This window comes from Type-A symbiont of Plautia stali, from assembly GCF_059731155.1.
The window spans coordinates 1,772,245-2,233,617 of the sequence record NZ_AP035891.1 but is presented as its reverse complement, the minus strand read 5'-3'; the positions used below and the strand labels follow the sequence as shown (position 1 = coordinate 2,233,617).

Here is a 461,373-nt window from a genome sequence, read left to right as displayed (position 1 = left end):
AGCCTGCCGCATGGCGGGCTGTTGCCGTTGCTGGCTGTGAGGCGAATTCCGACAATCAATAACAGCAATTGAAACCCCGCGCTAAAATCCCTATAACAGTCAAGTGAAGTTGTAGCCGTAAATCAGCCAGGCGGGACAGTGCGAAAAAAAACTTATGCAATGCGGTATGTAGCAGGTCAGCCTGCTGAGCGGATTTTTCCGCCAGGGGCGATGCTGCATCTTGGGCAGGCGTTACCGCCCGGTGCACCGCTGACAGCCGACCCAACCCTGCGCGTGCTAGTGTGGAATATCTTCAAACAGCAGCGGGCAGACTGGATGTCAGTACTGCAGGGCTTCGGCAAAGATGCCCATCTGGTGCTGCTGCAGGAGGCTCAGACCACACCGGAACTGGTGCAGTTCGCCACCAGCAATTATCTGGCGGCCGATCAGGTACCGGCCTTTGTGCTGCCGCAACACCCCTCTGGCGTAATGACGCTGGCTTCTGCCCATCCGGTCTACTGTTGTCCGCTGCGTGAGCGTGAGCCGCTATTGAGGCTGTCTAAATCCGCTCTGGTTACTGCCTATCCGCTTCCCACCGGCGAAATGCTGATGGTGGTAAACATTCATGCGGTTAATTTCAGCCTCGGCGTTGATGTGTACAGCAAACAGCTGGGGCCGATTGGCGAGCAAATCCAGCATCATCGCGGGCCCGTGATCATGGCCGGCGACTTCAATGCCTGGAGCCGCCAGCGTATGAACGCGCTCTACCGCTTTGCCCGTGAGATGGCGCTACGCGAAGTAAACTTTACTGATGATCATCGACGCAAAGCCTTTGGCCGCCCGCTGGATTTTGTCTTTTACCGCGACATGAAGGTCAGCGAGGCATCGGTGCTGGTGACGCGTGCCTCTGACCATAATCCTCTCCTGGTTGAATTCAGTCCCGGCGCGGCTAAACGCTAAGCTAAGTGCGGCGCGCCAAAGGCTAATGATTCATAGTGCTGAAGCAGCATCCTGCTCAATAAGCCACTTCAGACCGCTAAAGGCATGGCGCAGCGGCGAAAAAATAACGAGGTTTGAGCGTGAGTGTGTCGGACTGCGGGAACGGGAAAAGATAAATAATGAAAAAGGTTGACAAAAGCCAGCCTTTTCGGTGCATCATGTATCGGGTGTTGCGCTATTCTTCACAAACAGCGTTAGCTTGTCGCCGGGCTGAATGTCTTTAGCGTCACTGTTCCAGCGCATCACGTCTTTGGTGTTAACACAGTGACGTTTGGCGATACTGGCAAAAGAATCACCCTTACGTACACGGTAGGTGATGCTGTTGCCGTTATCCGCCAGCTGCGACGCGGCCAGCTTTGCCGCCAACGGTCAGTGTCTGACCGATGCGTACTGACGCACTGCGCAGGTTATTCTGCTGCTTCAGTGCACTAACGCTCACGCCAAGCTTACTGGCAATGCCCGATAAGGTGTCGCCTTTGCGGACCTTATAGCTATTGCCTGCAGCGCTGACTTTCGCCAGCTCGCCGGGCTGTACCGCAGCAATATCACCGGAAGCCAGTGAATTGCGCAGCTGAGCCATGTTGGACTTTGGCACCATAATATAGTGCGGTCCGTTTGGCGCGGTGGTGCCGTTTTTATACCCGGCATTGAATGCCTTCAGCTTGCTGAGCGACATACCGGCCATATCTGCGGCCTGCGTCAGTTCAATCTGCTGTCCCACTTCAACGCGAGCCAGTGCACGGCTCTCATTCGCGGTTGGCAGCTTAATACCGTAACGCTTGCTGTTCTTGAGAATATCACTCAGGGCCAGCATTTTAGGTACGTAAACCGTGGTCTCGCGTGGTAGCGATAAATGCCAGAAGTCGGTCGGCTTACCGCGCGCCTTGTTCTGTTTCATCGCCTTCAGCACACGTCCTTCACCGCTGTTATAGGCGGCGATGGTCAGTAACCAGTCACCGTCAAACATGCCGTTCAGACGCTGCATCATATCCAGCGCAACTTTGGTTGAGGCCACCACATCGCGGCGTCCGTCATACCATTGGTTCTGTTTCAAACCATAGTTTTTGCCCGTTTGCGCAACGATCTGCCAGATGCCAGCGGCATTCGCAGAAGAGGTTGCGTGTGGGTCAAAAGCGCTCTCCACTATGGGTAGCAGTACCAGTTCCATCGGCATTTTACGTTTCTGTATCTGCTCGACAATCCAGTACATGTACGGCTCTGCCCGTAATGTTACATCGTGGAGATAGCTCTTATTTTTTAAGTACTTTGTTTTTTGTTCGCGGATTCGCGGGTTTTCCGGAATCCCCATCTTCAACTCGTCACTAATGTGATTCCAGAGATCAGTGTCTTCTGCGAGGCTGGTTCCATCATCTTGCCAGCGCGGCGACAACAAGCGATCTCCGTACTTTCCATTTTCACCTTGATCAGCTGAAGACAGACTCTGTGCATGCTGTACCGGGATACTGGCGTCATTCCTTGATGCCTGACATCCAACCAGCAAGACCGAGGCGAGTAATATCGCTTTAGCCTTCATGTGTGTGTCAATAGTTCGCTTAAAAGACGAGCAACTATACGTTAGCGACCGGCACAACACAACCAGAAATATCAAAAACGGTCTTTCTTCTCGCGTAGATCGGCAAAAGTCTGCCATAACGGAGTCGACGACACATTAATGCCTAAATCCTTTTGCAAATCAGGATCTTGCGTACGCAAGAATAAATTTATTTCACGCTCCAGCGCCAGTTTTGTTGGCAAAGTAATGCGATTTTCTGCGCGTAAGTCCTTAATTTGCTGATACCTTGCCAAAATTTTCGGGTCCTGAGGCAGAATAGCCGCAGCAAACTTCATATTGGATAAAGTGTATTCATGCGCACAGCAGATAAGCGTATCGGCAGGGAGTTGATTAAGCGACTGAAACGACTCAAACATTTTCTGCGCAGTGCCTTCGAACAGTCGTCCGCAGCCACCCGAAAACATCGTATCGCCACAGAAAAGATAAGGTGAGCTGAAGTATGAGATATGTCCTAAAGTGTGTCCAGGCGTCGCGATGACGCGGAAATTTAGCCCGAGCAGCGTAAATTCATCACCGTCACTGAGAATAGTGCGCGCGCCTTTATCGGCGGTTTCCTGCGGACCATAAACCTTAAGTTGCGGATAGTGCTCCAGCAGTTCGCCAACGCCGCTCACGTGATCGTGATGATGATGGGTCAGCAGAATGGCCTGCGGCTGCCAGTGGTTGGCGCGAATTTTTTCCAGCACCGGCCGGGCTTCACCCGGATCGACAATCAGACAGCGTCCCTGTTCATCGTTCAGTGTCCAGATGTAGTTATCCTGCAACGCGGGAATACTGGTAAGATTCATAAACACCTCTCAGGTCGTAGAAAAAGGAAAATGGTAGAGCATGAAGCCAGCGAAAACACGTCAAATCCTGACTGCGCCGCGCTCCTGGCAGGATATGCCCTGGGGCGACTATTTTCGCGACGCGTTAACCCAGCAACTGCAACCGTATCTCGGCAAGCTGTACGGCTTTCATATGCTTAAAATTGGCAGCCTCAGCGCAGAAATCAATACCCGCCAGTGTGCCATATCGCATCAGGTTAATGTGGGCGATGAGGGCGATGGGCTGCACGTAATCGCCAGCGCAACGCAGTTGCCGTTTGAAGCCAAATCGATTGATGCCTGTCTGCTGGCGCACACGCTGGCCTGGAGCCAGGATCCGCACCGCGTACTGCGCGAAGTTGATCGCGTACTGATTGATGACGGCTGGATGATTATCAGCGGCTTCAATCCGTTTAGCCTGCTGGGCATCAGTAAAGGCCTGCCCGGATTACAGCGTCGCGCACCGTGGAGCGGACGGATGTTCAGCCAGGTGCGCCTGCTCGACTGGCTGAGCTTACTGAACTATGAACTGGTTTATCGTACGCACTTTCAGGTGGTGCCGTGGCACCGCCAGGGCGGCAAGATGATCAGCACGCACCTGCCGGCGCTGGGCTGTCTTAACATCGTGGTAGCGCGTAAGCGCACCTTCCCGCTGACGCCGGGCAAAGTGAAGATGATGCCCGGCAAAACCCAGTTACGGCCAGCGGTCAATGCCACGCGGCAGTTTCGTGAAGTCAGCGATCAGGACTCAACCTGATAGCCAATATCGTCCAGGGAAGGATTGCCGGCAGCGCTGCGTGCCAGTTCATCGCAGCGTTCGTTCTCCGGATGACCGGCATGGCCTTTTACCCACTCCCACTGAATCTGATGGGTACTGAGCGCCGCGTCGAGTCGCTGCCACAGATCAACGTTCTTCACCGGCTTCTTTTCTGCGGTTTTCCAGCCGCGCTTTTTCCAGTTGTGAATCCAGCTGGTGATGCCCTGACGCACGTACTGGCTGTCGGTGCTGAGCACCACGTCACACGGCTGGGTCAGCGCTTCCAGTGCCACAATGGCCGCCATCAGCTCCATGCGATTGTTGGTAGTAAGGCGGTAGCCGGCGCTGAATAATTTCTCGTGCTGGCGGTAGCGAAGAATGGCGCCGTAGCCGCCGGGACCGGGATTGCCCAGGCAGGATCCATCGGTGAATATTTCTACCTGTTTGCGCATCTCTGGTAGACTTCCTTCTGACAAAACGCCAAGTCTGACATAAAACGAGTCCTATGAGCACTGCAAATAACCGCCAGATCGTCCTCGATACTGAAACCACCGGCATGAACATGATCGGGGTCCATTACGAAGGACATCGCATCATTGAAATCGGTGCGGTTGAGGTGATCAACCGTCGCCTGACCGGCAACAACTTCCATATGTATCTCAAGCCCGATCGGCTGGTGGATCCGGAAGCGTTCGGCGTACACGGTATTGCCGATGAATTCCTCGCCGATAAGCCGACCTTTGCGCAAATTGCCGACGAATTCCTCGATTACATTCGCGGCGCGGAGCTGGTAATCCATAACGCTTCGTTCGACATCGGCTTTATGGATTACGAATTTGCCATGCTGCAGCGCGACATCGGCAAGACAGAAACCTTCTGTCAAATCACCGATAGCCTAGCGATGGCGAGTAAAATGTTCCCGGGCAAGCGCAACAGCCTGGATGCGCTGTGTAACCGTTTCGAGATCGACAACAGCAAACGTACGCTGCACGGCGCTTTGCTTGATGCCGGGATTCTGGCCGAAGTGTTCCTCACCATGACCGGCTGCCAGACCTCGCTGGCGTTTTCGATGGAAGGCGAGCAGAGCAATCAGGTGGAAGGCGAGCACATTCAGCGCATCGTTCGTCCGGGTGCCGGCCTGCGCGTGGTTAGCGCCAGTGATGAAGAGATCGTGGCGCATGAGAGCCGGCTCGATCTGGTGCAAAAAAAGGGCGGTAGCTGCCTGTGGCGCGCCTGAAGCCGCTGATTTTGCGTGGAAAAGCGTCGTTAAGCTGAAAAAATCGGCAAACGAGAGATTCCCCCTGCAAAAAGCGTTGACGAGGGATGAGGCTGCCATTAATATACGCCTCGTTCCCGACGGGGAACAAAGCGCGGAGCGGTAGTTCAGTTGGTTAGAATACCTGCCTGTCACGCAGGGGGGGGCGCGGGTTCGAGCCCCGTCCGTTCCGCCAATCTCTTTAAAGAAGCCGATGCAGCAATGCATCGGCTTTTTGCTTTTCTAAATCATACACATCTGGCGTAGGGTCGCCATTCATGGCGACCACCACCGCATTAATCCTTCTGTACCGCCACTTCCGCACGATAGGTGGCTTGCGGCACCTCACGTTCGGCGTGCGCCAGCCAGCGGTAGCAGCCAGCGCCCAGCGCCACGCCGATGAACCAGCTGAAGTTTGCCACCGCGTGCAGGGACGGAATAAAGCTAATCACCAGACAAATGCCGACGGAAGGCAGCAGTGCAGCAATCGCTTTCGGATTGAAACCGCCGCGGTACCAGTAGCGGCCCTTTGGCGTATCGTTGAACAGGTCATCAACGTACACTTTGCTGCGTTTGATCAGGTAGAAATCGGCGATCAGAATGCCAAACAGCGGCCCGATAAACGATCCCAGCACATCCAGCGTGTAGTGAATCAGCTCCGGCGACTGGAACAGATTCCACGGTGTCAGCAGCACTGAACCCACGGCGGCGATCATGCCACCCGCGCGGAAGCTGATCTTCTGCGGTGAGCAGTTAGAGAAATCAAACGCTGGCGAAACGAAGTTCGCCACGATATTGATGCCGATGGTGGCGGTAATCATGGTCAGCAGCCCGATAGCGACGGCCACATCGTTGCCTACCATACTCACGGTTTCAATCGGATCGGTGATCATTTTGCCAAACAGCGACTGAGTACCAGAGACAATTACCACGGTCACAATCGAAAACAGCAGGAAGTTGAACGGCAGGCCCCAACGGTTGCCCCGGCGAATCTCACCCATGCTTTTGCCGTAGCGCGAGAAGTCACCAAAGTTGAGCAGCGGACCGGAGAAATAAGAGACCACCAGCGCGGTCGCGGTAATCATCTGCCAGGTTTGCTCGCTCGCGCTCAGTGATTTACTGGCGAGGGTGAAGGAGATACCGTCAAAACCGGTTTTGTATACAATCCAGCCCGCCAGCGCCACCATCACCACGTATACCGCCGGACCGGCGATATCAATAAAGCGTTTAATCGCGCTCATGCCATGCCAGAACACCATCGCCTGCAGCAGCCACATCACGCCGAAACAGCACCAGCCAAGCTGGGACAGGCCCAGCCAGCTGCTCTGCGTCATGCTGCTTAACGACGGATAGAACTTCAGCAGCACCAGCATCAGTGCATTCGCCGCCAGATAGGTCTGAATGCCGTACCAGGCGAAGGCGATCAGCCCGCGAATCACCGCCGGGATGTTGGCACCAAACACGCCAAATGCCTGACGGGAAATCACCGCATAAGGCACGCCGGACATCTGGCTCGGCTTCGCCACTAGGTTGGCGCACAGCTGCACGATACAAATTCCCACCAGCAGACACAGCAGCACCTGCCAGCTGGCCAGACCGAGGGTGAAGAAACTGGCCGCCACTACATACCCCCCCATGCTGTGCACGTCCGACATCCAGAACGAAAAAATGTTGTACCACGACCAGCTCTGGTTGCGGGTCGGCGCCAGGTCGTCGTTACACAGACGCGGGCTGTAATGGGCGTTGGCTTCAGAGGCCACCGCAGAGGTCACTTCAGAATGATTTGGCATGAAACCTGCTCCTCTTAACTTCATGGAAAAATAATGACAGCGTGAAACGGTATTGCAGGATCCAGGCCAGAATTGATTTCTTGTATACAAAAAATGAATTTCACGTATACGATGTGCTGTGCACAGTCACTTGCCGGAGCAGGTAATGAAGAGTGAAACAGGCCAGAAAACGGCTGCCGATCTGAATGACAGAGACGAACCTATCTATCAGGCGTTGCTGAACGCCATCGTGGAGCATCAGCTGCCGCCGGGCAGCAAATTGCCGGAAGAGGCGCTGTCGGAGGTGTTTGGCGTCAGCCGCACCGGCATTCGTAAGGTGCTGCAGCGCCTCGCGGCGGTGCAAATGATCACCCTGTCGCCCAGACGTGGTGCACAGGTGGCGACGCCGGGCGTGGAGGAAGCGCGCGACATCTTTGCCACGCGCAGCCTGCTGGAGTGCGCCAATCTGCCGGCGTTAACCACGGCGCTGCAGCATCACTTCGAACATATCGTCGCCAGCCTGCACTTTGAACGCAGCGGCGAAACCCTGCCTGATTTCACCCGGTTATTTGCCGGTCATAAAGGAGCGGCATCATGAGCCTGATCCAGGTGATCAACCCGAATACCAGCGCAGCCATGACGGCGACCATCGGTGCAGCGGCACGCGCCGTGGCCGCACCTGGCACGGAGATTGTGGCGGTGTGCCCGAGCGAGGGCGTGCCCTCCATTGAAGGACACTTTGATGAAGTGATTGCCGCGGTGGGTGTGCTGGAACAGGTGAAACGCGGCAAAGAGCAGGGCGTCAGCGGCCACATCATCGCCTGTTTTGGCGATCCGGGGCTGCTGGCGGCGCGCGAACTGGCGAGCGGGCCGGTGATTGGCATTGCCGAAGCGGCGATGCACACCGCGACGCTGGTGGCGACGCGCTTTTCGATTGTGACCACGCTGTCGCGCACGCTGGTGATCGCCCGCCATCTGCTGCAGCAGTACGGATTCAGCCATCACTGTGCCGCACTGCACGCCATTGACCTGCCGGTACTGGCGCTTGAGGACGGCAGCGGCGTCGCGCAGGAGAAAGTGCGCGAGCGCTGTCTGCAGGCGAAACGTGAAGATGGCAGCGGGGCGATTGTGCTGGGCTGCGGCGGCATGGCGTCGCTGGCGCAGGACCTGACTAAAGAGCTGGGCCTGCCGGTGATTGATGGCGTCAGCGCGGCGGTGAAAATGGTCGAGTCATTACTGGCGCTGGGCTTTGGTACCAGCAAACACGGCGATCTGGCTTACCCGATTAAAAAACCGCTCAGCGCGGCATTTCAGCACCTAAACTAAGGGCTGGTTGAGGACTGATGACAGGAACCTGCAGAATGAGTGATGTATCTGAAAAGAAAGAGTACAGCTTCAACAAAAATTATCCGCGCGATCTGATTGGCTATGCGGGCCAGCCGCCGCACGCGCAGTGGCCGGGTGAGGCGCGGGTGGCGGTGCAGTTCGTGCTCAACTATGAAGAGGGCGCTGAAAACAATGTGCTGCACGGTGACGCGGGCTCTGAGCAGTTTCTCTCCGACATCATCGGTGCCGCCAGCTATGCCGATCGCCACATGTCGATGGATTCCCTGTATGAGTACGGCTCGCGTGCCGGTTTCTGGCGCATCCATCAGGAGTTTCAGCAGCGCGGCCTGCCGCTGACCATCTTTGGCGTCGCGATGGCGCTGGCGCGGCATCCGCAGATTGTTGAGGCCATTAAAGCCGCCGATTACGATGTGGTCAGCCACGGCTGGCGCTGGATTCACTATCAGGGGATGGATGCCAAAACCGAGCGTCAGCACATGCAGCAGGCAGTGGACGTGCTCACCGAGTTATTCGGTAAAGCGCCCACCGGCTGGTATACCGGGCGCGACAGCACCAATACGCGGCGGCTGGTGGTCGAGCAGGGCGGCTTCAGCTACGACAGCGATTACTACGGTGACGATCTGCCCTTCTGGACGCAGTTCACCTGTCAGGACGGCACGGTGAAGCCGCATCTGATCATTCCCTACACGCTGGAGTGCAACGACATGCGCTTCGCCACGCCGCAGGGATTCAACACCGCCGAGCAGTTCTATACCTATCTGCGCGATACCTTTGATGTGCTGTATGAAGAGGGCGCGACTGCGCCGAAGATGATGTCGATCGGCATGCACTGCCGTCTGTTGGGACGTCCGGGGAAATTCCGCGCGCTGCAGCGTTTCCTCGACCATATTCAGCAGCACGACAAGGTGTGGGTGTGCACGCGTCAGCAGATTGCCGATCACTGGATGAAGACGCATCCGGCTGCGTAAGCGGCCTTATCTTTCACGGATGTCAGGTATTTTTTGCCCTCTCTTGCCAGGAGAGGGCAACACTCGCACCCACCTCAGCTCATCAAACTCACCTGCGCCGCCACGATGCGCCAGCCGCACGGCAGCCGCACCCAAGTCTGCTGCTGACGGCCAGTCTTTTCCACACCCTTGCGGGTGAACTCGGTGCTGCACACCGCATAGTCATCGCCAAAGGTGGTGATGACCGTATTGCGCAGCGTGCGATCGAGCCCCTTTGACGGACGCGCCGCGCGAAAGGCGCGAATCTCCTCAATCCCGTACAGATTCTCTCCGGCACCGAGTCGCACCGTACGCGCATCGTGCCAGAACAGCTCGTCCAGCACGGCGACATCATTGCTCACCAGCGCCTGCTCGTAGCGATAAAACGCGGCGGTGACTTCAGCCAGTATCGCCGGACGATTGATATGTTCAGGTGTCATCTTCAGGCATCCATAAAAGAGGTTTGTGGCAGCGTCACACCCTGCTGCTGCAGTGCCCAGGCGGCGCGCAGCGCCAGCTGTTCGTTAAACGGCGCGGCAATCAGCTGCAGGCCAATCGGCAAACCGCTGGCGGTGAGCAGCGGCACGCTACACACCGGCAGGCCGAGGAATGAAATCGGCTGTGTCAGCATGCCCATGCTGGCGCGTGTTGGCAAATCCTGACCGTTGATGTGAATGGTTTCCTGGCCGAGGGTGGTTGCGGTACAGGGCGTCGCCGGGGCGATCAGCACGTCATAATGGTCGAACAGCGGCAGCACCTGCTGCTGGAAGTGACGGCGAAAACGCTGGGCCTGCACATACCACGCGGCGGGCAACATCGCGCCAGCCAGCAGGCGTTCGCGTGAATTCGGCTCAAACCGTTCTGGCTGGGTGCGCAGAGCTGGCAGATAGTGATTGCCGCCTTCCGCCGCGGTCATGATAAACGCGGCCGAGCGCGCCAGCTCGTCCTGGGGTAGCGTCACTTCTTCTGCCGCGCCGAGCGCGCTGGCCGCCACCGCCACCGCCGCGCGCGCGTCATCGCTGCACCAGTCAGCGAAAAAGCCGCCCAGTACCGCGCTGCGCAGCTTTTCGCTGCCTGCAGATAGCCTGTCACTGACCAATTCCGCAGGGCGCGCCGCCTGAAACGCATCGCTGGCGTCACCGCCCTGCAGCGCATCGTAAACCAGACTCAAATCTTCCACCGAGCGGGCAAACGGACCGATGTGGTCGAGGCTGGCGACAAACGGATGGCTGCCGCTGCGCGACAGGCGACCAAAGGTAGGTTTCAGGCCGAAAATGCCGCACAGCGAAGCAGGCACGCGAATCGAGCCGTTGGTGTCGGTGCCGAGTGAAAAGTGCACCAGTCCGGCGGCGACGGCTGCCGCGGAACCGCCAGATGAGCCGCCGGCCACGCGCGACAGATCGCGCGGGTTGCGGGTGGCACCATAATGGGTGTTCTCCGTGGTAAAGCCGTAGGCGTAGGCGTCCATATTCAGCATGCCGGAGAGCAGTGCGCCGCTCTGCTGCAGCTTAGAGACCGCCCATGCATCCTGCTGCGCCACCGGCCGCTCGCTGAACAGGCTGGCACCGGCAAGCGTGCTGTGACCGGCGACGTCAAACAGGTTTTTTACCGCATAGGGAATGCCAGCCAGCGCCGGCAGCGGCTCGCCGCGCTGACGCTGCTGATCCAGCCGATCGGCTTCCCGCAGCATGCGCTGCGTGGTTACGGCGGTCCAGGCGTTGATGGCTGGGTTATGCTGTTCAATGGCGGCCAGCGTCTGTTGTGCGATGTCGCGCGCGCTGAGATCGCCCTGCGCCAGTGCCTGCTGCAGCTGGCTAATCGATAAGGCTGCCAGCGTCATGGATGAAACACTCCCGCCACTTCCAGGCGATCATCCAGCGGCAGCGCCATCAGCGGCTGCGCCATTGCGGCGATACGGTTAAACTGCGTCAGCAGTTCAGCGCGGCGCGTGTCGTCCAGCTCCAGCGCCAGAATCTGTTCCATTTGGGCAATATAGGTTGCCCAGTCCGGTTGTGCACTCATGATTATCTCCGTTAAAAACCGGCAGCGCTGCCGTTGCTGCGTGGATCAAACGCGCCTTCCAGCATGCCATTGTTGTGTCTGACGATGGCGCCCGCGTGACCCACCACTTCACTGTATTCAGCCAGCAGTTCGACCTCATGACCGAGCGCGCGCAGCTGCTGCACGGTTTCAGGCGCGATGCGCGCCTCCAGCTTGAGGGAGTCTGAGGATTGGCCCCAGGTGCGGCCAAGCAGCCAGCGTGGTGCGCTGACTGCCTGCTGCAGCGGCTGGCCATGAATGACATGGCGGGTAAAGATCGCCGCCTGGGTTTGCGGCTGGCCGTCACCGCCCATCGAGCCGTACACCAGCGTGCGGCCATCTTTCAGTCGTGCAGCCGCTGGATTGAGCGTATGGAACGGCTGTTTGCCCGGTGCCAGCGTCAGCAGATGATCCGGCTGCAGGCTGAACGCCGCGCCACGGTTTTGCCAGGTAATACCGGTGCCGGGCAGCACGACGCCGCTGCCAAATTCGTGGTAAATGCTCTGGATAAAGGAGACGGCCAGGCCGCTGCTGTCCATCACCCCCATCCACACGGTATCGCCCGGTCCGCGTCCGGTGCCCCAGGGCGCGGCACGATCGTCCTGCACCTGCGCGGCCAGCGTGCCGAGATGATCCGCATCCAGCAGCGACTGCACATCAATCGCCATGTGACGCGGATCGGTGATGTGTTGATCGCGCAGTGCAAAGGCCTGTTTGGTGGCTTCAACGATGCGGTGTACCGTCTGCGCTTCATTCGCGTCGGCCATCGCTAGACGATCGGTGATACCGAGGATCGCCAGCGATACCAGCCCCTGCGTCGGCGGCGTCATGTTCCAGATATCGCCTTCGCTGTGCGCGAGGTGCAGCGGCGTGCAGCGCCGGGCGTGCTGCCGGTGTAAATCGTCCAGCGTAATCGGCATGCCGAGGGCGTCCATTTCGCGAGCCAGATGGTGCGCCAGCTCACCGCGATAAAAGCTCTCCAGCCCTTGTTCGCTCAGCACGCTCAGCGTCTGCGCCAGCGCCGGCTGGGTAAAACGACTGCCGGCGGCGGGTGGTGCGCCATCAGGCAGAAAGGTGGCAGCAAAACCGGGCTGATGTTGCAGCTCATGCTGTTTTGCCGCCGCCGCCGCAGCCTGGGAGGCGGTGACCGGAATGCCATCGGCCGCATAGCGAATCGCGTCGCGCAGCAAACGGCTCAGCGGCAGCGGCGTCGCGCCCAGTTCGTGTGCCAGCGTCAGCGCTTCCTGCCAGCCGCTGACGGTGCCGGCAACCGTCAGTGCCGCTTTAGGGCCGCGATGCGGAATATGGCTCTCACCGTGATAGAAGTCGGGGTGCGCCAGCGAGCCGGCGGCTCCGCTGGCATCGATAGCAATCGGATCGCCACTGGGCGGCACCACCAGCCAGAAGCCGTCGCCGCCGAGGCCATTCATGTGTGGGTAGACCACCGCAATGGTCGCCGCGGCGGCCACCATGGCTTCCAGCGCGTTGCCCCCTTCACGCAGAACCGCCAGCGCGCTTTCGCTGGCAAGGTGATGCGGCGTAACCGCCATGCCCATCGGGGCCATATTGCTCTGAATCATAGTTAACTGTTCCCGGATTATTCTTTTGTAGCGGCGCGATTTATCGCGCTGGATATGGAAAACAAGCGCAATAAATTGCGCCGCTACCAGTCTGTACCAATGGTAAAGCAAGAGCCGTTCCAGTTTTGGTGTTACGCCAGCCTGGATCGATTTATGCTAGCTTTTGATGAAACGAAAGTTACAGGACCGATGATGAAACAGCTCGATGAACGCCTTCGCAGTCACTATCCGCAACTGTCACCGCAGGAGCAGCGCATTGCTGACTTTGTGTTTGACCATTTTGATGATCTGATTAGCTATAACAGCGCTGAGCTGGCGCGGCTCAGCGGCGTATCAAAGGCCACGGTGAGCCGGCTGTTCAAACGCCTCGGCTATGAAAAATACAAAGACATGCGTGACAAACTGCGCACCCTGCGCCAGAGCGGAATGCCGCTAACCGATAACCGCGACGCGGTGCAGGGCAACACGCTGCTGTCGCGTCATTACAAGCAGGAGATGGCGAACCTGACGCAGTGGGTCAACAGCATTGACGCCCGGCAGTTTAGCGAGGTGATTGCCGCGCTGGGTGCCGCACGGCGGGTGTTCATCATTGGTATGCGCAACGCTTATCCGGTGGCGCTGCACCTGCGTCAGCAGCTGCTGCAGGCGCGCGCCCAGGTGCAGGTGTTGCCGCAGCCAGGCCAGACGCTGGGCGAAGAGCTGGTGGACATGACGCCGGAAGATGTGGTGGTAGTGATGGCGTTTCGCCGCCGGCCACGCATCATCCGTCCACTCATGCAGCAGTTGCAGCAGAGCGGCATCCCGGTGCTGGTGCTGTGCGAACCGCAGGCGCAGGGCATTCTCACCTTGGCGCGCTGGCAGCTGTGCGCGCCGCTCGACAGCGTTTCCGCCTTTGACAGCTACGCCTCGGCAATGAGCCTGATCAACCTGCTGGCCAATGCGCTGCTGCACGAAATGCTGTCGCAGGGGCGTCAGCGCATCCATCAGATTGCCGATCTTTACCAGCAGCTCGACGAGCTGGAACACCGCTAAAGGGCACCGTTTTGGTGCTTTGCACCTTTTTTGATCGCGTCCGCTAACGGGGTAATGCCCGTTATGATGCGCCTTTAACCGCCTAAAATCCTCCGTTTAGCCGCTGCGTTTGCTGCCCGTTGTGGTTGGCACATTAGTTGCAAATCAATTTATCAAGAATCTTTTGTTTCACCATTAACTCACCGGGGTGCATAATGAACAAAGTTTTACTGGCAGTAGCAGGTGCAGCATTGCTGCTGGCGCAGGCAGGCAGCGCCATGGCCGATCAGCTGCAGGATATCCAAAAGCGTGGCGTGATTCGCGTGGCGGTGCCGCAGGACTTCCCGCCGTTTGGCTCGGTTGGTACCAATCTGCAGCCGCAGGGCTATGACATCGACATGGCGAAATACCTCGCGAAGCAGATGAAACTGAAGTTGCAACTGGTGCCGGTGACCAGCGCCAACCGCGTGCCGTATCTGCAGACCGACAAGGTCGACCTAGTGATCTCCAGCATGGGCAAAAACGCCGAGCGCGAAAAAGTGATCGACTTCAGTCGCGCCTACGCACCGTTCTTCTTCGGCGTGTTCGGCCCGAAAGGCGAGACGCTGAAAGATGCGGCGGCGCTGAGCGGTAAATCGATTGGCGTGACGCGCGGTGCGGTAGAAGACATGGTGCTGAGCGATGTCGCCCCGAAAGATGCTCAGGTGAAGCGCTACGAAGATAACACCACCACGCTGTCCGCCTATCTTTCCGGTCAGGTGCAGTATGTCGCCACCGGAAACCTGGTGGTCGCAGCGATTGCGCGCCAGAACGCGGAAAAAGCCCCGGTGCCGCAGTTTATGCTGAAAGATTCACCGTGCGTTATCGGCCTGAAAAAGAATGAGCCAGCGCTGAAAGAGAAAGTAAACGCACTGATTGAGCAGGGTATTAAAGACTGCACGCTGAACAAGCTGTCGGAAGAGTGGCTGAAAGCGCCGCTGCCTGCCAACCTCGGCGTATAACAGGAACGGCCAATGATTGGGCAACTTAACTTTGCAGATCTCTGGCCGCACTGTGGGTCATGGTGCAGCTTACGGTACTGGCGACGGTGGGCGGTGTCGGACTGGGTATTCTCGGCGCGGCGCTGCGCAGCGGCAAACCGGGCTGGGCCAGCCGCCTGTGGGGCATCTACGTCGAGCTGATTCGCAACACGCCGTTCGTGGTTCAGCTGTTTTTTATCGTGTTTGGTCTGCCTAATCTCAGGCTGAAACTGACGGCCGGTGAAGCGGCGCTGCTGGCGATGCTGATTAACCTTGGCGCCTATAGCACTGAAATCATCCGTGCCGGTATCCAGGTAATGCCGCGCGGGCAGTGGGAAGCGGGGCGCGTGCTCGGGCTGAGCCGCACGCAAACCTTCATCCGCGTGGTGCTGCCGCCCTCGCTGCAGCGCATTTACCCGGCGCTGATCAGCCAGTGCATCATTGTGATGCTCGGCTCGTCGGTGGTGTCGCAGGTCTCTTATGAAGAGCTGACGTTTGCCGCCAACCTGATTCAGTCGCGCACCTTTTTGAGTTTTGAAGTCTATCTGGTGACCACGCTGATCTATCTGGCGTTGTCGATTGCCATGCGTCAGCTGCTGCTGACGCTGGGTCGCAAATGGTTTGGAGCGCAGCCGGCATGACGACGTTTACTGACTGGGACATCCTGCGCAACCTGCTGCTGGCGGCGCGCTGGACGATTTTGCTGTCGCTGGTGGCCTTTTTCGGCGGCACGCTGGTGACGCTGCCGCTGCTGTTTCTGCGTCTGCTGCAGCGTCGCTGGTTCACCCGCCTGATCCGCTGTTATACCGAGCTGTTTCAGGGCACGCCGCTGCTGATGCAGCTGTTTCTCGCTTTCTTCGGTCTCGGCCTGTTCGGCATCGATGTCGCGCCCTGGACGGCGGCGTCGCTGGCGCTGACGCTGTATACCAGCGCGTTTTTACTGGATATCTGGTACGGCAGCATTCGCGCGCTGCCAAAAGGACAGTGGGAAGCGTCGCGCTGCCTCGGCCTCAACTTTGGCCAGACGCTGTATCGCGTGGTGGCACCGCAGGCGATCCGCATCGCCATCGCGCCGACCGTCGGCTTTGCCGTGCAGGTGATCAAGGGCACCGCGCTGGCGTCGATTATCGGCTTTGTCGAGCTGACCAAAGCCGGCACCATTCTCAACAATGTGACGTATCAGCCCTTCAAGGTGTTTGGCATGGTGGCGCTCGGTTACTTCCTGATGTGTTATCCGCTGTCGCGTTACAGCCAGTACCTGGAGAAAAAATTCAATGCCGCTCATCACCATTAATCAGGTCCAGAAGTACTACGGTGATAACCACGTACTGAAAGGGGTCGATCTGGATATCGACAACGGCGAAGTGATTTCCATCATTGGCCGCAGCGGCTCTGGCAAAAGTACCCTGCTGCGCTGCATGAACGGGCTGGAAGGCTATCAGGAAGGCAGCATCAAACTGGGCGGCATGACGATTACCGATCGTGAATCGCAGGCGCGTGAAATCAGCCGCTCGGTGGGCATGGTGTTTCATAACTTTAACCTGTTTCCGCACATGACCGCGCTGGAAAACGTTATGCTGGCACCGCGCCGCGTGCTGAAAAATAGCGAGGCAGAGTGCCGCACGCTGGCCACGCAGATGCTGGAAAAAGTCGGGCTCGGCGAACGCCTCAATTACTACCCGGCCAACCTGTCGGGCGGTCAGCAGCAGCGCGTGGCGATTGCCCGCGCACTGGCGATGCAGCCAAAAGTTTTACTCTGTGACGAAATCACCTCGGCGCTCGATCCGGAGCTGGTGGGTGAAGTACTGAAAGTTCTGGAGCAGCTGGCTGCCGAAGGCATGACGCTGATTCTCGTCACCCATGAAATGAACTTCGCCCGCGATGTGGGCGACCGCGTGGTGTTTATGCATCAGGGGCGCGTATGGGAGCAGGGCGACAGCAAAACGCTGTTTGCAAATCCACAAACCGCCGAGCTGAAGCAGTTTATTTCGACCGTGCGTCTGTAACCGAACAATAAGGAACCCCTCATGGATATCAGCCAGTTCTCGCAAATCAATCCGCCACAGCGCCTGCTGATGGGACCGGGCCCGATCAACGCCGACCCACGCGTGCTGCGCGCCATGTCGAGCCAGCTGCTTGGACAGTACGATCCGGCGATGACGCACTATATGAACGAGGTGATGGCGCTGTACCGTGGCGTATTCCGCACTGAAAACCGCTGGACCCTGCTGATTGATGGCACCTCACGCGCCGGTATCGAAGCCATCCTGCTGTCGGCGATTCGTCCGGGCGATAAAGTGCTGGTGCCGGTGTTCGGCCGCTTCGGCCATCTGCTGTGCGAAATCGCCCGTCGCTGTCGCGCGGAAGTCCATACCATTGAGGTGCCGTGGGGCGAGGTGTTTACCCCGGATCAGATCGAAGATGCGATCAAAAAAGTCAAACCGCGCCTGCTGCTAACGGTGCAGGGCGATACCTCAACCACCATGCTGCAACCGCTGGAGCAACTCGACGCCATATGCCGCCAGTACGGCGTGCTGTTGTACACCGATGCCACCGCATCGCTGGGCGGCAATCCGCTGGAAACCGATGCCTGGGGGCTGGATGCGGTCTCTGCCGGGATGCAGAAATGCCTCGGCGGTCCGTCCGGCACCTCGCCGATCACCCTAAGCCCGCAAATGGAAGCGGTGATCCGCCAGCGTAAGTGCGTGGAGCGGGGCATCCGTACCGACGCACATCAGGATGGCGACGACGAGATGATCTACTCTAACTACTTCGATCTCGGCATGATCATGGATTACTGGGGACCGGAGCGGCTCAACCATCATACCGAAGCCACCTCGGCGCTGTTTGGCGCACGCGAATGTGCCCGTCTGATCCTGCAGGAAGGGCTAGATAACGGCATCGCGCGCCACAAGCTGCACGGTGATGCGCTACTGAAAGGCATTCAGGGCATGGGGCTGGAAACCTTTGGCCATCTCAAACATAAGATGAATAACGTGCTTGGCGTGGTGATCCCGCAGGGCATCAACGGCGACCAGGTGCGCAAATTGATGCTGGACGATTTTGGCATTGAGATTGGCACCTCGTTCGGTCCGCTGCACGGCAAAGTGTGGCGCATCGGCACCATGGGCTACAACGCGCGCAAAGATTGCGTGATGCTGACGCTGAGCGCGCTGGAGTCCGTGCTGAATCACGTCGGTTTCCGCACCACTCAGGGCGCGGCGCTGCAGGCCGCCTGGGACCACTACGGGAGCCACGCATGAGTCATAGCCTGATGAGCGCCGGTGAGGCGCAGTCAGCGGCGGCGCGGGTGATGGCGCGCTGTGACGCGCTGGCAGCAATCAGTGAGAGCGAAGAGGGACTGACGCGCGTCTATCTGTCGCCGGAGCAGGTGCGCGCCAACGCGCGCGTTGGCGAGTGGATGCAGGCGGCAGGTATGCACACCTGGCAGGATGCGGTCGGCAATATCTGCGGTCGCTATGAAGCGGCGGAGCCGGGTGCACCGGCGCTGCTGCTCGGCTCGCACCTCGATACCGTGCGCAACGCCGGACGTTACGACGGCATGCTGGGCGTGCTCAGCGCCATCGAAACCGTGCAGTGGCTGCACGACCATCAGCAGCGCCTGCCGCTAGCGATTGAAATTGTCGGCTTCGGCGATGAAGAAGGTACGCGCTTTGGCATCACGCTGCTTGGCAGCCGCGGCCTCACCGGCAGCTGGCCGGAGAGCTGGGTGTCACATCCGGACGGTAACGGTATTACGGTGGCGCAGGCGATGCAGGACCTGGGCCTGGACGCGGCGCTGATCCCGCAGGCGGCACGTGAGGTGAGCGACATTGCGGCTTATCTCGAACTGCACATTGAGCAGGGACCGTGCCTGGAACAGGAAGATCTGGCGCTTGGTGTGGTGACGGCGATTAACGGCGCGCGCCGTCTTAACTGCCGCTTTGTCGGGGAGGCCGGTCATGCCGGCACGGTGCCGATGACGCACCGCAAAGACGCGCTGGCAGCAGTGGCAGAGTGGATGGTGTTTGTTGAACAGGCCACGCAGGATCAGGATGCGCAGCTGGTGGCAACGGTGGGCACGCTGAGCTGTCTGCCGGGCGCCGTTAACGTTATTCCCGGCGAGGTGCAGCTGTCGCTGGACGTGCGTGGACCGCAGGATGAACCGCTGGAACGTCTGTTCTCCAGCCTGCTGACCCAGGCGGAAGCCATCGCGCTGCGGCGCGGTCTCAGCTTCAGCGCTAACGAGTACTATCGCATCGCGGCCACCGCCTGTGATACGCGGCTGCAGCAGGCGCTGAGCCATGCGGTAGAAACCGTGCAGGGGCGCAGTCTGGCGCTGCCGAGCGGAGCCGGTCACGACGCGATCGCTATGGCTGAGCGCTGGCCGGTGGGCATGCTGTTTGTGCGCAACCATCGCGGTATCAGCCATCATCCGGCGGAATCGGTGCAGGTGGCCGATGTGGCGCTCGGCGTGCAGGCGTATCTGCAGGCGGTGTGCGATCTGGCGCGCAGCTAAAGGAGTCGGGAAATGGATCTGATCGATTTTAATCAGGCGAGCGCCGCTCAGGCGCAGGCGGCGATTGCCCACTGCGTGGCGATTCCCGGCTGGCAGTAGGCGCTGGTGGCGGCGCGGCCGTTCGCCAGCCTGACGGCGCTGTACACAACGGCGCAACAGCTGGCGCTATCGCTGAATGAGGGCGCCTACATGGCGGAGATATTACGTTCCGGCTTACAGGCGGTAAAAAGCGGTCAGCGCACCGCCGGTATGGCGCTGGGAATGACCCACGCCCAGATCATGCGCAAGATTGTCTTGCCGCAGGCCGCGCGCATCGTGCTGCCACCAATGGGCAATCAGATGATCAGCATGCTGAAGTCCAGCGCGCTGGTGTCAGTGATTGTGGTGCAGGAGTTGTTGCTGGTGGCGAACCAGACCGCCAGCGCCAGCTTCCGCTATTTCGAGGCGCTTTGCGCGGCGGGGCTCTATTACCTGCTGCTGACCTCGCTGTTCATGCTGTTTCAGTCGTGGCTGGAGCGCACGCTCGACCCGAAACTGCGGCGTGGAAAATGGCAAAAGGCCCGGGCGCGCCACCGTCGGTTAACCAAACCGGCGGATACCGCAGGAGATCTGTCATGAACGAGACGAAACCACCGCTGCTGGAGTTGATTGGCATCGACAAGAGCTTTGGCCGTCAGCCGGTATTGAAGAACTGTTCGCTTAGCGTTCAGCGTGGGGAAACGGTGGTGCTGATTGGGCCTTCCGATTCCGGCAAATCTACGCTGCTGCGCTGCGTCAATCTGTTGTCACCCGCCGATAGCGGCAATGTGTTCTTCACCCGCCAGAATATCAGCCGGGGAAAAGTGCCGCCGCACCAGTTGCGCCAGCGTATTGGCATGGTGTTTCAGAACTACGAGCTGTTTTCCCATCTGACGGCAGCGGAAAACATCATGCTGGCGCCGATGACGGTACTCGGCGTCAACCGCATCACGGCACGCAAACAGGCAGAAGCGCTGCTGGCGAAGGTGCGTATTCACGATCGTGCCGATCATTTTCCCGACGAATTGTCTGGCGGTCAGCAGCAGCGCGTGGCCATTGCCCGGGCGCTGGCGATGAAGCCGGAACTGATGCTGTATGACGAGCCCACGTCAGCGCTCGATCCGGAGATGATCCGCGAAGTGCTTGATGTCATGGCGGAACTGAGCGCCGAGGGCATGACCAGCATGGTCGTCACCCATGAAATGGGGTTCGCGCGCCGTGACGCCAGTCAGATTTTGTTCATGGAAGAGGGCGAAATCCTGGGGCGCGCCAGCGCCAGCGACTTCTTCAACCGACAGGTTAGCGAACGCGCCCAGCGTTTTCTGGACCAAATCCTACATTAACAGCGGAGCCATAATGACTATTCACCCGGTCGACAGCGTGCGCATGAAGCGCGACCTCGCTACGCTGGTTGCCATCAATACAGAAAATCCTCCCGGTCAGGAGCGCGAAGCGGCAGAGTGCGTGGCAGGCTGGCTACGCGAGGCCGGTTTTGACCTGTCGTTCAGTGAATATGCGGCAGGGCGCACCAACGTAATAGCGGTTCTGCACAACGGTGCCGGACCCTGCTTCGCCTTCAATACCCATCTAGACACAGTGCCTGCCGGCAGCGGCTGGCGTAGCGATCCCTTTACCCTTACCGAGCGCGAGGGACGCCTGTACGGTCGTGGTGCCTGCGATGCCAAAGGACCGCTGGTGGCGATGGTTGAAGCGCTGCGCCTGCTGGCCGCCAGTCGCCACAGCTGGTCCGGTACGCTGATGGGGGGGTCACCGCCGATGAAGAGGTCGCCAGTGAAGGCGCGAAGTTTTATGTCCGACAGGCACCGCCGGCCATTGATTTTGCGGTGATCGGCGAACCAACCGGCAACGCCACGTTTTCCGCACATAAAGGCAGCCTGCGACCGCGCGTCAGGGTGAAGGGCGTAACGGCGCACTCTGGCACGCCCGAGCTGGGGGTAAACGCCATCTATCAGTCCGCCAGGTTACTGGGCCTGATTGAGCAGTCGCATCAGCAGCAGGTGCGCTGTCGCTGCAACGTGCTGGTGGGCAATGCCAGCCTGACGGTGACGCGCATCCACGGTGGTCACGCTGATAACGTGGTGCCGGACAGCTGCGAGCTGCTCCTCGACCGCCGCATGGTGCCAGGTGAGGATGAGCAGGCGGTGAAGGCCGAACTGCAGCAGCTGTTTGACCACGCGAAAGCCACTGCCGGCGTGGAGGCGGAAATCATTGCCTGGCAGGCCACCACGGGCGGGGCCACCGAGACCGACAGTAACGAAGCCATTGTTGCACACAGCCTCGCCGCCTGTCGTCGCCACGGGCAGGCGGAGCCGGGCCCATTTGGTTTTCAGGGGGGATGCGATTTAGTGCATTTTCGTTCGCTCGGGGCGAAAGGCGTGGTGATCGGACCCGGCAGCTTGGCGGTGGCTCACAAGCCAGATGAGTTCGTGCCTGTTGAAGAATTTATTGCTGCCGCAGCCATCTACCTCGACGTGGCACTAGCGATGCTGCCGCAGGAGTCCGCAACGTGAAAGCAACGCTTTGGCGCGGTCAGCTGCGCTATGACGCAGTAACGCTGCACACCGCGTCCTCGGGCGCAATCAGCGCGCTGGATACGCTGTGGCTGCGGCTGGACGATGGCACGCGCTGCGGCACTGGCAAGGTGCGGCTCAATATTCAGTATCTGCACGGCTACAGCGCCGATCGGGTGCTGGAAAACATCACCAGCGCCCTGGCAGCCTAGAACTGGGCACTGGCGCCGGCCCGCATGCTGTTCGACATGGCGCTGCATGATTTACTGGCGCAGCAGGCCGGCGTGAGCCTTGCGCACTGGCTCGGTGCCGCTGCTGCCAGCCCCGGCTACCCGACCAACCAGACGCTGTTCTGGGGCAGTGAAGCGCAAATGCTGACGCAGGCTGACCAGTACGTTGCTCGTGGCTTTACTCAGCTCAAATTGCGTACTGGCGTGGCGGATGTGGCCACCGATCTGGCGCGGTTGCACGCCCTGCGCGCCCGCTTTGGTGAGGCCATCACGCTGGCGATTGATGTCAATGGTCACTGGCGCAGGCGCACGCCGCTTTTCCAGCGCTGCAGGCGCTGAATCTCAGCTATGTCGAACAGCCGCTGGCACCGGCCAACGATGCCGCACTGGCGCAACTGAGCGGTTATGGCGTGCCGATTATGCTGGACGAGAGCCTGAATAGCCCGGCAGCAATCGATCAACTGATGGCGGCGAACGGCGCGCTGTGGGGCCACCTCAAGCTGGTCAAACTGGGTGGTATTGCGCCGACGCTCGCGGCAGCACGGCGCCTGCAGGCGGCTAGCATCCCTTTCATGATAGGTCAGATGAACGAAGGCCATGCGGCAACAGCGGCGGCGCTGCAGGTGTGTCGCGCCGTGCAGCCGCGTTTCGCAGAGCTGTACGGTGCCGATGGCCTGATAAACGATGCGGTGAGCGGCCTGCATTATCAGCAGGGCACTGTCGTCATCAATGATTTACCCGGCCTGGGCGTGCATTTTGATGCCGCGCGCCACTTTTCTCCAGGAGTCTGGTTATGCAACAGCTGAATAATGTTATCCAGGGCAGTGAATCCGCCTTTAGCGCACAGGAGTACGCACAACGCATCCAGCGCACCCGCGAACGTCTCAATGCGGCCGGCGTTGATGTGATGATTGTGACCGGGCCAGAAAATATTTTCTGGTTAACCGGTCAGCAAACACCGGGCTATTACGCCTTTCAGGCGCTGGTGCTGCCGACAGAAGGGGATCCGGTGTTTGTTATCCGCCAGCTCGAATACTTTAACTTTATCGCCAACACCTTTATCTCTGACGCCGCCATCTATCAGGATGGCGATAACCCGGTTGATTTTCTCGTTGCCCTGCTGCTGCAGCGCGGCTGGTTTTTGCCGGTAGCCGTGTATGAGGCACTACAAAGTCGCATCGGCAGCCTCGCCGATACCGCCGGGGTGATTGAGCCGCTGCGCGCAGTGAAATCGGCGGCGGAAGTGGAAAAGATCGCCCAGGCGGCGCGATATGTTGACGCCGGCATGCAGGCCGGTATGGCCGCAGTCCGCGCCGGGGCAGATGAAAATGCGCTGGTCTCAGCCATGATGGGTGCGGCCATCGCGGCCGGATCCGAGTATGTCGGGATGGAGCCGCTGGTTTCCAGTGGCCCACGCAGCGGTGTGCCTCACGGAACTTGGCGTCGTCGCGTGTTGCAGGATAATGAGCCGGTCTTTCTGGAGATGGCCGCCGCGCACGATCGGTATCACGCCGCGCTGATGCGATCTGCGTGGCTGGGGCGGCCACCTGCTATTGCGATGGAAATGGAGAAAGTGTGTCAGGAGGCGCTCCAGGCGGCGCTGCCAGCGGCGACATTGACTTCGGGGCCCTGCGCGAAAATATCGAACGCGTCATTGGGCTCGGTTACGACGGCCTGTTAATTGGCGGGACTTATGGCGAGTCTCCGGTGATGTCAGTGCCAGAACGCCGTGCGCTGTTTCACGCTGTGATGGACTGCGTGCAGGATCGCGTGGCGGTGATGCTGTGCAGCGCCAGCGCAGATCCGCGTGATGCCCGCGAGCTGACGCAGCTGGCAGGGGATCTGGGCGGTTTGCCGATGGTCACCGCGCCTTTCGTCAGCGAAATTACCGATGCGCAAATCCTTACCTATTTTGCTGAGATGGCGCCGCTGTCGAAAACCGGCATTCTGGTTTACAACGCGCCGGGCATTGGTATCACACTGTCACCGGCGCTGCTGGAGCAACTGGCGGCGATACCGGGCGTGGTAGGGATCAAACAGGGCGATCTGAATCCAACCGCCATCGATCAGATTGCCAACCGGCTGCGCGGCAAACTGCGTCTATTTTGTGCCTCCGATCTGGCCTTTGCCGGCCCGATGATGGCCGGATTCGATGGCATCAGTACCACCAACAGCGGCGCGCTGCCGGAGCGAATCCTTGCCTGCTATCGTGCGCTGGAACAGGGCGATGCCGCCACCGCGCGCGATCTGCACCAGCTGTGGTTTGACTATCGCACGCTGGCATGCCAGCACGGCCAGCCGCAGCTGGTGAAAGCGGCAATGGCGCTGCGCGGCTTCAATGGCGGCACGGTGCACGCACCGCTGCAGCCGATCTCGCCAGAAGCGCTGGTCGCGCTGACCAGCGACGGACGCAGCGGGGTTACGCTGGCGTCACCAGCGCCTGCAGAAAGGCCGTAAACAGCGGGTGCGGTGCATCCGGGCGCGACTGTAGCTCCGGATGCCCCTGTACCCCTTGCCAGAAACGATGATCGGCCAGCGCAATGCCTTCGATGATGTCATCAGTCTGGGCGGTAACCTGTACGCCGCTTGCCAGCAGTGGCGGATTAAAGCGATAGCGATGGTTGTAATGCATAAGGTGAAACGGCTCTGCGGCCGGGTATGGCAGCAGACCACAGCGATGGCGACCATCGGCAAAAGGAATAAAGCTGTGCAACGCGGCCTGCGGTGCCACTTCTGCCAGCATGGCCTGGCTGAGCGCCGGGTGACGTTGTAACGCAGCCGTGCACATGCTCTGCATGCCGAGGCACAGGCCCAGTGCGGGAATGTTGCGTTGCCGGCTGGCGTGCGCCACGGCGATTTGACCGCGCACCGCTGCCATCGATGCACCTCCCGGTAGCAGAATGCCGTGCAAGTCGTCGAGTTCGGACAGCTCATCTGACAGTGCGGCGGGGGCGAAAAAGTGAATATCCACATCGAGCGCCAGCGCCCGGGCTGCGGCGTAAAGCGCATCGAGAGTGGCCGGATAGCTGTCACGCTGATCGTGCTCGCGCGCTATCAGACCAATACGCAGCGCGTGGCGGCCGGGGGTCGGTGAAGTCAGGGTATGTTGCAGCAGGGTGTCGCTGCCATCCTGCAGCCGCATTGTCCTCTCACATGAAAGCGCATTGAGGCGCTGGCCTGGCAAATGAGCAATGCGCGCTACATCTGCCTGCGCCACGACGATTACGGCTTCGTTCGCAGGCAGCAGGGCTACATCGCTGACTTCGTGCTACAGTGTATCGCTCCCATACAGTCCGCTGGTGACGCAGTGACCTGCCGCCGCGACATGCTGATGGCTATTGGGGAAATCGCCAGAAAAATCCGGGCTCAGGCTCCATAACGGTAACGCCAGCTGATTGGCATACAGGCTGGCAAGCAGCCCAAAGCGCGCCGGAACGCGGACATCATCAACAATGAAAATAGGTAACACGGCACTCTTCCTGCTGGGATGGGGTGATTAATTGTATTAGTTGATTCAGGATATACAAAAGAGGATTTATGAATAGTCAGCTACTGGCCCGTCGCATGCAGCGCGTCCGTCCATCTCCTACCGCCGCGATTTCCGATCGGGTGCGTGCGCTGGAAGCCGCCGGCAAGGCAATAATCAATCTCGGCGAAGGAGAACTTGATTTTGCCACGCCGGACAGCATCAGCTATGCCGGTATTGCCGCCATTGTGCAGCAGCAAACCAAATACACCGCCGTTTCCGGTACGCGGGAACTCAAAACAGCGATTGCCGCCAAGTTTGCCCGTGATAACCAATTGCATTTTACCGCCGAGCAGATCATTGCTGGCAGCGGTGCCAAGCAGCTGATTTTTAACGCACTGCTGGCTACGCTGGATGCTGGCCAGCAGGTTATCATTCCTGCCCCTTACTGGGTTTCCTATCCGGATGTGGTGACGCTGGCGGAAGGCTAACCGGTGATCGTGGCCTGTGACGAACAGCACGACTGGAAGCTGCAGCCGCAACAACTGGCTGCCGCGCTGACGCCGGCAACACGTTGGGTGATTCTGAACTCACCGGGTAACCCGACCGGTGCGGTTTACAGTGCGCAGGAGTTACGGGCGCTGGCTGAGGTGCTGACCGATCATCCCCAGGTGCTAATCATAGCGGATGATATTTACGAGCCGTTACGCTACGACGCCACGCCATTCAGCGCTTTTGCCGCGGCGGCCCCGCAGCTGGCTGAACGCACGCTGACAGTCAACGGTGTCTCAAAAAGCCATGCCATGACCGGCTGGCGGCTCGGCTATGCTGCCGGTCCGGCATGGCTGATTAACGCGATGCAGATTCTGCAGTCACAGAGTACTTCTAATCCCAGCAGCATCTCGCAGGCAGCAGCGGTTGTCGCGTTGCAGCAACCGGCCGAATTTCTGGCAGGCTGGCTCGCTACGCTTGATCGGCGACGTCAGCAGGTGCTGACAATGATCGCGGCCAGCAACGGCCTCAGCGCCCGAGCGCCGCAGGGAGCATTCTATATTTTTGCCAACTGCCAAAAGTTACAGGGATGCGTGACGCCGCAGGGGCAACGACTGGAGGACGATAGCGCGCTGGCCAGCTGGTTGTTGCAGGATGCACAGGTTGCGGTGTTGCATGGATCGGCGTTTGGTATGCCGGGTTATTTACGCATTGCCTATGCGGTTGACGATGCGATGCTGGAGCAGGCCTGCGCGCGGCTGAAATCTTCGGTGGCAAAACTGCGCTGATGTCCGTCATGAGGGATTGATACGCGAGCGGATGCTGGTATGCATACTTCCGGTCGCCAGCAATGGCGATCGGGTGACCTTGGTGCGTGGTTTCTGCAGCAGTAAAAGTCCGCATGACCCGACACTGCGGCGTCAGCGCAGATTGCCGTGGCGCTTATCAATACGGCACCGTTTCCTTACTGGCCTGGCCTCATCTCATTCAGCTCGCTTAATCTGGCGTCATGCCGCCATCGCGCGATATTAATGATTAAATTGCCGCTGCTGATTTTCTGTTGCTTATTTGCGTTAGGTAAAGCTGTTTTTATGGCTTATTAAAAACTTCGTGATGTTTATTGTTTTTTACTATTAAGCGGAACTCTCTGATTGTTTAGGTGATATTCTGCGCACTGAAGTTTACAAAACCTTTACAATTAATTTTGCTTAAGTCTTTGATGATGGTAAAATAAGGATATTGCTGGCGCTGTTTATTATTATAGCGTCAGGCCAGATTATCGCTGCCCCTTTGACACCCGGCGACCGCGATTATCTGCAAAACCAACAACAGCAGCGACTGGAGCAGGATCAGCAGCAGCGCGATGCACTGTGGCATGCTGTGTGATACCGCTGAATGCGTCGGACGCCTCCCCGGCGGGCTCCGGCCCCTGTTTTCCGATCCAGCACATCCGTCTGCAGCACGTCACGCTGATATCCGATCGTCAGCAACAGGCGCTGACGGCACCTTATATCAATCGCTGTCTGAATTTAAGTGAAATTAATTCGCTGATACATGCGATTTCTGACTGGTATATGCAACGTGGTTACATTACCAGTCGGGCATTTTTAGCCGAACAGGATCTGTCGCATGGGCAGTTAATTATTCCGGTGCTGGAAGGAAAACTATTCGCTATTCGCCTCGACGGGGAGCAGCCGGCAATGTTAAAGATGGTTTTTCCTGATGCTGAGGGAAAAATACTTAACCTGCGCGATATTGAGCAGGGTATGGAGCAAATTAATCGCCTGCGCCCCAGCACGGTTATTCAGTGGTGAACCTGACGACAGCGGCAGAATTTCCGCTCAGCGCCGCGCTGGGATTTGATAATAGCGGACAAAAAAGCACCGGTGTCGGTCAGTTAACCGCATCGCTGACCGGCAACAACCTGTTGGGGCTGGCGGATCGCTGGTTTATCAGCGGCGGTCGCAGCAGCGCATTCAGCGAGTGGCGTGACGCGCAGAATGTGCAGGCGGGTGTCAGCGTGCCGTATGGCTACGGCCTGCTCGACTACAGCTATAGCTGGAGCAGTTATCACAGTCATTTTGATAACGATGGCTTCACCTGGCTGAGTAACGGCGACAATATTGCGCATCGCCTGAATGGTTCATGGGTGCTGTTTCGCAACGGTGAAATCAAAACCAGTTTGCAGCTCGGCCTGAATCACTACACCAGTCACAACTATCTCAACAATACCCTGTTGCAGAGTAGCAGTCGCAAAATCACCAGTACCCAGATCGGATTCAATCATACGCAAAAGATGTTCGGTGGCGTGGCAACGCTCAACCCAACCTTTAGCCGCGGTATGCCGTGGTTTGATGCGGAAAGTGATGCCGACAAAAGCGGGGACTTACCGCGGGCGCAGTTTCGCAAGTGGAGCCTGAGCGGCAGCTTCCAGCGACCTGTTTCGGACAAGTTATGGTGGCTCAGCAGCGTATACGGCCAGTGGTCACCGGATCGGTTATACGGCAGCGAACGCCTGACGCTCGGCGGCGAAAGCTCAGTCAGGGGCTTCAAAGAACAATACCTGTCGGGCGACGCGGGTGGTTATTTGCGTAATGAACTGGATTACACTCTGTTCACCTTGCCGTTTGTCGGTGATGTCAGCGCCCTGGCGGCGGTGGACGGCGGCTGGCTGAAGAGCGATGCGCAGAACCGCGAGTCTGTGGGCACATTATGGGGCAGCGCAGTGGGGATCAGCACCCGTAGCCGTTTCTTTTATACCCAATACACGGTCGGTTTTCCGCTCAGTTATCCCGGCTATCTGCAACCGGATCACGTTAGCATTTATGCCCGGGTCGGGCTGGTTTTTTAAGAGGTAATGATTATGGATGATCGTCAACCGGTTTCCCCGTTTCGTCGCGCGCTGAGCTACTTCATTTGTTATCTGGTGGCGGTACAGCCACTGCTGCCGGTTGTGGCCGCGGAAATTACCCCGGTTACGCCGGGCACGCGCATGGATGCCGCGGGTAACGGCGTGCCGGTAGTCAATATCGCCACACCGAATCAGGCAGGTATCTCCCATAACCAGTACCAGCAGTACAACGTCGGTCAGCAGGGGCTGATTCTCAATAATGCCAGCGGGCAACTTACTCAGACCCAACTGGGCGGACTGATCCAGAACAACCCTAACCTGCAAGCCGGGCACGAAGCCCGGCGATTATCAATGAAGTGGTGGGAGCTAATCGTTCGCAGTTGCAGGGCTATACCGAAGTTGCGGGTAAAGCCGCGAATGTGATCGTGGCCAACCCTTACGGCATTACCTGTAACGGCTGTGGCTTTATTAATACGCCCAACGTGACGCTCACCACCGGAAAACCGCAGCTGGATGCCAGCGGCAATCTTGCCGCGCTTGAAGTCACCAAAGGCGACGTGACGGTTGAGGGCAAAGTGCTGGACGGCAGCCGTGCTGATGCGGTATCGCTCATTGCGCGCGCCACCAAAATTAATGCGGATATTCATGCCAACGATCTCGCTATCACTGCGGGTGCTAACCGCGTTGCGCAGGACGGCTCGGTTACGCCAATCGCCGGAGAAGGGCCAGTGCCGTCAGTGGCGGTCGATACCAGTGCGCTTGGCGGCATGTACGCTAACCGGATTCATCTGGTGTCGAGCGACAAAGGCGTCGGGGTCAACATTGGTAACCTGCTGGCCAATCAGGGCGATATCACGTTAAATGCGAATGGCACCTTGGCACTGGGGAATGCCAGCGCCAGCGGCAAGCTGCTCGCGAATGCCCGCGATATGCAGCTGCAGGGGACGCAACAGGCGACCGGTGACGTAGCGCTGAACAGCTAGGGAAATGTGCAGCTCCGTAACAATAAACTGTCCAGCGGCGGTAATCTGCGCCTGGCGGCAACCGACGTCACGGCAGATCAAAACAGCACCGTTGCTGCCAACGGTGATATCAGTGTGACGGCGCAGATGCTGATGAATAACGGCCTGATTCAGGCGCAGAAAAACCAGACTATTACGGCAAACACCTTACACAACCAGGGACGCTTACAGTCGGCAGGCGGGCAAACGCTCAACACCGCATCGCTGGACAATCAGGGATTGATTGGGTCTTCGCGTGCGCTGCATATCAGTGCCACGCAGCAGGCGCTGAATGGCGCAACGGGGACTTTACTCGCCGGTGAAGAGCTGGATTTAGCGGGTGGCGATTTCACCCTGAACGGTTCTGTAAGCGGTAAAAACGGCCTGACGCTACGCAGCACCTCGTTGCAAACCGCAGCAGACACCCGGCTCAGCAGCCAGCGCAATATTAATCTCAGCGCCCGTCAGCAAATGCTGCAAGGCGAGATCGCCGGCGGCGGTAGCCTGATGTTAAACGGCGATACCCTCACGCTTGGCAGCACGGGCAGGCTGCACAGTGACGGCGACGTCTCACTGACGGCCAGCCAGCAGGCTGTGATTAGTGGTCAGCTGGACGGAGACAATGTTCAGCTGAGCGGTGGTTCCTTGCACCTGAGCAAAACCGGAATGCTCACAGCTCAGCAAGACCTTCGCCTGACCAGCGCACAGCAGCAGCTGGATGGACAAAGCCGTACGGGTGGCAATGTCATCTTACGTGCAGATCGTCTCAACGCTCTCAGTGAGGGCAAGCTATCCGCCGGTAACGACATTGCGTTACAGGTTAATGATCAAAGCCAGTGGGCTGGCACGCTGATTGCCGGACGCGAGCTGGCTTTCAGTGCAACTGACTTCGTCAATAGCGGTACGCTGGCGGCAAATGGTAATACGCACTTCAGTTTTGATCACCTGACTAACGCGGGTCTGCTGCAATCGCTCGGCCAGCAAACGCTTTCTGGCCGCGTATTAACAAATAACGGTACGGCACAATCTGGCGCCGGGCAGCTGCTGGATGTCGGCCAGCTGGATAACAACGGTCTGCTGGGCGCGCAGGGCGACTTAACGCTGAATGCGGATCAGTTTACCGCTGGCGATGGCAGTAACACCCTGACAGACGGCGCTCTGCGGGTGCACTCCAGCCAGGCTAACCTCGGTGGAACGCTGAGCGCGAAGCACAACCTCGATTTCCAGACTGAAAAACTAACGACCCGCGCAGGTTCGTTACAGACCAGTGCGCAAAACATTTAGCTCAATGCTCAAAATACTGAGCTGAATGGCACGCTTTCCGCCGACTAGGCGCTGACACTGAATTCACAACTGTTGAGCAGTGGTGACAACGCGCGCACTCAGGGCAAAAGCGCCATCGCGCTCAACGTTGCCGATCAGGCCGATCTGGCAGGCCAGTGGTTTACACCCGGCCAGCTGACTTTGCAGGCGGGTACGCTAAACAACCGGGCGCAGACCGGCGCGCAGGATCTGACCATTGCCGCTGGCATTATCAATAACGCGGGTGCGCTGAGCGCGAATAATCGTCTGGACCTGACCACTGGCTCATTACAGCAGCAGGGCACTCTTGCGCAGGGCGCGATGGCGATCCGCAGCGATGCGTGGCGCAACCAGGGGCAAACCTCTGCACGTACGCTGGATATCAGCATGAAAAACACGCTCGATAACACGCTTGCTGGTTCACTGCTGGCCTCAGATGCGTTGACGCTGAATGCTTCCGCGCTGAGCAACGCAGGTAACCTCAGTGGACAAACCCTCGAACTTGATACCGAACAACTGACTAACAGTGGGCTGATGCAGGGCAATCAATCGGTCACGCTGCGGAGCGATGCGCTCAATAACCTGCAATCCGGGCAAATTCTGTCAGGCGGTGCGCTGAAAGCATACAAAATGCCGGACGTTTGCAGGGCAGCTCACTGCAACTGCGCGGCAATACGCTGAATAACAGCGGTATCGCCCTCGGCAGCAAAGGGCTTGATGTTGCGTTGCAGCAGACGCTGGACAACGCAGGTAGCCTGCTGTCGGACAGCGCCGCTACGCGGCAAAGCCGCGAGCTTAATAACAGTGGCAAGCTGTTGAGTGGTGAACAACTTTCGCTGACAGGCTCGCAGTTGCGTAATCAGGGGCAGGTGCAGGTGCAGGGCGATACGCTGGCGATTCAGGCGGACAGTGTAAGCAACAGCGGCAATCTGATCGGTTTGAAATCCCTGGTGTTGCAATTACAGCAGGATCTTACCGATGCCCAGTCGGGCCGGTTACTGACTCAGGGCGCGTTGAACGTGAATGCGCAACGTATTAACCAGCAGGGCAGCTGGCAGGCGAACAGCATTGATGCCCGTGCCAGCCAGATTGATGTCAACGGCAGCATCCAGTCCGCAGCGCGCACCAGCCTTACGGCGACCGGCAACCTGCACACGCTGGCGCAGGGTAATATCGTTTCCAGTGGTCTGGCGGCCATCCAGGCGGCGAGCCTTAACAATGAAGGTAAATGGTCGGCAAAAAATCTGCAGCTGCAGGAAAATTCGTTACTTAATCAGGGAAGTGCTACAGCAACAGACGAGCTGACGGCCAACCTCAGCGGACAGTTGCAGCAGCTAAAAGGCGGTGCTTTGCTGAGCGCGGGAACCAGCACCCTGAAAGCGGCCTCGATTGATAATGCCGGTGATATCGAAGCCAAAAATCTGGTGATAAACAGCGGCAACCTGACTAACCGTGGTCAGCTGTATGCCCAGCAGAACCTGAACGGCAACGTTGAACAGGCTATTGCGAATCAGGGCGGGGTCCTGCGCAGCCAGGGTGCTCTGCAACTCAACGCGCAATCTTTACTGAACCAGGGACAGATTCAGGGCGATGGCATTACGCCAATAACACTAAGCGACAGCCTGAATAACCCGGGAAGATTGCTTACCGGTGGTCCATTGACGCTGTCGGCACCGACGGTATTGAATAGCGGCCGGGTGCAGGCGCAGGGGCTGGCTTACAGTGGTAACAACCTGGTGAACAGCGGGACTTTTACCGGTCTGGGTGATAGCCTGGTGAATGCCAGCCAGATGACCAATCAGGGACAGCTGCAGGGCGATAATTTACAGGTGCGCGGCGGTGTGTTGCACAACAGCGGTAGCGTATTCGCCAGCCGTGCGCTGGCCCTGACCTTACAGAATGCTGATAACCAGGCAACCGGCAAACTCTATAGCGCAGGCGATCTGACCCTCAATACGCCGGTGCTAAATGCGGCCGGCAGCCTGCTGGCGCTGGGCAATATGACCCTGCAACTGGGATCGGGGGTCACGCAGAGCGGCACGCTGGCAGCGGGTAAAGCGCTGAATTTCAGTACGCAAGGCGATCTCACCGTTCTGGGGACGTTGCAGGGCAATAGCCTGCAACTCAGCAGCAATAATTTCATCAATAATGGTCAGCTACGCAGCGGCAGCGGTGCGTTGAACGTAGATGTCAGCAACATGACGCTTAATGATAGCGGAAGCGTACAGGCCGGCGGGGATATGCGTCTCACCAGTCGCGGCCAGTTAGTAAATTATGGATTCGTCGGGACAGCAGGGAATTTGCTGATGATGGCAGGCAGCCGGATAGAAAACAGTGCGCTGCTGTATGCCGGGAATAATATGCAACTGCTGGCCAGCAGCATTCAAAATAATCGTGGCGATATCCTGGCGAATAATAACCTGTGGCTGCAGCGCGACGCGGCGGGTAACGCCAGCGATGGAGTTATTAATACCTCAGGCAACATTGAAACCTCGCTCGGAGATATCACCATCCGTACCGGGCATCTGCTGAATCAGCGTGAGGGGATTAGTCATTCGATTTCCTACCAGGCAGCGACCGATGCGCCTGCGGGTCTTGGACAAGCTACTATCAAGATGAAACTCGGTCAGCTGAATGATGATGAAATTGGCATCTATAAAGGCACGGAACACGAGGTGATAGGTGGCAGCCGCGGTAATGGAAACGGAGGGATAATAACAGTTCCGTTCACCAGTCTGGCACCAAAAATCGATGCTGCATCGCGCCAATTTCTTGTGGGATCTACAGTCATCAGTGCTTACTCTAATAGTGGCGCCGGGCGTATTGCCGCAAACCGAAACCTTATCGTCTCAGCTGACTCTTTGGATAATAATGCCAGTAATTTACTGGCAGGTCAGGACATTAATTTATCGGGAACAAACCTCAACAATCAGTCCTGGCAGAACAGCATTGAAAAACAATATTTGCTCTACAAATATACAGGCGTCACAGGCTCTGATAATACATCGCCTACAGTGATTAGCGATTTTCGGAACGGTCAATATCATAGCGTGACATACCGTGACGGCCTAGGCTCCGAGGTGGTTTATACCCTGCAGGGCGCACCCGTTTATGAAACCAGCCAGACGGGAGAAGGTCTGCGTGCCGTGATTCAGGCTGGCGGCAACGTCAGCGCCCGTGTTACGAATAACCTGAGTAATACGGATACAGTGGCTAACGCTGGCAGTATGGTGCATGCCATTAGCAAACCGGGTATCGTAGGAACTGCGCCACTGCAATCAGTGGGTGGCGTGCAGAACCAGCAGCTTGCCGCCGGGCAAACTATCGCCGTCGGGTCTCCACAGTGGAATGATGCGCTGACAGGCGCACTACAGCAGATAGGTAATCAGGGCGCGGCGTTAACTGATTATCCACTGCCTGCCGGTAACAACGGCCTGTTTGTCGCCAGTAAAGATCCTGCCAGTCCATACTTGATTACCACTAACCCACAGCTGGCAGAGGTCGGTAAAACCGACGGCAGCCTGTTTGATGGCCTCAATGCGTTTCTCAGGAATCCGACTTCCGGGGCAGTTCAACAATCGACTCAAGCGGTAACGCAACCGGCGCTGAGCAGCAGCCCACGAGTCGAAACGGCGGCAATCTATACCGACAAAGATAAATTCCTCGGTTCCGCCTATCTGCTGAATCGTCTGCAGCTTACACCAGATAAGGATTATAAATTCCTCGGTGATGCCGCGTTCGATACCCGCTACGTAAGTAACGCCATATTGAGCCAGACCGGGCATCGCTATGTTGGTGGTACCGGCTCTGATCTGCAACAGATGCAGTACCTGATGGACAGCGCAGCCCGGCAACAGGCGGGCCTGGGCCTGCAACTGGGGGTTAGCCTTTCGCCGGAACAGGTGGCGGCACTAACCACGAGTATTGTGTGGTGGGAAAAAACCACGGTTAATGGTCAAACCGTGCTGGCACCGAAACTCTATCTGGCGCTAGGCGACAGTGAGATCGCGGCAGGTAGCGTGATTGCCGGTCAGGCGGTGAAACTGGATGCGGGGCAGATCAATAACGACGGTAGCACTATCAAAGCCGAAACGCTGCTGTCAGCCAACAGCAATAGCACACTGGATAACCTGCACGCCGGTTTACTGGCTTCGGGCGGCGATCTGCAACTGAACGCGATTGGCGATATTAATAATGTCGGTGCATCGATTTCGACCGAAACCGTTTCGCTCGCATCGGCGACGGGAAACATTAATAACGTTACGCAAGCTCAGCAGTGGAACAGCCTGGCGCTAAACGGCATCAAAAATGCGCCCGCGTTAAGCTTCAGTGATACCCAGTTAGGGGATGTGGCCAGTATCTCAGCCAGCAAAAATGCCAGCCTCAGCGCGGGTGGCAACATCAATAACACGGGCGCGACGCTCGCTGCTGGCGGTGATTTACAGCTGGATGCGCGGGGCGATATCAATATCGCCGCCAATGCACTGCATACCGATCGCCTTAACAAAAATGGCAGCGCTGTGGTGACCACCAGCCAAGACGGTAGCGTAAGCGCGGGTGGCGTCTTACCGCGCGTGCCGGTCACGACCTGAATCTGAGCGGTAGCACGCTGGTGTCAAAAAGCGATACGACGCTGGCCGCCGCAAATGATATCAATCTGAATACGCTTGATAACAGTAGCCATCAGACGCAGGGCAATAGCAAAAGTGACAGCAATAACGCTACGCGTAGCGCCATTCAGAGCAGCGGAAATTTAGCGTTGAGCGCCGGTCGCGATATTAACTCGCAGGCCGCGCAGCTGATGGCCGATTTAAACGCTTCCCTGAGCGCGGGGCGCGATCTGAACCTGAATGCCCAGCAGAGTCGCGTATACAGCGAGAGCCGGGGCGGCAAAAAAGTGACGATCAACGAGCAGGTTCGTCAAACTGGCAGCGAAATCAGCAGTGGCGGTAATATCGCGCTGGCAGCAGGGAAGACATCAACAGCGCAGCCAGTGAGATCACGGCAAAACAGGATATCGCCGCGCGAGCCGGGCATGATATTAACCTCACCACGGCCACCGAAAGCGATTATAACTATCGCGAAGGGACGAAAACCAAAAAAGGTCTGTTCAGCAAGAAGACCACCCATACCATTCAGGAAGACAGCGCTACGCACGAAAAAGGCACGTTGCTCAGTGGCAACAATATTTCCGTGAGCGCGGGTCACGATCTGCTGGTAAAAGGATCGCAGGTCGCGGGAGATGATAACGTGGCGCTCAGCGCCGGTAACAATGTTGATATTTCTGCCGCAACCAACACGGAGTCGAGCAGGCGCTTCTCCGAGACGAAAAAAAGCGGCCTGATGGGAACCGGTGGGCTTGGTATCAGCATCGGCAGCAGTAAGTCGCTGCACGATCTGAAGGAAAAAGGCACGACGCAAAGCCAGAGTGTCAGTGCCGTTGGCAGCACCGGCGGGAACGTTTCAATCACCGCAGGCCAGCAGTTGCAGGTGCAGGGGGCGGATTTGATTGCCGGCGGCAACATGGCCCTGAAAGGTGACAGCGTAGCAATCACGCCCGGCCACGATGTTCGTACTCGCGACGAACGTTTTGAGCAGCGCACCAGTGGACTGACGCTGGCGCTTTCAGGCGCAGTAGCCGAGGCGGTTAATAGTGCTGTCTCTGCCGCACAGTCCGCCAAAAAAGAGAGCGATGGTCGTCTGGCAGCATTACAGGCAACCAAAGCGGTGCTTTCCGGTGTTCAGGCGAACCAGGCCAGTCAGCTTGCGCAGGCCAATGGCGATCCTAACAATGGCGTTGGCATCAGTATTTCGCTGACTACTCAAAAATCAAAATCTCAGCAGCATCAGGAGTCCGACGCCGTCAGCGGTTCTACGCTGAATGCCGAGAAAAACCTCAGTATTGATATTGATGCCACCGGTAAAGGCAATAGTGCCAGCAGCGGTGATTTGCAGATTGCCGGTAGCCAGCTCAAGGCTAGTGGTGATACGTCACTGCACGCAGCGAACGACATCAACCTGACGGGCGCGGCAAGCACGCAACAAACCAGCGGTAAAAACAGCAGCAGCGGTGGCGGTATCGGGCTAAGTTTCGGCGTGGGCAATGGCAGCGCGGGACTGAGTATTTTCGCCAGCGTTAACGGGGCGAAAGGCCATGAAAAGGGAAATGGCACCGTCTGGAGCGAAACCACCCTCGACAGCGGCGGTGCTGTCGACATCAGTAGCGGTCGCGACACCACCCTGACTGGCGCGCTGGTCAACGGTAACAGCGTGACTGCTGACATTGGTCGCAACCTGTCTATTACCAGTCTGCAGGATAGCGATAACTATGACTCGAAGCAGACCAGTTTTGGTGCCGGCGGCAGTTTCACTTTTGGCTCGATGACCGGTTCCGGTTATATCAACGCCAGCCAGGATAAAATGCACAGCAATTACGACAGTGTGCTGGAGCAAAGCGGCATTTATGCCGGCCAGGGCGGGTTTGATATTACCGTTGGCAGTCACATCCAGCTCAATGGTGCGGTGATAGCCAGCCAAGCTGACGGGGATAAAAACCGTCTTGATACCGGCACGCTGGGCTTCACGGACCTGCATAATCAGGCAGATTATAAAACCCAGCACCAGAGGATTGGCTTCAGTTCGGCGGGCGACTTCAGCAGCCAGTTCAAAGGGAACATGGCCACCAATATGCTAGCGGGCGCAGGCGGCAGTGGCCATGCGGAGGGAACCACGCAGTCAGCCATTGCCCAGGGAACGATAGTGGTGCGCGACTAGGCAAATCAGCAGCAGGATATTGCTGCGCTTAGCCGCGACACCGAGCACGCTAATGACAGCATCAGCCCGATTTTCGACAAAGAGAAGGAGCAGAAACGCCTGCAGACGGCTCAGCTGATCGGTGAAATAGGCAGCCAGGTTGCTGATATCGCCCGGACGCAGGGGCAGATAGAGGCGACGGAAGCAGGTAAGAAGGAACTGGCAAAAAACAACATAAACCAGCCGGATGCCGACGCTCCTGCGGATAAAAAGAAAGCGTATCAGGAAGCGCTGGAAAACAGCAGCGATTATAAGAAGGCCATGGCACTCTGGGGCACCGGCAGCGATATCCAGAAAGGGATTCAGGCGGCGACTGCGGCGATTCAGGGTTTGGCAGGTGGTAATCTGGTGCAGGCAGCCAGCGGCGCGGCGGCACCGTATCTGGCTGAGCAGATACACAAATATACCGCCGACAATCAGGCCGCAAAAGCGATGGCTCATGCAGTGGTAGGTGCGGTAACATCGTGGGCGGCAGGCAACAGCGCGGCAGCAGGCGCGACCGGTGCGGTCAGCGGAGAGCTGATGGGGCAGTTGATCATGCATTCGATGTATCCGGGTAAACAGGTCAGCGACCTGCAGGAGTCGGATAAGCAGATCATCAGTGCACTGAGTACCCTGGCTGCAGGTCTGGCAGGCGGCGTGACCGGCGGCAGTAGCGCCAGTGCGCTGGCCGGCGCTCAGACAGGGAAGAATGCGGTTGATAATAACTCGCTGAGAGGAGATAAAGCACGTGAATCCGTCAGACAGAGTGCGGAATACCTGAAAGACCAGGTCAGAAACAAGCTCGGTAACGGGACAACCTCAGCTATCGCCAACGCGATAATCAACGGCCTGGCCGATACAGGCGACTCGGCACTGGGTGGCGTGGACTATGTTGCCGATGCGGCCATGGCGCTGGCAACCTGTGCAGCGGAAGACCGTTACTGTAACCAGGCGCTGAATGATCTGTCCGGGAAAAATCAGGCAGTTGCGGACAACGTTAAAGCGCTGATGAAAAGCGATACCTAGTCTGCAGTGAAAGATACTGTAGTTCAGGCATCGGAAGGAAATCAGCTTGCGCTGGAAGCGAAGGGTGGGATGCTGGCGGGGATAATACTGCCAGGTAAAAAGGTTCCGGTAATTACTGCGGCGCAGACGATCGCCAATTCTGTAGTTGATGCGAAAAAGTTTGATTATCTTTTTGGTAGAGCTACCGGTAATAGTCATACATTGGATCGTACAAATCAGCTTGCTCTGGAAATGAAACGATTAGGTATTACTGATGATATTAATGGCCATGCAGTTCTGGCTGAACATTTTACTCAGGCGACAAAAGTCCCAAATAATGTTGTAAAAAAATATACGGATCAATACGGTAGTTTTGAGATTAGAGAGTCTTTCTTCTATTGGCCCTTCAGGAAAGGCTACTATGTTTGAAAGTACTTTCAAAGTTACGGGCGATGGTGCTCGTCAGTTCATTACGACCATACCGAAAAATGGGGTAACTAAGTAATGTTTATAGAAAATAAGCCTGATGAAATTGAGTTGCTCTCTTTTTTTGAAAGTGAACCAGTCTCGTTTGAGAGAGAGAATGTCAGCTTTTTATATACAGCAAAAGATCAATGCGGCCTTAGTATTGATTTTTCGTTTAGCGTTATTGAAGGTTGGATTCAGTACGCAATGAAACTACATGATAAAGAAATTTCACATAGCGCTATTGATGGTGTGAGTTCATTTAGTATAAGAAGGGATAATTTAGGTGATTATATTTATATTGAAGTTGTTGCAGAGGGGATGATAAATAAAGTTGAGATGCGTATAAGGCCAGATATAAAAATTAGCTCTGTTATTAGATAACGAAAATCCCAGCCCCTGCGGCTGGGATTTTTATTGTGGAGAATAACTTCCTGAAGCTTTTTGCGGAAGGTTGTGCCATCGCTGCCCCATGTCGTAGCAAGGTTGCAGAGCAGTTACTGGAGATAGGTGCCAAGGCAGGTATTGCAGGGTTAGCCGGTGCGGCAGTTAAAGAAGTTGCTGATAAGATGACCTCTGATGAACTGGATCACTTAATAACCCTCCAGTTGATGAGTAACGATGAAATCACGAGTAACTATCTGAATTTACTTCAGGATAAATGCACCGGATGCAGCTTTGACCCCGAATCTCGGCAAAGACTTGACGGATGAGCAGAAGAAAGAGCTGGGTGGTTCGGAGCTTAGAACAGGAACACCACTGCCGCCAGAAAACGATCCGAATAAATCAGAAGAGAAAGGGTCGATAAGCTGAATCTGAAGCAAGAAAGTGCGATCAAGATGTTTGATAACACTATAAAAAATGCTCTGAAAGATCACGATATAACAGGAACCCTCAAGGATATAGAATGTGATTACCTTCCGTAAATTGATAGGAAACATCAACTTAACGAAGGAGAAAAGTCAACAGTCTTCACTTGAGCTATGGTTCGAATGCGTCATTGATATACCTCTCGAAGAGTTGGCCGTAGAAGATCTTTGCCGTGCCATTCGGCAGGAACTATGTGTTGATCAGCTAATGCCAAGAGTGTTGGATGTTCTGACTGAAGATCCGCTGGCTGGAGAATATTATGATGGTGAACTCATAGCAGCTTTATCGACGATAAAAAGAGAGGTTCTAAAAGATCAGAAACATATTTTTATCCAAATAAAGCAACTCATAAATCAGTTAGAACCTTCAGATATTAACGATGATTTGAAAAAAGATATATTAAAAATAAATAAAATAATCATATAACCAACCCCGGCCAACTGGCCGGGGTTTTTGCATTTACGCCCTAAAAAACTTCCACTTCCCGCCATCGTAACCGGGTGCCGGGGATAAAACCCAGGCCGGCTAGGCTGTGTCCCTTAATTACATAACCTTTTGTAAAACAGCCGGATGCATCCCAGTTTCATCATCGCCAGATAATTCCTCGCCGTTTTGTGGTAACGTGTGGCAATGCGGCGGTATTCTTTTGTCCGGAGTAGGCTTTGTCAGCCAGCACTGCATGGCCACGACGCTTCATGCTGCCGTTCCGGCGCTGAACACCAATACCGTCCAGAAGACGTTGTGCAAACTGGCTTTCGTGAGCCTGACCGGGACTCAGTACGATATTTAACGGCAGACCGCTTCCGTCTGTCGCCAGATGGATTTTGGTGCCAAAACCACCGCGAGAGCGACCCAGCCCATTATCTCCGGCGATATCGGAATGTTTTTTTGCGCCCCGGCGGCGCACCTGAGTGCCCGGATATTGCTGCCATCCAGCGCAGTTGCGGACCAGTCAGCGAGACCATGAGCATCAAGAGAAGAAAGTAACCTGTTGAAAATAATGTTAATCACTCCCGATTTAGACCATCGATTAAAACGGTTATAAACGGTCTTCCATGGGCCATATCGCTCAGGCAAATAGCGCCATGGTGCGCCTGAACACAGCACCCAGAACATGCCGTTGATGATCATACGATGTTCAGCCCATGGACGTCCGGCCCGTGGTGTTGCTGGTTCAGCAGGTAATAAGGGCTGGATGATAGTCCATGCTTCATCGGGAAGGTCGTAGCGAGCCATAGTTCAATGTGTTGTGGAAACAGGTAGTTACTATATCTCAGGTGATTAAGGGAAACAGCCTAATATCGGTCAGCTACGTGACGCGCCTACCGAGACGCTGTGGCTCTATCTGGTGCTGGGTGTGCTGTTTGGCGGCTGCGGCGTGGCGTTCAACCTGCTGATATTTCTCGCACAGGACCAGTTTCAGCGCCTGCATCTCGGACGTACCGGGCGCTGGGTGCTGTTTGGTAGCCTGCTGGCCGAACTGTGCGGCGTGCTGGGTTTACTGCTGCCGCAGGCGGTGAGCGGCGGAACGACGCTGATTCCGGATTTCGCTACCGGGCACTATGGCGTGCTGGCGCTGTTTGCGCTGCGCACGCTGGTCACCATTTGCTGCTTCTCTTCAGGCGCGCCGGGCGGCATTTTGGCGCCAATGCTGACGCTGGGCACGCTGCTGGGCACCTGCTTTGGTCAGCTGAGCGCCGACTGGTTCCCGCATTATCAGCTGGAAGCCGCCACCTTTGCCGTCGCCGGGATGGGCGCGCCGCTCACCGGCATCGTCCTGGTGCTGGAGATGACCAATAACTATCAGTTGATTCTGCCAATGATCATTACCTGCCTAGGCGCGACGCTGGCGGCGCAGTTCTTTGGTGGTAAACCGCTCTATTCCTCAATCCTGGCGCGCACCCTAGCCAAAGCTCAGCTCACTAACCGCGCCAGCGCCCGGACGGATTAGGCGTTTTTCCGGCTTATCGAAGTGCGACTCAAGCCGGGTGCAATCAAGACGTCACCTCACACCCGGCTTTTAACCCATCTGATGCGCTGGCTGAGGCTCCAGAGCATCAGTGCGGCGAGGGCAATGCTGCCGAGCACGGCGAAAGCGACCTGATAGGACCAGGCGGCGGCGATGCTGCCGGTCAGCGCCGGGCTGCATGCCGCGCCCACGCCCTGCATCAGCATGACAAAACTCTGGCCGGCATTGGTGTGTCCGCTGCCGTCAAGCACGCTGACGATATAGCCTGGCACTGCCACGCCCAGCAGCCCGGCGGCCAGACCATCAAGAATCTGTACCGGTACCATCGTATAGGTGCCATCGAACAGGGAGGCGATGCCGGCACGCACGGGTAGCACGACCAGCGCGAGGGTTATCAGCAGCGGGAAACCGAGGCGGCTGGCGTTTCGGGCGGCGAATAACGCCACGGGAATCATCACGCATTGCGAAATCACTACGGTTGCAGCGGTGTAAACACCCGGGCTGAGCTGTCCGCTGTGCGTTGCCGCCGCGCGAATGCCCAGCATCGGCAACAGCGCGGCGTTGCCGAGGTGAAATAGAAGCAGCGTCAGGCCGGTAATCAGCAGCACCGGATTGCGCAGCAGGGCAGAGAAGCCAAGAAGCTCTGCGGCCTGATGTCCAGCACCGCCGCGCGGTCATCGATAGCGTTACGCTGAATGGCTGCCACGGCAAAACATGCGTACAGTGCCATCGCGGTCATCAGGATAAAAACCGCATCGGTGCCCCACAGCCAGACGGCAAACCTGGCAAACAGCGCGGCAGTCATATTGCCGCTATTATTGAACGCCTCGTTCTTACCCATCTGCTGGCTGAACCCCTGAGAGCCGGTCAGGCCGAGGGTGACGCCGGTCAGTAACGGGGCAATAAGCGCGGCCGCGAGGCCGGTAACCACCTGCGAGCCAACCACCACACCACCGTAAGGGAACCACCACAGCATCAGGGTGGCCAGCGTAATTAACAGTGAGGCCAGAATCAGCAGCCCTTTTTTATGGTGCGTGGCATCGGTTGCCAGACCCGCCGGCAGCGTAGCCAGCAGGCCGGCTAAGCAGCCGGCAGTCATCGCCCAGCCGATATCATCCGCTCTCCAGCCATGCTCGGTAAGAAAGATCCCCAGGAAAGGGCCCAGTCCATCCCGCACGTCAGCCATGAAAAAATTGACCAGACACAAGGCCTGGAGGGACCGCAAAGCAGCGGGATGCGCTATCGGATTTGCATTCATGTTGTGATGAAGAAAGAGTGGAGGATGCTGACAAGCATAGAGCAGCAATGTGACATCGTAAATTAGCGCAGCGCGATCGGCGCACCGCTCGTACTGCGCTATACATTGCCCGCCGACTCACGGATAATTTGCTGTCTTACGCCCTTACAGAGATAAGCAATGCTGGAAAATCATCCGTCGCGCGACGCCATCAGGCTGGAGAATGTGCTGGCCGCGCTGGGCAATCCGATGCGCATGGCGGTCGTCGCGCTGCTGGCAGAGGGGGAGGAGCGCAGCTGCGGTTCGCTGCTGAAAGGCGTGTCCAAATCAACCTTAACACATCACTGGCGGGTACTGCGTGACAGCGGCGTAATCTGGCAAAAACCCTCTGGCCGCGAGAAGCTGCTGTCACTGCGTCGCGACGATCTGGACGCGCGCTTTCCCGGTCTGCTTGATACGCTGCTAAGCGCCGCCGTCGACGATGCCGCCACCCGAAGCGCGCTGCAGGCTTTTCAGCACGCGGAGTAGCGCCATTTTCGCTGGAGCGGCTGCAATTGCAACAGCCTGACGACAGCGGCTGCTACATCCGCAACAGTCATTCTTCATCCTCTCATTCAGTTAGCCCGCAAATCAGGCGTTTAATCCCTGCCAAGAACTGGCACGCTCACTGCATAGCTTCTTATAGCCAAAAGCATTAATGATGATATTTTTCCGTTAATCCAGCTATAAAAAGTCTCAGGAGAAACCTATGTCGCAGGTAAAACCGCTGCAGTTTGCTTACTGGGTGGCTAATGTTTCAGGTGGTTTAGTCATCAGTCAGATCGAGCAGCGCACACGCTGGGACGCGGAGTACAACCGTGAACTGGCGAAAATCGCTGAACGCGCCGGCTTCGATTATGCCCTGACGCAGATTCGCTTCACCGCCGGCTATGGCGCTGATAATCAGCACGAATCAGTCACCTTCTCCTAGGATCTGCTGAGCCACACTACGAAACTCAAAGTGATTGCCGCGCTGCTGCCGGGGCCGTGGAACCCGACGCTGGCGGCGAAGCAGATCGCCACCATCAGCCATCTGTACGGTCCGCGCATCGCGGTGAACATTGTCAGTGGCTGGTTTCGCGGCGAGTTCAAAGCGATTGGTGAACCCTGGCTCGATCACGAAGAACGCTATCTGCGTTCGGAAGAGTTTATTCGCTGCCTGCGCGGCATCTGGCGTGAAAGCAGCTTCAGCTTCGCCGGGGATTTTTATCGCTTCCGCGACTACGCGCTCAAGCCTAAACCGCTCGATCCGCTGCCGGAAATTTTTCAGGGCGGCAGCTCGCGCGCCGCGCGAGACATGGCGTCACGGGTGTCTGACTGGTACTTCACCAACGGCAACACGCCACAGGGCGTACGGCAGCAGGTGGACGATATCCGCGCCAAAGCCGCCGTCAATCAGCACGCCGTTAAAATCGGCCTGAATGGTTTTGTCATCGCCCGCGAGAGCAAACAGGAAGCCCAGGCGGTGCTGCAGGAGATCATCGCCAAAGCCAATCCGGATGCAGTGAAAGGCTTCCAGCATGAGGTGAAAAATGCCGGCAGCGCGTCGCCGGAAGGCGAGGGCAACTGGGCCAAATCCTCCTTTGAGGATCTGGTGCAATACAACGACGGTTTCAAAACCAATCTGATTGGCACGCCGCAGCAAATTGCCGAGCGCATCATGGAGCAGAAACGCGCTGGCGTGGATTTACTGCTGCTGGCGTTTCTGCATTTCCATGAAGAGGTGGAGTTCTTTGGGCGTGAAGTTATCCCACGCGTGCGCGAACTGGAACGGCAGGAGGCGCTTAACACCGTCACGGTCTGAGGTCAGATAGAGCGGTCGCGTCCGGCCAGCAGCGCCATCGCCATTTGCAGCGCGCTTACCGCCAACAGCATCAGCAGCGGGATCTGCCAGCTGCCGCTGACATCATGCAGCATGCCGAAGCACAGCGGTCCCAGCGCCGCCAGCCCGTACCCCACGCACTGCGCCATGCCGGAGAGTTTCGAGGCCTGGCGATGGTCCCGGGTGCGTAAATTAAACAGTGACAGGCTGATCAGCAGCGAGGCGCCCGCACCAAGGCCTGCCAGAATCAGCAACCACAGCGACCATGCGGGTGCCAGCAGCAGCCCGGTCACCGCGATGAAGATCGACAGCGAGGGCCAGCAGCCCCATCAGACGCTGATCGCGCAGCTGCTTCAGCGCCCGCATACAGGCCAGATTGGAGGCGATCGCCACGATTTGATAGACGAACAACATGCCGCCCGCCTGGAGCTGACTGATGCCATTATCCTGTGCGAACGGGGTAAACCAGCCAATCAGGGTATAAAACAGCAGCGACTGGCTGGCCATGAACAGCGAAACCTGCCAGCCGATCGCGGAACGCCACGGCGAACGCGTTACGGTGACTTCTGTCGCGCGCCGCTCATGCGTCGCGGAATTTTTCAGCTGCGGCAGCAGCGCGATCAGCGCCGGAATCAGCCAGACCGCCAGTGACAGACGCCAGCCGGCGCTGCTGAGTTCGGCCAGCGGCACGGCCACGCCGGAAGCGATGCTGGCGGTGATGCCCATGGTCATGGCATACAGCCCGATATAACGCGCGGTGTGCGCGGTATAGTCTCGCTTAATCAGCGGCGGCAGCAGGACGTTGGTCGCCGCGATCCCGCTGCTGAGAATCAGCGTACCCAGCCACAGTGCCGTTTCGCTGCCGCTGATTCGCAGCAGTGAACCTAGGACGATCAGGAGTAACACCCCCCACAGACTGCGCTCCAGGCCAAAGCGATTGCCAAACCAGGCGGCTGGCGGTGCCAGCGTGGCGAACATCAGCAGCGGTAAAAAGTTAATCACGCCGGCAGCGCTGGCGCTCAGGCCAAATGTCAGGCGAATATTTTCCAGTACCGGTCCGGTAGCGGTAATGGGCGTGCGTAAGTTGGCGGCGGTGAGTAACAGCAGCAGTAGGAAAAAATCGGAACGACGCAGGGCAGAATCAGCAGATAAAGCGGTATGGGACATGTTTGCGCACCATAGAAATGAGGCAGAAAGTCTCTGCATATGGTGCGTTGATTGACGTTAACGCGTACGCAGCGGCCTGGGCCGCTGAACCGCTGGCTATACTAACCAACTGTTAAATCGATGTAAAGCAGACCCACTCAGCCGCCATCTAGGATAACCTTCTTGCCGCTTTGCTTGTCTGACGGTGGTGGCGCGCGTCTGTGACCTGCTGGTATTTGCCATGCCGGTGCGTTTTTTTGCCGGGGACTTGCGCCTTTCGCTATCCACGTCCACCTTTATACTCTCACTCTTCGCAAATGGACCAATGATGCTCTGGTTATGGAATGCGCTTATCCTGCTGGCTACCGTGATACTGATGGAGATCGTCGCGGCGCTGTCGCATAAATACATTATGCATGGCTGGGGATGGGGCTGGCATTTGTCGCATCATGAACCGCATGAGAGCAAATTTGAGCTCAACGACCTGTATGCCGTGGTGTTTGCGCTGCTGTCAATTGGCCTGATTTGGCTGGGTGTCAACGGTGTCTGGCCGCTCCAGTGGATTGGCGCTGGCATGACGACCTATGGCGCGCTCTATTTTATGGTGCACGACGGCTTGGTCCATCAGCGCTGGCCGTTCCGCTACATTCCGCGCAAAGGCTATCTGAAGCGGTTGTATATGGCGCACCGCATGCATCATGCGGTGCGGGGACGGGAAGGCTGCGTTTCCTTTGGCTTTCTTTACGCCCCGCCGCTGCACAAGCTGCAGGCGACACTGCGCCAGCGCCATGGGCGTCGTGTCAACGCGGACGCTGCCACAGACCGGCAGGACGCGCCTGGGGATGAGCAAGGCGCGAAGTAAGCGCGACGCCGGCACCTTTCACCAGCAGCGCCAGCTTTTCGCCTTTACTGGTGCGCTGGCGCGCATCCCACGCCCGGGCACCGGCATGCTGCACCTTTACGCCAATTTCCCGATAGACGCCGCGCGCGGTGGCGATAGCCCACGCCGAGCGGAGCGGTAATCCTAGCAGCCCGCTGCGCGCTGACTGATAGTAAGGTTCAGCCTCGCTCACCAGACGCGCTGCCAGCGGGGCCAGCGCTGCGCGATGTTGCGGATCGGCGAGCTGGGCGGCGCTCAGTCCGGCCTCATCCAGCCAGCTTTGTGGCAGATAGCAGCGGCCGTTCTCCGCATCCTTGACGATATCCCGCGCGATATTGGTCAGCTGAAACGCCAGACCCAAATCACAGGCATGATCGAGTACGCGCTCGTCACGCACGCCCATCACGCGCGCCATCATTAACCCCACCACGCCCGCCACGTGATAGCAGTAACGCAGCGTGTCCTCGAAACGCTCGTAACGTTCTTCACGCGCATCCATCGCAAACCCTTCCAGATGATCAAACGCCAGCTGCTGGGGAAGCTGATGCGTCAGCGCCACCTCCTGAAAGGCACGAAACGCCGGTTCATCCATGTGGGCACCGCTGTAGGCGCGGCGGGTTTCAATTTGCAGGTGGCGCATCCGTGCCTGTGCATCCGCCACCGCGTGCTGCGTGCCGCCTTCGCCCAGTGTCTGACCATCAATCACATCGTCACAGTGACGACACCAAGCGTACAGCATCAGCGTACTGCGGCGCGTTGGAGAGTCAAACAGCCGGGTAGCGCTGGCGAAACTTTTGGAGCCCTGCGCCATGGTTTGGGTGACCTGCTCAATCAGCGGCGGTTGGTTCATCCGGTCAGATCCTCCACCATCAGCTGGGCGGTCGCTTTCGCGGAGCCGATCACGCCTGGCACACCGGCACCGGGATGCGTGCCAGCCCCCACCAGATAAAGGTTAGTGATGTCGGCATCGCGGTTATGCGGCCGGAACCAGGCGCTTTGCGTCAAAATGGGTTCGAGCGAAAACGCTGAGCCCTGATGCGCGTGCAGCGTGTCGCGAAAATCAAACGGCGTAAACATACGGTGTGTCACTAACTGCTGTCGCAGACCCGGCATATAGTGCTCCTCCAGATAAGCAAAAATGCGATCGCGCAAGCGTGGTCCTTCCTGTTGCCAGTCAATTGCGGCGGTGCCGAGATGCGGCACCGGTGCCAGCACGTAAAAACTGCCGCAGCCCGCCGGTGCCAGCGACGGATCGCTGGAGCAGGGCGCATGCAGATACAGCGAGAAATCTTCCGCCAGCTGGCTGCTATTGAAGATCTCATCGATCAATTCGCGATAGCGCGGACCAAAGCACACCGTGTGGTGCGCCAGCTGCGGGTGTGCATGATTAAGACCAAAATAGAGCACAAACAGCGAGTTACTCATCCGCTTGCGCTTCAGCGTCGCCGCGCGTTTACGTGCCGCAGGATGCTGGCTTAGCAGGCGATCGTAGGTATGCACCACGTCAGCATTTGACGCAACGGCGGCGGCGGCAAAACGGCGCCCATCCTTCAGCTGTACACCGCTGATGCGGTTACCCTCGGTCTCCAGCTGGCTGACTTCGGCGTTGAGCAGTAGTCCACCGCCCAAATCGCGAAACAGCCGCGCCATGCCATCAACCAGCGCACCGGTACCGCCGCGCGGAAACCATACGCCCCATTCGCGCTCCAGCGCGTGAATTAAGGTATAGATCGAAGACGTTGCAAAAGGATTACCGCCGACCAGCAACGAGTGAAAGGAAAAAGCTTGGCGCAGATGATCGTCCTGAATAAATTTCGCCACCATGCTGTAGACACTGCGCCAGGCTTGCAGCCGACCCAGCTGTGGCCCGGCACGCAGCATGTCGCGGAAATGCAGAAAAGGCACGGTGCCAAGTTTCAGATAGCCCTCACGAAACACATCCTGTGAATAGGCTAGAAACTGGCGGTAACCGGCGACATCCTGTGGGTTAAAGGTGGCAATCTGCTGCTCCAGCTGCGCCTGATTGTTGTCGTAGTCCAGCTGCCTGCCGTCTTCCCAGCACAGGCGATAAAACGGCGTCACCGGCATCAGGTCGACATAATCACTGAGTTTCTTGCCTGCCAGCGTAAACAGCGCCTCGATAGTGCTGGGATCGGTAATCACCGTCGGACCGGCATCAAAGGTAAAACCCTGCTCCTGATAAACATAGGCGCGCCCGCCAGGCTTATCGCGCTGTTCCAGCAGCGTGACCGGCACGCCGGCCGCTTGCAGACGAATCGCCAGCGCCAGGCCACCGAAGCCTGCGCCAATCACATAGGTGCGTTTCATTATTTCTTCCCTGGTAACGGAGAGGTCATCATCAATGCGCGCAGCGCTTCGCCGAGAGGGACCGGCGGTTTGCCGCACAGAATGCGTGCTTTATCGCTGAGGCGCAGTTGCCCGGCGTAAAAGCGGCTAATCAATCCGGCATCAAGCCGGTAAAAACGCTGCATCACGCGCCAGCGCTGTTCAGGCCGTCCGGCAAGAAACAGCATGCGATTTAACAGACGGAAAAAGCGCTGCTCGCGCCAGTGCTGACGGGCAAAGGATTCGATGCAGTGGCTCAGCGTGTGGGCATCGGCGGGCAGCGTGCTGGCAATCTTCTCCGCCAGCGCCACCGCGGCAGGCAGTGAGTAACCGGTGGTGGCGTGAAACAGTCCGGCGCGCAGCCCGCTGCATGGTTGTCCATGCTGCTGTTGCCAGAACTGATCGATATCGCCGCTGAGCGTGATCGGCAGCGAGCCGTGCTCCTCGCGCAGCAGCTGGCGCAGATTCCAGCCGCGCTGGTGGGCATAATCCGTAATGTGCCGGCGCGCCTGTGCGACATCCAGCGTGGCATGGTTGATGTAATTGGTATCTTCAATCAGTAAACGACTGGCACTGAGCGGCAGGGTGTAAACAAAGCGATACCCCTGCTGCTGATCGATGCTGGCGTCCATTAATATTGGCTGCTGCAGGCCATGTGGCGCGGCCAGCTGCCACTCCTGACCAACAAATGCCTGATAGCAGAGCTGCAGATGCGGTGTCGGCTGCAGCCCGCGTCCATCAATCACCGCCTGCGCCTGTAACATCCCGCCATCCGCCAGTCTGACCTCGGTGGGCGAGACGTCGCTGACCGGCGCTGCAGTGTGTAGCGCGGCACCGAGCACCTGCTGTAAGTGCTGAGCAAAATCCTCCGAGGCAATGGAGCAATATTCACCATCAAGCTGGCGACGCAGTGTGGGAAAACGTATCTGATAACCGGGCCAGCGCGCCGAAAGCAGCGGTTCGAGCCAGCGGAACTGCGCTTCGCTTACGTCTTCGCGATGGAACGACCAGGTATGATTGCCGGCCGGCTGCGCCTGACTCTCCAGCAGCAAAATTTTAAGTGCGGGCTGCAGCTGGCGTAAACGCAGCGCAATCAGCCCGTTGGCCAGGCCGGCACCGACCAGAATGACATCGTAAGGTGCGCGCATCAGGTAGCCTCCGCCAGCACGATTTGCTGCTGACACAGCGCCTGCTCGACAATATCCGCCGCGCGCGTACAGCCACCGGCCTGCTGCAGCTGCGCCTGAATGGCTGACATGCGCAGACGATAGCGATCGTCACTCAGCAACTGTTGCAGGTGTTGCTCCAGCTGCGTGACGCGGCTGAAACGTGAGGCGCGCCGGCCGACGCCGTGCCACTCAATACGTGCCGCCACGCCGGGCTGATCGAAGGTGATCGGCAGCGCCAGCATCGGCGTGCCACACTCCAGCGCTTCCAGCGCACTGTTCAGTCCGGCATGGGTGATAAACAGTTGTGCGTGTTGCAGCGCCGCCCGCTGATCCACAAAATCGGTCACCCACGCAGCACCGGCCAGTCTGAGCTGATGTGCCTGGCTGGCGGTTAACCCGCCGCAGTGTGCCACCACCAGCGACAGCTGCTGATTGCGGCAGGCCTGGGCCAGATGCAGAAACAGGCGAAAGCGATGTCTCTGTAGCGTGCCAAGCGAGGCATACACCACCGGCTGGCGCAGCGCTGGCCAGGGAGCGGCGAGCGCGCCCGTAGCGACAGAGGTCCGCAGCGGGCCCACGCTGTGATAGCAGGCTGGCAGTTGCTGACGCGGAAAATCAAAAGTGGGCACCAGCTGACTGATTTGCGCCAGCGGCGACAGACACTGATGTAAGCCATGGCGCTCGGGCAGGCCGAATGCGCGCGCATGACAAGCGATTACAGCGCCATGACGACGCATGATGCGGTCGTAGATGTCGCTACTGGCCTGATAGCGCTGCAGCGCTTTCTCATCCTGAGCAAAGCGAAAGGGCATTACCGCCAGCGGAATGGCCGCTTCGCGATTGACCGGCAGTGCGCAGGCCACCGACACGAACGGCAGCTGTAACGCCTCTGCTACCAGACCGCCAGCCGCTTCCATTTGGTCGGCAATCACGCCATCGACCTGCAGCCGTTTCAGCACCGCGGGCAGTTCGCGGCACAGCATATCGGTAGTGCTGGCCAGATCGTGAATCATGCGAAACAGCGACAGCCCGCCCGGTGCGGCCAGCCGCCTGAGTTCGCTGGAGAGCGATCCGGCAGGATGCGTGCGCTCGCCGACGGCCACAAAGGCAATACGCTCGTCGCTCAGCAAGGTGCGTGCGTCGCTTTGCTGGATAAAAGTGATGCTGTGTCCGCGCGCCAGCAGCGTTTGCGCCAGCGCCTGCAATGCGTGAAAGTGGCTGTAGAGCGGCGGCGCAATAACGGCAAAATGCCCCATAGGTATGACCGGCTTCAGTTAAACATCGCCAGCTGTTGATTAAACAGGGCGTGCATATATTGGCGGGTGGCGACACCGCGATGGCAGGCGCAGGCAAGGTGTGCATCGGCGCTGCTTAAATGGTCGCGCAGACGACGTTCAGCCCCTTCCGGGCCCAGCATCTGCACCAAGGTGGATTTGCCCTGATCCTGATGACAGTCCTTACCGGTGTGTTTAGAGCCATCCGCCAGGTCGTCCAGTAACTGGAATGCCTGACCTAAATCCTGGGCAAAATAGCTTAAACGCTGACGCACCTGCACTGACGCATCGGCCGCAATCGCCGCCATCTGCAGCGTGGCGCGAAACAGGACGCTGGTTTTCAGTTCGTTGGTCAGGGTGATGGCTTCCGGACTGCGGCTGTGTGCGCCGTCATGCAGATCCTGGAACTGACCCTGGACCAGTCCCTGCAGGCCCACGGCAGAGGAGAGCTCGGCAATGGCTTCGGCTTTGTGCGTTGCCGGCAGACCCGGCGCGAGTGCAATCACCTCAAAGGCGCGGCTGAGCAGCGCGACCGCCGCCAGGATCGCCACGTTTTCCCCATATTCACAGTGGATTGCCGGGCGTCCACGTCGCATCCGGGCGTTATCCATTGACGGAATGTCGTCGAGAATCAGTGAGGCGGCGTGCACCATTTCGACCGCACAGGCAAGATCAAGGATGCCCTGCTGCGCCACGTCACAGCCCATATCGCGTGCTGCCAGCAGCAGCAAGAGCGGACGAATGCGTTTGCCCGGTGCCAGCGTGCCGGCACGCATGGCGGCCCGAACGCGATCGGCCTGCTGCCCGGCAGGCAATAAATGTTCAAGATGGGCCTGCAATGCGTGATGCAACTGAAGGAGATCGCTTTCCTGGCTTGCTGTGGTATCGACATGGGCGGTCATAGCGGCTTTCCATGGTTAGTTAAATTCTTGTGCTTTTTCAATTAACCGTAGACCCGGTAAGGGAAGTGCGCCAGCGAGCGAAGCGACTTTAACGCACCGTCACGCTTTTTTTATTTATTGAATAATCTGAGAAGTAATTCCTATGACCCTCAGGCCAGTTTTCGCTGCGGTGACTGTTATGATGTTGGGCAATCAGAGGAGACAGCTATGACGACGCAAAAAGTGGCGGTAATTGGTGCGGGTGTGATCGGCCTTGCCGTGGCGTGGGCGCTGGCGCGGCACGAGGCGCAGGTGACCCTTTTTGACCGGCAACACATGGGCGCGGGCACCAGCAGCACCACATTTGCTTGGGTGAACTCGAATGGCAAACAGCCTGCCAGCTATTACCGCCTCAATGCGCTGGCGATGGAGGAGCATATCCGGCTGCAGCTGACGCAGACCAATGGGGTGCGCTGGCTGGAACCTTGTGGCACTTGGGAGTGGGCCAGCGCGTTTGCACCGATTCAGCGAAACTTTTCGGCGGCACAGTGAGCGAAGCGATGGCGCAGACCATAGGGGGGGTTGATTAATTTTTAATCTGAATTAAGGCGTAGGCTGATCGGGATCAAAAAATCATCTGCAGGGCTGCTCAACCATGGAAGGCGAAACATAAGCCAGATGGAGGTTAATATGCGTACCACCCTGATGACGCTGCCGCAGATGGCGCACTACCTTGATATCCCCTGTACCACGCTGGCCCGTGCTATGTGCAATCGTGGCACGCTGGAAAAATTGCCGCTGCCGGCGGCGGTTGATGACAGCCTGCCGCTCTCCTTTCGCTGCTGGTCACGCGAAGAGGTCACGCAGTTTCGCCATCGGCTACAGCGCCGCCGCCATCAGCGCTAAGCGAACCCAGCCGGTCATCCTGACCGGCTGAATGTCAGGCGGCGACACCATTCGGCCGTGCAGCAACATGACCGGCCCACAGGCTGGCAACCCATTTCACACCTTTCGCGGTAAACCGTGCCTGCGAAAAAGCATGCTGGTTTTCACCCATTCCGCTGCGCAGCGCAAAATAGCCAGCCTGCAGATGGTGCTGCTGTGGTGTCAGCGCACCTTTGTCACTGTACATAATGTTGCGCTCTAGCAGAAACTGCCGAAACTCCGGCTCTTTCACCTTGAGCATTTTGCACAGCTGGCGAAAACCCAGCGACTCATGCACATCAACAAAACGATCAAAGAATTCTGCCTTTGAGGCCGTCAGCGCCAGTTGCTGTTCCGCCGCACGGCGTTGATCAAACTGTTCTGCCCAGGCCGTGCCGCTTCCGCCGGATTGGTGAAATCGGGCAGATGGGTGAATTTTTCCCGCTCCTGCCAGCGGTCCGGCGGTAAAGCAGGGGGAAAGACGAGCAACCGCCAGCAGCGAGTCACGTTTATTCAGCTGAAACTCCTGACGTGTCTCACCTTCATGCTCGTAATGATTCACCGTGACAGGCTGGTAAAGGCGCTGCGCGGTTTCCAAGCTTTTAATCAGGCGCTTCACTTCGCCATGCGTGATGCCGGTTATTCTGGCAATTTCACGGCTGCTCATCAGCAGAGTTGCGTTGAGAGCAGCAAGACTTTCCGTTGAGATCATCATCAGTATCACCTCTTATAAACGTGGAACAGCCCATCAGACTGCTGGATAAGCATACAATGTACTGTTTGCGTATGCAGTATTATTTTTAGCCGTTACTATAAGAAATGCATCTCTGCGAGATATCGCACAAAGCGCAACTACGCTGAACGCCGTTCTGCACTCGATACCGATACGCTTGCCTATTCGACTATTACCACTAGGCTCAAGCGATTCAGGTTAAATAAAGACAGCCTTTCGTTACGCTTATTTATGAGGAGCTGATTATGAAAGCGTTAACTTATCATGGCCCACATCGGGTGCGTGTTGAAACTGTTCCTGACCCTATTTTAGAGCAGCCGGACGACATTATTTTACGCGTCACCGCGACGGCAATTTGCGGCTCCGACTTACATCTCTATCGAGGGAAAATTCCCGGCACCGAGCACGGTGATATATTTGGTCACGAATTTATGGGTGAAGTGGTCGAAGCGGGGAATGAGGTTACCAACGTAAAAACTGGCGATCGCGTTGTGGTACCCTTTGTTATTGCCTGTGGCGACTGTTTCTTTTGTCATCTGCATCAGTATGCGGCCTGTGAAAATACCAATAGCGGGCGCGGTGCTATTTTAAACAAGAAAAATATTACCCCGCCTGCAGCGTTATTTGGCTACAGCAAACTGTACGGTGGCGTGCCGGGCGGCCAGGCGGAATATGTACGGGTGCCAAAAGCCAATGTCGGGCCGTTTAAAGTGCCGCTGACGTTGCCAGATGAGAAAGTGCTGTTTCTCTCCGATATCCTGCCCACCGCCTGGCAGGCAGTGCAAAATGCCGGGCTGGATAAAGGCTCCAGCGTCGCCATTTTCGGCGCCGGCCCGGTCGGGTTACTGAGCGCCGCCTGTGCGCGTCTGGTAGGGGCGGAAGAGATCTTTATGATCGACCACAACGCTTATCGACTGGAATTTGCCCGCCAGCGTTATGGGGTTACGCCGATCAATTTTGATGAAATCGACGATCCTGCTGGCTGGATCATTGATCATACCCAAGGCCACCGGGGCGTTGATGCGGTAATCGATGCGGTAGGTTTTGAAGCCAAGGGCAGCCTGACGGAAACGGTGATGAGTAATCTGAAGCTGGAGGGCAGCAGCGGTAAGGCGCTGCGGCAGTGTATTGCGGCAGTGCGCCGTGGCGGTGTGGTCAGCGTGCCGGACGTGTATGCCGGCTTTATCCACGGCTTCCTGTTTGGCGATGCATATTCGATAAAGGACTGACGTTTAAAATGGGCCAGACGCATGTGCAGGCCTATTTACCGCGCCTGCTGTCGCTGATTGAGCAAGGGCTGCTGACGCCGGAAGAGATTGTGACGCACCATATGCCGCTGGAAGAGGCCGCGCGCGGCTATGAAATTTTTGAAAAACGCAAAGAGGATTTCCGCAAAGTGATTCTGGTGCCCGGTATAGCCAGTACCACGCCGGCTTGAGTGCTGACAGGCAGCCTGACGGCAGCCTGCTTCTGTGGCTTAACGCACGATATCTTCATCGCGGTCGTTGAGCTCGGGTAGTGCAATTTGCCGTGAGGGCGCGTTATCCAGCCGATCGCCATAATCAGCACTGACATCGGGCAGGCTGGTAAACTGACCAGCGACGAACAAAAAGCTCAGGTGTTTTTCCACCTCTGCCAGTAATTCGTCCACTTCCTGCTCCGTTTCTCCCCCGGCATCTTTACCGTCCAGCTGCCAGCGATAACGATCGCCCACTCTTTCCGCACCGCCAATATCAACGATGTGGCCATCGATATTTTCCACCAGTAAACGCTGACGGGAAAAATAGAGTAAATAGGGCATCCGATCGCGGTTGTTTTCTGACATAACATAACTCCTTCATGACGTTACCACGGTTAGCGCAGAAAATAATAGCGAAACGCAAATACTGCCCAATATACCGCGTTCAGACCTAAATAGGCCCAGCATCCCCAATAAGCCACAGGCTCGCGATGGGTGCGCAGTTTAGGTAAGAAAGCCAGTAAATAACCGGCTGCAGCAATAAGCGAAACGAAATAAAGTAGTTTCATGCGCTTTCCTGAATTTATTATCGTCTGATAAGCATAGTCAGGATAAATAAGGTTGGGGATAGCGCAGGACGTTCTTATCGGTGGCGATGGCAAAGATAGCGAACGTCAGCCAATCAGCGCTTTAGCTTTAGCGTGTATCTCACTCAGTTTGTCGGCGGTCACATGGCTTTTTTTCACCACTTTTCTGGCGCGCCAGTCGATGGAGGTGACCTGATCGGCCAGCGCCACACTATCACGGCTACCGGTAAGGGAAACTTCGAAAGGATAGCCTTTGACCTGGGTGGTACACGGGACGCACAACAACATGCCAACCTTGTTGTTATAGGCAAAGGGACTCAGCACGACCGCAGGACGATGGCCGCCCTGTTCATGGCCGAGGGTGGGATCAAAATCCAGCCAGATGAGATCGCCTGCATCGGGAACAAAACGTGACACCATCAGATTCTTTCCTTGCCCACTGAAGGTCCAAAATCAATTTTATCATGGACGTTATCGTCGGTGATCTCGTCCAGCAGAGCGTCCAGTGAATACACCTTTTCCCTGAGCGGCACAAGGATCAGTTTGCCATCTTCAACGCTGAGTTCCAGTTTATCGTCCACACTGAGCGACGCGGATTGCATCACGCTGGACGGGATGCGAATCGAGGACTGTTGCCCCATTTCTTTAATGGTGACGGTCGTCATAACAGGCCTCCGAAGAATGTGTATACATTGTATAGTCGTGATGATGTTAATACAACGTATAAACACCTTCAGCCTGACATGTTAAGAAACCGGCAGGATTCAGCGCCCCGTTAACTGCTGCAGCGCCGCTGCGCTGGCGGCATCATCCGGCACATACACCAGCAGGCGGTCACCGTTGCGTGACGCCGACTACCAGTTATTCTGGCGCAGGGTCATTTCGCCCACTTCTGCACGGTAAAAGCGTTTCACGCGGTTTTCCACCTTGCCTAGTTCGTAGCGCTGCTAGGTGTGCGCGAACTCATCGGAACTGTTCAGCAATCGCGCCAGAAAGCTCTCTCAGTGCGGATCGCCCAGATGCTCGCCCATCTGACCGCGAAACATCGCCACCATCTGCGGCATCACTTCGTCCCAGTCGGTCATCACGTTGCGCCAGCCGGCATGGTTGAACGCCAGCCAGATACAGTTGCGATCTTCCGGCGCGATCTGGGCTAAATCGACGCCCATCAGCGCACACCACGCCTGGTTATAGCCGAGGATATCGAAGCGCGGCGTTTCGATGATCGCCGGCAGTTGAATGGCATCCAGCATTTGCTGATTATGTCCGGCGAGTTTGCAGCAGGCAGCGGTGACGCGCATCGATGGCAGGGTGTGTCCGGCCAGCGAAAACAGATGCTGCGTCTCTACATCGTTGCATTGCAGGGCGCTGGCGATGGCCGTCAGCATTTTGGTGGAGGCTTTGATATCGCGCCCCTGTTCCAGCCAAGTGTACCAAGTGACGCCGACATCCGCCAGCTGCGCCACCTCTTCACGGCGTAAACCCGGCGTGCGACGCTGACGCATACGCGGTAAACCGAGGCGGTTAGGATCCAGGCTTTCACGGCGCGTACGTAAAAAGGTACCGAGTAATTTACGGTTGTTCAGCTCAGCGGGGGTAAGGGTTTGCGCGGTGCTCATCAGCAGCTCTCCAGACGAGACGGGTAGAATTTATACCATGATAATCAAGAACTGGTACCCGTTTAATGGTTAGGTGATGCTATGCCGTAGTGAAACTAAAAACAAGGTTAACGCTATGCAGACATCGCAACTTCAACGAGCAGGACTGGTGGTCCTGCTGGCCGGGCAGCTATTGCCGATGATCGACTTTTCCATAGTCAACGTCGCGCTGGATGCGATGGCACAATCGCTGCGTGCCTCGCCGATCGCGCTGGCGCTGATCGTGGCGGTGTACGGTATCGCCTTTGCTATTTGTCTGGCGATGGGCGGACGACTGGGCGATAACTTTGGCCGCCGTCGCGTGTTTCTTGCCGGCGTCTGGATCTTCCGCATTGCGTCATTATTGTGCGGCATCGCTAACAGCGTCGGCATGCTGATGTTTGCCCGCGCGCTGCAGGGCGTCGGCGCCGCTTTTATGGTGCCGCAGATTCTCGCCACGCTGCACGTCACGCTTCAGGGCAGGGCGCATGCACGGGCCATTGGGCTGTACGGCGGTATCGGCGGGCTGGCTTTTATTATTGGCCAAGTGCTGGGCGGTTTTTTGATCAAAGCCGATATTGGCGGCTACGGCTGGCGCAGCGTGTTTCTCATCAACCTGCCGATCTGCCTGTTCGTCCTGCTGACCGCGCGCCGCTTCGTGCCGGAAACGCATAACCTCAAGCGCGTGCCTGTGGATGTGAGCGGTACGCTACTGCTGGCCGGCGCGATCGGCTGTCTGATGCTGGCCCTGGCGCAGGGGCCGCTGATGCACTGGTCGTGGCCGTGCCTGTTACTGCTGGTGCTGTTTCCGTTGTTTCTGCATCGGCTGCGTCACAGCGCGCTGCGACTGGAAGCCGCTGGCGGATCGCCGCTGCTGCCGCCCTCGCTGCTGCGTCTTTCCAGCGTGCGTTTTGGTCTGACGCTGGCGGTGCTGTTCTTCTCCTGCTGGAGCGGCTTTATGTTCGCGGTGGCGCTGACGCTGCAATCCGGCATCGGCATGACCGCTTTCCAGTCCGGCAATGCGTTTATTGCCCTAGGCGCGGCCTATTTTATCGGCTCAATGCGTACTACCCGCATGGTTGAGCGCTATAGTAAACGTGCCACGTTACTGTCTGGCTGTGCGATTCAGATGGTCGGCTTGGTGGCGCTGATCGCGACGCTGCAGCTGGCGTGGCCGCAGGTGGGCATTGTTACGTTGATTCCGGCTACCGCGCTGATTGGCTTTGGCCAGTCGTTTATTATCAGCACCTTCTACCGAATTGGCATGAGCGGTGTGCCGCATCATCAGGCCGGAGCAGGCAGTGCGGTGCTGTCCACCGTGCAGCAATCGGCGCTGGGACTGGGACCGATGCTGCTCGACGGCGTGTTCACCCAAATCAATCAGCATGGTAATCATCTGGCAGCCATCAGCGGTACGCTGGCGGTTGAGTTGCTGATGATGGCACTGCTGGTAGTGCTGACCAGCTTCAACCGTCGGACGTTCCAGCCGGCGACGGCTGAAGGCTGACGCCGGAGGGAAAAAGTCAGCCCTTCTGGTCACCGTAAACGGCGACCCTGCAAGGTAATCACAGGTTTTTTTGCCGAGTGCGCATTAATGCGCTCCGGCATTTAAAAACCGCTCCACGCTTAATTTTCTGGCAGGCGTAAGCCACTTTCGGCATCGAACAGATGAATTTTTCGTGGATTGAAACCGATGTTTAGCGTCGCGCCGCTGCCGGCCGCATGCCGTCCGGCCATCTGCATATGCAGCGCATGACCGTGCCAGTCAAGGTGCAGCAGGGTTGATTCCCCGGTAATCTCTACCACGTTCACCATCGCAGCCGCGCCGTCCTGCAATTCGCGCAGATCGTGCGGGCGCACCCCCAGCGTCACGGCAGCGCCTTCACGTTCCCGTGCCACCGCCTGTCACTGTGCGGGCAGCGGCTGCCACCAGTCCTGACACTGCACGCCCGGCAAGCCGTCATGCGTCAGCAATTGTGCCGGTAACAGGTTCATTGGCGGCGAACCAATAAAACGCGCCACAAAGGTATCTGCCGGACGATCGTAGATCGCCAGCGGTGCGCCTTGTTGCACGATGCGTCCCTCTTTCATCACCACAATCTGGTCGGCCAGCGTCATGGCTTCTACCTGATCGTGCGTGACATACACCATGGTGGTTTTGAAACGCTGATGCAGCGATTTGATCTCGGCGCGCAGCTCCATGCGCAGCTGGGCATCAAGGTTAGAGAGCGATTCGTCAAACAGAAACACCTGCGGATTACGCACCATGGCGCGGCCCATCGCCACGCGCTGACGCTGCCCACCCGATAGCGCGCGCGGGTAGCGCTGCAGCAGCTTATCAATGCCAAGAATCGCGGCTATGCGCGCGATTTTCTGCTGCTGCTCATCGCGGCGTACCTTTTTCACCTGCATATGAAACGCCAGGTTTTCGGTCACCGTCAGATGCGGATAAAGCGCATAACTCTGAAACACCATCGCAATGTCGCGATCGGCGGGATCGCGATCGTTAATCTGCACTTTATCCATCAGAATCGCGCCGTCGGACAGGCTCTCCAGTCCGGCGAGCAGGCGCAGCAGCGTCGACTTGCTGCAGCCGGACGGGCCGACCAGCACGGTAAAGCTACCGTCGCGAATGGTCAGGTCGAGCAGATGCAGCACCGATTGTTTACCGTAGCGCTTGGCCACTTTAACGAGTTCAACATCGGCCATAATTTAAAACTCCTGTGCGCATAGTTGCAGTTGTTGCCAGTCGGGATAGCGACGTGGCTGCGTGCTGATTGCCAGTGAGGCCACCGCAATGCCCCATTGCAGCGCGGTGGCAAGATCCTGCTGATGCAGCAGCGCGGTGAGAAAACCGGCGTTAAAGCTGTCGCCGGCACCGATGGTGTCGACCACCGCGACCGCGCGACCGGGCTGATGCAGGCTGTGCTGACGCTGCCAGCAGCCCGCGCCCTGCGCACCGCATTTCACCACGCAGCCGCCGCGCCCGCTGAGCCGTTGCGCCAGCTGGTGCGCGCCGGTGTGCAGATTATCTGCGGCACTCAGCCCGAGCGCTTCGACTTCATTGAGCAGCAGCCAGTCGCACTGCGGCAACCAGCGGGCGATTTGCGCACGGACCTCATCGCTCCAGCCCTGCGGCGGCCAGCCGGTATCGACAGCGGTGATAAACCCGCGCTGCTGCAGTTCGGCCAGCAACTGCGGATAGTCGTCATACAGTTGCAGGCAGAGAAACGTGCCGCACAACAGCACGATATCGCCGCTGCTGGCTTGCGCCGGGAGCTGGCTCAGCACGTCCTGCGCGCTGAGCCGCACAATGTGACCGAGATTGCTGAGGAACGATCGCTCGTGATCGGAGTGCGTGACGCCAACGGTGAGCGAGGTTTCGCAGGCGCACCTGCATCGCTTCTAGCGCCAGCGAGCAGTTGCCCGCCGAACCGCCAGGACGCAGCTCACTGTGCTGCAGCATCACTTTGGTGCCGCGCTGCGGCCAAGTGTCCAGCGTACCCATGATGACATCGACATTGATATTGCCCACCACATAGAGCGTGGCACGGGCATCCTTATTGCTCATCATCCTTTGCTCCCGCCACTGGCAAGGCCGCTGACCAGCGTTTTTTGCAGCCAGATAGCGATAAAGAGAGGATAAACCGACGCCAGAATGCCGACGGCGGCAATCAGCCCATCGTCGGTGGCGCGGCCTGCGGTAAAGCAGGCAATGGTGACCGGCAGGGTTTGCGCGGCGATGTTACTGGTGAACAGCAGGGCGTAGAAAAACTCATCCCACGCCAGCAGCCAGCCAAACAGCGCCGCCGCACCCAGCACTGGTTTCGCCAGCGGCAGCGTAATGCGCAGCAGCACCTGCCAGACGCGCAGCCCATCAAGACGCGCGGCCTGTTCGATATCCTGCGGCAGGGCATCAAACTGGTTTTTCAGCATCCAGGTGAGAAACGGCAAAATCAGCGAGCAGTACACGATGATCAAACCGGGTCGGGTGTTGAGCAGGTCGAACTGCTGCAGCAGAAAGTAGAGCGGCAGCACAAACGCTACCGGCGGCACCATATAGATGGCCAGAGACGCGAACAGCCAGCCGTCACGGCCGCGATAGCGGGAGAAGCTGAACGCCGCCGGAATCGCCAGCAGCAGGCACACCAGCGTCGCGCCGGTCGCCACCAGCAGGCTATTACCCAATGCATGCAGAAACAGCGCGCCGGGCTGGCCGGGTTCCAGCGAGATCAGCCTGCCGTAGCGGCTGAAATCCCACTGGCGCGGCAGCCACTCAAGCGGCACGCGTGTCAGATCGCTGGTGGCGCTGACGCTCATCAGAAACAGCCAGCCCATCGGTGCCACGACGGAGAGCGTCACCAGCAGCGCCGCCGCGTATTTAGCGCAGGTACGCAGTTTAACCTTCATAGGCACTTCCCCGACGGCGCTGCCGCCACAGTAATAGCATGTGTAAAGGGTGATCAGCACCGCACAGCAGCAGCGTCATTAACATGGCATAAGCCGCACCGCTGCCGGCGCGCAGGTAGCTGAATGATTCCTGATAGACGTAAAAGCTCAGCGTTTTCGTGCTGTCGACCGGACCGCCGCGCGTCATCACATAGATGATGTCGAAGATCTTAAAGGCATCGATGGTGCGTAACACCAGCGCCACGCTGAGCGAGCCAACAATCGCCGGAAAGGTGATGGCACGGAAACGCCGCCATGCCGATGCGCCATCCAGCCGTGCCGCTTCGTAGAGATCCTCTGGCACCGATTGCAGCGCCGCCAGTACCAGCAGCGTCACCAGCGGATAGTTTTTCCAGATGTCGGCAAACATTACCGCGTTGAGCGCGGAAGCCGGCGACCCCAGCCAGCTGCGGTAGCCATCGATGAAACCGAGCTGCGTTAGCAGGGCGTTGATACTGCCGTAGTCCGGATTGAAATTGAGGCGCCACATCATGGCGTTCACAATGGTTGGCAGCGCCCATGGCAGAATCACCAGCACGCGCAGCACGTTACGTCCGGCGAATTTCTGGTTGAGCAGCAGCGCAACCAGCACGCCGATGACGCCTTCAATCGCCACCGACACCACGGTGAAGTAGAGCGTGCGGCCCAGCGAGGTTTGAAAATCCGCATCAGTAATGGCGTACAGATAGTTCTCCAGGCCAATCCATTGCGGCGCTTCACCGCCGCTGCCAATCAGCGCGGCATCGGTAAAACTCAGCCAGATAGTGCGCAGCAGCGGCCAGGCGGTGAGCAACAGCATCACCAGTAGCATGGGTGCCAGCAGCACCCATGCCTGCCGTTGTTCGCGTTGACGCAAACTCAGCATACTGACCCCTTAACGCAGACGCGCCGCACTTTTATCTACCGCCTGCATGGCCGCTTCCGGTGTCCCGCTGCCGACCAGAACCTGTTGCAGCTGCTGCTGCAGGGTGTTGGAGAGACGTGAGTAATCAGCGGTTTTCGGACGCGACAGCATGACATTCAGCGATTTGTCGGCAGCAGCGATCAGGCTCTCCTGATTCTTACTGACCGCGGGATCCTGATAGGAGCTTTTCCAGATCGGCAGACTGAGCGTGGCGTATTTATTCTGTACCGGCTGCGAAGTCATGTAAGTGATGTACTGCCACGCCTGCTCCGGATGGCTGCTGCCTTTGGCAATGCCCAGACCCATCGAACCGTTCACCGCGCCGAAACGATTTGGCGCATCGCTAGGTGCGGGCATGATGCCAACCTGGCCGGCGACTTTACTCTGTTTGGCATCGTTGGCCATGTTGTACATATAGGTCCAGTTGAGAGCGAAAGCCGCATCGCCGTTGGAGAAGGCTTTGCGCACGTCCTCTTCCAGATATTCGCGTGAAGCAGGGTTGGTCAGGCCCTCATCGAGCGAGCTTTTCATCAGCTTCACCGCCTGTAGCGAGGCTGGCGTAGAGAAATCGAGCTTGCCGTTGTTATAGAATTTGCCGCCGAAGCCGGAGACCGGCGTGGTGTAGTCACACACCAGCGCTTCCGCCTGTGACCAGCTCCATACCAGCGGATATTTAACGATATTTTTCTGCTTGATGATGCGCGCATCATCCATCACCTGCTGCTAGGTTTGCGGCAGATCTTTAATGCCGGCTTTTTCCAGCATCGCTTTGTTGTAGTAGAGATATTTGGTGTCGAGGATCCACGGCATGCCCAGTGTTTTGCCTTTGAACACTACGGTGTTCATTGCGCCGGGGAAGATTTTCTCTTTTTCATCTGCGCTGATGCGGCTGCTGACATCCTGCAACAGGTCGAACTTACTGAATTCCGCCGGCCAGATGGCATCAAACAGCACCACATCGTAACCGTTGCCGCCCGCGCCGCGTGCCGCGACGATCTTATCGTGCAGCGCTTCGTAAGGAACAAACTCCAGATTGACCTGCACGTCCGGGTGCGCTGACTGAAACGCCTGAGTTATAGCGCGGATATCGTTTTCACTGTAGGCCGCCTGCGTCATAAACAGAGCGTTAAGCGTAGTGGTAGCCGCTGCCGCGCTGCCAGCGCAGGCGAACAGTACGGCGGCAAAACAACCTTTCATCTGGTTTTTCATTGCGTTCTCGCCTTCATGCAGTAGAGGGTGTTTAATTAAATGAATTTGATTGATTTAATGTCGCGCACAGATTGCCAGCGCGCAGTGGCTGACAGCAGTGAGCTAAAGCAAGGGATGTGCCAGGGCATAAAATAACTGTGCCACCCGACACTACTGTGCACAGATTTTTGCCGCTGTCAGGTAAACAGGTTGTAAAATGTGTGGCCGATCATAGATATTGAGGCGGCGGTCCGCAGCGGTGGTTAAAAGAGGGAAGCGAGCAGGATGAAAACGTCGGGAACCAATCTTGAACATGCGCGCGCGCACAATCGCCGGGTGATTATCGAAGCGATACGCCTGCACGGTGAGCTGACCCGTGCCGAGCTGGCGCGACTGACGGCGCTAACGTCGCAAACCGTCTCGAATATCGTCGCTGAACTGGAGCAGGCGGAGCTGCTCACCAGCCGTCAGCCGCGCAAGCAGGGCCGCGGTCAGCCGGCGATTCCGGTCACCCTGAATCCGGCCAGTGCGTTTTCCATCGGCATCCATCTCGACCATCAGACGCTACTGATTGTGCTGGTAGACCTGACCGGTGAAATCCATTTTCGCCGCCTTATTATGGTGCAAAAACTGCAGCCGGATGCCACATTAGTGCGCATTGCCGAGGTGCTGGCGGAGATCAAACAGCAGACCGGGCCGCGCTGGCAAAAAGTGCTGGGTATTGGCGTGGTGATGCCGGGGCCATTTGGTGTGGAGGGTATCTCATCAATGGGGCCGACCACGCTGCACGGCTGGGAGGACGTCGATATCGCGGCGCGTCTCGCTGAGATGAGCGAGACTGCCGGTCACGCTGGAGAATGATGCCACAGTCGCGGCGATTGGCGAACGCTTTCACGGCGTGGCGCGTCATCTTAATTCCTTTATTTATCTGTATATTGGCACGGGCCTGGGCGCGGGCATCATCATGGATGGCCATGTGTACAGCGGCCATGCGCACAACGCCGGTGAAGTGGGGCATGTGGTGGTTGAACCCGGTGGACGTGAGTGTTACTGCGGCAATCACGGCTGCCTGGAGCGTTATGTTTCGCTGCAGGCCGCTTACGAATTCTGCGGGCTCGACCCGATGAGCGCGCTGCCGGAAGATTTACTGCAGGTTGATCCGGCGCTGTTTGATCGCTGGATTGATACCGTACTTACGCCGCTGCGCCAGGGTATTAACATGCTGGAATGTATCTTTGATGCCGAGAGCGTGATTATTGGCGGCATGATGCCTGCGGTGTTGCTGGATAAAATTATTCAGCGCCTGCCGCCGCTCTACCAATCGGTGCGCGGCCGCTATCTGACCGGCACGCGACTCAAAACCGGCATGACCGGCAGCGACACCGCCGCCTTGGGCGCAGCGGCTCTGCCGATTTTTGATGAGTTTAATCCGCAGTTCCAGGTACTAATGAAGTGAAAAACGCGACCAGCGTTTTATCGCATCACCCAGTGTCCGGCGCTCACTTCCTGATAATGCCGTGTTTCCGGCACAAATCCATTGGCACGCACCGGGCTCTTCAGCTCGCTGACGTCCACGTGCCGTTTTAAATGGCGGCGCGCCGGATCGGGGACCGGCACCGACGCGAGCAGTTTCTGTGTGTAAGGGTGCTGCGGATTCTCAAAAATAGCCGCGCGCGGTCCAATCTCAACAATCTCCCCCAGCAGCATCACCGCCACACGATGGCTGATGCGCTCTACTTACCGCCATATCGTGTGAGATAAACAGGTAAGACAGATTCAGGCTGTGTTGCAGATCGAGCAGCAGATTGATGATCTGTGCTTTCACGGTGACATCGAGGGCGGAAACCGACTCGTCGGCAATGATCATTTTCGGATCGAGCATCAGCGCGCGGGCAATGCAGATGCACTGACGCTGACCGCCGGAAAATTCGTGCGGATAGCGTTTCAGCATGGTTGCGGGCAGGCCAACGTGCGTCATCAGTTCGGCCGCTTTGTTCTGTGCGGCGGCCTTACTGCCCAGCCGATGCTGTAAAAAAGGTTCGGTGAGGGCTTCCAGGACCGACATACGCGGGTTAAGGCTGGCAAACGGATCCTGAAAAATCATCTGCATGGCGCAGCGCATCTTGCGCAGTTCGTGCCGAGAGAGGGTCAGCACGTCGCTGCCGTCGAAAGCAATCTGCCCGGATGCCGGCTGCACCAGCCGCGTCAGCGAGCGGCCGATGGTGGATTTACCACAGCCGGATTCGCCGACCAGCGACAATGTTTCACCCGGCAGCAAATCAAACGAGATATTCTCCACGGCGTGCACCGCACCGGTTTTACGGCTGAACAGCCCTTCGTGAATGCTGAAGCGCGTGCTGAGGTTCTTCACCGACAGCAACGGCGTTTGCCCTTGTGGCGTCTGCCGCGCCTGCGCCACCGGCGCTTCGCCGTTGAGCGCAAACTTACGCGGTCCATCAATGCCGCGCATGGCACCCAGCTGTGGCACGGTCGCAATCAGCGTGCGGGTATACTCAGCCGCCGGGGCTGAAAAAATCGCGGCGGTGCTGCCGGTTTCCACCATCTCGCCCTGATACATAACCAGCGTTCGGTCGGCGACTTCCGCCACCACGCTCATATCGTGGGTGATGAACAGCACGGCGGTGCCTTCCTCCTCCTGCAGGGTCTTAATCAGGTCAAGGATTTGACCCTGAATCGTGACGTCGAGCGCCGTAGTCGGCTCGTCGGCAATCAGCAGTTTTGGGCGCAGCGCCAGCGCCATGGCGATCATTACGCGCTGACGCATGCCGCCGGAAAAGTGGTGCGGGTAATCACTGAAGCGTTTGGCTGCGTTGGGAATACGCACTTTCTCCAGCAGCCGGATGGTCTCCTCGCGGGCGGCGCGTGCACTGATTTTGCGGTGCGCGATCAGCGCCTCAGCAATCTGGTGACCGATAGTGAACGACGGATTAAGGCTGGTCATCGGCTCCTGGAATATCATCGCGATGGCATTGCCGCGGATATCGCGCATTGCACGTTCGCTCTGAGTGAGCAAGTCCACGCCGTTCAGCAGCACTTTGCCGCTGATACGTGCGTGACGGCTATTCAGCAGGCGCATGATCGCCATCGAGGTAACGCTTTTGCCTGAGCCGGATTCACCGACGATCGCCAGCGTTTCGCCGGCCCCGAGGGTAAAAGAGACGTTTTTCACCACTTCGCGCCAGCGGTCATCACTGCGAAACGCGACGGTGAGATTTTCGATGCTCAGCACCGGCGGGTCAGCGCGATTCATTGTGCCGCCACAAAGCGCGCCGAGCGGGTGCTGACCGGCACAAAGGTAAAATCGGTATCGAACGGATAAGCCGGCTGCAGCTTGCGCTTGCGCACCAGCCGTTCAACATACTGATCGACCACACCTTCCGATAGGGCCATCAGGTTGGGATTGGCAATCGGCGCCAGCTCGGGCGACAGGTAACCGGATTTTACCACCACAATTTTTGCCTGGAGCGGATCGAGTCCGAGCAGGGCGAAATCCGCCAGGTTGTGGTAAGGACGACGCCGATCGGCAACCACCACGGTGATGCCCGCAATCTTCAGCAGCGCCTGACGGGCAACCGAACGGGCATCATCACTCAGCAGCAGCACGTCAAACTCGCCGCTGACTTTGCCGCTAGCAGGATCCAGCGTGGCACCGATAGTCAGGGAGAGCCGGGCGCCGACGCCCGCGGCGAAGGCCGCCTCAGTGGCCGGTTTATCGGTAATGCCCGCGACGATGACATTCTGCCGCAGCAGTTCGGCCAGTACATCGGCCCGATCGCCCACGCCGCCGCCGGTCGGGTTATCACCGGAGTCGGCGAGAATCACCGGTCCGCTAGGGCTGGAAATCGCCATGCGTACGCACTCTTCAGTACTGCCGGTCACGCAGCCAAACACAAATTGCTCACGCGCCTGCCAGTAAGCCAGTGCCAGTTTGGCCGCCTGTTCAGGCAGCACATCGGCATCGGTACCGGTCATGATGGCTGCCGCCGTAGCGCGTGGCTCATCCGCCCAGACATAGCCAACCATCAGCGAAGCATCCCAGATATGTTCAAGTGCGTTAATCCCGGGCAGGCTGGCGTAAAGGCTTTTGGCCGGTTCATCTTCAGTGCTGGTGCGCTCGCCTGGCAGCACGACGGGGATCGGCGCCCACACCACACCCGGTCGGATGCCGCTTTGCAGGCTATTGACCAGCATTGAGACGGAGCGGCGCATGGTCTCTTCCACATCGATATGTGGTGCCGTGCGGTAGGTCGAAAACATATCGATCGCGTCGATGATGCGCTGCGAGACATTACCGTGCAGATCGTAGCTGACGCTAATCGGACAATCGGGCCCGACCAGCTCGCGCGTCGCGCTAATCCAGTCGCCTTCCGCGTCTTCCATCCCTTCGACATAAACCGCGCCGTGCATCGCCAGGTAAACGCCATCCACTGGCAAATACGCCTCGAGCCGACGGAGAAACTCCTGTTTGAAGGCATCATAGGTCACACGTGCCACCGGCCCACCGGCAATGGCGCGGGCGTGAAAGGTCGGCAGAAATTCGGCCGCGTAATCCTGCAGAAAGGCGAAATAGGGATTCGTCGTCATCGCTTCACCCCGCACGATGCGGAAATCGTCGGCGTAATTGAGCACCGGATTCCAGGTACTGCATTCAGTATGAATTTCACCATAGGCAATGGGCATAACAGACTCCGCTAGTCGGGTAAGTGAACGATAAAACGGTAAGCCGCCACACTGGCTGCGGCGCGGGCCCAGCTGAACTGATCAATCGCCATGCTGGCGATGGGCGTCTTGCCCATGATTGAAGGCAACACGTGACTATCTACCGCCTGCATCACCACGGTTCTGAGCAGGCCGTCGAATGCATCCGGCTGATGGGCGATGACAATCATCTCCGGATCGTTCATCTGAATGATATTGGCGATGGCGAGGCCAAGTGCGTCACCTGCCTGGTGCAGAATGGCGATCGCGGCGCTATTGCCTTTCACCGCCAGCGCTTCCAGTTCGGCAACGCTGGTGCATGGCCGCTGTTTGTCACGCATGCTTTCACGCATCGCAGTGAGCGACGCCAGCGTGTCAAGGCAGCCGCGTTTGCCGCAGCGGCACGGGCGGCCGCCTGGCTCTACGGTACAGTGAGCAATTTCACCGGCCCCACCGTGCGCGCCGCGGTGCAGCTGCCCCTGAAAGAAGTGCGCGGAGCCAATGCCGTCGCCGTGGGAAATCAGGGTGAAATTCCGCGCCTTTTTCGCCACGCCGAAAATCTTTTCGCTGACCGCCAGGGCTTTGGCATCGTTTTCCAGTGACACCTCCAGACCGGTTTGCGCGTTAAGCAGTGCCGCCAGCGGGACGTTTTTCCAGCCCAGCAGGGCCGACTGGACGCACACCGCCTGGTTTTCATCCACAAAGCCGGAAAGCGTGGCGCCCAGCCCAATAAGCTGATCGGCGGAGATGCCTTTTTGTGCAAGCAGGCCGGGAATGGCGGCGACCAGCGCACCAGCCAGCAGCGCAGGGTCGGGATTCAGCGGCATGTGGGTACTGTCCAAAATGCGGCCGTGCATATCTGTCAGCACCAGATACACATCGTCACCGAGCAACGACGCACCGAGGAAATAGGCGCTGTCGGCACGCATTTTTAATAACACCGAAGGCTGACCCTGACCGTTACTTTCCGGAATGCTCTCTGCAAGGAGTCCCGCGCTAAGCATCTCTTTGATTAATGTGCTGATTGCGGCTTTACTCAGCTTCATTTTTTCCGCAATTGCCGTGCGGCTCAGGCCATGCGAAGCAATTAATAAACGCAGAATTTGTTGCTGATGAGCATTAAGCATCAGAGTTCTCACGGCATAGGCTGTATTCGGCCGACAATAATCAGCCGCGAAAACAAATTCAAGCGTATTTAGTTTATTTTCTGAATGCAGATCGAATTATAAGTAAAATATATGAACTTACATCTTGGCTTTTGTTTGCGGTGTGTGCCTTATATAGCGTCGAGCCCGTTCTTCTGCTGCCGTTAACATGACCAAAGCGTATGGCAGGCGATGACGCGCATTGACGGTCAGCTGCCTGCCGGGCAATGACTCTTCACTCTTTGTCACTGATTCACTGAGGCCTTCATGCAAAGCACACTCAAGCATTTCAAGGTACTGACACTTGCCGCGGGTATTCGGCGTCGTTTTCCAGCGCATCGGTTTTGGCCGCTCAGCTGGTCATTATGCAAAACGAACCGCCGCGCAGCATGGACCCGGGCAATCAGACCGCGACCTTTACCGGCACGGTGCTGGACCCGATGTATGAAGGCCTGACGCGGCTCGGTGACGATGGCAAAATCATTCCGGCACTGGCGCTCTCCTGACATGCCGCCGACAGCGGACTGCACTGGGAATTTACGCTGCGCCCCAACGTTAAATTCCACTATGGCACGCCATTTAATGCCGATGCGGTCGTTGAAAACTTTCAGCGTCATCTGGATACGAAGCGCGGTCTGGCCGGAAGTGGGAAAATTCGCACCTTTATTCAGGACGTGCAGAAAAAAGATGACTTAACCGTCATCTTTACACTGAAGAAAATTAATCCGGCTTTTTTAACCGTGCTGGCATCCGGCCCTGGATTAATGGTCAGCCCGCAGGCCGATAAAGCCGGCACCATTAACAATAAAGGCGACGGTACCGGGCCATATAAACTGGCGCAGTATAAATCCGGTGAATTTGTCCTGGAGCAGAAGAATCCGGACTATTGGGGCAAGTCTGCCGGGCCGGACGAAATAAAATGGACCTGGAGCAGTGAGCCGTCAGTCATGAATATGGCGCTGCAATCCGGTCAGGTCGATATTATTAACCCGGTGCCGCCGCAATTTGCCGGCATGTTAAAAAATAATCCCAGCGTGCAGTTAAAACAGTCGCCGGGCGCGGCGGTATTCTGGATCGATCTCAATACGCAGAGTAAAGCCCTCAGTGATGTCAGAGTGCGCCAGGCGCTGAACTTCGCGACCGACCAGCAGGCGCTGGTGAAAGCGGTAATGTTTGGTTATGCGCAGCCGGCAAATTCCTCGCTGGCGCCGGTCGATGCCAACTACGACAAAGATTTGCATGACTATCCGTACGATGTGCAGAAAGCCAAAGACCTGCTCAAAGCAGCGGGCTATGCCGACGGCTTCGCCATGTCGATTGCCGTGCAGGCACTCGACGCACGCACCGCGCAGGTTCTGCAGGGTATGTGGAGCAAAATTGGCGTCAAACTCAGCGTGCGCCAGATGGAGAGCGGCGTGTGGGCCAAAGCGGCGTTTGCCGATGCCAAAGAGAAAGCCGCGCAGGGTACGGACGCGGTGCTGGCGTCCTGGTCCTCGGGGCTGTACGGCTCGGATCTGCAGTTGCGTCCGCTGTATCACTGCATCAGCTTTGCGCCCGGCGGGGCCAACCTCGGCTTCTTCAGCGACAAACGTACCGATGAGCTAATCGATAGTGCCGCCTCCACGCTCGACGATGCCCAGCGCAAAGCGCTCTATTTCTAGGCACAGCAGCAGATCAGCGGACTCGCCCCGCAGGTGCTGCTCTACCATCAGGACGATCTGTATGCGACGCGCAAAAATATCAGTGGCGTAACAATGCAACCGGGCGGCCAGATTGTGGTCCGTGATGCCGTGAAGAAATAGTGCTGATGGCTGATTGATATGAAAGCGTATGTCGCAAAAAAAGTGCTCTCGCTGCCGTTAATTATCTTCGGTGTGTCGATCATCGTGTTTATCGCCATCTGCGCGCTGCCGGGCGATCCGGCACGCCTGATGGCCGGCCCGGAAGCGTCGCAGGAAGCGGTGGACAGTATGCGGGTGCGGCTCGGGCTGGATCAGCCTTTGCCGCTGCAATACGTCAGGTTTGCCGGTGAAGCGCTGCATGGCAATCTCGGGCTGTCGCTGCAGTCGCAGCGGCCGGTGATGAACAAAATCAGCGAACGCCTGCCGTACACGCTGTCGCTGGCGGCGCTGGCGTACCTGCTGGCGATTGCCATCGGCGTGCCAGCGGGCATGACCGGTGCCATTTACCGGCAGCGCATTCCCGATCAGATCGTCATGGTACTGACCATTGCTGGTGCCTCGATTGCGAACTTCTGGCTGGCGTTGCTGGCGATGAACTACTTTGCGGTACAGCTCGGCTGGCTGCCGCTACTCGGCGCTGATTCGTGGCGCAACTATTTGATTGATGCCGACCGTGACGCTGGCGATTCTCCCGATGGCGATGATCGCGCGGATGACGCGCTCCAGCATGCTGGATGTGCTCAGTCAGGATTACATCCGTACCGCCAGAGCCAAAGGGTTATCGTCGGCCAGCGTTAACTGGAAACACGCGCTGCGCAATGCGCTGATACCGATTGTCACCATCGTCGCGCTGAATTTTGCGCAGCCTGATTGGGGGTGCAGTGGTGACAGAGTCGGTGTTTAACTGGCCGGGCATTGGCCGCCTGCTGGTGGATTCGGTGAAATACCGCGACTATCCGGTGATTCAGGGCGTGACGTTAGTGGCGGTAACCGGCGTGGTGTTGATGAATCTGGTGGGTGAGATAGTGATTGGCCTGCTCAACCCGAAAATAAGGTTCGACTGATGAACAGTTTCGACACGTCTCTCCAGCCGCCGCCCGCGCGCCGCCGCCAGATTGTGAGGTTTTTGCTTGGCAACCCTTCAATCACGACCGGAGGCGGGCTGGTGCTGGTGGTGGTGCTGGCTGCACTTTTCGCACCGCTGATTACTCACTGGGATCCTATCGAGCAGGATCTGTTGAACACGTTGCAGGCGCCTTCTGCTGCCCACTGGTTCGGCACCGATGATTACGGCCGCGATATTTTTGCCCGCGTCATCTATGGCGCGCGCATCACGTTGTTTGAGGTGAGTCTCAGCGTGGGCATCTCAATGGCGATCGGCATTCCTCTCGGCATCATCTCGGTGCTGGCCGGACGTAAAATCGATGCGCTGATCATGTGGCTGATGGATATTATTTTCGCCTTCCCCGGCATCGTACTGGCGATTCTGATTGTCAGCGTGCTCGGCGAGGGGCTGACGAACATACTGATCGCCATTTCGTTGTTCTCGATCCCGGTGTATGCACGTCTGAGTCGCAACCTGACGCTGGGACTGAAAAACATGGAGTATATCGAAGCCGCGCATATGCTTGGCGTGCGTTACCCGCACATTATCACGCACTATATTCTGCGCAACGCTATTGGCCCGCTGATTGTACAGTCGACGCTGACGGCTGGCGCGGTGGTGCTTTCTGCCGCCAGTCTGTCGTTTCTCGGGCTGGGCGTGCAGCCACCGATGCCGGAGTGGGGCACCATGATGAGCGACGGCCGCAACTTTCTCGGGCTAAATATTTACGTCTCCCTATTTCCCGGACTGGCGATTTTAATTACCGTGCTCGGTTTTTATGTGCTGGGCGACGGCCTGCGCGATGTAATGGATAAACGTTTATGACTCACCCGCACTCAACCGTGATCTGCCTCGATTTGGGCGGCTCCTTTATCAAGCTTGGCGTGATGAATGCGCAGGATCGGCTTACCCTGCTCGATCAGCAAAAAATCCCGGCGACGGACTGGCAGGCTTTTTGCGCCAGAGTTAGCGACATGATCGCCGGGCAGCATAACCATTTCAGCAGCCAGGCGGCTGTCGCCATTTCCACGGCGGGCATTGTGGCGCCGCAAACCGGCGAAATATTTGCCAGCAACATCCCGGCTTTTCACCGGCGTAATCTGGCGCGGGAACTGGGTGAGGTGCTGCAGCGGCCGGTGGTCGCACACAATGACGCCGACTGCTTTGCACTGGCCGAGGCGCTGGCCGGCAGCGGCAAAGGGCACAAAGTGGTGTTTGGCGCGATTCTCGGTTCCGGCGTGGGCGGTGGTCTGGTGGCGTACGGGCGTATTATCACCGGACAAAACGGCCTGACCGGCGAATGGGGCCACGGGCCGATTACCCTCACGGAAGTGACGCTGGCGGATCGTCGCATGCGTGTGCCGCGCCAGGCGTGTCCGTGCGGCCAGACAGAGTGTCTGGACACCTACGGCGGCGCGCGCGGGCTGGAAACGCTGCATCAGGTGCTGCACGCTGAAAGCGCCAGCAGCGCGGGCGCAGCAGACGATAGAAGCATGGCTGCAACTGGTAAGCGAGCCGCTCGCCTACACCATTAACATTACCGGCGCGTCGCGGGTGGCGGTAGGCGGCGGACTGGCTTCGGTCACCCCGCTGATTGCTGCGCTTAATGATGCGGTGCAGCGCTGCGTGTTGCGCAGCACAGCGCATCCTGAGCTTTTGCCCTTTCGCCCGTTGCTGGCGCTTTTTGATAACCGTGTCGCGCTCAAGGCTTCGTTGAACCCGATTCAACGTTAAATGCGCTAAGCTTGACGCGCTAAAACCCGCAGCAAAGAGGCTGGTGAACAGACACTGTCGCCAGCCTCTTTGCTGTTTTTTTCACCTGCGGTACGGAAAAAAACATGTCATCAGTACAACCTCAACTCTCTCAGCTCCCGGACGAGGCCTCGCTGCCGCGTCACAGCGTGCCAAAAGCGCTGTTCGCGCTGGGCACCGGCGGATTTGCCATCGGCACCGGTGAATTTGTCATCATGGGCCTGCTGCCCGATGCGGCGAAAGGCCTGAACGTCACGATTCCTGAGGCCGGCCATCTCATCAGCATTTATGCCCTCGGCGTAGTGATTGGCGCGCCGCTGCTGGCCATTCTCGGCGCGCAGGCTTCACGGCGTAATTTCCTGATGACGCTGATGGGCCTGTTTGCGCTGGGTAATCTGCTGAGCGCTGTCGTGCCGGGCTACCCAGCGATGCTGGTAGCCCGCTTTCTGGCGGGCTTTCCCCACGGTACCTTCTTTGGCGTTACGGCGCTGGTGGCGGCAGGACTGGTGGAGCGCGCGCGACACGTGCAGGCGGTGTCGATGGTGCAGCTGGGATTAACCATAGCCAATCTGATTGGCGTACCTGCCGTTACCGCCATCGGCCAGTGGTTTGGCTGGCGTGATGCGTTTGCCATCGTCGGCGGACTGGCGCTGCTGACACTGCTACTGGTTTGGCTTTGGGTACCCAATGTGGCCGGTGACAAGCAGGCCAGTCCACTGCGCGAGCTCTCGGCGCTGACGCGCAAGCAGGTCTTGCTGACGCTGGCGATTGGCGCGATTGGCAGCGGCGGCATGTTCTCGGTATTCAGTTACGTTAAACCCACCATGATGGAACTGGCCCACCTGCCGGAGAATTTGGTGCCGGCGATACTGGCGCTGTTTGGTCTCGGCATGATTATCGGCAACCTTGTCGGGGGACGTCTGGCCGATCGCGGGCTGGAAAAAACCATCCGCATTGTGCTGGTGTGGTCGCTGCTGGTATTGAGCGCGTTTGTCTTCGCGGCGCATTATGCGCTGGCGGGCGCGCTTAACGTGATGCTGGTCGGTACCATGGTGGCGCTGGGAAGCGTGCTACAGATCCGCCTGATGGACGTGGCCGGAGATGCACAAACCCTGGCGGCCGCGCTTAATCACTCAGCGTTTAACATTGCCAACGCGCTGGGGGCGTGGCTCGGCGGCATCACCATTTCCGCCGGGCTGGGCTGGCAGTCCACCGGCTGGGTTGGGGCCATTCTGTCCGTGCTGGGGCTGCTGATTCATGCCGTTGCGGTGCGCGATGCGCGCCGGACGCCGGCGCTCGCAATAAAATAATTTTTACCGCGCGGGAATAAACGCTGCGCTGGTTCGTCTTATGCCCACTTTTCCTTACTGAGTTGGCTAAGATGAACTTTAAACCCACGGTCAGACATCTGCCGTTGTTACTGCTGGTCGTCATTATTCCCGGATTACTGCTGGTGCTGTTTCTTGCTGCAGGCGGCTGGCTGACGCCGCAGCGCCTCAGTGCGCAAAGTCTGGTGCAGTCGCTGCAGCAAAACAGCGGTGTGCATCCGGGATACCCGCGCAATCATGCCAAGGGCGTGTGTGTTACTGGCGATTTTACCTCCAGCGGCAACGCGGCGTTTCTGTCACGCGCCAGCGTTTTCCAGCCGGGTACGGTGCCGGTGATTGGCCGCTTTGCCATTGCCGGCGGTAATCCGCATGCGCCGGATTATGGCGTGCCGGTGCGCAGCCTGGCGCTGGAATTTCAGCTGGCGCACGGAGAGCAGTGGCGCACCGGCATGAACGCGCTGCCGTTTTTGCCGGTCAGTACGCCGCAGGCTTTTTACGATCAGCAGCAGGCCAGTCGACCGCTGCCGCAGACCGGCAAGCCTGATGCGCAAAAGCTGATGGCGTTTACCGTTGCCCATCCCGAAGTTAAACCGTTCTTTGCTTGGGTGAAAACCCATGTGCTGGCCGCCAGTTGGGCGCAGGAGCGGTACAACAGCCTGAATGCCTTCCGCTTTACCAATGCGCAGGGTGAAACGCGCTTTGTGCGCTGGAGTCTGGTGCCGCGTACGCCATGGCAGCCGATCAGCGCGGCACAGCAGCAGCAGCCGGATTATCTGCAGAGCGACTTGCACGACCGGCTGGCGACCGCACCGCTGAAGTGGGATCTGGTGATCAGCGTGGCCCAGCCCGGCGATGCGGTGAACGATGCCAGCAAGGTGTGGCCAGCCGATCGGCAACAGATTGTCGCCGGTACGCTGACGCTGCGCGACAGCAGCCCGCAGCAGGGCGGTAGCTGCAATGACATCAATTACGATCCGCTGATTCTGCCGCAGGGTATCAGCGGTTCGGACGATCCGCTGCTCAACGCGCGCTCCGCCGCTTACGCTAAATCTTTCAATCTGCGTACGGCTGAACAGGCGCGCCAGCAGGAGAAAAATCATGAGTCACCAGACAACCCTGTTTCATCCGCTGCTGCGCATCGTACACTGGTTGATGGCGCTGGCCGTGCTGACCATGCTATTTATCGGCGTGGCGATGGTGGCGGATATCTCGACTGCCCATTCACTGTTGCTGGCGATACATAAACCGCTCGGCGTGGTGATCGCGTTGCTGGTGGTCGTGCGTATCGGACTGCGGCGTTACTATGGTGTGCCCGCCATGCCCGCGTCGGTGCCGGGCTGGCAGCAAACGGTGGCACATTTGACCCATCTGGTGCATCTATTTACTGATGCTGGCGCAACCGCTGGTGGGCTGGGCGATGCTGTCGGCAGGCGGTTTTCCGGTGACGATTGGCGAGGGTCTGGTGCTGCCGGTTAGCGTGGAAAGTTATGCCGTGCTGCGTCCGTTACATACGCTGCTGGCGTTTAGTCTGTTTGCGCTGATTCTGGCCCATCTGGCTGCCGCGCTGCTGCATGGTCTGATTTTACGGGATGGCGTGCTGAGTAGCATGACCGGACTGCGCCGGGTGCGAGAGCAAAAATAATGTCTGCATTGAGCGATGACGAAATCCGCGCATTACTGCCGCATTTGCAGCGTTTTGCGCTGGGGCTGACGCGTGAGCGCATGGCCGCTGAGGATCTGGTATAAAACACGCTGGTCAAAGCACTGGACGCGGCGCGCGGCGACACGCGCAGTCTGCGTGCCTGGCTGTTTTCCATTTTCTGGCATCAGTTCATTGATGGCGAACGCCGCCGCAAGCGCTGGCAGGCGATTATGACGCTGTTCAGCCGCGCCGAGCCGTTTGCCGAGTCGGCTTGAGCATCATGCCATCGCCGATGAGATGCTGGCGCTGTTCGCCCGTCTGCCGGCTGACAGTCGCGCATTGCTGCTCTTAGTCAACGTTGAAGGCATGCGTTATCAGGAAGCGGCTGACACGCTGGACATTCCGCTGGGCACTGTGATGTCACGGTTGTCGCGGGCGCGAAAACAGTTGCAGCACATGACCGAAGGCCTGCCGGCCCCGGTGACGTTGAGGAGATTAAAATGAATATCCCGCCCGATGAGAACCAGCTGCACGCTTGGCTGGATGGTGAACTGGATAGCGCCAGCCATCAGGCCGTCAGCGACTGGCTGGTGCAGCATCCTGACGTCGCCGCCCAGGTTGAGGGCTGGCGTCAGGACAAGCTGCGGTTGCAACAAAGCCTGCAGCGCAACATGGCGCGAACCGCCTTTACGCCACTGCAGCCGGCACAGCTGCGCCAGCAGCGCGCGCGGCAGCGTTATCAGCGGCTGGCGCTGGCCTGCTCGCTGGTGCTGGCGTTGGGGATCGGCAGTCTGTCCGGCTGGCAGATGACTGAACGCTTACAGAATCACCCGTTACCGATGGAGGATGCGGTACAGGCTTACCGGTTATTCGGCGATGGCGCGCAGCAGGCGACGATGGACATTAACACCCATCAGACGACACAGCTGGCCAGCTGGCTGAGCCGCTATTTTATCAATGGTACCCTGCCCGCCCAATCTGGAGCGCTTTGGCTATCAGCTCATTGGCGCGCGCCTGATGGCGAATGAGCATGGCGCCTCGGCGCTGGTGCTGTATCAGACCGCCAGCGGTACGCGCGTTGGCTGGTACATTCGCCCGCAAACCGTGCGGCTGGAAAAGGGCTCGCGCCAGGCGGACAATCTGGTGGCGCAATACTGGAGCGATCGCCACTATAACTATGCGCTGGTGAGCCCGATGAGCGGGGAAGCGGCACCGGCACTGCGTGCTGCGATAGGCAGTGAAGTGGGCTGATTCATTTGCCTGCCAGCTTTGCCTGCAGGAACGTCATGAATACCCGATTGATCTCGCTGCGCTGGCGATGCTGCGGATAAAGCGCATTCAGATGCAGCGAGGCCGGATGCCAGTCATCCAGTACCGTAACCAGTTCACCACGCGCCAGCGCCGGAGCCACGATAAACTCCGGCAGCAGGATCAGGCCCAGCCCGGCGACAGCCGCATCACGCAGCATTTCTCCGTTATTGCTGACCATCGGTCCCTGTACCGCCAGTACTTTGCGCGTGTCGCCCTGAAACAGCTCCCAGCCGGTCTGGCTTTCACGTCTATAGCGCAGACAGAGATGCTGCAGCAGATCCTCAGGCTCACGCGGTGCGCCCGCGCCCTGCAGGTAGGCCGGGCTGGCACAGATCACGCGGCGGAATTCCCCCAGCCGTTTAGCGATCAGGCTGGAGTCCGGCAGCGTGCCGATGCGGATCGCCATATCAAAACCTTCGCCCACCATATCCACATGCCGAACGACATCGGCACGCTGAGACGGAAACTGCCGCGCAGCACCTGACGATGACCGGACACCGCCAGTTCGGCTTCCTGCACATCATCCAGAATGCGCTGAGCATGCTGGGCAAACAGCTGGCCGTTGTCGGTAACGGACAGTTTGCGCGTGTTGCGATTCAGGAAACACGCACCGAGCGACTCTTCCAGCGCGGCGATGCGCCGGCTGACGTACTGCTTGGAGAGCATAAGCTGTTCAGCCGCAGCGGTAAAGTTGCCCGCTTTGATTACGGCGACGTAAATCCGGAGATCTTCAATCTGCGTATTGTCCACTTATCTGTGACAGTCATTGTCATACAGGCGTATTGTTGGGCAAATCAGTTTACGTATACTGGTCAGCAACGGGAAGGGCCTTCGCCCTCTAGGTAAAAATTTAAGGAGCAGACCATGATTGAACAACGACTGTCCGAACAACGTGGCTTAGGCGATCACGGCTGGCTGCATTCACGCCATACCTTTTCGTTTGCCAGCTACTGGGACCCACACCAGACCGGTTTCTCCGATCTGCTAGTGATTAACGATGATCAGGTGGCACCGGGTCGCGGTTTCGGTGCGCATCCGCACAACAACATGGAGATTATCTCCTACGTGCTGGAAGACGCGCTGGAGCATAAAGATTCCATGGGTACCGGTTCGGTTATCGTGCCCGGTGACGTGCAGCTGATGAGCGCCGGCAGCGGCGTGACGCACAGCGAGTTTAACCACTCGAAACAGGATAATGTGCACTTCCTGCAGATCTGGATTGTGCCGGCGGAACGCGGTACCGAGCCGGGTTACCAGCAGGTTTCAGTGGCAGAAGCCGACAAACGCGGCCAGCTGCGCCTGATTGTTTCGCCGCAAGGCGACAACGGCTCGCTGCGCGTGCGTCAGGATATGCGTATCTACGCGGGACTGTTTGACGGTGCCGAGCAGCAGACGCTGGAACTGGCTAACGATCGCTATGCTTATATTCATGTGGCGCGCGGCAGCATTGAAGTGAATGGCGTGAGCTTTAAAGCCGGCGACGGCGTGCGCGTGCGCAATGAGACGGCGCTGCAGTTCGCTAACGGTAACAATGCTGAAGTGCTGGTGTTTGATTTACGACTAGTAGAAGTTAATCATCCGCAGCGTTAATTCATTGCGCGGTAAGTCAACGAGGCATGGCGTGAACCTTCACGCCATGCCTTTTTATTTGGCTTAAGGTACGAATAATAACCAGCACCTGACAGGTCCGGCATAAAATAAGAATTTTTACCTTCCACAAAAATGCAAAGCCCCTTAAATTTGCCTCCAGGATAAGCACGCTACGCCAAGTATTTGGCGGCTAAACAACAAACAAAGTTAACACTATTACATTCCATTAGAATTAATGGTAATGAGGATTTTGATGGTTTTAAAACGCAGCTTTAGTATCGCAGTGGTATTAGTTTTAGCCTTTCCTGTAACGGCTTGTGGCATGTCTCATCGTGGCCGCAACATCGCTATCGGCGCCGGTGTGGGTGCGGTGGGTGGCGCCGTTCTGACCGGCGGCAGCACTTTCGGTACCCTCGGCGGCGCAGCTATCGGCGGCCTGATTGGTCACGAAGTAAGCCGCTAATTTCACCGGTACTCAGGATTTCGCCAGTATGAATGCTGGCGAAATCATTTCACTTCATAACCCGCCGTCAATAGCCCCGCGTTGAAATATTCATCGGCCAGAAATTTCTTTATTCAGTCCGGCCATCAATTATTACCGCTACCGCTTAAAAAATATTAATCGATCTGCAGCTGATGAATCGACAGGGCGGTGCGGGCGGCTTCCTTGCCTTTTTTAATAAAATGTTCGGTATAAAACGATTCAATCGCGTCGACCGGCTGAAAATTGTGCGGAGTGAGTGATACCGAAAACACCGGAACATTCGTGGCGAACTGCACATTCATCAGGCCATCGACTACGGCCTGCGCGACAAAGTCATGGCGATAGATGCCACCGTCGACCACCAGCGCGGCGCAGACAATCGCATCAAATTTGCCGGTTTCGGCCAAGCCTTTAGCCAGCAGCGGTATTTCAAACGCGCCGGGTACGTCGTCGCTTTTTAATGTATTTTCGACGCCTTGTTCTGCTAGTTCCTGCTCAAATCCCACCAGCGCGTTGTTCACGATCGCCTGATGCCATCCTGCTTTAATAAAAGCTACACGAAACTTATTCATAATGCTTCCATGATTAGCTGAAAAATTTATAAGTGAATAATAAAACAGTCTTTTTTATTTTTATCATCTACCCGCTATCCGTCTAGTATACCATAGGTTGCAATTTTGATCCACAATGCAGGCAGCGCGGTTAACGTGCTGCTTGACGCCAGCCAGCGCCTGCAATACAAATAGACGCGTCGGGGGAGTCTCGCCTGAGAGACTGAGAGGCTAATAGCGCACTGCGCGGCTTAGCGACCCTTTGAACCTGACCCAGTTGATGCTGGCGTAGGAAGACTGACGGCTCATGTGCAAAGCCGTCTGGCGCAAAGGCGAGTCCGATCGCTGGCGTCGATTCCCTTCACCTGTATCTGCGGGTCTCAGTTATCACTGAGAGGCCGATGTGAATTCCCCAGATTATTTACCGGAACGTTGTTCATGAACCGCTGGAGCGTGCTCGGTAGCGGCGTGTCCGGGCTTTGTGTTGCCACGCTGCTGGCTGAGCGCGGCGAAACCGTAGACGTCATTGACGATGAAGCGCGTCAGCCTGCCTCGTGGTTTGCCGGTGGCATGCTGGCGCCGTGGTGTGAAGCAGAAAGCGCGCCGGCGGACGTGATTACCCTCGGCCAACATGCTGCGGCATGGTGGCAAACGCGCGTTAGCAGCGTGGTGCTTCAGGGCACGTTAGTGCTGGCACCGCCGCGTGATAACCCGGAGTTAAACCGCTTCGCGCGCATGACGACGCAGCATCAATGGGTTGATCCGGCGTCGCTCGAACCGGCGCTGGAAAACCGATTTGCGCGCGGACTGTTTTTTCCGCGCGAAGCGCATCTCGATCCGCGTCGTGCGCTGGCTGAACTGCGTGACAAACTGCTGCAGCGCGGCGTCCGCTTTGATGCGCGCCAGCCATCGGGCCGGATCATCGACTGTCGCGGTATCCATGCCAGAGCGCAACTGTCTGGTCTGCGCGCGGTGCGCGGGGAAATGCTGATCCTGCAGAGTCATGAGGTGTCATTTTCCCGGCCGATTCGTCTGCTCCATCCGCGTTTTCCCTGTTATCTGGTGCCGCGTCGCGACGGCCACTTCATGCTCGGCGCCACCATGATCGAAAGCGACGATGCCAGCGCTATCAGCGCGCGCGCCATGATGGAACTGCTCAGCGCGGCCTACACCCTGCATCCGGCGTTGGCGGAAGCGCGCGTCATCGAAAGCGGCAGCGGTCTGCGTCCGGCATGGCCGGCTAATCTGCCGGAAATCCACTATCACAACGGTATTTTTTATCTTAACGGCATGTATCGTCACGGTTTTCTGCTGGCACCAATGATGGCAGAACAGCTGATGCAGCGCCTGTCTGGGGAGGTTAGCCATGAATATTCAGCTTAACGGCCGCACCATTAGCACTGAGGCCACCAGCCTCAGCGAATTGCTGATCGAACAGCAAATCGACGCGGCCTGTGTTGCCACCGCCTGCAACGGCGATTTTGTGCCGAAAAGTCAGTATGCCAGCCTGCAGTTACAGGAAGGCTGGCAGCTGGAAGTCCTGTCACCGATGCAGGGAGGCTGAGCGATGTTTTACGATTTTACACCGCAGTCACGTTTGCTGCTCGGCACCGCAGGCTACCCTTCACCGGCGATTTTGCAGCAGGCGATCGCCGCATCCGGCAGTGAAATTATCACTGTCAGCCTGCGCCGCGAAGGCACGGCGGGCGCGGCTTTTCGCGAGCTGCTGACGGGCCTGAATGTGCGCGTGCTGCCCAATACCGCTGGCTGCCACACGGTCAAAGAGGCCGTCACCACCGCGCACATGGCGCGCGAGTTGTTTAACACGCCGTGGATCAAGCTGGAAGTGATTGGTCATGCCGACACGCTGCAGCCCGATCCGTTCGCGCTGGTCGAAGCGGCACGCATTCTGTGCGCCGACGGCTTCCAGGTGTTTCCCTACACCACGGAAGATCTGATTGTCGGTGAAAAACTGCTGGCCGCCGGCTGTGAACTGCTGATGCCGTGGGGCGCGCCCATCGGCTCCGGCCAGGGATTGCGAAATATTGACGGGCTGCGAGCGATGCGAGCCTGGTTCAGCGATATTCCACTGATCATTGATGCCGGCATCGGCGCGCCGTCACAGGCGGCGCAGGCGATGGAAATGGGCTTCGATGCCATCCTGCTCAATACCGCCGTGGCGAAAGCGGGCGATCCGGTGGCGATGGCGCGCGCGTTCAGCCAGGCGATCGCCGCCGGGCAGGGCGCGCGCGATGCCGGGCTGATGGAGAAGCGTGATATGGCCGTGGCCTCAACGCCGATCTTCGGCCTGGCCAACCTGAAATAAGGAGCGCGCAATGGAACGCTACCTACGCCAGATAATGCTGCCGGAAATTGGCGTCGTCGGGCAACAGAAACTGGCTCGCGCCCGCGTGCTGGTAGCCGGTGCCGGTGGGCTGGCCGCCACGCTGCTGCCTCAGCTGACGGGCGCGGGCGTCGGTCAGCTGTGTCTATACGATGACGATCAGGTCGCGTTGCATAACCTGCATCGCCAGACGCTGTTCACCCTGCAGGATGTGGGTCGCAGCAAAGCTGTGGCGGCGCAGCAGGCTTTGCAGCAGCGCAATCCTGAGGTGCAAATCGAAGCGGTGCCCCAGGCGCTGAGCGCCAGCAATATCGCGCAGGCGCTGGCGGGGTGCGATCTGGTGATCGATGCCGCGGATAACTTTGCGGTGACCTACCAACTGTCTGATGCCTGCTTCCAGGCAGGCATACCGCTGATCAGCGCCTCGGTGCTGGGGCGTCAGGGGTATGCTGGCGGTTTTTGCGGCGGCGCGCCGAGCTATCGTGCGCTATTTCCGCAGCTGCCCGCTTCCGCGGCTAACTGCAACACCGCCGGCGTGATGGGCCCGGCCGTGTCGGCGCTGGGGGCGATGCAGGCGCAGATGGCGCTCAGCGTACTGCTCGGCCTGCAACCCTCACCGCTCGGCTGCATGGTCAAATGTGACTTCGTCAACTGGCACTTTCGTTCGTTCCGCTTTGATGCGGCACAGGAACCGGCACAGCCCGGCGTGCCGTTTATTGATGCTCACCTGTTACAGCCCGAAGACTGCATTGTGGAGCTGCGCAGCTACGAAGAGGCGCCCGCCAGCGTGGCCGAGCGGGTTGAGCGCGTGTTGCCGCATAAACTGGACGCCTGGCAGCCACCGGCGGATCGCCGCATCGTACTGGTCTGCGCCAGCGGCATGCGGGCGGCGCAGGCGGCCAGCGCGCTGGCGCAGCGCGGCTTTAACCAGCTGGCGATTCTGGCGGCGCGGCGGCCATAACGCAGGACATCCGCTTTGACCAGGTGAGCTTTGCCTAGGGCGAAAAACAGCTGTGCGATCGGCTCAATCTGCAACTGCGCGGCGGCAAAACCACGGTGCTGCTGGGCTGCAGCGGCATTGGTAAAAGTACGCTGCTGCGTCTGGTGGCCGGCTTAGTGCAGCCGCAGCAGGGCAGCCTGAGCGGTATTGCGCAGCACGTGGCATGGATGGGGCAGCAGGATCTGCTCTATCCGTGGCTGACGGTGCTGGAGAATGTGATGCTGACTGCGCGTCTGAGCGGTGCGAAGCCGGACCGCGTGCGGGCGCACCATTTGCTGGCACAGGTGGGACTGGAAGACGAGGCGCAAGCCGCGCCGTCGCAGCTCTCTAGTGGCATGCGGCAGCGGTTCGCGCTGGCGCGCACGCTGTATGCACAGCGCGAGCTGGTGCTGATTGATGAGTCGTTCGCCACGCTGGATGTTATGACCAAACACCAGCTGCAAACGTAGACCGCGACGCTGCTGCGCGGTAAAACGGTGCTGCTGGTGACGCACGATCCGCTCGAAGCCTGCCGCATGGCCGATGACATCCTGCTGTTGCACGGCCAGCCGCTACAGGTGACGCTCTGGCCTGTACCGACCGGTACGGTGCCGCGCGCGCTCAATGATGCCGGATTGCTGCAGGCGCAGGCCGAACTCTTTTCCCGACTGAATTCCTATGAAAAAGCTGAGTAGTGTTATCTACCTGATCGCGGTGGTGCTGGGCGTGTGGCTGCTGGCGCGGCACAACGGCGTACCGGCATATCTGCTGCCGGCACCGCAGGCGGTGCTGGAGGCCCTGTGGCAAAAGCGGCAGCTGCTCGCGCATCACGCGCTATTTACGCTGGCGGAAATTGTGCTGGCGCTGCTGCTGGGCGTCGGCGGCGGCGTGGTGCTGGCGGTGCTGATGGCCTCCAGCCCGCTACTGCGTCGGGTGCTGTTTCCGCTGGTGACAGCCAGCCAGACCATCCCGGTATTTGCGCTGGCCCCGCTGCTGGTGCTGTGGCTGGGTTTTGGCATCGCGTCAAAAGTCGTGGTGGCGGCGCTGATTTTGTTTTTCCCGCTGTGCCTGTCGCTGTTCGACGGTTTGTGTCGTACGCCTGCCGGCTGGCTGGAGCTGGCGCAGACCCTGTATCCCTCGCGCTGGCGTATTTTCTGGCGCGTGCGCTGGCCGGCGCGCTGCCGCAGTTTTTCGCCGGCCTGCAGATGGCGGTGGTGCTGGCACCAATTGGGGTGGTGATCGGCGAGTGGGTCGGTGCCAGCGAAGGGCTGGGCTACCTGATGATGCAATCCAACGCGCGGCTGGAAACGGCCACCAGTTTTGCTGCGCTGCTGCTGCTAATAAGCCTGGCGCTGCTGCTCTCAGCGGCCGTGGCGCTGGTGCGTAAAAAATTTCTCTGGCAATCATACTAAGGAACTTGAGTGAATAGACTTCTTCGTGCCATCGCTTCGTTACTGCTGCTGGCCACCGTCAACGCGCAGGCAGCCGAAAAGGTGCGGCTGCTGCTCGACTGGTTCATTAACCCTAACCACGCGGCGATCTTTGCCGCTCAGTATAGCGGGGCGTTTGAACAGCAGGGGCTGGATGTCGAGATGATCGCACCGGCGGATTCCGCGTCAGTGCCGCTGTTGCTGGCGGCAGGCAAAGCGGATCTGGCGATTAGCTATCAGCCGCAGCTCTATACGCTGGTGGACAAGCAGGTGCCGGTGATCCGGGTTGGCACTCTGATTAACCAGCCGCTGAACACCCTGACAGCCGTATCGGACGATATCCACAGTATTAAAGACTTTGCCGGTAAATCGATTGGCTATGCGATTCCCGGCGCGGAAGATGTGGCTATCCGCAATATGCTGAAATCGCAGGGTGTCGACGTTAACAGCGTGAAGCTGGTTAATCTGAATATGGACGCCGTCTCCGCGCTGCTGACGCATAAAATTGACAGCGCGCTGACCATCTTCCGTGACTACGAGCTGCTGGATTTGCAGGACAAAGGCGCAAAGCCGGTGTCGTTTAAACCGGAAGATTACGGCGTGCCGGCCTATGATGAGTTGATCATTCTGGCCAACAGCAACACGGCGGCAAACGATCCTCGTATTCCGGCATTTCTGCGTGGGCTGGATGCGGGCATCGCTTGGCTGCGCGCTCACCCGCAAGAGGCGTGGCAGGCGTTCATCAAGCGTTACCCTGAACTGGATACGCCGCTCAATCATCAGGCCTGGCAGGATACGCTGCCTTATTTTGCAACGCACAGCGCGGCATTCAATCAGGCACGCTATCAGGCATTGGGTGAATATATGAAAGCCAACGGGCTGATCACCACTGTGGCGCCGCTGGCGCGCTATTCACTGTAATCCGTCCGCTTGCGCCGTTTTCCCGGGCCGGGAGAACGGCGCGCGTTGACATTGCGTGCGGCCGGGGGACAAACGGAGACCCGCATCCCCGGTTTTCGGAAAATACTGGATTTCTGTGACTGTTATCACTGCGCGGGTAACGCTAAAATAAATACTTCTCATTTAGCAGAAGGTTTTTCGTCACGATGTTTTCGCGTTTCACATTGGCCACTTTAACGGCCACACTCCTGCTCACCGGCTGCGCGCGTCATGCTGCCAGCGACAGCAGCGCTGATGCCGCCGCCGCAGAAGCCCCGGCTACCGCTTCCGCTCCGATCGAAAACAACGACATCGCTTCGCCGTTTGCCAGCGGACCGACCGTCATCAATGTCTCCCATCTGGTGACGCGCACCGATGATGGCTCATCCGTGTACGTGACGGTGGATGGTCAGGAAGCAGGACTGCTGCAAAAGGGCGAGAGTAAAGAGCTCCGCGTCCCGGCCGGTAAACACCAGATTGGCGGCTACGTGCAAACACTGTTTGGTTTTGGCAACGTGACCATTCCTACGGTCGATGTCACAACAGATACCAATGGCCCGAAAAACGTGGTCTATTCCGTTACGCGGCAAAAACCGCAGTTCAGCGAAAGCGCTGCCACGCCAAATAACTCCTGATTGACTGCGGTGCAGGCCGATGCTGCCACCGTTGATCTGAGTCTGGGGCAGGGCGTTATGCGCTCTGCCTGAATTGTCAGATAATTAAGTCGACATGCTGGCCACCCGGCATCTTTACACCCAGCGTCAGCTCTCCACCCAGCGCCTCAATGTATCGCTTCAGCGTGGAAATTTTTAACTCTGCTCCACGCGCTTCCATCGCCGCCACAGATGACTGGGCAATATGCATGGCCTGCGCTTGCTGACGCTGAGTTCGCTGCATCTGCTCACGTAATTGATAAAGCTGGTATTCCTGACGCATCTGGCTGACGCGTTCATCTACCTGATGTTGCTGTTCGGGCGTCAGCGCCGCCAGCATCTCATCCAAGGTTTTCATTATGAGTTTCCCCGATTGCGTTCAGATTATGATGGTATTCGGTTTCGGCAATGCGAAGCATCTGCTGATAGAAACGCTTCTGATTTTTACCCTGTTTGTTGCTGGCACACAGCACAATCGCATGGCGGCGTGGATCGAAAACAAAAAAGCTGCGGATGGGACGACCTTTACTTTGCACGCGTAGCTCTTTCATATTGGGCACCCGCGATAACATCAGGATATCAACGAAAGGGCGTCCGAGATGCGGACCGTCCTGCGCCAGAAGCTTCAGGGCGGCAAGCACGTCGAGACGCAACGCTTCATCCTGAGCCTGCAACCATTTCCAAAACCGATCTGTTGCTTCAACCTGCCACACGATGCCATCCTTGATAGTCTATAGTCTATTTTATCGTCTGCAGTCTATCAAGGCTCACGGATTAAAAAATCCGTGACGGGGAATTTATCTCATCTTTCGAGTCTGGCTCGCAAAAAAACAACGGTAAATCGCAGCGCAATAAGCCATCAGTGCATCAACGCATAAACGACATCAATCGCGTTGATGACCAGGAAGAATAGGATAATGTGGGTGAGGGCATTAACGGACATCGCTTTAGGTTGAGACATCATCAGTCCTGAATAATTAACGTGAATACAGTGAAGTAACGTTAAATATTACCTGTTAAGAATAAGGTTACTATGCTGTGCTACGGTTATCAGAGGTGCCGGACGGCTGCGTTCTCATTCGCGGGTTCAGAAGACACTACATTTCATCCGCTTGCGGCAGCGCGTCCTTGATTTTAAAGATAAATCGCAGAGGCATTCGCCTGATGGCTGGCCCGGATTGCGTGGCTGATGGCGTTGAGGCGCAGCGGTGAGATTAAATCGCCGGTAAGATTTGCGCCGTCAGAGTGCGTAAATGTTCACGCAGTAATTGATGTAAAGCGCGAATCGCCGGCGAGAATTGTTTGCGATGCGGGCAGATTAAATGCAGCGGCGTGCTTTCGCCTGGCAACTGCGGCAGCACCCGTTCCAGCCGTCCGTGTCTGATATCGTCGCAGACATCAAGCCAGGATTTATAAGCAATCCCCATCCCCGGCAATCGCCCAGCGGCGAGCCACTTCAGCGTCGTCGCACAGCAGCCGGCTTTTCACCGTGATTTGCCGCCGCATCCCTTCCTGCGGAAAGGTCCATTTATCGTACACGTGGCCGCCCATGACAAACGGCAGACAGTGATGCTGTGCCAGATCCTCGAGTTTTTCCGGACGGCCATGTCGATCGAGATAATCGGGTGCGGCGACCATCACACGGCGGTTTTCTTCCGCCAGCGGTAGCGCGACATAGCTGCTGTCCTCCAGCTTACCTTAGCGAATGGCGATATCCACCGGATCGCGGAACACGTCGCTCACCTGATCGGAAAACGAGAGACGCAGCCCGAGCGCCGGATGCGCCCGGCAAAATTCTGTCAGCAGTGGCAGAATAATATGGTGGCCGATGTCAGACGGCAGAGCGATTTTCAGCTCGCCGCTCAGGGCATCGTCATGGCTTTGCAGGCTTTCCGCACCGGCGTGCATCAGCGCCAGCATCTCCTGCGCGAACGGCAGATACTTTTCGCCTTCCGCCGTTAAACGCAGGCTGCGCGTCGATCGCGCAAACAGGGGGCGATCGAGATCGCGCTCCAGCCGCTGAATGGCGGCGCTGACCTGACCGGGCAGCAGGTTGGCTCCGCGCGCTGCGCGGGAAAAGCGGGAAAAGCTGCCCAGCGCGGCAGAGCGCACAAACAGGGTGACATCTTCTAAACGAATCATCGACGTTCTCGCCATTATCGGGATTTTCACTCTACGAGTGAAAGTGTTGTCCTGCAACAGGCATTTTTCCCGGCGCGATGTCTGGCTATGCTGCTGTCAACACCCTGAAAATATTCACTCACCTGGAGCCTGTTGCATGAAAGCGATTGTTTATAGCCAAAACGGTTTACCGATTTCAGATGAAAATGCGTTGTATGAACTGGACGTGGCGAAACCGCAGCCAGGCGCACGCGATCTGCTGGTGAAAATCAGCGCGATTGCGGTTAACCCGGTTGATACCAAAGTGCGCGCTGGCGCCCCGACGGACACGCCGCGCATTCTCGGCTGGGATGCCGTGGGCGTGGTCGAGGCGGTGGGCAGCGATGTCACGCTGTTTCAACCCGGAGATGAAGTTTACTACGCCGGCGACATCACACGCGCTGGCAGCTATGCCGAGTACGGACTAGTGGATGAAACGCATCGCCGGACTCAAGCCGCGCACGCTGAGCGACGCCGATGCCGCCGCGCTGCCGCTGACGTCGCTCACCGCGTGGGAACTGCTGTTCGATCGCCTGGAAATTGATGCTGCCGACGAAGGCACATTGCTGATCATTGGCGCGGGCGGCGGCGTGGGTTCTATGCTGACGCAGTTGGCGCGCAAACTGACCCGACTGACGGTAATTGGTACCGCCTCTCGCCCGGAAACAGCCGACTGGGTGCGTTCGCTGGGTGCCCATCATGTTATCGATCACCAGCGTCCGCTGGGCGAGCAGCTGGCAGCGATTGGCCATAAAGAGGTGCGCTACGTGGCCTCACTGACCCATACCGACAGCTACTATCCGCAGTTGATCGATGTGCTGGCCCCGCAGGGCAAACTGGCGCTGATTGACGATCCGGAAACATTGGATGCGGTGCCGCTGAAGCGCAAAGCCATCTCGCTGCACTGGGAACTGATGTTTACCCGCTCGCTGTTCCATACCGCCGATATGCAGCGTCAGCATCAGATTCTGCAGCAGGTTAGTCAGCTAATTGACGATCAAACCCTGCAGACCACCGCTGGCGAGCATCACGGCAGCATCAGCGCGGCCAACCTGCGTAAAGCGCCGCTGATTGAGAGCGGTCGCGCACGCGGCAAGATTGTCCTCAGCGGCTTTTAAGTCATTAAAACACGTAAGGTTAACCGTCCGTCAGCCCGGGCGGTTATGGTCGCGACTTTGCTATTTATCTGCGCTATGGCGCAATCTTCAATCAGGAGACTCTCATGACCCTTAATGATGCGGTTGCCCGCCGTCACACCGTAAAAGCTTTCTCTGCGGGCAAAACGCTGCCGCAGCAGGAGATCGACACGCTGCTTAACCTGCTGCGCAACAGCCCGTCATCGGTTAACTCGCAGCCGTGGCACTTTGTTGTCGCGTCGACTGCAGAAGGGCGGGAAAAGATGGCGCAATCCACCAGCGGCGCGTTCATTTACAACAACCCTAAAGTGCTGAACGCCTCACACGTGATTGCGCTGTGCATGCGCACCGATCTGGATGAAGCGCACCTGCAAAATGTGCTGGCGCAGGAAGAGAAAGACGGGCGTTTTGCCAAACCAGAAGCCAAAACCGGGCAGGATAAGAGCCGCCGCAGTTACGTAGATATGCACCGTTATGAGCTGCGCGACGTGCCGCAGTGGATGGAGAAACAGGTCTATCTGGCGCTGGGCGGACTGTTACTGGGCGCAGCGATGCTCGGCATTGATGCCACCCCGATGGAAGGCTTTGATGCGCGCGCACTTGACCAAGCGCTGGGCCTGCGCGAACAGGGCTTTACCAGCGTGGTGCTGGTTTCGCTTGGCTATCGCAGTGAGGAAGATTTCAACGCCACGCTGCCGAAATCGCGTCTGCCGCAGGACGAAATTTTCACCTTTATCTAAAGGACTTAACCAGGTGCGTGTCTGCGCACCTGCGCGCTTAGCATGGGAACCGCAGGCAGAAACGGGTAATGCCGTGTTCGCTGCTCACCGTGCAACTGCCCTGATGCAGTTGCATGATCCCGCGCACGATCGACAGACCCAGTCCGCTGCCGCCCTGCTGGCGTGACGCATCGGCGCGGCAGAAGCGGTCAAACAGGCGGTATCACTGCCTATCGCCAGTGGCACATAGCCAGCGGCCACCGCCACGGCTGAACCGTTGCTTGAACCTCCCGGAGAACGACCTTGCTGCCAGGCATTATGGGTAAAGCCGCTCAGCGACGACGCGCCGGTGATGCCTGCCGCCAGTTCATGCATGGTGGTTTTGCCGATGAGGATTGCGCCAGCCTGACGCAGAGCAGTAACCAGCGGGGCATCCTCGCTGGCAATCACGTCGCGCAGCAGCGCCGAACCGGCACTGGTCGGCCAGCCTTTGACTTCAATGTTGTCTTTAATCAGCAGCGGAATACCGACCAGTGGGCCAATTGGCGCATTCTGCTGCCGTGCGGCATCGCTGGCAGCGGCCGCAGCCAGCGCTTCATCGGCAAACAGCCAGCTGATGGCGTTATAGCGCGGCTGATCCACGTCAGCAATGCGCTGTAGCGCAAACGTGGTGAGCTGGCGGGCGCTCACCCGGCGCTGGGCCAGCGCCTGTTGCATATCCCCCAGCGACGCGGTGAGGTAATCAGCGTATTGCATTGTTCAGGCCTCCACCGGAATCCATTGCCGCTCTGGCGAAACCCGGCCGCACGAACTGCCGGCAAAGTGTGAGCTGCACCAGAGTGCCTGATGGCTGATGCACCAGTCTATCAGTAACTGACGTGACGTTACGGCGCGTGGTAAATCCTCACAAAAAACTGAGTTCCATTGCGGGTGTGCAAACTGAACTGGATGATGCATCACATCACCGCTAAATACCGCGTGGGCACTGGCGCTTTGCAGCACAATTGAGGCGTGATTGACGCTGTGGCCCGGCGTCGGCATATAGCGCAGCACACCGGTAAATAGCGGGGAGTGCTGCACATCAATGGTTTCCAGCTGGCCGCTCGCCAGCAGCGGCGCAAGGCTATCGTGATACAGCGCCTGCATCGACGGCGTGCTGCGGCACTGCGCCAGTTCACGCGCTGAACAGATGTACCGCGCATGGCGAAACATCGGCTGCCAGCGGTCAGCGCGCCAGCAGGTATTCCAGCCGACAGGATCGGTGTGGATATGCGTCATCAGCACCAGCGTAACTTCATCAGGGTCACGCCCGCTTCGGCCAGACGTTCCGGCCACGCGGTTTGCAGCTGGTGAAACAGCGGCTTGTTATCGCGGTTGCGGCCATTGCCGGTTGCGGTATCAATCATGATAGTGTCGCGAGCGGTGCGCACCACCCAGCGATGAATGGATATCTCTGCCGGCTGCGCGCCACGCTGCGTCAGCTGATCGAACGCAAGCTGGCGTGAAACGCTTACCATGGCACTACGCGGCCGAGGTAATCGAGATAGTGCAAGCCGCCGCGTCCGGTCTGACTTTCCACCGTGTTGAGCAGATTCGGGATGCTCTCCTCAATGCTCAGTCGCGCCTGGGCGCCACCCATGTCGGTGCGCACCCAGCCGGGGGCCAGCAGCAGTAGCGTGCGCACATCGTCGTGACGCACGGCAAAGCTGCGCATAAACATATTCAGCGCCGCTTTACTGCCGCGATACACCTCGTAGTTGCCATGGGTGTTGTTGGTGAGGCTGCCCTGACCGGATGACATCACCGCCAGCGTGCCGCGCGCGCTGACGTTGTTTCTGAAGGTTTCCAGCACGCTCAGCGGGCTCAGCGCGTTGGTTACCATTACGCGGATAAACTCTTCCGTCGACACATCGGCAAGGGTTTCGCGATCGTCATTTTTCACGCCCGCGTTGACCAGCAGCAGGTCGAACTGCTGGCCGCTTAGCCGCAGATGCAGGGCGTTGACCTCTGCCGGCACGGTAATGTCCACGCTCTCCACCGTTAGCTGCTGCGGGTAGCGCTGCGCCAGCTGTTGCAGCGAGTGAAGGGAGTGCTGGCGCCCGGTCGCCACCACCTGATAGCCGCGCTGCAGCATATTCTCCGCCAGCGCGAATCCGAGGCCGCGCGAAGCGCCAATCAATAAAGCACGGGAAGCCCTGTTCATGACCCTCTCCTGGTTTTGGGGTGAGTGAAAAGTCTACCCTTGCATGACAACAGGCGGAACGTGCAGCATTTGCATAGATAACCTGCAGCAAACGCCTTGCCAGATGGCGCTCAATCGATAAGGATGATGCGATGAATACCGTCGATTTGAATTTACTCCCTGCGCTGGACGCGCTGCTCAGTGAAGGCAGCGTAGTGGGCGCTGCTGAGTCCACCGGCGCAACGCTTTGCTGCCGCCGAGTTGCAGCGCCATTTCACGTTGCGTACCAACGAAGGATTTGTTGAAGCATTTGGCAGCGCGCTGATCGCCGCAGTCCACGCGCAGGCGCCTGGCGTTCAGCTGCGTTTTATGCCGAAAGCAGAGAAAAATGATCGACCGCTGCGCAGCGGCGACGTCGATCTGGAGATTGACGTACTGGGGAATATGGGACCGGAGATTCGGCTGCAGGCGCTGTTTCGCGATCGCTTCGTCGGCGTGGTGCGCCCGGGCATCCGTTACTGGCGGACGTAACGTTGGCGCAGCTGGCCGCATATGGTCACATCGTGGCGTCAAGGCGTGGTGAGCTGGGCGGGCCGGTGCATGCGGCGCTGCTCGCCGCCGGTTTTACCCGTCAGGTGGCCGCCGTGGTACCCGCTTTTTCCACTGCCGTCGCGCTCACGCTGCACAGCGACTGGCTGTGCGCTGGTGCCGCATACGCTGTGCCTGCACCATCCGTTATTCAAAGATAATCCGGCGTTTGCGATGTTTGAATTACCGTTTGCCACGCCAGAGGTGACGGTGTCACAGTTGTGGCATCCGCGGCTGGAGCAGGATGCCGCGCTTAGATCAGCCGCCGCGCACCGAGCCACGCCATACCACATCGGCCTGATACAGTAGCGTGTCGTGCTGCTGCTCACTCTGCGGCGTAAAGCCAGTCTCTGCCTGTTCCGTCTGCGTCAGCCACGCGATGGCGTCGCGGGCAAAGCGCTCCACCGGCTGGGCGAAGGTGGTGAGATTGTAAGAGGACCAGCCAGCCTGCGCGATGTTGTCGTAGCCGATCAGGCACAAATCCTCCGGGACGCGCAGCTGGAAACGGTGGCGCGCTTCATCCATGAAACTGCAGGCCATCGGGTCGGTGACGCAGAACACCGCGTCCGGGCGCTGATGACGCGTCAGCAGGCGATGCGCTAGAATCTGACCGCTTTCATACGAGGTGGTGCCGAACCGCTCCACGCTGACCGTCAGTCCGGCGCGCTCCGCCACGGCGATAAACGCCGCTTCGCGTTTGATCAGGCTCGGCGTACCGGCCAGCGAATTGGCGAACGCCAGCTGACGACAGCCGGCGCGCTGAAACGCCATCACTGCCGTTTCGGCCGCCGCCTGCGCGTCGAGGTTGATGCTGAGCGAGCCCGGCAGCGCTTCGTCGCGGTTGATCAGGATGATGCGCTGCCCGTGCTGATAGCACTGGCGGGTGATGGTGCGATCCGGCATGCCGGAAAGGATGATGGAGGCATCGGCGCGAAAATTGATCGCCTGCAGCAGCGCGGCGGAGACGCTGTTGTCGGAACGATCGGTATTAATCAGCATCGCCACTTTGCCCGCTTCCTGTAAAAACTGTGTCAGCCAGCGCACCAGAGTGGCGCGGTAAGGCGTCGCGATTTCAGAGACGATCAGGCAGACAATGCCGCTGCGGTTGCGCACCAGCCCGCGCGCCAGGTGGTTAACGTGATAGCCCAGTTCCTGTGCCGCTTTCATTACCCGGGCACGCGTGGCTGCAGAAACGCTGGCACTGGGCGTAAAGGCGCGCGACACGCCCGCGCGATCCGCCACATCCTGTGCGCTCACCCCGGCTTTGTCATTCTGCATCTTCAACTCCTCACAATTACAGCTGAAAAGCAGTCTGCCGTAAATTGCAAAGCTGTGCAATTTGTCTGCGATCACATTTGTTGCATTTTTGTGACACAGCCTTTCAATTGCGGACTACGCCATTTGACAGGCTATTTTCTGTTCATTACTAATTTGCACATACGTGCAAATAAAAACCTCTGTTAAGCACGGAACCCTGCCAACCAAGGAGAACATCATGCGCTACACCTTACTGGCCATCGCGCTGTCCCTCAGTTGCACCGCGCTGCCGTTTGCCGCGACGGCCGCTGGCAATCTCAATATAGTCTGCTCGGCGGACGTGGTGGTATGCGAACACATGACGCGCATTTTCAGCCAAGCACATCCGGATATTAAAGTCAGCATGGTGCGCCTGTCAGCGGGTGAAGCCTATGCCCGCCTGCGCAGCGAAGCGCGTAACCCACGCACCGACATCTGGTGGGCCGGTACCGGCGATCCGCATATGCAGGCGGCGGAAGAGGGGCTGACGCAGCCGTATAAATCGCCGCTGCTCGACCAGCAGCAGGACTGGGCGCAGAAACAGGCGGAAAACTCAGGTTACCGTACGGTGGGGATTTATGCCGGTGCGCTCGGCTGGGGCTATAACACCAAACTGCTGGCGCATGCTGCTGCGCATTGATCGGCAGATTCTTTTCGGCACGCGGCGCGATAGTCTGTTCCAGCAGCTGGCGGAATCCGGCACTGCCGCCGGCTGGCCGGCCACGACGATCCTGCACCTGCTGTGGCGGGGTGTAATCCAGCGTGCGCGCATCGAGATCGAACGGCAGCGGGTCTGATAGCCTACCGCCACCAGCACCGGCGGGTTGCCTGCTGCCAGCTTCTGCAACAGCGCTTCGCTGAGATGGTTCATCACCGCGTTGCCATCCAGCATATACAGCGCCGCGTAACCTGTGGCCGGTGCCGGTTTACGTGGTACCGCCGTCCACACCTTGTAGTGGCGCAGGCCGTCAGCGGAATCAAACGTGTTAACAGTGAAGCGATACCAGGCGGAGCCTTTGTCAGCAATATTGGGTCCGAGCGGCGTCATATCAGGCCGGGCGAAACCGACAGCCGGACTGAGCAGCAGGCTCAGCAGGGTGAACAGCGGAATGATAAGGCGATAAATCATGGCGCTTCCTTACTAGCTGGCGAGTCAATCACTTCCGTGTCACAGCGAAAGTGCCAGACAGATTAGTGATAATGATTATTAATTTCAACAACTATTTTGCACCGTCACGCACCGTGCGGAAGTGTAAAGATTTCGTCAGGATCGCCGATAACGTAGCGGTATAATACCAACGAGGATAGTCAGGATGATTAACGGTATCGGACCGGGCAGTTTCTCACAGCTCCATCTCAGCAGCGCCAGCGCACACGTGACCAGCAGCACGGCAAGCAATGCGACCCGGCAAAATAGTCTGACGGCAGACGCCTCGGCGAAAGTCACCTTTAGCGAAGCCTCCGACGCCATCTCTGCGGTGTACCAAATGACGCCGGCGCGCGTCACCGCCAGCACGCTGCTGAGCGCACTGACGCAGCAGCGTGACGATGTCACTATCAGCGTACCGGCCAGCGGCGGCGCGCAAACTGACACGCAGAGCGCGATGGCGCTGGATATTACCACTCAGTCCGGCGTGAGCCTCACTCTGCAGATGACGCGGCAGCAGGATGGCGTGGCGGTGGCGCTGAAAACCACTCACGGTAAGCTGAGCGATGACGAAGCTGCCGCAATCGCTAAACTTTCCGGCGCGCTGGAGAAAACCCTGAGCGGGCTGGATGACGGCAACGGTAAACTGGATGTCGGCGACCTGCTCAGTTTTGACAGCAACCAGCTAGCCAGCGTTGATCTGAAAACCGACCTGCGTCGCGGCGGCGAAGTTATGCAGTCGCTGAATCTGCATGCCTACCAGAGTTCGCGCTGGCTGGGTTTCCATAATGCCGACGCCAGTTTCAAACTGACGACGGACATGCGCAGCCTGGCGCAGGCCAGCAACGCCGGTCAGCAGCAGAGCGCCCTGGCACAGTGGAGCACGAAATTTGATCAGGCCGCTTCGCGCGGTCACGGCCATCGCGCGGCGCTGGCACTGTTTAAGCAGGGTTTCGAGACCTTAAATAGCACCAGCGCGGCGGCCGGCGTGGCGATGCGCACCCCGCAGGCGATCACCCTAGGCGCGCATGCGGCGCAGGCCGGTGCTATCAGCGGACTGGCAGATTTCTCGGCCAGCTATCACCAGACGGCACGCTCCAGCAATCCGCTGAAGCCGGAAGAGGAAGATACTTTCGCTCTGGATGTGGCGCAGCGCAGCAGCCAGCAGAAGAACGGCGATACTCAGCGCATGATGCAGGAAACCCTGTTTAAGCTGAACGCCAGTTTTCATACCGCGCTGAGCGCCAGTACGCCGCTGGCGCTCAATGAAACCAAAGCGTCACAAAACTATCACTACCACCAGATTCACGATGAAACGCGCAGCACCACTGAGGTGACGCAGGATGCGCAAGGCAATCTCACCGCCCGTTTCGCCCAGCAGCTGACGCAGCAGGAAACGGTGAAGACCTATCAGCTGGCGAAGCTGATCGACAGCAGCAGCACACCGCACAGTGAGAAGAGTTAATGGACGCGCCACTATTCCCCGGCGATGTATCTGGCGCAGGCGTAATAATGCGATGACGTAATGTCCACTTTATTGCGCCAGCCCATGGCGCAATAAAGTACGGTGACCGGGAAATGCGTGGTGCCATTACCCTGGCAAAAAACAATAATGTCATTTATAACTATCGATAGCCGAATTAATACTTAAGATAATTCGCCAGTGTCACTCAGCGTAATAACCTTGCATCTCCGCGCCCGCTAACGCCTTATTATCCCTGATAAATTCTTTATTCTCTTTCTGCATGCCGTTTGCCGGATATAGCATAACCGCGCTCTTTACCGCTGTTATATCCGCTGATTATCATCGCGCTCAATCTGTTATTAAGTTACGGCTCTCTGCCCTGGCAGAATGAGCCTGTGAATCACAGCAAAATAAAAAAGTGAATCCAGCGATGACGCAAATCAGGGCTCAACAACTTCAGCGCGCGGCGGTGATCACGTCTGACGCGGCGGCAATCGACGCCGCCCGCCATCTGGCGGAACAGGCGAAGGCCAGGGCAGCCGGACGCGATCAACAGCGCATCTATCCGCGTGAACTGCTCGAACAGTTCACCCAGCTGGGGCTGAGTAGTATCAGCGTGCCGCGCCAGTTCGGCGGCGGCGGTTTGTCGTTTGGTACCGTGGCGGAGGTGTTCCGCCTGATCTCCGCCAGTGATCCGTCGCTTGGCCAGATTCCGCAAAACCACTTCGGGCTGATCCAGTTCATCCTAGGTGAAGGCAGCGCGCAACAGCAGCAGCGCCTGCTCAGCCCGGTGGTACAGGGCCAGCGGCTCGGCAACGGCGGTCCGGAAAAGAACAGCAAACACACGCGCGATGTGCAGGCACAGCTGGTGTCAGGTCCGGAGGGGTTACGGCTCAGCGGTGAAAAGTTTTATTCCACCGGTGCACTGTTTGCCGACATTCTGGTAACCACAGCGCAGCAGGAGGGCCAGCCGGTGATGGCTTTCATTCCGCTGCCGGCGGTGGGGGTGGAGATTATCGATGACTGGTCGGGTATCGGTCAGCGCACGACTGCCAGCGGCACGGTGAAGCTCCAGCAGGTGGCGGTCGATGCCGGTTTGACCATCGCGCTACCGTCACCCGATAAGCCAAAGCTGCGCGGTGCCGTATCGCAGCTGATCCAGGCCGCGATTGACGCCGGGATCGCCCAGGGCGCGCTGGACGAGGCGCTGGCGTTTATTCACAGCAGCTCGCGTCCGTGGGTGGACGCGGGCGTGAGCCGCAACGCAGACGATCCTTACATTCTCGCCGATGTCGGGCGTATCAGCACCGAACTGAGCGCCGCCAACGCGCTGCTGGTGCGTGCGGCGCGCGTACGCTTTGTCCGGTGGTACTGGATATTCACCATCACTGGGTGAAAGAGAATCAGTTTATTCAGGCCAGCGATGCGCGCGTGGCGCTTATTCTGGAGTCGTGGCGCGGCGTGCGGCCGGTGCTGCACTATTCGATCGCCCAGGAAGGGTTGATCCCGGAGAACGGCTTTCCCGATCAGGAGCAACTCGCCGCCTCAAAGCCGAAGCTGCGCGCCCATTCTGCTACTATTTCAACCAGACGCTGAACGACTGGGCGCTGTCGTTTGATCGCTTCGACATCATGTGCGAAGTAAAAATGAAGAACCTCGCGCGCGATCGCCTGTATGACTATGCGCAGACGCGCTGAATGCCCGCTTACGGCGCCGTGATCACAATGGCGACGCGACGATTTTGCGCCCGGCCCTGCGCAGTGTTATTGCTGGCGACCGGCGCGCTCATGCCCAGCCCGCGCGTCACGATGTTTTGCCGTGGAATCGCCGCGCCGGTGGCCCACTGATCGGCCACCGCGTTGGCGCGTTTCAGCGACAGCTGCTGGTTGTAATCCGCTTTGCCGTAGTTATCGGTGTGGCAGTCAACGCGCAGATGTTCGATGCCGGTAGCGGCCAGGCTTTTCGCCATTTGCGCAATGCTGGCTTTGCTGGCGGGCGTCAGGTCAGATTCATTGATGCCAAACAGGATCTTATCGGACAGGCCCAGTCCCCAGCCTTCGGTGTTTTCGCTGAAGCCGGCGTCGCGCATCGCTTTAATCTGCGCGTCGCTAAAACGCCCGGTTGACTGACAGCCGACACAGGCCAGCACCATAACCAGCAAACATGATTTCAGTTTCATACGCGTACCTTACTCATTCCTTTGTTTTTATACATGTGCATATCAGCGCGCTCCAGAATCGACACCACCGAATCGCCATGCTGCGACCAGGCGTAGCCGATGGTCACCGATGTGGTGATCTGCGTGCCTTCCGAAATCACAATCGATTGCGCGATTGCGGTACGAATATCTTCCGTCAGCTGCTGCAGATCGGCCTCTGAGGTGCGGCTGGTGATCAGCATGGCAAACTCGTCACCGCCCAGCCGCGCCACCAGATCGTCCTGATACGCCAGCGCGCTAAGGCGCGCCGCGATGGCCTTCAGCACTTCATCACCGGCGGCATGGCCCCAGTTGTCGTTAATGCTCTTGAAGCGATCGCCGTCGAGAAACAGCAGCACAAAATTCTCATGTGCCAGCTGCTGATCCAGCAGCTGCGACAGGCGGCCAATAAACGCCGAACGATTGGCCAGTCCGGTTAACGGATCCTCCAGCGCTTTGGCCGCCAGTGAACGGTTATCCCGCAGCAGCGAGGCTTTTAGCGTCTGCATTTCACTCAGCAGCGAGTTCAGATCTTCAGAAAACAGCTGAAACTCTTTGGTCGGATTTTGCGGTACGCGCGTAGAGAAATCGCCAGAGCGAATCACGTAATGGATGGCGCTGGTGATATTGCGCAGCGAGCACAGAATACCGCGATGCTGAAATTCACTCAGCAGGCAGGAAATCACCAGCACGCACAGCATACCGATGGATAAAATCATCACCGAATAGCGAATAAAATCGGCCGCACCGCTGACGGTGCCGGCCAGCATTAAATGGCCGACCTGGGTTTCGGCGTGATTAATTTCCACCGCCAGCGGCTGCTGATAGATCCAGCGACGCAGTAGCGTTTCATACCAGCTGCTCTCTTGCTGGCGATCGTGCCAGTCCACCAGTACGGTATTGCCCGCCGTGACCAGCTTCGCGGAGGCAAACATCCCTTCATTGCTGAGCAGGGCTATTTTGTTGCGGGCATCATAGCTGTCTTCAAATACTGTCGCGGCGGTCAGGCTGGTGCTGAGTGTGGCGGCAATGAGTTCGAGGTTTCTTTTCTCATAGCGTTTAATAAACAGTAAAGACGTCGATGTCAGCTGCAGCCAGCACAGCAGTAATATCACGGCGGCATTGACGGTGCTGATACGACGCAACTTATTGCGAATCGATGATTTATCTTTTTTTATGGTATCAAACTTCATCTTATTTGCTTCATTTGCGGGACAGCAACAACACGTCCGGGCTCACTCTGACACCGCTGCGCGCCAGCGAGTCAAGGTTGACGGAAAATGCGGTGTGATCGCGGTTAAAGATCAGACAAAAGGCCGCGCCAACCGCACAGTTCGGGTTGTTTTCCGCGATGGACAGGACGGTTTTACCCTGTAGCATCGCCAGCAGTTCAGTTTACTGCTGCGGCGTCTGATCGCCGAAGTAAATGGCATCGCAGCGCTGGCGGGTGAGTTCGCTGGTCTGGTTAATCCACACCACGCTGAACGGCGTCGGGCCCTGAGGCTGCGCAAGGTGCTGTGCTGAAGCGAATACGCACAGTTGTGGCGGCTGTGTTAACTGTGGCCAGTGGCTAAAACTGATGATGCCGCTGACGATGCGGTTAACCTGATCGTCACGCTGAACCGCACTGTTTGCCGCCTGAGCAGCAGGAAAACAGAGGAGATAAATGAGAGAAAATATGGGAAGAAATGCGCGTAAGCCATGCAATAAATAGAGCAGCTGGCTGGCGCCCTTCACCTTTAATTGTAGTTGTAACATAGCGCTATCTCTGAACAGCAACCGGGAAATAGTACCATCGCGCTGTACAAAAGAGTATCGCCGTACAGGCGCTGATACCGCGATCAGGCAGGGTAGAATAAATTCGTCAGGACCGGATTTAAATAGAGAGTTAAAAGGGTAATGAATAAAAACTCAGCAGAATAAGCGTAATAAGGCTGACTTCTGCCGGATATTACCGCAGCGGCGCGATTTTTCACAAAATGATTTGCCCGGCGACGCCGGATATTCCCTTTGTGGCGCAATGGCCCTGAATTGATCGATCATTCAGCGCCATTCACCGCATTTTTTTAATTAAAATCCAAATCCCGGCCATTGCTGGCAATGACCCGCTGATTCCACCAGAAGGATTTTTTGCGCAGCCGGTTGAGCGTGCCGTTGCCATGGTCGTCGTGATCGACATAGATAAATCCGTAGCGTTTACTCATTTCACCGGTCGACGCCGCGACCAGATCGATGCAGCCCCAGGTGGTATAGCCCATGACCGGCACGCCGTCAGCAATCGCTTCCCCCATGGCGCGAATGTGCTGTTGCAGGTAGCTGATGCGGTAATCGTCTTCAATTTCCCCGCTGGCATTGATTTCATCGTGCGCGCCGAGACCGTTTTCCACCAGAAACAGCGGCTTCTGATAGCGGTCGTACATCATATTCATGGTGATGCGCAGGCCAAGGGGATCAATACCCCAACCCCAGGCGCTGCGCGCCAGATGCGGATTGGTCAGCGACTTCACCACGTTGGCGGCGCTGCTGTTCTGTTCATTCATCTCTGCCGACACGCAGCATGAGGCGTAATAGCTGAAGGAGATGAAATCGACGGTGTGGCGCAGCAGTTCGCTATCGCCCTCCGCCATGACAATCTCCACGCCTTTCTCGCGGAATACCCGTGCGGCATAAGCGGGATAAGCGCCGCGCGCCTGGACATCGATAAAGAATAAGTTCTCGCGATCTTTCTGTAACGCGGCCCAGACATCTTCCGGCTTGCAGCACCACGGATAAAAGTTGCCGCCGGCCAGCATGCAGCCAATCTGATTCTGCGGATTGATCTCATGGGCGATTTTGGTTACCAGCGCGCTGGCGACCAGTTCATGATGCGCTGCCTGATATTTCACCTGTTCGTGATGCTCATCCGGCGCGAACACCAGACCGGCACCGGAGAACGGGCTGTGCAGCAGGATGTTGATCTCATTGAAGGTCAGCCAGTATTTCACCAGACCATCGAACGCTTCGAAGCAGGTACGGGCGTAGCGGGCGAAGAAATCGATAATTTTGCGGTTGCGCCACGAGCCGTATTCGGTGACCAGATGCATCGGCACATCGAAATGACACAGCGTGACCAGCGGTTCGATACCGTATTTGCGGCACTCTTCAAATACGCTGCGATAGAAGGCAATGCCTGCCGCGTTCGGCATCAGCTCATCGCCGTTGGGATAAATGCGGCTCCAGGCGATGGAGGTGCGAAACACCGTGAAGCCCATCTCCGCCATCAGGGCGATATCTTCTTTATAGCGGTGATAAAAATCGATGGCGTCGTGGCTCGGGTAGAACTCATCGTCGCGCAGCGTATAGCGCGGCTCCAGCCCCAGCTTGACCGCCATGCGGTGCTCGCCGTGTGGAATCATGTCCACCGTGGTTAAGCCGCATGCCGGTCATCACCAGCAGCGGCCACAGACCGCCCATGATCGCCACCGACAGCCAGCCGAGATAACCGTGAATGGTGTACACCAGCGCCGAGATGCCGCTACCGATCCAGATACCAAGCGGACCAATAAAGACGATGGCGATGGGGGCAGCAATCAGCATCGGCTTGAGGAAGTTTTTGGTTACCGCCGGGGTAAAGCGATCGAACCAGTATTCGATGTGCGACAGAATCCACGTCATCACCAGCGCGTGGATCACCGTGTAGGTGTATTTCACGGCGGTGACCGGCACCGAGGCAAATTCCACCACCTGACCCTGCGCCGCTTTGGCCATCAGGTCGATAAAATTGGGATGCACCAGCACGCCGGCAATGGCAATCGCCAGCGACATGTTGGTTTTAAATTTCAGCGCCGCCGAAGCCGCCACCATCACCGGCAGGAATGAAGAAGGCGCCGTCACCAATCACATTCAGGATGATCAGCGTCGACAAGCCTTTGGTCAGCACGCCGCTCATCTCCAGCATCATCGCCAGCAGTTTCACCATTGATCCGCCAATGATCGCCGGGATCAGCGGCGACATGGTGCAGACCAGCGCATCGAGAATGCCCACGCCGATGCTGCGCAGCGTGATTTTCCGTTTCACCGGCGCGCTGCCGCTGTTGCCCGGCGTGCCGAGTTTTACCACTTCCTGATAGGCGAGATTGACGTTATTGCCAATGATCACCTGACACTGGCTGTCGGTGTGCACTACGCCCATCACGCCGGGAATGGCTTTCAGCGTGGCGTTGTCGACGCGCGCGCTGTCTTTCACCACGAAGCGCAGGCGTGTCATGCAGTGGGTAACGGCTTCAATATTCTCTAATCCGCCGAGCGAGGCCACGATGGCTCGCGCGGCGTCAGCGTAGTTGGTCGCCATGAATGTTTGTCTCTGATTGTAGGGTAGATGAAACGTCGGTTTCGTCTGGCAGTTATGTGTTCATGAGAAACCGGTTTCACAAAATCATGAACAGACGCTTTCATTAGGGCAAGAAAAATCAATCTTCTCGTTTAAATTTTGTGATGTTGTTCGGATGGCGTGTGGCGGGATCTTCACTCGTAGGAGCAGGGCGGCAAGAAAATTCTCCGTCTTATTCATCGCTTAGGTACACTGAGGCGATGAGCAGCGAAGCAGAGTGAAGCATGGCAATCATACTTGAGGTGGCAAAAAAAGCCGGCGTGTCAAAAGCGACGGTGTCGCGCGTGTTGTCCGGCAACGGCTACGTCAGCCAGGAGAAGCGCGAACGGGTGTACCAGGCAATTGCCGAGACCAGCTTCCGGCCGAATTTGCTGGCGCGCAATCTGGCGACTAAATCCAGCCAGATCATCGGCCTCGTGATCACCAACACGCTGTATACCGGCAGCTATTTCAGCGAAATGATGCAGCATTCGGCGCGCATTCTTGAGCAGCAGGGCCGTCAGCTACTGCTGGTGGACAGCAAGCACAGTGCCGAAGAGGAGCGCGCGGCAATTCAGTTTCTGCTCGATCTGCGCTGCGATGGCGTGATCATCTATCCGCGTTTTCTCACCATTGATGAGATGGACAGCATTATTGCCCAGCACCGCCATCCGATTCTGGTGATCAACCGGCGGCTGCGTCAGCACGACAGTTACTGCATCTACTCCGATCAGCAGCGCACCAGCGCCGAGGCGGTGGCGCAGCTGATTGCGCTCGGCCATCGCGATATCGCCTTTATCACCGGATCGCTTGACTCGCCGACCGGGCGCGAGCGGCTGGCAGGTTATCACGCGGCACTGGCGCAGCATCAGCTGGCGGCGCATAACATTCGCGTGCTGCAGCAGGTGGCGGTGCTGGGTTTCGACGATATTCCCCTGGCTCCCTATACCATTCCGGCGCTGGCCAGCGTGCGCATGCCGGTGACCGGCATGATCGAGGAAACCATTGAACGCCTGGTGTCGATGCTCGACGGCGGCGAAATGCGCAATCGTAAAACCTTTGCCGGCGAACTGATTCTGCGTGAATCCGTCGGTCCCGGCCCGTTTTACCTTGGCTGAAATCAGGCGTTCAGCAGCGCCTGCTTGAACGAATAGATGTGCACGCGCGCGGCGTCTTCTGCCCGTGTTACGTCACCCTGCGCCAGCGCCTCAATGATCGCGTCATGCTCGGCAATCACCTCCTGCATGTGCTGCGCGCTCGACAGAGTGGTTGCCCAGAAGCGCTGCGCTTGGGCGTGAATGATGCTGAGAATATCTGACAGACGATCGTTGCCCGCGATGTCAGCCAGCACCTGATGAAACTCGCGGTCCAGCAGCATTATCTGCTCACGATCGCGCGCCACGCTGGCGGCGGCGATGCGCTGATTCAGCGCCTGTAGCTGGGCAATCTGCGCCGGATTCACGCGCTGCGTCGCCAGCCGCAGGCACAGCGCTTCATTTACTAGCCGCACTTCAATCAGCTCCAGCGCATCGTCAATCGACAGCGGTGCCACCATCACGCCTTTACGCGGGATAATCTGTAGTAACCCTTCGGTCGCCAGCCGGTGTACCGCTTGGTTAACCGGCGTGCGGCCCATTGCCAGATCCTCCATCACCTGCGCGGTATTGAGATATTCACCCGGCTTATAGCGCAGCGTAATCAGGCGATGCCTGAACGCCAGATAGGCCTGTTCATTCAATGAAACGCTTTTTTGTCCGGCTTGTGACTTCACATTTTCAGCAACTGAATCACTCATCGCGCAGATCCTTATTGGGGTACTGAGACATCTTACACAAAAACCTGGCACGAAAATGGCTATATTGAAATTTCAGTGAAATTTCACACGCAGTTTGATGTGGCGGACGAACCCACCTGCGCCGGCTCACGCGTGCTGGCGGATGCGCCGCCCGCCGCGCGCGACGCGCATATCGTCCAGTAGCTGAAACAGGCCGGTGCTGCTATCGTCGGCAAAACCAACATGACCGAGTTCGCTTTTTCCGGGCTCGGTATCAATCCGCACTACGGCACGCCGGCTAATCCGTGGCAGCGCGGCGAAAAACGCATTCCCGGCGGTTCTTCATCCGGCGCTGTGCGGGCTGACCGGCTTCAAACCCAGCGCCAGCCGCATCAATCAGGCCGGCACGCTACCGCTATCGGCGGCACTCGACAGTATTGGCGTAATTGCCCATGACGTGCGCAGCTGCTGGCTGCTCGACAGCGTCATCGCCGATCAGCCTTTGCAGCTGGCAGAGCTTGATATCGCGCGGGCGCACTTTGCTATTCCACAGACCCGGGTGCTGGACGGGCTGGATCTCGCGGTCAGCCAGGCCTGGCACCACGCGCTGGCACAGCTGCGCGCGCAGGGTGCCACGCTCACCGAGCTGCCGCTGCCTGAACTGGCGGAACTGGAAACCATTAACGCCCGTGGCGGCATCACCGCCTGGGAAGCCTGGCAGTGGCATCAGTCGCTGCTGCAGTCGCACGCGGCGGGTTATGACCCGCAGGTGCGGATGCGCATTGAGCGCGGCGCGTTGCTGAATGAGGCCGACGCACAACTGTTGTATCAGCAGCGCGCCGACTGGCGGCAGCGGGTGGAGCAGGCGGTGGCACCTTTCGATGGCTTGCTGCTGTCCACCGTGCCGCTGATTGCGCCGACCATCGCCGAACTCGACGACCCGGAGCGCTATTGCCAGGTCAACCTGCTGATGCTGCGCAACACCAGCGTGATCAACATGCTGGACGGCTGCGCCATCTCCCTGCCTTGTCATCAGTCCGGCAGTGCGCCGGTGGGTCTGATGCTGGCCGCCACACATGGCCACGATGCCGCGCTGCTCAGCTGGGCGCTGGCGCTTGAATCCATCCTGCAACGGAGTCTCTGAAAATGACACATCCCCACGGCATGCTGTTTGTCGCCACCAACGTCGCCGCTGAAGATGAAGCCGATTTTAATCAATGGTATGACCATGAACATGTCGCCGAGCGCGTAGCCATTGACGGCTTTCTCAGCGGCACGCGCTATCAGGCGCTGGATGCTGAACGCAAATATCTCGGACTGTATGAAACCCGCTCGCTGGAAACCTTTACCAGCGCCGATTACTACGCCGCCTTCACGCGCCAGACGCCGTGGTCGGTAAAGAACCTAGAGCGGATGATCACGCCAGTGCACCGCGTCTGCGCCATCACCCAGCAGCACGGTCAGGGCAGTGGCAGCCACCTTGCGGTGCTGACGCTATAGGCTGGCATTGAAACTGCAATACTCAACGCCTGGCAGCAGCAGGTTGCCATGGTGCCGGGCTATATCGCCTCACGCTTACTCACGCCGGACACCACGCTGAGCACGCCGTTGCCACAGGAAGATCGGGCGCAGCGCGCCATGCAGTCGATGCTGCTGCTCAGCTATTCGTGCGCCGATGCCTGCCAGACACTGGCGGCCGCCGCGGCACAGGTGCTCAATGCCCGCGCTGAATTTTATGCGCTTAGCTGGCAGCTCACTAAACAGGAGATGGCTCATGGCGAATACTTATTCTACTCTGCGGCACGCCGCGCGTGCCGCAGCAGGGAAAACTCACACTGGCCGTCTTGCAGCGGCCAGCTCCATCGGCACCGCGCTGGAGTGGTACGACTTTACCGTTTACAACATCATGGCGGCGCTGGTGTTTAACCATGTGTTTTTCCCCAGCTTCGATCCGCTGGTTGGCACCATTCTGGCGTTTTCAACTTACGCGGTGGGTTATGTGTCGCGTCCGGTGGGCGGTTTTATCTTTGGCCATCTAGGGGATGTCGCCGGGCGCAAGGCGGTATTGGTCACCACGCTGGTGTGATCATGGGATGCTGCCCGGTTATGCGCTGTGGGGCATCTGGAGCCCCATTCTGCTGGTGGCGCTGCGCTTCGTGCAGGGCATCGCGCTGGGCGGCGAATGGGCTGGTGCGGTGTTGCTCTCCATGGAGCACGGCGAAGCCAGTAAGCGCGGGCGTAACGCCTCGTTCGCCCAGGTCGGGCCTTCCTGCGGCACGCTGATTGGCACTGGCTTTATCACTTTAGTGACGTTGTCACTCAGCGGCGAGCAGTTTCAGGAGTGGGGCTGGCGCATCCCGTTCCTGCTCAGTCTGCTGCTGGTGATGTTCGGGCTGTGGCTGCGGCGCGGCGTGGAAGAAACCCCGACTTTCGTGGCGATGCAGCAGGCGGAGAAAACCAGCCACACGCCGCTGAAAGAGGTGTTCCTGCGCTATCCACGTGAACTGCTGATCGCCGGTGGCTCGCGCATCGGCTCCGACGTCCTGTACGCGCTGGTGGTGGTGTTCACCCTGACATACGTCACCACCGTGCTGCCGCGTCCGCTGGCGCTGATGGCGACGATGGTCGGCGCGATTGGCAACGCGTTGACGGTGCCGCTGTTTGGCGCGCTGTCCGACCGCCTCGGCCGCCGTCCGGCGTACATCGCCGGCTCGCTACTTGCTATCGTCTGGTCGTTTGTGTTTTTTGTCCTGCTGGACAGCACCCAGCCGTGGCTGATTGTGCTGGCGGTGGTGATTGGCCTGCTGATTCACGCCATTGATGTACGGTCCGCAGGCGGCGTTTGTTACCGAGCCGTTCCCGAGTCACGTGCGCTATGCCGGTTCGTCACTGGCTTATACGCTGGCCGGCATCATCGGCGGCGGTTTTGCCCCGCTGATCATTACCTCACTGTACAAAGAGCTGGGCAGCACGCTGTGGGTGTCTCTGTATGTGTCGCTGGCGCTGGCGATCACCCTGTTTGCCTTATGGAAAGCCAAAGAAACCGCGCACCGGTCGCTGTAATCACCTCTGGCGAAGGATCGCCACCTTTTATCAAATATTCATGTGCAGTGCTGGTTCACTCTGCGGCGGCTCGGTTGAGATTTGCGGCAGCGGCAGCGGTCGTCCGATGTAGTAACCCTGAATGGCATCGCACGCCAGCTCCTGCAGCTGCGACATCTGCACTGGTGTTTCCACGCCTTCTGCGGTTACCGACAGTGAATAGGCTTTGCCGAGTCCAATCATGTTTTCCACCACCTGGCGCGCCTGGGGCGAATCGGCCAGCGGAAAAATAAAGGACTTATCGATTTTAATCCCGTCGAACGGGAAGGCGCGCAGGTAGCACAGCGACGCATAGCCCGTGCCAAAATCATCAATCAGAAATCTCACCCCCAGCGCTTTCACCGCCTGCATCACCGCCAGGGTTTTGTCCGGATCGCTCAGCAGCGCGTTTTCCGTGACTTCAATTTCCAGCCGCTGGCTCGGCAGACCGCTGAGCTGCAGCACCCGGGTGATGCGTTCGGCTAAGGCGCTATCCTGCAATTCGCTGGCGGAAATATTCACTGAAACCGCCATTTCCGGCCGGTAACGGGCGATATCCTCGCAGGCATTGAGCAGCACCCAGTCGCTCAGCTCGCTGATCAGGCCGGTCTCTTCGGCCAACGGAATAAACTGATCGGGCATCAGTAAGCCCAGCCGCAGCTGGTTCTCTTGCAGCGCTTCGCGCAGCTCATGCTCCATTTCGCGCCGCTGCACAATTTTCTCTTCCATGCCACGGTCGAAAAATATCCACTGGTTGCGGCCGCTGTTTTTCGCTTTATACAGGGCGATGTCGGCGAAGCGCAGCAAATCGCTGGCGTTGTCGGCATCCTGTTGTGCCAGCGCGATCCCCAGACTGCCGCCGATGTGGATGTCGTTGTTGTACACCGGGAACGGCAGATTGAGCTGGGCGATGAGCTGCTGGCACAGCGCGTCGACCTGCTCGCGGCTGCCCGCCTCCGGCAGAATCACCACAAACTCATCGCCGCCGAGCCGCGCCACCAGGCCGTTGCCGTTGAGCGTGCGCCGGATACGATCTGATACCGCATGCAGCACCTGATCGCCCGCCGCATGACCGTAGAAATCATTGACCGGTTTAAATTTATCCAGGTCGATCATAATCATCGCCGGCAGCGGCAGGCTCAGCTGACCAGTGAGGAATTCGCGCATCTGCACGCGGTTGGCCAGTCCGGTCAGTTCATCGAAGTGCGACAGATAGTGTGCGCGCGCCTGCGCTTCAACTTCCAGCGTCACGTCGCTGGCGCTGCCGCGAAAGCCGCTGACGCCGTGCGCCAGGCTGACGCGCTTGAGGGTCAGATTGCAGTAGCGCGGCTGATGCTGGGCGGAGAGATAGCGGCAGCCGTTCAGCGTGAGCTGACCGCCCGAGTCAGCCAGCTGCAAAAGCCGGGCGCGCTGGTGCTCATCGCACAGCAGGAAATCCAGTAGCGTGCGCTGCAGCCACTCCTCGCTGGTAAACCCGGCTTCCCACCGGGAAGCGGCCGGAAACCCAGCTGAAGCGCAGCTGGTCATCCATCTCCCAAATCCAGTCGGTGGTAATTTCGGCGATATCACGGAAGCGGCGTTCGCTGGTGCTGAGTGCCCGCTGGCTTTGCGCCAGCAGCAGAGTATTTTCATCATTGAGCTGCGCTTTACGCAGCGCGTTGCGCATCAGCATGATGGCGCCATACAGCGTGAACAGCATGGCGATCACCAGCAGCGGCAGCAGGGCGGTCAGCAATTTACTGCCGGGGTTGCTGCTGGTCCAGCGCAGCGTGGTGTCATGGCCGTCGGCGGCGAGGCGCAGGCTTTCCGCCACTGGCGCGCGGGGTGCACCGAATTCCACCCGCAGCGCGTTGATGCCGTACTCGTGCCCCAGCTGCTGTAATTTTTGCGGCGTCAGGCGATCGGCAAAGATCATCAAGGATGGCGGACCGGGCATCAGCGGCACGCTGTTATCGCCACCGGTAGTGATCCATGCGGCGCACAGCAGCACCAGCTGCTGATTTACCACCACAAAGCGTGACAGCGCCTTACCGTCATTGTGCTGTAACTGCTGACGCAGCGCGGGCAGTTGCTGGCGACCGAGCCAGCCGGTGAAATCGCGTTGCTGCAGCTGACCCTCCATCACGCTGTAAACCGTATCGCCGCGCGGCGCGATGACAAACACGCCCTCGTAGGCAAAGGTCTGGAACAGCGACTCACCCAGATTCTGCCGCGTCCACGCCCAGTCAGTATTCAGCGTGCGGTGCAGGTTTTGATAGGCTTCGCCCCATTCTGCATTATCGGAGAGGTGAAACTACATCACTTCCTGACGCGTCTGCAACGCCTTCTCCAGCAGCAGGCGGTTTTGCCGCGCCTCCTGCTGGTTGAGATCGCTGGCGATAAAGCACAGCGTCACCAACGCCACCATAAAGGAGAGAAAAATCAGCAGCACCATCAGCAGCATCGGCTGGCGCATCAGTCCGCGCATCCGACCGCCGGTCGGGAAATCCATCAGTGAACGTTTCGCCATCATAGACTTATCACAAACCAGTAAAATGACATTTCATAAGTACGTTATGAGTATCGGCATGACTGCGCCGAACCTGGGCGAAAAAGTAAAAAAAGCGTGAGCGGAGCGGCAAAAATAGATTGCATATTCGGCCAAGTGCCCGACTATGCCGTGGCGCAATCAGATCTGCATAAGGTCTGTTAATAAAAGGCCCTGCCGCTGCGTTTGCGCCAGTGCAATACGGCGAATGCCGGTATACTTTTCCCGTTGCGCTAACAGCTTAGTGTTTATTTCATGATGATGACGATAAATATATTACAGCCATAATTTATCAGGGCGTGATTTAACGTTCAGGATGAAGAGAGTTTCATATTTAATTGACGACGCGCTATCTAGGAATATTCTGGTTGAGTGTAAATCTTTGTCAGTGTTAATTTGATGAAACTCATCTGCTCCTCTTTCCAGAGGCCACTTATGCAACCACGTATCACGCATCTTGATGGCATGCGCGGATTAGCGATCCTGCTGGTGATTGCTTATCACGCCTATGCCCGCTGGCCCGAACTGTTGCCGTATGCCGCCACTACCCAGCATATTCCGCTGCTGGCATTTGGCTGGGTTGGCGTGCAGTTGTTTTTTATGATCTCCGGCTTTGTCATATTTATGACGCTGGATAAATCGTCCGGCTACCTCAGCTTTCTCAAAAAACGCTGGCTGCGCCTGTTTCCGGCAATGCTGATAGCCAGTCTGCTGCTGTACGTTGCCGGCGGCTTTTTTCCGGAGTGGTCGCTGATGACACCGGAAAGCAGCAACCTGCTGCCCGGCCTGATATTTATCAATCCTGAGACGCTGACGCAACTTACCGGAATTGAATTCCGCTTCATGGCCGAATCGTTCTGGTCTCTCTATGTTGAAGCGCTGTTTTTATCTGATTATTGGCGCGGTTTATTTTACCTTCGGACGTAAATATTGTCTGCCGGCGCTGATTGTGCCGATGTTATTACTTTCCGCCTCATCGGTATTGAAATCACTCGGCCATCCGTTATTAATCGATGTGAATTCAAAATTCGGTTTTATTCACTATGCTTGGTTTATGGTCGGCTGTCTGGTTTATGAACGTCTGCACAGGCGCGATAAACTTTATCATTACGCGCTGACCGTGCTGGCCTTGCTGATTAATTTTAGCTACTCGCGCGGGAGCCAGCGCTCCCGCGTAAGCTGTCACACATCCAGCCGGTGAATGACATTTACAAACTCGTGCACGCCGCTGTTGATTTCCCGCAGGCTGCGCGACAGCACGCTGATCTTCTCCTGTTCGGTCACCACAAATTGCCTGACCTCATCCAGTTGCTGATACATCTGCTGGATCAGGTCGGCATTTTGCTCCACGACCCGGGAAATCTGTTTGGTGGCGCTGGCGGTCGAGGCCGTCAGGCGGCGCACTTCACCTGCCACCACGCTAAAGCCACGTCCGGCCTAGCCCGCGCGTGCGGATTCGATGGCGGCATTCAGCGCCAGAATGTTGGTCTGCGAGGCAATCAGGTTGATGGTTTCCACCACGTCGCTGATGCTCCTGGCCGAGGCGGTGAGCTGCGCGCCAATTTCGGCGGCGGCATTCACTTGCTGCGCTACCAGTCCGGAGTTGCGCACCGTTTCATCCAGCACTTCATTGGCGTTATCGGTAATTTGTGAGGTCTGCTCAGAGGTGGTCAGCGCGATATCCGCCACGCGCTTCGCCGCCTCGACGCGCGCGGTGATATCCGAGGCGATCTTAATCACTTTGTAGACCTTACCGTTGCCGTCAAATACCGGGTTGTAGCTCGCCTCCAGCCAGATGCGCTCGCCGCTGGCGGTCTTACGCTCAAAGCGACCGACAAAATGCTGACTGTTGCCGATTTTACGCCAGAAGTCCGGATTCTCGCGGTAGAAATTGTCGAAGCAGAACAGGCGATGATGCTGGCCGGTGATGGCTGGCAGGGTATAGCCCATGTGGGTGAGGAAGTTGGCGTTGGCGGTAATGATGTGACCGTCCGGCGTGAATTCAATCACCGCCATCGAACGGTCCAGCGCCGTTATCACCGCCTCTTTATGTTCCAGCTCCTGATGGCGCGCGGTGATGTCGCTCGCGACCTTGATCACTTTGTACACTTTGCCGCGCTCATCGCTCACCGGAAAATAGGTCGCGCTGAGCCAGAAGCGCTGATGCTGCTTGTTGAAACGCTCAAAAATTCCGTTCACCGATTCGCCGGCGGCCAGCGTTTGCCAGAAGGCGTAATAGTCGGAAGACTGGCTGTAGGCAGGGCTGCAGAAAATCCGGTGATGCTGTCCCTGAATTTCATGCAGCTGATAGCCGGTGACCTGCAAAAATTGCGCATTGGCGCTGAGGATTTCACCGGCCGGTGAAAACTCAATCCACGCAACATGCTGCTTTATCGCTTCAATATCCTTAGCAATGTCGCCACTTTTGGCAAATGGCAGAGAAAGGCTCGATTTTTTCCCCCCGAACATGAGAGACCTCAGGCGCTTGGTATGCTGTTGAACGAAATGCAGGCGCAGATGCGCGCGTGCTAACGCATTCGGCGCGTCCAGTGGACGGCACCGCATGATTTCCCCGGTTGTCCATTACAGCCGTGCCACAGGCGCAGGCTGCTGTCTCGCTACGCACCGATGTGCGCAGGTGAGGTGTGTAATGGTGTTACCTGCCTGATGTTGTTACAGCGCAAGCTGAAAGCTGATTTTGCTATGCAACTTTGATTATCGACCGTGGCATTAAAAATGTGAGAAAAAGTGATCAACGCAGCGCGTGCGGGTGAGAAAAGTGCCCAGCAGACTTGTTAAAAGATGCATGTTAAATGTATGTTAATGCCTCGAGACGTGACGCAATCAACGCCCGGTTACGGGTTGGAGAAAAACCACCATGACGACCGCGCTGTGCCAGCTGTTAAAACTGCAGTATCCGCTGATTCAGGCACCGATGGCCGGTGTCGCCACGCCGCAGCTGGCCGCAGCGGTATCTAATGCTGGGGCGCTGGGATCGATTAGCGTTGGCGCGGCGACGCCGCAGCAGGCGGCAGAAATGATTGCCCACACCCAGGCTCTGACGCGTGGCCCGATCAACGTCAACGTATTTTGTCACGCGCCGGCAAGGCGGGATGCCGCGCGCGAGGCGGCGTGGATCAGCCGGTTCAGTCCGCAGTTTGCGCAGTACCAGACGGCGCTGCCGCCAGCGCTAACGGAGATTTATCAAAGCTTTTTGCACAATGAAGCGATGCTAACGGTGCTGGAGCAGGCGCGGCCGGCGGCGGTCAGTTTCCATTTCGGCATTCCTGATGCCAGGGCCATCGCCCGGCTAAAGCAACGTGACATTGTAACGCTGGCGACGGCTACCAGTCCGCAGGAAGCGCGGGCAATTGCACGCAGCGGTATCGATATCATTGTGGCGCAGGGTTATGAAGCCGGTGGCCATCGCGGCCATTTTGATTCAGGCGCGCCAGACCAGCAGCTTTCGACCGTTGCGCTGGTGCAGGCGATTCGTCAGCACACCGCGCTGCCGGTGGTGGCAGCGGGCGGTGTGATGGACGGTGCCGGCATCGCGACGATGATGAAACTGGGTGCCAGCGGTGTACAGCTCGGTACGGCGTTTGTGCTATGTCCGGAGTCGGCGGCCAGTGCGGCCTATCGTCGCGCACTGCTGGCGGCTGGCGAGCGTGGCACGGTAATGACGGCGGCGATCTCCGGGCGTCAGGCGCGCTGCGTGCGCAACGCATTTTGTGAATTGTGCCATGACGTAAAGCCGGAGGAGATTCCCGACTATCCGCTGACCTATGCGCTGGGAAAAGCCCTGGCGGCGGCAGCGGCGCACGGCGAGGACGGCTTCGGTGCGCAGTGGGCGGGTCAGGGCGTGGCGCGGGTGCGCGGGCTGCCGGCGGCACAGCTGGTGGACACGCTGGTTGCAGAGTGGCAGCAGGCATAAAGCAGGCTGCTGCCACGTATTATGTAACGTTACAGACCGAGCGCGCGCGTTACCGCTTCCGGCATTGACGGCCGCCCATTGGCGAGGCAGGTGGCGACAAACGTGGCCTCGGCATACACCACGCCGCCGACCTTGATTTGCTGCACGAAGTTAACGCGATTGCGCTTCTCGTTCTGCTCCAGTGCGCAAGTGACTTCCACCTTGTCGCCTTTCACCAGGCTCTTGCGGAAGCGCAGCGTGTACTCCAGCACCATGTAAATCTTGCCCTGACTGAACTCTTCTTCAATGTCGATACCCAGCGCCTCACGCATGTAAGCGTGGCGCGTCCACTCCATGTAAAACGGGTAGTACAGCCCGTCGACCATGCCCTGGAAATCGATATGGCTTTCATCTACGTCATAGTGCTTTGCGAACATTTTTGCATCCTGATAAGCGCGTTATGCGGTGAGGCAATGGGTATACCGCAGATGACGCAGCGGGTAAACGGCAAGATGTTGCAAAGTAATTCCACTGTCGCTTGGCGGAATGAATGCTGGTATTTTCCAGAGCTGCAGCAGAAACTGACAGCTGCATCACATATCCATAATCAACTGGCTACCTTTTTGTGACAAATCACGCAGCCCGGACACATTTTTCTGCGCAGGGTCGCGCGGCCAAACATAATAGTTTTACTATGTACACGCATATTGTACAGAATAATACAACAACACTGACCGATTTGCGTTAAGCCATGACTCTGTGAGGAACCCTATGTCTGACAAGATAACCCGCGCGGCCGCTGTGCCCGATATTGAGCAGCAGACCGTAAAACGCGTCATCTGGCGCATTCTGCCGTTCCTGCTCGTCTGCTATCTGATCGCCATTATCGATCGCGGCAACATCGGCATGGCGTCCCTGCAAATGAATGAAGATCTCGGGCTGAGCAAAGCGGTGTTTGGCCTGGCAAGCAGCCTGTTTTTTGTTGGCTATTTTCTGTTTGAGGTGCCAAGCAACCTCGCGATGCAGAAGATTGGCGCCAAAATCTGGATTTCGCGCATCATGGTGACCTGGGGCATTGTCTCGGTATGCACCGCGTTCGTCAGCAGTGCGGAAATGCTGTACGTGCTGCGCTTTCTGCTGGGTGCCGCCGAAGCCGGCTTCTTTCCCGGCGTGATTCTTTATCTGACTTACTGGATTCCGGCGAAATACCGCGCGCGTGTGATTGCGACCTTCATGGTAGCGATCCCGGCAGCCAACTTTATTGGCTCGCCGATCTCGGGCGCAATCCTGACGATGGACGGCTGGTTCGGCCTGCGCGGCTGGCACTGGCTGTTTATCATCGAAGGGTTCCCGGCGATTGTGCTGGGCGTGCTGGCTTTCTTCCTGCTCAGCAACCGTCCGGAAAATGCCGACTGGCTGACCAGCGAACAGCGCAACTGGCTGAGCGGCAAACTGGCTGAAGAGAATGCACAGCGTAAAGCGATTGGTCATATCACGCTGTGGCAGCTGCTGCGCCACAAGCATATCTGGGTGATGGCGCTGATTTACGCCGGCGCGTCGGCAGCGGGTTCGACGCTGAGCGTCTGGTCACCGCAGCTGCTGAAATCATTTGGCCTGGATAACTTCACCACCGGTTTGATGAATGCGATCCCGTACGGTCTGGCATCCATTCTGATGATTGTCTGGGGCCGCAGCTCTGACCGCAGCGGTGAGCGTCGCTGGCACACCGCGCTGACGCTGTTCCTGATTGCCGGTGGACTGCTGGCGACCTTCCTGACCGATACGCTGGCGGGCAGCGTGGTGATTCTGTCACTGGTGCTGATTGGTGCCTACTCGATAAAAGGGCCGTTCTGGGCGCTGGCCTCGGGCTGGATGTCCTCTACCACCGCAGCTGCCGGTCTGGCTGCTATCGGCGCGATGGCCAACCTGATTGGTGGCGGGCTGATGGTTAACGTTTACGGCATCATCAATGAGAAAACCGGCAGTCATGCGATGGCGATGATTCCTCTGGCGCTGCTGTGCGCGGCGGGCGGGATTGCGGTATTGCTGATGGGACGCAGCAAAAAGCTGCACGTTGAAGCGGAACAGCCGGTGGCCAGCACCGGGAAATAATCTCATGAGCCTGTGCCAGGGAGGGTACGCATCAGGCTCATCACTTCTGCCGTTATCCTGTTTTCATCCTTTATAACATCCGTTTCCCGATGCGCCTCAGGCACACCGGGAAACGCGGCGTTATTATCTCTTCTCAGCGCTGCGCTGGCGCCACGGATCTTTCACCATGGCGACCGCCAGTGCGCCAATCATCAGGACTGCTGCCACCGCCAGCAGCGCCCACATAAAGCCGCCGGTAGACTGACGCACATAGCCGATCAGTGACGGGCCGAAGAAGCCGCCGAGATTACCAATCGAGACAATCATGGCTAAGCCGCCTGCCGCGGCATTGCCGGTCAAAAAGCCGGAAGGCAGCGCCCAAACGAGGCCTGAAACGCCAGAATACCGCTGACGGTGCAGCACAGCGCCAGCATTTTGATCACCGGCGCATCGCTCAGCGCGCCCACAACAGCATGCTCACGGCACCGCAGACATAGGACAGCGCGGCAAGAAAGCCGGTTGCCGTATGGCTCACGCCGAGCTGTTTGATGATCTGCGGCATCCACAGTCCCACGCCGATCGATCCGACAATGCCGCAAAAGTTAATAAACGCCAGCAGATACAGCAGCGGATTGCGCAGCGCGTCGCGCATCTGGGAACCGTGCGTTGCCGCGATTTGCTGCTGCTCATTGGCCAGTCGGCGGCTCAGCAACTGCTGTTCACGCGGCGCCAGCCAGCGCGCTTTCTCCGGCCGGTCGCTCAGCAAAAACAGGCACATGACGCCGAGGATCACCGCCGGTAAGCCTTCAATCAACAGCAGCCACTGCCAGTTACGGATATGCTCATGGCCGGTGATCTGCATCAGCGCGCCGGAAATCGGTGAGCCGATGATATTGGCCACCCGAATGCCGACTAGGAACGCGGCGGTGATTCTGGCGCGCCAGCTGCCAAGGAACCAGTAGGTAGAACAGATAGATGCCGGGGGTAAAGTCGGCCTCTGCTACGCCGAGACAGAAGCGCGCAATGGCAAAGCTGACGGGGCCGCTGATGAACGCGGTCGCCATCGAAATCAATCCCCACGAAATCATGATGCGCGCGATCCAGATGCGCGCACCCACTTTTTGCATGATCAGGTTGCTGGGAATTTCAAACAGGAAATAGCCGATAAAAAACATGCCTGCGCCGAAGCCAAACTGTTCGGCGGTGATGCCGAGATCGGCGTTCATGCCCAGCGCGGCAAAGCTGACGTTGGTGCGGTCAAGGTAGCTGACCACGTAACAAATAAAGATAAACGGCAGAATGCGACGAAAGGCTTTGGCAGCCGCCTGCTCACTGTCCTGGAAATCCTGTTCGCTGAGCGTTTCATGGCGGGGTGGCACTGCAGCCGGTTGAGCCGGCGCAGGGCTGGATGTTGAGTGCAGGGTCATAGTAATCTCCGGTGCGTTCGGATGACGCAGAGTTGTAGTCAGAGAAACGAGGTATCGATGGCCGGCAATACGCGGCTTGGCGTGTTCTGGCTGCAGGTCAGGATGCTGCCACTGACCGATTCGGTGATAAACAGCTGGTTAAGGTCGGCCCCGCCGAAGCACAGGTTGGTGGTTGAGCGGCCCAGCGGACTGAGCAGAATCTCTTCCGGATTCAGCCAGATCGTTAAGACGCCAGACGCGCCCCAGGCCAGGATTGGCGATCAGCAGTTCGCCGCGCTGATTGATGGTCAGCCCGTCCGGCCCGCTGGGTCCGTGCGAGGTAAAGAACAGTCCAACTATGCTCACCGAACCATCCGCCAGCAGCGGCACGCGCCACACGCAGTTGCCGCGCGTCATCGCCACGTAGAGGATTTTCTCATCCGGAGACAGAACCAGTCCGTTCGGGCTTGGGCAGTTATCCTGCAGCAGGTCCAGCAGGCCATCCGGACTGAGCCGATAGACGCGTCCGCTGGCATCGTGCAGCCCGGTCTGGCCCTGATCGGTGAAATAGAGATTGCCGCGGCTGTCGGGGGTTAAATCGTTTACGCCGCGAAAGCTTTCGCTGTTACGCCGCGTCAGCCACGGCGTGAGGGTTGCGCTGCTGATTGACAGCTTCATCAGGCCGTTACGGTAATCGGTGATGATCAGCGTGTCCGGATCGGTCAGCTTCATGCCGTTGGGCTCACCGTCATATTGCACTACCAGCTCCCAGTTGCCGCTCATATCAACGCGAAAGATGCGGCCATAGGGAATGTCGGTCACATACAGACAGCCGGAGGGATGCCACACCGGGCCTTCGAGAAAGGAGTCGGTAAGCTGGCCGCCGCGATTGGCGGCAGCCCAGACATTGCCGGCGTCCGGCCGGCGAAACGCTTCCGGCAGGCGCGAAAACAGCGTTAACTCGCGCACCTCCGGTACGGTGAGCACGGTCATGACACTGCCTCCTGCTCCTGCAGAACCTGCAACGCGTTGCGCGCGGCGCCGGTGCCCATGCGCACGTAGGCATTGTCGCTTACGCCGCCAATGTGCGGCGTAATAATCACGTTGTTGAGCGACTGCCACAGATGCGGTGCAGTCAGCGGCTCGCTGGTGAAGCTGTCCAGCCCGGCGGCACGCAGCGTGCCGTTTTGCAGCGCGGTCGCCACGGCCTGATCGTCAATCAGTCCGCCGCGCGCGGTGTTGACCAGAATAGCGCCAAGCTTAAAATGGGCGAGAGCGGCCGCGTTGATCATCTGGTGATTGCTGTCCGTCAGCGGACAGTGCAGCGACACCACATCGGCACGGCTGTACAGCTCATCCAGTGATTCAACCGCTTCACAGCCAGCCGGCAAGGTTTGCGCATAGGGATCGTAGGCCAGCACCTGCATATCGAAGGCCTGACCGATGCGCGCCACGCGGCTGCCGATGGCACCCAGACGACCAGGCCGAGCGTGCGTCCTTCAAGCTCCAGCGATTTATGCTGCGCTTTATCCCAGTGTCCGTCGCGCATCCGGCGGTCCAGCTGCGGCACGGATTTAGCATAGGCGAGGATCAGCGCCCAGGCATGCTCCGACACGGCGGCGGCATTTGCGCCCACTGCTGCGCGGACCGCAATCTGGCGTTCCGCCGCCGCCTGCTGATCGATAACGTCAATACCGCTGCCGTGCTTGGAGATCACGCACAGCGCCGGCGCGGCGTCCATGATGCGCCCGTTGATTTTGCCGTAGCGCACAATGATCGCCTGAGGATTATGGCGCTCGCACAGCGCGATCAAATCGGCTTCCTGCGGCTGGCGTCCGGCATAAATCAGCTGATAGTCCTGCAGCAGCTCGACGGCTTCAGCAGCCAGGTCGCTGCCGGTAATGAGGATAGTTTTTACGTTGCTCATTACAGAGATTCTCCTTCCGCTAACATACCGGCCGCGCGCAGGGCACCTTCCAGCCAACCCGGACGTAAATCGCACTGCTTAATACCCGCGATGCGGCGCGTTTCGGCGTCCAGCTTCTTCGCCGCCAGGGCAATGATGCGTTCCACATCCTGTTTCGCGATCACCACCACGCCATCGGCATCGCCGACGACCAGGTCGCCCGGCTCAATTGACGCACCGGCCACCGACACCGGATGGTTAACCCGTCCGGGAATACTTTTGGTTGGGCCGCTCGGGTTGAGGCCGGCAGCAAACACCGGATAGCTGCCCTGAGCGAGGGCGTCAGCATCACGCACCGCGCCATCAATGATGATGCCGGCGATGCCAGACGCTTCGGCCTGGGTAGCCATGATTTCACCCAGCAGCGCGCAACTGATGTCGCCTTTGCCGTCCACCACCAGCACATCACCCGGCTGGGCGATAGCCAGCGCCGCGTGAATCGCCAGGTTATCGCCCGGACGGACTTCCACCGTGATGGCCGGCCCGGCGACTTTCATCTGCGGCGACATCGGCCAGAATCGCCGCCTGGAATGCGGCGGCCTGGCTGACGGACAGAGCGCTGACGCGCTCGATGTTGCGGTTGATCAGGTTATTTGCAGAGACAGACATAATTCACCTCGTGGTTTGCTGTACTTTGTACAGCAATATTGTACAATATAAAACAACTATATCGACGGTCTGTCGCAGCATGCCAGTGTTACGAAGGTGTTTGTGATGTAAACACAATGTGACTCACAGTTTTCAGGTATACTCAGGGCGGCACAAATCAGGAGGAAAAAATGGGAAATGAAGGCGTTAATGCGGTGGAGAAGGCGTTGTCCCTGCTGGATTGTTTTAAGCCCGGCGAAGAGAGCCTGTCGCTGACCGCGCTGTCGCAGCTTTCCGGCTACCACAAAACCACTGTCTATCGCCTGATGAACTCGCTGGAAAGGATGGGCTATGTGGTGCGCAGTGATAGCGGTGTCTACACGCTCGGCCCGCGTCTGTTATACCTCGGCAAGCTTTACGAGCAATCATTCCATCTGGCCAGCGTGGTGCAGCCGGAATTGCAGGCGCTGGCAACGGCGACCAACGAGAGCGCCAGCTGGTACGTTCTGGATAACGGCCAGCGTCTGTGCCTGTTTCGTGCTGAATCGTCTGATGGCCTGCGTCATACGCGTCTGCCGGGGACGATTTTTCCGCTCGATAACTCAGCCATCAGTAAGGTGCTGCGTTTCTGGGGCATGAATGAAAATCTCTTCGATGCGCTGCCGTCGCTGCCGATATTCAGCTCAGGCGCGCGCGATCCGCACATCGCTGCCTTTGCCGTACCGGTATTTGCCGAAAATGACCGGCTGACCGCTGCGCTGGCGCTGACCGGCCCGGTTTCGCGTCTGACGCTGAATCGCAAAGATGAAGAGTTAGGCGTGTTGATGCGCGAAGCCGCTGCACGCCTGTCAGCCAAACTGGGCGCGCGCAAAGCATTTTGTTATGCGGTTTATGCGGCTAAATAAGGCTGCGCATTAATCACTCATCGGCGGGCCAGCAGGCCTGCCGCACTCCTTCGGATTTTTAAAAGCAACACCTCAGTTAATGCTGTTTTCCCTGCTGCGCTAAGCCCGGTATACCTTGCGGAAACCAATTAAACGCTGGCAGGCACCATGAGCACCCATCCCCGCATCCGCAAATTCAACACTAAAGATACCTATCCTAATCAGTCGCTGGACAACGACCTGTGTCAGGCCGTGCGCGCCGGCAAAACCGTTTACGTGCGTGGCCAGATAGGCACTGACTTCGAAGGCAACCTGGTGGGACTGGGCGATCCGGCAGCGCAGGCCGAACAGGCGATGAAAAACGTGAAGTAACTGCTCGAAGAAGCGGGCAGCGACCTGTCGCACATCGTGAAAACCACCACCTACATCATCGACCCACGCTATCGCGAGCCGGTGTATCAGGTGGTCGGCAAGTGGCTGAAAGGCGTGTTTCCCATCTCCACCGGTCTGGTGATCTCGGGGCTGGGCCAGCCGCAGTGGCTGATGGAGATTGACGTGATTGCGGTGATCCCCGACGACTGGCAGTCGCAATAAGGAGCGCCGCACCATGACGTTATCGATTGTTGGACGCTGCGCGCAAACCGGCCTGCTGGGCATCGCGGTCAGCTCGTCGAGTATTGCGGTCGGCGCACGCTGTCCGTGGCTGCGCGCCGGCGTCGGCGCGGTCTCCACGCAGAACATCACGCTGCCGGCGCTGGGGCCGCGCATCCTTGATCGGCTGAGTCAGGGCGAGACGGCGCAGCAGGCGCTGCAGAGCGGCCTTGCCAGCGATGACTTTTTTGATTATCGCCAGCTCACGGTGCTGGCGGCCGACGGCAGCAGTGCCTGCTTTAGCGGAACGCACACGCAGGGGGTGAATCACGCGCTGTGCGGCAGCGACTGCGTGGCGGCCGGTAATTTGCTGGCGAATCCCGACGTGATTGCGGCGATGGTCAGCGCGTTTACACAGCAGCCGGGCGAACTGGCCGGACGGTTAATCGCGGCCATGCACGCCGGGATGGCCGCCGGAGGCGAAGCCGGGCCGGTTCATTCGGCGGCGCTGGCAGTGGTGGGCGAACCGTCTTGGCCGCTGGTTGATCTGCGCGTTGACTGGACAGAGGGCGATCCCATCGCGGAACTTAATCAGCTGTGGCTGGCCTATCAGCCGCAGATGCAGGATTACCTGACGCGCGCGCTCAATCCCACGCTGGCACCCCGTTACGGCGTGCCGGGCGATGAATAAGCGCGAGGAGACGCGATGTTGACCAGTCGTAACCTGCTCGTTCTGCTGGCGCTACCTCAGCGGGCTGGGCGTGGCGTGTGAACTGATCCACAACGCTGAACGCAGCAAGGCCAATCTCTATGCGCGGCTCGGGCCAGCCGGCAGTGGCGGGGTGATGCTATCGGGCCACAGCGATGTGGTGCCGGTTGATGGCCAGACGTGGACGGTGCCGCCGTTTGCGCTGACCGAACGTGACGGCAAGCTGTACGGACGCGGCACGGCAGACATGAAAGGCTTCCTCGCCTGCATGCTGGCCGCCATGCCGCATTTTCTCGCCCAGCCGCTGCGTCAGCCGCTGCATCTGGCTATCTCCTATGACGAAGAGGTGGGTTGCCTCGGCGTGCGCTCGCTGGTTGAGGCGCTGGCGCAGCGCAGCGATCGACCTGCGATCTGCCTGATTGGCGAGCCGACAGAATTGCGTCCGGTGCTGGGCCATAAAGGCAAACTGGCGATGCGCTGCGAAGTGCAGGGCGCGGCCTGCCACTCGGCGTACGCGCCGCAGGGCGTAAATGCTATTGAATACGCCGCGAAGCTGATCCAGCGCTTAACCGTCATCGGTGAACGTCTGGCGGCGCCGGATCGACAGGATGCGCGCTTAGATCCGCCGTTTACCACCGTGCAAACCGGGGTCATCCACGGCGGACGCGCGCTGAATATCGTGTCTGACGCGTGCAGTTTTGATTTCGAAGTGCGCACACTGCCGCAGGATGATGCACAGCAGGTGACAGAGGAGCTGGTGGCTTATGCGCAGCAGACGCTGGAGCCGCAGATGCGCGCGGTGCAGCCCGTCAGCGCCATCCGCTTCTCGCCGCTCAGCGCCTATCCAGGGCTGGATACCGCTGCGCACAGTGCCGCGGCACAGCTGATTGCCCGGCTGAGCGGCAGCGACAGCTTCAGCACCGTGGCGTTTGGCACTGAAGGCGGACTGTTTGCCGCCGCCGGCATCCCCTGCGTGGTATGCGGTTCCGGCAGTATGGAGCAGGGCCATAAGCCCGACGAATTTATCATCCTCGCACAGCTGGACGCCTGTGACAGCCTGTTACGCCGGCTGGCGACCTGGATGTGCGAATGAACCCGCGACGAGCCACCCCGTCCGAATCCGGAGATTGTATGGTCAGTGCAGAAGTAACCCCGTTTCCGCAGCCGCTGTCATCGGCGCCGCATAAGGCCAACGTGGCGGTGCAGCTGGATGGCGTCCTGAAGCGCTTTGGTGATGCCATCGCGCTGCATAAAATTTCTCTCACCATCCACGAAGGTGAGTTCATTACGCTGCTCGGCCCGTCCGGCTGCGGCAAAACCACGCTGCTGAACCTGATGGCCGGCTTTGCCGAAGCCGACGGCGGTGAGATTTTTATCGATGGCGAACTGGTAACAGAAATCCCGCCCTATCAGCGCGAGATCGGCATCGTGTTCCAGAACTACGCGCTGTTTCCGCACATGACGGTGGAGAAAAACGTTGGCTACGGCTTGCGTATGCGCGGCGTGCCGAAAGCGGAAATCGCCGAGCGGGTCGGGCAGGCGCTGGCGCTGGTGAAGCTGGCGGGTTATGGCCAGCGCAAGCCGCGTGAACTGTCCGGCGGTCAGCAGCAGCGCGTGGCGCTGGCGCGCGCGCTGGTGATTCGTCCCAAAGTGTTGCTGCTGGATGAGCCGTTCTCCGCGCTGGACAAAAATTTGCGTTTATCCATGCAGGTCGAGCTGAAAGCGATTCAGCGCAAACTCGGCGTAACCACGGTCTTTGTCACGCACGATCAGGGCGAAGCGCTGAGCATGAGCGACCGCGTGGTAGTGATGTCGGCCGGGCACGTGCGCCAGATTGGTCCGCCGGATGAGATCTATCGCCGCCCGCAGGATCCGTTTGTCGCCGGCTTCGTCGGTGACGTGAATATTCTGCCGGGCCGCTACGCCGGCCGTGACACCAGTGCGCTGCTGGAGCTGGGCGGCAACACGCTGCGCCTGCCGGCCAAACGGGTGCAGGCCAGCGTCGGCGACCGGCTCGATGTGTATGTGCGTCCGGAAAATGTGCAGCTGGCGCCGCTCGGTCCGCAGGCGCTGCTCAGCGCCACGGTGCTGACGCACGTATTTCAGGGCGATCACGTTGACGTGCACCTCGACATTCCGGCGCTCGGCAGTGCCTCACTGCGCCCGCACCTGTAACGGAGCGCAATGTCTCAGATTTTCTTTCTCAATGGGCCCAACGCCAATCTGTACGGCATGGATCGCCACGGTACTTACGGCAGCGACAGTTTCGCCAGCATCGGCGAGCGCTGTCAGCGGCGCGCCGAAGCGCACGGCCTCACGCTGCAGTTTAGTCAGAGCAACCATGAAGGGGTGCTGGTGGACTGGATTCAGGAAGCGCGCCAGCAGGCAAACGGGCTGATCATCAATGCCGCCGGGTTGTCGTATCGCTCGGTGCCGATTCTGGATGCGCTGCTGATGTTTGATGGTCCGATCATCGAAGCGCACATGAGCAATATCTGGCAGCGCGAGCCGTTTCGTCATCAGTCGCTGGTGTCGAAAGCCGCCACCGGCGTGATCGCCGGACTGGGCGCGCTGGGCTATGAACTGGCTATCGATGCGCTGGCGACGCTGCTACAGGAGCCCAGCGCATGACGACTCTGGTGTTTTACAGCGAGTTCGACAGCTTTGAGGCGTGGTCGGCGCTGCTGGCACCGCAGCTGCCGGGCGTCACCCTTTGTCGTGCTGATCAGGTAGAGGATGCCGATAGCGTACAGTTTGCGCTGACGTGGAAGCCGCCGCGCGGCTTTTTTGCCCCGTATCGCCAGCTGAAATTGCTGGTGAATCTGGGCGCGGGCGTCGACTCGCTGGTAGGGCGCGACGACCTGCCTGACATCCCGATCGTCCGGCTATCGGACCCGGATATGGCGCGCATGATGGCCGGTTACGTGCTGTTTGCCGTACTGCGTTACGCGCGTGACATACCGGCATTTGAGCGCGCACAGCGTGAACATCACTGGCACTATCTGCATCCGCGCGAGCCGGCGTCGATTCGCGTGGGCGTGTTGGGGCTGGGCGAACTGGGTGCCTGTGCGGCGCGCGAGCTGGCGCGTCAGGGCTTTGACGTGCGCGGCTGGTCGCGGTCGCCCAAAGCCGCTGGATGGCATTCACTGCGTCAGCGGCGCGCAGGCGCTGGATGAGTTTCTGGCCAGCAGCGACATTCTGGTGGTGATGCTGCCGCTCACGCCGGAAACCCACGGTTTGCTGGATGCGCAGCGTCTGGCGCGGTTGCCGCCGGGCTGCGCGTTGATCAACGTGTCGCGCGGCGCCATCGTCGATCAGCCCGCGCTGACCACGGCGCTGCAGAGCGGACAGATCGCGCACGCCACATTAGACGTGTTCGATCGTGAGCCGCTGCCGCCCGACGATGCGCTGTGGGGCATGGAGAATGTGCTGATCACGCCGCATCTGGCGTCGGTGGCGATCCCGGCCAGCGCCGCGCGTCAGGTCGCTGATAACATCCAGCGGGTGATGCGCTGCGAGCCGGTGCTGAACCAGGTGTTTCCCGCGCGGGGTTACTGAGCGCGTCAGGCGACGCGCACCACCTGCGGGTCGAAGTAGCTTGGCGCGGCCATGCCGGGAATGTATTGATCGGAGATAAACATGCGGCAGCGTTCGGCGAAGGCGTTTACCACCATCGACTGCTGCACGTGGGCCACCGTGGCGTATCCCAGCAACATCGGCCGGTTCACGCCGGCAAGGCGCACGCGGATCACCCGTTTGCCATCCTGCGACAGATTGGCTTTGAGCCGCACATTGGCGATGCCAAATCCCACGCCGTTTGCCACCATCGCGCGTACCACTTCCATATTGCCGGAGCGCATCACAATGTTGGGCGTGACGCCCGCTTCGCTAAAGAGGCTGAGAAAATATTCGCGGCTCCAAGGCATATCCAGCAGCACCATCGGCACCGTGGCGAGGTCCTGAATGGTCACCGCAGACTGACTGGCAAACGGGTGATGTTCGCCGACCATCACATACGGCGGCAGCTGCGCAGCGACTGAAAAGCGATGTCGCTGGCCGGCACCAGATCGTAGGTTAGCGCGATATCGATATCGGCGGCGCGCAGCTGTTTCAGCAACTGTTCATGATTGCCCTCCACCAGCGTGATGCGCACGCCGGGGAAGGCGCGGCCAAAGCCAAACACCAGCTCCGGCGTCAGCATCGGCGCCAGCGTGTCGAGACAGCCGACGCGCAGCGGGCCGCGCACGTTATTCAGCGACTCTGAGGCGATGTACAGATTCGACATCTGTTCCAGAATCAGCTTCGCCTCTTTTAATACCTGATGACCAATTGCGCGACACGCCCTGCGCGTGGTGGTGCACAAACAGCTGCACCCCCAGCTCGGATTCGATGTGGGTAATGGCGGCAGAGATCGACGGTGACGACACGTGAATACGTTCGGATGCGCCAATAATGCTGCCGGCTTCGCCGGACGCGACGAAGTATTCCAGCTGGCGCTGGGTGATGCGACTGAGCATGCAGATTCTCCTGGTGTCGCCAGCGCGATCTTGTCGCGCCGGCTTTTCTATTTACCCCTGTTTCCATGCATTTATCATGCCGGACAGCGAATAGCAGCATAATCCCCTGCCTGGACCTTCACGCCCATTCGCTTCTGCCTCACTAGGGCTTAAGAAAATCCGTTGCAAAGCAGCGACTTTTTTAGCGTCAGAAATTCCGATGTAACGGCGAGGAAAAGGCTGTTTTACCGCAGCAGCGGCCAGCGGCAGAATCGCTGTGACACCTGCTTTTCACTTTCGCACTGTTTTGGCGTAGCGCGCCGTGGTGAATCAACGGTGGTTCAGAGCAGCGATAACAGCCTTTTCATTCACTGGGGACAAAAATATGTTGCGTAAGATGTGTGCCTTAACGTTGTTAACCACGGGAATTCTGAGCGCAGGGAATGCCATGGCCGCCGACAAGCTGATTGTCAGCACCTGGGGCGGCAGCTTTAAAGATCTGATCGATCAAACCATCGCTAAAGAGTTCACCAAAGAGACCGGCGTCGAAGTACAGTTCGTCACCGGCGGCACCATCGATCGCCTCAACAAAGCCAAACTGGCGGGCGGTTCGCCGGAAACTGACGTGACCTTCACCACCGCGCACGTCGGCTATCTGTATGCCAACAGCGGCCTGTTTGAGAAGCTCGATATGAGCAAAATCCCTAACGCGGTCAATCTGGTGCAGCAGGCCAAAGTCAGCCCGTATCATCTTAGCGTGTGGGGCTACGTCTACACCATCGGCTACCGTCCGGATCTGGTGCCGAAAGGGGAAACCTTCACCAGCTGGAACGACCTGTGGAAGCCGGAGCTGAAAGGCACGCTGGCGCTGCCCGACTGGGATCCGAGCCATATCATCGCCGTGGCCGCCAAACTCTCCGGCAGCGATGCGGCGCACTGGCAGCAGGGCCAGGCGAAGCTGAAAGCGCTGATTCCTAACATCAAATCGTTCTACACCGATGATGCCAACAGCCAGCAGCTGATCTCCACCGGAGAAACGCCGGTGCAGGTCATGCTGTCGATGAACGCCTACAGCATGATTGCGGAAGGGGTCAACATTAAGCTGGCGATACCGAAAGAGGGCGCGATCCTCGGCGTGGATACCGTTGGCATCAATAAAGGCACTAAACATGCCGACCTGGCGTACAAGTTCATTAACATCGCGCTGAAACCGGAAATTCAGCAGCAGGTGGCGAAGATCTATCGTGGTAGCCCGACGGTGACCAACGCGCATATCGATCCGGAGCTGGCGAAGCTGCCAGGCATGCTGACCACGCCGGCGCAGTGGAATGCCACCATCAATACCAATCCACAACTGCGTGCGGAGAAAACCGCCGAGTGGCGTCAGTGGTTCTCTGAAAACATCATGTCTCACTGATTGTCCTGGTGCTGCGGCGGGGCTGGTGCCTCGCCGTAGCCGGTAACACCTATGCAGGCAGTAACGTCCATGACGAAAAAACCGACATTTTTACCCTGGTTCATTCTTCCCGCCACGCTGACCGCGATGGGGCTGGTCGTCGCGATGTTTGCGGTGATGCAGTTCAGCGTGCGTGCGTATATCCCCGGCTCGCTGGATGTCGGCGGCTTTACGCTGGCCAATTTCAGTGGCCTGTTCAAACGTATTTACGGTGACGCGTTTCTCAATACCGTGCTGCTCAGTTGCCAAAACCGCCTTATTTGGTTTGCTGATGAGTTACCCGCTGGCCTATGCGCTGGTGCGCACCCGCACCGCGTGGATTAAATCCACCATTCTGATTATCGCGGTAACACCGCTGTTTCTGGGTGAAGTGGTGCGCACCTATTCGTGAATTATCGTGCTGGGTAACAGCGGCTTTCTTAAATAGCCTGCTGCTGGCGCTGGGGATCATCAGTCAGCCAATCCAGTTTATGTTTACCCAGACCGGCGTGGTGGTCGCGCTGGTGCACGTCACCATGCCGATCATGGTGCTGATGCTGGCGACGGCGCTGTCACACATCAATCCGGACTACGAAAAAGCGGCCACCAGCCTCGGCGCCGGGCCAGTACGCGCGCTGCTGACGGTGACCATTCCGCTGTCCATTCCCGGCATCATCGCCAGCCTGACTACCGCGTTTGCCTGGACTTTCAGCGCTTTCGCGACGCCACAACTGATTGGCGGCGGGCGCGTCAGTACCGTGGCTACGCTGGTGTATCAGCTGGGCTTCTCCTCGATGAACTTCCCGTTTGCCGCAGCGCTGAGCATTGCTGGCCTGCTGATGACCACTCTGCTGCTGCTGGCGCTGAAGCGCATGACGCGCTTCCTGCACGCCATGGGAGGGCACTGATATGACCCGTTCTCACAACAACAAACTGATCGCGCTGCTGGGTAAACTGCTGGTGATCGCCATTCTGACGTTTGTCATGTTGCCCACCGTAGTGGTGTTTATCTCGTCGTTCAGCAGCACCTCCGTGCTGTTCTTCCCGCCGAAAGGCTGGTCGCTGCGCTGGTTTGAGCGGGCGCTGAGCTACGATGATTTTCGTCACGGCTTCTGGTCCGGACTGATTGTCACAGCATGGGCGTCAACGCTGGCGGTGATCATCGGTGCCACGCTGGCGATTGCCATCGAGCGCTATCGCTTTCCCTGCAAACAAGTGCTGGAGAGCATTCTGCTGTCGCCGCTGTTTATTCCGCATTTCACCATTGGCCTCGGCCTGCTGATGCTGGTGTCGCAGCTCAATCTGGGACGCGGCTACGCGCTGGTGATTTTCTGCCACGTGGTATTGGTGCTGCCGTTCGTGCTGCGCAGCGTCTATGTATCGCTGAAAAATCTCGAGCAGCGGATAGAATTGGCGGCGGCCAGCCTCGGCGCATCGCCGCTGCGCGTAGTATGGACCATTACCGTGCCGCTGATTCTGCCGGGCCTGTTTGGTGGCTGGCTGTTCGCGGCGATTATCTCATTCAATGAATTTACCGCCTCGCTGTTTATTACCACCCAGGCGACGCAGACGCTGCCGGTGGCCATGTACAACTACGTGCGGGAATTTGCCGACCCGACGCTGGCGGCGCTGTCGGTTATTTATATTGTGGTGACCGCAGCGATGTTAATTATCGCCAATAAGTTTTTCGGGCTGGGAAAAATATTAAACGTTGAGGCCGGGCATTAATTTCGCTGTGCCATCGAGCCGCCGTTAAACATGACAACCTGGTGTTAATCGCCAGCGGGCAATATTTGCGCCGCGCTGGTGGCATGCCAACTATTCGGGGATGACCTATGTCAGTAGAAAAAATCAATACCGTGATTGTCGGAGCGGGCCAGGCGGGTATCGCCATGAGCGAACATCTGGCGCAGATGCAGATCCCGCACGTGGTGCTGGAGCGCAGCCGCATTGCCGAGCGCTGGCGCTCCGAACGCTGGGACTCGCTGGTTGCAAACGGTCCGGCGTGGCACGACCGTTTTCCTTCGCTGAAGTTTGATAACATTTCGCCGGAGGCGTTTCCGCCGAAAGAGCGCATGGCGCAGTATTTCGAGGATTACGCAAAGATGCTCAACGCGCCGGTGCGCACCGGGGTTGAAGTACAGCAGGTGACGCGGCTGCCCGGACGCAGCGGCTTCCGGGTGGTGACATCGGTAGGAGAATTCGACGCGGACAATGTGGTGGCTGCCACCGGCCCGTTTCAGAAGCCCGCGTTCCCGGCCATCGTGCCTGCAGGCGCGGTGCCGCAGCAGATCCACTCATCGGCGTACAAGAATCCACAGCAGCTGGCGCCTGGTGCGGTGCTGGTGGTCGGTGCAGGTGCGTCCGGCACCCCCAGATCGCCGAGGAGCTGCGTCAGGTCGGTCGCGAGATGTTTCTGTCGGTCGGCGAGCACTACCGCCCGCCACGCGCCTATCGCGACCGTGATTACTGCTGGTGGCTTGGCGCGCTGGGGCTGTGGGACGAAGTGAAAATCAAACCGAAGAAACAGCACGTGGCCTTTGCCGTCAGCGGCTATGAAGGCGGTAAAACCGTGGATTTCCGCCGGCTGGCCCATATGGGCATTACGCTGGTCGGCATCACCGAGCGCTGGGATAACGGCGTGCTGCGCTTTGCGCCGGGGCTGGCAGAGAATATTGCCGAAGGCGACAGAGCCTATTTCGAGGTGCTGCGCGATGCGGATGCGTACATTGAACGCAACGGGCTGGATTTACCGGCCGAGCCGCAGGCGTGGGAGCTGTTGCCGGATCCGCCGTGCCTGCTGAATCCGCTGATGCAGCTGGATGTGCAGGCGGCGGGCATCAGCACCATCATCTGGGCTACCGGGTTTAAATTTGATTTCAGCTGGCTACAGGTGGATGCCTTCGATGAACAGGGCCTGCCATTCCACAAGCGCGGCATTTCTGCCGAGCGTGGTATTTATTTCCTTGGCCTGCTCAATCTGGTCAACCGGGCGTCGTCGTTTATTTATGGCGTGTGGCACGATGCGAAATATATTGCCGACCACATTGCGCTGCAAAATGCCTATTCGGATTACGTGAAGTCGTAATTATTTTTCCAGGTGCGCATGAATGCGCACCCTACGGAAGATCCAGAATGCCTGCTCTTACCGCGGTCTTACAACGATTGAATTAGCACGATAAATCGTGCCGCTATGCAAAGTGCGGTTGGAAGGTGCAGTAATAACAACGCGCACAAACCGTAGCGGCGCAATTTATTGCGCAACCTGACATAGCAATCATTTGATTCCAGAAAAAAATGCCGGTGGGCGATAACTCGCGCACCGGCATCGGTTCGATTGATTCAGCGATGGCTTATTACAGCGCCATATCCTGCTTCGCGGACTCTTCGCGCGGTTTGGCCTGCGCAGGTGCCGACTGCTGATCGTCCATGTTAATCACTGGCGGTTTGGTCAGCTGCAGCACGGCAGCGGTGTTATCCCATGCCTGCTGGGTCAGCGCGGTGTTGCCGTTCAGCTTCTGGCCGAAGCTTGGCACGATAGCGCGGATCTTCTGCTGCCACTCCGGTGACGCGAACTGCTGCGGGAACAGCTTCTGCATCACGTTCAGGGTGATCGGTGCTGCAGTTGATGCACCCGGTGAAGCACCCAGCAGGGCCGCCACGGTTTTCTGCTGATCTGCACACGCTGGCCGGCCTGAATCAGTTTCCAGTCCTCTTTACGCGCGTTCGGGTAGTACTCTTTCAGCGCGGCAAAGCGGTCGTCATCGTTCAGCATTACCTGACCAATCAGGTATTTCACTAGGTCAAAGTTATCGATGCCCACGTGCGTCATCGGCATGAAGTTGCTGGTGGTGGTGGCGCTCAGCAGATCGAACAGCGAACCGTTCTTCAAGTATTTGGTTGAGAACGTGGCGAACGGCCTAAACAGCACCACTTTTTTACCGTCGAGGTTACGGGCATCGATGTGCGGTACCGACATTGGCGGTGCGCCTACTGAAGCCTGACCGTACACTTTCTCTAGGTGACGGCTGGTGATTTCCGGGTTTTCGGTCATCAGGAACGAACCGCCCACCGGGAAACCGCCGTAGTTATCGGCTTCAGGAATACCGGTTTTTTGCAGCAGTTTGATCGCCGCACCGCCCGCGCCGATGAATACGTATTTCGCATCCAGTTCACGGTTTGCGCCGCTCTTCACGTCTTTGATGGTGACGTGCCAGGAGTTGTCGCTGTTGCGTTTGAAATCGGTGACTTCAGAGGAGGTTTCCAGCTTGAAGTTTTGATCTTTCTGCAGGCTGCCGATCAGCTGACGGGTAATTTCACCGTAGTTAACGTCGGTACCCACCGGCGTCCAGGTGGCGGCCACTTTCTGATTCGGATCGCGGCCTTCCATCACCAGCGGTGCCCACTGCTCGATCTGCTTGTGATCGGTAGAGAACTTCATGCCCAGGAACAGAGTAGTTTTCTGCAGTGCCGCATAGCGTTTGGTCAGGTATTCGACGTTTTTGTCGCTCCAGACAAAGCTCATGTGCGGGGTGGAGTTGATGAACGAACGCGGATCGTGCAGCACACCACGCTGTACCTGGCTGGTCAGGAACTGGCGGGTAATCATGAACGATTCATTGATTTCCAGCGCTTTGCTCACATCGATGGAACCGTCTGCACGCTCTGGCGTGTAGTTCAGCTCCATGTTGGCAGAGTGGCCAGTACCGGCGTTATTCCAGCCGTTGGAGGATTCCAGCGCGACGCCGTCGAGACGCTCAACCATCAGTTGTTTCCAGCCCGGTTGCAGCTCCTGCAGCCAGGTACCGAGCGAGGCGCTCATGATACCGCCGCGAATCAGCAGCACGTCGGTTTTTTCTGGTGCGTTCTCAGCGTGAACCGCTGAAGAGACAAGCAGTGCCGTCAGCGAAAGCGCGGACACAAGTTTTTTGGTCTGAGTCATGCCAGTCCTGTTTATTCTTTGTAGATGAACGTTAAAAATTCGGTTGGCAAATTAAAAGATTGTTACGAAAAGATTAACTTGTTTTTAGTTAATTAACTATTGATGGCAATTAATTAACTTTCATAAAAGCGGAATGGCGAAATAAACGGCAGGAAAACAGCAGCAATGCGGGAAAAAGCAACAATATATCCGCTAACGGAGCGCGGTTATTATTTATAACGACGGGCACGACTTAGGTCAAATTAAATCCGCTGCCGCGATGACAAATCATGCACTATCACTGCACGGAGCGTGTTGATGATCTGACGCCGAATGGGTTTACCCTAAGGTCTCTGATGACTTGTTTAACTTTCGCGTGGACATGAGCATGGCGCGCAAAACCCTGTATGAAAAGCTGATCGAACAGCATGTGGTACGTCACCTAGACGATGAGGGGCACGTGCTGCTCTATATCGACCGGTCAATCCTCAATGAATACACCAGCCCGCAGGCGTTTAGCGGTCTGCGCGACCGGTCGCGGCGCGTGCGCCATCCGGCCACCATTCTACTCAACGTCGACCACGTGAACCCAACGCGGCCGGCGCGCGATGCGGCGATGACCGACGCTGGCGGTCATCTGCAGGTCGATTACTTCCGCAAAAATGCTGAACACTTTGGCATCGAGCTGTTTGACGTGCTCGACCCGCGACAGGGCATTGAACATGTGGTGGCGCACGAGCAGGGGCTGGTGATGCCGGGGATGGTGATTGCTGCCGGCGACAGCCATACCACCACTTACGGTGCGTTTGGCGCGCTGGGATTCGGCATCGGCACCTCGGAAATCGAGCACCTGCTGGCGACACAGATGTTGATTTATCGCACGCTGAAAACCATGCGCGTTGAAGTCACCGGCGAGCTGCCGTTTGGCTGTGCCGCCAAAGACATCGTGCTGGCGTTAATTGAACAAATTGGCGCATCCGGCGCTACGGGCTATGCGATTGAGTTTACCGGCAGCGCGATCGATGCGCTGAGCATGGAAGGGCGTATGACGCTGTGTAACATGGCGGTGGAAGCCGGCGCGCGCGGGGCGATTATCGCGCCGGATGACAAGGTCTACGCTTACATTGCCGGCAAACCGCAAATGCCGGTGGGCGAGCTATGGCAGCAGGCGCTGGCCGAGTGGCGCACGTTGCGCAGCGATGATGATGCGGCATTTGACCGGCGACTGACCATTGATTGCAGCGATCTGGAGCCGAAAGTCACCTGGGGCATCAGCCCGGATCAGGCCTGCGCCATCAGCGGCCACGTGCCCAATCCGGCTGACGAACCCGATCTGGTGAAACAGCAGGCGATGAAAAATGCACTGCACTACATGGGGCTGCAAGCCGGCACGCCGCTGGCCGACATTGCCATCACCCACGCGTTTATCGGCTCCTGCACCAATGGGCGCATTGAAGATTTGCGCGCCGCGGCAGCGGTGATTGGCGCACGCAAAATCGCGCCGCACGTGCGCGGCATCATCGTTCCGGCCTCAACCCAGGTACGGCAGCAGGCGGAGGCGGAAGGGCTGGCGGCCATCTTTATTGACGCCGGCTTCGAGTGGCGTCAGTCGGGCTGCTCGATGTGTCTGGCGATGAACGAAGATGTGCTGGCACCGGGTGATCGCTGCGCATTGGGCACCAATCGTAACTTTGCCGGCCGTCAGGGCGCGGGCGCGCGCACTCACTTAATGAGTCCGGCGATGGTCGCCGCCGCTGCGCTGGCGGGCCATCTGGTTGATGTTCGTCACTATCTGCAATCCGGGGTTTAATATGCAAGCTTTCACTACCATCACCGGCAAGCTGGCACCGCTGCTGGCAGCTAACATCGATACCGATTTGATTATGCCCAAGCAGTTTCTCAAAGGCATTGACCGTCAGGGGCTGGACTGCGGCGTGTTCTTTGACCTGCGCTTTCTGGCCGACGATGCGCCGAACCCTGATTTCATCCTCAATTAGCCGGGCTGGCAGAACGCGACGTTTTTGCTGGTCGGCGCCAATTTTGGCTGCGGCTCCAGCCGCGAACATGCGGTGTGGGGACTGAATCAGCTGGGCATCCGCGCGATTATCGGCACCAGTTTCGCCGGCATTTTTGACGACAACTGCCAGCGTAACGGCGTGCTGACGCTGAGCCTGAGCGAGGCGGATTACCAGCGTCTTAGCGCGGTGGCCGCTGATGCGCAGCGCAACACCATCAGCGTGTCGCTGGAGCAGCAAACCATTCAGTTCGCGGACGAAGTGATTCACTTTACGGTGAGTGCACTGAAGCGCGAAATGCTGATCGGTGGCGGCAGCGCGGTGGACTGGACGCTGCAATATGAAGCGGATATCAGCCAGTTTGAAGCGCAGCACTTTGCGCAGCGCCCGTGGCTGCAGCGCACCAAGGAGCAACCATGAGTGAGATTATCGACCGCGGCCCGTCGCCGTTTATCGCCGGTTTTACCCTGCAGGATGTAACGCTGGATAATGGCGTTACGCTGCGCGTGGCCAGCGGCGGCAAGGGCACGCCTTTGCTGATGCTGCAGGGCCATCCGCAAAATCATCTGGCCTGGCGCAAAATCGCACCGCAGCTGGCGCAGCACTATCAGGTGATCCTGCCGGATTTGCGCGACTACGGTGACAGCGACAAGCCCGCCAGTGACGCTGAGCATCTGCCGTATGCCAAACGCAGCATGGCGCAGGATATCAACCAGCTGATCGACGCACTTTGCCTGCAGCGCGTGGCGTTTGTCGGCCACGATCGCGGCGGGCGCGTCGGGCACCGGCTGGCGCTCAATCATCCGGAGAAAGTCAGCTGCTGCGTGTTTGTCGATATCGCACCGACTGCCACCATGTACGCGCTGACCGATCAGGCGTTCGCCAAGCGCTATTTCTGGTGGTTCTTTCTGATTCAGCCGCACCCGCTGCCGGAGACCATGATTGGTCACGATCCGGCGTTCTTTTTGCGTAAACACATTGATGGCCAGCTGAAAACGCCGGGTGCTACCGAACCGGCGGTGTTTGAAGATTATCTGCGCTGCTATCGGGATCCGGCGATGATCCACGCGGTATATGAATATTATCGCGCCGCCGCCAGTATCGATTTGCAACACGATGCCGCTGACAGCGACCGGCGCATTGCCTGTCCACTGTTACTGCTATGGGGCGAAAAGGGCACGGTGGGTCAGCTGTATGATGTGGTGCACACCTGGCAGGACAAGGCGCTGCAGGTGCAGGGCGAGGCGTTACCGTGCGGCCATTCACCGCAGGAAGAGGTGCCAGAGCGGTTTCTGCACTCGCTTCAGCGCTTCTTGGGATCTGTGTTATAACCACGTGGCGTTCACTCACCATGTGCTGTTATGAAAATACTGCTTGCCGGAAAAGTTATCAGAAGCCGTTACAGGGTTGGCCGTCGATTGAAGACCTGTACGTGTTTATCAGCGTGGCGCGGCATGACGGTTTCGGCCGCGCGGCGATTGAGCTGGGTCAGTCACCGTCTTACATCAGTAAACGCATCGCCATTCTGGAAAAACAGCTGGAGACGCGGCTGTTTTTCCGCACCAACCGCGTGATGCGCCTGACGCCGTAAGGTGAAAAAGCGCTGGAGGGCGCGCTGCAGGTGGTGCAGGAAATGGATGGCTTTCTCAATAATTTCCGTCAGTGGCGCCGCGAGCTGACCGGGGAAATTACCGTCGGCTGCTCGTTTGGTTTCGGTCAGGACTATTTATCGGATGCGGTTTCGGCATTTATTCACCAGCATCCGTCGCTGAATATTAAATTGATGCTAAGCGATCGGGCATTCGACCTGCTACAGAGCGGCACGGACGTGGAAATCTGCGTTGGCGATGATCTCAATCCTTCCTATATTGCCCGCCGGCTCATTGCCAACCGGCGAATTTTATGTGCCGCGCCGGTGTATTTATCCCGCGCCGGTATGCCAGCCATCGCTGGATGAGTTAATTCATCACAGCTGTCTGTTCATTAATGAACGCGATAATTCATTTGGTAACTGGGCATTGACCAATGGCGAACAGCAGGTGTTGTGTCGCCTGAACAGCCATTACTCTTCCAATAGCGGCAAGGTTATTCTGCACTGGGCATTGCAGGCGCATGGTATTGCGCTGCGTTCAGCGTGGGATGTGGCGCCGTATCTGGCGACGGGCGAGCTGGTGGCGATATTACCGCAGTGGTATCAGGAAGCCAATATCTGGGCGGTGTATACGCAACGCGCCGCAGAATCGCAGCGTATTAAAGTTTTTCTCGATTTTCTCGCCGCCTATTTTAATGAAAAAAGCCTGCCGGAAATGACGGGCAGGCCATAAACAGAAAAACGTGTTAATCCCAACATCAGCCGTAAGCCACCCTGTCATTGATGTAATACAGCGTGGCGGTGGCGGCCATCACGTGCTGGCCGTCGTGGCCCGGCTCATGCGATTCAACGTCGGTGATGTGATAACCGACGGCTCCGGCCGCTTGGGCTTTTTTCACAATGGCGTCTGTTAACTCTTCCATTGATGTGGCCCAGCTTACGGAGGTCACACCCGCCGGATGGATTGAGGATAATTCGCGGTGCGTCAAATCGGCGCGAATTAAAACCGGTTTAACATTTTGCGGCGTAAAAATGGAAATCACGTCGTTAATTAACTCTTTCATGGTCTTACTCCTCAAAATAACAACAGAGCCGGAAGTGAATTAACCGATACTGAGATCGTTGATTATTGGTTTATACATTCCGGCAAAGCGCACAGTGAATCATCATGCCGGTAGGGTTAATAAACACCTTTTGAGGTTATGCGTTTTAGCTTTAATTGCTAATCAGATGTTAAGAAAAGTTCCGCCACAACTCCGGTAATGTTTCGCTAATATTTTTTCATCTGCTTACATTTGCCATTAAAAAAGTCGGTGCGTCATGTGCAGGCAAATCCGGCCATCCTTGGCCCTGCGGCTTAAAATTCGCGCTGGCCGCCCAGTTCGATCACCCGGTTGGGCGGAATATGAAATTGCTCATGGGCGCGCAGCGCGTTGCGCTGGCAGAAGTGAAAAATCCCGCCGCGCACCCGCGCCAGACCGCGGCGTTTTTTCATCACCAGCGTATCGTGCGCGGTAAAAAATGACGCTTCATTCACCGTGCAGCCAAAACCTTCCAGTCCGCACAGATGCAGAATCTCGGCCATCGACCGCACTTCACGCCAGCCGTAAGCCGCAGTGACCTGCCAGAACGACGGCGACAATTGCGTAATGCTGATGCGCTGCTGGTTATAGACGCGCGGCGTGTCGGTGGTGCGGATATGCAACAGCACCACGCGGCGGTGGAGCACGCGGTTATGCTTGAGGTTGTGCAACAGCGCCTGGGGAATTTCAAACTCCTTGCGCGCGAGGAAGATGGCGGTGCCCTCGACGTGGTTCGGCGGATTGCTCTCCAGCGATTTCACCAGCGCCAGCAAACCGTCCTGATCGTTATTGAGACGGCGAATCAGGCGGTTACGCTCGCTGCTCCAGATCAGCATCAATCCCATCATGGTCAGCGCCAGCAGCACCGGCACCCAGCCGCCGGACAGCAGATCAGGTTGGCGATGAACAGCGGCACGTCGACAACCAGCATACACAGCAGGAACAGCAGTGCCAGCGGCAGCGGCCAGCGCCAGTTACGCAGCGCCACCACGCCCGCCAGACAGGCGGTGATCACCATGGTGCCGGTCACCACGATGCCGTACGCCGAGGACAACGCCGACGACTGACGGAAAGCCAGCACAATCAGCATGACGGCGGTGAACAGCAGCCAGTTAACCACCGGGATGTAAATCTGCCCGGACTCGGTATGCGAGGTAAAAATGATGCGCATCGGCGGTAAAAAGCCCTAGCGAATGGCCTGATGCGTCAGGGTATAGACGCCGGAAATCACCGCCTGCGCCGCGATGACCGTGGCCAGCGTCGACAGCACAATCAGCGGAATCTGCGCCCAGCCGGGTGCCAGATTAAAGAACTGATTGTTCAGCGCCTGCGCATCGGCGAGCACCAGCGCGCCCTGGCCGAAGTAATTTAGTATCAGCGCCGGCATGGCGATCACCAGCCAGGCGAGACGAATGGGCGCTTTGCCTAGGTGGCCCATGTCGGCATACAGCGCTTCCGCGCCGATCACCGCCAGCACCACCATGCCCATCGCCGCGAGCGAGAGCGCTTTGTGACTGAGCAGGAAGGTCAGCGCATAAGACGGACTGAGCGCGTGCAGCACTTCCGGGTTGGGCAGAATACCGCGAATGCCGAGCGCGCCGATGGCCACAAACCAGACAAACATCACCGGTCCAAACACCCGGCTGACCTTTTCCGTGCCGTGTTTCTGGATAATGAACAGCAGCGCGAGGATGGTGAGCGCCAGCGGCACCACATATTTTTCCAGCCCCTGAATCCCTTCGATGGCCGACAGCACCGAGATGGCCGGGGTAATCACGCCATCACCATAGAAAAATGCGCCGCCAATCAGACCGGCCAGCACGATGATATGACCGGCTTTGCGGCCAACGTTGCGGCGTGCCAGTGACATCAGAGTATAAGATGCCGCCTTCGCCGTCGTGGTCGGCGCGCATCACGAAGCAGACATATTTCAGCGTGACGATGAGCGTCAGCGCCCAGAAGATCAGTGATAGAAAGCCCATCACCGCCAGCGCCGACGGCGCGCCGTCCGGCAAAATCGACAGACACTCTTTCAGGGTATACAGCGGGCTGGTACCGATATCACCAAACACGATGCCGGCGGCGGCCAGCATGCCAGCAGGCAGAGACTGTTTCTCTGATTGACTCATACATTTCCTGTTTTTTCAGGGAGAAAGGGCGAGCGCCATCAACCGCACTGGCGTGTCGCAATCACCCACTTTTATGCTGGCGAAGATAGCGTTTCAGCAGCGTAATCGGTATGGGTTGGCGTTTTTTTGTACGCGATTTTTATACCAATCGGCCAAATTTTTACGCCATTTTTACACCGCTGCGGCTTTTTCAACCTGAAGTGTAGACGATTCAGACAGCAGGAGAAGCGGGCTGGCTGGCAGAAAATGGGATTGGGGAGCGGGGGCGTTGCGGTGGTGGGAGATATCCAGGTGCGCATGAATGCGCACCCTACGGTGTTCGCCCCGTCAATTGCCTGATGCGTATTAATGCGCAGCCTGCGAATGGCGATTCGCGCCTTTGTCGCCTTCCTGCGCACCATGCCGGAGCTGGCGTGGGCGGTGATGTTCGTGATGGCGTTCGGCATCGGCGCCATCCCTGGCTTTCTGGCGCTGCACACCATTGGCAGCCTGACCAAACTGTTCTACGAATCGATTGAGAGCGCCTCCGATAAACCGGTGCGCGGCCTCGCCGCCTGTGGTGCCAGCAAGCTGCAGCGTATGCGCTTCGCCTTCTGGCCGCAGGTGAAACCGACCTTTCTCTCCTACAGCTTTATGCGGCTGGAAATTAACTTCCGTTCCTCCACCATCCTCGGGCTGGTGGGCGCGGGCGGCATCGGTCAGGAGCTGATGACCAACATCAAACTGGATCGCTACGATCAGGTCAGCATGACGCTGCTGCTGATCATCGTGGTGGTGTCGCTGCTAGATACGCTATCCGGCTGGCTGCGCCGCCGTGTGGTAGAAGGAGACGTAAAATGATCGCCTTAGCGCCCGATGTGGCGAAACTGAAACAGCAGCACGCTGCACTGTTTGCCGCGCAAAATCGTTACCTGCGGCGCATTGCGCTGATTGCGCTGGCGCTGGTGCTCTACTATCTGTTTTTCTTCAGCGTGTTTGGCATTGAGTGGCAGCGCTTTGTCATTGGCTGCCAGCAGCTCGGACGTTATTTTCTGCGCATGTTCGTGTGGCAGGATTTCATCAACTGGCCGTTTGGCTACTATTTCTCGCAGGTCGGCATCACGCTGGCTATCGTGTTTGCCGGCACGCTCACCGCCACCGTCATCGCGCTGCCGGTCTCCTTTCTGGCGGCGCGCAATGTGATGCACGATCCGCTGACGCGGCCAATATCGCTGCTGGTGCGCCGGCTGCTGGATGTGCTGCGCGGCATCTACATGGCCATCTGGGGATTGATCTTCGTGCGGGCGGTGGGCATGGGGCCGCTGGCCGGGGTGCTGGCGATTGTGATGCAGGATATCGGCCTGCTGGGCAAGCTGTATGCCGAAGGGCATGAAGCGGTTGAACGCTCACCCAGTCGCGGCCTGAGCGCGGTAGGGGCCAACAGTCTGCAAAAACACCGTTACGGCATTTTTACCCAATCGTTTCCCACCTTTCTCGCGCTGAGTCTGTATCAGATCGAGTCCAACACCCGCTCGGCGGCGGTGCTGGGCTTTGTCGGCGCCGGTGGCGTCGGGCTGGTCTACGCCGAAAACATGCGCCTGTGGTACTGGGATGTGGTGATGTTCCTCACCGTGATTCTGGTGGTGGTGGTGATGGACGCCATCTCCAGCCGGCTGCGTAAACGCTACATCATCGGGAAAGGGGTGCCGCTGTGGCAGCCTGCCGCGCGCGACTGAGCCGTTCGCTGCGCTGCCAGGCGCGCTCCAGCGCCTGCACCAGCTGCGCCTGCTGCTAGGGTTTCGCCAGCCGTTCACACAGCAGCAGCGTCACCGGCGTCTGGCGCAGATCCTGACCGCTGATCAGCAGGGTGGCCAGCTGTGGCCACTGCTGCTGCGCCTGGCGAATCACATCCGCACCGTTCAGGGCTCCCGGCAGCATCAGGTCACTGATCAGCAGATCGATATCCGGCGTCTGGCGCAGCAGCGTCAGCGCACTCTCGCTGTCAGCACACTCCAGCGTCAGATAACCCAGCTGATGCAGATGTTCGCACAGCGTCTGGCGCACCGCCGGCTCGTCATCCAGCACCAGTATCAGGCGATCGCGGCTGGCACGCGGCGTCAGCACCGGCGCGCTCACCAGCGGCTGCGCGGCTTCCGGCGCGCGCGGCAGCAGCAGGCGCACCGTGGTGCCTTGGCCCGGCGCGGTCTCCAGTTCGATCTGTCCGCCGGACTGGCGCACAAATCCGTACACCATCGACAGCCCCAGCCCGCTGCCGCTGCCGGTGACTTTGGTGGTAAAGAAGGGTTCAAACACCTGTTCCCGCACCTCGGCGGACATGCCGCAGCCGTGGTCAATCACTTCAATGGTGACGCGGTCGCGCTTGCCATCGGCCTCCTGAATCCGCTGATTCCAGATGCGCAGGCGGATCTCGCCGCTCTGTCGCTCCATGGCATCGCGCGCGTTCACCACCAGATTCATCAGGGCGTTCTCCAGCTGGCCGGCATCGATCCACGCCGGCCAGCCGGGGCGCTGCGCATCCACCACCAGATGCTGGCCGGGCAGCAGGGAGTGCTGCAGCAGCGACTGCAGATTTTCCACCAGCTCCACCACCGAAACGGCACGCGGATAAAGCGCCTGTTTGCGTGAGAAGGCCAGCAGGCGCTGCGTCAGCTGTGCGGCGCGATCGGCGGCCAGCCGCGCGCGCTCTATGCGGCTGGCCAGCGTGCCGGGCGGCAGCTGATCGACGGTCAGCGCCAGGCTGCCGTTCATATCGGCCAGCGTTTGTGCCTGTGCCTGCTCCTGAATGTGACCGGCGTGGCGAAAACCGAAAATAGCCACCAGGCTCACCGCCAGCGTAACGCTCACCACCAGCAGGTTAAACATCAGCAGGCGCCCGCGCGCGCCGGCGTGCCAGTGCAGACTGTGACTCATTGCTGCCGCTCCTCACCGCTCAACTCCGGCGAGTATAGAAGCGCGGCCGGGGCGCAATATGACAAATATGAACGGCGTCTGACATTTTCCATTTATCTGGCGTTGCTTAACTCGCTGCTATCCACTGGCAGCAGGAGCCTGAAGATGGCGGCGACACCGATATTAGAAATGCGGGCAATTACCCGGCGCTTCGGCAGCTTCTATGCGCTGAAAGGCGTCGACCTGACCGTCTGGCCGGGTGAAGTGCACGCGCTGATGGGCGAAAACGGTGCCGGTAAAAGTACCTTAATGAAGATTCTGGCCGGCGCGTATACCGCCAGCAGCGGGGAAATTCTTATCGATGGTCAACCCTACGCTATCAGGGGGCCCGAAAGAGGCGCTGGCGGCAGGGATCACCCTGATTTATCAGGAAATCAACCTGGCGCCGAATCTGACGGTGGCAGAAAACATCTTTCTCGGCAGTGAAATTTCCCGTGGCGGGCTGGTGAAGCGTCGCCAGATGGCGGAAGAAGCGCAGCAGGTGATTAACCGCCTTGGCGCGCAGTTCAGCGCCACCGATCTGGTGAGCCGCCTGAGCATCGCCGAGCAGCAGCAGGTGGAAATTGCCCGCGCGCTGCATCGCAACAGCTGCATCCTGGTGATGGACGAACCCACCGCTGCGCTCTCTAACCGCGAAACCGAACAGCTGTTTGCACTGATCAAACGCCTGCGCAGCGAAGGCATGGCGATCATCTACATCAGCCACCGCATGGCGGAGGTGTATGAACTCTCCGATCGCGTCAGCGTGCTGCGCGACGGCCAGTACGTTGGCAGCCTGACGCGCGAACAGCTGAACGCCAGCGAACTGGTGCGCATGATGGTCGGCCGTCCGCTCAGCGATCTGTTTAACAAAGATCGCGCCATTACCTTCGGCGAAATTCGCCTAGCGGTAAATCATCTGACCGAAAACCGCAAAGAGCAGGGACTGTTCCTGGAACTGGCGGCGCAGGAAAACATAGTGATGGCCACGCTTGAGCGCGATGCCAGCTACGGCCTGCTTAACCGGCGCAAAGGGCAGAAGATCGCCAGCGAGGCAATTCAATCGCTGAATATCCGCGTGCCGCACGCCTAGGTGCGCGCCGGCGGATTATCCGGCGGCAACCAGCAGAAGCTGCTGATTTCGCGCTGGGTATCGATAGCGCCGCGCATCCTGATTCTTGATGAGCCGACGCGCGGCGTGGATGTCGGCGCCAAGAGTGAAATCTACCGCATGATGAACCAGATGGCGCAGCAGGGCGTGGCGATTTTGATGATCTCCAGCGAGCTGCCGGAAGTGGTAGGCATGAGCGACCGCGTGTACGTGATGCGTGAAGGCACCATCGCTGGCGAGCTGAGCGGCGAGCAGATTAGCCAGGAAAATATAATGACACTGGCCACCGGCGCGCAGCCGGTCCAGGCCTGAGGAGACGGGAATGACCAGTGAAACCGCACGCGTAAAAAGTCCAACGCTAAAACGTGCGTTGATGAGTGACCTGCTGCAAACCGTGGGTATCTTGCCGATCCTGATCGTGGCGGTATTTGGCTTTGTCGCCCCGAACTTTTTTACCGAAGCTAACCTGGTGAATATCACGCGTCAGGCCTCCATCAACATTGTACTGGCGGCAGGCATGACGTTTGTCATTCTCACCGGTGGCATTGACCTGTCGGTTGGCTCAATGCTGGGCACCACGGCGATGGTGGTGTCGCTCGATCCGGCGTTTGCCGGGTTGACCATCCCCGCCGCGCTCGGAGCCGGGCTGATCATGGGGCTGTTCAACGGCATTCTGGTCGCTTGGGCGGGCCTGCCGCCGTTTATCGTTACGCTGGGCACCTATACAGCGCTGCGCGGGGCAGCCTATCTACTGGCTAACGGCACCACGGTGATCAATTCGGATATCAACTTTGAGTGGATAGGCAACGGTTATCTCGGACCGATTCCGTGGCTGATTATCATTGCCTTTGCGGTGATTGCGCTGTGCTGGTTTATTTTGCGCCGCACCACGCTTGGCGTGCACATCTATGCGGTGGGCGGCAACATGCAGGCAGCGCGCCTGACCGGTATTAAAGTCGGCGCGGTGCTGGTGTTTGTGTACGCCATGAGCGGCCTGCTGTCCGGGCTGGGTGGCCTGATGAGCGCGTCGCGTTTGTACAGCGCTAACGGCAATCTCGGCGTTGGCTATGAGCTGGACGCGATCGCCGCGGTGATTCTGGGCGGGGTGATCATTATAGCGGTGCTGATCGATAAGTACCGTACGCGGCATCACGTGGGGTGAGGGGCGGGTGCTGGCCCTCACCCCAACCCTCTCCCGCGAGCGGGAGAGGGGGCAGCCCGGTGAGAAGAGGTAAATAACGTGCTTCACCTGAACACCACGCAGAACGGTTCCCTCTCGCGTGAGCGGGAGAGGGCCTCGGTCTCAAAACAGTCATCAACCAGCTCCAGCGTGGTGGTAAAGGTTTTGCCGGTCTGGCGCGCAAACTGGCCGATTTTAAAGCGCGGCCGGTCAAGCAGCCAGCGCTGCTGGTAAGGGTAAAGCTCCAGTGCCGCGCTCACTGGATGATCCCGTAAATCTGTTGACGGACACGCTGCACGGTTTCCAGGCTGACGTGGCCGTCGTTGTTTTTGACTTCCAGCTCCAGCACATCCAGCTGGGCGGCAATTTTATCGCGCACCTCTGCCTGATAGCGTTTGAGACTGACCGACGAGCGGGTCAGGGTGGCAATGCTTTTGCCCACCCTGGCCAGGAGCGACGCACGCTCTGCGGGCGCCATCTCTTCATCACTGGCCTCACGCACGTCGATGAGCGCCGTCAGAATATCGGCCTGAATGGTGGCGATAATCGCCTCCGAGCGCTTGTCCTGGTCGTCTTCCGCCCCTTCGGTAATGACGCGTGCCATCTCGGTGGCTTCACGAATGGCGGCAAAGCGGCGCTGCACCTTCTGACCGTAGCGGGAAATCTGCGCCCGACCGATGCTGTACCCTTTATCCCGCAGCAGGGTCTCCAGCTCCCGGTAGCCACTGAAATTGCGCTCCGTCAGCGCCCGGTCGAGCCATTCACGCACCGATGGAGGCAATACATCGATATGACTGCGCGGTGCCATCGTCACTCTCTCCAGTATCTGGCGGGGCGGGCAATGCCGGGGATATCGTCGGTGACGTATTCCACCTGGTTCACCCCTTCCAGGGTCAGCGTCACCCACTGCTGGGTATCGAGCGGAGCCTGCTTATCGCTCGCGGCAGACGGAAAGGTTTTATCGGTCAGTTGCTGGCTTAACTGTTGCAACTGCTTCTCTTTTTCGGCCACCAGTTGCTGGCTGCGCTTGAGCGCCGCTTCATCTTTACGCAATGTTGCCCGCAATTCCCGTACCGACATGCGGTCAACCTCATCGAGCGTCAGGCCCGCGATGGTGCCGCCTTCGGCCAGTTCGGCGAGGTCTTCGTCGTCTTCGGTCATCAGTTCAAAGAGCTTAGCTTTACCTAAACTCGCTAACGTTAGCGAGTTTTTCTGTAACAATGGTGATGTATATTTCAAAGCTGCTTTCATTATCGAATTTGCAGTTCTATGAGCCATTCCTAGTTTTTCAGTAACTATCTTAGTAAACTCCCCATGCGGCTCATTCTCTTTAAGAATAATCAGTCGCTTCCCCGCCTCCAGCATGGCTTCGGCACTCTGTGCCATATAGAAGCGCGCCTCATGCACAATACGTTCTCTTTCATAGGGTAAGCCATCTCCGAAACGCGCCATCACCTCCTGTTGGGCGCTGTTTTCTGCCTTTTTTTCAGGGTATGCAATTGCCCCCCCGCAATCGTGATATTGTCCGCCGTAGTTACAGACAGGCTGGTTGCCGCTTTTTTCTTTGCCATACAGGTCTCCTTCTAGGCCGATAACAGCCAGTGATTTTTAATGGTGATAAGAGATATACAAAAACAGACAAAAAAAGACTTTACATTATTTCGCATGTATTGGTATGTTTATTTTTAACTTTTTATGACGGAGGCAAAACAATGTCACTACAACACCCCGCCGACTTTAAGCGAAATTTTTATGACCGCGTCTATCAGGACTATCCGACGGTGGCGGCATGGGCACGCCAATCCGGCTTTAAACCTTATCAGGTATACATGCTGCTTGATGGCTCCTGCCAGGGCTGGCGCGGGGAAGCGCGCAAAATTAAACAGGCTATTGAACAGATAATGGGAAAACCCATGCCATCAGGTAAAAAGCGCTATAAAAAATAACATTCGCCCGTTTCACTGACGGTAACATAATTTCCATTAATGAAAAAGAGGCTCTCCGATGAAAAACACCTTATCGCTCCATGCTTCTTCACGCACACGGCGGGCGCTGCGTATTTTGAAAGCCATGAAGGGGCATTACCGCGAGGGTCTGTCCAATAAAGCCCTGGCGACGCTTATCAATGACTCACCCGCCAATATCAGTCGCACCCTGCCGTTTTTAATGGAAGAGGGCATGGTTGAACGGCGCCTCAACGGGAATTACGCCCTGAGTGAAGAACTGATACAGATTGCCCTGGCTTTTTTTGATGAAACCGAACGGGCGCAAATCAGGATGGCAGAACGACGGGGTCGCTGCGTAGCCTCACCGTCAAAACCGTAAGAGGAAAAAATCATGGGTAGAAAAGCGTTACCGATAACGGCTGAAATCACCCCCGAACAGCCCCTGTCGCCGGATTTAATGAACAATCTTAACGCCCTGGCTGAACATCAGCAGGCGATTATGGACAGGTACGGCGAAGGCCTGCCCTATGAAAGAGAACGTATTGTGCATGAGGCGCGCTTCTATATGGCACAGAGTGCCGAAGCCATGCTGGAGGCGGGGAAGCGACTGATTATTCTTAAAGAGAATGAGCCGCATGGGGAGTTTACTAAGATAGTTACTGAAAAACTAGGAATGGCTCATAGAACTGCAAATTCGATAATGAAAGCAGCTTTGAAATATACATCACCATTGTTACAGAAAAACTCGCTAACGTTAGCGAGTTTAGGTAAAGCTAAGCTCTTTGAACTGATGACCGAAGACGACGAAGACCTCGCCGAACTGGCCGAAGGCGGCACCATCGCGGGCCTGACGCTCGATGAGGTTGACCGCATGTCGGTGCGGGAACTTAGGGCAAAACTGCGTGAAACGGAAGAGTCACTTAAAGCCAGCCGCCGCCTGGCCAATGAGAAAGATCAAAAGTTCAATGAACTGAGCGAAAAACGCCTGCTCGATCAGCATCGCCCATTAGGGGAAGAGGGAATACGTCAGCTCCGTGAAGAGATTGGCCTGGTGGGCTTTGATGTTAAAGCCATATTAATGGGCCGCTTTCGGGAAGGGCTGGAAAAACTGAGTAGTCACAGTGGTGATATCACGTCCCACGCCGACTATTTAGCGGGCCTGCTTAATGATATTGAGTTTGAAATCAATGTGTTACGCAGTGATTTTACACTGCCCCATCACGCCCCGTCAGAGACCGTACCTGACTGGGTAAACGCCGATGCAGAGGCAGAAGACGCGGATTTTCAGTTACCTGAACATTTACGCGGTACCGGACAGGATAGCGGCGAGGAGGTGGAGTAATGAACCCCATCCTGACCGAACGCATACTGGCGATTGCCCAGGCTGCCGAAAAAGCCGGGCATGGCGGCAAAGACGCTGTTTATCAGACAGGTTGCCAGGCACTCGGCATTTCCAGAGCCACACTGCTGCGAAAAATTAAACAGGTGAGCTATAAACCGCCGCGCAGGCAGCGGGTGGATTGTGGCACCAGTGCCCTGACCCGTGAGGAAGCCCTGCAGATATCCGGCGTGATGATGGCCTCGCATCGCAAGAACGGCAAACGCCTTTACAGCCTGGAGCAGGCGGTTAATGACCTGCGGGCGAACAACCTGATTCATGCCGGGTATACTGATAACGAGACCGGCGAGTGGTACCCCCTGTCGGTGGATGCCATCAGCCGGGCGCTGTACCGTTACCGCCTGCACCCCAGCCAGTTAGGCGCGCCTGCCCCTTGCGTCCAGCTAAAAACCAACCATCCCAATCATGTCTGGCAACTGGATGCGTCGCTGTGTGTGCTTTATTACCTGAAAAACCCAGGCAAGCGGAGCACGACTCGTGACACCGGCCTGCACATGATGAGTGAGGCGGAATTTAACAAGAACAAGCCAAAAAATCTCGACCGCATTGTTAACGACCGCGTCTGGTCATTTGAGCTGACTGACCATACCAGCGGCTGGATTTACGCCGAGTACCGCTTCGGCGGCGAAACGACACAAAACTTTACCGATGTACTGATTAATGCCATGCAGGAGCGCGGTGGGGCCGACGTCCTGCATGGCGTGCCGCGCATCCTTTATACCGACCCCGGTTGCGCGCTGGTCTCGTCCACCCTGCGCAACCTGTGTCAAACCCTCGGTATTCAGCTTATCGCCCATAAAGCCGGCAATGCCCGCGCCACCGGCTCAGTGGAAAAGGCGCGTGACATTCTCGAGTGCCATTTTGAATCCGGTCTGCGGTTTGTGCAAGTCGATAATATTGATGAACTCAACCGCCTGGTCGGGTTATGGCGTAAAAAATACAACCGTACCGCCATCCACCGACGTACCGGCATGACCCGCACCGACTGCTGGCTGCGTATTACCCCTGGACAGTTAATCAAGGCACCGCCTGTTGACGTCTGCCGCGAACTGGCGGTGAGTCTGCCGGAAAACCGTAAGGTCAGCACTCACCTTCGCGTGTCGTTCAGGGGGAGTGAATACGATGTACGGCAAGTCCCCGGCATTTGCGTGGGCGACACTGTACAGATAGTGCGCAACCCCTGGCGCGACAGTAAAGCGCAGGTGGTCATGATGAATGAGAACGGACTGGAAGTCTTTTGCCGGATGCCGGAAGTGGCGAAAGACGACTACGGCTTTGACCTCAACAGCCCGACACCCGGCGAATCGTTCAGGGCATTACCCCACACCACGGCGCAACACCATCTGGCGGAAGTCGGGCAGACCCTGTATGGCAACCACCACACCGGGGGAAACCGCTGCCGCGCAAAAAGCCAGGGCGCTGCCACTGGGCGGTCGCTTTAACCCTTATCTTGATAATGAACGCGATACCCCACCGATTTACCTCCCCAGACAGGGGCAGGTCTCCACGGTTTGTGCCCCGCGTTTTGAAGAGCGATTAAACCCGGTCGTGGTGGTTCAACAGTTGCGTGCGCGTTTTCAGGCGGCGGGCAAGACCTGGCGCAGTGAATTTTACACCACGCTGACCCAGCGCTTCCCGGACGGCATCCCCGCCGACCAGGTCGACGCGCTGGGTGATGAACTGATGGCCCAGTCCACCGGGGTGGTGGTCCCCCTGGCCAGTCACGGTTAACGGGAGGCCATCATGCTGAAACTGAAAACCCTGTTACAACAACACAATCTGACACAGGCAGCACTGGCCCGGGCGCTTGACCTTTCCGGGGCGACACTGGCGCAGATAGTCAATCACCACCAGTGGCCGAAACAGGACACCGACGCGCTAAAACACCGTATCCGGGCCTGGTTACGTGACCAGGGTATCGCGACGGACGACTGCTTTGACGGGGTTACGTCCGGCGGCAGGGAAAAGCACACACCACCCAGCAACGAGGAGGACACCATGTTACTCAAAAAACAGGTATTACTGCCTGCCACCAAAAAGCATTTTGGGCTGTTTCGCGCCCCGTTTGATGACAACGCGGTACAGGGTCATGAAGATGTGTTTTTAACCCCTGAAAGCCGTTATGTGCGCGAGGCGTTGTACCAGACCGCCCGCTATGGCGGCTTTATCGCGGTTATCGGGGAATCCGGTTCGGGTAAAAGTACCCTGCGTCGTGACCTGACTGACCGCATTTATCGGGAAAACGCCCCGGTGGTGGTGATTGAACCCTACGTGCTGGCGATGGAAGACAACGACCATCAGGGCAAGACCCTCAAAGCCGCCAGTCTCGCCGAGGCTATTGTCCACACCCTGGCCCCACTGGAAAAACTCAAACGCTCACCCGAAGCCCGCTTCCGTCAGTTACACCGACTATTAAAAGAGAGCAGCCGTGCCGGGTACAGCCATGTGCTGGTGACTGAAGAAGCCCATTGCCTGCCCATCCCGACCTTAAAGCACCTCAAACGCTTCTTTGAGCTGGAAGACGGTTTTAAAAAACTGCTGTCCATCGTCCTGCTGGGACAACCCGAGCTGGGCGACAAGTTATCCGAGCGCCTGTTAGCGGTCAGGGAAGTGGTACAGCGCTGCGAGGTCATTGACCTGCCGCCGCTGGATGAACACCTGAGCGACTTTCTTGATTTCAGGTTTAAACGCGTCGGTGGCGACATGAACAACGTTCTCGGCCCGGACGCGATACCGGCACTGCGTCAACGCCTGAGCTGGCTGCGCCCGAAAAAAGACACGCCGGTCAGCCTGCTTTACCCGCTCGCTGTCGGCAATCTGGTGACCGACGCCATGAACCTGGCCGCCGAGAACGCCATCCCGGTTATCGACGCCAATATTATTCACAGTGTGCATTAAAGGAGGCTTTTATGCTGAACCCCGCCGTGACCATTAAAAACCCGTCAGCGATGACCTACCAGGCCATCCAGCAGCAGTTCAGGCAATGCCTGTCGGTGATGGACAAACTCAGCCAGGAGGGCTTTACCGTCAGTCAGTTTACCGTTGATGGCTATAGCCGTCCGACCATTATCCTGCGGCATGACCGACGGTGTGATGCCTTACATCAAAAGGGCCATGCCGTTCGCTATGCCCTGGGTACTGACCGTCAGGGCCGCTGGGAAAAATACCAGTTCCTGCAAGATAACTGCCGAATCACCTGGGAGGTACGTTAATCATGAAAACACGCCCTGTCCGTATTACCGCACGACAATCGGTTTATCTGGCAAAAACCGTGGATATTACCGAACAGGACTATGAAACCTATTTATCGATTTGCGAAAACTGCCGTGATTTTAATGAACAAGACCAGCGTCTTGGTGAAATAGCGGCCCGATACCACATGAATTTATTTGAGCATATTCAACACACTGACGCCCCTGAAGACATTATTTTCGAGCGCGTTTAATTCCCGACGTTGTTAATTAAAAGGTAAAAAAGATGGCAAAGAAAATAACGCGGCTTAAAGCCGCGGCGGGTGCCTGCACCCCGCAAACTCGTGAGCAGGTGATAAGCGATATTAAAAATCTGGGCGATATCCAGCGGGAAATGACCCGACTGGAGACGCAGATTAATGATGAAATTGCACGATTAACGCATCAGCATGCGGCTGATATTGAAGCCATGAAGGCCCGCATCACCCTGTTGCAAAAAGGTATCCAGACCTGGTGCGAGGCCAACCGGGAGGAGCTTACCCAAAACGGCAAAACCAAAACCGCCAACCTGATAACCGGCGAGGTGTCATGGCGTAACCGCCCGCCATCCGTTTCGCTAAAAGGAATGGACGATATCCTGCAGGCGCTGGAAGAAAACGGGCAACACCACTGCATTATTCGCAAGGCACAGGTGGATAAAAATGCCCTGCTAAAAAATCAGGATACCATCAGGCCCCTTAATATTCGCGGCATTACCTTTCATCACCAGCTTGAGGATTTCATTATTACGCCCTTCGGGCAGGAGGTGACCTCATGAGCTATCAGAAAATAAAACCTCTGCGCCGCCAGATTGAAAGGCACATAAACCGCGCCATGCATCACCTGCGGGCAGACCATTCTGCCGCCGCGTATTGTGAATTTCAACATGCCTTCGGGATACTGGCCGGACTCATCGTCGACTCAGATAAGGAAAACCCGTTATGAGCATTACCTGCATCAGCTGCCATCAGGCAACCCGTCACCTGAATCCTGCCCAGGCCCGGATTATCCAGCAACCGGAAAGCGGCGAGTGGGGAATTGACCTGCTGCTGGCCTGCCCACACTGCGGACAGCCTTATAGCGCCTGGATACTTAACTGGGATGTCGTGCCACTAAAAGGTATCACGACAAATTCGCCATCAACGCCACACACTCACAATAAACCCGCCGGTTAACGGGGAGGACATCGCCATGTGGATATTAATTTTGGCCATGTACGCCAGTCCTTATAGCGATAATGTTTTTTCCTCCCTGCATACACAGGATTTTGACACGGCAACCGCCTGTCAGCAGGCCGCCAGACTGTTTGCGAAAAAATTTGAAACCTTCAGGGATATTGATGCCAGGGCGATTTGCGTGAAGAAGTCATAGCGGAAAAGCGGCATGTAAACCATTCAATTGTATAATAACGCCATTCATTTTATAATCCTTCAAACCCCGAAGGATTATTTTTTGCTCACCGCATAAGGAAACCTGACCCCGACCACAACGATAAAGGACGTCACCGATGACCCGACAAAAGTACCTGCAGTTAATCCATATTGCCGCCCACCAGCTCAAACTGGATGACGCGACTTACCGCCAGATGCTGCACAGGCTGACGGGGAAAACATCGGCAAAAGCCCTGAATCCCGGTCAACTGGCGCAGGTGTTAAACGCCCTGAAGACACAAGGCTTCCGTATCCAGCCCCATCAAGCCAATACAAAAAAGCAGACCGACCGTCCGCAACTCCAGAAAATGCAGGCCCTGTGGCAGGCAATGGCCCAGGAGGGCATTGTCCGTGATGCGTCAGCAACAGCCCTGGCCCACTTTGTTAAACGGGAAACCGGCTGTGATTCGCCTTACTGGCTGGACAGCCAACAGGCCAGCCAGGTTATCGAGAAACTCAAGCAGTGGCAAAAGCGCGTGGCGAGGGCAGCATCATGCTAGAGAATACCTTTCGTAGCAAAGGGCCGGAGTTACTGGTTGAGCTGGCCGAACACACCGCCCAGACTGTCAGGCAGATTATCGATGTTGACCCTGCTGTCGCCAGCCAGATAGGTGATGCCGTCGCCAGTCAGATGATGGCGGTCTGGGGCGGGCAAAATGTCTATTTTCCAATGGGGTTGATGTGGAAAATTAATCAGCGTGACCGGGAGATATTTGCTGACTTCAACGGCCATAACCACCACGCGCTGGCGCGTAAATACAAAGTCTCGTTACAGTGGATTTATTCGGTAGTCAAACGGGTTAAAAAAGAAGAACTGGCCCGCATCCAGGGCAATCTGTTTGAAGATGAAGATAAGCCGCCTCGATGACTGTTTCTTGTTTCACACAGTGAAACGTCGGAGAGAAAAACATAACCTGTACACCAGATAGTGAGTATTGGTTTAATGCTAACCAGACAATAGAAGAATATTTCATATGCTCGATTCATCACTTGTTGTGCAATGAGGGTAAAATCCTCAACGTCATTAAAGGTGTTTACTAGTCTGTTTGCCATATGTATACAAGAATGTTCTGCGAGAAAGCACTAATGAGTCCTGGCAACACGAGGCGAAGGAGGATTGAATGATAGAGGCATCGCTGCTGAATCTGCCCTGGGCAACTCTGGTAACACTGGCCTCTGGCTACATCGGTTATTTTATTGCCAATGTTGGCTTGAAACAGCACCATAAGCCTGTTGATATCACGTTTACGACCCTGGTCTTTTGTCTTTTACCCGCCGGGCTTTATCATTCAGCAGTGTGGTTGGGGTTCAACACCTACATAGCATCTGTTCCGGCTGTTATCTCTGCTTTTATTGCAGGTTCGGTTTGGCGCAAATACGGCAAGAAATGGATGTATGGCCTCCTGCGGAAATATGATATATCGTGGTCTGACAGCACCCACTCTGCCTGGCAGAGGATGTTTGACCAGCGTGGCTACTATGTTTCGGAAGTCTATGTTTACCTGAAAAATGGCTCAACGCTTTTGTCGGAAGCACCTGGCCACTTTGAAGGGCAACCATGCGGATGCTTTGTTCTGGGAAACGAAAAAGACATTTTGCTCTATGTAACCCATGAAAAAGCGGCTGGCAGCACAGACTGGAAAGCATGCAGTGATGTACTGCATGAAACCTGGGGAGCACTGGCGACTTATGTCCCTGCGGATCAGATAGCGCGGGTACAGGTAAGGAGAACCAGGTTCAAAGAGGCAAGGGTTCTCCCTGAAGAGTAACGTTATTGTCGGGCTGGTCTGGATGGCGGTGGTGTGACTGGTTTAGAAGATGAGTCTGTTTTCTCATTACGAAGCGTATCTTTGTCGAAAACAATCGTCACCATACCTTTGGAGTCGTCAGAGTAGTCAACGCGGTCATGCCTCTGGTCTTTGTTATTACTCATTGCACTTTCCTCACGTAGTATAAGAATCGATGTACTAGCAAACGAGATTCTAGATTATCGTTGAGGAAAGATGCAATGGCAGGTGATTTTGATTCTGTTTTCTCTTTCACATACTGAAAAGTAATTACAGCAGGAAAGCCATCAGGCTCTTCTCCTGACTGAACCGGATACGACTTCAAGTAGCAACATGATTTCAATAATCGGTCGATTTGAGTACTGATTTCTGTTTCACTATGTGAAACTTAATTACCTCACCCGTCCCAGATAGATCCAGTTTGTCCCAGGTAGATCCACATTTATCGCACGTTTCCCTTTTAAATATCTCACGTCCTATCAACATGACCTTCGGCAATGACCCGCGCACCATCGCGGATGGCAAAGCGGTGATTGAAAAATTCCGCGCCAGCGGTTTTGAACCGGAAGGGTATACGCTTTACGTCTACGCCTCCATTCAGGCTCTGGCCGCCGCCTACAAAGCGGCAGGTAAAGACAATGCCAAAGCCAGCGACTGGCTGAAGGCCAACAGCGTTGACACCGTGATGGGCAAGAAGGCGTGGGACGAAAAAGGCGACCTTAGAGTCTCGGATTACGTGGTCTATCTGTGGGATGACAAAGGCAAATATCACCAGCTGTAATTCGCTCTGCGGCCCCGCGCGCAGCGGGGCCGTTCGCATCTGAGAGTGACCTGTGCACGCCTTCCACCTGCGAGAGACAATATGGACGCCTTCTTTATACAGCAGCTGATTAACGGCCTAACGCTGGGCGCGGTCTACGGGCTGATCGCTATCGGCTACACCATGGTTTACGGCATTATCGGCATGATTAACTTCGCCCACGGCGAGGTGTACATGATCTCTGCTTATCTGTGTGCGATCGGGCTGGCGCTGCTCAGCTACTTCGGCATTCACTCCTTTCCGCTGCTGATCTTTGGCACGCTGTTGTTCACCATTGTGGTCACCGCCGCTTACGGCTGGGCCATCGAGCGCATTGCCTATCGCCCGCTGCGTAATTCCACGCGGCTGGCACCGCTGATCTCTGCCATTGGTATGTCGCTGATTCTGCAAAACTATGTGCAGCTCAGTCAAGGACCGAATCAGCAGGGCATTCCAACCTTGCTCAGTGGCGTGCTGCGTATGGAGATCGACGGCGGCGTGGTGCAAATCACCTAGACCAAAGTGTTTATCCTGGTGGCGGCGCTGTGCGGGATGGCGCTGCTGACCTGGATTATCCAGTACACCAAACTGGGCCGTATCTGCCGTGCGGTCCAGCAGGATCGGCGCATGGCATCGATTCTCGGTATCAATACCGACAGGGTGATTTCGCTGGTGTTTGTCATCGGCGCGGCGATGGCCGGGCTGGCGGGCGTGCTGGTTACCATGAACTACGCACGTTTGATTTCTACGCCGGCTTTATTATCGGCATTAAAGCCTTCACCGCGGCGGTGCTGGGTGGCATCGGTTCGCTGCCCGGCGCGATGCTGGGCGGTTTGCTGCTGGGCGTGGCCGAGGCGCAGTTCGCCGGGCTGGTGAACTCCGATTACAAAGATGTGTTCTCGTTTTCGCTGCTGGTGGTGATTTTAATCTTCCGTCCGCAGGGACTGCTGGGCCGACCGCTGGTCGCCAAAGTGTGAGGAAGCCAGAATGAATGCAATGACGCAAACAAGCGGCATCTGTCAGGTGCTGCTCGACACGCTGCTGGCCGGTGCTGTCGCGCTGGTGGTGTTCGGCACGGTGGTGGGCGTGGTGCTCAGCGGCTACAGTTTTACGCTGTCGCCGCTGCGCGTGGCGCTGCTGGTGGCGGTGGTAATGGCAGGACGTTTGCTGCTGGGGCTGTTTCTGCATACCGCTGTGGTGCGCCGTTTTCTGCGCAAGTTTGAGAGCAACGATGACGGCGTATACGTGCGTGAACCCGGTTACCGCTCGCGCCTGCGCTGGATAATACCGCTGCTGCTGGTTGTGGCCTTGGTGTTTCCGTTTCTCTCCAGCAAGTATCTGCTGACGGTGGCGATTCTCGGACTGATCTACGTGCTGCTGGGACTCGGGCTCAATATCGTGGTCGGCCTCGCCGGGCTGCTCGATCTGGGCTATGTGGCATTCTACGCCATTGGTGCTTACGGGCTGGCGCTGGGCTATCAATATCTCGGGCTGGGTTTCTGGAGCATGATTCCCATCGCTGCGCTGCTGGCGGCATTGGCCGGTGCGTTGCTCGGCTTTCCGGTGCTGCGCATGCACGGTGACTATCTGGCTATCGTCACGCTCGGCTTCGGTGAAATTATCCGACTGGTGCTGAACAACTGGCTGTCGTTCACCGGGGGGCCGAACGGCGTCTCGGTGCCGTCACCGACCTTTCTCGGCCTTGAGTTCGCCCGCCGGGCAAAGGAGGGCGGCATACCGTACCACCAGTGTCTGCATCTCGATTACAACCCCAACATGAAGTTCATCTTTATCTACGTGGTGCTGGTGCTGGTAGTGCTGCTGGTGCTGTTTATCAAGCACCGGCTGACGCGCATGCCGATTGGCCGGGCGTGGGAAGCGTTGCGTGAAGATGAAATCGCCTGCCGCGCCATGGGGCTGAATCACGTGCTGGTGAAGCTGTCGGCCTTTATGCTCGGCGCCTCAACCGCCGGTATTGCCGGGGTATTTTTCGCCAGCTATCAGGGGTTCGTTAATCCCACCTCGTTTACCTTTTTTGAGTCCGTGCTGATTCTGGCCATCGTGGTGCTGGGCGGGATGGGCTCGACGCTCGGCGTGGTGCTGGCCGCGTTTGTGCTGACGGTGGCACCCGAGCTGCTGCGCAGCTTTGCCGAGTACCGCGTGCTGCTGTTTGGCATGTTGATGGTGCTGATGATGATCTGGCGTCCGCGTGGCCTGGTGCGCACCGCACGCGTCGGTGTGCCGCTGAGAAAAGGAGTACGCCATGAGTGATGCCATCCTGCAGGTTGATAACCTGATGATGCGCTTTGGCGGCATCAAAGCGCTGAATGATGTCAGCCTGCGCGTGGAGCGCGGCTCGGTCACCGCGCTGATTGGCCCCAACGGCGCGGGCAAAACCACGGTATTTAACTGTCTGACGGGATTTTATCGCGCCAGCGGCGGGCGCATTGTGCTCAATGCCCATCAGCGTAGCACCGATGTGATTCAGGTGCTGGGCCAGAAAATACAGCCGGGTGACTGGCTGCGGCCGGCGCGGCTGGGCTCGCGCATCTGGTACAAGATGTTCGGCGGAGCACATCTGGTCAATCGCGCCGGTCTGGCGCGCACCTTTCCGAACATCCGCCTGTTTCGCGAGATGTCGGTGGTGGAGAACCTGCTGGTGGCGCAGCATATGCAGGTCAACCGTCAGCTGCTGGCCGGCATTCTCAATACCCGTGGCTATCGTGCGGCGGAAAGTCGCGCCCTCGATCGCGCTTTTTACTGGCTGGAGCGCGTTGATCTGGTCAGCAGTGCCAACCGGCTGGCCGGCACGCTCTCATACGGCCAGCAGCGGCGGCTGGAGATTGCGCGCGCCATGTGCACCCGGCCGGAGCTGATCTGCCTGGATGAGCCCGCAGCGGGGCTCAATCCGGTCGAAACCGAGGCGCTGAGCCAGATTCTGCACCAGCTGCGCGCCGATCACCGCATCAGCGTGCTATTGATTGAACACGATATGCCGATGGTGATGCGCATTTCCGATCACATCGTCGTGCTGGATCACGGTGACGTGATCGCCCAAGGCACGCCGCAGCAGATTCGTCACGATGCGAAGGTGATCGCCTCTTATCTCGGCGCGGAAGAGGAGAGCGAGCATGGCTGAAGCAATGCTGGCGTTTGAACAGGTGGATGTGTTTTACGGCCCGGTGCAGGCGCTGAAGCAGGTGTCGCTAACCGTGGCGGAGGGGGGAAACTGTGGCGCTGATTGGGGCCAACGGTGCGGGAAAATCCACGCTGCTGATATCGATTTTTGGTCAGCCGCGCATTGCCAGCGGTGAAATTCGCCTGCGTGGAGAACCCATCAGCCAGCGGTCGACCCATTTTATCGCCGCCAGCGGTATTGCCCAGGCGCCGGAAGGACGGCGCATCTTTCCGGATATGACGGTGGAAGAGAACCTGCTGATGGGCACCATCGCCATCGGCGAGCGCTACATGAAGCAGGATAAAGAACGCATGTACACGCTGTTTCCACGCCTGCTGGAGCGGCGGAAACAGCGGGCAATGACGCTCTCCGGTGGCGAGCAGCAAATGCTGGCGATCGCCCGCGCGTTGATGAGCCGGCCGCGTCTGCTGCTACTGGATGAACCCAGTCTCGGGCTGGCCCCGCTGGTGGTGAAGCAGATTTTCAGCATCCTGCGCGAGCTGACGCAGCAGGGCATGACGCTGTTTCTGGTGGAGCAGAACGCGCGCCACGCACTGCAACTGGCGGATCGCGGTTATGTTATGGTCAATGGCGAAATTCGTCTGAGTAGCAGCGGCAGCGAACTGTTGCACAACGAAGAGGTGCGCAGCGCCTATCTGGGCGGTAGCGTCGGCGCGGGCGGGCAGTCAGCAAAAAGTTTGTAATAATGATTAAATGGTGACGGGAAACACTTTGCATAATCGTTAGCAGCCTATCATCATTATTACTCTACTTCTTAACCAAAGTGATTTGGTACTCCCTTGCAAAATCTTGGCGTAGCAGTAATGCGGGCGATCAGAAACACGGCGTGGTATCCTAAACTCCGTGCTTACCGCACGCTGTTGTGGCGTGAAATCACCCCACTGGCGGTGCCCATCTTTATTGAGAACCTGTGCGTGATGCTGATGGGGGTGCTCAGTACCTTTCTGGTGAGCTGGCTGGGCAAAGAGGCGATGGCGGGCGTTGGGCTGGCCGACAGCTTTAATATGGTGATCATCTCCTTTTTTGCCACCATCGATCTCGGTACCACGGTGGTGGTGGCATTCAGCCTGGCCAAACGCAACGGCAAGCGTGCGCGTGCGGCGACGCGGCAGTCGCTTGGATTGATGACGGTGCTGGCGTTTGTGCTGGTCATCGCCATCGAGTTCTGGGGACATCTGATCGTTGACGTGATTGCCGGCAACGCCGAGCCGCAGGTAAAAGAACTGGCGCTCAGCTATCTGCAAACCTCAGCGTGGAGCTATCCGGCGGCGGCGATTGCACTGATAGGCAGCGGCGCGTTGCGCGGTGCCGGCAACACTAAAATTCCGATGCTGATTAACGGCGGCATGAATAATCCTGAATATCATCATCAGTAGCGTGCTGATTTACGGTGCGCTCGGCTGGGAAGGGATGGGATTTGTTGGTGCCGGGCTGGGATTAACCATTTCACGCTATATCGGCGCGGCGGCGGCCATTTACGTGCTGTATCGCGGCATCAGTCCGGCGCTGAAAATCACTCCGGCCAGCTATTTCCGCCGCTGGGATCGCAACATCCTGATGGAAGTGCTGGGGATTGGCGTACCGGCCAGTATCGAATCAGTGCTGTTTAACGGCGGCAAACTGCTGACGCAGATTTTTGTCGCCGGCATGGGCACCAATGAGATCGCCGGTAATTTTATTGCCTTCTCCATCGCCACGCTGATCAACCTGCCGGGCAACGCGCTGGGTTCCGCGTCGACCATTATCAACGGCAGGCGCTTGGGGAAAAATCAGGTGATGCAGGCGGAGCGGCAGATCAAGCACGTATTCTGGCTGGCGATGATTGGGTTGTGCACGCTGGCGTTTATCACCGTGCCCCTGGCCGGCACGCTGGCGCAATTTTATATCCGCGATCCGCAGGTGATTGAGGTGACTAAACACCTGATCTGGCTGAATGCCGCCTTTATGCCTATCTGGACCGCCTCCTGGGTGCTGCCGGCCGGGCTGAAGGGCGCGCGCGACGCGCGGTACACCATGTATGTGTCGATGTTCAGTATGTGGGGCGCGCGCGTGGTGGCCGGTTATCTGCTGGGCATGGGGGGGATTGGCGTCTGGCTCGGCATGTTCCTCGACTGGACGGTGCGCGGTATCTGTTTCTGGTGGCGCTTAACCAGCGGCAAATGGCTGAATAATTACCGCAAAATGCTGGCGAAGAGCAATGGCCAGTAGGGTCGCCCTTCAGGGTGACCTTAACCATAATTCCGGACCGCGCAGCCACCTTTGCCACCCTGATATGCAAAATGCAGTAATCCAACGCATAACTTGTCGTTTGGTTCCGCGTCCGGGCTGGGGTTTACTGTCAGCGTTAACCTTTTATGGAGAAGCTGACAATGAAGAAGATCCTGCAGCAGTGGCTGGCGCGTCTGGCAGCCAGCAAAGCCGCCACCCCTGACGGGCGCGAATTCGACCCCGATCAGCCAGCTGTACGGCGTGGAGTTTCATCCTTCAGTGTATCGCTACTATGAGCGATAACCGCCGCCACCAGCGCATGCGCTATTGCTACTGGAATGAACTGTGCACGCCAGACCAAAAACCCGCTCACGCCGAGCGGGTTTTTTTATGCTGTTTTCCCGCCTGATGAAAAAATTGCCGTAACTTCCCGCCGGTTTGTTCAATTGTATTGATTTCGTAATTTTAACGTAAAGAAAAGTATTCCCAAGCGGCAGCGTGCGTGTAAGAATATAAAGGTAAATGATAACTATTGGCGTTATTATTTATGTGTTGTCTGGGAAAACCGTGTTGATTCAGTAGTATGCCTGAATGGCATGTGCGGTTAAGACAATGAGTGCGTTAATAACGATAAGAAACTCGCCTTTTAACATGGATAAAAATCGCCAGCTGCCGTTTGGTAGCTTCAATTTGCTGACCCTGTTCACCGGGCTTTGTATTAATATTTCGCCGGCTGCGGCGCTGGGTGCCGATAACTCCGGCAAAAAATCTGATGATACGTTAGTGGTTGAAGCGCGCACGCCTTCGCTGTACGCGCCGAATGCCTCGGCCGATCCCAAATTTACCCGTCCGCTGGTGGATACCACCCGCACCATGACGGTGATTCCGTATCAGGTCATCAAAGATCAGGGCGTCACTAATCTGACCGACGCGCTGAAAAACGTGCCGGGCGTCGGGGCGTTTTATGCCGGGGAAAACGGTAGCTCAACCACCGGCGATGCGGTGTACATGCGCGGTGTCGATACCTCCAACAGCATTTACGTAGATGGCATTCGCGACATCGCCAGCGTCACGCGCGATACCTTCAACACGCAGCAGGTGGAAGTGATCGAAGGGCCTTCCGGCACCGACTATTGTCGCAGCGCGCCATCCGGCTCGATCAATATGATCAGCAAACAACCGCGGCTGGATACCGGCCTTGACGCGTCAGTCAGCGCCGGCAGCGCGTGGATGCGCCGCGGCACCTCGATTACAACTAGGCAATCAACGACAATACGGCGTTTCGCCTTAACCTGATGGGTGAGAAAACCCATGATGCGGCGCGTTACAACATCCAGAACGAGCGTTATGGCGTCGCGCCTTCGCTGGCGCTGGGGCTGTACGTCAACTATTTGCACGTCCACCAGAACAACACACCGGACGGCGGTATTCCGGCCGTTGGCCTGCCCGGCTATTCGGCACCGTCTGCCGCGTATGCTGCGCTAAACAATTCCGGCAAGGTCGCCACCAGCAACTACTACGGTACCGATTCTGATTTCGACAAATTGACCACCGACAGTGCCACGCTGCGCTTTGAACACGATTTGAGCGATAACACCACGCTGCGCAACACCACGCGCTGGTCGCGGGTGACGCAGGAGTATCTGCTGACGGCGGTAATGGGCGGAGCCAGTAACATTACTGCACCCAACCCGAACGATGTTGGCAGCTGGCGCTGGTCGCGCCTGGCAAACACCAAAGATATCAGCAACCGTATTCTCACCAACCAGACCAATATCACCTCGAAATTTGCCACCGGTTCTGTCGGGCATGATGTGAGTGCGGGCGTAGAATTCACGCGTGAAAACCAGACCACCTATGGCGTCAACGCGCTGACCCCACCTGCGGTGAATATCTACCATCCCATCAGCAGCATTTCGATTGGCGGTCTGGACCGCAACGGTGCGAACGCTAACGGGCAGACTGACACGTTTGGCATCTATGCGTTTGATACGCTGGCGATTACCTCTGACTTTGAGCTGAACGGCGGCATTCGTCTCGACAATTATCATACCGAGTACGACAGCGCGACGGCCTGTGGCGGCACCGGACGCGGCGCGCTGGCTTGTCCGGCGGGCGTGACGCGCAATACGCCGGTGACCACGGTGGACACGGCGAAATCCGGCAATCTAGTGAACGGGAAAGCGGGGGCGCTCTATCGTCTGACCGAACAGGGTAACCTGTATGTGAACTACGCCATCTCCCAGCAGCCGCCAGGTGGCAGCAGCTTCGCGCTGGCGGCGGGTGGCAGCGGCAACAGTGCCAACCGCACCGATTTTAAACCGCAGAAGGCCAAATCCAGCGAAGTGGGGACCAAGTGGCAGGTGCTGGACAAGCGACTGCTGCTGAACGCCGCACTGTTCCGCACCGATATCGAAAATGAGGTCGATGCCAACGATGACGGCACTTACTCGCAAACCGGCAAGAAGCGCGTAGAAGGCTATGAACTCTCAGCAACCGGCAACATAACGCCAGACTGGGAAATCATTGCCGGTTATACCATGCAGCACGCTTCGGTGCGTGAGGGTGCCAGCGTGGCGCAGGATGGTTCATCTGCCCTGGCCTACACGCCGAAGCACGCCTTTACGCTGTGGACCAACTATCAGGCCACTGATGCACTGTCGGTGGGAGCGGGCGCACGTTACGTTGGCAGCCTGCGTCGCGGCAGTTATGGGGCCGTGGGCACGCCGGATCACACCGAAGGCTACTGGGTGGCCGACGCGAAGCTCGGGTATAAGGTCAACAATAACCTCGACCTGCAGCTCAACGTGTATAAGCTGTTTGATACCAACTATGTGGCATCGATCAACAAGAGTGGCTACCGCTATCATCCGGGCGAGCCGCGCACCTTCCTGTTGACGGCTAACGTGCATTTCTGATGGTCAACCGTGGAGCGTTCGCGCTCCACGCTTAATGGCGAGAACTCCGCGATGATGTATCACATTCCTGCCGTGCTAAACGCTGAACAGCTGGCGCACTTTACCGCACAGCTGCAGCAGGCTGACTGGGTTGACGGACGGGCGACGGTCGGCAGCCAGGGCGCGACCGTAAAAAATAACCAGCAGATTGACACCGGCACGCCACTCTACGATCGGCTGCAGGCTGCAGTGCTTCAGGCACTGAATAGCCATCCGCTATTCTTTGCCGCCGCGCTGCCGCGCACGCTTTCTGCGCCGCTGTTCAACCGTTATCAGCAGGGGGAAACCTACGGTTTTCATGTTGATGGTGCGGTACGCCACAATGGTGCGGCCGGCTGGATGCGTACCGATCTTTCCGCCACGCTGTTTCTGTGTGAACCTGACAGCTACGAGGGCGGGGAACTGGTGATCGAGGATACTTACGGTCAGCACCGCGTAAAACTGCCGGCGGGCGACCTAGTGCTTTATCCCTCCAGCAGCCTGCACTGCGTCACGCCGGTCACGCGCGGCGCGCGGGTCGCCTCGTTTTTATTGATTCAGTCGATGGTGCGCGATGATAAGCAGCGCGCGATACTGTTTGAACTGGACCGCAACATTCAGAGCCTGAAAGCGCGCTACGGTGACAGCGAAGAACTGCTGTCGCTGCTGAATATGTACCACAACCTGCTGCGCGGCTGGACGGAAGTTTAGCCGTCACGCAATAACAAAAAGCCCGCTCAGGTTTCCCTGAGCGGGCTTCTTTTAATCTGGCTCCTCTGACTGGACTCGAACCAGTGACATACGGATTAACAGTCCGCCGTTCTACCGACTGAACTACAGAGGAATCGTTGGAACGAGGCGAATATTAATGGCAGCCCCGGTGGGTGTCAACCGCTAAAAACACATTTGTATTCAACTGGCTAGCAAAACGGCAAAGCGATCGTGATTTAAGCAGATTCCGGTGCCTGTTGCGCCAGACGCGCCAGCGGATCCTGATGGTAAAACTGTTGCAGATGGCGATACATGGCCGGAAAACGGCTGGCGAGCAGGTCGGGAGCGCTGAAAAAGTACTCCGACAGCACGGCAAAACATTCCGCCGGATCGCTGGCGGCATAGGGATCGAGGGTCGCGGCCTGTTCACCCACCAGCTCCACTTCCGCTTCAATCTCGGCCATCGCCTGCAGTAAATCTTTTTCCCAGCTGGCCACATCGCGCAGCGCGATGGCCGGGATGCCGCTGGTGTAACCGCTGCCGCGCGCGTCGAGCTTGTGCGCCACTTCGTGGATCAGCAGGTTGTAACCAGAGAGATCGTATGAGTCCTGGATGTCCAGCGCGTTCAGCACCACCGGTCCCTGCGTCCAGCTCTGGCCGGCATGCACGGCCGGTGCGTGGTGCACTAGGCCGCTGTCGTCCTCCCAGCGATCGTCAACGCTGAACGGCTCCGGGTAGATCAGCACTTCGTGGAAGCCGTCGAGCCATTCCAGACCCAGCTTTAAATACCGGCAGGCAAAACAGTAACGACAGGCGAGCCAAGCGCAGTTCGCTGAGTTCCAGCCCCTGAAGCAGGAAGCGTTGTGCCAGCGCCTGCTGTTCGTCGCTGCTCAGCAGAGAAAAGATCGTCTGCCCCAGCGCCTGTTGCCAAGGCAGGGCAGTCACGGCAGCATCTTTTTGTGCACGCCACGGCCATTTGATCATTGCGTCACTCACTCTGCAGGGCGGAAATCATATCCTGACGCGGCAGACGATAAATTGCCAGCGTGGAATCAAAGCCGCTTATTCAACCTGTTAGCGGCGGATTTGTCTGTGACAGGGATTGCAAACTGGCAAGGTGGGAAAGGGTGCGCGCTGTGCCGCAGGCGAGGGGGCACGTGCTGGTGATTCACTGAATCGCGCAAAAGACGACGCCCTCTTCCGTACGGAAGAGGGCAAACGGTTAGCCTTCACGCTCCACACGCTGGAATGCGATGACCCAAACCCAGGGATTCACCTCCCAGCTGGTGGCGCCGTACTGCTTCTGCCACGCCTTGCGGTAAGCTTCTTTCGGCGATTCGGAATTCATGTTCATAGTGAAGAAATTATTGAGGAAGTGCGAATCGGTCTGCACGCCTTCCGCCATGATGTCGTCTTCGCTGATGTCCTGAGTTTTCTCCGCGCGTACCGCAGTTATTTTCAGATCGATGCGGCTGGCCCAGCGCGGCGTATGGATGGCGGTCTGCCAACCAAACTGCTCGGCGACCTGCTGATTTTCTTCCTGTTGTCCAAGTTCATGGCTGTCGGCGCGATACTGGCAAAATGCCGGATTGTGGAACGGCAGCGGATCGCGCTCGTATTCCGCCAGCTGCGCCTCAGGCACAATCGGACCCCGCCAGGTTTCACGCACCCACAGGCGATCGCCGACCTGGCCAAACGGGCACTGGGCGCCAATGTCCGCCATCGACATTAGCTTGTAGCCATGCAGATGATTAGCGCTGACATCAAACGCGTGTACGCCTTCATGATGATCCTGTCCCGGGCCAAACGCCTGAGTTTTCATAATGCGCCGGGTCTGAGTTTGCTGGCCAACCAGCAGGGCGCGAACCCGCTGTTCGGAAAAAAGAATCGGCCGTTCTTTCATTATGTACCTCATGTTGTATCACGTACCCGGAGAACTTCGACGAAACATCCGTATCCTCGGATGAGAGCATTAGCATAATGGGTTTGAATCAATTTGCTTAATAATTTGTCGCCTTATTATCCGGCAATAACTGCCGCTTCCGGTATTAAAAATGGCTCATAAACAAACAGTGTGCTGACGAAGGCTCCGGGTACAGGTGAGAGCAGTAAATTTCCCCTATACAGTACGTTATAACGGTCGCAATGGGAATCTTTTCAGATTAGGCCTGCTCTGGGATGACGTCAATGAAAAGCGTGCAAAATACACATAATAACGCTGGCTTCGATGATTTGCACAACGCGCTGCTGATGATTGTCGGGACCTTTACTCGTCCGCAACGTGATGAATTTTTGATAAAAGAGTCCGGTATCCAGCTGGATCGCGCCGGGCGTGATTACACCACCGTCAGCCGCCAGGTGGCGAAGCTGGAAGAGCTGGGGCTGGCGCAGCGGCAGAAAAATGCCAGAGACAAGCGGGTGAATGAGGCGGTGATCACGGCGGCGGGAAAAGCGATGACGGACAAAATCGACGCGGCGCGCACCCAAATCTATCAGCAGCTATTCGCTGGCTGGTCAACCGAAGAGCGCGCTGAGTTAACGCGCCTGTTACAGCGCTTCGTCGGGGATTTTATGGCGGTGGATCGTCAGCTGCAGGTGGATTAAGCGTGGCTGTAGCGCTCGGTTTCCGGCAGCCAGCGCTCGATCAGTGCCTGAGCCTGTTCGGGATAATGCTGGTGGATATGGCGCGCCACGCGCTGAACTTCCGGAATCATGCTTTGATCGCGCAGTAAATCGGCAACTTTAAACTCGGCGTTGCCGGTCTGGCGCGTGCCGAGCAGTTCACCCGGACCGCGAATCTCCAGATCGTGCTGGGCGATGACAAAACCGTCGTTACTGTCGCGCAGCACCTGCAGGCGTTTCTGCGCGGTTTTACTCAGCGGCGCTTTGTAGAGCAGCACACAGTGTGAGGCTACGGCACTGCGGCCAACGCGTCCGCGCAGCTGATGCAGCTGTGCCAGACCAAGTCGTTCCGGGTTTTCGATGATCATCAGGCTGGCGTTGGGCACATCCACGCCGACCTCAATGACCGTGGTAGCCACCAGCAGCTGGATTTCGTTGGCCTTGAACGCCGCCATTACCGCCTGTTTCTCCGCGGGCTTCATACGCCCGTGAACCAGACCGACTTGCAGGTCCGGCAGCGCCACTTTCAGCTCCTGCCAGGTGGCTTCCGCCGCCTGCACTTCCAGCACGTCGGATTCATCGATCAGCGTACACACCCAATAGGCTTGACGGCCCTCGTGGCAGGCGCTTTGTACCCGGGTGATGATGTCGCTGCGGCGGGTATCGGGAATTGCCACCGTGGTCACCGGCGTACGGCCCGGCGGCAGCTCGTCAATGGTTGAGGTATTGAGATCGGCGTAGGCCGTCATCGCTAGGGTGCGCGGAATCGGGGTAGCGGTCATGATTAGCTGATGCGGATGAAAACCCTGCTCCTCGCCTTTTTCCCACAGCGCCAGCCGCTGATGCACGCCGAAACGGTGCTGCTCATCAATGATCACCAGCGCCATGCCGTTAAACTTCACCTGTTCTTGGAACAGCGCATGCGTGCCCACCACCATCGCCACCTGACCGCTGGCAATCGCCTCCTGCTGCGCTTCGCGCGCTTTCCTTTTCTGCTTTCCGGCCAGCCAGCCAACCTCTACGCCAAGCGGCGCAAACCACTGGCGGAAATTACTGGCGTGCTGTTCAGCCAGCAGTTCGGTGGGGGCCATCAGCGTCACCTGTTTGCCCCAGGCGATCACGTTCAGCGCCGCTAGGGCAGCCACCAGCGTTTTACCGGAGCCGACATCACCCTGCACCAGGCGCATCATCGGGAAGTCGTGCGCCAGATCGCGCTCAATCTCTGCCACCACGCGCCGCTGCGCCGCGGTGGGTGAGAAAGGCAGTGCAGCCAGCAGCTTATCCACCAGTTCGTGGCGTGCCGGCATGGGCAGGGCGTGATGACGCTGCGCGCCGGCGCGTACCGCCAGCATGCTGAGATTGTGCGCCAGCAGCTCTTCGAGAATCAGACGCTTCTGCGCCGGATGACGGCCGGTTTCCAGCTCGCTCAGGCGCAGGTCCGGCGGCGGCCGGTGCAGGGTGCGCAGCGCCTCTGGCAGGCTGATCAGACCGCCGCTCAATTCCGGCGGCAGCAGTTCGGCAATCGGGCAGCTCTCCAGCAGCGTCAGCGCCTGATCGGTGAGATTGCGCAGCGTGGCCTGGCGAATACCTTCGGTGGTGGGATAGACCGGCGTCAGGGTTTTCTGCAGCTCAACGCCACCCAGCTCGCCCTGGACGCGATACTCCGGATGAATGATTTCAGCGCCGCGCTGGCCGCGTTTGATCTCGCCATAAGCGGTGACGCGACGGCCCGGTGCCAGGCTGTTTTTCATGCAAGCGTTGAAATTGAAGAAGCGCATCGTCAGCACGCCGCTGCCGTCGCTGATCTGGCATACCAGCATGCGGCGGCGGCCAAAGGTGATTTCGCTGTGCAGCACTTCACCTTCCACCGTCGCCCAGATGCCGGGCAGCAGATCGTTAATTTTGTACAGCTGGGTGCGATCTTCGTAGCGCAGCGGCAGGTGCAGCAGCAGATCCTGAATGGTAAACAGGCCGAGTTTCGCCAGCTTACTCGCCTGGCTGGCGCCGACGCCGGTCAGGGTACTGAGCGGAATGGCATCCAGCAGACGGCCTTTCATTTTTTACCCGTCGCTTGCATGGTGGCCCACCAGACGGCATCGGCTTCGACTTCGCCCTGCGCGTTGATGTGCGGATAGGGCAGGCCTTTCTGCTTCGCCACGCGCGCCAGCACCGGATAACCGCCCTCAAACAGCAGGCGCTGCTGCTCATCCTCGTCCAGCAGGCTGTGCTGGCGGCGATACATGCCGGAGTTTTGCCGCTGGCGCTGGGCTTCATACAGAATCAGCGCGGAGGCCACGGAGACATTCAGCGACTGCACCATACCGACTATCGGAATGATGATATCGCGGTCGGCCAGCGCCAGCGCTTCAGCGGTGATGCCGGTTTTCTCCTTGCCCATCAAAATACAGGTCGGTTTGGTGTAATCGATCTCGCGGAAATCAACCGCTTTGTCTGACAGATGGGTCGCCAGCACCTGCATACCGCGATCTTTCAGATGGCGCACCGCATCAGCAATGTGGCGATGGGTTTTCACCTTCACCCAACTGTTACTGCCCGCCGACGCGGATACCATGGTGCGCATACGCACGCTGGGCCATACCGCGTGAACTTCGTGGATGCCGACGGCGTCGGCGGTGCGGATCACCGCAGAGACATTGTGCGGCTTATGCACCTGCTCCATGCAGACGGTGAGATCGTGCTGGCGCATGGCCAGCATCTCTTGGATACGAGCAAAACGTTGAGCGTTCATGCACTAATTACGGTTACGGTGAACTTTAATCACGTCCGGCATCACGCGGATTTTACGCATGATATTGGCCAGATGGACGCGATCGTTCGCGGTGAGGCGGATGAAGGCGCTGTAAACGCGGCCGTCACGCTCTTCGGTATTGAGGCTTTGAATATTCGAACCTGCGGTATTGATTGCCGCGGTCAGGTTGGCCAGCGCGCCCTGGTGGTTAAACATATCCACCTTAATCTCGGCGACAAACTCCTGATCGGTCACTTTATCCCATTCAACCGGCATGAATTTTTCCGGTTCTTTCTGGTAGCCGCGAATGTTACGGCAGGATTCGTGATGCACCACCAGACCTTTACCGGGGCTGACGTGCGCGACAATCGGGTCGCTAGGGATCGGACGGCAGCACTTGGCGAAGGTAATCAGCACGCCATCAGCGCCTTTGATCGGCAGCTTTTTACTGCGCTTGCTGCTGCCAGAAGACGGTTCGCTACCGGATTGCAGCAGGTTCTTCGCCACCACCACGCTCATGGCATTGCCGAGGCCAATCTCCGCCAGCAGATCGTCGATGCTGGAGAGCTTCATACGCTCCAGCTCCTGCTGAATATTCTCCGCCGGAATTTCGGCCAGCTTTTTGCTGCTGCCGAGTGCGTGGCTCAGCGGACGACGACCGAGGTTAACGGAATCTTCGCGCTTGAGGTTTTTCAGCAACTGGCGAATTTTGGCACGCGCTTTTGAGCTCACCACAAAGTTGAGCCACGCGGCATTTGGCCGGGCGCCAGGTGCAGTAATGATTTCAATCGTCTGGCCGCTGGTCAGCGCCTGCGACAGCGGATACGGCTGGCAATCGACGCGCGCACCGACGCAGGCGTGACCGATATCGGTGTGCACCGCATAGGCGAAATCCACCGGCGTGGCGCCGGCGGGCAGTTCGACTATACGGCCTTCCGGCGTAAACACGTAGATCTCATCCGGGAACAGATCGGATTTTACGCTTTCGATGAATTCAAACGAGCTGCCAGCGCTCTGCTGCAGCTCCAGCAGACTTTGCAGCCAGCGCTGGGCGCGAATTTGCGCGGTGGTACCGCTTTCGCCAGCTTCTTTATAAGCCCAGTGGGCCGCCACCCCCATCTCCGCCATATGATCCATATCTTCGGTACGGATTTGCACCTCAACCGGCACGCCGTGCGGGCCGATCATGGAGGTGTGCAGTGACTGATAGCCGTTGGCTTTGGGAATGGCGATGTAATCTTTCACGCGTCCGGGACGCGGTTTGTACAGGCTGTGCATCTGACCGAGCACGCGATAGCAGGTATCGAGGTCTTTCACGATGACGCGAAAGGCATAAATATCCATGATCGAGTGAAATCGCTGCTCTTTCAGGTGCATTTTGCGGTAGATCGAATAGAGATGCTTTTCACGTCCGCTGACGCGGCAGGGAATGCCGACCTCCTGCAGACGCCCGTCGATTTCCGACAGGATCTTCTGAACCATCTCTTTACGGTTACCGTGCGCCGCTTTCACCACCTCTTTAATCACGCGGAAACGGTTTGGATAAAGCGCTTCAAAGCCGAGCTCTTCCAGTTCCGTTTTCAGGTGATGAATACCGAGGCGGTGCGCCAGAGGACTGTAAATCTCCAGCGTTTCCAGCGCGATGCGCCGTTTTTTATCCAGACGCAGCGCGCCCAGCGTGCGCATGTTGTGCGTGCGGTCAGCCAGTTTGATCAGGATGACGCGAATGTCCTGCACCATCGCCATGATCATTTTGCGGAAGTTTTCAGCCTGCGCTTCTTTCTTGTCGCGGAATTTCAGCTTATCGAGCTTGGAAACGCCTTCCACCAGCTCGGCCACGCTTTTTCCGAACAGCTGTTCCATGTCCTGATAGGTGGCGGGCGTATCCTCAATCACATCATGCAGCAGCGCCGCCATCAGCGTTTCGTGGTCGAGCTTCATCTCGGCCAGAATGCAGGCAACCGCAACGGGATGGGTGATATAGGGTTCGCCGCTGGAGCGTGTCTGGCCCTCGTGGGCATCACGTGCGACAAGGTAAGCTTGCTTGAGGCGCTTGATTTGCTCCTCAGGCAAGTATTTTTCAATCAGCTGATTGAGGCTTTCAAACAGATACAAGGTTGACCTGCAGAGTGCTGTTAACGACGACCTTCAGCGATAGCGGTAACGGCTTGTAACTCAGCGGCTTCCTGCTCTTGCTGTTCCTGACGATCACGGACATCCAGAATCTGGTTGGTGATCAGGTCTTCTTCTATTTCGCGCAGGGCGATAACGGTGGCTTTATCGTTCTCTTCCGGAACCAGCGGATCTTTGCCGCCTACCTGCATCTGACGTGCACGACGTGCAGCGACCAACACCAAGTCAAAACGGTTACCAACTTTCTCTACTGCGTCCTGAACGGTTACGCGTGCCATAATAGGTGTGCTACTCCACAGATGATGAAGAAATGACTGGGCATAATACTGAAAGTGACTTCAGACTGCCAATAGTTTGCTGATTAAAGCATCATGTCGCGCTTTCTGGCGACCCATACGCAGACGTTCTGCGCGAATAATGGTTTTCAGATCCGACAGCGCCAGATCGAAATCATCATTAACAATCAAATAATCGTATTCGGCATAGTGGCTCATTTCTGCCACTGCCTGCGCCATGCGGCGGGCAATCACCTCTTCGCTGTCCTGACCGCGGCCGCGCAGGCGGCGATCCAGCTCTTCGGTGGACGGCGGTAGAACAAAGATGCTGCGGGCGGCCGGCATTTTCTGGCGAATCTGTTGCGCGCCCTGCCAGTCAATGTCGAGAAACACGTCAACGCCGGTCGCCAGCACCTGCTCAATCGCCGCACGTGAGGTGCCGTAATAATTGCCAAACACTTCCGCATGCTCAAGGAAAGCATCCTCGGCGATCATGCGTTCGAATTCAGGCTTTGAGACGAAAAAGTAGTGTTCACCATGCGCTTCGCCGGGGCGCATGCCGCGGGTGGTATGAGAAACAGACACCTGCGTATCGTACAGCGGTTGTGTCTTTAACAGCGCCTGAATCAGGCTGGATTTACCTGCGCCGCTGGGGGCGGAAACAATATAGAGCGTGCCTTGAGCCATGGTTATCTTGAATTGAGTAAAGAGCGGAGTCGATTTCCTGCACAGTATACACGGCTTAAGCGCAGCACGCAGCGTTTGCAGCCCGCACGCGGCAATTCTTTTTCTGTGCGCGCCCTCCAGCAGCAGCGCAACTTTCTGCAATTCGCACAAAAACCCGTCAGCCTCGCTCCACAATCGGCTTTTTTACGCTGGTGTCACTCACCGCGGCACGTTGCAATCAGCAAAAAAGGAGGCGACGATGAAAGGATGGAGATGGCTGTGTGCGATGTTGCTGGCAGGATGTGCGAATGGGATGGCGATCTGTCCCAACTGGTCACCGGTGCGCGCAGAACAGGGGGATGGCCGTGCTGCACAACCAGCTGCGCCACTGGGATGATGCCTATTACCGTCAGGGGCAAAGCCCGGTAAGCGATGCCGATTACGACAGCCTGCAGCAGCGCTTACAGCAGTGGCAGCGCTGCTTCTCGCCGGCGTTGCCCGGCTATGCGGCACAGCTCAGCACCGACGGCAGCACGCTGCATCCGGTGGCGCATACCGGCGTGCGCAAGCTGCGTGACAAGCTGGCGGTGGCCTACTGGATGCAGGATAAACCGGCGCTATGGGTGCAGCCGAAAGTCGATGGCGTGGCGGTGACACTGGTGTATCGCCACGGCGAACTGGCGGCCCTGATCAGCCGGGGCGACGGACTGCGCAGTGAACAGTGGCTGGCGAAAGCACCGCACATTCCGGCGATCCCGCGGCATATCGCGACCGACCGTGCGGAAGTGGTGTTGCAGGGTGAACTGTTCCTGACGATGACCGATCACCAGCAGGCGCGCGACGGCGGTCAGAATGCGCGCGCCCAGGTGGTGGGAGCCATGATGCGGCACGAAGCCAGTCCGCTGCTGTCGCGCATTGGCGTGTTTATCTGGGCATGGCAGGATGGGCCGCCGATGATGCAGGCGCGGCTGGCGCAGCTTACGCAGTGGGGCTTTGCCCTGACGCAGCAGTGGAGCCGCTAGGTCAGTAATGAAGAAGAGGTTGTGGCCTGGCGTGAGCGCTGGTATCGCCAGCCGCTGCCTTTTGTCACAGATGGTGTGGTGATTCATCAATCACCGCAGCGCGTCGGGCGCGACTGGCAGCCCGGGCAGGGCAGCTGGTCGGCCGCGTGGAAACATCAGCCCGCCGAAGTCAGCAGCGAGGTGCTGTCCGTGGATTTCAACGTCGGACGCACCGGCAAAATTGCCGTGGTGCTGAATCTGCAGCCGGTGCAGCTGGAGGATAAAACCGTCCGGCGGGTCAATCTGGGCTTGCAGCGTTGCTGGAAGCAGTGGGATGTGATCGCCGGCGATCAGGTCACGCTGTCGCTGGCCGGGCTGAGTATTCCGCGGCTGGAACGGGTGATCTGGCGCGTGGCGCAGCGGGACTATCCGCCGCCGCCGCAGGACGACGCATTCAATCCGCTGAGCTGCCTGCATTTCAGCGCAGGGTGTCGCGCGCAGTTTCTGTCGCGCCTTAGCTGGCTGAGTCATAAGTCGGTGCTGGATATTGCTGGCATGCAGCGCCGTAGCTGGCAGCGCCTGCTGGACGGCGGCAGCATCAGCCACCTGTTCTCCTGGCTGGCGCTCACGCCAGAACAGATTGCGCAGGCGCAGGGCATCTCCACCGTACGCGCCCGGCAGATCTGGCATCGCTTTAACCTGACGCGCTAGCAGCCGCTGCGCCGCTGGATCAGCGCGCTGGGCTTACCGCTGCCGCGCACGGCACTACAGGCGTTGCCCGATACGCAGTGGTCGCAGCTGCTGGCGCGTTCAGCCGACAGCTGGCAGCAGTTGCCGGGTATCGGCAACGTCTTGGCACAGCGGCTGGTGGCGATGCTGCAGGATGCGCGCCTGCAGTCGCTGATTCACTTTCTGCAGCAGCAGAATATCCCGGCGCAGCCGTCAGTGCTCGGGGTGGGGGTAGTTGAAAATCGGCAGACCGAGGCGGAAGCGCAGCGCCAGCAGACGGGCGAAGAAGCCGAACAGTAGCGTGATGATCACCACCACTTCATGCGCCAGCGGTGTTTTCAGCAGCAGGATATACATCCAGCCGGAAGCAAAAGCGATACTGGCATACAGCTCTTTCTGGAATACCAGCGGAATGCGGTTGCAGAACATATCGCGCAGCACGCCGCCAAAAACGCCGGTTATGACTGCGGCGATGGCGGCGATAATCGCCGCATGGCCGGAATCCAGCGCAACCTGCGCGCCGATAATCGAGAACACCACCAGACCCAGCGCATCCAGCACCAGAAACACTTTACGCAGATGATTCATCAGCGGCGCGACAAAGGTGGTGACCACGGCCGCCGCCGCGACAATCATGATGTATTCTGGGTGTTTCACCCAGCCGAGCGGATAGTGGCCCAGCAGAATATCGCGCACCGAGCCGCCGCCGATCGCCGTGACTGACGCAATAATAATGACGCCGAACAGATCCATTTTGCGTCGGCCTGCCGCCAGCGCACCGGTCATTGCTTCGGCGGTAATACCAATGATGTACAGGACGGTTAATAACATAGAGCACTCCAGTAAACTGGCGGCAAGGCTAAAGATTTCCCAGAGTGTAGACCACTGAGATTTTCTAAAAAAATGTTTCCGGATTAGCCATCTTGATGGCGAGCCTGCTGATGGGCTTGTTACAGAGGAACTGCAGTTATCAGCCGGTGTTTTCGCATCAATAAAAATGATGCGAGACGGCGGATCGGCCCTGATTTAAGTTTCGCCGATGATGTGTCGTACCTGATTAATGCCTGCTCATTCAGGCTCATCATTTACGGGCGCGACGTGCAGCAACTCTGGACAGGCATGAAAAAACACAGCGAAGACATCCTCTATTACTCCTCCGATAAGCTGGCGGCACTCGGGCTGGAAAGCCTGCTGACGGCATTACCTGTAGGCTGCCGGGTGCATGAGCTCTGGTCGCTCAGTACCGTCATCTCGCAGTGTGAAAAGCTGCGACCCCGGTTGCTGGTGTTTATCTTTCACGAGAATATGCCGCTGAGTGGCACCTTCAAAGTGCTGTATGCGCTGCAGCAGCAGTTTCCGGTTATGCAGGTGCTGGTGCTGACGCGACGCCTGTTGCCAATGATGCACGCCCTCAGTCGTTATCTGCCCGGACTTAGCGTCCTCGATTTAAAATCCTCACACACCGCGCTGTGCCATTGCCTGCTGGCCTGTATCGCTGGCGAGGTGCCGCAGTTGCAGGAGGGGGCTGACATTCTGCTACCGGACCGGCAGCTGCGGGTGCTGCTGATGATGGCGTGGGGCTACAACACGGAGCAGATTGGTAACCGGCTCGGTATCAGCCATAAAACGGTGAATGCACACAAGCTGAATGCGCTAACCCGCCTGCAGGTGAAAAGCAAAAACGACATGGCCGATCTGTTTATGGTAATTGACGAGCTGCGCATGCTGGTGGGATGGCTGCGCCTGCACCGCAATGGCAAGCTGAGCGAGCTGGCTTATCATTCGCTGGAAGAGTTACTGGAAGCATAAAAAGAAAAAAGCGTGCTGGTAACCAGCACGCGAACGCATCTTGCAGATGCCCAGAGCCCACCATACAGACTTGTTGTTATTATCCGTTTCTTGCTTGCACTGCGGCGAAAGCTTTCAGGCTAAAACGGTATTCCGGCTGGAACCAGGGACGCCCATAGTAGCAGTAGATCAGCATTCTGATGGAAACCATCGCTAGGTAACCCCAGATGGCGCACAGCACTGACGGCGTCAGCCACACGGTAAACAGCGTGACCGCCAGCCCTGCCAGCACGGAAGACGTTTCCGTAAAGGCAATGCGCGTAAATTGTTTTTCCCGTTGCAGGATGGCGCGATAGTGCTGCCCCTGCGGAATAATAATAAAGATAACGGAAATCATCTCCAGCATAATTGCCAGTTCCGGCTGTCCCATTATTCGGCTGTAAATGTCACTGCCGATAAACAGCACGGCAAAAATAAATAAACCGCTTAATACATTACTCCAGTAAAGCGTCGAGAGTTCGCTGTTATTTAAACTTTGATAGCGAATAAGTGCGTTACCAAAGCCGCGATCGGCTAGTGTATCAATCACTAATAATATCACGATGGCAATCGCGAGCAAATTGAGCTCATTTGCCTGCAGGATTTGCGCCAGCAGTGAAAGCTGTAATACCCCAATGCCAACGATTTTTATTGATGACAACACTGACCATTTGGCGCTGGCCAGATTTCTTTCGCGTATCGCCATACTCTGCTCATTATGGTACATGTACCAGTGCAATTAAGGGTTCACCCGGGCGGCGGCCCAGAGTACAGATCACATCAATGCAGCGCTTCCTGTCGCAGCCCTGAGATACCTTTCAGTGCCGGCCACGTCGCGATGTTGTTAATTAAGTGATGCTCTGATGATAAAATGATGCCCCTGGCGCGTAATCGTTGTGGCGTCTGCGCGGTATCTCCTCCGGTCAGGAGGAAATCCGCGAGATCGTTATTAAATCCTTTTGCATTATTATATTTCCCGGCCAGTATCCGTCTGGCAATCTCAACAAATTCTTTTTCAGATAACAAAGGATAGGTTGAGCGATCCATGTTATGTCGCTGCTGTTTTTATTATTAAGTACTGCTGTGTGTGAAGGAGTTATATCGTGTTTTATTTAAATTAACACCATAAGAAAACTCCTATAAATAGACTTCAGGAATAAATGGTTTCAGAATATGGATGTGAATATATAAGTTCTGGTCTTTACAATTTATTTGTCATTTCTCACCTTTTATGGCGCGGCAAAGTTGAACAAGTCAGCGCACAGGAAAAAACAGTGATAAATCAGAAGCACTCAGCTATCGCCAGCCCGGCACGACCAAGAATTTCCCCGGTTACGACGCTTTAGCCAGACTGGTGAATGGTGCGAAAATGCGCTTTGCGCACGGTGAAACAGTTAAACACCGCTGCGCGAAAAAAATGCCGCTTTTTAGCGATTACGTCCAGCGCAGGATAAAGGGCAGCTGGTAGGATAATGCATTGATTCTAATGGGTTAACAGATGCAGGAGGCGCTCAAGATCGCGTTTTACCCAAGCAACATCCCCGGCGAACTTCTCGTCAGACATCAGCGGCTGACGATAAACCACCATGACGACTTCGGCCCCCTGCTCGTTGGCAATGACCCGCATCGGCATATAAACCTCTTTACCACTGCCGGTGTCGATCCAGTGATCCATCACGCCAAACGGGTTATAGGGGGTAAAACGAATCTTCACCGTGCCTTCGGGGCCTTTCGCTTTCCAGTACTGGCCTTCCTTCGTCAGCGTGCTGCTGCTCAGGCCGCTGGCCCACTTCGCAAAACATTCGGGTTTCCAGATGGTTTCGTACAGATCTAACCAGTTACGGGGAATGGTGAGCGTCACTGTCTGAGATGGCAGCATGGAGCCTCCGCGGGGCAGGTAAACGACAAATTAAACCTGAAACATCGCCTGTCACCTTAACTGAAGGTCACCGGACTGCAAACGGCCCGGTGACGGAAGTGTGCTGCAACAGCGTTTTCTGTCAGATAAAACGGCCGCGCCCCTGAATGTCATGCAGTTCGGCGCTGCCGTCGGCCTGACGCAGCACGAAGCGATCGGATTGCGCCACCACCGCGCAGCTGTGGTTAGGGAAGATGCGCAGCAGGGCGCCAACCGCAGGCGCATGTTCGCCATAGGTTAAAAAGCCGTGCTCTTCCGACAACTTCTGCACTTCATAGTGATGGCCATGCTCGTCCACCGCGATGCCGAAACCGCTGGCATTGGTGCCGTGCGGGCCTTTATCCGAGCTCAGCATTTTGGATCCGGCATCAATAACGGCGTAATAAGGATTAACGGCCACCACGCGCGTCACGACCGTTAACGCCAGCGCATCCGCATCACACAAGCCCAGACGGCAGGCGGTGAGATCCAGCAGGGCATAATTGCCGGGACGAATTTCATCGCTGCCGGCGGCTACCGGTGCCGCCAGCGCCGTGGGCGTGGAGCCAACCGAGACGGGACAAGGGGCAAAGTCGGCATCCAGCAGCCGCCGCTGCAGGTCACGCATTAGCGCGATCTCCTGCTGCGCCACCTCAGCTATCGCCGTGGCATGACCCGCAGCGTACGCATGACCTGCATGCGAGATCAGCCCGGCGAAGGGCAATCCGCTGGCGACAATCTGCTGCGCCAGCGTCAGCGCGCTATCGCTATGCGGATCGACGCCAACGCGATGCAGACCCACATCCACTTTAATGGCGATCGCCAGCGCGCAGTCCGGCTGCTGATGATGGGCGGCGACAATGGCGCTCACACCAGCCGCGCAGTCTGCGATGCAGGTAATGCGTGCCTGATGCTGTGCCGCCAGCTGCAACAGTTCGGTCAGCGCGGCGGCGTGCACCACCGGATAGGCCAGCAGCACATCGCGTGCCCCGCCGTGCACAAAAGCCACGCCTTCGCTCGGTTTCGACACGGTAATGCCGCGCGCACCCAGCTGGCGCTGCTGCTCAGCGATCCAGACGCTTTTATGGGTTTTAATATGGGGACGCAGCGCGACGCCGGCGGCATCGGCTTTCTGTTGCATCAGTTGCAGGTTACGCTGCAGACGCGCAGCATCAATTTCCAGGTAGGGTGTGAGCCGGTCGGCGTGCAGCGGTCGCAGCCAGCCTGCTGTATTGGGGGGTTCCATTATAATAGTCCGCAGGTTATGTCTTGGTGCGGACTATCATTCACGAGCGCCGGTTAGACGTAAAGTGAAGCTTCGCCAGGCGGACGGGTTTTAAAGCGGCGATGCAGCCACAGATATTGCTCAGGCGCGCGCAGAATTTCTTTCTCAATCACCCGATTCATGTACGCCGCGGCGGCCGCTTCATCATCATGCGGGTAATTTTCCAGCTGCGGCTGAATGATCAGCTGATAGCCGTCTTTGTGCGCATTACGAATCAGCACGATGGTCAGCATCGCCGGTTTCGCCAGCCGCGACAGCACAAAGGTGCCATTGGTGGTGGCAACTTTCTCGACTGCGAACAGTGGAGCAAACACGCTGCCTTTCGGACCGTAGTCCTGATCCGGCGCGAACCAGACGGCTTCGCCCTGTTTCAGCGCCTGTACCATGCCGCGCAGATCGCGTCGATCAATCATTGCTTTATTGGATCGCATGCGCCCTTTGGTCTGCGCCCACTCCATCGCCTGATTATTGTGCGGGCGATACATCGCCATCATCGGCTGGCACAGTCCGGTGATACGGCCGCCCAGCTCCAGCGACATAAAGTGCACGCCAATCACCATCACGCCGCGCTGCTGGCTCTGCGCCAGCTGAAGATTGGCGATGCCGTGCACCTGAAACAGCTGTCGCACGCGCGCATCGGACCAGAACCAGGCGATGCCGGTTTCCGCCAGCGCCATGCCCAGCGACTCAAAATTGCCGGCAATCATCATCTCTTTCTCGTCTTCATTAATGTGCGGGAAGCAGAGTTCGATGTTACGCCGCGTGATGCGTTCGCGCCGCTTCAGTAAGTGGCGTGATAGCCGGCCCGCCGTCGCACCCAGCCGGATTAATAAAGGATAGGGGAGCTGCACCAGCAGCCAGAGCACTGCCAGCCCGAACCAGGTAAACCAGTAGCGGGGATGCAAAAGTTTGGAACAGAACTGCCTGGTTTTCTTCATAGCGCCTTCATGTCAGGAGTGAATGTAACGCGCGAAGAAGTCGGTCCATGGTTCCCGGTGCGGTACAACTGTAGTTATTACGACCGGCACTTTAGCAAATAGTGCCGTATAAGATATGTAAACTCTGCAATCTTCAGGATTCAGATGATTGATGGATCGTGCACTAAATGGCGTAGGAGTGAAATCAGATTGGGTTTAAACTGCATAAAAAAAATAGGTTGGTAGATTTGCTGGCCTAATTTATATGTCATTTTCGGTCAGTAACAGACACAGTTGTTCATCATTTAGGCGTTAATCCTTACATTGCGAAAATTAAATATTGGTCTACTACAGCGGCTGGCAGCTTCTGTAAGCCAATTTCAGACACAGTGATGTCCTTTTGACGCTAAAAAAGCCATGATCAGACACATATTATGTCTATGTGAAAGCGTTATAGCGCAATCAGGCATATCCTATGGCTACGGTGTGCAGCAAAATCTCGCCGCATACCTGCGGCAGGCCGTAAAGCCGTAGGGTCCAGCCGCCAGGCGCTATACAAACCGGCGTAATGGCTGCTGTTAGCAAGGAAAGATAAAGCCCTGAGCAGAGCTTTATAGAGATAAGCGTTACTCGATGTTCTGGATCTGAATATCGATTTAACTGTTATTTTATTTAATAATCAGTTAGTTGAAAACAACCGAAGAACTTTAAATCGATATTTACTCCCCGAATCACCCCCCGTATAGTTTACTTAAATATTGAGTTGTAGACGGAGAGGATGAGTGAAAAACTGGACAACTGAACATACCAAAGAAATCAAGAAATGGTTAGATATCGACACATATCGTAAGTTCGAAGATCTCACCCTTCTACAGTTATACCATGAGCTGTTGGCAAGGACATTGTTCTTCAAACCATATCATGAAGAATTTGAAGCAGAAGCCGTAAGGCTCTACATCGACAGAATCTTTACTGGAAAACCGTTTCTCATCACAGAAAAACATTTAGGTTATCTCACAAGAGAGGATACCCTTTACCAGCCCCCGCACTTCTTTCTCACAACCACCGAACGACTGGCACAGTTGAGCATCAACGGTCTGCGAAATTCACTGTTCTTCTGGGATGGAAGCGATGAGTATTCTGTTAACAGAGAATTCCTCGATAGCCCTGTATCAGAAGCTCTCCCTAAGCTGTTCAGAGATACTGTCATGGTCGAAATTGACCTTGCTAATGGAACTGATGAGGAAATAGCTGAATCACTTAAAGCCGCACTTCCTCAGTGGCGTAAGGTCAGAGGTATCGAGGCAGATACAACGGACGCTATCCGCTTCGGTTATGGAACGATTAAGAAAATCATTAACTACAGACTCATTCCCCTGATTGATATCCTGGTATGGTCAAACCTGAACCAGGTTCGTGTATCCGAAGACCGCCTTTCCCGGCTCCTATACACGGATGATGATGATGAAGAACAAACCCGCCTGAACCACCAAATCAGGGATACGGACAGACCGCTTGCTGTGAAGGCGGCGAGTATACCGTTCATCCGGCAGTTTCACCTGTTCATCAACAAAAACGACCACCTAAAAAAGATCAGAGTTTCAGAGGTGATGAAAATCTCAGATTCTGACTAAGGTTAACCTCTATTAGCTCTGGCGTTCCCAGCTTCGGTCTCTTTCCCGCTGATTCATTCGTATAGTCGTTTCCATCAAAACGAAAGAAGAGGAAATGACTATGAATCAGCACAACACCCGCCTTATTCGTTTACCAGAGGTTCTCAATCGAACCGGTTATGGTAAAGCCTGGATCTATCATCTAATCAGCAAAGGATGTTTCCCATCACCAGTGAAAATTGGATCTCGTGCAGTTGCTTTCATTGAAAGTGAAGTGGAAGAGTGGATTCAATTAACTATCGAAAATTCAAGAAAGCATGTCGCCTGAAATAAAATTACAGCCTTCATATTCATGAAGATTAATTCTCAGATTTGTAAAGTTTATATCTTAACAAAACCTATATTTAACGTAATTCTTTACGTTTTTTCAGGCAGGGCTTACGCCATAGGTATTTAAAGGTGGTTTCTTAATATCGGGTATGGATACTCTATATAATTTTGAAAAAAGAGTAATCGATGCGGATAGAATAAGAAGAATGTGTGGATTACTCATTCACTTCATCATGAAGAACAAAGCTAATTCAGAAGCTGTTTTTATAACGGAAAAAAGAAAATATGATACGTTCTGTATTGGCAAGGTCATTAAAACAACGAAATTTCAACTATGCGGCGAACTATAATAAAAACACTTAAAACAGAATCTGTCCCTATATAGATTCTGTTTTAAGTATAAGATGCTTAATTTCATGCTGCATTTAAGTTTTGATCAAAGATCTCCATCCATTGATTAAGTTGTGCTTTGAGATCGTTAATGCCCTTACGAGAGTTAAAAGAATCATTACGAGGATAGAACCGGATATGCCATTCTGGTTTACGAACGTCTTTTACACGGATAAAGAGACCTGTATCAGCGATGTTTTGACTTAATGTTTTACCGTTTTCTCTGATACTGCTTAATCCAGTACCTGCAACTTCACCACCATAGGTAATGTTGTAGCTCCACTCTTTAATTTCCTCAAAAGAATATGTATTTGCTCCTTCGCTATTTTTAAGGAAAACCTCTTGTTTATTTGTGTCTAACCGGATTTCACAATCATTGAATTTATGAAGATAGATCCCATCATTGTTTTCATTTAGGTAATTGAATGTCGCATCATTGTTTTTCCTGACAACATATTTACCAAAAGCTGTTGCACATAACATAGCGCTGATAAAAAAAATGGGAACCCAATATACTGACATCACTTTAGAACCCCCAAAGTAAGCAACAATAATAGGGAGTGCAATCGCCAGCAATACACGCTTCATCATGAAGAATTTCATACGTTTGTTCCTGTATGATATAACGATATTGAAAATAGGCTAGTAAAATCAATCTATTAGCCGATAGTTCCTTCAAAGTACATTTTGTACAAAGCTATAAAGTTATCAAATCATTTGTACCGATCGATATTTTCATCCTGATAGGTTTTGCCTATCATATATAATTAATCGATCGATTGTGACGATCGATTAATTATACTAAAATCAATTGCATAGCTGTTTTCAGCAAGAATAATGCTAAATTTTCGACCTAAAAACGTTTGATTTTATAGTTTTTTCAACAGCAGAAAGAGGGGTATTGTGTATATAAAGGGGGGTAGCCGAAAAAATCTTGGGAGGCTGTTTAAACGCCCTTAATAATGGATTACGTAGTTTTTTGACGGTGTTAACTATTTTGTCTACCCAGGGAATGGTTTCTATCCATCGCATCGCTACGTCCACATAGCTTTTACCTGTGGTTTTAACTTTCTCTTGATAGATATCATCTACTACAGGCAAGACAGATAAAGGAAGCAGGGTGTTTTCTGCATCTATACCACTAAAAAAACTTACGGCATCAGCTTTCACTATCTTGATAATTTCTTCTGGGTTGGTTGCATTGAAGGCAATGGAAGCTTTTCTATCATATACGACAAGGGGATCAATGATGATGAACGGCTCTAAGTTTTTCCATGAATACTTTTTACCTAATTGGGATGCTTTGAATGAAATGTTGGCGTACTCAAACGAGAAACCGTTCATTTTCCCGGTTGAAGCCCTGTTGGGGATTGCTTTTATCTTCTGATCTGCAAGCTGCTGCACAAACCTTTCTTCGGAAATCTTGCTGGTTATGAGTGTATCTATAGCTTCTTGTATGATTGTCTTTGCACATTTCTCGCCAGTTCTCTCTTCTAACATTGCTTCATTACGTGATTTTTTACGTTTGGCAGGTGAGGAAGAAGGTTTCATAGCATCAGGTCCTTTGGTTCTGGTTAACTGGTAGTCCTGCTCCAGCTCTTCTATGATACGTGTGCTGATAAGGTTCTCATTTTTACCTAAGTAGAGCTTCCCGGATGTTGCATCGATGCGACTTGCTACTATGTGAATATGTTGGCCATCTTTATCATCATGAAGCACGTATGCACGTAGATGCGTTTCAGAGAAGCCCATACGCTTCATATAGTCATCGGCTATCTGTTTCCATTTCTGCATTGGTAAACTCTCACCAACAGGAAGACGTAAAGAGTTATGCCATACAGGTTTACTTACATCGGAGCGTAGGAACTTCGTAGCGTTGAATTCTGCACTTAGTGCTTCTGCGAAGCTTTCTATGACATTGCCACCGACTACATACGGATCTGACTTGTGGTGCGAAGCAGGTTTTAATAAATAAGAAATTAGCCCATTAAAGGTTTTTCCTCTTTTGATTTTTTGCATCCCTTTCATTCATTTCTTTCTCCCCATAGATCTGCACCGACAAGATTTATGCGAAGCTCAGAGATCTGGCGCTTCACTGCGAATAGTTCTGTTTGCGTCAGAGAGCTACCCTGGCTTTTGTTATCCAGATGAGCGACAAGCTTGTTCAGCTTCTGTGAAATTTCGCTCAGAGATTTCCAGGCTTCTATGTTGATGGCAGGAACGGACAAAGGAAGCTTATCCAGGGACGCTAAGCGAAGCCACTCTCCCTTGCTTTTATCACCGCGTTTCGTGTTGAGAAGCTGTAGTTCTTCATGGTTGAATCGGGCGCTGACACAATGAGTGCGCAATGATTTAGCTGGGACTTTGTTGTTTTTCTTACAGAATGGTAATCCTATAGTTTCTTTCATAGAAGCTCCTTTTCGTATATTAGGTTTTGTATTACTTTTATTGTGAGCAATTCCGTTGCAGCACTTTGTACATATATATTTCAAAAATGTGATATGTCAATATTTTGAATTTGACCCGGCTCTTCTTTTTCAACCGTAGGGCGAAAAACAAGGGAACTCAAAGAAGCGTAGCTTCGATGAGTTAGCCCTTGCTTTTTGGTGAATCTTAACTAACAATGATGGTGCTATCTCAATTTCCTTATGGTAAAATAGGCTCAGTTTTTAGTCTAATTAGGTATGGTATGGTATGGAAGATATATCAATCACACCTTCAATAAGTAATCCTAAAAGGCTTACCAATAAAAATAATGGTGACGAATGGTATAATTATTATGCTGGATTTTCTGATAGTTTTGTCAGCGAAATTTTAGAGTCTTTAGAATTGCCTAAGGATGCTACTATTCTTGATCCTTGGAATGGTTCCGGGACTACAACTTTAAATTGTGCGTTAGCAGGTTATAATGTAATTGGAATTGATCTTAATCCAGTTATGAATATTATCGCGAAGTCAAAATTTTCTGATTCTAATGATGTTTTTTCTGCTTTAAAAATAGTTAAAGGTTTACGAGTAAACTGCTATCCAAAAAATACATTTGATAAATCAGATTTTCTTCTTCACTGGTTTGATTCTAATACTGCATCATATATTCGTTATATTTCTCACTATTTACAAAAAAGATGCAAGGATATATCTCTTTCGAGTGTTTATTCATTAATATTTTTAGCACTTTTTAGTTTGGTAAGAAAATATGTTGGGAAATTTATAGCTTCAAATCCCACTTGGGTTAAAAAGTCAAAGTTAGATGATGAAAAAGTTAGCATCAATAATAAAAAAATAAAATCTGATTTACTCGATTTTATTAATGGGAAGTTATGTTCAACTTATATTGATAAAGCTATAACCGTTGGAAACGAAATCTTTCATTGTTCATCTTCAACTAATTTACCTTTAGATGACAATAGTATAGATGCAATTATTACTTCCCCACCATATTGTACTCGTATTGACTATGGAATTGCTACATCTCCAGAGTTAGGCGTATTACTTGGTAATTACCCCAAAGCAATAGATGAACTTAGAAGAAAGTTAACAGGTAGGACAACTATTGATAAAAAAGAACTTGAAGTTAATTGTGTCGGCCCTATGGCCAACAGTATATTAAAAGAAATATTAGAGCATGACTCTCATGCTTCATCATCCTATTACTATAAAAACTTCGCACAATATTTTATCGAAATAAAAAAATCTCTTGCAGAGATAAAAAGAGTTATCAAAAAACACGGATATTTTGTATGTGTTGTTCAAGACTCATACTATAAAGAAATTTATTGTGATCTTGCTACTATCTTTACAGAAATGGCAGAAGAAAACGACCTTCAACTTATTCATCGTCAAGATTTTATGTTAAAATTTTTAATGGCTAATATAAATAATAAAGCAAAAAAGTATAGAGATAAAATGACCGCTAACGAGACAGTTCTGGTTTTTCAATCAAAATAGAGGCATATAATGAATCCTGAAGATATTCTTGTCGAAATAGAATCAGAGATGGATAAGGTTCATACACAGAGTCTTGATCTCTCTTTTAATGAGTTGATGGATATGTATGAAAATGGTGAGCTTGATATCAGTCCTGACTATCAAAGACTTTTTAGATGGACTGAAGGTGCAAGATCAAGATTTATAGAATCATTATTACTTGAGATGCCTGTTCCACCTATATATGTGGTAGAAACAGAAAATGGAGTTTATCAATTAATTGATGGGCTTCAACGGTTCTCTTCTTATTTACATTTAAGAGGGGAACTTAGTGCTGAACATATGGATATAGCCAAAGGGGATAAACTTGTTTTTTCTGATTGTGATATCGTTAAGAGTCTTAATGATCTAACTTATGATGATCTTCCTTTGGCATTAAAAATTAAACTTAAGCGTTCTTTTGTTCGTGTCGAAGTTGTTAGGAAAGGTAGTGATAATAAATTTAAATATCATATGTTCAAAAGATTAAATACTGGCGGAGAAGCTCTAACTCAACAGCAGGTAAGAAATTGTACTATTAGGATGCTGGACCCGAAATTTAATGATTTCATCATTGAACTTTCGACTTATGATCATTTTAAAAAATGTATTTCTTATTTATCAGAGTCTCAACGACTTGGTGCTTTTGACCAAGAATTAGTGTTGAGGTATTTTACATTTAAAAATAACAGAGCTGCTTTCAAGCACGATATTTCTGATTTTTTAACTGAATATATGGAAAACGTATCGTCTGGAAACATTCCTTTTGATTACGATGATAATGAAAGGAATTTCAAAAAGGTATTCGAAGTGCTCTCAAAAGCACATGGCGAGAGGATCTTTGGTCGTCTTGGTGCCGAGGACAAATTACAATCAAACTTCAATATTTATCATTTCGAGTCTATTACAATAGGAATCCAATCTGTAATTAATAATATTAATGAGCATGATGATGCCGTAATCGCTAAGATTAGAGATGGTATTCTTTCACTTAAGAAAGATGAAGTTTTCAAAGCTCAAACAACTGGTGGTGGAAAAAACTCTCCAGGCCCGCTTAAAAGTAGAATTGATGTAGCTACAAAATACCTTGAGGAAGCTTTGAAATGAGTCCTGAAGATTTTCTTACTCAAGTAGAGTTAGAGCGTAGCTGGAGAGAGGAAGAGATTCGCTCTCTCAATAATATTATGGAGAGATCTGATGATAATAACGCATATATGATGCGAAGAGCAGTTGTTTGTTTATTGTATGCTCACATTGAGGGGTTTGTTAAGTTTTCCTTCAATCTATATATTGATGGCATAAATAAAATGGAACTAAAATGTAGCCAAGTTAAGCCTATTCTAGCAGCGGCAGTTCATTATTCTGATTTATTAAAAATGAACAATCCCGATATTAAAAATAGAATTTTTAAAAAAGTTTTACCCGATGATTCCCACTTACATCGAATTTGTCGATATGAAGAATTTTTTGAGAAAATTTCTAATGTTATGGATGAGACAATTTTTATTGAAGATGGCTATGTTAATACCGAAAGTAATGTGGGAAAAGAAGTTCTCCAAAAATTGTTATATCAAGTTGGATTGTCTCATACATCTTTAAATAATGTTATTGGACCATTAACACGCTTGAAGAATAAAAGGAATGATATATCTCATGGTGTTGATAAAGCTAAGATTGAATATGATGAGTATAAAGTGTATTACGATTGTTCTATTAACATTATGGGCGAACTGATCAAGGTTTTGTTTTCTGCTTATCAGAAAAAGGACTTTATGCTTGTTAAACAATAGAGGACAAATAATCTAATTATGACTTATTTGCCCTTGGTTTTATCGAGTGCGCAGAATTATAAATTAAGTTTATAAAAAAGAGCACTGTAATTTATTATTTAAATCTAAAAAGAGGATTGTTCGGTTTTGCTTTTTCTTGCGCTGTCGCTAAATTTTTAATGCTAGAAAGTAAACTAATTCTATGGTCAAAGACGCACTCAATACATTTTTTAAATAATTCCGTCTGTTCTTCATTTTCAGTGGGAATTAAGTTGTGCTTTTCATCATCCAATATAATTACTTCAAAATCGCCAGCACTAATATCCTTGTATACTTCAAATTCGTTATATAATAATTCTTCATCAGAAATTTGAGGGTTAGTCTCTTTGCTATTAAACGCTGCTTGGGTTAGATGTATTTTATCTGCAAGTTCAGTACTACCTGAAAATATTATAGATATCTTCGCCGTCTCCAGTGTTTTCTCTTTTACTCTTTGTTTTTCTTCTTCACTTAATTCTTCATCGTTTAATTTATTGCATTTTAAAGTGGCCGCGAAGAGTCCATAGAAGATAATAGGATTTTTAACTTTGTACTTATCAATAATTATATAAATGCTAATGTAATCATGAGCACATTCACTTTCCAGTATGAATTGTTCTCTTATCGGTGGTAAAAAAGGAAGTAAATAAGTAGGAATACATACTCTCAAAATATAATACCTGTTGGATAACATTGGATTACCTTTTAATAATATGAGTGTCGCTTAATATTTTATATCTGATGATTAATTTAATCAATGTTTTTCTATTTATATTGACTAGTCGTTAAAACTTTGTATAAAAAAATAAAAAGGTTTTTATATGACAAGTATTTTATCCGAGTTTAAATATAAAATTAACTTTATATGCAGAGTATGGTGAAACCATTCCCATTTCAGAAGATATATATAGACGAGAAAAACACTACTCATTTGAATTTACTTTGTATTCCTTTTGAATATATTAAAGACAACAGCAGGTTTATAAATAATAATGTTGATATTTTACAAAAAATCATTGAGTACAAAAATGAATGTAATTTACAGAATCTATACATCGAAATGGATTTCAATATTGTTAAGATAATTGAGTGTCCATGTGCATCCCTAATTGGAAAAGATTATTTCCTTTTTCTTGAGAACCACAGTTTGCTAAAGAAAATATTATTGAATAAAATTGAGCTTGATGAGGATGATATTGTAAGAGAGGTTGTTCTTTTGATTCAATTATTTGATTGTAAAAAAGCTCTGCAAGTAATTCAGTATATTCTTTGTGAGGATATATTTTGTAATTCGATAGTAAAAAAAGTATTTGATCGATATATAGAATTACTTGATAAGGAAAATAATTTTTATAGGTTCAATAACTTCAGGTATGTCAGGGAGCTAGTTCTGCATAAACTTTCTTTAGAAAGTTTAAACGTAGAACTCTCATGCTAAATAAATGGCTTCAGTGATTTTGACACTTTTAAATGAGCTTCGTTTCGTTCTTGATAGTAATCATATCTGTCATAAATCCCTTCGACTCCTTTGAGTTTGTGGTTCAGACATCTTTCTGCGACATGTGGGGGAACAGACAGTGATGCAAGTAAACTTCTGCAAGTCCTTCGTAAGTCATGGACTGTGAAATATTCAATATCACCCATAACATTTGGTGGCTGCTGCTTCCTGCCAGGCTCGATACCGAACAGTTTCGCTATGGCTCTGTTGAGTGTGTCTTTTCCCATGTGTAGATTCTTACTGGATCTGCGGTTAGGAAAGACATAATCAGAACCAAAAGCTCTGACCTTTAGCTCTTCAAGAATCTTCATAGCGAGCGGGGGAAGCGGGATGACGATTCCTACACCAGACTTACTTCTTTCCTTGGGTAAAGACCACTTTTTCTCATCCAAATCGAATTCTGCCCAAGGAGCCTCGGTTAGCTCACTTTTGCGAACAGCAAGGAGTAGTAGCAGGGCACAGGCAAGGTAGTTATCACGAGAGAAGCTGTCAGAGTGTTCTCTGAAAACTTTAAACACCTGACCAATTTCTTCAAGACTTAATGCTCTTTCTCTGCTTTTTTCGATTCCACCTGCATCATTGACCTTGAACGCCATTGCTGGGTTGCTCTGAAGCAGCCCAAGCTTAATGCCGTGGTCAAAGAGTTGCTTCATGTAGAGTAGGGCATCGTTTGAAATGGTTGGCCTTCCGCTATCTGTAATTTTTTGCAGAATTGACCGGATATCAATGGGGGTTATCTTCGTCAAAGAAAGTTGACCAATAGTAGGGGCAATATCCTTCTTGTATACCCTTTCTGGGATTTGTGGATGCTTCAACCGCCTAACCAGGTCTTTGTGCCAGTCTTCAAACAATCCATCTACCGTTGTGATTTGCTTAGGTCGGTTAAGTTTCCGTTCAGCAATAGGATCATCTCCGGTGGCAACTTTTCTTCGAGTATCCTCAGCGAGGCTACGTACCTCAGACAGAGATAGATGGGATACCTTGCCAAGTGTGAGTTCTCGTCTCTTAGAGCCGATTGTATATCGAAGCATCCAATACGCCTCACCTTTTTGTGGGACTTTCAGGTACAAGCCTCGCCCATCTCCAAACTTCCCCGGTTCTCCTGCTTTGATGAGAGCCTGAACCGTCCTGACAGTGAGTAAGGCCATATACCTATCCTGATTGAAAATCGTCGTGGGGGGTATATGGTTATAAACTGCCAGATGAGACTAGTAAAGCAAAAGTGCTCCCCGTTTTACTCCCCACTTATTGGTGGTTTTTAATGTATCTAAGTGGTCTTTAATAGACTATGGTTTGAATAAAAAAGCCCACTTAACATGGGCTTATGGATTTTGGTGGACTTTGAAAGAATTTACTCGATATTCTGGATCTGCTCGCGCATCTGCTCGATCAGCACCTTGAGCTCAATTGCTGAGGCGGTGATGTCCGCATTGATCGATTTTGATGCCAGCGTGTTCGACTCGCGGTTGAACTCCTGCATCATAAAGTCGAGGCGGCGGCCGACGGCTTCTTTCTTCTTCAGAATGTTGTAAGTCTCTTTCACGTGCGCATCGAGGCGATCCAGCTCTTCGGCTACATCAATACGCTGGGCCATCATCACCAGTTCCTGCTCAAGGCGATTGTTCTCCAGCTGAACCTCGGCTTCTTGCAGCTTGCTCACCAGACGCTCGCGCTGCCATTTCAGCACTTCCGGCATCTGTGCGCGCACTTTGCTGACCTGCTCAGTCACGCCCTGCAGCCGCTGTTCGATGAGCGCTTTCAGCGCGTTGCCTTCACTTTCACGCGCAATGATGAAATCGTCCAGCGCGCCATCCAGCGCTGCCAGCAGTTCAGCATTGATGGCGTCCAGATCCTGCTCCTGCGCGGTCATCACGCTCGGCCAGCGCAGAATATCCAGCGGGTTAATCGCGCCTTCATCACTCTGCATCTTCACCCAGTTCGCCGCCTGCACCAGCTGTCTGGCCAGCGACTCATTCAGCTGTAGCTCATCCTGGGCGCTGGCATCGGCGTCGAATCGCAGGTTGCACTCGATTTTGCCGCGCGTCAGGCGGTTGCGGATGCGTTCGCGAATCACCGGCTCTAGGCTGCGAAACTGCTCCGGCAGGCGGATATAGGTTTCGAGGTAACGCTGGTTGACGGAACGCAGTTCCCAGGCGGCGCTGCCCCAGCTGCCTTTGGCTTCACGGCGGGCGTATGCGGTCATACTGCGGATCATAAGCTTCTACTCATTCAGGAAATGTTCTTCGAATTATAGCGAGGGTGCTCCCGGCATGATAGGCGTAAACGCACAGCAGGGTGCCAGGCCTTTAACAATCGCGTTTATTGTTATTTACCGATGTTTTCAGACGATAAAAATATCAAGGTTGTGAATGCAGAGATAAATAACGTTTTAATATGGCGAAAAAATAGCTACTGCGTGAATTGGCCTGCGTTAATTATCGCCAGCTTGTGAACGGGCAGGGTTTTTCCCTTGATTAAAATCATTAAAACACCGATGCAAAGCTGTGGATTGTGTCAATTCATTGATTTTAATGGTTTTAATAACCGTTAAAACATAATGAATTTGTGAGTGTTTTTTTTGATCATATATAACGAAAATACCGTTGCGCAGGGCAAAATTGATCTCTATCGTTGGCACCACTTGAGGACGACAACCACAAAAATGATGTGGACGGCCATCAGGAAAAATATAAGTAATTAAATTTTTCTATACACAGCAAATTGAATAAGACCGACGCAGAACGCGCTCCTTGTTTTATTCACCTAAATGAAAATCATAAAATGAACATGAACAAAATCGTTGTGGCTTTAGGTCTGTCTATGTCTCTGGTGGCGGGTTCTGCGATGGCAGCAGGTGAAGGTAACGGTACTGTGACGTTTAAAGGTGCGATTGTGGATGCGCCATGCTCCATCGAGCTAGGTTCAGTCGACCAGACGGTTGAGCTGGGTCAGATTTCCAACCTGGCGCTGAAAGACGGTGACCGTTCTACGCCGCGTCCATTCCAGATCAAACTGGAAAACTGCGACACCGCAACGAAGAAAGAAGTGACCGTGACCTTTGGCGGTACTGGCTCTCAGGTTATCCCGGGCAAACTGGCCATCACCGGTACTGCATCAGGCGCGGCGATCGGCATCAACTTCGGCGATACCGAAATTGAACTGGGTACCGCGACGCCAGCGCAAAAACTGATGGACGGCAACAACCAGCTCTCCTTCGCAGCCTTCCTGCAGGGTGGCGGCGCTTCTGAGACTATCGTCCCGGGCGAATTCCAGAGCGTGGCTGACTTCGCACTGAACTATCAGTAATGGTCAGAGACTGGCGGGCTTCCTGGTCCGCAACTCTATCTTTTCGCTTAAGGAACTGCGGCGATGAGTCGTTTTATGCCTGCGGCGATAGTTTCGGCATCGGTGCTTTTCATCAATGACTGCCGCGCTGAACAGTTGATCGACCGCGGCCGCGTTGCGTTACGCGGCGCCATTCATCAGGGTGTCTGCGCCATTAAGGTCGATGATGCTGAACAAACCATCGCGATGGGGGTGCTGCCGCTGGCGCGCCTGCAGCGTGATGGTAAAGGGCCGGGTTTTCCCTTCTCTATCCAGCTGGTGAATTGTCCGGTGGAGTACAGCGCGTCGGGAGGCGTGGCTCGCACCTTTTCTATCACCTTTGACCACGATGGCCCGCCGGGTCAGCAGCGCTTTGCTGTGTATGGCGATGCCAAAGGGGTAGAGCTGATGATTACGGATACGCAGGGCAACACTATTGCTCCCGGTGAGGCGCAGCCGATCGATCAGCATCTGACGCAGCAGCATGACCTGCGTTATCGGCTCACGCTGGTCAGCAACCAGCAGCAACTGCACAGCGGGAGTTACGCCGCCGCGATTCGTTTTCACATTAATTACAACTGATCTTTCACGGTTTACGGACACCGCTTGCCATGAAAAAGGCTTCATTAACTGCGCCAGCCTCATGCGTGCGCAGGCAGCGTATCAGGCTGACGCCGCTCAGCGTGGTGTTAATGTTAGCCCTTGGCTACAGTGCTCCGCTCTTCGCTGCCGGTGCGGTCTCATTCAACACCGATATTCTTGATCTCAACGATCGGCAAAACATCGATCTGTCGCAGTTTGCTCAGGCTGGCTACATCATGCCGGGCGAATACATGATAGAGCTGCGCGTCAACCAGACGCAGATTCCGGAAATGCTGGTGCGCTACTACCGTGCCCGAAAACGCGCCGAATGAAAGTCTGCCCTGCCTGACACCCGAAATGGTGGATAAGCTGGCGCTGAAACCGGAAGTGCTGAAAAACGCGTCGTGGCTGCAGAATGGCCAGTGTCTGGCGGTGGATTCCATCTCCGGCATGCAGGTGCGCGGTAATCTGGGTGAATCTCGCCTCAACATCACCATTCCACAGGCATGGCTGTGGAGTACAGCGCCGCCAACTGGGAACCGCCGTCGCGCTGGGATAACGGCGTCCCGGGCCTGTTAATGGATTACAACCTGTTTGCCTCTACCACGCGTGCGCAATACGGCGCTAACAGCCAGAGGGTGAGCGGCAACGGCACCGGTGGCGTTAACGCCGGCGCCTGGCGCCTGCGTGCAGACTGGCAGATGCAGCAAAATCGCGGCTCTGGCAGCCACCGTCAGGAATTCACCTGAACACGCTTTTACGCCTATCGGCCGCTGCCTGCTCTCCAGGCGAAAGCCACGCTGGGAGAGAACTATCTCGATTCCGGCATGTTTGACAGCTTTCGCTATCTTGGCGCGGCGATCACCAGCGATGACAACATGCTGCCGCCCAACTTGCGTGGCTATGCGCCGGAAGTGACCGGTATCGCCAAAACCAACGCCAAAGTCACCATTAGCCAGCAGGGGCGGGTGATTTATGAATCGCAGGTGGTGGCCGGTCCATTTCGTATTCAGGATCTCAATGATGCCGTCTCCGGCCAGCTTGATGTGCGCGTCGAGGAGCAGGACGGCAGTGTACAGACCTTTAGCGTCGATACCGCCACCATCTCGTATCTGACTCGTCCGGGCCGCGTGCGTTACAAATTCGCCAGCGGCAAACCGGGCCGCGAAGAGCACAAAACGCAGGGACCCACGTTTGCCACCGGCGAATTCTCTTGGGGGATCAGTAACGGCTGGTCGATGTACGGCGGCGGGCTGGCCGCAGGCAATTACAAAGCGTTATCGATGGGTCTGGGACGCGATCTGCTGTTGCTGGGCGCCATTTCGTTTGATGCCACCCAGTCACATGCCGGCTTACCGCAGCAGGGCAACAAAAGCGGCGGCTCTTATTGCCTGAGCTATTCCAAACGCTTTGAGGAACTTGATGGTCAGGTGACGTTTGCCGGCTACCGTTTTTCGCAGCGCAACTTTATGAGTCTGCCGCAGTATCTCGACGCGCGTTATCGCAACCAGCAGGTTTCTAACAGCAAAGAGCTCTACACCATTACGTTCAACAAGCACTTTCGCAGCCTGAACCTGAGTAGTTACCTCAGCTACAGCCATCAAACCTATTGGGATCGTGCCCCGCTGGATCGCTGGAGCTTTTCCACCTCGCGCTACTTTGATATCGGCCGGTTTAAGAATCTGAGTTTAAGTCTGTCGCTCAACCGGACGCAATATAACGGCAAAAACGATGACAGCGTTTACCTCAACTTCAGTATGCCGATTGGCGGTGACAGCAGCCTGAGCTACAGTCAGCAAACCAGCGGTAAGCAAACCACCCATTCGGCCAGTTTTTATGACCGGCTGGACAGTAACAACAGCTACAGCCTGAGCGCCGGCCTCAATAGCGATCGCCGACAGTCGTTCAGTGGGTTTTACAGTCATCAGGGCAGTCTGACCAGCATGACGGCCAGCGCCAGCGCGCAGCAGGGACAGTACCGCAGCGCCAGCCTGTCACTGCAGGGCGGTTTAACGCTCACGCCGCAGGGCGCGGCGCTGCACCGGCTGGGCATGCCCGGCAGCACGCGTCTGATGGTCGATACCGATGGCGTCTCCGGCGTGCCGGTCAACGGTGGCGGCAGTAACACGTATACCAATTTCTTTGGCAAAGCGGTGATTTCGGACGTGAACAGCTACTACCGCAACACCGCCAGTATCGATGTCACCGGACTGGCCGACAACGTGGAAGCTTCGCGCCCGGTAACACAGATCACCCTGACCGAAGGCGCCATCGGTTACCGGCGTTTTGGTGTGATTAAAGGCATCAAAGCCATGGCCGCCATCCGGCTGGAAGATGGCAGCTGGCCGCCCTTTGGTGCCAGCGTCCAGAGTAACGGACGCGAAGTGGGCATTCTGGATGATGACGGTCTGGTGTGGCTGAGCGGCATTGAGGCCGGTGCCAGCATGGGTGTGCGCTGGAACGGCGAAACCCAGTGTCAGCTGGCATTACCCGATCCTCTGCCGCAGCAGTTGCTCGACGAAGGACAGAACTTGTTATTACTTTGCACGCGCCGCGCAGCGCCTGCTTCTTCAACGTAAGGAAAGAGTTAATCATGCTGGTAAAAACGCTGAGTGGCGCCTTGCTGCTCTCCACGCTGACGCTATCGCTGCAGGCTCACGCGGCGATTGCGCTTGATCGTACCCGGGTCATTTTTAACGGTAACGAAAAAAACGTCTCGCTGAATATCAGTAATGAAAACAATCAGCTGCCTTATCTGGCACAGGGCTGGATTGAAGACAGCAGCGGTAAAAAAATTACGTCACCGCTAGTGCTGTTGCCGCCGGTGCAACGCGTTGAACCGGGCGAGCGCAGCGTGGTGAAAGTGCAGTCGCTGCCAGCCATCAAGTCTCTGCCACAGGATCGTGAGTCGGTGTTCTATTTCAGCATGCGTGAAATTCCGCCGCGCAGCGAGAAGAGCAACGTGTTGCAAATTGCGCTGCAGACCGCGTATCAAGCTGTTCTATCGCCCGGAAGCGATCGTGGGGAGCAATCCGTCGGTGGTGACGCCATGGCAGGAAAAACTGACGCTGACGCGCCAGGGTGCACGCTAACAGCTCAACAATCCCACGCCTTACTTCATTACGCTGGTGGATGCACAGCCAGCGAAAGGCCAGTCACTGAAGAAAAGCTTTGAACCGGTGATGGTCGCGCCAAAATCCAGTATCGATCTGGGCGTGAACGCAGCAGAACTGGGCAACGCGCCGCTGTTAACTTACATCAACGACTACGGCGGCCGTCCAACGCTGGCGCTGAAGTGTGCTGGCGACAGCTGTAGCGTCGTCAGTAACAAGGTGGAGCAGTAAGCGATGCGTGTGCTGTTGCTGGCGCTGTTGAGCCTGACTCTGCAGGCGGCAACCAACGGCGTGGTGCATGTGTATGGCGCGCTGCAGGAGAGTCCATGCTGGCTTGACGTCGGTGACAATGATCAGACGGCTGGCCTCAATACCACGCCGACCGCCGAGCTGCAACAGGTCGGCGAGCAGGTGATGAAGCAGGCGTTAACGCTGCATTTGCAGGACTGTCCGTACAGTATCAGCAATGTCGCCGATCCGCTATGGCTGCAACATGTGCCTTCCATCAGCATCGACTTCTTTGCCCCGCAAAGTCTGGCCGACCCTCAGCTGATTCGCGTACAGGGCTCTGACGGCGTGGGCCTGCAATTGTTTGATGAGAACCATCAGCCGCTGCCGCCCACCTTCCGCAATCTGCGCGTGCCGCTCAGCGCCGGTAGCAATGTGCTGAGCTGGCTGACGGTGGAGAAACGCACCGCGCTGCCGCTGCAGCCGGGTGCCTGGTCAGCCAGCGGCCAGTTACAGGTGAACTATGACTAAGCATCGACTTGTTTCGTTAATGAAGCATTACAGCAGGCTGCTAACCGGTAGCCTGCTGCTGTGCATCTGCTAGCCGCTCCATGCGGTGGAGCTGCGCCTGCACGGTACGCTGATCGAGAATCCGCCCTGCACGCTGAATGACAACCAGAGCCTGATGATTGAGTTTGGCGATGCGCTGAGCGTGAAAAAGATCGATTGCGTCAACTACCTGCAGCGTAAGGCGATACCGGTTAAGTGCACCGAGGATCCGGGTGCGGCATTGCAGGTGCGTCTGACCGGTACCGCTTCCGGTTTCGACAGCAGCGCACTGCTCAGCAGTGTGAGTGCGCTGGGTATTCGCTTTTATCTGGCCAGTAAGCCGCTGGCGTTCAACAGCACGTTGCCGATTGTTTTCCCCGGCACGCTTGATCTCGGCGCGGTGCCGGTACAGCAGCCGGGCGTGACGCTGGAGGGTGGGGAGTTCACCGCCAGCGCGGCGCTGCTGCTGGAATATCAGTAAGGAGAGGCGATGAGAGCGGGCGTAATGCTGGTACTGGGATGGCTGCTGGTGCCACCGGCACAGGCGATAGAGATGCAGCTGCACGGCACGCTGGTGGCGGAACCCTGTTCGCTGGAACCGGATCAGCAGCAGCTGGAACTCAACTTTGGCGACATCGTTGCGAAATCGCTGTATCAGAATCCGCGCACGCCGGCGCGTCCGCTGGTGATGCGCCTGAGCGGCTGTGATACCGAACTGGGAAAAGACGTCGAGCTGGTGTTCAACGGTATTGCCGATGCTGAGCAGCCCGATCTGCTGGCGCTGGCCGGTGATGCCGGCGCCAAAGGCGTGGCCATTGGGCTGAGTGATGCGGACGGAAAGCTAGTGCCCATTAACCGGGGAGTAATGCATTTTCCGCTGCAGCAGGGCGATAACCAGCTGCAGTTCAGTGCCTGGCTGCAGGCTTCGGCGAGCGCGATTGCCGAGCGCACCATTGAGCCTGGCAATGTATCGGCAATTGCCACTTTTTATCTGAACTATCCCTGAGTGCCTGTTATGTGGTTGATCAATCAACATATCACCTTTGATCCGGATCGGCGCCTGTTGCGCGATCGGCATGATAACGAGCTGCTGCTCAATCAGAGCAGCGCACGCTGCCTGACGCTGTTTCTGCAAAAGCCGGGTGAGGTCATTAGCCACGAAACGTTGCTGGATGAAGGCTGGCGTAGCCAGGGCGTGCACGTGACGGAAAACTCGCTGCGCCAGATGCTGTCGATGCTGCGCAAACAGTTTCTGCAACTGCGGGTTGAAGGAGAAACCTTTGTCACCGTTCATCGTCAGGGCTACCGGCTACATGAGTCGGTGCGGGTGGAAGCCTGTTTACCACTGGCTGAAGCCGTAGAAGAGGCGCGCATCACGTCGGAAGCGCGTATTCAGCCACTGGTCACCACCCATGTGCACACGGCGCCGCTGCCGGTGATGGTCCAGCCGCCGATCACCGCCACCGTGGAGGAGGAAACGCCCGCTGCGGCGCCACGCAGTCGTTCCGGGCTGGTGCTAATCGGCATGTTGATCAGCGCGGTGCTGTTACTGGTGCTGGCCTTGCTCGGCATTAAGGTGCTGGAGATTCGCGACGTGGTAACCGTGACCTATGCACCCTATCGCTACGTGCAGGGCCGGCAGTGGTATATCTAGGACGACTTCAGCGCCACCGAGCGTGAAGAGATCGATCAAAACCTGTAGCTGGTGAGTGACAGCATGGCGCGCTTTATCCAGCTGGCCGAAGAGGAACGCCACATCTATATCAATCGCACCAAGCTGGCTGACCGTTACAGCTGGTTTATCTGTCAAAACCCTATCGAGCAGAAGGATCCGTTATGTCGGTCAGCCATATATTTCGTCGCCGAGTAACCTAGGTGTTGCAGGGGGGATTACTGATGCTGGCGCTGGTACTGGCGGCCATCCTGATTTATCAGCTGTCACGTCGCATTCCCCATTGTGAAGCGGATTCGATTCTGATTTCCAAAGAGGCGGGACAGCTGGTGGTGTCGCACGGGCAGTGGAAAGTGCAAAACAGCCTGTTTCAGGCCACCGGCAATTACAGCGGCATGATCAGCTATTATTCGCCACAGCAGCAACTGCAGCGCCGCGAACCAGTAGACGTCTCTTTTGAGCTGCGCCACAGCTTCTCCGGCGCCGCGCTGCGCAGCGAAACCCTGCCATTTCCTACAATCTCGCCAACCGCGCCTCACCACAGAATATTGAGCGCTATATCTCCGCCGGACTGGCGCCCGGCCATGTCAATTACGGCTGGATTTATCGTTTGCAGAATGTGCGTTATGTGATTGGGAATAATGCGAATCCGTCGGTAATTTGCAGGAAATAAAAAGATGAATAAAAATCTAATCATTCATGTTCTTTTTTTATGCTTTCTTTATAGCTGTCATTCTCAGGCAGGATTAGACGAGGCTTGCTGGACAGAACCTACGCAGAAAATGGTGATTAATTCCCAGGACGTAAAATTTGCCTTTCGCTGGAAAGGCACGCATTACAACAGAAGTGGAGAAGCATTTCTGCCTAATAATTACTCTATTTTATGTAATAAAAGCAAACCGACCGGTTCAAGTGACAGATATAGCTTTTTGCTTTTTGATGCGGACATGGGGCCGGCACTGTCTCCTTCAGAAACTAATGGGTATTTTAAAGTTAATGATGATGTGGACTTGCTGGTGTCAATGGTTACCAATTATGGGTCAGAAACACGTCTTCTTCCCGTTAAGTATGAAGATAACTTAATAATGGACATCCCTAAACTTCCTGTCGGAAGTAACTTGGTGTCTTCCAGTCCAGCGTTTAATAGTAAGGTGGGTTTTAGCTTGTTATTGCGAAGAGATATTTTGGGGGGCGCAGTAACTATCCCGGGAAATTTGCTAATTGCGACGCTTTATACAGTAGATTATAACTTTATACCGCGTCCTCCTCGTCCAGACAAGCCTTTGGCGATGATGATGACCAGTCCTATGGGTATCGTGATACCGGTTCTTGTTGAATGTAATATAAACAATGGAAATGCTATTAATATCGAGTTTGGGCGCATGGTGGTGAATAGCATTTATGATGTGCCGGCTAATTATCAGTATAGCCAGCATGCCCCTTTGACTATTAAGTGTAATTCTCGTCTTAACCAGGATGCAGCGATTCAGTTAACAAGCGCCGTCACGAGTTTTTCCAGCGACCTGATTGCTACCAGTAATAAAGATTTAGGTGTGGCAGTGTTTCACCGTGGGCAGCTAATGAAACCTTATCAGCCTTCACCCGTAAAGCTGGTTAATGGTGAAGCCCTGGAAGAAATTACGCTATCACCGGTTAAAAGGAAAGGTGTGAAACTGGACGGCGGTGAATTTACTGCTTCAGCCACGGTGGTTGTCACACTAATGTAAGAAATTGAAAAACAGATGGGCCGAATTTCTGAAGACCAGTACGGCTGGATGCATCGTAAGGAAATTCGAAACCACTTGTTAGTTACTAAATATCTTTGTTATTTTAATTCTATGTGGTTGTTTATGTCATGGAAAAATATTCGTTGCGAAGAAAATATATATTACTTTTTTCTAAAGCACTTTTTATCGGCATTTTTTCTCATCCGGCTCACGCTGGTCTTGAAGAAGCCTGCTGGACTGACCCCTTGCAAATAGTTTTTTTATCAAACGGAAGACTAATTACCTTGCAACCGCCAAAGAAAGAGGCTGAAGGTGTTATCAGTTTTGACTACACCCCCGGTTATTTTTCAGCAAAGTGTAATAACTCTTATGATCATGAAAGGAGCGGGATGTTCATTGAGGCCGAGCTTGGTCCTTATTTCATTCCATCACAAGTTAATAGTGGTTATTATCGTTTATCTGATGGGGTAGATGCCAAAATGGGTTTAGCGAATGGTGACGGCAATCTTACTTATCCAATTAAACTCGAAGAAAGGACGCTGCTAAGGGACGCCCCCTACTGGTTTAAACCGGGACAAGGGATTATTTATGATAAGTTTAGACCTATGGTTTACATATCGCTGCGCTTTATCTTAACAAAATATATTATTGGTGGTGCTATTTATATTCCTCCAATATAGATATGGTTACTATTTATTCCATCGTTTCAAGGCGATCGGGAGATCCTCTCCCGCCAAAACCTGATAAGCCATTTCTACGCCTTGTCATTGGACCACAAGGAATTATTATTCCAGTACCCATTGTCTGTGATATCAATAACGGCACGGATATTAACGTTGAATTTGACCGCATCGCCGTAAGCTCCGTTTCCGAGTCAATAGCGAACAGCGCTAACAGCAAAGATGTGCCGTTAGAGGTCAAATGCAGTTCCGCGTTAAATCAGGAGGCCAATTTACGCTTAGTCGCCGGTACCACCGCGTTCTCCGACGAACTCATCGCCACCAACTATCCTGATTTGGGCATTGCGGTTAAGCACAAAGGGCAACTGCTCAAACCGATGGGCACTTCTGCTGTCCGGTTAATCAACGGCATGGCTTCAGAGGTCATCACCGTGTTCCCGGTGAAAAAGAAAGGACAACAGCTGAGCGGTGGCGAATTCAATGCTTCAGCAACATTGCTGATCAGTCTGCCATGATGATGCTTTAAACAGCTTTATTGATATTAATGTTAATTAACCTTTTTATGATGGTTAAAGTTAAACACTTATCAGAGGGGGATCTGCTTCGCCTGAAGCGATACAGGTTAACTGTGTTTGAAAATATTTTTCATCATCATAGCTCTGTGAATCACCGTGATTCACGAGGGTTTTCACACCATTCACAGCTTTTTTGGCCGTACATTTTCTGTAGCCAAAGTCTATCAACAATTTTTCAACGAGACAGTTTTTGGCCTGTTTCGGCAATTGGGTTTGCTATGCTTTTTCTCTGTTTCATGTCGTGTATCTGTCCGGACGAGACCCGCGCGTCACGCCGCCTCTGTTGATGCAGCAATTCCTGCAGCGGCGGCGTCGGGGACAGTGCGGTGAGAAAGTCGCCTCTTTCCCTTTCCCTTTCCCTTCGCTGGCCTGCCTTATCTGTTTTCTCCCCACGCTGATCTATCTGCTCAACCGTGGTGGCAGTGGCTTTAATCTGCCGCTAAATTTACTCACTGCAGGCTGCCTCGCGCTGCTCGCGGCCACGCTGCTGTTGAAGAACTGGCGCCAGCCGCGCTATTTAATTGATGACAACGTCATGACGCATGCGCTGTTGCTGATGCTGTTTTGCTTTGCGCTGGCGGTGATCCTGCAGGAGAACGATAACGGACTGCTGACCGGCGTTATCCGACTACTGGGGCTCAGCGCCATACTCATTCTGTGGCTGCTGCTGGGCCTGATGCCGCAGCTCTGGCAACAGCGTCAGCGAATCATTGCCGGCATTGTGTTGCTCAGCACCTTGCAGGCGCTGCTGGCGATTGCGCAGACCTGCTTTCCGGTTCAGCTGCAAACGCTGATGGAGTTTCGCTATCATGCCGGCCAGATTCGCCCTTACGGTATTTTTCAGCAGTTCAATTTGCTGGCCAGCTTTCTGGCGACCGGCCTGGCGGCAACGGTCTGGCTCTGTCTGCAATCTGACATCAGGCACCGCTTCTTACTGCTGCCGGCAGTCCTGCTCAACAGCCTGGCGCTGCTTCTGACGCAGTCGCGTACCGGTGCGTTTGGCTTTGCGCTGGCGCTGCTGGTGATGCTGCTGGTGTGCGATCGTCGCCAGCGCGCGGTAATCATCAGGATTGTCATGGTGATGGCGCTGGCCGTGCTGAGCGCCCTGTTGCTGCGCAGTGAATTAGCGCCCGGCATGCGTGAATTTGCGTCGTCCGACTTGGCGCGCCAGCAGCTGCTGGAATACACGCTGCGTATGATTATGGAAAAACCGTTCAGCGGCTGGGGCTTTGGCCAGTTTGAGTATCATTTTTCGCGGATACGCATGGCGGACGCGATTTACCCGGACGATTTTAATGCCACCCATTCCCATAACGAGTGGCTGTATAGCTGGGTGGAAGGCGGGGTTTTGCCGATGGTAGGCTTCACCGCCGTGTTGCTGGCATGGCTGACGCCGCTGTGGCGCTGGCGCAGTCAGCCGCAGCGCCTGATGCTGTGGAGTCTGACGCTGCCCGTCATGCTGCATACCATGGTCGAATTTCCGCTCTATCAATCGCTGCCGCATCTGTGGCTGCTGATGCTGCTTACCCATCTGGCATTACGTCAGCCCGAAGATCGTTCAATGATTGAACCTGCGACGCCGGGTCTGCCGTCGCGTATGCTGCGCCTGAACATGGCCGGCGGCGCGATTGCGCTGATGTTGTTTTTCTTCAGCGGCCTGCAGACCAACGCGCTGCTTACCCAGGCGGAGCGCGGTCAGTTCCTCTCCTATCCTTCACGCGATCAGCTGTGGAATCCGTGGATTCAGGGCGAGCGCTATGAGTTCGGCGAAATGGTGCATTGCCTGATGCGCTACAACCAGACGCGGGATGAGCGCCTGCTGGCGCGCTTTGTGCAGCAGTCGTCGCTGTGGCTGGAGCGCCATAACGATCTCAACGTGTTCCGGAATGCGGTGATGATTGAGTGGCATCTGCGTCACTATCAGCGCTCGCGCAGGCTGCTGCGTCAGGCGCTGACCCTTTATCCGACAGATGAAAGCCTGCTGCAGCTGAAAGCAAAAATGATGACGGAATGGTCATCGGCGGCCTATGCTGTGACAGATGAGACAGGCAACTTCTGAGACTAAGATGTTGAATAAATGGATGAGGCCGCTGGGCTTCGCCATGATGTTAAGCGGATGTGAGACTTCTCCGCTCACCCCGCAAGTTATTCCGCCGCATACCGCGCCCGTGGCCGTGTGCGGGGCCGGCGAGATGATGATGCAAACCACGCTGTGGTTTGACCTGCCGTCCTCCGCTGGCGCAGCGGGCTGGTCGCAGTTTGCTGAACGCGACATCACGCCGCACTTTCCCTCGCCGCTGACGATTTACGATGGTCGCTGCCCACATGGCAATCGCAAGGTACTGGTACTGCTTCATCCGGCGGATCGGGCCAGCTCCGAAAGCATTAACGCGCTGCGCGACAAGTTTAAAAATCGTTTTGCGACACAACCGGTGACGCGTATCGACTCGCTGGTGGGCGCGGCGCTGTAACACGCGCTGCCTGCACGCGGGCAGGACAGCCGCCTGTGAAGTCCGTATAATGTGCAGCCAAACCCAAGCAAGCCGGAGAGAAACCATGCGTCCAGCAGGCCGTAGCACTTCTGAAGTGCGTCCCGTCACCCTCACTCGTCACTTTACCAAACATGCGGAAGGCTCGGTTCTTGTCGAGTTTGGCGAAACCAAAGTCCTGTGTACCGCGACCGTTGAAGAGGGTGTGCCGCGTTTTCTCAAAGGCAAAGGTCAGGGCTGGGTGACCGCAGAATACGGCATGCTGCCGCGTTCGACGCACAGCCGTATGGCGCGTGAAGCCGCCAAAGGCAAGCAGGGCGGACGTACGCTGGAAATCCAGCGCCTTATCGCCCGCTCGCTGCGTGCGGCGGTTGATCTGCAGGCGCTGGGTGAATTCACCATCACGCTGGACTGCGACGTGATTCAGGCCGACGGCGGCACGCGCACCGCGGCGATCACCGGTGCCTGCGTGGCGCTGGCTGATGCGCTGAACGCGCTGGTGGCAGCCGGTAAACTGAAAGCCAGCCCGCTGAAAGGCATGGTGGCGGCGATCTCGGTCGGCATCGTGGCCGGTGAAGCGGTTTGTGATTTAGAGTATGTCGAAGACTCCGCCGCTGAAACGGATATGAATGTGGTGATGACCGAAGATGGCCGCATGATTGAGGTGCAGGGCACCGCAGAAGGCGAGCCGTTCAGCCATGACGAATTGTTGCAGCTGCTGGCGCTGGCGCGCGGCGGCATTGAGAAGCTGATTCAGGCGCAGAAAGCGGCGTTAATTGATTGATGTAACAGGCGACCACAGAGTCGCCTTTTCTTTATTTGAGGAGTGAGAAATGAAAGCCTGGCAGCGTCAGTTTATTGAGTTCGCCCTGAACAAAGGGGTATTGAAATTTGGTGAGTTCACCCTGAAGTCTGGCCGCAAAAGTCCCTATTTCTTTAATGCCGGTCTGTTCAATACCGGGCGCGATTTAGCGCTGCTGGGTCGTTTCTATGCGCAGGCGCTGGTGGATGGCGGCGTCGATTTCGACCTGCTGTTTGGCCCGGCCTACAAAGGCATTCCAATTGCGACCACTACCGCCGTGGCGCTGGCCGATCATCATGACCGCGATGTGCCGTACTGTTTTAACCGTAAAGAGGCCAAAGATCACGGCGAAGGCGGTTTACTGGTAGGCAGTCCGCTGCAGGGCAAAGTGATGCTGGTCGATGATGTGATCACTGCCGGCACGGCAATTCGTGAATCGATGGACATCATCAACGCCCACAATGCCACGCTGGCCGGCGTGCTGATTTCGCTTGACCGCCAGGAGCGTGGCCGTGGCGAGATCTCCGCGATTCAGGAAGTGGAGCGCGATTATCAGTGCAAGGTTACAGCGATCATTACGCTGAGCGAGCTGATTGATTACCTAGCGGAGAAGCCAGAAATGGCCGACCATCTGGCGAAGGTGAAGGCGTATCGCAAAGAGTACGGTATTTAAGGTTTGCCGCGGTCGCCATGAATGGCGACCCTTATATCCCGATCATTCTCCTCCGGGTATGATGATCCCCGACTGATCATCGGGAAGTTGCTGGTGAGATGGGGGCGACCCCTGGGCATAAAGCCTGCTTTGTGGATTCATCCCCGGCAACTTAACTCCCGCCTTCAAGACCGGACGGTATCCTGTGCCCCGAGCACGCATCCATAAGGATGGTCATGGCGGTTTCCCTGTGCTGTTAAGGAGAATCTATGCAAACCCGTATGCCTGTCGGCATTGATATTGCCTCCGGAAAGTTTGATGTGGCCGTCTGGAAAGGCGACACGTCTTACAAAACCAAAGTCTTTCCCAACACCCCTAAGGGCTTTATCGCCCTGAAAAAATGGCTGGAGCCGTTCGGCTGCGCCATATCTGCATGGAGGCTACCGGCGCGTACAGTGAGCCGCTGGCCATCTTCCTTCACGACGAAGGCTATGATGTCAGCGTGGAAAATCCTGCGCGCATCAGGCGCTTCGGGCAGGCCGAGCTGAGCCGGAATAAGACGGATAAAGACGATGCGCGCATGATAGCGCGCTACTGTAAACTGCACGGCCCATTGAAGTGGCACACTAAATTTGGCCACCTGAACAGAGGTGATATGCTCACCTCAGAACAACACAGGTGCCATAATGAAAAAAAGAAATTTCAGCGCAGAGTTTAAACGCGAAGCCGCTCAACTGGTCCTTGATCAGAACTACACCGTTGCAGCTGCGGCCAATGCTATGGATGTGGGTCTTTCTACCATGACGCGATGGGGAAAACAGTTGCGGGATGAACGACAGGGCAAAATACCTAAAGCCTCCCCTATAACCCCGGAACAGATTGAAATACGCGAGCTGAAGAAAAAGCTACAACGTATTGAAATGGAAAACGACATATTAAAAAAGGCTACCCACCGGTATAAACGTGGTGGTCATGAACACATCGTTATCCCGAATCGCCTTGAGCGACAGTTCGCAGTGACAGAGCCTAATCAGGTGTGGTGCGGCGATGTGACGTACATCTGGACAGGCAGGCGTTGGGCTTACCTCGCTGTTGTTCTCGATCTGTTGGCAAGGAAACCGGTAGGCTGGGCAATGTCATTCTCACCGGACAGCAGGCTGACCATCAAAGCGCAGGAAATGGCGTGGGAAACTCGCGGTAAACCAGCCGGAGCGATGTTCCACAGTGACCAGGGTAGCCACTATACAAGCAGGCAGTTACTGTGGCGTTGCCGGATCAGGCAGAGTATGATCCGACGTGGAAACTGTTGGGACAACAGCCCGATGGAACGCTTCTTCAGAAGTCTGAAAAACGAGTGGGTGCCAGTGACAGGTTATATAAACTTTAGCGAAGCTGCACATGCGATCACAGACTATATCGTCGGATATTACAGCTCGCTAAGGCCGCATGACTATAACGGTGGGTTACCCCCAAACGAATCGGAAAACCGATACTGGAAAAACTCTAAAGCGGTGGCCAGTTTTAGTTGAACACTTCATCTGGACCATGAAGCAAATATGAAATGCCATAAACATCATACGGTGGCGGTCCGATTATGTTGGATATAGAGGCAAGCCTGGCGGGTTTGAAGTAGCTGAGTATGGTTTCCTTATGTTGTGTCATGTGCATTAGAACGATCTCATTTCTGTCCGTGGTTAAACGCTCCTATACAGCTGCTTATGTTCTAATGTCATGAGCGAGCCGTATTGATTTCTGTAAAGCTTTTTCAATTTATCCTGTCGAATTCACCCTCGATATAATTATCACTGCCGTCACGATCGCGCATCACCAAACCTGAACCAGGGAGGCCGTAACGGGAACAGTTACACCAGACGCCTTTACCTGCCCCTGACTGTGTGCTGTCCTGCCGCCGCTCATAGCTGGTTATCTTTTCCCATCATTAACCATCGCCTCCAGTGTTCGCCTGGCTGATTCCAGATGATGCCGTGTTTTGAAGGAGTCCATGCCACTGAGTAGATATGCGACCCCGGATACATCGAACGGTGGCGCGCCAATCTCGCCCGTTACCCATTCGCGGTGTTCCGGTTCAAAAAAGCTCAGTATCTCTTTTTTTCGGCTGGTCATTCTCATGGATGGTTGATTCCTTAATGTAGGAGAGATCTATCATACAATAAGGATTTCAACATATCGCGTTATACAGTGAGTTGAATGCTCATGCTGTGGATGAAAAACATCCAAATTGAGGTGTCGCAAAAACATTTGGGGGTACCTTTGGGGGGATGTGTGAATCTTAAACTCAAAAATAATGTTATTAAACATCAGCTTGGTATCTATTATTCAATCCTGTAGGGGCCATTTTTCTCCTGTTAAAAGCCTTTTTATTTTACTTTTTCCTTTTAAATAAAAATATAACACTTCTATATGGTCCACCTTGGTTCAAGGTCACAATCCGACATTACTAACCGAAGGTTGTATCTAATACCAGGCGCAGGTCAAATACCCGATAATCGCGTTGATATTTTAATTTGTCCGATGTCGCATATACGCGACAATCCTGACAAGGATGTTTACGAAGACATTGACTTCTCCATCTATTTCTTTCAGAAAGGCGCCGCACATCTGACATTTAAGCTCCCAAATTTAGCGGAGAAAATGAACGACACCATTGCTAAAATTATCCAGGAATGTTGGCTGAAAGATAGATAAAGATTACAATACACTGACCTCAAAAACAGGCAATCTTTTTCAGTAATTGCTTGCTACATAGTTAAAGTATTTTAAGCGGCTAATTTATCACACCAGGGACTGAATAATGGAAAAGAACGATGAATGGCGAGATATACAATAGTTATTGCGTAGGACTGTGTTAATGCAAGAGGGCTATCAGCAAGCAAAGAAGCGTTATGCCAGTAAGATAGCTCCCGATTTCCGTTTGTTACGTTTTTTCAATATCAATGAAAATACGCTTTCTAAATGTTTGGCATTCCTTCTTAGCCCCAATGAAAGCCATGCTCAGGGTGATCTATTTCTCACGAGTTTTTACCAATTAATAGAGAAACCAGAAACGCTCAAAGCTGATATGAAGGCTCGGACTTCAACTGAATACACCATTTCTAATAGTCGTAGAATCGATATATTGGTCGCGGATCAAAACGAGTTAACAGGTATTGAAAATAAACCTTGGGCAGTCGACCAAAAAGATCAACTTTATGATTATGCTCACTGGTTAGCAGCGGAAGCGAAACGACGAGGCAGCGGATGGTCCTTAGTATACCTCTGTAACAACGAGATAAGTGAGTTTACTTTTCGCGCTCAGTCACCTGACGAAATAAACAAGCATGTAAAACCTATCACTTTCTTCCAGTTGGAAAACTGGCTTTCGCGCTGTGCATTGCACATTGAGGCACCAGCAGTACGATGCTTTGTAGACGCTCTAATAAAATTCATTCGCGAAGATATTAATGGAGAAACAGCTATGGAACTGCAAAATGAACTCACAAAAAAACTGGTCGCTTCACCGCAAAATCTCAGCGCAGCATTTTTGATTGATCAGAATATGCGTCAGGTTAAAGAACGCCTGTGGAAAGATTTCATCGTATATCTTCGTCAGGAACTATCCCCATTGGGATTCAAGGTTGATATGAATGATGAGTTGCGCACAGGCAGTAAATACGCAACGTTCTCGGTGTTATTTAAAGAAGGTGATGACTTCAAATTATGCTGGGAGTTTGAAACCAGCGATTACCGTAATCTGGCTTACGGGATCTGCTCAACTATCGAGCCACACGAGAAGTTGCATAATGATTATTTTCCTGCAATCGCTCAATCGATGAGGCATGTTTTCCTGAAATCGATGCAAAAATCGAAAGCGAAGGATGGTGGCCTTGGTGGTGCTATGTTGATGCGGGTATGAATGTTCCACGCAATTGGAATATGGAATCAGATGCCTGGGCATTGCTGCTTGAGCGTGGTGAGGGTAGTTTTGCACAATCAATAACCAGTATTGCAAAACGCATACATGACGAAATGGACTTATCCTTGTTGAGGACGTCTTCCTAAAACCTGAGTGAAAAAGAAAATTATACCAAGTACGATCAATGACTTATGTACGTATTGGGGATTGAGTAGGGAGGGGCAGAGAGATCTTTGCTGAATTTATTCTGCAGCAGTCCCGACCTGCCAACAGAAACCTATCCCTGCATGTCAGGCTGGCCAAAACACGCCATCCTTATTCCACAGCCTTAGATGGGCCTGCAAACTGGCTTAATACCTTACGCTGTTTATTATTACATCGGTAATGCGGTTGGTTGCAGAGTTGTGGTTTCGCCTGCATCGATGTTTTCAATTAATAAAAAGCCCACATCGCGTGGGCTTAAGACTCGTTGGTAATGAATTTAATCCGTGTCGTTTCTCATCGTGGTTGCCAGTGCGAGCATTCTTGTATTTGCCCTATTTGTGAAAAGAACCGTGCCCTCCAGCGTAGTGACCGCCACGGGCGAAGTTGATTGACGGTGAGAGCAGAGCCATTTTCCAGCCGAATAAATTAATTCACTCAAATTTTAAATCGTTTGAGATAGTCAATCAACAACCGTTGCCGTAACGAATATCGATGAGCATAGGGCCAGACGACATAAATGGGGGTGCTGGCATCACTGATTTTATCCTCCAGCAGTGCACAAAGTGAACCGGACTCAAGATGCTCTGTTATTGAGACCTTAGGTAAGTAGGCTATGCCATTACCATGAAGGGCTAATTTAATACGGGTTTCAATATCATTACAAATGATCGATTGCGGAAGATGCAAAGATTTTATTTTTGGCAAAGGCCATGGCTGGATCATGCCGGTATTTCTTGAACGATAGTGAATTAACGCGTGATCGAGAAGTTCTTCCGCACTTTCAGGCTTGCCATGCAGGGAAAGATAATCCGGGGAGGCAACAAGCACGCTATTAATATCACCAATATAATAAGAGCGTAAATTTTCATCAGGATCATTACCGACGCGTAAGGCCGCATCGAAATTTTCAACCACCAGATCAACAAACCTGTCGGAGAAATCAAGCTCGACCTCTATGTCTCTGTGTTCTGCAAGAAAAGCATTAAATCTTTCACTAAACAGATTTGGGATGGGGGCCACACTGATTTTTAATCGTCCGACGGCGCTCTCCGTTGAAACCAGCATGGCATTTTGTATCTGATCGACCTCCTCAAGAATGCGCAATGCATGGTTCAAAAAACACTCACCTTCATAGGTCAGTGAAATTCTGCGGGTATTACGCTGAAGCAATTGCGCTCCTACGCTGCTCTCCAGGCTGGTAACCCGTTTTCCCACTGCTGAAGCGCTCAATCCCAGCGCCCGGCCCGCTGACACAAAGCTTCCCACTTGCGCCACCTTCACAAACATCGATATCGCGGAAAGTGAATCGATCATTTTCTGTACCTCAGGTTCGATTGCGACCTAGGCTGTGTCCCTTAATTACATAACCTCTTGTAAAACAGCCGGATGCATCCCAGTTTCACCATCGCCAGATAATTCCTCGCCGTTTTGTCGTAACGTGTGGCAATGCGGCGGTATTCTTTTGTCCGGAGTAGGCTTTGTCAGCCAGCACTGCATGGCCACGACGCTTCATGCTGCCGTTCCGGCGCTGAACACCAATACCGTCCAGAAGACGTTGTGCAAACTGGCTTTCGTGAGCCTGACCGGGACTCAGTACGATATTTAACGGCAGACCGCTTCCGTCTGTCGCCAGATGGATTTTGGTGCCAAAACCACCGCGAGAGCGACCCAGCCCATTATCTCCGGCGATATCGGAATGTTTTTTTGCGCCCCGGCGGCGCACCTGAGTGCCCGGATATTGCTGCCATCCAGCGCAGTTGCGGACCAGTCAGCGAGACCATGAGCATCAAGAGAAGAAAGTAACCTGTTGAAAATAATGTTAATCACTCCCGATTTAGACCATCGATTAAAACGGTTATAAACGGTCTTCCATGGGCCATATCGCTCAGGCAAATAGCGCCATGGTGCGCCTGAACACAGCACCCAGAACATGCCGTTGATGATCATACGATGTTCAGCCCATGGACGTCCGGCCCGTGGTGTTGCTGGTTCAGCAGGTAATAAGGGCTGGATGATGTCCATGCTTCATCGGGAAGGTCGTAGCGAGCCATAGTTCAATGTGTTGTGGAAACAGGTAGTTACTATATCTCAGGTGATTAAGGGACACAGCCTAATCTGGCAGCATAGTCCGGAACTGCAGGTAGGTTATTCCAGAACGTAAGTTAATGTAAAGTCATGGTGATGTTACTTCATATCGCATTCCGAATGAATTCAAAGTCTGTATATGGAGAATTATAGTGCAGAACAGCGAGCTAATAAGGCGGAGTGAGGTTATTACGCGTTGTGAAAATCATGGCTGCCAAAAACTCAACGGAATAACATGATTGAGAATATATAGGTATCGAATGTTTTTATTTTTGGCTTATGGGGCTGAGTGAAAATAGTGAGGGTATACCGTATCTTTGCATGCCAGCGACAGGTCATGAATTAAAAGTGATATCTGTTGAGCGAGGAGCATCGCGCTCAGGTCATCGCTGCCTGAAAGCAGAGGAGAGCGTGATAACGGATGACTGCAGAGGAAAAATTACCAGCGAATTTATAGCTGATTAGATATTAGATTAATCAACCCCTGCGTTTTAATAATGTCGTCACTGTTAAATTAAATGATCGTGTATCGACGTAATTTTTTAGGAGTGTGTTATGCCTGTCACGCTATTTGCGCTGATGTTGGGCGTGTTTTGTCTTGGAACGGCTGAAATCATTATTTCAGGACTGTTGCCTGTGGTTTCATCAGATCTGGCGGTGACGCTTCCGGATGCCGGGTCACAGGATATGCATTAGGCGTTACGATTATCGGTCCGTTTGTCACGCTTCTCACTTCACGAGTTCCTCGTAAAGCGCTGGTTCTGGGCTTAATGGTCCCTTTTATCATGGGCAACGTGTGGGCGGTAATGGCCTCGGATTATCAAATGCTTATGGCTGCACGTATTCTCACCTCAATCAGCCATGGGACATTTGTAGCTGTAGCCTTCAGCCTCGCTGTGACGTTATCTCCTCCGGATAAGCAGGGCTCTGCCATGGCGAAGATTGCACTTGGTTTTAACCTTGCTAATGCATTAGGCGGACCTCTAGGGACATTCATAGGCCAGAATCTGGGCTGGCGCGCAACCTTTGTCGCTATCGTGATTGTTGCGTTAATTTCAACGGCGTTAATTGCTGCATTTATGCCAGCTAAATTACCTCAGACTGAACAGTCAAAACCGGGGGCCATGCGTCGTGAACTGAGCGCGCTCGGCAACCCGACGCTTATTTTCGCGGTGATTACGACAGTGCTGGCGCAAGGGGAGGTATTTACGGCTTCGACATACGTTGTGCAACTCTTAATGGATATCAGTCATTTCTCACCTTCTGCGGTGTCCGCACTTTTGGTCGTGTTCGGTATCGGTGCGATCATAGGTAACTTCGCGGGTGGCAGACTGGCGGATAAACACGTTATGCGCGGTGTGACTACGGTTCTGAGCAGCCTGGTCATCGTGCTGATTGTGTTCTGGATGACCAGCGTGGTACCCGTGCTCTCAGCGATCACGCTTTTCCTGTTCGGCGCTATCGGGTTTTCGATTATTCCTTCTCTGCAGGCGAGCATTCAGTCACTGGCGGTTGCCGCTCCGACGCTGGCGCTTTCAGTAAATGTTTCTGCCTTTAATCTTGGCAACGGCTTAGGTGCCTGGATGGGGGGCACGGTGCTGAATTTTGGTTTCGGTATTCGCGCAGTGCCTTTAGCCGCTGCGATGCTCGCGGCGGTCAGCCTGGTTATCACCTTATTTGCATGGCGTCTCAGCCGTCAGCCCCTGACGCCAGCGCTTGAATCGTAACCCTTGATGAGTGATCATCACCGGGCGCATTTGCGCGTGCGCCCGATGAAGATGACTCGATTGCAGGCACGGTTTCCGCAATGTATCAGGGATGATATAAATGCATAAATGATCTGCATAGAAGCCATGATGAAAAAAACACTCTCACTTATCGCCGTCATGTTATTAGTCGGCTGCCAGTCCCATACTAAACAAACAGCAAGGCAGTCATTCAGGTTTCCAACCGCTTCCGAGATAAGAAGCCAGTGCGAATCGCAAACTTCCTCGCAAATTGCAAATAAAGATACTCATCTGTGGCTTTGTCAGGCCGTTTCCGCAATACAGTATGATAGGACGTGAGATATTTAAACGGGAAACGTGCGATAAATGTGGATCTACCTGGGACAAACTGGATCTATCTGGGACAAGTCAGGGTGATTAAGTTACACATAGTGAAACAGGAATCATCACTCAAATTAATCGATTCTTGAAATCATGTTGCTGCTTGAAGTCGTATCCAGTTGAGTCGGTAGAAGAGCATGATGGCTTTGCTTCTCTTCTCCTGATGTCTATTCTGGTAATTTGATCTGCAGGGATGTAAGTGGCAAGAGCGCCGTAGTCCTGATGAATAACATCCCCATACTCTACCCAGTCATCGCTATTTGCCGAACTTCTATGCGTGACATAGAGAATGACATCGCCGTTATTACCCAGTGTAAAAGGCCCATTTGGAAGTCCCTCGAAGCGTCCAGGCAATCGTGACAGCAAGCCCGAACCATCCTTTAGTACCACAAATACTTCGGTCACCCGATAATCCGTCAGGCCAAACATTTGTTGCCAGGCAGAGTGGGTACCATCAGACCACGAGATATTATGCTTCCGGAGAAACGCGTACAACCGTTTACGCCCATATTTACGCCACGATGCACCCAGGGTCAATGCCAATAACACTGGCAATAACGTTGCCGTGTAAGCATTGACGCCACACCATAGTGTCACGTGGTATATTGCTGTCGGCAACAGGCTAAAAATCAGTGTGGAGAAGAGAATATCAATGGGTTTATGGTGTTCTTTCAGACCGACATTGGCAATAAAATAACCGATGTAGCCAGAGGCCAGTGTTACCAGAGTTGCCCAAGGCAGATCCAACAGCGATGCATCTATCATTCAGTCCTCCTTCGCCCCGTGTTGCCAGGGCTCATTAGTGCTTTCTCGCGGAACAGGTGGCAGCGGCATCCAGTGAGTAACTCCATGGACATCATTGTAGAAATCACCGTCATCCCACTCCCTTCTTTGGCTCAGAAAGCAGACCTTCATATCCCCATAGCTAGAGTAAACTAGCACCCATTGTTCAGGAGCTGGAAGTTGATTTTGACAAGAGATCCAACCATCAGCTGATGAATCGAGCATATGAAATATCCTTCTATTGTCTGGTTAGCATTAACCCAATACTCACTATCTGGTGTACAGGTTATGTTTTTCTCTCCGACGTTTCACTGCGTGAAACAAGAAACAGTCATCGAGGCGGCTTATCTTCATCTTCAAACAGATTGCCCTGGATGCGGGCCAGTTCTTCTTTTTTAACCCGTTTGACTACCGAATAAATCCACTGTAACGAGACTTTGTATTTACGCGCCAGCGCGTGGTGGTTATGGCCGTTGAAGTCAGCAAATATCTCCCGGTCACGCTGATTAATTTTCCACATCAACCCCATTGGAAAATAGACATTTTGCCCGCCCCAGACCGCCATCATCTGACTGGCGACGGCATCACCTATCTGGCTGGCGACAGCAGGGTCAACATCGATAATCTGCCTGACAGTCTGGGCGGTGTGTTCGGCCAGCTCAACCAGTAACTCCGGCCCTTTGCTACGAAAGGTATTCTCTAGCATGATGCTGCCCTCGCCACGCGCTTTTGCCACTGCTTGAGTTTCTCGATAACCTGGCTGGCCTGTTGGCTGTCCAGCCAGTAAGGCGAATCACAGCCGGTTTCGCGTTTAACAAAGTGGGCCAGGGCTGTTGCTGACGCATCACGGACAATGCCCTCCTGGGCCATTGCCTGCCACAGGGCCTGCATTTTCTGGAGTTGCGGACGGTCGGTCTGCTTTTTTGTATTGGCTTGATGGGGCTGGATACGGAAGCCTTGTGTCTTCAGGGCGTTTAACACCTGCGCCAGTTGACCGGGATTCAGGGCTTTTGCCGATGTTTTCCCCGTCAGCCTGTGCAGCATCTGGCGGTAAGTCGCGTCATCCAGTTTGAGCTGGTGGGCGGCAATATGGATTAACTGCAGGTACTTTTGTCGGGTCATCGGTGACGTCCTTTATCGTTGTGGTCGGGGTCAGGTTTCCTTATGCGGTGAGCAAAAAATAATCCTTCGGGGTTTGAAGGATTATAAAATGAATGGCGTTATTATACAATTGAATGGTTTACATGCCGCTTTTCCGCTATGACTTCTTCACGCAAATCGCCCTGGCATCAATATCCCTGAAGGTTTCAAATTTTTTCGCAAACAGTCTGGCGGCCTGCTGACAGGCGGTTGCCGTGTCAAAATCCTGTGTATGCAGGGAGGAAAAAACATTATCGCTATAAGGACTGGCGTACATGGCCAAAATTAATATCCACATGGCGATGTCCTCCCCGTTAACCGGCGGGTTTATTGTGAGTGTGTGGCGTTGATGGCGAATTTGTCGTGATACCTTTTAGTGGCACGACATCCCAGTTAAGTATCCAGGCGCTATAAGGCTGTCCGCAGTGTGGGCAGGCCAGCAGCAGGTCAATTCCCCACTCGCCGCTTTCCGGTTGCTGGATAATCCGGGCCTGGGCAGGATTCAGGTGACGGGTTGCCTGATGGCAGCTGATGCAGGTAATGCTCATAACGGGTTTTCCTTATCTGAGTCGACGATGAGTCCGGCCAGTATCCCGAAGGCATGTTGAAATTCACAATACGCGGCGGCAGAATGGTCTGCCCGCAGGTGATGCATGGCGCGGTTTATGTGCCTTTCAATCTGGCGGCGCAGAGGTTTTATTTTCTGATAGCTCATGAGGTCACCTCCTGCCCGAAGGGCGTAATAATGAAATCCTCAAGCTGGTGATGAAAGGTAATGCCGCGAATATTAAGGGGCCTGATGGTATCCTGATTTTTTAGCAGGGCATTTTTATCCACCTGTGCCTTGCGAATAATGCAGTGGTGTTGCCCGTTTTCTTCCAGCGCCTGCAGGATATCGTCCATTCCTTTTAGCGAAACGGATGGCGGGCGGTTACGCCATGACACCTCGCCGGTTATCAGGTTGGCGGTTTTGGTTTTGCCGTTTTGGGTAAGCTCCTCCCGGTTGGCCTCGCACCAGGTCTGGATACCTTTTTGCAACAGGGTGATGCGGGCCTTCATGGCTTCAATATCAGCCGCATGCTGATGCGTTAATCGTGCAATTTCATCATTAATCTGCGTCTCCAGTCGGGTCATTTCCCGCTGGATATCGCCCAGATTTTTAATATCGCTTATCACCTGCTCACGAGTTTGCGGGGTGCAGGCACCCGCCGCGGCTTTAAGCCGCGTTATTTTCTTTGCCATCTTTTTTACCTTTTAATTAACAACGTCGGGAATTAAACGCGCTCGAAAATAATGTCTTCAGGGGCGTCAGTGTGTTGAATATGCTCAAATAAATTCATGTGGTATCGGGCCGCTATTTCACCAAGACGCTGGTCTTGTTCATTAAAATCACGGCAGTTTTCGCAAATCGATAAATAGGTTTCATAGTCCTGTTCGGTAATATCCACGGTTTTTGCCAGATAAACCGATTGTCGTGCGGTAATACGGACAGGGCGTGTTTTCATGATTAACGTACCTCCCAGGTGATTCGGCAGTTATCTTGCAGGAACTGGTATTTTTCCCAGCGGCCCTGACGGTCAGTACCCAGGGCATAGCGAACGGCATGGCCCTTTTGATGTAAGGCATCACACCGTCGGTCATGCCGCAGGATAATGGTCGGACGGCTATAGCCATCAACGGTAAACTGACTGACGGTAAAGCCCTCCTGGCTGAGTTTGTCCATCACCGACAGGCATTGCCTGAACTGCTGCTGGATGGCCTGGTAGGTCATCGCTGACGGGTTTTTAATGGTCACGGCGGGGTTCAGCATAAAAGCCTCCTTTAATGCACACTGTGAATAATATTGGCGTCGATAACCGGGATGGCGTTCTCGGCGGCCAGGTTCATGGCGTCGGTCACCAGATTGCCGACAGCGAGCGGGTAAAGCAGGCTGACCGGCGTGTCTTTTTTCGGGCGCAGCCAGCTCAGGCGTTGACGCAGTGCCGGTATCGCGTCCGGGCCGAGAACGTTGTTCATGTCGCCACCGACGCGTTTAAACCTGAAATCAAGAAAGTCGCTCAGGTGTTCATCCAGCGGCGGCAGGTCAATGACCTCGCAGCGCTGTACCACTTCCCTGACCGCTAACAGGCGCTCGGATAACTTGTCGCCCAGCTCGGGTTGTCCCAGCAGGACGATGGACAGCAGTTTTTTAAAACCGTCTTCCAGCTCAAAGAAGCGTTTGAGGTGCTTTAAGGTCGGGATGGGCAGGCAATGGGCTTCTTCAGTCACCAGCACATGGCTGTACCCGGCACGGCTGCTCTCTTTTAATAGTCGGTGTAACTGACGGAAGCGGGCTTCGGGTGAGCGTTTGAGTTTTTCCAGTGGGGCCAGGGTGTGGACAATAGCCTCGGCGAGACTGGCGGCTTTGAGGGTCTTGCCCTGATGGTCGTTGTCTTCCATCGCCAGCACGTAGGGTTCAATCACCACCACCGGGGCGTTTTCCCGATAAATGCGGTCAGTCAGGTCACGACGCAGGGTACTTTTACCCGAACCGGATTCCCCGATAACCGCGATAAAGCCGCCATAGCGGGCGGTCTGGTACAACGCCTCGCGCACATAACGGCTTTCAGGGGTTAAAAACACATCTTCATGACCCTGTACCGCGTTGTCATCAAACGGGGCGCGAAACAGCCCAAAATGCTTTTTGGTGGCAGGCAGTAATACCTGTTTTTTGAGTAACATGGTGTCCTCCTCGTTGCTGGGTGGTGTGTGCTTTTCCCTGCCGCCGGACGTAACCCCGTCAAAGCAGTCGTCCGTCGCGATACCCTGGTCACGTAACCAGGCCCGGATACGGTGTTTTAGCGCGTCGGTGTCCTGTTTCGGCCACTGGTGGTGATTGACTATCTGCGCCAGTGTCGCCCCGGAAAGGTCAAGCGCCCGGGCCAGTGCTGCCTGTGTCAGATTGTGTTGTTGTAACAGGGTTTTCAGTTTCAGCATGATGGCCTCCCGTTAACCGTGACTGGCCAGGGGGACCACCACCCCGGTGGACTGGGCCATCAGTTCATCACCCAGCGCGTCGACCTGGTCGGCGGGGATGCCGTCCGGGAAGCGCTGGGTCAGCGTGGTGTAAAATTCACTGCGCCAGGTCTTGCCCGCCGCCTGAAAACGCGCACGCAACTGTTGAACCACCACGACCGGGTTTAATCGCTCTTCAAAACGCGGGGCACAAACCGTGGAGACCTGCCCCTGTCTGGGGAGGTAAATCGGTGGGGTATCGCGTTCATTATCAAGATAAGGGTTAAAGCGACCGCCCAGTGGCAGCGCCCTGGCTTTTTGCGCGGCAGCGGTTTCCCCCGGTGTGGTGGTTGCCATACAGGGTCTGCCCGACTTCCGCCAGATGGTGTTGCGCCGTGGTGTGGGGTAATGCCCTGAACGATTCGCCGGGTGTCGGGCTGTTGAGGTCAAAGCCGTAGTCGTCTTTCGCCACTTCCGGCATCCGGCAAAAGACTTCCAGTCCGTTCTCATTCATCATGACCACCTGCGCTTTACTGTCGCGCCAGGGGTTGCGCACTATCTGTACAGTGTCGCCCACGCAAATGCCGGGGACTTGCCGTACATCGTATTCACTCCCCCTGAACGACACGCGAAGGTGAGTGCTGACCTTACGGTTTTCCGGCAGACTCACCGCCAGTTCGCGGCAGACGTCAACAGGCGGTGCCTTGATTAACTGTCCAGGGGTAATACGCAGCCAGCAGTCGGTGCGGGTCATGCCGGTACGTCGGTGGATGGCGGTACGGTTGTATTTTTTACGCCATAACCCGACCAGGCGGTTGAGTTCATCAATATTATCGACTTGCACAAACCGCAGACCGGATTCAAAATGGCACTCGAGAATGTCACGCGCCTTTTCCACTGAGCCGGTGGCGCGGGCATTGCCGGCTTTATGGGCGATAAGCTGAATACCGAGGGTTTGACACAGGTTGCGCAGGGTGGACGAGACCAGCGCGCAACCGGGGTCGGTATAAAGGATGCGCGGCACGCCATGCAGGACGTCGGCCCCACCGCGCTCCTGCATGGCATTAATCAGTACATCGGTAAAGTTTTGTGTCGTTTCGCCGCCGAAGCGGTACTCGGCGTAAATCCAGCCGCTGGTATGGTCAGTCAGCTCAAATGACCAGACGCGGTCGTTAACAATGCGGTCGAGATTTTTTGGCTTGTTCTTGTTAAATTCCGCCTCACTCATCATGTGCAGGCCGGTGTCACGAGTCGTGCTCCGCTTGCCTGGGTTTTTCAGGTAATAAAGCACACACAGCGACGCATCCAGTTGCCAGACATGATTGGGATGGTTGGTTTTTAGCTGGACGCAAGGGGCAGGCGCGCCTAACTGGCTGGGGTGCAGGCGGTAACGGTACAGCGCCCGGCTGATGGCATCCACCGACAGGGGGTACCACTCGCCGGTCTCGTTATCAGTATACCCGGCATGAATCAGGTTGTTCGCCCGCAGGTCATTAACCGCCTGCTCCAGGCTGTAAAGGCGTTTGCCGTTCTTGCGATGCGAGGCCATCATCACGCCGGATATCTGCAGGGCTTCCTCACGGGTCAGGGCACTGGTGCCACAATCCACCCGCTGCCTGCGCGGCGGTTTATAGCTCACCTGTTTAATTTTTCGCAGCAGTGTGGCTCTGGAAATGCCGAGTGCCTGGCAACCTGTCTGATAAACAGCGTCTTTGCCGCCATGCCCGGCTTTTTCGGCAGCCTGGGCAATCGCCAGTATGCGTTCGGTCAGGATGGGGTTCATTACTCCACCTCCTCGCCGCTATCCTGTCCGGTACCGCGTAAATGTTCAGGTAACTGAAAATCCGCGTCTTCTGCCTCTGCATCGGCGTTTACCCAGTCAGGTACGGTCTCTGACGGGGCGTGATGGGGCAGTGTAAAATCACTGCGTAACACATTGATTTCAAACTCAATATCATTAAGCAGGCCCGCTAAATAGTCGGCGTGGGACGTGATATCACCACTGTGACTACTCAGTTTTTCCAGCCCTTCCCGAAAGCGGCCCATTAATATGGCTTTAACATCAAAGCCCACCAGGCCAATCTCTTCACGGAGCTGACGTATTCCCTCTTCCCCTAATGGGCGATGCTGATCGAGCAGGCGTTTTTCGCTCAGTTCATTGAACTTTTGATCTTTCTCATTGGCCAGGCGGCGGCTGGCTTTAAGTGACTCTTCCGTTTCACGCAGTTTTGCCCTAAGTTCCCGCACCGACATGCGGTCAACCTCATCGAGCGTCAGGCCCGCGATGGTGCCGCCTTCGGCCAGTTCGGCGAGGTCTTCGTCGTCTTCGGTCATCAGTTCAAAGAGCTTAGCTTTACCTAAACTCGCTAACGTTAGCGAGTTTTTCTGTAACAATGGTGATGTATATTTCAAAGCTGCTTTCATTATCGAATTTGCAGTTCTATGAGCCATTCCTAGTTTTTCAGTAACTATCTTAGTAAACTCCCCATGCGGCTCATTCTCTTTAAGAATAATCAGTCGCTTCCCCGCCTCCAGCATGGCTTCGGCACTCTGTGCCATATAGAAGCGCGCCTCATGCACAATACGTTCTCTTTCATAGGGCAGGCCTTCGCCGTACCTGTCCATAATCGCCTGCTGATGTTCAGCCAGGGCGTTAAGATTGTTCATTAAATCCGGCGACAGGGGCTGTTCGGGGGTGATTTCAGCCGTTATCGGTAACGCTTTTCTACCCATGATTTTTTCCTCTTACGGTTTTGACGGTGAGGCTACGCAGCGACCCCGTCGTTCTGCCATCCTGATTTGCGCCCGTTCGGTTTCATCAAAAAAAGCCAGGGCAATCTGTATCAGTTCTTCACTCAGGGCGTAATTCCCGTTGAGGCGCCGTTCAACCATGCCCTCTTCCATTAAAAACGGCAGGGTGCGACTGATATTGGCGGGTGAGTCATTGATAAGCGTCGCCAGGGCTTTATTGGACAGACCCTCGCGGTAATGCCCCTTCATGGCTTTCAAAATACGCAGCGCCCGCCGTGTGCGTGAAGAAGCATGGAGCGATAAGGTGTTTTTCATCGGAGAGCCTCTTTTTCATTAATGGAAATTATGTTACCGTCAGTGAAACGGGCGAATGTTATTTTTTATAGCGCTTTTTACCTGATGGCATGGGTTTTCCCATTATCTGTTCAATAGCCTGTTTAATTTTGCGCGCTTCCCCGCGCCAGCCCTGGCAGGAGCCATCAAGCAGCATGTATACCTGATAAGGTTTAAAGCCGGATTGGCGTGCCCATGCCGCCACCGTCGGATAGTCCTGATAGACGCGGTCATAAAAATTTCGCTTAAAGTCGGCGGGGTGTTGTAGTGACATTGTTTTGCCTCCGTCATAAAAAGTTAAAAATAAACATACCAATACATGCGAAATAATGTAAAGTCTTTTTTTGTCTGTTTTTGTATATCTCTTATCACCATTAAAAATCACTGGCTGTTATCGGCCTAGAAGGAGACCTGTATGGCAAAGAAAAAAGCGGCAACCAGCCTGTCTGTAACTACGGCGGACAATATCACGATTGCGGGGGGGGCAATTGCATACCCTGAAAAAAAGGCAGAAAACAGCGCCCAACAGGAGGTGATGGCGCGTTTCGGAGATGGCTTACCCTATGAAAGAGAACGTATTGTGCATGAGGCGCGCTTCTATATGGCACAGAGTGCCGAAGCCATGCTGGAGGCGGGGAAGCGACTGATTATTCTTAAAGAGAATGAGCCGCATGGGGAGTTTACTAAGATAGTTACTGAAAAACTAGGAATGGCTCATAGAACTGCAAATTCGATAATGAAAGCAGCTTTGAAATATACATCACCATTGTTACAGAAAAACTCGCTAACGTTAGCGAGTTTAGGTAAAGCTAAGCTCTTTGAACTGATGACCGAAGACGACGAAGACCTCGCCGAACTGGCCGAAGGCGGCACCATCGCGGGCCTGACGCTCGATGAGGTTGACCGCATGTCGGTACGGGAATTGCGGGCAACATTGCGTAAAGATGAAGCGGCGCTCAAGCGCAGCCAGCAACTGGTGGCCGAAAAAGAGAAGCAGTTGCAACAGTTAAGCCAGCAACTGACCGATAAAACCTTTCCGTCTGCCGCGAGCGATAAGCAGGCTCCGCTCGATACCCAGCAGTGGGTGACACTGACACTCGAAGGGGTGGGTGACCGTCTCAAATCCGAGCGCCTGCGGCTGGGGCTCAGTCAGGAAAGCTTCGCTGAACGGTGCGGGGTTAAAAAGCTCACCCAGTACAACTATGAAAAAAGTGAGCGACATCCTGATGCGGGCTACTTAATCGCGGCGAAAGCGTTAGGCGTCGACCTTCTTTATGTGATGACCGGGGAGCGCAGCGATGAAGCCAGTGCGCTCGATGTGGTGCGCGATGAGGAAGAGGCAGAGGTATTAACTGCCTTTCGACATATTCCCGGCGAAACCCGCGAAGTGGCTAAACGCACCCTGACGGCAATGGCAGAGAAAAAAACCGCCCGCCGCCGCGCATGACGCATCCCTCTCCGTTGCAGCGGAGAGGGTTATTTGACGGTAATAATCAGCTCGCGCCGTTGTGTGGGCTGATTGATGTTGAGATTATACCGAATCGGCACGCTCTGCATCTCGAACCCCTGAAACACTGCCCGCATCTCAGGAATATCATTGACGGAAACAATCATCATCCCGGCTAAATCCCGTCCCATACCCGCCAGTTTTTCATATAGAAACGTGCCGCCCGCTGGATATCGGTCAGGGTCTCGGTCGGGGTTATTTTCAACCAGTGGTACATCGCCCGGCTGACCAGCGCCCATTTAAACTGGCGCATAAACTCTTCCAGATGGTGTTTCAGCACCCGGTAGAGATTGACCAGCTCGCCGTTGATATCGTTAATCACTTCCACTTTGCTGGGTGACTTCATAAAGAAGAGCGCCGCTGCGCCACAAAACGGCTCCACGTAGCAGGTGTGCGCCGGGAAGCGCGGTAAAATCTGTTTCGCCAGCCGCCGTTTACCGCCTGCCCAGGGCAGTATCGGTAAAAAATGTTGCTGCATTGTCTGTCAGCCTGTTTCACTCATGGAAATTAAGGTAGACTCTTTCCTGTCCTCGAGGACGAAAAGCGCCACGGTTGACTCACAGGTGATGTCTGTGTGTTGACGGCCTGTCCGGTGTTAGCGCACCGGGTGGGTCGCGCTTTTTCCCTTGCCCCATTCGGGGCAATTGCTGAGGATAATCTAACCACGCCCTGCCATTCCCACTAGTAAACCGCTTTAAAAGCGGTTGGCGCACCGCCCTGTCACACTGTCGGCCTGATTCTCAGGGAGAGTGTGATGAAAATCCGAAAAAAACTGACCTTGACCCCCTTTAAAACCCCCACGCCTCGGCGGCTGGTTGCTCACTGCGGCTGGTCTGTTGCTGGTGATTGGCCTGGTCTCGCCGCAGCAACTGCCGGTGGTGCTCTACAAGCTGGCCTTGATCACCCTGGCGGCGGTGGTCGGTTACTGGCTTGACCGTTCGCTGTTCCCCAGGGCTCGTCCCGGTCAATACCTGCACCATGACCACCCGGAGGTGGCACAGGGTCGACATCCGGTACGCGGCGGCTGCCATCAGGTGTTTGCCGCCGCCCAGTTGCGCCGGGCAGTGATTGTGGCCGCAGTGTGTCTGAGTGTGGCGATGGGGTTATGACCATGAACCGCTATCAACGTCCGCAGGGCGACCCCAGATGGCTGTTATTCCTTTTGCTGATAGTGCTCCTTGGTGGCGCGCTTGATGCCGATGCGGCGCGTCCCCCACAAGCGGCACTGCCATACCGGACTGAGCTGATACGTAACGCCCGTCTGGTGTGGGGGCTTGATGCGCCGGTGGCGGATTTTGCCGCCCAGATTGAGCACGAAAGTGGCTGGCAGCCGGCTATCACCAATCGCATCGGGGCGCAGGGGCTGGGGCAGTTTATGCCTGCGACCACGGACTGGATTGGGGAGGTGATGCCGGAACTGGCCGCCAAAGCGCCGCTTAATCCCGGCTGGAGCCTGCGGGCAGTGGTGAGTTTCGACCGCTGGCTATGGCAACGCCTGTCGGCGGTGAATGCGTGTGAGCGCATGGCGATGACGCTCTCGGCCTACAACGGTGGCCTGGGCTGGGTACAGCGTGACCGCCGCCTGGCAGAACGTCAGGGGGTCGATGGCAGGCGCTGGTTTGACAGCGTTGAGCGGGTCAATGCCGGACGTAGCCTGACCGCCTGGCGTGAGAATCGTCATTATCCGCACCGTATTTTACATGCCCTGGCACCGCGTTACCTGACCTGGGGAGGGGCAAGCTGTGTTTAGTGCAGTCAGCCTGAAAAGCCCCGGCGGAGTGCTGGTAATGGCGCTGTTGTCGGGTATCTGGTGGCACGGCTACACGCAAGGCGCAGGTCGCTCAACCGAACGGTGCGCGGCAACCCTCAGTCAGCTGCGCGAGACGTTTGCCATGCAGGAAAAACAGCGCGCCGGGCAGGCCGCGCAAACCCTAAATGCCCTGCAGCAGCGTTTCATCCATCAGGTGAAGGTGGCGCATCAGGCCGAACAGCGCTACCTGAATCGCATTGCACAGCTTCATGACAAAACCCAACACTTAACCCGGCGGATAGATGACGTTACCCAACACTGGCAGGATGAAAAAGGTCAGGCTCATACTGTGGCCTGCGTATTTACTCGTGGCTTCGTGCAGCACTACAACGCCGCCCTCGGGCTGTCAGACGTTGACGGTTCAGTCCCTGCCACCCTTACCGGCGGTACTGGCAACACGACCCGGTCAGCTGAGACCCCTGGCGAGCGACACACCCCGAGTCCAGTTACCCAGCGCGATATCCTCGCCAATATCACCGACAACGGGCAACAGTGCAGGTCTGGCGGGCACAGGTAAACGGATTGCTGGATTATATTGAAGGATCACAACCATGACATTACAGGTCGATTTCTGGGTACTGGTAAGCTATCTGTTTGGGCTGGCGGGCTTTCTCGCGGGGCTGGCACGCTGGTTTATCCGGGAGACCGAAAAGCGTCAGGCCGAACGGTTTGCTTCGCTGGAGCGGTTGATGCGTGAGGCGTCCGACAAAGGCTCACGCCTTGAGCGCGAGGTGCTGGAATTCAAAGTGGAGGTGCCGGAACGTTATGTCCGGCGCGACGAATTTATTCATTATCAGCAGGTGGTGGAGTCACGGCTTGACGCGATTTACCAGAAGCTGGAAACGATACAACTGCGTCAGGTGGCAGGAGGATAAGGATGACAGAAACCGAACAGGCGCGCCGCGAAGGGCTGCGCTGGGTGTTACTGCAGGTGGTCAACAAGGCACGGCCTTATCCGGCCAATGACCGGCTGCTGTGGGACGTGGGCCACTCGCTCTACCCGGACATGACCATGCTGGAGCTGCAAAAAGAGTTACTGTTCCTTGAGGGCTTAAGTCTGGTTCGCCTGACCCGACCGCCGGCGCGCTCATGGACCGCCACGATGACGCCGGAAGGGGTGAACCAGGTGGAATACGTCACCGACGATATCCCCGGCATTGCCCGCCCCGCCAGATACTGGAGAGAGTGACGATGGCACCGCGCAGTCATATCGATGTATTGCCTCCATCGGTGCGTGAATGGCTCGACCGGGCGCTGACGGAGCGCAATTTCAGTGGCTACCGGGAGCTGGAGACCCTGCTGCGGGATAAAGGGTACAGCATCGGTCGGGCGCAGATTTCCCGCTACGGTCAGAAGGTGCAGCGCCGCTTTGCCGCCATTCGTGAAGCCACCGAGATGGCACGCGTCATTACCGAAGGGGCGGAAGACGACCAGGACAAGCGCTCGGAGGCGATTATCGCCACCATTCAGGCCGATATTCTGACGGCGCTCATCGACGTGCGTGAGGCCAGTGATGAAGAGATGGCGCCCGCAGAGCGTGCGTCGCTCCTGGCCAGGGTGGGCAAAAGCATTGCCACCCTGACCCGCTCGTCGGTCAGTCTCAAACGCTATCAGGCAGAGGTGCGCGATAAAATTGCCGCCCAGCTGGATGTGCTGGAGCTGGAAGTCAAAAACAACGACGGCCACGTCAGCCTGGAAACCGTGCAGCGTGTCCGTCAACAGATTTACGGGATCATCCAGTGAGCGCGGCACTGGAGCTTTACCCTTACCAGCAGCGCTGGCTGCTTGACCGGCCGCGCTTTAAAATCGGCCAGTTTGCGCGCCAGACCGGCAAAACCTTTACCACCACGCTGGAGCTGGTTGATGACTGTTTTGAGACCGAGGCCCGTGGCGGTCGCACCCGCTGGGTCATTCTCTCGCGCGGGGAACGCCAGGCCAAAGAGGCGATGGAAGAAGGGGTCAGAAAGCATTGTCAGGCGTACGGTCTGGCCATCCGTGAAATCGAAGGCAGCGTGAAAGGCTCGGGCAGCGAGCGTTACACCCTGCTGGAGGCAGTGCTGCCCGGCGGCTCACGCATTACCGCACTTCCCGCCAACCCCGATACGGCGCGCGGCTTTGCCGCCAATGTGTTTCTCGATGAATTTGCCTTTCATGCTGACAGCCGCAAAATCTGGGCCGCGCTGTTTCCGGTGATATCGAACGGCTACAGGCTGCGCGTCACCTCCACCCCCAATGGCAAGGGCAACAAGTTTTATGAGCTGATGACCGACCCGTCGCTGGACAGCGTCTGGTCACGCCATCGGGTCGACATTTACCAGGCGGTCAAAGACGGCCTGCCACGGGATGTAGCCGCCCTCAAACAGGCGCTCAATGATGAAGACGCCTGGGCGCAGGAATTTGAACTGCACTGGCTGGATGAAGCCGCCGCCTGGCTTTCCTATGACCTGATTGATGGCGTAGAGCACCCGCAGGCCGGCAAGCCTGAGCACTATAACGGCGGTCCCTGTTTTGTCGGGGTCGATATCGGTCTGCGCCATGACCTGTTTGTGATATGGGTGATTGAACAGGTGGGCGATGTGGTCTGGACACGCGACATCATTACCCGCAAGCGTGCCCCGTTTGCCGAGCAGGATGCGCTGCTCGATGCGGTCTTTGCCCACTACCGGGTACTGCGCTGCTGCATCGACCAGACTGGTCTCGGCGAAAAGCCCGTGGAGGATGCCAGACGCCGTCATGGTACCCATCGCGTCGAGGGGGTGCTGTTTACCGCCAGCAATAAACTCACGCTGGCCACGCGCGGTAAAGAGGTATTTGAAGACCGCCGCTTGCGACTGCCACAGGGCGATGGCGCGTTACGCGCCGATTTGCATAAACTGAAAAAAGTGATGAGTCCGACCGGTGCACCGCGTTTTGTGGCCGAGAGCGATGCCGCCGGGCACGCTGACCGTGCCTGGGCGCTGTTTTTAGCGCTCAGCGCCGCCGACCAGCCCCACGGCCCGGTGCGCGCTTACTCCTGTTGCCCGCGTCAGGCCTCATTGTTGCTGGAGGGATATTGATGATTATCGATAAAAAGCGTTGTTCAGTGACATTGCTACCCGCGCCCGCAGTCCGGCGGGCCTGGGACAACTGTTCGGCCATTTACCCAATCCCGACCCGATATTACGCGCCAGAGGCCAGGCGATTAGCGTCTACCGCCAGTTACGCGCTGAGCCGTTGGTGGGTAGCAGTATCCGGCGGCGTAAATCGGCGGTCAAATGCCTGGAGCGCGGACTGGAGCCGGGGCAGGCACCTGCGCCTGTGGTGCGCTTTATTGAACAGACCCTGGCGCAGTGGGACATAAACCGCCTCATCGGCGAACTGCTGGAGGCGGCCTTTTTGGCTATCAACCCGCCGAACTGAGCTGGGCAAAAGACGGGCGCCATCTGGTGATGACCGATGTGGTGGGCAAGCCGCCTGAGTTGTTTACCTTTGATACGGAGAATCGCCTGCGCTTTCAGGCCCCGCAGTCCGGCCTGGCGGGCGAGTTATTACCGCCGCGCAAATTTGTGGTGGCGACGCAAGACGCCACCTTTGATAACCCCTACGGCTTTCCCGACCTGTCAATGTGCTTCTGGCCGGTGACGTTCAAGAAAGCCGGCTGGTCGTTCTGGATGCGCTTTAGTGAGAAGTACGGCACCCCCTGGGTAGTGGGGTATCATCCGCGTAGCCAGGACCAGGCGCATATCAGCCCGCTGCTGCACTCCCTCGAGCAGATGGTGCAGGATGCGGTGGCGGTTATCCCGGATGACAGCAGCATTGAATTCAAGGAGCCCGCCACCAAAGGCGCGTGGAGCAGTCTGTATAAAGACCTGATTGAGATGGCCCGCAGTGAAATTACCATTGCGCTCCTGGGCCAGAACCAGACCACCGAAGCCGAAACCAATCACGCCTCCGCCCTGGCCGGGCTGGAAGTCGCCGCCGATATCCGCGACGGCGATGCGGTGATGGTGATGAGTGCGGTGAATCAGATACTCCGCTGGCTGGTTGAGCTGAACTTTGGTGATGTGCCGGTGCCAACGTGGCGACTGTGGGAGCAGGAGACCATCGATGAGGTGCAGGCCCCTAGCGTGACCAGAGTCTGGCGCAAACGGCAGGCTTTTTCAGCGCGCAATACTATCAGCGTGAATATGGCCTGCAACCCGGCGATTTGCTGATGGAAAGTGCGCCACACGCAACCTCTTCCGCCGCACCGCCGCTGACCTTTGCCGAGGACGAAACAAAGACCGCATCCGAGGCTCAGGCACAGCTTGACCGTGCCCTGGACAGCCTGATGAAAAACGGTACCCTGGACAACACTCTGCAACCGCTGCTGGCCCCGTTATTTGACGCGGTGCAATCCGGTGTGACTCCCCGCGAGCTGATAGCGCAGCTCAGCACACTGTATCCACAGATGCAGGCGGACGCACTCCAGGAGACCTTAGCCCGGGTGATGTTTGTTGCCAGCGTCTGGGGGAGGTTACATGCCGACACTCAATGATAACGCACTGACGGCGCTGTTTAGCCTGCCGCCCAAACGGGTCATTGCTTACCTGAAAGCCAAAGGTTTTACCTTTTCCTGGGACTGGCAGGATGTCTGGCAAGACGCCCATGCGCAGAGTGCGACGGTGGCCAAAGTGACGCGACTGGATATCCTGCAGGACATGTATCAGGCACTGAACACCTCGCTGGCTGAGGGGCAAACCGGGCAGTGGTTTGCCCAGGAATTAACCCCGGTACTGCAGGCCAGGGGATGGTGGGGGCAACAGGAGACCACTGACCCGGTCAGCGGTGAGCCGGTCACTGTACAACTGGGTAGTCCGCAGCGCCTTGAGACGATTTATCGCACCAATCTCACCACCCTGTACAACGCCGGGCGCTGGGCAGAAATGCGGGCGAATATCGCGGCGCGCCCCTACTGGATGTATGTGGCAGTACGGGATAACCGTACCCGCAGAAGCCATCTGGCGCTGCATGGCCGGGTATTTCATGCCGATGACCCGGTATGGCGCGCGCTCTATCCGCCCAATGGCTGGCGCTGTCGCTGCAGTGTGATAGCCCTGTCAGTGCGGGATGTCAACGCGCGTGGGCTAACAGTGGAAACGTCCGGTGACCGTCTGCGCTGGTCGTTGCAGGTGGTCTCGCGCAAAACCGGCGAAATGCGGCCAGTGGCCCAGCTGACACTCGACAATCATACGGTGTTTTCCCCGGATATCGGCTGGTCGTATAATCCCGGTGAAGGGTATCGACCGGACTTAACCCGCTATCAGGGGCCGTTACACACCCTGGCCGTTAACACCCTGGGGAGAGCGGAATGACCGCTACTATTCTGTCGGTTGAGATAACCGATAACGACCTGCAGCGAGGCGGGAACAAAGGGTAACGGCTGGCAACCGGCGCAAATCAGCACCCTGATGGAGGCCATCGATGACGGGGATATCCAGGTGACCAATACCACGCCAAGCGAAGGCGGCTCAGACGCTGAGGACGATGCGCATTTGCGGAGCCGTATTCGCCTGGCTCCGGCGTCCTTCAGTACCGCCGGTTCACGCGAAGCCTATCGTTTTCATGCCATGAGTGCCCATCCGGGGATTTGTGATGTGGCGGTGACCCGCCCGAAGCCGGGGACGGTTAACCTGTATCCGCTGCTGACCAGTGGGCTGCCGGACAAGACGATACTCAGCCTGGTAACGGCGCTGTGCTCGGAAGAGCGGGTACGCCCGCTGAATGATACGGTGCAGGTGCTGGCCCCTGAGAAAGTCGACTATGCGATTAGCGCGCAACTGACCTGTTATGCCAGCCAGCCGGGCGCGCCGGTACTGAAACAGGCGCGGCAGGCCGCCGAGCAGTATGTCGCCCGCCAGGCTAAACAGCTGGGTCGGGATATTGTGCCCAGCCAGATTATCGCCGCCCTGTCCGTCCCTGGCGTTTACCGGGTGCAGCTCAGTAGTTTCAAGACCCTTGAGCCGACGGTACTGGCCGCGCAGCAATGGGCGCATTGTAGCGACATTCAGTTAACCCTGGGCGCGGAGAGTGCTGATGACCGATAACAGCCTGTTACCGCCGCTGCTGGCGGCAGAGAAACATTTTCAGGCGCTGGCGGCACAGGCCGCTTGGTTACAGCAGATTGACCTGACGCCGCTGCTGGTTTACCTGCTGGATATGACCGAGGCGTCGGCCTTGCCCTGGCTGGCAGAGCAGCTGGCGTTAACCGGGGTCAATGGCTGGTCTCTGGCAGAATCGGATGATGCGCGCCGGGCGATGCTGAAATCAGCCATCACGCTGCATCGCTATAAGGGTACCCCCTGGTCGATTCGTGCCATGATACGGGCGCTGGGGTTTGGGGAGGTGACGATAACCGAAGGGGGAGCGGCCCTTAAACCGGAACAGGCGACAGCGTATCCCGATAGCGAGACGCTGGCGGCCTTTGCGCCGGCGCGTAGCGAACTGGTGGCGCTGGATTATACGGCAGTGCCGCTGCGCTATAACGCTCAGACGACCTACCACGGGCGCTATAATCAGGCAGCAGTTAATAGTATGCAAAAACACTTAATCAATAGACGAAAACAGACTACACTGTGACTAAAAAAACCGCCAAGATGGGATCCAGCCCGATGGAGAACGATGAAATGAGCTATTTAAAAGAAACGGCTGCCTGGGAAGAGGATATCTACCAGATAGAGACCTCCGACCCGGTATTGGGTGGGCCAGATGGCATCACCAACCGACCCGCGCGTGAACTGGCGAATCGCACCGCCTGGTTAAAGCAGCAATTAAAAGAGGCGGAAGCGGCGTTAACCGCACATACGCGCTCGAGAAACCACCCGGATGCGAGCGTAAGTGAAAAGGGTTTCGTCAAGCTCAGCAACGCCAATCAGAGCAGCAGTGAAACGGAAGCGGCGACCCCGAAAGCGGTAAAAATTGTCAATGACAGGCTGAACGCGGTGATCGACAGTGCACCCTCAACATTAGACACACTGAATAAACTGGCAAAAGCCATCGACAATAACCCTAAATTTGCTGAAAAACTCAATCAGCTTCTTGAGCAGAAGTTATCAAAAAATGACAACGGCGCCGACATCCCGGACAAAAATCAATTTATAAAAAACCTTGGTTTAACGGAAACGGTAGATTGTGCAAAAAATGCACTGGATAAACGGACTGGCGGAACGGTCAATGGCGACATTCTTTCACAGGGTGGCCAAATCGGAATGAAGGGGGATAACAGTAAGCCTTTTATTCTCGCGAATGCTGATGGCAACGTGCGCGCCTATATCTGGAAAGATAAGGGCGGTGATGGAATACACATCAATAACGGTATTGACGGCGGCGGCGATTATATTTTTCATAAAGATGGCGGTTTTCGTGCCCCTTCTTCCGTGTATGCCGGAGCTGCAAGGATAGCCGCTGACGGCAATATCTACGGTAGCATGTGGGGCAATCAGTGGCTGGACGCTTACCTGGAAAAGACCTTCCAGCCTAAAGGGGCCTACGGCAAAGCGAATACAGCGAAGCTCGGGGTCAATGGATGGTTTAAATGCGGGGACACGGGATTAATTATTCAGTGGGCAAGATATGGAAAAGATAAAAGGGAAGGAACCTATGATTTCCCGTTGCCCATGAAATTTCCCAGCGCGGGATTGTTCTGTATCGGCTATGTTGCTTCTGCGATAAATTTTCATGCAGATCGTCAATCACAGTCAGCCCATCTGGTCGATAACGGGATCGTCAGGGTGACGGTGGATAACAGCCTTGAAACCGTGGTTCTGGCGATTGGTTTCTGAAGGAGGTCTGGCCAGTCGATATCCGTGGCTGCGCTGAGATCGATACGATTAAGCAGCACGCGGTATTTTTTCCAGGACAGCAGTAACGCTTTTTCGGCATCCGTTGCCATATCGAGGTCTACGGCGTCCTGAAGAGGTGCAATGGCGGCGGTAGCAATCTGCATCAGCGAGGATTTTCGCTTCTCTGCTGCTGATATCAGATCTTCTTTTGTTGGTGGTGGTATATCTCCCCATGCTGGAAAACCATCCGTACCAACTATACGCTGCTTACCTTTGGGAGACAGATTGCCTGCAAATTCCAGCCAGACATCATCACCGACTTCAACGGTATCTTTGGGAAAGCTGCCTGCCCTGATATAGTCCTGTTTTAATTCTTCAGGGAAAAAAGCATTTTCACCCGGACTGTAGTAATACATGATTAATATCCTATTGCTATCCTGGCTGTAGCCAGGTTGTAGTCAGTTGTAACCTTGATATGCGCCTTATCGACTAATCCGGCAGAGTGTGAACATAGATCTTCACCCATCCCTATAGCTTCAGCAACCCAGCCCAGCGCCCACAGACCTTCATTTGGAAACGGAAGGGGCAGCGGAAGGATTTTCCTGTCAAAGTTTTCGCTATCAGTTTTACCCCACTGGATAATCAATCCCGTGTCCCCGCATTTAAACCATCCATTGACCCCGAGCTTCGCTGTATTCGCTTTGCCGTAGGCCCCTTTGGGCTGGAAGGTCTTTTTCAGGTAAGCGTCCAGCCACTGATTGCCCCACATGCTACCGTAGATATTGCCGTCAGAGGCTATCCTTGCGGCTCCGGCATATATGGAAGAAGGGGCACGAAAACCGCCATCTTTATGAAAAATATAATCGCCGCCGCCGTCATTGCCATTGTTTAGCCGAACGCCATCACCGCCCTTGTCTTTGTAGAGCCACATGCGAACGCTATCATCCTGATTATGAATACCCAGATGCTTGCGGCCATCCCCCTTCAGGGTGATCTGGCCCCCCTGTGACATAATGTCACCATTGACCGTTCCGCCAGTCCGTTTATCCAGTGCATTTTTTGCACAATCTACCGTTTCCGTTAAACCAAGGTTTTCTTAAATCGGGAATTTAGCTAATATTTTGCCCAAAACCAGCGATGACAAGGCTTTCGGAGGGAGGATTAGGGGCTAAAATGGCAAAAATTGGCTATATGAGGGTGTCAAAAAATGACCAAAACACCGATTTACAGCAAAAATCCTTGATTTGTGCAAATTGCGAACAGATTTTTGAGGATAAAATCAGTGGAAAAACAGACCAGAGACCCGGATTAAAACGCGCGTTAAACTGCCTGAAATCGGGGGATACTCTGGTGGTCTGGAAGCTCGACAGGCTGGGTCGCAGCATTAAACATTTGATTACTTTAATATCCAATCTGGAAGATGAAGGTATTCATTTTCATAGTTTGACGGATGCCATTGATACCTCTACGTCCGCAGGCCGTTTTTTCTTTCATGTGATGAGCGCGTTAGCACAAATGGAGCGCGAACTGATTGTTGAGCGTACTCAGGCTGGTTTAGCTGCAGCGAGAAGCAGAGGACGTATTGGCGGCAGACCTCAGTCGCTATCTTTTGCACAGCAACAGGAAGCTCAAAAATTATTGGCGAATGGTCATAGCAGAAAACAGCTTGCATTACTGTATGATGTTTCATTGACCAGCATCTACAAATATTGTCCCGTTGATCGTACCACTCGAACAGGCCAAAGTGCCTCCGATGAAAAATGACAGTGTAATTTCGTTGCACTGATGGAAACAAAAGTAGCCTGTCATTTATCGCACGTTTTGGCTTCAAATATCGCACGCCGCATCAACAGTATCGGTTTTTTGACGCGAATTTATATCACGGTAAGACATGTGATTTGGTCATTACGCAACCCTTAGGTCAGCCACCGACAAACGTCACTGCACAGGGCGGAGATGCTGATCTGTGCGCCGTCGCTATCGATGCTGTAAAACAGGCGATAGATGCCAACACCTTTTCCATGCGGCCTGCGTATCTGAAAGAAAATATACCGGTGCGTTTTGCGCCCTGACTGACTTTTTCCTTATCAGACCGTTGCTGCATAAGCGTAACCATAGGTACAAAGTTCGCCGTTTAACCCCTGTATATCACGCCGTCAGCCTGGCCAGGCTATGCTCAGCATCACTGACATAACACTTATCTTTATGGAGATTTACGGCGATGAAAAAACAGTGGATTGCGGCCCTGGCAGCGGAAGGCCTTCTTTTAGTCGTTAGCGCCCAGGCAGAGGCAAAAGGGTGCCTGAAAGGCGCCGTCGCTGGCGGCGTGGCAGGTCATCTGGTTCATCATGGCGTTGCCGGTGCGGCAGCTGGCTGCGCGGTGGGCCACCACATGGCCGCCAAAAAACAGAAAGAGGCGGAACAAAAGCAACAGTAAACCGCTGGTGGCTGGTCACGTAAAACTGGTGTCACGCTCTTTCATCGAACCAGTACTGAAACCCCCGCTATTGCATCAGGCATCATGTCGCGTGCGCGTTCCATAATCAGGGTCTCCGCAGAGCGTAGTCCGTTTTGCGGGTGCGAGGCCTCACACAGTGCCAGAGCCAGGTCTGAAGCATCAAGCATCGCTAGGTTGACCCCTACGCCAACCGGTGGCATCAGGTGAGCGGCATCGCCAATCAGCGTGATGCCCGGACGCGGTGCTCAGCCAAAATCGGCGGGCAGGCTGTAAATCGGGCGCCTGACATAGTCACCAGTGGCGTTCACCACCGATTGCAGGGAAGCGGCCCAGTCGCGGTAGCTGTCGCGCACCCAGGCGGTGAGGCCTGGAGGAGGCTATGTGTTGATCGATGACATCAGGGGCGCGCTTCATTGCCGCATACACGCAAATCCTCCCGCCGCCGTTGCGTTGCGTGACCAGCGCTTGCGCACCGCCAAAGCTGAAAGCGGTCCCGTTGCCGGCAATGCCGTTGATTTGGTCGGAAGGGTGATCTATCCAGCCTTCAAAAAAGGTAATGCCGGTATAAACCGGACGTACCGGTGTCAGGTAACGGCGGACCCGCGACCAGGCACCGTCTGCACCAATCACAATATCTGCTTCGTAGCGCCTGCCGTTTCTGAACACCAGCCCGTGCGCTTTTTGCAGGCCATAGTCAACGTAATGCAGTTTGTGATCCCACTGCAGGGTCTGGGTAACAGGGCGCTCAGCAGCAGGCTTTTCAACTCACCGCGATCGATTTCCGGTTTATCCATTTCACCTTCCGGCGTGAATCTGTCGACCTCAATGTCTCCGGTAGGGTAATTCAGCATCCGGCTTTCCTGATCCTCATGCCTGGCGATGTTGATGAACTGCTCGAGCAGGCCCGCTCTGCGCAGCGCCGCCTGGCCGCTGTCAGCATGCAAATCAAGTTAGCCGCCCTGACTCTGCGCAGAATCCGCGGCTCATCCTCAAACACCGTCACGTTAAAACCGTGGCGCTGGAGAATCACGGCCGCCGTGAGGCCTGCCGGGCTGCCGCCCACAATAGCGATAGTCAGTTTGTCCGACATGTCTCTTCCTCCCCGATGTGAAAGTGGATACTGTATAATCACAAAGTTGATATATCAACTACGCGACGGGATAAATAATGGGCAACACAGAAATTTCAGACGCAGAGTGGCGGGCATGGCGCGGATGTCGCCGGCTTGCCGAAATAATCACCGGACGCATTGTCAGGGAGATCAATGAGGCGACCGGGTTGTCCGGCCCGGATTTCATGATCCTGATGGAAATCAACCGGAGTCCGCAGGGCGTACTGCTGCAGCGTGAGCTGCTGGAATACCTTGAGTGGGACAAGTCGCGGCTATCGCACCAGCTTTCACGTATGGCCGCCCGGGATCTGGTACAGCGCAGCCGCGCTACTCGCGCAAGGATTTCAGTCCGCATGACCGAGGCAGGGAGCCAGCTGCTTGCTACAGCGCGGCCGATACATGCCGCAGGCGTGCGGCGAAATTTCCTCGATTTGCTGACGCCGGAAGACATCGAAGGGCTGATCGCTATCACCGGGCGGTTACGGCAGTCTGCCAGCGGTTTTATCGAATAACTCCCGGTCGGTCAGGTTCAGACACTCCTTCTGCAACCTGCACAATCGCGGAAGCCGTTGACGGGACCCTGTGAAAGAGTAATTAAAACAGGGGTTTGTATTTTTCGCGCTGTCAGGCTGTTGACAGCCTCTTCGGGCTAGCTCTAAATTGAGCAGTCGCTCTAATTTTGAGCCTGGTCCTGCCACTGATGGTGAAAACAATGTTACTGAGAGCATCCTCCCGTTTCTGGCGTTATCTGATGAAGAACCTTCGGACGTATGCTGCAATTCTGCTTGCAGGCGGGTTATCCACCGTGAATATGGCCAGTGCTACAGTCACCCATGTCGCTATCTATCGCGGTGGTGCGGGTTGTCCGGGCTGCTCCGAAATGGTCCGTAAATCGCTGGAACAGAGCGGTCTGCCGCTGGACATCGCTTATGTCGGAGAGAAGGAAAAAATAAAGGTCACGGAGGATAATCTCGCCACCTTTGATGTGTACATCCAGCCCGGAGGCGGGCAGGACATCCCCGGCGCCTTTACTGCGCTGGGCGACGAAGGGGCTGAGGCAATACGCAAATTTGTCCGCAATGGAAAAAGCTTTCTCGGATTGTGCATGGGCGCGTATCTGGCCGATGAAAACTGGCTGGGGCTGATCCCCTCATCGCTGGACTCTGAAGTCATGCGTAAGGGGACTAACATACCCGACGAGGGCGATTACGTTGTCGATGTTGTCTGGCAGGGGAAAACCGAAAAATTTTATTATCAGGATGGTCCTTACCTGAATGCCGAAGACGCGCACGGCTTTGTCGCTCTGGCGCGCTATGCCAACGGTGATATCGCCCTGGCAAAATATACTTACGGCAAAGGCACGGTGCTCCTGAGCGGGCCGCATCCGGAAGCGGATGAAACCTGGATGCTACCGGAGAAAAACAACCCGGCCTACACCTCAGCCGGCAGCAAGATGGCCAGACTGTTTAATGATTTAAAGCCCGGGAGGTAAGCGGCTATGTGGAAAAATCCCTGCTAGCGACAAAGTTTCTGCAAGGCGGCCATTATCTCAAGAAAAAAATGTGTCCGCTTATCCGCAGAGTAGTTAAGAATTAGCGCGCTTGAGTAACCGTCAATCAGGGCGTGAAGATTACGCGCCACCTCGTCTTTACCTGCTTCGCTGAGGTGGCCAAATGCTTGGCCTGATAAGCCCTGACGGATGATCGCCGTCCACGTCTGCGTGCTGGAGAGCAGCAGCTGCTCATATTGCTTATCCCTTGCCGCCAGCGGCCACAACTCGAGGTAGATTAACCAGTGAGAAGCCGGCCCGTCTGGCAGGAGATAATCCACCAGCGCACGAAAAAAGGCGTCATGCTGTGAATTATCCATCTTTTCACTCTCTACAGAGAAAGCAACAACGTCCTCATCCAGCATGAAAGCAATAGAGTCCAGCATCAGCGCATCCCAGTTTTTGAAGTAGTGGTAGATATGGCTGCGGGATATGCCCAGCGTATTGGTCAGATCGCGGGTTGAAACATTGTTGAAGCCGCGCTCCCGAAAAAGCTGCAGCGCCGCGAGAATGATATTTTTTTTAACCGTTTCTTTTTTCACGTTCTACCTTAAAGGCCAGACACCGTTGTGCTGAACGTTGATTCAGCAACCTGTCACCGGACCGGCCTTTCTGCGTTACGCCTCAGCGTGTTTCTCTTTAACCAGCCAGCGTACCTTAGCAGAAAATTTTCCCCCTGTCGGGGGCGGGATTTCAGCAGGCCAGCTATGGTTTGACCGTAGTGCGAGGGCGCGGCTATGGCGCAAACATGCACTGTGCAGTCATGGCGGTGCAGGATTATTTTATTCACTCGCCATCCGGCAAAAATCGTGACCGGCCTCACACTTTCTCGTTTCTGACTATACTCAAACCTCCTTTTTATCCCGTCATTGACCAGGTCTTGAATCACCCATGGACGATAGCAAGCAAAATCCTTCGCAGTCTCAATCAGACGATGGCAGCGGCCTGACGTTTACTGTTCAGCAGCGCCTGTTTTTTGTGGTGTTAGTCGCCACGATGGGCGCGCTCGCGTTTGGCTACGACACCGGCATTATTTCCGGCGCGCTGCCCTACATGACGCTGCCCGCCGCGCAGGGCGGTCTCGATCTCACGCCATTTACTTGAAGGGCTGGTGACCTCTGCGCTCACCTTTGGCTCCGCGCTCGGCGCGTTCATCAGTGGTTATGTCTCGGACCGCTTTGGACGCCGTATCACGTTACGCAGCCTTGCCCTGTTGTTCATTGCCGGGGCGTTAGGCACCACGGTTGCGCCGAATCTGGAAATCATGGTAGTGATGCGCTTTATTCTGGGTTTCGCGGTGGGCGGGGGATCGTCAACGGGTCCGGTCTTTATCGCTGAAATTGCCGGGCCTAAGCGCCGGGCACCGCTGGTCAGCAGCAACGAACTGATGAGTGTATCAGGGCAACTGCTGGCTTATGTCGTCAGCGCCGCCATGAGTTTGTTACTGCACGATCCGGGCATGTGGCGCTATATGCTGTCGCTGGCCATGATCCCCGGCATTCTGCTGTTTATTGGCACCTTTTTTGTCCCGGCCTCACCGCACTGGATGGTGGCGGAAGGGCGCTTTAATGAGGCGCTGCGTATCCTGCGCAAACTGCGGGAAAATCCGCGCGAAATTAAAAAAGAGATGGCAGAGATGCGGCAGAATGCCCGCGAAGCCCGTCAGGGACCACCCGCGCGCAAACTGTTAAAAGAAAAATGGATTGTTCGTCTGCTGCTGCTGGGCTGCGGCATGGGCATTGTCGCGCAGTTTACCGGCGTGAACGCCTTCATGTATTACACGCCAGTCATTCTGAAAAGTACCGGGCTGGGCACCAGTGCTTCCATTGCGGCAACCATCGGCAACGGTGTGGTATCGGTACTGGCCACCTTTGCCGGCATTAAAGCCATCAGTCATTTTGACCGGCGCCCGATGCTGATGACCGGGCTGTCGGTGGTTATTGCGATGCAGCTGGCGCTGTGGGGGGCGGTGCTGGTCCTCATGCAACAAAGCCTGCTGGCACTGGCGTGTATTCTGGTGTTCCTGTTCTTTATGCAGATGTGTATTTCCCCGGTTTACTGGCTGCTGATGTCGGAGTTATTTCCGATGAAAGTTCGCGGGGTATTAACCGGTTCAGCGGTAGCGTTTCAGTGGATATGCAACGCCGTGGTGGCGCTGGCGTTTCCGCCTTTGCTGTCGCTGGTCGGTAATAAGGCGCTCTTTATCTTTGCCGCAATCAATGTGGCTTCCCTGGTGTTTATTGCGGTGATGTTGCCGGAAACCCGGGGGAAATCGCTGGAAGAAATTGAATCTCACATGCGCGAGCATTTTGGTGAGCCTGCGGATCAAGCCGCGTCATCAACCTGAATCATCGTCATTCTGAGGCAGGTTGCGCCAGCGCCTGCCGACAGAAACCTTGCTGTTTCGCCAAGATGATGCAGTGCATGGGTAATGTCCTGAAGTGTCAGGTGCTGGTCCGGCTTAAGAAGGCGCGCCACAACCGTTCCAATAACGGCGTAAATATCTTCGGCGGTAGTGTCATCGCTCAAATGACCTCCATCCGTTGGTGTATAAGCATACAGTATAGCAGAAACAACAGCGTCAGGCGCGGCAGATTGTCAGGCAGCGATCAGTGAAGCTTGCCGGAAAAAGAAAAATGCCCGGCAGTGAACGCCTCTTTCTTCACCGCACTCATCTCCATTTCCCGTCTGACGTCCTCAATGACACGCAGCACAGCACGAATGCGGTCACTGTCTGTTTCGCGGTCAAGCATCGCCTGCAGCCTGTCGTTAAGGGCCGCCCAGCTTATGGCGACGTTATCATCGAGTAACGCCGTTACGGCTTCTCCAATGATGATATCCGCCATTTTATCGTCAAAATTGTTTTTCATCAGTCTGTCCGGCTGCGGTTAGGGCAACGAGCTTACCACAGGAATCTCAACCGGACACATTGAGCACATCAAACTCCGGTAAAAGATGCCGAACGCGGGTTATCGGCGCAATGATCAGCATATTGAGTTGCCGGCGTTTCAAAGAGGATGACATTTGCATTCGCGCCGGCCATCACGGCGCTACTTTCTGACTGGTTCCGCGGCTTCAGCGCGCCCGCTGACTTCTGAAGCCGCCTGATCCAGACGATAAAGTAAGGTGTCGCCGCGTTCGCAGTAACGCGCCGGCCAGATCATCGCACCGTTACCGTCCTCCACGTACTTCACACCCAGTCCCTCCACCACAGCCCATGGCTGCGCCAGCGCACTGCGGTACCGAAGTAACTCGCGCGCCATGGAGATCGCCTCCGGTTCGTTCTCCTCCGGATGGCTGGATATAAACTGCAGTCGGGCATCGCTCAGCATTGTCTTCTCCTGTGAGCCTAAGGTTTTTCTCTTCAGACGTTCTGCGTCGTCAGGCTTAACCGCTTTCAGATCGCCTCGCGACTCTCAGGCCATGCCACGGCGCCGCCCTCAGGCGTAAACAGGCTGCCCTGGAAATCGATGATCCCGGCCGCCTCCAGCCACATCCACTCCTCGGGACGCTCAATACCGGCAGCAATGACGTTGATTTCCAGCGCCGAACAACAGCGGATGACGGCCTGCATCACCGCCTGCTTCGGGCCGCTACGATGAATATCACGTACAATATTCGCGCCGATACGTACCCGGTCAGGCTGGACGTGCGCCAGTAAAGAGAGACCGGCCGATCCGTCGCCAAAGTTATCAATTGAAAGGCTGATGCCTGCCTCTTTCAGCTGTCTGACCGCCGTGGAAAAATCTTCGAGCCGGGAGATGACTTCCGTTTCGCTCACGCCAAGAATGATTTGCTGCGGCACCAGCTCTGCCTGCACGATGGCGCTGACCAGCTGACTTACCGCATCGGGAAGATAAACCAGCGTCATCGGCAGGATACTGATATACAGCGTCATGCCATCGGGACAGGCCTGGCCGGCTTTATGCCGTGCGTCTGTCACCACGTTGAGGTCATGAGTGTAACGCTCATGTTCCTCTAGTCCGGCGGGTTGCGCGTGCGGAATCGCCTCAATGGCCGTCACTTCACGGCCGAGGGGATCAACCACAGGTCGGAAAGTGACGCCACTGGCCGGCGCGGGGGATTGCCCTTCTGCAGGGATGAAATCCCAGAAATCAGCTGGCAGCACTTCAAAGTAGTTCTCTTTTTCACGCGCTTCGACAAAGGTTCTGAGGAACTGTAGCCCACGATCGTCATAGGTCAGCTGATATTTCGACGTGCCACGATCAAGCACCGCCTGCAGCACACTGCCGCTGTTGTGATTACGCAAATCGAACAGCTCCATGCCGGCATTACCGAAACGCCGCGAAGGAGAGTAGTCACGCATCAGCGCGACCACATTGTGATGACGCCGGTCGGCACAGATGCGGGCGTAAATTGCCAGAACGCCTTGCTCCGGCCCTTCCAGAATTTGAAAAAAGTGCGTGCCGTTAAACAGCAGGATGCCGGTAACATGATGCGCAGCATTGAGCAGACTCGCTTTTGCCACCATCTCCGGCAGGATATTGACGGGAACATCTTCAGAGATGTGGCTGCGGTAAATTATTGTTGTAAGCATTATACGCTCCAGATTGTCGCGATTGTCCTCTGACACCTTAGCAGCATGGGTTAAATTGTGAAACGTCCGGGCTGAGCGGTGCCGTTTGCTGGCCAGCCCGTATGCAGTGGCTGATTTAACCCGGTAAAAGGGTGAAGGCGGGAGGGAAAGGTCAATAAAGGCGCAGACAGCGTTGCGTGCGTGACAGCCTGGCGGCCGCGCTGAAAAGGCAAGCGGCGCTTTAAAGCGCCGCTCCGTACGATCCTGCCAGTGAGCGGTAGCGGCCCGTCAGCAGGTCTTTAGCTGTTGTACCGCTGTTTATCCTACACGCGGGTTTTACCCTCTTCGATAAACTCTTCGTCGGTCTCTTCGACGTTTTCCCGGTTGTCGCGGCCGGAGAGCAGATTCCAGCAGGCGATGAACAGTGCAGCGATCAATGGACCAATCACGAAGCCGTTGATGCCGTACACTTCCATGCCGCCCAGCGTGGCAATCAGGATCAGGTAATCCGGCATTTTGGTATCTTTGCCGACGAGCAGCGGACGCAGGATGTTATCTACCAGCCCGACCACGATTACGAAGAAGCCCACCAGGAACAGGCCTTTCCACAGCGCACCGGTGGCGAAGAAGAAGATGGCCGCTGGCACCCAGACGATGGCCGAGCCGACTGCCGGAATCAGCGACAGGAAAGCCATCAGCGCGCACTACAGCAGGCTGCCGTCGATGTCGGTGATCCAGAAGGCGAAGCCACCAAGCCCCCCCTGAACCACGGCCACCACCACCGTGCCCTTGACCGTAGCGCGGGATACGGCGGCAAATTTCATCAGCAGATGGTGCTTAACATAGGTGGAGAGCGGCAGCGCTTCGAGAATCAGCCCGACCAGCCAGGCGCCGTCTTTCAACAGGAAAAACAGCAGATAAATCATCACGCCGAAGCCCACGGTGAAGGTAAAGGTACCTTTACCGATCAGGAACACGCTGCCCGCCATGTATTGTCCGCCCTTCAGCGCAAAGCTGGAGAGTTTTTGCTGAATCTGTGCGGCATTATTCAGATTGTGATCCGCCAGCCAGGTTTGTGCCCACTCCGGCAGATGCTGCAGCAGCTAGGCAAACACCGTCGGGAATTGCGCGGAATTGGTTTGCAGCTTGGTGTACACTGTATTGATCTCGACCACCAGCGAGGAGGTGATGATCGCCAGCGGCGTGAACACGATCAGGCAGATAATCAGTAAGGTCACAAAAGAGGCGAGCCCGTTACGGTCGCCCATTTTGCGCCGCAGCAGTGACTTCAGTGGCGCAAAGATTACCGCCAGAATCGCCGCCCACAAAATGGCGGAGAAATAGGGCGCCAGCACATCAAAAAAGGCGACCGTGACAATCGCCAGAATCACAATAAAGAAACCGATATTTAACCCTTTAACATGCATGCAAAAGCCTCGCAGATAAACGTAGCGAATGAACTATAGAACGGCTTTTGCGGAATGTAATGTTTTTAGCGCGCAAGGCAAGGCGTGCAGAATGAAAAGCTGTCCCAATTTGTCCGCCCGATGTCCGATCTCAGGCTGGCGCGCCGGGGCAGCGGCGGCGATGATAGCCCTGAACCCTGACAGGAGAGTGCTATGCTGGAATTACGTCCGAACTGTGAATGCTGCGATAAAGATCTGCCGCCGGCCTCGCCTGATGCGCGCATCTGCTCGTTTGAGTGCACGTTTTGTGTCGACTGTGCTGAAGGCGTGCTGGCGCAGCGCTGCCCAAACTGCGCGGGTGAGCTGGTACGGCGACCGATACGTCCGGCGCAGGCGCTGCTGCGCCATCCGGCTGCGACCCAGCGATATCCTGTTTCTGCGCCACCTCGCTAAATTCGCCAGCACAATTGGATTAATAGCCGACGCATAATTATTGTGCGCCACCTTGCTGGTTATTTAACCTTACGCTTCAGGTTAGCGTTATACTAATCACGCACATCGATTAATTTCCGGGACAGCAATATGGGGCTCGTTATAAATGAAATGTGCCGACCAGATATTTTGCCGGTCGGCTTAAATGGCGTCATAACTGAAAAATGACAAGGTCTGATTTTTGTTGTTTAAATTCAATTAATTATGATTTGATGTCGATGTTTTATACGGGCTGGCTATATTTCTAAACTCCAGCTGGTCAGAGCCCGGACCTTATTTCCTTTCACGTTATTTACGTTTGGTGGTTATTTTCGTTGCCATGAAGATTTTTACGGTTTTTTCCGAAAATAGAAGTTTTCTGAAAGTATTTTGCCCGGATGAATGTTATTCTTTCCGGGCAATGCTAGTGATGTGGCGTTGTGTGCTTCAGTTTTACCCTCTTTTTAGCAGGGTCTCCCCGCTTTATGCTTTTTATGGAAATAGCATTGTCCGCCCGATCCCCGCGATCGGGTTTTCTTTATTCCCGCTGAATTAGCTGCTTATTTTCCTGCCAGCACTTATCGTGCCACGCCACCATAAAGTCTCCACAATCGTTAAGAAAGCGCTAACCTGGCGTAATGTATTGTAAGTCGCCGATTTTTAAGACTTTTGGAAATGCTGTTTTAGCTGTGTTTAGGCAATAGTAAGCCTCAACGGCGCGCAGACTGCCGTTATCCCTAGAGGTAACACCATGAAAAAAACAACACTCACGATTATTGCGTCATTTATTGCATGCAGCACACTGTTTTCCAGCGTCTCCTGGGCCGACGGTCCCGGTGACCATCGCTGGGACCCGCACGGCGGCGACCGCCACCAAGATCGCGGCCCGGGTTCCGATCATCATGACCATCGCGATTTTGGCCACGACCGCGGACCGGGCCCGGATCGTCGCGACCACTATGCTGACCACCGTATGCCGGAAGGACATCGCGGCGGCGATCGCTTTGCCTGGCGCGGTCATGATTTTCGCCGTGGTTATCCGGCACCGCCGGAGTTTCGCGGTCCACACTATCGCGTCGACGACTGGCGGGCACGCGGTTTGTATGAGCCGCCGCGCGGCGAGAACTGGGCCTTTATCGACGGAAATTATGTGTTAGTGGTGGCCGCGACCGGCATTATCACCGCCATTTTGCTGAATAACGCATTTAACTAATCCTGCCCCACGGATGGCGACGGCCATCCGTGTTTCTCTCCGCTTTCACCGCTCACCAGGTTATTCTCTGGACAACCCGTTTTTCCTTTCAACGCGTTAAGGAGTCATGATGACCATGGTAAAAATGGTGGCGGTGGATATGGACGGCACCTTTCTCGACGATAAAAAACAGTACAACCGGGCACTTTTTCAGGCCTGCTATCAGGAGATGAAGCGGCGCGGCATCAAATTTGTGGTCGCCAGCGGTAATCAGTATTACCAGCTCAAATCCTTCTTTCCCGACATTGCCAGTGAGATCGCCTTTGTCGCCGAAAATGGCGCGTGGATCCTCGATAGGGATGAGGAGCTGTTCTGCGGCGCGTTCTCCCGCGAGGATGTCAATGCCGTGCTCGATACCCTGCAGCGCGGTAACTATCCCAACCTGAAATATATCCTCTGCGGCCGTAACAGTGCTTATCACTTCAACACCATGGATGAGCAGTGGCTGGCCAAAATGCGTCACTACTGCCATCGTCTCAAGGCGATCGATAGCCTCGCTGACGTGGGCGATGACCGGCTGTTCAAATTTGCGCTGAATCTGTCCGATGATTATGTCAGATATTCTGATGGCTGATATTGAGCGTCTGCATCAGGGCGCGGCGGCGACGACCTCCAGCGGGCACGGCTCGGTGGATTTGATTGTGCCCGGCTTGCACAAAGCCAACGGTCTGCGCCTGCTGCTGCAGCGCTGGGACATCAGCAGCGATGAGGGGCTGGCGTTTGGCGACGGCGGCAACGATCTGGAGATGCTGGTGCAGTTGCGCTTCAGCTTTGCCATGCAGAATGCGCCGCAGCGGGTCAAAGAGGCTGCGCGCTACGGTGCACCGTCCAATAATCAGGAAGGCGTGCTGCAGGTGATTGAGCAGATGCTGGCGGGGGAAGGGCCGTTTGCTGGCTGAATAAGCAACGGGCAGCATGCGCTGCCCGAAAGGCTCAGGCGACGCGCCACGCGGCGGTAATCATCTCCGTGAGCGTGGCGGGATCATAATTGACCCAGCCGTTTTTGCTGTTGGCGAGCGCCACAATCTAGTCGACCTCTTCCGCGGCGAGGGTTGGTCCTTCCAGCCAGAACGGCACGATAGCCTCCTGCTGTAGCTAGGCTTTCAGCGCCAGCGCCGGCGGTGTTGTTTCATCGGGCAGCAGGCGTTCAGCCAGCGCCGCCATCAGCCGCTGCTGTTCGGGGTGCGCGCTCTCCGCCAGCACATCCAGGAACGGGAACAGCAAACGACCGCAGACTTCGCCGTGATGGAACGGTTTAATCGCCCCCGCTCCCCGGCAATACCGTGGATCACCCCCAAACCCGAGCTGCTCAGGCTGACGCCGCCGAGCCATGATGCCATCATCATCGCTTCACGTGCCGCATCGCCGCGGCTGTCGTCGTGATTGAGGTACGGCCATGCCTGCATGAACAGTTGCAGCCCGTTGAGCGCGTTTTGCTGACTGAACAGATTGCCCTTGCGTGACAGATAAGCCTCGAACAGATGGGTAAAGGCATCAATGGCTCAGGTGGCCAGCACGCGATCCGGCGCTCCTTTTAGCAGATCGGGATCGAGAATCGCCACCTGCGGCACAAACACCGGATGGCGCAGCGAGGCCTTCACCTTAATGTGCTGCTGATCGGTCACCACCGCATTCTGCGTGACCTCGCTGCCGGTGCCGGCGGTGGTAGGAATGGCGATCAGCGGCAGCGTGACCGCCTGTACCGGCGTATCGCCCACTTTCTCGAGGTAGCGCGCGATATTCAGCGGATGCTGCATCATGGCGCTAAAGGCTTTTGCCGCATCCAGCACGCTGCCGCCGCCGATGGCGACAACGCGATCGACGTGTCCACGTCAGCGCGTCACCCAGCCATCGATTTCGTCTGGCGAGGCCTCATGGCTGACAATTTCATAGCCCAGAATGTGATCGTTCAGCGTCGCGCCCAGACGTGCCCACGCCGGACTGTTGATAAATGAGCGGCCGCAGAACAGCAGTGTGGGCTGCGGATTCGCCGCCAGCAGCGGAACCAGGCGGTCGATGCTGCCACGGCCAAACAGGGTTTGTTGATTACTATACAGCTCAATCAGATTCTCACTCACCTGCAGATCCTTATCGGTTGGCATAAAACAGGTAGTGTAACCAAAAGCCACGCCGCTGCCGGGACAAACATTCTGATAACTCCCCGACAAAAAGTTGATCACCTTCGCAAAACAGAAATTCACCCGCTGCACTAGGTGCTTTCCCGTCAATGTTACCCTTAACATGATACCGCTAACAGGATGTCGTATTCTGAAACATCTGGCACTGATAACCCCTTTGTCCCATTACAACAAACCGCTGCCGGTAATACGCCGAGCGCAAAAGTGGAGAAAAATTATGCCATTACTCTATGTGGCAATTGGCGTGGCGTTACTGCTGCTGCTGATGATTCGTTTCAAACTTAACGGCTTCATCGCGCTGATTCTGGTGGCACTGGCGGTGGGCATGATGCAGGGCATGCCGGTCAATAAAGTGATTGGATCGATCAAAACCGGCGTCGGCGGTACCCTGGGCAGCCTGGCGCTGATCATGGGCTTTGGCGCAATGCTGGGGAAACTGCTGGCCGACTGCGGCGGTGCGCAGCGTATCGCCACCACGCTAATCGAAAAATTCGGCCAGAAGCACATTCTGTGGGCGCTGGTGCTGACTGGCTTCACCGTGGGTTTCGCGCTGTTTTATGAAGTCGGGTTCGTGCTGATGCTGCCCGCTGGTATTCAGTATTGCCGCGTCGGCGCGCGTGCCGCTGCTGTATGTCGGCGTGCCAATGACGGCCGCCTTATCCGTGACGCACGGTTTTCTGCCACCGCATCCGGGCCCGACCGCGATCGCCACGTTGTTTAATGCCGACATGGGTAAAACCCTGCTGTACGGTACGCTGCTGGGTATCCCGACGGTGATTCTGGTCGGGCCGGTGTATGCGCGTTTTCTGAAAGGCATTGGTAAGCCGATTCCGGAAGGGCTGTGGAACCCGAAAACTTTCAGCGAAGCGGAGATGCCGGGTTTTGGCGTTAGCGTGTGGACGGCGCTGGTGCCGGTGATCCTGATGGCGCTGCGTGCCGTGGCAGAAATGCTGCTGCCGAAAGGCCATGTGCTGCTGCCGTACGCGGAATTTTTTGGCGATCCGATCATGGCGACGCTGATTGCGGTGCTGATTGCCATCTTCACCTTTGGCCTTAACCGTGGCCGCAGCATGGATGAGGTGATGGGAACCATCACAGACTCGATCAAAATCATCGCCATGATGCTGTTGATCATCGGCGGCGGCGGCGCCTTCAAACAGGTGCTGGTGGACAGCGGCGTGGACAAATACATCGCCGGCATGATGCATGAAACCAACGTCTCGCCGATCTTTATGGCGTGGTCAATTGCGGCGGTGCTGCGTATTGTGCTGGGGTCAGCCACCGTCGCGGCGATTACCGCCGGCGGCATTGTGGCACCGCTGATTGCCACCAGCGGCGCCAGCCCGGAGCTGATGGTCATTGCCGTAGGTTTCGGCAGTGTCATCTTCTCGCACGTCAATGATCCGGGCTTCTGGCTGTTCAAGGAGTACTTCAACCTGACCATCGGTGAAACTATCCGCTCGTGGTCGGCGCTGGAAACTATCATCTCAGTGTGCGGTCTGCTGGGCTGTTTGCTGTTGTCCGCTGCGCTGTAACAGGCTGAGGCACTGCGCCTCAGCCCCGGCGGCTTACTGCGCTAAGGCGCGGAAGGCCGCCAGTTCGTCCTCCTGCATGCCAGCCTGGCGTGCCGCTGCGCAAATCTGCTGCCAGCTGTTGCTGTCCAGCGGAATGCCCTCGCGTTCACGTGCTGCCCGGTTGCGCGTTTCCCATTCGCCCGGCACCAGAATCTCCGCCTCACCACTTTGTGGTGAACGCCTGACCCACGCGAGAAACTCTTCGGCTTCCCGCTGCATCGCCGGTGCGTCAAACGCGTCAGGGTTCAGGATAATGGTGGTCATGCCGTTAAAGATGGCGTCAGTGCCGGTGAGCAGCGTGGCGTCATGCGTAGTGCGACCACCAGATAGCGCGCCGCCAAGAATTTCGCACATCGTCGCCAGCGCATAGCCTTTGCGCAGGCCGAAGGCGGTCAGCGCGCCATACGGCGACTGATGCATCACGCCCGGATCGGTGGTCGGCTGGCCCTGCGCATCAAGCAAATAGCCCGGCGCGACCGGCTGACCTTTGTTATACGCCACACGCGTTTTACCAAAGGCGATGCCGCTGGTGGCAAAGTCCAGCAGCAGCGGTTCGCCGTCGCGACGCGGAAACACCGCGCAGAACGGATTGGTGCCGAAGCGGCGATCGCTGCCGTTAAACGGCGCTACCATCGGATCGCCCATCACATTAACGAAGTGAAAGGAGACAAAGCCCGCTGCGGCACACTGCTCCGCCCAGTGACCGATACGGCCAATGTGATGCGAATAATGCAGGCCGACCGCCGCGAGCTCAAACCTGTTCGCCCGCTCAATGCCGTGCTGCATGGCCTCGTACGCGGCCACTTGGCCAAAGCCGTTCTGGCCATTGAGGGTGAGGACCGCGCCAGCGTCTTTTTCGATGCTGACGTGCTGATTGAGCTGTAAAAAGCCCTGCGTCAGCGAGGCCATATAGCTCGGTATCATACCGACGCCGTGGGAGTTATGGTCCGCGAGGTTAGCAGCAATCAGATGGTCAGCCACCAGGCGCGCTTCCTCGGCGCTGCTACCGGCATGCAGCCAGATAGCCTAAACAAACTGATGTAAGCGGGAAGGGGAAACACGATGCAGTTCAGTCACGCGGTTAATCTCCTTATGGGGGAGAGAGCATCCTGCGCTGAAATGCATAATAACCGCAAGTAAGGACTGATAAAGGGCCACAACACGTGGCCCAACAAACTCAGTGCCGCTGTTCGAAGCCGGCTTTAACCATCTGTTCACGCAGTGCGCGTGCAATTTCACGGTTCCCACCCGTAATCGGATAAATAACGTTGTTGACAACATCGTCAAGATAATGCTCATCAAACTCTTGCAGGGTGAGCTGCGTACCGCCTTCGTCATTAATCGCAATGCTGCCACGAATGTGACTGCCATGATCCTTTGCCTTGAGGCTGTAACGACCCATGCTGGTATTAATCGTGCTCATATCATCTCCTTCTTACGTCGACATAGCGAACAATTGAGGCCTGCTACAGACGCTGTAATTTTAGACAATCAGCGCGCTACGTGTGCGGCGGGATGGCAACTTAAGCGATAAGCTGCGACCGGGCTCGCAGAAAAAAACAGCAAGCAACAGTCTCTGATGCAAGTGACTGGGATCGCGCTCGCAGCGCCCAGCGAAGCCGGAATAATCATCTATACTGAATGCACGATGCGTTATTTTTCATCTTGAAGGAGCGAACTATGAAAATAATACTGATGGATCATTGCCATCATCTTTATTGTCGGGTTACTGACGATTACTGGCGTGTTTAAACTGATTTTCTGACGCGTTCAGGCACCCGGCGGGTGCCTGAAACATTATTCAACGTGACGGGTGGCAGAAGCAGAGTGCAGAAATGACCGCGGGATCACATCGTGCAGGCTGATCGGCTTGCCGCACGCGGCGCAACAGGCGCCGTGATGATCGGGAGCGTCGACCTTTTCCTTGCCGGGTACTGTATAAAAAAATTTGGCGCAACCGCAGCGGCTGCAACGAATTGTCATCTCAGTTCCTCCTTTTTCCGTCCTAGAGTGGTAAGATTTATCTCAATCATCGGGTGAGTTCAATTGATAAATTTTATTAATTTATTTATGAAATCAATTTCTATGGATAAGTTGCTGAATATTAAGTGATCACCCTAAGTAATCATCAACTGAGCAGTGCATTTTCTGCACCTTTTGCCCTCTGCGTTTTGTTTATTTGCCGTTTCGACTCCGTTCGCGCAGTGAGGTAAAATTAACCAGCTGATTGCCAGCAGAGCCAGGTGCGACTGGCGCCACTGTGGCGTGCGCGCTGCACGCGCTCCTGGCATCAGCTATTAACCCACGGCAGCACGGTGCGGCGCGATGTGGCGCTTCGCGGTGACTGCCGGATACAGGATGATTTAACAGGAAGCATTGTTGTGAACTGGCGTATTTCTGCAGCCTTTTGCGGCTGTATTTTGACTTCATCGGTTTCTTTTTCGACACCAGCGGCAACCACAGGCGAAGCGATTAAATCGGGCTGGAATACCTTCTCCGATAACGTGGCGCAAACCTGGACACAACCGCAAAATTACGATCTTTACATCCCGGCTATCACTTGGCACAACCGCTTTACTTACGATGATGAACACATCAAAAAGTACAACGAGCGGCCGTGGGGCGCGGGCGGTGGCGTTTCGCGCTGGGATGAAAAGGGCAACTGGCACGGCCTGTATGCCATGGCGTTCAAAGACTCGTTTAACAAGTGGGAGCCCATCGCCGGCTACGGCTGGGAAGTGACCTGGCGACCGCTGAACGATCAGAATTTCCATCTGGGCGCCGGTTACACCGCGGGTGTGACGGCCAGGGATAACTGGCGATATATCCCGGTTCCGCTGGTATTGCCGCTGGCTTCGATAGGGTATGGCCAGGCAACCTTCCAAATGACTTACATTCCAAGCACTTATAACAACGGCAACGTCTATTTTGCTTGGTTAAGATTTCAGTTTTAATCTCTGAAAATGCGCAGAAAGTGTGAAGGGCATGGAAAAAATCAATATTTATCACTTTTTCATCAATTCGCGCTGGACAAATGTCACTGCAATTGCTGTACTAGATGCCGACACAGTTTAGTGTCCATTTTTCATGTAAAGGTAATAAGATGTCCAAGATCAAAGGTAACGTTAAGTGGTTTAATGAGTCCAAAGGATTCGGTTTCATTACTCCAGAAGATGGCAGTAAAGATGTATTCGTACACTTCTCTGCTATCCAGAGCAACGGCTTCAAAACTCTGGCTGAAGGTCAGCGTGTAGAGTTTGAAATCACCGACGGCGCTAAAGGCCCATCTGCTGCTAACGTTACCGCTCTGTAAGTTAACAGTCAGAATTTTAAAAACCCGCCTGATGGCGGGTTTTTTTGTGCTTTTTTCAGCCCTGCCACCAGCTAATGGCCCAGGCGACAATCACCAGCGTACTGAGCGACAGCGCCAGCCATTCATTAAAACAGTGCGGTACCAGATTCTTCATGTGCCATGCCTCGCAGCTTCATTTATGCCAGCATGGCAAAGCAAGATTAAGCCAGCCTTAAGCCAGCGTGACAGCGGCATGACAAGGCACATTCTGCGACGTCGCTCACAGATAATTCCCGTAACATACTCATAACAAAGCTTACTTGCAGATTTTTCAGCGGCAACGCTATATAACAGCAGTCAGGGAACGGAGGAGGCAGGATGAACATACGTGAAGCACAGGCCAAAGACAGCTTTGCCCTGAGTGCGCTGTTAACCGAGCTGGGTTATCGCGGCACGGAAAAATTTATCAGCGATCGGCTGGGGCAATTGTGCGCCCATCCCGACGAGACGCTGCTGGTGGCGGAACACGGTAACCAGTTGCTGGGATTTCTTTCGCTGCACTTTATTCCGCAGCTGGCATTAGCGGGCGATTTCGCGCGCATCAGTTATTTCTGTATCGCCGAGGGCGAGCGCAGTAAAGGCAGCGGCCAGCAGCTGCTGAACCACGCCGAGCAGCTGGCGCGCGCCCGCGGCTGTGACCGCATGGAAGTGCATTGTCACGCTCCTCGCGACTGAAAGCCAACCAGTTTTATGCGCGCGAAGGCTACGTTGAATCGCCACGCTATCACATCAAAGATCTGGGCTGATATTAAGCTCGCGTCCGCAGGCAATCACTAACGCATCGGCGATGCAGCCGAGCTGATCGGCTGGCAGCCGCGCAATGCTGACGCGAATGAACTGTCCGCTGTTGATGCTGAAACGTTCGCCTGGCAGCACGGTGATGCCCCGTGCGGCGAGGGTGATCATGGCATACTGCTCTGACGCCACCGGCAGCATCACACTCAGTCCGTCGCGATCTTCCTGTACCAGCCCGCGCCGCGCCAGTGCGGCCAGCAAGTGCTGACGGCGCGCGGCATACGTGGCTTTGGCCTGCAGTATGCGCTGCTGGGTGGGCGCATCGCTCAGCATCCAAGCCACCGCATCCTGCAGAATACGGCTGGTCCAGCTGACCCCGAAGTTACGCCACGACTGCAGCCGTTTCACCAGTTCTGCCGTGCCGGATACCACCGCCGGCCGCAGATCCGGGCCGTAGGTTTTGGAAAAGGAGTGCACGTGCAGCGTGCGCTGCGGATAGTGGCGGCCGAGACTCCATACCGGCCAGCGTGACAAATCGCCGATGCCGTCATCCTCGACAATCAGGGTGGCACTCTGCGACAGCACCTGCGCCAGCTCTTCGCTGCGCTGCTGGCTGACGCTGTAGCCGGTCGCCGAGTGGGTGCGTGGCTGATAAATGAACATCGCTGGCGCTTTCTGTAAGTGTGTCGCCAACACTGCGGGCAGCGGTCCCTGCTCATCACCGGGCAGCGGCAGGATCTCGGCGCCGATGTTATTGAGCATATCCAGCAGACGCGTCGCGGTCGGATCTTCAATCACCACCCGATCGCCGGGTGACAGCAGCGTCTGCACAATCAGGTTCATGGCATCAAAGCCGCCATCGGTCGCCAACCACGCCTCCGCTGGACAGGGCCAGCGCGGCGCAATGGCCGCCTGCAGCTGTGGCGAAATCGCCTCACGCTGATAGCTATTCAGCTGCGGTGACGCCAGCCCGGCTTTGACGTTTTCACCATAGTTGCCAATTTTCTCAAAGCGGACCGGTCGCGGCATCACACTGTTGCCGCACACCCAGATTCCGCTACGCCCTTTACCCGCCAGCACTTTCTGTTTTTTCAGCTGTGCCCAAGCCGCGGATACCGTGGCCGGACTCACGCCCAGCCGCTCCGCCAAATCGCGCACCGCCGGCATCTGCATGCCCACAGCAATCTGTCCGCCGCGAATCAATGTTGACGCGGCGAGGGTAATACCTTTTACCGAGGCGTCGTTAATCTGCTGGCTGAGCCACTCTGCATCCACTATTTGCGTCATAAGAAAAAGCTTTGTTTGCCGGACGCCTGACCGCTGATCATCCCGTTGTTGACCGGCTGGCGGGATTTGGTCGCCCGGGCCGCATCGAACCGGCGCCGGACGAGCGTCCGCTGATTGAACTGTTGAAAGCCGGCGAGCTGGATGCGGTGTTCACGCCGTTTATGCCTGAGGGCTTTTTCCTGAAAGATTCCGGTCTGCGCCAGCTGCAGGAGGATTTCGTCAGCGCCGAGCGCGACTATTTCAACCGCGTCGGCTATGTGCCCGGTATTCATCTGCTGGCGCTGAAGCCAGCGCTGGCGGCCGCGCATCCGTGGCTGCCGCAGGCGCTGAGCGAGGTGATCGATCGCGCGTATCAGCTGTGGATGCGCAAACGCGAGAAGTACGCGGATACCACGCCGTGGCTGCTGGATGATTTGCGACGCACCGCGCAGGAATTACCAGCCGACTAGGCTGTGTCCCTTAATTACATAACCTCTTGTAAAACAGCCGGATGCATCCCAGTTTCACCATCGCCAGATAATTCCTCGCCGTTTTGTCGTAACGTGTGGCAATGCGGCGGTATTCTTTTGTCCGGAGTAGGCTTTGTCAGCCAGCACTGCATGGCCACGACGCTTCATGCTGCCGTTCCGGCGCTGAACACCAATACCGTCCAGAAGACGTTGTGCAAACTGGCTTTCGTGAGCCTGACCGGGACTCAGTACGATATTTAACGGCAGACCGCTTCCGTCTGTCGCCAGATGGATTTTGGTGCCAAAACCACCGCGAGAGCGACCCAGCCCATTATCTCCGGCGGTATCGGAATGTTTTTTTGCGCCCCGGCGGCGCACCTGAGTGCCCGGATATTGCTGCCATCCAGCGCAGTTGCGGACCAGTCAGCGAGACCATGAGCATCAAGAGAAGAAAGTAACCTGTTGAAAATAATGTTAATCACTCCCGATTTAGACCATCGATTAAAACGGTTATAAACGGTCTTCCATGGGCCATATCGCTCAGGCAAATAGCGCCATGGTGCGCCTGAACACAGCACCCAGAACATGCCGTTGATGATCATACGATGTTCAGCCCATGGACGTCCGGCCCGTGGTGTTGCTGGTTCAGCAGGTAATAAGGGCTGGATGATGTCCATGCTTCATCGGGAAGGTCGTAGCGAGCCATAGTTCAGTGTGTTGTGGAAACAGGTAGTTACTATATCTCAGGTGATTAAGGGACACAGCCTAGAATCAAAACGGATTTACCGCTAACAAAAGGATGATTGCCGACTTCGCCCGTGAGCTGTTTCAGCAGGGCTTAACCACAACGTTGCTCTCGCCGGAGGAGATTTTCCCGGCGGCGGCCAGAGGGGAGTGAAGATGAAAGTAGCCATGGGGCAGTTCGCCGTTAGCCGCGAATGGCAGGAGAACACCGCCATTTGTCGCGGCCTGATGCAGGATGCGCTGGCGGCGGGCGCCGATCTGCTGGTGCTGCCGGAAGGCGTGCTGGCGCGTGATATCGCCGATCCCGATCTGGTGTTAAAAGCCGCACAGCCGCTGGACGGACCGTTTGTCAGTCAACTGCTGGAAACCAGCAAAGGTAACGCGCTGACCACCATGATGAGCGTGCACGTGCCGACGCAGGATAACAAAGCGCACAACGTGCTGATTGCCCTGCGTAATGGCGAAATCATCGCGCAGTACGTCAAGCTGCATCTGTACGATGCCTTCGCCATGCAGGAGTCGCAGCGGGTCAATCCGGGGGATGCAGTACCGCCGCTGGTTGAGGTGGCCGGCATGAAAGTCGGGCTGATGACCTGCTATGACGTGCGTTTTCCCGAGCTGGCGCGCCGGCTGGTGCTGGACGGTGCCGACGTGCTGGTACTGCCTTCCGCCTGGGTAAAAGGATCGTTAAAGGAGATGCACTGGGAACTGCTGACCAGTGCGCGCGCGCTGGAAAACACCTGCTACATGGTGGCGGTAGGTGAGTGCGGGCTGCGCAATATTGGTAACAGTCTGGTGATCGACCCGCTTGGCGTGGTGATTGCTAAGGCACCGGAGTGCGCCGCACTGGTGTTTGCCGAACTGGATCCGGCCCGCATCGCCTACGCCCGCAGCGTGCTGCCGGTACTGGAAAATCGCCGCTTTGCCCGTCCGGAATTGCAATCACTTTGACCTGCCAGGGGGGAAACTGACTGATGAAAATGCTTTTAACCGCCATCGCGCTGGCGACCGGCCTGACGGCGAGCGTAGCCCAGGCAGCGGACGCCATTCCGACGCAAAAAATGGATAAGGCGCTGCACGATCGACTGCCCGCGCAGATCAAACAGGCAGGCAAAATGATCTCGGTAAACAACGGCTCCTTTCCGCCGTATGAGATCGTTAACGGGCCGCACTCAATGGATGGAGCGTCGGCCGATCTTACCGTGGCGCTCGGCCAGCTGCTGGGCGTGAAAATTGAACACGCGACGGTGAGCGGTCTGTCCGGCTTACTGGCCGGCATTAATTCCGGACGCTATCAGATGGCCATCGGGCCGATAGGTGATTATCCGGATCGTCAGCAGAAGGTGGACTTCATCGACTACGTGCAGGAGTTCGTGGTGTTTGCCGTGCAGAAGGGCAATCCGGCGCACATCAACGGTCTGGCAGATGCCTGCGGCAAGCGCATTGCGGTGATGGCGGCCGGTTCCAGGTGATCCGCAAACAGTCAGCCGCCTGCGAGGCTGCGGGCAAACCCGCGGTAGTTGTACAGTCCTTTACCGATCAGCCTTCGTCGATACTGGCGGTGCGCTCGAAGCGTTCGGATGCCTTCTTCTCCTCGCAGGCGCCGCTGACCTACTTCATTGAGCAGGCGCAGGGGCAGCTTGAACTGTCTGGTCAGGGGCAGAAAAACGGCTTTGGCGATATCTTTCAGGGTACGGTCGTCCCCAAAGGCTCGCCGCTGGGCGAGGTGGTGCTGGATGCCTACAAAGAGCTGTTCGCCAACGGTACCTACGTTGCCATCATGAAAAAGTGGAAGCTGGACGGCAACATGCTGCCGCAGCCGGGACGTAACTTGGCGCAGGAGACGGTAAAATGAGTGCCGTCGGCCCCAACGCGCGCACCACGGATCAGGCTGATGTGCCCGCAGCGCGACGTCGCTTTTGCCCGTAGCGCGCCTGCGTATGGACGCTGGATTAGCTGGATCGTGGTCCTGACGCTGGCAGCGAATGGTCTGTGGCTGGTGGCGACCAATCCCAATTTTGAGTGGCGCGTGGTGCTGCAGTGGTTTACCGAAGGCTCGGTGCTGAAAGGGCTGCAGGTGACGCTCGGGCTGACGGTGGTGTCCGATGGTGCTGGGGCACCCTGCTGGGGCTGCTGCTGGCGGTCTGGCGCTCAACGAGGCCGCCTATATGGCGGAGATTATCCGTGCCGGCCTGCTGTCGGTCGATCACGGTCAGGTTGAAACCACTCAGGCGTTTGGCATGAGCCGCAGCCGCGCACTGCGGCGTATCATCATTCCACAGGCGATGCGCGCCATTATTCCACCGACCGGCAACCAGCTGATTAGTATGATCAAAGCCACATCGCTGGTGAGCGTCATCGCTATGGGCGATCTGCTCTATTCGGTGCAGGCCGTTTACAACCGTACCTTTGAAATCATTCCGATGCTGATGGTGGCGGTGATCTGGTATCTGCTGATTACCTCGATCCTCAACGTCGGCCAGTCAGCCATTGAGCGCTACTACGCGCGCGGCAGCAAACGTACCGTGGTGGTGAACAAACGACGCGCCAGCAGTGACACGGCGCTGGCCGCGGCCCCGCGTTTAAAGGAGGACGTATGAGCGAGATCCAGCAGCTGGTGCGCGCGCGTAATGTGCAAAAGAGCTTCGGTGATAACGCGGTGCTGAAAGGCATCGATCTTGATGTGTTTCCGGGCGAAGTGGTGGTGATTCTCGGGCCTTCGGGCTCAGGCAAGTCGACCTTTCTGCGCTGTATTAATCATCTGGAAGAGATGAATGCCGGCTCGATTATGGTGGGCGACGAGCAGATTGGTTATGCGCTAAAGCGCGGCCTGCTGCATCGCCTGTCGGCGCGGAAAATTGCCCATCAGCGGTAGAAAATCGGCATGGTATTTCAGCAGTTCAATCTCTATCCCCATATGACGGTACTGCAAAACATCATTGAAGCGCCGATTGGCGTGCACAAGTTCCCACGCGATGAGGTGCTGCAACACGCGCGTGAGCTGCTGTCAACGGTCGGATTGAGCGATAAAGCCGACGCCTGGCCGCGACATCTGTCGGGGGGACAACAGCAGCGCGTGGCGATTGCCCGTGCGCTGGCGATCAAACCGCTGCTGATGCTGTTCGATGAACCGACCTCGGCGCTGGATCCGGAACTGGTGGGGGAAGTGCTGGCCACCATGCGTACGTTAGCCAATCGCGGCCTGACCATGATTGTGGTGACGCATGAGATTGGCTTTGCGCGCGAGGCCGCCGATCGCGTGGTCTTCATGGATGGTGGCGTGGTGGTGGAACAGGGACCGCCAGAGCAGGTGATTGGCAATCCGCAGCATCCACGTACCTAGGCCTTTCTCAGCCGCTTTATCTGACCGTGAGATCTCACTTTGTTACAGATTGCAGTTTAGCGTGGTGAATAACTGCGCGTTAATAGTACTGTCCGTTTTTCGCGAAGGTTGAAAGGTAAAATATGGAAGGTATCAGTATTGCCAAACTGCTGATCATCGGTGCGCTTATCGTACTGCTTTTTGGCACCAACAAGTTACGTTCACTGGGTGGCGATCTGGGTTCCGCAATCAAGGGCTTTAAAAAAGCCATGAAAGATGATGAATCCACCGCAACCAAAAGCAGTGCCGAAGAAACGCCTGCTGAACGCGTCGGCCATAAAGAGTAATCTCTGCGCTGAACGTCAATAAGTGTAAATATTTATTACGTTAAAAAACCAGACTGCTACAGTCTGGTTTTCGTTTTTTAGTGCCAGACAATGTGATGTTCCAGCGGTTCATCCCAACCTGGCAGGTTGCCGCCGTGATCGCCTCTGGCAGTTAGTGTGCTGTCAGCGCTGTGCCACTCATCCAGCCATGCTTCGCTGAAGGTCAGCGGCAGAATAGCGGGCGCAATATCATCCTGCTGCATCGCCAGTTCCATCAGCGCACAATCAATCGCGCTGAGATCGCTGTCATCAATCGGCGTGATAATGGCGGCAGGCTGTGGCAGTACGGTAATCAACTTAGTGTAACGGCTGCTGACATGCCCCTGTTCATCGACGAATTCTGCACTGAAAACATGCTGTGCCGCGCTTAAATCGGCGGGCTGAGCGAACTGCCAGTGACCCTGTGCGTCGCCCGTTACCACCTCGATCAGCACATTATCGATATAAATATGCACCTGAGCGCCCGCCGCCAGCGTGCCGCTAAACATTTTCGGCTCACCGCTGTCATCGTAATCCACCGCATAGTCGTGTTGCGGCATGTCGCGCAGCACAGCCACCTCATGCAGGCGTAGGGACAGGCGGCTGGTGGGGCGTCTGACGTTCAGCTGCATACAATGCCGCAGGCAGCGCGCCGACCAGCGACAGCGCCGGGCTGAGCGCCGGAACCTCAGGCAGGCTGTGCCAGACGCTCTCGTCGTCGGCCTGCTGCGCTGACCCCAGCGGCTGCAGCGTTGGCAGCAACGGCGTTTCATCCGGCGTTACGCTGCGCAGTTCGGTGAAAGGCAGTGCGGGCGCGGGCGCAGACGCAGGCTGCGCGCCTGGCGGCAGGTGCAGGTGAATTTCGTCGTAGCGGTGGTCGATGCTGATGGCGGTTGCAAGAAACGCCAGTTCGCATGACGCATGGGGCGTCACGAACGGATTAGTGATATCCATGGGCGTGGTGCGCGCTTTTAGCGCATCCAGGCTTTCGCCCGACGCGCCGCTTCGCGGTCTACCAGAGGATGGACCTGACACATCCGCCGCCCGCATAAAATCGAGCTCATCGATATGAAAGGATGATTGCATAATCTGACCTTTATGAAAAAACACTAAGAAAATAAAAATAATAAACAGGCTCTTATGGCCTCAGCGGTTAAAGCGACAGATTTGCGACAGGAATTAAGCTGTTTAAGCAGAATTTTTGCGATTGCGCCGCAGCAGGGCGCAATCGCGGCAGGAGGTTACTTCACTTCCAGGCCTTTCGCCTGCATATCAGCGTGATAAGACGAGCGGACGAACGGACCGCAGGCGGCGTGGGTAAAGCCCATCGTCAGCGCTTCTTCTTTCATCTCATCAAATTCAGCCGGGCTGACGTAACGCTGTACCGGCAGGTGGTGACGGCTTGGCTGCAGGTACTGGCCGAGGGTCAGCATGGTGACACCGTGGCGACGCAGATCGCGCATCACCTCAATGATTTCCGCATTGGTTTCCCCGAGACCGACCATCAGACCGGATTTGGTTGGCACGTCCGGATGCGCCTCTTTAAAACGCTCCAGCAGCTTCAGCGACCACTCATAGTTAGCGCCCGGACGCACCTGACGATAGACGCGCGGTACGTTTTCCAGGTTGTGGTTGAATACATCCGGCGGCGTAGCCGTGAGGATCTCCAGCGCGCGATCCATACGCCCGCGGAAGTCCGGCACCAGCGTTTCAATTTTGATGGTCGGGCTTTTTTCGCGGATGGCGCTGATGCAGTCGGCAAAGTGCTGTGCACCGCCATCACGCAGATCGTCGCGGTCTACCGAGGTGATCACCACATAACGCAGCGCCATATCGGCGATGGTTTGTGCCAGCTTCAGCGGCTCGTTGGCGTCCGGCGCGTTTGGACGACCGTGTGCCACATCGCAGAACGGACAGCGGCGGGTACAGATGGCACCGAGGATCATAAAGGTGGCGGTGCAGTGGTTAAAGCATTCGGCGAGGTTAGGGCAGGAAGCCTCTTCACACACCGAGTGCAGGCCGTTTTTACGCATCGCCGCTTTGATGCCCTGAATGCGGCTGGAATCCGCAGGCAGTTTGATCTTCATCCACTCCGGCTTACGCAGGATTTCCTGGCGCTCTGTGACCACGGTTTTTACCGGAATCAGCGCCATTTTGTCGGCATCGCGATACTTGACGCCACGTTCCATCTGAATTGGTTTACTCATAAATCTGCAGGTTCCGGTCGGGATTGCGATTTGAAAGCTTCCTCACTCAAACTGAGAATCAAGCTTTCAACTTTATTTGAAAAAATTGCAAAAATTATATCATCTTGCCGGAGCAGAAGCAGCCGATAAGCCGTGGCGAAAGTTACAATTTTGTAAATGCGCACGTACGGTCAAGGTCAGCACGCGGCTTCATCATGCCATTCCGTGTCGGTAAAGCCGGTCAGGCGCGCGAAATGCTGCACCAGGCGCGGTTGCACATCCGCCGGCGTGACGCCGGGCTGGAAGGCGCTGATCTGCGTCATCTGCATGCCGGCATAGCCACAGGGATTGATGCGCAGGAAGGGCCCCAGATCCATCGCGACATTGAGCGCCAGACCGTGAAACGAGCAGCCTTTACGGATGCGCAGGCCGAGCGAACAGATTTTCGCATCGCCGACGTATACGCCGGGCGCATCCGCGCGCGCGCGCGCGCTGATGTCGTAATCAGCCAGCGTAGCGATGACCGTCTCTTCCAGTGCGGTGACCAGATCGCGCACGCCCAGCTTGCAGCGTTTAACGTCAATCAGTACATACATCACCTGCTGGCCTAGGCCGTGATAGGTTACCTGGCCGCCGCGATCGCTCTGTACCACCGGAATATCGCCCGGCACCAGCACATGTTCGGCTTTGCCCGCTTGGCCCTGAGTAAACACCGCAGGGTGTTCCACTAGCCAGAGTTCATCGGCGGTGGCGCTGTCGCGCCGATCGGTAAAGTGATGCATGGCATCGGAGACGGGCTGCCAGTCGCGCTGGCCAAGCTGACGAACAAGAAGCGTATTAGCAAACAAAGCAGAAGTCCGGTAGCGAGTGGAGGGCAGAGTATAACGCTGGCAAAGCGGCCTTTACCAGCGTCAGCATTACAGCACCATGCGCACGATTTCGATGTTGCCCAGCTCTTCGTACAGGGTTTCCACCTGTTCGATGTGGGTGGCGTTAATCGTGATCGAGACCGAGTGATAATTGCCTTTGCTGCTGGGCTTCACGTCAGGGCTGTAGTCGCCGGGCGCATGACGCTGCACCACTTCAACCACTTGATCAACCAGCTCCGGTTGCGCCAGGCCCATCACTTTGTAGGTAAAAGGCGTCGGGAATTCGAGCAGTTCATTCAGTTTGGTTTTCATATTAACTCCGGTGCATAAAAAACAGGCTCCCGCCGAAGCGGGAGCAATATAGTAGCTTATCTGGGGACGGATTGGCGATTTTTCAAGCGCGCCTTAGCCGAACCAGTGATGGAACATCAGTTTGATGTAATCGATGATACGGCTGAAGAAACCGCCTTCCTGCACTTCATTCAGCACCACCAGCGGACGCTGTTCGATGGTTTTACCATCCAGCTGGAAGTTGATGCTGCCCACTACCTGGTTTTTCTGCAGCGGCGCGCGCAGTTCGGTGTTGTTCAGCACGTAACTGGCTTTAAGGTCTTTCATGCGGCCGCGCGGGATGGTCAGGTAGGCATCTTTTTCCACGCCGAGCTGCACGCGATCGCTGTTGCCAAACCATACCGGCTCAGACGCAAACTCTTTGCCCGCCTTCAGCGGTGCCACGGTTTCGAAGAAGCGGAAGCCCCAGGTCAGCAGCTTTTTACTTTCGGTTTCACGGCCTTTAAAGGTGTGACCACCCATCACCGCCGAGATCAGACGCATCTGATCTTCGGTCGCTGACGCCACCAGGTTGTAGCCGGCGGCTTCGGTGTGGCCGGTTTTGATGCCGTCGACGTTCAGGCTGGTATCCCACAGCAGGCCGTTACGGTTCATCTGGCGGATGTTATTAAAGGTGAACTCTTTCTCTCTGTAGACCGCGTACTCATCCGGCACATCGCGAATCAGCGCCTGACCAATCAGCGCCACGTCACGCGCCGTGCTGTACTGACCGTCAGCATCAAGACCATGAACGGTCTGGAAATGGGTATTTTTCAGGCCCAGCGCGCCCACGTAGTTGTTCATTAGGTTAACGAACGCGTCCTGGCTGCCGGCAACGTAATCGGCCATCGCCACACAGGCGTCGTTACCGGACTGCAGCACGATACCGCGCGTCAGCTGAGAAACCGGTACGCGATCGCCCGGCTTGAGGAACATCAGCGAGGAGCCTTTGAACACCCGATTGCCGGTCGCCCAGGCATCTTTACCGACGGTAACAATGTCATCCTGATGGATTTTGCCCGCTTTGACCGCCTGGCCGATGACGTAGCTGGTCATCATTTTGGTCAGACTGGCCGGGTCGCGGCGCGCGTCCGCGTTCTTTTCCGCCAGCACTTTACTGGAGTTATAGTCGATCAGCACGTAAGCTTCGGCATCGATGTCCGGCACGCCCGGAATCATGGTTTTCAGATTAACATCATCTGCAAAGGCAACGTGGCTGAGGGAGAGAGCGACCAGTGATCCCACTGTCAGGCGTTTCAGAAAACGAGAAGGTTTCAGCGTATTCATGTTCAGGACTACAGCATCCGTGGGGTTAAGAGTGAAAAAAAGTGCCTTACTATAGCAAAGCTGCCATCGTGCGACATCTGGCTTTATGCCTCAGTGTCAGCAGGCAAGGGCACGGCCCGTCACATTGACGGGCGGGCCGTGGTAATAAAGGAACTGATCTGCGCTTCATTGCTCAGACGCTGCTGCAGCGCGGCGGCCTGAGCCCGACTGCTGAAACCGCCAAGCTGCACGCGGTAGAAGTTGCCATTGGCTTCCACCGCGCCGGGTACACCAAAGCGCTGGCCAAGGCTGTCCGCCATCTGCCGGGCGCGTGCGGCATCATTCAGGGCGCCAACCTGTACCACAAAACCGCTGCTGGCATGGGCGCTGGCGTTGTGGCTGGCCAGAGCCGGACTCGCTGCGGCAGCCGGTGCGGCAGGGCTGGCGGCAACCGGTGTGGTCGGTGCGCTGCCTTCCAGCACGCCGCTGGCTAACGGCTGCGGCGCGCCGAGAAAGCCGCTGCTCTGCACCGGTGCGCCGATGTTACCGTTGCTCTGCAGCGAACTGTTATCCACCGCGCGAACGTCCTGTGCGACAGGGGCTGGCGCGCTGCTGGCGCCGGTCATCACCATGCCGCCGCTCAGGTCAGGCCGTGCCGGCAGCGCATAGCTCTGTTTGGCCACGGTGGTGCCGATGGTGCCCGGGCCGGATACTGAACCGTCCGGTGCTACTTTGATGTAATCCACCCGTACGCGGGTGTTATTGGAGATATTCAGGCGATCGCCCGCGGCGCGCGACAGGTCGATAATCCGGCCCGGCGTGTAAGGGCCGCGATCGTTGACGCGCACCACAATCTGCCGGCCGTTAGCTAGGTTGGTGACGCGCACGTAGCTTGGCAGCGGCAGGGTAGGGTGTGCGGCGCTTAACGCGTCCGGATCGTAGGTTTCACCCAGCGCGGTGCGGTTGCCCTGCGCCTCTTCGCCGTACCAGGTTGCCAGACCGACTTCACTGTAGTTAGACGGATCTTTAATCACCCGGTAGGTTTTACCGTTGATGCTGTAGTCCTGGCTGGTAGAAGGATTGATCGGCTCATAGCGCGGCTCCACGCCGGGAATCTCCACCACCGGGCCATTGTAGGCCGGCTGCGGCGGGGCCGTGTTCGTCTGCTGTTCCGGTGTGGAACAGGCAGCCAGTACCAGTGATGCCAGAGCAACCCCAAGCCAGTCCTTACGCATGTGCAGCCTCTTAAACGCTTTTAGATAACATTTTTCGATTAGTGTGGATCGACATCACGATGCCAAATCCGGCCATTAACACAATCAGCGCCGATCCGCCGTAGCTCACCAGCGGCAGCGGCACGCCAACCACCGGTAAGATACCACTAACCATGCCAATGTTAACGAAAACATACACAAACAGAATCAGCATCAGGCCGCCGGACATCACGCGACCAAAGGTTGTTTGCGCGCGTGCGGCAATCACCATCCCGCGCATGATCAGCAGCAGATAAAGTACCAGCAGCAGCAGGACGCCCACTAGGCCGAGCTCTTCCGCCAGTACCGCGAAGATAAAGTCGGTGTGACGTTCGGGCAGAAACTCCAGCTGCGACTGGGTGCCATGCAGCCAGCCTTTGCCGCGCAGGCCGCCGGAGCCGATAGCAATCTTGGACTGAATAATGTGGTAGCCGGCACCGAGCGGATCGTTCTCCGGATCGAGCAGCATCATCACGCGGTCGCGTTGATAATCGTGCATCAGGAAGAACCACAGAATCGGGATGAACGCCGCCACCAGCAGCACGGCCACGCCAATCAGCTTCCAGCTCATGCCCGAGAGGAACAGCACAAACAGGCCGGAGGCGGCGATCAGAATGGAGGTACCGAGGTCCGGCTGCGCCGCCACCAGCAGCGTCGGCATGAAAATCAGCACCAGCGCGATGCCGGTGTTTTTCAGCGTCGGCGGGCAGACATCGCGGTTGATGAAGCGTGCCACCATCAGCGGCACGGCGATTTTAGCGATTTCAGACGGCTGGAAGCGCACAAAACCGAGATCCAGCCAGCGCTGTGCCCCTTTACTGATGTGGCCGAAGGCATCTACCGCCACCAGCAGGATCACGCAGACAATGTAGAGGTAGGGCGCCCAGCTTTCATACACGCGCGGCGGCACCTGCGCCATCACCAGCATGATGATGGTGCCCATGGCAATCTGCCCGAGCTTGCGCTCCATCATGCCCGGATCCTGGCCGCTGGCGCTCCAGATAACAATGGCGCTGTAGGCCAGCAGGCTGATGATGATCAGCATAAACAGCGGGTCGATATGGATACGCGTCCAGATCGTTCTTTTCTGGGGACTATCGTTCATCGACATCGTTATTCACCTTCGTAGCCGGGCGGCATGGGTGCGGCTTCTGGCAGCACGGTATTGTTGTCGCCCAGCATTATGTGGTCGAGAATCTGGCGCATCACGGTGCCCACCGCCGGGCCGGCACCGCCGTTTTCCAGAATCATGGTGACGGCGACGCGCGGCTTGTCGTACGGCGCGAAGGCGGTCATCAGCTTATGGTCACGCAGCCGTTCGGCAATTTTATGCGCGTTGTAAGTCTCATTCTCTTTCAGGCCAAACACCTGTGCGGTACCGGATTTCGCCGCAATCTTGTACGGTGCATCGGCAAAGCTTTTGTGCGCGGTGCCGTTGGCGCGGTTGGCCACGCCATACATCCCGTCTTTGGCGATCTCCCAGTAGCCGGAATGAATGTCGCCAATCGGCGCATCCGGCGGCTGGCGATACGGCACCATGCTGTTGCCTTCACGGGTTGCGCGCAGCAGGTGCGGCACTTTAATCACGCCGTCGTTAATCAGGATCATCAGCGCTTTGTTCATCTGCACCGGCGTCGCCGTCCAGTAGCCCTGGCCGATACCGACCGGAATGGTGTCGCCCTGATACCACGGCTTCTTGAAGCGTTTCATCTTCCATTCGCGCGTCGGCATGTTACCGGGGTTCTCCTGCGGCAGGTCGATACCGGTACGGTGGCCGTAGCCGAATTTGGTCATCCACTCCGACAGGCGGTCGATGCCCATGTCATAAGCCACCAGATAGAAGAAGGTATCCGCCGACTCTTCCAGCGATTTGGTCACGTTGAGGCGACCGTGGCCCCATTTTTTCCAGTCGCGGTAGCGCTTTTCCGAGCCCGGCAGCTGCCACCAGCCCGGATCGAACAGGCTGGTATTACGGTTGATCACGCCGGCGCTGAGCGCTGATACCGCCACATAAGGTTTAACCGTGGAAGCTGGCGGATACGATGCCTGCAGCGCACGGTTATACAGCGGGCGGTTCTCATCGCCGAGCAGCGCCTTATAATCTTTACTCGAAATACCATCGACAAACAGATTCGGATCGTAACTGGGTGTGGAGACCAGCGCGAGAATCTCACCGGTGCGCGGATCGCTCACCACCACGGCGGCGCGGCTGCCGGTCAGCAGGGTTTCGATGTACTGCTGTAGCTTGAGATCGATGGTCAGCCAGATATCGCGTCCGGCCTGCGGTGACTGCTCATGCAGCTGACGGATCACGCGGCCGCGGTTGTTGACTTCCACCTCTTCGTAACCGGTTTTGCCGTGCAGCACATCTTCGTAATAGTTTTCGATGCCGAGCTTACCGATGTCGTGGGTGGCTGCGTAGTTCGGCCATTTGCCTTCTTCATCAAGGCGCTTGACGTCACGATCGTTGATTTTCGAGACGTAACCCACCACGTGTGTCAGCGTCTGGCCGTAGGGATAGTAGCGGCGCTGATAGCCTTTCACTTCCACGCCCGGGAAACGGTACTGGTTCACCGCGAAGCGCGCGACCTGCACTTCATTCAGGCCGGTTTTGACCGGAATGGAGGTAAAGCGGCGCGAGCGCTTGCGCTCCTTTTCAAACGCATCGATGTCGTCGTCGGTCAAATCTAGCACCGGCCGCAGATCCTGCAGCGTCTGCTTCCGATCATCGACTTTTTCCGGCACCAGCTCGGCCTGGTAAATGGTGCGATTGAGCGCCAGCGGCACACCGTTGCGGTCATAGATGATGCCGCGGCTGGGGGCGACCGGCACCAGTTTGATGCGGTTTTCGTTTGAACGGGTGCTGTAGTCGTCGAAGCGCAGGATCTGCAGATGATACAGATTGACCACCAGCACGCTGGAGAGCAGCAGGATGCCGACAAAGGCCACCAGGGCGCGGCGGACAAACAGTTTCTGTTCGGCAGTGTAATCGCGAAAAGCGTTGCTCTGTAATTTCATCCGCTGCGTTTATTGTCTGGAGGTTGTCAGGCGTTTATTCACGGTGATAAGGGTGATTAGTGGTAATACTCCAGGCACGATACAGGCTTTCCGCCACCAGCACACGCACCAGCGGGTGCGGTAGCGTTAACGCGGACAGTGACCAGCTCTGCTCGGCTGCCGCTTTACACGCCGGCGACAGACCTTCCGGCCCACCAATCAGCAGGCTGACATCACGCCCGTCCAGCTTCCAGCGCTCTAACTGCTGCGCCAGCTGCGGCGTTTCCCACGGCTGTCCGGGAATATCCAGCGTCACAATGCGGTTGCCTTTGCCCACCGCCGCCAGCATCGCTTCACCCTCTTTTTCCAGAATGCGTTTGATGTCGGCGTTTTTACCGCGTTTACCGGCCGGCACTTCAGTCAGCTCAAACGGCATATCTTTGGGAAAGCGACGCAGGTACTCCATGAAACCGGACTGAACCCAGTCGGGCATTTTGGTGCCGACGGCGACAAGCTGCAGTTTCAACGTTTAGCTTCAGAGCTTTTCCAGCTCATACAGCTGGCGGCTCTCTTCCTGCATCACGTGCACGATCACTTCACCGAGATCGACCACAACCCAGTCAGCAGCCGCTTTGCCGTCGACGCCAAGCGGTTTCAGGTCAGCCGCGCGCGATTCCTGCATCACATGGTCAGCGATGGAGGAGACGTGACGGTTGGAAGTCCCGGTACAGATAATCATGCAATCGGTGATACTGGATTTGCCCTGCACATCAATCGCAACGATGTCCTGGCCTTTGAGATCATCAATCTTATCAATAACGAACTATTGGAGTGCTTTGCCTTGCAAAAGGTTCCCCTTAAAAACAGGTGATTATGGGCAGGCTGAATGCCCCGGAAAACGCAGCCAAAAATGAAGCGGCGCAGTATAGCACGCGGCGATCAATCGCGATATAAGCCCGCGCGATCGATGTAGTCGATCACCGCCGCCGGCAGCAGATCGGCGCAGTCCTGGCCATGATGGCGGCGCTGGCGAATCTCAGTGGCAGAAATGTCGAACAGCGGCGTATCGGCCAGCCAGATGTGGCCTGCCGGTGCGCGATGCAGCTGCTGCACCTCATGCGCGCGGTGCGCATCCAGCCACTGCTGCATCTCTGGCGTAGCCATCTGCGTGGCGTAGCCTGGACGCTGACAAACCAGCAGGTGACACAGCGACAGCAGTTCCTGCCAGCGATGCCATTTTCCTAACGTTAGCAGAGAATCCTGGCCGATGATAAACCCCAGGGGCTGTTGCGCACCGCGCTCGGCGCGCAGGGTTTCCAGCGTGTCCACCGTCCATGATGGCGTGGTGCGAGTCAGCTCGCGCGTGTCGATATCAAACAGCGGACGATCGGCAATGGCGCAGCGCAGCATCGCCACGCGCTGTTGTGCGCTGGCTTCCGGCTGTGGCCGATGCGGCGGCACGTTGTTCGGCAGCAACGTCACTTTTTGCAGGCCAACCTGCTGCGCCAGCGCGGTGACCGGACGCAGATGACCGTAGTGAATCGGATCGAAGGTGCCGCCAAACAGCGCGTAAAGGTCAGACATCGGTTAAACCTAGCGGAAAATCACGATGGCACAGCAACAACGACAGCGTCTCCAGCTGCGGCCACAGATTCTGACCGTAGTCCTGCTTCATGGTCAGTTCGAGTTGTGCCAGCAGATGCACCGCTTGCTGCAGCCGTTGCGGATCCAGTCGCTGCAGCGCTTCAGTGAACAGTGCACGGCGGTTCTGCCAGATACGCTGTTGATCCATCAGCGTGCGCAGCGGCTGCTTCGCCTGCTGGCGTTGCAGCTGCAGTAGCGTCAGCAGATCGCGCTGCAGCGTGCGCAGCAGAATCACCACTTCGCTGTCCTCTTTTTGCAGCTGACGCAAAATGTGCAGCGCGCGTTTGCTCTTGCCGGCCAGCAGCGCATCAACCCAGTGAAACGGCGTGAAATGCGCGGCATCGTTCACCGCTTCTTCCACGCGGGGCAGCGTCAGTTTGCCGTCCGGCCACAGCAGCGACAGCCGCTCCAGCGCCTGGGCCAGCGCCAGCAGATTACCTTCATAACAGTAGCAGAGCAGCTGAATTGCCGCGTCATCAATACTCAGCTGCAGGGCTTTCGCGCGGGCGGCCACCCAGCGCGGCAGCTGCGCCTGTTCCGGCGTCTGGCACGGCACCAGCACCGCACTGGCGCTGAGCGCTTTGAACCAGGCGCTGTTTTCCTGCGCTTTGATCAGCTTCGCCATACGCAGCACCAGCATAATGTCGCTGTGCAGCAGCGCAGCCAGTTTCACCAGCTGTTCGGCGATGGCGGCGTTGGGGCCGTTTTCCGGCAGTTGCAGCGTCAGCGTCTGGCGCTGTGTGAACAGGCTCAGCGACTGATAGCTGGCGAAAATCGCCTCCCAGTCAGTCTGTGCATCAACGCTGACGGAAAAATGCTCGTCGAAGCCCTGCTGAGCGGCGGCGGCGCGGATGGCATCTGCGCTCTCCTGAATCAGCAGGGGTTCATTACCGGTGAGAAAATAACAGGCGTGCAGCCCCTCTCGAAGCTGCGCGCGCAGTTGTTCAGGATAGATCCTGATCATTGCAAACTGGTGGCTGACGAGGAGGGCACTTCCGGTGAGTCCGCGCCTGGCGCAATCACTTCAGGTTGCGGCAGCGTCTCTTTGTTGCTCTTCTGCGCGGCGTGCACCGTCAGCAGCTTACGTACCAGCTGCTCGGCGGCACGCTGACGCATCTCCTGCACAATCATATCCTGCTCGGCATCCTTCGCCAGCGCGGCGTTCGGGTTGTCGAAGAACGAACGGTACACCGTGGTGCTGATCGGATAAATGCCTTTACCCGGCAGCAACACCTGCGCGCTGACGGTCATCACCAGCGAGTATTCCGCGGTGGTGCCGCTGATGAATACCGACGCGGTGTCGCGTCTTTGGCTCTCCGCGTCCAGACGCAGCGTCGGGTATTGCGCACTGGCCGCTTTGCTGTCTTCAACGATTTTGACATCGTTGATGTGCAACTGCTGACGCACGGTGCGCGCCAGCGGGCCATACGGATCGCCGCTCTGGACGATCAGTGTTTTCATTTCCGGTGGCACCTGCGTGGTGCCGCGCGGATGAAAACCACAGCCGGCAGTGACCAGCACTGCAAGCAGGACAAACAGCCTGATAACGAGTTGTCGCACAGTTCCTCCTGAACTTAACCTACGACCAGGTTAAGCAGTTTGCCAGGGACATAAATCACTTTACAAATGGTGACGCCATCCAGATATTTCGCCACCAGATGCTCCTGTGCCGCACGCGCCTGCACCTGTTCCTGCGTCGCATCCGGCGCCACGGTAATTTTACCACGCACTTTACCGTTGACCTGCACGACCACCAGCAGCGAATCCTCTACCATTGCCGCTTCATCGGCAACCGGCCAGCTGGCATCGTCGATGCTGCCTTCGCCACCCAGTGCCTGCCACAGGACGTAGCTGGCGTGCGGGGTGAATGGATAGAGCAGGCGCGTTACGGCGACCAGCGCTTCCTGCATCAGAGCGCGATCCTGTTCGCTCTCCTGCGGCGCGCGCAGCAGTTTGTTCATCAGCTCCATGATTGCCGCAATCGCGGTATTGAAGGTCTGGCGACGGCCGATGTCATCCGCCACTTTGGCGATGGTTTTATGCAGATCGCGACGCAGCGCTTTCTGCTCATCGTTGAGCGCGTTGACATCCAGCGCCACGGTGGCGCCTTTGGCTACGTGATCGTACGCCAGCTTCCACACGCGTTTCAGGAAGCGGTTAGCGCCTTCCGCGCCTGACTCCTGCCACTCCAGCGTCATTTCCGCCGGGGAGGCAAACATCATGAACAGACGCACGGTATCTGCGCCGTAGCGCTCAACCATCAGCTGCGGGTCGATGCCGTTGTTTTTTGACTTCGACATTTTGCTCATGCCCGCGTAAATCACTTCGCGGCCCTGATTGTCGATGGCTTTGATGATGCGGCCTTTTTCGTCGCGCTCGACGTTAACGTCAACCGGTGAAACCCAGTTGTGCTCGCCGTTGGTACCGACGTAGTAGAAGGCGTCAGCCAGTACCATGCCCTGGCACAGCAGGCGTTTGGCCGGCTCGTCAGAGTTGACCAGGCCCGCGTCGCGCAGCAGCTTGTGGTAGAAGCGGAAATACATCAGGTGCATGATGGCGTGTTCGATACCGCCCACATACTGATCGACCGGCAGCCAGTAGTTCGCTGACGCCGGATCCAGCATGCCTTCGTTGTAGTTCGCGCAGGTGTAACGCGCGTAGTACCACGACGATTCCATAAAGGTGTCGAAGGTGTCGGTTTCACGCAGCGCCGGCTGACCGTTGACGGTGGTTTTCGCCCACTCCGGATCGGCTTTGATCGGGCTGGTAATACCGTCCATGACCACGTCTTCCGGCAGAATTACCGGCAGCTGATCTTCTGGCGTTGGCATCACAGTGCCATCTTCCAGCGTCACCATCGGAATTGGCGCACCCCAGTAGCGCTGGCGTGACACACCCCAGTCGCGCAGGCGATAGTTCACTTTACGCACGCCGACGCCTTTGGCCGCCAGCGCATCGGCGATGGCGTTGAAGCCGGCGTCGTGGTCCAGACCGTCAAACTCGCCGGAGTTGAACAGCGTGCCTTTTTCAGTCATCGCCGCGGCGCTGACATCCGGCTCGGTACCGTCGAGGTTGAGCACCACCGGCTTGATGTTGAGATCGTATTTGGTGGCGAATTCCCAGTCGCGCTGGTCGTGACCCGGTACGGCCATCACGGCACCGGTGCCGTACTCCATCAGCACGAAGTTAGCGACCCAGACCGGAATCTCTTCGCCTGTCAGCGGATGGATGGCGTGCAGGCCGGTGGCCATGCCCTTCTTCTCCATCGTGGCCATGTCCGCTTCGGCGACTTTGGTGTTGCTGCATTCAGCAATGAAGTCGGCCAGCGCCGGGTTGTTGACGGCAGCCTGGCGCGCCAGTGGGTGACCGGCTGCCACGGCGACATAGGTTGCCCCCATGAAGGTGTCCGGACGGGTGGTGTAAACCGTGACTTTTTCCGCGCTGTTGGCCACGTCAAAGGTGATCTCGACACCTTCAGAACGGCCAATCCAGTTGCGCTGCATGGTCTTGACTTGCTCCGGCCAGTCTTCCAGCTTATCGAGGTCGTTGAGCAGCTCTTCGGCGTAATCGGTGATTTTCACGAACCACTGCGGGATCTCTTTGCGTTCGACTTTGGTGTCGCAGCGCCAGCAGCAGCCATCGATCACCTGTTCGTTCGCCAGTACGGTCTGGTCGTTCGGGCACCAGTTGACCGCGGAGGTTTTTTTGTAGACCAGACCTTTTTCGTACAGTTTGGTGAAGAACCACTGTTCCCAGCGGTAATACTCAGGCTGACAGGTCGCCAGTTCGCGACTCCAGTCATAGCCGAAGCCCAGCAGTTTCAGCTGGTTTTTCATGTATTCGATGCTGTCGTAGGTCCACGGTGCTGGCGCGGTGTTGTTTTTCACCGCCGCCCCTTCGGCTGGCATGCCAAAGGCATCCCAGCCAATCGGCTGCAGGACGTTTTTGCCCAGTATGCGCTGGTAGCGCGCAATCACATCGCCAATGGTGTAGTTACGCACGTGGCCCATGTGCAGGCGGCCAGAAGGATAGGGCAGCATAGACAGGCAGTAGTATTTCTCTTTGCCTTCCTGCTCGGTCACTTTGAAGGTTTCGTTTTCGTCCCAGTGCTGCTGGACGCGGGATTCTATCTCTTCCGGGCGGTATTGCTCTTGCATGGCTGCCTGTGGTCCTTGTGAAATCGTTTTTTAAACACTTTTGATCCGCATAGCATACCCATAAGGCCGCCCCTCAACAACAATTGACGCCCTCCGGCGGCGTGATTTGTGCGGAATGCGCCAGCGCTTTCACCCTTTTGCGATTTCCTCTGCGCTAAGCGCAGCAAATATGGCAAAGCGGCTAAACTTAACTCAGCATCTGCAGCGGAAAGGAGAACAAAATGAATAATGTGGCGCAGGAGTATCGTGCAACCGTAGCAGCATTAACCCAGCGGCTGGATCGTGGCGAACGTGATGTCGACGCACTGGTTGCCGAGGCGCGCAGCGCGCTGCTGCAGAAGCAGACGCTGACCACCGCCGAAGTCGACGAGGTCATGCGCGCGGTGCGGCGCGATTTGCACGAGTTCGCGCTCAGCTATCAAGAGTCCAGCGAAGCGCTCGGCGATTCAGTTTTTTTGCGGGTGATCCGTGAAAGCCTGTGGAAAGAGCTGGCCGATATCACCGATAAGAGCCAGCTGGAGTGGCGCAAAGTGTTTCAGGATCTGCGGCATCACGGCGTGTATCAGAGCGGCGAAGTGGTAGGACTAACCTAGTGTGTGAAAAGTGCGGCTTTACCCGGGCGATTTACACTCCAGAGAGCCTGACGCGCTGCCCGGAGTGCGGCCACGATCAGTTCCAGCGTCAGCCGTTTGAGCACTGATGAAAGCGAGCCAGGTCGTCATTACTGACGACCCTACCACAGTGAGATCATCGTGTAGGGTGCGCATTGATGTGCACCTGGCTCGGAGATGTTAAATCAGTGCAGGATCTTCGCCAGGAAGTCTTTGGCACGGTCAGACTGCGGATTGCTGAAGAAGTCATCCTTATTGGTGTCTTCAACGATCTTCCCTTCGTCCATAAAAATGACGCGATTCGCCACTTTGCGTGCAAAGCCCATCTCGTGCGTCACCACCATCATCGTCATGCCTTCGTTGGCTAACTCCACCATGACGTCCAGCACTTCGTTGATCATCTCCGGATCCAGTGCGGAAGTCGGTTCATCGAACAGCATTGCGATAGGATCCATGCACAGCGCACGGGCGATGGCGACGCGCTGCTGCTGACCGCCAGACTGCTGACTAGGGAATTTCTCCGCATGCGCCGCCAGACCCACGCGCTTCAGCACTTTCACCTGCGCCAGCACCAGGTTATCAATGATGCTGAGATGCGGGAACAGTTCGAAGTGCTGGAACACCATGCCCACTTTGCTGCGCAGTTGGGCGAGATTGGTTTTTTTGTTGTTCACCTCGGTACCGTTCACCTGAATGCTGCCCTGCTGCACGGGCTCCAGCCCGTTCACCGTTTTAATCAGCGTCGATTTACCCGAGCCGGACGGTCCGCAGACCACCACGACTTCACCTTTCTTCACTTCGGTGGAGCAGTCGGTCAGCACCTGAAAGTGCCCATACCACTTAGAAACATTTTTCAGGCTAATCATTTAAACCGTCCTTTTTCTTTTCAGATAACTCACCAACAGCGAAGCGCTCAGGCTGATCACGAAGTAGACCAGACCGGCAAACAGAACCATTTCTACCTGGGTACCGTCACGTTCACCGATGGTGGACGCACGCGGTGCGGAAGAAGTCCGCCAAGCTTAACACATACACCAGCGAGGTGTCCTGGAACAGCACTATGCCCTGCGTCAGCAGCAGCGGCACCATGGCGCGGAACGCCTGCGGCAGGATGATCAGTTTCATCGACTGCCACTGCGTCATACCCAGCGCCGCGTTGGACTGGCCGCGCGAGATGCTCTGGATACCGGTGCGGATAATCTCCGAATAGTAAGCGGCTTCAAACAGCGCAAACGCCACCATGGCGGAGATCAGGCGGATATCGGTTTTTGGCGACAGCCCAAGCACCTGCTGCAGGAAGCTGGGGACCACCAGATAGAACCACAGCAGCACCATCACCAGCGGCACCGAGCGGAACAGGTTCACGTACAGTTTGGCAAACCAGCGGATCGGGGCGAATGCGGACAAACGCATCACCGCCAGAATGGTGCCCCAGATAATGCCAAACACCACCGCCACCGCAGTGATTTTCAGCGTAATGATCATGCCATTCAGCAGATAGGGCAGGCTGGGCGGAATCGAACTCCAGTCAAAATCGTACATTATTTGCCTCCCAGGTTGCCGGGCAGGCGGATTTTGCGTTCTACCAGACTCATAATCAGCATGATCACCAGGTTAATACCGACGTAGGCCAGGGTGATAGCGGTGAAAGATTCATAGGCATGCGCCGAGTAATCCAGCAGCTTGCCCGCCTGCGCCGCTAGGTCGACCAGACCGATGGTAGAGGCGATGGCGGAGTTCTTCACCAGGTTAAGCATTTCCGAGGTCATCGGCGGCACAATCACGCGGTAGGCGTTAGGCGGCAGCACGTAGCGGTAGGTCTGCGGCAGCGTCAGACCCATCGCCAGACCAGCGTTTTTCTGGCCGCGCGGCAGCGACTGAATCGCGGCGCGCACCTGCTCACACACGCGTGCGGCGGTGAACAGACCGAGACAGATGGTTGAAGAGAGGAAAAACTGGATGTTCGGGTCCAGTTCAGCCTTAAACCACATGCCGAGCTTCTCCCCGACCAGTTCTGGCGCCACCAGATACCAGAAGAAGAACTGCACGATCAGCGGGATATTACGAAACAACTCCACGTAGCAGGTGCCAATCGTGGACAGCCAGCGATTAGGCACGGTACGCAGAATGCCAAAGAAGGAACCTACCAGGAAGGCGATAATCCAGGCGCAGCAGGAGACCGCGACGGTCACCTGAAATCCGGACCACAGCCAGCCGAGGTAAGTCGTATTGCCGAACGGAGCCTGCTGTAAAAAGATGCCCCAGTTCCAATCGATACCCATAACGAGCTCCGGTAAAAAAAGGGTAGCGAGGCTACCCATAAGATTGTTGAGCGGTGTCTTGTGTCCTGCTTCAGGGGAACGGCCTGTTACAGTCTGTCTGTCCGCACCGCATGTTCAGCAATCGAGAGGGCAGCAGTGCCGCCCTTGTTTTCATTGTTAATTCAGAGTGCTTTGTCGTTCGGTGCTTTAAACAGCGCCTGCATGTCAGAAGACAGTTCGAAGTTCAGGTTCAGGTTCTTCGGCGGAATTGGCTGTTTGAACTAGGTATCGAACCATTTGGTGGCTTCACCCGACATCTGCGCTTTGGCGATGGTGTCATCCATCAGCTGTTTAAACGGCGCATCGTCTTTACGCAGCATGCAGCCATAGGTTTCTTTGGACTGCGGCGTGCCAACGATTTCCCAGTTATCCGGTTTCTTCGCCTTGGCACGTTCACCGGCCAGCAGCGCGTCATCCATCATGAAGGCCACTGCGCGACCGGTTTCCAGCGTGCGGAACGAGTCACCGTGATCTTTCGCGCTGATGATGCGCATATCCATTTTCTTCTCGTCATTCAGCTTGCGCAGCAGAATCTCAGAGGTAGTGCCCGAGGTGACGACCACGGTTTTGCCTTTCACATCGGCTAAATCTTTGATGTCGACGCCTTTTTTCACCAGCAGACGCGTGCCGATGATGAAGGTGGTGTTAGAAAACGCCGCCTGCTGCTGACGCTCTACGTTGTTGGTGGTCGAGCCACACTCGAAATCGTAGGTGCCGTTCTGCAGCAGCGGAATACGGTTTTGTGAGGTGATCGGCAGCATTTTGACCTGCAGATCCGGCTTATTCAGTTTCGCTTTGATGGCGGCAACAATGGCGTTGGAGTAGTCCTGCGAGTAGCCCACCACTTTCTGCTGGTTGTCGTAGTAAGAAAAGGGAACGGATGACTCACGGTGCCCCACGGCAATCACGCCACTATCATTGATTTTTTTTCAGGGTGCCGGTGAGATCTTCCGCCAGGGCCGCGCCCGCTGCTGCGCCCAACAGCAGAAGCGATAATGCCACTTTGCGAATCTGCATGTTCCCATTCCTTCGTGTGAATGTTGCGCAGAACATAAACTGCGCAGATTGCGATGTTGTGTGTATTTCCTGCTGCTTTTTTAATTATCCCTTAGCGCAACTGCGCGCAGGATAGTGATTAACATAGCGAATTGTTAACGTAATGAAACAAAAAAGTTCGTTTTTTGCGAGCCACTACGCACCAATAAGAGGCAAAATACAGCCTCTGCGCCAATTAAGTGCGCTTCGGTGCCAGATAATAGTGCGCAAACAAGGCATTACGCTGACAAATCACGGATGTTGCTAAAACCACTGAAATAATTAGCAATGATCGTGCCAGTACGCGGAGATCGGGCAAAAAGGCAGCAGAAAGTGGCGGTGACTAAGGATAAAGGGAGCGGAAAACTGCGCAGAAAAAAGGCGAAGCCTGCGCTTCGCCTGGTGAGAGACGGCGGGGTATCAGGTGCGGCGGCGTAAAATCGCCAGCACGATGCCCACCAGCGTCAGCAGCCATACCGGCCAGATACCGACGCGTGCATACGGTGTTTCACCGCTGGCAGGCGTAACTGTTGCGCTCAGCACTTCGCGGGTGAACTGCGGGATGACGTTCTCCACGTCTGCCTGTGCATTCACCACTGCGGTGACACCGTTGTTCGTTGAGCGCAGCAGCGGGCGACCCAGCTCCAGCGCACGCATGCGCGCCATCTGGAAATGCTGCCACGGACCAATCGAATGACCGAACCAGGCATCGTTCGACACCGTCAGCAGGAAGTTGGTGTCCGGACGGAAGTTAGCGCGCACCTGTTCGCCCAGCACGATCTCATAACAAATGGCGCTGGTGAGGTTGTAGCCCGCCACTTTCAGCTGCGGCTGCAGGTAGGCGCCACGGCTGAACGAGGACATCGGCAGGTCGAAGAACGGAGCCAGTGGACGCAGCAGACCTTCCAGCGGCACAAACTCGCCAAACGGTACCAGATGGTTTTTCTGGTAGCGGTTGCGACTCTGATAGCTGTAAGGCTGCGCGCCGCCCAGCACAATCACCGAGTTGTAATCGTGATAGCGGTTGTCGCTCTCAACGCGCGAATTAACAATGCCGGTGATCAGCGTGCTGCCGCGCGCGCGCAGTTCGTCATCCAGTGCATGCAGAAACGGCTGCTGATTACTCTCGAGATCGGTAATTGCCGACTCCGGCCAGATGATGATTGGCGCTTTGCCGATAAACGGCTGGCTATAAGCGGTATAGACACGCAGCGTGGTCAGCAGCTGCTGCGGATCCCACTTCATCGACTGCGGAATATTGCCCTGCACCATCGCCACATTGACGCTGCGCTGCGGCAGTGGCTGATACCACTGCAGCATCCGCAGTGGCCACGGCAGCAGCAGCAGCGCGACGGCGATAATCAGGTTTTTCACGCTGCGGTGATAGCAGGCCGAGGCCAGCAGGCCTGCTATCACCATCAGCAGGAAGGTGATGGTTTCCACGCCAGCCAGCGGCGCCAGGCCTTTCAGCGGCCCATCGATCTGGCTGTAGCCAAACTGCAGCCACGGAAAGCCGGTCAGTACCCAGCCGCGCAGAAACTCGGTGACCTGCCACAGCGCCGGTGCCGCCAGCGCCATGCGCCACAGCGTGGCCCGCGGCCAGAAGCGGTTCAGCAGCAGGGCAAACAGCAGCGGGTAGAGCGCTAGGTAAGCGGCGAGCAGCACCACGAGTAACACATTGACCGGGCCGGGCATGCCGCTGAACGTCGCAATGCTGACGTACACCCAGTTGATGCCGCTACCGAACAGGCCAAAGCCCCAGGCAAAACCGATGCCTGTCGCCTGCGCGCTGCGGCGATCCAGCAACAGCAGCTGCAAACCAGCCAGAGAGAGCAGGGCGGCGGGCCAGAAATCATACGGGGAAAAGGAAGGGGTGCCCGCGGCACCCAGAATTAACGCCAGCAGCAGGCGAACCCGCTGCTGCGAGTAGAGAGAGGCTAATGCCATAAAATTATTCGTCTTCCAGTTGCGGTTGCGGAGAGTCTTCCGGAATTTTCACATGCACCTGGATGATACGGCGGCTGTCAGCCATCGCAACTTTGAATTGGTAACCCTCAATGTCGATGCTTTCACCGCGCGCCGGCAGATGGCCGAATTCCTGCATGACCAGACCGCCAATGGTATCGACTTCATCATCGCTGAAATCGCTACCAAATACCTCATTGAAATCCTCAATTGGCGTCAGCGCACGCACCGTATAGGTGTGGCGGTTGAGCTGACGAATATCACGGTCTTCGTCGTCGTCATATTCGTCTTCAATTTCGCCGACGATCAGCTCAAGGATATCTTCGATGGTCACCAGTCCGGAGACACCACCGAACTCATCAATGACGATCGCCATATGATAGCGCTGCGAGCGGAACTCTTTGAGCATGCGATCGACGCGCTTGCTCTCAGGCACCACCACGATCGGGCGCAGCACTTTTTCCATGCTGAATGGCTCGGCGCTGCTGCTCATAAACGGCAGCAGATCTTTCGCCATCAGAATGCCTTCAACATGGTCTTTATCTTCGCTGATTACCGGGAAGCGCGAGTGGGCAGATTCAATAATCACCGCCAGGCACTCTTCAAGGCTCTGGTTGCGCTTCAGGGGAATCATCTGCGAGCGCGGGATCATAATGTCGCGCACGCGCTGTTCGGCAATATCCAGCCCCCCTTCCAGCATGTCGCGGGTGTCCTGGTCGATCAGCTCTTTTTGCTCAGAATCGCGGATCAGCCCCAGCAGTTCGTCACGGTTTTTGGGTTCGCCGTGGAAAAGCTGATTGATTAACAGGGAGAAAAAAACCTTTTTACTACTGGGGGCGTCGTTGTTTTGAGAATGGTCGTCGCTCATGGCGTTTTTATTTAGTTCTCTCGAATGAGGGAAAGGAACTGCCGGCATCCTTGCCAGCAGCGCAATGTCCTGAACCGGCGGTTCAGGCGTCTTCTTTTTCCGAAATGTACGGATCGGGATAGCCAAGAGCAAGCATTATCTCGGTCTCGAGCGCTTCCATCTCTTCAGCTTCCTCGTCTTCAATATGGTCATAACCCAGCAGATGCAGCGTGCCGTGGACCACCATGTGTGCCCAGTGCGCTTCAGGGCTTTTACCCTGTTCGGCCGCTTCCTGCTCGACAACCTGACGACAAATAATCAGGTCGCCCAGCAGCGGCAGCTCAATGCCCGGCGGTGCTTCAAACGGAAACGACAGCACGTTAGTCGGCTTATCTTTGCCGCGATAAGTCAGATTAAGCTCATGACTCTCCGCTTCATCGACCAGTCGTATCGTGACTTCGCTCTCTGGCTGAAACGGCGTGACCGCCGCCTCCAGCCAGCGCTGAAACGCCGCTTCTGCGGGCAGGCCGTTTTCATCGGCACACGCCAGCTGCAAATCTAAAATCACCGTGCTCATGAAGGCTCCTGCGGCGTCGGCTGGCTGGCAGGTTGTGCCGCCTGCGCTTCACGCTTACGCTCTTCCGCCAGTTTATCACGGCGTTTCTGGTCTGCTTCTTCCCAGGCTTCATAAGCATTAACAATGCGTGCGACCACCGGATGACGCACCACGTCTTCGCTGTGGAAAAAGTTGAAGCTGAGCTCTTCCACATTGGCCAGCACTTCGATGGCGTGGCGCAGACCGGATTTGGTGCTGCGCGGCAGGTCAATCTGCGTCACGTCACCGGTAATCACCGCTTTGGAGTTGAAGCCGATACGCGTCAGGAACATCTTCATCTGTTCGATGGTGGTGTTCTGGCTCTCATCGAGAATCACGAACGCGTCATTCAGCGTACGGCCGCGCATGTAGGCCAGCGGCGCGACTTTAATCACGTTGCGCTCCATCAGCTTCTCGACGCGCTCGAAGCCCAGCATTTCGAACAGTGCGTCATACAGCGGGCGCAGATAAGGATCGACTTTCTGACTGAGATCGCCGGGCAGGAAGCCGAGCTTTTCGCTGGCTTCGACCGCCGGACGCGTCAGCAGAATACGGCGAATCTCCTGCCGCTCCAGCGCATCCACCGCGGCGGCTACCGCCAGATAGGTTTTTCCAGTCCCGGCCGGCCCAATGCCGAAGGTGATGTCGTGATCGAGAATATTGGCGATGTACTGCGCCTGGTTTGGCGTACGCGGTTTAATCACGCCGCGCTTGGTCTTGATGTTTACCGCTTTACCGTACTCCGGCACGCTGTCAGCCGTCTGTTCCAGCACGCGACTCTCTTTGATCGCAAAATGGATCTGATCCGGTTCAATGTCCGGGATCTGGCCGCGCACCGGCGCGGTATCAACGTACAGTGAACGCAGAATATTGGCGGCCGCCTCGACACTCAGCGCACGGCCGACCAGCTTAAACAGGTTGTCGCGGCGATTGATCTCAATGCCCAGACGGCGCTCCAGCTGTTTTACGTTGTCATCAAACGGACCGCACAGGCTCATCAATCGACGATTGTCTGCCGGTTCAAGGGCGATTTCACGAGTTTCGATATTCAAATGAATTCTTTGGGTCACTCAGGGCCAGTTGAAAGAAATAGCAGATACCGCACGCCAGGCGTCAGCATCTTTACGGAATTATTTATGGGGTCGCGCCCGGGCGCAAGCTTCAGGGGAGATATTTGGGCGGCAGCTACGGAAAGCAAGGGCTGCGGGATGAAACAGGCGACAGCGCGTTGTGCGCTGTCGCTCAGTAATCGCGGTCTCAAGGCTGATACAGGCCCACGCCGATCTCATCCTCTTTACGCGTACGCGCAATCACCGATGCCGGACTCTCCGCGACGCGCAGGCCCATCTCCTCTTCGGTGCGAACCACGACGCCACGCAGCGAATTGGTATAAACATCGACGATTTCGACATCAACAAATTTACCGATCATACGCACATCGCCTTCAAAGTTGACCACGCGGTTGTTTTCGGTACGGCCGGTCAGCTCCATCACATTCTTACGTGAGGTGCCTTCCACCAGAATTCGCTGAACGGTACCAAGCATGCCGCGGCTCCATGCCATCGCCTGCTGATTGATGCGATCCTGCAAAATGTACAGACGCTGCTTCTTCTCCTCTTCCGGCACGTCGTCCGGCAGATCGGCCGCCGGCGTACCCGGACGCGCCGAATAGATAAAGCTGAAGCTGGTGTCGAAATTAACCTCGCCGATGAGCTTCATGGTCTGCTCGAAATCCTGCTGGGTTTCGCCCGGGAAGCCAATGATGAAATCTGAACTGATCTGGATATCCGGGCGCGCGGCCACCAGCTTGCGGATAATCGCTTTGTACTCCAGCGCAGTGTGCGCTCGCTTCATCAGCGTCAGAATACGATCGGCACCGCTCTGCACTGGCAGGTGCAGGAAGCTCACCAGCTCCGGCATGTCACGATAGACGTCGATGATGTCGTCGGTGAACTCAATCGGATGGCTGGTGGTGAAACGAATCCGGTCAATCCCGTCAATCGCGGCCACCAGACGCAGCAGCTCGGCAAAGGTACAAATCTGGTCGTCAAAGGTTGCGCCGCGATAGGCGTTGACGTTCTGACCCAGCAGATTCACTTCACGCACGCCCTGCGCCGCCAGCTGGGCAACTTCCAGCAGGATGTCATCGCAAGGACGGCTCACTTCCTCGCCGCGCGTATAAGGCACCACGCAGAAAGTGCAATATTTATTGCAGCCTTCCATGATCGAGACAAAAGCAGTAGGACCTTCTGCGCGCGGCTCCGGCAGGCGATCAAACTTTTCGATTTCCGGGAACGAGACGTCAACAATCGTGCTCTTGCTGCCGCGCACCTGGTTAATCATCTCCGGCAGACGATGCAGTGTCTGCGGGCCAAAAACGATGTCCACGCACTGTGCGCGCTGGCGAATTTTATCGCCTTCCTGCGAAGCCACACAGCCGCCCACGCCAATAATCAGCTCAGGATTTTTCGCCTTCAGCTTCTTCCAGCGTCCCAGCAAGTGAAACACTTTTTCCTGCGCCTTCTCACGGATGGAGCAGGTATTCAGCAGCAGTACGTCTGCGTCTTCGGCTTCCTCCGTCAGGGTGTAGCCGTGCGTGCTGTTCAGTAGGTCAGCCATCTTCGATGAATCATATTCGTTCATCTGACAGCCCCAGGTTTTGATATGCAGTTTTTTGGTCATTGAACTAGCCATTGATTCTGAGCAGAGAAGTTCAGGGCGCGTATTGTAATGCTTTGGCGCGGGTGTGACCAGCATGCCCGTCATACTTCGCACGCCAGGCGCGTTGGCTGCGCGCGGCTCCCCCGGTCACTTACTAATGTAAGCTCCCGGGGAGATCCTTGCTTGCCGCCTTCTTGGCGCACGAATTATTTAGGGCATGATGCCCGGTCATACTTCACACGCTAGGTGCGTTAAACATGCACGGCTGAAGCACAAGGTTAGCAGGGCTTTTCTGCTGGTGCGGTAAATTTCCGGTACACTTTGCCACATAGAGTGCTGCCGCAAGGCGTCACGGCAATCAGAAGGATAAGAGTCAATGCAGGATTCACAGTTTGATGTGGTGGTAGTGGGCGGCGGCATGGTCGGTGCCGCGCTGGCCTGTGGTCTGGCGCAGCAGCAGTTTCGCGTGGCGGTGATTGAGCGTGCCGAGCCGGCCGCGTTTGACGCCAGCCTAGCGCCGGATATACGCATCTCCGCCATTGGTGCGTCATCAGTGGCGCTGCTGCGCCAGCTCAATGTCTGGCAGCGTGTCCAGGCGATGCGCAGCGCGCCCTACCGCAAGCTGGAAACCTGGGAGTGGCAAAGCGCACACGTCACCTTTGACGCCGCTGCACTGGGCATTCCCGAGCTGGGCTATATGGTGGAAAACAGCGTGCTGCGGCGCGCGCTGTGGGAGCAGATGCAGCAGGATGGCGTAACGCTGCTGTGCCCGGCCTCACTGCAGGCGTTACAGGCGCACAGCGGCGGCTGGCAGCTGCAGCTGGATGAAGGGACCACGCTGGATAGCCAGCTGGTGGTGGGGGCCGATGGCGCTAATTCGCACGTGCGACAGCTGGCGGGTATCGGCGTGCGCGGCTGGAGCTATGCGCAATCCTGCATGCTAATCAGCGTTGAGTGTGAACACGAGGCCGGCGATGCCACTTGGCAGCAATTTACGCCGGACGGACCGCGCGCGTTTCTGCCGCTGTTTAATCGCCACGCTTCGCTGGTGTGGTACGACGCGCCGGCGCGGATCCGCCAGCTGCAAAATCTGCCGCTCAGCCAGCTGGCCAAAGAGGTGCAGGCTAATTTCCCGGCGCGCGTCGGCCGCTTCCAGGTGAAAAACGCGGCGTCGTTTCTGCTGGTGCGCCGCCATGCCACGCGCTACGCCCTGCCGGGCCTCGCGCTGGTCGGTGATGCTGCACACACCATCAATCCGCTGGCCGGGCAGGGCGTTAACCTCGGCTACCGCGATGTGGATGCGCTGATTGATACGCTGGTGGATGCACGCAGCCAGGCGCAGCGCTGGGCATCGCTGCCGGTATTGCTGCGTTATCACCGTCAGCGCTACAAAGATAATTTGCTGATGCAGGGCGGTATGGATCTGTTCTATTTCGCCTTCAGCAATGCGCTGCCGCCGCTGCGTGTGGTGCGTAATCTTGGACTGATCGCGGCAGAAAATGCTGGCGTGCTCAAGCGTCAGGTGCTGCGTTACGCGCTGGGGTTGTAAACAAACCGGGCGCCGCAATCGTGGCGGCGCCATCAATTCTATATTGTATAAGGCGTGACATTCAGGAACGACAAAAACAACAAAGCCTGCAAAAGCGGGCTTGTTGTGCAATTTGGCTGGGGTGCAGGGATTCGAACCCCGGAATGCCGGAATTAGAATCTGGTGCCTTACCGCTTGGCGACACCCCAGTAGGTGTTTGGTCAAATTGTCTTTGTATGGCTGGGGTGCAGGGATTCGAACCCCGGAATGGTGGAATCAGAATCCACTGCCTTACCGCTTGGCGACACCCCAATTTGTTTGGTGGCTACGACGGGAATCGAACCTGTGACCCCATCATTATTAGTGATGTGCTCTAACCGACTGAGCTACGTAGCCAGATTGTACTGCTTTACTGCGCCCGATGATGGCTGGGATACCTGGATTCGAACCATGGAATGCCGGTATCAAAAACCGGTGCCTTACCGCTTGGCGATATCCCATTCGTCGACTCGTATCCACGAGAGTGCATCGGATTAGCTGGGGTACCTGGATTCGAACCAGGGAATGCCGGTATCAAAAACCGGTGCCTTACCGCTTGGCGATACCCCATCCGGCTGCCGAAGACTGAAATGGTGCGGGAGGCGAGACTTGAACTCGCACACCTTGCGGCGCCAGAACCTAAATCTGGTGCGTCTACCAATTTCGCCACTCCCGCAAAAAGATGGTGGCTACGACGGGAATCGAACCTGTGACCCCATCATTATGAGTGATGTGCTCTAACCAACTGAGCTACGTAGCCATCTTTTTTCGCGTTACCTTCATCGGCGTTGCGGGGCGCATTATGCGTATTGAGCTTTGTAGCGTCAACAAATTTTTTGCCGTTTTTTGCCTTAACGCGCCTGTTTGTCTGGCTTGTAACCCGGCTGATTATTTATTCGGCAATTTTCGATCGTATCCGCGCCAGATGCAAGAAAAAGGGGCCACAATGTGCCCCTTACACGCACAAAGAAAATGCTTATTTGTACGCTGACTGATGCACGCCTACCGCACGGCCAGACGGATCGTCCATCGATTTAAACGCTTCGTCCCACTCAATGGCTTTCGCCGACGAACAGGCCACGGATGGACCGCCCGGAACGCACTCTGCCGCGCTTGGCAGTGGGAACAGCTCCTCAAAGATCTCGCGGTACAGATACGCTTCTTTCGAGGTTGGCGTGTTATGCGGGAAGCGGAAATGCGCGGTCGCCAGTTTCTGCTCGCTAATCTGCTTCGCCTCCACTTCTTTCAGCGTGTCGATCCAGCTGTAGCCTACGCCATCAGAGAACTGCTCTTTCTGACGCCATGCTACGCTCTCCGGCAGGTAAGAGGAGAAACATTCACGCAGAATGTGTTTTTCCATTTTGCCGTTGCTGCCGCACATTTTGTCTTCCGGGTTGATGCGCATCGCGACATCAAGGAATTTCTTATCAAGGAACGGCACACGTGCTTCCACGCCCCACGCCGACATCGCTTTGTTAGCGCGCGCGCAGTCAAACATGTGCAGCGCCAGCAGCTTACGCACGTTTTCTTCGTGGAACTCTTGGGCGTTCGGTGCTTTGTGGAAGTAGAGGTAGCCGCCAAACACTTCATCCGCACCTTCACCGGACAGCACCATTTTGATGCCCATCGCTTTGATTTTACGCGACATCAGGTACATTGGCGTCGACGCGCGAATGGTGGTCACATCGTAAGTTTCGATGTGGTAAATCACATCGCGGATCGCATCCAGACCTTCCTGCACGGTGAAGTGAATTTCATGGTGCACGGTACCGAGGTGATCGGCCACCGCCTGCGCTGCTTTCAGATCCGGCGATCCTTCCAGACCGACGGCAAAGGAGTGCAGCTGCGGCCACCATGCATCGCTCTTGTCCTGATCTTCCACGCGTTTGGCGGCAAAGCGCTTGGTCATCGCAGAGATGATGGAAGAGTCGAGGCCGCCGGACAGCAGCACGCCGTACGGTACGTCTGACATCAGGTGGCTTTTCACTGACTCTTCAAGTGCGTGCTTCAGGCCAGCGGCATCGGTGGTGTTTTGCGCCACGGCAGCAAAATCCATCCAGTCACGCTGCCAGTAACGACGGATTTCGCCATCGGTGCTGCAGAGGTAGCTTCCCGGCGGGAATTCTTTGATGCTGCGGCACACCGGCACCAGCGCTTTCATTTCAGAAGCAACAAACAGGTTGCCGTGCTCATCGTTGCCCATATAGAGCGGAATGATACCGATGTGATCGCGGCCAATCAGATACTGCTGTTTGACGCTGTCCCACAGAATGAAGGCGAACATGCCCTGCAGGTCGTCGAGGAAATCGAGGCCTTTTTCCTGATACAGCGCGAGGATCACTTCGCAGTCTGAACCGGTCTGGAAGGCGTAGTGATCGCTCAGTTCCGCGCGCAGCGCTTGGTAGTTATAAATTTCGCCGTTAACAGCCAGTACGTGGGTGTGCTCCGCGTTGTACAGCGGCTGGGCGCCGTTGTTCACGTCAACAATGGATAGGCGCTCGTGTACCAGAATGGCATTCTCATCAGCGAAGACACCTGACCAGTCCGGGCCGCGGTGACGCATCAGACGAGAACATTCCAGCGCTTTCTTGCGCAGTTCAACAGGATCGGTCTTCAGATCCAGCACACCAAAAATCGAACACATAACTGACTCCTGATCTCACCCTGTGGCGATGTTATTGACTTGTTTGTCCGGCAGCCTGCGCTGCGTGATGTATAAGAAAATGCGCTAATTGATGGTGGTAACGCAAGCGAAATCACCAAATAATGACAAAAAGATTGTTGGTGTGAGGTAATGTTGTATTTTATTTAAAGAATTAACGATTAAGTTAGATGGTATCTAATGAATTGTCAGAAGTGATGGTTTTGTGCGCAACCGATGAGGCCGCGTCAGCTGCTGAATCACAGCGGTGTGCCAGACACATAAAAAAGCCCTGCACACCGTAACGGCGAGCAGGGCCATAAGCAGACAGCATGACGCTAATCAGAACAGGTCGATATCAGCCACGGAAGGGTAGATCCAGTCCGGACGGAACGGCATGGCATCAATATCGCTCAGCGTAGAGACGCCGGACAGCACCAGAATGGTTTCCAGACCGGCCTGGAAGCCAGCCAGAATATCGGTGCGCAGGTTATCGCCCACAATCACCGTCTCCTCTGAATGAGCGTGCATTTTATTCAGTGCGGCGCGCATGATGTAAGGGCTGGGCTTACCGACATAAACGGTTTGCGGCCGGAAATGGTTTCGATACCGGCACAGAGCGCACCACAGGCCGGCACAAAGCCGCGTGCGTGGGTATCGGGATTGGTCGCGATAAAACGCGCACCGTTAGCTACAAAGAAGGCGGCTTTATGCATCATCTCCCAGTTAAACGATCGCGTCTCGCCCACGATCACGAAATCCGGGTTGACATCAGTGATGGTAAAACCGGCTTTATACAGTTCATGAATCAGCGCGCCTTCACCAATCACGTATGCTTTTTTGCCCTCCTGACGACGGAGGAAATCCGCAGTGGCCATGGCGGAGGTGTAAAACACCGAATCCGGGATGTCGACGCCGGCGTTGGCAAAGCGGTTGGCCAGATCCTGCGCGGTTTGTGACGGATAGTTGGTCAGTACCATCAGCGGCATCTCTTTTTCCAGAATGCGCTGCAGGAATTCGTTTGCGCCTTTCACGGCGGTATTATCGTGCATCAACACGCCGTCGATGTCATAGATTACGCTTTTGATGGTCATAGGTGGCTTCCGGTCGGGCCTGCCAGCCGGCAGGCTTTCTATTATTCTTCCAGCAGGTGCTGCAGCAGAATGCCATTCAGCATAGCGCGTTTTGCCAGCGCGAAAGCGCCAATTGCCGAGCGATGGTCCAGCTCGGAACGCACCACTGGCAGATTTTTGCGAAACGCGTTTAACGCCTGAGTGTTAGTGCAGCCCTCAATCGCCGGGAACAGCACTTTATCGGCATCGGTAATTTCGCCGGCCAGCACCACTTTTTGCGGGTTAAACAGATTAATGGCGATAGCGATCGCTTTGCCGAGATAGCGGCCAACGTATTCAATCACTTCGCAGGCCAGCGCGTCGCCCTGATTGGCGGCGCGGCAGATTTGCGGCATCTGGCAATCATCCAGCGTCAGGCTGCTGGGATAACCCTGATTGAGCAGGTGGCGCACGCGGTTCTCAATTGCGCCGTTGGCGGCGATGGTTTCGAGGCAGCCAAAGTTACCACAGTGGCAGCGTTCGCCGAGTGGATCGACCTGAATGTGGCCAATCTCACCAATGTTGCCGTTGCTGCCGAGGAAAATGTGGCCGTTAGCGATGATGCCGGCGCCGGTTCCGCGGTGTAAAAGCACCAGAATGGAGTCTGCACAGTCGCGGCTTGCACCGAAATAGTGCTCAGCCAGCGCCAGGCTGCGGATATCGTGCCCGACAAAACTGGTGACGTTAAAGCGTTTTTTCAGGCTCGCCACCAGCGGCCAGTGGCTGACGGCGATGTGCGGCATATAGCGAATGATGCCGTTAATCGGGTCGACCAGCCCCGGCAGGATAACCGCGATAGCGATCAGCTCATGAATTTTACGCTGGTGCGTGCTCATAAATGCACTGATGGCGTTGAACAGCACGTTTTCCAGCGTCTCCTGGGTGCGCTCCGGCAGCGGGTAATCTTCCTGCGCCAGCGATTTTCCGCTGAGATCGAACAGCGTCAGCGTGGCATCGTTGCGCCCTAGGCGCACGCCGATGGTATGAAAATGGCGGGTTTCGGTGATGATGGAGATGGCGCGGCGCCCACCGGTGGAGGCCTGTTGCTCCACCTCTTTGATGAGGCCGCGTTCGATAAGCTGACGGGTAATTTTGGTGACGCTGGCGGGCGCAAGCTGGCTGAGTTCGGCAATCTGAATACGCGAAATCGGCCCCTGTTGATCAATCAGCCGGTAAACAGCTGCACTGTTAAGTTGTTTGACAAGATCGACATTTCCTATTTGAGTCTGGCCGCCAGTGGTCATTCAGTACTTACTCGCTGAGGACGTTGTCTCCGTTGACGAACGTCTTAGTGATTTGATAATCGCGGGTAAAGACAGTGAGGTTGGCGACTTTTCCTACTTCCACCGTACCAAACTGCTTTTCCACACCCATTGCCCTTGCCGGATACAGGGTCGCCATGCGCAGCGCTTCGTCCAGCGCGATACCACAATGTTCCACGCTATTCTGCACCGCTTCAATCATCGTCAGCGCAGATCCGCTCAGGGTACCGTTCTCATCTACGCACAGGCCGTCGCGATAGTATATTGTTTTACCTGAAAAAATGAATTGAACAATCGACGCATCGGCCGGCGCGGTGGCATCGGTCACCAGCACCAGTTTGTCGCCTTTGATACGTTTTGCATTGCGCACGTTAGCGTAATTGACATGTAAACCGTCTGCAATAATGCCGCAGTATACATCAGGCGAATCAAACAGCGCACCGATAAGACCTGGCTCACGACCGCTAAAGGCGCTCATGGCGTTATACAGGTGTGTGGCAAAGGTGACGCCCGCGCTGATGCCCGCTTTGGCTTCGGCATAGGTGGCATTAGAGTGACCGGACGAAACAATAATCCCGGCGTCACGCAGCTGGCGAATCACCGCGCTGCCCGCATTTTCCGGCGCCAGCGTAACTTTGGTGATGACGTCAGCGTTGGCGCACAGGAAATCCACCAGCTCCGCATCCGGCAGACGAATCAGCTGCGGATTGTGGGTGCCTTTCTTCTCTTTATTCAGCCACGGACCTTCCAGATGCAGGCCCAGCGCCTGATTCTGATGCTTCGCCAGGTAAGCACGCATGGTTTCAATCGCGCGCTTCATCAGTTCATCACCGCTGGTAATCAGCGTCGGTAAATAGCTGGTGCAGCCAGATTTTTCATTGGCACGCTGCATGATCTCCAGCGTTTCCACGCTCAGGGCATTGATGTCATCGTTGAACTGCACGCCGCCGCAGCCGTTGAGCTGCAGGTCGATAAATCCGGGAGCGATGAACGCACCAGCCACATCTTGTTGTGGAATCGCGGCGTCCAGCGCATCGCGCGGGCAGACACGCTCAATCAGGCCATTGGCAATCACCACGGCGTGATTGTCCAGAACTTCATGACCGGTAAAAATCCGGCCGTTAACTAATGCGTACATCATCTCTTCTCCCGGCTGAACCTGCTGCGCTTAACAGCAGGCTTTCTACAACGTGTTGTTACACAACCTTCATTTTCCGCTTCCATTTCGCGGAAATATTTCACGGTTTTCACTTTCAGTTCCATGGTGGCTGGCTCATCACACACCACCACCGCTTTCGGGTGCAGCTGCAGGCAGCTGATGGTCCACATGTGGTTGACGTTACCTTCTACCGCCGCCTGCAGCGCTTGGGCTTTGACGTGGCCGGTCACCAGAATCATCACTTCTTCCGCATCCAGCAGCGTGCCGACGCCCACGGTCAGGGCATATTTAGGCACCTGATCAACATCGCAGTTGAAGAAACGCGAGTTCGCCACACGGGTGTCGTGCGTCAGGGTTTTAATGCGGGTGCGGGAAGAGAGCGAAGAAGCCGGTTCGTTGAACGCAATGTGGCCATCGTTGCCGACGCCGCCCATAAACAGGTGGATTTTACCCAGTGCGCGGATCTTCTCTTCGTATTGGCGACATTCTGCGTCAATATCTTCGGCATTGCCATTCAGAAGATTGATATTTTCTGGTTGAATATCAACGTGATCGAAAAAGTTACGGTACATAAAGCTGTGATAGCTCTCCGGATGCTCTTTCGGCAGACCGACATACTCATCCATATTAAAGGTGATCACGTGTTTGAAACTAACCTGACCCGCTTTATGCATCTCGATCAGGTGCTTGTAGGCTTCCAGCGGCGTACCGCCGGTTGGCAGTCCCAGCACAAAGGGACGGTCTGCGCTGGGTTTAAAGGCATTGATGCGATTAACGATATGGCGTGCAGCCCATTTACCCACCTGGGTCGGTGTGGTCAAAGGGATCAGTCTCATGTCTTCACCTCAGTTAAGATTGGAAAGTTAGGGTCGCGTTTACCGCTGCAGCTGGCTGCTTATAGGGTAACCCGTTTGCGCGCTTGCGGCGTTGGAAAAGTGCGGCCTGATATTTTTCATCATAAAATAAGCTTGTGTGGTGGCTAGCATTTCACGGTGAAAAAAGTCCATTTTGGTGATTAAAGTCACAGTCGTTATGGTTTTAATTTGCGAGGCGAATTAATTTATCTTTACACTGCGCCTCGTGGTGAAGTGTGTCATCAAGGTACCGGGTGCCGGGATAATAAAATCAACCCGCATCACGGCAAAACGCCAGTCTCATAGGGGGAGAATAAGGTGAGTATTTTAGGATATCTGCAAAAGGTCGGCCGCGCGCTTATGGTGCCGGTAGCGACCCTGCCGGCAGCGGCAATCCTGATGGGGGTAGGTTACTGGACCGATCCAGACAGCTGGGGCGCAGGCAATGCGCTGGCAGCGCTGCTGATCAAATCGGGTTCTGCCATCATCGACAATATGTCCGTGCTGCTCGCCATCGGTGTGGCTTACGGCATGTCAAAAGATAAAGACGGTGCAGCGGCATTAACCGGCTTTGTAGGTTTCCTCGTGGTCACTACCCTGTGTTCACCCGCCGCAGTGGCCATGATTCAGAAAATGCCGGTGGAGCAGGTTCCTGCCGCCTTCGGTAAAATCAATAACCAGTTTGTCGGCATCCTGGTGGGGATTCTCTCGGCAGAAGTCTATAACCGCTTCAGCCATGTTGAGCTGCCCAAGGCGCTGTCGTTTTTCAGCGGTCGCCGTCTGGTGCCGATCCTGGTCTCCTTCCTGATGATTGTGGTCGCCTTTATCCTGATGTACGTCTGGCCGATCATTTTCGGCGGTCTGGTGAGCTTTGGTGAGCACATCCAGAACTGGGCTCGGTCGGCGCTGGCGTGTACGCCTTCTTTAACCGTCTGCTGATTCCGGTTGGCCTGCACCACGCGCTGAACTCGGTATTCTGGTTCGACGTGGCGGGCATCAACGACATTCCGAAATTCCTTGGCGGCGCGCAGTCTATTGCCAACGGTACCGGCATCCCGGGTATCACCGGTCGCTATCAGGCGGGCTTCTTCCCCATTATGATGTTCGGTCTGCCGGGTGCGGCGCTGGCAATCTATCACTGCTCACGTCCGGAAAACCGTGCGAAAGTCGGTGGTATCATGCTGGCAGCGGCATTCGCAGCCTTCTTCACCGGCATCACCGAGCTACTGGAATTCTCCTTCATGTTTGTGGCACAGGTGCTGTATGTCATCCACGCCGTGCTGACCGGTATTTCGGTCTTCATCGCTGCCAGCATGCACTGGATCGCCGGTTTCGGTTTCAGTGCCGGTCTGGTGGACATGGTGCTGTCGACGCGTAACCCGCTGGCCGTGCACTGGTGGATGCTGATCCCGCAGGGGCTGGTGTTCTTCGTCATCTACTACGTGGTATTCCGCTTCACCATTCAGAAATTCAACCTGCTGACGCTGGGCCGCGAGCTGGCTGCGGGTGATGAAACAGACGGCTACGGCGTCAACGTTGATCACAGCAGCAACGGTGAGAGCGAAACCGAATCACTGGCGCGTCGCTATATCGGTGCGATAGGCGGTTCTGACAACCTGACTAACATCGACGCCTGCATTATCCGTCTGCGCCTGAATGTGAAAGACTCTGCGCAGGTGAATGAGAGTGTGGCCAAACGCCTCGGTGCTTCTGGCGTGATTCGCCTTAACAAGCAGAGCGTGCAGATCATTGTTGGTACGCAGGCCGAAAGCATTGCGACCGCCATGAAAACCGTGCTGAGCAAAGGTCCGGTGGCCGGCGCAGCTGCGCCAGCTGCGGCAACCGCCGCCGCACCCGCTACTGCTCAGCCACAGGCCGTGCGCAACAGCGAGAAAAAAGTGATTGCAACGCTGCTGGCACCGGTCAGTGGCGAAGTGGTGGCGCTGGAAAACGTGCCGGATGAAGCCTTCGCCAGCAAAGCGGTAGGCGATGGTCTGGCGATCAAACCGAGCGATAAAACCGTCGTCGCACCGGTGGCGGGTACTGTGGTGAAAATCTTCAACACCAACCATGCATTCTGCCTTGAAGCCGAAAATGGCGTCGAGATTGTCGTGCACATGGGTCTCGACACCGTCGCGCTGGAAGGTAAAAGGTTTACCCGTCTGGTGGAAGAGGGCGCAACCGTCACAGCGGGTCAGCCTATCCTCGAAATGGATCTGGACTTCCTGAACGCAAACGCGCGTTCGATGATCAGCCCGGTGGTCGTCAGCAACAGCGATGATTTCGCCGGTCTGAATCTGCTGGCAGGCGGTACCGTGGTGGCAGGCGTTACGCCGCTATATGAAGTGAAAAATTAACACGCTTTGATCGCCGCACAAGGCAGGAAGCAATTCCTGCCTTTTTTGTTTTAAAACGACCAACAAACGGTTGTTTCCCTTCAGCGCTTTGTGGATCATACTCCGTTACTTCGTGGTACAAATCACCCGCTATTGTTTTGAGGATTTTGAGATGAGTGAGGCTGAAGCCCGCCCAACAAACTTTATTCGTCAGATAATCGACGAAGATTTGGAGAGCGGTAAGCACAACAGTGTGCATACCCGTTTCCCGCCTGAGCCCAATGGTTACCTGCATATTGGCCATGCAAAATCGATCTGCCTGAACTTTGGTATCGCACAAGATTATCAGGGGCAGTGCAACCTGCGTTTCGACGACACCAATCCGGTCAAAGAGGATATGGAGTTCGTCGAATCGATCAAGTATGATGTGCAATGGCTGGGCTTTGAGTGGAGCGGCAACATTCGTTACTCCTCTGACTACTTTGACCAACTGTTTAACTACGCGGTTGAGCTGATCAACAAAGGCCTGGCCTACGTTGATGAGCTGTCGCCAGAGCAAATCCGTGAATACCGCGGCACGCTAACCGCGCCGGGCAAAAACAGCCCGTATCGCGATCGCAGCGTGGAAGAGAACCTGGCGCTGTTCCAGAAGATGCGTGATGGCGGCTTCGAAGAGGGCAAAGTCTGTCTGCGTGCCAAAATCGACATGGCATCCAGCTTTATTGTGATGCGCGATCCGGTGCTGTACCGCATTAAATTTGCCGAACACCACCAGACCGGCAACAAGTGGTGCATCTATCCGATGTACGACTTTACCCACTGCATCTCCGATGCGCTGGAAGGCATCACCCATTCACTGTGTACGCTGGAGTTCCAGGACAACCGTCGTCTCTACGACTGGGTGCTGGATAACATCACCATTCCGGTGCATCCGCGTCAGTACGAGTTTTCGCGCCTGAATCTGGAATATGCGGTGATGTCGAAGCGTAAGCTGACGCAGCTGGTGAGCGAGAAGATTGTCGAAGGCTGGGACGATCCGCGCATGCTGACCGTATCCGGTCTGCGCCGTCGTGGCTATAGCGCGGCGTCAATCCGCGAATTCTGCCGCCGTATCGGTGTGACCAAGCAGGACAACATTGTTGAGATGGCGTCGCTGGAGTCATGCATTCGTGACAACCTCAACGAGAACGCGCCGCGCGCCATGGCGGTGCTGGATCCACTGAAAGTGGTGATCGAGAACCTGCCGGCCGGGCATGAAGAAATCATCAGCATGCCGAACTACCCGAACAAACCGGAGATGGGTACGCGTGAGGTGCCGTTCAGCCGTGAGGTGTGGATCGATCGTGCCGACTTCCGTGAAGAGGCCAACAAGCAGTACAAGCGTCTGGTGCTGGGTAAAGAAGTTCGTCTGCGCAACGCTTACGTCATTCGTGCCGAGCGCGTGGCGAAAGATGAAGCAGGCAACATCACCTGCATCTACGCTACCTGCGATGTCGACACCCTGAGCAAAGATCCGGCCGATGGCCGCAAGGTGAAAAGCGTTATCCATTGGGTGTCGGCGATTCACGCGCTGCCTGCCGAATTCCGCCTGTACGATCGTCTGTTCAGCGTGCCAAACCCGGGCGCGGCCGAGGATTTCCTCACCATCATTAACCCGAACTCGCTGGAGATCAAACAGGGCTTCGTTGAGCCGGGTCTGCGTGCCGCCAGCGCGCTGGCGCCGTATCAGTTTGAGCGCGAAGGTTACTTCTGCGCTGACAGCGTGTACTCGCAGCCGTCGAAACTGGTGTTCAACCGCACCGTGGGTCTGCGTGATACCTGGGCAAAAATCGGCGAATAATTTTACTACTTGATAGTACGATATGATCAGCAAAGGGCGAGCAATCGCCCTTTTTTATTGCCCGTTATCTGCAAACGGGAATCGATTATGCTGAACCAGACAAAAAACAGTAATTACGCGCGATTACGACTAATCTGACTTTAATAAAATTAACTAATTTACCCGTGTGAAATCGTTATTTTCAGGTAGGCTATGCGCTCTTAAATGTTGCTGTGCGGGTTAGCGAAGGAAGAAAAATGACAAGTCTCGCTCTGGAAGCCAAACATAGCGTGGTGGTTTTACATCAGCTTATCGAACGTATTTTTTATCAGGCCGAAGGCAGCGATGACAGTATGGATCTGCTGGTGTCGCACTTTCATCCCGACTTTAAAATGGTGACGCCGCAAGGCAAACAGCTCGATCTCAATGACACTGAAACCCTGTTTCGCAAACTGCACAGGCAGCGGGAAGGGATGCGTATCGCCACCAGTGAGCATGCCATCATTTCCCAGCAGCAGCAGGAAGTGACCATTCAGTACCATGAACTGCAAATGCTTAACGGCAACAATCAGACCCGCATTTCGCTGGCGGTGCTGGACTGCAGCATGCCCGTTCCGCGCTAGCGCTATTTGCAGGAAACGCTGGTCGCCTGAACGCAGCCATAAAAAAACCGGTGCTTGGCACCGGTTTTTTTATACTGCATAGCATATTCAATTACTGATCGTGGAGCGTCTCGTCTTCGCGGCAGTCTCCCAGCGCACAGTGGCCGTACAGATACAGGCTGTGGTTGCTGAGTTTGATGCCGTTGCGTGTCGCAATCTCACGCTGACGCGTTTCGATAGATTCATCGCTAAACTCGATCACTTTGCCGCAGTCGAGGCAAATCAGGTGGTCGTGGTGATGCTGTTGGGTCAGTTCGAACACGGATTTCCCGCCTTCGAAGTTATGACGCGTCACGATGCCGGCGTCGTCAAACTGGTTCAGAACACGGTATACCGTCGCCAGACCAATCTCTTCGCCCATGTCGATCAGGCGTTTGTACAAATCTTCCGCACTGACATGATGGGACTCGGGTCCGGGTCCCTGAAGCACTTCCAGAATCTTCAGTCTGGGCAGCGTGACTTTCAGGCCAGCCTTTTTCAATGCGGAGTTGTTGTCAGTCATGCGGATATTGTCCTGTTACTTTGCTAGTCACTTACGGCGCAAAGGCCTTGAATGTGTGATCAACGCGCATTCTCATTTGCGTCTCATTATAGAGCTCAGCCTGCGAAATAAAAACCGGCTGCGGCGGACAATTCCCCGGATGCTGTAAGGAGAAATGTCGTGAACCTCAGCGGGATCGTGCAGATCGATGTTCCTTTTCGTGCAGTCTCAGTCTGATGCCCGAGGAATAAGCAGATGACCGTTGCGGGTATTCTACAGAATTGAGGGAAAAAGTTAAAAAACCGTAGCTATTATTTTTATAGGTAATTCCATTGCCCGATGTGAGCCAGCGCCCACATCGGACAGGAAAGCATCAGGCTTCGATGATCGCCTGCAGCTGCAGCTCGTCAAAGATCTGCTTAACCCATTTGTCGACGCGCCCGCTAGTCAGTTCAGGCTGACGATCTTCATCGATGGCGAGGCCGAGGAAGTGTTTGTCGTCTGCCAGACTTTTTGAGGCTTCGAAGTGGTAACCTTCGGTTGGCCAGTGTCCCACAATCACTGCGCCGTTTGGCTCAATGATGTCGCGAATAGTGCCCATCGCGTCACAGAAGTACTCGGCATAATCTTCCTGGTCGCCGCAGCCAAACAGCGCCACCAGCTTACCATTGAAATCAATCTCTTCCAGCGTCGGGAAGAAGTCATCCCAGTCGCACTGGGCTTCACCGTAGTACCAGGTCGGAATACCCAGCAGCAGAATATCGAATGCTTCGAGATCTTCTTTGGTGCTCTTAGCAATGTCATGCACTTCGGCGACATCTTTACCCAGTTGTTTCTGGATCATTTTTGCAATGTTTTCAGTGTTGCCGGTATCGCTGCCGAAGAAAATGCCTACGATTGCCATGGAGTGAGTAACCTCTTAAATCCTGATTGTGAAAGTAAGTCAGAAGACGACACAGTTATGCGAATGATAGCAGACGGGCGAAAAGCGCGGAATGTGTAAAGCGCTGAGTTTGTGTTCCAGCGTGCGGTCTGCGCACGTTACGCCAGTTTGAGCTGCGCCAGCAGCATTTGTTCAATCAGTTCGCTGCGGCTGATGTTCTGTTGCTCGGCCAGCGTGTTAAGCGCGTCGACCGCTTCGCTGGACATTTTCAGCTCAACGCGGCGCAGGCCGCGCACCCGGTCGCGCTTCAGCTGGTTGCGCTTATTAATGCGCAGCTGCTCATCGCGCGACAGCGGACTGGTTTTAGGGCGACCGGGACGCCGCTCGTCTGCGAAGAGATCGAGCGTGGTACGATCTGTCTGTTCTTTTGCCATGGTTTGTGAAACTGCGTGGGCGCGAACGGCGGAAAGGCGCTGCGCGATTTATACATTTATCGGCCCGACCGCGGCGAAAAAAGCATCCGCGGCAAATTTTTAGCGCGACATCATACTCCAGCGTCCGGCGTGACGCCAACCCTAAACCGCCCGTAGCAAGCTTTTGCTTTTACAGGTTAAAAAAGCGGCGCACCGCGCGCAGTACGGCATCGGGTTTTTCGGCATGCACCCAGTGGCCGGCACCGCTTATAATGTGCGCCTGCGGGAACTGGCGCAGCAGCGCATCACGGTGCTGATTGTCCAGATAGGGTGAATCACCGCCGCGAATAAACAGCGCCGGATTAGGCCACGCGGGCACCCCTGCCAGCCGGAGAGCACAGGATAATTGTCCCACAACACTGGCACGTTAAAGCGCCATTCGCCTTCATGGAAGCATTTCAGAATGAACTGAATCATGCCTTCTTCGCTTAAGTATTCACGCACATCACGTCGGCCGCAGCGCTGCGGCGCGTGACGCCAGCTGCGCTGACCGCGCGGATTGCCCCGAAGATCTCATCGTGGCGCCGCGTCTGGTAATCCACCGGCGCGATATCGATCAGTACTATTTTGCCAATCCGTTCGGGCGCAACGGCGCTCAGCGCCATGGCAATTTTGCCGCCCATTGAGTGGCCGATAACATCGGCCCGTTCGATGTGGTGCGCATCCAGCGTGTCGACCATATCCTGCGCCAGCGCGGCGTAGTGCATCTCTTCGCTGCGCGGTGACAGGCCGTGATTACGGACATCCACCTGCAGCGTGGGCCGTGCATCGCGCACGCCGCGCGCCAGTACGCCGAGGTTATCCAGGCTACCAAACAGGCCATGAATTAACAGAATGGGCTGGGCATCAGGGGCAGATTGTTCAGTTTGCAGACGGGCGTTCAAAATCATGGCTAAAGTTCTTTCGGTTGAGACTTGGGCTTAGGGTATCATGGATTCACCTGTCCCGGCGCCAGGCGGTCAGGCATTAGGGCATATTCCGACTTTTGCCCGTAAACGATGCCAGCGCTACCGGCTGTCGCGGATTTAACTTTATAATCCTTATGTTAGAGCCCGCTCACATTTTGCACGACCGGATTTTGTTAAGGCCTTTGCAAAGTAGCGTGGTTCTGCCATTTGCCAGAATCGCACGGAAAAAGATGAAAACGATTGAAGTTGACGAAGAACTCTACCGTTATATTGCCAGCCACACGCAGCACATTGGTGAAAGCGCCTCGGACATTTTGCGCCGTATGCTGAAATTCACTGCCGGCCAGAGCGCATCCGCTGCGCCAGCGGCTAATGCGGCGGTGAAAGAAGCACCGGCTGCACGCAGCGAAGCGCGACCTCAGGATCGCGTGCGCGCCGTGCGTGAGCTGCTGCTGTCTGACGAGTATGCGGAGCAGAAGAAGGCGGTTAATCGCTTCATGCTGATCCTGTCAACGCTTTATCGTCTTGATCCGGCAGCCTTTGCTGATGCCACTGCCTCGCTGCAGGGCCGCACCCGCGTCTACTTTGCGGGCGACGAGCACACGCTGCTGCAAAATGGCACCCATACTAAGCCGAAGCACGTGCCCGGCACGCCGTACTGGGTGATCACCAATACCAATACAGGTCGTAAATGCAGCATGGTGGAACACATCATGCTTGCCATGCAATTCCCGCAGGAACTGGCAGAGAAAGTTTGCGGCACCATTTAAACCGAAGCGTCAGGGAGAAGCGCCAATGGCCAATCACCCCCGTGCCGGGCAACCTGCCCAGCAGAGCGATTTGATTAACGTTGCACAATTAACCTCGCAGTACTACGTCCTGAAGCCGGATGCGGCGAACCCGGACCATGCGGTGAAATTTGGCACCTCCGGCCACCGCGGCAGCGCGGGACGTCATAACTTCAACGAAGTACACATTCTGGCGATTGCGCAGGCGATCGCTGAAGAGCGTAAAAAGAATGGCATCACCGGCCCGTGCTACGTAGGTAAAGACACCCATGCGCTGTCTGAGCCGGCGATCCTGTCAGTGCTGGAAGTGCTGGCCGCCAACGGCGTTGATGTTATTGTGCAGCAGGACAACGGCTATACGCCGACGCCGGCTATCTCCAACGCCATTCTGGAGCACAACAAGCGCGGCGGCGTGCAGGCGGACGGTATCGTGATTACCCCGTCGCACAACCCGCCGGAAGACGGTGGCATCAAGTACAATCCGCCAAACGGTGGACCGGCTGACACCAACGTCACCAAAGTGGTGGAAGATCGCGCGAATCAGCTGATCAAAGATGAGCTGAAAGAGGTTAAGCGCCTGGCGCTGGATCAGGCGTGGGCCAGTGGCCACATCGTTGAGCAGGATCAGATCCAGCCGTATGTTGAAGGTCTGGCGCAGGTGATTGACTTCCCGGCGATCCAGAAAGCCGGCCTGAAAATCAGTGTCGATCCGCTCGGCGGTTCCGGCATGGCCTACTGGCAGCGCATTGCTGAGCACTACCAGCTCGATCTGACCATCGTCAATGATGCCATCGATCAGACGTTCCGCTTCATGCATCTGGATAAAGATGGCGTGGTGCGCATGGACTGTTCGTCCGAGTGCGCGATGGCCGGTCTGCTGGCGTATAAAGATAAGTTCGATCTGGCCTTCGGTAACGATCCGGATTACGACCGTCACGGCATCGTCACGCCCGCCGGTCTGATGAACCCGAACCACTATCTGGCGGTAGCGATCAACTACCTGTTCCAGCACCGTCCGCAGTGGGGCAAAGAGGTGGCCGTTGGTAAAACGCTGGTCTCCAGCGCGATGATCGACCGCGTGGTGAACGACATTGGTCGCAAGCTGGTTGAAGTACCGGTCGGCTTCAAGTGGTTCGTGGATGGTCTGTTCGACGGCAGCTTTGGCTTTGGCGGCGAAGAGAGCGCGGGCGCCTCGTTCCTGCGTTTCGACGGCTCCGCCTGGTCAACTGACAAAGACGGCATCATCCTGTGTCTGCTGGCGGCGGAAATTACCGCGGTTACCGGTAAGAACCCGCAGCAGCACTATGATGAGCTGGCCGCGTGTTTTGGTGCGCCAAGCTACAACCGTCTGCAGGCACCTGCCACTTCCGCGCAGAAAGCGGCACTGTCGAAGCTGTCACCTGAAATGGTCAGCTCCGATAAGCTGGCGGGCGACCCGATCACCGCACGTCTGACCGCGGCACCGGGCAACGGCGCCTCGATTGGTGGTCTGAAAGTGATGACTGAAAACGGCTGGTTCGCGGCACGTCCGTCCGGCACCGAAGACGCCTACAAAATCTATTGTGAAAGCTTCCTCGGCGCTGAGCATCGCCAGCAGATCGAGAAAGAAGCGGTAGAAATTGTCAGCGAAGTGCTGAAAAACGCCTGACAGGGCATCATGCATTAAGGCCGCATTTGCGGCCTTTTTTTATGGCATGAAGCGATAGCCTATGCCGGTTTCTGTCAGCAGGTGCGTCGGCTGGGTGGGATTGGCTTCCAGCTTTTGCCGCAGGTGTCCCATATAGATGCGCAGATAATGGCTGTGTTCCACGGCATTAGGCCCCCACACCTGGTTTAGCAACTGGCGCTGGGTCAGCATTTTGCCGGCGTTATTCAGCAGCAGGCTGAGCAGGCGAAATTCGGTCGGCGTCAGATGTACCTCTTCACCGCTGCGCAACACGTGCCGCGCGGCGAGATCAACGCTCACTTCGCCAAATTGCACCAGCGGTTCCGGCTGGCTGCGCTGATGACGACGCAGCGCCACGCGCACGCGCGCCAGCAGTTCGCCGATGCCAAACGGCTTGGTGAGATAGTCGTCAGCGCCGGCATCCAGCGCCTCTATTTTATCCTGCTCATCGCTGCGCGCCGACAGCACAATCACCGGCATGCTGCTCCACTGCCGCACTTCGCGGATGAAGGCATTGCCATCGCCGTCCGGTAAACCGAGATCGAGAATCACCAAATCCGGTTTGCGCGTAGCCGCTTCAATCAGGCCGCGCTGCAGCTGCTCCGCTTCGACAATCTTCAGGCCTTCGCTCTCCAGCGCTAGGCGCACGAAACGGCGAATCTCCTTTTCATCTTCGACAATCAAGATGGTCGTCACGCTGACTCCTGCGGCAAATAAGGTTAACGCGTTACTTTAACAATAAACCGCGACGGCGTCCGTCACGATCTCAGTAACTCGCCATGATCCGAAATTTTACAAAAATGTAACTTCCTTTCATCCCGGCCAGGAAATGACTGAAAAAAGATCAAAATAGTGGTCGGATGAGTAGTAAAATTACACAACCAGGCGTAATATCTGAGGCAGATCACATTTCAAAGCAAAATTTACCACGAGGAGGCATTGATGTATCAGGCATATCCACTCGCACAAAATTGTGCTGCGCCGTGTGCTGGTGGTATTGATTGGCGTACTGGCGCTGCCAGTGATGCTGTTCCGCCAGGATCGCGCGCGCTTCTACAGTTATCTGCACCGCATGTGGTGCAAAACCAGCACCAAACCGGTCTGGCTGGCGCAATCGGAAGCGGCAGGCGGTATCTACTGGTAACGCCCGGCTTTGCGTTGATAACCCGGTGACCTCGCTCGAGGCACCGGGTTTTTTTATCTTAAAGTTGTGCGACAAACGCATTGTCCCGCTGTTATCTCGCGGCATTTCAGCTACACTTAAACCTCTACAAGATTTTGGGGGTTGTACAAGTATGAGCGAGAAAATTCCTGTAGGTATCAGTGCCTGCCTGCTCGGGGATAGCGTCCGATTCGATGGCGGCCACAAGCGTTTTGCCTTTGCAACTGACGAGCTCGCGCCATTTGTGCGCTTCGAACCTGTCTGCCCGGAAATGGCCATCGGTCTGCCGACGCCGCGCCCGGCGCTGCGGCTGGTCAAACAGAGCGACGATCAGATCCACCTGTGTTTCAGTAAAGACGGCGGGGAAGAGCTGACCGACGAAATGGCCTGCTGGTCTGCTGAGCGCGTTAAATCGCTGCAACATCTGTGCGGCTACATCCTGTGTGCCAAATCGCCGAGCTGCGGACTGGAGCGCGTGCGCGTCTACGAGCCTGACACTAACAACAATCGCAAAGCCGGCACCGGCGTGTTCACCTCGTTCCTGCAGAAAGACCTGCCGTGGTTGCCGCTGGAAGAGCATGGACGTCTGCACGATGATGCTATCCGCGAAAACTTCATGGGGCGCGTCTATGCGCTGCATGAGTTCAACGAAATGTGGCGCAGCGGACTGACACGCCACAAGCTGATTGCCTTCCACAGTCGCTACAAACTACTGCTGCTGTCGCATGCGCAGGATGAGTACCGCGAGATGGGGCGGTTTGTCGCGGCGATGGAACAGTGGGAGTCACTGGATGCGTACGCCTTCGAATACCGTAACCGTCTGATGCACCTGATGTCGCACCAGGCGTCGCGTCGTAATCACACCAATGTGCTGATGCACGTACAGGGGTATTTCCGGCCGAAGCTGAGTTCACCGCAGCGTGAGAAGCTGGCGCAGCTGATTGATCGCTACCGTCGCGGTCTGCAGCCGTTGCTGGCCCCCATCACCATGCTGAAACATTACATGGCAGAGTTCCCGCACTCGTGGCTGGCGCAGCAGCGTTATTTCGATCCCTACCCGGAAGCGCTGCGTCTGCGCTACGGCCAGTAAACACGGAGCGTTATGAGCACTCACTTAGTTTGGCTGCGTAACGATTTGCGCATTAATGATAACAGCGCACTGGCCGCGGCCTGCCGCGAGAGTCAGGCCGAGGTGCTGGCGCTGTTCATCGCCACACCCGGCCAGTGGCAGCAACACAGCATGGCCCCCAAACAGGCGGCTTTTATCCACCAAAACCTGTGTTTGCTGCAGCAGTCTCTGGCAGAACGCGGTATTAAGTTGCACTTTCATCAGTGCGATGACTTCGCCGCGTCGGTCGACTATCTGGCGACCTTCTGCCAGCAGCACAAGGTGGATGCGCTGTTTTACAACTATCAGTATGAAATCAATGAGCGCCAGCGCGATGCCGCCGTCGAGAAGCAGCTCGATCAGCAGAGCGTGGTGTGCCAGGGATTCGATGACAGCCTGCTGTTACCGCCGGGCAGCGTACAGACCGGCAGCAACAGCATGTTCAAAGTGTTCACGCCGTTCAGCAAAGCGTTTATCCGGCGTTTGCAACAGGGTCTGCCTGAGTGCCATCACGCACCGAAAGCGCGCGCTAGGGCGCCCGTTGCCGCCGGTAAAAAAATTGCGGCATTCGATTATCCTCTGGAAGAATTCGACGAAACTTGGTTTCCCGCCGGAGAAGAGGCGGCGCTGAAGCAGCTGCGCCAGTTTGTACAGCAGCGGGTGGAAAAATATGACCAGCAGCGCGACATACCTGCGATTGACGGCACCAGCCGCCTGTCGCCGTATCTGGCGATTGGTGTGCTGTCGCCGCGTCAGTGCCTGCATCGCATTCTGAAGGAGCATCCGCAGGCGCTGAACAACGGCAGCGCGCTGGTGTGGCTGAATGAACTGGTCTGGCGCGAATTTTATCGTCACCTGATGGTGACCTTTCCGGCGCTGTGTAAGCATCAGCCGTTTGTCGACTGGACGCGCAACGTCAGCTGGCAACAGAATGAGCAATACCTTACCGCCTGGCAGCAGGGTAAAACCGGTTATCCGATTGTTGACGCAGCGATGCGCCAGCTCAATACGCTGGGCTGGATGCACAACCGGTTACGCATGATCACCGCCAGCTTTCTGGTGAAAGATCTGCTGATTGACTGGCGCGAGGGCGAACGTTATTTCATGCAGCAGCTGATTGACGGCGATCTGGCGGCTAACAACGGTGGCTGGCAGTGGGCCGCGTCTACCGGCACCGGCACCGACGCCGCGCCTTACTTCCGCATCTTCAACCCGACGACCCAGGGCGAGCGCTTTGATAAACAGGGCGAGTTTATCCGCCGGTGGCTGCCGGAGCTGCAAGACGTGCCGGACAGCGCCATTCATCAGCCGCACGCCTGGGCGGAGAAAAATAACAAGAAACTCGATTATCCGGCGCCAATCGTGGAACATAAGGCGGCACGTAAAAAGACATTAGACGCCTTCGAGCGCGCGCGCAGCGCAGCCTGAGGCGGTCACGGAGCCGTTATGAACAATTTCGAGTTAGAACAGATCGTCAATCAGCAACTCAACACCAGTGCCTTCAGCGACTATGCGCCCAACGGTTTGCAGGTTGAGGGGCGTGAGCAGGTGCGCCGCGTAATTACCGGCGTGACGGCCTGTCAGGCGCTGCTGGATGAAGCGGTAAAACGCCACGCCGATGCGATACTGGTGCATCATGGCTACTTCTGGAAGAGCGAAGCGCCGGTGATTAAAGGGATGAAACGCCAGCGTCTGCGCACGCTGCTGGCCAATGACATCAACCTGTACGGCTGGCACCTGCCGCTCGATGCTCACCCACAGTTGGGCAACAACGCCCAGCTGGCCACGCTGTTTGATATCGACGTAAAAGGTGAAATTCAGCCGCTGGTGCCCTGGGGCGAGCTGGCTGAGCCGCTAAGCGGTCCGGCGCTGGCGGAAAAGATCGCGGCGCGCCTTGGACGCCAGCCGCTGCACTGCGGTGATAACGCCCCGGCGCTGATTCGCCGGGTGGCGTGGTGCAGCGGCGGCGGCTAGGGCTTTATCGATGCGGCCGCTGCTTTTGGCGTCGACGCTTTTATCAGCGGTGAAGTTTCTGAGCAGACCATCCACAGCGCCCGTGAACAGGGGCTGCATTTCTTTGCTGCCGGCCATCACGCCACCGAACGCGGCGGCATCAGGGCGCTCGGCGAGTGGCTCGCCAGCCAGCATGGTCTGGATGTGACCTTTATCGATATCGACAACCCCGCCTGACTGTCTCGCTTATGCGCCCGGAAAACACGTGCCGGGCGCAAATCTGTTGACACATCTCCTTCACTTTCGCATAACTTATTGACTTTTCGCATAAGCGAATGCCCTCAGGCGCGCCGTCACTGCGGTCACGGCGCGTTTTATTAATGACCGGGAGGTGAGTTTTGCAACGAGCACGTTGTTATCTGCTGGGTGAGCGGGCGGTGGTACTGGAGCTGGAACCGCCGGTTTCGCTCGTCAGCCAGCAGCGCATCTGGGGATTGTGCCAGCGGCTGCAGCAGAATGAGCAGATCGCGGAAGTGATTCCGGGCATGAATAACCTGACGCTGCTGCTGCGCGATCCGCAGCTGAAAGCGCTGGATGCTATCGAGCGTTTGCAGCGCTGGTGGGAAGAGAGCGAGGTGCTGCTGGCCGAGCCGCGTTAGGTTGAAATTCCGGTGGTGTATGGCGGCGCGGGCGGACCGGATCTGGCGGAGGTCGCCCGTGCGGCGGATCTGACCTCGTAACAGGTGGTGGAGCTGCACAGCAGCGCGAATTACGTGGTCTATTTCATTGGCTTTCAGCCGGGTTTCCCTTATCTCGGCGGGCTTGATGAGCGGCTGCACACGCCGCGTCGCGCCGAGCCCCGGCTGGTGGTGCCTAGCGGTTCGGTGGGCATTGGCGGCAGCCAGACCGGCATCTATCCGCTGGCCGCGCCCGGTGGCTGGCAGCTGATTGGTCACACGCCGCTCAGCCTGTTCGATCCACAACAGCAGCCGCCGACGCTGTTGCGTCCCGGCGACAGCGTCCGCTTCGTGCCACAACGGGAGGGTGTATGTTAAACATTTTGCGTGCCGGATTAATGACCTCGGTGCAGGATCGCGGCCGCCACGGCTGGCGGCAATACGGTATCAGCCTGAGCGGTGCACTGGATGAGCCTTCAATGCGCACGGCCAATATTGCTGGTCGGCAACGCGGAAAACAGCGCGGTGCTGGAAATTGTGTTCGGCCATTTCAAAGCGGAGTTTCGTCGCGACGGCTGGTTTGCGCTGACTGGTGCCAGCTGCAGCGCCGAACTAGATGGCCAGCCGGTGTGGACCGGCTGGCGTCTGCCGGTGAAAAAAGGTCAGGTGCTGAGTCTGTCCATGCCTACGCGCGGTATGCGCAGCTATCTCGCGGTGAACGGCGGTTTTGCCATCGACGCCATGCTGGGCTCACACAGCACCGATCTTAAAGCGGCCTTTGGCGGCTGGCAGGGGCGTAAACTGCAGGATGGCGATCAGCTGCCGCTGGGCAAGCCGACGCGCCGCTTCAGCCATCAGGCTGGCGTACGGCAGCTGCTGTGGGGCAACCGCATCCGCGCACTGCCGGGACCGGAATACAACGAATTTACCCACGACGCGCAGGACGCATTCTGGCGTAACCCGTGGCAGCTCAGCCCGCAAAGTAACCGCATGGGCTATCGGCTGCAGGGCAGTCCGCTTCAGCGCAGTGTCGCACGTGAACTGCTGTCGCACGGCCTGGTGCCGGGTGTTGTGCAGGTGCCGCCGAACGGTCAGCCGATTGTGCTGATGGCCGATGCGCAAACCACCGGCGGCTATCCGCGTATCGCCTGCGTCATCGAAGCCGATCTCTATCAGCTGGCGCAGATTCGTCTGGGAGAACCGATTCACTTCGTCCGCTGCACGCTGGAGGAGGCGCTGCTGGCCAAACAGCAGCAGCAACGTTCGCTTGATCAGATAGCCTAGGGGCTTGCTCATGAAGATCGATCTTAACGCCGACCTCGGTGAAGGCAGTGCCAGCGATCGGGCCCTGCTGGAGCTGGTGAGCTCGGCCAACATCGCCTGCGGCTTCCATGTCGGCGATGCCGAAACCATACTACAGTCGGTGCGCTGGGCCAGCGCCAACGGCGTGGCGATTGGTGCGCATCCGAGCTTTCCCGACCGGGAAAATTTTGGCCGGACCGCCATGCAGCTGCCGCCGGAAACCGTGTACGCGCAGGTGATCTACCAGATTGGTGCCCTGAAAAGCCTCGCCGAAAGTGAAGGGGCGAAGCTGGTGCACGTGAAGCCGCACGGCATGCTGTATAACCAGGCGGCGGCAGATGCAGCGCTGGCGGATGCGATTGCGCGCGCGGTGAAAGCCGTCGATCCGGCGCTGATTCTGGTTGGCTTGGCGGGCAGCGCCTCAATTGCCGCCGCCGCGCATCATGGCCTGCGCACGCGCGAAGAAGTGTTTGCCGACCGCGGCTATCTGGCCAGTGGCGCGCTGGTGCCGCGCAGCCAGCCGGGGGCATTAATCGAAGAAGCTGAGCAGGCGCTGGCGCAGACGCTCACCATGGTGCAGCAGCGTCAGGTGCGCAGCGTCAGCGGCGAATGGGTGGCGGTGAATGCACAGACGGTCTGTCTGCACGGCGATGGCGCCCATGCGCTGGAATTCGCCCGCACGCTGCGCGCCGCTTTTGCGACAAATCAGATTGCTGTCACCAGCGCCTGATCATTGACTGTTAGTCCGGCCTGTTGCCGGGCTTTTTAATTCTGACGAGGGGAAAACATGGATAACGTGGTCAATCTCTGGCCGTTACTCGGCATTGCCGCGATTGTGCTCGGCTTTGTGCTGTGCTTCAACCCGGTGCTGGTGGTGATTGTTGCCGGTTTTGTCACCGGGCTGGCGGCGCATATGCCGCTCGCGATATTCTGGAGAAGCTGGGTTCCGGCTTTCTCAACACCCGTAATCTGCCGCTGATCCTGCTGTTACCGCTGGCGGTCATCGGATTGCTGGAGCGCCACGGTTTGAAAGAGCGTGCGCAGACGTGGATCGCCCGAATCAAAACCGCCACCGCCGGCCGTTTACTGATCGTCTATCTGTTCGTGCGTGAGCTGACTGCGGCGCTGGGGCTGACCAGCCTGGGCGGGCATCCGCAGATGGTGCGTCCGCTGCTGGCGCCGATGGCCGAAGGCGCCACTGAAAACCGTTACGGCACCGTATCACCGGATATTCGTCAGCGGCTGCGCGCCATGTCGGCGGCCACTGATAACGTCGGGCTGTTCTTCGGTGAAGATATTTTCGTGGCCTTCGGCGCGATCATTTTCATGCACAACTTTATGCAGGAGTCGGCGGGCATCAGCACCGAACCGTTGCACATCGCGCTGTGGGGCATCCCGACGGCGCTGTGTGCGTTCCTGATTCATGCAGCGCGGCTGGTGCGGCTCGACCGTCAGCTGTCGCGTGAGCTGGGCGCGCTCAACCAGCAGGCGCTGCGTGCAAAAGGAGGCGAGTGATGTTTCAGCAACAGTATCTGATGTGGCTGGCCGGGGCGATCCTGCTGATTGTCGCGCTGCTGTCATGGCGCGATAGCGCCAACCCGCGCCGTTTTACCACCGGTTTATTCTGGGCGCTGTACGGTCTGATTTTCCTGATTGGTGACGGTGCTTATCAACTGATGGGGCAGTGGGCCGGTGATGCGGATCTGGGACGTCGCTGGTTACATATTGCCGTGGGCGCGGCGGTGGTGGGTCATGGCGCTGCTGACCATGGTGATGGGCAATGCATTTGCGGCGTTCCCGATTGTTACCGCAGGCATCGGTATTCCGATTCTGGTGCTGCAGCACGGCGGCAATCCGGCGGTGATGGCGGCGATCGGCATGTTCTGCGGGTACTGCGGCACGCTGATGACACCTATGGCCGCCAACTTCAATATTGTTCCGGCACGTTTACTGGAGCTGCCGGACCGTAACGCGGTGATCAAGGCTCAGGTGCCAACCGGTGTGCTACTGTTATTGGTAAATATTTTCCTGCTTTATTTCCTGATGTTCCTGTGAGGTTGCGATGAAAACGGTGTTAATGACGGCGTTCGAGCCGTTTGGCGGCGAGCGCATTAATCCGTCGTGGGAAGCGGTGCGCAGCTTTGATGGTCGGGAGTTCGGCGGCGCGCGGATTGTGGTGCGCCAGCTACCGGTGGTATTCGCCCGCTGCGGCTAGGTGCTGACCGCAGCGCTGGAAGAGCTGCAGCCGCACCGCGTGCTGTGCGTCGGCCAGGCTGGCGGGCGCAGCGATATCAGCGTAGAGCGCGTGGCGATTAATGTTAACGATGCGCGCATTCCGGATAACGACCAGCATCAGCCGGTCGACCAGCAGATTGTCGCCGGGGGACCGGCGGCCTATTTTTCCTCGCTGCCGATCAAAGCGATGGTCGCGGCACTGCGCGAAGTGGGGATTCCGGCTTCGGTGTCGCAAACCGCCGGGACGTTTACCTGCAATAATGTCATGTATCACCTGCTGCACTGGCTGCAGACCACAGGCAGCGCAGCACGCGGAGGTTTTGTGCATATTCCTTATATGCCGCAGCAGGCGGCGCAGCATCTTGGCGCACCGAGTATGTCGACCGCCAGTGTGATTCAGGCGCTGGAAACGTCGCTGCAGGTGATTCTCAGCACAGAGAAAGACATTCGCGAAGTGGGCGGCGCAACCCATTAATCAGGAGCGGTTATGCCAGAGGGACCGGAGATCCGTCGCGCGGCGGATCAACTCGCAGCGGCAATGGTGGGCAAGCCTCTGACCGAGGTATGGTTTGCTTTTCCGGCGCTGAAAACCTACGAACCGGCGCTGATGGGTGAAACCATCGACGCCTTTGAAACGCGCGGCAAGGCACTGCTGACGCACTTCTCCAACGGGCTGACACTGTACAGCCATAATCAGCTGTACGGCGTGTGGCGCGTGGTGCCGAGCGGTACTGAGCCCAATACTTCGCGCCAGCTGCGCATGCGGCTGGGTAATGCCGACCGGGCAATTTTACTGTATAGCGCTTCGGATATTGAGCTGCTGAACGCAGATACGCTTGGCGCGCATCCGTTTTTGCAACGCGTCGGACCGGACGTGCTGGACGCCACGCTGACGGTGGATAAGGTGCGCGAGCGGCTGCTGTCGCCGCGTTTTCGTCGGCGCCAGTTCAGCGGTTTGCTGCTGGATCAGGCATTTCTCGCCGGGCTGGGCAACTATCTGCGCGTCGAGATTTTGTGGCACGCCGGTTTGCTGGCGCAGCATTGTGCACAGGATTTGAGCGACCAGCAGCTGGATGCGTTGAGCCACGCCATGCTGGCGGTGCCGCGTTTGTCCTATCAGATGCGTGGCAGCATGAAGAAGTATCACGAAGAGGCGGCGTTTCGTTTCGAGGTGTTTCACCGCAAGGGCAAAAAGTGCCGGCGCTGCGGTACCGTCATTGAGAAGGGCGTACTGTCATCACGACCGTTTTACTGGTGTCCGGGCTGTCAGCATTGAGTTTTGGTAATCAATAGAAGAGGCGCGGGACCTGCTGCATCTGCTGCTGCCGGGTAGTCCTCGCGCCGCTGCGCGGTGCCCTCGGCGTTCACAGCCCGCCTGGCGGACCGTAAAAGCCTCAGCGCTGCGGATAGCCCGTTGCATCAGCAGAAGCAGCATGTCCTGCCATCCCCGCATCGTCTTCCGGCAAACTGCACCAGAGCTAATGCACTGACTGGCTCAGCCAGGCAGGGCTCTGCACGATACTGCATGTACTTCTGTGGGATGCTAAAAAAGAAAAGGGCGGGATAACCCGCCCTTATTGTTATTTTTTCAGCGCCGAGCTGAATTCGCGCTCGGTGTAACCGGTGTAGAGCTGACGTGGACGGGCAATCTTCATGCCTTCGTCGTGCATCTCTTTCCAATGCGCAATCCAGCCAACGGTACGCGCCATCGCGAAGATCACGGTAAACATTGATGACGGAATGCCCATCGCTTTCAGAATTATGCCGGAATAGAAATCGACGTTCGGATAGAGTTTGCGCTCGATAAAGTACGGGTCGTTCAGCGCGATGTGCTCCAGCTCCATCGCCACTTCCAGCAGGTCGTCCTTCATGCCCAGCTCGTTCAGCACTTCATGACAGGTTTCACGCATCACAGTCGCGCGCGGGTCATAGTTCTTATAAACACGGTGACCGAAGCCCATCAGACGGAACGAATCGTTCTTATCTTTGGCACGACGCACGAATTCCGGGATGTGATCCACGGTGCTGATCTCTTCCAGCATACGCAGCGTGGCTTCGTTTGCACCACCGTGCGCAGGTCCCCACAGCGAGGCGATACCGGCGGCGATACAGGCAAACGGGTTCGCACCGGAAGAACCGGCGGTACGCACGGTAGAGGTTGATGCGTTCTGTTCGTGGTCAGCGTGCAGGATCAGGATACGGTCCATGGCGCGTTCCAGCACCGGGTTCACTTTGTACTCTTCACACGGCGTAGCAAACATCATGTGCAGGAAGTTACCGGCATAGGAGAGGTCGTTACGCGGATACACAAACGGCTGGCCGATGGAGTATTTGTAACACATCGCGGCCATGGTCGGCATTTTTGACAGCAGGCGGAAGGCGGCGATTTCACGGTGACGTTCAATATTCACGTCTAATGAATCGTGATAGAAGGCAGCCAGCGCGCCGGTCACGCCGCACATCACCGCCATGGGGTGTGAATCACGACGGAAGCCGTGGAACAGGCGGGTGATCTGCTCGTGAATCATGGTGTGACGGGTTACGGTGGTGCGGAACTCGTCGTACTGCGCCTGAGTTGGGACTTCGCCGTTCAGCAGGATGTAGCACACTTCCAGATAGTTTGAGTGGGTAGCCAGCTGATCGATAGGGAAACCGCGATGTAACAAAATGCCTTCATCACCATCAATAAAGGTAATTTTTGATTCGCAGGACGCCGTAGAGGTAAAACCGGGGTCGAAGGTGAACAGGCCTTTTGAGCCAAGGGCGCGAACATCAACAACATCCTGTCCCAGCGTGCCTTGCATTACATCCAGTTCCACGGAGTTGTTATCTTGTAGGGTTAGCGTCACTTTTTTATCTGTCATTTTTCGTCTCCATAGCGCCTTAGTAGGTAAGGATCTTAGACACCAGAACAGTCATCATGTTACGTTTACCCGCCGTATTTTCGGGCCGCCGCTACACTGGCTGCGCGCGCGCAGTGCGGTCATTTACTTCAGTAAACTCCCATCATTTGCACGCTTACTGCCTTGTTGCAACCCGCACGACTTAGGCTAAAACAGAATCTTCACAGCATCACTCAGCGGTAACGTTCATGCTGCAAGGTTACGGAGCGAAATGTGTAAAGCCAATCGGTGGTGTCCGGGCATGACGCGCTGCACATCGTGGATGTTAAAGATCCTGTCACGACATAACTTCTTGGTAACCAATAACCTGACGGTTTGTGTTGCTCGTAAAGGCAATGTTACATAACTTGAGCTTAGGGGAAAGTGTATCCCCATAACTTTTATGCATCATAGGGTTTTAGTGCGTTCGTTTGTAACTGAAATGTTGATCTATTGTCAAATCAGATAATTAAAAATGTATAAATTGTGAAATACGTGAGGCGGATCACTGTTCAGCTTAAATGCGACCAAAGAGATTGTAGGGGAATTGTAATCAGAATGTGATCCTCCTATACTGCCGCCAAGTCTCCGCAATACCCTGACACTAGGAGCCACCCAGCGTTTTACCCGCTTCATTTAACACTGGATGTTGCTATTTTGGTGGCGGTTGCAGTCCGAACACGCACTGTGCTCTTCTGTAACTCAGGACTGGAGGAAGCAAAATAAAAAAGAGCTTTGTGGGCAAAACCGTGAAAAAACAAACACCTGTTAACTTGGATCTCTCGACGATCCGGTTTCCCGTTACTGCAATATCTTCCATTCTCCACCGCGTCTCCGGCGTGATTACCTTTGTTGCTCTCGGAATTCTGCTCTGGTTACTGGGTCTCTCCCTCTCTTCTCCGGAAGGTTTCCAGCAAGCGGCATCCATCATGGATAGCTTCTTCGCCAAATTCATCATGTGGGGCATCCTGACCGCGCTGGCTTATCACGCAGCAAGCGGCATTCGTCACATGCTGGCCGACTTCGGTTTTACGGCAGAAACCCTGCAGGTGGGAACCCGTACCGCGCAAGCGGTTTTTGTTATCACTGTCGTGCTCTCAATTCTGGCTGGAGTCCTCGTATGGTAAGCAATGCTTCTGCATTAGGACGCAACGGTATCCATGACTGGCTGTTACTGCGTGCTGCTGCAATCTTAATTACGCTCTACATTCTCTACATCCTCGGTTTTGTCGTGATGACCGGCACGCTGACGTATGACGTCTGGCGCGGCTTTTTCGCTTCCTCCTTTACCAAAGTGTTCACGTTGCTGACGCTGTTCTCGATTCTGGTCCACGGCTGGATTGGCATGTGGCAGGTCCTGACCGACTACGTGAAACCGCTGGCAACGCGTCTGCTGTTGCAGCTAGTGATTGTGGTCGCGCTGTTGTCGTATGCAATTTATGGAACTGTTGTGGTGTGGGGTGTGTAAATGAGTTTGCCAGTCAGAGAATTTGATGCCGTGGTGATCGGCGCAGGTGGTGCGGGTATGCGCGCCGCGCTGCAAATCTCCCAATCGGGCCAGAGCTGTGCTCTGTTATCCAAAGTGTTCCCAACCCGTTCCCACACCGTCTCGGCGCAGGGCGGGATTACCGTGGCACTGGGTAACTCCCACGAAGATAACTGGGAATGGCACATGTACGATACCGTCAAAGGCTCCGATTACATCGGTGACCAGGACGCGATCGAATATATGTGTAAAACAGGTCCGGAAGCGATTCTGGAACTGGAGCACATGGGCCTGCCATTCTCCCGTCTTGATGACGGCCGCGTTTATCAGCGTCCGTTTGGTGGCCAGTCGAAAAACTTCGGTGGTGAGCAGGCGGCGCGTACCGCTGCTGCTGCCGACCGTACCGGCCACGCCTTGCTGCATACGCTGTATCAGCAGAACCTGAAAAACAAAACCACCATCTTCTCCGAGTGGTATGCACTGGATCTGGTGAAAAACGCTGACGGCGCGATCGTCGGCTGTACCGCCATCTGCATCGAAACCGGTGAAACCGTCTACTTCAAAGCCAAAGCCACTATCCTCGCGACCGGCGGTGCTGGCCGTATCTATCAGTCCACCACCAACGCCCACATCAATACCGGTGACGGCGTCGGCATGGCGCTGCGTGCGGGCGTGCCCATGCAGGATATAGAGATGTGGCAGTTCCACCCAACCGGCATCGCGGGGGCGGGTGTGCTGGTGACCGAAGGCTGCCGTGGTGAAGGTGGCTATCTGCTGAACAAGCATGGCGAGCGTTTCATGGAGCGCTACGCGCCGAACGCCAAAGATCTGGCGGGCCGTGATGTGGTGGCGCGTTCAATGATGGTGGAAATTCGTGAAGGTCGCGGCTGCGACGGCCCATGGGGTCCGCACATCAAACTGAAACTTGACCATCTGGGCGCCGAAGTGCTGGAATCCCGTCTGCCGGGCATCCTCGAACTGTCGCGTACCTTTGCTCACGTCGACGCGATTAAAGAACCTATTCCGGTTATCCCGACCTGCCACTACATGATGGGCGGCGTGCCGACCCGCGTGACCGGTCAGGTGCTGCGCGTCAACGAGCAGGGCGAAGATGAAGTGATTCCGGGCCTGTTCGCGGTAGGCGAAATTGCCTGCGTATCGGTACATGGCGCAAACCGTCTTGGCGGCAACTCGCTGCTCGACCTAGTGGTATTTGGCCGCGCGGCCGGTGTTCATCTGATGGAGTGCATCGCTGAGCAGGGCGAACTGCGCGACGCCACCGAAGATGAAATCGACGCGGCGATGGCCCGCTTCAACCGCTGGGAAAACAACACCACCGGTGAGGACCCGGTTGAAATCCGGAAGGCGCTGCAGCGCTGCATGCAGAACAACTTCTCGGTATTCCGTGAAGGGGATGCGATGCGTGAAGGTCTGGCCGAGCTGAAAGAGATTCGTGAGCGCCTGAAAAACGCGCGCCTCGATGACCGTTCACCGGACTTCAACACGCAGCGTATCGAATGCCTTGAGCTGGATAACCTGATGGAAACCGCGTACGCCACCGCTGTAGCGGCCAACTTCCGCACCGAAAGCCGTGGCGCCCATAGCCGCTTCGACTATCCGGAGCGTGATGATGCCAACTGGCTGTGCCACAGCCTCTATGTTCCGCAAACGGAAAGCATGACGCGCCGTGAGGTGAACATGCAACCGAAACTGCGTGCGGCCTTCCCGCCGAAAGCGCGTACTTACTAATTGCGGAGATCATCATGAGACTCGAATTTTCTATCTATCGTTACAACCCGGAAGTCGATGACAAACCGCGCATGCAGGATTACACCCTCGAAGCGGAAGATGGTCGCGACATGATGCTGCTGGACGCGCTGATCCGTCTGAAAGAGAAGGATCCTACGCTGGCCTTCCGTCGCTCCTGCCGTGAAGGCGTGTGCGGCTCCGACGGCCTCAACATTAACGGTAAAAATGGCTTGGCGTGTATCACGCCGGTCTCCGCACTGGGCAATGGCAGCAAGAAGATTGTTATCCGTCCACTGCCCGGTTTGCCGGTGATCCGCGACCTCGTGGTGGACATGGGACAATTCCATGCTCAGTATAAGAAGATTAAGCCTTTCCTGTTGAATAATGGGGAAAATCCGCCAGCGCGCGAGCATCTGCAAACGCCTGCGCAGCGTGAGCACCTGGACGGCCTGTACGAGTGTATTCTCTGTGCCTGCTGCTCCACGTCGTGCCCATCGTTCTGGTGGAATCCGGACAAGTTCATCGGTCCGGCCGGCCTGCTGGCGGCATACCGCTTCCTGATTGACAGCCGCGACACCGAAACCGATGCGCGCCTCGACAATCTGAATGATGCTTTCAGTGTTTTCCGCTGTCACAGCATCATGAACTGTGTGAGCGTGTGCCCGAAAGGATTAAACCCAACGCGCGCCATCGGCCACATTAAGTCGATGCTGCTGCAGCGCGGGGCGTAACAAACGGAAGTCACGATCGGGAACCCAGGTTCCCGATCGCTTACGGAAGCCTCTATAAGCGCGGTACGGACCACGCTTATAAAGGTTCCCTTACGGGCCAAGCGCCGGTTGCGCATAGGTTCGTATCGCTGAACTCACTACGGCAAGCCGCGTAAGCGGCAACAAATGAAACCTCAAAAAAGCAGATTAATGCTTAAGGGATCACAATGCATAACAGCGCGATGAAACCCTGGCTGGACTCCTCCTGGCTGGCCGGCGCGAACCAGTCCTACATAGAGCAACTCTATGAGGATTTCCTGACCGATCCTGACTCTGTTGATGAAGTGTGGCGCTCGATGTTCCAGCAGCTGCCGGGCACCGGCGTGAAACCTGAGCAGTTTCACTCCACTACGCGTGAATACTTCCGCCGCCTGGCGAAAGACGCCACCCGCTACACCTCCACAGTCACCGATCCGGCCGCTAATTCCAAACAGGTTAAAGTGCTGCAGCTGATTAATGCGTTCCGCTTCCGCGGCCATCAGCACGCTAATCTCGATCCGCTCGGCCTGTGGAAGCAGGAGCGCGTGGCGGATCTCGATCCGGCCTTCCACGATCTAACCGACGCCGATTTTCAGGAAAGCTTTAACGTAGGCTCTTTCGCCATTGGCAAAGAGACCATGAAGCTGGCCGATCTTTATGCCGCACTGCAGCAGACCTACTGTGGTTCGATTGGTGCAGAGTACATGCACATCAACAACACCGAAGAGAAGCGCTGGATTCAGCAGCGTCTGGAATCGGTGGTGGGCCATGCGTCATTCAGCGCGGACGAGAAAAAAGGTTTCCTGAAAGAGCTGACGGCGGCAGAGGGCCTGGAAAAATACCTCGGCGCGAAATTCCCGGGTGCCAAACGCTTCTCGCTGGAAGGCGGCGATGCGCTGGTGCCGATGCTGCGCGAAATGATTCGCCACGCCGGCAAGAGCGGCACGCGTGAAGTGGTGCTGGGCATGGCGCACCGCGGCCGTCTCAACGTGCTGATCAACGTGCTGGGTAAAAAACCGCAGGATCTGTTCGACGAGTTCTCCGGCAAGCACAAAGAGCACCTCGGTACCGGTGACGTGAAGTACCATATGGGCTTCTCGTCAGACGTGGAAACCGAAGGCGGCTTGGTGCACCTGGCGCTGGCGTTCAACCCGTCGCATCTGGAAATTGTAAGCCCGGTGGTAATCGGCTCGGTGCGTGCGCGTCTGGATCGTCTGGCGGAGCCGGGCAGCAACAAAGTCCTGCCGATCACCATTCACGGTGACGCCGCGGTTATTGGCCAGGGCGTGGTGCAGGAAACCCTCAACATGTCGCAGGCTCGCGGTTACGAAGTGGGCGGCACCGTGCGCATCGTGATTAACAACCAGGTGGGCTTCACCACCTCGAATCCTAAAGATGCGCGTTCTACCCCTTACTGCACCGACATCGGCAAAATGGTGCTGGCGCCGATCTTCCACGTCAACGCGGACGATCCAGAAACGGTGGCGTTTGTTACCCGTCTGGCGCTGGATTACCGCAACACCTTCAAACGCGATGTGTTCATCGACCTGGTGTGCTACCGCCGTCACGGCCATAACGAAGCCGACGAGCCAAGCGCAACCCAGCCGCTGATGTATCAGAAAATCAAAAAGCATCCGACGCCGCGCAAAATCTACGCCGATCAGCTGGAAAGCGAAGGTGTGGCCACGCAGGAAGATGCCACCGAGCTGGTAAACCTGTACCGCGACGCGCTGGATGAAGGCGAGTGCGTGGTGCCGGAATGGCGTCCGATGAGCCTGCATTCGTTCACCTGGTCTCCGTACCTCAACCACGAGTGGGATGAGAGCTACCCGGAAACCGTGGACATGAAACGTCTGCAGGAGCTGGCGCGCCGCATCAGCAGCATTCCAGAAGCGGTGGAAGTTCAGTCGCGCGTTGCCAAGATTTACAACGACCGCAAAGAGATGGCGGAAGGCAACAAGCAGTTCGACTGGGGCGGCGCGGAAAACCTCGCCTACGCCACGCTGGTGGATGAAGGCATTCCGGTGCGCCTGTCGGGTGAAGACTCCGGCCGCGGCACCTTCTTCCACCGTCACGCGGTGATTCACAACCAGCAGAACGGTTCGACTTACACCCCGCTGCACCACATCCATAACGGTCAGGGGCAGTTCAAGGTGTGGGATTCGGTGCTGTCGGAAGAAGCGGTTCTGGCGTTCGAATACGGTTACGCCACCGCAGAGCCGCGCGTGCTGACCATCTGGGAAGCGCAGTTCGGTGACTTCGCCAACGGCGCTCAGGTGGTGATCGATCAGTTCATCAGCTCCGGCGAGCAGAAATGGGGCCGCATGTGTGGTCTGGTGATGCTGCTGCCGCACGGCTACGAAGGGCAGGGTCCGGAGCACTCCTCCGCGCGCCTCGAGCGCTATCTGCAGCTGTGTGCTGAGCAGAACATGCAGGTCTGCGTGCCATCAACGCCAGCGCAGGTGTACCACATGCTGCGTCGTCAGGCGCTGCGCGGTATGCGCCGTCCGCTGATCGTGATGTCACCGAAGTCGCTGCTGCGTCATCCACTGGCGGTGTCCAGCCTAGATGAGCTGGCCAACGGCAGCTTCCAGCCGGCGATTGGTGAGATCGACGACCTCGATCCGCAGCAGGTGAAACGCGTGGTGCTGTGCTCCGGTAAAGTTTATTACGATCTGCTGGAGCAGCGTCGTAAGAACGAGCAGACCGATGTCGCCATCGTGCGTATCGAACAGCTCTATCCGTTCCCGCACAAAGCGGTGCAGGAAGCGCTGAAGAATTACGCCCATGTTCAGGATTTCGTCTGGTGTCAGGAAGAGCCACTGAACCAGGGCGCATTGTATTGCAGTCAGCATCATTTCCGCGAAGTGGTTCCATTTGGTGCGTCACTGCGTTACGCAGGCCGTCCGGCTTCTGCTTCACCGGCCGTGGGCTATATGTCCGTACATCAACAACAGCAGCAAGACCTGGTCAATGACGCGCTGAACCTTGGTTAATTAAAAGGAAAGAAAATGAGTAGCGTAGAAATTCTCGTTCCCGATTTGCCTGAATCCGTAGCGGACGCCACGGTAGCCACTTGGCATAAAAAACCCGGCGACTCTGTGACCCGCGACGAAGTGCTGGTCGAGATCGAAACTGAAAAAGTGGTACTGGAAGTGCCTGCCGCCGCTGACGGTGTGCTGGAAGCGGTGCTGGAAGACGAAGGCGCCACCGTAACGTCGCGCCAGATTCTGGGCCGTCTGAAGGAAGGCAACAGCGGCGGGAAAGAGACCACGGCGAAAGTGGAAAGCAAGGAGTCTACGCCTGCACAGCGTCAGACTGCATCTCTGGAAGAAGAGAGCAATGACGCGCTCAGCCCGGCCGTGCGCCGCCTGATTGCGGAGAACAACCTCGACGCCAGCCAGATTAAAGGCACCGGTGTCGGCGGCCGTCTGACGCGCGAAGATGTGGAAAAACATCTGGCGAAGAAAGCCGACGGCGCGAAAGCGGCGCCGGCAGCCGATGCGGCTCCGCAGGCAGTAGCCAACCGCAGCGAGAAGCGCGTGCCAATGACCCGTCTGCGCAAGCGCGTGGCCGAGCGTCTGCTGGAAGCGAAAAACAGCACCGCAATGCTGACCACCTTCAACGAAGTCAACATGAAGCCGATCATGGATCTGCGCAAGCAGTACGGCGATGCCTTCGAGAAGCGTCACGGCGTGCGTCTGGGCTTTATGTCCTTCTACATCAAAGCGGTGGTCGAAGCGCTGAAACGCTTCCCGGAAGTCAACGCGTCGATCGACGGCGACGATGTGGTGTACCACAACTATTTCGATGTCAGCATCGCGGTCTCTACGCCGCGTGGTCTGGTGACGCCAGTGCTGAAAGATGTTGATGCGCTGAGCATGGCCGATATCGAGATGAAAATTAAAGAGCTGGCGGTGAAAGGCCGTGACGGCAAGCTGACGGTGGAAGAACTGACCGGCGGTAACTTCACCATCACCAACGGTGGTGTGTTCGGTTCGCTGATGTCTACGCCGATCATCAACCCGCCGCAGAGCGCAATTCTGGGGATGCACGCCATCAAAGATCGCCCAATGGCGGTGAATGGTCAGGTGGTGGTGCTGCCAATGATGTATCTGGCGCTCTCCTACGATCACCGTCTGATCGATGGTCGTGAATCTGTCGGCTATCTGGTCGCGGTGAAAGAGCTGCTGGAAGATCCGGCGCGTCTGCTGCTGGATGTCTGATTTTCGCCGGGCGCGCTGGCACGAGGCGCGCCCAAATTAACCCTGTTTAGATCTGAATGGATAGAACATCATGAACTTACACGAATGCCAGGCGAAGCAGCTGTTTGCACGGTATGGTATGCCAGCACCGACTGGCTACGCCTGCACCACGCCACGTGAAGCCGAAGAAGCCGCCTCGAAAATTGGCGCGGGTCCGTGGGTGGTGAAATGTCAGGTTCATGCCGGTGGCCGCGGTAAAGCGGGCGGTGTGAAGGTGGTTAACAGTAAAGAAGACATTCGTACTTTCGCTGAAAACTGGCTGGGCAAACGTCTGGTGACCTACCAAACTGACGCCAATGGCCAGCCGGTAAACCAGATCCTGGTTGAAGCGGCGACCGACATCGATCAGGAGCTGTATCTGGGTGCGGTGGTTGACCGTGCCACCCGTCGCGTGATCTTCATGGCGTCAACCGAAGGCGGCGTGGAAATCGAGAAAGTGGCGGAAGAAACCCCGCACCTGATCCACAAAATGGCGCTGGATCCGCTGACCGGCCCGCAGCCATACCAAGGTCGCGAGCTGGCATTCAAACTGGGCCTGACCGGTAAGCAAGTCAGCCAGTTCACCAAAATCTTCATGGGTCTGGCGACCATGTTCCTGGAGCGTGATCTGGCGATGGTTGAGATCAACCCGCTGGTAATCACCAAACAGGGTAACCTGATCTGTCTGGATGGCAAACTGGGTGCCGATGGCAATGCCCTGTTCCGTCAGCCAGAGCTGCGTGAAATGCGTGACCCAAGCCAGGAAGACCCACGTGAAGCCCACGCGACTCAGTGGGAACTGAACTACGTCGCGCTGGAAGGCAACATTGGCTGTATGGTCAACGGCGCCGGTCTGGCGATGGGCACCATGGACATCGTGAAACACCACGGTGGTCAGCCTGCAAACTTCCTTGATGTTGGCGGCGGCGCAACCAAAAAGCGCGTTACCGAAGCCTTCAAAATCATCCTGTCTGACGATGCTGTGAAAGCGGTATTCGTTAACATCTTCGGCGGCATCGTGCGCTGCGACCTGATCGCAGACGGCATCATCGGTGCCGTGGCAGAAGTGGGTGTCAACATGCCGGTAGTGGTACGTCTGGAAGGTAACAACGCCGAGCTGGGCGCGAAGAAACTGGCTGACAGCGGTCTTAACATCATTGCAGCAACCAGCCTGACAGACGCAGCACAGCGTGTTGTCGCTGCTGCGGAGGGTAAATAATGTCCATTATGATCGACAAAAACACCAAAGTCATTTGCCAGGGTTTCACCGGTGGCCAGGGAACGTTCCACTCTGAGCAGGCGCTGGCCTATGGTACGCAGCTGGTTGGCGGTGTGACGCCAGGTAAAGGCGGCACCACCCATCTCGGTCTGCCGGTGTTTAACACCGTGCGCGAAGCGGTAGAAGCCACGGGCGCCACCGCTACCGTGATCTACGTGCCGGCACCGTTCTGCAAAGACGGTATCCTGGAAGCGATCGACGCGGGCATCAAACTGATCATCACCATCACCGAAGGTATCCCAACGCTGGATATGCTGACGGTGAAAGTGAAGCTGGACGAAGCAGGCGTGCGCATGATCGGCCCGAACTGCCCGGGTGTGATCACCCCTGGCGAATGTATGATCGGTATCATGCCGGGCCACATTCACCAGCCAGGCCGCGTCGGTATCGTGTCACGTTCCGGTACGCTGACCTATGAAGCGGTTAAGCAGACCACCGACATCGGCTACGGCCAGTCCACCTGTGTGGGCATCGGCGGTGACCCGATCCCAGGCTCCAACTTCATCGACATCCTGAAAATGTTCCAGGACGATCCGCAGACCGAAGCGATCGTGATGATCGGTGAGATCGGCGGCAGCGCTGAAGAAGAGGCCGCGGCGTTCATCAAAGAGCACGTGACCAAGCCAGTGGTCGGCTATATCGCCGGCGTAACGGCGCCTAAAGGCAAGCGTATGGGCCACGCCGGCGCCATCATTGCCGGAGGTAAAGGCACTGCTGATGAGAAATTTGCTGCGCTGGAAGCGGCCGGTGTGAAAACCGTTCGCAGCCTAGCCGATATCGGCGATGCGGTGAAAGCGGTACTGCCAGCAAAATAAGATTTTGCTGCTGAAAGAAAAAAGCCACCTGCGGGTGGCTTTTTTTATGGCGGTAACGCGCTGCCGGCAGCCGTCCTCACACATTTGCAGCAAAAACGTAACGGCAACATTTTCTGCGGCTATGCTTACTTTGTCGTTGAGTAAAGAAGGGCAAAGAGGCGTGCTTTTTCCCGTCAGCGTCTAGCCGTCTGGCTGGCACAGAGGTTAAATAATTATGGGAAAGGTAATTGTTTTCTTAATTGCGCTATCGATTTATGACAACTAATTAACAACAACTCTAACACTACATATCTGGAAAATTATTGTCTTAATCAGATCAGTAAAAGGCGATATATAGCAAATTTTACCGCTGGCTAAAAGCAACCCAACCGGTATAAATTGCGTTGCATCAATTCAGTCTTTTTCATCATTTTTCAGGAGTTTGTGCCAGGCGTTGTCATATCAATTCTGTCGCCTCCTCATCTTACTCCTGCACGAAACAGGCTGAAGCGATCGGTTTTTCGGGGAATTTCACCACTGTTACTCGCTCACTTCGGGCCGCAGTACGCATTGTGCTGTCGGTAACAAAACTGGAATCAATAATCAGTCGTTCCTGACCTTATTCTGCATCGCACTGCCCGCTGTTTGTGGTTGTTATTCGCAGGATGAGTTCATGCGAGGAGCAAGGAGTCATCATGTTAGATATTGTCGAGCTGTCGCGTTTACAGTTTGCCCTGACGGCGATGTACCATTTCCTGTTCGTGCCCTTAACGCTCGGTATGGCGTTTTTGCTGGCAATCATGGAAACGGTCTATGTCCTATCGGGAAAACAGATTTATAAAGATATGACCAAATTCTGGGGCAAGTTGTTTGGTATCAACTTTGCGCTGGGTGTGGCCACCGGCCTGACCATGGAATTTCAGTTCGGTACCAACTGGTCTTATTACTCCCACTACGTCGGCGATATCTTCGGTGCGCCGCTGGCCATCGAAGGCCTGATGGCGTTCTTCCTTGAATCCACCTTTGTCGGCCTGTTCTTCTTCGGCTGGGATCGCCTTGGTAAAGTGCAGCACCTGGCGGTGACCTAGCTGGTGGCACTCGGCTCGAACATGTCCGCGCTGTGGATCCTGGTGGCGAACGGCTGGATGCAGAACCCGATCGCCTCCGAATTCAATTTCGAAACCATGCGTATGGAGATGGTGAGCTTCTCCGAGCTGGTGCTGAACCCGGTGGCGCAGGTGAAATTTGTGCATACCGTGGCCGCGGGCTACACCACCGGTGCGATGTTCATTCTGGGCATCAGCGCCTGGTATCTGCTGAAAGGGCGTGACATCGCGTTTGCCAAACGCTCCTTTGCTATCGCTGCCAGCTTCGGTATGGCTGCCGTGCTGTCGGTCATCGTGCTGGGTGACGAATCCGGCTATGAAATGGGCGACGTGCAGAAAACCAAGCTGGCCGCCATCGAAGCCGAATGGGAAACCCAGCCGGCGCCGGCGGCCTTTACGCTGTTTGGCGTACCGGATCAGGCGACGCAGGAGAACAAGTACGCCATCCAGATCCCGTATCTGCTTGGCCTGATCGCCATCCGTTCTGTCGATACGCCGGTCACCGGCCTGAAAGATCTGCTGGCGCAGCATGAAGTGCGCATCCGTAATGGTATGAAAGCCTATGCGCTGCTGAACGAGCTGCGTGCCGGCAGTAAAGATCCGGCGGTGCGCAGTGAGTTTGAGACGCATAAACAGGATCTCGGCTACGGTCTGCTGCTCAAGCGTTATACCCCGGACGTGGCGAACGCCACGGAAGCGCAAATCCAGCAGGCAACGCAGGATTCCATTCCGCGCGTGGCACCGCTCTATTTCTCCTTCCGCATCATGGTGCTGTGTGGCGTGCTGCTACTGGGCATCATTGCGCTGTCGTTCTTGAGCGTGATTCGTAACCGCATCGGTAAGAATCGCTGGCTGCTGAAAGCGGCGCTGTACGGTATTCCACTGCCGTGGATTGCCGTCGAAGCCGGCTGGTTTGTCGCTGAATATGGCCGTCAGCCGTGGGCGATTGGTGAGGTACTGCCAACCGCAGTGGCCAACTCGTCGCTGACCGTCGGCGATCTGCTGTTCTCGATGATCCTGATCTGCGGCCTGTATACCGTGTTCCTAGTGGCCGAGATGTATCTGATGTTCAAATTCGCCCGCCTTGGTCCAAGCAGCCTGAAAACCGGCCGCTATCACCATGAAACAGTGCAAGCTGTTACTCAACCGGCGCGCGGATAAGGAGAGCGACCATGTTTGACTATGAAGTGTTGCGTTTTGTCTGGTGGCTGCTGATCGGTTTTGCCGTCACCGACGGTTTCGATATGGGTGTGGGAATGCTGACCCGCATTCTCGGTCGTACCGATACCGAACGTCGCATCATGATTAACAGCAGCACTGGGACGGTAACCAGGTCTGGCTGATCACTGCCGGCGGGGCGCTGTTCGCCGCCTGGCCAATGGTTTATGCCGCCGCGTTCTCCGGTTTCTACGTGGCGATGATTCTGGTGCTGGCCTCGCTGTTCTTCCGTCCGGTCGACTTTGATTACCGGTCGAAGATTGAAGATATGCGCTGGCGCGGTGCCTGGGACTGGGGCATCTTCATTGGCAGCTTTGTGCCGCCGCTTGTGATTGGCGTGGCGTTCGGTAACCTGCTGCAGGGTGTGCCGTTCCATGCTGATGAGTACCTGCGCCTGTTCTACACCGGTAATTTCTTCCAGCTGCTTAATCCGTTTGGCCTGCTGGCTGGGGTGATCAGCGTCGCGATAATTCTGGCCCAGGGCGCGACTTACCTGCAGATGCGCACCAGCGGCGAACTGCACCTGCGTTCCCGCACGGCGGCGCAAATCAGCGCGCTGGTGATGCTAGTGGGCTTTGTACTGGCCGGCGTGTGGGTGAAGTACGGCATTGATGGCTATGTGCTGAAAAGCACTATCGATCATCACGCGGCGTCTAACCCGCTGGGTAAAGACGTGGTGCGTGAAGCCGGTGCCTGGCTGGTCAATTTTGAGCAGATGCCGGTGCTGTGGCTGTTCCCGCTGCTGGGCGCGCTGCTGCCGCTGCTGACCATCCTGTGTTCGCGCATGGAGAAGGGCGCATGGGCGTTTATCTTCTCTTCGCTGACGCTGGCGTGCGTCATTATGACGGCTGGCATTGCGTTGTTCCCGTTCATCATGCCATCCAGCACCGTGCCAGGCACCAGCCTGACCATGTGGGACGCGACCTCCAGCCTGCTGACGCTGCAGATCATGACCGTGGCAGCCATCATCTCTGTGTCGATTATTCTGGCTTACACCAGCTGGTGTTACTACAAAATGTATGGCCGTATCACCAAAGAACACATTGAGCGCAATATGCACTCCCTGTACTGATTGAGGAGATTGAGCATGTGGTATTTTGCCTGGATTCTTGGCACCTTACTGGCCTGTGCGTTTGGCGTGGTCACGGCACTGGCGATCGAGCATGTGGAAGAGGGCGGCGCGCAGGACGACAAGCTCTGATGCGCAGCCTGATACAGACGCTGTATCGTCTGATGGATAAGGGCCCGCTGCGGGCCCTTTCACTGATTCTGGCGCTGTGGCTGGCCGGATGCGTCATCTGGCAGCCGGCGCGCTTTGCCGCACGCACCAGTGAGCTCGCCATCTGGCACGGATTATTGTTAATCTGGGCGGTGTGCAGCGGCGTGATTCACGGCACGGGTTTCCGGCCACTGCGTGCACGCTGGCAGGCGCTGTTTGCCCCGCTGCCGGCGCTGATCGTACTGGCGCTGGGAATTTACTGGTTCTACCATTAAGTTCTGTCTCAGCCCGCAAGGGCTGTTTTTCCGCTGCTGACGTGAGTTTTTGTCAGCGGTTGGTCAGGAAATCTCCCAAAAATCCTTCCAGTTGTTAACGTCTGATAATTATTTTCTCCTGGCTCTGGCGGACCATTCCCAAGCCGATCTCACTTGCGTATAGTAGCAACATTTAAAATGAGACCGGGATGTAGAGTGAGTACAACGCTGTTTCGCTGGCCGGTTCGGGTCTATTACGAAGACACTGACGCCGGTGGTGTGGTTTACCACGCCAGCTATCTTGCTTTTTATGAACGAGCACGTACCGAGATGTTGCGACAGCACCATTTCAATCAACAGGCCCTGTTGGAAGAGCAGGTGGCTTTTGTGGTACGGCGCATGACGGTGGACTTTATTGCCGCGGCACGTCTCGACGACCTTCTGGAGATCCAGAGCGAAGTGACAGCAATGACGCGCGCAACCATGACGTTCTCGCAGCGTATCGTGAATGCTGAAGGCAAAGTGCTCAATGAAGCAGACGTCCTGATTGCCTGCATCAACCCACATCTAATGAAGCCGATTGCGCTTCCCAAGTCTATTGTCGCGGAGTTCAAGCAGTGACTGACATGAACGTTCTTGATTTGTTCCTGAAGGCAAGCCTTCTGGTCAAACTTATCATGTTGATTTTGATCGGCTTTTCTATTGCCTCCTGGGCAATTATCATTCAGCGCACCCGCATTCTTAACGCGGCGGGGCGTGAGGCCGAGGCGTTCGAGGACAAATTCTGGTCCGGTATCGAGCTGTCGCGTCTTTATCAGGAGAGCCAAGCGCGCCGTGACGAGCTGAGCGGGTCTGAACAGATTTTCTACTCTGGCTTTAAAGAGTTTGCCCGCCTGCACCGCGCCAACAGCCATGCGCCGGAAGCGGTGGTCGAAGGGGCCGGTCGCGCCATGCGCATCTCGATGAACCGTGAACTGGAAGCGCTGGAAAATCATATCCCATTCCTTGGCACCGTCGGTTCCATCAGCCCGTATATCGGTCTGTTTGGTACGGTGTGGGGGATCATGCATGCCTTCATCGCACTGGGTGCGGTAAAACAGGCCACGCTGCAAATGGTTGCGCCCGGTATCGCCGAAGCGCTGATCGCCACCGCAATCGGTCTGTTCGCGGCCATTCCTGCCGTTATGGCGTATAACCGTCTGAACCAGCGCGTGAACAAGCTGGAGCAGGGCTACGACAACTTTATGGAAGAGTTCACGGCCATCCTGCATCGTCAGGCTTTCTCTACCGACAACAGCAAGTAAGTCGAGGTTAACGATGGCCAGAACCCGTGGTCGCGGGCGTTGCGACCTTAAGTCGGAAATCAACATTGTTCCGCTGCTGGACGTGCTGGTGGTGTTGCTGCTCATCTTTATGGCAACCGCGCCGATTATTACGCAGAGCGTGGAAGTGGACCTGCCGGATGCGACTGACTCGAAAACCGTTTCCAGCGACGATAATCCGCCGGTGATCGTGGAAGTGGCCGGGGTAGGGCAGTACAGCCTGGTGGTGGATCACGATCGTGTGACGCAGCTGCCGCCGGAGCAGGTGGTAAGCGAAGCGCAGCGCCGTATTGAAGCCAATCCGAAGACGGTCTTCCTGATTAGTGGGGCGAAAGATGTGCCTTACGACGAAATCATCAAGGCGCTGAACCTGTTGCATCAGGCTGGCGTGAAATCCGTCGGTTTGATGACGCAGCCGATTTAACGCGAACCGTTTTTGGGAACCGAGAGTGTCGAAGGCAACCGAGCAGAACGAGAAGTTAAAACGCGCGATAATCATTTCGGTGATTCTGCACATCGTGCTGATCGCCCTGCTGATTTGGAGCTCGTTTAACGAACATATCGAAGCCAGCGGCGGCGGTGGCGGCAGTGATATCGACGCGGTGATGGTCGATCCTGGCGCGGTGGTTGAGCAGTATAACCGTCAGCAGAATCAGCAGAGTGACAGTCAGCGCGCCGAGCAGCAGCGCCAGAAGCAGGCGGAAGAGTTGCAGCAGAAGCAGGCCGCTGAACAGCAGCGGCTGAAAGAGCTGGAAAAAGAGCGTCTGCAGGTGCAGCAGGAAGCCAAAGAGCAGGCGAAGCAGCAGGCAGAGCAGCAGAAGGCGGCCGAAGCAGCAGCGAAGCAGGCGCAGGAGCAGCAGAAAGCAGCAGAAGCGGCCGCAGCGAAAGCCAAAGCCGATGCCAAAGCGCAGGCGGATGCTCAGGCGAAGGCCGCTGCCGACGCGAAGAAGAAAGCGGAAGAGCAGGCCAAAGCCGCCGCAGCCGAAGCGGCGAAAGAGAAAGCCGCGCAGCAGGCGAAAGCCAAAGCGGAGGCAGAAGCCAAAGCCCAGGCCGCGGCAGATGCGAAAGCCAAAGCCGCACAGGAAGCCAAAGAGAAAGCTGAGGCAGCAGCCAAAGCCAAAGCGGATGCGGCGGCGAAAGCTAAAGCCGCCGCCGATGCGAAGAAGAAAGCAGTTGCCGAAGCGGCGAAGAACGAGAGCGATGTGGATGATCTGTTAGGCGGTCTCTCTTCCGGTAAGAATGTACCGAAAAGTGGCGCCGCGTCCGGTGGTGGCTCGGCGGCAGGTCAGGGCAATCAGAAGAAGGCGGGTGCCTCAGGTGCTGAAGTGAATGCGTATCTGGGTCAGATCACCAGTGCGATTCAGAGCCGCTTCTACGATGCCGATCTGTATCGCGGCAAAAGCTGCGATCTGCGGATTAAACTGGCACCGGATGGTTTGCTGATTGATGTGAAAGCTGAGGGCGGCGATCCGGCGCTATGCCAGGCGGCGATTACCGCAGCGAAGCAGGCACGCATTCCGAAGCCGCCTTCGCAGGCCGTATATGAAGTGTTTAAGAACGCACCGATGCGTTTCAAACCAGAATAATGCAGTAACGTACGGCAGGTTGAACTAAGGTTAGCTTGCCGTACTCTATGAGTACTCGTGTTTTTTCAGGAACTGTGCGAATTATCATGAACTCAGGTTCAGATAAGGGAGATAAGATGAAGCAGGCACTTCGTGTAACCTTAGGTTTTTTTGTACTGCTGTGGGCAGCGATGCTGCACGCGGAAGTACGCATTGAAATTACGCAGGGCGTGAATACCGCACGCCCAATTGGTGTGGTGCCGTTCCAGTGGGCCGGTCCGGGCGCTGCACCCGAAGATATTGGTGGCATCGTCGCAGCAGACTTACGTAACAGCGGTAAGTTCAACCCGCTGGATCGCTCTCGTCTGCCACAGCAGCCGACCAGCGCACAGGAAGTCCAGCCTGCCGCGTGGAGCGCACTGGGTATTGATGCCGTGGTCGTCGGGCAGGTTACGCCGAACGCCGATGGCAGCTACCAGGTGGCTTATCAGCTGGTGGATACCGGTGGCGCACCGGGTACCGTGCTGGCGCAGAACTCCTACAAAGTCACCAAACAGTGGCTGCGCTATGCAGCGCATACCGCCAGCGATGAAGTGTTTGAGAAGCTGACCGGTATTAAAGGCGCGTTCCGTACCCGTATCGCCTATGTGGTGCAGACCAACGGCGGTCAGTTCCCGTACGAGCTGCGCGTGTCTGACTACGATGGTTACAACCAGTTTGTGGTACACCGTTCGCCACAGCCGCTGATGTCACCGGCCTGGTCGCCAGACGGCAGCAAAGTGGCTTACGTGACCTTCGAAAGCGGTAAATCGGCGCTGGTGGTGCAGACGCTGGCCAACGGCGCTATCCGTCAGGTGGCTTCTTATCCGCGTCACAACGGTGCGCCGGCCTTCTCGCCGGACGGCTCTAAGCTGGCCTTCGCCCTGTCAAAAACCGGTAGCCTGAACCTGTACGTGATAGATCTGGCCTCCGGTCAGACGCGTCAGGTGACCGATGGCCGCTACAACAGCACCGAACCTACCTGGTTCCCGGACAGCCAGACGCTGGCTTACACTTCGGATCAGGCCGGTGCGCCACAGATTTACAAAGTTAACGTTAACGGCGGAACGCCACAGCGCATTACCTGGGAAGGGGCTCAGAACCAGGATGCGGATGTGTCATCTGACGGTAAAACGATGGTGATGATCAGCAGCGCCGGTGGCGCGCAGCACGTCGCCAAACAGGATCTGGAAACGGGAGCCGTTCAGACCATAACGGACACGTTCCTGGATGAGACGCCAAGTCTGGCTCCTAACGGCACGATGGTAATCTATAGCTCTACTCAGGGGATGGGTTCCGTGTTGCAGTTGGTTTCAACCGATGGGCGTTTCAAAGCGCGTCTTCCGGCAACTGATGGACAGGGCAAATTCCCTGCCTGGTCGCCGTATCTGTGATGCATCGCTCCCTCGCCTGTCGGGGGAGTAAAATGTATGGCAAACAAAATAATAGGATAAAGAAATGCAACTGAACAAAGTGCTGAAGGGTTTGATGCTGGCTCTGCCGGTTATCGCGGTAGCTGCATGTAGCTCTCACAAAAACAACAACAACGATCAGACCGGTATGGGTGCTGACGGTGCATACGGCGCTGGCGCTGGCCAGAACGGCAACATGTCTTCTGACGAGCAGGCGCGTCTGCAGATGCAGCAGCTGCAGCAGAACAACATCGTTTACTTCGGTCTGGACAAGTATGACGTGCAGTCTGAATACGCTCAGATGCTGGATCAGCACGCCGCTTTCCTGCGCAGTAACCCATCTTACAAAGTGACCATCGAAGGTCACGCGGATGAGCGCGGCACCCCAGAGTACAACATCGCCCTAGGCGAGCGTCGTGCTAACGCCGTTAAAATGTACCTGCAGGGTAAAGGCGTGTCTGCTCACCAGATGTCTATCGTATCTTACGGTAAAGAGAAACCTGCTGTACTGGGCCACGACGAAGCGGCTTACGCTAAAAACCGTCGTGCCGTACTGGTTTACTAAGAGAATCACATGATTAGTAACTTCAGACTTCATCTGTTGAGTCTGTCGTTACTGGTTGGCGTAGCGGCCCCCTGGGCCGCTAATGCCCAAGCGTCAATCAGTAGCGTTGGCTCAGGCTCGGTCGAAGACCGTGTCACCACTCTTGAACGTATCTCCAATGCCCAGGCTCAGCTTCTGCAGCAGTTGCAGCAGCAGATGAGTGATAACCAAAGCGATATCGATTCGCTGCGCGGGCAGATCCAGCAGAACAGTTATCAGCTTAATCAGGTGATTGAGCGGCAGAAGCAGCTTTATCAGCAGATCGACAGTCTGAGCAGCAGTAATGGTGCGCAGGCCAGCGGTGGTGCGGATGCAGTAGCCGGTGCCGCAGCGGGAAACGCTGATGCGGGGAGCAGCAATACGGCTGCCGCTGCACCCGCACAAACCGGCGATGCCAACACCGATTACAATGCTGCCGTCGCGCTGATTCTTGAGAAGAAACAGTACGACCAATCGATTACTGCGCTGCAGGCGTGGGTGAAGAAGTATCCGGACTCCACCTATCAGCCGAATGCCAATTACTGGCTGGGTCAATTGTTTTACAACAAAGGCAAAAAGGACGATGCGGCCTACTATTTTGCCACTGTAGTTAAAAACTACCCGAAATCGCCAAAAGCGGCGGAAGCGCTGTTTAAGGTTGGGGTGATCATGCAGGAGAAGAACGACACAGCGAAAGCGAAAGCGGTCTACCAGCAGGTGATCAAACAGTTCCCTAACTCTGAGTCTGCTAAGCAGGCACAAAAACGGCTCGCTGCGATGTAATTGCTACAGTTAAGACCGGATTTCGTCTGATTTCTGGTCTTGCCGCATGAAAGGTAAGCAGTTGAGACATTTAGCGGAAAATAAGGGTTGCGCCCTCCCGCTAAATCAGTAATATATGCCGCCGTTGCTGGGACATATCTTAACAAGTATCGGCAGCACTGAAGATGGGTCGTTAGCTCAGTTGGTAGAGCAGTTGACTTTTAATCAATTGGTCGCAGGTTCGAATCCTGCACGACCCACCAGTTATGTACAAAGGCGCCCTAAAGGCGCCTTTTTGCTTTTTTACGTTTTTATGGTGTTAGATGGGTTGCTTTGAGGTTGTGCACCGGCCAGATAAGGCGGGGCGGATCGCAAAGGAACCTCACATCCCTGTGGATCGGCCTCGCGAGTATTCGCCTCATCCCTGAGGCTCACCCGCAAGCGGGCAACACTGCGTGTTGTTCAAAAATGCTCCCGGCATTTTTGTCCATGGCTCGGATGCTTCGCTCCTTCCGCTCCCGCCTTAACTGGCCCTCAAGCCTTGTCATTGCTTTAGATAATCGCACCTATGCTCAAAGAAGACGGAACAGACCCGTCCTTTCGGCTGGCTGCAAGGTTTCGAGCTGATCTACTTTTTTACCTTATCCGGCGTCAGGCTCTTCCAGATATGCAGCACCGCGTAACTGCGCCACGGGCGCCACACCTGCGACATCTGCTCTGCGACCTTTGCGCTCACGCCGCCGAGATTATTGCGGATCGCAATGTCCTCTTTCGGGAAGGCATCCGGCCAGCGCAGGGCGCGCATGGCGATATAACTCGCCGTCCACGGCCCAACACCCTTCAGCGTCAGCAACTGCTGCTGTACCACGTCCGGATTAACCGCGCCATTGAAGCGCAGCGCTCCTGAGGCGCAGGCCTCGGCCTGTGCCTGGATCGCCTGCGCGCGGGCGATCACAATGCCGAGGCTGGCGATATCATCCAGGGTGGCAGTAGCCAGTGATTCGGCCTCTGGCGGTAAGCAGGAGAGCGCAGGCCACGGCGTGGTGAGGGGCGCGCCAAAACGTTCCGCCACGCGACTGCTCAGCGTCGTCGCGGCTTTCACCGTCACCTGCTGGCCGAGGATGGCGCGGACCGCCAGTTCGAAGCCGTCAAAAGGCACTAGGAACGCGTAAGCCGGGATAGCGTGCCAGACACTCGCAGCTAATAGCGGATCCTGGCTGAGCTGCTCGCTGATGCGCTGTGGCTGGGCATCCAGATCAAACAGATCGCGCAAGCGGCGCAGCAGGGCAGGCAGCACCGGCGTCAGTGTGGTGGTAAATTGCACCTTCAGGGCCTGCTTTTCCGGCAAATGGCTTATGCGCACCCAGCCACGACACTGACCAAGCGCCACAGTAAGATGATAAACGCCCTCGCTGACCCACTCGACTTGCTTCATCACGCGCTGTTGCAGAAAATCGAGGATGGCGTCCCAGTCATTAGGAGGCCGGTAGCTGAGGCGCAGTTCGGCGCTCTCCTGCTCACCATTCAGGGCTTTCGTCTGAATCTGCTTACGCAGACGCGATGGCGTCATGCGACAGCGAGCCTGGAACACGTCGTTAAAACGGCGCAGACTACGAAAACCGCAGGCATAGGCAATTTCGGTCACCGGCAATGCGGTTTCAGTCAGTAGTTGCTTCGCCAGTAGCATACGCCGGGTTTGCCGCAGTTCAAGCGGCGACACGCCCAGCTCCTGCTGAATCACCCGTCTTAGCTGGCGTTCACTCAGGTCAAACTCGCTGGCGATCTCAGCCAGTGTATCCTGTTCTTCCAGTAAGCCTTCTTCGATACGACGAATCAGCCGGTCGGCGATGCGATGATGGCTATCGACCGGCGCCGAACCGGGTGCCAGCTCGGGACGGCAGCGCAGACAGGGGCGAAAGTGCGCCTTTTCAGCTGCTTCGGCACTGGTGAAAAACAGGCAGTTCTTCTGCATCGGCGCTTTCACGGGACAGATCGGACGGCAGTAAATACCGGTGGAGGTCACGCCGACAAAAAATACCCCGTCGAAACGGCTGTCGCGCGCCGTCAGCGCCTGATAGGCAATTTCAGGATCAAACATCATCGTCTCCGGCAAATAAACACCATCGTCGCGCAGGTGCAGATGGAAAACTGGCTGCTTTCGGACAGCTAACCAGTTTAAGCTCATGGCCGAAAACAGCCAGTTTCGCCGCGCAAAAGTGCGATAATCATCCGTATAGCCCATGCCGGAGGTGCACCATGTATCACGCTAAAATCATTACCACGCCCGTCGGAGAACTGACGCTCATCGCCACGGATCGCGGTCTGTCAGCCATTTTATGGGAAAACGAAGGCGCGCAGCGCGTGCCGCTGAAACCGATCGCGCGCAACGATCAGCATCCGATTCTCTGTGAGGCCGAGCGTCAGCTGCGCCAGTACTTTGCCGGCGAGCGTCAGCAGTTTGACATGCCGTACGACACAGTCGGCACTGCGTTTCAGAAAAAGGTCTGGCAGGCGCTGCTCACCATTCCGTTTGGTGAAACCCGCAGCTATCTGCAAATCGCGGAGCAGATCGGCAACCCGAAAGCGGTACGTGCCGTTGGGGCTGCCAACGGTAAAAATCCGTTGTCGATCATGGCACCCTGTCATCGCGTTATCGGCAGCAACGGTAAGCTCACCGGCTTTGCTGGCGGCCTGGTGGTAAAAGCGTTTCTGCTCGAACTGGAAAGCCCACAACAGGCGCAGGCCGGCGCGCAGCTGGTACTTCCCGCATAAAAATCACACGACAGGCTCGGTGTAATCCGCTATTGTGTTTAGCATATAAAACACGATGGCGGATTTAATGCCGCATCATCGTCCTGATGGGCAATTTTGTTAAATCGATAAAACGAGAGCCGTGTCATGAGTGCAATGTTTGATGCTGAAAGCGCCATTTATCCCTTCCCGCCGAAACCGGCGCGCCTCAGCCCGCAGGAAAAAGCCGGTTACATCGAAGAAATTAAACGCCTGCTCAAAGCACGCGATGCGGTGATGGTGGCGCATTACTACACCGATCCGGAAATCCAGGCGCTGGCCGAAGAGACCGGCGGCTGCGTGGCGGATTCCCTCGAGATGGCGCGCTTTGGCAGCCAGCATCCGGCGCAAACGCTGCTGGTGGCCGGCGTCCGTTTCATGGGCGAAACCGCCAAAATCCTTAGCCCGGAAAAAACCGTGCTGATGCCCACGCTGCAGGCGGAGTGCTCGCTTGACCTCGGTTGCCCGATTGACGAATTTAACCGCTTCTGCGATGCGCATCCGGATCGGACCGTGGTGGTGTATGCCAACACGTCGGCGGCGGTAAAAGCACGCGCCGATTGGGTGGTGACTTCCAGCATTGCGGTTGAGCTGATTGAACACCTCGACAGTCGCGGTGAGAAAATCATCTGGGCACCCGACCGCCATCTGGGCCGCTACGTTACGCAGCAAACCGGCGCTGATGTGCTGTGCTGGCAGGGCGCCTGCATCGTGCATGATGAGTTCAAAACCCAGGCGCTGCAGCGCATGAAAGCGCTCTATCCTGACGCGGCGGTGCTGGTGCACCCGGAGTCACCGCAGGCGATTGTCGAACTGGCCGATGCGGTAGGTTCCACCAGCCAGCTGATTCAGGCCGTCAAAACGCTGCCGCATCCGCAGATGATTGTGGCGACCGATCGCGGCATCTTTTACAAAATGCAGCAGGCGGTACCGGATAAAGAGTTACTGGAAGCGCCCACCGCGGGCGAAGGGGCGACCTGCCGCAGCTGCGCACACTGCCCGTGGATGGCGATGAATGGCCTGCAGGCCATCGCTGAAGGGCTGGCACACGGCGGCGCGCAGCATGAAATTCACGTCGATGCGGCACTGCGCAAGGCAGCGTTGCTGCCGCTCAACCGCATGCTAGACTTTGCAGCACAACTCAATTACGCTGAAAAGGAACGCCTGAGCCTGAGGCGGTTTTCATACAGGTGCAGATGATGGACTTCTTTAGCACACACAATATTCTGGTTCACATTCCGATTGGCATCGGCGGCTACGATCTGTCATGGATTGAGGCGATCGGTACGCTGGCCGGCCTGCTGTGTATCTGGCTCGCCAGTCAGGAAAAAATTATCAACTACCTGTTTGGTCTGATTAACGTCACGCTGTTTGCGGTGATTTTCTTTCAGATTCAGCTGTATGCCAGCCTGCTGCTGCAGCTGTTCTTCTTTGTCGCCAACGTGTACGGCTGGTACGCGTGGAGCCGGCAGACCAGCAGCCATGAAGCGGCGCTGAAAATCCGCTGGCTGCCGCTGCCGAAAGCCATCGGCTGGGGTGCCGCCTGCGTGATCGCCATTGCGCTGATGACGCGCTATATCGACCCGGTATTTGCTTTCCTCACGCGCACCGCGGTGGGTCTGATGCAGTCGCTCGGCCTTAATGTGGTGATGCCGCAGCTGCAGCCGGATGCCTTCCCGTTCTGGGATTCCTGCATGATGGTGCTATCGATTGTGGCGATGATCCTGATGACGCGCAAATACGTCGAGAACTGGCTGCTGTGGGTGGTGATCAACGTTATCAGCGTCATGATCTTTGCGCGTCAGGGCGTGTATGCCATGGTACTGGAGTACGCCATTCTGACGCTGATCGCGCTAAACGGCACGCGCCTGTGGATGCAGAGTGCACGGGAACAGGGTTCGCGCGCCCTGTCCCTAGTGGTGGTGCGTGGCCTTCCAGTGACGCGTGCTCGTGCTGGTTGCTGCTCCCTAGGCATAACTCGCAGTCCGGGCCGACGCAGGGCTGATACTCCATCTGCACCGTAGCATGGGCAATCTGATAATGCTGGTGCAGATACTGATGAATACGTCGCAGCAGGCCGTCGTGATCGTACGGCGGAATCATCTGCACGTGCAGCGTCAGCACCGGCTTTTCGCCCACCTGCCACACATGCACATGATGCACATTGCGCACTTCATCAATGTGACGCGTCAGCGCCCGCGCCAGCTTATCCACGTCGATATGCGTCGGTGCGCCTTCCAGCAGCTCGTGCAGGCTTTCGCGCAGCAGCGCCCAGCCGCTGCGCACCACCAGCAGCGACAGAATCGGATCGATCGGCGTCCAGCCGGTCAGCATGATGATCACCGCCGCCACGATTGCGCCCACCGAACCGAGCAGATCGCCCAGCACGTGCAGCGCGGCGGCACGTACGTTGAGATTCTTCTCTTCGCTGCCGCGGTGTAGCAGCCAGAACGACAGCAGATTCGCCAGCAGGCCGGCAATGGCGATGCCCAGCATCAGGCCGCCTTCAATCGGCTCGGGCTGGTAAAAACGGCGCAGCGCTTCACAGACGATCAGGACTGTAATCACCAGCAGCGCGATCGCGTTCACAAACGCTGCCAGCGTGTCGGCGGCGATGGTCAGCTGAGCGTTGTCACTGTTGAACATCACCGCGCGCTGGTTGTCGCGATTGCGGTAGATGCACATCGGGCTGGTGAACCAGCTATCGCTGGTCAGCACCCCGGCGGGCAGATCGCGCTGACGGGTGCTCAACACCATATCCACGTCGCCGCGCTGCAGCGCCGCCAGCTGTGCGGCAAAGTCAGGATAACCGTGCAGGCTGAATGTGCTGCCGCTCAGCTGGCTGAGGGCGCTGAGATAGTCGGCATCAATGCCCCAGATGCGATCGCCGATGCGCATCGCCCAGGGCGCGCTGTTTTGCGCCGGCACCGCCACGCGCAGCACTGGTCCCGGCCACGGCTCGGCGTGCGGCGCGGGCATCATGGCGGGCAGCATCACGCTGCTGGCGGGCTGCAATCCGGCGCGCGCCAGCAGACTGAAAAACAGAGCAAACAGCAGCAGCCAGCGTTTCACTGCTGAGCTTTCCACAGTTCTGCCAGCTCGACCACCGACTGCACGCCGGTCTTCTCCAGGATATTTTTCTTGTGTGTGCTGACGGTTTTATTGCTGATGTGCAGCTGTTCGCCAATCTGGATATTCGACAGCCCGCGCACCAGCAGCGCTACAATCTGCTGCTCTTTCTCCGTGAGCGGTAGCGCAATGCGCTCCGGCAGCGGCGGAAACGCCTGCTGGCCGCCCAGCACCGCCAGAATGGCGCTCAGCAGCTGCGCCATGCTTTGACTCTTCACCACATAGCCGGCAGCCCCGAGCGAGGCGGCGCTGAGCAGCGTGTGGCGGTTCTGCTGGGCCGAGTAAATCAGCACCGGACACTGCTGATGGCGCGCGCGCAGACGGCGCAAAAGCTCCAGACCATCGCTATCCGGCAGGCCGATATCCAGCACAATCAGGTCAATGTGATGCTGTTGCAGCAGCTGGCGCGCCTGGGCTTCATCACCGGCGGCGTAGAGCTGTAATGGAATGGGGGCGTTGAGGCAGGCAGCTTCCAGCGCGACTTCAACTAAGGGGGGATCATCGATAAGCAGCAGTGCAGCCATGAAACAGTTCCTGTGAATTTCATAGCGTTAGCATAGCGGAAATAGGGCAGGGGAAAAACAACAGGGCGAGCCGAAGCTCGCCCTACATCACGCTCCGCGTGGATTACTGTGTGGTGCCGTCAGTTTTGTGTTTGACGTGACCACAGCCTTCCTTAGTTTCAACTTTCTTGTTCATATCCGGGCAGCGACCATCTTTACACATGGTATTTTTGTGTTCCTGGCTGGCCGACATATTACCGGAGCTGGTATCAGAAGTCGCAGCGCCGTTGGTGTTCATGCTGCCATTATTAATGTTGCTATTATCGACATTATTTGGCGGCAGATTCTCTTTCGCGCCGCCCGCGGCTGCGCCGGCTTCTGCTGACGCATTCGCCTGGCCGTTGTTGTTATCCGCAGCCAGTGCTGCACCGCTGCCTAAAGTCATCGCTGCCGTCAGAAAAATCAATGCAAACTTATTCATCATTATGCTCCTGTAATAAATGGATAGTTGCCGCGTGACACCCGCTGGTGCTGTTTGACGAAAAAAGCGTGCCGCGACGGAATTTAATTCCGTCATGAGTGTTCGGCATGAATATAAATAGCGAAAGCACTTCATTCCTCAGTGCTTACGTTTAAAAAACTTAGTTCAGAAACGAATAAATGCAAATCTGAGCGAGCCATTTGTGCACAGGACATAATTTACACCTGGTGCCTGAAGGGATACATTGGACGGGTTGCGCCCGGCGTACGCAGGGCCAGAAATTTGAATGGAATAAGTATGGATTACCAGAACGACGATTTACGCATCAGAGAGATCAAAGAGTTACTGCCCCCTGTTGCGCTGCTGGAAAAATTCCCCGCCACCGATAACGCTGCTCAAACCGTTGCCCAGGCCCGCCAGGCCGGCCATTCACCGCATTCTGCACGGTGAAGATGACCGCCTGCTGGTGGGGATTGGGCCATGCTCCATCCACGATACGTAGGCGGCAAAAGAGTATGCCGCTCGCCTGCTGACGTTGCGTGAGGAGCTGAAGGGTGAGCTGGAAGTGGTCATGCGTGTGTACTTTGAAAAACCGCGTACCACGGTGGGCTGGAAAGGGCTGATCAACGATCCTTACATGGACGGTAGCTTCCAGATTAACGACGGCCTGCGCCTAGCGCGTAAGCTGCTGGTGGATATCAACGACACCGGACTGCCGGCTGCCGGTGAGTTCCTCGACATGATCACCCCGCAATACATGGCGGATTTGATGAGCTGGGGCGCCATTGGTGCGCGTACCACCGAATCGCAGGTGCAACGCGAGCTCTCCTCCGGACTCTCCTGTCAGGTCGGCTTCAAAAACGGCACCGACGGCACCATCAAAGTGGCGATCGATGCAATCGGCGCTGCCAGCGCGCCGCACTGTTTCCTGTCAGTCACCAAATATGGTCATTCGGCGATTGTCGAAACCAGCGGTAATTAAGATTGCCACATCATTCTGCGCGGCGGCAAAGAGCCAAACTACAGTAACACGTTGCGGTGGTGAAAACCGGGCTGGAAAAAGCGGGCCTGCGTCCGCAGGTGATGATCGACTTCAGTCACGCCAACAGCAGCAAGCAGTTCCAGCGTCAGATGGTGGTGGCCGCAGACGTGGCGCAGCAGATTGCCGGCGGCGAGCAGGCGATTACCGGCGTGATGATTGAGAGTCACCTGGTGGAAGGCAACCAGAGCCTCGACAGCGGCAAACCGCTGGTGTTCGGCCAGAGCGTTACTGACGCCTGTATAGGCTGGGACGACACGGAAAAAGCACTGCGTCAGCTGGCGCAGGAGATCAAAACCCGTCGCGGCTAACGGCAGCGCACGGCATAAAAAAAGGCCAGACTCGCGTCTGGCCTTTTGCGTTTCAGCGTGAACTTACTTCGCTTTACCCTGATTAGCAACGGCGGCGGCTTTTGCCGCGATCTCGTCGGCATCACCCAGATAGTAATGTTTGATTGGCTTGAAGTTCTCGTCGAACTCATACACCAGCGGTACGCCGGTTGGGATGTTCAGTTCGAGGATCTCATCTTCGCTCATGTTATCGAGGTATTTCACCAGCGCGCGCAGTGAGTTACCGTGCGCGGCAACGATCACTTTCTCACCGCTCTTGATGCGCGGCAGAATGCTCTCGTTCCAGAATGGGATAACACGATCGATGGTCAGTGCCAGGCTTTCGGTGGTCGGCAGCTGCGCGTCGGTCAGTGATTTGTAGCGCGGGTCGTGGCCCGGGAAACGCTCGTCGTTACGATCCAGCTCTGGCGGCGTAACGGCAAAGCCACGGCGCCACTGTTTCACCTGATCGTCGCCGTATTTGGCGGCGGTTTCCGCTTTGTCCAGACCCTGCAGCGCACCGTAGTGACGCTCGTTCAGACGCCAGGTTTTCTCGACCGGCAGCCAGGCCTGATCCAGCTCATCCAGCACGTTCCACAGAGTGTGGATGGCACGCTTCAGCACTGAGGTGTAGGCAAAATCAAACACGAAACCTTCTTTTTTCAGCAGCTGACCGGCTGCTTTGGCTTCGGTGCGACCCTTGTCGGACAGATCCACGTCGTACCATCCGGTGAAGCGGTTTTCCTGATTCCACTGGCTTTCGCCGTGGCGCACCAGAACCAGCTTAGTTACGGCCATAGCTTTTTACTCCTTAATGCTTAATGTTTCGATGATGATAGAAACCGGCTGCGGCCGCTGATTTCAGCGGCACACTGATAGCGCCATACCATAGCGGAAACAGCGCACGGCGTAAGCCTGTCGGCACCACAGTGCGCGTTTTTCAACCGGCGCTTAATGCGGGGTGAAGCGATAACGCGTCACAGAGTGCCATGTGTCGCCGGGCTGCAGCCAGCAATCAGGCTGCGGCCACTCGCTATGGTTGGGCGAATCCGGTAAAAACTCACTCTCCAGAGCGATGCCCTGGAAAGCAGTATAGCTGCCCTGTTCACGGGCGCGCGTCCCCTCCAGATAGTTGCCGGAGTAGAACTGCAGCGCCGGCGCGGCGGTGAACACGCTCACGCTAAGTTTGTCGTCCGCTGACCACAGCTGCGCAGCAGGCTGGCTGCTGTCACCGGCGGTGGTGAGCAGAAACGCGTGATCGTAACCTTTCACCGCGCGCTGATCGTCGTCGGCCAGGAACTCATCCGCCACGCGTTTCGGCTGGCGGAAATCAAAACTGGTGCCGTCCACCGCTTTCAGCGGCGCATTGGGAATGCCCGCGCTGTCCACCGGCAGATAACGATCGGCCTGCAGTTGTAAGCGATGCTGGCGCGCGTCGCCATGATGCGCATCAAGGTTGAAGTAAGCATGGTTGGTCAGGTTGACCGGACAGGCCTGATCGGTCTGCGCTTCATAGCGAATCGACAGGCAGTTATCGTCATCGAGCTGATAAATCACATTGGCAATCAGATTGCCGGGATAGCCCTGGTCGCCATCCGGCGAATCAATACGATAGTGCACTTCGCTGTCGCTCTGGCTGTGAATCTGCCAGCGGCGCTTGTCGAAACCCTGCGGCCCGCCGTGCAGCTGGTGTGGACCCTGATTGGCCGCCAGCAGCCGGTTAAGCGGCTTCAGCTCAGCGAAGGCAATGCGGTTCGCGTAACGCCCGATGGTGGCACCGAGATAAGCATCCTGATGCAGATAGTCGGACGGCGTGGCGCAGCCGAGCAGCGCTTCGCGCACGCTGCCGTCCTGCATCGGCACGCGCGCCAACAGCCAGATGGCGCCCCAGTCCATAAACGTGGCGACCATGCCATTGCGGTTGCGCAGCACGGTGATGCGCCACGGCTGGCCGTCAGGCGCATGAGAGTTGACGTCGCTTACCATTGGCCGGCTCCTGCTGAGGCTTTGCACACGTAAAAGGTCTCTTTAATGCCGACCTGCGCTTCGTACTGCTGCGCCACCGCCGTTTTCACCTGATCAACCAGATCGGTTGGCATCAGGGCCACAATACAGCCGCCGAAGCCGCCGCCGGTCATACGTACGCCGCCGCGCGGGCCGATTTCCACTTTGACGATCTCTACCAGTTGGTCGATGGGCGCGACGGTGATCTCAAAATCATCGCGCATTGAGGCGTGTGAGGCCGCCATTAGCTCACCCATGCGTTGCAGATCGCCGTTGCTCAGCGCGTCCGCGGCTTCCAGCGTACGGGCATTTTCGGTAATCACGTGGCGCACGCGTTTAGCCACCAGCGGATCGGGCTGATGCGCTGCCGCCTCAAACTCCTCCAGCGTCACATCGCGCAGCGCCTTTTTGTTGAAGAAGCGCGCACCGGTTTCGCACTGCTCGCGGCGGGTATTGTATTCGCTGCTCACCAGATTACGGCGGAAGTTCGAGTTGATGATCACTACCGCGACATCCTCCGGCATGGATACGGCACGCGTGCCCAGCGTGCGGCAGTCCAGCAGCATGGCGTGATCCTGCTGGCCGAGCGCTGAAATCAGCTGATCCATGATGCCGCAGTTGCAGCCAACAAACTGGTTCTCCGCTTCCTGCCCGTTAACGGCTATCGCTGCGCCGTCGAGCTTCAGCTGATACAGCTGCTGGAACACGGTGCCCACCGCCACTTCCAGCGAGGCGGACGAGCTGAGACCGGCACCCTGCGGCACATTGCCACTGATCACCATATCCACGCCGCCAAAGCTGGCGTCGCGCTGCTGTAGATGTTTCACCACGCCGCGCACGTAATTGGCCCACATCGGTTCGCTGAGCGGCTCAATCGGCGCATCCAGCGAGAAGCTATCCTGCTGATTGTCGTAATCGACTGCCACCACGCGCACCTGGCGATCGTCGCGTCGGGCGCAGGCAATCACGGTCTGATAATCGATAGCGCAGGGCAGCACGAAGCCGTCGTTGTAATCGGTATGCTCGCCGATCAGGTTCACCCGGCCCGGTGCCTGAATGCTGTGGCTCGGCGCGTAGCCGAAGGTGTCAGCGAAAACCTGTTGAGTGATCGATTTTAAAGACATTTATTGTTCCTCGCGGAAATGGATAGCGCTGACAGAGCGCAGACGTTCTGCTGCCTGTTCCGCCGTTAAATCACGTTGGGTCTCGGCCAGCATCTCGTAGCCAACCATAAATTTTCGTACCGTCGCGGAGCGCAGCAGCGGGGGATAGAAGTGCGCGTGTAGCTGCCAGTGATCGTTGGCTTCGCCGTTGAATGGCGCGCCGTGCCAGCCCATCGAATAGGGGAAAGAGCACTGGAACAGATTATCGTAACGGCTGGTGAGCTGCTTGAGCGCCAGCGCCAGATCGGTGCGCTGCGCCTCGCTGAGATCGGTAATACGTTTCACGTGCGTTTTAGGCAGCAGCAGGGTTTCAAACGGCCAGGCTGCCCACCACGGCACCACCGCCAGCCAGTGTTCGGTTTCAACCACGGTACGGCTGCCGTCCTGCAGTTCGCGCGCTGCGTAATCCACCAGCAGCGGCGTACCTTTATCCGCGAAGTAGCGGCGCTGGTTGTCATCCTCTTTTTGCGCTTCATTCGGCAGAAAACTGTTGGCCCACACCTGACCGTGCGGATGCGGATTCGAGCAGCCCATGGCTGCGCCTTTGTTTTCAAACACCTGCACCCACGGATAGTGCTGGCCGAGTTCAGCAGTCTGCTCCTGCCAGGTACGCACGATATCCTGCAAGTTGTGCAGCGGCAGTTCGGGCAGGGTTTTGCTGTGATCCGGCGAGAAGCAGATCACCCGGCTGGTACCGCGCGCGCCTTCACAGCGCATCAGCACATCGTCGCTCTGCGGCGCGTCCGGCGTATCGGTCATCAGCGCGGCGAAGTCATTAATGAATACGTAAGTGCTTTTGTAATCGGGATTTTTGTCGCCGGTGATACGGGTGTTACCGGCGCACAGGAAGCAGTCCGGATCGTGTGCGGGCAGTTGCTCCAGCGCCGGCGTCTCCTGCGCACCCTGCCACGGACGTTTGGCGCGATGCGGTGACACCAGCACCCATTGATCGATCAACGGGTTATAGCGGCGATGCGGATAATCGACCGGGTTAAATTTTAGCATAACAAGTCCTGGTAATCGGCAAACAGAAGAAAATCACTGCCTTCAATGTAGCATAACGGTGGCGCTGAAAGCGTGATCCAGTCTGGATAAATGGTATCGTTTACACAAGGTGACGATTCTAATTTTGTGGATTTATGCGCAGCGTTTGCTGAATAATCCGGCAGGATAGTGGTAGCGATTACATTTCTAGTTGAAGAAATCGGTCAGGTGCGTACTGTTGCCGCCGGGCCGCCATGGATGACGACCCGCTCATGAATGAAAACTAACGCAACGCCTTCTGCTGATAAGCATACCCCGCGCCCTGTTTTACAAAACTCAGGCGGTGAGTGATGCACTGCGGCGCGTCTTCGGCGTGGTGGGAAACAAACATCAGCTGGGTGCGGCCTTCGCCGATCAGCACATCAACAAAGCGGCGCAGCAGCTGGCGATTAATTGGATCGAGCCCCTGCAGCGGCTCATCCAGGATTAACAGCGTCGGGTGCTTCACCAGCGCGCGCGCAATCAGCACCAGCCGCTGCTGTGGCCCCACGACAGGCTATGAAACGGCGCATCGGCCAGCGCATTGTCCATGCCAAGCAGCGCCAGCCACTGGCGCGCCAGCGCTTTCTGCCGATCCGATACCGCCTGATACAGACCGATCGAATCAAAAAAGCCTGAGAGGATCACCGTACGCACGTTACAGCTGACGCGGTAATCCAGATGCAGGCTGCTGCTGACGTAACCGATATGCTGCTTGATGTCCCAGATGGTTTCACCGCTGCCGCGGCGAATACCAAACAGCGTCAAATCGTTGCTATAGCCCTGCGGATGATCGCCGGTGATCAGGCTGAGCAGGGTCGATTTACCCGCCCCGTTGGGGCCAGTGATCTGCCAGTGCTCGCCGGGATTAACCTGCCAGTTCAGGCCGTCGATCACCGCGTGATCGTTATACGACACCACGCCGTTGCGCAGAATAACGCGCGGCGCATCTGCCGCCAGCTGTGGCAGCTGATCCGGCTGGTCCGGCTCCGGCAGCGCCATGCCCTGCAGGCGTTCACTGTGCGCCAGCTGCGCCACCAGCGCTTCGGCGAGAATCGCCTGGCGCGCGCCAGCGAAGATTTACCGCTGCCGTTGGCACCGACAAATGCCCAGCTTTCGCCGCTGTGCAGGGTTAAGTCCGGCAGGGTCAGGGTACGGGTATCGCTCAGGTGAAATATGCCTTGCGAAATTTGCAATGAGGCCATGATTTATTCCGTTTTCTGCATCAAGTCGCTACATTTGTAGCGAGCCAGCGAAATGAAGTCAAATCATGGCGGCCAGATCAGAGCAGTGTGGCGATGATGGCGTGTTCTGCATTAAAAGAGGCGGTCACGGCGCTGCCGGGCTGCAGATTATGCTGACGGATCGTCTGGCTGGGGACGGTGGCGCACAGTATTTCACCGCCCGCCAGCGCAATCAGCACTTCACTCTGCGTCTCGCCGGGTTCGATGGCGTGGACAAGGCCCGGGAGCTGATTATCGCCCTCTGCGGCGTCAGGCGTCAGGCGGATCCACGGCGCTTTGATCAGCACCAGCACCTCTTTACCGCTGTCGAGCTGCAGCCGCTCCGCGCTGCGTTCGGTCAGGGCCACCTGCAGGCGCGTCACGCCGTCGTTCAGCAGTACCTCAACATGCTGTTGCACCTGCTGACGATCGCGCGCCTGCACCGTGCCAAACAGCTGGTTGCGCGCGCTGGTTTGAAGGGAAAAGCGGGCGATCGCCGCCAGAAGGCTGTCGAGCGGCAGGCTGTCGTTTTGCAGCACGTCAAAGGCTTTTTGCTGGATCTGCTCCATCAGCTGAAACAGCTGGATCAATCGCTCGCCGTAGCGCGTCAGCCGGACACCGCCGCCGCCTTTGCCGCCGGTCGCGCGTTCGACCAGCGTCTGATCCGCCAGCTGATTCATCTCATTGATGGCGTCCCAGGCGCTTTTATAGCTGATGCCCGCCAGTCTGGCGCCCTGGCTGATGGAGCCGGTTTCCTGCACGCGCCTGAGCAGCTCGATACGGCGCGGATCGGCAAACAGTTTCTGCTGAAGACGGATTTGAAGAGAGAGTTCTGCCTGCATGTCAGCTCCTTAGGTGAATGCGCCAATTGTAAGGCCTAAAGTAAAAGCACGAAAAGGGCAGTGCCTTTTTTTCTCCAGCCGTTACAATCACTTTTTTACTCTTTGCGCGAGGTTTCCATGCTGGAATGTTAAAAAGCTTGGCGGTCGCCATCATCATGGCGCCCATCGTGATGGCGATTATGCTGGATCTGATTTATGGCCTAGGTGAAGTCTTTAACGTCATCTCTAAATTTGGCCGCCGCGACGATCGTCCCGCCAATAGCTCACACCACTGATTTTTAACGCCCGCACGCTGCGGGCGTTTTGCCCTTAACTTCCCGCCGTTTTTGCCGATATAAAGCTCATGACAGCTTTCAGGCTCGCGTTGTATTATCAACTATATAACGTAACCAGGAGCTCTCTATGCAAAATTCGCTTTATCGCTGGGCGGCGGCTGCCGTGGTCACCGTGTCGCTGTCGGGTCAGGCGCTGGCGGCGGAAAAAATTACTGTTTTCGCTGCGGCCTCGCTGACCAATGCGATGCAGCAGATTGCCACGCAATATCAGCAAAAAAGCGGCGTTGAAGTGGTATCCTCATTCGCTTCCTCGTCGACGCTGGCGCGGCAAATCGAGCAGGGCGCACCGGCGGATCTGTTTATCTCTGCCGATCAGCAGTGGATTGACGATGCAGTGGCGAAAAACAGTGTGATCGGCAGTACGCGCTACACGCTGCTGGGCAATGATCTGGTGCTGGTGGCGGCAAAAAGCGCGCACGCGCAGCCGGTGACCATCAATGCGCAGACCAACTGGCAGAACCTGCTTAAGGGCGAGCGCCTGGCGGTGGGCGATCCGGATCATGTCCCGGCGGGCATTTATGCCAAAGAAGCGCTGCAAAAGCTGGGCGCGTGGGACACGCTGTCTTCACGGCTCGCACCGGCTAACAACGTGCGTGCCGCGCTGGCGCTGGTGGAGCGACGCGAAACGCCGTATGGCATCGTGTACGGTTCCGACGCGGTAGCCAGTGATAAGGTGCAGGTGGTCGGACGCTTCCCCGAAGCGAGTCACAAACCAGTAGAGTACCCGATGGCGGTGGTCAGCGATCACCAGAACGCAGCGGTGCAGGCCTTCTATGACTATCTGCAGGGGCCGGATGCCGCTGCCGTGTTTAAACAGTATGGATTTACGCCGAAGAGATGATACTGAGCGATCCCGAATGGCAGGCCGTGTTCCTCAGCCTGAAAGTTTCCTGCGTGGCGGTGCTGTGCAGCCTGCCGTTTGGCATCCTGATGGCTTGGATTTTGGCGCGCTGTCGCTTTCCCGGCAAAACCCTGCTCGATAGCCTGATTCACCTGCCGCTGGTGCTGCCGCCGGTGGTGGTCGGCTATTTGCTGCTGCTGACGGTGGGACGGCGCGGCCTGATCGGCCGCTGGCTGTATGACTGGTTCGGCGTGACCTTCGCCTTTAGCTGGCGCGGTGCGGTGCTGGCCTCGGCGGTGATGGCGTTTCCGCTGATGGTGCGCGCCATTCGCCTAGCGCTGGAAGCAGTAGACAGCCGGCTGGAGCAGGCCGCGCGGACCTTAGGCGCGGGCCGCTGGCGTGGGTTTTTTACCATCACGCTGCCGCTGACTTTTCCTGGCATCATCGTGGGCACCGTGCTGGCGTCTGCCCGCTCGCTGGGTGAGTTTGGTGCCACCATTACCTTTGTATCCAACATTCCCGGCGAAACCCGCACCATCCCGTCAGCCATGTTTACCCTGATTGAAACGCCCGGTGCGGAAGGCACCGCGGCGCGGCTGTGCGCGGTGGCGATTGCGCTGGCGCTGCTGTCGCTGGTGGCTTCGGAGCTGCTGGCGCGCTGGGGCCGCAAGCGACTGGGAGCGGCCTGATGCTGAAAATCAACATTGCGCAACAGCTCGGTGAGCATCAGCTCAACGTCGATGTGGAGATTCCGGCCAGCGGCATCACCGCGATCTTTGGCGTGTCCGGGGCAGGAAAAACCTCATTGATCAATGCCATCAGTGGCCTGACGCAGCCGCAGAGCGGCCAGATTGCGCTTAACGATCGTCTGCTGTTTGACCGCGACAGCGGCATCAATCTGCCGCCGGAAAAACGCCGCATCGGGTACGTGTTTCAGGATGCGCGCCTGTTTCCCCACTATCGCGTGCGCGGCAATCTGCAGTATGGCATGGCGCCTAAAATAAAGGCGCAGTTCGGGGCGCTGGTGACGCTGCTGGGACTGGACGCGCTGCTGGATCGCTATCCGGCCTCGCTGTCCGGTGGCGAAAAGCAGCGCGTGGCGATGGGCCGGGCGCTGCTGAGCGCGCCGAATATCCTGCTGATGGACGAACCGCTGGCGTCGCTTGATCTGCCACGCAAGCGCGAGCTGATGCCCTATTTGCAGAAGCTGGCGAAGCAGGTGGAGATTCCGCTGCTGTACGTGAGCCACAGCCTGGAGGAGATTGTCCAGCTGGCCAATCAGGTGCTGGTGCTGGATAACGGTAACGTCAAAGCCTTCGGCGCGCTGGAAAAAGTGTGGAGCAGCAGCGCGATGCGGCCATGGCTGCCGGCGGCCGAGCGCAGCAGCGTGCTGCGCGTGCAGGTGCTGGAGCAGCATCCGGATTACCCGATGACCGCGCTGTCGCTTGGCGATCAGCACATCTGGGTCAGCCGGGTAAACCAGCCGGTGAAAGGCGTACTGCGCATCCGTATCGCCTCGGCGGACGTGTCGCTGGCGCTGCAGCCGCCGCAAAATACCTCGATCCGCAATATTTTACCGGCGCAGGTGGTGGAGCTGCTGGAGCTGGACGACCAGGTCGAAGTGAAGCTGCGCATCGGTGTCAGCGAGCTGTGGGCGCGCATTTCACCGTGGGCGCGCGACGAGCTGAATATCCGGCCCGATCAGTGGCTGTATGCGCAGATCAAGAGCGTGTCGATTACCGCGTAAAACAAACCGGACGACAACGCGGTACGTCCGGTCTGCGGATGAGCGCGATTAATCGCGCCGCTACCGGATGTGCGATTTACCGCTGCAGTAATCACACGAAGCACCCTCTGTAGCGGCCCGATTTTTCGCGCTTTTTTCCGGTCAACCTTACTGATGCCTTGTGCCGCGACCAACCTGGCGTTACAGCACTTCCTGGTAGATCACCTGCGCAATGCCCGGCTCAAGGTTGGTACCGATCACTTTGCGCGCGCGCGCTTTGATGGCGTCATCGGCATTGCCCATCGCCACGCCCAGCCCGGCCTGCTCCAGCAGGCTGAGATCGTTATCATTGTCGCCAAACGCCAGCACGTCCTGCATGCTCAGACCCTGGCTCGCCACCCACTGCGCCAGGCGTTTGCCTTTGCTGTTGCCGGCCTGGGCGATGTCGACCTGATCGTGCCACGACCATTCACACGCCAGACCCAGCTCGCGTTCAGTGCGTTCGGCAAACTGCTGCAGCGCGCGGGTATCCGGATGCGACAGGGCAAATTTCCAGATCGACTGCGCGTCGTGCGCCGCCTGCGCCAGACTCGGCACCTGCACAAACAGCGGGCGCTGTGCTTCCGGCAGCGACTGCGCCCAGTTGAGGGTGCGCGTCACATGGCCGGTCGCTTCCTGATACAGCATCGCATCATCGACATACAGCAGGCAGTGAATATTCTCCTGATCGAGCATCTCAATCACCCGCGCCGCCTGGCTTTTTTCCAGCGGATCGGCAGCCAGCACCCGTTGCGCCTGGTAATCGTACAGGTAAGTGCCGTTACAGCAGATAGCGGGTGTTGTCAGCTGCAGCGCCTGATAAAACGGGTGAATCGCGCAGTGATGGCGACCGGTGACGATCAGCACCTGAACGCCAGCCTGTTGCGCGCGGGCTAAGGCTTCAAGGGATTCTGGCAGGATGGTTTTGTTTGGGGTCAGCAGGGTGCCGTCGAGGTCAAGGGCGATTACGCGGTAGCTCATTACACTTTCCGTCCGGAGTTAGCAAAGCGTTAAGTCTACACCCGCCAGCGGCCCTGAGACAAAAAGCAAGGCACAAATCAGCCCAGCGCGCGGCGGTGAAACGCGCTACAGTTACTGTTTTTCATCAGGCAGCGAAAAAGGAAAACGCATGAAACAAGTCGTGTATACCGCCAGTCCCGAGAGCCAGCAGATCCACGCCTGGCAGATGCAGGAAGATGGCGCACTGACGTTATTGCAGGTCACGGATGTGGCCGGCCAGGTGCAGCCGATGGTGGTGAGCCCGAAGAAAGATTTTCTCTATGTCGGCGTGCGTCCGAATTTTCGCGTACTGGCGTACCGCATTGCGGCCGACGGTACGTTGAGCTTGGCCGGTGAAGCGCCGCTGCCGGGCAGCCCGACTCACATTTCTACCGATCGCCAGGGCAACTATCTGTTCTGCTGCTCATATAACGATGCCTGCGTCAGCATCAGCCCGATTGGCAGCGACGGCCTGCCGCAGGCACCGCTGCAGGTGATTAACGGGCTGGAGGGCTGCCATTCGGCGAATATCGACCTCAGCAACCAGACGCTGTTTGTGCCGGCGCTGAAACAGGATCGCATCTGCCTGTATCAGCTGCAGGCGGACGGCACGCTGGCGCCGCGCGCGCAGCCGCAGGTGACCACCGTAGAAGGCGCCGGCCCGCGTCAGATGGCGTTCCACCCGAACGGCGCGTATGGCTATGTGGTTAATGAACTGGACAGCACCGTCGACGTCTGGGCGCTGAACAATGTTAACGGCCAAGTCGAGCGCGTGCAGAGTCTTGATATGATGCCGCCGGGCTTCAGCGACACACGCTGGGCAGCGGATATCCATATCACCCCGGACGGTCGCTTCCTCTATGCCTGTGACCGCACCAGCAGCACGCTGACCGTGTTCAGTATCAGTGAGGACGGCTCGGTGCTGACGATTGAGGGTTATCAGCCGACCGAAACTCAGCCGCGTGGCTTTAACATTGATGGCAGCGGTCAGTATCTGGTGGCGGCGGGGCAGAAATCGCATCACATTGAAGTCTATCGCATCGGTGATCGTGGCCTGCTGCAACCGCTGGCGCGTTACGCCGTGGGTCAGGGTCCGATGTGGGTAGTGATTCACGCGCTGGTCTGAGGAACGCTCTTCGGTCATGCAGGGTCGCCATCTACGGCGACCTCTGCCAGGGTGCGCAGCGATGCGCACCTTATGCGATCAGGCGTATTTCACCGTGATCGACGCGCTGGCCAGCGCATGGAAGTGCACGTTGAAGCCGACCATAGCGCCGCTGGCACCTTCGTCCACCTCAATTTTCTCCACGTCCAGCGCATGCACCGTAAAGATGTAGCGATGCTATTCGCCCTGCGGCGGCGCTGCGCCACCGTAACCGCTCTGGCCGAAATCGGTGCGCGTCTGAATGGCACCCTCCGGCAGTTCCGCCACGCTGGAACTGGCGCCCTGTGACAGCACGGTCACCTCAGCCGGAATATTGGCGACCATCCAGTGCCACCAGCCGGAGTCGGTCGGGGCATCCGGATCGTAGCAGGTCACCACAAAGCTTTTGGTGCCGGCCGGCACCTCATCCCATGCTAGGTGCAGCGACAGATTATCGCCATCGTTAAAATCCTGGCTCACTACGCGCATGATCTCTCCTTTCCTGTTGTGTACTGCTCTCCATGATGGTGGAAAATGGCGGCGAGTGCCAGCGGTGTCAGGGCTTAAAGTGGCCGTCCACCGCCAGCGCAGCGCGCAGCGCCGCTGTCAGCTGCGTCAGCTGTGCGGCAGAAATCAGATAAGGTGGCATCAGGTAAATCAGCTTACCGAACGGGCGAATCCACACGCCGCGTTCCACGAAGAACTGCTGCAGCGCCGCCATGTTCACCGGCTGATGGGTCTCAATCACGCCAATCGCCCCCAGCACGCGCGCATCCGCCACCATCGGATGGTCGCGCAGCGGCAGCAGTTCCGCACGCAGCTGCTGCTCAATCGCCGCCACCTGCGCCGGCCAGTGCCCTTCGTTGATCAGCTTCAGGCTTTCGACCGCCACCGCACAGGCCAGTGGATTGCCCATAAACGTCGGACCGTGCATAAAGCAGCCCGCCGCGCTGCGGCTGATGGTATCGGCGACGTCGCACGTGGTCAGGGTGGCGGAAAGTGTCAGGGTGCCGCCGGTCAGTGCCTTGCCGAGGCACATAATGTCCGGTGTGATACCGGCGTGCTCGCAGGCAAACAGCTTGCCGCTGCGGCCGAAGCCAGTGGCGATCTCATCGGCGATCAGCAATAAACCGTAGCGATCGCACAGCGCCCGCACCTGCTGCAGATAGCGTGGATGGTAGAAACGCATACCACCGGCACCCTGCACGATAGGTTCCAGAATTACCGCGGCAATGCTGCGATGGTGCTGTTCGGCCAGCCGGGCGAAATCGGCAATATCGTTGTTATCCCAGTCATCGTCAAAGCCACACTGCGACGCGCGGGCGAACAGATGCTCGGGCAGGTAGCCGCGCCACAGGCTGTGCATGGAGTTTTCCGGATCGCAGACCGACATGGCGGCAAACGTATCGCCGTGATAACTGCGCTGCAGCGTGAGGAATTTCTGCCGCGTCTCTCCGCGACCCAGCCAGTACTGCAGCGCCATTTTCATCGACACTTCGACGGCGATCGAGCCGGAATCGGCGAGGAACACGCACTCCAGCGCCTCGGGCGTCATGGCGATCAGCTGGCGGCTCAGCTCCACGGCTGGCGGATGGGTGATGCCACCGAACATCACGTGTGACATCTGCGCCATCTGCTGCTGCAACGCCTGATTGAGGCGCGGATGGTTGTAGCCGTGGATCGCTGCCCACCACGACGACATGCCGTCGACCAGCTCACGTCCATCGGCCAGCTGCAGCGTGCAGCCGTGCGCGACCACCACCGGATAGCACGGCAGCGGATCGCGCATTGAGGTGTAAGGATGCCAGATATGCTGGCGGTCAAAGCGGAGGTCGTCCTGTGTGAACATCTGTCTTGTAAATCATTTTGAAAAGATTTAGTTTACAAGTATAACCACGTTAATCGTCAGGATGAACCCCCTTTTTTGGAGTAAGCAATGGCTAATCGCTGGACACTGGCTCAGGCTCAGGCGCTATTTGATAAACCTTTTCTCGAGCTGATGTTTGAAGCACAGCAGGTGCACCGCCAGCACTTCGACCCGCGTCAGGTGCAGGTCAGCACGCTGCTGTCGATCAAAACCGGCGCCTGTCCGGAAGACTGTAAATACTGTCCGCAGAGCGCGCGTTACAAAACCGGGCTGGAAACCGAGCGCCTGATGGAGGTGGAAGCGGTGCTGGAGTCAGCGCGCAAGGCCAAAGCAGCCGGCTCCAGCCGCTTCTGCATGGGCGCGGCGTGGAAAAACCCGCACGAGCGCGACATGCCGTACCTTGAACAGATGGTGCAGGGCGTGAAAGCCATGGGCATGGAAACCTGCATGACGCTGGGAACGCTTGACCACGATCAGGCGCAGCGGCTGGCCAGCGCCGGGCTCGATTTTTACAACCATAACCTCGACACCTCGCCGGAGTTTTACGGCAGCATCATCACCACCCGAACCTATCAGGAGCGTCTTGATACGCTGGATAAAGTGCGCAACGCCGGCATCAAAGTGTGCTCAGGCGGCATTGTCGGGCTGGGCGAAACGGTGAACGACCGCGCCGGTTTGCTGGTGCAGCTGGCCAACCTGCCCACGCTGCCGGAGAGCGTGCCGATTAACATGCTGGTGAAAGTCAAAGGCACGCCGCTGGCGGATAACGATGACGTCGAGCCGTTCGACTTTATCCGCACCATTGCCGTGGCGCGCATCATGATGCCGACCTCGCACGTGCGCCTGTCGGCCGGTCGCGAGCAGATGAGCGAACAGACCCAGGCGATGTGCTTCATGGCGGGTGCCAACTCGATTTTCTACGGCTGCAAGCTGCTGACCACGCCGAACCCGGAAGAGGACAAAGATCTGATCCTGTTCCGCAAGCTGGGCCTGAATCCGGAGCACACCGCAACGACTGCGGGCGACAACGAACAGCAGCATCAGCTCAGCGAGCAATTGCTGCACGCCGACAGCGCGCAGTTCTATAACGCGGCCGTGTAAATGTGGTCTGAACGTATTGCGCAGGCGCTGACGGCGCAGCGTGCTGCCGATGGCTGGCGGCAGCGGCGGCGCATTGAGCACAACAGCGTGCGTGAAATTACCCTCGACGGGCAGCGCTATCGCCACTTCTCCAGCAATGATTATCTCGGCCTGAGCCAGCATCCGGCGGTGATGGCCGCCTGGCAGCAGGGCGTGCGCGAGGCGGGCGTCGGTGCCGGTGCTTCCGGCCACGTCACCGGCTACAGCCGTCACCATGCGCAGCTGGAGCAGCAGCTGGCGTCCTGGCTCGGCTACCCGCGCGCGCTGCTGTTTATCTCCGGCTTTGTCGCCAACCAGGCGGTGATCCATCTGCTGGCGCAAAAGTCGGATCGCATTATCGCTGACAAACTGGCGCACGCCTCGCTGCTGGATGCCGCCAGTCACAGTCCGGCAACGCTGCGCCGTTTTGCCCACAACCAGCCGGCCAGCCTGGCGAAGCTTCTGGCGACGCGCGCGGAAGGCGGCACGCTGGTGGTGACCGAGGGCGTATTCAGCATGGATGGCGACAGTGCGCCGCTGGCCGAACTTGCAGCCGAAACCCGGCGCGCGGGCGGCTGGCTGCTGGTGGACGATGCGCACGGCATTGGCGTCACCGGCGAGCAGGGGCGCGGCAGCTGCTGGCAGCAGCGGGTGAAACCGGAACTGCTGGTGGTGACCTTTGGTAAAGGCTTCGGCGTTAGCGGCGCAGCGCTGCTGTGTGATGATGCCACCGCGGATTACGTCGAGCAGTTCTCGCGCCATTTAATTTATTCCACCGCCATGCCGCCGGCGCAGTGCTGTGCGCTGCTGGCGGCGCTGGCGCAGATCCAGCAGGGCGACGCGCTGCGCGCGCGGTTACAGCAAAATATTGCCCGCTTTCGCGCGGGTGCGGCGCAGTTGCCGTGGCAGCTGATGGTCTCTGACAGTGCCATTCAGCCGCTGATCGTCGGCGAAAACCGTGCCGCGCTGGCGCTGGCGCAGCGGCTGGCGCAGGCCGGTTGCTGGGTGAGCGCTATCCGGCCACCGACGGTGCCGCCGGGCACCGCGCGGCTGCGTATTACGCTTACCGCCGCGCATCATCCCGAAGATATCGACGCGTTGCTGGAGGCGCTGTATGACGCTGCAGGTGAATAAACAGGCGGTGGCGCAGGCGTTTGGCCGGGCGGCCGCGCACTACGAACAGCATGCTCAGTTGCAGCGCCAGAGCGGCGAGGCGCTGCTGGCGCTGGCACCGGCCGGATTTGGCCCGCAGCTGCTGGATGCCGGCTGCGGCACCGGCTGGTTCAGCCGCTACTGGCGCGATCGCGGTCGCCAGGTCTGCGCGCTGGATCTGTCACCGGCGATGCTGCAGGCGGCGCGCGAACAGCACTCGGCGCATCACTATTTAAAGGGCGATATCGACCAGTTACCGCTGGCAGATAACAGCGTCGACGGCGTCTGGAGCAATCTTGCGGTGCAGTGGAGCAGCGATCTACGCACCGCGTTGCAGCAGTTTCTGCGCGTGACGCGCCCGGGCGGCAGCGTGCTGTTCTCGACGCTGCTCGACGGCTCGCTGCAGGAGGTGCACCAGGCGTGGGCGCAGATCGATGGTCGGCGTCACGCCAATCGCTTCCTCAGCAGCGACGCGTTTGCCGCGGCTACCGCGGGCCTGCCGCTGCGCAGCCAGACGCAGATCGTAACGCTGCATTTCCCCAGCGCGCTGAGCGCCATGCGCTCGCTGAAAGGCATCGGCGCGACGCATCTGCACGATGGGCGACACGCGGCCCTGCTGACGCGCCCGCAGCTGGCGCAGCTGGAGCAGCACTGGCCACAGGATGCGCACGGCTATCGTCTCAGTTATCACCTGATGTATGGAGTTTTACGCAAATGACACGCTGGTTTATTACCGGAACTGACACCGAAGTGGGCAAAACAGTCGCCAGCGGCGCCCTGTTGCAGGCGGCCAGCGCCGCGGGATTACGCACTGCCGGCTACAAACCGGTGGCCTCCGGCTGCGAGGTCACGCCAGACGGCGTGCGCAACAGCGACGCGCTGGCGCTCCAGCGTTACAGCAGCCTGCCGCTGAGCTATGAGCAGGTGAACCCGCTGGCGTTCATTGAACCGACGTCACCGCATATCGTCAGCGCGGAGGAGGGCAGACCGATTGAATTTGCCCGGCTCTCCGCTGGCTTACGCCCGCTGGAGCAGCAGGCTGAATGGGTGCTGGTGGAAGGCGCGGGCGGCTGGTTCACGCCGCTGTCCGCGACGCAAACCTACGCCGACTGGGTCGCCGCCGAGCAGCTGCCGGTGATTCTGGTGGTCGGCGTTAAGCTCGGCTGCATCAACCACGCCATGCTGACGGCGGAGGCGGTTAAGGCGCGCGGGTTGCGCCTTGCCGGCTGGATTGCCAATGACATCCAGCCGCCGGGTAAGCGACATGCGGAGTATCTGGCGACGCTGCAGCAGCGCATTGCGGCCCCTTTCCTCGGCGAGATTCCGTGGCTGAGCAGCGCGGCACAGCAGGCCGACTGTGGTCGTTACCTTACCCTGCCACAGTAAATCGCGCGGCGGCGCAGCACCCTGCGCCGCAGGCTACCGACGCTAGGTGGCCGTTAACCACTTACTCACCGTTACATCATCCAGCTGCGCCACGCTGCCCTGCGCCACGTTGCGGCCACGATGCAGCAGCAGAAAATAGTCCGCCACGCGGCGAAAGAATGACACATGCTGTTCCAGCAGCAAAATCGTCAGGCCATAGTCGCGGTTCAGGCGGCGAATCAGATTCCCCATCTCCTCCTCCAGCCACGGCGACATGCCTTCGGTGGGTTCATCAAGGATCAGCCGTTTCGGCTGCAGCACCAGCGCGCGCGCTAGGGCCAGCTGCTGCTGATCCATCGGCAGTTCGCCGCTGCGCTGATGACGCAGCGAGTAGAGCGCCGGAAACAGATCTAACACCATCTGGGGAATGGCGCGGCTGCGATCGTCCTGTGCCGCCATCAGCGCAATCAGCAGGTTATCTTCCACTCTCATCTGGGAAAAGATGTGGCGGCCCTGTGGTACGTAGCCGATGCCCATCCCCGGGCTGCCCAGCACGCCGGTGCAGGTGCCTGGCGGCAGATCGAGATCCACATCCCATAAAATATGGTTCTGACCGTAAAATTGATTCACCGAACGTAAACTCAGCATCTGACATTCTCCTTCCAGATTATTCGCCTGAATGCTCCCGCTCTGTGTCGTCTGGCATACAGTCATGCACAATGGCTATTGGGACACTGCTGTCGCCGGCGGCGCTTCTTCATCCTGCCGGCATGGACTCGTCACTCCACCGCTAATTTGCTGCAATTCCTAGGCCAGATCCGCCAAAGCAGCCTCAACAGGGGTAAAAGGCAGCGAAATTCACCATAAATGATGAGAAAAGCTTAACAATTACCCACAATAATAACTCGCCTGCACTTTGACGGTGCTGACTGCTTAACGTTTCTGGTGCATCTGTACTGTCATAAGGCAGGGACTGAAGAAATAAGTGGCCTTAACGCTGGGCTTTTTCCCGTTACGGCACTATGGGGTACGCCAAAAGAATAGTTAAAGCCGCGCGGGATGATGGAAAAATAATCGCAAAAAAAAATTTTTTCGCACGGCAGGATAAGCGAGGGGAAAATTATACACAGCCGATGGACGTGGAGCTGGATTCAGTTATCCACGATTTCTGTGGATAACCTTGTGCATTAGCGACTGAAAACCGGGCGCAAGCGAGGAAATACGCGGGTTGCGTACATAATGCTGCGAAACTGGGCTTTTGAGTCAATGTCTTTTAAATCAGCAAGTTATTTAAAAGCAAGCCTGAGAATTGTCTGGCTTGTCATCAGACTGCAATTTAATGACGCTCTATTGACAATTGTTAAAAGCGTTGCTCGTCTGGGGATAACCTTGCGCAATAAACGCTTCCGGATTACCGCATAAATTACGCTGAAGCGAATCGCGGGATTTCCCCATCATCGTGCAGCATGCCTATGATTATATCCAGTGTTTTTTTCTGGCAAAATCGCCATAGCAGAGTAGAATTACCAGCCTGCCCGCCGACTTCTTCAGCAGGAACAGTAATACCATGAGTAAAGCCTTTAAACTCAACTCCGCTTTCAAACCTTCAGGCGATCAGCCTGAGGCGATTCGTCGCCTCGAAGAAGGGCTGGAGGATGGACTGGCGCACCAGACGCTGCTGGGGGTTACCGGTTCAGGAAAAACCTTTACCATCGCCAACGTCATTGCCGATCTCAACCGGCCGACCATGGTAATGGCACCGAATAAAACGCTGGCGGCACAGCTGTATGGCGAAATGAAAGAGTTCTTCCCGGATAACGCGGTCGAGTTCTTCGTTTCCTACTACGACTACTATCAGCCGGAAGCGTACGTGCCCAGTTCGGATACCTTCATCGAGAAAGATGCAGCGGTAAACGAGCACATCGAGCAGATGCGTCTCTCTGCCACCAAAGCGATGCTGGAGCGCCGCGACGTGATTGTGGTGGCGTCTGTTTCTGCCATCTACGGCTTGGGCGATCCCGATCTCTACCTGAAAATGATGCTGCATCTGACGCGCGGCATGATCATCGACCAGCGCAGCATCCTGCGCCGCCTCGCCGAACTGCAGTACACCCGCAACGATCAGGTTTTCCAGCGCGGCACCTTCCGCGTGCGCGGCGAAGTGATCGATATCTTCCCGGCGGAATCGGATGACATTGGTCTGCGTGTAGAGCTGTTTGATGAAGAGGTTGAGCGTCTGTCGCTGTTCGATCCGCTGACCGGCCAGGTGATCTCGGTGATTCCGCGTTTCACCATCTACCCGAAAACGCACTACGTTACGCCGCGCGAGCGTATTCTGCAGGCGATGGAAGAGATTAAGGATGAGCTGGCGGTGCGGCGCAAAGTGCTGCTGGAGAACAACAAACTGCTGGAAGAACAGCGCATCATTCAGCGCACCCAGTTTGACCTCGAAATGATGAATGAACTCGGCTACTGCTCGGGCATTGAAAACTATTCGCGCTATCTCTCCGGACGCGGACCGGGCGAGCCGCCGCCGACGCTGTTTGATTACCTGCCGGCGGATGGCCTGCTGGTGGTCGATGAATCCCACGTGACTATTCCGCAGATTGGCGGCATGTATCGCGGTGACCGCATGCGTAAAGAGACGCTGGTGGAGTATGGTTTCCGCCTGCCGTCAGCGCTGGACAACCGTCCGCTGCGCTTTGAAGAGTTTGAAGCGCTGGCACCGCAGACCATTTACGTCTCGGCCACGCCAGGTAACTACGAGCTGGAGAAATCGGGCGGCGACGTCATCGATCAGGTGGTGCGGCCTACCGGTCTGCTCGATCCGATTCTTGAGGTGCGTCCGGTGGCGACCCAGGTCGACGATCTGCTGTCGGAGATCCGCAAGCGCGTCGAAATCAACGAGCGCGTGCTGGTCACCACGTTGACCAAGCGCATGGCCGAAGACCTCACCGAGTATCTTGAAGAGCACGGCGAGAAGGTGCGCTATCTGCACTCCGACATTGATACCGTTGAGCGTATGGAGATCATTCGCGATCTGCGCCTCGGGGAATTTGACGTGCTGGTGGGGATCAACCTGCTGCGCGAAGGGCTGGACATGCCGGAAGTATCACTGGTGGCGATTCTGGACGCCGATAAAGAGGGCTTCCTGCGCTCCGAGCGCTCGCTGATTCAGACCATCGGACGCGCGGCGCGTAACGTCAACGGCAGAGCGATTCTCTACGCAGATAAGATCACGCCCTCGATGGCGCGGGCGATGAAAGAGACCGAGCGCCGCCGCGAGAAGCAGCAGCGTTATAACGAAGAGCGGGGCATTGTGCCGCAGGGCCTGAACAAGAAAATCACCGATACTCTTGAGCTGGGCAAAAACGTGGTGAAAACGCGCGGCAAAGGTAAAACGGCTACACGCATTGCCGCCGAAGCCGAGGCAAGCTATCTGGCGCTCACGCCTCAGGCCATGCAGAAGAAGATCCACGAGCTGGAAGGGCAGATGCAGCAGCACGCGCAAAACCTAGAGTTCGAAGAGGCCGCGCGGGTGCGCGACCAGCTGCACGAGCTGCGTGAACTGTTTATCGCCGCCTCTTAATGTGAGGCCGACGGTCGCGTTGCGCGCCGGCTAAACTGCCTGAATGGCATGTTCCAGCGCGCGGCGCAGCAGCTGGCGGTCGTGACGATAGCGGATATCGGCGGCTTCCAGCGGTTCGCGCACGATCAACCGCTCACTGACGCCGCGCGTGTCTGCTGACGGGCCGACCACTACGGCGTCAATCACCCGTTTGCCAATGGCTTTTTCCATCATCGCCAGCTTGTCGGCGACCGTCAGGCTGGCCGCCGCCGGGCTCAGCTCGCGCCCGAGATTACCGATGAACACCATGGTGGCGGGCGTCCGGTGCAGCGCGCGTGCCATCTCCTCCATCAGCAGAATCGGCATCAGGCTGGTGTAAAAGCTGCCGGGACCAATCAGGATCAAATCGGCCTCGGCGACGGCGTCCAGCGCTTCGCGCGTCGGCACTACGTTAGGGTGCGGCATCAGCTCTTCCGGCGCCTGCTTCATTTCGTCAATCGCCGTTTCACCGTATACCATATTGCCTTCGCTATCCTGCGCGACCAGGTCCACCGGCTGCTCCGACATCGGAATCAGAAACGCATCCACTTTCAGCAGGTTGCGGATAATGTTAATGGCTTCCAGCGGACGCACGCTGAGGTGATCGAGCGCTTTCAGGATCAGATTGCCCAGATTATGCCCGGCCAGTTCGCCGTTGCCGGTAAAGCGGTACTCAAACATGGCGGACGCCACGCTGGGTTCGGTGATCAGCTGATTAATGCAATTGCGCATGTCGCCCCAGGCAATGCCGCCTTCTGAACGGCGTATGCGGCCGGTGGATCCGCCGTTGTCGGTGGTGGTGGTGATGCCCGGTCAGGCGTGAGCCCAGCGGCGCCAGCGCCGACATCACGCGGCCAAGGCCGTGGCCGCCGCCGAGTGCCACCACGCGATCCAAATCTGCCAAGGTACGATTCATGCTGCTCCTTAAAACGCCGCACGTGAGGTGCAGACGGCGTTAGACTGATGTGTATCAATATCTGTCGCGCATTTTACCGTATCCTGTCGCGAAAATGCGGTGAAATAACGTTATGTATCAATATATATATATATAGCGATAAATGCCGATGGATGCGAGCGTCAAATCGCGCTACCATTTGCTTTAACCGTGTTGTCCACAATGACAACAGACTCCCAAGCCTTGCGTTCCTAAGTCGTGTGATATGGATGCCTGGCCGCAGCCGCGAGCTGCCAAGGTGCAGAAAGAAATGACTGCATCTCCCGTACTTTGGAAAGGTGTTCAGGTGCCACAATTTACAGATGCCTATGCGCGCAGCTTTTATTATCTGCGCCTGTCGGTCACGGATGTGTGTAACTTTCGTTGTACCTACTGCCTGCCCGACGGCTACCGGCCGAACGGTGCACAACAAAAGTTTTCTCTCGCTGGATGAGATTCGTCGCGTGACGCGTGCCTTTGCGGCGGCGGGCACCGAAAAAGTGCGCCTGACTGGCGGCGAACCCTCCATGCGGCGCGACTTCACCGATATCATTGCCGCCGTGCGCGACAACGCGGCGATCCGCCAGATCGCCATGACCACCAATGGCTACCGCATGGCGCGCGACGTCGGCGCCTGGCGTGCGGCAGGCCTCACCTATATCAATGTCAGCGTCGACAGCCTCGACGTACGGCAGTTTCACGCCATTACCGGGCAGAACAAGTTTCACGAAGTCATGGCGGGGATTGATGCGGCCTTTGATGCCGGTTTCAGCACCGTTAAAGTCAACAGCGTGCTGATGCGCGACGTCAACAGCCACAGCCTGGATACCTTTCTGGCGTGGATCCGCACCCGGCCCATTCAGCTGCGCTTTATCGAGCTGATGGAAACCGGCGAGGGCGGCGATCTGTTCCGCCGTCATCATGTGTCCGGCGAGGTGATCCGCGATCAGCTGATCATGCAGGGCTGGCAGCGCCAGCCACGCGGCCGCAGCGATGGCCCGGCCCAGGTGTTCCGCCATCAGGATTATCAGGGTGAAGTCGGCCTGATCATGCCGTATGAAAAAGATTTCTGCGCCAGCTGTAATCGCCTGCGCGTGTCCGCGATCGGTAACCTGCATCTGTGCCTGTTTGGCGACGGCGGCGTGCCGCTGCGCGATCTGCTGGCCTCAGACGATCAGCAGGCCGAGCTGCAGGCGCGCATCGCTCACAGCCTCGGGCAGAAGAAGCAGACGCATTTCCTGCATCAGGGCAATACCGGCATCACGCAGAACCTCTCCTTCATTGGTGGCTAAACACAGGAGTTACGGCCATGGGTAAACCTTCCGGCGACTTTGTCGCCTTAAATGTGGCGGTGATGACCGTCTCTGACAGCCGCGACGCCAGCAGTGACAGCTCCGGCGACTATCTGCGTGAGGCGCTGACCGAAGCCGGGCATCAGGTGGTCGATCACGCCATCGTCCCGGACAACCGTTATCGCATCCGCGCCACGGTATCGCGCTGGATCGCCAGTGAAGATGTGCAGGTGGTGCTGATTAACGGCGGCACCGGCTTTAACAGTAAAAACAGTACGCCGGAAGCGCTGCCGCCGCTGCTGGACCGCGAAATTGACGGCTTTGGCGAACTGTTTCGCATGATCTCTTACGAGGAGATCGGCAGCGCGACGCTGCAATCACGCGCGGTGGCCGGCCTGGCCAACCAGACGCTGCTGTTCGCCGTGCCGGGCTCAACCGGTGCCTGCCACAGCGCATGGGAGCGGATCATTGAAGCACAGCTGGATGCGCGCACGCGTCCGTGTAATTTTGTCTCACATTTGAAGAAGTTATAAGCATGTCCTCGTTAACCCATATCAACGCGGCCGGCGAAGCCCACATGGTGGACGTCTCCGGCAAAACTGACACCGTACGAGAAGCGCAGGCGGAAGCACTGGTGCTGATGCAGCCGGCCACGCTGCAAATGATCCTCGACGGCAGCCATGACAAAGGCGATGTTTTCGCCACCGCACGCATTGCCGGCATCCAGGCGGCGAAGCGCACCTGGGAACTGATTCCGCTGTGCCATCCGCTGATGCTGAGCAAAGTCGAGGTGACGCTGGTGGCTGAGCCGGAGCACAGCCGCGTACGCATTACCTCGCGCTGTCGCCTGAGCGGCAAAACCGGCGTGGAAATGGAAGCGCTGACCGCCGCCTCGGTAGCGGCACTGACCATCTATGACATGTGCAAAGCGGTGCAGAAAGATATCGTCATCGACCAGCTGCTGCTGCTGAGCAAAAGCGGCGGTAAATCCGGTGATTTCCAGGCGGTGCGCCATGATTAAGGTGCTGTTTTTTGCCCAGGTGCGCGAACTGACCGGCACCGCCGTGCTGGATCTGGTGGCAGAATATGCTGACGTCGCCACGCTGCGCGCTGCACTGGCGCAGAAAAGCGATCGCTGGGCGCTGGCGCTGGAGTCCGGCAAGCTGCTGGCGGCGGTGAATCAGACGCTGGTACCGATGAACCATCCGCTGCGCGCCGGCGATGAAGTGGCGTTCTTCCCGCCGGTCACCGGAGGCTGAGCATGACAACCCGCATTCGCGTCGGCAGCGCGCCGTTTAACGTCGGCGAAGAGTATGCGCTGCTGGCGGCGCATGACAGCGACGGCGCGGTAGTCACCTTCACCGGCAAAGTCCGCAATCACAATCTCGGCGACAGCGTGGCCGCGCTAACGCTGGAGCACTATCCGGGCATGACGGAAAAAGCGCTGGCGGAGATTGTGGCGGATGCGCGTCAGCGCTGGGCGCTGCAGCAGGTGACGGTGATTCATCGCGTAGGTGAACTGTTCCCCGGTGATGAGATCGTGTTCGTTGGCGTCAGTAGCGCCCATCGTGGCAGCGCCTTTGCCGCCAGTGAATTCATCATGGATTACCTGAAAACCCGCGCGCCGTTCTGGAAGCGCGAAGCCACCGCGCAGGGCGATCGCTGGGTCGATGCCCGCGACAGCGATCATCAGGCCGCTGAACGCTGGAACTAGCGCGCAAAATCCGCCCGCGCCGATAGCCGCCAGGCCACGAAAACGGTAAGGCACGGTTTTTGCTGGCTTATCAGGGAGCAGGATGAACACCACCACGATGTTACGAGGCGCAGCGCTGCTGGCTGCGCTGGTGCTGGCGGGATGTAGCACCAAAAAGGAGCCGCAGCTGCCGGCCCGCCAGCCCGCTGACGTGAAAGCGCAAATTCAGCAATTGCTGCCCGCCCACGTGACGCAAAAATCGGCCTGGGCCGACGACATCTATACCGCGCTGTGCGTGCAGCACATCGACGCCAGCGCCAGCAACATTTGCGCGGTAATCGCCGTGACCGATCAGGAATCTAACTTCAGCGCCGATGCCAGCGTGCCGGGTCTGCCTAAAATCGCTTGGGCGGAAATTGACCGCCGCGCCGCCAGCGTGCACGTGCCGGCGTTTCTGGTGCGCACCGCCTTACTGATCAAATCCTCCAACGGCGAGAGCTACGCGGCACGTCTCGATAAGGTGCACAGCGAGAAAGAGCTGAGCGCCATTTTCGATGATTTTATCGATATGGTGCCGATGGGGCAGAAGCTGTTCGGTAATCTCAACCCAATCCACACCGACGGGCCGATGCAGGTCAGCATTGCCTTCGCCGAAGCGTATGCGCAGGGCTATCCGTACCCGATTGACGGTTCGATCCGGCGCGAAGTGTTTAGCCGGCGCGGCGGCATCTACTTCGGCACGCTGCATCTGCTGGGCTATCCGGCGGAGTACAGCCAGCCGCTGTATCGCTTCGCCGACTTCAACGCCGGCTGGTACGCCAGCCGCAACGCCGCGTTCCAGGCTGCGGTGGCGCGTGCCAGCGGCATCAAACTGGCGCTGGACGGCGACCTGATCCTCTACGGCAGCGAACAGGCGAGCGCCACCGAACTGGCGGTGCGCACGCTGGCGAAGCAACTGGACATGAGCCCGCGGGAAATTCGCCGCGATCTGGAGAAGGGCGACAGCGAAAGCTTCAGCGACAGTACGCTGTGGAAACAGACCTTTCTGCTCGCCGATAAGATGGCGGGAAAACGTCTGCCGCGCGAAGTGCTGCCGGGCATTAAGCTGGAGAGTCCGAAAATTACCCGTAATCTCACCACCGCGTGGTTTGCCCAGCGGGTTGACGGGCGATATCAGCAGTGTATGACGCGCCGTTGACGATCCGTGGTGTACACTTCACACTGACGTTATCAGTAACTTTTAAAGAGGTGCATCATGGATCGATATCCATGTAATGGTTCAATCGTGCAGCAGGCGTCGACCGGGCTGCAAACCTATATGGCGCAAGTGTATGGCTGGATGACCTGCGGTTTACTGCTGACGGCGTTTGTGTCGTGGTTTGCCGCGCGCACGCCTGCCGTCATGGAGCTGGTGTTTGCCAATCGCATCACCTTCTTCGGCCTGATTATCGCGCAGCTGGCGCTGGTGTTCGTGCTTTCCGGCATGGTGCAGCGCATGAGCGGCGCCGTGGCGACCGGGCTGTTTATGCTCTATTCCGCGCTGACCGGGCTGACAATGGCGAGTATTTTCCTTGTTTATACCTACTCGTCGATCGCCAGTACGTTCTTCGTTACCGCGGGCATGTTTGGTGCCATGAGCTTTTACGGCTACACCACCAAACGCGACCTGAGCCGCTTCGGCAGCCTGCTGTTTATGGCGCTGATCGGCATTCTGCTGGCGTCGCTGGTGAACTTCTGGCTGAAAAGCCCGGCGCTGATGTGGGCGATCACCTATATCGGCGTGGTGGTATTTGTTGGCCTGACGGCTTATGACACGCAGAAACTGAAAGCCATCGGTGAGGGCATCGATGTTAACGATAAAGAGAATCTGCGCCGCTTCTCCATCATGGGCGCGCTGACGCTGTATCTCGATTTCATCAACCTGTTCCTGATGCTGCTGCGGATTTTCGGTAACCGTCGCTAATAGTCACCTGTCAGTAAAGCTGCGAAAATAATCGCGCCGCTACGGCCGGGGGCAAGGTTTCTGCTTGTCAGCCCAGCTCCCACTCTCCCGGTAGCGGCGCAATCTATACACATGATTCAGGATTCGGCTGGCACGCCTCATCGTGCCGCCATCTTGCGCTCATTCTTCTGCCGTAAATGCTTCGCGCGGCTCTCCAGCCACAGATACAGCACCAGTGCCAGCAGCAGGGGCAGAATAAAATAGAGCACGCGATAAGCCAGCAGCGCGGCGATAATCTCACCGTGCGAGGCATGCTGGCCGCTGAGCAGCGCGAGGAACACCGCTTCTAGCACGCTAATGCCCGCCGGAATATGAATAATCACCTCGGCAATACTGCTTGATTAACAGCACCCCCAGCACGATGGGATAATCCACTTCACGCGCCAGCAGCAGCCAGATAATGGTGCCCATCACCATCTAGTTGGCGCAGGAAACGGCAAACTGAAACAGCGCCATGCGCAGCGAGGGCAGTTGCAGATGCTGGCCCTTCACCGTCCAGCGGCGCTTCTTCGCGAAAGCACAGGCTCACAGATAGACCGCCACCATCGCCAGCAGTACCGCACCAATGACCCGTAGCGTGCCTTCGCCGATGAACCAGCCGGGCGGAATCGGCACTATGCCGGCAATAAACACCACGCCGCCAAGCAAAATATAGCCGAGCCAGTTGGTGGCAATACTCAGTGAAAAGATGCGCGTGATGGTGCCGCCGGGCAGACCGAGGCGCGAATAGAGGCGATAGCGCATCGCCACACCGCCCACCCAAGTGCTCAGCGTCAGGTTAAAGGCGTAACAGATGAATGACACCAGCATCACCTGACGTTTCGCCAGCTTATGCCCGCAGTAGGCGCGGCCAATCAAATCGTACAGACCGTAGGTGAGGTAGCTCACCACCACTAACGCGGCGGCGCTCAGCACCACGTAGCGGTTATAGCCGACGATGACCTTATACACGTCCTCCCAGTTCACCTTGCGTGCGTAAACCACCAGCAGCACGATCACCGCAATGAAGAACAGCCAGGTAAGGATTTTTTTCGCTAACTGCCAGCGCGGGTTCTTTTTGCTCATCAGGGTTTCGCTCCTTCGTTATCGGCTTCAACCCGGTCCTGGGTTTCCATTTCCGGCTGCACCGGCGGATCGACCGGGCGTATGGGCAGGCAGCCAGCCGGCGATGGCCGGGAAATGGCGCAGGAAATGGAACACGATTACGCTCTTGGTGAGCTGCCACCAGGTGCGCGGCGGCAGCTTGTCTTCATCGACGCGCACGCAGTCCGCAGCCAGCAGTTGCTCAAGGTTATCGCGCAGCGTCTGGTTGAAGGTGTGGTCGTGGATGATCAGGTTGGCTTCGAGATTCAGCGACAGGCTGAGCGGGTCGAGGTTGCTGGAACCCACCGTTGACCACTGCTGATCCTGCACCGCCACTTTGCCATGCAGCGGGCGGCGGCAGTATTCGTACACTTCAACGCCAGCGTCTACCAGATAGTTGTACAGCAACTCGGCGCCGACTTTGACAATCGGCATGTCCGGTTCACCCTGCACAATCAGCCGCACGCGGACGCCGCGCTGGGCCGCACTGCGCATTTCCCGCAACAGGCGATAGCCGGGGAAAAAGTAGGCGTTGGCGATAATCACATCCTGCTTCGCCTTGCGCAGCATATCCAGATAGTGCTGTTCAATGTCGTCGCGGTGCTCATCGTTATCGCGGTAGACAAACAGCACCTGCGCATCACCGGGCAGGGCGTTCACCGCCAGGCGCTGAGAGCGTGCGCCCCACCAGCGGCGCGTTACCTGTTCGCTGCCGATCGCCTGCTGTACATAGCGCGCGATGTCCAGCACCACCGGCCCTTTCACCTCCACGGCGTAATCCTGCTTGGCTTCCGGCCCGTAATCGGTGTTGTGCTCGGCGGAGAAATTGATACCGCCGACAAACGCAATCTCCTCATCAATCACCACAATTTTGCGATGCAGTCGGCGGAACACGTTGGTGCGCATGCCCATCACCAGCGGACGCGGATCGTAATAGATAAAGCGCACGCCTGCTTCGGTCAGGCTGTTGATGTACTGGGTGGAAAGATCCGGCGAGCCGTAGCCATCCACCATCACTTCCACCTTAACACCGCGCTGCGCGGCGGCCAGCAGATCGCGGTGCAACGCCTTACCGACCTCATCTTCAAACAGGATAAACGTCTCCAGCAGCAGCGTACGCTGGGCGCGCTGAATCGCGCTGGAGACGCGCGGAAAGAATTGATCGCCATTTTCCAGCAGTCGCAGCTGGTTACCTTCGCGCCAGCTGAAATTCATAAGAAGATCTCCACGGCAAGCGGGGCATGATCGGACAGATGTGACTAGGGTTTCACCGGCAGCGCCCACGGCTGGCTCACCGACGCATTACGGATATAGATGCGATCGAGACGCAACAGCGGAAAGCGCGCCGGGAAGGTGCGCGCCGGGTGACCGTTTTTCATGCTAAACACCTCCTGCAGACCGGCTCCTCGCTGCAAAAATCGATTAGCGCGTACCTGCCAGTCATTAAAATCGCCGGCCACCACCAGTGGCGCATCCGGTGGCAGCGACTCAATCAGTTCACACATCATGCGCATCTGCGCCAGACGGTGCTTCTCTTTCAGGCCGAGGTGCACGCACAACGTGTGAATCGGTTCCGGCCGATCCGGCAGGCTGATCTGGCAGTGCAACATGCCGCGTTTCTCACTGCCGGCGACAGAAATATCGCGGTTTTGGTATTCGGTGATCGGAAAGCGTGACAGTATCGCGTTGCCGTGATGGCCCTAGGGATAGACCGCGTTGCGGCCGTAAGCAAAATCGTGCCACATGGTGTCGGCAAGGTATTCGTAGTGCGAATTTTCCGGCCAGTTTTCAATGTGTGCGGAGTGGATGGCGTGCGTGCCCATCACCTCCTATAAAAAGACGATATCCGCCGAGTTCGCGCGCACTGCGTCGCGCAGTTCCGGCAGGATAAAGCGACGGTTAAAGCTGGTGAACCCCTTATGGGTATTGATCGTCAGGACTTTAAATGAAGATCCTTGCGTGTTTTGTGGCATACTGCGACGCGCTCCTTTTCATCATCAACAGAACAAAGTGTAGTCTTTGTCACAAATGGGTGGTGCTGGAGACAGAAAATTAGGGTGTTATCCGAAATTTGCTTTACATTGAGGAAATCCGTCTGGCTGCGGTCAGATACACTTGGGCGACCTGTTGGGTCTGCCAGGAGAAAATAATGAAATGGTCTAATCGTGTTCAGATTGTTACCGGTCAAACCTGCCTGCATATTGCGACCCACCTGCTGGTGATCGCGGCGCTGGTGTGGGGCTGGAAATATAAGGCACTGGTCGAAGTGAGCAGTACCTTGGTGGCAGCTTATGCGCTGGTGTTCATCACCATGCTGGCCCTGCAGCGTAGTGCCCGTTTGCGCCGCTTTGGTGACTCTCTGGAAGAAGTGACGACTACATACTACTTCGGCGCGGCGATGCTGACGCTATTCCTGATTTCACGCTTCATCCACAACAATCTGCTGATTGGTTGTCTGGGCGTGGTGATGCTGGTGGGCCCGGCGCTGGTGTCGCTGCTGGCCAAAGAGCCACCGCAGCGCGTGCAGAGAAAACGCAGCTAAGCGGACATGTCAGCAAGAAAAGAGGAGCCCACTGCGGCTCTTTTTTTATGCGCTACCGCGCAGCGGCACATCACCCTCACGTTTTGCTGGTCGCGGTTCTTTTGGAAAGCTGCTACACTGCCACTCTTACGCATGGTAGTTTGTGCCCTTTTCACACGCAGGCCTTGAGGCTGCGTCATATCCCCCCTGAAAACTACATCGCGCAGCGCGATCAGGGCGGTTCGGAGTAATACACCTGCATGTCTTTTGACTCTCTCGGCTTGAATGCCGATATTTTGCGTGCGGTAGCAGAACAGGGCTACCGTGAACCGACGCCAATCCAGCGTCAGGCGATTCCCGTGGTGCTGGCCGGTCGTGACCTGCTGGCGAGCGCCCAGACCGGCACGGGTAAAACCGCCGGTTTCACGCTGCCTCTGCTGCAGCGTCTGTCAGAAAAACCGGCAGCGGCGCGCGGTCGCCGTCCGGTACGTGCGCTGATCCTCACTCCAACCCGTGAACTGGCGGCGCAGGTTGGCGAAAACGTACGAGAATACAGCCAGTACCTCAACATGCGTTCGCTGGTGGTGTTCGGCGGCGTCAGCATTAATCCGCAGATGATGAAACTGCGCGGCGGCGTTGATGTACTCATCGCCACGCCGGGACGTCTGCTCGATCTGGCGCACCAGAACGCAGTCGATCTGTCGCAGGTGGAAATCCTGGTGCTGGACGAAGCGGATTGCATGCTCGACATGGGCTTCATCCACGACATTCGCCGCGTGCTGGCAAAACTGCCGGCCAAACGGCAGAACCTGCTGTTCTCTGCCACCTTCTCGGACGAGATCAAAGCGCTGGCGGAAAAACTGCTCACCAACCCGGAACAGGTGGAAGTGGCACGCCGCAACACCGCTTCCGAGCAGGTGTCGCAGCAGGTGCATTTTGTGGATAAGAAGCGCAAACGGGAACTGCTGTCGCTGATGATTGGTCGCGACAACTGGCAGCAGGTGCTGGTGTTCACCCGCACCAAGCACGGTGCTAACCACCTCGCTGAGCAGCTCAACAAAGATGGCATCACTGCCGCCGCGATCCACGGCAACAAGAGCCAGGGCGCGCGTACCCGTGCGCTGGCCGACTTCAAAACCGGCGGCATTCGCGTGCTGGTGGCGACGGATATTGCCGCGCGCGGTCTGGATATCGAAGAGCTGCCGCACGTGGTCAACTACGAGCTGCCGAACGTGGCGGAAGATTACGTGCACCGCATCGGCCGTACCGGTCGTGCCGCGGCTACCGGTGCTGCGCTGTCGCTGGTGTGCGTTGACGAGCACAAGCTGCTGCGTGATATCGAGCGCCTGCTGAAGCGGGAAATTCCGCGCATTGCGCTGCCGGGCTTTGAGCCGGATCCGAGCATCAAAGCGGAGCCGATTCAGAATGGCCGTCAGCAGCAGCCACGCGGACGTGGCCAGGGCCGCGCGCCGGGGCAGGGTGCTTGAAGCACCGCGCAGCCGCAGCGGCGGCAATGGTCAGCGTGCCAGCGCCGGTAACGGCGGCGCGCGTCCACAGGGCGAGGCGCGTGCACCGCGTCGTCCGGGCAACAACTGCTCGGCGGCAGGCAACGCGGGTAAACCGGCGCGCTCACGTCGTCCGGCAGCGAAGAGCAACGGGAACGCGTAACGGTATGCGGGTTTTACTGGCGCCTATGGAAGGCGTACTGGATTCGCTGGTACGTGAACTGCTCTCCGGCGTGAATGACTATGACCTGTGCGTCACCGAGTTTTTACGCGTGGTCGATCAGCTGCTGCCGGTAAAATCCTTCTACCGTTTGTGTCCGGAACTGCACCATCACAGCCGGACGCCCTCCGGCACGCGCGTGCGCATGCAGCTGCTGGGCCAGTATCCTGAATGGCTGGCAGAAAACGCCGCACGCGCGGTGGAGCTGGGCTCGTGGGGCGTTGATCTCAACTGCGGCTGCCCGTCGAAGCTGGTGAACGGCAGCGGCGGCGGTGCGACTCTGCTGAAAGATCCGGAGCTGATCTATCGCGGTGCCAAAGCGATGCGCGAGGCGGTGCCCGCTCATCTGCCGGTCACGGTGAAAGTGCGGCTCGGCTGGGATTCGGGCGCGCGGCGTTTCGAGATCGCCGATGCGGTTCAGCAGGCCGGTGCCAGCGAGCTGGTGGTGCATGGCCGGGCCAAAGAGGACGGCTATCGCGCAGAGAGCATCAACTGGCAGGCGATTGGTGAGATTCGCCAGCGTCTGACGATCCCGGTGATCGCCAACGGCGAAATCTGGAACTGGCAGGATGCGCAGGATTGCCTGCGCATTACCGGTTGCGACGCAGTCATGCTCGGGCGCGGTGCGCTCAATGTGCCTAACCTGGGGCGCGTGGTGAAATACAACGAAGCCCCGATGCCGTGGTCGCAGGTGGTTGAGCTGCTGCTGCGCTACACCCAGCTGGAAAAGCAGGGTGATACCGGCAACTATCACGTTGCGCGCATCAAGCAGTGGCTGGGCTATCTGCGCAAAGCCTACCATGAGGTCGACGGCCTGTTCAGCGAGATCCGCACGCTGCGTGTGTCCGCCGAGATCGCCAGCGCTATCGAACGCCATGCCGCACGCATGGCCTAGGTGTCCTGCATCTGAACCTGAGCGGTCGTACCTGAACCGCCAAGTACGCTGCTTTGACGGCGCGTCAGCGATCACACCGTGAAAGTGTGCGCTGCCGCCATGTTTTATAACAAAAAAAGCCGCGATCCTTAGTCTGCTAACCGGTATAGTGAACCTTCGCTTTCACCACGTTTCTGACGCCATCTTCCATGTCTGACGCCGCTGTACTGAGTAATGCTCAGTTAAATAAACGCATCCTCTCCGTCATCGTTTTCACCTTCTTTTGCTACCTGTCCGTCGGGCTGCCGCTGGCGGTGCTGCCGGGGTTTGTGCATAACCAGCTGGGCTTCAGCTCGTTTATCGCCGGGCTGATCATCAGTCTGCAATATTTCGCCACGCTGCTCAGTCGCCCGCACTCTGGCCGGCTGGCCGATCGCTACGGCCCGAAACGCGTGGTGATGATGGGGCTGGTGTGCTTCGGCATGAGCGGCGTGCTGTCGATCATTGCCGCGCTGTGCAGCGGTGCGCCATTGTTGAGCCTGACGCTGCTGGCGCTGGGGCGGCTGTTTCTCGGCGTCGGGGAAAGTTTCAGCAGTACCGGCTCGACGCTGTGGGGCATGAATATCGTTGGCCCGCGACAAACTGCGCGGGTCATTTCGTGGAACGGCGTGGCGACTTACTTTGCCATGGCAATTGGTGCCCCGCTGGGCGTGCTGCTGAATCAGGGCTTCGGCATCAGCGGCTTTGCTGGCCTGGTCGCGCTGATGGGGGCGATCGGCTTCTGGATGGCCTCCGGCAAGCCGGCGGTCAGCGTCAGCGCCGGCGTGCGCATTCCGTTTCATCGCGTGGTCAGCCGCGTCTGGCTGTTTGGCCTGGCGCTGGGATTTGGCACCATCGGCTTTGGCGTGATATCCACCTTCATAACCCTCTATTTTGCCAGCCGCGACTGGAGCGGCGCGGCATTCGCCCTGACGCTGTTCAGCCTCGGCTTCGTGCTGGTGCGGCTGGCGTGCGGGCGCTATATCACGCGCTTCGGCGGGCTAAAGGTCTCGCTGATCTCCTTCGTGCTGGAGGGCGTCGGTCTGCTGCTGATCGCGGCGATCAAAGCCAACCGCAGCGAGCTGGGCCATCTGCGCCGCATGCTGCTGCGCGTCCAGCGGCTGCTGGCGCCGGAGCCGGCCGCGCTGTTTCGCCTGCTTAACCGGCCGCCAAACTGTCTCAACCGGGAACCGCTCAGCGAGCTGCGGATTTTTACCGAGGAGTTCAGCGTAGCGCTTAACGATCTTGCCAGCCTGATGGAGCGCATCCGCCTGCTACAGGAGGAGATCGCTGCCCGCCTGATGGAGCAGAGCAACCGTACGCTGTTTTTGCTCACCTCAATCACCGTGCTGGCGCTGCCCATCAATATCGTAGCCGGTTTTTTTGGCATGAACGTGGGCGGCATCCCGCTGGCGAACAATCCGCACGGTTTTCTGCTGTTAGTGCTGGTGGTGCTGGTGTTTACCCTGGTCGCGGGCTGGCTGGCGTTACGCCGACCGCACGATTGAGCGCGCAACCGCGCCGCGACACAAGCGCACAATGACCCTTATGGTCGCCATGGATGGCGACCCCGGCGAACGGGCAATAAAAAAGCCAGCCCTGCGGCTGGCTTCATCATCGACAGCAAACCCTTACAAGCTATTGCCGTTGCTGGCAGGCTGTGCCGGCGCGGCCTGCTCAACCGGGGCGGCTTCAGCGGGCTGCTGCACATCGGCCTGCGGCGTCATTGACTCTTCTTTCGGCATCGCGTCAGAAGACTCCTGCACCATCACCGGCGCAGGCTGGGCTTCGCCCGGCTGACCGTTGATTTTGGTCGGCATACCGGTACGTGCCTGGATGGCATTGTTCACGGCATCCTGGTTGGTGCTGGCATCGGCCACCACTTTGGTCACGGCGGAAGTCAGGCTGATTGGCACCAGTTCACGTGAGTTAAACTGCTCTTCTGTGGTCGACAGCGGGTTGTGTACTTCAATGTAGCGCGAACCGTCTGGCTCAACGGTGGCTTTTACCGGCTGGTCAATGAACTGTACGCGCGTACCCACCGGCACGTTGTCGAACAGCCATTTGATGTCGTCCGCACGCAGCCGCACGCAGCCGTGGCTCACGCGCAGGCCGATACCAAAGTTGGCGTTGGTGCCGTGAATCGCATACAGACGGTCAATGTACAGCGCGTACAGGCCCATCGGGTTATCCGGACCTGCCGGGAACACGGCCGGGATGCTTTTGCCGCGCGCCGCATATTCCGCGTGCATCGCTTTGGTTGGCGTCCAGGTCGGGCCATTTTTCTTGCGCTCAACCGCCGTGGTCCAGTTAACCGGCGTATCTTTACCCAGCTCGCCGATACCAATCGGCAGCACCACGACAGTTTTGGTGCCTTTCGGGTAGTAATACAGACGCATCTCGGCACTGTTGATCACGATGCCTTCACGCGGTGCGTCAGGCAGAATCAGCTGCTGCGGGATCACCATTTTAGTGCCTGCTTTCGGCAGGTAAACGTCCACGCCCGGATTGGCTTCCTGCATGTTGCTGAGGCCCATCTGGTACTGCGCCGCAAACGCTTCCAGCGGCAGTTTGCTGTCGTCTGGCACGGTGATTTCAATATTTTCGCCAATCAGGTGGCTATTTGCTGGAGGCAGCGGATAGACGACTGCAAAGGCCGACTGGCTGAACGCCGTCAGTACGAGGGCGAGTGAAGCGAACGCGCGAATGCTTTTTTTCATGTTTTTACAAGTCGTTATGGCCATTTTCATGGCTTGTCAGTGTGTCGAACCCATCAGGGTCAGAATAACCCGCTGCGCATTATATGTGCATAGGCGCAATGATGGGAATCAGGATTTTCGCTGGTTGAAGATACTTTACGCAAAACGCCGCGTTTCACAGACTATTCTCTTTGCCACGCCGCCCAAAATGTGAATTTTCTTACGGTTGCCACAGCGTCACTTCGCCGCTCAGTTTACGGTTCAGGAAAAACGCGGCACTGATCAACGCCAGATAGGTCAGCGCCTGCGGCATGTTGCCCAGCGCGTTGCCGTGCGAGGTAAACTCCTCGGCGTACAACCCCAGCGGATTGGCATAGCTCAGCAGCTTTTCAAACTCGAAGTGCGCCTCATGCACCCGTCCGGCGCGCGGCAGACACTCCACATACCAGAACGAACAGGCGGCAAACGCGCCCTCGCCACCGGTCAGCGCATCGGCTGGCGTCTCACTGATGTTATAACGCCGCACTAAACCGTCGCTTACCAGATGGGTTTTAATCGCATCCAGCGTGGCGATCCACTCCGGGTCGGTCGAGCTGACAAAGCGCACCAGCGGCATCAGCAGCATCGACGCATCCAGGTATTTACCGCCGCGCGTGGCGGTGAAGTGGCCGAGCTCGTCGTTCCAGAAGTTCTGCCAGATGTCGTCGCGGATCTCGCTGCGCACCCGGTCCCAGCGATCGTACGGCATCGGCAGCGAACGCTTCATGCCCAGCCGCAGCGCGCGGTCCAGCGCCACCCAGCACATCAGGCGCGAATGCAGAAAGTGCTCCGGCTCGCCGCGCATCTCCCAGATACCGGCGTCCGGCTGGTTCCAGTTAACGCAGACGTAGTCAATCATGCTGGACACATGGCGCCAGCCGCGCTGCGAGATGGCTTCGCCGTATTTATTGGCAAGGTAGACCGCATCCATCAGCTCGCCATAAATATCCAGCTGCGTCTGGCGCCAGGCATCATTGCCGATGCGCACCGGGCGTGAGTTGGCGTAACCGGAGAGAGAGATTGAGCAGTTCGGTCTCGTGCAGCTCCGTGCCGCTGTCAAGACGGTACATCACCTGCAAATGCGGCGTATCGTCGTGGCTGTGCTCAACGCAGCGGCCGACCCAATGGGTGAAGTCACGCGCTTCTTCCACATAGCCGAGCCGCATCAGCGCGTACATGCTGAACGAGGCATCGCGGATCCACGAGGCACGGTAATCCCAGTTACGCTCGCCGCCCAGCTCTTCCGGCAGGCCAAACGTGGCGGCTGCCGCAATCGAGCCGTGCTGGTGCGAGGTGAGCAGCTTGAGCGCCAGCGCCGAGCGCGTCACCATCTCGCGCCAGCGGCCGCGATAAGAGCTATGGCTGCTCCAGCGCCGCCAGTAATCCACGGTATCGCGAAAGCAGCGCTCGGTCGCGATATGCTGCACCTGCGGATCGTCATCGTTGCCAAACACAAATTCGGCGTGCTCACCGGCCTGCAGGGTAAACTGCGCCACCGCGCTGTCCGGTTCGCTCGTCATCACCACTGTGGCGCTCAGGCGCAGCGACGGCTGGCCTTCGGCGACAAAGGCGATACCGCCGGGGTGCGTCTCCGTGCGCGTTTCCGCACGGGCATAGTCGTGGCGCGGCGCGCAGCGCAGATCAAAGGTGGCGGTGCCGCGGATCATTTTTACCCGCCGCACCAGCCGCGGCACTTTGCTGCGTTCATCGCAGATCGGCATGTAATCGGTAATTTCCGCCACGCCGGCTTCATCAAGCCAGCGGGTTTGCAGAATGTTGGTATCGGGAAGGTAGAGCTGCTGCTGGCGCGCGTTTTGCCACTGCGGTGCCAGCGAAAACAGGCCGGCTTCGTCGCTGTCGAGCAGGGCGGCAACCACGGAGGGGCTATCGAGTTCGGGCCAGCAGAGATAATTAATGGTGCCGTCGTTCGCGATCAGGGCACAGGTGCGTAAATCACCGATGACGCCGTGGTCGTCAATTCTGCGTTTAATCTTGCTCATCCTGCCTCCTGAACGCTATCCGATTGTTAACTATAGACGAAACGGCAGAATCGGCTGCGACGTGGCACAGAACGATAACTTCTATACTGTGAAGACACCCATCAGGCAGGAGAACGTTATGACACTGGGCAAAGAGAAAGTCGCCGTAGTGACCGCTTCAGATTCGGGGATTGGACGCAGCTGCGCCGTGATACTGGCCGAGGCCGGCTACACCGTCGGCATTACCTGGCGCTCGGATGAAGAGGGCGCGCAGGAGACCGCGCTGCTGGTGGAGAGCAAAGGCCAGCTGGCCCAGCTGATTAACTCGCTGGGCCGCATCGATGTGCTGGTGAACAATGCCGGCGTGATGACCAAAGCCGATTTTCTCGATGTGACCTTTAAGGACTGGCGCAAAGTCTTCACCGTTGACGTAGACGGCGCCTTTGTCTGCGGACAGATTGCCGCGCGTCATATGGTGGATCAGGGCGACGGCGGGCGCATCATCAACATTACCTCGGTGCATGAGCATACGCCGCTGCCGGATGCCGCTGCCTATACCGCGGCCAAGCATGCGCTTGGCGGGCTGACCAGATCCATGGCGCTGAGCCTGCTGCCGCACCACATTCTGGTGAATGCCGTGGCGCCGGGCGCCATCGCCACGCCGATGAATGACATGAGCAACAGCGGGGCGCACAGCCGGCGCATGCCGGAAATCCCGATTGGCCGCCCTGGCGATACGCGCGAAATCGCCAGTCTGGTGGCTTGGCTGTGCTCGGAATGGGTCACTTACACCACCGGGCAGTCATTCGTGGTCGACGGCGGCTTCATGCTGGCCAACCCGCAGTTTAAGGGTTACCACAGTTAACCGGCGCGGCGGCGGTTCCAGCGGCGAATCACAAAGCGCAGCACGATGCCGAACACAATTGCCGCCGCCAGCCAGATGAAGTGCTTGAGGTGCTGATCAAGCTTGTGCAGCCACGGCGTAATAATTTCACCGGCGAAGTAGCCGAGGGTGACAAAAATCAGCGCCCACAGCGCGGCGCCAATGACGTTAAGCACGAAAAAGCGCAGCGGCTTAAGGCGGCTGGTGCCAATAATGATGGGCCCGATCAGGCGAAAGCCGTACATGAAGCGCACGCCAATCACAAACAGGCTGGGGTGTTTCTGAATCAGCCGGTTAGCTTTTTTAATTGTGTCCTGATGTTTGCGGAAGCGCTGCAGAATGCGCGTGCCATAGCGGCGGCCAAGCCAGAACAGCAGCTGATCGCCAATAATGCCGCCGCCCATCGCCGCCAGCACCACGCCACTGAAGTGCAGCAGGCCCTCGTGCGCCGCCACACCGCCCAGCAGGGTAAACGTTTCCCCTTCGGCAATGCAGCCAATCAGCAGCGCCAGGTAACCGTACTGGGTGATTAATCCATTGATATCGATGTGCAATTGCTCCTCCCTGGGTAAGCGATACAGCTAACAGTCTAGCTGGCTGCGGCTTTTTTTGTGCCGCTGGCCGCAAAAACAGCCGCGCCGATTATACTTGAACTGAAGCTGCCTGCCCTGCATTGGACAGCCTGATCGCTGGGGCAGCCCGTCGCATCAGAGGAGTGATTGTATGAATCATGTCTGGGGTCTTCTGGCGCATCCCAATCAGGAGATGCGTGATATCAAGCAGGAAAACGAGAGCGTTTTGCACCATTACACCCATCATGTTCTGCTGATGGTGGCGATCCCGGTGATCTGCGCTTTTATCGGCACCACGCAATTGGGCTGGAATCTGGGCGAAGGGCAGTTCGTGCAACTCAACATGCTGACCGGTATTGGTCTCGGCATTCTGTTTTACCTGATCATCTTAGGCGGTGTGGCCGTGATGGGCCGCGTCATTCACTGGATGGCGCGCGACTATCCGCAGCGTCCCAGCATACAGCGCTGTACCGTGTTTGCCGGCTATGTGGCGACGCCGCTGTTTATCAGCGGGCTGGTGGCGCTCTATCCGCTCGTATGGCTATGCGTACTGGCCGGTGCGTTAGCGCTGATGTACACCGGATATCTGCTGTACGTCGGCATCCCGGTATTCCTCAACATTGACCGTGAAGAGAGCCTGCGCTTCTCCGGCTCGACGCTGGCGATTGGCGTGGTGGTGTTCGAGGTGCTGCTGGCGCTGACGGTGATTCTGTGGGGTTACGGACCACGCTTGTTCTGATCATAATGTGGGTCAGGTCGTCAGCCATGGCGACCTGACTACTCCAGCTGCGCCTAGCAGCGTCTGTGATGCCCGCCTTTTTTAACGCCCGGAAACAATTTCCCTAAGAAATTTCGCAGACGAGCGCGTATGATGGCGCAGCCAGCCCGCGTCGCATCAGGCCTGACGCCGGCGGCCTGTGTTTCGACACAGCGCAAACCTCCTCACCGGATTTTTTTGACACGATGTCTGTAAAAATGCGTATTTCTTTGCTGTCGCTGGCGCTGTTTGTCGCCGCGCCAGCTGCGATGACTCCAGCGCTCGCCGCCGCAGCAAAACTGTCCGATCTGGCGCCGATTGCCCAGCCGCAAATCGCCTCCGGCAGCGCGCTGATTGTCGATCTCGATAATAACAAAGTGCTGTTTTCCAGCCATCCGGACCGGGTGCGGCCTATCGCGTCGATCACCAAAGTGATGACCGCGATGGTGGTGCTGGATGCCCGGCTGCTGATGGACGAAATGCTGTCGGTGGATATCAGCCAGACGCCCGAAATGCGCGGCGTATTCTTGCGCGTGAAGCTTAACAGTGAAATCAGCCGCCGCAACATGCTGCTGCTGGCGCTGATGTTCTCGGAAAACCGCGCGGCGGCCTGCCTGGCGCATCACTATCCCGGCGGTTACGACGCCTTTATCCGCGCCATGAACGCCAAAGCGCGCGCGCTCGGCATGACGCACACCCACTACGTGGAGCCGACTGGTTTGTCGCTGCACAACGTCTCCAGTGCGGAAGATCTGGTGAAGCTGCTCAAGGCCACGCGCCAGTATCCGCTGATTGGCCAGCTGAGCACCACCAAAGAGGAGACGGCGGTGTTTAAACACCCCAGCTACGCGCTGCCGTTCCGCAACACTAACCATCTGGTGTACAAAAATAACTGGCGCATTTAGCTGACCAAAACCGGTTACACCGACGAGGCCGGTCACTGCCTGATAATGCGTACCATGATTAATAAACGTCCGGTGGCGCTGGTAGTGCTGGATGCGTTTGGCAAATATACCCACTTTGCCGATGCTAACCGCCTGCGCGACTGGCTGGAAACCGGCAAAGCGGCGCCGGTGCCGGCGGCCGCGCTAGCGTACAAAAAGCAGAAAGCGTCGCAGCTTGCCAGCAGTGCGGACGTGGAGTAACGCAACCCGGTACTCCTCGTAGCGGCGCAAGGGAATGCGCCGTGTGCCGTGGCGGCGTGTGACTGACGGTCAACGGAGTTTAAATGAACAAAATTCCTTATCGTTAGCACCAATGTTTTACGCCACCATTCCTATAGTTTCCCTGACGGCAAAGTCCTACACTGGCGACCATTCACGGTTAACCTTGCGTTTATAGGCTGTTATTGCGCTGGAATCTCACTCATATGTTCAAGTTTCGTTCTCTGTTTACCCCGTTCCTGCTGCTGCTGGTGTTATTCACGCTGGCGCTCAGCTATGCGGATGACTACGCCGCGCCCGCGCAGCAGGAAGAAGACGCGGCACCGAAGGTCAATCCGGCGGTAGAACTGCCGAAGATGCAGAAGATCCTCGACAAAATTAAGGGCTAGGTGTCCGGCGATACCAATGAAAACTAGCTCAACCAGCTCAATGAGATGGCGCTGGAGCTGTCAGGTAATGCGGAAACCCTCGGCCAGGCGCTGATTCCGCAGCGTCAGCAGCTGGATGCGCAGCTGGCGGTGCTCGGCCCGGCGCCGAAGGCGGACAGCGGCGTGAAAGAGACGCCGGAGGTGACGCGCAAACGCGCCGCGCTGGAGAATCAGAAGGGCAAGCTGGATGATCAGATCAAGCAGGCCGACGGCATCAAAAACGGGGCGCTGGTGCTGTCCTCGCAGATCGTCAACCTGCGGCGCGATCAGCTGAAAAGCCAGCTGGCACTCAACTCCGGCAGTATTTTAGGGCCACGCTTCTGGTTATCGCTGTTCAGCCGTCAGGATCTGGATGGCGAAAAAATTGGCGACTTTATCAGCGAGCTGCAGGATACCGCCGCGCTGTCGTGGGAGCCGGGCTGGCGCGTGGGCACGGTCGGCTGGCTGCTGGTGGCGCTGCTGGTGATGACGCTGGGCCGGCGTTACAGCGAAGAGTTTCTGGCGTGGGTCAGCATTCACAAACTGCCGGAAGGGCGGCTGCGCCGCAGCTTCCTCGCCGCGGCGATTGCGCTGACTACGCTGGCGGCCGTGGTGCTGACCTTTAACTTTCTCTCGCTGGCGTTTGTGCGGCGCGATGAAGTGTCCAGCGACGTGCAGGATTTTATCAGCCGTCTGGTGCAGCTTAGCGTTTACTGCGGACTGATCGCCGGTCTCGGCCGCGCATTTCTGTCAACGCGCCGCCCCAGCTGGCGTCTGCCGAGCATCTCCAGTGAAGTGGCGCTGGCGCTGAAGCCGTTCCCGCCGATTACCGCCGCGCTGGTGTTTATCTTCCAGACCGCCGAGTCGTTTAACTACACGGTCGGCACCAGCCTGAACACCACCATTTTTGCCAACGGCCTGACGGCGCTGCTGATTGGCAGCATCGGGCTGGCGATCAGCATGCGCACCAATCGCGTGCGTCGTCGCATGGCGCAGGCCGGCAATCCGCCGGAAGCGCGTCCCATGGTCGTCGGCCTGGTGCAGCTGGCGCTGACGGTCACCGCCGTGGCGATTCTGGTTTCGCTGATTGTTGGCTACGTCACGCTGGCGCGCTTCCTCAGCTATGAAGTGATCTGGTGCGGCATTCTGTTTGGCTCGTTCTACTTCCTCAGTCATCTGATCAACGACGGTTGTGAAAGCCTGTTCTCCACCAACAACGCTACCGGCAAGCGGTTGCAAACCTCGCTGAATATAGACGAGCGCTACCTGCAGCAGGCAGCAACGCTGCTCAGCGCCGTGGGTAAAACCCTGCTGGTGGCGTTTGTCGCGCTGGCGCTGCTCAACGGGCACGTTTGCCTCGTCCACGCCTATTGAGCTGATCCAGAAAGTCATTGAGTTCTAGGGTGGCAAAGGGCTGGAGTCGCTCAACATTGTGCCGGCGCACATGGTGAACGCCATTCTGTGTCTGGTGGTGGGTATCTACGTGCTGCGCTCGGTGCGGCGCTGGCTAGATAAAGAGTTCCTGCCGAAGACCACCATGGATATCGGCATGCGCGTGTCGCTGGTGACGCTGTTCAGCAATATCGGCTACGTGCTGATTATTCTGCTGACGCTGTCGATTATGGGGCTGCAGTGGAACAAGCTGTCATGGATCGTCAGCGCCCTGTCGGTGGGGATCGGTTTCGGTTTACAGGAGATCGTGAAGAACTTTATCTCCGGCCTGATCCTGCTGACCGAGCGTCCGGTGAAGGTCGGCGATCTGGTGAGCATCAGCGGCATCGAAGGGGATATTCGCCGTATTAACGTGCGTGCGACTGAGATTCAGCTGGGCGATAAATCCACAGTGATCGTGCCGAACTCGCAGCTGATTTCGCAGAACGTGCGTAACGCCACCATGGGCAATGCGCAGGGCGTGGTGACGATTCAGCTGACCTTCCCGCTGGATATCGATCCGGTGCAGGTGCGTGAACTGTTGCTGGACGTGTACCGTGAGAACGAGCGTATTCTCGAAACGCCGGAGCCGTCGGTTTCGTTTAAAGATTTGACGCCGGCTGGCATTGTGCTGAGCGTGACCGGCAACGTCGCCAGCCAGCGCCAGATTTCCGGTGCGAAAAGCGATCTGCTGTTCGATATCCTGACGCGCCTGCGCAAAGAGGGCATCGTGCTGTCGACGCCGCAGACCATGATTATCGAACGCCGCGCGCTGCCGGCGACGCAGAATGAAGGTGAAGCGTTGCCATAATGGCACGAGACCGTAGCGGCGCAATTCATTGCGCTAAGGTTTGCCTCTGATGCAGCAAACCCGCGCGATAAATCGCGCCGCTACGGGTCCGGCAGATCTGACTCAGGCTTTCACCGCCCAGCCTTTTTGCTTACTGGTTTTCCCGATGCCCGGGTTAAAGGTATTGGTCGGATCGAGCTGGCGGTAAAACGCCTGCAGCTGCGGTTTGGCCGCATACAAATGGCCAACGTTATGCTCCGCCGGATACTCCGCGCCGCGCGCCGTGAGGATCGCCAGCATCTTCTCCTTCAGCGCATGGGCATCCACCCCTTTCTTCACAATGTAATCCTGATGGAACACGTGGCAGAAGAAGTGGCCGTAGTAAAGGCGATGAATCAGATCGTTATCAAACTCCGGCGGCAGGCGCTCAAACCACTCTTGATCGTTGCGGCGCAGCGCAATGTCCAGCGCCAGAATATCCTCCACTTCGTCAGCGTGCACCGTGTGATAGCGCACGGCGGCACCGACTGCGGCAAAGCGATGCAGAAAGGCGTGCGTGCCCTCTTTGGCGTCGCAGGCAAAGAACTCACCGCCGCCTTCGCGGAAATACTCCTGCAGATACGCCTGCGCTTCGGCCACGCCGTCGCCGGACATCTTCAGCATCAGGTGATGCTCGTATTTGTCACGATACTGCTTCAGGCGCTTCGGCAGGTGCGCCGGGAACCAGCGGCTGATGCGTTGCAGTAGGCGATCGGTAAGGTGCGGCTTAACGAAGCTCAGCTTGCTAAGCCAGGCATCAACCCGGCCTTTGAGGGTGAAAAACAGCGGCATCTTGTCGGTGCCGAGTTTATCAATCATCACAAAGGTGTCTTTGCCGTAGACCTCGGCGATGTCGAAAATATCGCGGTGCATGTACTCACCGGCGACCGGTAAATGGGTAAACTCCGCCAGAATGTGGCGACGAAGCTCGCCGAGCGTCGCCGGGTCGTTGGTGCCGATGTAAAACACCTGCTGCTTCGGCTCGGTGGGGAAGGTGTCGAGCCGCACGGCAAACACCGCCAGTTTGCCGGCACAGCCTGACGCTTCAAACAGGCGCCGCTGGTCGGCGTTGAAACGCGCCGGCGTGTCCGCATGAATGTCCCGCACCCGCTCGGCGTATTCGTGGTCGGACGCGTGGCGCGCATCCCAGCGCACATCACCCGGCTGCCAGCACTCGTCGTCCAGCCGGCCGAGAATCGCTTCCAGCGAATGACCAAGTTCGATGCCCAGATGGTTGACCAGCCGAAGCTTCCCGTCGGCGTCCACCTGCGCAAACAGCGCCATTTCGCTGTAGGCCGGGCCGCGTTTGATCAGCGAGCCGCCGGAATTATTGCAGATGCCGCCTAGCACCGAGGCGCCGATGCATGAGGAGCCAATCACCAAGTGCGGCTCGCGCCCCAGCGGTTTAAGGGTTTTCTCCAGCTGATACAGCGTGCTGCCGGGGAAGGCGAGAATCTGCCTGCCGCCGTCGATCAGCTGCAGTTTGTCGAGACGCAGGGTACTGATGATCACCACCGGGCGATCGTAATCGTTGCCGTTGGGCGCTGAACCTTCGGTCAGGCCGGTATTGGCGGCCTGCATCAGCACGATGGCATCGGCCTGCACCAGCGCCTGCAGCACGCGCCACAGCTCCAGCAGCGAGCCGGGGAAAACCACCGCCAGCGCATCGCCCTCGCCGGAACGGAAACCCTTACGATAGCGCGCGGTCTGCTCCGCGTCGGTCAGCAGCTGTGACGCGCCGACCAGACGGCGCAGCTCTGACAGCAGGGCAGGGTGTGAGGTGTTGTTATTCATTAGCCTATCCTTGTCGTTAACGTGGCGTTTCTACTGTAGCACGCGTCAGCCGCGGGGGCGTAGTGTGACAATGGCGGCTACCTGCTATCCTCATCTTGTGGCACACTGCCCCGGTTATTTCGATATTGCGCAATTACTTAAGAGAACCCGACCTGATGAAATGGATTTACTCTGTTAGCCTCACTGTTTCCCTTGCCGTGCAACCCGCGTTTGCAGACGACCTGTTCGGCCCCCATCCAATGACGGAACAGGCGCGCGACGCCTTTGTTAATCAGCTGCTGAGCAAAATGACGCTGGATGAAAATATCGGGCAGATGCGCCTGATCCGCGTCGGTCCGGATACGCCGAAAGAGGCGATTCGCGACATGATTCAGCACGGCCTGGTCGGGGCGATTTTCAATACGGTAACGCGTCCGGATATCCGCGCCATGCAGGATCAGGTCATGCAGCTCAGCCGCCTGAAGGTGCCACTGTTCTTTGCTTATGACGTGGTGCACGGCCAGCGCACCATTTTCCCGATTCCGCTCGGCCTCGCCGCCAGCTGGGATCTGCAAGCCGTTAGCGAAGCGGGACGCATCTCCGCCTATGAAGCGGCAGACGACGGCCTCAACATGACCTGGGCGCCGATGGTGGATGTCTCGCGCGAACCGCGCTGGGGCCGCGGCTCTGAAGGGTTTGGTGAGGATACCTATCTCTCACCTCGCAGATGGGCAGTGCGATGGTTAAAGCCATGCAGGGCAAGAGCGCAGCCGACCGCTATGCGATCATGACCAGCGTAAGCACTTTGCGGCTTACGGCGCGGTGGAGGGCGGTCGTGATTACAACACCGTCGACATGAGCCCGCAGCGCCTGTTCCAGGATTATCTGCCTCCGTATAAAGCTTCACTGGATGCCGGCAGCGGCGGCGTGATGGTGGCGCTCAATTCGATGAACGGCACGCCGGCCACCGCCGACAGCTGGCTGCTGAAAGATATTCTGCGCAATGACTGGAAATTCAAAGGCATCACCATCAGCGATCACGGTGCCATTAAAGAGTTAATCAAACACGGTGTCGCCAGCGATCCGCAGGATGCCGTGCGCATCGCGCTGAAATCCGGCATCGACATGAGTATGAGCGACGAGTATTACAGCAAGTACCTGCCGGGAATGGTGAAAAGCGGCGCGGTGAGCATGGCGGAAATCGACGATGCGGCCCGTCACGTGCTCAACGTTAAATATGACATGGGCCTGTTCAACGATCCGTACAGTCATCTGGGACCGAAAGGCAGCGCTCCGCAGGACACCAATGCGGAAAGCCGCCTGCATCGGGCGGAAGCGCGCGACGTGGCGCGCCGCAGTATGGTGCTGCTGAAAAACTGGCATGAAACCCTGCCGCTGAAGAAAGATGCTACCGTGGCGCTGGTGGGGCCGCTGGCCGATAGCCAGCGCGATATCATGGGCAGCTGGTCGGCTGCGGGCGTGGCGAAGCAATCTGTCTCGCTGCTGCAGGGCATGCGCAGCGCCATGGCCGGCAAAGGCACCGTGCTGTATGCCAAAGGGGCCAATATTTCCGATAACAAAGGTATCCAGAACTTCCTCAACCTGTATGAGCAGGCGGTCAGTGTCGATGCCCGTTCGCCACAGCAGCTGATTGACGAAGCGGTCGCGCAGGCAAAAAAAAGCGGACGTGGTGGCGGCGGCAGTGGGCGAGGCGCAGGGCATGGCGCATGAAGCGTCGAGCCGCAGCGACTTGGTGATCCCGTCGAGCCAGCAGAAGCTGCTGGCGGCATTGAAAGCCACCGGGAAACCGCTGGTGATTGTGCTGATGAATGGCCGTCCGCTGGCGCTGGTGAATGAGGACCGCATGGCGGATGCGATGCTGGAGACCTGGTTCAGCGGTACCGAAGGCGGTAACGCCATCGCCGATGTGCTGTTCGGTGATTACAACCCATCGGGCAAACTGCCGGTGTCGTTCCCGCGCTCGGTCGGGCAGATTCCAATTTATTACAATCATTTGCCAACCGACCGTCCGTATAATTTCGAGAAGCCGAACAAGTACACCTCGCACTACTACGACGCGGTCAACGTTCCACTCTATCCGTTTGGTTACGGTTTGAGCTATACCCAATTCAGCGTGTCGCCGGTCAAGATGTCTGCACCGACCATGCCGCGTAACGGCACGGTGGAAGCCAGCGTGACGGTGACGAATACCGGCAAACGCGATGGTGCCACGGTTGTGCAGCTGTACCTGAACGATCCGGTCGCCAGTATCAGCCGTCCGGTGCAGGAGCTGCGCGGCTTCCAACGCATTATGCTGAAGGCCGGTGAGTCGCAGACCGTGCGCTTTAAGATTGATGTCGATGCGCTGAAGTTCTGGAATCAGAAGATGCAGCACGTCGCCGAGCCGGGCAAATTCAACGTGATGATCTGTCTGGATTCGGTCAGAACCCAGGATGCGCAGTTCGATTATTTGTGAGTCTCACGGTCAGCATAAATGCTGACCCTACAGGTTATGCTGTCGAAGCATTGTAGGGTCGGCATTCATGCCGACCAGCTTAACCAGCCTGACGCGTCAATATGATGAATCTCCGCCACCGCATCGAACAGCAGGTCTTTCGCCTTAACGGCCTGTCGCTCAACGAATTTGACATCTCTCAACCGCCGGGCGATCCCGGCCTGTTCGGTCCTGACCACATCATCTGGCAGGTGCACGGCGACTTTCCCGCGATGCTGTGCGGCGGCATCAGCGCGCTGATGCTACAGATGCTGCATCCGGCAGCGCTGGCAGGCGTGTGGGATCACTCCAGTTTCCGCCAGGACATGCTCGGCCGGCTGCGGCGCACCAGCCAGTTCATCGCTGTCACCACCTTCGGCAACACCGCCGATGCGCATACCCTGATTGAGCGGGTCAAACGCATCCATCTGCGCGTCACCGGCATTGATAACACCGGCAAACCCTATGCCGCCAGCGATCCGCATCTGCTTACCTGGGTGCACGTTGCAGAAACCAGCCGCTTCCTGGCCGCGCATCTGCGCTACAAAAATCCGCAGCTCAGCCTCGCCGATCGCGATCGTTATTACGCCGAAGCGGCGCGGGTGGCGGAAGCGCTTGGCGCGCAGCAGGTGCCGAAAAGCGTAGAGGCGGTTGAGGCCTATTTACAGGCGATGCGTGCAGAGCTGGTTTACGATGCGCGCACTCACGAAGTGATGCAGCTGCTGCTTAACGCGCCGGCACCCAGCTGGCAGGCGAAACCGGCGATGCGCGTCATGCTGCGGGCTGGCTGTGGTCTGCTGCCAGACTGGGCACAACAGCTGATGCAACAGCCGATCGGGCCAGTGACGCAATGGCGGATTGATAAGCAAATCGCGTTGATTGCCGCCCTGTTGCGCTGGTCAATTCAGCGTGGCGCCTGGGCGCGTGCCATGCAGCGCATGGGGCGCGATCCGCGTTACAGGTGAAATTCATCCTGCTTGCTGGTGTAGCTGCGCGGCGTGCGCGCCTCGCGTTTCAGCAGGAGCTAGCGCTGCTGATAGTGATGCAGCAGCATGCCCAGGCCAACGCCCAGTAGCGCCAGTGGCACCAGCGTGTAGTAAATATCCAGCGGCAGCAGCACCAGCAGCGCGATGGCACCGACGATCAGCGTCAGGGCTGCCATCACCCACGTATAGCGGACAAACAGCCATAGCCGCAGGGCGAGAATCACGATTTCGTGCAGATTGAGATCGAGGGTTTGCAGCACCATGACGACAGCTCCGCAACAGAAGAGTGCGCTGACAATAGCATGCGAAGCGGTAAAAGAATCGCAAAAAAATCTGAAGCTTCGCCGCCGCTGCCCCCGCCATTCTTAAGCCGGCCTGAACGATGGCCTAGCGCACTTTGAGAGTTTTACCCTTGTGTCATATGGCGCGAGTGCCGATCCTGCTCTATTCTCGGGGAAAATGGATCCCTCCAGGCATTGTCGAGGCGTTATGACACACCAACCTCTGATTGCTGAGGTGCCGAATCAGCAACACACTTTAACCGCCATCGTCGAACAGGATGCGCGTACCGCCTATTTTTATATCTGGCCGAACGACCTGTTCCGCAGCCAGTACGCCGTGCGCGGCTGCTGGTTGCGCAATCTGCTGCCGGCACCGGCGCAGGAAGATCGCGCCGCGATGGAGCAGGGGATTGCGCCGCTGCTCAGCGCCAGCTATTGCCGCACGCTGGAAGCAGAGCCGATGCTCGATCCGGCCGGCCTACAGATTCTGTGGGAGCCAAGCGACGACGGTGCCGCGCTGTGGTATTACGGCCAGCTGCTGGCGGTGATCCCCGGCTGGAGCCTGTATCAGGACAAGCAGGTCAGCTTCTCGGCGGGCTGCATCAAAGAGAACCGTCTCACCGCGCCGCTCGGTTCGGCCTCCACCAACGATTACTACGCGCGCGCCGAACAGCAGCGTCATTTCTGGCGTGACTGGCACGATGGCCAGCAGTGGGATCGCGTGCAGAGCGAGCTGCTGCAACGTTACCAGGCGCAGTTTGGTGAGTCGGTAAAATATTACGCCATCGATCAGGGCAACTGGCCGCCGATGGCGATTTCGCAGCACTGGCATAACGGCGTGTGGTATTTCTTCACGCTCGGCATGAGTATCCGGCCGATGCCGCAGGTGGATTACCTGTTTGATGAGCTGGCACCGCAGTACCGGCGTGTAGAGCTGGCGATGGCGGTGGATGGCGAAGTAATGACCGAGGCCAACGCGGTACAGATGGCCAGCGCGCTGGCGGAGTTTGCTCATCTGCCGTGGGCGCGGCTGACGTGGATTGGCGAAGGGCACACGCTGGCGTCGGAAGTCGCGCCGGTCGGCTTTGAAAGCTTCCTGCTGGCCAACGGGCTGGCGGGCGAAAGTGCACAGCTGCGGCTGCCGAAGCGAGACGGCGATCGGCCAAATCTGCTGTGGGCGACGCCGATCACCGAAGCCGAGCGGCTGTTTGCCCAGGCGGACGATCGCGGTGGCCAGCAGCAACTGCAGCGTTTGCTGGCGCAGGGCAGCGATCATGTGTTCCGTCCGCGCCAGGAAGTGGTGGAGTCCGCACTGTAGTGCTTGCCGAATCATTAGTGTCTGAAGCCTCGACATACCCCTCTGGCAGAGACCAGGCGGGTATTAACCGGATGCTTCCCGTTCCAGCCATTCGACAAAGCGGTTTAGCGAGGATGATTTATCCACATCAGGCGGAATTAACGCCACGTAGCGGCTTCCCTTCGCCTCAATAGCTAACGGGGTGACAAGCCGGTTTCCCTGCAGGTCATGTCCCAGAATTTGTATTCCACCGATACCCACACCGACGCCATCAATAATTGTCTGTAGACTAATATAATTGTGTTCGAATCGCTGAAAACGCACCGGGCGCACATCCCCGACGCCAGCCTGTTTCATCCATCGTTCCCACTCGCCTGACCGCGTATTAGATAACACGAAAACGTGGGTCGCCAGGTCTGCAGGGGTGTTCAGCGCTTTTGTGGCTAACAGCTTTGGCGCGGCAATCACAGTGAGCTTTTCCTCAAATAACGCTTTCTTCTCAAAGTAACGCCATTCAGGTTTGTTCAGCGCATCCCGGCGAATCAATACGTCAAAGTCAGATAGCCCTTTCACCTCCGAACTGTTTGAGGTGGATACCGAGATTTCAATGTCAGGATATTGGCTATGGAATGCCGGCAGGCGCGGGATCAACCAGTGCATCGTAAAGGTGGTTTGCGCATTGACGCGTATCGTTCTGGTGTTGGGTGTTTTGCCAAAGCGCACCGCAGCATCGCTGATGATGTCAAAAGCGGTGCTGATCTCTGCGGCAAAAGCCTGGGCATGTTCCGCCGCCACGCTGCGCTGCCCCTGGCGTTCAAATAACGGTTGTCCCAGCCACTCTTCAAGCAATTTGATCTGACGGCTAACGGCACCGTGGGTAATCCCTAATTCCTCAGCAGCTTCACTCAGGCTGTTGGCGTGCGCGGCCGTTTCGAACAGCCGCAATGCATTCAACGGCGGCAGGTTACGTTTTTTCATCTGTGATTTTTAGTATCAGTGGCGGGCAATATTTATCGATATTATGATCCAATCGCCCTCATTAAGATGCGTGCTTTGCCGTTGAAAATGAGGAAAGACAGTGGGTGATTATGTCTTTGTGACGCTGATCACGATCCTCTCCGGGGCGCTGAGTGGCATCATCGGCACTGGTTCTTCTTTGCTGCTGCTACCGCTGATGGTCAGCAATTTCGGCTCCAGAGTGGCGATGCCAGTCATGGCTATCGCCGCAATCCTGGGAAATCTCTCGCGCATCGCGGTCTGGTGGCGTGAAATCGACTGGCGCGCCACCCTGGCCTATAACCCTTCCTGGCGTGCCAGCTGCGTCGTTAGGCGCGCATGTGCTGCTCTCTTTACCTGCCTGGATCATTGATGGCGCGCTGGGTCTGTTTTTCTGGGTGATGATCCTAGTCAGACGCAACCTGAAAAACAGTCACTGGACGCTCTCAATAAAGCAGTTAGGGCTTTGTGGTGGAGTTGTGGGTTTTCTGACCGGACTGGTTCTCTTAACCGGACCGGTGAGCGTGCTGATTTTTACCGCCTATGGATTGAGCCGTGGCGCATTTATTGGCACGGAAGCATCGAGCGCCTTGCTGTTATATATCAGCAAGATCAGTACTTTTGCCTTTCAGCATGCGCTCTCAATACAGGTTGTGCTCACCGGTTTGTTAGTGGGCAGTGGCATTATGCTGGGCACCCTGAGCACGAAGGTGATAGTCCAGAGACTGTCGGTCACACAGTTTGCCGTGCTGATAGACGTCATTCTGTTTATTTCCGGCGCAGGATTAATCGTTAATGCCTGGTCAGGAGCACAACAAAGTTACGTTTCATTCTTTGCAGTCTCTTCATTGATGAGGAATAGCAGGGTAAGGCCAGTGACAATAAGCGCTCTTATGGTCACGCTATTCAATCAGTTAACCATTTCGTGATCTCGCGCACCTCAAGTTCCTCTGTAACAAGCCGTTAACCTCGATCAGGCAACTCGCCACACCAGGGTAAGGGCACACCGATGTTAAAAACCACACAATCCCGTTTTACCGCGACCTTAGTCGCATTCTTCGTTGTTCTTATGCTGGTCACCGTACTGGTGATCAACCAGTTCATCGCGCCGCAGCTTAGCCAGAACGAAAGCCGGCTGGTGCGCTATGAGGTGGATGGTCTCGCCGGACGTATCGTCGAGCAGATGAACCGCGTGCAGGCGCAGCAGCGTGCAATTACCGAAGCGGCGGGCGTTATAGACAGCGCCGCCATTGATATGCTGCTGCCGGCGCTGGTTAACCAGTATCAGGACAGCAACGTGTTCGGCGGCGGTATCTGGCCGTTACCTAACCGGCGCGATCCGGCGAAAGAGAAAGACAGCTCGTTCTTTGCGCGTAACGCCAGCAACCAGCTGCAGGTCAATACCTACTGGAACTCCGATGCTGCCGACAAATACTGGGAGCAGCCGTGGTACAAAGATGGCATGGCCGCAGAAAAAGGCCAGTGCGCGTGGGCGAAGGCCTATCAGGATGCCGCCAGCCCGCAGCCGCGCACCAACTGCGCCATGGCGATTTACCGTAACGGCATTGTCTGGGGCGTCTCAACCATTGACGTCACGCTCGGCTTTTTCAACCAGCTGGCGCAGCAAATGGGTGAGGCGATTCACGGCCGCGTACTGATTGTTGAAGCGGACGGCAAAGTAGTCGGCAATGCCGCGCTGCTGGAGGGTACGCCGAAACTGGAAAATCTGGCTGATACCCAGCTGCCAATGGCGGCGGCGCTGAAAGGACTGCTGGCACAGGCCGGTTCTCAGTCGTCGCAAACCACTTTCAGCGGAGAAGATGGTGAGCACACGCTGTTCCTGCAGGCAATTCCCGGCAGCCCGTGGTATCTGGCCAGCGACGTGCCGTCAGCGCTGCTGGATGCGCAGACGCACAGCATGCTGACCCGTCTCGGCCTGGTACAGATCCCGCTGGCGATTCTGCTGCTGCTGGTGCTGCTTGGCTTTGTCCGCGCGATGATGAAACGCCTGAGTCTGCTGAATCAAAACATCGAAGCGCTGTCGACCGGTGGCGCGGATCTGACGCAGCGTCTGCAGGCCAGCAATAGCCCGGAATTCAACGCCGTGGCGCAAAGTTTCAACCAGTTCATCGCCCATTTGCAGGGGCTGATGCGCCAGGTGGGCGACAGCGCACTGGCGATTACCGCAGCTTCACGCGAAATCGCCAGCGGCAACGCCGATCTCTCGGCGCGGACTGAATCGCAGGCGAGTTCCATTGTGCAAACCGCAGCGTCGATGGAAGAGCTGACCGGCACGGTGCGTCAGAACGCCGACAACGCCACGCACGCCAACCAGCTGGCAGATGGCGCATTCCAGGTAGCGGCGCGCGGCAGTGAAGTGGTGCGTCAGGTGGTCAGCACCATGGGCGAAATCCATCACTCCTCGCGTAAGGTGGTGGATATTATCAGCGTCATCGACAGCATCGCCTTCCAGACCAATATTCTGGCACTCAACGCGGCGGTAGAAGCGGCACGCGCCGGTGAGCAGGGCCGCGGGTTTGCCGTGGTGGCTTCGGAGGTACGCAATCTGGCGCAGCGTTCCGCCAACTCCGCGCGCGAAATCAAGAAGCTGATTGAGGAGTCGGTGGCCAATATCGACACCGGCAGCCAGCTGGTGGAGCAGGCCGGACAAACCATGGATGAGCTGATGCAGGGCGTCAGCAGCGTCACAACGCTGATAAGCGAAATCATGTCCGCCAGCCGCGAGCAAAGCATGGGGATCGAACAGGTGAACGTGGCGATTACCCAGCTCGACGGCAGCACCCAGCAGAACGCGGCGCTGGTGGAGCAGGTCTCGGCAGCGGCGCGCGCCATGGAAGAGCAGAGCGTGCGGCTTGAGCAGGTGGTGCACGGCTTCAAACTGTAATTCATCCCGTCAGAGAGCACAGCGGCGCGTTTTTTGCGCCGCTGTCACGCTTTTTCCCGCCTTTTTCTGCTGAATTATCTGCTGGCTGCTAAGCTTACTGCTTTATCGCGCCAGCGCACGGAATGTGCGCGATTTTCTCCGCTGCCGCTTCCGCTATTGTGTACAATAGTGGGGATTTTTCCGAAGGAGTTGTCATGCCCGCCATTGAAGTTATCCTCGTTGACTACCTCGATCGTCCCACCGGCAAGATGGAAAAGCTGGAAGTGCATGAGAAAGGATTGCTGCATCGTGCGGTAACGGTTTACGTGTTCAATTCGTGCCATGAACTGTTGCTGCAGCGCCGGGCGCAAAGCAAGTATCACTGCGGCGGTTTGTGGAGCAATACCTGCTGCAGCCATCCCTACCCGCAGGAGCCGACGCGCGATGCGGCTGAGCGCCGCCTGCGTGAAGAGATGGGACTGGATCTGGCGTTAACGCCGGTGTTTGAACTGAGCTATAACCTGCCGCTCAGCAACGGTCTGATCGAACATGAGTACGGCCACGTGTTTTTCGCCATCAGTGACGAAGTGCCGGTGCTCAACCTTGATGAGGCTGACGACTGGTGTTACCGCTCAGTCGAACAGATTCAGCAGGAGATGCGCGAGAATCCGGCAAAATTCACGCCGTGGTTCCTGCACACTTTTCCGCGCATCCCTAACACGCTGGGCGATTTCCGCCTCACCGCCTGAGCAAACGCCTCATTGCTGAAGCGTTATCCGCTTACTGAAAATCTTCCGCATCGACGTCATAGCCTGACGGTTCCCAGCGAATCGCCAGCAGCGCCAGTAAGCCGGCCAGCGGTGCGAGCAGGATCCCCCAGAACACGCCGGTGCCGAACGTCGCGACCAGCAGCGGAAACACAAACAGGGATACCGTCGAACTGGCGCGCATTAGCGTCTGGTTAATGCCGACCCCACGCCGCGCAGCGAAGCCGGATAGCTCAGTGAGGCAAACGTCATGGTGTGCGAACCCGGACCAAACCCCTGACCGAACAGGAACAGCGCCAGCATGGCAATCGCCAGTACCGCTTCCTCACTGCCGGCCGGGCGACCAGTCAGCGCCAGACCCAGCAGCGCCGCACACTGGCAGGCATAACCGGCCACCGACATCTTCCACGCGCCCAGTCGCGGCACCAGCCGTACCGCCAGCAGCCCCCCGACAAAGGCAAACAGCAGGTTAAGCGCCAGCGAGACCAGAATGGTGGTCAGCATCGACTGCGCGAGGAAGCTGGAGATGATCACCGGCAGGCCAAAGGCCACGGCGTTATAGGCGAAGGACGAGGCAATCGAGGTTATCGTTGCCAGCAGCGTACGGCGGCGGTAGACACCCCGAAGCAACGCGCCATAGTTGCGCCAGCTGGCTTTACGTACTGGCTGTGCGGCAGTGAGATCGGCATCCTGCGCGACGTCCGCGTTGATGTTATACGACCGCCGCAGGATTGCCGCTGCACCCTGCAGGTTGCCCTGATTTGCCGCCCGGATCGGTGATTCGCTCATGTAACGACTGCGGATGGCGATGATCAACAGCGCCGGTACCGTGCCAAAGCCGAGGATCAGCCGCCACAGCCAGTCAGTATGGCTCTCTGGCAGCACCGCATACAGCAGCAGCACCAGCAGATAGGAGATGCTGATCGCCGCGTACCAGGTAGGACACCACATCGCGACACTGGCGGCCTTATTGCCCTGACCGCGCAGTCGGGAAAACTCCGCCAGAAACGCCATCGCTACCGGCAGATCGATGCCGACGTCGAGCCCCATCACAAAGCGCGCCGCCGCCAGCACGTACTCGTTCGGCGCAAAGGCACAGGCCAGTGCCGCCACTACGAAGAAGAACATATCGGCCATGAAGACCCGATAGCGGCCAATTTTATCGGTGAGATAGCCACCGATCGGCGCGCCAACAATCGCGCCAAAAGTGATAGCCGACGCCACCATGCCGGTGCCGGCGGGCGTCAGATTGAATTCGCGCGTGACATCTTTAATACCGAATGCCAGCGCACCGAGATCGTAGGCATCGAGAAAAACCCCGCCCAGCGCAATGGCGATGACAATGCGCGCATTGCTGCGCGAGGCGTTACTGTTGTTGACCAGCCGCGTCACGTCGGCTGCGCTGCGAATCCACGGCGTCTCGCCCTGCGGCGTATTCCCTGCTAGCGCCACGTGCGCCGAAGAAGTTAAGTCAGACATGATGTTGTGTGATTTATTGTAAAGAGTGGAGCTATGAGCATAAGCCGCGCCACTGATGTGAAAAATTCTATTTGATTAGTAAGTGCAACCAAAGCGTTCTATAAAACCGGCAACGGATAGCAGAAAAAGAACGAATTGCGCCGCTTGACCGCACCCATCCCGTTTCGCCAGGCTACGCTTGATAATCACTGAAAGAAAATAATGCTGAGGAAAGCGCCATGATTAAGCAGGGTTTATTGGGGATGATCGCATTCGCGATGAGTGTCGGGGCCGTGCAGGCAGCGGACTTGGTCAAGGTAGGTTCCAAGATTGATACTGAAGGTTCACTGCTCGGCAACATCATTCTGCAGGTGCTGAACCAGCATGGGGTAAAAACCGTGAATAAAATCCAGCTCGGTACCACGCAGGTGGTGCGCGGCGCGATCACCGCCGGTGAGCTGGATATCTATCCGGAATATACTGGCAACGGGGCGTTCTTCTTCAATGATGAGAAGGACGCGGCGTGGAAAAACGCGCAGCAGGGCTATGAGAAGGTGAAAAGCTCGATACAGAGAAAAATCATCTGGTGTGGCTGACGCCAGCACCGGCCAACAACACCTGGGCCATTGCGGTGCGCGGCGATGTAGCGCAGCAGAATAACCTGCAATCCCTCGACGATCTCAGCGCTTACCTGAAAAAAGGCGGCACCTTTAAGCTGGCGGCTTCGGCGGAGTTCATCGAGCGCAGCGATGCGCTGCCGGCGTTTGAGAAAGCCTACAACTTCAAGCTGGGCCAGTCACAGCTGCTGTCGCTGGCCGGCGGGGACACCGCCGTTACCATCAAAGCGGCCGCCCAGCAAACGTCCGGCGTCAATGCGGCGATGGCTTACGGTACCGATGGCCCGGTCGCGGCGCTCGGCCTGCAAACCCTGAGCGACCCGAAGGGTGTGCAGCCGATTTACGCGCCCGCGCCGGTGATCCGCGCCAGCGTGCTGCAACAGTACCCGCAGATTGCCGACTGGCTGCAGCCGGTATTCAGCAAGCTGGATGAGAAAACCCTGCAGCAGCTCAACGCGCAAATTGCCGTTGACGGTCAGGACGCCAGCTAGGTGGCGCAGCAGTGGCTGCAGCAGAATAAGTTGCTATAAGCGGTGCTGTCACGGATAAACCGACCGCGCCAGCAGCCGGTGCTGCTGGTGCTGACGCTGCTGATCACGCTGGCGCTGGGAGCGTTACCGCTGCTGAGCTATGCGGCCAACCGGCTGGTTTCCGGACAGCCGCTGATGCTATGGCAGGTAACGGCGGGCTGGCTCCTGCTGCTGCCGCTGTTATGGCTATGGCTGGGATTGTATTGCGCCGGGACGCGGTGCGGCGCTGGCGCAGCTACTGGGCGCGGAGGTGCAGTTCGCCCTGCTGATTGCACCGCTGGCCGGACTGGCGGCGCATTTTCCGCAGCTGGCGCGCCTCGGTATCAGTGGGATTGGCGTCGCGCCGGCGCTGATTGCGCTGGTGCTGTATGCACTGCTGCCGCTGGCGCTGCCGGTGTGGCTCTCCGGACTGCGCGTGGTGGTGGTGCAAACCGTCGGGCTGGCGGTGGTCGCCGCACTGATTGGGGCCGGCGACTTCGGCGCCATTGTGTTTCAGGGATTGCTGAGCAGCGCACTGGATCTGGTGCTGCTGGGCGTGATTCCGGTGGTGGCGCTGGCGGTGATATTCGATGCGCTGCTGCGATTGCTGTCAGCACTGCTGGAGAGAGGACATAATTGAATTTCATCAAGTAAGCAAAGCGTTCGCCGGTAAAGAGGCGATTCGCAACCTGTCGCTAAAGATTGAGAAGGGCAGTTTTACCGTGCTGATTGGCACGTCCGGCTCGGGTAAATCCACCACGCTGAAGATGATTAACCGGCTGGTTGAGCATGACAGCGGCGAAATCCGTTTTGCCGGGGGAGCCGATCGAGCAGATGGAGGCGCGCGCGCTGCGGCGGCGCATTGTCTATGCCATTCAGTCCATCGACCTGTTTCCACACTGGAATGTGGCAAAAAATATCGCCACCGTGCCGTCGCTGCTCGGCTGGCTGCGGGAAAAAATTGCCGCACGGGTTGAGGAGCTGCTGGCGCTGCTCAATCTCGACAGTCAGCTGGCGACGCGCTATCCGCACCAGCTCTCCGGCGGCCAGCAGCAGCGTGTTGGCGTGGCACGTGCGCTGGCGGCCGACCCGGAACTGCTGCTGATGGATGAACCGTTCGGCGCGCTCGATCCGGTCAACCGGCAGGCGCTGCAGCAGGAGATGCTGCGCATTCAGCAGCTGTCTGGGCGCACCGTGGTGCTGGTGACGCACGATATCGACGAAGCGTTAACCCTCGCCGATCAGCTGGTGCTGATGGACGGCGGAGAGATTGTGCAGCAGGGACGGCCGATTGACCTGCTGACGCAGCCTGCCAGTGATTTCGCGCGCCAGTTCTTTGGCCGCAGCGAACTGGGCGTGCGCCTGCTGGCGCTGGGGCGGGCGGGCAGTGCGGCACGGCGCGGTGAGTGGCTGGAGGCGGAGCCGATCGCCGCCGGGCTGACGCTGCGCGAGGCGCTGTCGCAGTTTATTGCGCGCCGCACCGACAAATTACCGGTTGTCGATAAGCATCAGCAGCCGCTGGGCGTGCTGCACTTTAGCGATTTGCTGCGACAGCAGGAGGCGGGCTGATGCGAGTGCTGCGCGATCCGCTCTACTGGCTGCTGGGGGTATTTCTGCTGTTGCTGTGGGGGTTACCGCACAGTGCGCCGCTGTTTGCGCACTGGTTTCCGCAACTGGAGCGTCCGCTGTACCAGCAGGAGAGTTTCTGGCAGCTGGCGCTGGCCCATCTGTTGCTGGTGATCAGCGGCAGCGCGCTGGCGATTGTGGTGGGCTTTGGCGCTGCGCCGGCGGTGATGGCGCTGTTTCTGTATGGGCTGTTGCCGATTCTGCAGGGCACGCTGGCGGGACTGGACAGCGTCCCGGCCAGCAGCCGTGAGATCGCCGTCGGTCTGGGAATGGGACCGTGGCGGCGTCTGTGGCAGATAGAGCTGGCGCTGGCGGCACCGGTGATTATGGCGGGCGTGCGCACCTCAGTGATGATCAACATCGGCACCGCGACCATCGCCTCAACCGTGGGGGCGGAGAGTCTGGGTTCGCCGGTGATTATCGGTCTGAGCGGCTTCAATACCGCCTATGTGATTCAGGGCGCGCTGCTGGTGGCGCTGCTGGCGCTGATCTGCGACCGGCTGCTGGAGCGGTTGCAGCACGCACTCAGTGGGTATGCAGAATAAGGCTGTAGCCAACCAGCATCATGCCGCCCATGCCGCCAATCGCCATGAGGGCAAACAGGGTGCCAATGAGAATTTTATTCCAGTTCATAGGTAAACCTGAGAAAAGTCATGAAGTGCGGCATGATAACGCGCACATGCGGTAAGGCAAAGGCCGCATGTGCGATTTTTCAGGTGGGTTCGTGTACGTGAATCGAGAAGCCCTGAGCCTGCCAGTGTTCAAACTGTTCCAGCTGGCGGCGCGTTGGCTTTTTACCGGTCCAGATAAACAGGTGCTGGCCGGGAAACAGCTCCGGACGCGGCATATCCAGCGGTTCCGCCAGCACATCAATGCGCCAGCCCTGCTGCGCTAAGCGCCAGGCTTCCAGCCAGATGCGGGTGCGATCTTCTACGCCCCAGCCAATCATCAAGGCATCTTTGCCGGCTTTTTTACGCGCACCTGCCAGACAGAACGCGACATAATCAATCAGCGCGCCGTCCAGCAGACAGCACATGGTGCGGGCGGTATTTTGATCGAGCCCGAGACGCTGGCGTACCGGTACAAAAACGTGGTCAATCAACGCATCGACCGGGTGTTCACGGCCAATCGTGGCGATTTTGGTGCGCAGTTTGGAGGCGCGCACGTGGCGCAGCACGCTCATCAGCTCTTCCTGCAGCGCCGTCCAGCCGTCATGCACATTGAAGGTCTCTCCTTCAAGCAGGGCTTTGACTTTACCAACAGGCACACCGCTCTCTATCCAGCGTTTGATCTCTTCGATCCGCTGAACATCTTCATCATCAAATTGTCGATGACCACCCTCAGTGCGCTGCGGCTTTAACAATCCATAACGACGCTGCCAGGCGCGCAGGGTTACCGGGTTAATTCCACAGTGCTCGGCAACATCACCGATACTGTATAAGGCCATGGCATCCTCTAAAATTCTGACCTGCATAACAATACCTTAACCGCCAGAGTGAGCTTGTACAATGATTATTTTATTGTACAACTTGACCCACTGCACGATTTCGGGCTTTATCTCTTATATGAGATTTATTTCCCGAAAATGAGATGTTGACGATGTCTGCTCTAAATACGGAAGATCGGCTTGCGGCACGTCTGGCGGAATTACGCCTGCAGCGCGGCTGGTCGCTGGATGAACTGGCTCTGGCAACCGGCATTAGCCGGGCATCATTGTCGCGCATTGAGCGCGCCGAGACCAGCCCTACCGCCGCTTTGCTTAATCGCTTGTGCGTGGCCTACGGTTTAACCATGTCGCGACTGCTCAGCGAAGTAGAAGAAGAAGCGGCACTGCTGCTGAAAGCGGAGCAGCAGCCGGTCTGGCAGGACACGCTCAGCGGCTTCCAGCTGCGCAACGTCTCGCCGCCGGCCAGTCAGTTTAAAGCGGAGCTGGTTGAGGGCGTGCTTGCGTCCGGGCGCGCGCATTGATTATGATGCGCCACTGGTACAGGGGCTGGAACAGCACATCTGGCTGCAGTCGGGCGAGCTGACCATCACCATGGAGACGCAGAGCTGGACGCTTCAGGCCGGCGATTGCCTGCGCTTCCACCTCAGCGGACGTTCGTCTTTTCAGGCGCATGCCGAAGGCGGCGCGCGCTACATTCTGGTGGTGTGCAAACCATGATTGAAATCGACTCTCTCAGCGCCACCCAGGCGCAGCCGCTGCTGGCGTCACTGTGTGAGGTGCTGCACGGCTGCGTGGCAGACGGTGCCAGCGTCGGCTTCATTGACGCGGACGATCGCGCAGTGATGGCGCGTTTCTGGCAGGACAAAATTTACAGCCTGGCGAGCGGTGATAACCAGCTTCTGGTGGCCTGGCAAGCGGGCGAGATAGTGGCCACGGTGATGCTGGGCTTCAGCAGTATGCCCAACGGCCGCCATCGCGCGGAGATCAGCAAGCTGCTGGTGCATCCGCGTGCGCGTCGTCAGGGCATTGCGCGCCGTCTGATGTTACGTGCCGAACAGCTGGCGCAGCAGCAGGGGAAAACGCTGCTGGTGCTGGATACGCGCAGCGGCGATGTTGCCAGCGCGCTCTATCTGTCGCTCGGCTGGCAGGTGGCGGGTTCCATTCCGTGCTATGCCGAATCCACGGCCGGCGAGCTGGATGCCACCACGGTGATGTATAAGCGGCTGACGTAAGCGTTCTGGTTGCTTTTACCGGACGCCGCATCTCCCTCTCCCTTGTCCGCAGGCCGCCTCTCCCTCTTCCGGTGGGAGAGGGCCGGGATGAGGGCATCAGCGCGCACTTTCCCATCCCGTGCCAGCGGAAACCCGGTCACACGCACCAAATCAGTGCGCCGCCGCAGCATCGCTCAACCCCAGCGACTGCATAAACAGCCGGATGATAGGATTTATTTTCCGGCTTTTCTTCATCACCAGACAAAATGCGGTTTCGCGCCGCAGCGTGTCATCGCCCAGCTCACACAGTTGTCCGCGGGCAATAAACGGAGCGGCATAATGTTCCGGCAAATACCCAATAAAGTGACCGGTTAAAATCAGCATGGCCACCGATTCCACCTGCACCGCCTGCACACCGCTCTCCTGCACCGGAATCAGGCGGCGTTCATCGCGTGGGGTAACATATAAATGATTAATAATTTTCTGCTGACGTAATACGTCCACCGAAATATTTTTATCGCAAGATCAGGAATACAGAGGATGTGACGCAGCGCAATATAATTTTGCGTATTTTTTATAAAGTTCGAAGTAATCAAAATCATTTTTCATTTCATACACGGGAGCAATGCCGCAATGAAAACGCCCTTCGCTTATGCCGCGTTCAATATCATCCAGCTGCGCGGTCTGCAGACGAATCTGCACCTTTGGCGCTTTCTGGTGCAGCTGTTGCACCGCACTGGTGACCGGCGAGTGCGGATCGCTAATGGTGTTATCCACCACGCAAATCGCGATGTCGCCCAGCAGCTCGTTGCGACTATTGTGCAGCCGTTCGCGAAACAGGTTGAGCGACACGAACAGCTCCAGCGTGGCCTGATAAACATTGATGCCGTACTGCGTCAGCTCAAAACCTTCACGGCCGCGGCTGCACAGCGTCATGCCCAGCCGAATCTCCAGGTCAGAAACCTGTTTACTGATCGCCGCCAGGCCAATATTTAATTCGTGACTGGCGGCGGTTAATCCTCCGGCTTCCATCACGCATTTAAATACCCGCAGCAATTTTAAGTCGATATTACTCAGCGCCAGAACCGCATTATCGCCGCGATTATTCGCATTGTTTCCAGACTGGGAAACTTTACTTTCCATTTTTGCTATTCAACTCCGGAATAATTGCGGTGAAAGTACAGTGAATCTGAAATACCACCTATTTGCCAGCGTGGCAATAAAATAAGTTTTTATTATCGCTGCCGGGTGAATCCAAACTTTTTCATATTGCTGCGACTGATTTGTGAGGGAAATAGCATGTCTGAGAATGCCGAACTGTTATGGGGCGCACGTTTTAAAGCGGCTCCGGCAGCCAGTTTAACCGCGCTGTCGCGTAGCCCGGATTATTACTTTGCGCTGGCGCCATATGACCTCGCCGGTTGCCGCGCCCATGCGCGCGAGCTGGCGCGTGCCGGGCTATTGAGCGCTGACGAGCTGGATACCATGCTGGCGGCGATTGACGCGCTGGACGCTGATTATCGCGCTGGCCAGCTGCAGCCGATTGCCGCCGATGAAGACGTGCATACCTTCATCGAACGTGCGCTGACAGAACGCCTCGGCGCGCTGGGTGGCAAGCTGCGTGCCGGCCGTTCACGCAACGATCAGACCGTCAACGATCTGCGTCTCTATCTGCGAGATAACGGCCGCAAGCTGGTGAGCGCGCTGTTGCAGCTGCAGCAGGCGCTGGTGACGCAGGCAGCGCAATACACCGACAGCGTCGCGCCCGGCTTCACCCATCTGCAGCAGGCGCAGCCGATTGTGTTTGGCCATCAACTGCTGGCGCATGCCCAATCCTTCGCGCGTGACATCGAGCGTATGCAGGACTGGGATCGCCGCAGCGCGCGCTGTCCGCTGGGCGCGGCGGCGATGGCCGGTTCGGCAATTGCGCGTCAGCCACAGCTGGCCGCTGCCGATCTTGCTTATCTGGCGCCGTGTGAATACTCGATCGATGCGGTCGCCAGCCGCGACTACGCCGCGGAATTCCTGTTCGCCACCAGCATGATCGGCATCAACCTGTCCCGGCTGTGCGAAGAGGTGTGTATGTGGGCGTTGCGTCAGTTCCGCTGGGTGGAGCTGCACGACAGTTACGCCACCGGCAGCTCGATCATGCCACAGAAGAAAAATCCGGACATTGCCGAGCTGACGCGCGGCCGCAGCGGCCGGCTGGTGGGTAATCTGATGGCGCTGCTGACCACCATGAAAGCCATGCCACTCTCTTACAACCGCGATCTCAGCGACGACAAACGTAACGTGATTGATGCGGTCGACACGCTGCTGATGGTGCTGCCTGCCATGGCCGGCATGATGGCGACGCTGAAATTCAACACCGGGGTGATGCGCGAGCAGGCGCCGGATGGCTTTACGCTGGCGACCGAAGTGGCCGACTGGCTGGCAATGCGCGGCGTGCCGTTCCGCGAGGCGCGCGAGATTACCGGGCAGCTGGTCCAGCTGTGTGAACGCGAAAACTGCGGCCTGGCCGATCTCAGCGATGCGCAGCTGCACGGCGTCGATGCACGTCTCACGCCCGAGGTGCGACAGGCGTTAACGCTGGAAGCGGCGCTGGCAGCCCGCAGCGGCTACGGGGGGACGGCGCCACAGCGGGTGCGCGAGCAGCTGGCACGTCTGCAAGCACTGATGCAGGACCAGCAGCGCTGGGCCGATGATTACGCCGGACCGCGCGCCTGAGGAGAGCCTATGTCACACACCACACCGGTTGAACCGTCGGTCAACAATGGCCGCGTCCAGCCCCATTACGATCTCGATCGCTATCAGGTGGTGCCGCGCCGCTATTATGGCCGCATCACCGCATCGGCAGTGATCCTTGTGCTGCTGGCGCTGCTGGTTAACGCCTTTGCGCATGGCAATATTGAGTGGTCGTTCGTCGGCCAGTTCTTCACCGCGCAGGCGATCCTTAACGGCGTGGTTAACACGCTGATTATGTCGGTGCTGGCGATGGCGCTGGGCATCCTGTTTGGCGTCATCACCGCCATCATGTACATGTCGCCTAATCCGGTGCTGCACTATATCGCGGTGGGCTATGCGTGGATCTTTCGCGGCACGCCGCTGATTCTGCAACTGCTGCTGTGGTTCAACCTGGCGCTGGTGTTTCCCACCATCAACATTCCCGGTTTGTTCAGCGTGCAAACCGTCACGGTGATGACGCCGTTTCTCGCCGCGCTGCTCGGGTTGAGCATCAATCAGGGCGCGTACACCTCAGAAGTGGTGCGCGCCGGGCTGTTATCGGTGGATACCGGTCAGTATGAAGCCGCCAAAGCCATCGGCATGCCGCGTTTGCAGGCGCTGCAGCGCATCATTCTGCCGCAGGCGATGCGGGTAATTCTGCCGCCGGTCGGCAATGAGTTCATCAGCATGATTAAAACCACTAGTCTGGCCAGCATGATTCAGTACTCCGAGCTGCTGTACAACGCGCAAACCATCTACTTCGCCAACGCGCGCGTGATGGAGCTGCTGTTTGTTGCGGGCATCTGGTACCTGATTATCGTGACGCTGCTGTCGTTCGGGCAGAGCCAGCTGGAACGCTACTTCTCACGCGGCCATCGTCGTCGCCAGTAACCGGGAGTGAGAGATGAGAAATATCGTGCGCGCCGTCAAGGTGAACAAATATTTCGATCAGTTCCACGCGCTGAAGGACGTCAGCCTGGAAGTGAACTACGGCGAGGTGATGTGCATTCTCGGCCCGTCGGGTTCCGGTAAAAGTACCTTTCTGCGCTGTATCAACCAGCTGGATAAAGTGGATCAGGGCGGCATCTGGGTCGACAACGAACTGGCGGGCTATCGCATTGCCGGCAACAAGCTGCACCCGCTGAGTGACAAACAGATTGCGCGCCAGCGGCTGCAGACCGGCATGGTGTTTCAGCGCTTCAACCTGTTTCCGCACAAGACCGCGCTGGAGAACATCATCGAGGGGCCGTGTCGCGTGCTGCTGCGCCCGAAACGCGAGGCCAGCGAAGAGGCGATGGCGCTGCTGGACCGCGTCGGACTGGCGCACAAAGTGCATGACTATCCGCAGTCGCTCTCCGGCGGTCAGCAGCAGCGCGTGGCGATTGCCCGCGCGCTGGCGATGAAACCCAAACTGATGCTGTTTGATGAACCGACCTCGGTGCTCGATCCGGAGATGGTCGGTGAAGTGCTGGCGGTGATGCGCCAGCTGGCAAAAGAAGGCACCACCATGCTGGTGGTTGACCCACGAAATGGGCTTTGCGCGTGAGGTCGCCAACCAGGTGGTGTTTATGGATGAGGGACGCATTATTGAGCAGGGCGCACCGGAAGAGATTCTGCTGAACCCGCAAAACCCACGGATGAAAAACTTTATCAACGCGATTCTTCTTTAACGTGACCGGGGTGAATAGATGAAAAAACTGTTATTGAGTGCCATCAGTGCCGCGCTGCTGCTGCAATCCTCTGCCTGGGCGGAGATTGCCGTACCGGCCAGTATCAAAGAGAAAGGGCTGACCGTCACCATCATGCCGAACTATCCGCCGATGGATTTTAAAGATCCGCCCACCAATCAGCTGAGCGGCGTCGATTATGAGCTGGGCCAGGCAATTGGCGAGAAGCTGGGCGTGAAGGTCAACTGGCAGGAGATCGCGTTTGAACAGATGGTCAACGCGGTGGTGACCAAGCGCGTCGATCTGGTGATGTTCGGCATGACCGACACCAAGGAGCGGCAGAAGGTGGTTAACTTTATCGACTACTTCAAAACCGGTCCGCAGTTCTATACCCTGGCGGCGCGCAGCGACATTAACAGTGCCACCGATCTGTGCGGCAAAAGAGTAGGCACCAGCCGCCGCACCACCTTCCCGCAGGAGATTGCCACCTGGTCAAAAGCGCACTGCGAAGCGGCCGGTAAACCCGCGATTATCGTGGTGGGCGCGGAAGGCACCGCCGATGCGCGCACGCAGCTGCGTCAGCGTCGTCTGGATGGCGCGGTACAGGGCAGCGAAACCCTGCCGTACATCATTAATCTGGAAAAAGGCACCTTTAAGCCGCTGGATAAAGCCTTCTCATTCCAGTACACCGGCATGGCGCTGGGTAAAGATGCCGGTGAGCTGACCACGGCGATTCAGGCAGCCATCAATGCCATGATTGCCGATGGCAGCTACCAGAAAATCCTCAGCAAATGGGGCCTGAGCGACAACGGCATTGCCGAAGCCACGGTGAATCAGGGCTAAGGAGCGGGCGTATGCAACAACCGGGCGCAGTGCGCTGGCCGCAGGGCAAGCGTGGCTGTATGGCGCTGGCGTTTGATCTTGATGGTCCCACTGGCGATGCCATGCTCAATGGCAGCCTGTGGTCAACACCAGAGTATTTCACCTTTGGCGCCTACGGGCCGTTTCGCGCGCTCGGTCGGCTGCTGGATCTACTGTGCGCCTTTCAGCTGCCGGCCACGTTTTTTGTGCCGGCGTGGGGGGTGGAGCAGTGGCCGCGGCAGTGCTAGGCGATTATCGAACAGGGCCACGAAGTGGCCTATCACGGTTATCGCCACGAATTGTTCTGGGCGATTACGCCAGATGAACAGCGCGCCGTCATGGCGCGCTCTGCCGCCATCTTTCAGCAGCATCTTGGTATCCGCGCCTGCGGTTTTCGCACACCTTCCGGCGACTGGCACGCCGAAACGCCGCAGATTCTGCGGGAAGCCGGGGTTATTTACTCTAGCAGCATGCGCGGTGACGATCGGCCGTACAGCATTGCCGTCGCCGGGCATACGCCGCTGGTGGAGATTCCCGGCAAATGGGAGATGGACGATTACGCCTCGCTGGCCTACACGCGCCAGCCGGATTTTCCGCAGGGCGGCGACCGCATCGCCAGCTATGCGCACACCGGTGACAACTGGCAGCGCGAATTTGACGGCGCGATGGCGGAAGGACTGTGCCTGACCACGCTGTTCCACCCGAAAATTTCCGGGCAGCCCGGCCGTTTGCTGTTGCTGGAGCAGCTGTTTGCCCACATGACGGCGCGCGACGATGTGTGGTTTGCGCGCTGTGATGCGGTGGCCGCGTGGTATTTGCAGGAGCAGCAACATGACTGAACATTCACACTGGCCGTCGGGCAAACAATCGGCGGTCATCATTGCCATCGACTATCACGATATTCACGGCATCCTGACGCAGGCGCCTGCGGTTGCCGGGCGCGATAAAACCCTGTCGGCTGCCTCCGTCAGTTGTTTGCTGCGGCTGCCGGCCGCGCAGTGTGCCTCGGCGCTGGGCATCGCAGCCAGCTTCAGTGGCGGTCTGTGGGGCTTTATTCATGATGGCTCGCACACCAAAAAGCTGCACGCGGCGCGCGTGGCGGAAGGGGGCGTACAGGCGGCGCTACTGCACAGCGCGGCATCAGCGGACCGGCTGCGGTATTTGAGGCGCGCTGGGGCGACTTTCTGCAAACGCTGGCGAGTGAAACGCAACAGCCAGCCGCGCTCACGGCCCGGCTGGGCGAGGTCTGGAAACTGGCGCGCTGTTCCATCAAGCCGTACGCCGCCTGTCGCGGCACGCATGCGGCGATCGATGCGCTGGATTGGCTGCTCCGGCAGCATGCGGTGGCGACCGGGGATATTGCGCGCATTGTGGTTGGGCTCAATCCCTTCCTGCTGGAGATGTGCGGCACGCGTGAGCTCACCAGCCTCGCCGCCGCGCAAATGAGCCTGCCGTATGCGCTGACGGCGCGTGCGCTGTTCGGCTTCGCGGAGCTGTCGAGTTATGACGACAGCCGTCGCCTGAGTGCGGAAGCTGCCGCGCTGATGGCGCGTATTGAACTGGAGATTGACGACCAGCAGGAGCGCGATGATGAGCCGTGGGTACCGCTGGAGACGGTGCAGGACCAGCAGTGGCAGCAGCACGTCGCGGTGCCGTCTGGATCGCCGGCGAATCCGCTGAGCGACGCGGCGCTGCGCGCCAAATACCGCAGCCTCGCCGCGCGCGTCTTGCCGGCGGCACAGGTGCAGCAGCTGGAAACGCTGTGTCTGACGCTGGATAGCGTCGCGGATGTGCGGCAAATCGCGGCGTTGCTGGCGCCCCGGAAAAATTGGGGCGCCAGCAATGGCGAAATGCGTGTCAGTTAACGTTTAAATGCGTTCAAAACAAGGGCACTTTTCGTTGCGGCGCAATTTATTGCGCGATGAATCGCGCCGCTACGACCAGGGTGCGATTCGCGGTTTCCTTAATCAAACCCGTTCCGACAGTCCTTCAATCCGCGCCATCGCCGCCCGCAACCGCGCTTCGTTGACCGGTTCGGCCATGTTCGCCATATCCTGCGCGTGGACAGATTCACGTATAATCAACGCCAGCTCGGTCTCATCCAGCACGGCAATCTCTGCCAGCGTCAGCGGTACGCCGCAGTCGCGCGCCAGGCGCATCTCATCCACCAGCTCTTCGTCGCTGCGATCCTCCAGTGCCAGCAGGCACAAATTGCCGTAACCCACCAGCAGGCCGTGACCAAACTCGCGCGTTTTGTCGCAGAAGGTGAAACCTTCGTAAATGGCATGCGCAGCGGCGGCGTGGGCACCATTGCTCATCAGCGACGTCAGACCGGCCCAGGTAAAAATCGCGTCCAGCACCTGATCGAGCGAAGTGCCGCTCTCACCGCGCAGCACCGCTGCGTAAGCCGCCGGACCGTGCTCCGCGATCACTTCATAGCAGATCTGGTTGTGCGCCAGCGATGACAGCGCATTGCCGGTGCGCGCCGGATGGCGCGTGCTTACCGCCCGGAACTCATACCATTTAGCCAGCGTATCGCCGAGGCCCGCGGCCAGCCAGCGGGCAGGGGCGGCTGCCAGCAGTTCACTGTCGATGATCACCGCCGCCGGCGCCTGTGGCAGCGGGAAAATATCGAAGAAGTTGCCGTTATCGTCGTAGCGAATGGTCAGCGGGGTCACCGCAGCGCAGGTGGCGGCAATCGTCGGGACGGTTATCACCGGCAGCCCGAGCTGCGCGCCCACCGCTTTAACCGTGTCCAGCGCCTTGCCGCCGCCCGCACCGATCAGCACCTCTGCCTGTTGTTCAACCGCTAACGTCGCCAGCCGTTCGATATGGTTAATCGAGGTTTCGCCACCAAACCACACCGGTGCCAGCAGCGTGACGCCAGCGGCGTCGAGTTGGGTCTTCACCTGCGTCGCCACCGCCTGGATCGCGCGCTGGCCGCCAATCAGCAGTGCCCGCTGGCCCAGCCCGGCGCAGATTGCCCCCAGCTGGTTAATCACACCCGCACCACGCAGCACGCGCGCCGGGAACAGCAAATTTTGTTGCGACATAGCGAAAGCTCTCTTTTTCAGGGAATGGCTGCATCATCGCCAAAGCGGCTTGCAGAAAAAATCCCTGTCAGTCGATAATCACTTCAGCGATTCATTAACTATTGTCAGCAATCCCTGAAGGAAGTGCGGTGCCAACCTTACCCAATCTGAAACTGCTGCAGGTGTTCCCCAGCGTGGTGGAAAACCAGGGCTAGTCGCGTGCGCAGCAGGCGCTGAACATGACCACGCCGGCCATCAGTGCCTACATGAGTGAACTGGAAGGCCAGCTGGGCTTTATCCTGTGCCAGCGCGGGCGCGCAGACTTTGCGCTGACCAGCAAAGGCGAACAGTTCTACGCCTATACCCGGGAAATGCTGGCGACCCTGAGCGGCTGGCAGTCGCAGGTGGAGACGCTGAAAAGCGCGCAAGGCGGCACGTTTGCGCTCGGCGTGGTCGATGCCACCGTCACCGACAGCACGCTGGATCTGCCGGCGGTCATTGCCCGTTTTAACCAGCGCTTTCCGGCGGTGTTTCTCACCCTCAGCGTGTGCGAGCCCAACGAACTGCAGCAGCAGGTGCTGGAGGATCGGCTCGATCTGGCCATCGGACACTTTCCGCTGCGCGCCAGCAATCTGGTGACGCTGCCGCTGTACGAGGAGCAGCAGTGGCTCTACTGCAGTCCGCAGCATGCGCTGGCGCAGGGCGATGCGGATGTGCGTCGCGTGCAGCAAACCGGCATGGTAACGCAGCGCTGCTGGAACCAGCAGGAGCTGAACAAGCGCGGTTTCCGCCATAGCACCGCCTCGGTGGAGAGCATTGAAGCGCAGCTGACACTGATTCTCTCCGGGCGCTATATTGGCTTTTTACCCGAGCATTACGCGCGCAGCCGCGAGCAGCAGGGCCAGTTGCTGCGCCTGCTGCCACACCATTTTCACTTTCGTGCGCCGTTTTCCTTCGCCTTCCGGCGCGGCCGCGCCCGCGAGCCGCTGATCCGCGCGATGCGGGAAATTCTTAATCCAGCGCCAAAAACTGAGCGCGAAAGCTGACGCTGCGGCAATACTGTGTAAAAATACAGGCCGTTTTAACAAACAGTATTCACTATGGCCCTGACAGCAGCGATAAAAAGCCAGATTGCGCAATGGTATAAGGCGCTGCAGCAGCAGGTTCCTGACTTTATCCCACGCGCGCCGCAGCGCCAGATGATCGCCGAAGTGGCGAAGAGTCTGGCCGGTGACGAGGGTCGTCATCTGGCAATTGAGGCGCCCACCGGCGTCGGCAAAACCTTGTCCTACCTGATTCCCGGCATTGCGGTCAGCCGCGCCGAAGAGAAACGTTTAGTCATCAGCACCGCCAACGTGGCGCTGCAGGATCAGATCTTCAGCAAAGATCTGCCGCTATTAAAGAAAATTATTCCTGACCTCACCTTCACCGCGGCTTTTGGTCGCGGGCGCTATGTCTGTCCGCGCAACCTGACCGCGCTGGCAGCGACGGACGATCAGCAGGGCGATCTGCTGCTGTATCTCGACGAACAGGCGGTGACCGGTTCGAAAGAGGAGCAGAAATTCTGCGCGCGGCTGGAGAAAGACCTCAGCAGCTATAAATGGGATGGCCTGCGCGATCACAGCGACGTAGCGATTGACGACAGCCTATGGCAGCGCCTCTCCACTGATAAAGCGAACTGCCTGGCACACCACTGCCGCTGGTATCGCGAATGCCCATTCTTCGTGGCGCGACGCGAAATCGAGCAGGCCGATGTGGTAGTGGCGAACCATGCGCTGGTGATGGCGGCAATGGTGAATGAGTCGGTGCTGCCGCCGGCCAAACACCTGATGCTGGTGCTGGATGAAGGGCACCATCTGCCGGAAGTGGCGCGTGATGCGCTGGAGATGAGCGCGGAGATCACGCCGGGCTGGAGCAGCCTGCAGCTCGATCTATTTGTGCGGCTGGTGGAGACCATCATGGCGCAGTTCCGGCCGAAATTCCCGCCGCCGCTGAGCAATCCCGAGCGTCTTAAAGAGCACTGTGATGAGATGCGCGAGCAGCTGCAGACGCTGTGCAACGCGCTCAATCCTCTGCTGCCGCGCGACAATCAGCCAGGCGAGTTTCGCTTTGTGCTCGGTGAGCTGCCGCCAGAACTGCTGACCCTGTGCGCGCGGCTGTTTAAGCTGAGTGATGCGCTGCGAGGCCTGAGCGAAGGGCTGCTGAACGAGCTGGGCGAACAGACCGGCAAGGCCGATATCATGCGGCTGCACAAAGCCATCCTGCAGCTCAATCGCCACTTCGGCTGGTTTGAATCCATCAGCAAACTGTGGCGGCTGGCGGCGATGGAAAAAGCGTCTAACGCGCCGGTGTCGAAATGGGTGACGCGTGAAATTCGTGACGGCCAGGCGTATCTGCTGTTTCACTGCGCCGGGATTCGCGTCAGCGATCAGCTGGAAAAGCTGCTGTGGCGCAAAATCCCGCACGTGGTGGTGACCTCGGCCACGCTGCGTTCGCTGAACAGCTTTAATCGCCTGCAGGAGATGTCCGGCCTGAACCAAAAAGCCGGCGACCGCTTTGTGGCACTCGACTCACCGTTTAATCATGTCGATCAGGGCAAGTTGATCATTCCGCAAATGCGCTATGAGCCGCTGCTGGCCAATGAAGCGGAGCACATTGCTGAGATGGCGCGCTTCTTCCGGCAGCAAATGCAGGCGCAGCAGCACAAAGGCGTGCTGGTGCTGTTTGCCAGCGGGCGTGCGATGCAGCAGTTTGTCAGCCTGGTGCCGGAGCTGCGTCTGTCGATGCTGTTGCAGGGCGATCAGCCGCGTTCACGGTTGGTGGAGCTTCACAGGCAACGGGTGACCGCCGGACAAAGCAGCATTCTGGTTGGCCTGCAATCTTTTGCCGAAGGTCTCGATTTGAAAGGCGATCTGCTGTCGCAGGTGCACATCCATAAAATTGCTTTTCCGCCGGTAGACAGTCCGGTAATTTTGACCGAAGGGGAGTGGCTGAAGAGCCTCAAACGCTACCCGTTTGAAGTACAAAGTTTACCCAGCGCGTCGTTTACGCTGATCCAGCAGGTCGGGCGTCTGATCCGCAGCCATCAGTGTTTTGGTGAAATCGTCATTTACGATCGCCGGCTGCTGAGTAAAACCTATGGCAGCCGCCTGCTGGCCGCGCTGCCGGTGTTTCCGATTGAACAACCGTCGGTGCCGGAAGCGCACAAACCGGCGAAGCGCAGCAAGAAATCCTGAGTATGCGGCAACAGCCGGATGCACGATTGTTGGCCGCTGGGTGACGGCGCGCCCTGGAAGCGGGAAAGTGTGATGGAACTGAATAAGATCATTAAAGAGATTGGCCGCGGCAAGAATCACGCACGCGATATCGACTTTGATACTGCCGTGGCGCTTTACAGCGCGATGCTGGCGGATGAGGTGCCCGATCTCGAACTGGGCGGCGTGCTGATTGCGCTGCGCATCAAAGGGGAAGGGGAAGCGGAGATGCGCGGCTTCTACCACGCGATGCAGCAGCGCATGATGCGGCTGCAGGCTCCGGCACAGCGGCCGATGCCCATCGTGATCCCCAGTTATAACGGCGCGCGTCGCCAAGGCAATCTGACGCCGCTGCTGGCGCTGCTGCTGGTGAAGCTCGGTTTTCCGGTGTTGCTGCACGGCGTCAGCGACGACCCAACCCGCGTAACCAGCGAAGCGGTGCTGGCGGCGCTGGATATTGCGCCGGTGACCAGCGCGCAACAGGCGCAGGCGAAACTCGACGCTGGCGAGCTGGCGTTCATCACCATCGATGATTTATGTGCGCCAATGGCAAAACAGCTGGCGCTGCGCTGGCGCATGGGCGTGCGCAACAGTGCGCACACGCTGGCCAAGCTGGCGACGCCATTTGCCGAACGCGCCGCGCTGCGGCTGGCGAGCGTGTCGCATCCGGAATATGTGCCGCGCGTGGGGAAATTCTTCCAGGATATCGATGCACCGGCAATTTTGCTGAACGGCACTGAAGGTGAAGTGTATGCCAATCCGCAGCGCTGCCCGGCGATTAATTATATTCTCGGTGCCGGCGCAGAAGCGGAAGTGTGGGTCGAGCGACAGCCGGAGATCGCGCTGACGTTAGCAGAGAGCAAAAGTGCCCGGGATACCGCAGCGTGGATCCGTCAGGTGCTGGCCGGTGAACGCGCGGTGCCGCAGGCGCTGCGCCTGCAGCTGGCGTGCTGTCTGGTCGCGACCGGCGAAGCCGCAACGATGGCTGATGCCGAAACGCGGTTACAGCAGGCGGGGATTTAACAGGGCTGCCCGGCTGGCCATTCACGAAAAACCTGAGCGGTGACGGCTGTCACCGCAGCGGTTGTGCAAGGTGCGCACGCCTGCGTAGCTGAAATGGCTTACTGAGCACCGCCTTCAGCGTTTAATCAGTACGCTCTCCACCAACTGCTGCCAGAACGTAATACCAATCGGCAGCAGCGCATCGTTGAAATCATAGTTCGCATTGTGCAGCGGGGCTGAAGGCGTGGCACCGTCGGCGCCGAGCCAGAAATAGGCGCCGGGACAGGCTTCCAGCATGCAGGCGAAATCTTCAGACGCCATCGACGGGTTAACCTGCCAGTGCAGCTGCTGTTCGCCCAGCAGCTGGCACGCCACGTCACGCACCTGCTCCGCCGGGGCAACATGGTTGGCGGTGACCGGATAGCCGGGATACCAGTGAATCTCGCCGCTGACGTCAAACGGGCGCGGCAGGGTGGTAACAAAATCTTCAATCAGACCGCGCACGCGATTGCGCACGTCGGTCTGCAGACATCGCACCGTACCGCGCAGCGTGATCTGCTCCGGAATGACGTTGATGGCTTCGCCACCGTGAATCTGGGTGACGCTGACCACCGCCGAAGCCAGCGGTGACAGGCGGCGCGACGGGATGGTTTGCAGCGCCAGAATCAGCTCGGCGGCGACCACCATCGGGTCGGCACCGCTTTCCGGCATCGCCGCATGGCAGCTTTTGCCGTGCAGCGTAATCTCAAATGAATCCAGCGATGCCATCATCGCGCCCGGATTCACCGCCAGCGATCCCACCGGCAGTCCCGGCCAGTTGTGCATCGCGTACACGGCATCCATCGGGAAGCGCTGAAACAGACCTCCCTCCACCATTTTACGCGCACCACCCAGATTCTCTTCGGCCGGCTGAAACAGGAAATGCACCGTACCTTTGAAATTACGCGTGGCGGCCAGCTGACAGGCTGCGGCCAGCAGTATCGCGGTGTGGCCATCGTGACCGCAGGCGTGCATCACGCCAGGACGGCTCGATTTCCACTGCGGCTCGCCTTTTTCGGTGATTGGCAGGGCATCCATATCGGCGCGCAGCCCGATGACCGGACCGGGGCCGTTCTCCAGCGTGCCGATCACGCCGGTGCCGGCGAGACCGCGAAACACCTGCAGTCCGGCATCGGTCAGCACCTGGGCCACCAGCTCGCTGGTCTGCTGCTCCTGGTAACCCAGTTCAGGATGTTGATGTAACTGACGACGCCAGGTGAGGGTGTTTTCCAGCAGGGCAGCAGGCAGGCTCATAAGGTAAGGCTCCATCAGCAGCGTCAGCTGCGCAATCTCCGACGCGGGAAGTTAAGTGTCCACTGTAGTGGTAAGCGTGGGGGGCGTCTATCGTGGAAAGGAATAATTTGGCTATAGGCTATAGCTGATTGGTATAAGGGGGCAGGGGGTGGCAAGGTCGGCATAAATGCCGACCCTACAGGGCGCGATGGGATGCCGCCGTGCTGGCGCTGCACGCGGTTGGAATGAATGCCGACCCTACAGGGCGCGATGGGATGCCGCCGTGCTAGCGCTGCATGTGGTCGGCATGAATGCCGACCTTACACAGTGCAATCTTTAGGAACAGTGTTAAGGTCTTAACAGACCGACATTGCGGCATTGCCCAGCCGGGGTAACCTACCGTAGGGTGCGCATTGATGCGCACCTGGAACTACTTCAGCATCGGCAAATTGAGACCGTGCTGCTCTGCGCAGGTCTGCGCCAGCTCGTAGCCCGCATCGGCATGACGCATCACGCCGGTGGCCGGGTCGTTCCACAGCACGCGACCAAGGCGCGCATCCGCTTCAGCCGTACCGTCACAGACGATCACCACCCCGGAATGCTGCGAGAAGCCCATGCCGACGCCGCCGCCGTGGTGCAGGCTCACCCAGGTGGCCCCGCCGGCGGTGTTCAGCAGCGCGTTCAGCAGCGGCCAGTCCGACACCGCATCTGACCCATCCCTCATCGCCTCGGTTTCACGGTTAGGTGACGCCACCGAGCCGCAGTCGAGGTGGTCACGACCAATCACGATCGGCGCTTTCAGCTCGCCGTTGCGCACCATCTCATTGAATGCCAGCGCGGCTTTATGACGCTCGCCCAGCCCCAGCCAGCAAATACGGGCCGGCAGGCCCTGGAAGGCGATGCGCTCCTGCGCCATATCCAGCCAGCGGTGCAGGTTTTTGTGTTCCGGGAACAGCTCTTTCAGTTTGGTGTCGGTTTTATAGATATCTTCCGCATCGCCAGAGAGCGCTACCCAGCGGAACGGTCCTTTGCCTTCACAGAACAGCGGACGAATATACGCAGGCACGAAGCCCGGGAAATCAAAGGCGTTTTTCACCCCTTCATCCAGTGCCAACTGACGAATATTGTTGCCGTAATCTACGGTCGGCACAACCATGTGGTGGAAGTCGAGCATCGCCTGCACGTGCTGCGCCATGGAGGCGCGTGCCGCTTTCTCTACCGCTTTCGGATTGCTGACGCGCTCGGCTTCCCAGCGCGCCACGTCCCAGCCCACCGGCAAATAGCCGTTGATCGGGTCGTGCGCGGAGGTCTGATCGGTCACGATGTCAGGCTTCATGCCGCCCGCTTTCGCGAGCTGCACCAGTTCCGGGACCAGCTCGGCCGCGTTGCCCAGCAGGCCCACGGAGATCGCCTGGCCGGCTTCGGTGGCGTCTTTGATCAGCGCCAGCGCCTCATCCAAGCTGTAAGCTTTATGGTCGAGGTAGCGGGTGCGCAGACGGAAATCGATGCGCGACTCCTGGCACTCAATTGCCAGCACGCAGGCACCAGCCAGCACGCCCGCCAGCGGCTGCGCGCCGCCCATGCCGCCCAGACCGGCGGTGAGAATCCAGCGGCCAGTCAGGTCACTGTTATAGTGCTGGCGACCGGCTTCGGCGAAGGTTTCAAAGGTACCCTGCACGATGCCCTGCGCGCCGATATAGATCCATGAACCGGCGGTCATCTGGCCATACATCATTAGCCCGGCCTTATCCAGCTCGTGGAAGTGATCCCATGTCGCCCAGTGCGGCACCAAGTTGGAGTTGGCCAGCAGTACGCGCGGCGCATCGGCATGGGTGCGGAACACACCGACCGGCTTGCCGGACTGAATCAGCAGCGTCTCTTCCGGCTGCAGCGCGCGCAGCGAGCGCAGAATCTCTTCAAAGCACGCCCAGTTGCGCGCGGCTTTGCCGATTCCGCCATACACCACCAGATCCTCCGGGCGTTCGGCCACGTCAGGATCAAGGTTGTTCTGAATCATGCGGTATGCCGCTTCAATCAGCCAGTTGGCACAGTGCAGTTCATTACCGCGCGGCGCACGGATTTCACGGGCAACAGCCTGAGTCAAAGTTTCGCTCATCATCGGTTCCTTTATTAGCAGTAGAACGCTGGCTTGGCAGCAGCGCAGTAAGGGTTTCAGGCCAGACGTAACTGCTGGCCCACAGGCGCATGGCATCAATGTCCGGCGCCAGTAAACGGTCCTGATCGAGGAAGGCGACCTGTGCACGAATGCGGCTCATCTCCTGTTCGATCGCGGCAGAGCTTTGCAGTGGGCGGTGGAAGTCGATGCCCTGCGCCGCCGCCATCGCTTCAATGCCGACCACGGCAGCGGTGTTAAAGCACATCTCGCCCAGGCGACGTGCCGCGTAGGTGGCCATCGATACGTGATCTTCCTGATTGGCTGAGGTCGGCAGACTGTCGACGCTGCCTGGGTGCGCCAGCGATTTGTTCTCCGAGGCCAGCGCGGCAGCGGTAACCTGCGCAATCATGAAGCCCGAGTTCACACCGCCGTCGCGCACCAGGAAGGGCGGCAGGCCGGAGAGACCGGTGTCGAGCAGCAGCGCCAGGCGGCGTTCGGAGATGGCACCGACTTCCGCAATCGCCAGCGCGATGATGTCGGCGGCAAAGGCCACTGGTTCGGCGTGGAAGTTACCGCCGGAGATCACGTCGCCGCTGTCGCTGAAGACCAGCGGGTTGTCAGAAGCTGCGTTGGCTTCAATCTGCAGCACGCGCGCGGCGTGGCTGAGGTTATCGAGACAGGCGCCCATCACCTGCGGTACGCAGCGGATCGAATAGGGATCCTGTACGCGTCCGCAGTTGCTGTGTGAACTGAGAATTTCGCTGCCTTCGAGCAGCGTCGCCACCGCAGCGGCAACGGCAATCTGCCCGTGCTGGCCGCGCGCCTGATGAATGCGTGCATCAAACGGTTTAACCGAGCCTTTAATCGCTTCCAGCGACAGCGCGCCGGCCATCAGCCCGGCGGCAAACAGATTTTCGGCTTCAAACAGACCATGCAGCGCCAGCGCGGTAGAGACCTGGGTGCCGTTGAGCAACGCCAGACCCTCTTTTGGTCCCAGCACAATCGGCTGCAGGCCGACGCGGGCCAGTCCTTCGCTGGCGGGCACCAGCTGACCGTCAATGCGCACTTGGCCTTCACCGAGCAGCATCAGGGAGAGATGCGCCAGCGGGGCCAGATCGCCGGACGCGCCAACCGATCCCTTCGCCGGGATGCACGGCATCACGTCGGCGTTGAACAGCGCCAGCAGCGCGTCAATCAGTTCAATGCGGATGCCCGAGTGGCCGCGTGCTAGGCTGATGATTTTGCTGGCGACCACCAGCCGGGTGACGTTGTCCGGCAGCAGATCGCCGAGGCCGACGCTGTGTGACAGCACCAGGTTACGCTGCAGTTCCGCCAGGCGTTCGGCGGGGATCTGCGTTTGCGCCAGCTTGCCGAAGCCGGTGTTGATGCCGTACACCACCTTGCCCGAGGCGACGATGGCCTCGACGGTTTCACGTGCGCGGTCAATATCCGCCCGCGCTTCCTCTGCCAGCTGCAGCGTCACCTTATCCTGATAAATACGGCGTAAGGTGGCGAGGTCCACTTCACCGGGAACGAGGCGAATTGCCTGAACCGAACCTGATATAGTCTACTCCTGTCTATATAAGTTATCTGCCACGTTGTGACGGTGCGCAAGATGCGATGGCATCCGCCAGAGGCGCTATAAGTATTGTGAGTGAAGCATAAGTATCTAGTCTTGTCTATACAAGTAGCAAGCGCTGTGCCAGATTGATCGTATTCTGTGAAACGTGCCGCAATGCGGGGGCGGCAACCTCCAGCTTGGTACGCTGCACCATAAGCGAGCGGCAGCTGCACCACGCGGGCAGGCTTTGCACCATTGGATGTATATACATTTAGCCGGCGAGACAGTAAACTTCACACATCATTCGGAAAAGGAACAGGAAATGGCGGAGCAAACGGCAATCGCACAGCTGGCGGCAGCGATGGGGGATGAACCCGCGCCCATTTACCAGCGCGTTAAGCAGGCAATCGTCAGCCAGATCCGGGAAGGTCACTGGAAAGCCAACCAGCGGGTGCCGTCCGAGAGCGAGCTGGTCAATGAACTGGGCGTCAGCCGCATGACCATCAACCGCGCGCTGCGGGAACTCACCAGCGAAGGGTTTCTGGTGCGCATGCAGGGCGTCGGTACCTTTGTCGCGGAGATGAAGGGCTACACCGCAATGCTGGAAGTGCATAACATCGCCGATGAAATTGCCCAGCGCGGCCACACGCACAGCTGCAAAATTCTCTCGATAGGTCAGATGAAGGACGATCCGGAACAGGCTGCGGTGCTGGGACTCTCCACTGGCCAGACGCTGTATCATTCGCTGATCGTGCACTACGAAAATGAGCTGCCAGTGCAGCTGGAAGATCGTCTGGTCAATCCGCTGGTCGCGCCTGATTACCTCAGCCAGGATTACCATAGCCTGACGCCGTACACCTATCTGATGCGCGTCGCCCCGCTGACCGCCGGAGAGCATATCGTTGAAGCGGTACTGCCGGATTTGCGCCAGCGTAAGCATCTGGCGCTGGACGAGCACGAACCTTGCCTGCTTATCCGCCGCCAGACGTGGAGCGACAACAAAATCGTCACCTATGCGCGCCTGCTCTATCCAGGCTCACGCTACAAATTGCTGGGCCGCTTCAGGGGACACGGCTAAGCGCGATAAACAGCAGGCTGGCCTCTGCCGTTTGCGGCACCAGCTGCTGCTGCTCCTGCAGCCACCACATCCCCTGCTGCGGCTGCAGCGTCTCGCCCGCGCGGCTGCGCCACGAACCCGCCAGCACATATGTCACGCCATGCAGGCTGCTGACCGCCTGCTGCTCCACGCTTACCGCCGCGCGCCAGTCGTCGCGCCGCGTCATGATGTTGAAGTCCTGACAGCTGCCGCTGACCTGCGCCTCAATTGCCCATTCGCCGGGAAAGGCCCACGGCTGATGGGGCAGCAACTGCTGTTCGGCCTGTTCACAGCGCAGCAGCACGTTATCGCCGTGCAGTAAAGTGATCACCCGATCGACGCCGGGGAAGGGCGATAACGGCCCGTCGGTGTCGATGGTGGCGATACTGGCGCGCCACTCGAACTGCGCCGCGCCCGGCGGATAGCTGATAATTTCGCGCGTTTCCCCGCCGCCGTTGCGCCAGCGGCGGCCGCTTCTTCCGCCGCGTGATGACCTTGCTGAATCACCGGCTGTCCGGCAACAAACACGTCACGAATTTGCTGGCTGCTGCCGGCAAACAGCCAGCGATTGAGCAGCGCGGCGGAACTGACGCTGGCCAGCAGCGCATCTTCCTCCAGCACCAGCCAGTCGGCGCGTTTGCCCACCGCCAGCTCACCGCTGGCAATGCCACAGGCCTGCGCGCCGCCCTGAGCCGCCTGCTGCCACAGCAGATCGCCGACCGAGGGTTGATTGGTTAGCGTGATGCGATTACGGCGACGATCGCGCAGTCGCTGGCCATACTCCAGCCAGCGCAGCTCCTCCAGCGCACTGAGCGAAACGTGGCTGTCAGGGCCAATGCCCCAAGCGCCCGCCGCGCCCGATGTACTCCACCGCCGGGAAGATGCCATCGCCGAGATTGGCTTCGGTGGTGGGACACAGACCGGCAATGGCACCGCTGTCCGCCATGCGCGCTATCTCCTGCTGATCGAGATGGGTGGCGTGAATCAGGCTCCAGCGCGCATCAACGGCAAAGCGGTTATACAGCCACGCCACCGGCCGTTCGCCGCTCCATGCCAGGCTGTCACTGACCTCTTTTTCCTGCTCGGCAACGTGAATGTGCACCGGCAGATGCGCAGCGCTGGCGGCCAGCACCTCATGCATCTGGGCTTCGCTTACCGCGCGCAGTGAGTGGAAACACAGGCCGTGGTTGATCAGCGGCTGCTGCGCGCTCCACTGCGCGACGCGCTGCTGTTGTTGCAGATAGGCATCGGTGTGCTGAATGAAGCGTCGCTGACCGTCGCTGGCCGGCTGCGCGCCGAAGTCGCTGTAGCTGTACAGCACCGGCAGCAGCGTCTGGCCGATACCGGCGGTGTGCGCCGCCTGCATCAGCTGTTGCAGCATCGCATCATCGGCGTAGGGCTGGCCGTGCGGATCGTGATGCAGATAGTGAAATTCCGCCACCTGGCTGTAGCCGCCCTTGAGCATATCAATGTAGAGGTGGGTGGCGATGGCACCGACCTGCTCAGGCGACAGGCGCTGCACCATGCGGTACATCAGATCGCGCCACGTCCAGAAGCTGTCCTGCGAATCGCCTGCCACTTCCGCCAGCCCGGCCATGGCGCGCTGGAAGGCATGCGAATGCAGTTTGGCCATCGCCGGGATCACCGGCCCGGCCAGGCGCACGGCGTCACCGGGCGTACTGTCGGTGGTAAGGGCGCGAATAAATCCCTGATCGTCGGTCGCGATCAGCACGTTTTCCTGCCAGCGGTCGGCCAGCTGTGCGCGTGGGGCAAAATAAACTGCCATGGTTGATCCTCAATGGCGAAAAGTTGTATATACATACTTTGAGGCGCAGTGTAAATCGCCAGACAAAAGGGGAGTGGGATGGCAAGTAAACAGATCGACAGCCTGTGGCTGGGGGCCGATGTGGTCACCATGCGTGACGGTCGCTATAACCTGATTGAGGATGGCGCCGTGGCGGTGGATAACGGCGAGCTGGTGTGGGTGGGCCCGCGCAGCGCGTTACCGGACTTTGCCCCGCGCCGGCAGCAGCAGTTTGACTGCGGCATCATTACGCCCGGTCTGGTGGATTGCCACACGCATCTGGTGTTTGGCGGCGATCGCAGCCAGGAGTTCGAACAGCGGCTCAACGGCGTGAGCTATGCGGAGATCGCCGCGCAGGGCGGCGGCATCATGTCGACGGTGCGCGCCACGCGAGCGGCCAGCAAGCAGCAGTTGGTGGAGTCGGCGCGCTGGCGGCTCGATCGCCTGCTGGCCGAAGGCGTTACCACGGTGGAGATTAAATCCGGCTACGGGCTGGACGAAGAGAGCGAGCTCACTCTGCTGCGCGCTATCCGCGAGCTGGCAGAGTCGGTGCCTGCCGATGTGCAGGCCACCTGCTTGGCGGCGCACGGCTTCCCGCCAGAGTTCAGGGATAACCCGCAGGGCTGGATTGATATTATCTGCCAGCGCCTGTTGCCGCGGGTGAAAGCGGAAGGGCTGGCGGATGCGGTCGACGCTTTTTGCGAACACCTGGCGCTATCACTGCAGCAGGTGAGCGCGGTATTTGATGCCGCCAAAGCGCTCGGCCTGCCGGTGAAGCTGCACGCTGAACAGCTGTCGGCACTCGGGGGTGCCGCACTGGCGGCGCGCTATGGCGCGCTCTCTGCCGATCACCTCGAATATGCCACCGAACAGGATGCCCGCGCGATGGCGGAACATGGCACGGTGGCGGTACTGCTGCCCGGAACGTTCTATCTGCTGCGCGAGACGCAGCGTCCGCCGGTCGAACTGTTCCGCCAGCACGGCGTGCCGATGGCGCTGGCCAGCGATGCCAATCCGGGCACGTCACCGGCGCTGTCGCTGCGACTGATGCTGAACATGGGCTGTACGCTGTTTGGCCTGACGCCGGAGGAAGCGCTGACCGGCGTCACGCTGTGGGGCGCGAAGGCGCTTGGCCTGCAGGCCACGCACGGCTCGCTGGAGCCAGGCAAAGTAGCCAATTTTGTCCACTGGCCGCTGGCTCGCCCGGCTGAGCTGGTTTACTGGCTGGGCGGCGAACTGCCGTGCCAGGTTATCTATCGTGGAGAAGCGCAATGACCCCTTTTCATTTCACCGCCGGTAAGCTGCCGCTGCTGGTCAGTATTCCGCATGCCGGTACCCAACTGACGCCGGAGGTTGACGCCGGGCTGAGCGAGGCCGCGCGCGGCCTGCCGGATACCGACTGGCATATTCCACTGCTGTACGACTTTGTGCGCGACTTGGGTGCCAGCGTGCTGATCGGGCACTACTCGCGCTTCGTGATTGATCTCAACCGTCCGCTGGACAACCAGCCACTGTACAGCACGGCCACCACCGGGCTCTATCCGGAGACGCTGTTTGATGGCACGCCGACCTTTAAACCCGGCATAACGCCGGACAGCGCGGCGCGCCAGCGCTATCTGGAGACTATCTGGCAGCCCTATCATCAACAGATTCAGCAGGAGCTGGCGCGGCTAAAAGCCGAACATGGCTATGCGCTGCTGTTTGATGCGCACTCTATCGCTTCGGTGATTCTGCGCCTGTTCGACGGCCAGCTGCCGGACCTGAATATCGGCACCAACGATGGTGCCAGCTGTTCGGCGGCCAGCATCGCGGCGATTGAGCAGGTGTGCGCCGCGCAAAGCGACTACAGCTGGGCATTCTGGCGCTGCGCATGAGCCGCTGGCGGCTGCTGAGCGGTTTTGCGCGCGGCTATATTCTGGTGTTTCGCGGCTCGCCGCTGCTGATTCAGCTGTTTCTTATCTACTACGGCCTTGGCCAGTTTGGCGTGATTCGCCACAGCTTCGTCTGGCCGTTTCTGCGCGAGCCGTTTATCTGCGCGGTGCTGGCGCTGTCGCTGTGTACTGCCGCTTACACCGCCGAGATCCTGCGCGGTGCGCTGCTGGCGGTGCCGGCAGGTCAGGTCGAAGCCGGACTGGCCTGCGGCATGTCACGCTGGCTGCTGCTGCGCCACATCATCGCGCCGATCATGCTGCGCTATGCGCTGCCGGCGTACTCCACCGAGGCGATTCTGCTGGTGAAATCCACCGCGCTCGCCAGCCTGGTCACGGTGTGGGATGTCACCGGCGTGGCGCAGCAGATCATCCAGCGTACCTATCGCACCATGGAAGTGTTTGTCTGCGCTGCGGCGATCTACCTGATTCTCAACTTTATTATCGTCCAGCTGTACGCGCTGTTAGAGCGCCGTCTGACCTCGGTGCACCGCGCTGAAAAAAAGCCGCTGCCCGCCGTTAAACCGCTTGCCGGAGAGTAATATGCATTCCACTTCACCAGTCACCTTGTCCGCCACTGATATCCATAAATCCTTTGGCGCTATGGAGGTGCTCAAGGGCATCTCGCTGCAGGCGCATCAGGGCGATGTTATTTCAATTCTCGGTGCCAGCGGCTCGGGCAAAAGTACCTTGCTGCGCTGCATCAATCTGCTGGAGACGCCGGATGCTGGCGTGGTGAGCGTCGGCGGCGAAACCATTGAAATGAAGCACCACGCGCGCGGTCATCAGCTGGCGGCTAATCCTAAGCAGATTGAACGCCTGCGCTCGCGGCTGGGCATGGTGTTTCAAAGCTTTAATCTGTGGTCGCACATGACGGTGCTGCAGAACGTGATTGAAGGTCCGCACTATGTGCTGAAGCGCGACAAAAAGAGTTGTATCGCCCAGGCAGAGCAGTTGCTGGATCGCGTCGGGCTGCTAAACCGCAAGGATTTTTATCCGGCGCAGCTCTCCGGCGGCCAGTAGCAGCGTGTGGCGATTGCCCGCGCGCTGGCGATGGATCCGGAAGTTATGCTGTTTGATGAGCCAACCTCGGCGCTCGACCCGGAACTGGTCGGCGAGGTGCTGAAGGTGATGCGCAGCCTGGCTGAAGAGGGGCGCACCATGCTGGTGATGACGCACGAGATGGGCTTTGCGCGCAACGTCTCTAATCGCGTGGTGTTTATGCATCAGGGGAACATCGATTGCGAGGGCACGCCGGAAGCGATGTTTGGCGCCTGCGGTTCATCGCGCTTTAAGCAGTTTATTTCCAGCCATCAGAGCCATCACGTGGAGCAGCCAGTATGACCGTCGTCTGGGGCGATGCGCCGCTGACCTGGCAGGCGCTGGTACAGGTAGCGCGACATAACGCCGAACTGACGCTGAGCGCCGGCGCTTGGCAGCGCATTGCGCGCGGTCGCGAGATCGTCGAACAGATCGTTGCCAGCGGCCAGATTGCTTATGGCATCAACACCGGGCTGGGGGCGCTGTGTAACATCACGCTGCCGGAAGAGCAGCTCAGCCAGCTGTCACGCAATACGTTGCTGAGCCACGCCTGCGGCGTCGGCCCGCTGCTGACGCGTGAACAGACGCGCGCCATTCTGTGTGCGGCCATCGCCAACTACAGCCACGGCAAATCCGGCGTCTCGGTGGCGCTGGTGCAGCACCTGCTGGCGCTGCTCAATCAGCAGATCACGCCACAGGTGCCGTCGCAGGGTTCGGTCGGTTACCTCACCCACATGGCGCATATCGGGCTGACGCTGATTGGCGTGGGCGACGTTGAGTTCCAGCAACAGGTGATGCCGGCTGAGCAGGCGCTGCGGCTGGCCGGTTTGCAGCCGTATCGCCCCGGTGCCAAAGAGGGCCTGAGCCTGGTCAACGGTACGCCGTGCATGACCGGGCTGAGCTGTCTGGCGCTGGACGATGCGGCGCGGCTGCTGGATTGCGCGGATGTCACCGACGCCATGAGCTTCGAAGCGCTGCGCGGTCAGCTGGCGGCCTTTGATGCCGAGGTGATTGCGCTGAAAGCCAGCCCCGGCATGCAGCACAGCGGCTAGCGTCTGTGTGCGCTGCTGAGCGACAGCCCGCTGCTGGCCGCGAGCTGCGGCATACGCACCCAGGATGCGCTCAGCCTGCGTTCGATGCCGCAGGTGCACGGCGGCCAGCCGTGATCAGTTCGCCCACGCGGCGCGTCAGGTTGAGATTGAGCTGAACGCCTGCACCGATAATCCGCTGGTGCTGGGCTCGCCGGACAACTGGCGCGTGGTGTCGCAGGCCAATCCGCAGGGCGAATCGGTCGCCATGGCGGCCGATCTGCTGGCAATTGCCATGGCGGAGATTGGCAGTATTGCCGAGCGCCGGCTGGACCGGCTGGTTAATCCACTGGTCAGCGGGCTGCCGCCGTTTCTGGTGGCGCAGCCGGGGGGAAATTCCGGCATGATGATCGCGCAATACGTGGCGGCTTCCCTGTGCTCGGAGAATCGTCAGCTGGCGCAGCCGGCGGTGCTGGACAATTACGTTACCTCGGGACTGCAGGAGGACCACCTCAGCCTCGGTACCGGCGCGGCGCTCAAGCTGCTCAGACTGCTGAATAACCTCTGGCAGGTGCTGGCGATTGAGTATGTGCTGGCGGCGCAGGCGCTGGATTTTCACGGTGAGGCGCAGCTGGCCAGCGGCACGGGCCGGGCGCTACGCGCCGAGGTTGCCACCTGGCAGGAGGATCGCTGGCTGGCACCGGAGATAGCCCGGGCGGTGAAGGTGTTACAGACGCTGGCCTGCTAGCGGTGCGATGTGACGCGCCGCCAGTGTCCTGATTTAACCGCGGCGCGCGTCCGGGCGCACCAGATCAAAACGCTGATCGCGTAATAGGCGGAAGGACCGCCGGCGCGCAGAATCTGCTGCGCTTTGGCGGTCTGGTAGATGCCGTTCTCCAGCAGCGCTTCATCGATGTGAATCGCTACCGCTTCGCCCAGTACCAGCCAGCTCTCCAGCTCGCCTCCCTGTGCATTCTGCAGGCGAATCAGCTGCGTCAGGCGACACTCAACGTTGACCGGGCTCTCCGCTACCATGCTGACGTTAACGTGGGAAGCGGCCAGCGGCGTCAGGCCGGCGAGGGCAAACTCGTCGTGATCGGGCGGTACCGAGGCGGAGCTCTCATTCATGGCTTCTGCCAGCGGACGCGTCGCCAGGTTCCAGACAAACTCGCCGGTTTCGCTGATATTCTTCACGCTGTCTTTCCAGCCGCTGCTGGCAAAACCAATGATTGGCGGATGGTAGTTAAAACAGTTAAAGAAACTATAGGGCGCGAGATTGCGCTGGCCGCTGGCGCTTTGCGAGCTAACCCAGTCAATCGGGCGCGGGCCGACGATGGCGTTGAGCGGATCGTGAGGCAGACCGTGTCCACTGCGTGGCTGATAAGTGTAACGTTGTCGCATTTGCGCTCCTGATTCGTCCTGGATACTGTGTGTTCCAGCGGCGCTGGCGGCTGGACGCAGTATTGTGGACTCAGTTTTGGGGAGAATAGATTTAAATTCGTTGTACTAAATTTTCCTGGCGGATTGTGCGCTGCCGTCATCCAGCGTATCTTACGCGCGCATTAATGTCCGGAGAATCTATGAACAAGCCTGCCGCTACCGCGCTCTTTCATCCGCGTAACCGCCATCAGGGCCGTTATGATTTTGCTGCCCTGACTGCCGCGCATCCGCCGCTGGCGGATAAAGTGCGCCCCAACGGTTACGGTGAGCTGTCGGTCGATTTCGCCGATCCGCACGCGGTGCTGCTGCTGAATCAGGCGCTGCTGAAATTGTTTTATAACCTGAACTGGCAGCTGCCGGAAGGCTATCTGACGCCCCCGGTGCCGGGCCGCGCTGACTACATTCATGCGCTGGCGGATCTGCTGGCCAGCGATAACGGTGGCGTGCTGCCGCGCGATCTCGACGTGATGGATATTGGCTGCGGTGCCAACTGCATCTATCCGCTGATCGGTCACGCGGAGTATGGCTGGCGCTTTACCGGCACCGACATCAGCGCGGACGCCGTTAACGCCGCCAGTCAGATTGTGGCCAGCAATCCCGGCCTGCAGCGCGCCATTCGCCTGCGCCGTCAGAAGCAGGAGAGCGCGATTTTTGCTGGCGTGGTGCATAAGAACGAACGCTATCACGCGGTACTGTGTAATCCGCTGTTCCACGGCTCGGCGGCCGATGCGGCGGCCGGCAGCCAGCGTAAAGTGCGCAATCTCGGCCTGAGTAAGCAGGCACCGCTCAACTTCGGCGGTCAGCATAACGAGTTGTGGTGCGACGGCAGTGAACGCGCGTTTACCGGTCGGATGATTGATGAAAGCGTCGCGTTAGGCGATCGCATCGTCTGGTTCACCTCGCTGGTGTCGCGCAAAGAGCATCTGCCTGAGCTGCGCGATCGGCTGAAGGCGCAGGACGCTTATCAGGTACGCATCGTCGGCATGGCACAGGGCCAGAAGCAGAGCCGCTTTATCGCCTGGACATTTTACCGCCCGCCACGCGCGCGCAGCTGCTGGCACGCTAACCGCTGTTCAGGTAAAAAAAAGCCGCCGCGGAGATCCGCAGCGGCTTTATTTTTTTACGCTGTCTTAGGAGACGTGCTGCAGGAACTCACGCAGACGGTCGCTCTGCGGATTAGTGATCAGATCGTCCGGATTGCCATCTTCCGCGATGGTGCCTTTGTCGATAAAGATCAGGCGCGACGCCACTTTCTGTGCGAAGCCCACTTCATGGGTCACGATGACCATGGTCATGCCTTCTTCCGCCAGATCCTGCATCACTTTCAGCACTTCATGACGTAGCTCGGGATCGAGTGCCGAGGTAGGCTCATCGAACAGCATCATTTTCGGCTTCACCGCCAGCGCACGCGCAATCGCCACGCGCTGCTGCTGCCCGCCGGACAGCTCAGAAGGGAAGTGGTGCGCACGCTCGGCGAGGCCGACCTTGCCCAGCAGCTCACGCGCCAGTTGATGCGCCGCCTCTTTCTTTGCACCGCGCACGCGGATCGGACCAAAGGCCACGTTGTCCAGCGCGCTCATCTGCGGGAACAGATGGAACTGCTGGAACACCATACCGGCTTCCTGACGGATCAGACGTTCATCCACTTTGGGATCGTTAACTTTCATGCCATCGACAATCAGTTCGCCGCTGCTGATCTCTTCTAGCTTGTTGATGCAGCGCAGCAGAGTAGATTTACCGGAGCCGGACGGCCCGATGATCACCACCACTTCGCCCTGATTAACTTTCAGGTTGATGTCGTGCAGTACCTGAGTCTGGCCGAAGTTTTTCGAGACGTTTTTAAATTCAATCACAGGATTTTCACCCTTTTCTCAATACGGCGCAGCACAAAGCTCAACACCAGCGTAATAACCAGGTAAATGATGGCAACGGCGCTCCAGATCTCCAGCGCGCGGAAGTTACCGGCGATGATCTCCTGGCCCTGACGGGTCAGTTCCGCCACGCCAATCACGATGAATAGCGAGGTGTCTTTGATGCTGACGATCCACTGGTTACCCAGCGGCGGCAGCATGCGGCGCAGCGCCAGCGGCATGATTACGTAGCGCAGCGTTTCGCGGCGCGACAGGCCAAGCGCTAGGCCGGCTTCACGGAAACCTTTGTTGATCGAAAGCACCGCACCGCGGGTAATCTCCGCAATGTAGGCACCGGAGTTGATCATGATGGTCACGACGGCGGCGGTGAACGGGTCGATGCGCAGGTCCGGGAAGGCCATCGGCAGGGCGAAGTAGATGAACATCACCTGCACCACGATCGGTGTGCCGCGAATCAGTTCAATGAACACTAACGCGATGTTGTTGGTGATCCAGCCGCCGTAGGCGCGGGCGAAACCGGCCACGAGGCCGATAACCAGTCCGCCAATCAGGCCGAGGATCGAGATAAGCAGGGTCATTTTGGCGCCTTCGATCAGGATCGGTAAGACGGGCCAGATGACGCTCCAGTCAAACTCCATGGTGTTACTCCAGAATCTGTTGCAGTGGAAATGTAAAAAGCAGGGAGAACAAAGCTCCCTGCTGATAAAAAGGCGTCAGGCCTGAATTATTTAGGTTCGTTGCCAAACCATTTTTTATAGATAGTGTTGTAAGTACCGTTGTCGTGCAGGGTTTTCAGCGCGCCATTCACTTTCTCACGCAGGTCGTCGCTGCCTTTCGGGAAAGCAATGCCATACTGCTGCGCTTCGATGGAGTCACCTATTGCTTTGAAACGGCCTTTGCCAGCGGTGTGGATGAAGTACAGGATGTTTGGCGTGTCGTGCAGCACGGCGTCAGCACGGTTGGTGCCTAACTCCATGTACGCGTTATCGATGTTCGGGAACTGGCGCAGGTCTTTGGTTTTGATATGCGCTTTGGCGTAATCCACCGAACCGGTGCCGCTTTTCACTGCTACCACTTTACCGTTCAGATCGTCGATGCCTTTGATGTCGTTTTCGTTGTTACGCACCATCACCAGCAGACCGCTTTTGTAGTAGCCGTCAGAGAATTCGATGGCTTTTTTACGTTCTTCGGTAATGGTGATGCCGGCCAGCGCCAGGTCAACGTTTTTGGTTTGCAGCGCCGGAATGATGCCGCTGAAATCCATCGGCTTCAGGGTGTAATCCAGCTTCAGCTGTTTAGCGATAGCGTCCCACAGGTCGATATCAAAGCCGACATACTTGTCGCCCTGTTTGAATTCAAACGGAACGAAGGCGGTGTCGGTAGCGACCACCAGTTTTTTGTCTGCTGCAGTGGAGGAAAGCGAGAAGGCCAGCGCCAGCGCGGCCACGGAGACTTTAATCAACGACTTCATCATTTTTTTCCTTAATTACCCGTCAGGCCTGGTGGCCTGATGTACGGCTCATCATAATGAAAAAATTATGCCAACTTTACTTAAACGCGAAGATCAACAGATTGCCGGGGCAGGATGACACGATTCTGCACACCGGGAAAGGTTTGCAACAGAATAAATCACCAAAATGGTGCATTGTGCTATTGTGGTGCAGGCACAGTGTGCATCAGAGTGATAATAAGGGAAAGAAAGGATTAAGGAATTGTTAACGGCGTCAAAAAATCCGGGCGGGTGACAGGCATAAAAAAGGCGGGATAACTCGCCTGTTTGAGCATTACTCGATATTCGATTCGATAAACCACAGGAACTTATCAAGGTCACGCGATGCGGCACAGTAAAGATATCGGCCGTATCTTTGTCTTTCACTTCACTGATGGCTTTGCGCGTGTCGTTAGCTACGACGGCGTAACGGTCAGCCAGCGCTTTCAGATGATCCTGTACGCTGTGAATATTCAGCGGATAGCTTTTCAGCGGTGACTTGTCGTTGACCACCTGCGTGGTGCCCAGCGCAACGCCGCCCAGCTATACCACACGTTCTGCAATGGTGTCCTGATGATCGGTAATGGCGGTGCGGAAGCCATCCAGCATTTCATGAACGCCAATGAAGTTCGCGCCGCGCATGTTCCAGTGCGCCTGCTTGGTGATCAGCGACAGGTCAATAAATTCCACGACCAGACGGTTGAGCACCTCGATGGTAGCTTTCTTCTCGCTATCAGCCACGTCATTGCGGGTATAAATCAGATCGGAAGATTTTGTTTTAACCAGTTTTGCGGTACTCATCATTAATGTCCTCTTATTGATGGTTGTCCTAATCAAGCACGGGAATAAGTATAGCAGCAGTTTTTCGCTCTGCAGGATTGATTAAATCAATGACAGGAATAGCTAAAGCTTAATGTCAGGCCGGGAAAATAGAAGATTTATTAAAAGGCATTAAAATCATTTGGTTATGCTGTATGTTAATTATTTTTCTATCATGTTGCAAAATAATAACAGTTCACCGTGCGGCTATTTAAGGGATGATAATGAGAATGTGTCTATATACAGCCGGTTAAATAACCGGCTGACCTGTACGGCTTATTGCGGCGTGTTGATATCCACTTCATTTATATGTGCCGCTTTTTGTTTCATGGTGAGCGTCGAGCCGGCAGACGCGGCGATAATCGCCAGCAGCGCCAGCCATTGCTGCAGCGTCAGCAGCTCGCCGAGGAACAGCATGCCGGAGAGCGCCGCCATCGCCGGTTCCAGACTCATCAGCGTGCCGAAAATGCGCGCCGGCAGACGCGTCAGCGCCATCATTTCCAGCGAGTAAGGAATGGCGCTGGAGAGCAGGGCGATGAGCAGCGCCAGCGGCAGAATTTCCCACTGCCAGATACCGGGCGCGGCAAAGGTCAGACCGAGCGGCACAAAAATCACTGAGGCGATCAGCGAGCCCATTGCCACCGTGGCCGGGCCGTGTTCGGCGCCTGCCCGCTGGCCCGCCAGAATATAGACCGCCCAGCAGGCGCCGGCACCCACTGCCAGCAGTGCGCCGGTGGGATCGATATGGCTCAGGCCATGACCAATCGGCAGCAGGAACCACAGGCCGGTGACCGCCAGCAGCACCCAGAGAAAATCCAGCGAACGGCGTGCGCCGGCCAACGCCAGCGCCAGCGGGCCGAGAAACTCCAGCCCCACCGCCACGCCCAGCGGCACGGTGCGGATCGAGAGATAGAACAGGTAATTCATGCAGCCCAGCGCCAATCCATACATCAGCAGCGGCTTGCGCTGCTTTGCACTGAAGCGCAGGCGCCAAGGTTTGAAAATCGCGCACAGGGTGAGCGTGCCCAGTCCCAGACGCAGCGCGGTAATACCAGGCGCACCGACGGTGGGAAATAGCGATTTTGCCAGCGACGCGCCGCCCTGCAGCGACAGCATAGCGATCAATAATACGGCAACCGGCAGCACTACCGGCGCCAGTTTGGCGTGGGAAAGAGGTGCAGACATCCTGTGATGAATTCCTGTGATGATGAATAACCAGGCAACGGGCAGCCAGTGTAAAGCAATCTGCGGTAAATATGGAGTTGGCTGAGGCAATGATGCGGGGTTTCTGTCGCCGCGCTATCATCGGGCGCGGCCGCCTCGCATCATCCTAGCGTCAGTGACTACTCATTCAGACCGCTTTTCGCGAGGAATTCCGGCGAATAAAGCGCGACGGTGGAAAAAATGCGCCAGCGATTGGCTGAAAAATCGCCATTTTCAGAGTCATTTCCGTAAAGAAATGTCAAGTTAGTTTAGGAATTTACTTAAACCGATAAATTTCTCTGCGCAGGATTATTGCAGAAAGATGATGCTTTTTATAAGAAAAATGAATGACATAGGAAAGTTTATTAACTTTCTGTTACACCAAACAATATGTTACACAACAAAATGCGGGCAGAGTTTCTTGCTAAGTTTTATTATATTTTTAGCGTTGTCAGGAGAGAAGTATATTCACATTTGAGGTGGTTATGAAAAAATTGCATGTCTTTCAGCACTGGCTTGTGTACTGGCAGTTTCCGCTGGTTCTGCCATGGCACAGAGCACCGTTTCTGCCGGCTACGCGCAGAGCGACTATCAGGGCGTTGCTAACAAAGCTAACGGCTTCAACCTGAAATACCGCTACGAAGACGGTTCTAACCCACTGGGTTGGAACGGTTCTTTCACCTACACCGAGAAAGATCGCACTGAAGATGGCGTGTACAACAAAGGTCAGTACTACGGCATCACCGGTGGTCCGGCTTACCGTCTGAACGACTGGACCAGCATCTACGGCGTAATGGGTATCGGCTACGGCAAATACCAGCAGAACCAGACTGCCGGTCAGTCTAAAACCGACAGCCGCGACGTAGGCTTCTCTTACGGCGCAGGTATGCAGTTCAACCCAATCCAGAACGTTGCTCTGGACGTGGGCTACGAGCAGAGCCGCATCCGTAACGTCGATGTCGGCACCTGGATTGCTGGCGTAGGTTACAGCTTCTAAGTTTTTGCTTAGACCAGAGTTGCACAGAAACGGCCCTTTACGGGCCGTTTTTTTATGCCTGAAAGTGCCGTCGTGAAGAGCATTTTTTTTGCAGGCAAAATAAAACCCGCTGCGGGCAGCAGGTCAGACAGGGAAGCCCTGAGGAAACTCAGCCGCGCCAGATCAGATTCGGGCAGGGCTGCGCGGCGATTTTTTTGCCGGTCAGTTTCTCAAGCAGCATCAGGCGCAGGGCAAAAGGCGAGCGGCTAAACAGACACAACAGCGACTCCAGCTCAAAAGCCGGTTTGCTTTGTACGGTCTGGAAGCATTTGCCGCAGTCTAGGCAGCTTTTCATCGTGCTCATCTTTACCTCCAAGAAAACGGGTAACCCAACAGTAAGCACAGCCCTGCAATAAACAGCAGGAAAAGGAGCAGCAACAGCCAAGGTTCGTTCATCGTTGCCTCCTTTGTAGGCTATTCGCTTACAACATGTACAAAGATAGCACTGGCTATACTCTTTAGCCAACACTATTCAGGAAAAATTTGTGCTTATTTGTGCCTGGTTTACAATGAGCGCAGCCAGCCCGCACCGCAGGTAAAGTGCGGCAGATAATAAAGAGGAAGCTGAATGAGTCGTCGTGCGAAAAGCGCCACCCACATGCCTCAGGGGCCGCTTAAAGATACTGAGGAGCATGTCGAAGGATTTCGCCAGGTACGCGAAGCGCATCGCCGTGAGCTGATTGATGATTACGTTGAGTTAATCTCTGATTTGATTCGTGAATTTGGCGAGGCGCGCCAGGTCGATATGGCGGCACGCCTAGGCGTTTCGCAGCCGACCGTGGCCAAAATGCTGAAGCGTCTCAGTACCACCGGTCTGGTTGAGCAGGTGCCGTATCGCGGCGTGTTCCTCACCCCGGAAGGCGAGAAGCTGGCTGAAGCCAGCCGCGTGCGCCATCACATCGTTGAAACCTTTCTGCTGGCGCTGGGCGTCAGCCCGGAAACCGCCCGCCGGGATTCCGAAGGGCTGGAGCATCACGTCAGTGATGAAACCCTCGCCGTGTTCCAGAAATTTTACGAGAATCGCTAACCTACAAGGCCTCCTGCCATCATGCCCATCGTGCTTCGTTCCTTAATGCGTGACCGCGTTTTACATTTACTATTGCTGTTGGGCGTGATTCTGTTGCCGCTGGCCGCAACTGCCTGGCGCCGTTGACTGGCACACCATCATGACGCTCACCGGTTTGCTGATGCTGACGAAAGGGCTGGAAAACAGCGGCTATTTTGATGTGCTCGGCGCGCGGCTGGTGCAGCGCTTCCAGCACGCACGCTGGCGCTGTTTATGGTGTGTGCGGCGGCGCTGCTCTCGACCTTCCTGACCAATGATGTGGCGCTGTTTATCCTGGTGCCGCTCACGCTGACGCTGCGCAAATTTTCGCGCTTGCCCATCTCCCGGCTGATCATCTTTGAAGCGCTGGCGGTCAACGCCGGCTCGTTGCTGACGCCGGTCGGCAACCCGCAAAATATCCTGCTATGGAGCCACGGCACGCTTAGCGTGGCCGGCTTTATCGGTCAGATGGCGCCGCTGGCGGCGATGCTGATGCTGACGCTGGTGGTGCTGACGTGGTTTAGCTTCCCGGCGCGCAGCATTGAGAAGCATGATGCTCCAAGCAATCAGCAGTGGCAGAAACCGCTGTTCATCGTCAGCGTCCTGCTATACGTGGTGTTTATCGTCGCGCTGGAGCTGAAACTCACCGGCTGGGCGCTGCTGCTGGTGGCGGGCTGTTTTCTGCTGATGGCGCGTCAGATGCTGGCGACCATCGACTGGAGCCTGCTGCTGGTGTTCGTGGCGATGTTCATTGATGTCTTTTTACTGATGCACCTGCCAATTCTGCAGCTGCATTTTGCCGCCATCGGTCAGCTGGGCGAGGGCGGTATCTATCTGCTGGCGATTGGCCTGTCACAGGTGATCAGCAACGTGCCGGCCACCATTCTGCTGTTACAAAAAGTCCCGCCTTCCGAGGTGCTGGCCTGGGCAGTGAATATCGGCGGCTTTGGCCTGCTGCCGGGATCGCTGGCCAACCTGATTGCGCTGCGCATGGCGCAGGACGCCAAAGTGTGGTGGCGTTTCCATCTGTTTTCCCTGCCCATGCTTGCCTGGTCGATGCTGTGTGGCTGACTGTTGTTACAGCTGCTGCGCTAACCCTGACCAATCTCTCCGGCCTTGCAAGACGGGCTGATTTATCAGCGCGTTAAGTGATGTGGCAGAAAATGCGTCGGATGTTAACTTATGTAAAGTTACACTGGCATTTGTCAATTTCCCATCTAAGGTTAAGTTGACCGTTTCGCCCGGGGATCGGGATTACCAGCCAGTGATGACAAATTATGAGTGAAAACCACAATCCGCCATCCGCCGATGAGCAAAAAGACAACAACACGTCAGATTCCAGTCAGGATAACGAGCAATCACCCCGTAAACGCCCCGGCAAAAAGCCGCTGATCATTCTGGCGATTGTGGTGGTGATTATGCTGCTGGTGGGATTCTGGTTCTGGTTTAGCACGCGCAACATTGAAACCACCGACGATGCGTTCACCGAAGGCGATGCCGTGACCATCGCGCCCAAAGCGTCGGGCTACGTGGTGCAACTGCTGGTAAAAGATAACCAGCGGGTGAAGAAGGGCGATCTGCTGGTGCTGATCGACCCGCGTGACAATGCTGCACAGCGCGATCAGGCCAAAGCACAGCTCGGTCTGGCGCAGGCGCAGCTGCATCAGGCGCAGGCGCAGCTGGCGCTGGCGCGGGTGCAATATCCGGCGCAGCGCGATCAGGCGCTGGCCGACCAGGCGCGGGCGCAGGCCAATTTACTTAATGCGCAGGCGGATTACCGTCGTCAGCGCGGTGTTGACCCGCGCGCGACCTCACAGCGCAATATCGATACCGCCGCTGCGCAGTTACGCTCGGCTGAAGCGCAGCTGCAAAGCGCCAAAGCGCAGGTCGAAGTTGCCTCGCAGGTGCAGTTGCAGATTCGCCAGCAGGAAACCAATGTTGAAGCGCGGCAGCAGCAGGTCGAGCAAGCCCGGTCACAGCTCAACACCGCCGAGCTTAACCTCTCTTATACCGAAGTACGGGCGCCGTATGACGGTTTCGTCACCAAACGCAACGTGCAGCCCGGTACGCTGGTACAGGCCGGCAGCGCGCTGTTCTCGCTGGTATCGCCGGATATCTGGATCACCGCCAACTTCAAAGAGTCGCAGCTGGCGCGTATGAATCCGGGCGATAAAGTGGAGATTGGCGTTGATGCCTGGCCGGACATGAAGCTGGAAGGGCACGTCGACAGCGTGCAGATGGGCTCCGGCTCGCGCTTCTCTACCTTCCCGGCCGAGAACGCCACCGGTAACTATGTGAAGATTGTGCAACGCGTGCCGGTGAAAATTGTGATTGATAAAGGGCTCGACCCGAATCATCCGTTGTCGCTTGGCCTGTCGGTTGAACCGAAGGTGATGGTGGAATGAGTGCGAGCGAAAGCTGGCGTCCGGCCAGCAATCCCTGGCTGGTTGCCATCACGGTAACGCTGGCGGTGTTCATGGAAATTCTGGACACCACCATCGTTAACGTCGCGCTGCCGCACATCGCCGGGTCGCTGTCATCCAGCTACGATGAATCCACTTGGGTACTGACCTCCTATCTGGTCGCCAACGGCATTGTGCTGCCGATCTCGGCCTTTTTCAGCCGCCTGTTTGGGCGCAAGCAGTTCTTCCTGATCTGCATCGTGATGTTTACCATCTGCTCCTTCCTGTGCGGCATTGCCACCGAGCTGTGGCAAATCATTCTGTTCCGCGTGCTGCAGGGCTTCTTCGGCGGCGGGCTGCAACCGGTGCAGCAGTCGGTGCTGCTGGATTACTTCAAGCCGGAAGATCGCGGCAAGGCTTTTGGCCTGTCATCGATTGCCATTATTGTCGCGCCGGTAATTGGCCCGACGCTCGGTGGCTGGATCACCGATAACTACAGCTGGCGCTGGGTGTTCTTTATCAATATTCCGGTGGGGATCCTCATGGTGCTGGCGATCTATCAGCTGTTGGAAGATCCGCCGTGGGAGCGCAAGTGGGAGAAGGGCCGGCTGAAAATCGACTATATCGGCATCAGCCTGATTACCCTGGGTCTCGGCTGTTTGCAGGTGTTCCTCGATCGCGGTGAAGATGAAGACTGGTTCGCCTCACACTTTATTCGCCTGTTTGCCATGCTGGCGGCCGTCGGCATCGTCGGTGCGGTTTACTGGCTGCTGTATGCACGCAAGCCGGTAGTGGATATCACAGTGATGAAGGACCGCAACTTCTGGGTGGCCGGTCTGCTGATGGCGGGCATGGCGATGATTCTTTATGGCAGCTCGGTGGTGTTACCGCAGCTGGCGCAGCAGGATCTGGGTTATACCGCCACCTGGTCCGGGCTGGTGCTGTCGCCCGGCGCGGTCCTGATCGTGCTCACCATCCCGCTGGTGCTGAAGCTGATGCCGATTGTGCCGACGCGCTACATCATCGCCTTTGGCTTTACCTGTCTGGCGCTGGCCTTCTTCTATTCCAGCACCCTGACGCCCAACGTGGATTTCACCACGCTGGTGCTGATGCGCAGCGCGCAGTCGATTGGCCTCGGCTTCCTGTTTGTGCCGCTCACCACGATTGCCTTTATCACCGTCCCGCAGCGCCTGAATGCGGATGCCTCCGCGCTGTTCACCATGTTCCGTAACGTTGCCGGTTCGATCGGCATCTCGCTGGCCACTGCCGGCATCACCGAACGTGAACAGGTGCGATCGGCACACATGGTGCACAACATGTCGCCGCTCAATGAGCAGTTCAACCTCACGCTGCAGCACTGGGCGCAGGCGATTCGTGACTTTACCAGCGCGGTGGGCGATCCGCTGACGCTGGCCAGCGGTCAGCTCTATCAGGAGATGATTGCCCAGGCGCGTATTCTGGCTTACATGGACGTGTTCATGGGCCTGAGCATTGTCGCCGTGCTATTGATTCCTTTTTGTTGGTTGCTTTCGCCGATCAAGAGCGAAGGCAGTGCAGGAGCACATTAACATGATCACCTCTTCGCGCGTTACGCCGTCGCTGACGCTGCTGGCGCTGTTCATGCTGCTGACGGGTTGTGCCGTCGGGCCCGATTATCAGCCGCCGCAGGCGCACACGCCCGGTAGCTACCGTGATTTGCCCTCTCAGGAAGCCTCAAAACCGCTGGCGTCCGCGACCAATCCTTCGTGGTGGAAAAGCTTTAACGACCCGCAGCTCGATAGCCTGATTGAGCGCGCCATCGCCGGCAACCTGACGCTGCAACAGTCGGTGCTGCGCATTGCCGGTGCGCGCGAACAGCTGGCGCAGGCACGTGGCGGGCTGTTCCCGTCGCTTAACGGCTCCGCCAAAGTGACGCGTCAGCAGCTCGGCCTGAAAGGCATGCTGAAATCCTATGGGGTTTACGATCAGGTAGATGATGACGTGGCGGATCAGCTCAACGGCCTGACCCATTCGGTCACGCTGTATCAGGGCAGCTTTGACGCCAGCTGGGAACTGGATTTATGGGGCAAAGTACGACGCCAGATGGAGATGGCGGACGCGCAGCAGCAGGCGGCGATTGAGCAGCGTAACGATGCGCTGGTGTCGCTGGAAGCCGAGGTCGCGCGCGCGTATCTGCAGCTGCGCGGCGCGCAGGCGGTGCTGGCGACGCTGCAACAGCAGATTAACGTGGCGCAGCAAACCTGGGAGCTGATGCAAAGCCAGCAGCGTAACGGTCTGGCGCCGCTCACCGACGTTGAGAATGCCCGTGCGCAGCTGGCCTCCCTTAACGCGCAGCTGCCGCCGTATCAGGCTCAGGAGCGTCAGGCGATGAACGGGCTGGCAGTGCTGCTGGGAAAAACGCCGGGCTCGCTGGATAACGAACTGATGAGCAGCAAAGCGTTGCCGGCGTTGCCCAAGCTGGTGGCGGTGGGCATTCCATCGACACTGGCGCGCCGTCGTCCGGATATCCGCCAGGCTGAAGCGAATCTGCATGCGCAGACCGCCAATATCGGCGTATCGGTCGCGAACCTGTTCCCCAGCCTGTCGCTCACCGGGCAGCTGGGCGTGCGCAACACCGATGCCAGCTACCTTGACGACTGGAGCAGCCACTTCTTCAGCATCGGCCCGGCGCTGTCGATCCCGATTTTTCAGGGCGGACGTCTGGTTTCCAGCGTGAAACTGGCGCGCGCGCAGCAGGCGAGCGCGGCGCTTGATTATCGCCAGACGGTGCTGACGGCGCTGCAGGATGTGGAAAATGCGCTGGTCAGCTACCGCGCCGATCAGCAACAGGTTACCGTGCTAGATGAGACCACTGGCGCACTGCAGCGCGCCTTTGACCTCGCCAGTGACAGTTACAAACAGGGTATCTCCACCTTCCTTGAGGTGCTGGATGCCCAGCGTCAGCTGGCGCAGTCGCAGGCGCAATCCACCCAGGCGCGCATGCAAAGCGCGCTGGACCTGGTGGCGCTGTATAAAGCGCTGGGCGGCGGCTGGGAGCCGTATCAGCAGGTGACGCTGCCGGACTATGACGTTTTTGGCCCGGCCACCGCAGTTAATTAATCCGGCATCGCTGACCGCATTCACTGTGTGCGGTCAGCGCCTTTCGTGAAATAAATATTCTCCCTTCTGTTTTTTGTGCAAAATTTGCACTGCCTTCTCTGCGCCCAAAATCAGGTTGTGTGATCATCGTCTCAATCAAAGGCAAAGATAATGACCCGTGGCGCAAAATTTAAATTTCATATTTATTAATTGTGGTGGAAATAATCTATTTTAAGGCTTCTTACCTCAGGAAAGGAGTTGGTTATGTCCCGCGAAACCTGGATGACGCCCAATCCGGCATCAGGGCCAAACAGCAGCACGCGCACCGAGCCTTTTGTGAAAGTCATTGCGCTGATTGCCACCCTCGGTGGCTTGTTGTTTGGCTACGACACCGGCGTGATCTCCGGCGCACTGTTATTCATGGGCGACGATCTGCATCTCACCCCGTTTACCACCGGGCTGGTGACCAGCAGCCTGCTGTTCGGCGCGGCGTTTGGCGCACTGGCTTCCGGTCACTTTGCCGCTGCGGTCGGGCGGAGAAAAATTATTCTGGTACTGGCGATTATTTTTGCACTCGGCGCGCTGGGTACCGCACTGGCACCCGATGTCAGCTGGATGATTTTCTTCCGCTTGGTCCTTGGCGTGGCCGTGGGCGGTGCGTCCGCCACCGTGCCGGTGTATATCGCCGAAATGGCACCGGCCAATAAGCGTGGTCAGCTGGTGACCATGCAGGAGCTGATGATCGTCTCCGGCCAGATGCTGGCCTATATGTCGAACGCCGGCTTCAACGCGGCTTGGGGTGGCGACACGACCTGGCGCTGGATGCTGGCGGTCGCCACTCTGCCGGCGGTGCTGCTGTGGTTCGGGATGATGTTTATGCCGGACACGCCGCGCTGGTACGCAATGCAGGGTCGTCTCGCTGAGGCGCGCAAGGTTCTGGAACGCACCCGCGCGCGCGAAGACGTTGAGTGGGAGATGATGGAGATCGAAGAGACGCTGTCGGACGAGCAACAGCAGCGTCCGCGTCTGCGGGAGTTGCGCCAGCCGTGGCTGATCAAACTGTTCCTGATCGGTGTCGGTATTGCCGCCATTCAGCAACTGACCGGCGTAAATACCATCATGTACTACGCGCCGACCATGCTGAAAGCCGTGGGGATGAGCAATGACGCTGCGCTGTTTGCCACCATTGCCAATGGCGCGGTCTCCGTATTAATGACGTTTGTGGGGATCTGGCTACTGGGGCGCATCGGTCGCCGCACTATGACGATGATTGGCCAGTTTGGCTGTACCGCCTGTCTGGTGTTTATTGGCATCGTCAGTTACCTGATGCCGGAAACAGTAAACGGCCAGCCGGATATTTTGCGCAGTTATATGGTGCTGCTGGGCATGCTGATGTTTCTGAGTTTCCAGCAGGGCGCGTTATCACCAGTGACCTGGCTGCTGCTGTCAGAAATTTTCCCGACGCGGTTACGCGGTATTTTTATGGGCGGCGCGGTATTTGCGTTGTGGATCGCCAATTTTCTTATTTCTCTGCTGTTCCCGGTTCTGCTGGCGTCGGTTTGCTTATCCGGTGCGTTCTTTATTTTCTCGCTGATTGGCATAGGCGGCGCGATTTTTGTTATTCGCTGGGTACCGGAAACACGCCATCGTTCGCTGGAGCAGATTGAACATTATTTGCACGACCGGCTGTCTGATGAGCCTGCGCCCCAGGTATTGCGACCGGCGGTGAAGAAAAGCGGATAACCACAGACATACGATTTTTGCATGATGGCCGGTGAACAACCGGCCTTTTTTTATTTATTTAATGGCAAAATGAGATATTGCTCGCATCTGTGATGCTAATCTCATCCGCGTTAAAAACGGATTTTACTTACACTATTAATGTTTTTTTACCTTTATGCTGACTTCTGCCTCAGCGCACAATAAGCGCTAAACGCTTGTTTCGTACGCGTGAATAAGTAATGAAATCGATTCCAGTTCCAGCCGGTGGTACTGAACCGCTGATGTTAATTCACCGTTAATTCACGCCGCACATTGGGTTTAAACGCGCCTGCCAAGAATATGCTAATCCATTCGGATTAATCCGGTCTGCAAAATTAATTTATTTTTTTACTTGAATTGGGTAATCTTGCCACTACAGTTTATTTAACCCCCTTAAGCAAGGACATTGTGATGAGTGACGTATTTAAAGTTCTGAACAACATTCGCACATTACGTGCACAGGCTCGTGAACTGCCACTGAGCGATCTGGACGAAATCCTAGAAAAATTAACCGTCGTGGTGACTGAGCGCCGCGACGAAGTTGAAGCGGAAGAAGCGCAGAACCGCGAAAAAGAAGAGAAGCTGTCTAAATACCGTGAAATGCTGCTGGCAGACGGTATCGACCCGAACGAATTACTGGGTGCGCTGGAAACCGGTAAAAAACGCGCCAAGCGTGCGCCGCGTCCGGCGAAATATTCTTACACCGACGAAAACGGTGAAGAGAAATCATGGACCGGTCAGGGCCGTACCCCAGCTGCGATTAAAAAAGCGCTGGATGCAGGTAAAAGCCTCGACAGCTTCCTGATCAAATAATCTGCACAATCCTTGTAAGCGGGAGCCGGGGGCGTCAGCGTCTCCGGCTTTTTTATTGGCCTCGCCCCGGGCACGGGCGGCGGTTCATTTCCCGCGCCGTGGATAACCTGTCCGGCACGGTCGCAATTATTTTACCTCTGGCAACAAGGTGTTCTTAGCCTTGCCTCTGCGTATCCGGGTGCAGAGGTGGCTCATCCAAGCTGCTTCTGGCATAATGCCCGCTGTTTTTTCCTCCACTGCGTAACAAAGGTCAATGCCGTGTTAGTTTCCAGCAATATCACTATGCAGTTCGGCAGTAAGCCACTGTTTGAGAATATCTCCGTTAAATTTGGCGGCGGTAATCGTTACGGTTTAATCGGTGCAAACGGCAGCGGTAAATCGACCTTCATGAAAATACTGGGCGGCGACCTGGTTCCGACTAACGGAAATGTTTCCCTCGACCCCAATGAGCGCATCGGTAAGCTTCGCCAGGATCAGTTTGCTTTCGAGCAATATAGCGTGCTGGATACCGTGATTATGGGTCACTAGGAATTGTGGGCGGTGAAGCAGGAGCGCGATCGCATATATGCATTGCCGGAAATGAGCGAAGAGGAAGGCTATAAAGTCGCCGACCTTGAGGTCGCCTACGGTGAAATGGACGGTTACAGTGCCGAATCACGCGCCGGAGAATTATTACTCGGCGTGGGCATTCCGGTGGAGCAGCATTACGGTCCGATGAGTGAAATTGCCCTAGGCTGGAAATTGCGTGTGCTGCTGGCGCAGGCGTTATTTGCTAACCCGGATATTTTGTTACTCGACGAACCAACCAACAACCTGGATATTGACACCATTCGCTGGCTGGAGCAGGTGCTTAACGAACGTGACAGTACCATGATCATCATTTCGCATGACCGTCACTTCCTGAATATGGTGTGTACGCACATGGCGGATCTGGATTACGGTGAGCTGCGCGTTTATCCCGGCAATTATGACGAATATATGACGGCGGCGACCTAGGCGCGCGAGCGTTTATTAGCGGATAACGCCAAGAAGAAAGCGCAAATTGCCGATCTGCAATCCTTCGTTAGCCGCTTTAGCTCCAACGCCTCAAAATCGCGTCAGGCCACCTCGCGCGCGAAGCAGATTGATAAAATCAAACTGGATGAGGTAAAAACCTCCAGCCGTCAGAACCCGTATATTCGTTTCGAGCAGGATAAAAAGCTGTTCCGTAATGCGCTGGAAGTGGAAGCGCTGACAAAGGATTTGATAACGGTCCGCTGTTTAAAAATCTTAACCTGCTGCTGGAAGTGGGTGAGAAACTGGCAATCCTCGGCGCCAACGGTATTGGTAAATCCACGCTGCTGAAAACGCTGGTCGGCGAACTGCAGCCGGATAGCGGCACGGTGAAATGGTCGGAGAATGCGCGCATTGGTTACTACGCGCAGGATCACGCCGAAGATTTTGCTGACGACCTGAGCGTGTTCGACTGGATGAGCCAGTGGAAGCAGGAAGGCGATGACGAGCAGGCGGTGCGCAGTATTCTTGGTCGTCTGCTGTTCAGCCACGACGACATCAAGAAGCCAGCGAAAGTGCTGTCCGGTGGTGAGAAAGGTCGCATGCTGTTTGGCAAGCTGATGATGCAGAAGCCAAACATCTTGGTGATGGACGAACCGACTAACCACTTGGATATGGAGTCGATCGAGTCACTGAACATGGCGCTGGAGATGTACGAAGGCACGCTGATTTTCGTCTCGCACGACCGTGAGTTCGTCAGCTCTCTGGCGACGCGCGTCATCGAGATTAAAGGCGATCGCATCGTTGACTTCACCGGCAACTACGAAGATTACCTGCGCAGCCAGGGCATCGTATAACAGCGTAGCCGTTTAGCACCCGCCATAATCAGCGGCGCAATTTATCGCCTGATAAATTGCGCCGCTCAGCAATACCTAACGCTTATGTTCACGCCCCGGCGTTATTCCTCACGCTTGCCACACACTTCACACTGCGCATCCTGCGCCACTTTCAGGCTGCGAAACTCAGCGCTCATCCCATCGTACATCAGCAGTCGCGCGCTGGCCGGCTGGCCAAAGGCGCTTAGCACCTTTAGCGTTTCCATCGCCTGCATCGCACCCACCACGCCGACCAGCGGAGCCATCACGCTGGCTTCGACACAGCTCAGCGTCTGCTCGCCGAACAGGCGGCTGATGCAGCGGTAGCAGGGTTCGCCGGGCTGCCAGGTAAATACGCTGAGCTGGCCTTCCATGCGGATGGCGGCGCCGGAGATCAGCGGCACCCGATGCTGAAAACATCCGCGGTTCACCTGTTCGCGCGTGGTGACATTGTCGCTGCAGTCCAGCACCGCATCGTGACGCGCAATAAGTTCGCCGAGCGCGGCTTCATCCAGCTGCGCATCGATCGGCTCCAGCGTGCAGTGCGGATTGAGCGCCGCCAGCTGCTGACGGGCCGAGGCGACTTTTGCCATGCCGATGCGCTCATCGCTGTGCAGAATCTGGCGCTGCAGATTACTCAGGCTGACGCGATCGAAATCCAGCAGCGTCAGATGACCGACGCCGGCGGCGGCAAGATAGGGCGCGGCAGCACAGCCCAGTCCGCCCAAGCCAACGATAAGCACCCGTGAGGCTTTCAGCCGTTCCTGGCCGTCGAAATCGAAGCCGCGCAGCACAATCTGCCGGTTGTAGCGCAGCATCTCTTCATCGCTCAGCTCTACGTGCATTAGCCCTCAAGCAGGCTGTTGAAGGCCTCGACATCAACCCATTCGCCCGGCTCAACGTCACCGCGATCGCGCTCCAGCACAATAAAGCAGTTGGCCAGCGCAAAGGAACTGAACACGTGCGACCCCTGCGCACCGGTGCTGCGCACTTCCAGTACGCCATCATCGCCGCGACTGAGAATGCCACGCTGAAAATCGAGCCGGCCCGGCGCTTTCTTCAGGCGCTGCGTTGCGCGCGCGCGCTGGCGCAGCGGCATGATGCGCGTGGTCTGGCCGGTCAGCGTGGCCAGCAGCGGCTGCACCAGCTGATAGAAGGTCACGGCCGCCGACACCGGATTGCCCGGCAACCCGCAGAACCAGCTGTTGGCCAGACGGCCAAAGGCAAACGGCTTGCCGGGCTTGATCGCCAGTTTCCAGAAGTTAATCGCGCCCAGCTCTTCGAGCATCGCTTTGGTGAAATCCGCCTCGCCCACGGATACACCGCCGGTGCTGATCACCACATCGGCCTGGCGATCGGCTTCGCTGAAGGCCTGGCGCAGCAACGCGGGATCGTCAGCGATCACGCCGAGGTCGATTACCTCGCAGCCGAGTTTGCGCAGCATCAGCGCCACGGTGAAGCGGTTGGTGTCATAAATCTGGCCCTCAGCCAGCGGCTGGCCCACTGCCTGCAGTTCGTCACCGGTGGAGAAGATCGCCACGCGCAGCTTACGCAGCACGCTGACCTCTGCAATGCCGAGCGATGCCAGCAGCGGCAGCTCCGCCGCACCGAGCCGCACGCCGGCATCCAGTACCTGCTTACCGGCCTGAATATCCTCCCCGATGCGGCGAATATTTTGCCCGGCACGCACTGGCGCGGTGATAACGATGCCGCCGTCACGCGGTTCGGTTTGCTCCTGCATCACCACGGTGTCGCAGCCGGCGGGGATCGGTGCGCCGGTCATAATGCGAATCACGCTGCCGGCTGGCCAGTCGCCATTAAACGGGGCGCCGGCAAAAGCTTTGCCCGTTACCGGCAACACGCGGTCAGCTGACAGGTCGCTCAGGCGCAGCGCGTAGCCGTCCATCGCGGAGTTATCGAACGGCGGCACGTCCAGCGGCGAAATCACCGGCTTCGCGGTAATGCGCCCGGCGGCATCGGCCAGCGCAACGCTCAGGCAATCGCTAATCGGTTGCAGCTGCTGCAGCATTTTCTGCTGTGCGTCTTCAAGGGAAATCAGTCCGGCGGTAAAAGGTTCCATGTCCATCTCTGTCGGGTTAAAGGCGAATGCTGCCTATTATGGTGGCATTTGTCCGCTGAGTCACATGCGACAAAAAAGCATAATCCACATTAAAAGGTTATGACCGCTGATACACTTTCTGCTTTACAAGCAGGGAGGGGCTTTCTATAGTCGAAAATTGCCAAAAAAAGATGAAAACCATTCCAAATCAGTGTTTTTGGCTCTGATTCCTTGACAGGGTAACGGTTATGGCTAAAGCAGTTATCGCAATTCACGGCGGAGCCGGCGCGATTACGCGTGCGGCAATGAGCGCCGAAAAAGAACAGCACTATCGTCAGCAGCTGGCCGCGATTGTCAGCGCCGGCCAGCAGATTCTGGCCAGCGGCGGTAGCGCGCTGGATGCCGTGACCGAAGCGGTGCTGCTGCTGGAAGAGTGCCCGCTGTTCAATGCCGGCAGAGGTGCCGTGTTCACCCATCAGGGCACCCATGAACTGGATGCCAGCCTGATGGATGGCCGTACGCTGGATATCGGCGCCGTCGCTGGCGTCAGCCGTATCCGCAATCCGATTCTTGCCGCGCGTAAAGTGCTGGAAGCCAGTCCGCACGTGCTCTTTATTGGCAGCGGGGCGGAAGCCTTTGCCGCGCAACAGGGGCTGACGCCGGTCGAGCCCGATTTCTTCTCGACGCCAGAACGCTGGGAGCAGTTGCAGCGCGCGCTGGGCAGCGAACAAATGCTGCTGGATCATGATGGCGCGGCGCAGGGGAGCGATCCGCTGGACCCGGATCGCAAATTTGGCACCGTGGGCGCGGTGGCGCTCGATTTGCAGGGTAATCTGGCGGCCGCCACCTCCACCGGCGGCATGACCAACAAGCAGGCGGGCCGCGTCGGCGATTCACCGCTGGCGGGCGCCGGCTGCTATGCCAACAACGCAACCGTGGCGGTCTCCTGTACCGGTACCGGAGAAGTGTTTATTCGCACGCTGGCGGCTTACGATGTCTCGGCGCAGATGGAATATGGCGGTCGTTCGCTGCAACAGGCCACCGCCAGCGTGATTCATGACAAAGTGCAGGAGCTGGAGGGCAGCGGCGGGCTGATTGCCGTTGATGTCCACGGCAACGTGGCGCTGCCGTTTAACAGCGAAGGCATGTACCGCGGATTCGCTTATGTGGGCGGCGAGGTTGAGGTGGCGATTTATCGCGACAGCTAAGGAGCAGGCATGACGGATCTACAGCAGCAGTTTGCGCCGCAGCAGGTGCTGGCGGTACGCGATCTCTGCGTGCGCTTTGAGCATGAAGGGCGCGTGACGGACGCCGTGCGGCAGCTTTCGCTCGATCTGCACCGGGGAGAAACGCTGGCGCTGGTGGGCGAATCGGGCTCGGGCAAATCGGTGACGTCGCTGGCGCTGATGCGTCTGATTGAGCAGGCCGGCGGCGCGGTCAGCGGTGAAATCTTGCTGCTGCGGCGCAACGGCGAGGTGCTGGATGTGATGCGTGCGTCCGCCAGCCAGATGCGCCGGGTGCGCGGTGCGGACATGGCGATGATCTTTCAGGAGCCGATGACGTCGCTCAATCCGGTGTTCACCGTCGGTGAACAGATCGCCGAATCCATTCGTTTGCATCAGGGGAAAAGTCACCAGCAGGCGCAGGCCGAAGCGCGACGCATGCTGGATCTGGTGCGCATTCCGGAAGCGCACAATGTGCTGTCGCGCTATCCGCATCAGCTCTCTGGCGGCATGCGCCAGCGCGTGATGATCGCCATGGCGCTGTCGTGCAAGCCGGCGCTGCTGATTGCCGATGAGCCGACCACCGCGCTGGACGTCACCATCCAGGCGCAGATTCTGCAGCTGATTCGCGTGCTGCAAAAAGAGATGCAGATGGGCGTCATCTTTATTACGCACGATATGGGCGTGGTGGCGGAGATGGCCGATCGCGTGCAGGTGATGTATCGCGGCGATGTGGTTGAGCGCGCGCCGGTGCAGCAGTTGTTCGACGCGCCGCAGCAGCCGTATACCCGCGCGTTGCTGGCGGCCGTGCCGAAACTTGGGGCGATGAGCGGCCAGCCGCTGCCGGCGAAGTTTCCGCTGCTGCATACCAACGGTCGCGAAGAGGCCAGCACGCCGCAGGATACCGTGCGTCACGATCGCCCGCCGATTTTACAGGTGCGCGATCTGGTTACGCGCTTTGATATTCGCTGCGGGCTGCTCAATCGGGTGAAGCGCCGCGTCCACGCGGTGGAAAAAGTCAGTTTCGATCTTTATGCAGGCGAAACCCTCGCGCTGGTGGGCGAGTCCGGCTGCGGCAAATCCACGACCGGACGCTCGCTGCTGCGGCTGGTCGCCAGCCAGGGCGGTAGCATCACTTTTGACGGCCAGCGCATTGATGCTCTGCAGGGCAGGGCGCTGGCTACGCTGCGCCGCGACATTCAGTTTATCTTTCAGGATCCGTATGCGTCGCTCGATCCGCGCCTTACCGTGGGCTTTTCGATTATGGAGCCGCTGCTGGTGCACCGCAGTATGGGGCGCGCGCAGGCAGAGAAACGTGTCGCCTGGCTGCTGGAACGCGTCGGTCTGCTGCCGGAGCATGCACAGCGCTACCCGCACGAGTTTTCTGGTGGTCAGCGTCAGCGTATCTGTATCGCACGCGCGCTGGCGCTTAATCCTAAAGTGGTGATCGCCGACGAATCCGTCTCCGCGCTGGATGTGTCGATTCAGGCGCAGATCATCAACCTGATGCTGGATTTACAGCGTGAATTTGGCATCGCCTTCCTGTTTATTTCGCACGACATGGCCGTGGTGGAGCGCATCAGCCATCGCGTTGCGGTGATGTATCTCGGACAGATTGTGGAGATGGGACCGCGTCAGGCGGTATTCGAACAGCCGCGCCATCCTTATACCAAAAAACTGATGGCCGCGGTGCCGGTGGCCGATCCGGCGCATCGGCATCGCGAGCGGGCGCTGATGGTAGATGAGATCCCCAGCCCGATTCGCCCGCTGGGTGATGAGCCGGAAGTGGCACCGTTATTGGAAGTGGCACCGGGCCATTTTGTCGCCCGCCATGCCATTAGCGGCGCCTGAGCAGCAACCAACCGCGCCCTCTGTGCAGGGCGCGCAAGACAGGGACTACAGGAGAACGATAACGATGCACCATATCATGCGAAAAGGGGTTATCACTGCCGGGTTGTTGAGTTCGGCGCTGGCGCTGCCCGCCTGGGCGGCCAAAGATGCGGTGATTGCCGTGGCTTCGACCTTCACCACGCTGGATCCGTACGACGCCAACGACACGCTGTCGCAGGCGGTGGCCAAGTCTTTCTATCAGGGCCTGTTCGGCTTCGATAAAGACATGAAGCTGGTTAACGTGCTGGCCGAAAGCTATCAGGCCAGCAGCGATGGTTTGACTTACACCATCAAGCTGCGTCCGGGCGTGAAATTCCAGGATGGCACGGATTTCAATGCCGAAGCGGTGAAAGTCAACCTCGACCGCGCCAGCAATCCGGACAACCATTTCAAGCGCTATAACCTGTTTAAATATATCGCCACCACCGAAGTGGTCGATCCGTCCACGGTGAAAATTACCCTGAAGCAGTCGTTCTCAGCGTTTATCAACAATCTGGCGCACCCGGCTGCGGTGATGATCTCGCCAACCGCGCTGAAAAAATATGGTAAGGACATCGGTTTCCACCCGGTAGGCACCGGACCTTATACCTTTGACACCTGGAACCAGACCGACTTTGTCAAAGTGAAAAAGTGGTCAGGCTACTGGAAACCGGGCTATCCAAAACTCGACAGCATTACCTGGCGTCCGGTGGTGGATAACAACACCCGCGCGGCCATGCTACAAACCGGCGAGGCCAGCTTTGCCTTCCCGGTGCCGTTAGAGCAGGCCAAACTGCTGCAGGGCAATAGCAAGCTGGATGTGGTGACCACACCGTCGATCATGCAGCGTTACATCAGCCTCAACGTGACGCAAAAGCCGTTCGATAACCCGAAAGTGCGTGACGCGCTGGAGTATGCCATCAATCGCCAGGCGCTGGCCAAAGTGGCCTTTGCCGGTTACGCCACGCCAGCCAACGGCATCGTGCCGCCGCGCATTGATTTTGCCCAGAGCTATCCGGCCATCCAATACGATCCGGCCAAAGCGCGCGCGCTGCTGAAGGAAGCGGGCTACCCGAATGGTTTCGAAACCACGCTGTGGTCGTCACATAACCACAGCACCGCGCAGAAAGTGCTGCAGTTTACCCAGCAGCAGCTGGCGCAGGTGGGTGTGAAGGTGAAAGTCACGGCGATGGATGCCGGCCAGCGCGCGGCGGAAGTGGAGAGTAAAGGGCAGAAAGAGAGCGGTGTGCGCATGTTCTACACCGGCTGGTCAGCCTCCACCGGCGAAGCCGACTGGGCGCTGACGCCGCTGTTCGCCACCAGCTCGTGGCCACCGGCGATCTTCAACACCGCGTTCTACAGCAACCCGCAGGTGGATAAAGACCTAGCGGATGCGCTGAAGACCACCGATCGCGACCAGAAAGCCAGACTGTATAAAGACGCGCAGGACCGCATCTGGAACGATCACCCGTGGATTCCGCTGGTGGTGGAGCAGCTGCTATCTGCGAACAATAAAAACCTGACCGGTTTTTACGTCATGCCCGATACCTCATTCAATTTTGATGAGGCGGATCTGAAGTAACAGACGCGGCCAGCCTTACGGGGCTGGCCGATGCTGCGCGGGATTTCGCATGCTCAACTATTTTCTTAAACGCCTGCTCGGGCTGATTCCCACGCTGCTGATTGTCGCAGTGCTGGTGTTCCTGTTCGTGCATCTGTTGCCGGGCGATCCGGCGCGCCTGATTGCCGGACCGGAAGCGGATGCCTCAGTGGTGGCGCTGGTGCGTCAGGAGCTGGGGCTCGATCAGCCGCTGATTCAGCAGTTCTGGCACTTTATCCTCAATGCTTTGCAGGGCGATTTTGGTCAGTCGATGGTGTCAAAGCGGCCGGTCTCTGCCGAAATTGCCGCGCGTTTTTTTCCTACTCTGTGGCTGACGCTGAGCAGCATAGTGTGGGCGGTACTGTTTGGCATGGCAATCGGCATTGTTTCGGCGGTATGGCGCAATCGCTGGCCGGACCGCATCGGCATGACGCTGGCGGTTTCCGGCATCTCCTTCCCGGCGTTTGCGCTGGGCATGCTGCTGATGCAGGTCTTTTCGGTCGAGCTCGGCTGGCTACCGACGGTGGGCGCCGACAGCTGGCAGCACTACATTCTGCCGTCGGTTACGCTCGGTGCCGCCGTGGCCGCCGTCATGGCGCGCTTTACCCGCGCTTCGTTTGTTGAGGTGATGCAGGAAGATTATATGCGCACCGCGCGTGCCAAAGGGGTGCGCGAATCGCTGGTGGTGGTCAAACACGGGCTGCGCAACGCCATGATTCCGGTGGTCACCATGATGGGGCTGCAGTTCGGCTTTCTGCTCGGCGGCTCGATTGTGGTGGAAGTGGTGTTTAACTGGCCCGGACTGGGCCGTCTGCTGGTGGATTCGGTGGAGATGCGTGATTACCCGGTGATTCAGGCCGAGGTGCTGCTGTTTTCACTGGAATTCATTCTGATTAACCTGATCGTCGATATGCTCTACGCGGCGATCAACCCGGCTATTCGCTACAGGTAAGGAGTGCAATTGAAGAACTGGCGACGCGATGCGGCACTGAAATCCCTGCCGCTGATGACGGAAAACAGGGTTCGCACGCCGTGGCGTGAATTCTGGCGGCGCTTTCGCCGTCAGCATGTGGCGCTGCTGGCGGGCGCGTTTGTGCTGCTGCTGATTGTGGTGGCGTTTATCGCCCCGTGGATCGCCCCGTTTGATGCCGAAAACTATTTTGACTACGACCGGCTCAACGAAGGGCCGTCGTGGATGCATCTGTTTGGCGTCGATTCCCTTGGGTGCGATATCTTCAGTCGGGTGCTGGTCGGGACGCGCATTTCGTTGATCGCCAGCTTCTTCTCGGTAGCGATTGGCACGGTGATCGGCACCGTGCTGGGGCTACTGGCGGGCTATTACGAAGGCTGGTGGGATCGCATCACCATGCGCATCTGCGATGTGTTGTTTGCTTTTCCCGGCATTCTGCTGGCGATCGCGGTGGTGGCGATCATGGGCAGCGGCTTGAGCAACGTGATTGTGGCGGTGGCGATTTTCAGTATTCCGGCATTTGCCCGTCTGGTGCGTGGCAATACGCTGGTGCTGAAACATCAGACCTATATCGAGTCGGCGCGCAGTATTGGTGCCTCCGACTGGACCATTATCATGCGTCACATATTGCCCGGTACGGTGTCGTCGATTGTGGTCTATTTCACCATGCGTATCGGTACCTCGATCATCACCGCCGCCAGCCTGTCCTTTCTCGGCCTGGGCGCGCAGCCTCCGACGCCGGAGTGGGGCGCGATGCTCAACGAGGCGCGCGCCGATATGGCGATTGCGCCGCACGTGGCGATCTTCCCCAGCCTGGCGATTTTTCTCACCGTGCTGGCGTTCAATCTGCTGGGCGACGGCCTGCGCGACGCGCTGGATCCGAAACTAAAGAGCTGATTTTCGAGCTGGCAGGCGTGAACCGGAGCCACAGTGCCGCCATTCAGGGGAAATATTTGTCAGTGCAGTATTTGGGTCACCATGAATGGCGACCCTTATATCCCGATCATTCTCCTCCGGGTATGATGATCCCCGACTGATCATCGGGAAGTTGCTGGTGAGATGGGGGCGACCCCTGGGCATAAAGCCTGCTTTGTGGATTCATCCCCGGCAACTTAACTCCCGCCTTCAAGACCGGACGGTATCCTGTGCCCCGAGCACGCATCCATAAGGATGGTCATGGCGGTTTCCCTGTGCTGTTAAGGAGAATCTATACAAACCCGTATGCCTGTCGGCATTGATATTGCCTCCGGAAAGTTTGATGTGGCCGTCTGGAAAGGCGACACGTCTTACAAAACCAAAGTCTTTCCCAACACCCCTAAGGGCTTTATCGCCCTGAAAAAATGGCTGGAGCCGTTCGGCTGCTGCCATATCTGCATGGAGGCTACCGGCGCGTACAGTGAGCCGCTGGCCACCTTCCTGCACGACGAAGGCTATGATGTCAGCGTGGAAAATCCTGCGCGCATC

The 461,373-nt window shown here is 57.1% G+C and carries 352 protein-coding genes, 9 tRNA genes, 143 pseudogenes and 2 riboswitches (1 of these 506 only partly in view); of the genes and pseudogenes, 297 read left to right on the top strand and 207 right to left on the bottom strand.

Annotated features, from left to right (window positions below; translation table 11 throughout):
• The first annotated feature begins 138 nt into the window (after positions 1–138).
• Positions 139–939, top strand: coding sequence for an endonuclease/exonuclease/phosphatase family protein (locus tag AC6I8M_RS12020; RefSeq protein ID WP_041387035.1), 801 nt, complete (start codon positions 139–141; stop codon positions 937–939).
• 195 nt (positions 940–1,134) lie between these two features.
• On the opposite strand, the pseudogene mltD reads toward AC6I8M_RS12020, so the two are convergent.
• Both mltD and gloB read right to left on the bottom strand, forming a co-directional pair.
• A pseudogene (mltD, locus tag AC6I8M_RS12015) lies at positions 1,135–2,512 on the bottom strand (murein transglycosylase D).
• 71 nt (positions 2,513–2,583) lie between these two features.
• Complete coding sequence (gene gloB, locus AC6I8M_RS12010) at positions 2,584–3,339, bottom strand: hydroxyacylglutathione hydrolase (RefSeq protein ID WP_010616973.1); 756 nt, start codon at positions 3,337–3,339, stop codon at positions 2,584–2,586.
• A 40-nt stretch (positions 3,340–3,379) separates the two neighbouring features.
• On the opposite strand from gloB, the gene AC6I8M_RS12005 reads away from it, so the two are divergent.
• Positions 3,380–4,114, top strand: a complete 735-nt coding sequence (locus AC6I8M_RS12005; protein ID WP_010616974.1) for a class I SAM-dependent methyltransferase — start codon at positions 3,380–3,382, stop codon at positions 4,112–4,114.
• On the opposite strand, the pseudogene rnhA reads toward AC6I8M_RS12005, so the two are convergent.
• Positions 4,099–4,666: pseudogene (gene rnhA / locus AC6I8M_RS12000) on the bottom strand (ribonuclease HI). The gene AC6I8M_RS12005 and the pseudogene rnhA sit on opposite strands and share 16 nt — an antisense overlap.
• Between rnhA and dnaQ the strand changes: the two are divergent.
• A complete protein-coding gene (gene dnaQ / locus AC6I8M_RS11995) occupies positions 4,620–5,351 on the top strand; it encodes a DNA polymerase III subunit epsilon (RefSeq protein ID WP_058948852.1) in 732 nt (243 codons plus the stop codon). The pseudogene rnhA and the gene dnaQ overlap by 47 nt on opposite strands.
• A 135-nt stretch (positions 5,352–5,486) precedes the next feature.
• Positions 5,487–5,565 (top strand) — tRNA-Asp (locus tag AC6I8M_RS11990).
• A gap of 100 nt (positions 5,566–5,665) precedes the next feature.
• Here the strand turns inward: AC6I8M_RS11990 and AC6I8M_RS11985 are convergent.
• A complete protein-coding gene (locus AC6I8M_RS11985) occupies positions 5,666–7,159 on the bottom strand; it encodes an NCS1 family nucleobase:cation symporter-1 (protein ID WP_010616977.1) in 1,494 nt (497 codons plus the stop codon).
• A 145-nt stretch (positions 7,160–7,304) separates the two neighbouring features.
• Between AC6I8M_RS11985 and AC6I8M_RS11980 the strand changes: the two genes are divergently transcribed.
• Genes AC6I8M_RS11980 through puuE form a run of 3 tightly spaced genes read left to right on the top strand, consistent with a single transcriptional unit; the run spans position 7,305 to position 9,453 of the window.
• Positions 7,305–7,736 (top strand): GntR family transcriptional regulator, encoded by a 432-nt coding sequence (locus AC6I8M_RS11980; RefSeq protein ID WP_010616978.1) that lies wholly within the window; start codon positions 7,305–7,307, stop codon positions 7,734–7,736.
• Positions 7,733–8,464: an allantoin racemase gene (hpxA, locus tag AC6I8M_RS11975; RefSeq protein ID WP_010616979.1), complete on the top strand. Its 732-nt coding sequence runs from the start codon at positions 7,733–7,735 to the stop codon at positions 8,462–8,464. The genes AC6I8M_RS11980 and hpxA overlap by 4 nt, the downstream gene beginning before the upstream one ends.
• 35 nt (positions 8,465–8,499) lie before the next feature.
• Entirely contained in the window at positions 8,500–9,453 is a 954-nt protein-coding gene (gene puuE, locus AC6I8M_RS11970; protein ID WP_010616980.1) for an allantoinase PuuE, read from the top strand.
• 74 nt (positions 9,454–9,527) lie between these two features.
• On the opposite strand, the gene hpxZ is transcribed toward puuE, so the two are convergent.
• The 4 genes from hpxZ to AC6I8M_RS11950 are packed head-to-tail and all read right to left on the bottom strand — an operon-like array spanning position 9,528 to position 13,091.
• The gene (gene hpxZ / locus AC6I8M_RS11965; RefSeq protein WP_010616981.1) at positions 9,528–9,911 is read right to left on the bottom strand and encodes an oxalurate catabolism protein HpxZ; all 384 of its coding nucleotides are present in this window, start codon (positions 9,909–9,911) and stop codon (positions 9,528–9,530) included.
• Positions 9,912–9,913: 2 nt separating this feature from the next.
• Complete coding sequence (locus AC6I8M_RS11960) at positions 9,914–11,311, bottom strand: AtzE family amidohydrolase (protein WP_010616982.1); 1,398 nt, start codon at positions 11,309–11,311, stop codon at positions 9,914–9,916.
• Positions 11,308–11,493: an oxalurate catabolism protein HpxX gene (gene hpxX, locus AC6I8M_RS11955; RefSeq protein ID WP_010616983.1), complete on the bottom strand. Its 186-nt coding sequence runs from the start codon at positions 11,491–11,493 to the stop codon at positions 11,308–11,310. The genes AC6I8M_RS11960 and hpxX overlap by 4 nt, the downstream gene beginning before the upstream one ends.
• Positions 11,494–11,504: 11 nt before the next feature.
• On the bottom strand, positions 11,505–13,091 hold the full coding sequence (locus AC6I8M_RS11950; RefSeq protein WP_010616984.1) for a gamma-glutamyltransferase family protein: 1,587 nt from the start codon (positions 13,089–13,091) through the stop codon (positions 11,505–11,507).
• Between the two features lie 192 nt (positions 13,092–13,283).
• On the opposite strand from AC6I8M_RS11950, the gene hpxU reads away from it, so the two are divergent.
• The 13 genes and pseudogenes from hpxU (at position 13,284) to AC6I8M_RS11885 (ending at position 24,876) form a co-directional block, all read left to right on the top strand.
• Entirely contained in the window at positions 13,284–14,123 is an 840-nt protein-coding gene (gene hpxU / locus AC6I8M_RS11945; RefSeq protein ID WP_010616985.1) for a MurR/RpiR family transcriptional regulator HpxU, read from the top strand.
• Positions 14,124–14,317: 194 nt separating this feature from the next.
• Complete coding sequence (locus AC6I8M_RS11940) at positions 14,318–15,103, top strand: transporter substrate-binding domain-containing protein (protein ID WP_498013392.1); 786 nt, start codon at positions 14,318–14,320, stop codon at positions 15,101–15,103.
• Positions 15,104–15,115: 12 nt separating this feature from the next.
• A pseudogene (locus tag AC6I8M_RS11935) lies at positions 15,116–15,762 on the top strand (amino acid ABC transporter permease).
• Positions 15,759–16,415 (top strand): amino acid ABC transporter permease, encoded by a 657-nt coding sequence (locus AC6I8M_RS11930; RefSeq protein ID WP_010616988.1) that lies wholly within the window; start codon positions 15,759–15,761, stop codon positions 16,413–16,415. Before AC6I8M_RS11935 ends, AC6I8M_RS11930 begins: the two are co-directional and overlap by 4 nt.
• Positions 16,396–17,127, top strand: a complete 732-nt coding sequence (locus AC6I8M_RS11925; RefSeq protein ID WP_022547201.1) for an amino acid ABC transporter ATP-binding protein — start codon at positions 16,396–16,398, stop codon at positions 17,125–17,127. Before AC6I8M_RS11930 ends, AC6I8M_RS11925 begins: the two co-directional genes overlap by 20 nt.
• Before the next feature lie 21 nt (positions 17,128–17,148).
• Entirely contained in the window at positions 17,149–18,384 is a 1,236-nt protein-coding gene (locus tag AC6I8M_RS11920; RefSeq protein WP_010618320.1) for a pyridoxal-phosphate-dependent aminotransferase family protein, read from the top strand.
• Complete coding sequence (gene hpxK, locus AC6I8M_RS11915) at positions 18,381–19,640, top strand: allantoate amidohydrolase (RefSeq protein ID WP_010618321.1); 1,260 nt, start codon at positions 18,381–18,383, stop codon at positions 19,638–19,640. Before AC6I8M_RS11920 ends, hpxK begins: the two co-directional genes overlap by 4 nt.
• Before the next feature lie 147 nt (positions 19,641–19,787).
• Positions 19,788–20,258: pseudogene (locus AC6I8M_RS11910) on the top strand (amino acid ABC transporter permease); the annotation flags it as partial.
• The gene (locus tag AC6I8M_RS11905) at positions 20,255–21,001 is read left to right on the top strand and encodes an amino acid ABC transporter ATP-binding protein (protein ID WP_010618323.1); all 747 of its coding nucleotides are present in this window, start codon (positions 20,255–20,257) and stop codon (positions 20,999–21,001) included. The pseudogene AC6I8M_RS11910 and the gene AC6I8M_RS11905, both read left to right, overlap by 4 nt.
• Positions 21,002–21,014: 13 nt before the next feature.
• Positions 21,015–22,189, top strand: a pseudogene (locus AC6I8M_RS11900) (M20 family metallopeptidase).
• Positions 22,186–23,225: pseudogene (locus AC6I8M_RS11895) on the top strand (mandelate racemase/muconate lactonizing enzyme family protein). Before AC6I8M_RS11900 ends, AC6I8M_RS11895 begins: the two co-directional pseudogenes overlap by 4 nt.
• Positions 23,213–24,028, top strand: a pseudogene (locus tag AC6I8M_RS11890) (M24 family metallopeptidase); the annotation flags it as partial. The pseudogenes AC6I8M_RS11895 and AC6I8M_RS11890, both read left to right, overlap by 13 nt.
• Positions 23,995–24,876, top strand: coding sequence for a dihydrodipicolinate synthase family protein (locus AC6I8M_RS11885; RefSeq protein WP_498013391.1), 882 nt, complete (start codon positions 23,995–23,997; stop codon positions 24,874–24,876). The pseudogene AC6I8M_RS11890 and the gene AC6I8M_RS11885, both read left to right, overlap by 34 nt.
• On the opposite strand, the gene AC6I8M_RS11880 is transcribed toward AC6I8M_RS11885, so the two are convergent.
• Entirely contained in the window at positions 24,839–25,561 is a 723-nt protein-coding gene (locus tag AC6I8M_RS11880) for a glutamine amidotransferase-related protein (protein ID WP_022547209.1), read from the bottom strand. The two genes, AC6I8M_RS11885 and AC6I8M_RS11880, sit on opposite strands and share 38 nt — an antisense overlap.
• A gap of 126 nt (positions 25,562–25,687) precedes the next feature.
• Entirely contained in the window at positions 25,688–25,888 is a 201-nt protein-coding gene (locus AC6I8M_RS11875; RefSeq protein ID WP_041387038.1) for a hypothetical protein, read from the bottom strand.
• Positions 25,889–25,956: 68 nt separating this feature from the next.
• On the opposite strand from AC6I8M_RS11875, the pseudogene AC6I8M_RS11870 reads away from it, so the two are divergent.
• From AC6I8M_RS11870 to AC6I8M_RS11820, 11 genes and pseudogenes are all read left to right on the top strand, one after another.
• Positions 25,957–27,165 (top strand): annotated as a pseudogene (locus AC6I8M_RS11870) (pyridoxal phosphate-dependent aminotransferase).
• 442 nt (positions 27,166–27,607) lie between these two features.
• Positions 27,608–29,228, top strand: a pseudogene (locus AC6I8M_RS11865) (ShlB/FhaC/HecB family hemolysin secretion/activation protein).
• Between the two features lie 12 nt (positions 29,229–29,240).
• Positions 29,241–30,190: pseudogene (locus AC6I8M_RS11860) on the top strand (filamentous hemagglutinin N-terminal domain-containing protein); the annotation flags it as partial.
• A 27-nt stretch (positions 30,191–30,217) separates the two neighbouring features.
• Positions 30,218–31,513, top strand: coding sequence for a hypothetical protein (locus AC6I8M_RS11855; RefSeq protein WP_498013390.1), 1,296 nt, complete (start codon positions 30,218–30,220; stop codon positions 31,511–31,513).
• Positions 31,514–31,585: 72 nt separating this feature from the next.
• Positions 31,586–32,212, top strand: coding sequence for a filamentous hemagglutinin family outer membrane protein (locus AC6I8M_RS11850; RefSeq protein WP_010617427.1), 627 nt, complete (start codon positions 31,586–31,588; stop codon positions 32,210–32,212).
• 188 nt (positions 32,213–32,400) lie between these two features.
• Positions 32,401–33,096: pseudogene (locus AC6I8M_RS11845) on the top strand (hypothetical protein); the annotation flags it as partial.
• A 225-nt stretch (positions 33,097–33,321) separates the two neighbouring features.
• Positions 33,322–39,022 (top strand): annotated as a pseudogene (locus AC6I8M_RS11840) (hemagglutinin repeat-containing protein); the annotation flags it as partial.
• 336 nt (positions 39,023–39,358) lie between these two features.
• Positions 39,359–39,760, top strand: coding sequence for a hypothetical protein (locus tag AC6I8M_RS11835; RefSeq protein ID WP_153005949.1), 402 nt, complete (start codon positions 39,359–39,361; stop codon positions 39,758–39,760).
• 75 nt (positions 39,761–39,835) lie between these two features.
• The gene (locus tag AC6I8M_RS11830) at positions 39,836–40,180 is read left to right on the top strand and encodes a hypothetical protein (RefSeq protein ID WP_010617423.1); all 345 of its coding nucleotides are present in this window, start codon (positions 39,836–39,838) and stop codon (positions 40,178–40,180) included.
• Between the two features lie 35 nt (positions 40,181–40,215).
• Positions 40,216–40,509, top strand: a complete 294-nt coding sequence (locus AC6I8M_RS11825) for a hypothetical protein (RefSeq protein ID WP_010617422.1) — start codon at positions 40,216–40,218, stop codon at positions 40,507–40,509.
• Between the two features lie 196 nt (positions 40,510–40,705).
• Positions 40,706–41,092 (top strand): contact-dependent growth inhibition system immunity protein, encoded by a 387-nt coding sequence (locus AC6I8M_RS11820; protein ID WP_058948857.1) that lies wholly within the window; start codon positions 40,706–40,708, stop codon positions 41,090–41,092.
• 113 nt (positions 41,093–41,205) lie between these two features.
• Here AC6I8M_RS11820 and AC6I8M_RS11815 read toward each other — a convergent pair.
• Positions 41,206–41,902, bottom strand: a pseudogene (locus AC6I8M_RS11815) (IS5 family transposase).
• Positions 41,903–41,963: 61 nt separating this feature from the next.
• Here AC6I8M_RS11815 and AC6I8M_RS11810 point away from each other — a divergent pair.
• A pseudogene (locus AC6I8M_RS11810) lies at positions 41,964–42,617 on the top strand (chloride channel protein); the annotation flags it as partial.
• 56 nt (positions 42,618–42,673) lie between these two features.
• Here the strand turns inward: AC6I8M_RS11810 and AC6I8M_RS11805 are convergent.
• Positions 42,674–43,893 (bottom strand): annotated as a pseudogene (locus AC6I8M_RS11805) (MFS transporter).
• Positions 43,894–44,052: 159 nt separating this feature from the next.
• Between AC6I8M_RS11805 and AC6I8M_RS11800 the strand changes: the two are divergent.
• Positions 44,053–44,400, top strand: coding sequence for an ArsR/SmtB family transcription factor (locus AC6I8M_RS11800; protein WP_010615647.1), 348 nt, complete (start codon positions 44,053–44,055; stop codon positions 44,398–44,400).
• Between the two features lie 220 nt (positions 44,401–44,620).
• Positions 44,621–45,715, top strand: a pseudogene (sfnG, locus tag AC6I8M_RS11795) (dimethylsulfone monooxygenase SfnG).
• Between the two features lie 2 nt (positions 45,716–45,717).
• On the opposite strand, the pseudogene AC6I8M_RS11790 reads toward sfnG, so the two are convergent.
• Positions 45,718–46,900 (bottom strand): annotated as a pseudogene (locus AC6I8M_RS11790) (CynX/NimT family MFS transporter).
• 307 nt (positions 46,901–47,207) lie between these two features.
• Here AC6I8M_RS11790 and AC6I8M_RS11785 point away from each other — a divergent pair.
• The gene (locus AC6I8M_RS11785) at positions 47,208–47,741 is read left to right on the top strand and encodes a sterol desaturase family protein (RefSeq protein WP_022547228.1); all 534 of its coding nucleotides are present in this window, start codon (positions 47,208–47,210) and stop codon (positions 47,739–47,741) included.
• Here the strand turns inward: AC6I8M_RS11785 and crtB are convergent.
• From crtB to AC6I8M_RS11760, 5 genes are read right to left on the bottom strand one after another with little or no spacing between them, the layout of a single operon-like run.
• The gene (gene crtB, locus AC6I8M_RS11780) at positions 47,680–48,609 is read right to left on the bottom strand and encodes a 15-cis-phytoene synthase CrtB (protein WP_010615649.1); all 930 of its coding nucleotides are present in this window, start codon (positions 48,607–48,609) and stop codon (positions 47,680–47,682) included. The two genes, AC6I8M_RS11785 and crtB, sit on opposite strands and share 62 nt — an antisense overlap.
• Positions 48,606–50,087: a phytoene desaturase gene (locus AC6I8M_RS11775; RefSeq protein ID WP_058948748.1), complete on the bottom strand. Its 1,482-nt coding sequence runs from the start codon at positions 50,085–50,087 to the stop codon at positions 48,606–48,608. The genes crtB and AC6I8M_RS11775 overlap by 4 nt, the downstream gene beginning before the upstream one ends.
• Positions 50,087–51,253: a lycopene beta-cyclase CrtY gene (gene crtY / locus AC6I8M_RS11770; RefSeq protein ID WP_010615651.1), complete on the bottom strand. Its 1,167-nt coding sequence runs from the start codon at positions 51,251–51,253 to the stop codon at positions 50,087–50,089. The genes AC6I8M_RS11775 and crtY overlap by 1 nt, the downstream gene beginning before the upstream one ends.
• Positions 51,253–52,530 (bottom strand): glycosyltransferase, encoded by a 1,278-nt coding sequence (locus AC6I8M_RS11765; protein WP_010615652.1) that lies wholly within the window; start codon positions 52,528–52,530, stop codon positions 51,253–51,255. The genes crtY and AC6I8M_RS11765 overlap by 1 nt, the downstream gene beginning before the upstream one ends.
• Before the next feature lie 14 nt (positions 52,531–52,544).
• Positions 52,545–53,450 (bottom strand): polyprenyl synthetase family protein, encoded by a 906-nt coding sequence (locus AC6I8M_RS11760; protein ID WP_022547229.1) that lies wholly within the window; start codon positions 53,448–53,450, stop codon positions 52,545–52,547.
• Positions 53,451–53,657: 207 nt separating this feature from the next.
• Between AC6I8M_RS11760 and AC6I8M_RS11755 the strand changes: the two genes are divergently transcribed.
• Positions 53,658–53,981 (top strand): FAD-dependent oxidoreductase, encoded by a 324-nt coding sequence (locus AC6I8M_RS11755; protein ID WP_010615655.1) that lies wholly within the window; start codon positions 53,658–53,660, stop codon positions 53,979–53,981.
• A gap of 138 nt (positions 53,982–54,119) precedes the next feature.
• Positions 54,120–54,335 (top strand): hypothetical protein, encoded by a 216-nt coding sequence (locus AC6I8M_RS11750; RefSeq protein WP_022547230.1) that lies wholly within the window; start codon positions 54,120–54,122, stop codon positions 54,333–54,335.
• Positions 54,336–54,369: 34 nt separating this feature from the next.
• On the opposite strand, the pseudogene AC6I8M_RS11745 reads toward AC6I8M_RS11750, so the two are convergent.
• Positions 54,370–55,068, bottom strand: a pseudogene (locus AC6I8M_RS11745) (phage antirepressor KilAC domain-containing protein).
• A 263-nt stretch (positions 55,069–55,331) separates the two neighbouring features.
• Between AC6I8M_RS11745 and AC6I8M_RS11740 the strand changes: the two are divergent.
• A pseudogene (locus tag AC6I8M_RS11740) lies at positions 55,332–56,524 on the top strand (zinc-dependent alcohol dehydrogenase).
• 39 nt (positions 56,525–56,563) lie between these two features.
• On the opposite strand, the gene AC6I8M_RS11735 reads toward AC6I8M_RS11740, so the two are convergent.
• The 5 genes and pseudogenes from AC6I8M_RS11735 to AC6I8M_RS11715 form a co-directional block, all read right to left on the bottom strand.
• Positions 56,564–56,911 (bottom strand): hypothetical protein, encoded by a 348-nt coding sequence (locus AC6I8M_RS11735; protein WP_058948750.1) that lies wholly within the window; start codon positions 56,909–56,911, stop codon positions 56,564–56,566.
• 29 nt (positions 56,912–56,940) lie between these two features.
• Positions 56,941–57,114 carry a hypothetical protein gene (locus tag AC6I8M_RS11730; RefSeq protein WP_010615659.1) on the bottom strand — a complete coding sequence of 58 codons (174 nt, stop codon included), beginning with the start codon at positions 57,112–57,114 and terminating at the stop codon, positions 56,941–56,943.
• A 105-nt stretch (positions 57,115–57,219) separates the two neighbouring features.
• Entirely contained in the window at positions 57,220–57,552 is a 333-nt protein-coding gene (mazF, locus tag AC6I8M_RS11725) for an endoribonuclease MazF (protein WP_010615660.1), read from the bottom strand.
• Positions 57,552–57,797, bottom strand: a complete 246-nt coding sequence (locus AC6I8M_RS11720) for an AbrB/MazE/SpoVT family DNA-binding domain-containing protein (RefSeq protein ID WP_010615661.1) — start codon at positions 57,795–57,797, stop codon at positions 57,552–57,554. Before AC6I8M_RS11720 ends, mazF begins: the two co-directional genes overlap by 1 nt.
• Before the next feature lie 99 nt (positions 57,798–57,896).
• Positions 57,897–58,751 (bottom strand): annotated as a pseudogene (locus AC6I8M_RS11715) (helix-turn-helix transcriptional regulator).
• A gap of 115 nt (positions 58,752–58,866) precedes the next feature.
• On the opposite strand from AC6I8M_RS11715, the gene AC6I8M_RS11710 reads away from it, so the two are divergent.
• Positions 58,867–60,276 carry an MFS transporter gene (locus tag AC6I8M_RS11710; protein WP_058948751.1) on the top strand — a complete coding sequence of 470 codons (1,410 nt, stop codon included), beginning with the start codon at positions 58,867–58,869 and terminating at the stop codon, positions 60,274–60,276.
• Positions 60,277–60,395: 119 nt separating this feature from the next.
• On the opposite strand, the pseudogene AC6I8M_RS11705 reads toward AC6I8M_RS11710, so the two are convergent.
• The 5 genes and pseudogenes from AC6I8M_RS11705 to AC6I8M_RS11685 form a co-directional block, all read right to left on the bottom strand.
• Positions 60,396–61,478, bottom strand: a pseudogene (locus AC6I8M_RS11705) (ABC transporter ATP-binding protein).
• Positions 61,479–61,481: 3 nt separating this feature from the next.
• Positions 61,482–62,340, bottom strand: a pseudogene (locus AC6I8M_RS11700) (carbohydrate kinase family protein).
• Positions 62,340–63,179 carry a carbohydrate ABC transporter permease gene (locus AC6I8M_RS11695; protein ID WP_010615664.1) on the bottom strand — a complete coding sequence of 280 codons (840 nt, stop codon included), beginning with the start codon at positions 63,177–63,179 and terminating at the stop codon, positions 62,340–62,342. Before AC6I8M_RS11695 ends, AC6I8M_RS11700 begins: the two are co-directional and overlap by 1 nt.
• Positions 63,169–64,083, bottom strand: coding sequence for a carbohydrate ABC transporter permease (locus AC6I8M_RS11690; RefSeq protein WP_498013389.1), 915 nt, complete (start codon positions 64,081–64,083; stop codon positions 63,169–63,171). The genes AC6I8M_RS11695 and AC6I8M_RS11690 overlap by 11 nt, the downstream gene beginning before the upstream one ends.
• A gap of 9 nt (positions 64,084–64,092) precedes the next feature.
• Positions 64,093–65,331 (bottom strand): annotated as a pseudogene (locus tag AC6I8M_RS11685) (extracellular solute-binding protein).
• A gap of 264 nt (positions 65,332–65,595) precedes the next feature.
• Between AC6I8M_RS11685 and AC6I8M_RS11680 the strand changes: the two are divergent.
• Positions 65,596–66,766 (top strand): annotated as a pseudogene (locus AC6I8M_RS11680) (ROK family transcriptional regulator).
• Positions 66,767–66,783: 17 nt separating this feature from the next.
• On the opposite strand, the pseudogene AC6I8M_RS11675 reads toward AC6I8M_RS11680, so the two are convergent.
• The 3 genes and pseudogenes from AC6I8M_RS11675 to AC6I8M_RS11665 all read right to left on the bottom strand — a co-directional run bounded on the left by AC6I8M_RS11675 (position 66,784) and on the right by AC6I8M_RS11665 (position 71,156).
• A pseudogene (locus AC6I8M_RS11675) lies at positions 66,784–68,581 on the bottom strand (ABC transporter ATP-binding protein).
• Positions 68,578–70,011: a M81 family metallopeptidase gene (locus tag AC6I8M_RS11670; protein ID WP_498013388.1), complete on the bottom strand. Its 1,434-nt coding sequence runs from the start codon at positions 70,009–70,011 to the stop codon at positions 68,578–68,580. The pseudogene AC6I8M_RS11675 and the gene AC6I8M_RS11670 overlap by 4 nt, the downstream one beginning before the upstream one ends.
• A gap of 11 nt (positions 70,012–70,022) precedes the next feature.
• The gene (locus AC6I8M_RS11665; protein WP_010615667.1) at positions 70,023–71,156 is read right to left on the bottom strand and encodes an ROK family transcriptional regulator; all 1,134 of its coding nucleotides are present in this window, start codon (positions 71,154–71,156) and stop codon (positions 70,023–70,025) included.
• A gap of 285 nt (positions 71,157–71,441) precedes the next feature.
• Between AC6I8M_RS11665 and AC6I8M_RS11660 the strand changes: the two are divergent.
• From AC6I8M_RS11660 to AC6I8M_RS11610, 11 genes and pseudogenes are all read left to right on the top strand, one after another.
• A pseudogene (locus AC6I8M_RS11660) lies at positions 71,442–72,976 on the top strand (ABC transporter substrate-binding protein).
• Positions 72,977–72,994: 18 nt separating this feature from the next.
• Positions 72,995–73,920 (top strand): annotated as a pseudogene (locus AC6I8M_RS11655) (ABC transporter permease).
• Positions 73,920–74,786 (top strand): ABC transporter permease, encoded by an 867-nt coding sequence (locus AC6I8M_RS11650; protein WP_498013387.1) that lies wholly within the window; start codon positions 73,920–73,922, stop codon positions 74,784–74,786. The pseudogene AC6I8M_RS11655 and the gene AC6I8M_RS11650 overlap by 1 nt, the downstream one beginning before the upstream one ends.
• Entirely contained in the window at positions 74,783–75,496 is a 714-nt protein-coding gene (locus tag AC6I8M_RS11645) for an ROK family protein (protein ID WP_010615669.1), read from the top strand. Before AC6I8M_RS11650 ends, AC6I8M_RS11645 begins: the two co-directional genes overlap by 4 nt.
• A 19-nt stretch (positions 75,497–75,515) precedes the next feature.
• Positions 75,516–75,695, top strand: a complete 180-nt coding sequence (locus AC6I8M_RS11640) for a hypothetical protein (RefSeq protein WP_010615670.1) — start codon at positions 75,516–75,518, stop codon at positions 75,693–75,695.
• Positions 75,696–75,799: 104 nt separating this feature from the next.
• A complete protein-coding gene (locus tag AC6I8M_RS11635) occupies positions 75,800–77,023 on the top strand; it encodes an MFS transporter (protein ID WP_010615671.1) in 1,224 nt (407 codons plus the stop codon).
• Positions 77,024–77,094: 71 nt separating this feature from the next.
• Complete coding sequence (locus tag AC6I8M_RS11630; protein WP_010615672.1) at positions 77,095–78,285, top strand: catalase family peroxidase; 1,191 nt, start codon at positions 77,095–77,097, stop codon at positions 78,283–78,285.
• Positions 78,194–78,683 (top strand): annotated as a pseudogene (locus AC6I8M_RS11625) (cytochrome b). Before AC6I8M_RS11630 ends, AC6I8M_RS11625 begins: the two are co-directional and overlap by 92 nt.
• Positions 78,683–79,187 (top strand): annotated as a pseudogene (locus AC6I8M_RS11620) (sigma-70 family RNA polymerase sigma factor). The pseudogenes AC6I8M_RS11625 and AC6I8M_RS11620 overlap by 1 nt, the downstream one beginning before the upstream one ends.
• A complete protein-coding gene (locus AC6I8M_RS11615) occupies positions 79,184–79,711 on the top strand; it encodes an anti-sigma factor family protein (protein WP_022547254.1) in 528 nt (175 codons plus the stop codon). Before AC6I8M_RS11620 ends, AC6I8M_RS11615 begins: the two are co-directional and overlap by 4 nt.
• A complete protein-coding gene (locus AC6I8M_RS11610) occupies positions 79,701–79,934 on the top strand; it encodes a hypothetical protein (protein ID WP_318285075.1) in 234 nt (77 codons plus the stop codon). The genes AC6I8M_RS11615 and AC6I8M_RS11610 overlap by 11 nt, the downstream gene beginning before the upstream one ends.
• A 1-nt stretch (position 79,935) precedes the next feature.
• On the opposite strand, the pseudogene AC6I8M_RS11605 reads toward AC6I8M_RS11610, so the two are convergent.
• Positions 79,936–80,744: pseudogene (locus tag AC6I8M_RS11605) on the bottom strand (LysR family transcriptional regulator).
• A 114-nt stretch (positions 80,745–80,858) separates the two neighbouring features.
• Between AC6I8M_RS11605 and AC6I8M_RS11600 the strand changes: the two are divergent.
• Both AC6I8M_RS11600 and AC6I8M_RS11595 read left to right on the top strand, forming a co-directional pair.
• Positions 80,859–81,584: a pirin family protein gene (locus AC6I8M_RS11600; RefSeq protein WP_058948753.1), complete on the top strand. Its 726-nt coding sequence runs from the start codon at positions 80,859–80,861 to the stop codon at positions 81,582–81,584.
• A gap of 253 nt (positions 81,585–81,837) precedes the next feature.
• Positions 81,838–82,047, top strand: a complete 210-nt coding sequence (locus AC6I8M_RS11595; protein WP_022547258.1) for a YMGG-like glycine zipper-containing protein — start codon at positions 81,838–81,840, stop codon at positions 82,045–82,047.
• A 155-nt stretch (positions 82,048–82,202) separates the two neighbouring features.
• On the opposite strand, the gene AC6I8M_RS11590 is transcribed toward AC6I8M_RS11595, so the two are convergent.
• Positions 82,203–82,640: a 6,7-dimethyl-8-ribityllumazine synthase gene (locus tag AC6I8M_RS11590; protein ID WP_010615677.1), complete on the bottom strand. Its 438-nt coding sequence runs from the start codon at positions 82,638–82,640 to the stop codon at positions 82,203–82,205.
• Positions 82,641–82,811: 171 nt separating this feature from the next.
• Positions 82,812–82,931, top strand: a riboswitch (TPP riboswitch).
• A gap of 126 nt (positions 82,932–83,057) precedes the next feature.
• On the opposite strand from AC6I8M_RS11590, the gene AC6I8M_RS11585 reads away from it, so the two are divergent.
• The 9 genes and pseudogenes from AC6I8M_RS11585 to AC6I8M_RS11545 all read left to right on the top strand — a co-directional run bounded on the left by AC6I8M_RS11585 (position 83,058) and on the right by AC6I8M_RS11545 (position 88,946).
• Positions 83,058–84,002 carry an FAD-dependent oxidoreductase gene (locus AC6I8M_RS11585; RefSeq protein ID WP_010615678.1) on the top strand — a complete coding sequence of 315 codons (945 nt, stop codon included), beginning with the start codon at positions 83,058–83,060 and terminating at the stop codon, positions 84,000–84,002.
• Positions 83,986–84,183 (top strand): sulfur carrier protein ThiS, encoded by a 198-nt coding sequence (thiS, locus tag AC6I8M_RS11580; protein ID WP_010615679.1) that lies wholly within the window; start codon positions 83,986–83,988, stop codon positions 84,181–84,183. Before AC6I8M_RS11585 ends, thiS begins: the two co-directional genes overlap by 17 nt.
• 3 nt (positions 84,184–84,186) lie before the next feature.
• Positions 84,187–84,945 carry a thiazole synthase gene (locus AC6I8M_RS11575; protein ID WP_498013386.1) on the top strand — a complete coding sequence of 253 codons (759 nt, stop codon included), beginning with the start codon at positions 84,187–84,189 and terminating at the stop codon, positions 84,943–84,945.
• Positions 84,946–84,955: 10 nt separating this feature from the next.
• Positions 84,956–85,924, top strand: a complete 969-nt coding sequence (locus tag AC6I8M_RS11570; RefSeq protein WP_010615681.1) for a HesA/MoeB/ThiF family protein — start codon at positions 84,956–84,958, stop codon at positions 85,922–85,924.
• Between the two features lie 77 nt (positions 85,925–86,001).
• A pseudogene (locus AC6I8M_RS11565) lies at positions 86,002–86,412 on the top strand (ATP-binding cassette domain-containing protein); the annotation flags it as partial.
• Between the two features lie 27 nt (positions 86,413–86,439).
• Positions 86,440–86,637, top strand: a complete 198-nt coding sequence (locus AC6I8M_RS11560) for an ABC transporter-like protein (protein WP_010615683.1) — start codon at positions 86,440–86,442, stop codon at positions 86,635–86,637.
• Positions 86,621–87,354: pseudogene (locus AC6I8M_RS11555) on the top strand (ABC transporter permease). Before AC6I8M_RS11560 ends, AC6I8M_RS11555 begins: the two are co-directional and overlap by 17 nt.
• 9 nt (positions 87,355–87,363) lie before the next feature.
• Positions 87,364–88,293: an ABC transporter substrate-binding protein gene (locus tag AC6I8M_RS11550; RefSeq protein WP_010615686.1), complete on the top strand. Its 930-nt coding sequence runs from the start codon at positions 87,364–87,366 to the stop codon at positions 88,291–88,293.
• A 185-nt stretch (positions 88,294–88,478) separates the two neighbouring features.
• Positions 88,479–88,946 (top strand): hypothetical protein, encoded by a 468-nt coding sequence (locus tag AC6I8M_RS11545; protein ID WP_010615687.1) that lies wholly within the window; start codon positions 88,479–88,481, stop codon positions 88,944–88,946.
• Between the two features lie 76 nt (positions 88,947–89,022).
• On the opposite strand, the gene AC6I8M_RS11540 is transcribed toward AC6I8M_RS11545, so the two are convergent.
• The 3 genes and pseudogenes from AC6I8M_RS11540 to AC6I8M_RS11530 all read right to left on the bottom strand — a co-directional run bounded on the left by AC6I8M_RS11540 (position 89,023) and on the right by AC6I8M_RS11530 (position 91,106).
• On the bottom strand, positions 89,023–89,322 hold the full coding sequence (locus AC6I8M_RS11540) for a helix-turn-helix domain-containing protein (protein WP_010615688.1): 300 nt from the start codon (positions 89,320–89,322) through the stop codon (positions 89,023–89,025).
• Positions 89,306–89,677: a type II toxin-antitoxin system RelE/ParE family toxin gene (locus AC6I8M_RS11535; RefSeq protein WP_010615689.1), complete on the bottom strand. Its 372-nt coding sequence runs from the start codon at positions 89,675–89,677 to the stop codon at positions 89,306–89,308. The genes AC6I8M_RS11540 and AC6I8M_RS11535 overlap by 17 nt, the downstream gene beginning before the upstream one ends.
• 501 nt (positions 89,678–90,178) lie before the next feature.
• Positions 90,179–91,106, bottom strand: a pseudogene (locus tag AC6I8M_RS11530) (LysR family transcriptional regulator).
• 136 nt (positions 91,107–91,242) lie between these two features.
• Between AC6I8M_RS11530 and AC6I8M_RS11525 the strand changes: the two are divergent.
• Both AC6I8M_RS11525 and nfsB read left to right on the top strand, forming a co-directional pair.
• Positions 91,243–92,242 (top strand): annotated as a pseudogene (locus AC6I8M_RS11525) (zinc-binding alcohol dehydrogenase family protein).
• 104 nt (positions 92,243–92,346) lie between these two features.
• Entirely contained in the window at positions 92,347–93,000 is a 654-nt protein-coding gene (gene nfsB, locus AC6I8M_RS11520) for an oxygen-insensitive NAD(P)H nitroreductase (protein WP_010615693.1), read from the top strand.
• A 37-nt stretch (positions 93,001–93,037) separates the two neighbouring features.
• On the opposite strand, the gene AC6I8M_RS11515 is transcribed toward nfsB, so the two are convergent.
• The 5 genes and pseudogenes from AC6I8M_RS11515 to AC6I8M_RS11495 all read right to left on the bottom strand — a co-directional run bounded on the left by AC6I8M_RS11515 (position 93,038) and on the right by AC6I8M_RS11495 (position 95,182).
• Positions 93,038–93,142, bottom strand: a complete 105-nt coding sequence (locus AC6I8M_RS11515; protein WP_498013811.1) for a hypothetical protein — start codon at positions 93,140–93,142, stop codon at positions 93,038–93,040.
• Positions 93,143–93,255: 113 nt separating this feature from the next.
• Positions 93,256–93,696, bottom strand: a pseudogene (locus tag AC6I8M_RS11510) (amidase family protein); the annotation flags it as partial.
• 42 nt (positions 93,697–93,738) lie between these two features.
• Positions 93,739–94,257, bottom strand: a complete 519-nt coding sequence (locus AC6I8M_RS11505) for a hypothetical protein (protein WP_318285077.1) — start codon at positions 94,255–94,257, stop codon at positions 93,739–93,741.
• The gene (locus AC6I8M_RS11500; protein WP_022547265.1) at positions 94,257–94,496 is read right to left on the bottom strand and encodes an MBL fold metallo-hydrolase; all 240 of its coding nucleotides are present in this window, start codon (positions 94,494–94,496) and stop codon (positions 94,257–94,259) included. Before AC6I8M_RS11500 ends, AC6I8M_RS11505 begins: the two co-directional genes overlap by 1 nt.
• On the bottom strand, positions 94,490–95,182 hold the full coding sequence (locus AC6I8M_RS11495) for an SDR family NAD(P)-dependent oxidoreductase (protein ID WP_022547266.1): 693 nt from the start codon (positions 95,180–95,182) through the stop codon (positions 94,490–94,492). The genes AC6I8M_RS11500 and AC6I8M_RS11495 overlap by 7 nt, the downstream gene beginning before the upstream one ends.
• 240 nt (positions 95,183–95,422) lie before the next feature.
• On the opposite strand from AC6I8M_RS11495, the gene AC6I8M_RS11490 reads away from it, so the two are divergent.
• On the top strand, positions 95,423–95,692 hold the full coding sequence (locus AC6I8M_RS11490; protein ID WP_022547267.1) for a type 2 periplasmic-binding domain-containing protein: 270 nt from the start codon (positions 95,423–95,425) through the stop codon (positions 95,690–95,692).
• A 2-nt stretch (positions 95,693–95,694) separates the two neighbouring features.
• Positions 95,695–95,910 carry a type 2 periplasmic-binding domain-containing protein gene (locus AC6I8M_RS11485; RefSeq protein WP_022547268.1) on the top strand — a complete coding sequence of 72 codons (216 nt, stop codon included), beginning with the start codon at positions 95,695–95,697 and terminating at the stop codon, positions 95,908–95,910.
• 97 nt (positions 95,911–96,007) lie between these two features.
• On the opposite strand, the gene AC6I8M_RS11480 is transcribed toward AC6I8M_RS11485, so the two are convergent.
• Positions 96,008–97,027 carry a LacI family DNA-binding transcriptional regulator gene (locus AC6I8M_RS11480; protein WP_010615697.1) on the bottom strand — a complete coding sequence of 340 codons (1,020 nt, stop codon included), beginning with the start codon at positions 97,025–97,027 and terminating at the stop codon, positions 96,008–96,010.
• Between the two features lie 217 nt (positions 97,028–97,244).
• On the opposite strand from AC6I8M_RS11480, the pseudogene AC6I8M_RS11475 reads away from it, so the two are divergent.
• Positions 97,245–97,667: pseudogene (locus AC6I8M_RS11475) on the top strand (type 2 periplasmic-binding domain-containing protein); the annotation flags it as partial.
• Here AC6I8M_RS11475 and AC6I8M_RS11470 read toward each other — a convergent pair.
• Positions 97,645–98,174, bottom strand: a pseudogene (locus AC6I8M_RS11470) (alpha/beta hydrolase); the annotation flags it as partial. The pseudogenes AC6I8M_RS11475 and AC6I8M_RS11470 sit on opposite strands and share 23 nt — an antisense overlap.
• Before the next feature lie 184 nt (positions 98,175–98,358).
• On the opposite strand from AC6I8M_RS11470, the gene AC6I8M_RS11465 reads away from it, so the two are divergent.
• From AC6I8M_RS11465 to AC6I8M_RS11455, 3 genes and pseudogenes are all read left to right on the top strand, one after another.
• Entirely contained in the window at positions 98,359–99,657 is a 1,299-nt protein-coding gene (locus AC6I8M_RS11465) for a hypothetical protein (RefSeq protein ID WP_010615700.1), read from the top strand.
• 430 nt (positions 99,658–100,087) lie between these two features.
• A pseudogene (locus AC6I8M_RS11460) lies at positions 100,088–101,011 on the top strand (acyl-CoA dehydrogenase family protein); the annotation flags it as partial.
• Positions 101,005–101,354 (top strand): annotated as a pseudogene (locus tag AC6I8M_RS11455) (UV damage endonuclease UvsE); the annotation flags it as partial. The pseudogenes AC6I8M_RS11460 and AC6I8M_RS11455, both read left to right, overlap by 7 nt.
• Before the next feature lie 8 nt (positions 101,355–101,362).
• Here the strand turns inward: AC6I8M_RS11455 and yfiB are convergent.
• The 5 genes and pseudogenes from yfiB to AC6I8M_RS11430 form a co-directional block, all read right to left on the bottom strand.
• Complete coding sequence (gene yfiB, locus AC6I8M_RS11450; protein WP_010615704.1) at positions 101,363–101,836, bottom strand: outer membrane lipoprotein YfiB; 474 nt, start codon at positions 101,834–101,836, stop codon at positions 101,363–101,365.
• Positions 101,833–103,047, bottom strand: coding sequence for a diguanylate cyclase DgcN/YfiN (gene dgcN, locus AC6I8M_RS11445; protein WP_022547270.1), 1,215 nt, complete (start codon positions 103,045–103,047; stop codon positions 101,833–101,835). Before dgcN ends, yfiB begins: the two co-directional genes overlap by 4 nt.
• 10 nt (positions 103,048–103,057) lie before the next feature.
• Positions 103,058–103,612: pseudogene (gene yfiR, locus AC6I8M_RS11440) on the bottom strand (regulatory sequestration protein YfiR).
• 308 nt (positions 103,613–103,920) lie between these two features.
• Positions 103,921–105,267: pseudogene (gene ascB, locus AC6I8M_RS11435) on the bottom strand (6-phospho-beta-glucosidase); the annotation flags it as partial.
• A gap of 1 nt (position 105,268) precedes the next feature.
• A pseudogene (locus tag AC6I8M_RS11430) lies at positions 105,269–106,184 on the bottom strand (PTS transporter subunit EIIC); the annotation flags it as partial.
• A 263-nt stretch (positions 106,185–106,447) separates the two neighbouring features.
• Here AC6I8M_RS11430 and AC6I8M_RS11425 point away from each other — a divergent pair.
• Positions 106,448–107,320: a LacI family DNA-binding transcriptional regulator gene (locus AC6I8M_RS11425; protein WP_010618185.1), complete on the top strand. Its 873-nt coding sequence runs from the start codon at positions 106,448–106,450 to the stop codon at positions 107,318–107,320.
• Between the two features lie 2 nt (positions 107,321–107,322).
• On the opposite strand, the gene AC6I8M_RS11420 is transcribed toward AC6I8M_RS11425, so the two are convergent.
• Positions 107,323–107,997, bottom strand: coding sequence for a GntR family transcriptional regulator (locus tag AC6I8M_RS11420; RefSeq protein ID WP_010618184.1), 675 nt, complete (start codon positions 107,995–107,997; stop codon positions 107,323–107,325).
• A gap of 63 nt (positions 107,998–108,060) precedes the next feature.
• On the opposite strand from AC6I8M_RS11420, the pseudogene AC6I8M_RS11415 reads away from it, so the two are divergent.
• The 3 pseudogenes from AC6I8M_RS11415 to AC6I8M_RS11405 form a co-directional block, all read left to right on the top strand.
• Positions 108,061–109,120 (top strand): annotated as a pseudogene (locus AC6I8M_RS11415) (amidase family protein); the annotation flags it as partial.
• Between the two features lie 2 nt (positions 109,121–109,122).
• A pseudogene (locus AC6I8M_RS11410) lies at positions 109,123–109,749 on the top strand (hypothetical protein); the annotation flags it as partial.
• Position 109,750: 1 nt separating this feature from the next.
• Positions 109,751–111,039: pseudogene (locus AC6I8M_RS11405) on the top strand (MFS transporter).
• A gap of 30 nt (positions 111,040–111,069) precedes the next feature.
• Here the strand turns inward: AC6I8M_RS11405 and AC6I8M_RS11400 are convergent.
• The 3 genes from AC6I8M_RS11400 to AC6I8M_RS11390 are packed head-to-tail and all read right to left on the bottom strand — an operon-like array spanning position 111,070 to position 113,569.
• Positions 111,070–112,584, bottom strand: coding sequence for an EAL domain-containing protein (locus tag AC6I8M_RS11400; RefSeq protein ID WP_318285078.1), 1,515 nt, complete (start codon positions 112,582–112,584; stop codon positions 111,070–111,072).
• The gene (locus AC6I8M_RS11395; protein ID WP_498013810.1) at positions 112,475–113,293 is read right to left on the bottom strand and encodes a CHASE4 domain-containing protein; all 819 of its coding nucleotides are present in this window, start codon (positions 113,291–113,293) and stop codon (positions 112,475–112,477) included. Before AC6I8M_RS11395 ends, AC6I8M_RS11400 begins: the two co-directional genes overlap by 110 nt.
• Positions 113,294–113,350: 57 nt before the next feature.
• Positions 113,351–113,569 carry a hypothetical protein gene (locus AC6I8M_RS11390; RefSeq protein ID WP_022547282.1) on the bottom strand — a complete coding sequence of 73 codons (219 nt, stop codon included), beginning with the start codon at positions 113,567–113,569 and terminating at the stop codon, positions 113,351–113,353.
• A 450-nt stretch (positions 113,570–114,019) separates the two neighbouring features.
• Between AC6I8M_RS11390 and AC6I8M_RS11385 the strand changes: the two genes are divergently transcribed.
• Entirely contained in the window at positions 114,020–114,511 is a 492-nt protein-coding gene (locus AC6I8M_RS11385) for an acyltransferase family protein (RefSeq protein WP_498013385.1), read from the top strand.
• Between the two features lie 22 nt (positions 114,512–114,533).
• Positions 114,534–114,785, top strand: coding sequence for a hypothetical protein (locus tag AC6I8M_RS11380; protein WP_498013384.1), 252 nt, complete (start codon positions 114,534–114,536; stop codon positions 114,783–114,785).
• Here the strand turns inward: AC6I8M_RS11380 and AC6I8M_RS11375 are convergent.
• Positions 114,767–116,053: pseudogene (locus AC6I8M_RS11375) on the bottom strand (methyl-accepting chemotaxis protein). The gene AC6I8M_RS11380 and the pseudogene AC6I8M_RS11375 sit on opposite strands and share 19 nt — an antisense overlap.
• 409 nt (positions 116,054–116,462) lie before the next feature.
• Between AC6I8M_RS11375 and AC6I8M_RS11370 the strand changes: the two are divergent.
• Positions 116,463–117,518, top strand: a complete 1,056-nt coding sequence (locus AC6I8M_RS11370) for an NAD(P)H-dependent flavin oxidoreductase (protein ID WP_010618175.1) — start codon at positions 116,463–116,465, stop codon at positions 117,516–117,518.
• A 29-nt stretch (positions 117,519–117,547) separates the two neighbouring features.
• Here AC6I8M_RS11370 and AC6I8M_RS11365 read toward each other — a convergent pair whose 3' ends face one another.
• The gene (locus tag AC6I8M_RS11365; protein ID WP_498013383.1) at positions 117,548–117,934 is read right to left on the bottom strand and encodes an acyl-CoA thioesterase; all 387 of its coding nucleotides are present in this window, start codon (positions 117,932–117,934) and stop codon (positions 117,548–117,550) included.
• 334 nt (positions 117,935–118,268) lie between these two features.
• Here AC6I8M_RS11365 and AC6I8M_RS11360 point away from each other — a divergent pair, with 334 nt between their 5' ends.
• Positions 118,269–119,609: an MFS transporter gene (locus AC6I8M_RS11360; RefSeq protein ID WP_498013382.1), complete on the top strand. Its 1,341-nt coding sequence runs from the start codon at positions 118,269–118,271 to the stop codon at positions 119,607–119,609.
• A gap of 123 nt (positions 119,610–119,732) precedes the next feature.
• On the opposite strand, the gene AC6I8M_RS11355 is transcribed toward AC6I8M_RS11360, so the two are convergent.
• The 5 genes and pseudogenes from AC6I8M_RS11355 to AC6I8M_RS11335 all read right to left on the bottom strand — a co-directional run bounded on the left by AC6I8M_RS11355 (position 119,733) and on the right by AC6I8M_RS11335 (position 123,569).
• Complete coding sequence (locus AC6I8M_RS11355) at positions 119,733–119,915, bottom strand: hypothetical protein (RefSeq protein WP_022547287.1); 183 nt, start codon at positions 119,913–119,915, stop codon at positions 119,733–119,735.
• Between the two features lie 127 nt (positions 119,916–120,042).
• Positions 120,043–121,015 (bottom strand): annotated as a pseudogene (locus AC6I8M_RS11350) (MFS transporter).
• 38 nt (positions 121,016–121,053) lie between these two features.
• Positions 121,054–121,987: pseudogene (locus AC6I8M_RS11345) on the bottom strand (SMP-30/gluconolactonase/LRE family protein).
• A pseudogene (locus tag AC6I8M_RS11340) lies at positions 121,984–122,921 on the bottom strand (hydroxyacid dehydrogenase). Before AC6I8M_RS11340 ends, AC6I8M_RS11345 begins: the two co-directional pseudogenes overlap by 4 nt.
• Positions 122,921–123,569: pseudogene (locus AC6I8M_RS11335) on the bottom strand (RraA family protein). The pseudogenes AC6I8M_RS11340 and AC6I8M_RS11335 overlap by 1 nt, the downstream one beginning before the upstream one ends.
• Positions 123,570–123,739: 170 nt before the next feature.
• On the opposite strand from AC6I8M_RS11335, the gene AC6I8M_RS11330 reads away from it, so the two are divergent.
• From AC6I8M_RS11330 to AC6I8M_RS11300, 7 genes and pseudogenes are all read left to right on the top strand, one after another.
• Positions 123,740–124,453: an IclR family transcriptional regulator gene (locus AC6I8M_RS11330; RefSeq protein ID WP_010615594.1), complete on the top strand. Its 714-nt coding sequence runs from the start codon at positions 123,740–123,742 to the stop codon at positions 124,451–124,453.
• Between the two features lie 147 nt (positions 124,454–124,600).
• A pseudogene (locus tag AC6I8M_RS11325) lies at positions 124,601–125,026 on the top strand (RidA family protein).
• 13 nt (positions 125,027–125,039) lie between these two features.
• Positions 125,040–125,714 (top strand): DUF1028 domain-containing protein, encoded by a 675-nt coding sequence (locus tag AC6I8M_RS11320; protein WP_498013381.1) that lies wholly within the window; start codon positions 125,040–125,042, stop codon positions 125,712–125,714.
• 52 nt (positions 125,715–125,766) lie between these two features.
• Positions 125,767–126,825, top strand: a pseudogene (argE, locus tag AC6I8M_RS11315) (acetylornithine deacetylase); the annotation flags it as partial.
• Positions 126,826–126,863: 38 nt separating this feature from the next.
• A complete protein-coding gene (locus tag AC6I8M_RS11310; RefSeq protein WP_010615589.1) occupies positions 126,864–127,907 on the top strand; it encodes an ABC transporter ATP-binding protein in 1,044 nt (347 codons plus the stop codon).
• 9 nt (positions 127,908–127,916) lie between these two features.
• Positions 127,917–128,363, top strand: coding sequence for a type II 3-dehydroquinate dehydratase (locus AC6I8M_RS11305; protein ID WP_010615588.1), 447 nt, complete (start codon positions 127,917–127,919; stop codon positions 128,361–128,363).
• A pseudogene (locus AC6I8M_RS11300) lies at positions 128,360–129,290 on the top strand (2-hydroxyacid dehydrogenase). The gene AC6I8M_RS11305 and the pseudogene AC6I8M_RS11300 overlap by 4 nt, the downstream one beginning before the upstream one ends.
• A gap of 5 nt (positions 129,291–129,295) precedes the next feature.
• On the opposite strand, the pseudogene AC6I8M_RS11295 reads toward AC6I8M_RS11300, so the two are convergent.
• Positions 129,296–130,249 (bottom strand): annotated as a pseudogene (locus tag AC6I8M_RS11295) (LysR family transcriptional regulator).
• Between the two features lie 364 nt (positions 130,250–130,613).
• On the opposite strand from AC6I8M_RS11295, the gene AC6I8M_RS11290 reads away from it, so the two are divergent.
• From AC6I8M_RS11290 to AC6I8M_RS11275, 4 genes and pseudogenes are all read left to right on the top strand, one after another.
• Positions 130,614–131,645, top strand: a complete 1,032-nt coding sequence (locus AC6I8M_RS11290) for a polyamine ABC transporter substrate-binding protein (RefSeq protein WP_041387044.1) — start codon at positions 130,614–130,616, stop codon at positions 131,643–131,645.
• 69 nt (positions 131,646–131,714) lie between these two features.
• Positions 131,715–132,571, top strand: a pseudogene (locus tag AC6I8M_RS11285) (ABC transporter permease).
• 1 nt (position 132,572) lies between these two features.
• Positions 132,573–133,391 (top strand): ABC transporter permease, encoded by an 819-nt coding sequence (locus AC6I8M_RS11280; RefSeq protein ID WP_010615585.1) that lies wholly within the window; start codon positions 132,573–132,575, stop codon positions 133,389–133,391.
• A 107-nt stretch (positions 133,392–133,498) separates the two neighbouring features.
• Positions 133,499–134,751: pseudogene (locus tag AC6I8M_RS11275) on the top strand (flavin-containing monooxygenase).
• Between the two features lie 268 nt (positions 134,752–135,019).
• Here the strand turns inward: AC6I8M_RS11275 and AC6I8M_RS11270 are convergent.
• Positions 135,020–136,560, bottom strand: a pseudogene (locus AC6I8M_RS11270) (malate:quinone oxidoreductase).
• 412 nt (positions 136,561–136,972) lie between these two features.
• Between AC6I8M_RS11270 and leuC the strand changes: the two are divergent.
• The 4 genes and pseudogenes from leuC (at position 136,973) to AC6I8M_RS11250 (ending at position 140,923) form a co-directional block, all read left to right on the top strand.
• A complete protein-coding gene (gene leuC, locus AC6I8M_RS11265) occupies positions 136,973–138,394 on the top strand; it encodes a 3-isopropylmalate dehydratase large subunit (RefSeq protein WP_010615584.1) in 1,422 nt (473 codons plus the stop codon).
• Position 138,395: 1 nt separating this feature from the next.
• A pseudogene (gene leuD / locus AC6I8M_RS11260) lies at positions 138,396–139,019 on the top strand (3-isopropylmalate dehydratase small subunit).
• Positions 139,016–139,930, top strand: a complete 915-nt coding sequence (locus AC6I8M_RS11255) for an alpha/beta fold hydrolase (RefSeq protein ID WP_498013380.1) — start codon at positions 139,016–139,018, stop codon at positions 139,928–139,930. The pseudogene leuD and the gene AC6I8M_RS11255 overlap by 4 nt, the downstream one beginning before the upstream one ends.
• A 20-nt stretch (positions 139,931–139,950) precedes the next feature.
• Positions 139,951–140,923, top strand: a pseudogene (locus AC6I8M_RS11250) (LysR substrate-binding domain-containing protein).
• Positions 140,924–140,948: 25 nt separating this feature from the next.
• On the opposite strand, the gene AC6I8M_RS11245 reads toward AC6I8M_RS11250, so the two are convergent.
• Positions 140,949–141,254, bottom strand: a complete 306-nt coding sequence (locus AC6I8M_RS11245; protein ID WP_010615580.1) for a YdgH/BhsA/McbA family protein — start codon at positions 141,252–141,254, stop codon at positions 140,949–140,951.
• A gap of 293 nt (positions 141,255–141,547) precedes the next feature.
• A pseudogene (kup, locus tag AC6I8M_RS11240) lies at positions 141,548–143,401 on the bottom strand (low affinity potassium transporter Kup).
• Positions 143,402–143,755: 354 nt separating this feature from the next.
• Between kup and phnE (AC6I8M_RS11235) the strand changes: the two are divergent.
• Positions 143,756–144,241, top strand: a pseudogene (phnE, locus tag AC6I8M_RS11235) (phosphonate ABC transporter, permease protein PhnE); the annotation flags it as partial.
• Positions 144,238–145,116: a phosphonate ABC transporter, permease protein PhnE gene (gene phnE / locus AC6I8M_RS11230; RefSeq protein WP_010615577.1), complete on the top strand. Its 879-nt coding sequence runs from the start codon at positions 144,238–144,240 to the stop codon at positions 145,114–145,116. The pseudogene phnE (AC6I8M_RS11235) and the gene phnE (AC6I8M_RS11230), both read left to right, overlap by 4 nt.
• On the opposite strand, the pseudogene AC6I8M_RS11225 reads toward phnE (AC6I8M_RS11230), so the two are convergent.
• Positions 145,070–146,158 (bottom strand): annotated as a pseudogene (locus AC6I8M_RS11225) (ATP-binding protein); the annotation flags it as partial. The gene phnE (AC6I8M_RS11230) and the pseudogene AC6I8M_RS11225 sit on opposite strands and share 47 nt — an antisense overlap.
• Before the next feature lie 297 nt (positions 146,159–146,455).
• Here AC6I8M_RS11225 and AC6I8M_RS11220 point away from each other — a divergent pair.
• Positions 146,456–147,752: pseudogene (locus AC6I8M_RS11220) on the top strand (sugar ABC transporter ATP-binding protein).
• 10 nt (positions 147,753–147,762) lie between these two features.
• Positions 147,763–148,602: an ABC transporter permease subunit gene (locus AC6I8M_RS11215; protein WP_010615575.1), complete on the top strand. Its 840-nt coding sequence runs from the start codon at positions 147,763–147,765 to the stop codon at positions 148,600–148,602.
• A gap of 131 nt (positions 148,603–148,733) precedes the next feature.
• On the opposite strand, the pseudogene AC6I8M_RS11210 reads toward AC6I8M_RS11215, so the two are convergent.
• The 3 genes and pseudogenes from AC6I8M_RS11210 to AC6I8M_RS11200 form a co-directional block, all read right to left on the bottom strand.
• Positions 148,734–148,880, bottom strand: a pseudogene (locus AC6I8M_RS11210) (terminase large subunit domain-containing protein); the annotation flags it as partial.
• Entirely contained in the window at positions 148,877–149,428 is a 552-nt protein-coding gene (locus AC6I8M_RS11205) for a DUF3486 family protein (RefSeq protein ID WP_022547924.1), read from the bottom strand. The pseudogene AC6I8M_RS11210 and the gene AC6I8M_RS11205, both read right to left, overlap by 4 nt.
• Before the next feature lie 2 nt (positions 149,429–149,430).
• The gene (locus AC6I8M_RS11200) at positions 149,431–150,072 is read right to left on the bottom strand and encodes a DUF3102 domain-containing protein (protein ID WP_498013379.1); all 642 of its coding nucleotides are present in this window, start codon (positions 150,070–150,072) and stop codon (positions 149,431–149,433) included.
• Positions 150,073–150,221: 149 nt separating this feature from the next.
• Here AC6I8M_RS11200 and AC6I8M_RS11195 point away from each other — a divergent pair, with 149 nt between their 5' ends.
• The 22 genes and pseudogenes from AC6I8M_RS11195 (at position 150,222) to ybiX (ending at position 168,265) form a co-directional block, all read left to right on the top strand.
• Positions 150,222–150,566, top strand: a complete 345-nt coding sequence (locus tag AC6I8M_RS11195) for a helix-turn-helix domain-containing protein (RefSeq protein ID WP_498013378.1) — start codon at positions 150,222–150,224, stop codon at positions 150,564–150,566.
• 58 nt (positions 150,567–150,624) lie between these two features.
• Positions 150,625–150,945, top strand: a complete 321-nt coding sequence (locus tag AC6I8M_RS11190; RefSeq protein WP_022547321.1) for a helix-turn-helix domain-containing protein — start codon at positions 150,625–150,627, stop codon at positions 150,943–150,945.
• Between the two features lie 12 nt (positions 150,946–150,957).
• A complete protein-coding gene (locus AC6I8M_RS11185) occupies positions 150,958–151,908 on the top strand; it encodes a DUF3102 domain-containing protein (RefSeq protein WP_498013377.1) in 951 nt (316 codons plus the stop codon).
• Positions 151,908–153,696 (top strand): annotated as a pseudogene (locus tag AC6I8M_RS11180) (integrase catalytic domain-containing protein). Before AC6I8M_RS11185 ends, AC6I8M_RS11180 begins: the two are co-directional and overlap by 1 nt.
• 12 nt (positions 153,697–153,708) lie before the next feature.
• Positions 153,709–154,863, top strand: a complete 1,155-nt coding sequence (locus AC6I8M_RS11175; protein ID WP_498013376.1) for an AAA family ATPase — start codon at positions 153,709–153,711, stop codon at positions 154,861–154,863.
• Between the two features lie 11 nt (positions 154,864–154,874).
• The gene (locus AC6I8M_RS11170; RefSeq protein ID WP_010617117.1) at positions 154,875–155,177 is read left to right on the top strand and encodes an HI_1482 family protein; all 303 of its coding nucleotides are present in this window, start codon (positions 154,875–154,877) and stop codon (positions 155,175–155,177) included.
• A gap of 2 nt (positions 155,178–155,179) precedes the next feature.
• Positions 155,180–155,410 carry a hypothetical protein gene (locus tag AC6I8M_RS11165; RefSeq protein ID WP_010617118.1) on the top strand — a complete coding sequence of 77 codons (231 nt, stop codon included), beginning with the start codon at positions 155,180–155,182 and terminating at the stop codon, positions 155,408–155,410.
• Between the two features lie 32 nt (positions 155,411–155,442).
• On the top strand, positions 155,443–155,973 hold the full coding sequence (locus AC6I8M_RS11160) for a host-nuclease inhibitor Gam family protein (RefSeq protein WP_010617119.1): 531 nt from the start codon (positions 155,443–155,445) through the stop codon (positions 155,971–155,973).
• Positions 155,970–156,140: a hypothetical protein gene (locus tag AC6I8M_RS11155; RefSeq protein WP_010617120.1), complete on the top strand. Its 171-nt coding sequence runs from the start codon at positions 155,970–155,972 to the stop codon at positions 156,138–156,140. The genes AC6I8M_RS11160 and AC6I8M_RS11155 overlap by 4 nt, the downstream gene beginning before the upstream one ends.
• 246 nt (positions 156,141–156,386) lie before the next feature.
• Positions 156,387–156,566, top strand: coding sequence for a hypothetical protein (locus AC6I8M_RS11150; protein WP_022547326.1), 180 nt, complete (start codon positions 156,387–156,389; stop codon positions 156,564–156,566).
• Between the two features lie 136 nt (positions 156,567–156,702).
• Positions 156,703–157,125: a gp16 family protein gene (locus AC6I8M_RS11145; RefSeq protein ID WP_498013375.1), complete on the top strand. Its 423-nt coding sequence runs from the start codon at positions 156,703–156,705 to the stop codon at positions 157,123–157,125.
• A complete protein-coding gene (locus AC6I8M_RS11140; RefSeq protein WP_498013374.1) occupies positions 157,119–157,493 on the top strand; it encodes a Mor transcription activator family protein in 375 nt (124 codons plus the stop codon). Before AC6I8M_RS11145 ends, AC6I8M_RS11140 begins: the two co-directional genes overlap by 7 nt.
• Before the next feature lie 253 nt (positions 157,494–157,746).
• Entirely contained in the window at positions 157,747–158,394 is a 648-nt protein-coding gene (locus AC6I8M_RS11135) for a hypothetical protein (protein ID WP_022547328.1), read from the top strand.
• 502 nt (positions 158,395–158,896) lie between these two features.
• Positions 158,897–159,193, top strand: a pseudogene (locus AC6I8M_RS11130) (branched-chain amino acid ABC transporter substrate-binding protein); the annotation flags it as partial.
• Between the two features lie 81 nt (positions 159,194–159,274).
• Positions 159,275–160,188, top strand: a pseudogene (locus AC6I8M_RS11125) (ABC transporter permease subunit).
• Between the two features lie 10 nt (positions 160,189–160,198).
• Positions 160,199–161,482 carry a high-affinity branched-chain amino acid ABC transporter permease LivM gene (livM, locus tag AC6I8M_RS11120; RefSeq protein ID WP_058948885.1) on the top strand — a complete coding sequence of 428 codons (1,284 nt, stop codon included), beginning with the start codon at positions 160,199–160,201 and terminating at the stop codon, positions 161,480–161,482.
• Entirely contained in the window at positions 161,475–162,350 is an 876-nt protein-coding gene (locus AC6I8M_RS11115) for an ATP-binding cassette domain-containing protein (protein ID WP_010618242.1), read from the top strand. Before livM ends, AC6I8M_RS11115 begins: the two co-directional genes overlap by 8 nt.
• Positions 162,343–163,093, top strand: a pseudogene (locus AC6I8M_RS11110) (ABC transporter ATP-binding protein). The gene AC6I8M_RS11115 and the pseudogene AC6I8M_RS11110 overlap by 8 nt, the downstream one beginning before the upstream one ends.
• 120 nt (positions 163,094–163,213) lie before the next feature.
• Positions 163,214–164,618, top strand: a pseudogene (locus AC6I8M_RS11105) (EmmdR/YeeO family multidrug/toxin efflux MATE transporter).
• Between the two features lie 161 nt (positions 164,619–164,779).
• Entirely contained in the window at positions 164,780–164,914 is a 135-nt protein-coding gene (locus AC6I8M_RS11100) for a hypothetical protein (RefSeq protein ID WP_318285202.1), read from the top strand.
• 355 nt (positions 164,915–165,269) lie between these two features.
• Positions 165,270–167,536 (top strand): annotated as a pseudogene (locus AC6I8M_RS11095) (catecholate siderophore receptor Fiu).
• A 51-nt stretch (positions 167,537–167,587) separates the two neighbouring features.
• A complete protein-coding gene (gene ybiX, locus AC6I8M_RS11090; RefSeq protein WP_010618239.1) occupies positions 167,588–168,265 on the top strand; it encodes a PKHD-type hydroxylase YbiX in 678 nt (225 codons plus the stop codon).
• 57 nt (positions 168,266–168,322) lie between these two features.
• Here ybiX and AC6I8M_RS11085 read toward each other — a convergent pair.
• From AC6I8M_RS11085 to AC6I8M_RS11075, 3 genes and pseudogenes are all read right to left on the bottom strand, one after another.
• Positions 168,323–168,398 (bottom strand) — tRNA-Asn (locus tag AC6I8M_RS11085).
• Between the two features lie 103 nt (positions 168,399–168,501).
• Positions 168,502–169,249: pseudogene (gene mtfA / locus AC6I8M_RS11080) on the bottom strand (DgsA anti-repressor MtfA).
• Positions 169,250–169,487: 238 nt separating this feature from the next.
• A complete protein-coding gene (locus tag AC6I8M_RS11075; protein ID WP_010616876.1) occupies positions 169,488–170,168 on the bottom strand; it encodes an ASCH domain-containing protein in 681 nt (226 codons plus the stop codon).
• Positions 170,169–170,452: 284 nt separating this feature from the next.
• On the opposite strand from AC6I8M_RS11075, the gene AC6I8M_RS11070 reads away from it, so the two are divergent.
• Positions 170,453–170,869 carry a MarR family winged helix-turn-helix transcriptional regulator gene (locus AC6I8M_RS11070; protein WP_498013373.1) on the top strand — a complete coding sequence of 139 codons (417 nt, stop codon included), beginning with the start codon at positions 170,453–170,455 and terminating at the stop codon, positions 170,867–170,869.
• On the opposite strand, the gene recG is transcribed toward AC6I8M_RS11070, so the two are convergent.
• The 5 genes from recG to gmk are packed head-to-tail and all read right to left on the bottom strand — an operon-like array spanning position 170,866 to position 176,731.
• The gene (gene recG / locus AC6I8M_RS11065; protein ID WP_010616878.1) at positions 170,866–172,944 is read right to left on the bottom strand and encodes an ATP-dependent DNA helicase RecG; all 2,079 of its coding nucleotides are present in this window, start codon (positions 172,942–172,944) and stop codon (positions 170,866–170,868) included. The two genes, AC6I8M_RS11070 and recG, sit on opposite strands and share 4 nt — an antisense overlap.
• Positions 172,941–173,636 (bottom strand): tRNA (guanosine(18)-2'-O)-methyltransferase TrmH, encoded by a 696-nt coding sequence (gene trmH, locus AC6I8M_RS11060; protein ID WP_058948886.1) that lies wholly within the window; start codon positions 173,634–173,636, stop codon positions 172,941–172,943. Before trmH ends, recG begins: the two co-directional genes overlap by 4 nt.
• A 3-nt stretch (positions 173,637–173,639) precedes the next feature.
• Positions 173,640–175,751 carry a bifunctional GTP diphosphokinase/guanosine-3',5'-bis pyrophosphate 3'-pyrophosphohydrolase gene (gene spoT, locus AC6I8M_RS11055; protein ID WP_010616880.1) on the bottom strand — a complete coding sequence of 704 codons (2,112 nt, stop codon included), beginning with the start codon at positions 175,749–175,751 and terminating at the stop codon, positions 173,640–173,642.
• Between the two features lie 20 nt (positions 175,752–175,771).
• Positions 175,772–176,047 (bottom strand): DNA-directed RNA polymerase subunit omega, encoded by a 276-nt coding sequence (rpoZ, locus tag AC6I8M_RS11050; protein WP_010616881.1) that lies wholly within the window; start codon positions 176,045–176,047, stop codon positions 175,772–175,774.
• Between the two features lie 60 nt (positions 176,048–176,107).
• On the bottom strand, positions 176,108–176,731 hold the full coding sequence (gmk, locus tag AC6I8M_RS11045; RefSeq protein WP_010616882.1) for a guanylate kinase: 624 nt from the start codon (positions 176,729–176,731) through the stop codon (positions 176,108–176,110).
• Positions 176,732–176,969: 238 nt separating this feature from the next.
• Between gmk and ligB the strand changes: the two are divergent.
• Positions 176,970–178,740 (top strand): annotated as a pseudogene (ligB, locus tag AC6I8M_RS11040) (NAD-dependent DNA ligase LigB).
• On the opposite strand, the gene AC6I8M_RS11035 reads toward ligB, so the two are convergent.
• On the bottom strand, positions 178,654–179,271 hold the full coding sequence (locus AC6I8M_RS11035) for a trimeric intracellular cation channel family protein (RefSeq protein ID WP_010616884.1): 618 nt from the start codon (positions 179,269–179,271) through the stop codon (positions 178,654–178,656). The pseudogene ligB and the gene AC6I8M_RS11035 overlap by 87 nt on opposite strands.
• A 288-nt stretch (positions 179,272–179,559) precedes the next feature.
• Here AC6I8M_RS11035 and AC6I8M_RS11030 point away from each other — a divergent pair, with 288 nt between their 5' ends.
• Positions 179,560–180,249 carry a response regulator transcription factor gene (locus AC6I8M_RS11030; protein WP_010616885.1) on the top strand — a complete coding sequence of 230 codons (690 nt, stop codon included), beginning with the start codon at positions 179,560–179,562 and terminating at the stop codon, positions 180,247–180,249.
• Between the two features lie 79 nt (positions 180,250–180,328).
• On the opposite strand, the gene AC6I8M_RS11025 is transcribed toward AC6I8M_RS11030, so the two are convergent.
• The 5 genes from AC6I8M_RS11025 to lpxP form a co-directional block, all read right to left on the bottom strand.
• A complete protein-coding gene (locus AC6I8M_RS11025) occupies positions 180,329–180,973 on the bottom strand; it encodes an oligosaccharide flippase family protein (protein ID WP_010616886.1) in 645 nt (214 codons plus the stop codon).
• Positions 180,974–181,047: 74 nt separating this feature from the next.
• The gene (locus AC6I8M_RS11020; protein WP_010616887.1) at positions 181,048–181,314 is read right to left on the bottom strand and encodes a hypothetical protein; all 267 of its coding nucleotides are present in this window, start codon (positions 181,312–181,314) and stop codon (positions 181,048–181,050) included.
• A gap of 436 nt (positions 181,315–181,750) precedes the next feature.
• A complete protein-coding gene (locus AC6I8M_RS11015; protein ID WP_058948887.1) occupies positions 181,751–182,146 on the bottom strand; it encodes a hypothetical protein in 396 nt (131 codons plus the stop codon).
• Positions 182,147–182,267: 121 nt separating this feature from the next.
• On the bottom strand, positions 182,268–183,410 hold the full coding sequence (locus tag AC6I8M_RS11010; protein ID WP_153005957.1) for an alanine racemase: 1,143 nt from the start codon (positions 183,408–183,410) through the stop codon (positions 182,268–182,270).
• Between the two features lie 53 nt (positions 183,411–183,463).
• On the bottom strand, positions 183,464–184,387 hold the full coding sequence (lpxP, locus tag AC6I8M_RS11005; RefSeq protein WP_010616888.1) for a kdo(2)-lipid IV(A) palmitoleoyltransferase: 924 nt from the start codon (positions 184,385–184,387) through the stop codon (positions 183,464–183,466).
• A 761-nt stretch (positions 184,388–185,148) separates the two neighbouring features.
• On the opposite strand from lpxP, the gene AC6I8M_RS11000 reads away from it, so the two are divergent.
• Both AC6I8M_RS11000 and AC6I8M_RS10995 read left to right on the top strand, forming a co-directional pair.
• The gene (locus AC6I8M_RS11000; protein WP_010616889.1) at positions 185,149–186,000 is read left to right on the top strand and encodes a DUF6387 family protein; all 852 of its coding nucleotides are present in this window, start codon (positions 185,149–185,151) and stop codon (positions 185,998–186,000) included.
• Positions 186,001–186,100: 100 nt separating this feature from the next.
• The gene (locus AC6I8M_RS10995; RefSeq protein ID WP_010616890.1) at positions 186,101–186,307 is read left to right on the top strand and encodes a helix-turn-helix transcriptional regulator; all 207 of its coding nucleotides are present in this window, start codon (positions 186,101–186,103) and stop codon (positions 186,305–186,307) included.
• A 416-nt stretch (positions 186,308–186,723) separates the two neighbouring features.
• On the opposite strand, the gene AC6I8M_RS10990 is transcribed toward AC6I8M_RS10995, so the two are convergent.
• The 3 genes from AC6I8M_RS10990 to AC6I8M_RS10980 all read right to left on the bottom strand — a co-directional run bounded on the left by AC6I8M_RS10990 (position 186,724) and on the right by AC6I8M_RS10980 (position 189,107).
• Entirely contained in the window at positions 186,724–187,302 is a 579-nt protein-coding gene (locus tag AC6I8M_RS10990; protein ID WP_010616891.1) for a DUF4755 domain-containing protein, read from the bottom strand.
• A 237-nt stretch (positions 187,303–187,539) separates the two neighbouring features.
• Positions 187,540–188,727 (bottom strand): relaxase/mobilization nuclease domain-containing protein, encoded by a 1,188-nt coding sequence (locus tag AC6I8M_RS10985; protein ID WP_022547354.1) that lies wholly within the window; start codon positions 188,725–188,727, stop codon positions 187,540–187,542.
• On the bottom strand, positions 188,724–189,107 hold the full coding sequence (locus AC6I8M_RS10980) for a hypothetical protein (protein ID WP_010617511.1): 384 nt from the start codon (positions 189,105–189,107) through the stop codon (positions 188,724–188,726). The genes AC6I8M_RS10985 and AC6I8M_RS10980 overlap by 4 nt, the downstream gene beginning before the upstream one ends.
• A 286-nt stretch (positions 189,108–189,393) precedes the next feature.
• Between AC6I8M_RS10980 and AC6I8M_RS10975 the strand changes: the two genes are divergently transcribed.
• Genes AC6I8M_RS10975 through AC6I8M_RS10965 form a run of 3 tightly spaced genes read left to right on the top strand, consistent with a single transcriptional unit; the run spans position 189,394 to position 192,455 of the window.
• Positions 189,394–190,647, top strand: a complete 1,254-nt coding sequence (locus AC6I8M_RS10975) for a class I SAM-dependent methyltransferase (protein WP_498013788.1) — start codon at positions 189,394–189,396, stop codon at positions 190,645–190,647.
• A 9-nt stretch (positions 190,648–190,656) separates the two neighbouring features.
• Positions 190,657–191,772, top strand: a complete 1,116-nt coding sequence (locus tag AC6I8M_RS10970) for a DUF262 domain-containing protein (RefSeq protein ID WP_010617513.1) — start codon at positions 190,657–190,659, stop codon at positions 191,770–191,772.
• Complete coding sequence (locus tag AC6I8M_RS10965; protein WP_064504737.1) at positions 191,769–192,455, top strand: MAE_28990/MAE_18760 family HEPN-like nuclease; 687 nt, start codon at positions 191,769–191,771, stop codon at positions 192,453–192,455. The genes AC6I8M_RS10970 and AC6I8M_RS10965 overlap by 4 nt, the downstream gene beginning before the upstream one ends.
• 94 nt (positions 192,456–192,549) lie before the next feature.
• Here the strand turns inward: AC6I8M_RS10965 and AC6I8M_RS10960 are convergent, their stop codons facing one another.
• Positions 192,550–193,143, bottom strand: coding sequence for a hypothetical protein (locus AC6I8M_RS10960; protein ID WP_153005958.1), 594 nt, complete (start codon positions 193,141–193,143; stop codon positions 192,550–192,552).
• A gap of 204 nt (positions 193,144–193,347) precedes the next feature.
• Between AC6I8M_RS10960 and AC6I8M_RS10955 the strand changes: the two genes are divergently transcribed.
• Complete coding sequence (locus AC6I8M_RS10955; RefSeq protein WP_498013787.1) at positions 193,348–193,911, top strand: hypothetical protein; 564 nt, start codon at positions 193,348–193,350, stop codon at positions 193,909–193,911.
• Here AC6I8M_RS10955 and AC6I8M_RS10950 read toward each other — a convergent pair.
• Together AC6I8M_RS10950 and AC6I8M_RS10945 are read right to left on the bottom strand one after the other, a co-directional pair.
• The gene (locus AC6I8M_RS10950) at positions 193,908–195,119 is read right to left on the bottom strand and encodes a tyrosine-type recombinase/integrase (RefSeq protein WP_010617518.1); all 1,212 of its coding nucleotides are present in this window, start codon (positions 195,117–195,119) and stop codon (positions 193,908–193,910) included. The genes AC6I8M_RS10955 and AC6I8M_RS10950 overlap by 4 nt on opposite strands.
• A gap of 203 nt (positions 195,120–195,322) precedes the next feature.
• Positions 195,323–196,186 (bottom strand): YicC/YloC family endoribonuclease, encoded by an 864-nt coding sequence (locus AC6I8M_RS10945; RefSeq protein WP_010617519.1) that lies wholly within the window; start codon positions 196,184–196,186, stop codon positions 195,323–195,325.
• A gap of 566 nt (positions 196,187–196,752) precedes the next feature.
• On the opposite strand from AC6I8M_RS10945, the gene AC6I8M_RS10940 reads away from it, so the two are divergent.
• From AC6I8M_RS10940 to AC6I8M_RS10845, 20 genes and pseudogenes are all read left to right on the top strand, one after another.
• On the top strand, positions 196,753–197,277 hold the full coding sequence (locus tag AC6I8M_RS10940; RefSeq protein WP_010617520.1) for a fimbrial protein: 525 nt from the start codon (positions 196,753–196,755) through the stop codon (positions 197,275–197,277).
• A 63-nt stretch (positions 197,278–197,340) separates the two neighbouring features.
• A complete protein-coding gene (locus AC6I8M_RS10935) occupies positions 197,341–197,877 on the top strand; it encodes a fimbrial protein (RefSeq protein WP_010617521.1) in 537 nt (178 codons plus the stop codon).
• Positions 197,878–197,987: 110 nt separating this feature from the next.
• A pseudogene (locus tag AC6I8M_RS10930) lies at positions 197,988–200,456 on the top strand (outer membrane usher protein).
• Positions 200,457–200,470: 14 nt separating this feature from the next.
• A pseudogene (locus tag AC6I8M_RS10925) lies at positions 200,471–201,221 on the top strand (fimbria/pilus periplasmic chaperone).
• Between the two features lie 3 nt (positions 201,222–201,224).
• Complete coding sequence (locus AC6I8M_RS10920) at positions 201,225–201,749, top strand: fimbrial protein (protein WP_010617528.1); 525 nt, start codon at positions 201,225–201,227, stop codon at positions 201,747–201,749.
• An 85-nt stretch (positions 201,750–201,834) separates the two neighbouring features.
• Entirely contained in the window at positions 201,835–202,248 is a 414-nt protein-coding gene (locus AC6I8M_RS10915) for a fimbrial protein (RefSeq protein ID WP_010617529.1), read from the top strand.
• A gap of 9 nt (positions 202,249–202,257) precedes the next feature.
• Positions 202,258–202,773: a fimbrial protein gene (locus AC6I8M_RS10910; protein WP_022547360.1), complete on the top strand. Its 516-nt coding sequence runs from the start codon at positions 202,258–202,260 to the stop codon at positions 202,771–202,773.
• 9 nt (positions 202,774–202,782) lie between these two features.
• Positions 202,783–203,421, top strand: coding sequence for a winged helix-turn-helix domain-containing protein (locus tag AC6I8M_RS10905; RefSeq protein WP_010617531.1), 639 nt, complete (start codon positions 202,783–202,785; stop codon positions 203,419–203,421).
• Between the two features lie 63 nt (positions 203,422–203,484).
• Positions 203,485–203,637, top strand: coding sequence for a hypothetical protein (locus AC6I8M_RS10900; RefSeq protein ID WP_010617532.1), 153 nt, complete (start codon positions 203,485–203,487; stop codon positions 203,635–203,637).
• 26 nt (positions 203,638–203,663) lie between these two features.
• The gene (locus AC6I8M_RS10895; protein ID WP_010617533.1) at positions 203,664–204,071 is read left to right on the top strand and encodes a hypothetical protein; all 408 of its coding nucleotides are present in this window, start codon (positions 203,664–203,666) and stop codon (positions 204,069–204,071) included.
• 45 nt (positions 204,072–204,116) lie between these two features.
• A complete protein-coding gene (locus AC6I8M_RS10890) occupies positions 204,117–205,166 on the top strand; it encodes a fimbrial protein (RefSeq protein WP_498013786.1) in 1,050 nt (349 codons plus the stop codon).
• A gap of 128 nt (positions 205,167–205,294) precedes the next feature.
• Complete coding sequence (locus AC6I8M_RS10885) at positions 205,295–205,846, top strand: hypothetical protein (RefSeq protein WP_153005970.1); 552 nt, start codon at positions 205,295–205,297, stop codon at positions 205,844–205,846.
• Between the two features lie 2 nt (positions 205,847–205,848).
• Positions 205,849–206,361 carry a fimbrial protein gene (locus AC6I8M_RS10880; RefSeq protein ID WP_022547362.1) on the top strand — a complete coding sequence of 171 codons (513 nt, stop codon included), beginning with the start codon at positions 205,849–205,851 and terminating at the stop codon, positions 206,359–206,361.
• 346 nt (positions 206,362–206,707) lie between these two features.
• The gene (locus AC6I8M_RS10875; RefSeq protein WP_058948942.1) at positions 206,708–208,480 is read left to right on the top strand and encodes a PglL family O-oligosaccharyltransferase; all 1,773 of its coding nucleotides are present in this window, start codon (positions 206,708–206,710) and stop codon (positions 208,478–208,480) included.
• 133 nt (positions 208,481–208,613) lie between these two features.
• Complete coding sequence (locus AC6I8M_RS10870; RefSeq protein WP_318285238.1) at positions 208,614–208,892, top strand: DUF3574 domain-containing protein; 279 nt, start codon at positions 208,614–208,616, stop codon at positions 208,890–208,892.
• A gap of 85 nt (positions 208,893–208,977) precedes the next feature.
• Positions 208,978–209,694 carry a ribonuclease PH gene (gene rph / locus AC6I8M_RS10865; RefSeq protein WP_058948943.1) on the top strand — a complete coding sequence of 239 codons (717 nt, stop codon included), beginning with the start codon at positions 208,978–208,980 and terminating at the stop codon, positions 209,692–209,694.
• 49 nt (positions 209,695–209,743) lie between these two features.
• Complete coding sequence (pyrE, locus tag AC6I8M_RS10860) at positions 209,744–210,385, top strand: orotate phosphoribosyltransferase (protein WP_021507081.1); 642 nt, start codon at positions 209,744–209,746, stop codon at positions 210,383–210,385.
• Between the two features lie 248 nt (positions 210,386–210,633).
• The gene (locus AC6I8M_RS10855; RefSeq protein WP_498013850.1) at positions 210,634–210,912 is read left to right on the top strand and encodes a hypothetical protein; all 279 of its coding nucleotides are present in this window, start codon (positions 210,634–210,636) and stop codon (positions 210,910–210,912) included.
• A complete protein-coding gene (locus AC6I8M_RS10850) occupies positions 210,798–211,082 on the top strand; it encodes an IS110 family transposase (protein WP_498013809.1) in 285 nt (94 codons plus the stop codon). The genes AC6I8M_RS10855 and AC6I8M_RS10850 overlap by 115 nt, the downstream gene beginning before the upstream one ends.
• The gene (locus AC6I8M_RS10845) at positions 211,051–211,893 is read left to right on the top strand and encodes an IS3 family transposase (RefSeq protein ID WP_022537112.1); all 843 of its coding nucleotides are present in this window, start codon (positions 211,051–211,053) and stop codon (positions 211,891–211,893) included. Before AC6I8M_RS10850 ends, AC6I8M_RS10845 begins: the two co-directional genes overlap by 32 nt.
• A gap of 236 nt (positions 211,894–212,129) precedes the next feature.
• Here AC6I8M_RS10845 and AC6I8M_RS10840 read toward each other — a convergent pair.
• Positions 212,130–212,494 (bottom strand): annotated as a pseudogene (locus tag AC6I8M_RS10840) (hypothetical protein).
• Positions 212,495–212,785: 291 nt separating this feature from the next.
• Here AC6I8M_RS10840 and AC6I8M_RS10835 point away from each other — a divergent pair.
• Positions 212,786–213,070, top strand: coding sequence for a DUF4942 domain-containing protein (locus AC6I8M_RS10835; RefSeq protein WP_498013785.1), 285 nt, complete (start codon positions 212,786–212,788; stop codon positions 213,068–213,070).
• A gap of 163 nt (positions 213,071–213,233) precedes the next feature.
• Positions 213,234–214,277, top strand: coding sequence for a PDDEXK-like family protein (locus AC6I8M_RS10830; RefSeq protein WP_498013784.1), 1,044 nt, complete (start codon positions 213,234–213,236; stop codon positions 214,275–214,277).
• A gap of 639 nt (positions 214,278–214,916) precedes the next feature.
• Here AC6I8M_RS10830 and AC6I8M_RS10825 read toward each other — a convergent pair.
• Positions 214,917–215,795: a LysR substrate-binding domain-containing protein gene (locus AC6I8M_RS10825; RefSeq protein ID WP_498013783.1), complete on the bottom strand. Its 879-nt coding sequence runs from the start codon at positions 215,793–215,795 to the stop codon at positions 214,917–214,919.
• Between the two features lie 41 nt (positions 215,796–215,836).
• Positions 215,837–216,532, bottom strand: a pseudogene (locus AC6I8M_RS10820) (IS5 family transposase).
• Positions 216,533–217,121: 589 nt separating this feature from the next.
• On the opposite strand from AC6I8M_RS10820, the gene AC6I8M_RS10815 reads away from it, so the two are divergent.
• Both AC6I8M_RS10815 and AC6I8M_RS10810 read left to right on the top strand, forming a co-directional pair.
• A complete protein-coding gene (locus tag AC6I8M_RS10815; RefSeq protein ID WP_022547373.1) occupies positions 217,122–217,262 on the top strand; it encodes an MFS transporter in 141 nt (46 codons plus the stop codon).
• Positions 217,211–218,293 (top strand): MFS transporter, encoded by a 1,083-nt coding sequence (locus tag AC6I8M_RS10810; protein WP_498013808.1) that lies wholly within the window; start codon positions 217,211–217,213, stop codon positions 218,291–218,293. Before AC6I8M_RS10815 ends, AC6I8M_RS10810 begins: the two co-directional genes overlap by 52 nt.
• Positions 218,294–218,743: 450 nt before the next feature.
• On the opposite strand, the gene AC6I8M_RS10805 is transcribed toward AC6I8M_RS10810, so the two are convergent.
• From AC6I8M_RS10805 to AC6I8M_RS10740, 14 genes and pseudogenes are all read right to left on the bottom strand, one after another.
• Complete coding sequence (locus AC6I8M_RS10805) at positions 218,744–219,439, bottom strand: hypothetical protein (protein ID WP_022547375.1); 696 nt, start codon at positions 219,437–219,439, stop codon at positions 218,744–218,746.
• Positions 219,440–219,682 carry a DUF551 domain-containing protein gene (locus AC6I8M_RS10800; protein ID WP_022547376.1) on the bottom strand — a complete coding sequence of 81 codons (243 nt, stop codon included), beginning with the start codon at positions 219,680–219,682 and terminating at the stop codon, positions 219,440–219,442.
• A 106-nt stretch (positions 219,683–219,788) separates the two neighbouring features.
• A complete protein-coding gene (locus AC6I8M_RS10795; protein WP_498013374.1) occupies positions 219,789–220,163 on the bottom strand; it encodes a Mor transcription activator family protein in 375 nt (124 codons plus the stop codon).
• A complete protein-coding gene (locus AC6I8M_RS10790) occupies positions 220,157–220,579 on the bottom strand; it encodes a gp16 family protein (protein WP_498013375.1) in 423 nt (140 codons plus the stop codon). The genes AC6I8M_RS10795 and AC6I8M_RS10790 overlap by 7 nt, the downstream gene beginning before the upstream one ends.
• A 136-nt stretch (positions 220,580–220,715) precedes the next feature.
• Complete coding sequence (locus AC6I8M_RS10785) at positions 220,716–220,895, bottom strand: hypothetical protein (RefSeq protein ID WP_022547326.1); 180 nt, start codon at positions 220,893–220,895, stop codon at positions 220,716–220,718.
• Between the two features lie 246 nt (positions 220,896–221,141).
• Positions 221,142–221,312, bottom strand: a complete 171-nt coding sequence (locus AC6I8M_RS10780) for a hypothetical protein (RefSeq protein ID WP_010617120.1) — start codon at positions 221,310–221,312, stop codon at positions 221,142–221,144.
• Positions 221,309–221,839, bottom strand: coding sequence for a host-nuclease inhibitor Gam family protein (locus AC6I8M_RS10775; protein ID WP_010617119.1), 531 nt, complete (start codon positions 221,837–221,839; stop codon positions 221,309–221,311). The genes AC6I8M_RS10780 and AC6I8M_RS10775 overlap by 4 nt, the downstream gene beginning before the upstream one ends.
• A 32-nt stretch (positions 221,840–221,871) precedes the next feature.
• Positions 221,872–222,102 (bottom strand): hypothetical protein, encoded by a 231-nt coding sequence (locus AC6I8M_RS10770; RefSeq protein WP_010617118.1) that lies wholly within the window; start codon positions 222,100–222,102, stop codon positions 221,872–221,874.
• A gap of 2 nt (positions 222,103–222,104) precedes the next feature.
• Entirely contained in the window at positions 222,105–222,407 is a 303-nt protein-coding gene (locus AC6I8M_RS10765) for an HI_1482 family protein (RefSeq protein ID WP_010617117.1), read from the bottom strand.
• Positions 222,408–222,418: 11 nt separating this feature from the next.
• Entirely contained in the window at positions 222,419–223,573 is a 1,155-nt protein-coding gene (locus AC6I8M_RS10760; protein WP_498013376.1) for an AAA family ATPase, read from the bottom strand.
• A 12-nt stretch (positions 223,574–223,585) separates the two neighbouring features.
• Positions 223,586–225,374 (bottom strand): annotated as a pseudogene (locus AC6I8M_RS10755) (integrase catalytic domain-containing protein).
• Positions 225,374–226,324, bottom strand: coding sequence for a DUF3102 domain-containing protein (locus tag AC6I8M_RS10750; protein WP_498013377.1), 951 nt, complete (start codon positions 226,322–226,324; stop codon positions 225,374–225,376). Before AC6I8M_RS10750 ends, AC6I8M_RS10755 begins: the two are co-directional and overlap by 1 nt.
• A 12-nt stretch (positions 226,325–226,336) precedes the next feature.
• Entirely contained in the window at positions 226,337–226,657 is a 321-nt protein-coding gene (locus AC6I8M_RS10745; protein WP_022547321.1) for a helix-turn-helix domain-containing protein, read from the bottom strand.
• 58 nt (positions 226,658–226,715) lie between these two features.
• A complete protein-coding gene (locus tag AC6I8M_RS10740; protein WP_498013378.1) occupies positions 226,716–227,060 on the bottom strand; it encodes a helix-turn-helix domain-containing protein in 345 nt (114 codons plus the stop codon).
• 30 nt (positions 227,061–227,090) lie between these two features.
• Between AC6I8M_RS10740 and AC6I8M_RS10735 the strand changes: the two genes are divergently transcribed.
• Positions 227,091–228,122 carry a helix-turn-helix domain-containing protein gene (locus tag AC6I8M_RS10735; RefSeq protein WP_498013605.1) on the top strand — a complete coding sequence of 344 codons (1,032 nt, stop codon included), beginning with the start codon at positions 227,091–227,093 and terminating at the stop codon, positions 228,120–228,122.
• A gap of 29 nt (positions 228,123–228,151) precedes the next feature.
• On the opposite strand, the pseudogene AC6I8M_RS10730 reads toward AC6I8M_RS10735, so the two are convergent.
• A pseudogene (locus tag AC6I8M_RS10730) lies at positions 228,152–228,660 on the bottom strand (DNA adenine methylase).
• 337 nt (positions 228,661–228,997) lie between these two features.
• Between AC6I8M_RS10730 and AC6I8M_RS10725 the strand changes: the two are divergent.
• The 12 genes and pseudogenes from AC6I8M_RS10725 (at position 228,998) to AC6I8M_RS10670 (ending at position 237,791) form a co-directional block, all read left to right on the top strand.
• Positions 228,998–229,291: a putative holin gene (locus tag AC6I8M_RS10725; protein WP_022547386.1), complete on the top strand. Its 294-nt coding sequence runs from the start codon at positions 228,998–229,000 to the stop codon at positions 229,289–229,291.
• 2 nt (positions 229,292–229,293) lie between these two features.
• Positions 229,294–229,932 carry a transglycosylase SLT domain-containing protein gene (locus AC6I8M_RS10720; RefSeq protein WP_051588504.1) on the top strand — a complete coding sequence of 213 codons (639 nt, stop codon included), beginning with the start codon at positions 229,294–229,296 and terminating at the stop codon, positions 229,930–229,932.
• Entirely contained in the window at positions 229,925–230,509 is a 585-nt protein-coding gene (locus tag AC6I8M_RS10715; RefSeq protein WP_498013465.1) for a hypothetical protein, read from the top strand. Before AC6I8M_RS10720 ends, AC6I8M_RS10715 begins: the two co-directional genes overlap by 8 nt.
• A gap of 34 nt (positions 230,510–230,543) precedes the next feature.
• Entirely contained in the window at positions 230,544–230,867 is a 324-nt protein-coding gene (locus tag AC6I8M_RS10710; protein ID WP_022547389.1) for a hypothetical protein, read from the top strand.
• A 2-nt stretch (positions 230,868–230,869) separates the two neighbouring features.
• Entirely contained in the window at positions 230,870–231,181 is a 312-nt protein-coding gene (locus tag AC6I8M_RS10705) for a hypothetical protein (RefSeq protein ID WP_022547390.1), read from the top strand.
• 2 nt (positions 231,182–231,183) lie between these two features.
• Positions 231,184–231,735, top strand: coding sequence for a DUF3486 family protein (locus tag AC6I8M_RS10700; RefSeq protein WP_022547924.1), 552 nt, complete (start codon positions 231,184–231,186; stop codon positions 231,733–231,735).
• The gene (locus AC6I8M_RS10695) at positions 231,732–233,048 is read left to right on the top strand and encodes a phage terminase large subunit family protein (RefSeq protein WP_498013464.1); all 1,317 of its coding nucleotides are present in this window, start codon (positions 231,732–231,734) and stop codon (positions 233,046–233,048) included. Before AC6I8M_RS10700 ends, AC6I8M_RS10695 begins: the two co-directional genes overlap by 4 nt.
• Before the next feature lie 13 nt (positions 233,049–233,061).
• A pseudogene (locus AC6I8M_RS10690) lies at positions 233,062–234,508 on the top strand (phage portal protein family protein); the annotation flags it as partial.
• Positions 234,492–235,325: a phage head morphogenesis protein gene (locus tag AC6I8M_RS10685; RefSeq protein ID WP_498013463.1), complete on the top strand. Its 834-nt coding sequence runs from the start codon at positions 234,492–234,494 to the stop codon at positions 235,323–235,325. The pseudogene AC6I8M_RS10690 and the gene AC6I8M_RS10685, both read left to right, overlap by 17 nt.
• Positions 235,326–235,421: 96 nt before the next feature.
• Positions 235,422–236,057: a baseplate assembly protein gene (locus AC6I8M_RS10680; protein WP_022547399.1), complete on the top strand. Its 636-nt coding sequence runs from the start codon at positions 235,422–235,424 to the stop codon at positions 236,055–236,057.
• Entirely contained in the window at positions 236,047–236,589 is a 543-nt protein-coding gene (locus AC6I8M_RS10675) for a phage tail protein I (RefSeq protein WP_022548472.1), read from the top strand. Before AC6I8M_RS10680 ends, AC6I8M_RS10675 begins: the two co-directional genes overlap by 11 nt.
• A gap of 47 nt (positions 236,590–236,636) precedes the next feature.
• Positions 236,637–237,791, top strand: a complete 1,155-nt coding sequence (locus AC6I8M_RS10670; protein WP_498013807.1) for a tail fiber protein — start codon at positions 236,637–236,639, stop codon at positions 237,789–237,791.
• Here AC6I8M_RS10670 and AC6I8M_RS10665 read toward each other — a convergent pair.
• Positions 237,698–238,207: a tail fiber assembly protein gene (locus AC6I8M_RS10665; protein ID WP_022548508.1), complete on the bottom strand. Its 510-nt coding sequence runs from the start codon at positions 238,205–238,207 to the stop codon at positions 237,698–237,700. The genes AC6I8M_RS10670 and AC6I8M_RS10665 overlap by 94 nt on opposite strands.
• A 2-nt stretch (positions 238,208–238,209) precedes the next feature.
• Complete coding sequence (locus AC6I8M_RS10660) at positions 238,210–238,803, bottom strand: tail fiber protein (protein WP_022547402.1); 594 nt, start codon at positions 238,801–238,803, stop codon at positions 238,210–238,212.
• 161 nt (positions 238,804–238,964) lie between these two features.
• Here AC6I8M_RS10660 and AC6I8M_RS10655 point away from each other — a divergent pair, with 161 nt between their 5' ends.
• From AC6I8M_RS10655 to AC6I8M_RS10645, 3 genes are all read left to right on the top strand, one after another.
• Positions 238,965–239,555, top strand: coding sequence for a recombinase family protein (locus tag AC6I8M_RS10655; protein WP_498013689.1), 591 nt, complete (start codon positions 238,965–238,967; stop codon positions 239,553–239,555).
• 38 nt (positions 239,556–239,593) lie between these two features.
• On the top strand, positions 239,594–239,863 hold the full coding sequence (locus AC6I8M_RS10650; RefSeq protein ID WP_498013806.1) for a cell envelope integrity TolA C-terminal domain-containing protein: 270 nt from the start codon (positions 239,594–239,596) through the stop codon (positions 239,861–239,863).
• A 149-nt stretch (positions 239,864–240,012) separates the two neighbouring features.
• A complete protein-coding gene (locus AC6I8M_RS10645; protein ID WP_022547406.1) occupies positions 240,013–240,228 on the top strand; it encodes a hypothetical protein in 216 nt (71 codons plus the stop codon).
• A gap of 41 nt (positions 240,229–240,269) precedes the next feature.
• Here the strand turns inward: AC6I8M_RS10645 and AC6I8M_RS10640 are convergent, their stop codons facing one another.
• The 4 genes from AC6I8M_RS10640 to AC6I8M_RS10625 all read right to left on the bottom strand — a co-directional run bounded on the left by AC6I8M_RS10640 (position 240,270) and on the right by AC6I8M_RS10625 (position 241,339).
• Entirely contained in the window at positions 240,270–240,449 is a 180-nt protein-coding gene (locus tag AC6I8M_RS10640; RefSeq protein ID WP_022547407.1) for a hypothetical protein, read from the bottom strand.
• Between the two features lie 91 nt (positions 240,450–240,540).
• Positions 240,541–240,879 (bottom strand): hypothetical protein, encoded by a 339-nt coding sequence (locus tag AC6I8M_RS10635; protein ID WP_022547408.1) that lies wholly within the window; start codon positions 240,877–240,879, stop codon positions 240,541–240,543.
• Positions 240,876–241,193, bottom strand: coding sequence for a hypothetical protein (locus tag AC6I8M_RS10630; protein WP_022547409.1), 318 nt, complete (start codon positions 241,191–241,193; stop codon positions 240,876–240,878). Before AC6I8M_RS10630 ends, AC6I8M_RS10635 begins: the two co-directional genes overlap by 4 nt.
• A complete protein-coding gene (locus AC6I8M_RS10625; RefSeq protein WP_318285221.1) occupies positions 241,094–241,339 on the bottom strand; it encodes an NAD(P)-binding protein in 246 nt (81 codons plus the stop codon). Before AC6I8M_RS10625 ends, AC6I8M_RS10630 begins: the two co-directional genes overlap by 100 nt.
• Before the next feature lie 77 nt (positions 241,340–241,416).
• On the opposite strand from AC6I8M_RS10625, the gene AC6I8M_RS10620 reads away from it, so the two are divergent.
• Positions 241,417–241,872 (top strand): MarR family winged helix-turn-helix transcriptional regulator, encoded by a 456-nt coding sequence (locus tag AC6I8M_RS10620; protein WP_010615642.1) that lies wholly within the window; start codon positions 241,417–241,419, stop codon positions 241,870–241,872.
• Positions 241,873–242,171: 299 nt separating this feature from the next.
• Positions 242,172–242,852, top strand: a complete 681-nt coding sequence (locus AC6I8M_RS10615; protein WP_318285223.1) for a BPL-N domain-containing protein — start codon at positions 242,172–242,174, stop codon at positions 242,850–242,852.
• Between the two features lie 23 nt (positions 242,853–242,875).
• Here the strand turns inward: AC6I8M_RS10615 and AC6I8M_RS10610 are convergent, their stop codons facing one another.
• Positions 242,876–243,451: a TetR/AcrR family transcriptional regulator gene (locus tag AC6I8M_RS10610; RefSeq protein WP_498013782.1), complete on the bottom strand. Its 576-nt coding sequence runs from the start codon at positions 243,449–243,451 to the stop codon at positions 242,876–242,878.
• 349 nt (positions 243,452–243,800) lie between these two features.
• On the opposite strand from AC6I8M_RS10610, the pseudogene AC6I8M_RS10605 reads away from it, so the two are divergent.
• A pseudogene (locus tag AC6I8M_RS10605) lies at positions 243,801–245,256 on the top strand (sugar porter family MFS transporter).
• Here the strand turns inward: AC6I8M_RS10605 and AC6I8M_RS10600 are convergent.
• The 5 genes and pseudogenes from AC6I8M_RS10600 to AC6I8M_RS10580 form a co-directional block, all read right to left on the bottom strand.
• Positions 245,235–245,438: a hypothetical protein gene (locus tag AC6I8M_RS10600; RefSeq protein WP_022547412.1), complete on the bottom strand. Its 204-nt coding sequence runs from the start codon at positions 245,436–245,438 to the stop codon at positions 245,235–245,237. The pseudogene AC6I8M_RS10605 and the gene AC6I8M_RS10600 sit on opposite strands and share 22 nt — an antisense overlap.
• 80 nt (positions 245,439–245,518) lie before the next feature.
• Positions 245,519–245,779: a hypothetical protein gene (locus AC6I8M_RS10595; protein ID WP_021508609.1), complete on the bottom strand. Its 261-nt coding sequence runs from the start codon at positions 245,777–245,779 to the stop codon at positions 245,519–245,521.
• 180 nt (positions 245,780–245,959) lie between these two features.
• Complete coding sequence (locus AC6I8M_RS10590) at positions 245,960–246,241, bottom strand: hypothetical protein (RefSeq protein ID WP_010615637.1); 282 nt, start codon at positions 246,239–246,241, stop codon at positions 245,960–245,962.
• Positions 246,242–246,306: 65 nt separating this feature from the next.
• Positions 246,307–247,467 (bottom strand): diguanylate phosphodiesterase, encoded by a 1,161-nt coding sequence (locus AC6I8M_RS10585; protein WP_010615636.1) that lies wholly within the window; start codon positions 247,465–247,467, stop codon positions 246,307–246,309.
• Positions 247,468–247,769: 302 nt separating this feature from the next.
• Positions 247,770–248,873 (bottom strand): annotated as a pseudogene (locus tag AC6I8M_RS10580) (AI-2E family transporter).
• A 192-nt stretch (positions 248,874–249,065) separates the two neighbouring features.
• Here AC6I8M_RS10580 and AC6I8M_RS10575 point away from each other — a divergent pair.
• The 3 genes and pseudogenes from AC6I8M_RS10575 (at position 249,066) to AC6I8M_RS10565 (ending at position 251,474) form a co-directional block, all read left to right on the top strand.
• A complete protein-coding gene (locus AC6I8M_RS10575) occupies positions 249,066–249,305 on the top strand; it encodes a DUF1272 domain-containing protein (RefSeq protein WP_010615634.1) in 240 nt (79 codons plus the stop codon).
• 769 nt (positions 249,306–250,074) lie between these two features.
• Complete coding sequence (locus AC6I8M_RS10570) at positions 250,075–250,536, top strand: RcnB family protein (RefSeq protein WP_010615633.1); 462 nt, start codon at positions 250,075–250,077, stop codon at positions 250,534–250,536.
• Between the two features lie 109 nt (positions 250,537–250,645).
• A pseudogene (locus AC6I8M_RS10565) lies at positions 250,646–251,474 on the top strand (Cof-type HAD-IIB family hydrolase).
• Positions 251,475–251,508: 34 nt separating this feature from the next.
• Here AC6I8M_RS10565 and AC6I8M_RS10560 read toward each other — a convergent pair.
• Positions 251,509–252,653: pseudogene (locus tag AC6I8M_RS10560) on the bottom strand (iron-containing alcohol dehydrogenase).
• A 277-nt stretch (positions 252,654–252,930) separates the two neighbouring features.
• Here AC6I8M_RS10560 and gntT point away from each other — a divergent pair.
• Positions 252,931–254,248: pseudogene (gene gntT / locus AC6I8M_RS10555) on the top strand (gluconate transporter).
• 33 nt (positions 254,249–254,281) lie between these two features.
• Here the strand turns inward: gntT and AC6I8M_RS10550 are convergent.
• On the bottom strand, positions 254,282–255,310 hold the full coding sequence (locus AC6I8M_RS10550) for a malate/lactate/ureidoglycolate dehydrogenase (protein WP_318285224.1): 1,029 nt from the start codon (positions 255,308–255,310) through the stop codon (positions 254,282–254,284).
• A gap of 154 nt (positions 255,311–255,464) precedes the next feature.
• A complete protein-coding gene (locus AC6I8M_RS10545; protein WP_010615629.1) occupies positions 255,465–255,710 on the bottom strand; it encodes a hypothetical protein in 246 nt (81 codons plus the stop codon).
• A 276-nt stretch (positions 255,711–255,986) separates the two neighbouring features.
• Here AC6I8M_RS10545 and AC6I8M_RS10540 point away from each other — a divergent pair, with 276 nt between their 5' ends.
• The 4 genes and pseudogenes from AC6I8M_RS10540 (at position 255,987) to AC6I8M_RS10525 (ending at position 258,385) form a co-directional block, all read left to right on the top strand.
• Positions 255,987–256,052: a small membrane protein YohP gene (locus AC6I8M_RS10540; protein ID WP_498013805.1), complete on the top strand. Its 66-nt coding sequence runs from the start codon at positions 255,987–255,989 to the stop codon at positions 256,050–256,052.
• A gap of 616 nt (positions 256,053–256,668) precedes the next feature.
• Entirely contained in the window at positions 256,669–257,241 is a 573-nt protein-coding gene (gene pagP / locus AC6I8M_RS10535; RefSeq protein WP_022547425.1) for a lipid IV(A) palmitoyltransferase PagP, read from the top strand.
• A gap of 149 nt (positions 257,242–257,390) precedes the next feature.
• Positions 257,391–257,600, top strand: coding sequence for a transcription antiterminator/RNA stability regulator CspE (gene cspE, locus AC6I8M_RS10530; protein ID WP_010615627.1), 210 nt, complete (start codon positions 257,391–257,393; stop codon positions 257,598–257,600).
• Between the two features lie 357 nt (positions 257,601–257,957).
• Positions 257,958–258,385, top strand: a pseudogene (locus AC6I8M_RS10525) (GNAT family N-acetyltransferase).
• On the opposite strand, the gene AC6I8M_RS10520 reads toward AC6I8M_RS10525, so the two are convergent.
• Positions 258,369–259,661 carry an aminotransferase class I/II-fold pyridoxal phosphate-dependent enzyme gene (locus tag AC6I8M_RS10520; RefSeq protein ID WP_058948913.1) on the bottom strand — a complete coding sequence of 431 codons (1,293 nt, stop codon included), beginning with the start codon at positions 259,659–259,661 and terminating at the stop codon, positions 258,369–258,371. The pseudogene AC6I8M_RS10525 and the gene AC6I8M_RS10520 overlap by 17 nt on opposite strands.
• A 14-nt stretch (positions 259,662–259,675) precedes the next feature.
• Here AC6I8M_RS10520 and AC6I8M_RS10515 point away from each other — a divergent pair.
• Positions 259,676–260,107 (top strand): annotated as a pseudogene (locus tag AC6I8M_RS10515) (nitrate ABC transporter substrate-binding protein); the annotation flags it as partial.
• Positions 260,108–260,120: 13 nt separating this feature from the next.
• Here the strand turns inward: AC6I8M_RS10515 and AC6I8M_RS10510 are convergent.
• A pseudogene (locus AC6I8M_RS10510) lies at positions 260,121–260,816 on the bottom strand (IS5 family transposase).
• A 194-nt stretch (positions 260,817–261,010) separates the two neighbouring features.
• Between AC6I8M_RS10510 and AC6I8M_RS10505 the strand changes: the two are divergent.
• The 5 genes and pseudogenes from AC6I8M_RS10505 to tatE all read left to right on the top strand — a co-directional run bounded on the left by AC6I8M_RS10505 (position 261,011) and on the right by tatE (position 264,523).
• On the top strand, positions 261,011–261,805 hold the full coding sequence (locus tag AC6I8M_RS10505; RefSeq protein ID WP_010618873.1) for a deaminated glutathione amidase: 795 nt from the start codon (positions 261,011–261,013) through the stop codon (positions 261,803–261,805).
• 23 nt (positions 261,806–261,828) lie between these two features.
• Positions 261,829–262,709: pseudogene (locus AC6I8M_RS10500) on the top strand (ABC transporter substrate-binding protein).
• Positions 262,706–263,454 (top strand): annotated as a pseudogene (locus tag AC6I8M_RS10495) (amino acid ABC transporter permease). The pseudogenes AC6I8M_RS10500 and AC6I8M_RS10495 overlap by 4 nt, the downstream one beginning before the upstream one ends.
• A pseudogene (locus tag AC6I8M_RS10490) lies at positions 263,451–264,197 on the top strand (amino acid ABC transporter ATP-binding protein). The pseudogenes AC6I8M_RS10495 and AC6I8M_RS10490 overlap by 4 nt, the downstream one beginning before the upstream one ends.
• A 122-nt stretch (positions 264,198–264,319) precedes the next feature.
• Positions 264,320–264,523 (top strand): twin-arginine translocase subunit TatE, encoded by a 204-nt coding sequence (tatE, locus tag AC6I8M_RS10485; RefSeq protein WP_010618871.1) that lies wholly within the window; start codon positions 264,320–264,322, stop codon positions 264,521–264,523.
• A 77-nt stretch (positions 264,524–264,600) separates the two neighbouring features.
• Here tatE and AC6I8M_RS10480 read toward each other — a convergent pair whose 3' ends face one another.
• The 15 genes from AC6I8M_RS10480 to leuS all read right to left on the bottom strand — a co-directional run bounded on the left by AC6I8M_RS10480 (position 264,601) and on the right by leuS (position 279,243).
• Entirely contained in the window at positions 264,601–265,113 is a 513-nt protein-coding gene (locus AC6I8M_RS10480; protein WP_022547433.1) for a hypothetical protein, read from the bottom strand.
• 7 nt (positions 265,114–265,120) lie between these two features.
• Complete coding sequence (locus AC6I8M_RS10475) at positions 265,121–265,627, bottom strand: hypothetical protein (protein WP_058948860.1); 507 nt, start codon at positions 265,625–265,627, stop codon at positions 265,121–265,123.
• 155 nt (positions 265,628–265,782) lie between these two features.
• Positions 265,783–266,748: a lipoyl synthase gene (lipA, locus tag AC6I8M_RS10470; protein WP_010618868.1), complete on the bottom strand. Its 966-nt coding sequence runs from the start codon at positions 266,746–266,748 to the stop codon at positions 265,783–265,785.
• A 176-nt stretch (positions 266,749–266,924) separates the two neighbouring features.
• A complete protein-coding gene (gene lipB, locus AC6I8M_RS10465) occupies positions 266,925–267,575 on the bottom strand; it encodes a lipoyl(octanoyl) transferase LipB (RefSeq protein WP_010618867.1) in 651 nt (216 codons plus the stop codon).
• A gap of 69 nt (positions 267,576–267,644) precedes the next feature.
• Positions 267,645–267,908 (bottom strand): DUF493 family protein YbeD, encoded by a 264-nt coding sequence (gene ybeD, locus AC6I8M_RS10460; protein WP_010618866.1) that lies wholly within the window; start codon positions 267,906–267,908, stop codon positions 267,645–267,647.
• A 93-nt stretch (positions 267,909–268,001) separates the two neighbouring features.
• Complete coding sequence (gene dacA, locus AC6I8M_RS10455) at positions 268,002–269,213, bottom strand: D-alanyl-D-alanine carboxypeptidase DacA (RefSeq protein ID WP_058948861.1); 1,212 nt, start codon at positions 269,211–269,213, stop codon at positions 268,002–268,004.
• A 119-nt stretch (positions 269,214–269,332) separates the two neighbouring features.
• Positions 269,333–270,427, bottom strand: coding sequence for an endolytic peptidoglycan transglycosylase RlpA (gene rlpA, locus AC6I8M_RS10450; protein ID WP_010618865.1), 1,095 nt, complete (start codon positions 270,425–270,427; stop codon positions 269,333–269,335).
• 10 nt (positions 270,428–270,437) lie between these two features.
• Positions 270,438–271,550, bottom strand: coding sequence for a peptidoglycan glycosyltransferase MrdB (gene mrdB, locus AC6I8M_RS10445; protein ID WP_010618864.1), 1,113 nt, complete (start codon positions 271,548–271,550; stop codon positions 270,438–270,440).
• A gap of 8 nt (positions 271,551–271,558) precedes the next feature.
• Positions 271,559–273,463: a peptidoglycan DD-transpeptidase MrdA gene (mrdA, locus tag AC6I8M_RS10440; RefSeq protein ID WP_010618863.1), complete on the bottom strand. Its 1,905-nt coding sequence runs from the start codon at positions 273,461–273,463 to the stop codon at positions 271,559–271,561.
• Between the two features lie 34 nt (positions 273,464–273,497).
• A complete protein-coding gene (gene rlmH, locus AC6I8M_RS10435; protein ID WP_010618862.1) occupies positions 273,498–273,968 on the bottom strand; it encodes a 23S rRNA (pseudouridine(1915)-N(3))-methyltransferase RlmH in 471 nt (156 codons plus the stop codon).
• A gap of 9 nt (positions 273,969–273,977) precedes the next feature.
• Positions 273,978–274,259, bottom strand: coding sequence for a ribosome silencing factor (rsfS, locus tag AC6I8M_RS10430; RefSeq protein WP_318285176.1), 282 nt, complete (start codon positions 274,257–274,259; stop codon positions 273,978–273,980).
• 122 nt (positions 274,260–274,381) lie between these two features.
• Positions 274,382–275,026 (bottom strand): nicotinate-nucleotide adenylyltransferase, encoded by a 645-nt coding sequence (nadD, locus tag AC6I8M_RS10425; protein WP_058948862.1) that lies wholly within the window; start codon positions 275,024–275,026, stop codon positions 274,382–274,384.
• Positions 275,019–276,050 (bottom strand): DNA polymerase III subunit delta, encoded by a 1,032-nt coding sequence (gene holA / locus AC6I8M_RS10420; RefSeq protein ID WP_010616144.1) that lies wholly within the window; start codon positions 276,048–276,050, stop codon positions 275,019–275,021. The genes nadD and holA overlap by 8 nt, the downstream gene beginning before the upstream one ends.
• Entirely contained in the window at positions 276,047–276,646 is a 600-nt protein-coding gene (lptE, locus tag AC6I8M_RS10415; protein ID WP_010616143.1) for an LPS assembly lipoprotein LptE, read from the bottom strand. Before lptE ends, holA begins: the two co-directional genes overlap by 4 nt.
• 14 nt (positions 276,647–276,660) lie before the next feature.
• Positions 276,661–279,243 (bottom strand): leucine--tRNA ligase, encoded by a 2,583-nt coding sequence (gene leuS / locus AC6I8M_RS10410; protein ID WP_498013781.1) that lies wholly within the window; start codon positions 279,241–279,243, stop codon positions 276,661–276,663.
• A gap of 221 nt (positions 279,244–279,464) precedes the next feature.
• Here leuS and AC6I8M_RS10405 point away from each other — a divergent pair.
• Positions 279,465–279,943: pseudogene (locus AC6I8M_RS10405) on the top strand (zinc ribbon-containing protein).
• A gap of 96 nt (positions 279,944–280,039) precedes the next feature.
• Here the strand turns inward: AC6I8M_RS10405 and AC6I8M_RS10400 are convergent.
• From AC6I8M_RS10400 to miaB, 9 genes and pseudogenes are all read right to left on the bottom strand, one after another.
• Positions 280,040–280,720, bottom strand: a complete 681-nt coding sequence (locus tag AC6I8M_RS10400) for an amino acid ABC transporter ATP-binding protein (protein WP_010616141.1) — start codon at positions 280,718–280,720, stop codon at positions 280,040–280,042.
• Positions 280,721–281,396: pseudogene (gene gltK / locus AC6I8M_RS10395) on the bottom strand (glutamate/aspartate ABC transporter permease GltK).
• Positions 281,396–282,136, bottom strand: a complete 741-nt coding sequence (locus AC6I8M_RS10390) for an amino acid ABC transporter permease (protein WP_498013780.1) — start codon at positions 282,134–282,136, stop codon at positions 281,396–281,398. Before AC6I8M_RS10390 ends, gltK begins: the two are co-directional and overlap by 1 nt.
• A gap of 161 nt (positions 282,137–282,297) precedes the next feature.
• Positions 282,298–283,192 (bottom strand): annotated as a pseudogene (locus AC6I8M_RS10385) (glutamate/aspartate ABC transporter substrate-binding protein).
• A gap of 438 nt (positions 283,193–283,630) precedes the next feature.
• On the bottom strand, positions 283,631–285,157 hold the full coding sequence (lnt, locus tag AC6I8M_RS10380; protein ID WP_010616136.1) for an apolipoprotein N-acyltransferase: 1,527 nt from the start codon (positions 285,155–285,157) through the stop codon (positions 283,631–283,633).
• A 4-nt stretch (positions 285,158–285,161) separates the two neighbouring features.
• The gene (gene corC, locus AC6I8M_RS10375; protein WP_010616135.1) at positions 285,162–286,043 is read right to left on the bottom strand and encodes a CNNM family magnesium/cobalt transport protein CorC; all 882 of its coding nucleotides are present in this window, start codon (positions 286,041–286,043) and stop codon (positions 285,162–285,164) included.
• An 82-nt stretch (positions 286,044–286,125) separates the two neighbouring features.
• A complete protein-coding gene (gene ybeY, locus AC6I8M_RS10370) occupies positions 286,126–286,599 on the bottom strand; it encodes an rRNA maturation RNase YbeY (protein ID WP_010616134.1) in 474 nt (157 codons plus the stop codon).
• Positions 286,596–287,669 (bottom strand): PhoH family protein, encoded by a 1,074-nt coding sequence (locus AC6I8M_RS10365; protein WP_022547443.1) that lies wholly within the window; start codon positions 287,667–287,669, stop codon positions 286,596–286,598. Before AC6I8M_RS10365 ends, ybeY begins: the two co-directional genes overlap by 4 nt.
• 205 nt (positions 287,670–287,874) lie before the next feature.
• Entirely contained in the window at positions 287,875–289,299 is a 1,425-nt protein-coding gene (miaB, locus tag AC6I8M_RS10360) for a tRNA (N6-isopentenyl adenosine(37)-C2)-methylthiotransferase MiaB (protein ID WP_010616132.1), read from the bottom strand.
• Between the two features lie 355 nt (positions 289,300–289,654).
• Between miaB and ubiF the strand changes: the two genes are divergently transcribed.
• A complete protein-coding gene (gene ubiF, locus AC6I8M_RS10355; protein ID WP_010616131.1) occupies positions 289,655–290,827 on the top strand; it encodes a 3-demethoxyubiquinol 3-hydroxylase in 1,173 nt (390 codons plus the stop codon).
• Between the two features lie 216 nt (positions 290,828–291,043).
• Here the strand turns inward: ubiF and AC6I8M_RS10350 are convergent.
• The 11 genes and pseudogenes from AC6I8M_RS10350 to nagB all read right to left on the bottom strand — a co-directional run.
• Positions 291,044–291,118 (bottom strand) — tRNA-Gln (locus AC6I8M_RS10350).
• A gap of 7 nt (positions 291,119–291,125) precedes the next feature.
• Positions 291,126–291,202 (bottom strand) — tRNA-Ile (locus tag AC6I8M_RS10345).
• A gap of 29 nt (positions 291,203–291,231) precedes the next feature.
• A tRNA-Gln gene (locus AC6I8M_RS10340) sits at positions 291,232–291,306 on the bottom strand.
• Between the two features lie 37 nt (positions 291,307–291,343).
• Positions 291,344–291,415: transfer RNA gene (locus AC6I8M_RS10335), tRNA-Gln, on the bottom strand.
• 21 nt (positions 291,416–291,436) lie between these two features.
• A tRNA-Leu gene (locus AC6I8M_RS10330) sits at positions 291,437–291,521 on the bottom strand.
• Between the two features lie 7 nt (positions 291,522–291,528).
• Positions 291,529–291,605: transfer RNA gene (locus AC6I8M_RS10325), tRNA-Met, on the bottom strand.
• 216 nt (positions 291,606–291,821) lie between these two features.
• On the bottom strand, positions 291,822–293,489 hold the full coding sequence (gene asnB / locus AC6I8M_RS10320; RefSeq protein WP_010616130.1) for an asparagine synthase B: 1,668 nt from the start codon (positions 293,487–293,489) through the stop codon (positions 291,822–291,824).
• A gap of 339 nt (positions 293,490–293,828) precedes the next feature.
• A pseudogene (locus tag AC6I8M_RS10315) lies at positions 293,829–294,580 on the bottom strand (HAD-IIA family hydrolase).
• 41 nt (positions 294,581–294,621) lie between these two features.
• Complete coding sequence (gene nagC / locus AC6I8M_RS10310) at positions 294,622–295,842, bottom strand: DNA-binding transcriptional regulator NagC (RefSeq protein ID WP_010616129.1); 1,221 nt, start codon at positions 295,840–295,842, stop codon at positions 294,622–294,624.
• Between the two features lie 7 nt (positions 295,843–295,849).
• Positions 295,850–296,998: an N-acetylglucosamine-6-phosphate deacetylase gene (gene nagA, locus AC6I8M_RS10305; RefSeq protein ID WP_010616128.1), complete on the bottom strand. Its 1,149-nt coding sequence runs from the start codon at positions 296,996–296,998 to the stop codon at positions 295,850–295,852.
• A 71-nt stretch (positions 296,999–297,069) separates the two neighbouring features.
• Positions 297,070–297,855, bottom strand: a pseudogene (gene nagB / locus AC6I8M_RS10300) (glucosamine-6-phosphate deaminase); the annotation flags it as partial.
• Positions 297,856–298,197: 342 nt separating this feature from the next.
• Here nagB and nagE point away from each other — a divergent pair.
• The 3 genes and pseudogenes from nagE to AC6I8M_RS10285 all read left to right on the top strand — a co-directional run bounded on the left by nagE (position 298,198) and on the right by AC6I8M_RS10285 (position 302,651).
• Positions 298,198–300,230, top strand: a pseudogene (gene nagE / locus AC6I8M_RS10295) (N-acetylglucosamine-specific PTS transporter subunit IIBC).
• Positions 300,231–300,381: 151 nt separating this feature from the next.
• Positions 300,382–302,049: a glutamine--tRNA ligase gene (gene glnS, locus AC6I8M_RS10290; RefSeq protein WP_010616126.1), complete on the top strand. Its 1,668-nt coding sequence runs from the start codon at positions 300,382–300,384 to the stop codon at positions 302,047–302,049.
• Between the two features lie 236 nt (positions 302,050–302,285).
• Positions 302,286–302,651 carry a hypothetical protein gene (locus tag AC6I8M_RS10285; protein WP_010616125.1) on the top strand — a complete coding sequence of 122 codons (366 nt, stop codon included), beginning with the start codon at positions 302,286–302,288 and terminating at the stop codon, positions 302,649–302,651.
• A 91-nt stretch (positions 302,652–302,742) separates the two neighbouring features.
• Here AC6I8M_RS10285 and fur read toward each other — a convergent pair whose 3' ends face one another.
• The 4 genes and pseudogenes from fur to ybfF all read right to left on the bottom strand — a co-directional run bounded on the left by fur (position 302,743) and on the right by ybfF (position 305,417).
• Positions 302,743–303,192 carry a ferric iron uptake transcriptional regulator gene (fur, locus tag AC6I8M_RS10280; RefSeq protein WP_010616124.1) on the bottom strand — a complete coding sequence of 150 codons (450 nt, stop codon included), beginning with the start codon at positions 303,190–303,192 and terminating at the stop codon, positions 302,743–302,745.
• Between the two features lie 352 nt (positions 303,193–303,544).
• Positions 303,545–304,075: a flavodoxin FldA gene (fldA, locus tag AC6I8M_RS10275; protein ID WP_010616123.1), complete on the bottom strand. Its 531-nt coding sequence runs from the start codon at positions 304,073–304,075 to the stop codon at positions 303,545–303,547.
• Between the two features lie 137 nt (positions 304,076–304,212).
• Positions 304,213–304,488, bottom strand: coding sequence for a LexA regulated protein (gene ybfE / locus AC6I8M_RS10270; protein WP_010616122.1), 276 nt, complete (start codon positions 304,486–304,488; stop codon positions 304,213–304,215).
• 169 nt (positions 304,489–304,657) lie between these two features.
• Positions 304,658–305,417 (bottom strand): annotated as a pseudogene (ybfF, locus tag AC6I8M_RS10265) (esterase).
• A 248-nt stretch (positions 305,418–305,665) separates the two neighbouring features.
• Here ybfF and seqA point away from each other — a divergent pair.
• A complete protein-coding gene (gene seqA / locus AC6I8M_RS10260; protein ID WP_010616121.1) occupies positions 305,666–306,205 on the top strand; it encodes a replication initiation negative regulator SeqA in 540 nt (179 codons plus the stop codon).
• A 25-nt stretch (positions 306,206–306,230) separates the two neighbouring features.
• A complete protein-coding gene (pgm, locus tag AC6I8M_RS10255; RefSeq protein ID WP_010616120.1) occupies positions 306,231–307,871 on the top strand; it encodes a phosphoglucomutase (alpha-D-glucose-1,6-bisphosphate-dependent) in 1,641 nt (546 codons plus the stop codon).
• A gap of 39 nt (positions 307,872–307,910) precedes the next feature.
• On the opposite strand, the gene kdpE is transcribed toward pgm, so the two are convergent.
• Positions 307,911–308,585 carry a two-component system response regulator KdpE gene (gene kdpE, locus AC6I8M_RS10250; protein ID WP_010616119.1) on the bottom strand — a complete coding sequence of 225 codons (675 nt, stop codon included), beginning with the start codon at positions 308,583–308,585 and terminating at the stop codon, positions 307,911–307,913.
• Between the two features lie 246 nt (positions 308,586–308,831).
• Here kdpE and AC6I8M_RS10245 point away from each other — a divergent pair.
• From AC6I8M_RS10245 to nei, 11 genes and pseudogenes are all read left to right on the top strand, one after another.
• Positions 308,832–309,033, top strand: a pseudogene (locus tag AC6I8M_RS10245) (YbfA family protein).
• Positions 309,034–309,184: 151 nt separating this feature from the next.
• Positions 309,185–310,141 carry a YbgA family protein gene (locus tag AC6I8M_RS10240; protein WP_010616117.1) on the top strand — a complete coding sequence of 319 codons (957 nt, stop codon included), beginning with the start codon at positions 309,185–309,187 and terminating at the stop codon, positions 310,139–310,141.
• 12 nt (positions 310,142–310,153) lie between these two features.
• The gene (phrB, locus tag AC6I8M_RS10235; protein ID WP_010616116.1) at positions 310,154–311,587 is read left to right on the top strand and encodes a deoxyribodipyrimidine photo-lyase; all 1,434 of its coding nucleotides are present in this window, start codon (positions 310,154–310,156) and stop codon (positions 311,585–311,587) included.
• A gap of 18 nt (positions 311,588–311,605) precedes the next feature.
• Positions 311,606–312,349: pseudogene (locus tag AC6I8M_RS10230) on the top strand (type 2 GTP cyclohydrolase I).
• 161 nt (positions 312,350–312,510) lie between these two features.
• A pseudogene (gene pxpB / locus AC6I8M_RS10225) lies at positions 312,511–313,167 on the top strand (5-oxoprolinase subunit PxpB).
• Positions 313,161–314,073 (top strand): annotated as a pseudogene (gene pxpC / locus AC6I8M_RS10220) (5-oxoprolinase subunit PxpC). Before pxpB ends, pxpC begins: the two co-directional pseudogenes overlap by 7 nt.
• A 10-nt stretch (positions 314,074–314,083) precedes the next feature.
• Complete coding sequence (gene pxpA, locus AC6I8M_RS10215) at positions 314,084–314,821, top strand: 5-oxoprolinase subunit PxpA (RefSeq protein ID WP_010616111.1); 738 nt, start codon at positions 314,084–314,086, stop codon at positions 314,819–314,821.
• A 57-nt stretch (positions 314,822–314,878) separates the two neighbouring features.
• Positions 314,879–315,606, top strand: a pseudogene (locus AC6I8M_RS10210) (DUF969 domain-containing protein).
• Positions 315,603–316,146, top strand: a pseudogene (locus AC6I8M_RS10205) (5-oxoproline transporter, DUF979 family subunit). The pseudogenes AC6I8M_RS10210 and AC6I8M_RS10205 overlap by 4 nt, the downstream one beginning before the upstream one ends.
• Before the next feature lie 7 nt (positions 316,147–316,153).
• A pseudogene (pcp, locus tag AC6I8M_RS10200) lies at positions 316,154–316,801 on the top strand (pyroglutamyl-peptidase I).
• A gap of 12 nt (positions 316,802–316,813) precedes the next feature.
• Positions 316,814–317,602, top strand: coding sequence for an endonuclease VIII (gene nei / locus AC6I8M_RS10195; RefSeq protein ID WP_498013779.1), 789 nt, complete (start codon positions 316,814–316,816; stop codon positions 317,600–317,602).
• Positions 317,603–317,906: 304 nt separating this feature from the next.
• Here nei and AC6I8M_RS10190 read toward each other — a convergent pair whose 3' ends face one another.
• Positions 317,907–319,190, bottom strand: coding sequence for a citrate synthase (locus AC6I8M_RS10190; protein WP_010615987.1), 1,284 nt, complete (start codon positions 319,188–319,190; stop codon positions 317,907–317,909).
• Between the two features lie 755 nt (positions 319,191–319,945).
• Here AC6I8M_RS10190 and sdhC point away from each other — a divergent pair.
• From sdhC to AC6I8M_RS10090, 20 genes and pseudogenes are all read left to right on the top strand, one after another.
• Positions 319,946–320,335 carry a succinate dehydrogenase cytochrome b556 subunit gene (gene sdhC / locus AC6I8M_RS10185; RefSeq protein WP_010615988.1) on the top strand — a complete coding sequence of 130 codons (390 nt, stop codon included), beginning with the start codon at positions 319,946–319,948 and terminating at the stop codon, positions 320,333–320,335.
• The gene (gene sdhD, locus AC6I8M_RS10180) at positions 320,329–320,676 is read left to right on the top strand and encodes a succinate dehydrogenase membrane anchor subunit (RefSeq protein WP_010615989.1); all 348 of its coding nucleotides are present in this window, start codon (positions 320,329–320,331) and stop codon (positions 320,674–320,676) included. Before sdhC ends, sdhD begins: the two co-directional genes overlap by 7 nt.
• Positions 320,677–322,443, top strand: a complete 1,767-nt coding sequence (gene sdhA, locus AC6I8M_RS10175) for a succinate dehydrogenase flavoprotein subunit (RefSeq protein ID WP_010615990.1) — start codon at positions 320,677–320,679, stop codon at positions 322,441–322,443.
• Between the two features lie 14 nt (positions 322,444–322,457).
• Positions 322,458–323,174, top strand: coding sequence for a succinate dehydrogenase iron-sulfur subunit (locus AC6I8M_RS10170; RefSeq protein WP_010615991.1), 717 nt, complete (start codon positions 322,458–322,460; stop codon positions 323,172–323,174).
• 206 nt (positions 323,175–323,380) lie between these two features.
• A complete protein-coding gene (sucA, locus tag AC6I8M_RS10165) occupies positions 323,381–326,188 on the top strand; it encodes a 2-oxoglutarate dehydrogenase E1 component (RefSeq protein WP_010615992.1) in 2,808 nt (935 codons plus the stop codon).
• Between the two features lie 15 nt (positions 326,189–326,203).
• Positions 326,204–327,418, top strand: a complete 1,215-nt coding sequence (gene odhB, locus AC6I8M_RS10160; RefSeq protein WP_058948680.1) for a 2-oxoglutarate dehydrogenase complex dihydrolipoyllysine-residue succinyltransferase — start codon at positions 326,204–326,206, stop codon at positions 327,416–327,418.
• A gap of 70 nt (positions 327,419–327,488) precedes the next feature.
• Positions 327,489–328,655: an ADP-forming succinate--CoA ligase subunit beta gene (gene sucC, locus AC6I8M_RS10155; protein WP_010615994.1), complete on the top strand. Its 1,167-nt coding sequence runs from the start codon at positions 327,489–327,491 to the stop codon at positions 328,653–328,655.
• Entirely contained in the window at positions 328,655–329,530 is an 876-nt protein-coding gene (gene sucD / locus AC6I8M_RS10150; protein ID WP_010615995.1) for a succinate--CoA ligase subunit alpha, read from the top strand. The genes sucC and sucD overlap by 1 nt, the downstream gene beginning before the upstream one ends.
• A 674-nt stretch (positions 329,531–330,204) precedes the next feature.
• Positions 330,205–331,776 (top strand): annotated as a pseudogene (cydA, locus tag AC6I8M_RS10145) (cytochrome ubiquinol oxidase subunit I).
• Positions 331,777–331,787: 11 nt separating this feature from the next.
• Positions 331,788–332,905, top strand: a pseudogene (gene cydB, locus AC6I8M_RS10140) (cytochrome d ubiquinol oxidase subunit II).
• Between the two features lie 15 nt (positions 332,906–332,920).
• Positions 332,921–333,034: a cytochrome bd-I oxidase subunit CydX gene (cydX, locus tag AC6I8M_RS10135; protein ID WP_010615998.1), complete on the top strand. Its 114-nt coding sequence runs from the start codon at positions 332,921–332,923 to the stop codon at positions 333,032–333,034.
• A complete protein-coding gene (gene ybgE, locus AC6I8M_RS10130; RefSeq protein ID WP_010615999.1) occupies positions 333,034–333,327 on the top strand; it encodes a cyd operon protein YbgE in 294 nt (97 codons plus the stop codon). Before cydX ends, ybgE begins: the two co-directional genes overlap by 1 nt.
• A gap of 177 nt (positions 333,328–333,504) precedes the next feature.
• Positions 333,505–333,927, top strand: a complete 423-nt coding sequence (ybgC, locus tag AC6I8M_RS10125) for a tol-pal system-associated acyl-CoA thioesterase (RefSeq protein WP_168714917.1) — start codon at positions 333,505–333,507, stop codon at positions 333,925–333,927.
• Entirely contained in the window at positions 333,924–334,610 is a 687-nt protein-coding gene (gene tolQ, locus AC6I8M_RS10120; RefSeq protein WP_010616001.1) for a Tol-Pal system protein TolQ, read from the top strand. The genes ybgC and tolQ overlap by 4 nt, the downstream gene beginning before the upstream one ends.
• Before the next feature lie 13 nt (positions 334,611–334,623).
• On the top strand, positions 334,624–335,052 hold the full coding sequence (gene tolR, locus AC6I8M_RS10115; protein WP_010616002.1) for a colicin uptake protein TolR: 429 nt from the start codon (positions 334,624–334,626) through the stop codon (positions 335,050–335,052).
• 25 nt (positions 335,053–335,077) lie between these two features.
• Positions 335,078–336,214, top strand: a complete 1,137-nt coding sequence (gene tolA / locus AC6I8M_RS10110; RefSeq protein ID WP_010616003.1) for a cell envelope integrity protein TolA — start codon at positions 335,078–335,080, stop codon at positions 336,212–336,214.
• Between the two features lie 116 nt (positions 336,215–336,330).
• Positions 336,331–337,626: a Tol-Pal system beta propeller repeat protein TolB gene (tolB, locus tag AC6I8M_RS10105; RefSeq protein WP_010616004.1), complete on the top strand. Its 1,296-nt coding sequence runs from the start codon at positions 336,331–336,333 to the stop codon at positions 337,624–337,626.
• A 64-nt stretch (positions 337,627–337,690) separates the two neighbouring features.
• A complete protein-coding gene (gene pal / locus AC6I8M_RS10100; protein ID WP_010616005.1) occupies positions 337,691–338,209 on the top strand; it encodes a peptidoglycan-associated lipoprotein Pal in 519 nt (172 codons plus the stop codon).
• A 9-nt stretch (positions 338,210–338,218) separates the two neighbouring features.
• Entirely contained in the window at positions 338,219–339,010 is a 792-nt protein-coding gene (gene cpoB / locus AC6I8M_RS10095) for a cell division protein CpoB (protein ID WP_022547463.1), read from the top strand.
• A gap of 166 nt (positions 339,011–339,176) precedes the next feature.
• A tRNA-Lys gene (locus tag AC6I8M_RS10090) sits at positions 339,177–339,252 on the top strand.
• A 365-nt stretch (positions 339,253–339,617) separates the two neighbouring features.
• On the opposite strand, the pseudogene AC6I8M_RS10085 reads toward AC6I8M_RS10090, so the two are convergent.
• A pseudogene (locus AC6I8M_RS10085) lies at positions 339,618–341,087 on the bottom strand (AlkA N-terminal domain-containing protein).
• A gap of 158 nt (positions 341,088–341,245) precedes the next feature.
• Here AC6I8M_RS10085 and AC6I8M_RS10080 point away from each other — a divergent pair.
• From AC6I8M_RS10080 to pnuC, 3 genes and pseudogenes are all read left to right on the top strand, one after another.
• On the top strand, positions 341,246–341,761 hold the full coding sequence (locus AC6I8M_RS10080; RefSeq protein ID WP_058948682.1) for a methylated-DNA--[protein]-cysteine S-methyltransferase: 516 nt from the start codon (positions 341,246–341,248) through the stop codon (positions 341,759–341,761).
• Positions 341,762–341,887: 126 nt separating this feature from the next.
• Positions 341,888–342,979: a quinolinate synthase NadA gene (gene nadA / locus AC6I8M_RS10075; RefSeq protein WP_022547466.1), complete on the top strand. Its 1,092-nt coding sequence runs from the start codon at positions 341,888–341,890 to the stop codon at positions 342,977–342,979.
• Positions 342,979–343,692 (top strand): annotated as a pseudogene (gene pnuC, locus AC6I8M_RS10070) (nicotinamide riboside transporter PnuC); the annotation flags it as partial. The gene nadA and the pseudogene pnuC, both read left to right, overlap by 1 nt.
• A 13-nt stretch (positions 343,693–343,705) precedes the next feature.
• On the opposite strand, the pseudogene AC6I8M_RS10065 reads toward pnuC, so the two are convergent.
• The 3 genes and pseudogenes from AC6I8M_RS10065 to AC6I8M_RS10055 all read right to left on the bottom strand — a co-directional run.
• A pseudogene (locus tag AC6I8M_RS10065) lies at positions 343,706–344,383 on the bottom strand (cation diffusion facilitator family transporter); the annotation flags it as partial.
• A gap of 464 nt (positions 344,384–344,847) precedes the next feature.
• Positions 344,848–345,432, bottom strand: coding sequence for a response regulator transcription factor (locus AC6I8M_RS10060; RefSeq protein WP_010616011.1), 585 nt, complete (start codon positions 345,430–345,432; stop codon positions 344,848–344,850).
• 103 nt (positions 345,433–345,535) lie between these two features.
• On the bottom strand, positions 345,536–345,892 hold the full coding sequence (locus tag AC6I8M_RS10055; RefSeq protein WP_010616012.1) for a YbgS-like family protein: 357 nt from the start codon (positions 345,890–345,892) through the stop codon (positions 345,536–345,538).
• 297 nt (positions 345,893–346,189) lie between these two features.
• On the opposite strand from AC6I8M_RS10055, the pseudogene aroG reads away from it, so the two are divergent.
• Positions 346,190–347,242 (top strand): annotated as a pseudogene (aroG, locus tag AC6I8M_RS10050) (3-deoxy-7-phosphoheptulonate synthase AroG).
• Positions 347,243–347,305: 63 nt separating this feature from the next.
• Here aroG and gpmA read toward each other — a convergent pair.
• From gpmA to modE, 6 genes and pseudogenes are all read right to left on the bottom strand, one after another.
• Positions 347,306–348,058, bottom strand: coding sequence for a 2,3-diphosphoglycerate-dependent phosphoglycerate mutase (gene gpmA / locus AC6I8M_RS10045; protein ID WP_010616013.1), 753 nt, complete (start codon positions 348,056–348,058; stop codon positions 347,306–347,308).
• A 153-nt stretch (positions 348,059–348,211) separates the two neighbouring features.
• Complete coding sequence (galM, locus tag AC6I8M_RS10040; protein ID WP_010616014.1) at positions 348,212–349,246, bottom strand: galactose-1-epimerase; 1,035 nt, start codon at positions 349,244–349,246, stop codon at positions 348,212–348,214.
• Entirely contained in the window at positions 349,240–350,388 is a 1,149-nt protein-coding gene (gene galK / locus AC6I8M_RS10035) for a galactokinase (RefSeq protein WP_010616015.1), read from the bottom strand. The genes galM and galK overlap by 7 nt, the downstream gene beginning before the upstream one ends.
• The gene (galT, locus tag AC6I8M_RS10030; protein ID WP_010616016.1) at positions 350,389–351,432 is read right to left on the bottom strand and encodes a galactose-1-phosphate uridylyltransferase; all 1,044 of its coding nucleotides are present in this window, start codon (positions 351,430–351,432) and stop codon (positions 350,389–350,391) included. It lies immediately after the preceding gene.
• 262 nt (positions 351,433–351,694) lie between these two features.
• Positions 351,695–352,524: pseudogene (gene modF, locus AC6I8M_RS10025) on the bottom strand (molybdate ABC transporter ATP-binding protein ModF); the annotation flags it as partial.
• A gap of 208 nt (positions 352,525–352,732) precedes the next feature.
• Positions 352,733–353,515 (bottom strand): molybdenum-dependent transcriptional regulator, encoded by a 783-nt coding sequence (gene modE / locus AC6I8M_RS10020; RefSeq protein ID WP_010616017.1) that lies wholly within the window; start codon positions 353,513–353,515, stop codon positions 352,733–352,735.
• A 125-nt stretch (positions 353,516–353,640) separates the two neighbouring features.
• Here modE and AC6I8M_RS10015 point away from each other — a divergent pair, with 125 nt between their 5' ends.
• The 4 genes from AC6I8M_RS10015 to modC all read left to right on the top strand — a co-directional run bounded on the left by AC6I8M_RS10015 (position 353,641) and on the right by modC (position 356,438).
• A complete protein-coding gene (locus AC6I8M_RS10015) occupies positions 353,641–353,790 on the top strand; it encodes an AcrZ family multidrug efflux pump-associated protein (RefSeq protein WP_010616018.1) in 150 nt (49 codons plus the stop codon).
• 127 nt (positions 353,791–353,917) lie between these two features.
• Positions 353,918–354,691: a molybdate ABC transporter substrate-binding protein gene (modA, locus tag AC6I8M_RS10010; RefSeq protein ID WP_010616019.1), complete on the top strand. Its 774-nt coding sequence runs from the start codon at positions 353,918–353,920 to the stop codon at positions 354,689–354,691.
• Entirely contained in the window at positions 354,688–355,380 is a 693-nt protein-coding gene (gene modB, locus AC6I8M_RS10005; RefSeq protein WP_058948684.1) for a molybdate ABC transporter permease subunit, read from the top strand. The genes modA and modB overlap by 4 nt, the downstream gene beginning before the upstream one ends.
• The gene (gene modC / locus AC6I8M_RS10000) at positions 355,380–356,438 is read left to right on the top strand and encodes a molybdenum ABC transporter ATP-binding protein ModC (protein ID WP_010616020.1); all 1,059 of its coding nucleotides are present in this window, start codon (positions 355,380–355,382) and stop codon (positions 356,436–356,438) included. Before modB ends, modC begins: the two co-directional genes overlap by 1 nt.
• A gap of 180 nt (positions 356,439–356,618) precedes the next feature.
• Here modC and AC6I8M_RS09995 read toward each other — a convergent pair whose 3' ends face one another.
• Complete coding sequence (locus AC6I8M_RS09995) at positions 356,619–357,437, bottom strand: pyridoxal phosphatase (protein ID WP_010616021.1); 819 nt, start codon at positions 357,435–357,437, stop codon at positions 356,619–356,621.
• Between the two features lie 148 nt (positions 357,438–357,585).
• Here AC6I8M_RS09995 and pgl point away from each other — a divergent pair, with 148 nt between their 5' ends.
• On the top strand, positions 357,586–358,581 hold the full coding sequence (gene pgl, locus AC6I8M_RS09990) for a 6-phosphogluconolactonase (RefSeq protein WP_010616022.1): 996 nt from the start codon (positions 357,586–357,588) through the stop codon (positions 358,579–358,581).
• Between the two features lie 78 nt (positions 358,582–358,659).
• Here pgl and AC6I8M_RS09985 read toward each other — a convergent pair.
• Positions 358,660–359,088, bottom strand: a pseudogene (locus AC6I8M_RS09985) (kinase inhibitor).
• Positions 359,089–359,155: 67 nt separating this feature from the next.
• On the bottom strand, positions 359,156–360,448 hold the full coding sequence (bioA, locus tag AC6I8M_RS09980; protein WP_010616023.1) for an adenosylmethionine--8-amino-7-oxononanoate transaminase: 1,293 nt from the start codon (positions 360,446–360,448) through the stop codon (positions 359,156–359,158).
• An 87-nt stretch (positions 360,449–360,535) separates the two neighbouring features.
• Here bioA and bioB point away from each other — a divergent pair, with 87 nt between their 5' ends.
• Genes bioB through bioD form a run of 4 tightly spaced genes read left to right on the top strand, consistent with a single transcriptional unit; the run spans position 360,536 to position 364,123 of the window.
• On the top strand, positions 360,536–361,567 hold the full coding sequence (gene bioB / locus AC6I8M_RS09975) for a biotin synthase BioB (RefSeq protein WP_010616024.1): 1,032 nt from the start codon (positions 360,536–360,538) through the stop codon (positions 361,565–361,567).
• Positions 361,568–362,719: an 8-amino-7-oxononanoate synthase gene (bioF, locus tag AC6I8M_RS09970; RefSeq protein WP_010616025.1), complete on the top strand. Its 1,152-nt coding sequence runs from the start codon at positions 361,568–361,570 to the stop codon at positions 362,717–362,719.
• Entirely contained in the window at positions 362,700–363,455 is a 756-nt protein-coding gene (gene bioC, locus AC6I8M_RS09965; RefSeq protein WP_010616026.1) for a malonyl-ACP O-methyltransferase BioC, read from the top strand. The genes bioF and bioC overlap by 20 nt, the downstream gene beginning before the upstream one ends.
• Entirely contained in the window at positions 363,452–364,123 is a 672-nt protein-coding gene (gene bioD / locus AC6I8M_RS09960) for a dethiobiotin synthase (RefSeq protein ID WP_010616027.1), read from the top strand. The genes bioC and bioD overlap by 4 nt, the downstream gene beginning before the upstream one ends.
• A gap of 42 nt (positions 364,124–364,165) precedes the next feature.
• Here bioD and AC6I8M_RS09955 read toward each other — a convergent pair whose 3' ends face one another.
• Positions 364,166–364,750: an ATP-binding cassette domain-containing protein gene (locus AC6I8M_RS09955; protein ID WP_010616028.1), complete on the bottom strand. Its 585-nt coding sequence runs from the start codon at positions 364,748–364,750 to the stop codon at positions 364,166–364,168.
• Between the two features lie 919 nt (positions 364,751–365,669).
• Between AC6I8M_RS09955 and uvrB the strand changes: the two genes are divergently transcribed.
• On the top strand, positions 365,670–367,691 hold the full coding sequence (gene uvrB / locus AC6I8M_RS09950) for an excinuclease ABC subunit UvrB (protein WP_010616029.1): 2,022 nt from the start codon (positions 365,670–365,672) through the stop codon (positions 367,689–367,691).
• A 30-nt stretch (positions 367,692–367,721) separates the two neighbouring features.
• On the opposite strand, the pseudogene AC6I8M_RS09945 reads toward uvrB, so the two are convergent.
• Positions 367,722–368,625 (bottom strand): annotated as a pseudogene (locus AC6I8M_RS09945) (gluconeogenesis factor YvcK family protein).
• Positions 368,626–368,825: 200 nt separating this feature from the next.
• A riboswitch (molybdenum cofactor riboswitch) is annotated at positions 368,826–368,962 on the top strand.
• On the opposite strand from AC6I8M_RS09945, the pseudogene moaA reads away from it, so the two are divergent.
• The 7 genes and pseudogenes from moaA (at position 368,951) to AC6I8M_RS09910 (ending at position 373,591) form a co-directional block, all read left to right on the top strand.
• Positions 368,951–369,935, top strand: a pseudogene (gene moaA / locus AC6I8M_RS09940) (GTP 3',8-cyclase MoaA). (Overlaps the previous riboswitch by 12 nt.)
• Before the next feature lie 17 nt (positions 369,936–369,952).
• On the top strand, positions 369,953–370,468 hold the full coding sequence (gene moaB, locus AC6I8M_RS09935; protein ID WP_010616033.1) for a molybdenum cofactor biosynthesis protein B: 516 nt from the start codon (positions 369,953–369,955) through the stop codon (positions 370,466–370,468).
• A 2-nt stretch (positions 370,469–370,470) separates the two neighbouring features.
• Positions 370,471–370,956 (top strand): cyclic pyranopterin monophosphate synthase MoaC, encoded by a 486-nt coding sequence (gene moaC, locus AC6I8M_RS09930; protein ID WP_010616034.1) that lies wholly within the window; start codon positions 370,471–370,473, stop codon positions 370,954–370,956.
• Positions 370,949–371,194 (top strand): molybdopterin synthase sulfur carrier subunit, encoded by a 246-nt coding sequence (moaD, locus tag AC6I8M_RS09925; protein WP_010616035.1) that lies wholly within the window; start codon positions 370,949–370,951, stop codon positions 371,192–371,194. The genes moaC and moaD overlap by 8 nt, the downstream gene beginning before the upstream one ends.
• A 2-nt stretch (positions 371,195–371,196) precedes the next feature.
• Complete coding sequence (gene moaE / locus AC6I8M_RS09920; RefSeq protein WP_010616036.1) at positions 371,197–371,649, top strand: molybdopterin synthase catalytic subunit MoaE; 453 nt, start codon at positions 371,197–371,199, stop codon at positions 371,647–371,649.
• Between the two features lie 82 nt (positions 371,650–371,731).
• Positions 371,732–372,826, top strand: coding sequence for a DUF1615 domain-containing protein (locus tag AC6I8M_RS09915; RefSeq protein ID WP_058948685.1), 1,095 nt, complete (start codon positions 371,732–371,734; stop codon positions 372,824–372,826).
• Positions 372,827–372,883: 57 nt separating this feature from the next.
• Positions 372,884–373,591 (top strand): Bax inhibitor-1/YccA family protein, encoded by a 708-nt coding sequence (locus AC6I8M_RS09910; RefSeq protein ID WP_010616038.1) that lies wholly within the window; start codon positions 372,884–372,886, stop codon positions 373,589–373,591.
• Positions 373,592–373,728: 137 nt separating this feature from the next.
• Here the strand turns inward: AC6I8M_RS09910 and AC6I8M_RS09905 are convergent.
• The 3 pseudogenes from AC6I8M_RS09905 to AC6I8M_RS09895 form a co-directional block, all read right to left on the bottom strand.
• Positions 373,729–374,695 (bottom strand): annotated as a pseudogene (locus AC6I8M_RS09905) (lysylphosphatidylglycerol synthase domain-containing protein).
• Positions 374,695–375,928 (bottom strand): annotated as a pseudogene (gene clsB, locus AC6I8M_RS09900) (cardiolipin synthase ClsB). Before clsB ends, AC6I8M_RS09905 begins: the two co-directional pseudogenes overlap by 1 nt.
• A 44-nt stretch (positions 375,929–375,972) precedes the next feature.
• Positions 375,973–376,686, bottom strand: a pseudogene (locus tag AC6I8M_RS09895) (endonuclease/exonuclease/phosphatase family protein).
• Between the two features lie 176 nt (positions 376,687–376,862).
• Here AC6I8M_RS09895 and AC6I8M_RS09890 point away from each other — a divergent pair.
• The 4 genes and pseudogenes from AC6I8M_RS09890 to AC6I8M_RS09875 all read left to right on the top strand — a co-directional run bounded on the left by AC6I8M_RS09890 (position 376,863) and on the right by AC6I8M_RS09875 (position 381,380).
• Positions 376,863–377,255 (top strand): YbhQ family protein, encoded by a 393-nt coding sequence (locus AC6I8M_RS09890; protein WP_010616042.1) that lies wholly within the window; start codon positions 376,863–376,865, stop codon positions 377,253–377,255.
• Positions 377,256–377,494: 239 nt separating this feature from the next.
• Positions 377,495–378,902 (top strand): annotated as a pseudogene (gene rhlE, locus AC6I8M_RS09885) (ATP-dependent RNA helicase RhlE).
• Positions 378,903–378,906: 4 nt separating this feature from the next.
• Complete coding sequence (gene dusC, locus AC6I8M_RS09880) at positions 378,907–379,854, top strand: tRNA dihydrouridine(16) synthase DusC (RefSeq protein WP_010616045.1); 948 nt, start codon at positions 378,907–378,909, stop codon at positions 379,852–379,854.
• A 188-nt stretch (positions 379,855–380,042) separates the two neighbouring features.
• Complete coding sequence (locus tag AC6I8M_RS09875) at positions 380,043–381,380, top strand: MFS transporter (RefSeq protein ID WP_058948686.1); 1,338 nt, start codon at positions 380,043–380,045, stop codon at positions 381,378–381,380.
• A 123-nt stretch (positions 381,381–381,503) separates the two neighbouring features.
• Here the strand turns inward: AC6I8M_RS09875 and AC6I8M_RS09870 are convergent, their stop codons facing one another.
• Positions 381,504–382,592, bottom strand: a complete 1,089-nt coding sequence (locus tag AC6I8M_RS09870) for a L,D-transpeptidase family protein (RefSeq protein ID WP_498013778.1) — start codon at positions 382,590–382,592, stop codon at positions 381,504–381,506.
• Positions 382,593–382,791: 199 nt separating this feature from the next.
• Positions 382,792–384,610 (bottom strand): annotated as a pseudogene (locus AC6I8M_RS09865) (glycoside hydrolase family 15 protein).
• A 118-nt stretch (positions 384,611–384,728) separates the two neighbouring features.
• On the opposite strand from AC6I8M_RS09865, the gene AC6I8M_RS09860 reads away from it, so the two are divergent.
• The gene (locus AC6I8M_RS09860; RefSeq protein WP_010616048.1) at positions 384,729–385,454 is read left to right on the top strand and encodes an SDR family oxidoreductase; all 726 of its coding nucleotides are present in this window, start codon (positions 384,729–384,731) and stop codon (positions 385,452–385,454) included.
• On the opposite strand, the gene AC6I8M_RS09855 is transcribed toward AC6I8M_RS09860, so the two are convergent.
• On the bottom strand, positions 385,451–386,026 hold the full coding sequence (locus tag AC6I8M_RS09855) for a DedA family protein (protein ID WP_010616049.1): 576 nt from the start codon (positions 386,024–386,026) through the stop codon (positions 385,451–385,453). The genes AC6I8M_RS09860 and AC6I8M_RS09855 overlap by 4 nt on opposite strands.
• A gap of 169 nt (positions 386,027–386,195) precedes the next feature.
• Between AC6I8M_RS09855 and AC6I8M_RS09850 the strand changes: the two genes are divergently transcribed.
• The 3 genes and pseudogenes from AC6I8M_RS09850 (at position 386,196) to AC6I8M_RS09840 (ending at position 390,613) form a co-directional block, all read left to right on the top strand.
• The gene (locus AC6I8M_RS09850; RefSeq protein ID WP_010616050.1) at positions 386,196–386,783 is read left to right on the top strand and encodes a Yip1 family protein; all 588 of its coding nucleotides are present in this window, start codon (positions 386,196–386,198) and stop codon (positions 386,781–386,783) included.
• A 224-nt stretch (positions 386,784–387,007) separates the two neighbouring features.
• Positions 387,008–387,946 (top strand): annotated as a pseudogene (pbpG, locus tag AC6I8M_RS09845) (D-alanyl-D-alanine endopeptidase).
• 224 nt (positions 387,947–388,170) lie between these two features.
• Positions 388,171–390,613: pseudogene (locus AC6I8M_RS09840) on the top strand (DUF3772 domain-containing protein).
• 102 nt (positions 390,614–390,715) lie between these two features.
• On the opposite strand, the gene dld reads toward AC6I8M_RS09840, so the two are convergent.
• A complete protein-coding gene (gene dld / locus AC6I8M_RS09835; protein ID WP_010616052.1) occupies positions 390,716–392,425 on the bottom strand; it encodes a D-lactate dehydrogenase in 1,710 nt (569 codons plus the stop codon).
• Between the two features lie 155 nt (positions 392,426–392,580).
• On the opposite strand from dld, the pseudogene bglX reads away from it, so the two are divergent.
• Positions 392,581–394,880 (top strand): annotated as a pseudogene (gene bglX / locus AC6I8M_RS09830) (beta-glucosidase BglX).
• Positions 394,881–394,981: 101 nt separating this feature from the next.
• Positions 394,982–395,863: an oxygenase MpaB family protein gene (locus AC6I8M_RS09825; protein ID WP_010616053.1), complete on the top strand. Its 882-nt coding sequence runs from the start codon at positions 394,982–394,984 to the stop codon at positions 395,861–395,863.
• A gap of 59 nt (positions 395,864–395,922) precedes the next feature.
• Here AC6I8M_RS09825 and AC6I8M_RS09820 read toward each other — a convergent pair whose 3' ends face one another.
• Positions 395,923–396,147 (bottom strand): hypothetical protein, encoded by a 225-nt coding sequence (locus tag AC6I8M_RS09820; protein ID WP_010616054.1) that lies wholly within the window; start codon positions 396,145–396,147, stop codon positions 395,923–395,925.
• Positions 396,148–396,373: 226 nt separating this feature from the next.
• Here AC6I8M_RS09820 and AC6I8M_RS09815 point away from each other — a divergent pair, with 226 nt between their 5' ends.
• Entirely contained in the window at positions 396,374–397,483 is a 1,110-nt protein-coding gene (locus AC6I8M_RS09815; RefSeq protein WP_010616055.1) for a suppressor of fused domain protein, read from the top strand.
• A gap of 63 nt (positions 397,484–397,546) precedes the next feature.
• Here the strand turns inward: AC6I8M_RS09815 and AC6I8M_RS09810 are convergent, their stop codons facing one another.
• Complete coding sequence (locus AC6I8M_RS09810) at positions 397,547–398,440, bottom strand: LysR substrate-binding domain-containing protein (protein WP_010616056.1); 894 nt, start codon at positions 398,438–398,440, stop codon at positions 397,547–397,549.
• 100 nt (positions 398,441–398,540) lie between these two features.
• Between AC6I8M_RS09810 and AC6I8M_RS09805 the strand changes: the two genes are divergently transcribed.
• The 4 genes from AC6I8M_RS09805 (at position 398,541) to idi (ending at position 402,091) form a co-directional block, all read left to right on the top strand.
• A complete protein-coding gene (locus tag AC6I8M_RS09805) occupies positions 398,541–398,831 on the top strand; it encodes a TSUP family transporter (protein WP_082670865.1) in 291 nt (96 codons plus the stop codon).
• Positions 398,800–399,387 (top strand): hypothetical protein, encoded by a 588-nt coding sequence (locus AC6I8M_RS09800; RefSeq protein ID WP_010616058.1) that lies wholly within the window; start codon positions 398,800–398,802, stop codon positions 399,385–399,387. The genes AC6I8M_RS09805 and AC6I8M_RS09800 overlap by 32 nt, the downstream gene beginning before the upstream one ends.
• Before the next feature lie 80 nt (positions 399,388–399,467).
• Entirely contained in the window at positions 399,468–401,363 is a 1,896-nt protein-coding gene (locus AC6I8M_RS09795) for a methyl-accepting chemotaxis protein (RefSeq protein ID WP_022547495.1), read from the top strand.
• A gap of 194 nt (positions 401,364–401,557) precedes the next feature.
• On the top strand, positions 401,558–402,091 hold the full coding sequence (idi, locus tag AC6I8M_RS09790; protein WP_010616060.1) for an isopentenyl-diphosphate Delta-isomerase: 534 nt from the start codon (positions 401,558–401,560) through the stop codon (positions 402,089–402,091).
• 31 nt (positions 402,092–402,122) lie between these two features.
• Here the strand turns inward: idi and AC6I8M_RS09785 are convergent.
• Positions 402,123–403,588 (bottom strand): annotated as a pseudogene (locus AC6I8M_RS09785) (MFS transporter).
• A gap of 218 nt (positions 403,589–403,806) precedes the next feature.
• Here AC6I8M_RS09785 and osmF point away from each other — a divergent pair.
• The 4 genes and pseudogenes from osmF to AC6I8M_RS09765 all read left to right on the top strand — a co-directional run bounded on the left by osmF (position 403,807) and on the right by AC6I8M_RS09765 (position 406,864).
• Positions 403,807–404,675 (top strand): annotated as a pseudogene (osmF, locus tag AC6I8M_RS09780) (glycine betaine ABC transporter substrate-binding protein OsmF).
• Between the two features lie 42 nt (positions 404,676–404,717).
• Positions 404,718–405,333, top strand: a pseudogene (locus AC6I8M_RS09775) (hypothetical protein).
• Positions 405,326–406,262, top strand: a pseudogene (locus AC6I8M_RS09770) (ABC transporter ATP-binding protein). Before AC6I8M_RS09775 ends, AC6I8M_RS09770 begins: the two co-directional pseudogenes overlap by 8 nt.
• Positions 406,262–406,864 carry an ABC transporter permease gene (locus AC6I8M_RS09765; RefSeq protein ID WP_010615954.1) on the top strand — a complete coding sequence of 201 codons (603 nt, stop codon included), beginning with the start codon at positions 406,262–406,264 and terminating at the stop codon, positions 406,862–406,864. The pseudogene AC6I8M_RS09770 and the gene AC6I8M_RS09765 overlap by 1 nt, the downstream one beginning before the upstream one ends.
• On the opposite strand, the gene AC6I8M_RS09760 is transcribed toward AC6I8M_RS09765, so the two are convergent.
• Together AC6I8M_RS09760 and AC6I8M_RS09755 are read right to left on the bottom strand one after the other, a co-directional pair.
• Positions 406,845–406,952 carry a YohO family small membrane protein gene (locus AC6I8M_RS09760; protein ID WP_010615953.1) on the bottom strand — a complete coding sequence of 36 codons (108 nt, stop codon included), beginning with the start codon at positions 406,950–406,952 and terminating at the stop codon, positions 406,845–406,847. The two genes, AC6I8M_RS09765 and AC6I8M_RS09760, sit on opposite strands and share 20 nt — an antisense overlap.
• Before the next feature lie 79 nt (positions 406,953–407,031).
• On the bottom strand, positions 407,032–407,766 hold the full coding sequence (locus tag AC6I8M_RS09755) for a MerR family transcriptional regulator (protein ID WP_010615952.1): 735 nt from the start codon (positions 407,764–407,766) through the stop codon (positions 407,032–407,034).
• Positions 407,767–407,918: 152 nt separating this feature from the next.
• Between AC6I8M_RS09755 and AC6I8M_RS09750 the strand changes: the two are divergent.
• A pseudogene (locus tag AC6I8M_RS09750) lies at positions 407,919–408,483 on the top strand (helix-turn-helix domain-containing protein).
• Positions 408,480–408,998, top strand: a complete 519-nt coding sequence (locus AC6I8M_RS09745; protein WP_010615951.1) for a GNAT family N-acetyltransferase — start codon at positions 408,480–408,482, stop codon at positions 408,996–408,998. Before AC6I8M_RS09750 ends, AC6I8M_RS09745 begins: the two are co-directional and overlap by 4 nt.
• 150 nt (positions 408,999–409,148) lie before the next feature.
• Here the strand turns inward: AC6I8M_RS09745 and AC6I8M_RS09740 are convergent.
• Positions 409,149–410,120, bottom strand: a pseudogene (locus AC6I8M_RS09740) (LysR family transcriptional regulator).
• Positions 410,121–410,276: 156 nt separating this feature from the next.
• Between AC6I8M_RS09740 and argH the strand changes: the two are divergent.
• From argH to AC6I8M_RS09705, 7 genes and pseudogenes are all read left to right on the top strand, one after another.
• Entirely contained in the window at positions 410,277–411,704 is a 1,428-nt protein-coding gene (argH, locus tag AC6I8M_RS09735; protein ID WP_010615950.1) for an argininosuccinate lyase, read from the top strand.
• Between the two features lie 9 nt (positions 411,705–411,713).
• Complete coding sequence (locus AC6I8M_RS09730) at positions 411,714–412,592, top strand: amino acid ABC transporter permease (RefSeq protein ID WP_010615949.1); 879 nt, start codon at positions 411,714–411,716, stop codon at positions 412,590–412,592.
• Between the two features lie 13 nt (positions 412,593–412,605).
• A pseudogene (locus AC6I8M_RS09725) lies at positions 412,606–413,371 on the top strand (amino acid ABC transporter ATP-binding protein).
• An 18-nt stretch (positions 413,372–413,389) separates the two neighbouring features.
• Positions 413,390–414,211 (top strand): ABC transporter substrate-binding protein, encoded by an 822-nt coding sequence (locus AC6I8M_RS09720; protein WP_010615948.1) that lies wholly within the window; start codon positions 413,390–413,392, stop codon positions 414,209–414,211.
• A gap of 11 nt (positions 414,212–414,222) precedes the next feature.
• Positions 414,223–415,068 (top strand): annotated as a pseudogene (locus tag AC6I8M_RS09715) (polysaccharide deacetylase family protein).
• Positions 415,004–415,297: pseudogene (locus AC6I8M_RS09710) on the top strand (hypothetical protein); the annotation flags it as partial. The pseudogenes AC6I8M_RS09715 and AC6I8M_RS09710, both read left to right, overlap by 65 nt.
• A 71-nt stretch (positions 415,298–415,368) precedes the next feature.
• Positions 415,369–416,094, top strand: coding sequence for an MmgE/PrpD family protein (locus tag AC6I8M_RS09705; RefSeq protein WP_498013804.1), 726 nt, complete (start codon positions 415,369–415,371; stop codon positions 416,092–416,094).
• Between the two features lie 102 nt (positions 416,095–416,196).
• On the opposite strand, the gene AC6I8M_RS09700 is transcribed toward AC6I8M_RS09705, so the two are convergent.
• Entirely contained in the window at positions 416,197–417,282 is a 1,086-nt protein-coding gene (locus AC6I8M_RS09700) for an iron-containing alcohol dehydrogenase family protein (RefSeq protein ID WP_010615947.1), read from the bottom strand.
• Between the two features lie 128 nt (positions 417,283–417,410).
• On the opposite strand from AC6I8M_RS09700, the pseudogene AC6I8M_RS09695 reads away from it, so the two are divergent.
• From AC6I8M_RS09695 to ybiB, 3 genes and pseudogenes are all read left to right on the top strand, one after another.
• Positions 417,411–418,307 (top strand): annotated as a pseudogene (locus AC6I8M_RS09695) (LysR family transcriptional regulator).
• Between the two features lie 54 nt (positions 418,308–418,361).
• Positions 418,362–420,497 (top strand): ATP-dependent DNA helicase DinG, encoded by a 2,136-nt coding sequence (dinG, locus tag AC6I8M_RS09690; RefSeq protein ID WP_498013777.1) that lies wholly within the window; start codon positions 418,362–418,364, stop codon positions 420,495–420,497.
• A gap of 72 nt (positions 420,498–420,569) precedes the next feature.
• Positions 420,570–421,538 (top strand): DNA-binding protein YbiB, encoded by a 969-nt coding sequence (gene ybiB, locus AC6I8M_RS09685; RefSeq protein ID WP_010615944.1) that lies wholly within the window; start codon positions 420,570–420,572, stop codon positions 421,536–421,538.
• Positions 421,539–421,652: 114 nt separating this feature from the next.
• Here ybiB and AC6I8M_RS09680 read toward each other — a convergent pair whose 3' ends face one another.
• The 3 genes from AC6I8M_RS09680 to hutH form a co-directional block, all read right to left on the bottom strand.
• Complete coding sequence (locus AC6I8M_RS09680; RefSeq protein WP_010615943.1) at positions 421,653–422,810, bottom strand: M20 aminoacylase family protein; 1,158 nt, start codon at positions 422,808–422,810, stop codon at positions 421,653–421,655.
• Between the two features lie 409 nt (positions 422,811–423,219).
• Positions 423,220–424,905, bottom strand: a complete 1,686-nt coding sequence (gene hutU, locus AC6I8M_RS09675; protein WP_010615942.1) for a urocanate hydratase — start codon at positions 424,903–424,905, stop codon at positions 423,220–423,222.
• Complete coding sequence (gene hutH / locus AC6I8M_RS09670; RefSeq protein ID WP_051588471.1) at positions 424,871–426,469, bottom strand: histidine ammonia-lyase; 1,599 nt, start codon at positions 426,467–426,469, stop codon at positions 424,871–424,873. The genes hutU and hutH overlap by 35 nt, the downstream gene beginning before the upstream one ends.
• Positions 426,470–426,788: 319 nt before the next feature.
• Between hutH and hutC the strand changes: the two genes are divergently transcribed.
• A complete protein-coding gene (gene hutC, locus AC6I8M_RS09665; protein ID WP_010615940.1) occupies positions 426,789–427,544 on the top strand; it encodes a histidine utilization transcriptional repressor HutC in 756 nt (251 codons plus the stop codon).
• On the opposite strand, the pseudogene AC6I8M_RS09660 reads toward hutC, so the two are convergent.
• Together AC6I8M_RS09660 and AC6I8M_RS09655 are read right to left on the bottom strand one after the other, a co-directional pair.
• Positions 427,528–428,028 (bottom strand): annotated as a pseudogene (locus tag AC6I8M_RS09660) (HutD/Ves family protein); the annotation flags it as partial. The gene hutC and the pseudogene AC6I8M_RS09660 sit on opposite strands and share 17 nt — an antisense overlap.
• Positions 428,025–429,348: pseudogene (locus AC6I8M_RS09655) on the bottom strand (formimidoylglutamate deiminase); the annotation flags it as partial. The pseudogenes AC6I8M_RS09655 and AC6I8M_RS09660, both read right to left, overlap by 4 nt.
• A 78-nt stretch (positions 429,349–429,426) precedes the next feature.
• On the opposite strand from AC6I8M_RS09655, the gene hutI reads away from it, so the two are divergent.
• The 5 genes and pseudogenes from hutI (at position 429,427) to AC6I8M_RS09630 (ending at position 434,111) form a co-directional block, all read left to right on the top strand.
• Complete coding sequence (gene hutI, locus AC6I8M_RS09650) at positions 429,427–430,641, top strand: imidazolonepropionase (RefSeq protein WP_010615938.1); 1,215 nt, start codon at positions 429,427–429,429, stop codon at positions 430,639–430,641.
• Positions 430,638–431,219 (top strand): annotated as a pseudogene (locus tag AC6I8M_RS09645) (N-formylglutamate amidohydrolase); the annotation flags it as partial. The gene hutI and the pseudogene AC6I8M_RS09645, both read left to right, overlap by 4 nt.
• Positions 431,210–431,836: pseudogene (locus AC6I8M_RS09640) on the top strand (ABC transporter permease); the annotation flags it as partial. The pseudogenes AC6I8M_RS09645 and AC6I8M_RS09640, both read left to right, overlap by 10 nt.
• Before the next feature lies 1 nt (position 431,837).
• Positions 431,838–432,638, top strand: a pseudogene (locus AC6I8M_RS09635) (ABC transporter ATP-binding protein).
• Positions 432,635–434,111: pseudogene (locus AC6I8M_RS09630) on the top strand (HAL/PAL/TAL family ammonia-lyase). The pseudogenes AC6I8M_RS09635 and AC6I8M_RS09630 overlap by 4 nt, the downstream one beginning before the upstream one ends.
• A 33-nt stretch (positions 434,112–434,144) precedes the next feature.
• Here the strand turns inward: AC6I8M_RS09630 and AC6I8M_RS09625 are convergent.
• Positions 434,145–434,764: pseudogene (locus AC6I8M_RS09625) on the bottom strand (flavin reductase family protein).
• A 179-nt stretch (positions 434,765–434,943) separates the two neighbouring features.
• Between AC6I8M_RS09625 and rlmF the strand changes: the two are divergent.
• A pseudogene (gene rlmF, locus AC6I8M_RS09620) lies at positions 434,944–435,912 on the top strand (23S rRNA (adenine(1618)-N(6))-methyltransferase RlmF); the annotation flags it as partial.
• 21 nt (positions 435,913–435,933) lie between these two features.
• On the opposite strand, the gene glnQ reads toward rlmF, so the two are convergent.
• From glnQ to rhtA, 5 genes and pseudogenes are all read right to left on the bottom strand, one after another.
• Complete coding sequence (glnQ, locus tag AC6I8M_RS09615; RefSeq protein WP_010615934.1) at positions 435,934–436,656, bottom strand: glutamine ABC transporter ATP-binding protein GlnQ; 723 nt, start codon at positions 436,654–436,656, stop codon at positions 435,934–435,936.
• Entirely contained in the window at positions 436,653–437,312 is a 660-nt protein-coding gene (glnP, locus tag AC6I8M_RS09610) for a glutamine ABC transporter permease GlnP (protein ID WP_010615933.1), read from the bottom strand. The genes glnQ and glnP overlap by 4 nt, the downstream gene beginning before the upstream one ends.
• Positions 437,313–437,398: 86 nt before the next feature.
• Entirely contained in the window at positions 437,399–438,145 is a 747-nt protein-coding gene (gene glnH / locus AC6I8M_RS09605) for a glutamine ABC transporter substrate-binding protein GlnH (RefSeq protein WP_010615932.1), read from the bottom strand.
• 313 nt (positions 438,146–438,458) lie between these two features.
• Positions 438,459–438,964, bottom strand: a pseudogene (gene dps, locus AC6I8M_RS09600) (DNA starvation/stationary phase protection protein Dps).
• Between the two features lie 294 nt (positions 438,965–439,258).
• Positions 439,259–440,167: a threonine/homoserine exporter RhtA gene (gene rhtA, locus AC6I8M_RS09595; RefSeq protein ID WP_010615931.1), complete on the bottom strand. Its 909-nt coding sequence runs from the start codon at positions 440,165–440,167 to the stop codon at positions 439,259–439,261.
• A gap of 511 nt (positions 440,168–440,678) precedes the next feature.
• Here rhtA and ompX point away from each other — a divergent pair.
• The gene (gene ompX, locus AC6I8M_RS09590) at positions 440,679–441,182 is read left to right on the top strand and encodes an outer membrane protein OmpX (RefSeq protein WP_041387075.1); all 504 of its coding nucleotides are present in this window, start codon (positions 440,679–440,681) and stop codon (positions 441,180–441,182) included.
• A gap of 148 nt (positions 441,183–441,330) precedes the next feature.
• Here ompX and AC6I8M_RS09585 read toward each other — a convergent pair whose 3' ends face one another.
• A complete protein-coding gene (locus AC6I8M_RS09585) occupies positions 441,331–441,525 on the bottom strand; it encodes a hypothetical protein (RefSeq protein WP_041387076.1) in 195 nt (64 codons plus the stop codon).
• A 264-nt stretch (positions 441,526–441,789) separates the two neighbouring features.
• Here AC6I8M_RS09585 and mntR point away from each other — a divergent pair, with 264 nt between their 5' ends.
• The 8 genes and pseudogenes from mntR (at position 441,790) to AC6I8M_RS09545 (ending at position 452,170) form a co-directional block, all read left to right on the top strand.
• Positions 441,790–442,248, top strand: a complete 459-nt coding sequence (gene mntR / locus AC6I8M_RS09580) for a manganese-binding transcriptional regulator MntR (protein ID WP_498013776.1) — start codon at positions 441,790–441,792, stop codon at positions 442,246–442,248.
• 21 nt (positions 442,249–442,269) lie between these two features.
• Positions 442,270–443,337: pseudogene (locus tag AC6I8M_RS09575) on the top strand (SLC13 family permease).
• Positions 443,338–443,543: 206 nt separating this feature from the next.
• Complete coding sequence (locus AC6I8M_RS09570) at positions 443,544–444,671, top strand: HlyD family secretion protein (protein ID WP_498013775.1); 1,128 nt, start codon at positions 443,544–443,546, stop codon at positions 444,669–444,671.
• Entirely contained in the window at positions 444,668–446,236 is a 1,569-nt protein-coding gene (locus AC6I8M_RS09565; RefSeq protein ID WP_058948688.1) for a DHA2 family efflux MFS transporter permease subunit, read from the top strand. Before AC6I8M_RS09570 ends, AC6I8M_RS09565 begins: the two co-directional genes overlap by 4 nt.
• Position 446,237: 1 nt before the next feature.
• Positions 446,238–447,767, top strand: coding sequence for an efflux transporter outer membrane subunit (locus tag AC6I8M_RS09560; protein WP_498013774.1), 1,530 nt, complete (start codon positions 446,238–446,240; stop codon positions 447,765–447,767).
• A 243-nt stretch (positions 447,768–448,010) separates the two neighbouring features.
• Positions 448,011–449,489, top strand: a complete 1,479-nt coding sequence (locus AC6I8M_RS09555) for a sugar porter family MFS transporter (RefSeq protein ID WP_010615922.1) — start codon at positions 448,011–448,013, stop codon at positions 449,487–449,489.
• Positions 449,490–449,918: 429 nt separating this feature from the next.
• Positions 449,919–450,320: an H-NS family histone-like protein gene (locus AC6I8M_RS09550; RefSeq protein ID WP_498013773.1), complete on the top strand. Its 402-nt coding sequence runs from the start codon at positions 449,919–449,921 to the stop codon at positions 450,318–450,320.
• A 258-nt stretch (positions 450,321–450,578) separates the two neighbouring features.
• Positions 450,579–452,170: pseudogene (locus tag AC6I8M_RS09545) on the top strand (ABC-F family ATPase).
• 101 nt (positions 452,171–452,271) lie between these two features.
• On the opposite strand, the gene moeB reads toward AC6I8M_RS09545, so the two are convergent.
• Positions 452,272–453,033 (bottom strand): molybdopterin-synthase adenylyltransferase MoeB, encoded by a 762-nt coding sequence (gene moeB / locus AC6I8M_RS09540; protein WP_010615917.1) that lies wholly within the window; start codon positions 453,031–453,033, stop codon positions 452,272–452,274.
• Positions 453,033–454,268, bottom strand: a complete 1,236-nt coding sequence (moeA, locus tag AC6I8M_RS09535) for a molybdopterin molybdotransferase MoeA (RefSeq protein ID WP_498013772.1) — start codon at positions 454,266–454,268, stop codon at positions 453,033–453,035. The genes moeB and moeA overlap by 1 nt, the downstream gene beginning before the upstream one ends.
• A gap of 227 nt (positions 454,269–454,495) precedes the next feature.
• Between moeA and AC6I8M_RS09530 the strand changes: the two genes are divergently transcribed.
• From AC6I8M_RS09530 to AC6I8M_RS09505, 6 genes are all read left to right on the top strand, one after another.
• Positions 454,496–455,455, top strand: coding sequence for an isoaspartyl peptidase/L-asparaginase family protein (locus AC6I8M_RS09530; protein ID WP_010615915.1), 960 nt, complete (start codon positions 454,496–454,498; stop codon positions 455,453–455,455).
• Between the two features lie 9 nt (positions 455,456–455,464).
• Complete coding sequence (gene gsiA / locus AC6I8M_RS09525; RefSeq protein ID WP_010615914.1) at positions 455,465–457,321, top strand: glutathione ABC transporter ATP-binding protein GsiA; 1,857 nt, start codon at positions 455,465–455,467, stop codon at positions 457,319–457,321.
• A gap of 64 nt (positions 457,322–457,385) precedes the next feature.
• On the top strand, positions 457,386–458,921 hold the full coding sequence (gene gsiB, locus AC6I8M_RS09520; protein WP_010615913.1) for a glutathione ABC transporter substrate-binding protein GsiB: 1,536 nt from the start codon (positions 457,386–457,388) through the stop codon (positions 458,919–458,921).
• A gap of 49 nt (positions 458,922–458,970) precedes the next feature.
• On the top strand, positions 458,971–459,891 hold the full coding sequence (gene gsiC / locus AC6I8M_RS09515; protein ID WP_010615912.1) for a glutathione ABC transporter permease GsiC: 921 nt from the start codon (positions 458,971–458,973) through the stop codon (positions 459,889–459,891).
• 9 nt (positions 459,892–459,900) lie between these two features.
• Positions 459,901–460,806: a glutathione ABC transporter permease GsiD gene (gsiD, locus tag AC6I8M_RS09510; protein ID WP_022547526.1), complete on the top strand. Its 906-nt coding sequence runs from the start codon at positions 459,901–459,903 to the stop codon at positions 460,804–460,806.
• Positions 460,807–461,130: 324 nt separating this feature from the next.
• Positions 461,131–461,373: the 5' end (the start) of an IS110 family RNA-guided transposase gene (locus AC6I8M_RS09505; protein ID WP_498013404.1), read on the top strand. The gene runs 642 nt beyond the window's last position; only the first 243 of its 885 coding nucleotides appear in the window; it begins with the start codon at positions 461,131–461,133; its stop codon lies off the right edge, out of view.

Coding starts and splice junctions, on each gene's coding strand:
- AC6I8M_RS09955 (WP_010616028.1), bottom strand. CDS start 364,750: ATGCTGAGTTTACGTTCGGTGAATCAATTTTACGGTCAGAACCATATT.
- AC6I8M_RS09795 (WP_022547495.1), top strand. CDS start 399,468: ATGTTAAAAACCACACAATCCCGTTTTACCGCGACCTTAGTCGCATTC.
- AC6I8M_RS09870 (WP_498013778.1), bottom strand. CDS start 382,592: ATGAAAAAAAGCATTCGCGCGTTCGCTTCACTCGCCCTCGTACTGACG.
- AC6I8M_RS09755 (WP_010615952.1), bottom strand. CDS start 407,766: ATGGCCTTATACAGTATCGGTGATGTTGCCGAGCACTGTGGAATTAAC.
- AC6I8M_RS10990 (WP_010616891.1), bottom strand. CDS start 187,302: ATGAAATTCTTCATGATGAAGCGTGTATTGCTGGCGATTGCACTCCCT.
- hpxA (WP_010616979.1), top strand. CDS start 7,733: ATGAGCCTGATCCAGGTGATCAACCCGAATACCAGCGCAGCCATGACG.
- gsiC (WP_010615912.1), top strand. CDS start 458,971: ATGCTCAACTATTTTCTTAAACGCCTGCTCGGGCTGATTCCCACGCTG.
- AC6I8M_RS10895 (WP_010617533.1), top strand. CDS start 203,664: ATGCTGGCGCTGGTACTGGCGGCCATCCTGATTTATCAGCTGTCACGT.
- argH (WP_010615950.1), top strand. CDS start 410,277: ATGTCTGAGAATGCCGAACTGTTATGGGGCGCACGTTTTAAAGCGGCT.
- AC6I8M_RS11310 (WP_010615589.1), top strand. CDS start 126,864: ATGGTCAGTGCAGAAGTAACCCCGTTTCCGCAGCCGCTGTCATCGGCG.
- bioC (WP_010616026.1), top strand. CDS start 362,700: ATGACGCTGCAGGTGAATAAACAGGCGGTGGCGCAGGCGTTTGGCCGG.
- AC6I8M_RS10670 (WP_498013807.1), top strand. CDS start 236,637: ATGAGCTATTTAAAAGAAACGGCTGCCTGGGAAGAGGATATCTACCAG.
- mazF (WP_010615660.1), bottom strand. CDS start 57,552: ATGGTGTCACGTTTTGTTCCCGATGCAGGCGATCTCATCTGGCTGGAT.
- AC6I8M_RS10660 (WP_022547402.1), bottom strand. CDS start 238,803: ATGTCACAGGGGGGCCAGATCACCCTGAAGGGGGATGGCCGCAAGCAT.
- AC6I8M_RS11190 (WP_022547321.1), top strand. CDS start 150,625: ATGAAAAACACCTTATCGCTCCATGCTTCTTCACGCACACGGCGGGCG.
- AC6I8M_RS10520 (WP_058948913.1), bottom strand. CDS start 259,661: ATGACGCAAATAGTGGATGCAGAGTGGCTCAGCCAGCAGATTAACGAC.
- nagC (WP_010616129.1), bottom strand. CDS start 295,842: ATGACCACTGGCGGCCAGACTCAAATAGGAAATGTCGATCTTGTCAAA.
- thiS (WP_010615679.1), top strand. CDS start 83,986: ATGAATATTCAGCTTAACGGCCGCACCATTAGCACTGAGGCCACCAGC.
- AC6I8M_RS11765 (WP_010615652.1), bottom strand. CDS start 52,530: ATGGGGCATTTTGCCGTTATTGCGCCGCCGCTCTACAGCCACTTTCAC.
- nadD (WP_058948862.1), bottom strand. CDS start 275,026: ATGTCTGACCTTTACGCGCTGTTTGGCGGCACCTTCGATCCGATTCAC.
- galT (WP_010616016.1), bottom strand. CDS start 351,432: ATGCTAAAATTTAACCCGGTCGATTATCCGCATCGCCGCTATAACCCG.
- AC6I8M_RS11035 (WP_010616884.1), bottom strand. CDS start 179,271: ATGTTATTAACCGTCCTGTACATCATTGGTATTACCGCCGAAGCAATG.
- bioA (WP_010616023.1), bottom strand. CDS start 360,448: ATGTTCACACAGGACGACCTCCGCTTTGACCGCCAGCATATCTGGCAT.
- nadA (WP_022547466.1), top strand. CDS start 341,888: ATGAGTGCAATGTTTGATGCTGAAAGCGCCATTTATCCCTTCCCGCCG.
- AC6I8M_RS11760 (WP_022547229.1), bottom strand. CDS start 53,450: ATGACCGCCCATGTCGATACCACAGCAAGCCAGGAAAGCGATCTCCTT.
- AC6I8M_RS10285 (WP_010616125.1), top strand. CDS start 302,286: ATGACAAGTCTCGCTCTGGAAGCCAAACATAGCGTGGTGGTTTTACAT.
- gloB (WP_010616973.1), bottom strand. CDS start 3,339: ATGAATCTTACCAGTATTCCCGCGTTGCAGGATAACTACATCTGGACA.
- miaB (WP_010616132.1), bottom strand. CDS start 289,299: ATGACCAAAAAACTGCATATCAAAACCTGGGGCTGTCAGATGAACGAA.
- AC6I8M_RS11150 (WP_022547326.1), top strand. CDS start 156,387: ATGTGGATATTAATTTTGGCCATGTACGCCAGTCCTTATAGCGATAAT.
- AC6I8M_RS10080 (WP_058948682.1), top strand. CDS start 341,246: ATGTATCACGCTAAAATCATTACCACGCCCGTCGGAGAACTGACGCTC.
- bioB (WP_010616024.1), top strand. CDS start 360,536: ATGGCTAATCGCTGGACACTGGCTCAGGCTCAGGCGCTATTTGATAAA.
- AC6I8M_RS11020 (WP_010616887.1), bottom strand. CDS start 181,314: ATGGATCGCTCAACCTATCCTTTGTTATCTGAAAAAGAATTTGTTGAG.
- AC6I8M_RS10835 (WP_498013785.1), top strand. CDS start 212,786: ATGGTCCACCTTGGTTCAAGGTCACAATCCGACATTACTAACCGAAGG.
- modA (WP_010616019.1), top strand. CDS start 353,918: ATGCAAAATTCGCTTTATCGCTGGGCGGCGGCTGCCGTGGTCACCGTG.
- AC6I8M_RS10890 (WP_498013786.1), top strand. CDS start 204,117: ATGAATAAAAATCTAATCATTCATGTTCTTTTTTTATGCTTTCTTTAT.
- AC6I8M_RS10400 (WP_010616141.1), bottom strand. CDS start 280,720: ATGATTAGCCTGAAAAATGTTTCTAAGTGGTATGGGCACTTTCAGGTG.
- AC6I8M_RS10680 (WP_022547399.1), top strand. CDS start 235,422: ATGGAGGCCATCGATGACGGGGATATCCAGGTGACCAATACCACGCCA.
- AC6I8M_RS10780 (WP_010617120.1), bottom strand. CDS start 221,312: ATGAGCTATCAGAAAATAAAACCTCTGCGCCGCCAGATTGAAAGGCAC.
- AC6I8M_RS09530 (WP_010615915.1), top strand. CDS start 454,496: ATGGCTAAAGCAGTTATCGCAATTCACGGCGGAGCCGGCGCGATTACG.
- hutC (WP_010615940.1), top strand. CDS start 426,789: ATGGCGGAGCAAACGGCAATCGCACAGCTGGCGGCAGCGATGGGGGAT.
- AC6I8M_RS11400 (WP_318285078.1), bottom strand. CDS start 112,584: ATGACCAGCTGCGCTTCAGCTGGGTTTCCGGCCGCTTCCCGGTGGGAA.
- AC6I8M_RS10795 (WP_498013374.1), bottom strand. CDS start 220,163: ATGCTAGAGAATACCTTTCGTAGCAAAGGGCCGGAGTTACTGGTTGAG.
- odhB (WP_058948680.1), top strand. CDS start 326,204: ATGAGTAGCGTAGAAATTCTCGTTCCCGATTTGCCTGAATCCGTAGCG.
- AC6I8M_RS10920 (WP_010617528.1), top strand. CDS start 201,225: ATGCGTGTGCTGTTGCTGGCGCTGTTGAGCCTGACTCTGCAGGCGGCA.
- mntR (WP_498013776.1), top strand. CDS start 441,790: ATGAGTCGTCGTGCGAAAAGCGCCACCCACATGCCTCAGGGGCCGCTT.
- AC6I8M_RS09850 (WP_010616050.1), top strand. CDS start 386,196: ATGAATCATGTCTGGGGTCTTCTGGCGCATCCCAATCAGGAGATGCGT.
- AC6I8M_RS10805 (WP_022547375.1), bottom strand. CDS start 219,439: ATGATAGATGCATCGCTGTTGGATCTGCCTTGGGCAACTCTGGTAACA.
- AC6I8M_RS11010 (WP_153005957.1), bottom strand. CDS start 183,410: ATGGAACCCCCCAATACAGCAGGCTGGCTGCGACCGCTGCACGCCGAC.
- dacA (WP_058948861.1), bottom strand. CDS start 269,213: ATGAATACGCTGAAACCTTCTCGTTTTCTGAAACGCCTGACAGTGGGA.
- AC6I8M_RS11595 (WP_022547258.1), top strand. CDS start 81,838: ATGGTTTTAAAACGCAGCTTTAGTATCGCAGTGGTATTAGTTTTAGCC.
- moaE (WP_010616036.1), top strand. CDS start 371,197: ATGACAACCCGCATTCGCGTCGGCAGCGCGCCGTTTAACGTCGGCGAA.
- seqA (WP_010616121.1), top strand. CDS start 305,666: ATGAAAACGATTGAAGTTGACGAAGAACTCTACCGTTATATTGCCAGC.
- dinG (WP_498013777.1), top strand. CDS start 418,362: ATGGCCCTGACAGCAGCGATAAAAAGCCAGATTGCGCAATGGTATAAG.
- AC6I8M_RS11505 (WP_318285077.1), bottom strand. CDS start 94,257: ATGACGCATATCCACACCGATCCTGTCGGCTGGAATACCTGCTGGCGC.
- AC6I8M_RS10170 (WP_010615991.1), top strand. CDS start 322,458: ATGAGACTCGAATTTTCTATCTATCGTTACAACCCGGAAGTCGATGAC.
- AC6I8M_RS11750 (WP_022547230.1), top strand. CDS start 54,120: ATGCGTACCACCCTGATGACGCTGCCGCAGATGGCGCACTACCTTGAT.
- AC6I8M_RS11135 (WP_022547328.1), top strand. CDS start 157,747: ATGATAGAGGCATCGCTGCTGAATCTGCCCTGGGCAACTCTGGTAACA.
- AC6I8M_RS10785 (WP_022547326.1), bottom strand. CDS start 220,895: ATGTGGATATTAATTTTGGCCATGTACGCCAGTCCTTATAGCGATAAT.
- glnP (WP_010615933.1), bottom strand. CDS start 437,312: ATGGAGTTTGACTGGAGCGTCATCTGGCCCGTCTTACCGATCCTGATC.
- AC6I8M_RS11800 (WP_010615647.1), top strand. CDS start 44,053: ATGCTGGAAAATCATCCGTCGCGCGACGCCATCAGGCTGGAGAATGTG.
- AC6I8M_RS10935 (WP_010617521.1), top strand. CDS start 197,341: ATGAGTCGTTTTATGCCTGCGGCGATAGTTTCGGCATCGGTGCTTTTC.
- AC6I8M_RS11630 (WP_010615672.1), top strand. CDS start 77,095: ATGAACTTTAAACCCACGGTCAGACATCTGCCGTTGTTACTGCTGGTC.
- sucA (WP_010615992.1), top strand. CDS start 323,381: ATGCATAACAGCGCGATGAAACCCTGGCTGGACTCCTCCTGGCTGGCC.
- AC6I8M_RS11755 (WP_010615655.1), top strand. CDS start 53,658: ATGACGACGCAAAAAGTGGCGGTAATTGGTGCGGGTGTGATCGGCCTT.
- mrdB (WP_010618864.1), bottom strand. CDS start 271,550: ATGAACGATAGTCCCCAGAAAAGAACGATCTGGACGCGTATCCATATC.
- AC6I8M_RS10750 (WP_498013377.1), bottom strand. CDS start 226,324: ATGGGTAGAAAAGCGTTACCGATAACGGCTGAAATCACCCCCGAACAG.
- sdhD (WP_010615989.1), top strand. CDS start 320,329: ATGGTAAGCAATGCTTCTGCATTAGGACGCAACGGTATCCATGACTGG.
- AC6I8M_RS11100 (WP_318285202.1), top strand. CDS start 164,780: ATGAAGAAGATCCTGCAGCAGTGGCTGGCGCGTCTGGCAGCCAGCAAA.
- ybiB (WP_010615944.1), top strand. CDS start 420,570: ATGGAACTGAATAAGATCATTAAAGAGATTGGCCGCGGCAAGAATCAC.
- modE (WP_010616017.1), bottom strand. CDS start 353,515: ATGCAGGCAGAACTCTCTCTTCAAATCCGTCTTCAGCAGAAACTGTTT.
- AC6I8M_RS11330 (WP_010615594.1), top strand. CDS start 123,740: ATGGGAAATGAAGGCGTTAATGCGGTGGAGAAGGCGTTGTCCCTGCTG.
- AC6I8M_RS09560 (WP_498013774.1), top strand. CDS start 446,238: ATGATCACCTCTTCGCGCGTTACGCCGTCGCTGACGCTGCTGGCGCTG.
- AC6I8M_RS09825 (WP_010616053.1), top strand. CDS start 394,982: ATGATGAATCTCCGCCACCGCATCGAACAGCAGGTCTTTCGCCTTAAC.
- AC6I8M_RS10880 (WP_022547362.1), top strand. CDS start 205,849: ATGGTTACTATTTATTCCATCGTTTCAAGGCGATCGGGAGATCCTCTC.
- dusC (WP_010616045.1), top strand. CDS start 378,907: ATGCGGGTTTTACTGGCGCCTATGGAAGGCGTACTGGATTCGCTGGTA.
- AC6I8M_RS11980 (WP_010616978.1), top strand. CDS start 7,305: ATGAAGAGTGAAACAGGCCAGAAAACGGCTGCCGATCTGAATGACAGA.
- nfsB (WP_010615693.1), top strand. CDS start 92,347: ATGACCCTTAATGATGCGGTTGCCCGCCGTCACACCGTAAAAGCTTTC.
- holA (WP_010616144.1), bottom strand. CDS start 276,050: ATGATCAGGATCTATCCTGAACAACTGCGCGCGCAGCTTCGAGAGGGG.
- AC6I8M_RS10770 (WP_010617118.1), bottom strand. CDS start 222,102: ATGAAAACACGCCCTGTCCGTATTACCGCACGACAATCGGTTTATCTG.
- fldA (WP_010616123.1), bottom strand. CDS start 304,075: ATGGCAATCGTAGGCATTTTCTTCGGCAGCGATACCGGCAACACTGAA.
- AC6I8M_RS11690 (WP_498013389.1), bottom strand. CDS start 64,083: ATGCTGAGTTTGCGTCAACGCGAACAACGGCAGGCATGGGTGCTGCTG.
- AC6I8M_RS11175 (WP_498013376.1), top strand. CDS start 153,709: ATGCTGAAACTGAAAACCCTGTTACAACAACACAATCTGACACAGGCA.
- rlpA (WP_010618865.1), bottom strand. CDS start 270,427: ATGCGTAAGGACTGGCTTGGGGTTGCTCTGGCATCACTGGTACTGGCT.
- AC6I8M_RS09555 (WP_010615922.1), top strand. CDS start 448,011: ATGTCCCGCGAAACCTGGATGACGCCCAATCCGGCATCAGGGCCAAAC.
- AC6I8M_RS10240 (WP_010616117.1), top strand. CDS start 309,185: ATGAGCGAGAAAATTCCTGTAGGTATCAGTGCCTGCCTGCTCGGGGAT.
- AC6I8M_RS10875 (WP_058948942.1), top strand. CDS start 206,708: ATGCAGCAATTCCTGCAGCGGCGGCGTCGGGGACAGTGCGGTGAGAAA.
- AC6I8M_RS09720 (WP_010615948.1), top strand. CDS start 413,390: ATGAAAAAACTGTTATTGAGTGCCATCAGTGCCGCGCTGCTGCTGCAA.
- asnB (WP_010616130.1), bottom strand. CDS start 293,489: ATGTGTTCGATTTTTGGTGTGCTGGATCTGAAGACCGATCCTGTTGAA.
- AC6I8M_RS10700 (WP_022547924.1), top strand. CDS start 231,184: ATGGCACCGCGCAGTCATATCGATGTATTGCCTCCATCGGTGCGTGAA.
- AC6I8M_RS10705 (WP_022547390.1), top strand. CDS start 230,870: ATGACAGAAACCGAACAGGCGCGCCGCGAAGGGCTGCGCTGGGTGTTA.
- dld (WP_010616052.1), bottom strand. CDS start 392,425: ATGAATAACAACACCTCACACCCTGCCCTGCTGTCAGAGCTGCGCCGT.
- AC6I8M_RS11695 (WP_010615664.1), bottom strand. CDS start 63,179: ATGAAGGTTAAACTGCGTACCTGCGCTAAATACGCGGCGGCGCTGCTG.
- crtB (WP_010615649.1), bottom strand. CDS start 48,609: ATGAACCAACCGCCGCTGATTGAGCAGGTCACCCAAACCATGGCGCAG.
- AC6I8M_RS11575 (WP_498013386.1), top strand. CDS start 84,187: ATGTTTTACGATTTTACACCGCAGTCACGTTTGCTGCTCGGCACCGCA.
- AC6I8M_RS10060 (WP_010616011.1), bottom strand. CDS start 345,432: ATGGCTGCACTGCTGCTTATCGATGATCCCCCCTTAGTTGAAGTCGCG.
- AC6I8M_RS11390 (WP_022547282.1), bottom strand. CDS start 113,569: ATGATGGCGAAACGTTCACTGATGGATTTCCCGACCGGCGGTCGGATG.
- pal (WP_010616005.1), top strand. CDS start 337,691: ATGCAACTGAACAAAGTGCTGAAGGGTTTGATGCTGGCTCTGCCGGTT.
- pxpA (WP_010616111.1), top strand. CDS start 314,084: ATGAAGATCGATCTTAACGCCGACCTCGGTGAAGGCAGTGCCAGCGAT.
- AC6I8M_RS11785 (WP_022547228.1), top strand. CDS start 47,208: ATGCTCTGGTTATGGAATGCGCTTATCCTGCTGGCTACCGTGATACTG.
- AC6I8M_RS09680 (WP_010615943.1), bottom strand. CDS start 422,810: ATGAGCCTGCCTGCTGCCCTGCTGGAAAACACCCTCACCTGGCGTCGT.
- AC6I8M_RS10790 (WP_498013375.1), bottom strand. CDS start 220,579: ATGACCCGACAAAAGTACCTGCAGTTAATCCATATTGCCGCCCACCAG.
- modC (WP_010616020.1), top strand. CDS start 355,380: ATGCTGAAAATCAACATTGCGCAACAGCTCGGTGAGCATCAGCTCAAC.
- AC6I8M_RS10985 (WP_022547354.1), bottom strand. CDS start 188,727: ATGAAAGGGATGCAAAAAATCAAAAGAGGAAAAACCTTTAATGGGCTA.
- AC6I8M_RS10545 (WP_010615629.1), bottom strand. CDS start 255,710: ATGAGCACGATTAATACCAGCATGGGTCGTTACAGCCTCAAGGCAAAG.
- nagA (WP_010616128.1), bottom strand. CDS start 296,998: ATGTACGCATTAGTTAACGGCCGGATTTTTACCGGTCATGAAGTTCTG.
- AC6I8M_RS11025 (WP_010616886.1), bottom strand. CDS start 180,973: ATGGCGATACGCGAAAGAAATCTGGCCAGCGCCAAATGGTCAGTGTTG.
- AC6I8M_RS11200 (WP_498013379.1), bottom strand. CDS start 150,072: ATGGCGCGTTTCGGAGATGGCTTACCCTATGAAAGAGAACGTATTGTG.
- AC6I8M_RS11645 (WP_010615669.1), top strand. CDS start 74,783: ATGACTCACCCGCACTCAACCGTGATCTGCCTCGATTTGGGCGGCTCC.
- AC6I8M_RS11255 (WP_498013380.1), top strand. CDS start 139,016: ATGAGTGAGATTATCGACCGCGGCCCGTCGCCGTTTATCGCCGGTTTT.
- AC6I8M_RS11165 (WP_010617118.1), top strand. CDS start 155,180: ATGAAAACACGCCCTGTCCGTATTACCGCACGACAATCGGTTTATCTG.
- hpxX (WP_010616983.1), bottom strand. CDS start 11,493: ATGAGTGCACAACCGGACTGGGCAACCTATATTGCCCAAATGGAACAG.
- AC6I8M_RS10775 (WP_010617119.1), bottom strand. CDS start 221,839: ATGGCAAAGAAAATAACGCGGCTTAAAGCCGCGGCGGGTGCCTGCACC.
- gpmA (WP_010616013.1), bottom strand. CDS start 348,058: ATGGCCGTAACTAAGCTGGTTCTGGTGCGCCACGGCGAAAGCCAGTGG.
- AC6I8M_RS11185 (WP_498013377.1), top strand. CDS start 150,958: ATGGGTAGAAAAGCGTTACCGATAACGGCTGAAATCACCCCCGAACAG.
- AC6I8M_RS11545 (WP_010615687.1), top strand. CDS start 88,479: ATGTTTTCGCGTTTCACATTGGCCACTTTAACGGCCACACTCCTGCTC.
- AC6I8M_RS10800 (WP_022547376.1), bottom strand. CDS start 219,682: ATGCTCGATTCATCAGCTGATGGTTGGATCTCTTGTCAAAATCAACTT.
- ybeY (WP_010616134.1), bottom strand. CDS start 286,599: ATGAGCACGGTGATTTTAGATTTGCAGCTGGCGTGTGCCGATGAAAAC.
- AC6I8M_RS10845 (WP_022537112.1), top strand. CDS start 211,051: ATGAAAAAAAGAAATTTCAGCGCAGAGTTTAAACGCGAAGCCGCTCAA.
- AC6I8M_RS10620 (WP_010615642.1), top strand. CDS start 241,417: ATGGGCAACACAGAAATTTCAGACGCAGAGTGGCGGGCATGGCGCGGA.
- tatE (WP_010618871.1), top strand. CDS start 264,320: ATGGAAGGTATCAGTATTGCCAAACTGCTGATCATCGGTGCGCTTATC.
- AC6I8M_RS10625 (WP_318285221.1), bottom strand. CDS start 241,339: ATGTCGGACAAACTGACTATCGCTATTGTGGGCGGCAGCCCGGCAGGC.
- AC6I8M_RS09810 (WP_010616056.1), bottom strand. CDS start 398,440: ATGAAAAAACGTAACCTGCCGCCGTTGAATGCATTGCGGCTGTTCGAA.
- AC6I8M_RS11145 (WP_498013375.1), top strand. CDS start 156,703: ATGACCCGACAAAAGTACCTGCAGTTAATCCATATTGCCGCCCACCAG.
- AC6I8M_RS11115 (WP_010618242.1), top strand. CDS start 161,475: ATGAGTGATGCCATCCTGCAGGTTGATAACCTGATGATGCGCTTTGGC.
- hutU (WP_010615942.1), bottom strand. CDS start 424,905: ATGAGCGAAACTTTGACTCAGGCTGTTGCCCGTGAAATCCGTGCGCCG.
- galM (WP_010616014.1), bottom strand. CDS start 349,246: ATGGTAAGCGACGTCAACTCTCATGCGCCTGACGGCCAGCCGTGGCGC.
- AC6I8M_RS11590 (WP_010615677.1), bottom strand. CDS start 82,640: ATGAATAAGTTTCGTGTAGCTTTTATTAAAGCAGGATGGCATCAGGCG.
- AC6I8M_RS10665 (WP_022548508.1), bottom strand. CDS start 238,207: ATGTATTACTACAGTCCGGGTGAAAATGCTTTTTTCCCTGAAGAATTA.
- AC6I8M_RS10900 (WP_010617532.1), top strand. CDS start 203,485: ATGGCGCGCTTTATCCAGCTGGCCGAAGAGGAACGCCACATCTATATC.
- ybeD (WP_010618866.1), bottom strand. CDS start 267,908: ATGAAAACCAAACTGAATGAACTGCTCGAATTCCCGACGCCTTTTACC.
- nei (WP_498013779.1), top strand. CDS start 316,814: ATGCCAGAGGGACCGGAGATCCGTCGCGCGGCGGATCAACTCGCAGCG.
- AC6I8M_RS10850 (WP_498013809.1), top strand. CDS start 210,798: ATGGAGGCTACCGGCGCGTACAGTGAGCCGCTGGCCATCTTCCTTCAC.
- glnH (WP_010615932.1), bottom strand. CDS start 438,145: ATGAAGTCGTTGATTAAAGTCTCCGTGGCCGCGCTGGCGCTGGCCTTC.
- AC6I8M_RS10390 (WP_498013780.1), bottom strand. CDS start 282,136: ATGGGTATCGATTGGAACTGGGGCATCTTTTTACAGCAGGCTCCGTTC.
- AC6I8M_RS11280 (WP_010615585.1), top strand. CDS start 132,573: ATGACCCGTTCTCACAACAACAAACTGATCGCGCTGCTGGGTAAACTG.
- ybgE (WP_010615999.1), top strand. CDS start 333,034: ATGCGCAGCCTGATACAGACGCTGTATCGTCTGATGGATAAGGGCCCG.
- AC6I8M_RS10815 (WP_022547373.1), top strand. CDS start 217,122: ATGCCTGTCACGCTATTTGCGCTGATGTTGGGCGTGTTTTGTCTTGGA.
- AC6I8M_RS10980 (WP_010617511.1), bottom strand. CDS start 189,107: ATGAAAGAAACTATAGGATTACCATTCTGTAAGAAAAACAACAAAGTC.
- AC6I8M_RS10830 (WP_498013784.1), top strand. CDS start 213,234: ATGCAAGAGGGCTATCAGCAAGCAAAGAAGCGTTATGCCAGTAAGATA.
- AC6I8M_RS11950 (WP_010616984.1), bottom strand. CDS start 13,091: ATGATTCAGAGCAATATGGCCCCGATGGGCATGGCGGTTACGCCGCAT.
- AC6I8M_RS10645 (WP_022547406.1), top strand. CDS start 240,013: ATGAAAAAACAGTGGATTGCGGCCCTGGCAGCGGAAGGCCTTCTTTTA.
- AC6I8M_RS11425 (WP_010618185.1), top strand. CDS start 106,448: ATGGCAATCATACTTGAGGTGGCAAAAAAAGCCGGCGTGTCAAAAGCG.
- AC6I8M_RS11170 (WP_010617117.1), top strand. CDS start 154,875: ATGCTGAACCCCGCCGTGACCATTAAAAACCCGTCAGCGATGACCTAC.
- gsiA (WP_010615914.1), top strand. CDS start 455,465: ATGACGGATCTACAGCAGCAGTTTGCGCCGCAGCAGGTGCTGGCGGTA.
- AC6I8M_RS11370 (WP_010618175.1), top strand. CDS start 116,463: ATGACGACCGCGCTGTGCCAGCTGTTAAAACTGCAGTATCCGCTGATT.
- uvrB (WP_010616029.1), top strand. CDS start 365,670: ATGAGTAAAGCCTTTAAACTCAACTCCGCTTTCAAACCTTCAGGCGAT.
- AC6I8M_RS10640 (WP_022547407.1), bottom strand. CDS start 240,449: ATGCCACCGGTTGGCGTAGGGGTCAACCTAGCGATGCTTGATGCTTCA.
- bioF (WP_010616025.1), top strand. CDS start 361,568: ATGTGGTCTGAACGTATTGCGCAGGCGCTGACGGCGCAGCGTGCTGCC.
- mrdA (WP_010618863.1), bottom strand. CDS start 273,463: ATGAAATTACAGAGCAACGCTTTTCGCGATTACACTGCCGAACAGAAA.
- AC6I8M_RS10870 (WP_318285238.1), top strand. CDS start 208,614: ATGATGATGCAAACCACGCTGTGGTTTGACCTGCCGTCCTCCGCTGGC.
- bioD (WP_010616027.1), top strand. CDS start 363,452: ATGACACGCTGGTTTATTACCGGAACTGACACCGAAGTGGGCAAAACA.
- hpxU (WP_010616985.1), top strand. CDS start 13,284: ATGAAACAGCTCGATGAACGCCTTCGCAGTCACTATCCGCAACTGTCA.
- lnt (WP_010616136.1), bottom strand. CDS start 285,157: ATGGCATTAGCCTCTCTCTACTCGCAGCAGCGGGTTCGCCTGCTGCTG.
- AC6I8M_RS10585 (WP_010615636.1), bottom strand. CDS start 247,467: ATGCTTACAACAATAATTTACCGCAGCCACATCTCTGAAGATGTTCCC.
- dnaQ (WP_058948852.1), top strand. CDS start 4,620: ATGAGCACTGCAAATAACCGCCAGATCGTCCTCGATACTGAAACCACC.
- moeB (WP_010615917.1), bottom strand. CDS start 453,033: ATGCACGTAGAGCTGAGCGATGAAGAGATGCTGCGCTACAACCGGCAG.
- yfiB (WP_010615704.1), bottom strand. CDS start 101,836: ATGAAACTGAAATCATGTTTGCTGGTTATGGTGCTGGCCTGTGTCGGC.
- AC6I8M_RS11600 (WP_058948753.1), top strand. CDS start 80,859: ATGATTGAACAACGACTGTCCGAACAACGTGGCTTAGGCGATCACGGC.
- AC6I8M_RS10015 (WP_010616018.1), top strand. CDS start 353,641: ATGTTAAAAAGCTTGGCGGTCGCCATCATCATGGCGCCCATCGTGATG.
- ubiF (WP_010616131.1), top strand. CDS start 289,655: ATGCAGGATTCACAGTTTGATGTGGTGGTAGTGGGCGGCGGCATGGTC.
- AC6I8M_RS09890 (WP_010616042.1), top strand. CDS start 376,863: ATGAAATGGTCTAATCGTGTTCAGATTGTTACCGGTCAAACCTGCCTG.
- AC6I8M_RS11615 (WP_022547254.1), top strand. CDS start 79,184: ATGAATATCCCGCCCGATGAGAACCAGCTGCACGCTTGGCTGGATGGT.
- AC6I8M_RS10855 (WP_498013850.1), top strand. CDS start 210,634: ATGCAAACCCGTATGCCTGTCGGCATTGATATTGCCTCCGGAAAGTTT.
- gsiB (WP_010615913.1), top strand. CDS start 457,386: ATGCACCATATCATGCGAAAAGGGGTTATCACTGCCGGGTTGTTGAGT.
- AC6I8M_RS09875 (WP_058948686.1), top strand. CDS start 380,043: ATGTCTGACGCCGCTGTACTGAGTAATGCTCAGTTAAATAAACGCATC.
- AC6I8M_RS11420 (WP_010618184.1), bottom strand. CDS start 107,997: ATGAGTGATTCAGTTGCTGAAAATGTGAAGTCACAAGCCGGACAAAAA.
- AC6I8M_RS11360 (WP_498013382.1), top strand. CDS start 118,269: ATGTCTGACAAGATAACCCGCGCGGCCGCTGTGCCCGATATTGAGCAG.
- dgcN (WP_022547270.1), bottom strand. CDS start 103,047: ATGAAGTTTGATACCATAAAAAAAGATAAATCATCGATTCGCAATAAG.
- AC6I8M_RS10905 (WP_010617531.1), top strand. CDS start 202,783: ATGTGGTTGATCAATCAACATATCACCTTTGATCCGGATCGGCGCCTG.
- AC6I8M_RS10505 (WP_010618873.1), top strand. CDS start 261,011: ATGAAAGTAGCCATGGGGCAGTTCGCCGTTAGCCGCGAATGGCAGGAG.
- moeA (WP_498013772.1), bottom strand. CDS start 454,268: ATGGAACCTTTTACCGCCGGACTGATTTCCCTTGAAGACGCACAGCAG.
- sdhA (WP_010615990.1), top strand. CDS start 320,677: ATGAGTTTGCCAGTCAGAGAATTTGATGCCGTGGTGATCGGCGCAGGT.
- AC6I8M_RS10475 (WP_058948860.1), bottom strand. CDS start 265,627: ATGCAATCATCCTTTCATATCGATGAGCTCGATTTTATGCGGGCGGCG.
- AC6I8M_RS09730 (WP_010615949.1), top strand. CDS start 411,714: ATGTCACACACCACACCGGTTGAACCGTCGGTCAACAATGGCCGCGTC.
- AC6I8M_RS09910 (WP_010616038.1), top strand. CDS start 372,884: ATGGATCGATATCCATGTAATGGTTCAATCGTGCAGCAGGCGTCGACC.
- tolB (WP_010616004.1), top strand. CDS start 336,331: ATGAAGCAGGCACTTCGTGTAACCTTAGGTTTTTTTGTACTGCTGTGG.
- AC6I8M_RS11610 (WP_318285075.1), top strand. CDS start 79,701: ATGGCGAATGAGCATGGCGCCTCGGCGCTGGTGCTGTATCAGACCGCC.
- AC6I8M_RS10595 (WP_021508609.1), bottom strand. CDS start 245,779: ATGAAAAACAATTTTGACGATAAAATGGCGGATATCATCATTGGAGAA.
- AC6I8M_RS10825 (WP_498013783.1), bottom strand. CDS start 215,795: ATGATCGATTCACTTTCCGCGATATCGATGTTTGTGAAGGTGGCGCAA.
- tolR (WP_010616002.1), top strand. CDS start 334,624: ATGGCCAGAACCCGTGGTCGCGGGCGTTGCGACCTTAAGTCGGAAATC.
- AC6I8M_RS10885 (WP_153005970.1), top strand. CDS start 205,295: ATGGAAAAATATTCGTTGCGAAGAAAATATATATTACTTTTTTCTAAA.
- AC6I8M_RS10575 (WP_010615634.1), top strand. CDS start 249,066: ATGCTGGAATTACGTCCGAACTGTGAATGCTGCGATAAAGATCTGCCG.
- AC6I8M_RS11385 (WP_498013385.1), top strand. CDS start 114,020: ATGCAACCACGTATCACGCATCTTGATGGCATGCGCGGATTAGCGATC.
- AC6I8M_RS09820 (WP_010616054.1), bottom strand. CDS start 396,147: ATGGTGCTGCAAACCCTCGATCTCAATCTGCACGAAATCGTGATTCTC.
- puuE (WP_010616980.1), top strand. CDS start 8,500: ATGAGTGATGTATCTGAAAAGAAAGAGTACAGCTTCAACAAAAATTAT.
- AC6I8M_RS10720 (WP_051588504.1), top strand. CDS start 229,294: ATGAACCGCTATCAACGTCCGCAGGGCGACCCCAGATGGCTGTTATTC.
- pyrE (WP_021507081.1), top strand. CDS start 209,744: ATGAAAGCCTGGCAGCGTCAGTTTATTGAGTTCGCCCTGAACAAAGGG.
- AC6I8M_RS10745 (WP_022547321.1), bottom strand. CDS start 226,657: ATGAAAAACACCTTATCGCTCCATGCTTCTTCACGCACACGGCGGGCG.
- AC6I8M_RS11245 (WP_010615580.1), bottom strand. CDS start 141,254: ATGAAAGAGTTAATTAACGACGTGATTTCCATTTTTACGCCGCAAAAT.
- AC6I8M_RS09760 (WP_010615953.1), bottom strand. CDS start 406,952: ATGAACTGGAATAAAATTCTCATTGGCACCCTGTTTGCCCTCATGGCG.
- AC6I8M_RS09565 (WP_058948688.1), top strand. CDS start 444,668: ATGAGTGCGAGCGAAAGCTGGCGTCCGGCCAGCAATCCCTGGCTGGTT.
- AC6I8M_RS10590 (WP_010615637.1), bottom strand. CDS start 246,241: ATGCTGAGCGATGCCCGACTGCAGTTTATATCCAGCCATCCGGAGGAG.
- AC6I8M_RS10995 (WP_010616890.1), top strand. CDS start 186,101: ATGAATCAGCACAACACCCGCCTTATTCGTTTACCAGAGGTTCTCAAT.
- AC6I8M_RS11365 (WP_498013383.1), bottom strand. CDS start 117,934: ATGTTCGCAAAGCACTATGACGTAGATGAAAGCCATATCGATTTCCAG.
- AC6I8M_RS11540 (WP_010615688.1), bottom strand. CDS start 89,322: ATGAAAACCTTGGATGAGATGCTGGCGGCGCTGACGCCCGAACAGCAA.
- idi (WP_010616060.1), top strand. CDS start 401,558: ATGCCCGCCATTGAAGTTATCCTCGTTGACTACCTCGATCGTCCCACC.
- AC6I8M_RS10760 (WP_498013376.1), bottom strand. CDS start 223,573: ATGCTGAAACTGAAAACCCTGTTACAACAACACAATCTGACACAGGCA.
- ybfE (WP_010616122.1), bottom strand. CDS start 304,488: ATGGCAAAAGAACAGACAGATCGTACCACGCTCGATCTCTTCGCAGAC.
- AC6I8M_RS10675 (WP_022548472.1), top strand. CDS start 236,047: ATGACCGATAACAGCCTGTTACCGCCGCTGCTGGCGGCAGAGAAACAT.
- corC (WP_010616135.1), bottom strand. CDS start 286,043: ATGAGCGACGACCATTCTCAAAACAACGACGCCCCCAGTAGTAAAAAG.
- AC6I8M_RS11720 (WP_010615661.1), bottom strand. CDS start 57,797: ATGACGACCGTCACCATTAAAGAAATGGGGCAACAGTCCTCGATTCGC.
- lpxP (WP_010616888.1), bottom strand. CDS start 184,387: ATGAAGAAAACCAGGCAGTTCTGTTCCAAACTTTTGCATCCCCGCTAC.
- cspE (WP_010615627.1), top strand. CDS start 257,391: ATGTCCAAGATCAAAGGTAACGTTAAGTGGTTTAATGAGTCCAAAGGA.
- AC6I8M_RS10570 (WP_010615633.1), top strand. CDS start 250,075: ATGAAAAAAACAACACTCACGATTATTGCGTCATTTATTGCATGCAGC.
- AC6I8M_RS11930 (WP_010616988.1), top strand. CDS start 15,759: ATGACGACGTTTACTGACTGGGACATCCTGCGCAACCTGCTGCTGGCG.
- AC6I8M_RS11905 (WP_010618323.1), top strand. CDS start 20,255: ATGAACGAGACGAAACCACCGCTGCTGGAGTTGATTGGCATCGACAAG.
- sucC (WP_010615994.1), top strand. CDS start 327,489: ATGAACTTACACGAATGCCAGGCGAAGCAGCTGTTTGCACGGTATGGT.
- AC6I8M_RS09765 (WP_010615954.1), top strand. CDS start 406,262: ATGCGAGTGCTGCGCGATCCGCTCTACTGGCTGCTGGGGGTATTTCTG.
- AC6I8M_RS11735 (WP_058948750.1), bottom strand. CDS start 56,911: ATGTCAGAAAACAACCGCGATCGGATGCCCTATTTACTCTATTTTTCC.
- phnE (WP_010615577.1), top strand. CDS start 144,238: ATGATCGCCTTAGCGCCCGATGTGGCGAAACTGAAACAGCAGCACGCT.
- AC6I8M_RS11585 (WP_010615678.1), top strand. CDS start 83,058: ATGAACCGCTGGAGCGTGCTCGGTAGCGGCGTGTCCGGGCTTTGTGTT.
- moaB (WP_010616033.1), top strand. CDS start 369,953: ATGGGTAAACCTTCCGGCGACTTTGTCGCCTTAAATGTGGCGGTGATG.
- AC6I8M_RS11650 (WP_498013387.1), top strand. CDS start 73,920: ATGAACAGTTTCGACACGTCTCTCCAGCCGCCGCCCGCGCGCCGCCGC.
- AC6I8M_RS10735 (WP_498013605.1), top strand. CDS start 227,091: ATGGCAAAGAAAAAAGCGGCAACCAGCCTGTCTGTAACTACGGCGGAC.
- AC6I8M_RS11500 (WP_022547265.1), bottom strand. CDS start 94,496: ATGGTAAGCGTTTCACGCCAGCTTGCGTTCGATCAGCTGACGCAGCGT.
- ybgC (WP_168714917.1), top strand. CDS start 333,505: ATGAGACCGGGATGTAGAGTGAGTACAACGCTGTTTCGCTGGCCGGTT.
- leuS (WP_498013781.1), bottom strand. CDS start 279,243: ATGCAAGAGCAATACCGCCCGGAAGAGATAGAATCCCGCGTCCAGCAG.
- AC6I8M_RS10950 (WP_010617518.1), bottom strand. CDS start 195,119: ATGGCCTTACTCACTGTCAGGACGGTTCAGGCTCTCATCAAAGCAGGA.
- livM (WP_058948885.1), top strand. CDS start 160,199: ATGAATGCAATGACGCAAACAAGCGGCATCTGTCAGGTGCTGCTCGAC.
- AC6I8M_RS12005 (WP_010616974.1), top strand. CDS start 3,380: ATGAAGCCAGCGAAAACACGTCAAATCCTGACTGCGCCGCGCTCCTGG.
- AC6I8M_RS11205 (WP_022547924.1), bottom strand. CDS start 149,428: ATGGCACCGCGCAGTCATATCGATGTATTGCCTCCATCGGTGCGTGAA.
- hutI (WP_010615938.1), top strand. CDS start 429,427: ATGGCAAGTAAACAGATCGACAGCCTGTGGCTGGGGGCCGATGTGGTC.
- AC6I8M_RS10945 (WP_010617519.1), bottom strand. CDS start 196,186: ATGATCCGCAGTATGACCGCATACGCCCGCCGTGAAGCCAAAGGCAGC.
- AC6I8M_RS09700 (WP_010615947.1), bottom strand. CDS start 417,282: ATGTCGCAACAAAATTTGCTGTTCCCGGCGCGCGTGCTGCGTGGTGCG.
- recG (WP_010616878.1), bottom strand. CDS start 172,944: ATGAAAGGCCGTCTGCTGGATGCCATTCCGCTCAGTACCCTGACCGGC.
- AC6I8M_RS09745 (WP_010615951.1), top strand. CDS start 408,480: ATGATTGAAATCGACTCTCTCAGCGCCACCCAGGCGCAGCCGCTGCTG.
- AC6I8M_RS10710 (WP_022547389.1), top strand. CDS start 230,544: ATGACATTACAGGTCGATTTCTGGGTACTGGTAAGCTATCTGTTTGGG.
- cydX (WP_010615998.1), top strand. CDS start 332,921: ATGTGGTATTTTGCCTGGATTCTTGGCACCTTACTGGCCTGTGCGTTT.
- AC6I8M_RS11710 (WP_058948751.1), top strand. CDS start 58,867: ATGCAGACATCGCAACTTCAACGAGCAGGACTGGTGGTCCTGCTGGCC.
- hpxK (WP_010618321.1), top strand. CDS start 18,381: ATGAGTCATAGCCTGATGAGCGCCGGTGAGGCGCAGTCAGCGGCGGCG.
- cpoB (WP_022547463.1), top strand. CDS start 338,219: ATGATTAGTAACTTCAGACTTCATCTGTTGAGTCTGTCGTTACTGGTT.
- AC6I8M_RS11070 (WP_498013373.1), top strand. CDS start 170,453: ATGAAAAGCGTGCAAAATACACATAATAACGCTGGCTTCGATGATTTG.
- AC6I8M_RS11635 (WP_010615671.1), top strand. CDS start 75,800: ATGTCATCAGTACAACCTCAACTCTCTCAGCTCCCGGACGAGGCCTCG.
- moaD (WP_010616035.1), top strand. CDS start 370,949: ATGATTAAGGTGCTGTTTTTTGCCCAGGTGCGCGAACTGACCGGCACC.
- rpoZ (WP_010616881.1), bottom strand. CDS start 176,047: ATGGCACGCGTAACCGTTCAGGACGCAGTAGAGAAAGTTGGTAACCGT.
- AC6I8M_RS11215 (WP_010615575.1), top strand. CDS start 147,763: ATGACCAGTGAAACCGCACGCGTAAAAAGTCCAACGCTAAAACGTGCG.
- rhtA (WP_010615931.1), bottom strand. CDS start 440,167: ATGTCTGCACCTCTTTCCCACGCCAAACTGGCGCCGGTAGTGCTGCCG.
- leuC (WP_010615584.1), top strand. CDS start 136,973: ATGGCGCGCAAAACCCTGTATGAAAAGCTGATCGAACAGCATGTGGTA.
- phrB (WP_010616116.1), top strand. CDS start 310,154: ATGAGCACTCACTTAGTTTGGCTGCGTAACGATTTGCGCATTAATGAT.
- pgm (WP_010616120.1), top strand. CDS start 306,231: ATGGCCAATCACCCCCGTGCCGGGCAACCTGCCCAGCAGAGCGATTTG.
- moaC (WP_010616034.1), top strand. CDS start 370,471: ATGTCCTCGTTAACCCATATCAACGCGGCCGGCGAAGCCCACATGGTG.
- AC6I8M_RS11925 (WP_022547201.1), top strand. CDS start 16,396: ATGCCGCTCATCACCATTAATCAGGTCCAGAAGTACTACGGTGATAAC.
- AC6I8M_RS09815 (WP_010616055.1), top strand. CDS start 396,374: ATGACACACCAACCTCTGATTGCTGAGGTGCCGAATCAGCAACACACT.
- pgl (WP_010616022.1), top strand. CDS start 357,586: ATGAAACAAGTCGTGTATACCGCCAGTCCCGAGAGCCAGCAGATCCAC.
- AC6I8M_RS11480 (WP_010615697.1), bottom strand. CDS start 97,027: ATGCAGAATGACAAAGCCGGGGTGAGCGCACAGGATGTGGCGGATCGC.
- AC6I8M_RS11075 (WP_010616876.1), bottom strand. CDS start 170,168: ATGAAAGAACGGCCGATTCTTTTTTCCGAACAGCGGGTTCGCGCCCTG.
- AC6I8M_RS10655 (WP_498013689.1), top strand. CDS start 238,965: ATGGCAAAAATTGGCTATATGAGGGTGTCAAAAAATGACCAAAACACC.
- AC6I8M_RS10685 (WP_498013463.1), top strand. CDS start 234,492: ATGCCGACACTCAATGATAACGCACTGACGGCGCTGTTTAGCCTGCCG.
- AC6I8M_RS11030 (WP_010616885.1), top strand. CDS start 179,560: ATGAAAAAACACAGCGAAGACATCCTCTATTACTCCTCCGATAAGCTG.
- AC6I8M_RS10955 (WP_498013787.1), top strand. CDS start 193,348: ATGGTGAAACCATTCCCATTTCAGAAGATATATATAGACGAGAAAAAC.
- AC6I8M_RS11985 (WP_010616977.1), bottom strand. CDS start 7,159: ATGCCAAATCATTCTGAAGTGACCTCTGCGGTGGCCTCTGAAGCCAAC.
- AC6I8M_RS11160 (WP_010617119.1), top strand. CDS start 155,443: ATGGCAAAGAAAATAACGCGGCTTAAAGCCGCGGCGGGTGCCTGCACC.
- AC6I8M_RS09860 (WP_010616048.1), top strand. CDS start 384,729: ATGACACTGGGCAAAGAGAAAGTCGCCGTAGTGACCGCTTCAGATTCG.
- AC6I8M_RS11940 (WP_498013392.1), top strand. CDS start 14,318: ATGAACAAAGTTTTACTGGCAGTAGCAGGTGCAGCATTGCTGCTGGCG.
- AC6I8M_RS10975 (WP_498013788.1), top strand. CDS start 189,394: ATGGAAGATATATCAATCACACCTTCAATAAGTAATCCTAAAAGGCTT.
- modB (WP_058948684.1), top strand. CDS start 354,688: ATGATACTGAGCGATCCCGAATGGCAGGCCGTGTTCCTCAGCCTGAAA.
- ybiX (WP_010618239.1), top strand. CDS start 167,588: ATGATGTATCACATTCCTGCCGTGCTAAACGCTGAACAGCTGGCGCAC.
- AC6I8M_RS10615 (WP_318285223.1), top strand. CDS start 242,172: ATGGCCAGTGCTACAGTCACCCATGTCGCTATCTATCGCGGTGGTGCG.
- AC6I8M_RS09550 (WP_498013773.1), top strand. CDS start 449,919: ATGAGTGACGTATTTAAAGTTCTGAACAACATTCGCACATTACGTGCA.
- AC6I8M_RS11495 (WP_022547266.1), bottom strand. CDS start 95,182: ATGAACAGGGCTTCCCGTGCTTTATTGATTGGCGCTTCGCGCGGCCTC.
- AC6I8M_RS11465 (WP_010615700.1), top strand. CDS start 98,359: ATGATTAACGGTATCGGACCGGGCAGTTTCTCACAGCTCCATCTCAGC.
- crtY (WP_010615651.1), bottom strand. CDS start 51,253: ATGCGCGCACCTTACGATGTCATTCTGGTCGGTGCCGGCCTGGCCAAC.
- AC6I8M_RS11960 (WP_010616982.1), bottom strand. CDS start 11,311: ATGACGCTGGCAGCCTTATCGATTAGCCAGCTGCAGCAGGCACTGGCG.
- AC6I8M_RS11155 (WP_010617120.1), top strand. CDS start 155,970: ATGAGCTATCAGAAAATAAAACCTCTGCGCCGCCAGATTGAAAGGCAC.
- AC6I8M_RS10190 (WP_010615987.1), bottom strand. CDS start 319,190: ATGACAGATAAAAAAGTGACGCTAACCCTACAAGATAACAACTCCGTG.
- AC6I8M_RS10970 (WP_010617513.1), top strand. CDS start 190,657: ATGAATCCTGAAGATATTCTTGTCGAAATAGAATCAGAGATGGATAAG.
- AC6I8M_RS09995 (WP_010616021.1), bottom strand. CDS start 357,437: ATGAGCTACCGCGTAATCGCCCTTGACCTCGACGGCACCCTGCTGACC.
- AC6I8M_RS11730 (WP_010615659.1), bottom strand. CDS start 57,114: ATGAAACTACTTTATTTCGTTTCGCTTATTGCTGCAGCCGGTTATTTA.
- AC6I8M_RS11665 (WP_010615667.1), bottom strand. CDS start 71,156: ATGCTTAATGCTCATCAGCAACAAATTCTGCGTTTATTAATTGCTTCG.
- fur (WP_010616124.1), bottom strand. CDS start 303,192: ATGACTGACAACAACTCCGCATTGAAAAAGGCTGGCCTGAAAGTCACG.
- AC6I8M_RS09585 (WP_041387076.1), bottom strand. CDS start 441,525: ATGAGCACGATGAAAAGCTGCCTAGACTGCGGCAAATGCTTCCAGACC.
- AC6I8M_RS11920 (WP_010618320.1), top strand. CDS start 17,149: ATGGATATCAGCCAGTTCTCGCAAATCAATCCGCCACAGCGCCTGCTG.
- AC6I8M_RS11320 (WP_498013381.1), top strand. CDS start 125,040: ATGACGTTATCGATTGTTGGACGCTGCGCGCAAACCGGCCTGCTGGGC.
- trmH (WP_058948886.1), bottom strand. CDS start 173,636: ATGAACGCTCAACGTTTTGCTCGTATCCAAGAGATGCTGGCCATGCGC.
- AC6I8M_RS11015 (WP_058948887.1), bottom strand. CDS start 182,146: ATGCTGCCATCTCAGACAGTGACGCTCACCATTCCCCGTAACTGGTTA.
- sucD (WP_010615995.1), top strand. CDS start 328,655: ATGTCCATTATGATCGACAAAAACACCAAAGTCATTTGCCAGGGTTTC.
- rph (WP_058948943.1), top strand. CDS start 208,978: ATGCGTCCAGCAGGCCGTAGCACTTCTGAAGTGCGTCCCGTCACCCTC.
- lipA (WP_010618868.1), bottom strand. CDS start 266,748: ATGAGTAAACCAATTCAGATGGAACGTGGCGTCAAGTATCGCGATGCC.
- AC6I8M_RS11290 (WP_041387044.1), top strand. CDS start 130,614: ATGTTGCGTAAGATGTGTGCCTTAACGTTGTTAACCACGGGAATTCTG.
- AC6I8M_RS11880 (WP_022547209.1), bottom strand. CDS start 25,561: ATGCGGCTGCAGGATGGCAGCGACACCCTGCTGCAACATACCCTGACT.
- AC6I8M_RS11140 (WP_498013374.1), top strand. CDS start 157,119: ATGCTAGAGAATACCTTTCGTAGCAAAGGGCCGGAGTTACTGGTTGAG.
- AC6I8M_RS09915 (WP_058948685.1), top strand. CDS start 371,732: ATGAACACCACCACGATGTTACGAGGCGCAGCGCTGCTGGCTGCGCTG.
- gmk (WP_010616882.1), bottom strand. CDS start 176,731: ATGGCTCAAGGCACGCTCTATATTGTTTCCGCCCCCAGCGGCGCAGGT.
- hpxZ (WP_010616981.1), bottom strand. CDS start 9,911: ATGACACCTGAACATATCAATCGTCCGGCGATACTGGCTGAAGTCACC.
- AC6I8M_RS10910 (WP_022547360.1), top strand. CDS start 202,258: ATGAGAGCGGGCGTAATGCTGGTACTGGGATGGCTGCTGGTGCCACCG.
- AC6I8M_RS11305 (WP_010615588.1), top strand. CDS start 127,917: ATGTCTCAGATTTTCTTTCTCAATGGGCCCAACGCCAATCTGTACGGC.
- AC6I8M_RS11570 (WP_010615681.1), top strand. CDS start 84,956: ATGGAACGCTACCTACGCCAGATAATGCTGCCGGAAATTGGCGTCGTC.
- AC6I8M_RS10965 (WP_064504737.1), top strand. CDS start 191,769: ATGAGTCCTGAAGATTTTCTTACTCAAGTAGAGTTAGAGCGTAGCTGG.
- AC6I8M_RS11670 (WP_498013388.1), bottom strand. CDS start 70,011: ATGCCCATTGCCTATGGTGAAATTCATACTGAATGCAGTACCTGGAAT.
- AC6I8M_RS10055 (WP_010616012.1), bottom strand. CDS start 345,892: ATGAATAAGTTTGCATTGATTTTTCTGACGGCAGCGATGACTTTAGGC.
- galK (WP_010616015.1), bottom strand. CDS start 350,388: ATGTCTTTAAAATCGATCACTCAACAGGTTTTCGCTGACACCTTCGGC.
- AC6I8M_RS11830 (WP_010617423.1), top strand. CDS start 39,836: ATGTTTATAGAAAATAAGCCTGATGAAATTGAGTTGCTCTCTTTTTTT.
- AC6I8M_RS11355 (WP_022547287.1), bottom strand. CDS start 119,915: ATGATTGTCTCGATTGGTAATCTCGGCGGCTTCTTCGGCCCGTCACTG.
- AC6I8M_RS09570 (WP_498013775.1), top strand. CDS start 443,544: ATGAGTGAAAACCACAATCCGCCATCCGCCGATGAGCAAAAAGACAAC.
- glnS (WP_010616126.1), top strand. CDS start 300,382: ATGAGTGAGGCTGAAGCCCGCCCAACAAACTTTATTCGTCAGATAATC.
- AC6I8M_RS10765 (WP_010617117.1), bottom strand. CDS start 222,407: ATGCTGAACCCCGCCGTGACCATTAAAAACCCGTCAGCGATGACCTAC.
- AC6I8M_RS10940 (WP_010617520.1), top strand. CDS start 196,753: ATGAACATGAACAAAATCGTTGTGGCTTTAGGTCTGTCTATGTCTCTG.
- AC6I8M_RS11775 (WP_058948748.1), bottom strand. CDS start 50,087: ATGAAACGCACCTATGTGATTGGCGCAGGCTTCGGTGGCCTGGCGCTG.